At 70.0% G+C, this 455,766-nt stretch carries 413 protein-coding genes, 3 tRNA genes, 3 rRNA genes and 11 pseudogenes (2 of these 430 only partly in view); 182 read left to right on the forward strand and 248 right to left on the reverse strand.

All coding sequences use genetic code 11. From position 1 onward, the window contains the following. From QF037_RS21015 to QF037_RS21030, 4 genes are all read right to left on the reverse strand, one after another. Positions 1–1,013, reverse strand: partial view of a HAMP domain-containing sensor histidine kinase gene (locus tag QF037_RS21015; RefSeq protein WP_307027489.1) — the 5' portion only. The gene continues 400 nt to the left of window position 1, outside the view; the window shows 1,013 of its 1,413 coding nt (coding positions 1–1,013); its start codon is at positions 1,011–1,013; the stop codon falls past the left edge of the window. Beyond that, entirely contained in the window at positions 1,014–1,730 is a 717-nt protein-coding gene (locus tag QF037_RS21020; protein ID WP_307027491.1) for a response regulator transcription factor, read from the reverse strand. A 379-nt stretch (positions 1,731–2,109) separates the two neighbouring features. Next, positions 2,110–2,748, reverse strand: a complete 639-nt coding sequence (locus QF037_RS21025) for a CE1759 family FMN reductase (RefSeq protein WP_307027493.1) — start codon at positions 2,746–2,748, stop codon at positions 2,110–2,112. Further along, on the reverse strand, positions 2,745–3,857 hold the full coding sequence (locus tag QF037_RS21030) for an LLM class flavin-dependent oxidoreductase (protein WP_307027494.1): 1,113 nt from the start codon (positions 3,855–3,857) through the stop codon (positions 2,745–2,747). The genes QF037_RS21025 and QF037_RS21030 overlap by 4 nt, the downstream gene beginning before the upstream one ends. A gap of 205 nt (positions 3,858–4,062) precedes the next feature. On the opposite strand from QF037_RS21030, the gene QF037_RS21035 reads away from it, so the two are divergent. Beyond that, positions 4,063–5,412: an MFS transporter gene (locus QF037_RS21035; RefSeq protein WP_307027496.1), complete on the forward strand. Its 1,350-nt coding sequence runs from the start codon at positions 4,063–4,065 to the stop codon at positions 5,410–5,412. A gap of 112 nt (positions 5,413–5,524) precedes the next feature. Here QF037_RS21035 and QF037_RS21040 read toward each other — a convergent pair whose 3' ends face one another. Then, the gene (locus tag QF037_RS21040; RefSeq protein WP_307027498.1) at positions 5,525–6,421 is read right to left on the reverse strand and encodes an NADP-dependent oxidoreductase; all 897 of its coding nucleotides are present in this window, start codon (positions 6,419–6,421) and stop codon (positions 5,525–5,527) included. 141 nt (positions 6,422–6,562) lie between these two features. Between QF037_RS21040 and QF037_RS21045 the strand changes: the two genes are divergently transcribed. Continuing rightward, on the forward strand, positions 6,563–6,961 hold the full coding sequence (locus tag QF037_RS21045) for a winged helix-turn-helix transcriptional regulator (RefSeq protein WP_307027500.1): 399 nt from the start codon (positions 6,563–6,565) through the stop codon (positions 6,959–6,961). Positions 6,962–6,997: 36 nt separating this feature from the next. On the opposite strand, the gene QF037_RS21050 is transcribed toward QF037_RS21045, so the two are convergent. After that, positions 6,998–7,483, reverse strand: a complete 486-nt coding sequence (locus tag QF037_RS21050) for a MarR family winged helix-turn-helix transcriptional regulator (protein ID WP_307027502.1) — start codon at positions 7,481–7,483, stop codon at positions 6,998–7,000. A gap of 126 nt (positions 7,484–7,609) precedes the next feature. After that, the gene (locus QF037_RS21055; RefSeq protein WP_307027504.1) at positions 7,610–8,086 is read right to left on the reverse strand and encodes a hypothetical protein; all 477 of its coding nucleotides are present in this window, start codon (positions 8,084–8,086) and stop codon (positions 7,610–7,612) included. A gap of 132 nt (positions 8,087–8,218) precedes the next feature. Between QF037_RS21055 and QF037_RS21060 the strand changes: the two genes are divergently transcribed. From QF037_RS21060 to QF037_RS21080, 5 genes are all read left to right on the forward strand, one after another. Further along, positions 8,219–8,554, forward strand: coding sequence for a YnfA family protein (locus QF037_RS21060; RefSeq protein WP_307037282.1), 336 nt, complete (start codon positions 8,219–8,221; stop codon positions 8,552–8,554). Positions 8,555–8,796: 242 nt separating this feature from the next. Next, positions 8,797–9,573, forward strand: a complete 777-nt coding sequence (locus tag QF037_RS21065; RefSeq protein ID WP_307027506.1) for an SDR family NAD(P)-dependent oxidoreductase — start codon at positions 8,797–8,799, stop codon at positions 9,571–9,573. Further along, positions 9,574–9,753: a hypothetical protein gene (locus QF037_RS21070; RefSeq protein WP_307027508.1), complete on the forward strand. Its 180-nt coding sequence runs from the start codon at positions 9,574–9,576 to the stop codon at positions 9,751–9,753. Positions 9,754–9,796: 43 nt separating this feature from the next. Then, positions 9,797–11,062 carry a tyrosine-protein phosphatase gene (locus QF037_RS21075; RefSeq protein WP_307027510.1) on the forward strand — a complete coding sequence of 422 codons (1,266 nt, stop codon included), beginning with the start codon at positions 9,797–9,799 and terminating at the stop codon, positions 11,060–11,062. Positions 11,063–11,239: 177 nt separating this feature from the next. Beyond that, positions 11,240–12,040: an LAGLIDADG family homing endonuclease gene (locus tag QF037_RS21080; RefSeq protein ID WP_307027512.1), complete on the forward strand. Its 801-nt coding sequence runs from the start codon at positions 11,240–11,242 to the stop codon at positions 12,038–12,040. A gap of 43 nt (positions 12,041–12,083) precedes the next feature. On the opposite strand, the gene QF037_RS21085 is transcribed toward QF037_RS21080, so the two are convergent. Further along, complete coding sequence (locus QF037_RS21085) at positions 12,084–13,277, reverse strand: RtcB family protein (protein WP_307027514.1); 1,194 nt, start codon at positions 13,275–13,277, stop codon at positions 12,084–12,086. Positions 13,278–13,462: 185 nt separating this feature from the next. Here QF037_RS21085 and QF037_RS21090 point away from each other — a divergent pair, with 185 nt between their 5' ends. The 3 genes from QF037_RS21090 (at position 13,463) to QF037_RS21100 (ending at position 16,681) form a co-directional block, all read left to right on the forward strand. Beyond that, positions 13,463–14,293 carry a DUF3558 domain-containing protein gene (locus QF037_RS21090; RefSeq protein ID WP_307027516.1) on the forward strand — a complete coding sequence of 277 codons (831 nt, stop codon included), beginning with the start codon at positions 13,463–13,465 and terminating at the stop codon, positions 14,291–14,293. A gap of 109 nt (positions 14,294–14,402) precedes the next feature. Continuing rightward, positions 14,403–15,332, forward strand: a complete 930-nt coding sequence (locus QF037_RS21095) for a DUF3558 family protein (protein ID WP_307027518.1) — start codon at positions 14,403–14,405, stop codon at positions 15,330–15,332. A gap of 92 nt (positions 15,333–15,424) precedes the next feature. Then, positions 15,425–16,681 (forward strand): DUF2637 domain-containing protein, encoded by a 1,257-nt coding sequence (locus QF037_RS21100; protein WP_307027519.1) that lies wholly within the window; start codon positions 15,425–15,427, stop codon positions 16,679–16,681. Positions 16,682–16,751: 70 nt separating this feature from the next. On the opposite strand, the gene lysS is transcribed toward QF037_RS21100, so the two are convergent. Then, positions 16,752–18,566, reverse strand: coding sequence for a lysine--tRNA ligase (lysS, locus tag QF037_RS21105; RefSeq protein WP_307027521.1), 1,815 nt, complete (start codon positions 18,564–18,566; stop codon positions 16,752–16,754). Between the two features lie 209 nt (positions 18,567–18,775). Between lysS and argS the strand changes: the two genes are divergently transcribed. The 3 genes from argS (at position 18,776) to QF037_RS21120 (ending at position 24,452) form a co-directional block, all read left to right on the forward strand. Continuing rightward, the gene (gene argS / locus QF037_RS21110; RefSeq protein ID WP_307027523.1) at positions 18,776–20,539 is read left to right on the forward strand and encodes an arginine--tRNA ligase; all 1,764 of its coding nucleotides are present in this window, start codon (positions 18,776–18,778) and stop codon (positions 20,537–20,539) included. Between the two features lie 407 nt (positions 20,540–20,946). Continuing rightward, a complete protein-coding gene (locus QF037_RS21115; RefSeq protein WP_307027525.1) occupies positions 20,947–23,007 on the forward strand; it encodes a choice-of-anchor P family protein in 2,061 nt (686 codons plus the stop codon). 17 nt (positions 23,008–23,024) lie between these two features. Beyond that, positions 23,025–24,452: a M23 family metallopeptidase gene (locus QF037_RS21120; RefSeq protein ID WP_307027527.1), complete on the forward strand. Its 1,428-nt coding sequence runs from the start codon at positions 23,025–23,027 to the stop codon at positions 24,450–24,452. 7 nt (positions 24,453–24,459) lie between these two features. On the opposite strand, the gene QF037_RS21125 is transcribed toward QF037_RS21120, so the two are convergent. Beyond that, positions 24,460–24,882 carry an ATP-binding protein gene (locus QF037_RS21125; RefSeq protein WP_307027529.1) on the reverse strand — a complete coding sequence of 141 codons (423 nt, stop codon included), beginning with the start codon at positions 24,880–24,882 and terminating at the stop codon, positions 24,460–24,462. A 112-nt stretch (positions 24,883–24,994) separates the two neighbouring features. Here QF037_RS21125 and QF037_RS21130 point away from each other — a divergent pair, with 112 nt between their 5' ends. Both QF037_RS21130 and QF037_RS21135 read left to right on the forward strand, forming a co-directional pair. Continuing rightward, a complete protein-coding gene (locus QF037_RS21130; RefSeq protein WP_307027531.1) occupies positions 24,995–25,822 on the forward strand; it encodes a helix-turn-helix domain-containing protein in 828 nt (275 codons plus the stop codon). Continuing rightward, positions 25,819–26,031, forward strand: a complete 213-nt coding sequence (locus tag QF037_RS21135) for a DUF397 domain-containing protein (protein WP_307027534.1) — start codon at positions 25,819–25,821, stop codon at positions 26,029–26,031. Before QF037_RS21130 ends, QF037_RS21135 begins: the two co-directional genes overlap by 4 nt. Here the strand turns inward: QF037_RS21135 and QF037_RS21140 are convergent. Both QF037_RS21140 and QF037_RS21145 read right to left on the reverse strand, forming a co-directional pair. Beyond that, a complete protein-coding gene (locus QF037_RS21140; RefSeq protein WP_307027536.1) occupies positions 26,028–26,999 on the reverse strand; it encodes a hypothetical protein in 972 nt (323 codons plus the stop codon). The genes QF037_RS21135 and QF037_RS21140 overlap by 4 nt on opposite strands. Next, entirely contained in the window at positions 26,999–27,598 is a 600-nt protein-coding gene (locus QF037_RS21145; RefSeq protein WP_307027538.1) for an RNA polymerase sigma factor, read from the reverse strand. Before QF037_RS21145 ends, QF037_RS21140 begins: the two co-directional genes overlap by 1 nt. A 168-nt stretch (positions 27,599–27,766) precedes the next feature. Here QF037_RS21145 and QF037_RS21150 point away from each other — a divergent pair, with 168 nt between their 5' ends. Then, a complete protein-coding gene (locus QF037_RS21150; RefSeq protein ID WP_307027539.1) occupies positions 27,767–28,540 on the forward strand; it encodes a DUF4253 domain-containing protein in 774 nt (257 codons plus the stop codon). Here QF037_RS21150 and QF037_RS21155 read toward each other — a convergent pair. The 9 genes from QF037_RS21155 to QF037_RS21195 form a co-directional block, all read right to left on the reverse strand. Next, complete coding sequence (locus QF037_RS21155) at positions 28,510–29,352, reverse strand: arylamine N-acetyltransferase family protein (protein ID WP_307027541.1); 843 nt, start codon at positions 29,350–29,352, stop codon at positions 28,510–28,512. The two genes, QF037_RS21150 and QF037_RS21155, sit on opposite strands and share 31 nt — an antisense overlap. Positions 29,353–29,422: 70 nt before the next feature. Beyond that, positions 29,423–30,622 carry an aminotransferase-like domain-containing protein gene (locus QF037_RS21160; protein ID WP_307027543.1) on the reverse strand — a complete coding sequence of 400 codons (1,200 nt, stop codon included), beginning with the start codon at positions 30,620–30,622 and terminating at the stop codon, positions 29,423–29,425. Between the two features lie 56 nt (positions 30,623–30,678). Beyond that, positions 30,679–31,482: an SAM-dependent methyltransferase gene (locus QF037_RS21165; RefSeq protein WP_307027545.1), complete on the reverse strand. Its 804-nt coding sequence runs from the start codon at positions 31,480–31,482 to the stop codon at positions 30,679–30,681. Between the two features lie 382 nt (positions 31,483–31,864). Next, on the reverse strand, positions 31,865–32,863 hold the full coding sequence (gene hemB, locus QF037_RS21170; RefSeq protein ID WP_307027548.1) for a porphobilinogen synthase: 999 nt from the start codon (positions 32,861–32,863) through the stop codon (positions 31,865–31,867). A gap of 187 nt (positions 32,864–33,050) precedes the next feature. Further along, positions 33,051–34,760 carry a bifunctional uroporphyrinogen-III C-methyltransferase/uroporphyrinogen-III synthase gene (locus QF037_RS21175; protein ID WP_307027550.1) on the reverse strand — a complete coding sequence of 570 codons (1,710 nt, stop codon included), beginning with the start codon at positions 34,758–34,760 and terminating at the stop codon, positions 33,051–33,053. Further along, entirely contained in the window at positions 34,757–35,716 is a 960-nt protein-coding gene (gene hemC, locus QF037_RS21180; protein ID WP_307027552.1) for a hydroxymethylbilane synthase, read from the reverse strand. Before hemC ends, QF037_RS21175 begins: the two co-directional genes overlap by 4 nt. Beyond that, positions 35,713–37,440, reverse strand: a complete 1,728-nt coding sequence (locus tag QF037_RS21185; RefSeq protein WP_307027554.1) for a glutamyl-tRNA reductase — start codon at positions 37,438–37,440, stop codon at positions 35,713–35,715. Before QF037_RS21185 ends, hemC begins: the two co-directional genes overlap by 4 nt. Further along, positions 37,437–38,204, reverse strand: coding sequence for a redox-sensing transcriptional repressor Rex (locus tag QF037_RS21190; protein WP_307027555.1), 768 nt, complete (start codon positions 38,202–38,204; stop codon positions 37,437–37,439). The genes QF037_RS21185 and QF037_RS21190 overlap by 4 nt, the downstream gene beginning before the upstream one ends. 236 nt (positions 38,205–38,440) lie before the next feature. Continuing rightward, positions 38,441–38,728, reverse strand: coding sequence for a glutaredoxin family protein (locus QF037_RS21195; protein ID WP_307027557.1), 288 nt, complete (start codon positions 38,726–38,728; stop codon positions 38,441–38,443). 118 nt (positions 38,729–38,846) lie between these two features. Here QF037_RS21195 and QF037_RS21200 point away from each other — a divergent pair, with 118 nt between their 5' ends. The 3 genes from QF037_RS21200 (at position 38,847) to QF037_RS21210 (ending at position 42,318) form a co-directional block, all read left to right on the forward strand. Beyond that, entirely contained in the window at positions 38,847–39,773 is a 927-nt protein-coding gene (locus QF037_RS21200) for an HAD family hydrolase (protein WP_307027559.1), read from the forward strand. Between the two features lie 296 nt (positions 39,774–40,069). Next, positions 40,070–40,843: an ECF subfamily RNA polymerase sigma factor, BldN family gene (locus QF037_RS21205; RefSeq protein ID WP_307027561.1), complete on the forward strand. Its 774-nt coding sequence runs from the start codon at positions 40,070–40,072 to the stop codon at positions 40,841–40,843. A gap of 233 nt (positions 40,844–41,076) precedes the next feature. Further along, positions 41,077–42,318, forward strand: coding sequence for a DUF5667 domain-containing protein (locus QF037_RS21210; RefSeq protein WP_307027563.1), 1,242 nt, complete (start codon positions 41,077–41,079; stop codon positions 42,316–42,318). 60 nt (positions 42,319–42,378) lie between these two features. Here the strand turns inward: QF037_RS21210 and QF037_RS21215 are convergent. The 14 genes and pseudogenes from QF037_RS21215 to QF037_RS21280 all read right to left on the reverse strand — a co-directional run. After that, positions 42,379–42,471, reverse strand: a pseudogene (locus QF037_RS21215) (glycerol acyltransferase); the annotation flags it as partial. 106 nt (positions 42,472–42,577) lie between these two features. Beyond that, positions 42,578–42,670 (reverse strand): annotated as a pseudogene (locus QF037_RS21220) (glycerol acyltransferase); the annotation flags it as partial. Positions 42,671–42,776: 106 nt separating this feature from the next. Then, positions 42,777–43,829, reverse strand: a complete 1,053-nt coding sequence (locus tag QF037_RS21225; protein WP_307027565.1) for a lysophospholipid acyltransferase family protein — start codon at positions 43,827–43,829, stop codon at positions 42,777–42,779. A gap of 14 nt (positions 43,830–43,843) precedes the next feature. Further along, the gene (locus QF037_RS21230; protein WP_307027567.1) at positions 43,844–44,905 is read right to left on the reverse strand and encodes an NAD-dependent epimerase/dehydratase family protein; all 1,062 of its coding nucleotides are present in this window, start codon (positions 44,903–44,905) and stop codon (positions 43,844–43,846) included. A 258-nt stretch (positions 44,906–45,163) separates the two neighbouring features. Then, positions 45,164–45,262 (reverse strand): 30S ribosomal protein bS22, encoded by a 99-nt coding sequence (locus QF037_RS21235; protein WP_003948845.1) that lies wholly within the window; start codon positions 45,260–45,262, stop codon positions 45,164–45,166. Positions 45,263–45,418: 156 nt separating this feature from the next. Next, positions 45,419–45,631 (reverse strand): helix-turn-helix domain-containing protein, encoded by a 213-nt coding sequence (locus tag QF037_RS21240; RefSeq protein ID WP_004984898.1) that lies wholly within the window; start codon positions 45,629–45,631, stop codon positions 45,419–45,421. Positions 45,632–45,760: 129 nt separating this feature from the next. Beyond that, on the reverse strand, positions 45,761–46,576 hold the full coding sequence (locus tag QF037_RS21245; protein ID WP_307027568.1) for a phosphatase: 816 nt from the start codon (positions 46,574–46,576) through the stop codon (positions 45,761–45,763). A gap of 82 nt (positions 46,577–46,658) precedes the next feature. After that, positions 46,659–47,831 (reverse strand): acetoin utilization protein AcuC, encoded by a 1,173-nt coding sequence (locus QF037_RS21250; RefSeq protein WP_307027570.1) that lies wholly within the window; start codon positions 47,829–47,831, stop codon positions 46,659–46,661. After that, positions 47,782–48,996: an MFS transporter gene (locus QF037_RS21255; RefSeq protein ID WP_307027572.1), complete on the reverse strand. Its 1,215-nt coding sequence runs from the start codon at positions 48,994–48,996 to the stop codon at positions 47,782–47,784. The genes QF037_RS21250 and QF037_RS21255 overlap by 50 nt, the downstream gene beginning before the upstream one ends. Positions 48,997–49,086: 90 nt before the next feature. Continuing rightward, positions 49,087–49,779, reverse strand: a complete 693-nt coding sequence (locus tag QF037_RS21260; protein WP_307027574.1) for a VC0807 family protein — start codon at positions 49,777–49,779, stop codon at positions 49,087–49,089. Between the two features lie 81 nt (positions 49,780–49,860). After that, positions 49,861–50,505, reverse strand: coding sequence for an HAD family hydrolase (locus QF037_RS21265; protein WP_307027576.1), 645 nt, complete (start codon positions 50,503–50,505; stop codon positions 49,861–49,863). Between the two features lie 61 nt (positions 50,506–50,566). Continuing rightward, a 5S ribosomal RNA gene (gene rrf / locus QF037_RS21270) occupies positions 50,567–50,683 on the reverse strand. Positions 50,684–50,778: 95 nt separating this feature from the next. Beyond that, positions 50,779–53,902 (reverse strand): 23S ribosomal RNA (locus QF037_RS21275). 314 nt (positions 53,903–54,216) lie between these two features. Beyond that, positions 54,217–55,742, reverse strand: a 16S ribosomal RNA gene (locus tag QF037_RS21280). The 16S, 23S and 5S rRNA genes sit together here, the layout of an rRNA operon. An 841-nt stretch (positions 55,743–56,583) precedes the next feature. Between QF037_RS21280 and trpS the strand changes: the two genes are divergently transcribed. Then, positions 56,584–57,603 carry a tryptophan--tRNA ligase gene (trpS, locus tag QF037_RS21285; protein WP_307027578.1) on the forward strand — a complete coding sequence of 340 codons (1,020 nt, stop codon included), beginning with the start codon at positions 56,584–56,586 and terminating at the stop codon, positions 57,601–57,603. 67 nt (positions 57,604–57,670) lie between these two features. Here trpS and proC read toward each other — a convergent pair whose 3' ends face one another. From proC to QF037_RS21300, 3 genes are all read right to left on the reverse strand, one after another. Then, positions 57,671–58,483: a pyrroline-5-carboxylate reductase gene (proC, locus tag QF037_RS21290; RefSeq protein ID WP_307027580.1), complete on the reverse strand. Its 813-nt coding sequence runs from the start codon at positions 58,481–58,483 to the stop codon at positions 57,671–57,673. A gap of 99 nt (positions 58,484–58,582) precedes the next feature. Beyond that, entirely contained in the window at positions 58,583–59,371 is a 789-nt protein-coding gene (locus tag QF037_RS21295) for an ABC transporter permease (RefSeq protein WP_307027582.1), read from the reverse strand. Further along, on the reverse strand, positions 59,368–60,180 hold the full coding sequence (locus QF037_RS21300; protein WP_307027584.1) for an ABC transporter ATP-binding protein: 813 nt from the start codon (positions 60,178–60,180) through the stop codon (positions 59,368–59,370). The genes QF037_RS21295 and QF037_RS21300 overlap by 4 nt, the downstream gene beginning before the upstream one ends. Positions 60,181–60,330: 150 nt before the next feature. On the opposite strand from QF037_RS21300, the pseudogene QF037_RS21305 reads away from it, so the two are divergent. Then, a pseudogene (locus QF037_RS21305) lies at positions 60,331–60,852 on the forward strand (SulP family inorganic anion transporter); the annotation flags it as partial. A gap of 28 nt (positions 60,853–60,880) precedes the next feature. Here QF037_RS21305 and QF037_RS21310 read toward each other — a convergent pair. From QF037_RS21310 to QF037_RS21330, 5 genes are all read right to left on the reverse strand, one after another. After that, the gene (locus QF037_RS21310; RefSeq protein WP_307027586.1) at positions 60,881–61,642 is read right to left on the reverse strand and encodes a class I SAM-dependent methyltransferase; all 762 of its coding nucleotides are present in this window, start codon (positions 61,640–61,642) and stop codon (positions 60,881–60,883) included. 70 nt (positions 61,643–61,712) lie between these two features. Further along, entirely contained in the window at positions 61,713–62,219 is a 507-nt protein-coding gene (locus tag QF037_RS21315; RefSeq protein WP_307027589.1) for an EamA/RhaT family transporter, read from the reverse strand. Positions 62,220–62,342: 123 nt separating this feature from the next. Next, positions 62,343–62,651 carry an SH3 domain-containing protein gene (locus QF037_RS21320; RefSeq protein WP_307037284.1) on the reverse strand — a complete coding sequence of 103 codons (309 nt, stop codon included), beginning with the start codon at positions 62,649–62,651 and terminating at the stop codon, positions 62,343–62,345. Between the two features lie 46 nt (positions 62,652–62,697). After that, entirely contained in the window at positions 62,698–63,039 is a 342-nt protein-coding gene (locus QF037_RS21325; RefSeq protein ID WP_373463782.1) for a hypothetical protein, read from the reverse strand. A 29-nt stretch (positions 63,040–63,068) separates the two neighbouring features. Beyond that, positions 63,069–63,398, reverse strand: coding sequence for an SH3 domain-containing protein (locus tag QF037_RS21330; RefSeq protein ID WP_307027591.1), 330 nt, complete (start codon positions 63,396–63,398; stop codon positions 63,069–63,071). A 179-nt stretch (positions 63,399–63,577) separates the two neighbouring features. On the opposite strand from QF037_RS21330, the gene QF037_RS21335 reads away from it, so the two are divergent. Then, complete coding sequence (locus QF037_RS21335; protein WP_307027593.1) at positions 63,578–65,671, forward strand: serine/threonine-protein kinase; 2,094 nt, start codon at positions 63,578–63,580, stop codon at positions 65,669–65,671. Positions 65,672–65,723: 52 nt separating this feature from the next. On the opposite strand, the gene ilvD is transcribed toward QF037_RS21335, so the two are convergent. The 4 genes from ilvD to QF037_RS21355 all read right to left on the reverse strand — a co-directional run bounded on the left by ilvD (position 65,724) and on the right by QF037_RS21355 (position 70,158). Next, a complete protein-coding gene (ilvD, locus tag QF037_RS21340; RefSeq protein WP_307027594.1) occupies positions 65,724–67,577 on the reverse strand; it encodes a dihydroxy-acid dehydratase in 1,854 nt (617 codons plus the stop codon). Positions 67,578–67,687: 110 nt separating this feature from the next. After that, on the reverse strand, positions 67,688–68,293 hold the full coding sequence (locus QF037_RS21345) for a TetR/AcrR family transcriptional regulator (protein WP_307027596.1): 606 nt from the start codon (positions 68,291–68,293) through the stop codon (positions 67,688–67,690). Next, positions 68,290–69,114, reverse strand: coding sequence for a sugar phosphate isomerase/epimerase family protein (locus QF037_RS21350; protein WP_307027598.1), 825 nt, complete (start codon positions 69,112–69,114; stop codon positions 68,290–68,292). The genes QF037_RS21345 and QF037_RS21350 overlap by 4 nt, the downstream gene beginning before the upstream one ends. 102 nt (positions 69,115–69,216) lie before the next feature. Then, entirely contained in the window at positions 69,217–70,158 is a 942-nt protein-coding gene (locus QF037_RS21355) for a Ppx/GppA phosphatase family protein (protein WP_307027600.1), read from the reverse strand. Positions 70,159–70,295: 137 nt separating this feature from the next. Between QF037_RS21355 and QF037_RS21360 the strand changes: the two genes are divergently transcribed. Further along, on the forward strand, positions 70,296–71,081 hold the full coding sequence (locus QF037_RS21360) for a hypothetical protein (protein WP_307037288.1): 786 nt from the start codon (positions 70,296–70,298) through the stop codon (positions 71,079–71,081). 254 nt (positions 71,082–71,335) lie between these two features. Here QF037_RS21360 and QF037_RS21365 read toward each other — a convergent pair whose 3' ends face one another. Continuing rightward, positions 71,336–73,018 carry a BACON domain-containing protein gene (locus QF037_RS21365; RefSeq protein ID WP_373463784.1) on the reverse strand — a complete coding sequence of 561 codons (1,683 nt, stop codon included), beginning with the start codon at positions 73,016–73,018 and terminating at the stop codon, positions 71,336–71,338. Between the two features lie 198 nt (positions 73,019–73,216). On the opposite strand from QF037_RS21365, the gene radA reads away from it, so the two are divergent. Together radA and disA are read left to right on the forward strand one after the other, a co-directional pair. Next, positions 73,217–74,626, forward strand: a complete 1,410-nt coding sequence (gene radA / locus QF037_RS21370; protein WP_307027603.1) for a DNA repair protein RadA — start codon at positions 73,217–73,219, stop codon at positions 74,624–74,626. 81 nt (positions 74,627–74,707) lie between these two features. Next, positions 74,708–75,832, forward strand: coding sequence for a DNA integrity scanning diadenylate cyclase DisA (gene disA, locus QF037_RS21375; protein ID WP_307027605.1), 1,125 nt, complete (start codon positions 74,708–74,710; stop codon positions 75,830–75,832). A gap of 116 nt (positions 75,833–75,948) precedes the next feature. Here disA and QF037_RS21380 read toward each other — a convergent pair whose 3' ends face one another. Beyond that, on the reverse strand, positions 75,949–76,782 hold the full coding sequence (locus QF037_RS21380) for a hypothetical protein (RefSeq protein WP_307027607.1): 834 nt from the start codon (positions 76,780–76,782) through the stop codon (positions 75,949–75,951). A gap of 353 nt (positions 76,783–77,135) precedes the next feature. Here QF037_RS21380 and QF037_RS21385 point away from each other — a divergent pair, with 353 nt between their 5' ends. The 5 genes from QF037_RS21385 to cseC all read left to right on the forward strand — a co-directional run bounded on the left by QF037_RS21385 (position 77,136) and on the right by cseC (position 81,738). Beyond that, entirely contained in the window at positions 77,136–78,071 is a 936-nt protein-coding gene (locus tag QF037_RS21385) for an A/G-specific adenine glycosylase (RefSeq protein ID WP_307027609.1), read from the forward strand. A 238-nt stretch (positions 78,072–78,309) separates the two neighbouring features. Then, entirely contained in the window at positions 78,310–78,852 is a 543-nt protein-coding gene (locus tag QF037_RS21390) for a SigE family RNA polymerase sigma factor (RefSeq protein ID WP_046263315.1), read from the forward strand. Beyond that, a complete protein-coding gene (locus QF037_RS21395; RefSeq protein ID WP_307027612.1) occupies positions 78,837–79,565 on the forward strand; it encodes a hypothetical protein in 729 nt (242 codons plus the stop codon). Before QF037_RS21390 ends, QF037_RS21395 begins: the two co-directional genes overlap by 16 nt. Before the next feature lie 113 nt (positions 79,566–79,678). After that, positions 79,679–80,383, forward strand: coding sequence for a two-component system response regulator CseB (cseB, locus tag QF037_RS21400; protein WP_307027614.1), 705 nt, complete (start codon positions 79,679–79,681; stop codon positions 80,381–80,383). Between the two features lie 11 nt (positions 80,384–80,394). After that, a complete protein-coding gene (gene cseC / locus QF037_RS21405; protein ID WP_307027616.1) occupies positions 80,395–81,738 on the forward strand; it encodes a two-component system sensor histidine kinase CseC in 1,344 nt (447 codons plus the stop codon). 552 nt (positions 81,739–82,290) lie between these two features. Here the strand turns inward: cseC and QF037_RS21410 are convergent. Continuing rightward, positions 82,291–83,865 carry an MDR family MFS transporter gene (locus tag QF037_RS21410; RefSeq protein ID WP_307027617.1) on the reverse strand — a complete coding sequence of 525 codons (1,575 nt, stop codon included), beginning with the start codon at positions 83,863–83,865 and terminating at the stop codon, positions 82,291–82,293. Positions 83,866–83,985: 120 nt separating this feature from the next. Here QF037_RS21410 and QF037_RS21415 point away from each other — a divergent pair, with 120 nt between their 5' ends. After that, positions 83,986–84,585: a TetR/AcrR family transcriptional regulator gene (locus QF037_RS21415; protein WP_307037293.1), complete on the forward strand. Its 600-nt coding sequence runs from the start codon at positions 83,986–83,988 to the stop codon at positions 84,583–84,585. 16 nt (positions 84,586–84,601) lie between these two features. Here the strand turns inward: QF037_RS21415 and QF037_RS21420 are convergent, their stop codons facing one another. Further along, positions 84,602–85,156, reverse strand: a complete 555-nt coding sequence (locus QF037_RS21420) for a M23 family metallopeptidase (RefSeq protein ID WP_307027619.1) — start codon at positions 85,154–85,156, stop codon at positions 84,602–84,604. Between the two features lie 450 nt (positions 85,157–85,606). Here QF037_RS21420 and QF037_RS21425 point away from each other — a divergent pair, with 450 nt between their 5' ends. Both QF037_RS21425 and QF037_RS21430 read left to right on the forward strand, forming a co-directional pair. Continuing rightward, a complete protein-coding gene (locus QF037_RS21425) occupies positions 85,607–86,203 on the forward strand; it encodes an HAD family acid phosphatase (protein WP_307027621.1) in 597 nt (198 codons plus the stop codon). Between the two features lie 61 nt (positions 86,204–86,264). Next, positions 86,265–86,630 (forward strand): annotated as a pseudogene (locus QF037_RS21430) (NACHT N-terminal Helical domain 1-containing protein); the annotation flags it as partial. 235 nt (positions 86,631–86,865) lie between these two features. Here QF037_RS21430 and QF037_RS21435 read toward each other — a convergent pair. Beyond that, positions 86,866–89,394, reverse strand: a complete 2,529-nt coding sequence (locus QF037_RS21435) for an ATP-dependent Clp protease ATP-binding subunit (protein ID WP_307027623.1) — start codon at positions 89,392–89,394, stop codon at positions 86,866–86,868. Between the two features lie 430 nt (positions 89,395–89,824). Between QF037_RS21435 and QF037_RS21440 the strand changes: the two genes are divergently transcribed. After that, complete coding sequence (locus QF037_RS21440) at positions 89,825–90,550, forward strand: SCO3374 family protein (protein ID WP_307027625.1); 726 nt, start codon at positions 89,825–89,827, stop codon at positions 90,548–90,550. Positions 90,551–90,559: 9 nt separating this feature from the next. Here the strand turns inward: QF037_RS21440 and QF037_RS21445 are convergent, their stop codons facing one another. From QF037_RS21445 to QF037_RS21490, 10 genes and pseudogenes are all read right to left on the reverse strand, one after another. Next, positions 90,560–90,895: a histone-like nucleoid-structuring protein Lsr2 gene (locus QF037_RS21445; RefSeq protein ID WP_266823828.1), complete on the reverse strand. Its 336-nt coding sequence runs from the start codon at positions 90,893–90,895 to the stop codon at positions 90,560–90,562. Positions 90,896–91,120: 225 nt separating this feature from the next. Continuing rightward, a complete protein-coding gene (locus QF037_RS21450; RefSeq protein WP_307027628.1) occupies positions 91,121–91,669 on the reverse strand; it encodes an amino-acid N-acetyltransferase in 549 nt (182 codons plus the stop codon). Between the two features lie 9 nt (positions 91,670–91,678). Continuing rightward, positions 91,679–92,110, reverse strand: a complete 432-nt coding sequence (locus tag QF037_RS21455) for a BlaI/MecI/CopY family transcriptional regulator (RefSeq protein WP_307027630.1) — start codon at positions 92,108–92,110, stop codon at positions 91,679–91,681. A gap of 146 nt (positions 92,111–92,256) precedes the next feature. After that, positions 92,257–92,436: a hypothetical protein gene (locus tag QF037_RS21460; RefSeq protein WP_307027633.1), complete on the reverse strand. Its 180-nt coding sequence runs from the start codon at positions 92,434–92,436 to the stop codon at positions 92,257–92,259. A gap of 77 nt (positions 92,437–92,513) precedes the next feature. Then, positions 92,514–93,158: a hypothetical protein gene (locus QF037_RS21465; RefSeq protein WP_307037295.1), complete on the reverse strand. Its 645-nt coding sequence runs from the start codon at positions 93,156–93,158 to the stop codon at positions 92,514–92,516. 119 nt (positions 93,159–93,277) lie between these two features. Then, positions 93,278–94,075 carry a type III pantothenate kinase gene (locus QF037_RS21470; protein WP_046260399.1) on the reverse strand — a complete coding sequence of 266 codons (798 nt, stop codon included), beginning with the start codon at positions 94,073–94,075 and terminating at the stop codon, positions 93,278–93,280. Between the two features lie 5 nt (positions 94,076–94,080). Next, entirely contained in the window at positions 94,081–95,067 is a 987-nt protein-coding gene (gene nadC / locus QF037_RS21475) for a carboxylating nicotinate-nucleotide diphosphorylase (RefSeq protein ID WP_307027635.1), read from the reverse strand. A gap of 5 nt (positions 95,068–95,072) precedes the next feature. Further along, a pseudogene (locus QF037_RS21480) lies at positions 95,073–96,789 on the reverse strand (L-aspartate oxidase). Further along, positions 96,786–97,787, reverse strand: coding sequence for a pantoate--beta-alanine ligase (panC, locus tag QF037_RS21485; protein ID WP_307027637.1), 1,002 nt, complete (start codon positions 97,785–97,787; stop codon positions 96,786–96,788). The pseudogene QF037_RS21480 and the gene panC overlap by 4 nt, the downstream one beginning before the upstream one ends. Next, positions 97,784–98,713, reverse strand: coding sequence for a Rossmann-like and DUF2520 domain-containing protein (locus QF037_RS21490; RefSeq protein ID WP_307027639.1), 930 nt, complete (start codon positions 98,711–98,713; stop codon positions 97,784–97,786). The genes panC and QF037_RS21490 overlap by 4 nt, the downstream gene beginning before the upstream one ends. Before the next feature lie 172 nt (positions 98,714–98,885). Here QF037_RS21490 and QF037_RS21495 point away from each other — a divergent pair, with 172 nt between their 5' ends. After that, the gene (locus QF037_RS21495; protein ID WP_307027640.1) at positions 98,886–100,052 is read left to right on the forward strand and encodes a threonine aldolase family protein; all 1,167 of its coding nucleotides are present in this window, start codon (positions 98,886–98,888) and stop codon (positions 100,050–100,052) included. Here QF037_RS21495 and QF037_RS21500 read toward each other — a convergent pair. Next, complete coding sequence (locus tag QF037_RS21500) at positions 100,042–100,257, reverse strand: hypothetical protein (protein ID WP_307027642.1); 216 nt, start codon at positions 100,255–100,257, stop codon at positions 100,042–100,044. The two genes, QF037_RS21495 and QF037_RS21500, sit on opposite strands and share 11 nt — an antisense overlap. Positions 100,258–100,412: 155 nt before the next feature. Here QF037_RS21500 and QF037_RS21505 point away from each other — a divergent pair, with 155 nt between their 5' ends. Continuing rightward, positions 100,413–101,516 (forward strand): DUF5937 family protein, encoded by a 1,104-nt coding sequence (locus QF037_RS21505; protein ID WP_307027644.1) that lies wholly within the window; start codon positions 100,413–100,415, stop codon positions 101,514–101,516. Positions 101,517–101,520: 4 nt separating this feature from the next. Here the strand turns inward: QF037_RS21505 and QF037_RS21510 are convergent, their stop codons facing one another. The 3 genes from QF037_RS21510 to QF037_RS21520 all read right to left on the reverse strand — a co-directional run bounded on the left by QF037_RS21510 (position 101,521) and on the right by QF037_RS21520 (position 104,167). Then, positions 101,521–102,153, reverse strand: coding sequence for an AAA family ATPase (locus QF037_RS21510; protein ID WP_307027646.1), 633 nt, complete (start codon positions 102,151–102,153; stop codon positions 101,521–101,523). A gap of 50 nt (positions 102,154–102,203) precedes the next feature. Next, complete coding sequence (locus tag QF037_RS21515; RefSeq protein ID WP_307027648.1) at positions 102,204–102,875, reverse strand: response regulator transcription factor; 672 nt, start codon at positions 102,873–102,875, stop codon at positions 102,204–102,206. A 92-nt stretch (positions 102,876–102,967) separates the two neighbouring features. Beyond that, positions 102,968–104,167: a sensor histidine kinase gene (locus QF037_RS21520; protein WP_307027650.1), complete on the reverse strand. Its 1,200-nt coding sequence runs from the start codon at positions 104,165–104,167 to the stop codon at positions 102,968–102,970. 118 nt (positions 104,168–104,285) lie between these two features. On the opposite strand from QF037_RS21520, the gene QF037_RS21525 reads away from it, so the two are divergent. Next, the gene (locus QF037_RS21525) at positions 104,286–105,323 is read left to right on the forward strand and encodes an SAM-dependent methyltransferase (RefSeq protein ID WP_307027652.1); all 1,038 of its coding nucleotides are present in this window, start codon (positions 104,286–104,288) and stop codon (positions 105,321–105,323) included. Here QF037_RS21525 and QF037_RS21530 read toward each other — a convergent pair. Next, a complete protein-coding gene (locus QF037_RS21530; protein WP_307027654.1) occupies positions 105,288–106,439 on the reverse strand; it encodes an NADH-quinone oxidoreductase subunit D in 1,152 nt (383 codons plus the stop codon). The genes QF037_RS21525 and QF037_RS21530 overlap by 36 nt on opposite strands. Positions 106,440–106,470: 31 nt before the next feature. On the opposite strand from QF037_RS21530, the gene QF037_RS21535 reads away from it, so the two are divergent. Both QF037_RS21535 and QF037_RS21540 read left to right on the forward strand, forming a co-directional pair. Then, positions 106,471–106,974, forward strand: a complete 504-nt coding sequence (locus QF037_RS21535; protein ID WP_307027656.1) for a PH domain-containing protein — start codon at positions 106,471–106,473, stop codon at positions 106,972–106,974. Beyond that, entirely contained in the window at positions 106,971–108,305 is a 1,335-nt protein-coding gene (locus QF037_RS21540) for a PH domain-containing protein (protein WP_307027658.1), read from the forward strand. Before QF037_RS21535 ends, QF037_RS21540 begins: the two co-directional genes overlap by 4 nt. A 74-nt stretch (positions 108,306–108,379) precedes the next feature. On the opposite strand, the gene QF037_RS21545 is transcribed toward QF037_RS21540, so the two are convergent. Continuing rightward, positions 108,380–109,741, reverse strand: a complete 1,362-nt coding sequence (locus QF037_RS21545; RefSeq protein WP_307027660.1) for a hypothetical protein — start codon at positions 109,739–109,741, stop codon at positions 108,380–108,382. A 152-nt stretch (positions 109,742–109,893) separates the two neighbouring features. Beyond that, positions 109,894–111,021, reverse strand: a complete 1,128-nt coding sequence (locus QF037_RS21550; RefSeq protein ID WP_307027662.1) for an alpha/beta hydrolase — start codon at positions 111,019–111,021, stop codon at positions 109,894–109,896. 232 nt (positions 111,022–111,253) lie between these two features. On the opposite strand from QF037_RS21550, the gene QF037_RS21555 reads away from it, so the two are divergent. The 6 genes from QF037_RS21555 (at position 111,254) to QF037_RS21580 (ending at position 116,363) form a co-directional block, all read left to right on the forward strand. Continuing rightward, complete coding sequence (locus QF037_RS21555; RefSeq protein ID WP_307027664.1) at positions 111,254–113,065, forward strand: phosphatidylglycerol lysyltransferase domain-containing protein; 1,812 nt, start codon at positions 111,254–111,256, stop codon at positions 113,063–113,065. A gap of 86 nt (positions 113,066–113,151) precedes the next feature. Then, positions 113,152–114,105, forward strand: coding sequence for a dihydropteroate synthase (gene folP, locus QF037_RS21560; protein WP_307027666.1), 954 nt, complete (start codon positions 113,152–113,154; stop codon positions 114,103–114,105). Next, positions 114,102–114,605 (forward strand): nuclear transport factor 2 family protein, encoded by a 504-nt coding sequence (locus tag QF037_RS21565; RefSeq protein WP_307027668.1) that lies wholly within the window; start codon positions 114,102–114,104, stop codon positions 114,603–114,605. Before folP ends, QF037_RS21565 begins: the two co-directional genes overlap by 4 nt. Before the next feature lie 248 nt (positions 114,606–114,853). Further along, positions 114,854–115,213, forward strand: a complete 360-nt coding sequence (gene folB, locus QF037_RS21570; protein WP_307027670.1) for a dihydroneopterin aldolase — start codon at positions 114,854–114,856, stop codon at positions 115,211–115,213. After that, positions 115,210–115,821, forward strand: a complete 612-nt coding sequence (folK, locus tag QF037_RS21575; protein ID WP_307027672.1) for a 2-amino-4-hydroxy-6-hydroxymethyldihydropteridine diphosphokinase — start codon at positions 115,210–115,212, stop codon at positions 115,819–115,821. Before folB ends, folK begins: the two co-directional genes overlap by 4 nt. A 56-nt stretch (positions 115,822–115,877) precedes the next feature. Further along, on the forward strand, positions 115,878–116,363 hold the full coding sequence (locus QF037_RS21580; protein WP_307027674.1) for a DUF3180 domain-containing protein: 486 nt from the start codon (positions 115,878–115,880) through the stop codon (positions 116,361–116,363). A gap of 57 nt (positions 116,364–116,420) precedes the next feature. On the opposite strand, the gene folE is transcribed toward QF037_RS21580, so the two are convergent. From folE to dacB, 6 genes are all read right to left on the reverse strand, one after another. Then, on the reverse strand, positions 116,421–117,026 hold the full coding sequence (gene folE, locus QF037_RS21585) for a GTP cyclohydrolase I FolE (protein ID WP_307027676.1): 606 nt from the start codon (positions 117,024–117,026) through the stop codon (positions 116,421–116,423). A 120-nt stretch (positions 117,027–117,146) separates the two neighbouring features. Next, positions 117,147–119,186 (reverse strand): ATP-dependent zinc metalloprotease FtsH, encoded by a 2,040-nt coding sequence (gene ftsH, locus QF037_RS21590; RefSeq protein WP_307027678.1) that lies wholly within the window; start codon positions 119,184–119,186, stop codon positions 117,147–117,149. A gap of 183 nt (positions 119,187–119,369) precedes the next feature. Next, entirely contained in the window at positions 119,370–119,930 is a 561-nt protein-coding gene (gene hpt, locus QF037_RS21595; RefSeq protein ID WP_046260375.1) for a hypoxanthine phosphoribosyltransferase, read from the reverse strand. A gap of 51 nt (positions 119,931–119,981) precedes the next feature. Then, positions 119,982–121,010, reverse strand: coding sequence for a tRNA lysidine(34) synthetase TilS (tilS, locus tag QF037_RS21600; RefSeq protein WP_307027680.1), 1,029 nt, complete (start codon positions 121,008–121,010; stop codon positions 119,982–119,984). Between the two features lie 192 nt (positions 121,011–121,202). Then, on the reverse strand, positions 121,203–122,327 hold the full coding sequence (locus tag QF037_RS21605; protein WP_307027682.1) for a zinc-dependent metalloprotease: 1,125 nt from the start codon (positions 122,325–122,327) through the stop codon (positions 121,203–121,205). Between the two features lie 131 nt (positions 122,328–122,458). Further along, positions 122,459–123,907: a D-alanyl-D-alanine carboxypeptidase/D-alanyl-D-alanine endopeptidase gene (dacB, locus tag QF037_RS21610; RefSeq protein ID WP_373463794.1), complete on the reverse strand. Its 1,449-nt coding sequence runs from the start codon at positions 123,905–123,907 to the stop codon at positions 122,459–122,461. Positions 123,908–124,118: 211 nt separating this feature from the next. Here dacB and QF037_RS21615 point away from each other — a divergent pair, with 211 nt between their 5' ends. After that, positions 124,119–124,610: an inorganic diphosphatase gene (locus tag QF037_RS21615; protein WP_046260371.1), complete on the forward strand. Its 492-nt coding sequence runs from the start codon at positions 124,119–124,121 to the stop codon at positions 124,608–124,610. Positions 124,611–124,801: 191 nt separating this feature from the next. Further along, positions 124,802–126,466 (forward strand): threonine/serine exporter family protein, encoded by a 1,665-nt coding sequence (locus tag QF037_RS21620; RefSeq protein ID WP_307027686.1) that lies wholly within the window; start codon positions 124,802–124,804, stop codon positions 126,464–126,466. A 38-nt stretch (positions 126,467–126,504) separates the two neighbouring features. Here the strand turns inward: QF037_RS21620 and QF037_RS21625 are convergent, their stop codons facing one another. Further along, complete coding sequence (locus tag QF037_RS21625) at positions 126,505–127,419, reverse strand: DedA family protein (protein WP_307027688.1); 915 nt, start codon at positions 127,417–127,419, stop codon at positions 126,505–126,507. Positions 127,420–127,552: 133 nt separating this feature from the next. Between QF037_RS21625 and QF037_RS21630 the strand changes: the two genes are divergently transcribed. Further along, positions 127,553–127,918, forward strand: a complete 366-nt coding sequence (locus QF037_RS21630) for a YbjQ family protein (protein WP_307027690.1) — start codon at positions 127,553–127,555, stop codon at positions 127,916–127,918. A 24-nt stretch (positions 127,919–127,942) separates the two neighbouring features. Here the strand turns inward: QF037_RS21630 and QF037_RS21635 are convergent, their stop codons facing one another. Continuing rightward, the gene (locus tag QF037_RS21635; protein ID WP_307027692.1) at positions 127,943–128,704 is read right to left on the reverse strand and encodes a MerR family transcriptional regulator; all 762 of its coding nucleotides are present in this window, start codon (positions 128,702–128,704) and stop codon (positions 127,943–127,945) included. Positions 128,705–128,837: 133 nt separating this feature from the next. Between QF037_RS21635 and QF037_RS21640 the strand changes: the two genes are divergently transcribed. Next, complete coding sequence (locus QF037_RS21640; protein WP_307027694.1) at positions 128,838–130,112, forward strand: ion channel protein; 1,275 nt, start codon at positions 128,838–128,840, stop codon at positions 130,110–130,112. Positions 130,113–130,247: 135 nt separating this feature from the next. On the opposite strand, the gene QF037_RS21645 is transcribed toward QF037_RS21640, so the two are convergent. The 7 genes from QF037_RS21645 to QF037_RS21675 all read right to left on the reverse strand — a co-directional run bounded on the left by QF037_RS21645 (position 130,248) and on the right by QF037_RS21675 (position 137,115). Then, positions 130,248–131,444: a WD40/YVTN/BNR-like repeat-containing protein gene (locus QF037_RS21645; RefSeq protein ID WP_307027696.1), complete on the reverse strand. Its 1,197-nt coding sequence runs from the start codon at positions 131,442–131,444 to the stop codon at positions 130,248–130,250. A gap of 77 nt (positions 131,445–131,521) precedes the next feature. Then, entirely contained in the window at positions 131,522–132,283 is a 762-nt protein-coding gene (locus tag QF037_RS21650; RefSeq protein ID WP_307027698.1) for an ABC transporter permease, read from the reverse strand. Beyond that, positions 132,280–133,248: an ATP-binding cassette domain-containing protein gene (locus QF037_RS21655; RefSeq protein WP_307027700.1), complete on the reverse strand. Its 969-nt coding sequence runs from the start codon at positions 133,246–133,248 to the stop codon at positions 132,280–132,282. The genes QF037_RS21650 and QF037_RS21655 overlap by 4 nt, the downstream gene beginning before the upstream one ends. 73 nt (positions 133,249–133,321) lie before the next feature. Next, complete coding sequence (locus QF037_RS21660; RefSeq protein ID WP_307027702.1) at positions 133,322–133,963, reverse strand: PadR family transcriptional regulator; 642 nt, start codon at positions 133,961–133,963, stop codon at positions 133,322–133,324. Positions 133,964–133,981: 18 nt separating this feature from the next. Next, the gene (locus tag QF037_RS21665) at positions 133,982–134,518 is read right to left on the reverse strand and encodes a DinB family protein (protein ID WP_307027704.1); all 537 of its coding nucleotides are present in this window, start codon (positions 134,516–134,518) and stop codon (positions 133,982–133,984) included. 169 nt (positions 134,519–134,687) lie between these two features. Next, positions 134,688–136,148 (reverse strand): aldehyde dehydrogenase family protein, encoded by a 1,461-nt coding sequence (locus tag QF037_RS21670; protein ID WP_307027706.1) that lies wholly within the window; start codon positions 136,146–136,148, stop codon positions 134,688–134,690. A 142-nt stretch (positions 136,149–136,290) separates the two neighbouring features. After that, positions 136,291–137,115 carry a helix-turn-helix domain-containing protein gene (locus tag QF037_RS21675; protein WP_307037299.1) on the reverse strand — a complete coding sequence of 275 codons (825 nt, stop codon included), beginning with the start codon at positions 137,113–137,115 and terminating at the stop codon, positions 136,291–136,293. A 333-nt stretch (positions 137,116–137,448) separates the two neighbouring features. Here QF037_RS21675 and QF037_RS21680 point away from each other — a divergent pair, with 333 nt between their 5' ends. Continuing rightward, complete coding sequence (locus QF037_RS21680) at positions 137,449–137,946, forward strand: ATP-binding protein (protein WP_373463796.1); 498 nt, start codon at positions 137,449–137,451, stop codon at positions 137,944–137,946. A 106-nt stretch (positions 137,947–138,052) separates the two neighbouring features. On the opposite strand, the gene QF037_RS21685 is transcribed toward QF037_RS21680, so the two are convergent. The 5 genes from QF037_RS21685 to rpmG all read right to left on the reverse strand — a co-directional run bounded on the left by QF037_RS21685 (position 138,053) and on the right by rpmG (position 140,453). Then, on the reverse strand, positions 138,053–138,307 hold the full coding sequence (locus QF037_RS21685) for a DUF397 domain-containing protein (RefSeq protein WP_266823915.1): 255 nt from the start codon (positions 138,305–138,307) through the stop codon (positions 138,053–138,055). Between the two features lie 316 nt (positions 138,308–138,623). Beyond that, positions 138,624–138,857: a 30S ribosomal protein S18 gene (rpsR, locus tag QF037_RS21690; RefSeq protein ID WP_046260355.1), complete on the reverse strand. Its 234-nt coding sequence runs from the start codon at positions 138,855–138,857 to the stop codon at positions 138,624–138,626. A 5-nt stretch (positions 138,858–138,862) separates the two neighbouring features. Next, positions 138,863–140,032: a CobW family GTP-binding protein gene (locus tag QF037_RS21695; protein WP_307027710.1), complete on the reverse strand. Its 1,170-nt coding sequence runs from the start codon at positions 140,030–140,032 to the stop codon at positions 138,863–138,865. Continuing rightward, a complete protein-coding gene (locus QF037_RS21700; protein WP_307027711.1) occupies positions 140,032–140,280 on the reverse strand; it encodes a type B 50S ribosomal protein L31 in 249 nt (82 codons plus the stop codon). The genes QF037_RS21695 and QF037_RS21700 overlap by 1 nt, the downstream gene beginning before the upstream one ends. 8 nt (positions 140,281–140,288) lie before the next feature. Then, complete coding sequence (gene rpmG / locus QF037_RS21705) at positions 140,289–140,453, reverse strand: 50S ribosomal protein L33 (protein WP_307027713.1); 165 nt, start codon at positions 140,451–140,453, stop codon at positions 140,289–140,291. A 62-nt stretch (positions 140,454–140,515) separates the two neighbouring features. Between rpmG and rpmB the strand changes: the two genes are divergently transcribed. The 4 genes from rpmB (at position 140,516) to QF037_RS21725 (ending at position 142,252) form a co-directional block, all read left to right on the forward strand. After that, positions 140,516–140,752 carry a 50S ribosomal protein L28 gene (gene rpmB, locus QF037_RS21710; protein WP_046260351.1) on the forward strand — a complete coding sequence of 79 codons (237 nt, stop codon included), beginning with the start codon at positions 140,516–140,518 and terminating at the stop codon, positions 140,750–140,752. Between the two features lie 13 nt (positions 140,753–140,765). After that, positions 140,766–141,071, forward strand: a complete 306-nt coding sequence (gene rpsN / locus QF037_RS21715) for a 30S ribosomal protein S14 (protein ID WP_307027715.1) — start codon at positions 140,766–140,768, stop codon at positions 141,069–141,071. Positions 141,072–141,115: 44 nt separating this feature from the next. Continuing rightward, the gene (locus tag QF037_RS21720; protein WP_307027717.1) at positions 141,116–141,646 is read left to right on the forward strand and encodes a hypothetical protein; all 531 of its coding nucleotides are present in this window, start codon (positions 141,116–141,118) and stop codon (positions 141,644–141,646) included. A gap of 81 nt (positions 141,647–141,727) precedes the next feature. Further along, positions 141,728–142,252 carry a DUF4232 domain-containing protein gene (locus QF037_RS21725; RefSeq protein ID WP_307027719.1) on the forward strand — a complete coding sequence of 175 codons (525 nt, stop codon included), beginning with the start codon at positions 141,728–141,730 and terminating at the stop codon, positions 142,250–142,252. A 206-nt stretch (positions 142,253–142,458) separates the two neighbouring features. Here the strand turns inward: QF037_RS21725 and QF037_RS21730 are convergent, their stop codons facing one another. After that, positions 142,459–143,574 (reverse strand): DUF2786 domain-containing protein, encoded by a 1,116-nt coding sequence (locus tag QF037_RS21730; RefSeq protein WP_307027721.1) that lies wholly within the window; start codon positions 143,572–143,574, stop codon positions 142,459–142,461. A gap of 65 nt (positions 143,575–143,639) precedes the next feature. Between QF037_RS21730 and QF037_RS21735 the strand changes: the two genes are divergently transcribed. From QF037_RS21735 to QF037_RS21745, 3 genes are all read left to right on the forward strand, one after another. Continuing rightward, positions 143,640–144,266 carry a LysE family translocator gene (locus QF037_RS21735; protein WP_307027723.1) on the forward strand — a complete coding sequence of 209 codons (627 nt, stop codon included), beginning with the start codon at positions 143,640–143,642 and terminating at the stop codon, positions 144,264–144,266. Positions 144,267–144,341: 75 nt separating this feature from the next. Then, positions 144,342–145,067 carry a Clp protease N-terminal domain-containing protein gene (locus tag QF037_RS21740; RefSeq protein ID WP_307027725.1) on the forward strand — a complete coding sequence of 242 codons (726 nt, stop codon included), beginning with the start codon at positions 144,342–144,344 and terminating at the stop codon, positions 145,065–145,067. Between the two features lie 79 nt (positions 145,068–145,146). Then, entirely contained in the window at positions 145,147–146,835 is a 1,689-nt protein-coding gene (locus tag QF037_RS21745; RefSeq protein WP_307027727.1) for a bifunctional 3'-5' exonuclease/DNA polymerase, read from the forward strand. A gap of 27 nt (positions 146,836–146,862) precedes the next feature. Here the strand turns inward: QF037_RS21745 and QF037_RS21750 are convergent, their stop codons facing one another. The 9 genes from QF037_RS21750 to QF037_RS21790 all read right to left on the reverse strand — a co-directional run bounded on the left by QF037_RS21750 (position 146,863) and on the right by QF037_RS21790 (position 160,238). Beyond that, positions 146,863–149,943, reverse strand: coding sequence for an AfsR/SARP family transcriptional regulator (locus QF037_RS21750; protein WP_307037301.1), 3,081 nt, complete (start codon positions 149,941–149,943; stop codon positions 146,863–146,865). A 386-nt stretch (positions 149,944–150,329) separates the two neighbouring features. Beyond that, entirely contained in the window at positions 150,330–151,226 is an 897-nt protein-coding gene (locus tag QF037_RS21755; protein ID WP_307027729.1) for a glycosyltransferase family 2 protein, read from the reverse strand. Between the two features lie 63 nt (positions 151,227–151,289). Then, positions 151,290–151,727, reverse strand: coding sequence for a DUF3052 domain-containing protein (locus tag QF037_RS21760; RefSeq protein WP_307027731.1), 438 nt, complete (start codon positions 151,725–151,727; stop codon positions 151,290–151,292). 40 nt (positions 151,728–151,767) lie between these two features. Further along, the gene (locus tag QF037_RS21765) at positions 151,768–154,230 is read right to left on the reverse strand and encodes a SpoIIE family protein phosphatase (protein WP_307027733.1); all 2,463 of its coding nucleotides are present in this window, start codon (positions 154,228–154,230) and stop codon (positions 151,768–151,770) included. Positions 154,231–154,318: 88 nt separating this feature from the next. Then, positions 154,319–155,392: an ABC transporter permease gene (locus QF037_RS21770; protein ID WP_307027735.1), complete on the reverse strand. Its 1,074-nt coding sequence runs from the start codon at positions 155,390–155,392 to the stop codon at positions 154,319–154,321. Beyond that, the gene (locus QF037_RS21775; RefSeq protein WP_307027737.1) at positions 155,385–156,935 is read right to left on the reverse strand and encodes a sugar ABC transporter ATP-binding protein; all 1,551 of its coding nucleotides are present in this window, start codon (positions 156,933–156,935) and stop codon (positions 155,385–155,387) included. Before QF037_RS21775 ends, QF037_RS21770 begins: the two co-directional genes overlap by 8 nt. A gap of 46 nt (positions 156,936–156,981) precedes the next feature. Beyond that, positions 156,982–158,025 carry a sugar ABC transporter substrate-binding protein gene (locus QF037_RS21780; RefSeq protein WP_307027739.1) on the reverse strand — a complete coding sequence of 348 codons (1,044 nt, stop codon included), beginning with the start codon at positions 158,023–158,025 and terminating at the stop codon, positions 156,982–156,984. Positions 158,026–158,127: 102 nt separating this feature from the next. Continuing rightward, the gene (locus QF037_RS21785) at positions 158,128–158,889 is read right to left on the reverse strand and encodes an SDR family NAD(P)-dependent oxidoreductase (protein WP_307027741.1); all 762 of its coding nucleotides are present in this window, start codon (positions 158,887–158,889) and stop codon (positions 158,128–158,130) included. Continuing rightward, positions 158,886–160,238 carry an L-fuconate dehydratase gene (locus QF037_RS21790; protein ID WP_307027744.1) on the reverse strand — a complete coding sequence of 451 codons (1,353 nt, stop codon included), beginning with the start codon at positions 160,236–160,238 and terminating at the stop codon, positions 158,886–158,888. The genes QF037_RS21785 and QF037_RS21790 overlap by 4 nt, the downstream gene beginning before the upstream one ends. Before the next feature lie 789 nt (positions 160,239–161,027). Between QF037_RS21790 and QF037_RS21795 the strand changes: the two genes are divergently transcribed. After that, positions 161,028–162,491, forward strand: a complete 1,464-nt coding sequence (locus QF037_RS21795) for a hypothetical protein (protein ID WP_307027746.1) — start codon at positions 161,028–161,030, stop codon at positions 162,489–162,491. On the opposite strand, the gene QF037_RS21800 is transcribed toward QF037_RS21795, so the two are convergent. Continuing rightward, positions 162,422–164,827 (reverse strand): tetratricopeptide repeat protein, encoded by a 2,406-nt coding sequence (locus QF037_RS21800; RefSeq protein ID WP_307027749.1) that lies wholly within the window; start codon positions 164,825–164,827, stop codon positions 162,422–162,424. The two genes, QF037_RS21795 and QF037_RS21800, sit on opposite strands and share 70 nt — an antisense overlap. 1,129 nt (positions 164,828–165,956) lie before the next feature. Continuing rightward, positions 165,957–166,121, reverse strand: coding sequence for a hypothetical protein (locus tag QF037_RS21805; RefSeq protein WP_307027751.1), 165 nt, complete (start codon positions 166,119–166,121; stop codon positions 165,957–165,959). An 85-nt stretch (positions 166,122–166,206) separates the two neighbouring features. On the opposite strand from QF037_RS21805, the gene QF037_RS21810 reads away from it, so the two are divergent. Continuing rightward, on the forward strand, positions 166,207–169,287 hold the full coding sequence (locus QF037_RS21810) for a SpoIIE family protein phosphatase (RefSeq protein WP_307027753.1): 3,081 nt from the start codon (positions 166,207–166,209) through the stop codon (positions 169,285–169,287). 27 nt (positions 169,288–169,314) lie between these two features. On the opposite strand, the gene QF037_RS21815 is transcribed toward QF037_RS21810, so the two are convergent. From QF037_RS21815 to QF037_RS21825, 3 genes are read right to left on the reverse strand one after another with little or no spacing between them, the layout of a single operon-like run. Continuing rightward, the gene (locus QF037_RS21815; protein ID WP_307027755.1) at positions 169,315–171,771 is read right to left on the reverse strand and encodes a xanthine dehydrogenase family protein molybdopterin-binding subunit; all 2,457 of its coding nucleotides are present in this window, start codon (positions 171,769–171,771) and stop codon (positions 169,315–169,317) included. Continuing rightward, a complete protein-coding gene (locus QF037_RS21820) occupies positions 171,771–172,313 on the reverse strand; it encodes a (2Fe-2S)-binding protein (RefSeq protein ID WP_307027757.1) in 543 nt (180 codons plus the stop codon). The genes QF037_RS21815 and QF037_RS21820 overlap by 1 nt, the downstream gene beginning before the upstream one ends. Further along, the gene (locus QF037_RS21825; RefSeq protein WP_307027759.1) at positions 172,310–173,194 is read right to left on the reverse strand and encodes an FAD binding domain-containing protein; all 885 of its coding nucleotides are present in this window, start codon (positions 173,192–173,194) and stop codon (positions 172,310–172,312) included. Before QF037_RS21825 ends, QF037_RS21820 begins: the two co-directional genes overlap by 4 nt. A gap of 1,401 nt (positions 173,195–174,595) precedes the next feature. Here QF037_RS21825 and QF037_RS21830 point away from each other — a divergent pair. Further along, a complete protein-coding gene (locus QF037_RS21830) occupies positions 174,596–175,240 on the forward strand; it encodes a response regulator transcription factor (protein WP_307027762.1) in 645 nt (214 codons plus the stop codon). 68 nt (positions 175,241–175,308) lie between these two features. Here QF037_RS21830 and QF037_RS21835 read toward each other — a convergent pair whose 3' ends face one another. The 3 genes from QF037_RS21835 to QF037_RS21845 are packed head-to-tail and all read right to left on the reverse strand — an operon-like array spanning position 175,309 to position 178,800. Next, entirely contained in the window at positions 175,309–176,418 is a 1,110-nt protein-coding gene (locus QF037_RS21835) for a 3-dehydroquinate synthase II (protein WP_307027764.1), read from the reverse strand. Next, positions 176,390–177,244, reverse strand: coding sequence for a 2-amino-3,7-dideoxy-D-threo-hept-6-ulosonate synthase (locus QF037_RS21840; RefSeq protein WP_307027765.1), 855 nt, complete (start codon positions 177,242–177,244; stop codon positions 176,390–176,392). The genes QF037_RS21835 and QF037_RS21840 overlap by 29 nt, the downstream gene beginning before the upstream one ends. Beyond that, on the reverse strand, positions 177,241–178,800 hold the full coding sequence (locus tag QF037_RS21845; protein WP_307027766.1) for a class I adenylate-forming enzyme family protein: 1,560 nt from the start codon (positions 178,798–178,800) through the stop codon (positions 177,241–177,243). The genes QF037_RS21840 and QF037_RS21845 overlap by 4 nt, the downstream gene beginning before the upstream one ends. A gap of 265 nt (positions 178,801–179,065) precedes the next feature. Between QF037_RS21845 and QF037_RS21850 the strand changes: the two genes are divergently transcribed. After that, entirely contained in the window at positions 179,066–180,613 is a 1,548-nt protein-coding gene (locus tag QF037_RS21850) for a SagB/ThcOx family dehydrogenase (RefSeq protein WP_307027768.1), read from the forward strand. 226 nt (positions 180,614–180,839) lie between these two features. Continuing rightward, positions 180,840–181,016 (forward strand): thiazolylpeptide-type bacteriocin, encoded by a 177-nt coding sequence (locus QF037_RS21855; RefSeq protein WP_307027770.1) that lies wholly within the window; start codon positions 180,840–180,842, stop codon positions 181,014–181,016. Between the two features lie 92 nt (positions 181,017–181,108). On the opposite strand, the gene QF037_RS21860 is transcribed toward QF037_RS21855, so the two are convergent. Next, positions 181,109–181,675: a hypothetical protein gene (locus QF037_RS21860; RefSeq protein WP_307027772.1), complete on the reverse strand. Its 567-nt coding sequence runs from the start codon at positions 181,673–181,675 to the stop codon at positions 181,109–181,111. A gap of 126 nt (positions 181,676–181,801) precedes the next feature. Between QF037_RS21860 and QF037_RS21865 the strand changes: the two genes are divergently transcribed. Genes QF037_RS21865 through QF037_RS21900 form a run of 8 tightly spaced genes read left to right on the forward strand, consistent with a single transcriptional unit; the run spans position 181,802 to position 194,095 of the window. After that, positions 181,802–182,938 (forward strand): hypothetical protein, encoded by a 1,137-nt coding sequence (locus tag QF037_RS21865; RefSeq protein ID WP_307027774.1) that lies wholly within the window; start codon positions 181,802–181,804, stop codon positions 182,936–182,938. Continuing rightward, on the forward strand, positions 182,935–185,538 hold the full coding sequence (locus QF037_RS21870) for a lantibiotic dehydratase (RefSeq protein ID WP_307027775.1): 2,604 nt from the start codon (positions 182,935–182,937) through the stop codon (positions 185,536–185,538). Before QF037_RS21865 ends, QF037_RS21870 begins: the two co-directional genes overlap by 4 nt. Next, complete coding sequence (locus QF037_RS21875) at positions 185,535–187,223, forward strand: hypothetical protein (RefSeq protein WP_307027777.1); 1,689 nt, start codon at positions 185,535–185,537, stop codon at positions 187,221–187,223. The genes QF037_RS21870 and QF037_RS21875 overlap by 4 nt, the downstream gene beginning before the upstream one ends. After that, complete coding sequence (locus QF037_RS21880; RefSeq protein WP_307027779.1) at positions 187,213–189,165, forward strand: TOMM precursor leader peptide-binding protein; 1,953 nt, start codon at positions 187,213–187,215, stop codon at positions 189,163–189,165. The genes QF037_RS21875 and QF037_RS21880 overlap by 11 nt, the downstream gene beginning before the upstream one ends. Positions 189,166–189,202: 37 nt before the next feature. Further along, entirely contained in the window at positions 189,203–190,735 is a 1,533-nt protein-coding gene (locus QF037_RS21885) for a hypothetical protein (protein WP_307027781.1), read from the forward strand. Positions 190,736–190,749: 14 nt separating this feature from the next. Beyond that, on the forward strand, positions 190,750–191,697 hold the full coding sequence (locus tag QF037_RS21890; protein WP_307027783.1) for a thiopeptide-type bacteriocin biosynthesis protein: 948 nt from the start codon (positions 190,750–190,752) through the stop codon (positions 191,695–191,697). After that, complete coding sequence (locus QF037_RS21895) at positions 191,694–192,908, forward strand: FAD-dependent monooxygenase (protein WP_307027785.1); 1,215 nt, start codon at positions 191,694–191,696, stop codon at positions 192,906–192,908. The genes QF037_RS21890 and QF037_RS21895 overlap by 4 nt, the downstream gene beginning before the upstream one ends. Beyond that, positions 192,905–194,095: an FAD-dependent monooxygenase gene (locus tag QF037_RS21900; RefSeq protein WP_307027787.1), complete on the forward strand. Its 1,191-nt coding sequence runs from the start codon at positions 192,905–192,907 to the stop codon at positions 194,093–194,095. The genes QF037_RS21895 and QF037_RS21900 overlap by 4 nt, the downstream gene beginning before the upstream one ends. Before the next feature lie 99 nt (positions 194,096–194,194). Here QF037_RS21900 and QF037_RS21905 read toward each other — a convergent pair whose 3' ends face one another. The 14 genes from QF037_RS21905 to bldG all read right to left on the reverse strand — a co-directional run bounded on the left by QF037_RS21905 (position 194,195) and on the right by bldG (position 215,167). After that, a complete protein-coding gene (locus QF037_RS21905) occupies positions 194,195–195,040 on the reverse strand; it encodes an ABC transporter permease (RefSeq protein WP_307027790.1) in 846 nt (281 codons plus the stop codon). Next, entirely contained in the window at positions 195,037–196,002 is a 966-nt protein-coding gene (locus tag QF037_RS21910; protein WP_307027792.1) for an ABC transporter ATP-binding protein, read from the reverse strand. The genes QF037_RS21905 and QF037_RS21910 overlap by 4 nt, the downstream gene beginning before the upstream one ends. Positions 196,003–196,848: 846 nt before the next feature. Then, a tRNA-Thr gene (locus QF037_RS21915) sits at positions 196,849–196,925 on the reverse strand. Positions 196,926–197,044: 119 nt separating this feature from the next. Further along, positions 197,045–198,643 (reverse strand): alpha/beta hydrolase, encoded by a 1,599-nt coding sequence (locus QF037_RS21920; protein WP_307027794.1) that lies wholly within the window; start codon positions 198,641–198,643, stop codon positions 197,045–197,047. Positions 198,644–198,755: 112 nt separating this feature from the next. Next, the gene (locus QF037_RS21925) at positions 198,756–199,961 is read right to left on the reverse strand and encodes a DNA polymerase III subunit delta' (protein ID WP_307027796.1); all 1,206 of its coding nucleotides are present in this window, start codon (positions 199,959–199,961) and stop codon (positions 198,756–198,758) included. A gap of 97 nt (positions 199,962–200,058) precedes the next feature. After that, positions 200,059–203,253 (reverse strand): dTMP kinase, encoded by a 3,195-nt coding sequence (gene tmk, locus QF037_RS21930; protein WP_307027798.1) that lies wholly within the window; start codon positions 203,251–203,253, stop codon positions 200,059–200,061. 124 nt (positions 203,254–203,377) lie between these two features. After that, complete coding sequence (gene topA, locus QF037_RS21935; RefSeq protein WP_307027800.1) at positions 203,378–206,194, reverse strand: type I DNA topoisomerase; 2,817 nt, start codon at positions 206,192–206,194, stop codon at positions 203,378–203,380. 248 nt (positions 206,195–206,442) lie between these two features. After that, positions 206,443–206,640, reverse strand: a complete 198-nt coding sequence (locus QF037_RS21940; protein WP_307027802.1) for a hypothetical protein — start codon at positions 206,638–206,640, stop codon at positions 206,443–206,445. Positions 206,641–206,785: 145 nt separating this feature from the next. Continuing rightward, positions 206,786–209,014, reverse strand: coding sequence for a serine/threonine-protein kinase (locus tag QF037_RS21945; RefSeq protein WP_307027804.1), 2,229 nt, complete (start codon positions 209,012–209,014; stop codon positions 206,786–206,788). A gap of 178 nt (positions 209,015–209,192) precedes the next feature. Continuing rightward, positions 209,193–210,710 (reverse strand): class I SAM-dependent methyltransferase, encoded by a 1,518-nt coding sequence (locus tag QF037_RS21950; protein ID WP_307027806.1) that lies wholly within the window; start codon positions 210,708–210,710, stop codon positions 209,193–209,195. Positions 210,711–210,774: 64 nt separating this feature from the next. Beyond that, positions 210,775–211,389: a small secreted protein gene (locus QF037_RS21955; protein WP_307027808.1), complete on the reverse strand. Its 615-nt coding sequence runs from the start codon at positions 211,387–211,389 to the stop codon at positions 210,775–210,777. 194 nt (positions 211,390–211,583) lie between these two features. Further along, a complete protein-coding gene (locus QF037_RS21960; protein ID WP_307027810.1) occupies positions 211,584–213,995 on the reverse strand; it encodes a sodium-translocating pyrophosphatase in 2,412 nt (803 codons plus the stop codon). Between the two features lie 275 nt (positions 213,996–214,270). Further along, positions 214,271–214,708 (reverse strand): ATP-binding protein, encoded by a 438-nt coding sequence (locus QF037_RS21965; RefSeq protein WP_307027812.1) that lies wholly within the window; start codon positions 214,706–214,708, stop codon positions 214,271–214,273. 117 nt (positions 214,709–214,825) lie between these two features. Continuing rightward, positions 214,826–215,167 (reverse strand): anti-sigma factor antagonist BldG, encoded by a 342-nt coding sequence (gene bldG, locus QF037_RS21970; protein WP_005475923.1) that lies wholly within the window; start codon positions 215,165–215,167, stop codon positions 214,826–214,828. A 163-nt stretch (positions 215,168–215,330) separates the two neighbouring features. On the opposite strand from bldG, the gene QF037_RS21975 reads away from it, so the two are divergent. After that, entirely contained in the window at positions 215,331–217,856 is a 2,526-nt protein-coding gene (locus QF037_RS21975; protein WP_307027814.1) for a DEAD/DEAH box helicase, read from the forward strand. A gap of 40 nt (positions 217,857–217,896) precedes the next feature. Here QF037_RS21975 and QF037_RS51020 read toward each other — a convergent pair. Then, positions 217,897–218,097: pseudogene (locus QF037_RS51020) on the reverse strand (Rv3654c family TadE-like protein); the annotation flags it as partial. On the opposite strand from QF037_RS51020, the gene QF037_RS51025 reads away from it, so the two are divergent. After that, positions 217,999–218,202 carry a hypothetical protein gene (locus tag QF037_RS51025; protein WP_373464005.1) on the forward strand — a complete coding sequence of 68 codons (204 nt, stop codon included), beginning with the start codon at positions 217,999–218,001 and terminating at the stop codon, positions 218,200–218,202. The pseudogene QF037_RS51020 and the gene QF037_RS51025 overlap by 99 nt on opposite strands. Before the next feature lie 32 nt (positions 218,203–218,234). On the opposite strand, the gene QF037_RS21985 is transcribed toward QF037_RS51025, so the two are convergent. From QF037_RS21985 to ssd, 6 genes are all read right to left on the reverse strand, one after another. Beyond that, entirely contained in the window at positions 218,235–218,606 is a 372-nt protein-coding gene (locus tag QF037_RS21985) for a TadE family type IV pilus minor pilin (RefSeq protein ID WP_307027816.1), read from the reverse strand. Beyond that, positions 218,593–218,802: a DUF4244 domain-containing protein gene (locus QF037_RS21990; protein WP_307027818.1), complete on the reverse strand. Its 210-nt coding sequence runs from the start codon at positions 218,800–218,802 to the stop codon at positions 218,593–218,595. The genes QF037_RS21985 and QF037_RS21990 overlap by 14 nt, the downstream gene beginning before the upstream one ends. Positions 218,803–218,875: 73 nt before the next feature. Continuing rightward, positions 218,876–219,661: a type II secretion system F family protein gene (locus QF037_RS21995; RefSeq protein ID WP_307027820.1), complete on the reverse strand. Its 786-nt coding sequence runs from the start codon at positions 219,659–219,661 to the stop codon at positions 218,876–218,878. Positions 219,662–219,698: 37 nt separating this feature from the next. Further along, entirely contained in the window at positions 219,699–220,550 is an 852-nt protein-coding gene (locus QF037_RS22000; RefSeq protein ID WP_307027822.1) for a type II secretion system F family protein, read from the reverse strand. Further along, positions 220,543–221,760 carry a TadA family conjugal transfer-associated ATPase gene (locus QF037_RS22005; protein ID WP_307037303.1) on the reverse strand — a complete coding sequence of 406 codons (1,218 nt, stop codon included), beginning with the start codon at positions 221,758–221,760 and terminating at the stop codon, positions 220,543–220,545. The genes QF037_RS22000 and QF037_RS22005 overlap by 8 nt, the downstream gene beginning before the upstream one ends. 68 nt (positions 221,761–221,828) lie before the next feature. After that, on the reverse strand, positions 221,829–222,932 hold the full coding sequence (gene ssd / locus QF037_RS22010; protein WP_307027824.1) for a septum site-determining protein Ssd: 1,104 nt from the start codon (positions 222,930–222,932) through the stop codon (positions 221,829–221,831). Positions 222,933–223,517: 585 nt separating this feature from the next. Here ssd and QF037_RS22015 point away from each other — a divergent pair. Continuing rightward, positions 223,518–224,351, forward strand: coding sequence for an HAD family hydrolase (locus QF037_RS22015; RefSeq protein WP_046260303.1), 834 nt, complete (start codon positions 223,518–223,520; stop codon positions 224,349–224,351). A gap of 365 nt (positions 224,352–224,716) precedes the next feature. On the opposite strand, the gene QF037_RS22020 is transcribed toward QF037_RS22015, so the two are convergent. Beyond that, on the reverse strand, positions 224,717–225,541 hold the full coding sequence (locus tag QF037_RS22020) for an oxidoreductase (RefSeq protein WP_307027827.1): 825 nt from the start codon (positions 225,539–225,541) through the stop codon (positions 224,717–224,719). A 101-nt stretch (positions 225,542–225,642) separates the two neighbouring features. On the opposite strand from QF037_RS22020, the gene QF037_RS22025 reads away from it, so the two are divergent. Then, the gene (locus QF037_RS22025; RefSeq protein ID WP_307027829.1) at positions 225,643–226,623 is read left to right on the forward strand and encodes an ATP-binding protein; all 981 of its coding nucleotides are present in this window, start codon (positions 225,643–225,645) and stop codon (positions 226,621–226,623) included. A gap of 46 nt (positions 226,624–226,669) precedes the next feature. Here the strand turns inward: QF037_RS22025 and QF037_RS22030 are convergent, their stop codons facing one another. Beyond that, a complete protein-coding gene (locus QF037_RS22030; RefSeq protein ID WP_307027831.1) occupies positions 226,670–227,941 on the reverse strand; it encodes a hypothetical protein in 1,272 nt (423 codons plus the stop codon). Positions 227,942–228,237: 296 nt separating this feature from the next. Here QF037_RS22030 and QF037_RS22035 point away from each other — a divergent pair, with 296 nt between their 5' ends. The 6 genes from QF037_RS22035 (at position 228,238) to QF037_RS22060 (ending at position 236,396) form a co-directional block, all read left to right on the forward strand. Then, complete coding sequence (locus QF037_RS22035) at positions 228,238–230,685, forward strand: bifunctional SulP family inorganic anion transporter/carbonic anhydrase (protein ID WP_307027833.1); 2,448 nt, start codon at positions 228,238–228,240, stop codon at positions 230,683–230,685. Between the two features lie 281 nt (positions 230,686–230,966). Beyond that, the gene (acs, locus tag QF037_RS22040; RefSeq protein WP_307027834.1) at positions 230,967–232,925 is read left to right on the forward strand and encodes an acetate--CoA ligase; all 1,959 of its coding nucleotides are present in this window, start codon (positions 230,967–230,969) and stop codon (positions 232,923–232,925) included. Between the two features lie 154 nt (positions 232,926–233,079). Beyond that, positions 233,080–234,516 (forward strand): Na+/H+ antiporter NhaA, encoded by a 1,437-nt coding sequence (gene nhaA, locus QF037_RS22045; RefSeq protein WP_307027835.1) that lies wholly within the window; start codon positions 233,080–233,082, stop codon positions 234,514–234,516. Positions 234,517–234,591: 75 nt separating this feature from the next. Then, complete coding sequence (locus QF037_RS22050) at positions 234,592–235,080, forward strand: phage holin family protein (protein WP_307027837.1); 489 nt, start codon at positions 234,592–234,594, stop codon at positions 235,078–235,080. Next, positions 235,077–236,003 (forward strand): alpha/beta fold hydrolase, encoded by a 927-nt coding sequence (locus tag QF037_RS22055; protein WP_307027839.1) that lies wholly within the window; start codon positions 235,077–235,079, stop codon positions 236,001–236,003. The genes QF037_RS22050 and QF037_RS22055 overlap by 4 nt, the downstream gene beginning before the upstream one ends. Before the next feature lie 210 nt (positions 236,004–236,213). After that, positions 236,214–236,396, forward strand: a complete 183-nt coding sequence (locus QF037_RS22060) for a hypothetical protein (protein ID WP_095046639.1) — start codon at positions 236,214–236,216, stop codon at positions 236,394–236,396. 13 nt (positions 236,397–236,409) lie between these two features. Here QF037_RS22060 and QF037_RS22065 read toward each other — a convergent pair whose 3' ends face one another. The 3 genes from QF037_RS22065 to nth all read right to left on the reverse strand — a co-directional run bounded on the left by QF037_RS22065 (position 236,410) and on the right by nth (position 239,407). Next, the gene (locus QF037_RS22065) at positions 236,410–237,609 is read right to left on the reverse strand and encodes a MarP family serine protease (protein ID WP_307027843.1); all 1,200 of its coding nucleotides are present in this window, start codon (positions 237,607–237,609) and stop codon (positions 236,410–236,412) included. Between the two features lie 48 nt (positions 237,610–237,657). Then, positions 237,658–238,347 carry an NUDIX hydrolase gene (locus QF037_RS22070; RefSeq protein WP_307027845.1) on the reverse strand — a complete coding sequence of 230 codons (690 nt, stop codon included), beginning with the start codon at positions 238,345–238,347 and terminating at the stop codon, positions 237,658–237,660. 91 nt (positions 238,348–238,438) lie between these two features. Further along, positions 238,439–239,407 (reverse strand): endonuclease III, encoded by a 969-nt coding sequence (gene nth, locus QF037_RS22075; protein ID WP_444972117.1) that lies wholly within the window; start codon positions 239,405–239,407, stop codon positions 238,439–238,441. A 252-nt stretch (positions 239,408–239,659) separates the two neighbouring features. Here nth and QF037_RS22080 point away from each other — a divergent pair, with 252 nt between their 5' ends. Beyond that, positions 239,660–240,334, forward strand: a complete 675-nt coding sequence (locus tag QF037_RS22080) for a Crp/Fnr family transcriptional regulator (RefSeq protein ID WP_266824125.1) — start codon at positions 239,660–239,662, stop codon at positions 240,332–240,334. Positions 240,335–240,568: 234 nt separating this feature from the next. Continuing rightward, entirely contained in the window at positions 240,569–241,390 is an 822-nt protein-coding gene (locus QF037_RS22085; protein WP_307027848.1) for a nucleotidyltransferase domain-containing protein, read from the forward strand. Between the two features lie 201 nt (positions 241,391–241,591). On the opposite strand, the gene QF037_RS22090 is transcribed toward QF037_RS22085, so the two are convergent. From QF037_RS22090 to QF037_RS22105, 4 genes are read right to left on the reverse strand one after another with little or no spacing between them, the layout of a single operon-like run. After that, positions 241,592–242,422, reverse strand: a complete 831-nt coding sequence (locus QF037_RS22090) for an MBL fold metallo-hydrolase (protein ID WP_307027850.1) — start codon at positions 242,420–242,422, stop codon at positions 241,592–241,594. After that, positions 242,419–243,288: an NUDIX hydrolase gene (locus QF037_RS22095; RefSeq protein WP_307027852.1), complete on the reverse strand. Its 870-nt coding sequence runs from the start codon at positions 243,286–243,288 to the stop codon at positions 242,419–242,421. Before QF037_RS22095 ends, QF037_RS22090 begins: the two co-directional genes overlap by 4 nt. 54 nt (positions 243,289–243,342) lie before the next feature. After that, entirely contained in the window at positions 243,343–243,810 is a 468-nt protein-coding gene (locus tag QF037_RS22100) for a RidA family protein (protein WP_266889391.1), read from the reverse strand. Continuing rightward, a complete protein-coding gene (locus QF037_RS22105) occupies positions 243,807–243,965 on the reverse strand; it encodes a DUF4177 domain-containing protein (protein WP_003967454.1) in 159 nt (52 codons plus the stop codon). The genes QF037_RS22100 and QF037_RS22105 overlap by 4 nt, the downstream gene beginning before the upstream one ends. A gap of 127 nt (positions 243,966–244,092) precedes the next feature. Between QF037_RS22105 and QF037_RS22110 the strand changes: the two genes are divergently transcribed. After that, positions 244,093–245,070, forward strand: a complete 978-nt coding sequence (locus QF037_RS22110; RefSeq protein WP_307027856.1) for an ArsA family ATPase — start codon at positions 244,093–244,095, stop codon at positions 245,068–245,070. Further along, entirely contained in the window at positions 245,067–246,383 is a 1,317-nt protein-coding gene (locus tag QF037_RS22115; protein WP_307027858.1) for an ArsA family ATPase, read from the forward strand. Before QF037_RS22110 ends, QF037_RS22115 begins: the two co-directional genes overlap by 4 nt. Before the next feature lie 33 nt (positions 246,384–246,416). Here the strand turns inward: QF037_RS22115 and wblA are convergent, their stop codons facing one another. Next, a complete protein-coding gene (gene wblA, locus QF037_RS22120) occupies positions 246,417–246,755 on the reverse strand; it encodes a transcriptional regulator WblA (RefSeq protein ID WP_063757766.1) in 339 nt (112 codons plus the stop codon). 492 nt (positions 246,756–247,247) lie between these two features. On the opposite strand from wblA, the gene QF037_RS22125 reads away from it, so the two are divergent. Continuing rightward, positions 247,248–249,509 (forward strand): transglycosylase domain-containing protein, encoded by a 2,262-nt coding sequence (locus QF037_RS22125; protein ID WP_307027867.1) that lies wholly within the window; start codon positions 247,248–247,250, stop codon positions 249,507–249,509. 84 nt (positions 249,510–249,593) lie between these two features. Here QF037_RS22125 and QF037_RS22130 read toward each other — a convergent pair whose 3' ends face one another. Further along, on the reverse strand, positions 249,594–250,061 hold the full coding sequence (locus QF037_RS22130) for a GatB/YqeY domain-containing protein (RefSeq protein WP_307027869.1): 468 nt from the start codon (positions 250,059–250,061) through the stop codon (positions 249,594–249,596). A 120-nt stretch (positions 250,062–250,181) separates the two neighbouring features. Between QF037_RS22130 and QF037_RS22135 the strand changes: the two genes are divergently transcribed. The 3 genes from QF037_RS22135 to QF037_RS22145 all read left to right on the forward strand — a co-directional run bounded on the left by QF037_RS22135 (position 250,182) and on the right by QF037_RS22145 (position 252,193). Continuing rightward, on the forward strand, positions 250,182–251,108 hold the full coding sequence (locus QF037_RS22135; RefSeq protein WP_307027871.1) for a metallophosphoesterase: 927 nt from the start codon (positions 250,182–250,184) through the stop codon (positions 251,106–251,108). Between the two features lie 171 nt (positions 251,109–251,279). Beyond that, positions 251,280–252,077 (forward strand): Pr6Pr family membrane protein, encoded by a 798-nt coding sequence (locus QF037_RS22140; RefSeq protein WP_307027873.1) that lies wholly within the window; start codon positions 251,280–251,282, stop codon positions 252,075–252,077. A gap of 42 nt (positions 252,078–252,119) precedes the next feature. Next, positions 252,120–252,193: transfer RNA gene (locus QF037_RS22145), tRNA-Pro, on the forward strand. A gap of 78 nt (positions 252,194–252,271) precedes the next feature. Here QF037_RS22145 and QF037_RS22150 read toward each other — a convergent pair. The 10 genes from QF037_RS22150 to QF037_RS22195 form a co-directional block, all read right to left on the reverse strand. Then, positions 252,272–253,438, reverse strand: coding sequence for a site-specific integrase (locus QF037_RS22150; RefSeq protein ID WP_307027875.1), 1,167 nt, complete (start codon positions 253,436–253,438; stop codon positions 252,272–252,274). Continuing rightward, complete coding sequence (locus tag QF037_RS22155) at positions 253,438–253,626, reverse strand: helix-turn-helix domain-containing protein (RefSeq protein ID WP_307027877.1); 189 nt, start codon at positions 253,624–253,626, stop codon at positions 253,438–253,440. The genes QF037_RS22150 and QF037_RS22155 overlap by 1 nt, the downstream gene beginning before the upstream one ends. After that, the gene (locus QF037_RS22160) at positions 253,623–254,945 is read right to left on the reverse strand and encodes a replication initiator (RefSeq protein ID WP_307037308.1); all 1,323 of its coding nucleotides are present in this window, start codon (positions 254,943–254,945) and stop codon (positions 253,623–253,625) included. Before QF037_RS22160 ends, QF037_RS22155 begins: the two co-directional genes overlap by 4 nt. Before the next feature lie 142 nt (positions 254,946–255,087). Further along, entirely contained in the window at positions 255,088–255,333 is a 246-nt protein-coding gene (locus QF037_RS22165; protein ID WP_307037309.1) for a SpdD protein, read from the reverse strand. 25 nt (positions 255,334–255,358) lie between these two features. Continuing rightward, on the reverse strand, positions 255,359–255,553 hold the full coding sequence (locus QF037_RS22170) for a hypothetical protein (protein WP_055523542.1): 195 nt from the start codon (positions 255,551–255,553) through the stop codon (positions 255,359–255,361). Between the two features lie 15 nt (positions 255,554–255,568). Then, positions 255,569–255,760 carry a mobile element transfer protein gene (locus tag QF037_RS22175; protein ID WP_046260711.1) on the reverse strand — a complete coding sequence of 64 codons (192 nt, stop codon included), beginning with the start codon at positions 255,758–255,760 and terminating at the stop codon, positions 255,569–255,571. Between the two features lie 13 nt (positions 255,761–255,773). Continuing rightward, the gene (locus QF037_RS22180) at positions 255,774–256,400 is read right to left on the reverse strand and encodes a DUF2637 domain-containing protein (RefSeq protein ID WP_307027881.1); all 627 of its coding nucleotides are present in this window, start codon (positions 256,398–256,400) and stop codon (positions 255,774–255,776) included. An 85-nt stretch (positions 256,401–256,485) separates the two neighbouring features. After that, positions 256,486–257,862 (reverse strand): FtsK/SpoIIIE domain-containing protein, encoded by a 1,377-nt coding sequence (locus tag QF037_RS22185; protein WP_307027883.1) that lies wholly within the window; start codon positions 257,860–257,862, stop codon positions 256,486–256,488. Then, positions 257,862–258,221, reverse strand: a complete 360-nt coding sequence (locus QF037_RS22190; protein ID WP_046260708.1) for an SCO3933 family regulatory protein — start codon at positions 258,219–258,221, stop codon at positions 257,862–257,864. The genes QF037_RS22185 and QF037_RS22190 overlap by 1 nt, the downstream gene beginning before the upstream one ends. Before the next feature lie 168 nt (positions 258,222–258,389). Beyond that, positions 258,390–259,178 carry a GntR family transcriptional regulator gene (locus QF037_RS22195; RefSeq protein WP_046260707.1) on the reverse strand — a complete coding sequence of 263 codons (789 nt, stop codon included), beginning with the start codon at positions 259,176–259,178 and terminating at the stop codon, positions 258,390–258,392. A gap of 107 nt (positions 259,179–259,285) precedes the next feature. Between QF037_RS22195 and QF037_RS22200 the strand changes: the two genes are divergently transcribed. The 5 genes and pseudogenes from QF037_RS22200 to QF037_RS22215 all read left to right on the forward strand — a co-directional run bounded on the left by QF037_RS22200 (position 259,286) and on the right by QF037_RS22215 (position 262,016). Beyond that, entirely contained in the window at positions 259,286–259,693 is a 408-nt protein-coding gene (locus QF037_RS22200; RefSeq protein ID WP_307037312.1) for an NUDIX hydrolase, read from the forward strand. A gap of 46 nt (positions 259,694–259,739) precedes the next feature. After that, on the forward strand, positions 259,740–260,168 hold the full coding sequence (locus QF037_RS22205) for an ATP-binding protein (protein WP_307027885.1): 429 nt from the start codon (positions 259,740–259,742) through the stop codon (positions 260,166–260,168). Beyond that, positions 260,162–260,557, forward strand: coding sequence for a hypothetical protein (locus QF037_RS22210; protein ID WP_307027886.1), 396 nt, complete (start codon positions 260,162–260,164; stop codon positions 260,555–260,557). The genes QF037_RS22205 and QF037_RS22210 overlap by 7 nt, the downstream gene beginning before the upstream one ends. Before the next feature lie 118 nt (positions 260,558–260,675). After that, positions 260,676–261,428 (forward strand): annotated as a pseudogene (locus QF037_RS51030) (pentapeptide repeat-containing protein); the annotation flags it as partial. A gap of 6 nt (positions 261,429–261,434) precedes the next feature. Next, positions 261,435–262,016 carry a pentapeptide repeat-containing protein gene (locus QF037_RS22215; protein WP_307027888.1) on the forward strand — a complete coding sequence of 194 codons (582 nt, stop codon included), beginning with the start codon at positions 261,435–261,437 and terminating at the stop codon, positions 262,014–262,016. 991 nt (positions 262,017–263,007) lie between these two features. On the opposite strand, the gene QF037_RS22220 is transcribed toward QF037_RS22215, so the two are convergent. Genes QF037_RS22220 through QF037_RS22235 form a run of 4 tightly spaced genes read right to left on the reverse strand, consistent with a single transcriptional unit; the run spans position 263,008 to position 269,475 of the window. Beyond that, positions 263,008–263,217 carry a helix-turn-helix domain-containing protein gene (locus QF037_RS22220; protein ID WP_307027890.1) on the reverse strand — a complete coding sequence of 70 codons (210 nt, stop codon included), beginning with the start codon at positions 263,215–263,217 and terminating at the stop codon, positions 263,008–263,010. After that, on the reverse strand, positions 263,214–266,339 hold the full coding sequence (locus tag QF037_RS22225; protein WP_307027892.1) for a type I restriction endonuclease subunit R: 3,126 nt from the start codon (positions 266,337–266,339) through the stop codon (positions 263,214–263,216). Before QF037_RS22225 ends, QF037_RS22220 begins: the two co-directional genes overlap by 4 nt. Next, entirely contained in the window at positions 266,339–267,532 is a 1,194-nt protein-coding gene (locus QF037_RS22230; RefSeq protein WP_307027894.1) for a restriction endonuclease subunit S, read from the reverse strand. The genes QF037_RS22225 and QF037_RS22230 overlap by 1 nt, the downstream gene beginning before the upstream one ends. After that, positions 267,529–269,475 (reverse strand): type I restriction-modification system subunit M, encoded by a 1,947-nt coding sequence (locus QF037_RS22235; protein WP_307027896.1) that lies wholly within the window; start codon positions 269,473–269,475, stop codon positions 267,529–267,531. The genes QF037_RS22230 and QF037_RS22235 overlap by 4 nt, the downstream gene beginning before the upstream one ends. A gap of 340 nt (positions 269,476–269,815) precedes the next feature. Here QF037_RS22235 and QF037_RS22240 point away from each other — a divergent pair, with 340 nt between their 5' ends. Next, the gene (locus tag QF037_RS22240; protein WP_307027898.1) at positions 269,816–270,046 is read left to right on the forward strand and encodes a hypothetical protein; all 231 of its coding nucleotides are present in this window, start codon (positions 269,816–269,818) and stop codon (positions 270,044–270,046) included. Between the two features lie 1,114 nt (positions 270,047–271,160). On the opposite strand, the pseudogene QF037_RS22245 reads toward QF037_RS22240, so the two are convergent. Further along, a pseudogene (locus tag QF037_RS22245) lies at positions 271,161–271,490 on the reverse strand (tyrosine-type recombinase/integrase); the annotation flags it as partial. 18 nt (positions 271,491–271,508) lie between these two features. On the opposite strand from QF037_RS22245, the gene QF037_RS22250 reads away from it, so the two are divergent. From QF037_RS22250 to QF037_RS22260, 3 genes and pseudogenes are all read left to right on the forward strand, one after another. Next, positions 271,509–271,892, forward strand: coding sequence for a hypothetical protein (locus QF037_RS22250; RefSeq protein WP_307027899.1), 384 nt, complete (start codon positions 271,509–271,511; stop codon positions 271,890–271,892). 1,068 nt (positions 271,893–272,960) lie between these two features. Beyond that, positions 272,961–274,766 (forward strand): group II intron reverse transcriptase/maturase, encoded by a 1,806-nt coding sequence (gene ltrA / locus QF037_RS22255; protein WP_307027902.1) that lies wholly within the window; start codon positions 272,961–272,963, stop codon positions 274,764–274,766. A gap of 81 nt (positions 274,767–274,847) precedes the next feature. Continuing rightward, positions 274,848–276,209 (forward strand): annotated as a pseudogene (locus tag QF037_RS22260) (IS1380 family transposase); the annotation flags it as partial. 1,105 nt (positions 276,210–277,314) lie between these two features. Here the strand turns inward: QF037_RS22260 and QF037_RS22265 are convergent. Then, a complete protein-coding gene (locus tag QF037_RS22265; protein WP_444972118.1) occupies positions 277,315–278,466 on the reverse strand; it encodes an ISAs1 family transposase in 1,152 nt (383 codons plus the stop codon). 1,614 nt (positions 278,467–280,080) lie between these two features. After that, the gene (locus tag QF037_RS22270; protein ID WP_307027905.1) at positions 280,081–281,316 is read right to left on the reverse strand and encodes a PIN domain-containing protein; all 1,236 of its coding nucleotides are present in this window, start codon (positions 281,314–281,316) and stop codon (positions 280,081–280,083) included. Positions 281,317–281,835: 519 nt separating this feature from the next. Here QF037_RS22270 and QF037_RS22275 point away from each other — a divergent pair. The 3 genes from QF037_RS22275 to QF037_RS22285 all read left to right on the forward strand — a co-directional run bounded on the left by QF037_RS22275 (position 281,836) and on the right by QF037_RS22285 (position 283,798). Further along, on the forward strand, positions 281,836–282,408 hold the full coding sequence (locus tag QF037_RS22275; protein WP_307027906.1) for a hypothetical protein: 573 nt from the start codon (positions 281,836–281,838) through the stop codon (positions 282,406–282,408). Between the two features lie 152 nt (positions 282,409–282,560). Beyond that, on the forward strand, positions 282,561–282,974 hold the full coding sequence (locus QF037_RS22280; protein ID WP_307027908.1) for a hypothetical protein: 414 nt from the start codon (positions 282,561–282,563) through the stop codon (positions 282,972–282,974). 191 nt (positions 282,975–283,165) lie between these two features. Further along, complete coding sequence (locus QF037_RS22285; protein WP_307027909.1) at positions 283,166–283,798, forward strand: hypothetical protein; 633 nt, start codon at positions 283,166–283,168, stop codon at positions 283,796–283,798. Positions 283,799–284,089: 291 nt separating this feature from the next. Here QF037_RS22285 and QF037_RS22290 read toward each other — a convergent pair whose 3' ends face one another. Beyond that, positions 284,090–284,983, reverse strand: a complete 894-nt coding sequence (locus tag QF037_RS22290) for an IS3 family transposase (protein ID WP_307027911.1) — start codon at positions 284,981–284,983, stop codon at positions 284,090–284,092. After that, positions 284,980–285,285, reverse strand: coding sequence for a transposase (locus QF037_RS22295; protein WP_075033595.1), 306 nt, complete (start codon positions 285,283–285,285; stop codon positions 284,980–284,982). The genes QF037_RS22290 and QF037_RS22295 overlap by 4 nt, the downstream gene beginning before the upstream one ends. 165 nt (positions 285,286–285,450) lie before the next feature. On the opposite strand from QF037_RS22295, the gene QF037_RS22300 reads away from it, so the two are divergent. Both QF037_RS22300 and QF037_RS22305 read left to right on the forward strand, forming a co-directional pair. Next, on the forward strand, positions 285,451–286,569 hold the full coding sequence (locus tag QF037_RS22300) for a hypothetical protein (RefSeq protein ID WP_307027913.1): 1,119 nt from the start codon (positions 285,451–285,453) through the stop codon (positions 286,567–286,569). A gap of 416 nt (positions 286,570–286,985) precedes the next feature. Next, positions 286,986–287,270 carry a zinc-ribbon domain-containing protein gene (locus QF037_RS22305; RefSeq protein ID WP_307027915.1) on the forward strand — a complete coding sequence of 95 codons (285 nt, stop codon included), beginning with the start codon at positions 286,986–286,988 and terminating at the stop codon, positions 287,268–287,270. 22 nt (positions 287,271–287,292) lie between these two features. Here QF037_RS22305 and QF037_RS22310 read toward each other — a convergent pair whose 3' ends face one another. Further along, positions 287,293–288,054 (reverse strand): NAD(P)H-dependent oxidoreductase, encoded by a 762-nt coding sequence (locus tag QF037_RS22310; RefSeq protein WP_307027917.1) that lies wholly within the window; start codon positions 288,052–288,054, stop codon positions 287,293–287,295. 99 nt (positions 288,055–288,153) lie between these two features. Here QF037_RS22310 and QF037_RS22315 point away from each other — a divergent pair, with 99 nt between their 5' ends. Then, the gene (locus QF037_RS22315; protein ID WP_307027919.1) at positions 288,154–288,999 is read left to right on the forward strand and encodes a helix-turn-helix domain-containing protein; all 846 of its coding nucleotides are present in this window, start codon (positions 288,154–288,156) and stop codon (positions 288,997–288,999) included. Positions 289,000–289,038: 39 nt separating this feature from the next. Here QF037_RS22315 and QF037_RS22320 read toward each other — a convergent pair whose 3' ends face one another. Further along, the gene (locus QF037_RS22320; RefSeq protein WP_307027921.1) at positions 289,039–289,740 is read right to left on the reverse strand and encodes a TIGR03943 family putative permease subunit; all 702 of its coding nucleotides are present in this window, start codon (positions 289,738–289,740) and stop codon (positions 289,039–289,041) included. After that, positions 289,737–290,801: a permease gene (locus QF037_RS22325; RefSeq protein WP_307027923.1), complete on the reverse strand. Its 1,065-nt coding sequence runs from the start codon at positions 290,799–290,801 to the stop codon at positions 289,737–289,739. Before QF037_RS22325 ends, QF037_RS22320 begins: the two co-directional genes overlap by 4 nt. Before the next feature lie 223 nt (positions 290,802–291,024). Between QF037_RS22325 and QF037_RS22330 the strand changes: the two genes are divergently transcribed. Further along, positions 291,025–292,932 (forward strand): NAD-binding protein, encoded by a 1,908-nt coding sequence (locus QF037_RS22330; RefSeq protein WP_307037314.1) that lies wholly within the window; start codon positions 291,025–291,027, stop codon positions 292,930–292,932. A 220-nt stretch (positions 292,933–293,152) separates the two neighbouring features. Here the strand turns inward: QF037_RS22330 and QF037_RS22335 are convergent, their stop codons facing one another. Then, complete coding sequence (locus QF037_RS22335; RefSeq protein WP_307027925.1) at positions 293,153–294,976, reverse strand: S9 family peptidase; 1,824 nt, start codon at positions 294,974–294,976, stop codon at positions 293,153–293,155. A gap of 109 nt (positions 294,977–295,085) precedes the next feature. On the opposite strand from QF037_RS22335, the gene QF037_RS22340 reads away from it, so the two are divergent. Both QF037_RS22340 and QF037_RS22345 read left to right on the forward strand, forming a co-directional pair. Further along, positions 295,086–295,460, forward strand: coding sequence for a nuclear transport factor 2 family protein (locus QF037_RS22340; protein ID WP_307027928.1), 375 nt, complete (start codon positions 295,086–295,088; stop codon positions 295,458–295,460). Between the two features lie 43 nt (positions 295,461–295,503). Beyond that, positions 295,504–296,295: an SURF1 family protein gene (locus QF037_RS22345; RefSeq protein WP_307027930.1), complete on the forward strand. Its 792-nt coding sequence runs from the start codon at positions 295,504–295,506 to the stop codon at positions 296,293–296,295. Positions 296,296–296,343: 48 nt separating this feature from the next. Here the strand turns inward: QF037_RS22345 and QF037_RS22350 are convergent, their stop codons facing one another. The 4 genes from QF037_RS22350 to QF037_RS22365 all read right to left on the reverse strand — a co-directional run bounded on the left by QF037_RS22350 (position 296,344) and on the right by QF037_RS22365 (position 300,938). Further along, the gene (locus QF037_RS22350) at positions 296,344–297,387 is read right to left on the reverse strand and encodes a hypothetical protein (protein ID WP_373463967.1); all 1,044 of its coding nucleotides are present in this window, start codon (positions 297,385–297,387) and stop codon (positions 296,344–296,346) included. 125 nt (positions 297,388–297,512) lie between these two features. Further along, positions 297,513–298,190, reverse strand: a complete 678-nt coding sequence (locus QF037_RS22355) for a SigE family RNA polymerase sigma factor (RefSeq protein ID WP_307027934.1) — start codon at positions 298,188–298,190, stop codon at positions 297,513–297,515. A 406-nt stretch (positions 298,191–298,596) separates the two neighbouring features. Continuing rightward, complete coding sequence (locus QF037_RS22360; protein ID WP_307027936.1) at positions 298,597–299,661, reverse strand: aspartate-semialdehyde dehydrogenase; 1,065 nt, start codon at positions 299,659–299,661, stop codon at positions 298,597–298,599. Continuing rightward, a complete protein-coding gene (locus QF037_RS22365; protein ID WP_266824190.1) occupies positions 299,661–300,938 on the reverse strand; it encodes an aspartate kinase in 1,278 nt (425 codons plus the stop codon). The genes QF037_RS22360 and QF037_RS22365 overlap by 1 nt, the downstream gene beginning before the upstream one ends. A 159-nt stretch (positions 300,939–301,097) precedes the next feature. On the opposite strand from QF037_RS22365, the gene QF037_RS22370 reads away from it, so the two are divergent. From QF037_RS22370 to QF037_RS22380, 3 genes are read left to right on the forward strand one after another with little or no spacing between them, the layout of a single operon-like run. Further along, positions 301,098–301,469, forward strand: a complete 372-nt coding sequence (locus tag QF037_RS22370) for a hypothetical protein (protein ID WP_307027938.1) — start codon at positions 301,098–301,100, stop codon at positions 301,467–301,469. A 59-nt stretch (positions 301,470–301,528) separates the two neighbouring features. Next, positions 301,529–302,218 (forward strand): response regulator transcription factor, encoded by a 690-nt coding sequence (locus tag QF037_RS22375; RefSeq protein WP_046260265.1) that lies wholly within the window; start codon positions 301,529–301,531, stop codon positions 302,216–302,218. Further along, a complete protein-coding gene (locus tag QF037_RS22380; protein ID WP_307027940.1) occupies positions 302,215–303,603 on the forward strand; it encodes a HAMP domain-containing sensor histidine kinase in 1,389 nt (462 codons plus the stop codon). Before QF037_RS22375 ends, QF037_RS22380 begins: the two co-directional genes overlap by 4 nt. Here QF037_RS22380 and QF037_RS22385 read toward each other — a convergent pair. Further along, positions 303,569–304,075 carry an SgcJ/EcaC family oxidoreductase gene (locus tag QF037_RS22385; protein ID WP_307027942.1) on the reverse strand — a complete coding sequence of 169 codons (507 nt, stop codon included), beginning with the start codon at positions 304,073–304,075 and terminating at the stop codon, positions 303,569–303,571. The genes QF037_RS22380 and QF037_RS22385 overlap by 35 nt on opposite strands. Before the next feature lie 160 nt (positions 304,076–304,235). Further along, entirely contained in the window at positions 304,236–304,418 is a 183-nt protein-coding gene (locus tag QF037_RS22390) for a hypothetical protein (protein ID WP_307027944.1), read from the reverse strand. Between the two features lie 153 nt (positions 304,419–304,571). On the opposite strand from QF037_RS22390, the gene QF037_RS22395 reads away from it, so the two are divergent. Next, complete coding sequence (locus QF037_RS22395) at positions 304,572–305,291, forward strand: sulfite exporter TauE/SafE family protein (protein ID WP_307027946.1); 720 nt, start codon at positions 304,572–304,574, stop codon at positions 305,289–305,291. Positions 305,292–305,321: 30 nt separating this feature from the next. On the opposite strand, the gene QF037_RS22400 is transcribed toward QF037_RS22395, so the two are convergent. The 3 genes from QF037_RS22400 to QF037_RS22410 are packed head-to-tail and all read right to left on the reverse strand — an operon-like array spanning position 305,322 to position 306,970. Next, positions 305,322–305,981 carry a DUF5063 domain-containing protein gene (locus QF037_RS22400; protein WP_307027948.1) on the reverse strand — a complete coding sequence of 220 codons (660 nt, stop codon included), beginning with the start codon at positions 305,979–305,981 and terminating at the stop codon, positions 305,322–305,324. Beyond that, positions 305,974–306,573: a recombination mediator RecR gene (gene recR, locus QF037_RS22405; protein WP_266824222.1), complete on the reverse strand. Its 600-nt coding sequence runs from the start codon at positions 306,571–306,573 to the stop codon at positions 305,974–305,976. The genes QF037_RS22400 and recR overlap by 8 nt, the downstream gene beginning before the upstream one ends. Before the next feature lie 58 nt (positions 306,574–306,631). Continuing rightward, positions 306,632–306,970 (reverse strand): YbaB/EbfC family nucleoid-associated protein, encoded by a 339-nt coding sequence (locus QF037_RS22410; RefSeq protein WP_079309378.1) that lies wholly within the window; start codon positions 306,968–306,970, stop codon positions 306,632–306,634. Between the two features lie 255 nt (positions 306,971–307,225). Here QF037_RS22410 and QF037_RS22415 point away from each other — a divergent pair, with 255 nt between their 5' ends. After that, complete coding sequence (locus QF037_RS22415; RefSeq protein WP_307027950.1) at positions 307,226–307,978, forward strand: SLATT domain-containing protein; 753 nt, start codon at positions 307,226–307,228, stop codon at positions 307,976–307,978. Positions 307,979–308,094: 116 nt separating this feature from the next. On the opposite strand, the gene QF037_RS22420 is transcribed toward QF037_RS22415, so the two are convergent. Further along, a complete protein-coding gene (locus QF037_RS22420) occupies positions 308,095–308,646 on the reverse strand; it encodes a hypothetical protein (protein ID WP_307027952.1) in 552 nt (183 codons plus the stop codon). After that, on the reverse strand, positions 308,643–309,035 hold the full coding sequence (locus QF037_RS22425; protein ID WP_307027954.1) for a hypothetical protein: 393 nt from the start codon (positions 309,033–309,035) through the stop codon (positions 308,643–308,645). Before QF037_RS22425 ends, QF037_RS22420 begins: the two co-directional genes overlap by 4 nt. Before the next feature lie 136 nt (positions 309,036–309,171). On the opposite strand from QF037_RS22425, the gene QF037_RS22430 reads away from it, so the two are divergent. Both QF037_RS22430 and QF037_RS22435 read left to right on the forward strand, forming a co-directional pair. Continuing rightward, positions 309,172–310,347: a sensor histidine kinase gene (locus tag QF037_RS22430; protein ID WP_307027955.1), complete on the forward strand. Its 1,176-nt coding sequence runs from the start codon at positions 309,172–309,174 to the stop codon at positions 310,345–310,347. Next, positions 310,344–310,949, forward strand: coding sequence for a response regulator transcription factor (locus tag QF037_RS22435; RefSeq protein ID WP_307027957.1), 606 nt, complete (start codon positions 310,344–310,346; stop codon positions 310,947–310,949). Before QF037_RS22430 ends, QF037_RS22435 begins: the two co-directional genes overlap by 4 nt. Before the next feature lie 9 nt (positions 310,950–310,958). On the opposite strand, the gene QF037_RS22440 is transcribed toward QF037_RS22435, so the two are convergent. The 3 genes from QF037_RS22440 to QF037_RS22450 all read right to left on the reverse strand — a co-directional run bounded on the left by QF037_RS22440 (position 310,959) and on the right by QF037_RS22450 (position 314,142). Next, entirely contained in the window at positions 310,959–312,953 is a 1,995-nt protein-coding gene (locus tag QF037_RS22440; protein ID WP_307027959.1) for a serine/threonine-protein kinase, read from the reverse strand. Positions 312,954–313,042: 89 nt separating this feature from the next. Further along, positions 313,043–313,522, reverse strand: coding sequence for a MarR family winged helix-turn-helix transcriptional regulator (locus QF037_RS22445; protein WP_307027961.1), 480 nt, complete (start codon positions 313,520–313,522; stop codon positions 313,043–313,045). Further along, positions 313,519–314,142 (reverse strand): DJ-1/PfpI family protein, encoded by a 624-nt coding sequence (locus QF037_RS22450; RefSeq protein ID WP_307027962.1) that lies wholly within the window; start codon positions 314,140–314,142, stop codon positions 313,519–313,521. Before QF037_RS22450 ends, QF037_RS22445 begins: the two co-directional genes overlap by 4 nt. A gap of 171 nt (positions 314,143–314,313) precedes the next feature. On the opposite strand from QF037_RS22450, the gene QF037_RS22455 reads away from it, so the two are divergent. The 3 genes from QF037_RS22455 (at position 314,314) to QF037_RS22465 (ending at position 317,291) form a co-directional block, all read left to right on the forward strand. Further along, on the forward strand, positions 314,314–315,669 hold the full coding sequence (locus tag QF037_RS22455; protein WP_307027964.1) for an aspartate aminotransferase family protein: 1,356 nt from the start codon (positions 314,314–314,316) through the stop codon (positions 315,667–315,669). 122 nt (positions 315,670–315,791) lie between these two features. Beyond that, positions 315,792–316,496: a GntR family transcriptional regulator gene (locus QF037_RS22460; protein WP_307027966.1), complete on the forward strand. Its 705-nt coding sequence runs from the start codon at positions 315,792–315,794 to the stop codon at positions 316,494–316,496. Between the two features lie 144 nt (positions 316,497–316,640). Then, positions 316,641–317,291, forward strand: coding sequence for a hypothetical protein (locus QF037_RS22465; protein ID WP_307027968.1), 651 nt, complete (start codon positions 316,641–316,643; stop codon positions 317,289–317,291). 3 nt (positions 317,292–317,294) lie between these two features. Here QF037_RS22465 and QF037_RS22470 read toward each other — a convergent pair whose 3' ends face one another. From QF037_RS22470 to QF037_RS22485, 4 genes and pseudogenes are all read right to left on the reverse strand, one after another. Further along, positions 317,295–317,588 carry a hypothetical protein gene (locus tag QF037_RS22470; RefSeq protein WP_307027970.1) on the reverse strand — a complete coding sequence of 98 codons (294 nt, stop codon included), beginning with the start codon at positions 317,586–317,588 and terminating at the stop codon, positions 317,295–317,297. Positions 317,589–317,936: 348 nt separating this feature from the next. Then, positions 317,937–318,200, reverse strand: a pseudogene (locus QF037_RS22475) (sigma factor); the annotation flags it as partial. A 24-nt stretch (positions 318,201–318,224) separates the two neighbouring features. Then, positions 318,225–320,033, reverse strand: a complete 1,809-nt coding sequence (locus QF037_RS22480; protein WP_307027971.1) for a bifunctional metallophosphatase/5'-nucleotidase — start codon at positions 320,031–320,033, stop codon at positions 318,225–318,227. A gap of 135 nt (positions 320,034–320,168) precedes the next feature. Beyond that, complete coding sequence (locus tag QF037_RS22485) at positions 320,169–321,452, reverse strand: adenylosuccinate synthase (RefSeq protein ID WP_307027973.1); 1,284 nt, start codon at positions 321,450–321,452, stop codon at positions 320,169–320,171. Positions 321,453–321,662: 210 nt separating this feature from the next. Between QF037_RS22485 and QF037_RS22490 the strand changes: the two genes are divergently transcribed. Then, the gene (locus tag QF037_RS22490) at positions 321,663–322,517 is read left to right on the forward strand and encodes a diacylglycerol kinase family protein (protein ID WP_307027975.1); all 855 of its coding nucleotides are present in this window, start codon (positions 321,663–321,665) and stop codon (positions 322,515–322,517) included. 6 nt (positions 322,518–322,523) lie between these two features. On the opposite strand, the gene QF037_RS22495 is transcribed toward QF037_RS22490, so the two are convergent. From QF037_RS22495 to QF037_RS22505, 3 genes are read right to left on the reverse strand one after another with little or no spacing between them, the layout of a single operon-like run. Then, positions 322,524–323,132: a Uma2 family endonuclease gene (locus QF037_RS22495; protein ID WP_307027977.1), complete on the reverse strand. Its 609-nt coding sequence runs from the start codon at positions 323,130–323,132 to the stop codon at positions 322,524–322,526. Positions 323,133–323,167: 35 nt separating this feature from the next. Beyond that, positions 323,168–323,926, reverse strand: coding sequence for an ethanolamine ammonia-lyase subunit EutC (eutC, locus tag QF037_RS22500; RefSeq protein ID WP_307027979.1), 759 nt, complete (start codon positions 323,924–323,926; stop codon positions 323,168–323,170). Continuing rightward, positions 323,923–325,302 (reverse strand): ethanolamine ammonia-lyase subunit EutB, encoded by a 1,380-nt coding sequence (locus tag QF037_RS22505; RefSeq protein ID WP_307027980.1) that lies wholly within the window; start codon positions 325,300–325,302, stop codon positions 323,923–323,925. Before QF037_RS22505 ends, eutC begins: the two co-directional genes overlap by 4 nt. 160 nt (positions 325,303–325,462) lie before the next feature. Here QF037_RS22505 and QF037_RS22510 point away from each other — a divergent pair, with 160 nt between their 5' ends. After that, positions 325,463–326,971, forward strand: coding sequence for an APC family permease (locus QF037_RS22510; RefSeq protein ID WP_307027982.1), 1,509 nt, complete (start codon positions 325,463–325,465; stop codon positions 326,969–326,971). Here QF037_RS22510 and QF037_RS22515 read toward each other — a convergent pair whose 3' ends face one another. Beyond that, complete coding sequence (locus tag QF037_RS22515) at positions 326,972–327,469, reverse strand: GbsR/MarR family transcriptional regulator (protein WP_307027984.1); 498 nt, start codon at positions 327,467–327,469, stop codon at positions 326,972–326,974. 73 nt (positions 327,470–327,542) lie between these two features. Between QF037_RS22515 and QF037_RS22520 the strand changes: the two genes are divergently transcribed. Both QF037_RS22520 and QF037_RS22525 read left to right on the forward strand, forming a co-directional pair. Further along, positions 327,543–328,451 (forward strand): ABC transporter ATP-binding protein, encoded by a 909-nt coding sequence (locus QF037_RS22520; RefSeq protein ID WP_307027986.1) that lies wholly within the window; start codon positions 327,543–327,545, stop codon positions 328,449–328,451. Next, positions 328,448–330,016, forward strand: coding sequence for an ABC transporter permease (locus tag QF037_RS22525; protein WP_307027987.1), 1,569 nt, complete (start codon positions 328,448–328,450; stop codon positions 330,014–330,016). Before QF037_RS22520 ends, QF037_RS22525 begins: the two co-directional genes overlap by 4 nt. A gap of 35 nt (positions 330,017–330,051) precedes the next feature. Here the strand turns inward: QF037_RS22525 and QF037_RS22530 are convergent, their stop codons facing one another. Then, positions 330,052–331,308 (reverse strand): RNA-guided endonuclease InsQ/TnpB family protein, encoded by a 1,257-nt coding sequence (locus QF037_RS22530; protein ID WP_307027989.1) that lies wholly within the window; start codon positions 331,306–331,308, stop codon positions 330,052–330,054. A gap of 274 nt (positions 331,309–331,582) precedes the next feature. Here QF037_RS22530 and QF037_RS22535 point away from each other — a divergent pair, with 274 nt between their 5' ends. Further along, entirely contained in the window at positions 331,583–331,858 is a 276-nt protein-coding gene (locus QF037_RS22535) for a hypothetical protein (RefSeq protein ID WP_307027991.1), read from the forward strand. On the opposite strand, the gene QF037_RS22540 is transcribed toward QF037_RS22535, so the two are convergent. The 8 genes from QF037_RS22540 to QF037_RS22575 all read right to left on the reverse strand — a co-directional run bounded on the left by QF037_RS22540 (position 331,841) and on the right by QF037_RS22575 (position 339,897). Continuing rightward, positions 331,841–333,043 (reverse strand): cytochrome P450, encoded by a 1,203-nt coding sequence (locus tag QF037_RS22540; protein ID WP_307027993.1) that lies wholly within the window; start codon positions 333,041–333,043, stop codon positions 331,841–331,843. The genes QF037_RS22535 and QF037_RS22540 overlap by 18 nt on opposite strands. A gap of 82 nt (positions 333,044–333,125) precedes the next feature. Continuing rightward, positions 333,126–333,563, reverse strand: coding sequence for a VOC family protein (locus QF037_RS22545; protein WP_307027995.1), 438 nt, complete (start codon positions 333,561–333,563; stop codon positions 333,126–333,128). A 64-nt stretch (positions 333,564–333,627) separates the two neighbouring features. Beyond that, positions 333,628–334,302 (reverse strand): response regulator, encoded by a 675-nt coding sequence (locus tag QF037_RS22550; RefSeq protein ID WP_307027997.1) that lies wholly within the window; start codon positions 334,300–334,302, stop codon positions 333,628–333,630. Continuing rightward, positions 334,299–335,639 carry a sensor histidine kinase gene (locus tag QF037_RS22555; RefSeq protein WP_307027999.1) on the reverse strand — a complete coding sequence of 447 codons (1,341 nt, stop codon included), beginning with the start codon at positions 335,637–335,639 and terminating at the stop codon, positions 334,299–334,301. The genes QF037_RS22550 and QF037_RS22555 overlap by 4 nt, the downstream gene beginning before the upstream one ends. A 123-nt stretch (positions 335,640–335,762) precedes the next feature. Next, positions 335,763–336,437 (reverse strand): response regulator, encoded by a 675-nt coding sequence (locus QF037_RS22560; RefSeq protein ID WP_307028001.1) that lies wholly within the window; start codon positions 336,435–336,437, stop codon positions 335,763–335,765. Then, positions 336,434–337,771, reverse strand: a complete 1,338-nt coding sequence (locus tag QF037_RS22565; RefSeq protein ID WP_373463803.1) for a sensor histidine kinase — start codon at positions 337,769–337,771, stop codon at positions 336,434–336,436. The genes QF037_RS22560 and QF037_RS22565 overlap by 4 nt, the downstream gene beginning before the upstream one ends. Beyond that, positions 337,764–339,008: an acyltransferase family protein gene (locus QF037_RS22570; protein WP_307028003.1), complete on the reverse strand. Its 1,245-nt coding sequence runs from the start codon at positions 339,006–339,008 to the stop codon at positions 337,764–337,766. Before QF037_RS22570 ends, QF037_RS22565 begins: the two co-directional genes overlap by 8 nt. Beyond that, positions 339,001–339,897 (reverse strand): alpha/beta hydrolase, encoded by an 897-nt coding sequence (locus QF037_RS22575; protein WP_373463804.1) that lies wholly within the window; start codon positions 339,895–339,897, stop codon positions 339,001–339,003. Before QF037_RS22575 ends, QF037_RS22570 begins: the two co-directional genes overlap by 8 nt. A gap of 25 nt (positions 339,898–339,922) precedes the next feature. On the opposite strand from QF037_RS22575, the gene QF037_RS22580 reads away from it, so the two are divergent. Next, positions 339,923–340,261, forward strand: coding sequence for a hypothetical protein (locus tag QF037_RS22580; protein WP_307037830.1), 339 nt, complete (start codon positions 339,923–339,925; stop codon positions 340,259–340,261). An 83-nt stretch (positions 340,262–340,344) separates the two neighbouring features. Here QF037_RS22580 and QF037_RS22585 read toward each other — a convergent pair whose 3' ends face one another. Next, positions 340,345–341,244, reverse strand: coding sequence for an alpha/beta hydrolase (locus QF037_RS22585; protein ID WP_307028005.1), 900 nt, complete (start codon positions 341,242–341,244; stop codon positions 340,345–340,347). A 198-nt stretch (positions 341,245–341,442) separates the two neighbouring features. On the opposite strand from QF037_RS22585, the gene QF037_RS22590 reads away from it, so the two are divergent. Continuing rightward, on the forward strand, positions 341,443–342,051 hold the full coding sequence (locus tag QF037_RS22590) for a TetR/AcrR family transcriptional regulator (protein WP_307028007.1): 609 nt from the start codon (positions 341,443–341,445) through the stop codon (positions 342,049–342,051). A 75-nt stretch (positions 342,052–342,126) separates the two neighbouring features. On the opposite strand, the gene kynU is transcribed toward QF037_RS22590, so the two are convergent. Further along, the gene (gene kynU, locus QF037_RS22595) at positions 342,127–343,338 is read right to left on the reverse strand and encodes a kynureninase (protein ID WP_307028009.1); all 1,212 of its coding nucleotides are present in this window, start codon (positions 343,336–343,338) and stop codon (positions 342,127–342,129) included. Continuing rightward, entirely contained in the window at positions 343,331–344,170 is an 840-nt protein-coding gene (locus tag QF037_RS22600) for a tryptophan 2,3-dioxygenase family protein (protein WP_307028011.1), read from the reverse strand. The genes kynU and QF037_RS22600 overlap by 8 nt, the downstream gene beginning before the upstream one ends. Before the next feature lie 211 nt (positions 344,171–344,381). Here QF037_RS22600 and QF037_RS22605 point away from each other — a divergent pair, with 211 nt between their 5' ends. Further along, positions 344,382–345,089, forward strand: a complete 708-nt coding sequence (locus QF037_RS22605) for a response regulator transcription factor (protein WP_307028013.1) — start codon at positions 344,382–344,384, stop codon at positions 345,087–345,089. On the opposite strand, the gene QF037_RS22610 is transcribed toward QF037_RS22605, so the two are convergent. The 15 genes from QF037_RS22610 to QF037_RS22680 all read right to left on the reverse strand — a co-directional run bounded on the left by QF037_RS22610 (position 345,075) and on the right by QF037_RS22680 (position 359,819). Further along, a complete protein-coding gene (locus tag QF037_RS22610) occupies positions 345,075–346,781 on the reverse strand; it encodes a sensor histidine kinase (RefSeq protein ID WP_307028015.1) in 1,707 nt (568 codons plus the stop codon). The genes QF037_RS22605 and QF037_RS22610 overlap by 15 nt on opposite strands. Before the next feature lie 88 nt (positions 346,782–346,869). Continuing rightward, positions 346,870–348,090 (reverse strand): ABC transporter permease, encoded by a 1,221-nt coding sequence (locus tag QF037_RS22615; RefSeq protein WP_307028017.1) that lies wholly within the window; start codon positions 348,088–348,090, stop codon positions 346,870–346,872. Next, positions 348,087–348,797, reverse strand: coding sequence for an ABC transporter ATP-binding protein (locus tag QF037_RS22620; protein ID WP_307028019.1), 711 nt, complete (start codon positions 348,795–348,797; stop codon positions 348,087–348,089). The genes QF037_RS22615 and QF037_RS22620 overlap by 4 nt, the downstream gene beginning before the upstream one ends. Next, entirely contained in the window at positions 348,794–350,065 is a 1,272-nt protein-coding gene (locus QF037_RS22625) for a peptidoglycan-binding domain-containing protein (RefSeq protein WP_307028020.1), read from the reverse strand. Before QF037_RS22625 ends, QF037_RS22620 begins: the two co-directional genes overlap by 4 nt. Before the next feature lie 2 nt (positions 350,066–350,067). Beyond that, a complete protein-coding gene (locus tag QF037_RS22630) occupies positions 350,068–350,634 on the reverse strand; it encodes a hypothetical protein (protein WP_307028022.1) in 567 nt (188 codons plus the stop codon). 177 nt (positions 350,635–350,811) lie between these two features. Next, positions 350,812–351,225: a DUF3151 domain-containing protein gene (locus QF037_RS22635; protein WP_307028024.1), complete on the reverse strand. Its 414-nt coding sequence runs from the start codon at positions 351,223–351,225 to the stop codon at positions 350,812–350,814. 41 nt (positions 351,226–351,266) lie between these two features. Then, complete coding sequence (locus tag QF037_RS22640) at positions 351,267–352,769, reverse strand: MFS transporter (protein ID WP_307028026.1); 1,503 nt, start codon at positions 352,767–352,769, stop codon at positions 351,267–351,269. A 61-nt stretch (positions 352,770–352,830) separates the two neighbouring features. Next, a complete protein-coding gene (fbaA, locus tag QF037_RS22645) occupies positions 352,831–353,853 on the reverse strand; it encodes a class II fructose-bisphosphate aldolase (protein ID WP_307028028.1) in 1,023 nt (340 codons plus the stop codon). A 130-nt stretch (positions 353,854–353,983) separates the two neighbouring features. After that, positions 353,984–354,535 (reverse strand): orotate phosphoribosyltransferase, encoded by a 552-nt coding sequence (gene pyrE, locus QF037_RS22650; protein WP_307028032.1) that lies wholly within the window; start codon positions 354,533–354,535, stop codon positions 353,984–353,986. A gap of 10 nt (positions 354,536–354,545) precedes the next feature. Beyond that, positions 354,546–355,334, reverse strand: a complete 789-nt coding sequence (locus tag QF037_RS22655; protein ID WP_307028034.1) for an aldose epimerase family protein — start codon at positions 355,332–355,334, stop codon at positions 354,546–354,548. A gap of 162 nt (positions 355,335–355,496) precedes the next feature. After that, entirely contained in the window at positions 355,497–356,537 is a 1,041-nt protein-coding gene (locus tag QF037_RS22660; protein ID WP_307028036.1) for an SRPBCC domain-containing protein, read from the reverse strand. 74 nt (positions 356,538–356,611) lie between these two features. Next, on the reverse strand, positions 356,612–358,243 hold the full coding sequence (locus QF037_RS22665; RefSeq protein ID WP_307028038.1) for a polyamine aminopropyltransferase: 1,632 nt from the start codon (positions 358,241–358,243) through the stop codon (positions 356,612–356,614). 123 nt (positions 358,244–358,366) lie between these two features. Continuing rightward, positions 358,367–358,903, reverse strand: a complete 537-nt coding sequence (locus QF037_RS22670) for a DUF2617 family protein (RefSeq protein WP_307028040.1) — start codon at positions 358,901–358,903, stop codon at positions 358,367–358,369. A 381-nt stretch (positions 358,904–359,284) separates the two neighbouring features. After that, complete coding sequence (locus tag QF037_RS22675; protein WP_307028042.1) at positions 359,285–359,515, reverse strand: hypothetical protein; 231 nt, start codon at positions 359,513–359,515, stop codon at positions 359,285–359,287. Between the two features lie 22 nt (positions 359,516–359,537). Continuing rightward, positions 359,538–359,819 (reverse strand): hypothetical protein, encoded by a 282-nt coding sequence (locus tag QF037_RS22680; RefSeq protein WP_307028044.1) that lies wholly within the window; start codon positions 359,817–359,819, stop codon positions 359,538–359,540. Between the two features lie 213 nt (positions 359,820–360,032). Between QF037_RS22680 and QF037_RS22685 the strand changes: the two genes are divergently transcribed. Continuing rightward, complete coding sequence (locus QF037_RS22685; protein ID WP_307028046.1) at positions 360,033–361,193, forward strand: pyridoxal phosphate-dependent aminotransferase; 1,161 nt, start codon at positions 360,033–360,035, stop codon at positions 361,191–361,193. Between the two features lie 16 nt (positions 361,194–361,209). Here the strand turns inward: QF037_RS22685 and QF037_RS22690 are convergent, their stop codons facing one another. Beyond that, on the reverse strand, positions 361,210–361,863 hold the full coding sequence (locus tag QF037_RS22690) for a helix-turn-helix transcriptional regulator (RefSeq protein WP_307028048.1): 654 nt from the start codon (positions 361,861–361,863) through the stop codon (positions 361,210–361,212). 108 nt (positions 361,864–361,971) lie between these two features. Continuing rightward, positions 361,972–363,498, reverse strand: a complete 1,527-nt coding sequence (locus QF037_RS22695; RefSeq protein WP_307028050.1) for an aldehyde dehydrogenase (NADP(+)) — start codon at positions 363,496–363,498, stop codon at positions 361,972–361,974. 435 nt (positions 363,499–363,933) lie between these two features. Here QF037_RS22695 and QF037_RS22700 point away from each other — a divergent pair, with 435 nt between their 5' ends. From QF037_RS22700 to QF037_RS22740, 9 genes are all read left to right on the forward strand, one after another. Then, positions 363,934–365,463: a flavin monoamine oxidase family protein gene (locus QF037_RS22700; RefSeq protein WP_307037320.1), complete on the forward strand. Its 1,530-nt coding sequence runs from the start codon at positions 363,934–363,936 to the stop codon at positions 365,461–365,463. A 329-nt stretch (positions 365,464–365,792) separates the two neighbouring features. Next, positions 365,793–367,127 (forward strand): O-acetylhomoserine aminocarboxypropyltransferase/cysteine synthase family protein, encoded by a 1,335-nt coding sequence (locus QF037_RS22705; RefSeq protein WP_307028053.1) that lies wholly within the window; start codon positions 365,793–365,795, stop codon positions 367,125–367,127. A 35-nt stretch (positions 367,128–367,162) separates the two neighbouring features. Then, positions 367,163–368,332 (forward strand): homoserine O-acetyltransferase MetX, encoded by a 1,170-nt coding sequence (gene metX / locus QF037_RS22710; RefSeq protein WP_307028055.1) that lies wholly within the window; start codon positions 367,163–367,165, stop codon positions 368,330–368,332. Between the two features lie 36 nt (positions 368,333–368,368). Then, positions 368,369–369,694, forward strand: a complete 1,326-nt coding sequence (locus QF037_RS22715; RefSeq protein WP_307028057.1) for an APC family permease — start codon at positions 368,369–368,371, stop codon at positions 369,692–369,694. Between the two features lie 68 nt (positions 369,695–369,762). Beyond that, the gene (locus QF037_RS22720; RefSeq protein WP_307028059.1) at positions 369,763–371,067 is read left to right on the forward strand and encodes a homoserine dehydrogenase; all 1,305 of its coding nucleotides are present in this window, start codon (positions 369,763–369,765) and stop codon (positions 371,065–371,067) included. Beyond that, entirely contained in the window at positions 371,064–372,428 is a 1,365-nt protein-coding gene (locus tag QF037_RS22725) for an MFS transporter (RefSeq protein WP_307028061.1), read from the forward strand. The genes QF037_RS22720 and QF037_RS22725 overlap by 4 nt, the downstream gene beginning before the upstream one ends. A gap of 148 nt (positions 372,429–372,576) precedes the next feature. After that, the gene (locus QF037_RS22730; RefSeq protein WP_307037322.1) at positions 372,577–373,875 is read left to right on the forward strand and encodes an aspartate kinase; all 1,299 of its coding nucleotides are present in this window, start codon (positions 372,577–372,579) and stop codon (positions 373,873–373,875) included. Continuing rightward, positions 373,872–375,209: a glutamate-5-semialdehyde dehydrogenase gene (locus QF037_RS22735; RefSeq protein ID WP_307028063.1), complete on the forward strand. Its 1,338-nt coding sequence runs from the start codon at positions 373,872–373,874 to the stop codon at positions 375,207–375,209. The genes QF037_RS22730 and QF037_RS22735 overlap by 4 nt, the downstream gene beginning before the upstream one ends. 106 nt (positions 375,210–375,315) lie before the next feature. Continuing rightward, positions 375,316–376,506 carry a hypothetical protein gene (locus tag QF037_RS22740; protein WP_307028065.1) on the forward strand — a complete coding sequence of 397 codons (1,191 nt, stop codon included), beginning with the start codon at positions 375,316–375,318 and terminating at the stop codon, positions 376,504–376,506. Between the two features lie 26 nt (positions 376,507–376,532). Here QF037_RS22740 and QF037_RS22745 read toward each other — a convergent pair whose 3' ends face one another. Next, positions 376,533–377,063 (reverse strand): YbjN domain-containing protein, encoded by a 531-nt coding sequence (locus tag QF037_RS22745; RefSeq protein WP_307028067.1) that lies wholly within the window; start codon positions 377,061–377,063, stop codon positions 376,533–376,535. 127 nt (positions 377,064–377,190) lie between these two features. Between QF037_RS22745 and QF037_RS22750 the strand changes: the two genes are divergently transcribed. Continuing rightward, positions 377,191–377,322 (forward strand): hypothetical protein, encoded by a 132-nt coding sequence (locus QF037_RS22750; protein WP_307028069.1) that lies wholly within the window; start codon positions 377,191–377,193, stop codon positions 377,320–377,322. Positions 377,323–377,358: 36 nt separating this feature from the next. On the opposite strand, the gene clpB is transcribed toward QF037_RS22750, so the two are convergent. Continuing rightward, complete coding sequence (gene clpB / locus QF037_RS22755; RefSeq protein ID WP_307028071.1) at positions 377,359–379,956, reverse strand: ATP-dependent chaperone ClpB; 2,598 nt, start codon at positions 379,954–379,956, stop codon at positions 377,359–377,361. A 120-nt stretch (positions 379,957–380,076) separates the two neighbouring features. Between clpB and QF037_RS22760 the strand changes: the two genes are divergently transcribed. Next, complete coding sequence (locus QF037_RS22760; RefSeq protein ID WP_307028072.1) at positions 380,077–380,508, forward strand: pyridoxamine 5'-phosphate oxidase family protein; 432 nt, start codon at positions 380,077–380,079, stop codon at positions 380,506–380,508. Positions 380,509–380,659: 151 nt separating this feature from the next. Here the strand turns inward: QF037_RS22760 and QF037_RS22765 are convergent, their stop codons facing one another. Together QF037_RS22765 and QF037_RS22770 are read right to left on the reverse strand one after the other, a co-directional pair. Continuing rightward, positions 380,660–380,995: a hypothetical protein gene (locus QF037_RS22765; protein WP_046247603.1), complete on the reverse strand. Its 336-nt coding sequence runs from the start codon at positions 380,993–380,995 to the stop codon at positions 380,660–380,662. Position 380,996: 1 nt separating this feature from the next. Continuing rightward, positions 380,997–381,194 (reverse strand): hypothetical protein, encoded by a 198-nt coding sequence (locus QF037_RS22770; protein ID WP_307028074.1) that lies wholly within the window; start codon positions 381,192–381,194, stop codon positions 380,997–380,999. A 132-nt stretch (positions 381,195–381,326) separates the two neighbouring features. Here QF037_RS22770 and QF037_RS22775 point away from each other — a divergent pair, with 132 nt between their 5' ends. Next, positions 381,327–382,337: a helix-turn-helix transcriptional regulator gene (locus QF037_RS22775; RefSeq protein WP_307028075.1), complete on the forward strand. Its 1,011-nt coding sequence runs from the start codon at positions 381,327–381,329 to the stop codon at positions 382,335–382,337. 23 nt (positions 382,338–382,360) lie between these two features. On the opposite strand, the gene QF037_RS22780 is transcribed toward QF037_RS22775, so the two are convergent. Next, the gene (locus tag QF037_RS22780; protein WP_307028077.1) at positions 382,361–383,392 is read right to left on the reverse strand and encodes a helix-turn-helix transcriptional regulator; all 1,032 of its coding nucleotides are present in this window, start codon (positions 383,390–383,392) and stop codon (positions 382,361–382,363) included. 310 nt (positions 383,393–383,702) lie between these two features. Between QF037_RS22780 and QF037_RS22785 the strand changes: the two genes are divergently transcribed. From QF037_RS22785 to QF037_RS22800, 4 genes are all read left to right on the forward strand, one after another. Next, positions 383,703–385,250: a circularly permuted type 2 ATP-grasp protein gene (locus tag QF037_RS22785; protein WP_307028079.1), complete on the forward strand. Its 1,548-nt coding sequence runs from the start codon at positions 383,703–383,705 to the stop codon at positions 385,248–385,250. Continuing rightward, on the forward strand, positions 385,247–386,179 hold the full coding sequence (locus QF037_RS22790) for an alpha-E domain-containing protein (protein ID WP_307028081.1): 933 nt from the start codon (positions 385,247–385,249) through the stop codon (positions 386,177–386,179). Before QF037_RS22785 ends, QF037_RS22790 begins: the two co-directional genes overlap by 4 nt. A 1-nt stretch (position 386,180) precedes the next feature. Further along, a complete protein-coding gene (locus tag QF037_RS22795) occupies positions 386,181–387,023 on the forward strand; it encodes a transglutaminase family protein (protein WP_307028083.1) in 843 nt (280 codons plus the stop codon). 116 nt (positions 387,024–387,139) lie between these two features. After that, positions 387,140–387,697, forward strand: coding sequence for a DUF4352 domain-containing protein (locus QF037_RS22800; protein ID WP_307028085.1), 558 nt, complete (start codon positions 387,140–387,142; stop codon positions 387,695–387,697). Between the two features lie 9 nt (positions 387,698–387,706). On the opposite strand, the gene QF037_RS22805 is transcribed toward QF037_RS22800, so the two are convergent. Further along, entirely contained in the window at positions 387,707–388,813 is a 1,107-nt protein-coding gene (locus QF037_RS22805) for a sugar ABC transporter substrate-binding protein (protein WP_307028087.1), read from the reverse strand. Positions 388,814–389,045: 232 nt separating this feature from the next. Between QF037_RS22805 and QF037_RS22810 the strand changes: the two genes are divergently transcribed. The 3 genes from QF037_RS22810 to QF037_RS22820 all read left to right on the forward strand — a co-directional run bounded on the left by QF037_RS22810 (position 389,046) and on the right by QF037_RS22820 (position 390,141). Continuing rightward, positions 389,046–389,561, forward strand: a complete 516-nt coding sequence (locus QF037_RS22810) for a hypothetical protein (RefSeq protein ID WP_307028089.1) — start codon at positions 389,046–389,048, stop codon at positions 389,559–389,561. Positions 389,562–389,649: 88 nt separating this feature from the next. Next, entirely contained in the window at positions 389,650–389,829 is a 180-nt protein-coding gene (locus QF037_RS22815) for a hypothetical protein (protein ID WP_307028091.1), read from the forward strand. Positions 389,830–389,895: 66 nt separating this feature from the next. Further along, positions 389,896–390,141 (forward strand): hypothetical protein, encoded by a 246-nt coding sequence (locus QF037_RS22820; protein WP_307028093.1) that lies wholly within the window; start codon positions 389,896–389,898, stop codon positions 390,139–390,141. 63 nt (positions 390,142–390,204) lie between these two features. Here QF037_RS22820 and QF037_RS22825 read toward each other — a convergent pair whose 3' ends face one another. The 5 genes from QF037_RS22825 to QF037_RS22845 form a co-directional block, all read right to left on the reverse strand. Beyond that, positions 390,205–390,651, reverse strand: coding sequence for a heat shock protein transcriptional repressor HspR (locus QF037_RS22825; RefSeq protein WP_307028096.1), 447 nt, complete (start codon positions 390,649–390,651; stop codon positions 390,205–390,207). A gap of 5 nt (positions 390,652–390,656) precedes the next feature. Beyond that, entirely contained in the window at positions 390,657–391,841 is a 1,185-nt protein-coding gene (gene dnaJ / locus QF037_RS22830) for a molecular chaperone DnaJ (protein ID WP_307028098.1), read from the reverse strand. Positions 391,842–391,883: 42 nt separating this feature from the next. Then, a complete protein-coding gene (gene grpE / locus QF037_RS22835; protein WP_307028100.1) occupies positions 391,884–392,531 on the reverse strand; it encodes a nucleotide exchange factor GrpE in 648 nt (215 codons plus the stop codon). Continuing rightward, the gene (dnaK, locus tag QF037_RS22840) at positions 392,528–394,381 is read right to left on the reverse strand and encodes a molecular chaperone DnaK (protein WP_307028102.1); all 1,854 of its coding nucleotides are present in this window, start codon (positions 394,379–394,381) and stop codon (positions 392,528–392,530) included. Before dnaK ends, grpE begins: the two co-directional genes overlap by 4 nt. A 94-nt stretch (positions 394,382–394,475) precedes the next feature. Then, on the reverse strand, positions 394,476–395,456 hold the full coding sequence (locus QF037_RS22845; protein WP_307028104.1) for an MraY family glycosyltransferase: 981 nt from the start codon (positions 395,454–395,456) through the stop codon (positions 394,476–394,478). 207 nt (positions 395,457–395,663) lie between these two features. Here QF037_RS22845 and QF037_RS22850 point away from each other — a divergent pair, with 207 nt between their 5' ends. The 10 genes from QF037_RS22850 to QF037_RS22895 all read left to right on the forward strand — a co-directional run bounded on the left by QF037_RS22850 (position 395,664) and on the right by QF037_RS22895 (position 408,658). After that, a complete protein-coding gene (locus QF037_RS22850; RefSeq protein WP_307028107.1) occupies positions 395,664–397,931 on the forward strand; it encodes a (Fe-S)-binding protein in 2,268 nt (755 codons plus the stop codon). A gap of 154 nt (positions 397,932–398,085) precedes the next feature. After that, the gene (locus QF037_RS22855) at positions 398,086–398,469 is read left to right on the forward strand and encodes a DoxX family protein (protein WP_307028109.1); all 384 of its coding nucleotides are present in this window, start codon (positions 398,086–398,088) and stop codon (positions 398,467–398,469) included. A gap of 43 nt (positions 398,470–398,512) precedes the next feature. Next, on the forward strand, positions 398,513–399,430 hold the full coding sequence (locus QF037_RS22860; RefSeq protein ID WP_307028111.1) for an RNA polymerase sigma-70 factor: 918 nt from the start codon (positions 398,513–398,515) through the stop codon (positions 399,428–399,430). Between the two features lie 174 nt (positions 399,431–399,604). Further along, the gene (locus tag QF037_RS22865; RefSeq protein ID WP_307037325.1) at positions 399,605–400,888 is read left to right on the forward strand and encodes an FG-GAP repeat domain-containing protein; all 1,284 of its coding nucleotides are present in this window, start codon (positions 399,605–399,607) and stop codon (positions 400,886–400,888) included. Positions 400,889–401,084: 196 nt separating this feature from the next. After that, complete coding sequence (locus tag QF037_RS22870) at positions 401,085–402,569, forward strand: FG-GAP-like repeat-containing protein (protein ID WP_307028113.1); 1,485 nt, start codon at positions 401,085–401,087, stop codon at positions 402,567–402,569. 146 nt (positions 402,570–402,715) lie between these two features. After that, positions 402,716–404,149: an FG-GAP repeat protein gene (locus tag QF037_RS22875; protein WP_307028115.1), complete on the forward strand. Its 1,434-nt coding sequence runs from the start codon at positions 402,716–402,718 to the stop codon at positions 404,147–404,149. An 18-nt stretch (positions 404,150–404,167) separates the two neighbouring features. Then, positions 404,168–405,532, forward strand: coding sequence for an FG-GAP and VCBS repeat-containing protein (locus tag QF037_RS22880; RefSeq protein WP_307028116.1), 1,365 nt, complete (start codon positions 404,168–404,170; stop codon positions 405,530–405,532). 61 nt (positions 405,533–405,593) lie between these two features. Beyond that, positions 405,594–407,045, forward strand: coding sequence for an FG-GAP-like repeat-containing protein (locus QF037_RS22885; protein WP_307028118.1), 1,452 nt, complete (start codon positions 405,594–405,596; stop codon positions 407,043–407,045). 43 nt (positions 407,046–407,088) lie between these two features. Next, complete coding sequence (locus QF037_RS22890) at positions 407,089–408,036, forward strand: Yip1 family protein (RefSeq protein ID WP_307028119.1); 948 nt, start codon at positions 407,089–407,091, stop codon at positions 408,034–408,036. 208 nt (positions 408,037–408,244) lie between these two features. Then, positions 408,245–408,658, forward strand: a complete 414-nt coding sequence (locus QF037_RS22895; RefSeq protein ID WP_307028121.1) for an Imm10 family immunity protein — start codon at positions 408,245–408,247, stop codon at positions 408,656–408,658. Positions 408,659–409,258: 600 nt separating this feature from the next. On the opposite strand, the gene QF037_RS22900 is transcribed toward QF037_RS22895, so the two are convergent. Continuing rightward, positions 409,259–410,047 (reverse strand): DUF2637 domain-containing protein, encoded by a 789-nt coding sequence (locus QF037_RS22900; protein WP_307028123.1) that lies wholly within the window; start codon positions 410,045–410,047, stop codon positions 409,259–409,261. A gap of 810 nt (positions 410,048–410,857) precedes the next feature. Between QF037_RS22900 and QF037_RS22905 the strand changes: the two genes are divergently transcribed. Both QF037_RS22905 and QF037_RS22910 read left to right on the forward strand, forming a co-directional pair. Next, on the forward strand, positions 410,858–411,046 hold the full coding sequence (locus tag QF037_RS22905) for a hypothetical protein (protein WP_307028125.1): 189 nt from the start codon (positions 410,858–410,860) through the stop codon (positions 411,044–411,046). Positions 411,047–411,276: 230 nt separating this feature from the next. Continuing rightward, on the forward strand, positions 411,277–411,441 hold the full coding sequence (locus tag QF037_RS22910; protein WP_307028126.1) for a hypothetical protein: 165 nt from the start codon (positions 411,277–411,279) through the stop codon (positions 411,439–411,441). A gap of 291 nt (positions 411,442–411,732) precedes the next feature. Here the strand turns inward: QF037_RS22910 and QF037_RS22915 are convergent, their stop codons facing one another. Together QF037_RS22915 and dcd are read right to left on the reverse strand one after the other, a co-directional pair. After that, a complete protein-coding gene (locus QF037_RS22915) occupies positions 411,733–412,242 on the reverse strand; it encodes a phosphoribosyltransferase (RefSeq protein ID WP_307028128.1) in 510 nt (169 codons plus the stop codon). Beyond that, a complete protein-coding gene (gene dcd, locus QF037_RS22920; RefSeq protein WP_030600337.1) occupies positions 412,239–412,814 on the reverse strand; it encodes a dCTP deaminase in 576 nt (191 codons plus the stop codon). Before dcd ends, QF037_RS22915 begins: the two co-directional genes overlap by 4 nt. Before the next feature lie 504 nt (positions 412,815–413,318). Here dcd and QF037_RS22925 point away from each other — a divergent pair. From QF037_RS22925 to QF037_RS22950, 6 genes and pseudogenes are all read left to right on the forward strand, one after another. Further along, positions 413,319–413,392: transfer RNA gene (locus QF037_RS22925), tRNA-Gly, on the forward strand. Between the two features lie 124 nt (positions 413,393–413,516). After that, positions 413,517–413,990 carry a DUF5990 family protein gene (locus QF037_RS22930; RefSeq protein ID WP_307028130.1) on the forward strand — a complete coding sequence of 158 codons (474 nt, stop codon included), beginning with the start codon at positions 413,517–413,519 and terminating at the stop codon, positions 413,988–413,990. 411 nt (positions 413,991–414,401) lie between these two features. Beyond that, positions 414,402–414,605 (forward strand): cold-shock protein, encoded by a 204-nt coding sequence (locus QF037_RS22935; protein ID WP_004986771.1) that lies wholly within the window; start codon positions 414,402–414,404, stop codon positions 414,603–414,605. 245 nt (positions 414,606–414,850) lie between these two features. Beyond that, positions 414,851–416,360: pseudogene (locus QF037_RS22940) on the forward strand (DEAD/DEAH box helicase). Positions 416,361–416,412: 52 nt separating this feature from the next. Beyond that, positions 416,413–416,751 (forward strand): CBS domain-containing protein, encoded by a 339-nt coding sequence (locus tag QF037_RS22945; protein WP_307028148.1) that lies wholly within the window; start codon positions 416,413–416,415, stop codon positions 416,749–416,751. Positions 416,752–417,299: 548 nt separating this feature from the next. After that, entirely contained in the window at positions 417,300–417,653 is a 354-nt protein-coding gene (locus QF037_RS22950; protein WP_307028150.1) for a helix-turn-helix domain-containing protein, read from the forward strand. Positions 417,654–417,763: 110 nt separating this feature from the next. Here QF037_RS22950 and QF037_RS22955 read toward each other — a convergent pair whose 3' ends face one another. From QF037_RS22955 to QF037_RS22975, 5 genes are read right to left on the reverse strand one after another with little or no spacing between them, the layout of a single operon-like run. Continuing rightward, a complete protein-coding gene (locus tag QF037_RS22955; RefSeq protein WP_307028152.1) occupies positions 417,764–418,402 on the reverse strand; it encodes a hypothetical protein in 639 nt (212 codons plus the stop codon). Further along, entirely contained in the window at positions 418,399–419,871 is a 1,473-nt protein-coding gene (locus QF037_RS22960) for a sensor histidine kinase (RefSeq protein ID WP_307028154.1), read from the reverse strand. Before QF037_RS22960 ends, QF037_RS22955 begins: the two co-directional genes overlap by 4 nt. Continuing rightward, entirely contained in the window at positions 419,868–420,551 is a 684-nt protein-coding gene (locus QF037_RS22965) for a response regulator transcription factor (RefSeq protein ID WP_307028156.1), read from the reverse strand. Before QF037_RS22965 ends, QF037_RS22960 begins: the two co-directional genes overlap by 4 nt. 23 nt (positions 420,552–420,574) lie before the next feature. Further along, entirely contained in the window at positions 420,575–422,200 is a 1,626-nt protein-coding gene (murJ, locus tag QF037_RS22970; RefSeq protein WP_307028158.1) for a murein biosynthesis integral membrane protein MurJ, read from the reverse strand. After that, positions 422,197–423,408, reverse strand: coding sequence for a lipid II:glycine glycyltransferase FemX (locus QF037_RS22975; protein WP_373463805.1), 1,212 nt, complete (start codon positions 423,406–423,408; stop codon positions 422,197–422,199). Before QF037_RS22975 ends, murJ begins: the two co-directional genes overlap by 4 nt. A gap of 226 nt (positions 423,409–423,634) precedes the next feature. On the opposite strand from QF037_RS22975, the gene QF037_RS22980 reads away from it, so the two are divergent. From QF037_RS22980 to QF037_RS23015, 8 genes are all read left to right on the forward strand, one after another. Beyond that, a complete protein-coding gene (locus QF037_RS22980; RefSeq protein ID WP_307028163.1) occupies positions 423,635–424,837 on the forward strand; it encodes a L,D-transpeptidase in 1,203 nt (400 codons plus the stop codon). Between the two features lie 138 nt (positions 424,838–424,975). Further along, complete coding sequence (locus QF037_RS22985) at positions 424,976–425,227, forward strand: hypothetical protein (protein ID WP_307028165.1); 252 nt, start codon at positions 424,976–424,978, stop codon at positions 425,225–425,227. A gap of 155 nt (positions 425,228–425,382) precedes the next feature. After that, positions 425,383–425,937, forward strand: coding sequence for a DUF5994 family protein (locus tag QF037_RS22990; protein ID WP_307028168.1), 555 nt, complete (start codon positions 425,383–425,385; stop codon positions 425,935–425,937). Further along, positions 425,934–426,110 carry a hypothetical protein gene (locus QF037_RS22995; RefSeq protein ID WP_307028169.1) on the forward strand — a complete coding sequence of 59 codons (177 nt, stop codon included), beginning with the start codon at positions 425,934–425,936 and terminating at the stop codon, positions 426,108–426,110. Before QF037_RS22990 ends, QF037_RS22995 begins: the two co-directional genes overlap by 4 nt. Before the next feature lie 205 nt (positions 426,111–426,315). Then, positions 426,316–427,827 carry a DEAD/DEAH box helicase gene (locus QF037_RS23000; RefSeq protein ID WP_307028172.1) on the forward strand — a complete coding sequence of 504 codons (1,512 nt, stop codon included), beginning with the start codon at positions 426,316–426,318 and terminating at the stop codon, positions 427,825–427,827. A gap of 208 nt (positions 427,828–428,035) precedes the next feature. Next, the gene (locus QF037_RS23005) at positions 428,036–428,281 is read left to right on the forward strand and encodes a hypothetical protein (protein ID WP_307028173.1); all 246 of its coding nucleotides are present in this window, start codon (positions 428,036–428,038) and stop codon (positions 428,279–428,281) included. A gap of 64 nt (positions 428,282–428,345) precedes the next feature. Further along, the gene (locus QF037_RS23010) at positions 428,346–429,080 is read left to right on the forward strand and encodes an ANTAR domain-containing protein (protein WP_307028174.1); all 735 of its coding nucleotides are present in this window, start codon (positions 428,346–428,348) and stop codon (positions 429,078–429,080) included. After that, entirely contained in the window at positions 429,077–429,844 is a 768-nt protein-coding gene (locus QF037_RS23015; protein WP_307028176.1) for a GAF and ANTAR domain-containing protein, read from the forward strand. The genes QF037_RS23010 and QF037_RS23015 overlap by 4 nt, the downstream gene beginning before the upstream one ends. A 427-nt stretch (positions 429,845–430,271) precedes the next feature. On the opposite strand, the gene QF037_RS23020 is transcribed toward QF037_RS23015, so the two are convergent. Both QF037_RS23020 and QF037_RS23025 read right to left on the reverse strand, forming a co-directional pair. Then, on the reverse strand, positions 430,272–431,057 hold the full coding sequence (locus QF037_RS23020; RefSeq protein ID WP_307028178.1) for a calcium-binding protein: 786 nt from the start codon (positions 431,055–431,057) through the stop codon (positions 430,272–430,274). Positions 431,058–431,161: 104 nt separating this feature from the next. Beyond that, on the reverse strand, positions 431,162–431,893 hold the full coding sequence (locus QF037_RS23025; protein ID WP_307028180.1) for a DUF4232 domain-containing protein: 732 nt from the start codon (positions 431,891–431,893) through the stop codon (positions 431,162–431,164). A 214-nt stretch (positions 431,894–432,107) separates the two neighbouring features. Here QF037_RS23025 and QF037_RS23030 point away from each other — a divergent pair, with 214 nt between their 5' ends. Then, positions 432,108–433,370, forward strand: coding sequence for a helix-turn-helix domain-containing protein (locus tag QF037_RS23030; protein ID WP_307028183.1), 1,263 nt, complete (start codon positions 432,108–432,110; stop codon positions 433,368–433,370). 19 nt (positions 433,371–433,389) lie between these two features. Here QF037_RS23030 and QF037_RS23035 read toward each other — a convergent pair whose 3' ends face one another. The 5 genes from QF037_RS23035 to QF037_RS23055 form a co-directional block, all read right to left on the reverse strand. Continuing rightward, positions 433,390–434,673 carry a phosphatase PAP2 family protein gene (locus tag QF037_RS23035; RefSeq protein ID WP_373463968.1) on the reverse strand — a complete coding sequence of 428 codons (1,284 nt, stop codon included), beginning with the start codon at positions 434,671–434,673 and terminating at the stop codon, positions 433,390–433,392. Between the two features lie 271 nt (positions 434,674–434,944). After that, positions 434,945–435,247, reverse strand: coding sequence for an SCO5918 family protein (locus QF037_RS23040; RefSeq protein WP_307028187.1), 303 nt, complete (start codon positions 435,245–435,247; stop codon positions 434,945–434,947). Between the two features lie 98 nt (positions 435,248–435,345). Continuing rightward, complete coding sequence (locus tag QF037_RS23045; RefSeq protein WP_046247661.1) at positions 435,346–435,549, reverse strand: cold-shock protein; 204 nt, start codon at positions 435,547–435,549, stop codon at positions 435,346–435,348. A gap of 250 nt (positions 435,550–435,799) precedes the next feature. Further along, a complete protein-coding gene (locus tag QF037_RS23050) occupies positions 435,800–436,120 on the reverse strand; it encodes a MerR family transcriptional regulator (protein ID WP_307028190.1) in 321 nt (106 codons plus the stop codon). Between the two features lie 110 nt (positions 436,121–436,230). Further along, complete coding sequence (locus QF037_RS23055) at positions 436,231–436,998, reverse strand: hypothetical protein (protein WP_307028192.1); 768 nt, start codon at positions 436,996–436,998, stop codon at positions 436,231–436,233. 196 nt (positions 436,999–437,194) lie between these two features. Here QF037_RS23055 and QF037_RS23060 point away from each other — a divergent pair, with 196 nt between their 5' ends. Both QF037_RS23060 and QF037_RS23065 read left to right on the forward strand, forming a co-directional pair. Continuing rightward, entirely contained in the window at positions 437,195–438,118 is a 924-nt protein-coding gene (locus tag QF037_RS23060) for an amidohydrolase family protein (protein ID WP_307028194.1), read from the forward strand. A gap of 43 nt (positions 438,119–438,161) precedes the next feature. Beyond that, complete coding sequence (locus tag QF037_RS23065; RefSeq protein WP_307028196.1) at positions 438,162–438,656, forward strand: MarR family winged helix-turn-helix transcriptional regulator; 495 nt, start codon at positions 438,162–438,164, stop codon at positions 438,654–438,656. A 21-nt stretch (positions 438,657–438,677) separates the two neighbouring features. On the opposite strand, the gene QF037_RS23070 is transcribed toward QF037_RS23065, so the two are convergent. Together QF037_RS23070 and QF037_RS23075 are read right to left on the reverse strand one after the other, a co-directional pair. Beyond that, on the reverse strand, positions 438,678–439,301 hold the full coding sequence (locus tag QF037_RS23070) for a phosphoribosylanthranilate isomerase (RefSeq protein WP_307028198.1): 624 nt from the start codon (positions 439,299–439,301) through the stop codon (positions 438,678–438,680). A gap of 72 nt (positions 439,302–439,373) precedes the next feature. Further along, positions 439,374–440,945, reverse strand: coding sequence for a carbohydrate-binding protein (locus QF037_RS23075; RefSeq protein WP_307028200.1), 1,572 nt, complete (start codon positions 440,943–440,945; stop codon positions 439,374–439,376). 270 nt (positions 440,946–441,215) lie between these two features. Between QF037_RS23075 and QF037_RS23080 the strand changes: the two genes are divergently transcribed. Both QF037_RS23080 and QF037_RS23085 read left to right on the forward strand, forming a co-directional pair. Further along, the gene (locus QF037_RS23080) at positions 441,216–442,814 is read left to right on the forward strand and encodes an alpha/beta hydrolase (RefSeq protein ID WP_307028202.1); all 1,599 of its coding nucleotides are present in this window, start codon (positions 441,216–441,218) and stop codon (positions 442,812–442,814) included. A gap of 89 nt (positions 442,815–442,903) precedes the next feature. Further along, positions 442,904–443,581: an ankyrin repeat domain-containing protein gene (locus QF037_RS23085; RefSeq protein ID WP_307028204.1), complete on the forward strand. Its 678-nt coding sequence runs from the start codon at positions 442,904–442,906 to the stop codon at positions 443,579–443,581. 66 nt (positions 443,582–443,647) lie between these two features. Here the strand turns inward: QF037_RS23085 and QF037_RS23090 are convergent, their stop codons facing one another. After that, positions 443,648–444,430: a calcium-binding protein gene (locus QF037_RS23090; protein ID WP_307028207.1), complete on the reverse strand. Its 783-nt coding sequence runs from the start codon at positions 444,428–444,430 to the stop codon at positions 443,648–443,650. Positions 444,431–444,546: 116 nt separating this feature from the next. Between QF037_RS23090 and QF037_RS23095 the strand changes: the two genes are divergently transcribed. The 5 genes from QF037_RS23095 to fxsT all read left to right on the forward strand — a co-directional run bounded on the left by QF037_RS23095 (position 444,547) and on the right by fxsT (position 450,159). Next, entirely contained in the window at positions 444,547–444,873 is a 327-nt protein-coding gene (locus QF037_RS23095) for an antibiotic biosynthesis monooxygenase family protein (protein WP_307028209.1), read from the forward strand. 125 nt (positions 444,874–444,998) lie between these two features. After that, positions 444,999–445,838, forward strand: a complete 840-nt coding sequence (locus tag QF037_RS23100; RefSeq protein WP_307028210.1) for a helix-turn-helix domain-containing protein — start codon at positions 444,999–445,001, stop codon at positions 445,836–445,838. Continuing rightward, entirely contained in the window at positions 445,835–446,011 is a 177-nt protein-coding gene (locus tag QF037_RS23105) for a DUF397 domain-containing protein (RefSeq protein WP_307028212.1), read from the forward strand. The genes QF037_RS23100 and QF037_RS23105 overlap by 4 nt, the downstream gene beginning before the upstream one ends. Positions 446,012–446,017: 6 nt before the next feature. Next, entirely contained in the window at positions 446,018–446,605 is a 588-nt protein-coding gene (locus tag QF037_RS23110; protein ID WP_307028214.1) for a toll/interleukin-1 receptor domain-containing protein, read from the forward strand. Next, positions 446,605–450,159 carry an FxSxx-COOH system tetratricopeptide repeat protein gene (gene fxsT / locus QF037_RS23115; protein ID WP_307028215.1) on the forward strand — a complete coding sequence of 1,185 codons (3,555 nt, stop codon included), beginning with the start codon at positions 446,605–446,607 and terminating at the stop codon, positions 450,157–450,159. Before QF037_RS23110 ends, fxsT begins: the two co-directional genes overlap by 1 nt. Before the next feature lie 4 nt (positions 450,160–450,163). Here fxsT and QF037_RS23120 read toward each other — a convergent pair whose 3' ends face one another. The 3 genes from QF037_RS23120 to QF037_RS23130 form a co-directional block, all read right to left on the reverse strand. Further along, positions 450,164–450,787: a Uma2 family endonuclease gene (locus QF037_RS23120; RefSeq protein ID WP_307028217.1), complete on the reverse strand. Its 624-nt coding sequence runs from the start codon at positions 450,785–450,787 to the stop codon at positions 450,164–450,166. 155 nt (positions 450,788–450,942) lie between these two features. Continuing rightward, a complete protein-coding gene (locus tag QF037_RS23125; protein WP_307028218.1) occupies positions 450,943–452,061 on the reverse strand; it encodes a sugar ABC transporter substrate-binding protein in 1,119 nt (372 codons plus the stop codon). A 151-nt stretch (positions 452,062–452,212) separates the two neighbouring features. Continuing rightward, positions 452,213–452,860 (reverse strand): TetR/AcrR family transcriptional regulator, encoded by a 648-nt coding sequence (locus QF037_RS23130; protein ID WP_307028220.1) that lies wholly within the window; start codon positions 452,858–452,860, stop codon positions 452,213–452,215. Positions 452,861–452,965: 105 nt separating this feature from the next. On the opposite strand from QF037_RS23130, the gene QF037_RS23135 reads away from it, so the two are divergent. Then, a complete protein-coding gene (locus QF037_RS23135; RefSeq protein ID WP_307028222.1) occupies positions 452,966–453,799 on the forward strand; it encodes a patatin-like phospholipase family protein in 834 nt (277 codons plus the stop codon). Between the two features lie 62 nt (positions 453,800–453,861). Here the strand turns inward: QF037_RS23135 and QF037_RS23140 are convergent, their stop codons facing one another. Beyond that, on the reverse strand, positions 453,862–454,230 hold the full coding sequence (locus QF037_RS23140; protein WP_307028224.1) for a DUF4333 domain-containing protein: 369 nt from the start codon (positions 454,228–454,230) through the stop codon (positions 453,862–453,864). A 114-nt stretch (positions 454,231–454,344) separates the two neighbouring features. On the opposite strand from QF037_RS23140, the gene QF037_RS23145 reads away from it, so the two are divergent. Continuing rightward, the gene (locus QF037_RS23145; protein ID WP_307028226.1) at positions 454,345–455,499 is read left to right on the forward strand and encodes a sensor histidine kinase; all 1,155 of its coding nucleotides are present in this window, start codon (positions 454,345–454,347) and stop codon (positions 455,497–455,499) included. Between the two features lie 87 nt (positions 455,500–455,586). Here QF037_RS23145 and QF037_RS23150 read toward each other — a convergent pair whose 3' ends face one another. Then, a protein-coding gene (locus QF037_RS23150) for a lysyl oxidase family protein (protein WP_307028228.1) crosses the window boundary here: on the reverse strand, positions 455,587–455,766 show its end. It continues 1,512 nt past the right edge of the window; the window shows 180 of its 1,692 coding nt (coding positions 1,513–1,692); its start codon lies off the right edge, out of view; the stop codon is at positions 455,587–455,589.

Here is a 455,766-nt window from a genome sequence, read left to right on the forward strand (position 1 = left end):
GCGAGCCCCGCCACGTCCTCGGCGATGTCGGCGAGGTCCACCCGCTGCGGCGGCTCGTTGTCGGACTGGCCGGCCGCGAGATCGACCAACTCGTTGACCAGGTCGGTCAGTTCGCGGGCCTCCTGGCCCAGGTCGGCGACCAGTTCGGCGCGGGTCTCGGGCGGCAGTTCGTCGATCCGCCGCAGCAGCGAGATGTTGGTACGCAGGGAGGTCAGCGGCGTCCGCAGCTCGTGCCCCGCGTCCTGGACCAGACGGCGCTGGTCCTCCTCCGACTGCGCCAGCCGGCCCAGCATGCGGTCGAAGGCCCGGCCGAGGCGGCCCACCTCGTCGTACCCCGTCACCGGCACCTGGATACCGAGGCGGCGGGTGCGGGCGACGTCCTCCGCGGCCGAGGTGAGGATCACCAGGCGGCGGGTGATGCGCCGGGCCAGCCACCAGCCGAACAGTCCGGCCCCGACCACCACGGCCGCCATCAGGATCAGGGTGCGTTGCTGGAGCGCCCGCAGCAGGTCCTCGGTGTCGCTGAACTCCTGCGCGACCTGCACCGCGCCCCGGCCGCCGCCGAGGGAGACGGTCGCGACCCGGTAGACGTCACTGCCGACGTCGACGTCCTTGTGCTCGGCCAGCCGCCCCGCCTTCGTCGCCGCCGCGACGAGCCGGTCGGCGGCGACGACGGGCAGCCCGGGGCCGCCGGGGTCGACGACGGAGCCGTCCGCCCCCAGCACCTGCACATCGGTACGGGCCGGGCGGACCAGGTCGTGTCCGGGCGCCGACGAGGAGAAGTCCTCCGGCGTCATCCTGTGCTGCCGCACCTCGTCCCGCAGGTCCTGTACGACCTCGTCGAACACGGACTGCTGGTCCACCCGGACCAGGCGGGCGGCGGCCCCGTACGACAGGATCCCGACGAGAACGGTGACGGCGGCCGTGACCGCCGCGAAGGACACCGCGAAGGTGGTCGCGAGCGAGACAAGGCCGGGCCGGCGTGTGCGCAGCAGCCGCGCGAGGCGGCCCACTCAGTCCGCCCGCAGCACGTAACCCACGCCCCGCACCGTGTGGATCAGCTGCGGGGCGCCCGGCTCGTCGAGCTTGCGGCGCAGATAGCCGACGTAGACGGCGAGGTTCTTGGAGCCCGGCCCGAAGTCGTACCCCCAGATCCGGTCGTAGATCGTGGAGTGGTCGAGGACGATCCCGCTGTTGCGCACCAGCAGTTCCAGCAGCTCGAACTCGGTACGGGTCAGCTCCAGCTCCCGCCCGTCCCGCCAGGCCCGCCGCGCCTGCGGGTCCATCTTCAGCCCGGCCGCCTCCAGGTACCGCTCGGGCACCGGCTGTTTGGGCGCCTCGACGGGGGCGACCCCGCCCGCCCCGCCGGTGCGACGCAGCAGGGCGCGCAGCCGGGCGAAGACCTCCTCGACGTCGAAGGGCTTGAGGACGTAGTCGTCGGCGCCCGCGTCCAGGCCGGCGATCCGGTCCTGGGTCTCCACGAGCGCGGTCAGCATCAGGATCGGCGTCCGGTCGCCCTCGGCGCGCAGCACCCGGCAGACCTGGAGCCCGTCGATGCCCGGCATCATCACATCCAGCACGAGCACGTCGGGCGGGGTGCGGTGGGCCTGCGCCAGCGCCTCGACACCGTCGGCGACCGCGGTGACCCGGTAACCCTCCAGAGTCAGGGCTCGCTCCAGGGCGTGACGGATGGCGCGGTCGTCTTCGGCGAGCAGCACGGTCTGAGGCACGTCCCCATACTGCCAATACCGTCGCCGGTTCAGCCGGGTGAGCGGGCCGACGATCAGCCTTATTACCCGGCTCTCACCGTCACAGAGGCAACCGGAGGGCGTACGCCTACGCTCTTCTCACCACCGGGTGACCGGGTGACCGGGTGACCGGGTGACCGGGTGACCGGGTGACCGGGTGACCGGGTGACCGGGTGACCGGGTGACCGGGTGACCGGGTGACCGGGTGACCGGGTGACCGGGTGACCGGGTGACCGAGTGGCCGAGCCACCACGAGACCCAGCCACCGAGTGACCGGGTGACCGAGTGGCCCGGTGACCCAGCCACCAAGGGACCCAGCCACCGGGCCACCGAGTGGCCGAACCACCGCGCCACCCAAGCCTCAGGCCGCCGGCGCGCCCGTCGGCGACAGCGCCGCCAGCTGCTCGGCGAACGGGACCACTTCGAAGCAGTCCCTGGCCTTGGCCGAAGTCGCCGACGCGGCCGACGCGGCCGGCTTGGCCTCCGGACGCCCCTCGGGCAGCAGCGCCACCAGCTCCCCCGCCGCCCGCTCGATCCGCCCGTCCAGTCCCTCCGCGCCCCAGTCCTCCGAGGCGGCGTACACCCCGGTCGGCACGACGACGGCCCGCAGATAGGAGAAGAGCGGCCGCAGCGCGTGGTCCAGCGCCAGGGAGTGCCGCGCACTGCCGCCGGTCGCCGCGATCAGCACCGGCTTCCCGGCCAGCGCGTCCTTGTCGAGGACGTCGAAGAACGACTTGAAGAGTCCGCTGTACGACGCCGAGAACACCGGAGTGACGACGATCAGTGCGTCCGCCCCGGCCACGGCGTCCTGCGCGGCGGCGAGAGCGCGCCCGGGAAACCCGCTGGTGAGGTGGTTGGCGATCGCCACGGCGAGGTCGCGGACCTCGACGACCTGCACCTCGGCCGGAGCGAGCCGCTCCACGGCCGCCGCCAGCCGGTCGGCCAGCAGTCGCGTCGAGGACGGCACGCTCAGTCCCGCAGAGACGACGACGAGCTTCATACGACGGTCCCCTTCTTCTCTTCGGCCTTCACTTCGGCCTTCACTTCGGCGAGCAGCGACGCGTGGGTCGGCGCCTCGGGGACATCTTTCGCGCGGCCCTTCGCGAACTCCTCGCGCAGCACTGGAACGACCTCCTCGCCCAGCATGTCGATCTGCTCCAGGACGGTCTTCAGCGGCAGCCCGGCGTGGTCCACCAGGAACAACTGGCGCTGGTAGTCGCCGGCGTACTCGCGGAAGCTCAGCGTCTTCTCGATGACCTGCTCCGGGGAGCCCACGGTCAGCGGGGTCTGGTCGGTGAAGTCCTCCAGGGACGGCCCGTGTCCGTAGACGGGCGCGACGTCGAAGTAGGGCCGGAACTCGCGGATCGCGTCCTGGGAGTTCTTCCGCATGAAGATCTGCCCGCCGAGTCCCACGATCGCCTGCTCGGGCGTGCCGTGGCCGTAGTGCGCGTACCGGCTCCGGTACAGCTCGACCATCCGCTTGGTGTGATCGGCCGGCCAGAAGATGTTGTTGTGGAAGAAGCCGTCACCGTAGTACGCGGCCTGCTCGGCGATCTCGGGCGAGCGGATGGAGCCGTGCCAGACGAAGGGCGGTACGTCGTCCAGGGGGCGGGGGGTGGAGGTGAAGCCCTGGAGCGGCGTACGGAACTTCCCCTCCCAGTTCACGACGTCCTCGCGCCACAGGCGGCGCAGCAGGGCGTAGTTCTCGATGGCGAGGCCGATGCCGTCGCGGATGTCCTTGCCGAACCACGGATAGACCGGGCCGGTGTTGCCGCGGCCCATCATCAGGTCCACCCGGCCGTCTGCCAGGTGCTGGAGCATCGCGAAGTCCTCGGCGATCTTCACCGGGTCGTTCGTGGTGATCAGCGTGGTGGAGGTCGAGAGGATGAGCCTCTCGGTCTGCGCGGCGACGTAGCCGAGCATCGTGGTCGGCGACGAGGGCACGAACGGCGGGTTGTGGTGCTCGCCGGTCGCGAAGACGTCGAGCCCGACCTCCTCGGCCTTCAGCGCGATGGCGACCATGGCCTTGATGCGCTCGCGTTCGGTCGGCGTCCGGCCCGTGGTGGGGTCCGGCGTGACATCGCCGACGCTGAAGATCCCGAACTGCATGGTCGCTCACCCTCCAGGTTGTTGACTGTTCAACTATACCGCTGAACGAGCACCCCGGCCCCGTTATTCCACTTGACCCGCCAACCCTCCCGGCCTCATATTTATCTGCGTGACACAGATATTGCATGACGCAGATGACGCACACGCAGATGAAGGGCTTGGGAAACCGCCCCTCCCCGCTCGCACCCGCTGGGCGATCCTGGCCGTGATCCTCGCCGCGGACGTCCTCGACCTCCTCGACGCCACGATCACCAACATCGCCGCCCCGACGATCACCGCGGACCTCGGCGGCGGCCCCGGCCTCGTCCAGTGGCTCGGCGCCTCCTACGCACTCGCCCTCGGCGTACTGCTCGTCCCCGGCGGACGGCTCGGCGACAGATACGGCCGCCGCCGGCTCTTCCTGCTCGGGCTCGCCGGGTTCGTGGTGGCCTCACTGGCCTGCGGGCTCGCTCCCGACCCGACGACGCTGGTCGTCGCCCGGCTCGCCCAGGGCGCCTTCGGGGCCCTCGTCATCCCGCAGGGCTTCGGCATCCTCGGCGCCACCTGGCCCCGCGACCAGATCGGCAAGGCCTTCAGCCTGTTCGGGCCCGCGATGGGACTGTCCGCGGTCGGCGGCCCGATCCTCGCCGGGTTCCTCGTCGACGCCGACGTCCTGGGCCTCGGCTGGCGTCCCATGTTCCTGATCAACCTGCTGCTCGGCGGCGCCGCCCTGCTCGCCGCCGCCCGCCTGCTGCCGCGCGACCCGGGCGACCGGACCGTCTCGGTCGACGTCCGCGGGGCCGTGCTGCTCACCGGCGCGCTGCTCGGTCTGCTGGGCGGACTGATCGACGGCTCGGCGAGTGGCTGGACCAGTCGGCCACTGATCCTCCTGGCCATCGGCCTCGCCCTCTTCGCCGCCTCCAGCCACCGCCAGCGCACCGCCCCCCACCCACTCATCGAACCGACCCTGCTCCACAACCGCGGCTTCGCGGCGGGCCTGGCCCTCGGCATCGTCGCGTTCGCCGCGACCGCAGGCCTCCTCTATGTCCTCTCCCTCTTCCTCCAACAGGGCCTCGGCCGCTCCCCCACCGGCACCGCACTAGCCCTGATCCCCCTGACCATCGGCATCGTCATCGCCTCGATCGCCTGCCACGGCCTGATCCACACCCACGGCCGCCGCCTCATCCACGCCGGCCTCCTGACCCTCATCGCAGGCTGCGCCTACCTGACCCTGCTGATCCACAACTCCGGCACGCACACCGGAACCTGGGCCCTCGTCCCACCCCTGCTGATCCTCGGCATCGGCATGGGCACCTGCTTCGGCACGGTCTACGACATCACGATCGGCGACATCGCCCCGGCGGAGGCGGGCAGCGCGAGCGGCTCGCTCAACGCCGTACAGCAACTGGCCAACGCGATCGGAGCGGCAGCGGTGACCACGGTCTACTTCCAGACGACCGGCAACACCACGCACGCCACCACCGTCAGCCTCATCACGGTCACGGCCGCCCTCACCCTGTGCCTGCCACTGGTGGGCCTACTGCCACACAGGGCGCAGGAGGACCAACACCACTGAGCCGGCTCAAGAAACAGGCTGGCGCAGCCAGCCGTTTCTTGAGGGGCGCGGGAGAACTGCGCGACAAGCCCCGACGAACCCGCACCCGCCACACAACACCCCCACCACCCCACTAGGCGCCCGGCACCAACACCAACCGCCCCCGCACCCCACCCTCGGCGAGCCGCGCATGCGCCTTCACCGCCTCCTCCAACGGAAACGTCTCCGCCACCCGCAACGTCAGCACCCCCTCCTCGACCAACCCGACCAGCTCACCAAGCCGCGCCCCATCCGCACTCACCTCGACGGCCACCGTCCGAACTCCCCGGACCGACGCCGGCTGAGCCTGCGGAATGACCCCGACATACACACCCCTGTCCCGCACCCACTCCAGCGCCGCCTCCCCCAGCACCGCCGCATCCAGTACGCCGTCGAAGGCCCCCGCCTCCACCGCACCGGACGTGAAGTGGGCGGCCCCCAGGGACCGTACGAGCTCCTCGTCCCCCTCCCGCGCGAGCCCGGTCACCGAAATCCCCCGCCGGGAGGCGAGCTGGATGACGAACCCCCCGACCGCACCCGCCGCACCGGTCACCAGCAGGGACTGCCCCTCCGTCAACTCCGTGAGATCCAGGGCCTGGACGGCGGTCAGGGCGTTCAGCGGCAGCGTCGCCGCGTGTACGGCGTCGACCGTCCTCGGCGCCCGCGCGACCGCGTCCGTGTCCAGGACGACGTAATCGGCGTGCGTGCCCAGCGGCGCGACCATGCCGTAGTCGAGCCCGACCACCTCATCCCCCACGTTCCACGCGGTCGCGACCCCGACGGCGTCCACCGTCCCGGCGACATCCCACCCGAGCCCGAGCTGCTTGCCCGCACCCCCGAAGACGCCCTGCCGCACCCCCGCGTCCACCGGGTTCAGCGTGGCCGCCGCCACCTTGATCCGTATCTGTCGCGCGGCAGGCTCGGGCACCTCGGTCTCCACGACCTCCACGGCCTCGGGCCCACCGAACGCGTTCACCACAACAGCACGCATGCCAAGTCTCCTGGTTTTATTGGCGTTTGTGGGGATTCCCCACTCGCGTGGTATCCCCTTCACTGCCAACAACCCTAGGAAGAGTTACTATCTATAAGTAAGTAGTTACCTGGAAGTGCGTAAGCATCCCGGAGGTGAGCCATGCCGACCCTGACAGCGGCCCAGCGGCGCGAGCAGGCCCGTGTCGAGTACGACGCGTTCATCCGCGGCTGCCCGACCAACCAGCTCCTGGACCGTCTCAGCGACAAGTGGGTCAGCCTCGTCGTCTCGGCCCTCTCCACCGGCCCGATGCGCTACAGCGATCTCACCCGCAAGATCGCCGGCGTCAGCCCCAAGATGCTCACGCAGACCCTGCGCTCACTGGAACGCGACGGCATCCTCGTCCGCACGGTCACCCCGTCCGTCCCCGTCCGCGTCGACTACGAACTCACCCCGCTCGGCCACAGCCTGGCCGTACTCCTGACCGCGGTGAAGGACTGGGCGGAGACCCACATCGAAGAGGTCCACCAAGCCCGCGAGCGCTACGACACCACGGACTGACGGACTGGCTGGCTGGCCGACCGGCCGGCCGGCCGACTAGACGTCCCCGGAACGCAGCCGCTCGACCTGCTCGGCGCTGAACCGGGTCGTACGCCTCATATGCTCGATGATCAGGGCGAGTTGACCATCACCGAGGTCGTCGAAGAGGGCGTTGTACCCGCCCCCCAGCCGGTCCCACACCCGCGTCAGCTCCGCGAGCTTCTCCGGCACGGTGGCCACCAGCACCCGCCGCCGGTCCGCCACGTCCCGCTCCCGCACCGCGTAACCGGCCCGCTCCAGCCGGTCCACCAGCCGCGTGGCCGACCCGGTGGTCAGCCCCGTCAGCTCGGCGACCCGCCCAGTGGTCACCGGCCCGCCTTCCAGGGCAAGCAGATTCAGACACTGCAGATCGGTCGGATGCAGCCCCAGATGATCGGCGAAGGCCTGGTTGAAGAGAGCGTAGGAGGCCATGTACCGCCGAGAAACGGTCCCCAACTCCTCGAGCAACCGCTCCCGCGCCGCCCCACCCTCTACCTGCACCATGCAGAGATCGTACGACGCGGCAGATGGGAAGGAAGATCGGAAGGGAGAGAGTCCACCCCTCCCTCCACCCACACACCCGCGCACCCTCCCACCCGCACACCCTCCCATCCGCCCATCCGTCCGCGGTCAGAAGTAGTACGTGTCGCCCGTGTCCAGGACCAGCACCCGCTGGCGGTCGTTCAAGTGGTTCCGGTCCACCACACCGCCGCTCCACACCGTGTCGATCTCCAGCAAAACCTCGGACGGCTCGCCCCTCAGCCGCAGCCGCAAGCCGATCTGGTCGCCCAGCCCGTCCGCGTCCAGCGCGCCGACCCGGCACAGCACCACGCTCACGCCCGACCGTGCGCACCCCTCCGGCAGCAGTTGCCAGTTCGCCAACGGCTCCGACCAGCGCAGCCGCACCGTCGCGTCGGGCACCGCCGACGGTCCGTGATTCCGCGGCGTGAACCGCACCTCCACCTGGCCCGCGGCCATGGCGACGGCACCGTGATAGGCCAGATCGGCCTCGGGATCGCCCGGAAAGTCCCCCGTCCCCGCGTAAGCCCCCGGCGCCACCCCACCAACGGCCAGCACGGCCGCGACGCACACAGCAACAACCCGCATACCGGCACTCCTCACTCCAGCGTGGCCATACCGTCGGATGTATCCCACGCGAAGCGGACGACAGGCGCCCTCCAACAGGTGACTGGACCCGTATGGCCAGGTGACGTGGACCCATATGGCAGGCTGCGCGGCATGCTCGTCCTGCGCTCGGCCGCCCTCTTCGTCGTCGCCGCCCTGTTCGAGATCGGCGGTGCCTGGCTGGTCTGGCAGGGCGTACGGGAGAACCGCGGCTGGCTGTGGATGGTCGGCGGCGTGCTGGCCCTCGGCGCCTACGGTTTCGTCGCCACCTTCCAGCCCGACGCCCACTTCGGCCGCATCCTCGCCGCGTACGGCGGGATCTTCGTCGCCGGTTCGATCCTGTGGGGCACCGTCGCGGACGGCTACCGCCCCGACCGCTGGGACGTCACGGGCGCACTGGTCTGCCTCGCGGGCATGGCGGTGATCATGTGGGCGCCGCGGGGCAACTGAGCAGCGGGCGCCTCACCCGGCGCCTTCGGGCAGCAGCCCCAGCTGCCCGAGGAACTCCATCTGGTCGAAGTATGAGAACGGACCACTGACCGAGACCGGCCCCCGGCCGACACCACACCCCAGCCCACACCGGCCCCCGGCCCCCGCCGGCACCGGACCGCTGGCTGAGACCAGAAACCCCTCCCCGCCCCGCCCGCCTATCCTGGCGGCAGCCATTCGTACGCACGCCCGAGGAGCAGCCCATGGCCACCGCCGCCCCGTCCGCCGCCTCCCGCATCGCCGTCGTCACCGGTGCGAGCAGCGGAATCGGCGCCGCCACGGCCCGACAGCTCGCCGCCGCGGGCTACCGCGTCGTCCTGACCGCCCGCCGCAAGGACCGTATCGAGGCCCTGGAGGCGGAGATCAACGCGTCCGGCGGCCAGGCGACGGCGTACCAGCTGGACGTCACCGACCGCGCCGCGGTCGACGAGTTCGCGTCGGCCTTCCGGACGATCGGCGTCCTGGTCAACAACGCCGGCGGCGCGCTCGGCGCCGACCCGGTCGCGACCGGCGACCCGGCCGACTGGCGTTCGATGTACGAGACGAACGTCCTCGGCACCCTGAACATCACCCAGGCCCTCCTCCCCAAGCTGGTCGCGAGCGGCGACGGCACGGTGGTCGTCGTCTCCTCCACCGCGGGCCACGGCACCTACGAGGGCGGCGCCGGTTACGTCGCCGCCAAGCACGGCGCCCACGTCCTCGCCGAGACCCTCCGTCTGGAGATCGTCGGCCAGCCGGTCCGCGTCATCGAGATCGCGCCCGGCATGGTGAAGACGGACGAGTTCGCCGTGACCCGCTTCGGCGGCGACAAGGAGAAGGCGGAGAAGGTCTACGAAGGGGTCGCCGAGCCCCTGACGGCCGACGACGTCGCGGAGACGATCACCTGGGCCGTCACCCGCCCCCACCACGTCAACGTCGACCTCCTGGTCCTGCGCCCCCGCGCACAGGCGTCGAACACGAAGGTCCACAGGGAGCTGTAAATGCCCGACGGCCTCGGTGACCACGGCGACCCCGGCGACCTCGATGACGAGTCGGACCGCCGGCACCTCGCACTGGAGAAGAAGCGCGAACGGTTCGTCTGGTACTACCTCGCGTACTTCCTCTTCGGCATCCACATCGTGGCCTTCGTGATGATCTACGCGGTGACGCACGCGAAGTAAATGCCAGGTCAGGACGGGCAGTGACCGCATATGGTCGCTGCCCGTGGACAGACACATACGCTTCGACGCCCTGCACAACGTCCGCGATCTCGGCGGCTACCGGGCCGCCGACGGCCGCAGGATCCGCCCGCGAAGGCTCTACCGCGCCGACTCCCTGGGCAAGTTGACCCGTGACACCCCGGACTGGTCCCGCTTCCTCTCCCTGGGCATCCGCACGGTGATCGACCTGCGCTACGACTGGGAGATCGAGGCCAGGGGCCGCATCCCGCGAGACGACTCCTTCACCTACCACCACCTCAGCATCGAGCACCGCCCCTACAACCAGGCGGCGTTGGGCCCCCACATCGACCCCGGCCCCTACCTCGCCGAACGCTTCATGGAAGTCGCCGAAGACGGCACGAAGGAAATCCGCCAGGCCCTGGAACTGGTCGCGGAAGCAGCACAGTCCGACACCCCTCTGGCCTTCCACTGCGCATCCGGCAAGGACCGCACGGGCGAACTGGCAGCCCTGATCCTCTCCTTGCTCGGCGTCGACGAGCGCACGATCATCGAGGACTTCAGCCTCACGGAACTGGCCACCGCATCCCTCCTGGCGGACTGGCGGGCGAGGAACGACGGCAGATCCCCGACCTGGCCGGGCTTCGCCCGCGCCCCCGAGTCGGTGATGCGCCTGTTCCTGCAATCCCTCACCACGCGCTACGGCTCGGTGGAGGGCTACGTCACGAAGGCCCTGGGCCTGGACGCCGAAACCCTCACCGCAAAGCTCCGCGAAAACCTCCTGGAACCGGCCCCGACGACCTGGGCGCCCCTCACCTACCGAAGGGCGACCCCGGCGGACGCGAAGACCCTGGTCCACCTACGCGACTCCCTCTCCCTGTGGATGCTGGCCAGAGGAATCGACCAGTGGAAGCCCCAGGAGAAGACCGAGGCCCACTTCATCACCCGCATGCAAGAGGGCGAAGTCTGGCTGGCCCACACAGGCGACACCCTGGCCGGCGCCTACGAACTCTGGTGGACCGACGAGGCGGCCTGGGGCCCCCGCCCCTCCGACGCCGGCTATATCCACCGCTTGATGACAACCCCCCACACGGCCCCACCCCACACCGGCCGCCAACTCCTGACCCACGCGGAATCCCGCATCACACAGTCCGCCCGCCCCTACGCCCGCCTGGACTGCCTCTCCACCAACCCCCGCCTCCGCACGTACTACGAGTCCGCGGGCTACACAGTCGTCGGCGAACAACCCACAAAGGACGGCGGCTTGGGCAGCCCGTACGCGGTGACCCTGCTGGAGAAGCGCCTCGGTTAACTCACAGGGGTGAACCTCATCGATCACCCAAACGACCCCTGAACAGGCGATCTAGGCTCGCACCACAACATCAAATCGACGGCCCCCGGCCGGGACTGGCATCCCGACCGAGGGCCTGACCAGCAAGGAAGGAAGAGCTTCCTCATGGCTGAATGCGAGCCTAGCGCCCACCGGTTCATGGACCTCACGGTCCCGGAGTACGCGTACATGTTCGGCTTCTTGCAGGCGGATGGCCATCTCCAGCAAGGGGTCGGTCAGAAGGGGAAGTTGACCGTCGAGCTCAACGCGCGCGACATCGCTCTCCTACGCACGTTCCAGAAGCTGACGCCCTACTACAGCAGCGTCACGGAACGCACCCGGTCCACGAACTTCGCCGAGACACACAGCTCAGCCACCTGGAGCCTGTGTTCCCTCGAAGCCAGGACCAAGGTCAATGAACTCGGCCTACCGTACGGCCGCAAGTCGAAGACGATCGCTCCGCCTCTCGGCGAGTTCTCACGCCGGGACTACCTCCGCGGCGTGATCGACGCCGACGGCTCCGTGGGCTACACGAGCAAAGGCTTCCCCTTCGTCTCCCTGACCACCGCCAGTACCGCCATCGCCGCCTACCTGTGCTTCTACGCAGGAAAGGTCACAGGAACAGAGCGCAGCCTCAAGCGCAATGCCCGAGACGCCATCTACAACATCCTGTACACCAACGAGAACGCCCAGAAGCTGGCCGGCGACCTCTACTACACAGGCTGCCTGTCCCTTGAGCGCAAGCAGAACGCAGCTGAATCGCTTGGCACTTGGGTCAGGCCGACAGGCATGCGGATCGCACCCGATCGACGCCGATGGACCGCGCACGAGGACCGCGTACTGCTGCGGCTGAACAACGACGCTGCGGCAGCCAAGGAACTCGGTCGCACCGAGAAGAGCTGCTACATCCGCCTCTGGCGCCTGCGAACGGGCCAGGTCGCGATGCCGACCGGGCGATAGCGGATAAGCCGAGGCCCCCGGCGCCGCCCGGGGGCCTCATGCATCAGCCCTTCACACAAATGAACTGCTTCAGCTTCGCGACGACCTCAACCAGGTCACGCTGCTGCTCCATCACCTGATCAATGTTCTTGTAAGCACCGGGAATCTCGTCCAGCACGCCGGAGTCCTTGCGGCACTCCACGCCCCGTGTCTGCTCCTCCAGGTCCCGCACAGTGAAGCGCCGCTTCGCCGCGTTCCGGCTCATTCGCCGACCCGCCCCGTGCGAAGCCGAGTTGAAGGCCTTCTCGTTACCGAGCCCCTTCACAATGTACGAACTGGTGCCCATCGAGCCGGGGATGATCCCGAACTCGCCGGATCCGGCACGAATCGCGCCCTTACGCGTGACCAGCAGGTCCATGCCTTCGTAGCGCTCCTCGGCCACATAGTTGTGGTGGCAGGAGATCTCGGACTCGAAGGCCGGCTTGGCCTTCTTGAACTCCTTGCGGATCACGTCCTTCAGGAGCGCCATCATGATCGCGCGGTTGTACTTGGCGTACTCCTGTGCCCAGTACAGATCGTGCCTGTACGCGGCCATCTGCGGAGTGTCCGATACGAACACCGCCAAGTCACGGTCCACAAGACCCTGGTTGTGCGGGAGCTTCTGAGCAGCGCCGATGTGGTGCTCGGCCAATTCCTTGCCGATGTTCCGGGATCCGGAATGCAACATGAGCCAGACCGAATTTGACTGATCAAGGCAAATCTCGATCATGTGGTTGCCGGATCCGAGCGTTCCCATCTGCTTGGTCGCCCGCTCCTCGCGAAACTTCACCGCCTCCGCAACCCCGTCGAACCGCCCCCAGAACTCATCCCACCCCGCAGTGGCCAGCCCATGGAACCGCCCAGGCTCAACGGCAGAGTCATGCATCCCCCGCCCCACCGGAATAGCCTGCTCGATCTTCGACCGCAGCCGGGAAAGGTCCCCCGGCAGATCATTGGCGGTCAGCGACGTCTTGACGGCCGACATCCCGCACCCGATGTCCACCCCCACCGCCGCAGGACAAACGGCCCCCTGCATGGCGATGACCGACCCGACCGTCGCCCCCTTCCCGTAATGCACGTCCGGCATCACGGCCAGGCCCTTGATCCACGGCAGGGTCGCGACGTTGCGCAGCTGCTGGAGCGCCACGTCCTCGACCGACGCCGGGTCGGCCCACATGCGGATCGGTACCTTCGCGCCCGGCATCTCCACGTACGACATATCGTCCTCATTCCCCCGGAAATTATATAAAAGTCTCAGATCGCAAAACCGGCGCCAAGATCAACGAATAGGACAACGGACCGGCGTCCACGGCTGTGCGTGCGATACACATGGTGCCCAGGGGTCACCCCTGCCCGGCAAGCGAATAAGCAGCGGGAACACGCACACAGCGAGAGGAGCCGACCGTGCAGCGGAAGGCCTATGTACCCGGCGCCGCGGCGCTCCTCGTGGCATTGCTGGCCGGCTGCACCAGCGGCTCGGACGACGGCGGCATCACGGACGACGCCAACCCCGGCGACGCCGGCACCGCGTCGGCCGCCGCCGAGCCCGGCCGCTACCGCACTCTCCCGGAGCCCTGCGCCGCGATCGGCCAGAGCACGCTCGACGCGCTCCTGCCCGGCATCCCGCAGATCACGGACGAGACGCAGCGCGAGAAGGCGTACGAGGGGGAGCCGACGGTCACGTTCGACACGGACCGCAAGGTCGGCTGCCGTTGGAAGGTGGAGTCGACGGACGCGACGGACCGTCTGCTCGTCGATCTGGAGCGGGTGGTGTCGTACGACGCCGCGAGCGACGACAGTGAGGCGGAGGGGGTGTTCGCGGAGAAGCAGGAGGCCGCCGACCTCCCGGAGCCCACGGACTCCGAGTCGAGCACGTCCGACGTGAGTTCCGACGTGAGTTCCGACGTGAGCAGCGAGAGCGCCACCCCGAGTTCGTCCCCTTCCTCGTCTTCCCCCTCTTCCTCCAGCACTTCTCCGAGCGCCACTCCGAGCGATCTGCAGCCCCGGCTGCTCGACGATGTCGGCGACGAGGCGTTCCTGGACGACGCGCTCAGCAGCTCGGGTTCGACGGCTCGGCAGCGCACGGTGACTGTGGCGTTCCGCACGTCCAACGTGATCGTGACGATCGTGTACGAGGAGCAGTCGGCGACGGTCGGCGTGGTGCCGGACAGTGAGGAAATGCAGGACAGGGCACGGGAAGTGGCCTCTCGGCTGGCGGACGCGCTGGCGGGTTGAGGGCTGTTCGGGCGCCTCGGCAAAGCGGGTGAACCAGAGCCGCACAGCTGTCTCACCGCGTACCGTGGCCCCTCGGACCCGAGCCGACCGCAGGAGCACGAGCAGCGTCATGAGTGAAGGAACCATGCAGCGAGCAGCACAGCGAGACCAGGGTGGCATGGGGGTCCCTCCCGCGCCTGTCGGGCAGCGGGGGAGAGCGGGGCGCCTGAGCCGGGTACTTCTCGGCGCGGCGGCAGTCCCGGTGATGCTGGTGGCGGCCGGCTGTTCCTCGGACTCCGGCTCGGACGACGCCGGGAGCAAGGAGTCCGCCGCCGGCGCCGGCGCTTCCGCGTCCGTGAGCGCGTCGCCGACGGTGCAGGCGGCGACATATGCCTCGCTTCCCGACCCGTGCGACACCCTGTCCAAGGGCACGTTGGGTGATCTCGTACCGAAGGCGCCGAAGTCCGGCAAGCAGGGCAAGTCGGATGATGTGGCGACGCGGGGCAGTTGCTCCTGGTCGAGCCTCGACAACAACGGCGTCAAGGGCTCCCAGTTCCGTTGGCTGAACGTCTCGTTGCTCCGTTTCGACTCGGACGTCACGCGTGGCGAGGGCGACAAGCTGGCGCAGGAGTACTTCGACAAGCAGGTCCAGGACGCCCAGTCGGTGGACGGCGCGAAGAACGCGAAGGCAGCGCCGGTCACCGGTACGGGCGAGGCGGCGACGCTGGTGACGTACGACCTGAAGAAGAAGGAAGGCTCCTTCAAGCAGCAGACGCTGGTCACGCGCGTCGAGAACGTCGTGGTCACCGTCGACTACAACGGGGCGGGTCTGGCGGGCGAGAAGACGCCGAGCGCGGACAGCCTGGCCAAGCTGGTGAAGAAGGCGGCCAAGGAGGCGGTGGCCGCGGTGACGAAGGCGAACGCGGGCGGCGGCACGGGTACGGGGGGCGCGGCGAGTCCGTCTCCGTCCGAGTCGGCGTCGAAGTCGGCCTCCAAGTCGCCCTCGACGTCCACCTCGAAGTCCGCATCTCCGTCCAAGTCGGCTGCGAAGAAGAGCTGAACAAGGGCTGACGGTCCCTACCGGCCACCCGTGCGCCGCACACATGTGCCACTCTGTTGCGCGCAACAACACGCAAGGGGAGGGGATTACGGGTGGCCGCACCAGTGCAGTTGACCCGGACGCACCGCGTTCTCATCGGCGTCGTCGTGTTCGGCGCCGTGATCATCGCAGGTATCGGCTTCGCGGGGTCGTACGCGGCCGTCCGTGCACTCGCCCTCCAAAAGGGCTTCGGGAACTTCAGTTACGTCTTCCCGATCGGCATCGACGCGGGCATCTGTGTCCTGCTGGCCCTGGATCTCCTCCTGACGTGGATCCGTATCCCGTTCCCGCTGCTGCGGCAGACGGCGTGGCTCCTGACGGCGGCGACGATCGCCTTCAACGGTGCGGCCGCGTGGCCGGATCCGCTCGGCGTGGGCATGCACGCGGTGATCCCGATCCTGTTCGTGGTCTCGGTCGAGGCCGCGCGGCACGCGATCGGCCGGATCGCGGACATCACGGCCGACAAGCACATGGAGGGTGTCCGGCTCACGCGCTGGCTGCTCTCCCCGCTGCCCACGTTCCTGCTGTGGCGGCGCATGAAGCTGTGGGAGCTGCGCTCCTACGAGCAGGTGATCAAGCTGGAGCAGGAGCGGCTGGTCTATCAGGCGCGGCTGAGGTCCCGCTTCGGCCGTGCCTGGCGGCGGAAGGCTCCGGTGGAGTCCCTGATGCCGCTGAGGCTCGCGCGGTACGGGGTGCCGCTGGCGGAGACGGCTCCGGCGGGCCTGGCGGCGGCGGGCATCGAGCCCGCGCTGCTGCCTCCGGCGCCGGTACCGGTGCCGGCGCCGCGGGTCGAGGCGCCGGTGCAGCAGCGGGCTGTGGAGGCCGCGCCCGTCCCGCAGCAGGCGGTGGCTCCCGTCGAGGAGCAGTACGAGCAGGTGCCGGAGGAGAGCCCCTGGTTCGCTCCGCCCCAGCAGATCGAGTACCAGGGCGACTACGACCCGGCGTACGACCCGGACCAGTACGCCCAGTGGTACGCGGAGCAGCAGCAGGCCGAGCAGTACCAGCAACAGCAGCGGCCGGTCCACGAGGAGCCTTCTTCGGAGGAGACGGGCAGCTTCCCCATCCCGGTGGGCCCCAGCCGCACGCGGGAGCTCGGTGAGGGCGGCGGCAGTCCGGAGCCGGACGAGGAGTCGTACTACCAGGTCTTCAAGAAGTCGATAAGCGGCAGCGGCTATCCGACCCCGCGCGAGTTCAGCGAGAACGTCGAGGCAGAGTTCAGCCTCATGCTTCCGCCGGACGAGTCCAAGCGCATGGTCAACCGCTTCACGAACCGCTACAACGCGGAACTGGAAGAGGACCACATCGCGTAACCACGATCGCGTACGACGAGGGGGGCGCCCGGTGAATCACCGGGCGCCCCCCTCGTCGTAGAAACGGCCTTTACGCCCCGAGCAGGGTCCGCACCCGCTCCTGGCCCACGGCCAGCAGCAGCGTGGGCAGCCGGGGACCGGTGTCACGGCCCACCAGCAGGTGGTAGAGCAGCGCGAAGAACGTCCGCTGTGCGGTCTTGATCTCCGCCGGCAGCTCCTTGGGCGTCGCGTCCGCGGAGAACCCGGCCTGCACCTTGGGCACGCCGTAGACAAGGTGGGTCAGCCCGTCGAGCGACCAGTGTTCGGCGAGCCCGTCGAGCAGCAGGCGCAGGGACTGCGCGGACGCCTCGTCGAGGGACTTCAGGAGCTCGACGTCCGCCTCGTCCCGCACGATGGTCCGCTGGTCGGCGGGAACGTGCGTGTTGATCCAGGCCTCGGCCTTGTCGTACCGCGGCCGGGCCTCGTCGAGGGAGCCCAGCGGGTTCGAGGGGTCGAGCTCGGACAGGATCCGCAGCGCCTGGTCCGCGTGCCCGGCGGTGATGTCCGCGACGGACGCGAGGGTCCGGTACGGCAGCGGCCGTGCCGTGCGGGGCAGCTCGCCGCCGGCCGTGCGCACCGCACGCGCGTGTGCGGCGATGTCGGCGGGGAGCGCGGAGCCGTCCGCGACCTTGGCGTCCAGCTTGTCCCACTCGTCGTAGAGCCGCTGGATCTCCTGGTCGAAGGCGATCTTGAAGGACTGGTTGGGGCGGCGCCGGGCGTAGAGCCAGCGCAGCAGCTGCGGCTCCATGATCTGGAGCGCGTCACCGGGCGTGGGCACACCGCCCTTGGACGACGACATCTTCGCCATCCCGGAAATCCCCACGAAGGCGTACATGGGCCCGATGGGCTGCTTCCCGCCGAAGATCCCGACGATCTGCCCGCCGACCTGGAAGGAGGACCCCGGAGACGAGTGGTCGACACCGCTCGGCTCGAAGACGACCCCCTCGTACGCCCACCGCATCGGCCAGTCGACCTTCCAGACCAGCTTGCCGCGGTTGAACTCGTTGAGCCGCACGGTCTCGGAGAAACCGCAGACGTCGCAGGTGTACGTCAGCTCGGTGCTGTCGTCGTCGTACGCCGTGACGGTCGTCAGGTCCTTCTCGCAGTTGCCGCAGTACGGCTTGTACGGGAAGTAGCCGGCGCTGCCGGAGGAGCCGTCGTCCTCGTCCGCCGCGCCGGACCCCTCCGCGGCCTCCAGCTCGGCCTCGTCGAGGGGCTTCTGCTGCTTCTTCGGGGGCGCCTTCTTGGTCCGGTACTGCTCGAGGATCGCGTCGATGTCACCGCGGTGCCTCATGGCGTGCAGGATCTGCTCGCGATACACCCCGGAGGTGTACTGCGCGGTCTGGCTGATCCCGTCGAACTCGACCCCGAGCTCGCCGAGCGCCTCGACCATGGCGGCCTTGAAGTGCTCGGCCCAGTTCGGGTACGCCGATCCCTTCGGCGCGGGCACGGAGGTCAGCGGCTTGCCGATGTGCTCGGCCCAGGACTCGTCGACGCCCGCGATGCCGGCCGGCACCTTGCGGTAACGGTCGTAGTCGTCCCAGGAGATGAGGTGCCGGACCTGGAGTCCCCGGCGCCGGATCTCGTCGGCGACCAGGTGCGGGGTCATGACCTCGCGCAAGTTCCCGAGGTGGATCGGCCCCGAGGGGGACAGCCCGGACGCGACGACAACCACCGGAGCGGTAGCGAGCGATGTCGCTGCGCCCGGGGCCCGACGCTCCGACTCCTCGATGACCTCATCCGCGAAACGGGAGACCCAGTCGGTGGTCTCGGTGCTCTGAGCCACGGGGCACGTCCTTCTTTCTCTCCTGAAGCAGCCGGTACGGTCTACGGCTGGCCCAGCCATTCTCCCAGCTAGGTCGGCAACAAGGAAAACGCCTTATCAGGGACCACCCCCCGACAGGCGGCGCAGCCGCCTGTCGGGGGCGCGGGGAACTGCGCGACAAGCCCCCACCGGGCCGGCAGCCGGGCTCGAGACCGAAAAAACCCCTTTGCGACCCCGTGGGATACTGGCCACGTCTGAAACAACCCCACGAGGAGAACGGCTCCCACCCCATGACCTCGGTCACGTCGCTCACCGATCTCGTCCACCAGCGCCTCGCGAACGCCCTCTCGGCCACCCTGCCGGAGGCAGACGCAGACCCGCTTCTGCGACGTAGCGACCGGGCCGATTTCCAGGCCAACGGGATCCTCGCCCTGGCGAAGAAGGCCAAGGCGAACCCCCGCGAGCTGGCCACGCAGGTCGTCGCACAGGTCGAGTCCGGCGACGTGATCAAGGACATCGAGGTCTCAGGCCCCGGCTTCCTCAACATCACGATCTCCGACAAGGCGATCATCGCGAACCTCGCCGAGCGCTACACCGACCCCGCCCGCCTGGGCGTGCCGCCGAAGAAGAACCCCGGCATCACCGTCGTCGACTACGCCCAGCCCAACGTCGCCAAGGAAATGCACGTCGGCCACCTCCGCTCCGCGGTCATCGGCGACGCCCTCCGCGGCATGCTCGACTTCACCGGCGAGCGGACGATCGGCCGCCACCACATCGGCGACTGGGGTACCCAGTTCGGCATGCTCATCCAGTACCTGGTCGAGAACCCGGGCGAGCTGGCCCCGCCCGAGGACGTCGACGGCGAGCAGGCCATGTCGAACCTGAACCGGGTCTACAAGGCGTCGCGCGCGGTCTTCGACACGGACGAGGAGTTCAAGGAGCGCGCCCGCAAGCGGGTCGTGGCCCTCCAGTCCGGCGACAAGGAGACCCTCGAACTGTGGCAGCAGTTCGTCGACGAGTCGAAGGTCTACTTCTACTCCGTCTTCGAGAAGCTGGACATGGAGATCCGCGACGAGGAGATCGTCGGCGAGTCCGCGTACAACGAGGGCATGCCCGAGACCGCCCGCCTCCTGGAGGAGATGGGCGTCGCGGAACGCTCTGACGGCGCACTCGTGGTCTTCTTCGACGAGATCCGCGGCAAGGACGACAAGCCGGTCCCGCTGATCGTGCAGAAGGCGGACGGCGGCTTCGGCTACGCGGCCTCCGACCTGACCGCGATCCGCAACCGTGTCGTCGACCTGGACGCGACGACGCTGCTGTACGTCGTGGACGTACGCCAGTCGCTGCACTTCAGGATGGTCTTCGAGACGGCCCGCCGCGCCGGCTGGCTCGGCGACGACGTCACCGCGCACAACATGGGCTACGGCACGGTGCTGGGCGCGGACGGCAAGCCGTTCAAGACGCGTCAGGGCGAGACGGTGAAGCTGGAGGACCTCCTCGACGAGGCCGTCGAGCGGGCCACGGCCGTCGTGCGCGAGAAGGCCGAGAAGGTGGGCCTGACCGAGGAGGAGATCGTCGAGAACGGCCGGTACGTCGGGATCGGCGCCGTGAAGTACGCGGACCTGTCGACCTCGCCGAGCCGTGACTACAAGTTCGACCTGGACCAGATGGTCTCGCTGAACGGCGACACCTCGGTCTACCTCCAGTACGCGTACGCCCGTATCAAGTCGATCCTGCGCAAGGCCGACGACAAGCGGCCGACCGCCCACCCGGAGCTCGAACTCGCCCCGGCCGAGCGGGCGTTGGGCCTGCACCTGGACGCGTTCGGCGACCTGCTCGCGGAGGCGACGGCGGAGTACGCACCGCACAAGCTGACCGCGTACCTGTACCAGCTGGCGTCTCTCTTCACGACGTTCTACGACCAGTGCCCGGTCATCAAGCCGGAGCCGCCGAAGGACATCGCGGAGAACCGCCTGTTCCTCTGCGACCTGACCGCCCGCACCCTCCACCGGGGCATGGCCCTGCTGGGCATCAGGACGCCCGAGAAGCTCTGATCGCCCTCGAAGAACAGCCGTTCCGGGCCCGGCCCCCTGGGGGACCGGGCCCGGAATGTCTCCTACCGCAGTCCTCATCCGGACAAGTCCCGCCGTACACCTGTATGTGAAGACCTCGTGCACCCGCGCCCCACCAGCCCCCGCGGGCCCCGAACAGGACCCGGCACTTCACCAACCCCCCACACCACGCTTCGCACACATCAAGTCGGCGCTCCCAGTCGCCTCTCGCCTTTACTCGGCCGTAACAGCGTCCTGTTCGGCCACCCCTGTCGTTGACCGATGTACAACAACCCCGTCACGCTCCCCCTGGTCACTCCGAGTCGCATCGGCCCGGATGAGCCGGTGCCGCAACCACGGGGGAAGTCATCAAAAATCACCGCAGATCATCACGTTCGTTACGCGGGGCGTTGCTGGCGTTCACCGCCGCCACCACACTCACCGTCACCGCCCTGGGCAACCCAGCTCAGGCCTCGGAGGCGTCGGACACGGCCCAAGTGACCTACAAGGGCCACACGTTCTCCGTCCCTGCGACCTGGGACGTCATCGATCTCGCCGAGGACCCGGACACCTGCGTCCGCTACGACCGCCACGCCGTGTACCTCGGCAAGCCGGCGGCGGATGCCCAACAGAGCTGCCCGGCCGATGTGTTGGGCCGTACGGAGGCGCTCGTACTGGAGCCGGACAAGGGCTCCGCCGCGGCACAGGTCTCGGAGAACGGCACCTCGCACACGTACTGGGCGACGGCCGACGGCATCGCCGTCACCGCGTCCTACGGCGAGAACCGGGACGAGATCAAGAAGATCCTCGCCAGTGCCGGCCTCCCTGCCGACGAGGCGACCCCGGCAGCGACGCCGGCGGCCATGGCGGCGGCACAGCCGTCGATCCAGGCCGTCCCCGCGGACGCCACGTCCTACCAGGGCGAGGGTTTCGACCGCTGCGCCGCACCGCCGACCGCCACGATGAACGCCTGGAAGGCGGCCTCGACGTACGGTGCCATCGGCTTCTACATCGGCGGGGTCAACGCGGGCTGCAAGGACCAGGCCAGTGCCGAGTGGGTGCAGACGCAGTACGCCAACGGCTGGCGCTTCATCCCGATCTACGTCGGCCCGCAGGCCGAGGCGGGTTCGGGCAGCTGCACGGGTGACTGCGTGGCGATCACCGACCCGGTGCCGGAAGGTGCGGCATCGGCCCGGGACGCGGTCGCGCAGGCGCAGAACTACGGTCTCCCGGCGGGCTCGGTCCTCTACTACAACATGGAGCACTACAACTCCGGCCGCGAGAAGGTCCTGGCCTTCCTCCAGTCCTGGACCACCACGATCCACGAGCTGGGCTACCGCTCGGGCGCCTACGGCAGCGCGTCCTCGCTCGCCACGGACCTGGTGGCGGCGAACGCCTCGGGCTACACCCAGCCGGACGTCATCAACTTCGCCCGCTGGGACGAGGTGCCGACCACCGAGGACCGCGCGATCCCGGCCGACATGTGGGCGAACCACCAGCGGGTCAAGCAGTACGACGGCCCGACCGAGGACGACCCCAACGAGGAGACCTACGGCGGTATCACCCTCGACCTCGACAACGACCTCCTCGACGTCGGTGAGGGTTCGACCCAGCCGCCGGTCCAGAAGGACACGACCCTGACGTACTCCGGTCCGGCCACCGTCTCCAACGGCTCCCCGGCCGCCCTCTCCGCGACCCTGGCGGAGAAGGACGGCGGCGCCCCGGTCGCCGACCGCGAGGTCACCCTCGCCCTCGGCCCCACGGACGCCCTGCAGACCTGCGCGGCGAACACCGACGCCCAGGGCAAGGCGACCTGCACGATCGACAAGGTGGCTCAGCCACTCACCGGTTCAGCCACCGTGCCACTCAAGGCGACCTTCGCCGGCGACGAGGCCTACAAGGCCTCCGAGGCCACGGCCGAACTCAAGCTCCAGTACGTCACCGGCCGCGCCTACGGTCTCTCCGCCCAGATCCCGGTCCTCGCCCTGCCGATCGGCATCGCCCCCACCCCGGACACCGGTGTGGTCCGCGCGGCGGACGCCAAGACGGTCGCCCCGCCCTGCGCGGCACCCATCAACGTGCTGGTCCTGTCCGCCGACACCCTCTGCGCGAAGGTGGAGACGAAGACCGGCCCGAGCGGCTCCACAGCGACCGCGACCGTGGAGGACGCCAGGATCGGCCTGCCCGGCCTGCCCGTGGTCGCCCTCTCCGGCGTGACAGCGACCTCGACCAGCAGCTGCACGGCCACCACCGGCAGCACGGACCTGTCGCTGACGGTCGCGGGCACACCGGTCGAGATCGGTGACGTACCGAACTATGCGATCGACCTCGGCCCGGCCGCCAAGCTCGTGCTCAACGAGCAGATCAGGACGGCGACCGGCCTCACGGTCAACGCAGCCCATCTGACGGCGGCGGGCGGCGTGGACGTGGTCATCGCGTCGAGCGCCACGGACGCCTACAACTGCGCGTGAATCGGGGGAAGTTCAGAATGCGCATCAAGAGACGCGGAACATTGCTCACGGGCCTGCTCACCACACTGGCCCTCGCCCTGACGGCCCCGGCGACGGGCACGGCAAGTGCGGCCGACGAGCCCGGCACGCTCGCCAAGCCCGCCTTCCTGGCCCCCTTCGAGTGCGACTCGGTCTGGACGTACTCCACTTACCCGGACCACGGAAACGTCCTGGACTTCGTCAAGGCGGAGGGCGCCAGCGCCGGCGCCCCCGTCCTCGCCTCGGCCGCGGGCACCGCCACCCGCCACAACCAGCCCGACGGCGGCGGCCAGTACATCCGGATCACCCACGCCGACGGCTGGACCACCGAGTACATGCACCTGGCCACCTACGAGGTCGCGGACGGCGCCCAGGTCGCCCAGGGCACCGTGATCGGCACGGTCGGCAGCACCGGCAACACCACCGGCCCGCACCTGCACTACGAGCAGGAACTGAACGGCGTACACCAGGACATCGAGCTGGAGGGCAACGTCCTTACGCCCTACCCGTCCGAGTACGGCGAGAAGTTCATCACCAGCACCAACGGCTGCGACGGCGACCCGGGCGACCCCGATCCCCCCGTCCAGAAGGACACGGCCCTCGCCTACGACGGTCCGGCCACGATCTCCAACGGCTCCCCGGCCCCGCTGTCGGCGAAGCTCACCGAGAAGGACGGCGGCGGCGCCCCGGTGGCCGACCGGGAGGTCACACTCACCCTGGGCACGGACCAGACCTGCAAGGCGAAGACCGACGCGGCGGGCAAGGCGGCCTGCACCATCGCGGCAGTGGCTCAGCCACTGACCGACTCAGCCACCGTGCCACTCAAGGCGACCTTCGCGGGCGACGAGGCGTACAAGCCCTCGGAGGCCACGGCCGAGCTCAAGCTCCAGTACGTCACGGGCCGGGCCTACGGTCTCTCCGCTACGGTCCCCGTCCTGGTGCTGCCGATCGTGATCGCACCGACCCCGGACACGGGCGAGGTCCGCACGGCCGACGCCAGGACGGTGGCCCCCGCCTGCACACAGAACATCAGCGCGGTGGTCCTGACGGCGGACGCCCTGTGTGCGAACGTCACGACGACGACCGGCCCGAGCACCTCGACGGCCAAGTCCACGCTGACCAAGCTCAGTCTGGGCCTGCCCGGCCTCCCGGTCATCGAGGCGACCGGCATCACCGCCAGCTCGACGAGCACCTGCACGGCGAGCACCGGTACGACGGATCTCAAGCTCACCATCGCGGGTACGCCGGTCACCGTCCCGGACATCCCCGACTACGCGATCGACCTCGGCGCCGGAGCCAAGGTCGTCGTGAACGAACAGACGCGCACGGCGACCGGACTCACGGTCAACGCCCTCCACATCAGCGGCCTCGGCGGCGCGGACGTGGTGGTCGCGTCGAGCACGAGCGCAGCGCACAACTGCGCATAGCCAGACGCTAGTTGATTGCACAGGCCCCGGCAGGGTGGACGAACTCGCACCACACCACCTTGCCGGGGTCCCGCTGTCCCACCCCCCACTTGTCGGCGAGCGCGGCGACGAGCAGCAGCCCGCGCCCGCCCTCGTCGGCCGCCTCCGCGACACACGGCTCGCCACCCCCGCTGTCATGCACCTCCACCCGCAGTACGGCCCCGTCGTACCGCACCCGCAGTAGGAACCCCCGCCCCGGCGGCGCCCCGTGCACGAGCGCGTTGGTCGCCAACTCGCTCACACACAGCGACACATCATCGGCCCGCTCCCACGCCGAGATCCCCCAGTGGACGAGGGACCACCGCGCGAACCGCCTGGCGGCGCCCACGGAACGGCGATCGCGCCGATAGAACTGGTCGCGCTGGAAGGCGAGTTGGCTTTGCTCATTCACGGTACGAATGTCGCGCAGAGTCACTAGCGTGGATCAGCGAGTGAACCCGTACGAAATTTTTGTACGGGCTCTCACCCGGTGACGTACGTGGGACCTGGGGGATTGAGAGCACATGAGCGCGAAGAAGCCACCGCGGCCGAAGAACCTGACCTCGATGAAGATGCTGGGCAAGCAACTGGCCGCGGCCCGCCGCGCCGCGGGCCACACCCAGAGTGCCCTGGCCGCGCTGGTCAAGGTCGACGAGGAGACGATCGCCTCGATCGAGCAGGGCAGAAGGTCCCTGAAGCCGGACCTGGCCGCCCTGTTGGACGAGATCCTCCAGACCAAGGGGATGCTGTCGGTCGGGGTGGCGAACCTGCCGGAGATCGACCAGTTCCCGATGTGGGCGGAGCTGTACATGGAGCATGAGCGGGAGGCGATCGCGCTGTCCTGGTACGACAACGCCGTGCTCCCCGGTCTGCTCCAGACTCGCGCGTACGCGGAAGCCGTACTCCGGGAGCGCGTCCCGGCGTACGACGAGGACGAGATCGAGACCAAGGTGGCGGGCCGTGTGGAACGCCAGGAGATCCTGCACCGCAAGAACCCTCCGACGCTGAGCTTCGTGGTCTGGGAGCCTGCGCTGCACTTGATGATCGGCGGGCCGGAGGTGCGACGGGAGCAGCTGGGCTATCTGTGCGAGGTCGCTGAACTGCCCTGTGTATCCCTACAGTTCCTGCCTCTGAGCAGCCCTTGTCACGCGGGATTGAACGGCCCTTTCACTCTCCTCGAAACCCCAGATCATCAACACCTCGCCTACACCGAATCGCAGCGAGGAAGCCAGTGGGTTTCCGACCCGGATGAGGTGTCCAGGCTGGCGCGCAAGTATGCGATGCTGCGAGCACAGGCCATGACCCCACAGGACTCATCGGGCCTGCTCGACCGCCTGCTAGGAGAGCAATGAGCACCGAAGCGCTTCAGTGGTTCAAGTCGACCTACAGCGGAGACGAAGGCGGCCAGTGCCTCGAAGTCGCCTACGCCTGGCGCAAGTCCAGCCACAGCGGCAGCGAGGGCCCCCACACCATCCACATCCGCGACTCCAAGACCCCCACCGGCCCGACCCTCCAGGTCACCGCCACCGCCTGGTCGGCATTCATCGCGACGACCGCCTAGACCCGAACTCCCGCCCCGGGCCTGCTCGTTCCCTTCGGCCGCCGTCCGAGCACATACACACGGGAGTACGGCGAGGTCTCCTCGGACCTGTTCCGCAGCGCCTCGATGTCCGTGCCGGGCGGCCAGCGGGTGCCCGGGTCGGACCACTGGATGCCGTTGAGTCCGGGGTCGTTCGGGTTCACGCCGGTGAGGTCCGCGTCGGTGAAGTCGTCCAGCGTGCCGTCGAGCAGCGCGGCGACGAGGCCGTCCGCCATCGGGAGGCGGAGACGGTGGCCGGCTTCGAGGGCGAGGCTGCGGGCGAGCGGGCGGGCGACGAGGTCGATGCCGCGGACGCGGTCGGGGTCTCGGGCGCGGGCGGCGGAGTCGAGGGTGTCGGTGAGGGCGTGGGCGCTGTCGCCGGGGTGGCGGGCCGCTCGGAGGTCGTGTTCGAAGGTGCGGGCGAAGACCGCGGCGAGGTTGAGGGCGGCGGGGAGCGTCAGGGCGGGCGGCTCCGCCAGCGTGAACCTGCGGGCGCGGGCGTAGTCCCGGGCGAGGTCCGCGAAGCGCTGGGCGTACGGGGCGGGGTCGCCCTCGGCGGTTCCCGGTCGCTTCTTCTCCTGGACGAGGTCGTCGAGCAGCTCCAGGGCCCGGACGAGGAGTTCGCCGCTGACGCAGGCGGCGATCGCGGGGTCCTTGCGCGCGGCCAGCCGCTGTTCCGCGGGGAGGGCGCGCAGGGCTTCGGCGACATCGGCCTCCGACATCCACGCGCGGTTCGCGGGGTCCGTCGTGGCGGAGTCCGTCGCGTCCTCGGCATGGAGGATGCTCGCCAGTCCGCCGTCGGCGTCCAGTACCAGCCCCAGGCCACGGACCACGTCCTCATGCCGGCCGGCCTGCTCGCGCACCTCACGCAGCCCGGCGTCGAGGTCGAGGAACCGGGAGAGGCCGAGGCCGAACGCCTCGTGCTCTCGGGAGAGCCACTCGTCGGCCATCAGTCCTCCTCCCGCCGCGCGAGGTGCTGGGTGACGGCCTTGCGCGCCTTGAACAGGTTCGACCGCACCGCCGCTCCCTCGATCCCGATCAGCTTGGCGATCTCGGCCGGTTTCCACCCGTCCAACATGAGGGCCAGCACCTGCCGTTGGCGTGCGGGCAGTCCCCGTAAGACCCGGACGATCTCCTGTTCCTGTTCCTGTAACCAGGACTCGGTCGCCTCGGGGCGGCGCAGCAAGGTCGTGGAGTCGGGTACCTCCTCGACGGGTTCCTCCACGCGCGTGGCGTGACGGACGAACTCCCGGTAGGCGACCGAGTAGGCCCAGCTCTTGTGCGACCTGATCTCGTGCCATGACCGGTGGGCCTTGACCATCGTGTCCCGGACGAACTCCCCGGCCCGGTCGACGGAAGCGCCCTGGTAGACGAGGTACGCGGTCAGCCTGGGGACGTAGGCGCGGTAGAAGTGGCTGAACGCTTCCTCGTCCTCGGGAGACAGGCCGTACGACGGTTGGGTGACCCCTTCGGCCGGAGCGCCCTTCTCGGGGCCGCCGACCGGCAGCGGCTTCCTGGGGTCGTCCTCGCGCGGGCCCGGCTCCGTCACGCGGTCTCCCTCCCGTCCGGGGCGCGCCGTCAACGCGCCGCCCGTTCGCGCCCCCGACGCTCGGCCCACCGTAACCTCAAGTCCTCTCGGATCAGGGTGACTATGTGAATTCCCGCCGCCCAAGATCTTCCGGGGCCGTTGTCAGTGGCTGCCCCTACAGTCGTCGGCATGGCAACGCTCCCCAACCCGCTGCCGAGGCTGGCCTCTCTCGGCCTCGGTCTTCCGCCGGGCAGGCTGATCGACACGACGGACGAGGGCCCGTGGCACGAGCCGCTGCTCTGGCTGGCCGACGACCGGGCGACCCCGGCCGCGTGGGCCGCCCTCCAGGAGGCGCCCCGCGCGCTCGGGCTGCTCCCGGTGGCCCTGGACATCGGCGGGGGTCACGGCGGCCCGGAGGACTGGGAGTTGGCGCCGGCCGAGGTGTCGTACCCCGGGGATCACGACGCGGAGGAGGTCCTGGCCGACTTCTGGGAGGAGTGCTGCGCTGCGGAGGCAGGCGACTGGCCGGGCCTGGCGGAGGCGACCGCCGCCGCGACCGATCCGGACGCGGTGGCCACCGACATCGCCGGGGGCTTCCTCTCGGCCGGCGGCCCTCTCAAGGAGCCCCGCCTGGCCCTGGTCCCGGCCCGCCGCAGCGCCGACATCCCGACGGCGCTCGGCTGGACGGGCGCGGTGAACCACGGCGACGACACGGCCCGTCTCAGCGCGGTGCTCCGCTCCTGGGAGGACCGCTTCGGCATACGGGTCGTGGCGCTCGGCTTCGACCATCTGCGGGTCTCCGTGGCGGCCCCGCCCACGACACTCGCCGAGGCGCGGGCCCTGGCCGCCGAACACTTCGCGTTCTGCCCGGACAACCTCTGGCAGGGCTGCGACACCGTCCTGGAGGCCTACGCCGAACGCCAGTTGCTCGATCAGCCGGCGTGGTCCTTCTGGTGGGACTGAGGGACGTCGATCCCGAACTCCTCGTCCAGCAGCCGTGAGACCTCCTCCTCGGAGACCTCCCGCTTGCTGACCGTGCCGTCGGGGGACGTGACGGTCAGCTCCCGGCCGGAGAGGAGCACATGCTGGTCCCCGCGCATCCGCTGCACGTAGAGCCGCTGGGTGAACGGTGAGCGCGGGTGCGTCGCGACGAACCAGTTGAACACCTCGAAGTCGGGCTTCTCGCCGGGGTCCAGGGTGAAGGCGTACTGCCGCCGCCAGCCGCCCTCCCACGCCAGCCCCTGCTCGAAGGCCTCCAGCACCCACAGGTCCAGCGGCCCCCGGTGCGACACCCGCACCAGCCGGTGCCGTCGGCCCGCACCCTCGAACTCCTCACCCGCCACCAGCGGCACCGGCTCCAACAGCGCGCCGACCGCCCCGAACCCGACGTCGGCAAGGTACGGACGCGTCTCCCCCGCCACCTCCACCAGCAGCGTCATATGGGTGCGCGGGCGGCTCTCCAGCCCGTCCGCGCCCACCTGCACCCGCGCCGACAGCCGGGTCACCCCGAATCCGAGCGCCTCCAGGGCATGCAGCAGCAAGGTGTTCTGTTCGTAGCAGTAGCCCCCGCGCCGACCCCGGACCAGCTTGTCCAGCAGATCACCGAGTTCGAGCGAGGGAGCCGTGCCGTTCACGGCGTCGAGATTCTCGAAGGGGATCGCGCGCGCGTGCGCGAGGTGCACGGCCCGCAGGGTCGCCACATCGGCGACCCGCTCCCCTTCCCACCCGATCCGGCCGAGATACGCGTCAAGGTCGAACTCCACTGTGTCGGACATGCCTCAACCCTAGGCACACCGCCACCCGCCGTCCGCAGCCGCCGGCCCCAACCGCACCACTCCTTGAGACCTAGGTCCCAAGGCCCACGCCCATCCTCCGCAGTCCCTCCGCGATCCGCTCCGGCGTCTCCGTCACGAAGCACAGCCGCAGCGTCGCCCGGTCGGCCAGTCCCGCGTGGAAGGGTGCTCCCGGCACATAGGCCACGTCATGCCGTACGACCTCGGGCAACAGGGCGGTCGTGTCGTATGGGGAAGGCAGCCGTGCCCAGAGGAACATGCCGCCCTCGGGCCGGTTCCAGGACGCCCCCTCCGGCAGCGCCTCGGCCAGTCCCGCCAGCATCGCGTCCCGCCGCTCCCCGTACACGGCCGCGACCCGGGCCACATGCGCGTCGAGATCCCGCTCCTCCAGATACCGGGCCGCGGCGAGCTGGTTGACGGTCGGCGTGTGCAGATCGGCGGCCTGCTTGGCGACGACACAGGCCCGCCGCAGGTCACTCGGCGCCCGCAGCCACCCCAGCCGCAGACCGGGAGCCATCACCTTGGAGAAGGACCCGAGCAGGACGGTCCGGTCCCCGGCACCCGGGTAGGAGGCGATCCAGGGCAGCCGCTCCCCCTCGAACCGCAGCTCCCCGTACGGATCGTCCTCGACGATCCACACACCGGAGCGCCCCGCCACCTCGGCCACACCGGCCCGCCGCTCGGCCGACATGGTCCGCCCGCTGGGGTTCTGGAAGGTGGGGACGGTGTAGAGCAGCTTGGGCCGCTCCCGCACCACCAGCTCGGTCAGGGCCTCCACGTCCGGCCCCTGCGCATCGCCCGGCACGGCGAGGACCCGCGCGCCCGCCAGTCCGAAGACCTGAAGTGCCGCCAGATAGCAGGGATCCTCGACCAGGACGGTGTCACCGGGTTCGACGAGCGCGGCGGCGACCAGCGACAGGCCCTGCTGCGACCCGGTGGTGACAAGAAGCTCCTCGGCGCCGGTGGCCAGCCCCCGCACCGTCGTGCGTCGCGCCAGCAACTCCCGCAGCCGCGGCTCCCCTTCGGTCGTCGAGTACTGAAGAGCCTGCCCCGGCGTCTCCTCCAGTACATGCCGGAACGCCGCCGCGACGCCCTCCCGGTCGAACAGCTCGGGCGCGGGCAGCCCGCCGGCGAAGTTGACGACCTCGGGTCGCGCGGTGACGGCGAGGATCTCCCGTACCGCCGACCCGCCGGTCGACCGGACGCGCGAGGCGAGCGAAGGCGGGGCGGCGAAGGTGCTCGTAAGGGTCATGCCGAGCACCCTAGAGATATAGATGCCTCCTACAAACAGCTTTCCAGGATCCGGGATCAGCCCTTGCGCCCGACCCCCGCGTACACGTTGATGTCCGCGTCGGTCACATCACCGATCTCCGCAGGCGCGGCCCCGTCCGGCCGCCACCGGTGCACCGGCACGACACCGGGCTCGACGACCTCCAGGCCGCTCTCGGCGAAGAACCGCTCGACCTCCCCCTTGGACCGCAGCACGAAGGAGAACCCGCGCGCGGTGTACGTCTCCTGCACGGCCCGCATGTTCGCCGCGTTGAGGTCCAGCGTGAGATGGCTGAGCACCACCCGGCTCCCCGGGGGCAGCGCGTCGACGAGCTCCCGCACCACCGGGTAGGCGACCTCGTCCTCGATGAAGTGCAACACGGCCACCAGGAACAACGCGACGGGCCGATTCAGATCCAGCGTCTCGGCGGCCCGCTCGAGAATGCGCGCGGGTTCCTCGAAACCGGCGTCGAGATAGGCGGTACGCCCCTCGGCATGACCGCTCAGCAGCTCCCGCGCGTGCGCGAGCACGACGGGATCGTTGTCGACGTACACGACCCGCGACTCGGGGTGGATCCGCTGGGCGATCTGATGCACGTTCTCCGCGGTCGGTAACCCGGTCCCCACATCGAGGAACTGCCGTATCCCGTCCCGCTCCGCCAGCTCGGTGACGGCCCGCCGCATGAAGTCGCGGTTGTGCCGCACATCCAGATACCCGCGCGGATTGGCGGCGAGCGCCGCGGCGGCGGCCTCACGGTCGGCGGGGTAGTTGTCGGTGCCGCCGAGGAAGACGTCGTAGACGCGCGCGGGATGCGCCTTGGTGGTGTCGATCTCCATGCTCATGACGAACAAGCTAGCCCGCGGCGGCCGTCGAGACGGCGGACTCCCGTTTCCCGCGTCCCGCACCACATCCTCGGGACGCGACATCCCCGCAGTTCGGAGACCGTCCCGCCCTCTGCCCGTCCCAAAACGGGCGGCACCTTATGGTCACCACACCCACCCAGGCACCAGGCTGAGACCACTCCTCACAGACAACCGACAGACAGACAACCGACAGAGAGGCCCCTGCCGATGCCCGCGCCAGCGAACGCGCACACCCGCGCACCCCGCCTCCTGGCAGCCCTGACGGTCGTGCTCGCCGTCCTCACCCTGACCGCGTGCGAGGACGGCGAGGGCCTCCGCGACGAAGGCCCGTCGACATCCACGACACAGACAACGACGACGACTACCGAACCGTCGGCATCCGGGCAGCCTCAACAGCCCAGTAGGTGAGGATGTTCTGCGCCCCGGCGCGCTTGATCCCGGTCAGCGTCTCCAGAATGGCCCGCTCCCGGTCGATCCACCCCTTCTCGGCGGCGGCCTCGACCATCGAGTACTCACCGGAGATCTGATAGGCGGCAACGGGCAGGTCCACCGCGTCGGCGACCCGCGCCAGGATGTCGAGATAGGGCCCGGCGGGCTTCACCATCACCATGTCGGCCCCTTCCTCCAGATCGAGGGCCAACTCCCGCAACGACTCCCGCGCGTTGGCGGGATCCTGCTGATAGGTCTTGCGGTCCCCCCGCAACGAGGACCCGACGGCCTCCCGGAAGGGCCCGTAGAAGGCGGACGCGTATTTCACGGTGTACGCGAGGATGGCCACGTCCTCGCGCCCGATCTGGTCAAGGGCGTCGCGCACGACCCCGATCTGCCCGTCCATCATCCCGCTGGGCCCGACGACATGCGCCCCGGCATCGGCCTGCACCTGAGCCATCTCGGCGTACCGCTCCAGGGTGGCGTCGTTGTCGACCCGCCCCTGGTCGTCCAGCACCCCGCAGTGCCCGTGATCGGTGGTCTCGTCGAGACACAGATCGGACATCACGAGCAGCTCGTCACCGACCTCGGCCCGCACATCCCGCAGCGCGACCTGAAGGATCCCGTCCGGATCGGTCCCCGGCGTTCCCAGAGCGTCCTTCTTGGAGTCCTTGGGCACCCCGAACAGCATGATCCCGGAGATCCCGGCCTCGACAGCCTCGGCGGCCGCCTTCTTCAGACTGTCCCGGGTGTGCTGCACCACCCCCGGCATGGCCTCGATCGGCACCGGCTCGCTCACGCCCTCCCGCACAAAGGCGGGGAGGATGAAGTCAGCGGGATGCAGCCTCGTCTCGGCGACCATCCGCCGCATGACGGGAGAGGTCCGCAGCCGCCGCGGCCGGCTGCCGGGAAAGGATCCGTACGTCGTCATACCCCTACGCTACGCCCGCCCCGCACCCCCCTTTGCCGACGCGACGTCGGCCCGCAGACCCGGGCGGCGCCCCCGCACGAAGGCGACGTACGGCCCGCAGACCCGCTGCGCCACGAGCACACAGCGACGGCGGCCTGGCAGGAACACCAGACCGCCGCATCCGCACCCGCGCCCCCACATCAGGGGGTCAGGTGGTGCTACGTCTCCGCCGGGCCCCGGGCCGGCGCTCGCTGGGGCGGGTGACCGGATCCCCGGCCTCGACCGCGGCCGCCCGCCGCTTCAGCCCGAAGTCGGCCAGCGCCTCGGTCAGCCTGTGCACGGACGGCTCGGGAGCCATCACGTCCACCCGGAGCCCGTGCTCCTCGGCGGTCTTCGCGGTGGCGGGACCGATACACGCGATGACGGTCACGTTGTGCGGCTTCCCGGCGATACCCACCAGGTTGCGCACGGTGGAGGACGACGTGAAGAGAACGGCGTCGAAGCCACCCCCCTTGATCGCCTCACGGGTCTCGGCCGGCGGCGGCGACGCCCGCACGGTCCGGTAGGCCGTGACGTCGTCGACCTCCCACCCGAGCTCGATGAGCCCCGCGACCAGCGTCTCGGTGGCGATGTCGGCGCGCGGCAGGAACACCCGGTCGATCGGATCGAAAACGGGGTCGTACGGCGGCCAGTCCTCGAGGAGCCCGGCAGCGGACTGCTCCCCGGAGGGCACCAGGTCCGGCTTCACACCGAAGGCGACGAGTGCCTTGGCGGTCTGCTCGCCCACCGCGGCGACCTTGATCCCGGCGAAGGCGCGCGCGTCGAGCCCGTACTCCTCGAACTTCTCCCGCACGGCCTTGACGGCGTTCACCGAGGTGAAGGCGATCCACTCGTAGCGGCCCGTGACGAGCCCCTTGACCGCCCGCTCCATCTGCTGAGGCGTCCGCGGCGGCTCGACGGCGATCGTCGGCACCTCGTGCGGCACGGCCCCGTAGGACCGCAGCTGGTCGGAGAGCGAAGCCGCCTGCTCCTTCGTGCGCGGCACGAGCACCCGCCACCCGAAGAGCGGCTTCGACTCGAACCACGACAGCTGCTCGCGCTGAGCAGCGGCGGACCGCTCACCGACCACGGCTATCACCGGCCGCCCGCCATCCGGCGAGGGCAGCACCTTGGTCTGCTTGAGCAGCTGGGCGATGGTCCCCAGCGTCGCCGTCCACGTCCGCTGACGAGTGGTCGTACCAGCGACCGTGACCGTCAGCGGGGTATCGGGCTTGCGCCCGGCGGCGACGAGCTCACCGGCGGCGGCGCCCACGGAATCCAGGGTCGTCGAGACGACCACGGTCCCGTCGGACGCCCCGACCTCGGTCCAGCACCGGTCGGAAGCGGTCCGCGCATCCACGAACCGCACATCGGCGCCCTGGGCGTCCCGCAGCGGAACACCCGCGTACGCGGCCACGCCGACCGCGGCGGCGACACCGGGAACGACCTCGAAAGGCACCCCCGCGGCGGCGCACGCCAGCATCTCCTCGGCGGCGTACGCGTCGAGCCCGGGGTCCCCGGACACCGCACGTACGACCCGCCTGCCGCCCCGCGCGGCCTCCATGACAAGATGTGCGGCATCCCGCACGGCGGGGAGGGCAGCGGTTGTTGACTGACCGTCAACAACCGTTAGTTGGGGCGCGCCTGTGCCCGGATGCGGATCCGACGAGGGATCCGAATCCGTGTCCACGACGGCGACGCCTGAGCGAGCGTGGACGCGCACGACGTCGAGCACTTCATGCTCGGCGACGAGAACGTCCGCGTTCCCCAGCGCCTCGACGGCGCGCAGAGTGAGTAGTCCCGGATCCCCGGGTCCGGCACCCAGGAAGGTGACGTGCCCGTGTTCAGGTCCGGCGGCAGGAAGGGTGGTGGGGCTCACTGTGCTCGCTCCCCCATCAGACCGGCCGCGCCCTGGGCAAGCATCTCGGCAGCGAGTTCACGGCCGAGCGCCATTGCTTGGTCGTACGTCTCGGGCACGGGACCGGTGGTGGACAATTGCACCATCCGCGAGCCGTCGGTCGTGCCGACGACGCCGCGCAGGCGCATTTCCTTGACAATCTGCCCGTCGGCCAGCAGGTCGGCCAGCGCGCCCACAGGTGCGCTGCAACCGGCCTCCAGGGCGGCGAGCAGTGACCGCTCGGCAGTCACGGCGGCCCGCGTGAACGGGTCGTCGAGTTCGCCGAGCGCGGCGATCAGGTCCGCGTTGTCCGCGGTGCATTCGATCGCCAGTGCTCCCTGGCCGGGAGCGGGCAAAACCGTGTCGACTGAAAGAAAGTCAGTCACTTCGTCGATGCGCCCGATGCGATGCAGCCCGGCCGCGGCCAGCACCACCGCATCCAGCTCACCGTCGTGCACGTACCGGATCCGGGTGTCGACGTTCCCCCGGATCGCAACGGTCTCGATGTCCAGCCCATGGGCGCGTGCGTACGCGTTGAGCTGGGCCATCCGCCGGGGTGACCCGGTACCGATGCGCGCCCCGCGGGGCAGGTCGGTGAACTTCAGCGCGTCCCGGGCGACGATGACGTCACGCGGGTCCTCGCGCAGGGGGACGGCGGCGAGCGAGAGCTCGTCGGGCTGCCCGGTGGGCAGGTCCTTCAGCGAGTGCACCGCGAAGTCGACCTCCCCCTTGAGCAGGGCCTCCCGCAGCGCGGTCACGAACACGCCCGTGCCGCCGATCTGCGCGAGCTGCTCCCGCGACACATCGCCGTACGTGGTGATCTCGACGAGCTCCACGGGCCGTCCGGTCACCTGGCTCACGGCGTCCGCCACCTGCCCGGACTGGGCCATGGCGAGTCTGCTTCGCCTTGTCCCGAGCCTCAGTGCCTTCTCAGTCATGCCGACCCTCGGTTCTTGCTGTTCTTCTCGGTGCTGTCCTCGGCGCGGGACACGGCGTCAACCGTCTCCTGGTCGAGGTCGAACAGGGTCCGCAGCGCGTCCGCGTACCCGGCACCGCCGGGCTCGGCGGCGAGTTGCTTGACCCGTACGGTCGGCGCGTGAAGCAACTTGTCCACCACACGCTTCACGGTCTGGGTGATCTCACTGCGGTGCTTGTCGTCGAGCCCCGGCAGCCGCCCCTCGAGCCGGGCGATCTCCCCGGCGACCACATCGGCGGCCATGGTGCGCAGCGCGACCACGGTGGGCGTGATGTGCGCGGCGCGGAGCGCGGCACCGAAGGCCGCGACCTCGTCGGCGACGATCCGCCGCACCTGGTCGACATCGGCTGCCATCGGAGCGTCGGCCGAAGCGTCGGCGAGCGACTCGATGTCGACGAGCCGCACGCCGGGAATCCGGTGCACGGCGGCGTCGATGTCACGGGGCATGGCGAGATCGAGCAGAAAGAGCCCGGGCGCGGGCTGCGGAGCGACCGGCTCAGGCCTACGACGCTCGGGAATCCGTCCGACGGCGGCGGCAGCGGCGGCGAGCGCGGCGATGGCGTCGGCCTCGTCGGCCGCGCTGGGGACTCGGGCGATGCCGTTGTCGACCCAGGCGGCGTGCTGCTCGAGTTCGGTGGTGGCCATCCCGGCGACGGCGGCTTCCCCGAGCACGGAGAACCCTGCGGTGGCAGGGACGGCGTTGAGATCGAGCGGACAGTTGTCGTCGTCCGCGGAGCCCGTGGCGGCCGGTCCGGTCAGGCTGCGGGCATTCGTGCCGCCCAGGGCGGCTCCCGGCCCGAAGCGGGACGGCACCCCGTCGGCGTCGGCGGGCGAACCCGCCACCGGGCCGGCGGCGACGGCCTCAGCGACCTCCGAAGCCGTGAGCACCAGCCCGGTCGCACCCGTACAGGACACCACGACGTCGGCACGTGTCAGCTCGCCCGGCACCGCGTTCATCGGTATCGCGCGGGCCGTCACGTCCAGGTCGTCGGCGTCGTTCAAGATCTCGGCGAGCCGCTCGGCCCGGTCCGGCGTCCGGTTGGCGATCACGATCTCGCCGACGCCGACCCGCGCGAGCGTCGCCGCGGCGAGCGAGGACATGGACCCGGCACCGATGACGAGCGCCTTCTTGCCCGGGGCCCACGCGTCCACGGCCGTACCGGAAGCCAGCTGCTCCAGCCCGAAGGTCACCAGCGACTGCCCGGCCCGGTCGATCCCGGTCTCGGAGTGCGCCCGCTTGCCGACCCGCAGTGCCTGCTGGAACAGATCGTTCAGCAGCCGTCCGGCGGTGTGCAGGTCCTGCGCCTTGGCGAGGGAGTCCTTGATCTGTCCGAGGATCTGCCCCTCCCCGACGACCATGGAGTCAAGCCCGCAGGCCACCGAGAACAGGTGATGGACAGCCCGGTCCTCGTAGTGCACGTACAGATAGGGAGTGAGCTCGTCCAGCCCCACCCCGCTGTGCTGGGCGAGCAGCGTGGACAGCTCGGCGACACCGGCGTGGAACTTGTCGACGTCGGCGTACAGCTCGATCCGGTTGCAGGTGGCCAGCACCGCGGCCTCGGCGGCCGGCTCCGCGGCGACCGCGTCCTGCAACAGCTTGACCTGGGCGTCAGCGCTCAGCGTCGCCCGCTCCAGCACGCTGACCGGAGCGCTGCGGTGGCTCAGCCCCACGACGAGGAGACTCATGCCGGCATCACGGCGGGTACGTCCCCGTCGGGCCCTTTGTCGGCGGAGTCACCACGGACGGCGGCGACCGCACCGGCGGCGTCGGCTGCGGCGGCGGCCTCCTCACCGGCCTTGCGCTGCTCGTGGAAGGCGAGGATCTGGAGCTCGATGGAGAGGTCCACCTTGCGCACGTCGACGCCGTCCGGGACGGTCAGCACGGTCGGCGCGAAGTTCAGGATGGAGGTGACGCCGGCGGCCACGAGCCGTTCGCAGACCGGCTGGGCGGCACCGGCGGGGGTGGCGATGACACCGATCGATACGCCGTTGTCCTCGATGATCTTTTCCAGTTCATCGCTGTGCTGAACCGGAATGCCCGCGACCGGCTTCCCGGCCATGCCCGGATCGGCGTCGATGAGGGCCGCGACCCGGAAGCCGCGGGAGGCGAAGCCGCCGTAGTTGGCGAGAGCGGCGCCGAGGTTACCGATACCGACGATCACGACCGGCCAGTCCTGGGTCAGGCCCAGTTCGCGGGAGATCTGGTAGACGAGATACTCGACGTCGTAGCCCACACCACGCGTCCCGTAGGACCCGAGGTAGGAGAAGTCCTTGCGCAGTTTCGCGGAGTTGACGCCCGCCGCGGCCGCGAGCTCCTCGGAGGAGACCGTGGGGACCGAGCGCTCCGACAGTGCGGTCAGCGCGCGGAGGTACAGCGGAAGCCGGGCGACGGTGGCCTCGGGAATTCCTCGGCTACGGGTCGCCGGTCGGTGAGTTCGGCCAGTTGCCACGGTGCTCCTGCGGGTAGAGCGGGGCTGCAGGCGGTCACACGTCCCCAGACCGCCCCGTCGAAAGCAGGCTATGTCTTTGTGAACGCGTGCACAAAGATGGTGTCCGATTTGCCCGGCCAACGTGACCGGGGTCACGCGCGTCTCTCCCGGGGGCAAAACCGCCACACTCTCCTCAACAATCCCGCCCCCAGGACCAAGCCGCCATCGATCCTAAGCGAAGGGTCGAGCGAGTTGGACTACTCGGTCAGTGCCGTCCTCAAGCGTTTCTCGTCCACGCGCCAGAACGTGTGCTGGTCCCCGTCGACCAGGACGACCGGGATCTGCTCCCAGTACTGGTCGTGGAGTTGGGGGTCCTGGGAGATGTCCTTCTGCTCCCAGGGAACCCCCAGATCCCCGCACACCCGCTCGATGACGATCTGTGCGTCATCGCACAGATGACATCCCGGCTTACGGATGAGGGTGACGAGCCGGTCCTCGGGAGCCTTGGCCGGCCTGCGGCGGAAGATGGGACTCATGTCGGCCATTCTCGCGCGGCCTGCGCCGGGCCGGGATCCGCTTGTTTAACGGCACGGTCGCGGAGAGTTCACACCCTTCGAACCTCTCGGCTCCGGAAGCTCCGAACAAACTGGCTATGCTCACGCCATGGCCGCTCTCGGATGGCTCACTCCCCGTAGGCGCTCCGCCACGGCGCGGAGCGTGTTGGCAGGCGAGGCCTCGGCGGAGGCCGCGCGCAAGTCGTCACAGGAGGTCGAGGAGACCTCCGCCCCAGGTGGGGAACCGGTGTTCCCGGTACTCGGCGACGACAAGGCAGCCGCCTTCTTCGACCTCGACAACACCGTCATGCAGGGTGCGTCGCTGTTCCACTTCGGCCGGGGCCTGTACAAGCGGAAGTTCTTCGAGACCCGCGACCTCGCCCGGTTCGCCTGGCAGCAGGCGTGGTTCAGGCTGGCCGGCATCGAGGACCCCGAACACATGCAGGAGGCCCGCGACTCGGCCCTGTCGATCGTGCAGGGCCACCGCGTCTCCGAGCTGATGTCCATCGGCGAGGAGATCTACGACGAGTACATGGCCGAACGCATCTGGCCCGGCACCCGCGCCCTCGCCCAGGCCCACCTGGACGCGGGCCAGAAGGTGTGGCTCGTCACGGCGGCACCCGTGGAAATCGCCGGAGTGATCGCCCGCCGCCTCGGCCTGACCGGCGCCCTGGGCACGGTCGCGGAGTCGGTGGACGGCGTCTATACGGGCAAGCTGGTGGGCGAACCCCTGCACGGCCCCGCGAAGGCGGAGGCGGTCCGAGCGCTGGCATCGGCGGAGGGCCTGGACCTGAACCGCTGCGCCGCCTACAGCGACAGCCACAACGACATCCCCATGCTCTCCCTGGTGGGCCACCCCTACGCGATCAACCCGGACGCCAAGCTCCGCAGGCACGCGAGGAACCTGGACTGGCGTCTGAGGGACTACCGAACGGGCCGCAAGGCGGCAAAGGTCGGCATCCCCGCGGCAGCAGGCGTGGGAGCGGTTGCGGGCGGCACAGCGGCCGCCATCGCTTTGCATCGCCGCCGCCGGTAACGACCCCGGGGGCGCAGGGAACTGCGCGACCAGTCCTCTTGTCGGCACACGGCCACAACACAGCCCGACCATGACCGGAACTCGATCTCATCTGATCAATAACCGGTCACTCTGCGGCAGTTGAACGGGCGTCATTCGGTTACAGAAGCGACGTAATCGATGATTTGAGCAACTGGGTGTAGCAGTGCCTGCACGAAGCGTTATTCTCCTCAGACGCAAACCGGTACCCCTCCGTCGCTACGACGGGTGAACGGTCCCGCACTGCACGTGATGGAAGCTCTGCCTCTGGGAGTCCCGTGTACCCACACGTCGGGGTTGACGCCTCGGGCCTGGCTACGCTGCGCGCAACGGTCCAAGACCTGTTGCGCGGCTTCGTCCCCACCTCGTACGCCGTCCCCGCCCTCGCCGTAGCCACGGCACCGATCGGCCCGTGCTACGCACTCGCCGACGGTTCCGCGGCTGTCGGCAGAAGAGGGCGTTCGACCGGCACCACCGCCGCGCGCCGACCGGCCGCGGACAGCGACAGCGCCCGCATGATGGACCTCGTGGAGCGTGCCCAGGCCGGCGAGGCCGACGCCTTCGGACGCCTCTACGACCAGTACAGCGACACCGTCTACCGGTACATCTACTACCGGGTGGGCGGCAAGGCGACAGCCGAGGACCTCACCAGCGAGACGTTCCTGCGCGCGCTGCGCAGGATCGGCACCTTCACCTGGCAGGGCCGTGACTTCGGCGCCTGGCTGGTGACGATCGCCCGGAACCTCGTCGCCGACCACTTCAAGTCCAGCCGTTTTCGTCTGGAAGTGACGACCGGCGAGATGCTCGACGCCAACGAGGTCGAGCGGTCACCGGAGGACTCCGTCCTGGAGTCCCTCTCCAACGCCGCCCTCCTGGGCGCCGTGCGCCGCCTCAACCCACAGCAGCAGGAGTGTGTGACACTCCGCTTCCTCCAGGGCCTCTCGGTCGCCGAGACCGCCCGGGTGATGGGCAAGAACGAGGGCGCCATCAAGACCCTGCAGTACCGGGCCGTGCGCACCCTCGCCCGGCTCCTCCCGGACGACGCCCGCTGAGAGAACACGCCCCGTAGCACCCAACTCGCTCTCAGTGAGAGTCCGTTGACTTCCCGATCCGATCATCCGCAGTCCGTAACCCAAGTGCCGCGTTGCTCGTTGTGCGGGATGCAGGCTCCCTGTGGTCACTCCCTGGCCGACTTCGATCACTCGATCGAGTGGACGAGGTCAGGGCGTGCAACCCTCAGGACCCCCTGGGGAGTCGACCGTCATGACGAGAGGAGGTGCCGCCAGTGATCGCGAACGTATCGGCACACCGGCGGGCGAACGCCTTCGCCCAGGCCCTGGAGGAGCAGTCCGGCCAGGGCCCGGCGGCCGAGCAGTCCGAAGGACCGGCGCCGGACTCGGCAGCTGCGGAACAGACCGAACAGGGCCGCATGCTGGCCCTTACGGAATGTCTCGACGAGCTGCCCAGGCCGAAGCTGGACCCCGCGGTCAAGGTCGTCCAGCGGGCCCAGCTGGTGGCCGCGTTCGAGGCCATGCTCCAGGAAGGCGCCGCCGGAGGCGAGGCAGCGGATCCTTCGGTGCCCGAACAGCGCTCCCATCGGGCGCGGGGTTCGCACCGGGCGTCCCCGCTGGGCAAACTGCGACCGCGTTCCCGACTGACCAAGGGCCTCGCGGCCGGCGGACTCAGCGTCGGGGTCGCCGCGGGTGCCTTCGGCGGAGTCGCCGCCGCCAGCTCGGACGCCCTCCCGGGCGACTCGCTGTACGGCTTGAAGCGCGGCATCGAGGACTTCAAGCTCAACTATCTGTCCGACGGGGACGACGAGCGCGGCCAGGGCTATCTCGACCAGGCCTCCACGCGTCTCAACGAGGCCCGTCGGCTGATGGACCGCGACCGCGGCGGCCACCTCGACCACGAGTCCGTCGGCGAGATCCGTCGCGCCCTGTCCGGCATGCAGCACGACGCCTCCGAGGGCCACCGGCTGCTCCATGAGGCGTACGAGCGCGACCCGGGCTCCCTGGGCCCCATCCAGGCCCTCGACACCTTCTCCCGCTCGCACCGCGAGGTCTGGGGCGCGCTGCGCGACCGGCTGCCGGTCCAGCTCGGCGATGTCAGTCAGCAGGTGTCGTCGGTGTTCGAGGCCATAGACGAAGAAGTGGCCCCGTTGCAGTCCCTGCTGCCCCTGCCGCCGGCCCAGGACGGCGGCCCGGGCCGGCGGCAGGGCGGTTCCGGCTCGGCGTCCACCGGCACGTCCGGCTCCGGCCGCTCGGCCGCGCCCAGCAGTGGCAACGGCACCTCGGACAGCAGCGGCTCGAACGGCAGCAAGAGTCCCAGCCATTCGTCCACGTCCGACGACGAGAGCGACGGCCTCCTCGGCGGCAACACCGGGGGCCTGCTCGACCCGACCCAGGACAGCACCAGCACGGCCTCTCCGTCCACGAGCGCCCCGTCCCAACCGGACGTCACGCTCCCGCCCCTCCTCCCGGGCCTCCTGCCCGGCCTGGGCATCGACGGCGAGGACGCGAGCTAGTCCTTCCGGTACGACGGTGGGGGCGCCCTTCTCTCGAAGGGCGCCCCCACCGTCGTACTCCTAGAAGAAGACCGACCGCCGCTGCACCAGCAACTTGTAGAGCGTGTGCTGGATCTGTTCTCTGACCTGGTCCGTCAGGTTGAACATCAGCATCGCGACCTACTTACATTGCCGCCCTCGCACCGCTTCGCGGGCTTCGCACGGCTGCGTCGGACTCCGTCCGCCGACTCACCGGACCCCACCAGGAACAGCCGCGACGTCAGAAGAAGACCGACCGCCGCTGCACCAGCAACTTGTAGAGCGTGTGCTGGATCTGTTCTCTGACCTGGTCCGTCAGATTGAACATCAGCATCGCGACCTACTTACATTGCCGCCCTCGCACCGCTTCGCGGGCTTCGCACGGCTGCGTCGGACTCCGTCCGCCGACTCACCGGACCCCACCAGGAACAGCCGCGACGTCAGAAGAAGACCGACCGCCGCTGCACCAGCAACTTGTAGAGCGTGTGCTGGATCTGTTCTCTGACCTGGTCCGTCAGGTTGAACATCAGCATCGGGTCCTCGGCCGCCTCCGGCGGATAGCCGTCCGTGAGGATCGGCTCGCCGAACTGGATCGTCCACTTGGTCGGCAGCGGGATCCCGCCCAGCGGGCCCAGCCACGGGAAGGTCGGCGTGATCGGGAAGTACGGGAAGCCGAGCAGACGGGCCAAGGTCTTCGCGTTGCCGATCATCGGATAGATCTCCTCCGCGCCGACGATCGAGCACGGGATGATCGGTGCCCCGTTGCGCAACGCCGTGGAGACGAAGCCGCCGCGGCCGAAGCGCTGGAGCTTGTACCGCTCGCTGAAGGGCTTGCCGATGCCCTTGAAGCCCTCCGGCATCACCCCGACCAATTCACCCTGACCGAGCAGCCGTTGGGCGTCCTCCGCGCAGGCCAGGGTGTGGCCGAGCTTGCGGGCGAGCTCGTTGACCACCGGCAGCATGAAGACCAGGTCCGCGGCGAGCAACCGGAGATGCCGGCCCGCGGGATGGTTGTCGTGGACGGCGACCTGCATCATCAGACCGTCCAGAGGGAGCGTCCCGGAGTGGTTGGCGACGATCAGCGCGCCACCCTCCGCCGGGATGTTCTCGATGCCCTTCACCTCGACCCGGAAGTACTTCTCGTACACCGGCCGCAGCAGCGACATCAGGACCTGGTCGGTCAGCTCCTCGTCGTAACCGAAGTCATCGACGTCGTAGTCACCGGTGAGCCGGCGCCGCAGGAAGGAGAGCCCGCCCGCGATCCGCCGCTCGATACCGCCGTCGTTCTGCGCCTGCTGCGGCGGCTGTTCCTCACGCGTCACAGGGACATCATCCTGCCCCGGCGCCTCGCTGGGCAGGGGCTGGACCTCTCGGACCACCGCGGGCTCGGCCCCCTTGCGCCTGCTCCCCGCGCTCCGGCGCCGCGACGGCCGCTGTACGGCAGCCCCGCGGGACCGGTCGTCGTCGAACGGAATGACCTTGGCGTCCGCCATCGTTGATGCGCTCCTCAGTTGGCGCTCTGCGTCGTGGGGTGGCCGCCGCCCAGGACAGGCAGCGCGGCGATCCGGTCGACGGCCCCCGCGACGGCCTCCGGTGGCACCAGTCCAGGTCCGCGGCCGCGCGCGAAGTCCGCGAACGTCTCCGCCGTCGTGTACTTCGGCTGGAATCCGAGCGTCTCGCGCATCTGGTCCGTCGACACGACCCGGCCGTGCGTGAGCAGCCGGATCTGCTCGGGCGAGAAGTCCGTCATCCCGAGCGTACGCACCAGCGAGCCGGCCCAGGTGACCGCCGGCAGCAGCAACGGCACGGTGGGCCGCCCCAGCCTGCGCGAGCACTGCGACAGCAGCAGCACCCCGTCACCGGCGATGTTGAACGTCCCGCTGTTGAGCGTGCCCCGCCGCGGCTCGTGCGAGGCGATGCGCAACACCTCGATCACATCGTCCTCGTGCACGAACTGCAGCCGCGGGTCGTACCCGAGCACGGTGGGCAGCACGGGCAGCGAGAAGTACGAGGCGAGGGGCGTATCGGCGCTGGGCCCCAGGATGTTGGCGAACCGCAGCACACACACGGCCACATCGGGCCGCCGCCGCGCGAACCCCCGCACATACCCCTCGACCTCGACGGTGTCCTTGGCGAAGCCACCGCTGGGCAGCGACTTGGGAGGAGTCGTCTCGGTGAAGACGGCGGGATCGCGAGGCGCGGACCCATAGACATTGGTACTGGATTTGACGACGAGCCTTTTGACCGTCGGCGACTTCTGGCAGGCACCGAGGAGCTGCATGGTGCCGATGACGTTGGTCTCCTTGACCGTGGTCCGGCTGCCACTGCCCAGCGCCATGGCCGTCACGTCCAGGTGTACGACCGTGTCGGCACCGGTCTCCGCGAGCACCCGCGCGATGGTGGACTGCCGGATGTCGGCCTGGATGAAATCGGCGCCGCCCAGGTGGTGTTCCGGCGGCACGGCGTCGACGGCGATCACCCGGTCCACCTGCGGGTCACGCTGGATCCGTCGTACGAACCGGCCCCCCAGCTGACGGGCCACCCCGGTCACGAGCACGACCTTGCCCAAGATTCAGCGCCTCTCTTCCAGCACTCGTCCCCCGCGTACCCTGCCGTGTTCCCCGTGTGCGGCCAACCTAGCGGGTCGATGTTGCGCTGTGATAACCGCCCAATGCACGAAGTGACGACTTCCACAGACGTACGACGAGACCAAGCCAGCCGGTGTCAGACGTACGCACAGAGCCCGGCATCCGATTCCGGGTATGCGTGTGGCCCCCCACCGGGTGTGGTGGGGGGCCACAAATCACGCTGCTTGCGCGGCGTCGTCTTACTTCTTGTTACGACGCTGAACGCGCGTGCGCTTGAGCAGCTTGCGGTGCTTCTTCTTAGCCATCCGCTTGCGCCGCTTCTTGATAACAGAGCCCACGACTACCCTCGCTCACTTCTCATCACTCGGCGTTTGGGCGCCATGGGCCCATACGACCTACGAGGGGCTAGCCTACCCGCCTGAGCGCTGAGCTCGTAATCGAGGGGGGCAGGGGGACCCCTGTGATGCCCTGAGGATCCCCCCGCCCCACAGCCATCAGGCGGTTTCCACCCCCACATAGCTCTCGCGAAGGTACTCGTGAACCGCTTGCTCGGGGACGCGGAAGGACCGCCCCACCCGAATCGCGGGCAGATGACCGCTGTGCACCAACCGGTACACGGTCATCTTCGACACTCGCATCACCGAGGCGACTTCCGCCACGGTAAGGAACTGAACCTCGTTCAGAGGCCTCTCGCCTGCTGCAGCCATGACACACCTGAACCTTCCGCACTCGACGGCCACCGGCTTCCCCTTCCGGTGACTCTTCGTCGTTGCGTGCTCACTCCCCAATGTAGGGGCGGGTGATGCGAGTGGGGAAGAGGTGCACCCATCGGCCGCCTACTGTGACAGACACGCTCGATTGAGTACGTAGCGGGTAAGCGGTCGGTAGTAATCAGACCGCACAGCGTCATCAAGTGGAACGACGACGGACACGACCCCCTCGGCCTCCCCCACGAAGAGCGCGGGGTCATCGGTATCGGCCAGCCCAATGGCCTCAAACCCCAGCTGACCTGCCCCGCAGACCCACCCGTGATCCCCGATGACCAGCTCGGGAAGGACGCCACCCTCGTCCGCGGCGGCGGCCAGGACGGCCCGAACCGGGAGGGGTGAGTGCGTGTGTGCGCCGGTCGCACGACCGGAGCTCGGCACCCCCGGTTCTCGCACGAACGCGACTCCTCGTACGTAGTCAAGGTTGTACGTGCGTAGACCGAACCGGGTCGTTATGTCGACACAGCGACCATGCGCAGGGGTGAGGACGGTACACCCCGCCGCCGACAAGGCGTCCGCCAAGGCGGCGTAGAACCCGAGCAGTCGGTGCGGATGCCCGGTCCCGAGGAGCACGGTGCCGCCACGCTGGGCAACTACCCCGATCCGTTCGGCGAAGGCATCCAGAGCGACCAGAGTCCGCTCAGGGTCGATCACATCATGGCCTTGCGTCTGCCTCGGATCGCCAGAAACCCCACATTTATCGGCCATCAATCCGATCAAATCCCGCTGTCCCCAAGTCCACTCGGGATCGATCCCGATCAGCACTCTTGGATCACGAGCGGCGAAAAGCCGATAACTCCGCAGGCTCTCCTCCCGGGAGGTGGCCACCGGTCCAGCCAGACGAGCAGCCAACAAATGGGCGCGCAGTGCGCCGGTGCTCAACACGGGAGTGATGGTGACGGACGGAAGCGGGACACGGGAGGGGAACGAAGAAACACCGCACAGTTGGCGTAACGAGGCCTCCGCCCTACGCCAGCAGCCCCCGCAGCGGAAACACGGCCCGCCGAGCGGCCAGCACCGCCTGGTCCAACCGGTCCGCGGGGTCGTACCCCGCCTCCCAGTCGGCCCAACTCACCGGCCACCGACCATCGGTCATCCGCATAGGCGCCAACTGCCGGGTACGCGCGAACACTTCCTGCCGCCAGCCCTCGGGAATCACACTCTCCGGCTCCACGGCCCGCCCCGCGGCGATCCCCACCAGATGCGTCCAGGACCGCGGCACCACGTCGACCACCGCGTACCCGCCGCCGCCCAGCGCCACCCACCGCCCGTCGGCGTGCTCGTGCGCCAGGTCGTGACACGCCACCTGCACAGCCCGCTGCGCATCCAGCGAAACGGCGAGATGGGCCAGCGGATCCTCGAAGTGCGTATCGGCCCCGTGCTGGGTCACCAGCACCTGCGGCCGGAAATCGGCGACCAGCTCCGGCACGACCGCGTGAAACGCCCGCAGCCACCCCGCGTCCCCGGTCCCCGCCGGCAGCGCGACATTCACCGCACTGCCCTGCGCCGAGTCCGCCCCCGTCTCCTCCGGCCACCCGGTCTGCGGAAACAGGGTCCGAGGATGCTCGTGCAAGGAGATCGTCAGAACCCGCGGATCCTCCCAGAACGCCGCCTGCACCCCGTCCCCGTGATGCACGTCGACATCGATGTAGGCGACCCGCTCGGCCCCCAACTCCAACAGCCGCGCGATCGCCAGCGACGCGTCGTTGTAGATACAGAACCCCGACGCACCCCCCGGCATCGCATGATGCAACCCGCCCGCGAAGTTCACCGCATGCAGAGCGTCCCCGCGCCACACCGCCTCGGCAGCGCCCACCGACTGCCCGGCGATCAGGGCGGACACCTCGTGCATCCCCGCGAAGGCCGGATCATCCATGGTCCCCAGCCCGTACGCCCCATCAGCCGCCCCGGGCTCCACCGACGCCGCCTTCACGGCCTCGATGTAGTCCTCCCGGTGCACCAGGCGCAACGTCGACTCCCCGGCAGGCTTCGCCGATACGACGTCCACCTCCCGGTCCAGCCCGAAGGCGCTCACCAGCCCCCGGGTCAGAGTCAACCGGACCGGATCCATCGGATGGTCCGGACCGAAGTCATAGCCCGTTACTGCCTCGTCCCACATCAGCTGTGCGCGGCCGCTCATGCCCGCCACCGTATCGGTCCGGTTGAGCGGCGAACGACCGGGCGTACACAAGCGTCACCAGCACCAACACCATCGGCACAAGCATCGCCCCGCGATAACTCCACGCATCGCCCAACGCCCCCACCAAGGGCGAACCGATCAAAAACCCGACATAGTTGAAGACATTGAGCCGAGCGACAGCGGCGTCGGAAGCCCCCGGGAACAACCGTCCGGCGGCCGCGAAGGTCTGCGGCACCAGCACACACAACCCCAGCCCCAGCAAGGTGAATCCCAGCATCCCGACCCACGCCCCGGGCGCCGAAGCCACCACCGCGAACCCGAGCGCGGCCACCACGGCCCCCGCCCGCACCACCGCCACGGCCCCGAACCGCCGCACCCCGAAGTCCCCGAGGCCCCGCCCGATCAAGGTGGTGACCATGTAGACGTTGTACGGCACGGTCGCCATCTGCTCACTGCTGCCCAGCACATCATCGAGGTACTTCGCACTCCAGTTGGAGACGGTCGAGTCCCCGATGTACGCGAAGGTCATCACCAGACACAGCGGCAGCAGCAGCTTGAACGCGACGGTCCCGCCCTCACCGCCGGCCTTGTCCTCCACCGGCTCGGCGCCCCCGTCGACGTACCACCGGCTCCCCACGAGCGCGGCCGGCAGCAGCACCGCCACGACCGGCAGATACGACACGAACAGCGCGAGATCCCAGTGCGCCCCCACCCACGCCAGCGACGCCCCCACCATCCCGCCCAGACTGAACACCGCGTGGAAGCTGAGCATGATGCTCCGCCCGTACGCTCGCTGCAGACTGACCCCGAGCATGTTCATGGACGCGTCGAGCATCCCCACCGCGAGCCCGAACGCGCCCAGCGCGATCCCCAGCTCGACCGTCGAATCGCCCGCCCCGACCCCGAGCAGCGCCAGCAGGACGACGGGCTGGGCCCAGCGCAGCAGTCGGCTGGGCGGTATTCGCTTCACCAGCTTCTCGGTCGACACACTCCCCACCCCGGCGAGGATGGGCACGGCGGCCAGAAAGGCCGGCAGCAACGCGTCGGAGACCCCGTACCGGTCCTGGATCGCGGGAATCCGGGTCACCAACAGGGCAAAGGCCACCCCTTGGGCGAAAAAGCTGAACGCCAACGAGGCCCTACCGCGCCGCAGCACATCTGTCATGGCGGCGAGCGTAGGGCCCCGGGCTACCCGTGGGTAGATCCAGCCAAAGATGAATTTCACTCAGCTTTGTTCAGGAGGGCTCACCGGGACTCAGGCGGCGACCGCAACCTCCGCCTTCACGGCCGCCTCGGCGACCTTCACCTCGGCGATGAGCAGGTGCGCCATGGGCTCCGCGGCGACCACCCGGCTCACCACGAAGGCCAGCGTCATCGAACCGGCCAGGATGACGGACCCGAGCCAGACCATGGTGTCCACGGGCAGGGTGTACGCCCCGACGACCCGTGCCACACACTCCGCCAGCAGTACGACGCCCCACACCACCGAGAACACCCGCTCGGCCCGAAGAAAGGCAGCCGAGCCCTCCGCGGTGCCGCCGGCCAACCGCCGCCAGGCGGCCTCCCTTGCCGAGTCCCCCCGCACCAGGAAGGGCTTGAACCCCGCTGTCATCATCGGCCGCCCCAGCGCCACCGAGACCAGAATCCCGACCCCGATGATGCTGCTGACCCCGCTGTCCTTGGCGAGCATCAGCCGCGGGTCCCCGGAGAGCAGACCGAGCAGCAGCGACACGGCGTTCACGACGAGGATGAGAGCGGCCAGCCCATTGACCGTCCGCTCCCTCGCCACACTCCACACGGTCCGCCCGGCCGGCACCGCGCTGCTCCAGGCAAGCGCCGCGAAGGTGCTCATCCCGAAGGCGTCCCTGAAGAGGTAGTACGACCCGACAGGCACCGCCACGTCCACGATGAGCGGGCCGAAGGTGTTCTGCTTGCTCGTCTTCGTCATGCCCTCAGCTTCCCGCCCGGCCGGGGCGCCCCAGTAGAAACGATCGTCCGGAGCTCCGCATGACAAATGTCAGCCCTCGGATCAGACCAGCAGGTCCGCCAACTCCCCCATGTCGGAGAAGAGTTGAGTGGCACCAGCGAGCCTGTCGGCAGGCGTCATCGCGGTGAACCCGTACACGTCCATCCCGGCCACGACCGCCGCCCGCACCCCCAACGGACTGTCCTCGACCACCACGCACCGCTCCGGCGCGACCCCCATCCGCTCGGCGGCGTACAGAAACAGATCCGGCGCAGGCTTGCCCCGCCCCACATCCTGCGAACTGAAGATCCGCGCCTCCTCGAACCACCGGTCCAGGCCGGTCGTCCGATGCCCCACCCGAATCCGCTCATGGCTCCCGGAAGACGCCACGCAGTACGACACTCCATCGGCAGCCAGCTTCTCCAGCACACCCACAGCACCGGCCACAGGCTTCAGCTCCCGCTCGAACGCAGCGAACACCCGCCCATGAAAGACATCGTCGAAGTCCTCGGGCAACCGCTCCCCGGTCCGCTCCTCGATCAGGTCATGGATCCGATGCATCGCGGACCCCATGTAGTCACGGATGGAGTCCTCGTACGACGTCGGATGCCCGAGCTCGGTGAGGTAGCCGGCCAGCAGCCGGTTGGAGATCGGCTCACTGTCGACGAGGACGCCGTCGTTGTCGAAGATAACCAGGTCATAGCGCATGCCATTTACCCTAAACGCAAAAAAGGCCCACGCCTGATGGCGTGGGCCTTTTCTAAAATTTGTTCGGCGGTGTCCTACTCTCCCACAGGGTCCCCCCTGCAGTACCATCGGCGCTGTAAGGCTTAGCTTCCGGGTTCGGAATGTAACCGGGCGTTTCCCTCACGCTATGACCACCGAAACACTATGAAACTGTCGAACCATGCCACACCACACCCGATTACGGGTATGGGGCTGTTCGTGGTTTCAGAACCAACACAGTGGACGCGAGCAACTGAGGACAAGCCCTCGGCCTATTAGTACCGGTCACCTCCGCACGTTACCGTGCTTCCAGATCCGGCCTATCAACCCAGTCGTCTACTGGGAGCCTTAACCCCTCAAAGGGGGTGGGAATACTCATCTCGAAGCAGGCTTCCCGCTTAGATGCTTTCAGCGGTTATCCCTCCCGAACGTAGCCAACCAGCCATGCCCTTGGCAGAACAACTGGCACACCAGAGGTTCGTCCGTCCCGGTCCTCTCGTACTAGGGACAGCCCTTCTCAATATTCCTGCGCGCGCAGCGGATAGGGACCGAACTGTCTCACGACGTTCTAAACCCAGCTCGCGTACCGCTTTAATGGGCGAACAGCCCAACCCTTGGGACCGACTCCAGCCCCAGGATGCGACGAGCCGACATCGAGGTGCCAAACCATCCCGTCGATATGGACTCTTGGGGAAGATCAGCCTGTTATCCCCGGGGTACCTTTTATCCGTTGAGCGACGGCGCTTCCACAAGCCACCGCCGGATCACTAGTCCCGACTTTCGTCCCTGCTCGACCCGTCGGTCTCACAGTCAAGCTCCCTTGTGCACTTACACTCAACACCTGATTGCCAACCAGGCTGAGGGAACCTTTGGGCGCCTCCGTTACTCTTTAGGAGGCAACCGCCCCAGTTAAACTACCCATCAGACACTGTCCCTGATCCGGATCACGGACCCAGGTTAGACATCCAGCACGACCAGACTGGTATTTCAACGACGACTCCCCCTGAACTGGCGTCCAGAGTTCACAGTCTCCCAGCTATCCTACACAAGCCGAACCGAACACCAATATCAAACTGTAGTAAAGGTCCCGGGGTCTTTCCGTCCTGCTGCGCGAAACGAGCATCTTTACTCGTAGTGCAATTTCACCGGGCCTATGGTTGAGACAGTCGAGAAGTCGTTACGCCATTCGTGCAGGTCGGAACTTACCCGACAAGGAATTTCGCTACCTTAGGATGGTTATAGTTACCACCGCCGTTTACTGGCGCTTAAGTTCTCAGCTTCGCCCAACCGAAGTCGGACTAACCGGTCCCCTTAACGTTCCAGCACCGGGCAGGCGTCAGTCCGTATACATCGCCTTACGGCTTCGCACGGACCTGTGTTTTTAGTAAACAGTCGCTTCTCGCTGGTCTCTGCGGCCACCCCCAGCTCACCGAGTAAATCGGATCACCAGTGATGGCCCCCCTTCTCCCGAAGTTACGGGGGCATTTTGCCGAGTTCCTTAACCATAGTTCACCCGAACGCCTCGGTATTCTCTACCTGACCACCTGAGTCGGTTTAGGGTACGGGCCGCCATGAAACTCGCTAGAGGCTTTTCTCGACAGCATAGGATCATCCACTTCACCACAATCGGCTCGGCATCAGGTCTCAGCCTTAATGAATGGCGGATTTACCTACCACTCGGCCTACACCCTTACCCCGGGACAACCACCGCCCGGGCTGGACTACCTTCCTGCGTCACCCCATCACTCACCTACTACCACCGTGGTTCGGCGGCTCCACCACTTTCCATTCCCCGAAGGGTCCGGAACGGCTTCACGGCCTTAGCATTAATGGGTTCGATGTTTGACGCTTCACAGCGGGTACCGGAATATCAACCGGTTATCCATCGACTACGCCTGTCGGCCTCGCCTTAGGTCCCGACTTACCCTGGGCAGATCAGCTTGACCCAGGAACCCTTAGTCAATCGGCGCACACGTTTCTCACGTGTGTATCGCTACTCATGCCTGCATTCTCACTCGTGAACCGTCCACCACTAGCTTCCGCTGCGGCTTCACCCGGCACACGACGCTCCCCTACCCATCCCAGCGGGCGTTGGCCCTCATGCTGAAATGACACGACTTCGGCGGTACGCTTGAGCCCCGCTACATTGTCGGCGCGGAATCACTAGACCAGTGAGCTATTACGCACTCTTTCAAGGGTGGCTGCTTCTAAGCCAACCTCCTGGTTGTCTGTGCGACTCCACATCCTTTCCCACTTAGCGTACGCTTAGGGGCCTTAGTCGATGCTCTGGGCTGTTTCCCTCTCGACCATGGAGCTTATCCCCCACAGTCTCACTGCCGTGCTCTCACTTACCGGCATTCGGAGTTTGGCTAAGGTCAGTAACCCGGTAGGGCCCATCGCCTATCCAGTGCTCTACCTCCGGCAAGAAACACACGACGCTGCACCTAAATGCATTTCGGGGAGAACCAGCTATCACGGAGTTTGATTGGCCTTTCACCCCTAACCACAGGTCATCCCCCAGGTTTTCAACCCTGGTGGGTTCGGTCCTCCACGAAGTCTTACCTCCGCTTCAACCTGCCCATGGCTAGATCACTCCGCTTCGGGTCTTGAGCGCGCTACTATATCGCCCTATTCGGACTCGCTTTCGCTACGGCTTCCCCACACGGGTTAACCTCGCAACACACCGCAAACTCGCAGGCTCATTCTTCAAAAGGCACGCAGTCACGACGCATTGAGTAAACTCAATGCGCGACGCTCCCACGGCTTGTAGGCACACGGTTTCAGGTACTATTTCACTCCGCTCCCGCGGTACTTTTCACCATTCCCTCACGGTACTATCCGCTATCGGTCACCAGGGAATATTTAGGCTTAGCGGGTGGTCCCGCCAGATTCACACGGGATTTCTCGGGCCCCGTGCTACTTGGGTGTCTCTCAAACGAGCCGTACAGATTTCAGCTACGGGGGTCTTACCCTCTACGCCGGACCTTTCGCATGTCCTTCGCCTATCCATACGGTTTCTGACTCGTCTCACAGCCGGCAGACTGTAAAAGAGAGATCCCACAACCCCGAATGCGCAACCCCTGCCGGGTCTCACACGCATACGGTTTGGCCTCATCCGGTTTCGCTCGCCACTACTCCCGGAATCACGGTTGTTTTCTCTTCCTGCGGGTACTGAGATGTTTCACTTCCCCGCGTTCCCTCCACATACCCTATGTGTTCAGGTATGGGTGACAGCCCATGACGACTGCCGGGTTTCCCCATTCGGAAACCCCCGGATCAAAGCCTGGTTGACGGCTCCCCGGGGACTATCGTGGCCTCCCACGTCCTTCATCGGTTCCTGGTGCCAAGGCATCCACCGTGCGCCCTTAAAAACTTGGCCACAGATGCTCGCGTCCACTGTGCAGTTCTCAAACAACGACCAGCCACCCATCACCCCGAACCATCCGGTTCGAGTGCACTGGGGCCGGCACTGAAGGCAGCCGATACGGCCATACCCTCAGACACCCAACAGCGTGCCCGACACACTTCCCGCTTCCCTCAACGTTCCACGCTCTGACGAGCAGTACTGGAAGGAGAAGACGATCAAGTGTGCCGAATAATCAACGTTCCACCCTTGAGCAACCACCGCAGAACGTTTGCCTGCGTAATGGCCCTGGACCACCAAGCAAGCTTGGCGGCCTAGATGCTCCTTAGAAAGGAGGTGATCCAGCCGCACCTTCCGGTACGGCTACCTTGTTACGACTTCGTCCCAATCGCCAGTCCCACCTTCGACAGCTCCCTCCCACAAGGGGTTGGGCCACCGGCTTCGGGTGTTACCGACTTTCGTGACGTGACGGGCGGTGTGTACAAGGCCCGGGAACGTATTCACCGCAGCAATGCTGATCTGCGATTACTAGCAACTCCGACTTCATGGGGTCGAGTTGCAGACCCCAATCCGAACTGAGACAGGCTTTTTGAGATTCGCTCCACCTCACGGTTTCGCAGCTCATTGTACCTGCCATTGTAGCACGTGTGCAGCCCAAGACATAAGGGGCATGATGACTTGACGTCGTCCCCACCTTCCTCCGAGTTGACCCCGGCGGTCTCCTGTGAGTCCCCATCACCCCGAAGGGCATGCTGGCAACACAGGACAAGGGTTGCGCTCGTTGCGGGACTTAACCCAACATCTCACGACACGAGCTGACGACAGCCATGCACCACCTGTACACCGACCACAAGGGGGGCACCATCTCTGATGCTTTCCGGCGTATGTCAAGCCTTGGTAAGGTTCTTCGCGTTGCGTCGAATTAAGCCACATGCTCCGCTGCTTGTGCGGGCCCCCGTCAATTCCTTTGAGTTTTAGCCTTGCGGCCGTACTCCCCAGGCGGGGAACTTAATGCGTTAGCTGCGGCACCGACGACGTGGAATGTCGCCAACACCTAGTTCCCACCGTTTACGGCGTGGACTACCAGGGTATCTAATCCTGTTCGCTCCCCACGCTTTCGCTCCTCAGCGTCAGTAATGGCCCAGAGATCCGCCTTCGCCACCGGTGTTCCTCCTGATATCTGCGCATTTCACCGCTACACCAGGAATTCCGATCTCCCCTACCACACTCTAGCTAGCCCGTATCGAATGCAGACCCGGGGTTAAGCCCCGGGCTTTCACACCCGACGTGACAAGCCGCCTACGAGCTCTTTACGCCCAATAATTCCGGACAACGCTTGCGCCCTACGTATTACCGCGGCTGCTGGCACGTAGTTAGCCGGCGCTTCTTCTGCAGGTACCGTCACTTTCGCTTCTTCCCTGCTGAAAGAGGTTTACAACCCGAAGGCCGTCATCCCTCACGCGGCGTCGCTGCATCAGGCTTTCGCCCATTGTGCAATATTCCCCACTGCTGCCTCCCGTAGGAGTCTGGGCCGTGTCTCAGTCCCAGTGTGGCCGGTCGCCCTCTCAGGCCGGCTACCCGTCGTCGCCTTGGTGAGCCATTACCTCACCAACAAGCTGATAGGCCGCGGGCTCATCCTTCACCGCCGGAGCTTTCAACCACCACAGATGCCTGCGGTAGTGGTATCCGGTATTAGACCCCGTTTCCAGGGCTTGTCCCAGAGTGAAGGGCAGATTGCCCACGTGTTACTCACCCGTTCGCCACTAATCCCCACCGAAGTGGTTCATCGTTCGACTTGCATGTGTTAAGCACGCCGCCAGCGTTCGTCCTGAGCCAGGATCAAACTCTCCGTGAATGTTTACCCGTAATCGGGTGCACACACACGAGAGCGGAACCACCGGCGGAATAAGCCGATGGTTCACAGCGTCCTCGCTGTGTTTTTCTTCAAAGGAACCTCATCTACGACCATGACGGCCGGAGACGGGGTATCAACTAATCTGGCGTTGATTTTTGGCACGCTGTTGAGTTCTCAAGGAACGGACGCTTCCTTTGTACTCACCCTCTCGGGCTTTCCTCCGGGCTTTTCCCTTCGGTCTTGCGTTTCCGACTCTATCAGACCGTTTCCGGCTCCGATTTCCTCGGTGCTTTCCAGGTTCCCGCTTTCGCGTTTCCCTTTCCGGCGGTTCCGACTCTATCAGATCCTTTCGGGCCTGACTCCCAGTCAGAGGGGCTTGCCTTCCCGGCTGTTGGGCCGTTCCGACGAGTGAGACTTTAGCGGAATCCGTGGCCCCGCGCTAATCGGGGCTGCGTCCTTTCGAACGCGGATTCCTCATTTCGCAAATACGCATGCCAATAGGAAGACAGCGGCCAGATCGACTGCGGTCGACTAGAGGTTGGTACTTGCGGAATGGCTGTCCGGGGACCGACCGGAGTCGGCGCTCACGTCGGACAACTCGGAGAACAGTACGTATCGGCGCGGGGAGTGTCAACTCACGTCCGGACGGGCCCCTGGCGGCGTAGCCTGGTCCGCATGACGACGCGTACGTACACCCAGGAGTGGTGGGCCGCCTGACGGCGGCCGGACCTACGTATGCACTCAACGGCCGCCGCTTCGGCGGCCGTTTTCGTATCTCCCTCCAGAGCTCCTGAGGGCCGGCCGTCGGGGACGGCGGTCTCGACCAGGAGGTGGAGAAGAGATGACGCGAGTCTTCAGTGGGGTCAAGCCGACCGGGCATCTGACGCTGGGGAACTACCTGGGCGCCATGCGGCGGTGGGCAGCCGTCGATCAGCACCAGGCCGACGCCCTGTTCTGTGTCGTCGATCTGCACGCGCTGACCGTGGAGCACGATCCGGCGCGGGTGCGGCGGCTCAGTAGGCAGGCGGCGACGTTGCTGTTGGCGACGGGGCTGGATCCGCAGCTGTGCACCGTGTTCGTACAGAGTCATGTGGATGAGCACGCGCGACTGTCGTATCTGCTGGAGTGCGTGGCCACGGACGGCGAGATGCGGCGGATGATCCAGTACAAGGAGAAGGCCGCGCGCGAGCGGGAGCGCGGCGGGAGCGTGCGGCTGTCGCTGCTGACGTATCCCGTGCTGATGGCGGCGGACATCCTGGCGTACGGGGCCGACGAGGTCCCGGTGGGCGATGACCAGGCTCAGCATGTGGAACTGGCGCGGGACGTCGCGGTGCGGTTCAACCAGCGGTACGGGCACACGTTCGTGGTGCCCCGGGCCACGCCTCCGAAGGTGGCCGCGCGGGTGATGAACCTGCAGGAGCCGCACTCGAAGATGGGGAAGAGCGATGACACCGGCCCCGGGATCGTCTATCTGCTCGACGAGCCGGACGTGGTGCGGAAGAAGGTCATGCGGGCCGTGACCGACAGTGGGCGGGACGTCGTCTATGACCGGGCGGCCCGGCCGGGCCTCGCCAATCTGCTGGAGATCCTCGCGGCGTGCACGGGTGGGAACCCAAAGGCGCTGAGCGGTGTATATGAGTCGTACGGCGCCTTGAAGAAGGACACCGCGGAGGCCGTGGTCGAGGTGCTCAGGCCCGTGCAGGAGAGGCACAAGGAGTTGTGCGCGGATCCTGGCTATGTGGAGGGGGTGCTGCGGGATGGTGCGCAGAAGGCTCGGGCGATGGCCCGGCCGACCGTCGATGCGGCGTACCGGGCGATCGGGCTGCTGCCGGCGGCCGCTGATAGCTCGGTGACCGTCTAGGACGCGGCGAGGACGGCGGGTGCCGCCGCCCCCTGATGAGGTGGCTGGAGCAGGAGGCGGCGGGTGGTCAGCTGTTGTTGCCCGAGGCCAGTTCGCGGCTGCGGTCGCGGGCGGCTTCGAGGGCGGCGATGAGGGCGGCTCGTACGCCGTGGTTCTCGAGTTCGCGGATGGCGCTGATCGTGGTGCCCGCGGGGGACGTGACGTTCTCGCGGAGCTTGACGGGGTGTTCGCCGCTGTCGCGGAGCATCGTGGCGGCGCCGATCGCGGACTGGACGATGAGGTCGTGGGCCTTGTCGCGGGGCAGGCCGAGCAGGATGCCGGCGTCCGTCATGGCTTCGACCAGGTAGAAGAAGTACGCCGGGCCGGAGCCGGAGAGGGCGGTGCAGGCGTCCTGCTGGGACTCGGGGACGCGGAGCGTCTTGCCGACGGCGCCGAAGATCTCCTCGGCGTGGGCGAGGTGCTCAGCGGTGGCGTGGGTGCCGGCGGAGATGACGGACATGGCCTCGTCGACGAGGGCGGGGGTGTTCGTCATGACGCGGACGACCGGGGTGCCCGCCGCGAGGCGCTCCTCGAAGAAGGAGGTGGGGATGCCTGCCGCGCCGCTGATGATCAGGCGGCCGGCGGGGACGTGGGGGGCGAGTTCGTCCAGAAGGGTGCCCATGTCCTGCGGCTTGACCGTGAGGATCAGGGTGTCGGCGGTCTTGGCGGCCTCGGCGTTGGTGACCGGCTTGACTCCGTAGCGCGCGCGGAGCTCTTCGGCCCGTTCCTGGCGGCGGGCTGTGACCAGGAGGTCGGCCGGGGCCCAGCCGCCTCGGATCATTCCGCTGAGCAGGGCTTCGCCGATCTTGCCGGTGCCGAGGACTGCGACTTTCTGGGTCATGGCTGCGGGTGCCCTCCGGGGGTTGCGTCGTCCGGGGTTCATCCTCGCACCGGGGGTGGGTGTGCGGCTCGGCTGTCCGGTTGGCGGGACGTGCGCCAGCTATGCGGTGCGGCGTCGCAGAGTCGCCGCTCCCAGGGCGAGGACGAGCAGCGCGCACCCGGCCACGATCAGGGCGTCGCGGACGAAGGCGGCGGTCATGTCGGTGTGCTTGAGGACCTCGTTCATGCCGTCGACGGCGTAGGACATCGGGAGGACGTCGGAGATGGTCTCCAGGACGGGGTGCATGTCGTCGCGGGGGGTGAACAGGCCGCAGAGGAGGAGCTGGGGGAAGATCACGGCCGGCATGAACTGGACGGCCTGGAATTCGGAGGCGGCGAAGGCCGAGACGAAGAGGCCGAGTGCGGTGCCGAGGAGGGCGTCGAGCAGGGCGACCAGGAGGAGCAGCCAGGGGCTGCCGGTGACGTCGAGGCCGAGGAACCAGACGGCGAGGCCGGTGGCGAGGGCGGACTGGATGATCGCGAGGATGCCGAAGGCGAGGGCGTAGCCGGCGATGAGGTCGCCTTTGCCCAGGGGCATGGCGAGGAGGCGTTCGAGGGTGCCGGAGGTGCGCTCGCGCAGGGTGGCGATGGAGGTGACCAGGAACATCGTGATCAGCGGGAAGATCCCGAGGAGGGAGGCGCCGATGCTGTCGAAGGTGCGCGGGCTGCCGTCGAAGACGTAGCGCAGCAGGAACAGCATCACGCAGGGGATCAGGATCATCAGCGCGATGGTGCGGGGGTCGTGGCGGAGCTGGCGCAGTACCCGGGCTGCGGTGGCGAGGGTGCGGGAGACGCTGAGGGCGCTGGTGGGGGCCGGGGTGACGGTCGTGGTGGCGGTCGTCGTGCTCATCGGGTCGTCTCCTTCTTGTGTCCGGCTGCCACGGCCTCGTCGACGAGGTGCAGGAATGCGGCTTCGACGGTCTCGGCGCCGGTGCGGGTGCGCAGGGCGTCCGGGGTGTCGTCGGCGAGGATCTCGCCTTCGCGCATGAGGAGGAGGCGGTGGCAGCGCTCGGCCTCGTCCATGACGTGGGAGGAGATGAGCAGGGTCGCTCCGCGCTGCGTGGCGATGTCGTGGAAGAGGTTCCACAGGTCGCGGCGGAGGACGGGGTCGAGGCCGACGGTCGGTTCGTCCAGGACCAGTAGTTCCGGTGTGCCGAGGAGTGCCACGCCGAGTGAGACGCGGCTGCGCTGGCCGCCGGAGAGGTTTCCTGCGAGGGCGTCGGCGTGGCTGGTGAGGTCGACGTCTTCGATGACGCGGGTGACGTCGGAGTGGCGGCGGTCGGCGGCGGCGTGGCCGGGGGCGAGGATCACGGCGAAGTAGTCGAGGTTCTGGCGGACGGTCAGGTCGTCGTAGACGGAGGGGGCTTGGGTGACGTAGCCGATGCGGGTGCGCAGGGTGGGGTGGCCGGCGGGGCGGCCGAGGACGCCGAGGGTGCCGGTGGCCTTGGCCTGGGTGCCGACGATGGAGCGCATGAGGGTGGATTTGCCGCATCCGGAGGGGCCGAGCAGGCCGGTGATCTGGCCGCGCGGGACGGTGAAGTCGAGGCCGCGCAGGACGGTGCGGGGGCCGCGGACGACGGTGAGGCCTTCGGCTCGGACGGCGGGGCTCTCGGTGGTCTGTGTGCCGGTGTCGGGTGGGCCGGAGGAGTAATTCATCATGTGATGAATACTGCTCCTCGTGAACGAGCTCAGTCAAGCCATGCCGTTCGGCGGCCCGAGCGTGCGGCGACGTGATCGGAAGCGCGTGGTCCGGTTCGCGTGCTCCCGGATTCCTCCGATGGCCTCGGGAAGCGGCTGCGCGATCAACTCAAGGCGTCCCGGGTGCTGCACGGGGTGTGGCTGCTGCTCTTCGCGGTCGTCGTGCCCGGGGTGCTCGGGGTGGGTCCGGTGGCGGCGCCGGCCGCGCTGCTGGTGCCCGCCGGGTGCAGGCTCGTGCCGGTGCGGGAGGTGCGGGTGCTGTGGCGCGGGCATCGCGGGGAGGTGGTCGTGCTGGTGGTGACGGCGGCGGCGATCGTCGTCGGCAATCTCTTCGAGGGGGTGTTGTTGGGGTTGGCGCCGGCGGTGGCGAAGGCCGCGTGGGACGCCAGCCTTGTGCAGGTGGAGACCGAGGACGGAGGCGAGGCGGGGATCGTCGTCCGGGTGCTGGGGCATGCGACGTTCCTGCGGCTGCCGAAGCTGCTGGACGCGTTGGAGGCGCTGCCGCGTGACCGGGAGGTGCGGCTGGAGCTGGGCGGGCCGCGGCATCTGGACCATGCGTGCGCGGCGGCCCTGGAGGGATGGGCCGCCGGGCGGGGCCAGGCGTGGGCGGCGAGCGGGAGGGCGACGCCGTGAGACGGCCCTCGGCAGGACTCGGTGCGGCTCAGGCCGTGGCGAGCAGCAGGATGACGTCGTAGACCTCTTCGACGATGCCGTCCGGGAAGGCCCGCATCAGGTGGGCGCGCTCCTCGGCGAGGAAGGCGGCGCTCTCCTCCTCGTCGCCCACCAGGAAGGTCGAGTGGCTGGCGATGTTGGCGATGTGGGTGTCGACGGGGATGCGGCGGCTCCAGCGGACCTCGCGGCGGGTGAAGTCGAGGCGGTCGGCGGGGTCGACGGCACGGGCGTTGACGTTGCGCTTCTCCTCGTGGATGTTCACCTCGAAGTGGCGTCCGATGCGTTCGGCGGCCTCGGCGAGCCAGGGCACGTCGAGGGCGTCGGTGTTCCACCACAGGGCGAGCGCGCCGCCCGGGCGCAGGACGCGGACGGCCTCCGGGATGGCGAGGTTCGGGTCGGTCCAGTGCCAGGCCTGGGCGTAGGTGAGGAAGTCGGCGGAGTCGTCGGCGAGGGGCAGGGTGTTGCCGTTGCCGCGGACGATCGGGATGTCGGGGTGGGTCCGGCGGAACTGGGTGGCCATTCCGTCGCCGGGTTCGACCGCGAGCACGTCGGCGCCGCGGGCGTGCAGGAGGGCGGTCGCGATGCCGGTTCCGGCGCCGACGTCCACGACGCGGGAGCCGGTGAGGGGGCGGCCGGCAAGGTCCTCGACGGCGTCGAAGAGGGCGGGCGGGTAGGAGGGGCGGTTCGCCGCGTACTGGGCTGCGGCCGCGTTGAAGGAATGGGCGCGGGCGGTGTGCGAGGGAGCCGTCATACGGCCATGGTGGCCGGGTTCGGCGAAGGGGGCGGTGTTTTTTCGGTGTGAGGCGGGGTCCGGCTTCCGGCTAGGAGCGGCGGCGCTTCTTCGACGGGTTGCCGGTGCGGCGGGTGGCGCGCTTCTCGTACCGCTTGCGGGCGGTGTCGTACTCCTCGCGGTGGAGCTTCTCGCCCGGGGCCTCGAAGAGGGAGCGGACGAAGTAGGCGAGGAGGGAGCCGACGAAGCCGATGGCCAGCAGGCCGCGGAGGGAGGCCTGGCGGTCGGGGTCCGCGCGCTTGGTGAAGCCCTCCCAGGTGTGACGGAAGGCGAGGGCGCTGCAGATCGCGAACATCACGACCATGAGGAGGGTGACGAAGCTGCCGATGTCCGCGATCTGGAGACCCTGGAAGGCGAAGCGGAGCACGAGGCAGGAGCCGACGGCGGCGGCGAGGGAGCCGGCGGCGGCGCCGATGCGGCGGGCCGGGTAGCCGTTGTCGTGGTCGACCCAGGTCGTGCCGAAGAAGCGGAGGGGTTCGGGGCGGGGGGCGGGTGCGGAGCCCGCGGGGGTTTCCTGGGTGCCGTTGTCGTCGCTCACGCGTCGATTATGGCTCCGGGTGGCCGCGGGCTCCGAGGGGGTGCGCTGCGCTGGTCACGAACCCGGGCGAGGGCGACCGTCGCGGCCTCGGGGAGTACCGCGACGGTGGCCTGGCACGGGAGGTCAGGAGCAGCGGGCCGCTACGTAGCCGTCGCTGCCGGTGTGCACGTACGTGTCCGAGACGTACTCCCCGTTGTCGATGTTGTCCCAGATGTTCGACGTGCCGTACGGGCCCGTCACCGTCTCGCCCGGCCTCTGGCAGTAGATCGGGACCTTGGCGCCGTCGGAGAGGACACGGACGATGGTGTAGCCGGTGCCCGGACCGCTGCGGACGTTCAGGCGATAGCCCGGGGCTGTGTCGTAGTAGCGGACCGCGGCCTCGGCGTGTGCGGCGCCGACCATGAGGAAGGCTCCGGTGAGGCCGGCGAGCATGACGGATCTGCGCTTGAGGGATGACATGGGAGTCCTCAGGGGTGGGTCAGAGGGAGCAGCGGGGGCGGATGTAGCCGTCGCTGCCGGTGTGCACGTACGTGTCCGAGATGTACTCGCCGTTGTCGATGTTGTCCCAGATGTTCGACGTGCCGTACGGACCGGTGACGGTCGTGCCCGGGGTCTGGCACCAGATCGGGACTTTGGCGCCCTCGAGGAGCTGCCGGACGATGGTGTAGTTGGTGCCCGGACCGCTGCGGACGTTCACGCGATAGCCGGGCGCCACGTCGTAGTAGCGCAGGGTCGCCGACTCGGCCACGGGCGACATGGCCATGAGGAAGGCGCCGGTGGCGCCCGCGAGCAGGACGGCTCGGCGTCTCAGAGATCTCACTGGTGTTCCTCGAGTGGTGGTGTTGAGGATCAGGCGCAGTGCGAGGCCACGTAGCCGTCGCTGCCGGTGTTCACGTAGGCGTCCGAGACGTACTGGCCGTCGTCGATGTTGTCCCAGATGTTCGACGTGCCGTACGGGCCGGTGATGTTCTGGCCCGGGGTCTGGCACCAGATCGGCACCTTGGCCCCCTCTGCCAGCACACGGACGACCCGGTACGAAGTGCTGGGCCCGCTGCGTACGTTGAGCCGGACGCCCGGCGCGACCGAGTAGTAGCGCAGGGTTGCAGCGGTGGCGGCAGCCGTGGTCACGGCATCGCTCTCGGCGCCGCCGTCTATCTCTTCGACACGCTCAACAGACATGAAGGCCTCCCCCGTTGGACCCCATGACTCCCATGGGGACCGTTGATTCCCTGAATCACGCCATGAAACACATGTACGCAACTCGCGCACGGAGACTAGCAAGCCGCCTCTGTCTCGTACGAGTCATCGACTAGGCTCCGTGGGTCGCGCGCGCGGACGAACAGCACGGGGGTGGTTCCATGGCGCCGCAGCACAACACCGGAGCGGGCGCGGAAGCGGAACTTCCGGAGTACGCCGGCCACTACCGTCTGGAGTCCCGTCTCGGTTCCGGCGGAATGGGCGTCGTGCATCGCGCACAGAGCGCGTCCGGGATGACGCTTGCGGTGAAGGTCGTACACACCGAATTCGCCAAGGATCCTGAGTTCAGGGGTCGGTTCCGGCAGGAGGTCGCCGCGGCTCGGCGGGTGAGCGGTGCCTTTACCGCGCCCGTCGTCGATGCCGATCCGGATGCTGAACGGCCGTGGATGGCCACGCTGTTCATTCCCGGGCCGACTCTCGCCCAGGAAGTGAAGCGGAACGGGCCCATGGCTCCTGCCCAGTTGCGCCGCCTCATGGCCGGACTGGCCGAGGCGCTGCGCGACATTCACAGGGTCGGCGTCGTGCACCGGGACCTCAAGCCGAGCAATGTCCTGCTCGCCGAGGACGGGCCGAAGGTCATCGACTTCGGCATTTCCCGGCCAAAGGACAGTGAACTGCGCACCGAGACTGGGAAGTTGATCGGCACTCCGCCGTTCATGGCCCCCGAGCAGTTCCGCAGGCCGCGGGAGGTCGGGCCGGCCGCCGACATCTTCGCCCTGGGTTCCGTGCTGGTCCACGCGGCCACGGGACGGGGGCCGTTCGACTCCGACAGCCCGTACGTCGTCGCCTACCAGGTCGTACACGACGAGCCCGACCTGACCGGCGTACCGGAGAATCTCGCCCCGCTCATCGTGCGGTGTCTTGCCAAGGAGCCCGAAGACCGCCCGACTCCCGATGAGTTGATGCGGGAACTGCGGTCGGTGGCGGCTTCGTACGACACGCAGGCGTTCATACCGGCGCAGCGAACCGGCGACGAGCCCAGAGCGGAACCGCGTGCCGACGGGCCCGGGCGGCGGCCCGCCGCGCGTTTCCGCAGGCGGTCGGCCGTGCTGGCCGGAGCAGTCGGGCTGATCGCGGGAGGCGTTTTCGCCTCGATGCAGCTGCTCCCCGACGACACGCGCCCCGCGTCGAGCGCCGGCCCTGCGACCTCGTCGCCCGGTTCCGGCACGTGGGAGGCAAGTCCGGTGTCAGAGGACGCCGGCACACCCCAATGTTCCTACGGCGACGACAAGTTGCTCTGCGCCCAGCCCGGCGAGGTCTACGCCCTCTCGCCCTCCGACGGCACCCTGCTGTGGCGCCGCTCCGTCGCCAAGGCGCGCAGGGTCGATCCCCCCGTCCTCTCGGGCGGACTCGTGCAGGTCACCACCGACGAGGAACATCGAGTGGAGGCGCTCGACCCCGAGTCGGGAATGACGCGCTGGCAGCGGGACCTGCCCACGCACACCAGCATGGGGTACGCCGACGACATGCTCCTGCTCGGCCATGCCGACGGACGCCTCACCGGCGTGGACTCCGCGTCGGGGGACACCAGGTGGAGCCGTCGGATGTCGGGCCAGAAGTCCCCGTCTCTCGCCTCGTTCGCGGGTGATCCGTCGATGTACGCGACGACCATGTCGGACGACGGGTCGAGCACGCGGGTCTCCGCGGTGGATCCGGGCACGGGTGAGGTGCGCTGGGCGGCACGTTTGGAGGGAGGCCTCCAGCCCGTGGGCTCCGGCGACGGGTCCGTCTACTTCCTCTCCCTCGACACGGTGTACTACGACACGGGCGCGGTGGTCCGCTATACCCCGGAGTCCGAGAAGTCCCGTCGGGTGGCACTGCCTGTCACACGCGAGGGCGTCCACGCCGGCGTGTACGGAGACCGCGTCTACCTCGTGGCCGCTGGTGGTTCGCTGGAGGCATTCGATCTGGGCACGGGGAAGCGGCTGTGGCAGCTCGAGACAGCCGTGCCCCGCGGGTCGACGCCGGTCGCCGACGGTGACCATGTGTACGTCACGGCCCCCGACGGGCGGCTGCTCGCCGTGTCCGCCGCTGACGGAGACCTGCTCGGGCAGACGCCACCGCGACTCGGCGCGAACGCGGACCGGGTGCCACCCGCACTGCCCGAACCCCTCACCGCCAACGCCCACATCTACGCCTCCGCCCCCGACGGCACCGTCTTCTCCGTGAACGCCCGCAACCCCTCGGCCTGGTGACACGGAAAGGGCCGCCTCCGAAGAGACGGCCCTCGCGGCAGAATCCTGAGGCTCAGCCCAGCTTGGAAACGTCCCGGACCGCGCCCTTGTCCGCGCTGGTGGCCATCGCCGCGTAGGCCCGCAGCGCCGCAGAGACCTTGCGCTCGCGGTTCTTCGGGGCGTACACGCCGCCCAGCGCCGCGTCACGGCGGGCCAGTTCGGCCTCGTCGACGAGGAGTTCGATGGTGCGGTTCGGGATGTCGATGCGGATGCGGTCGCCGTCCTCGACGAGGGCGATCGTGCCGCCGGCCGCCGCCTCGGGGGACGCGTGGCCGATCGACAGTCCGGAGGTGCCGCCGGAGAAGCGGCCGTCGGTGACCAGGGCGCAGACCTTTCCGAGGCCGCGGCCCTTGAGGTACGAGGTCGGGTAGAGCATCTCCTGCATGCCGGGGCCGCCCTTGGGGCCCTCGTAGCGGATGACGACGACGTCGCCCTCCTTGACCTGCTGGGTCAGGATCTTCTGGACGGCCTCTTCCTGGGACTCGCAGACGACCGCCGGGCCCTCGAAGGTCCAGATGGACTCGTCGACGCCGGCCGTCTTCACGACGCAGCCGTCGACGGCCAGGTTGCCCTTGAGGACGGCCAGGCCGCCGTCCTTGGAGTACGCGTGCTCGGCGCTGCGGATGCAGCCGCCCTCCGCGTCCTCGTCCAGGGTGTCCCAGCGCTCCGACTGGGAGAAGGCCTCGGCGCTACGGACGCAGCCCGGGGCCGCGTGCCAGAGTTCCAGCGCCTCGGGCGAGGGGGAGCCGCCGCGGACGTCCCAGGTCTTCAGCCAGTCCGCCAGGGACGGGCTGTGGACGGAGTGGACGTCCTCCCGCAGCAGGCCCGCGCGGTGCAGTTCGCCCAGCAGGGCCGGGATGCCGCCGGCGCGGTGCACGTCCTCCATGTAGTACGTGCGGTTCTTGGCGACGTTCGGGGCCACCTTCGCCAGGCACGGGACCCGGCGGGAGACGTCGTTGATCTCCTCCAGGCCGAAGGGGACGCCCGCTTCCTGGGCCGCCGCCAGCAGGTGCAGGATCGTGTTGGTGGAGCCGCCCATGGCGATGTCGAGGGCCATGGCGTTCTCGAAGGCCGCGAAGGAGGCGACCGAGCGCGGCAGGACCGTCTCGTCGTCCTGCTCGTAGTAGCGGCGGGTGATGTCCATGACCGTGCGGGCCGCGTCCTCGTACAGCCGGCGCCGGGCCGTGTGCGTGGCCAGGGTCGAGCCGTTGCCCGGGAGCGAGAGGCCGATGGCCTCGGTCAGGCAGTTCATCGAGTTGGCCGTGAACATGCCGGAACAGGAGCCGCAGGTCGGACAGGCGTTCTCCTCGATGCGGAGCATGTCCTCATCGGAGATCTTGTCGTTCACGGCGTCGGACATCGCGTCGACCAGGTCGAGCGTACGGACCGAGCCGTCGACCAGCGTGGCGCGGCCGGACTCCATCGGGCCGCCGGAGACGAAGACCGTGGGGATGTTCAGACGCAGGGCCGCGTTCAGCATGCCCGGGGTGATCTTGTCGCAGTTGGAGATGCAGATCAGGGCGTCCGCGCAGTGGGCCTCGACCATGTACTCGACCGAGTCCGCGATGAGGTCGCGGGAGGGCAGGGAGTACAGCATGCCGCCGTGGCCCATCGCGATGCCGTCGTCCACCGCGATGGTGTTGAACTCGCGCGGGATGCCGCCGGCCTCGACGATCGCCTGGCTGACGATCCGCCCGACCGGCTGGAGGTGGGTGTGGCCCGGCACGAACTCGGTGAAGCTGTTGGCGACCGCGATGATCGGCTTGCGGCCGATGTCCGCACCGGGTACACCGGAGGCGCGCATAAGGGCGCGTGCGCCCGCCATGTTGCGGCCGTGGGTGACTGTGCGGGACCTCAGCTCGGGCATGGTCGCTCGCTCCTTCAGACAGGTAGGGCTGATATCGAGCGTACGCCGGTCATCCAGGGGGCGGACACAGTGTCCGGAATGCGGGATGACCGTCTCATCTCACCAGGCGCTCACGGGTTCGTCAGATGCCCCTGGACCACCGGCGCCACCCGCGCGATGATCAGCTCCACGTCCGCCGAGGCGACCGGCTCGATCCTGATCACGTACCGCATCATCGCGACCCCCACCAGCTGCGCGGCGGCGAGCTCGGCGCGCAGTTCCGCGTCCGGGGTGTCGAGTTCGTCGGCGATCCGGCGCATCAGCTGCGTGGCGACGAGACGGCGGAAGACGGCCGCCGCGGCCTCGTTGTTCACCGCGGACCGGATGATCGCGAGCAGCGGCTTGCGGGTCACCGGGTTCTCCCAGAGCCCGAAGACGAAGCGGGTCATGCGCTCGCCGGCGCCCTCGATGGGGCCTTCGAGGACCACGTCCCGCATCTTCAGGGCCGGCGAGAAGGCGACCTCGACGGCCGCCTCGAAGACCTGTTCCTTGGTGCCGAAGTAGTGGTGGACCAAGGCCGAGTCGACGCCGGCCGCCTTGGCGATGCCGCGCACCGAGGTCTTCTCGTAGCCCCGCTCGGAGAACTCCTCGCGGGCCGCGGTCAGGATGCGGTCGCGGGTGTCGGACGATTCCGTACCGGGCGGGCGGCCCCGTTTGCGCGAGGTGACGCCGGTCACGGCCGCGGCACCTTCACCGCGGAGGCCAGATGCAGCCGCGTGAAGGCCAGGGCCTCCGCCAGGTCGGCCTCACGTTCGGCGCTGGACATCGCCCGCCGGGTGTTGACCTCGATGACGACATGACCGTCGAAGCCGGTCAGGGCGAGACGTTCCAGCAGCTCGGCGCAGGGCTGGGTGCCGCGGCCGGGGACGAGGTGCTCGTCCTTGGCCGAGCCCCGGCCGTCGGCGAGGTGGACGTGGCCGAGGCGGTCTCCCATGCGGTCGGCCAGTTGCATGGCGTCGGAACGGGCCGTGGCCGAATGACTGAGATCGATCGTGAAGTGACGGTAGTCCTCCTTCGTCACGTCCCAGTCGGGGGCGTACGCGAGCATCTCGCGGTCGCGGTAGCGCCAGGGGTACATGTTCTCGACGGCGAAGCGGACGTCCGTCTCGTTCGCCATGCGCCAGATACCGCTCACGAAGTCGCGGGCGTACTGACGCTGCCAGCGGAACGGCGGGTGGACGACGACCGTGGACGCCCCGAGCTTCTCGGCGGCCGCCTGGGCGCGCTGGAGCTTGACCCAGGGGTCGGTGGACCACACGCGCTGGGTGATGAGCAGGCACGGGGCGTGTACGGCGAGGATCGGGATCTGGTGGTAGTCGGAGAGGCGGCGCAGGGCTTCGATGTCCTGGCTCACCGGGTCGGTCCACACCATGACCTCGACACCGTCGTATCCGAGGCGCGCGGCGATCTCGAAGGCCGTCGCCGTGGACTCCGGGTAGACGGAAGCCGTGGAGAGCGCGACCTTCGCATCCGGGATCCGTACGACTGGTTCTGCCACGGGGGTCAGCCTAAGGGTTGCGGTGGGTGGGGTGCGGGGCGCCTATTCGCCGTTGTGGCGATTGCCATAGGCGGGCGCGGGGGTTCCGGGTCCCCGCACCCGTCACGTGCCCACACTCGATCCCATGTGATCAAGTCGCCGCAGAATGACGCCTTCCCGCAACGCCCACGGACAGACCTCCAGGTTCTCCACGCCGAACAGGTCCATCGCGCCCTCGGCCACCATCGCTCCCGCGAGCAGCTGCCCCGCACGGCCTTCCGACACCCCGGGGAGCTCGGCGCGCTGCGCCACCGTCATCCCCGCCAGCTGCGGCACCCACGCCTCCAGGGACTCCCGCTTCAGCTCGCGCTGGACGTACAGGCCCTCGGTGGAGCGGGCGGCGCCGGCGAGGCGGGCCAGCTGCTTGAAGGTCTTGGACGTGGCGACGACGTGGTCGGGGGCGCCGAAGCGGGCGAACTCGCCGACGGTACGGGCGATCTGGGTGCGGACATGGCGTCGTAGCGCCCTTATGGCCTCCGGGTCCGGAGGGTCGCCGGGCAGCCAGCCCGCCGTCAGACGGCCCGCGCCCAGCGGCAGCGAGACCGCCGTGTCGGGCTCCTCGTCGATGCCGTACGCGATCTCCAGGGAGCCGCCGCCGATGTCGAGGACCAGCAGCTTCCCGGCGGACCAGCCGAACCAGCGGCGGACGGCGAGGAAGGTGAGGCGGGCCTCCTCGGCGCCGGTGAGGACCTGGAGCTCGACGCCGGTCTCGGCGTGCACGCGCGCGAGCACGTCGTCGGCGTTGCTGGCCTCGCGGACCGCGGACGTGGCGAACGGGAGCAGGTCCTCGACGCCCTTGTCCTCGGCGGCCTGAAGGGCTTCCTTGACGACACCTATGAGCTTGTCGACACCCTCGGGGCCGATCGCGCCGCCCTCGTCGAGGAGTTGGGCAAGGCGCAGTTCCACCTTGTGCGAGTGCGCGGGCAGCGGGCGCGCGCCGGGGTGGGCATCCACCACCAGCAGATGCACCGTGTTCGATCCCACGTCGAGGACACCGAGTCTCATGTACGGAACGCTACTGCTACCTGCGTGGTCGGCCGTATCCGGAGTCTTGCCAAGCGTCTTACCCTGGACGCGTGCCAAAGACGAAAAAGGCGAAGGCCGACAAATCCTCCAGCGGTTCTTCGCAGGCGAAGTCGCCGGTGAAGTCACCGAAGAAGTCGACGCAGGCCCCGGAAGCCGACGAGAAGGGGCTCGACTTCGCGCGCGCATGGGTGGAGTTCCCTGATCCGGCGGACGACGAGCAGATCTTCCGGTGCGATCTGACATGGCTGACCTCTCGCTGGAACTGCATCTTCGGCAGCGGCTGCCAGGGCATCCAGCCGGGCCGCGCGGCCGACGGGTGCTGCACTCTGGGTGCCCACTTCTCCGACGAGGACGACGAGAAGCGGGTCGCCGGGCATGTGGCCAGGCTCACTCCGGAGATCTGGCAGTTCCACGACGAGGGCACGGAGGGCGGCTGGATCTCGGAGGACGAGGACGGCGACCGCCAGACCCGCCCCTACAAGGGCTCGTGCATCTTCCAGAACCGGCCCGGCTTCGCCGGCGGCGCGGGCTGCTCGCTGCACATCCTGGCGCTCAAGGAGGGCCGGGAGCCGCTGGAGACCAAACCGGACGTCTGCTGGCAGCTGCCGGTGCGTCGGACGTACGAGTGGATCGACCGGCCCGACGACACCCGGGTGCTCCAGGTGTCGATCGGTGAGTACGACCGCCGCGGCTGGGGCCCGGGTGGCCACGATCTGCACTGGTGGTGCACATCGGCGACCTCGGCGCACGGCGCGGGCGACCCGGTGTACGTCTCCTACCGGCCGGAGCTGACCGAGCTGATGGGCAAGGCGGGCTACGACCGGCTGGCCGAGCTGTGCGAGGAGCGGCTGGCCTCCCAGCTGCCGCTGCTGGCGCCGCATCCGGCCGACCCGGTGGGCTAGTGCCGCGGCAGGCAACGTTTGCCCGTCAAGGAGCGGCGTCGTGGGGGTCCCTCCCGCCCGAGCCGTGCGAAGCGCGGTTCGAGGGTGGGGGAGCGTGCTCTCGGCGTGCCGGCCGGAAGCCCTCGCACTGGACGTACTTGGGCTTTCGGCCGGTGCGGCGAGTGGGGGCCCCTCCCACGCCCTCAAGGCAGTGGGGGAGCGTGCCGGGCGTCGCGACGGGGCAAACGTTGCCTGCCGCGGCACTAGGTCCACGGCTACGACGTGAACGGGCTCGGGTCGCCGCTGTCGCCGGGCGGGGGCGTCGAGCTCGCCGGGTCGGACGGGGTGGGATCCGTCGGCGTCGGGTCCGGGTCGGACGTCGAGGGCGGCGGATCGCTGGGGGTCGGGTCCGTGGGGGCCGAGGTCGTGGGGGTCGGGTCCGGGTCCTGGGTGGACGGGGGAGGGTCGACGGGGGTGCCGGGGTCGGTCGGGGTGGGCGCGGTGCCGTAGCCCTCGATGGAGACGACGGCGCCGGCGGGTGAGACGGCCACGCGCGCGCTCCAGTGGCCGGACGGCTCGCGCAGTTGGTCGACGTACACCTTGATCGTCAACGATTCGCCGGGTTCGAGGGTTCCCGAGGACTGGCTGAGGTAGAGCCAGCCGGCGCCGGTGCTCGCGGACCAGCGGACCGGGGTGTCGCCGGTGGCGGTGAGGGTGATCAGTGTGGTGTCGCCGCTGTTGCCGGCCGCGACCTCCAGCTGTCCGGCGCCCTTCCTTCCGGCGCCCGTGACACTGATGACCTTCACTGATACGTCGGGTTTGTCGCCCTTGGTGAAGCGGCCGGCGGGCCGGGTGCTGGCGTTTCCCGCGTTCTCGTAGCCGCCCGCGACCTCGCCGTCCAGGCTGTCGGGGCCGTGCGCCTCGCTGGCGCTGGCCGAGCGCCCCTCGGCGCCCTCGGCGGTGGGGGTGCCCCGGTAGGCGGCCCACAGGGCGAGCACGGGGGCTGCCACGACGGTGGCGACGACGGTCGTCGTGACGGCACGCGCGCGTAGGCGGTCGCGGCGGGCCGCGCGGTCCTTGGGGTCCATCGGGAAGCCGCGCCGGTCGAAGCGGGGGGCGGACGCACGGGTGAAGTGCGCCATGGCGACGTGCAGCGTCGCGCGCGGGGCCTCGAGGACGGGCAGCTCGGAGGGGGTGATCGTCGCCCCGGGCCAGCGGCCGGCGACCGCGCGCCCGGCGGTACGGCGGCAGCGCGGGCAGTCGTCGACATGCCGTACGAGCTCGCGGCGCAGGGCCGTGCCGATCACCAGCTGGTGGTCGCCGGTGAGGCGGGCGACGCTCGGACAGGTGCCGGTCTCCACGACGGCGAGGGCCGCGCGTGTGCGCTCGACCTCGCAGGCGGCGGAGGCGAGCAGTTCACGGGCGGCGGCCGGGTCCATGCCGAGGACGGCGGCGACCTCATGGGCGGCGAGATGGTGGCGTACGGCGAGTTCCAGCGCCTCGCGCTGCTCCGGGGTGGTGCCGGCGGCCTCCGGCCAGGCCAGCAGGGCGAGTTCGCGCCGTCGCTCCTCCTGGGCCTCCTCGGAGACGGGCGGGGCCGCCTGCCGCTCGCCGTGGTGCCGCCCTGCCGCGTGGCCGGCATGACGTTTCTGCTTGGCCTCGGCGAGCTTGCGCAGACACGCCCAGCGGGCCAGCGCGTACAGCCAGGCCCGGCGGTCCCCGGCCGCCTCCGGACCGCGGCGGCGCTCGGCGAGCGCGAGGACGTCACCGAGCGCGGCGGTGGCCGCGTCGTGGTCGCACAGCACGGACAGGCAGTAGGTGAACAGGCCGTCCAGATACGGCTCGTAGCGCGCCGGCGGACGCTGCGCCAGCGTGCGCGCCGCGCCGCGGTCACGCTCCTCCCGTTGCGCCCGGTGCGCGCCGGTGGTGCGGGTCGAGGTCTCCGGACTGCTGCTCATCACCCGTGGACCGTAGGGCGCGGGCGATGGCCCCTTCTTCCCCCTTGAGCACTTTTACTTCGTACGGGTGAAACGATCCCTCATAAGGGGACAGGAACCCCTGATTCCGTGGCTTGTTCTTGACCTCGGTGGCCGGATGACATCGGGCGCTCACGGTCACCGACAGGCGTTGTCAGTGTCGCCCGTTACGGTTCGTGCATGGCTGCCCGTACGAAGACCGCCAAGGACCGACCCGCCTACCGCTGCACGGAGTGCGGCTGGCAGACGGCGAAGTGGCTCGGCCGCTGCCCCGAATGCCAGGCGTGGGGCACCGTCGAGGAGTACGGCGCGCCCGCGGTGCGTACGACGGCCCCGGGCCGCGTCACCACCTCCGCCGTGCCCATCGGCCAGGTCGACGGCCGCACGGCCACCGCCCGCTCCACCGGCGTACCCGAGCTGGACCGGGTGCTCGGCGGCGGACTCGTCCCCGGCGCGGTCGTCCTGCTGGCGGGCGAGCCCGGCGTGGGAAAGTCGACCCTCCTCCTCGACGTGGCGGCCAAGTCGGCGAGCGACGAGCACCGCACCCTGTACGTCACGGGTGAGGAGTCGGCCAGCCAGGTCCGGCTGCGCGCCGACCGCATCAAGGCCATCGACGACCATCTGTACCTCGCCGCGGAGACCGACCTGGCCGCGGTCCTGGGCCACTTGGACGCGGTGAAGCCGTCCCTGCTGATCCTCGACTCCGTCCAGACGATCGCGTCCCCCGAGATCGACGGCGCCCCCGGCGGCATGGCCCAGGTGCGGGAGGTGGCGGGCGCCCTGATCCGCGCCTCCAAGGACCGCGGCATGTCCACCCTCCTCGTCGGCCATGTCACCAAGGACGGCGCCATCGCGGGCCCGCGTCTGCTGGAGCACCTCGTGGACGTGGTGCTCTCCTTCGAGGGCGACCGGCACGCGCGCCTGCGGCTGGTCCGCGGCGTCAAGAACCGGTACGGAGCGACGGACGAGGTCGGCTGCTTCGAACTGCACGACGAGGGCATTACCGGCCTTACCGACCCGAGCGGACTTTTCCTGACCCGTCGTGACGAACCGGTCCCCGGCACCTGTCTGACGGTCACCCTGGAGGGCCGCCGCCCGCTGGTCGCCGAAGTCCAGGCCCTCACCGTCGACTCGCAGATCCCCTCGCCCCGCCGCACGACCTCGGGTCTGGAGACCTCCCGCGTCTCGATGATGCTCGCCGTCCTGGAGCAGCGAGGCAGGATCAGTGCACTCGGCAAGAGGGACATCTACTCCGCGACGGTCGGCGGAGTGAAGCTGTCGGAGCCGGCCGCGGATCTCGCCATCGCCCTCGCGCTGGCGTCGGCGGCGAGCGACAGCCCGCTGCCCAAGAACCTCGTCGCGATCGGCGAAGTAGGCCTTGCGGGCGAGGTCAGACGGGTCACGGGGGTCCAGCGCCGACTCGCCGAGGCACACCGTCTGGGCTTCACCCACGCACTCGTGCCGGGCGACCCGGGCAAGATCCCCGCCGGTATGAAGGTCCTGGAAGTCGCCGACATAGGAGAGGCTCTGAGGGTCCTTCCGCGGTCGCGTCGGCGAGACGCCCCACGGGACGAGGAGGAGCGCCGGTAGACTTTGCCCTGGTCTCGCCCGTCCGTACGAACCGAAGGTGCGAAACGGGAGCGTCCCAGAACCTGCGACCGGAGGAGTGCAGTGGCAGCCAACGACCGGGCAGCAGCTCCCGGAAAGTCCGGTGGGAGCTCCGGTGCCGAGGGCCTGATGCGCGCCTCACTGAGCGCCGTGGCACCCGGCACGGCCCTGCGCGACGGCCTCGAGCGGATTCTCCGCGGCAACACGGGCGGACTCATCGTGCTCGGTTTCGACAAGACCGTCGAGCCGATGTGCACGGGCGGTTTCGTCCTGGACGTCGAGTTCACGGCCACGCGTCTGCGTGAGCTGTGCAAGCTCGACGGCGGCATCGTGATCTCCACGGACGGATCGAAGATCCTGCGGGCGGGTGTGCAGCTGGTGCCCGACCCGATGATCCCCACGGAGGAGACGGGCACGCGCCACCGCACGGCGGACCGTGTCTCCAAGCAGGTCGACTTCCCCGTGGTGTCGGTCTCCCAGTCCATGCGTCTGATCGCGCTCTACGTCAACGGCCAGCGCCGCGTCCTGGAGGACTCGGCGGCGATCCTGTCCCGAGCGAACCAGGCCCTGGCGACCCTGGAGCGCTACAAGCTCCGCCTGGACGAGGTCGCGGGAACGTTGTCAGCGCTGGAGATCGAGGACCTCGTGACGGTCCGGGACGTGTCGGCGGTGGCGCAGCGCCTCGAGATGGTCCGCCGTATCGCGACGGAGATCGCCGAGTACGTGCTCGAACTCGGCACGGACGGACGTCTCCTCTCCCTCCAGCTCGACGAGTTGATCGCCGGCGTGGAGCCCGAGCGCGAGCTGGTGGTCCGCGACTACGTCCCCGAGCCCACGGCCAAGCGCTCCCGCACGGTCGACGAGGCCCTGTACGAGCTCAACGCTCTCAGCCACGCCGAGCTCCTCGAACTGTCCACGGTGGCACGGGCGTTGGGCTACACCGGCTCTCCGGAGGCGCTGGACTCGGCGGTCTCGCCGCGAGGCTTCCGGCTGCTGGCGAAGGTGCCGAGGCTGCCGGGCGCGATCATCGACCGCCTGGTGGAACACTTCGGGGGCCTGCAGAAGCTGCTGGCCGCGAGCGTGGACGACCTGCAGACGGTGGACGGGGTCGGCGAGGCGCGGGCAAGGAGCGTACGAGAGGGCCTGTCGCGGTTGGCGGAGAGCTCGATCCTGGAACGGTACGTGTAGCCACCCAAGGGGCGCGGGCAAGGGGCGCGGGGCTGTATTGATGTGCGGCTCCGCCGCGTGGGCGCGAACAACCACAGCGCCGCCGCAGCCGACCGACAACCACCCGCACCCCTACATCAGTCGCTCTCCAATACGAACGACGTCTGCACCTTCGCGTACCCCGGCGCGGCCAACTCCACGAGATACGTCCCCGCACCCGCGGACCCCGCCGACGGCGTCGCACACTGCGGAGCACTCGGCTTGCGGTCCCACTTCACGGTGTACGTGATGCTGCTCCCCGCGGGCACCCGGAACACCAGACTCGCCGCGGCCTTCGGGCAGTCCGCGGAGGACCAGTACTCGTCGTCCTCGGCCGCCTCGGTAATCGTCAACACCGCGCTCTTCGGCCCGAGATCGACCTTGCAGTCACCCCCGGAGGAGTTCGCCGCGGTCAGCAGCAGCGCCGGCGTCTCGCCGGGCCCGTACCCGTTGCGGAGGCTGCTCACGGTCAACTTCACGGATCCCGCGGTGCAGTTGGGCACCCCGGACCCCGCCGGAAGGGTGTCGTCCTGCCCGACCCCGCTGCCCGTACCGCCGCCGGCACCGCCACCGGCCGCGCCTTCGGACCCACCGGAGCCGGACCCCGTACCGGAAGTCGAGGAGCCCTCACCGGACCCGCCGTCCGACCCCGATTCCGTTCCCCCGGAGTCCCCGCCCGGCGTCGACTCGTCGCGCCCGCCCGGCGCTTGACTGATCGCCGGCCCGGAGCCGGTCGGCCCCGGCGTGATGGTCGAAGGCGAGGGATTCTTGTCGCTGGACCCGTCGGCACCGTTCTTGCCTCCACCGCCGCCCGAGGAGACCACCCAGGCGATCAGCAACGCCAACAGGGCCAGCACGGACAGCAGTACGGCCCTCCGTCGCCAGTAGATGGTGGAGGGAAGCGGCCCGACCGGATTGCGCAGAGATCCCACGGCGCAAACTGTACGAGAGATCGGCGCCTTCGCCGCGCCTACCCGCCGCCGGGGACCACAACTTTTCCGGATCATCATTCCGGAGACGGCGGTTCACACGGCCGCCTTCACGAGCTCGGGCACATCATGATCGCGGGGCGTGACGGTTTCAGCCAGTCGCCTACCCTCTGTGACATTACCGCTCTTCCGCATGACACTCGTACGTGGGTACGGCACACCGCCGAAACGCACCACTTCCGCTCGTCGGACGCCGTCCTCTCCCCAGCACTGCCCCCACGCGCCCCTCCCCGCCGTACCCCTGGGGGTGGCGCTTCCCCCGCGCCCCCTCCCCCGCATGGCAGGATCGGAAGGCCATGACTGCGCCCACGAAGCCCCCGCACAGCAGCCCCTCCGACACCCTCTCCGGGCCTCCCGGCGGAGAGCACCTGCACACCCCCGTCATCGACTGGTTCGACGAGCACGCCCGCGATCTGCCGTGGCGACGCCCGGAAGCCGGGCCATGGGGGGTGATGGTCAGCGAGTTCATGTTGCAGCAGACGCCGGTCAGCCGCGTCCTGCCGGTCTACGAGCAGTGGCTGGCCCGCTGGCCGCGCCCCGCCGACCTCGCGAAGGAGGCCCCCGGTGAGGCCGTACGCGCGTGGGGCCGGCTCGGCTATCCGCGTCGCGCCCTGCGCCTGCACGGGGCGGCCGTCGCGATAACCGAACGGCACGGCGGCGACGTACCCACCGACCACGCCCAGCTCCTCGCACTGCCCGGCATCGGGGAGTACACGGCCGCGGCGGTCGCCTCCTTCGCGTACGGACAGCGGCACGCCGTCCTCGACACCAATGTCCGCCGCGTCTTCGCGCGGGCCGTCACCGGCGTGCAGTACCCGCCGAACGCCACCACCGCCGCCGAACGCAAGCTGGCCCGCGCCCTGTTGCCGAAGGAGGAGCGGACGGCCGCCCGCTGGGCCGCCGCCTCCATGGAGCTCGGCGCGCTGGTGTGCACCGCCAGGAACGAGTCCTGCCACCACTGTCCGATCGCCGCCCAGTGCGCCTGGCGGCTCGCGGGCAAGCCGGAGCACGACGGTCCGGCGCGGCGCGGACAGACGTACGCCGGTACCGACCGCCAGGTCCGCGGCAAGCTCCTCGCCGTCCTGCGCGAGGCCCACGCGCCCGTGCCGCAGGCCGCGCTCGACCGGGTGTGGCACGAGCCGGTGCAGCGCGCTCGGGCGCTCGACGGACTCGTCGCGGACGGACTTGTCGAGCCCCTGTCCGGTGGTTTGTATCGGCTGCCGTTGACGTAACAGCACCACTCCACACGGCCAAATCACCCTGAACCGGCGCTATTCGGAGCGCCGGTTTACCCCTTTCCTGCTTCCGTTACACAACCGACGGACAGCCGAGCGCTGGCCGCGCGCTGGCCCGCACAGCCCCGTGACAACCGCTCCGTAGCTTCATTGGCGTACCGCAGGAGAGCGCGGCACACAGGCAATGGAGAACCGGCAGCGGGCGGGTCGGAAACGGGGATGGAGGCGGTCGATCATGGCGCAGGGCGAGGTGCTCGAGTTCGAGGAGTACGTGCGCACCCGGCAGGACGCGTTGCTGCGCAGCGCCCGTCGCCTGGTCCCGGACCCGGTCGATGCCCAGGACCTCCTGCAGACGGCGCTGGCACGGACGTACCACCGCTGGGACGGCATCGCGGACAAGCGGCTCGCGGACGCCTACCTGCGCCGGGTCATGATCAACACCCGTACCGAGTGGTGGCGGGCCCGCAAGCTGGAGGAGGTGCCGACCGAGCAGCTCCCGGACGCCTCGGTCGACGACGCCACCGAGCAGCACGCGGACCGCGCCCTGCTGATGGACATCATGAAAGTGCTCGCCCCGAAACAGCGCAGCGTGGTCGTGCTGCGACACTGGGAGCAGATGTCCACGGAGGAGACGGCCGCCGCGCTCGGCATGTCGGCCGGAACGGTCAAGAGCACGCTGCACCGGGCCCTCGCCAGGCTCCGCGAGGAGCTGGAGAGCCGTGATCTGGACGCACGCGCGCTGGAGCGTGAGGAGCGGGAGCGTTGCACGGCGGCCTGACCGACGCGGACCCCTCACCGGGCCGGGGCACTTCGCAGGCGGCGTTCACGGCGGTGGCCGTGCTCGCCGCCCTCGCCCTTTTCGTCTCCGCCTGCGCCACCGGCGGCACCGGCACCCGTGACGAGGGACCGGCGTTCGCCGAGTCCTCGTCGAGCACCGACATGGCGGCCGGGGCCGCCGCGCCCTCGGCCACGTCCTCCAGCGCCCCCGCCTCCGCGCCCTCCGCCTTCACGTCCGACCCCGATGACGACTCCGACTCCGACTCGCTGGGCCACACGGCAGCGGTCAAGTTGGTCAAGAGCGACCCGCTGGTCTCGGCGGAGGTCAAGGACGACCTCAAGCCGTGCGTCGCGGACGAGTACCCGCTCGACGTCGCCTACGGCGATCTGACCGGAGGTTCGTCGGACGACATCGTGGTCAACGTGCTGACCTGCGGCGACGGCGTCGGTGTCGGCTCGTACGTGTACCACGAGGAGCGTGGCGCGTACGAGAACGTGTTCAGCGCCGAGGAGTCCCCGGTCTACGCCGAGATCGACAGCAGCGGCAACCTGGTGGTGAGCAGGCAGCTGTACGAGAAGGGCGACCCGGTGTCGAGCCCGTCCGGCGAGGATGTGATCACCTACCGGTGGTCGTCGGCGGGTCACTTCGTCAAAGTGCGGTACGCGCACAATGAGCTCGGCGACCTCGGACCGACCCCGTCGCCTTCGGAGTGAACCGATCGGGGCCTACGATCCGATCACTTGTCAACGGCACCACGACTCCCCCATCGACAGCGACACCTGCACAGCGACACCTAGACAGCGACACGAGGACAGAGAGCAGCGGGATGGCAGACCAGACCCACGTTCTGTTCGTCGAGGACGACGACGTCATCCGCGAGGCCACCCAACTCGCCCTGGAGCGGGACGGCTTCGCGGTCACCGCCATGCCCGACGGGCTGTCGGGCCTGGAGGCGTTCCGCGCCGACCGCCCGGACATCGCCCTGCTGGACGTCATGGTCCCGGGGCTGGACGGCGTCAGCCTGTGCCGGCGGATCCGGGACGAGTCGACCGTCCCGGTGATCATGCTGTCGGCGCGCGCGGACTCCATCGACGTGGTGCTGGGCCTGGAGGCGGGCGCCGACGACTACGTCACCAAGCCGTTCGACGGTGCCGTGCTGGTCGCCCGTATCCGCGCGGTGCTGCGCCGCTTCGGGCACGCGGGCGGCGGTGACCGGTCCGAGGAGAGCGGCGCCGCGGCCGACGGCGGGGTGCTGACCTTCGGCGAGCTGGAGATCGACACCGACGGTATGGAGGTGCGCCGGGCCGGGGAGCCGGTGGCCCTCACCCCGACCGAGATGCGGCTGCTCCTGGAGTTCTCCTCCGCGCCGGGCACGGTCCTGTCGCGGGACAAGCTCCTGGAGCGGGTGTGGGACTACGGCTGGGGCGGTGACACCCGCGTCGTCGACGTCCATGTGCAGCGACTGCGTACGAAGATCGGCCAGGACCGGATCGAGACGGTCCGCGGTTTCGGCTACAAGTTGAAGGCCTGAGCGGGGCGGACATGCGGGGGAATCTTCGGCGCCTGGTCCCGGCGCGGCTGGAGCGTACGGGCATCCGTACGGGACTGAGGTGGAAGCTCAGCGCGGCCATCGCGCTCGTCGGCGCGCTGGTCGCGATCGCGCTGAGCCTGGTCGTGCACAACGCCGCCCGGGTCTCGATGCTGGACAACGCCCGCGACCTCGCCGACGAACGCATCCAGATCGCCCAGAACAACTACGAGAAGACCGGCCTGGCGAACTTCCCGCACGTCGAGAAGAACGACTCGTCGCTGCCGATGCCGCTGCGGCACAAGGTCGAGCAGGGACGCCGGGCGACCTATGTGACGGACGGGCCGGGCGGGATGCCGGACATCTGGGCGGCCGTACCGGCCAAGGACGGCAATGTGCTGTCCCTGCACACCGGGTTCACCGACCGCAGCACCGACATCCTCAATGACCTGGACCAGGCCCTGGTGATCGGCTCCATCGCGGTCGTCCTCGGCGGCAGCGCGCTCGGCGTGCTCATCGGGGGCCGGTTGTCGAGCCGGCTGCGCAAGGCCGCGGCCGCCGCCAACGAGGTCGCGAGCGGTGAGACGAACGTGCGGGTGCGGGACGCGATCGGCGGGGTCGTACGGGACGAGACGGACGACCTCGCGAGCGCCGTGGACGCCATGCGGGAGGCGCTGGAGCAGCGCCTGGAGGCGGAGCGGCGGGTCACCGCGGACATCGCGCACGAGCTGCGGACACCGGTGACCGGCCTGCTCACGGCGGCCGAGCTCCTCCCCCCTGGCCGGCCGACCGAGCTGGTCCTGGACCGGGCGAAGGCCATGCGCACCCTCGTCGAGGACGTCCTGGAGGTGGCCCGGCTGGACAGCGCGTCCGAGCGGGCGGAGCTCCAGGACATCCTGCTGGGCGAGTTCGTCGCCCGGCGGGTGATGGCGAAGGACCCGGAGATCGACGTCCGGGTGGTGCACGAGTCGATGGTCACGACGGACCCGCGGCGCCTGGAGCGGGTGCTGTTCAACCTGCTCGCCAACGCCGCCCGGCACGGCAGACCGCCCATCCAGGTCACCGTCGAGGGCCGGGTCATCCGGGTCCGCGACCACGGCCCCGGGTTCCCCGAGGACCTCCTCGCCGACGGACCGAGCCGCTTCCGCACCGGCAGCAGCGACCGCGCGGGCCACGGCCACGGCCTCGGCCTCACCATCGCCGCCGGCCAGGCCCGGGTCCTCGGCGCCCGCCTCACCTTCCGCAACATCCGCCCCCCGGGCGCACCCGACGGAGTTCCCGCAGAGGGCGCGGTGGCCGTCCTGTGGCTACCGGAACACGCCCCGACAAACACGGGAAGCTACCCGATGATGCCGTAGCGCCGGACCGCGGCCCGCCCGCCGTCCCAGGACCGACGGCGTTGTCCGGCGCCCGAGAACAAGGCTTCGCCATCCCAATCCCCACCCGCGCCGCTCAGCGTCGGCCCATGCCTTCCAGCCCGCCCGGCGTTTGAGGGCGAGGCTCTGCCATCCCGATCCCCCATCCACCCACGCCCCCCAGCGCCGCCCATGTCTTCCAGCCCGCCCGGCGCCCGAGAACAAGGCCCCGCATCCCCCATCCCCCACCCACCCACACCGCTCAGCGCCGCCCATGTCTTCCAGCCCGCCCGGCGCCCGAGAACAAGGCCCCGCATCCCCCATCCCCCACCCACCCTCGCCCCCTCAGCGCCGCCCGTGTCTTTCAGCCTGTCCGGCGTTTGAGGACGAGGCCCCTTCAGGGCCGACGGGGTCTGGGGGCAGAGCCCCCGGGGGCCGGGGTCGAAGGGGCGGTGCCCCTGGAGGATGGGACGGGTAGGGGCGGCGGGGGCGAGGAAAAACGCGAAGACCCCCCGGGGCGGACACCAGCCGGGGGGCCTTCAGCTCAGATTCGGATCAGACGGCCTCGACGACCTGCATCGGCGCCGCCGCCTCCTCCGTCTCCTCCTTGGGCCCCGCCCCCTTCAGCGGAACCTCCTTCACGAACACCGCCGCGACCAGCGCCAGCACCGCCACCACAGCCCCCAGCAGGAACGCCGAGTGCGTACCGGACGACACCGCATGCTGATACGCCTCACGCGCCGCATCCGGCAGCTTCGCCAGACTCGCCGCATCCAGCTGCGCGGACGACTCGGTCACCTTCGCCCCGATCGCCCCGGCCCGCTCGGCCATGACGTCCTGGACCCGGCTGTTGAACAGCGCGCCCATGATCGCCACGCCGAAGGAGGAACCGAGCGTACGGAAGAGAGTCGTGGACGAGGAGGCGACGCCCATGTCCTTCATCTCGACGCTGTTCTGCGCGACCAGCATGGTGATCTGCATCAGACAGCCCATACCGAGCCCGACGACGGCCATGTACACCCCGGACGTGAGCCGCGAGGTCTCCGTGTCCATCAGCGACAGCAGGTACAGCCCGACGACCATCAGCGCACCGCCGACGACCGGGAACACCTTGTACCGCCCGGTGTTCGTGGTCACCCGCCCCGCCACCATCGACGTCACGAGCATCGCACCGAGCATCGGAAGGAGCAGCAGCCCGGAGTTGGTCGCGGACGCACCCTGCACGGACTGCTGGTACAGCGGCAGGAACAGCGTCGCACCGAACATCACGAACCCGGTGATGAAGCCGATGAGGGACATCAGCGTGAAGTTGCGGCTGCGGAAGATGTGCAGCGGCACGACCGGCTCGGCGGCCTTGGTCTGCCAGAACACGAACCCGATCAGCGCGGCGACACCGATGCCGATGAGCTCCATGATCCGCGCGGAGGACCAGGCGTACTCCGTACCGCCCCACGTGGTGACCAGCACGATCGCGGTGATGCCCACCGTCAGCAGCCCGGCACCGAGGTAGTCGATGCGTGCCTCGGCCCGCTTCTTCGGCAGATGCAGCACGGCGCTGATCGCGGCGAGCGCGACGACACCGAGCGGCAGGTTGATGTAGAAGGCCCAGCGCCAGCCCCAGTGGTCGGTGATGGTGCCGCCGACCAGCGGTCCGCCGATCATGGCGAGCGCCATGACGCCGGCCATCATGCCCTGGTACTTGCCCCGCTCCCGCGGCGGAATGAGGTCACCGATGATCGCCATGACACCGACCATCAGACCACCGGCGCCAAGGCCCTGAACGGCCCGGAACCCGATGAGCTGTCCCATGTCCTGGGCCATGCCACTGAGCGCCGACCCGATCAGGAAGAGCACGATCGACGACATGAAGACGCCCTTGCGCCCGTACATGTCACCGATCTTCCCCCACAGCGGGGTGGAGGCCGCGGTCACCAGCGTATACGCCGTCACGACCCAGGAGAGATGCTCGAGCCCGCCCAGCTCACCGACGATCGTCGGCATCGCGGTGCCCACGATCATGTTGTCGAGCATCGCCAGCATCATCGTGATCATCAGTGCGAGCAGGACGACCCGCACGCTCTTCGGTGGCTTGTCGTCCTCCGGCTCGACCGCTGTCTGTGTGTCCGCCATCACTCCCACTCCCCCAGCTACTTACTTGCCGCCCGGCAAGTTGACTACACTGGGGAAGGTAGCCCCGTAACTAGCCGGGCGTCAAGTAAGTTTTGTTCAAAGCCGATGGCTTCACGGAGAATGGGCGGCACCATGGACGGCACCAAGCAGCGGCGCCGCGGGGACACCCGCCAGCGCATCCAGGACGTGGCGCTCGATCTCTTCGCCGAGCAGGGCTACGAGAAGACCTCCCTGCGCGAGATCGCCGAGAGCCTGGACGTCACCAAAGCGGCGCTTTACTACCACTTCAAGACCAAGGAAGAGATCCTGGTCAGCATCTTCGACGATCTGACCCAGCCGATCCTCGACCTGATCGAGTGGGGCAGGCAGCAGCCGCACACCCTGGAGACGAAGCAGGAGATCGTACGGCGCTACAGCGGCATCCTCGCCAACGCCACCCCCCTCTTCCGCTTCATGCAGGAGAACCAGGCGGCCGTACGGGAACTGCGGGTCGGCGAGACCTTCAAGGAGCGCATGCAGGGGCTGCGCGACATCATGATCGACCCGGCGGCGGACCTGGTCGACCAGGTCCGCTACACCAGCGCGATCTTCACCCTGCACGCCGGGATGTTCTTCCTCCAGGACCTCGCGGGCGACCCCGAGGAGAAGCGCAGGGCGGTCCTGGAGGTGGCGTCGGACCTGGTGACCCAGGCCCACGAAGGCACCCGCAAGAAGCCCTAGACGGCCCTGGACGGCCTTAGACGGTCACGCCCTTGGTGCGCAGGAAGGCCACGGGGTCGATCGCCGAGCCGTAGTTGGCGGTCGTACGGATCTCGAAGTGCAGGTGCGGGCCGCTGGAGTTGCCCGTGTTGCCGGACAGGGCGATGCGCTGGCCGGTCCTGACGACCTGACCGACCTTCACGTCGATGCGCGAGAGGTGGGCGTACTGCGAGTAGGTCTTGTTGGCGTGCTTGATGACGATGGCATTGCCGTACGCCGAGCCGTCACCGGCCCCGTTGCCGCCGGCCTTGACGACGGTCCCGCCGTGCGCGGCGACGACCTGGGTACCGCTGGCCACGGCGAAGTCCTGCCCGCTGTGGGTGGACTGCCACAGGGCGCCGGACTGCGCGAAGCTCGCGCTGAGCTTGTACTTCTTGACCGGGTCGACCCAGGAGACGGTCTTGCCGGTCTCCGCGGCCGCCGCGACCCCGGTCCCCAGCACGGCCGCGGCCCCCAGACCGACGGCCACCACGGCGGCACGGGTGCGGAGCACGGACGTACGGGAAGAACGGGATGAAACGCGCTGGGACATCGAAACCTCATGGGGACGGGGACAGAAAAGCCACCCGGCGCACAAGCCGCTGCCGGATGGGGCATCCCTTGGTAACCCCGAGGCCCCGCAAGCCCCAAACCGCCGATCTACGACGGAAGCTAGTACTTCACCCCAAAAGTTCCCGCTTCTTGACAGAACACGTATCTGGAATGAATCCGCCCATGACGGCATAACCCGCCTAGCAGTTTCGGGATAAAAGTCCTTTTTGCCCAATCTGGGCTATCCACTATTCGCCCTAGTAACGGACAAATCGCCTGTGCGTCATATCACCGGCCATCGAGGCCTTCCCGCCCCCGGCCCCGAAATCATGTGACGCACACCTCTTGGCACTTACCCTCCAGTAACCCTACGGTTCCCCTCGCGCCACCCACGCCGACGAGCATGCACCCGACAACGGCAGCGTTACTGACGTGAGAGGACCCCCCCCAGATGACGAACCGACGCCCCTTGGTGCGCCGTATGGCCGTCACCGCCGTCTCCACGGCGGCCCTCGTGTCACTGGCCGCCCCGGCCGAGGCCGCGACCACCGAAGACGTCGGCTACACCACCTGGCAGCAGGACTGCCGGGCGGTGATGGACCAGGCGCTGCCGTACCTGAAGCAGCGGATCGCCGCCGCCAAGCCGGGCGAGAAGCAGGCCATCGTCTTCGACATCGACAACACCACCCTGGAGACCGACTTCGGCTTCAGCTACCCCCAGCCGGCCAACGAGCCGGTCCTGGACGTGGCGGAGTACGCCCAGGACCACGGCGTATCCCTCTTCTTCGTGACGGCCCGCCCCGGCATCATCTACTCGTTCACCGACTACAACCTCGATCACGTCGGCTACGACGTCTCCGGCCTCTACGTCCGCGGCTTCATCGACCTCTTCAAGGACGTCGCCGCCTACAAGACCGCCCAGCGCGTCGCCATCGAGAACAAGGGCTACACGATCATCGCGAACATCGGCAACAACGCCACCGACCTGTCGGGCGGCCACGCCGAGAAGACGTACAAGCTCCCGGACTACGACGGCCAGCTGTCCTGAGTCGTCCCGCTCGACTCCGGGTAGCCTCACCCTCGTTCGCGTGATCACGGGGGTGGGGCGGATGGATCCGGCGGTACTCGGCAGCAAGCTCGCGTCCGGCCTGGTGGCCTCGCTCGTACGGAAACTCTTCGTGGCGGACGCCCCGGGAGCGGGCCTCGTCGACAAGCCGGTACGCCTGACCGCCCTGGTCTCTTTCCGCGGCGAGAAGCGGACGCTGGGCGAGAAGGAGGTCCGCGCACTGGCCCGCCGGCTGGTCGGCGCGGCGACGGACTCCCGCGGCGAACCGCCCTTCCCCGCCGACGAGGAGCCTGCGGTCACCGACGCCGTGACCGCCCGCCTCCTCGCCCTCGGCGACCTGCACATGGACGACGTCCAGGCCGTACGCCTGGGCGCTCGTTCGTCTCAGCTGCAGCGACGTCGCCGATCTGAACGGACTGCGCTCGCTTCGGATAACGGCGATATACGGCGACGAGGAGTTGTCCGACCTGGCGTCCCGGCTTCCGGGCCTGCGCTCGGTGACACTCGAGCTCCCACCCAGCGAACTCATCGACCGCTACGCCGAACTCTTCCCAGGCACCCGGATCAACGTGGGCCGACCCTAGGACAAGAGAAGGGACCGGCGCCCAAAGGCACCGGTCCCTTCCCACGCATCGCACTAAGGCTTACGCGTCCTTGCTCAGATTCGGCCCAGCCCCGCCGGCCGCCTGCTCAATAGGCGGAACGTCCGGCAGCGCCGACTTCTCCTCGCCGCGGAAGGTGAAGGTCTGGGTCTCGCCCTCGCCCTCCGTGTCCACGACGACGATGTGACCGGGGCGCAGCTCGCCGAAGAGGATCTTCTCCGAGAGCGTGTCCTCGACCTCGCGCTGGATCGTGCGACGCAGCGGCCGCGCGCCCAGGACGGGGTCGTAACCCTTCTTGGACAGCAGCTCCTTGGCGGACTGGGAGAGCTCGATGCCCATGTCCCGGTCCTTGAGGCGCTCGTCGACCTTGCCGATCATCAGGTCGACGATCCGCAGGATGTCCTCCTGCGTCAGCTGCGGGAAGACGACCACGTCGTCGACGCGGTTGAGGAACTCGGGCCGGAAGTGCTGCTTGAGCTCGTCCGAGACCTTGTTCTTCATGCGCTCGTAGTTGGACTTCTTGTCGCCCGAGGCCGCGAAGCCCAGGTTGAAGCCCTTGGAGATGTCCCGGGTGCCGAGGTTGGTCGTCATGATGATGACCGTGTTCTTGAAGTCCACGACCCGGCCCTGGGAGTCGGTCAGACGACCGTCCTCCAGGATCTGGAGCAGCGAGTTGAAGATGTCCGGGTGGGCCTTCTCGACCTCGTCGAAGAGGACCACCGAGAACGGCTTGCGCCGCACCTTCTCCGTCAGCTGGCCGCCCTCTTCGTAGCCCACGTAGCCGGGGGGCGAACCGAAGAGACGCGAGACCGTGTGCTTCTCGCTGAACTCCGACATGTCGAGGGAGATCAGCGCGTCCTCGTCACCGAAGAGGAACTCGGCGAGCGCCTTGGACAGCTCGGTCTTACCGACACCGGACGGGCCGGCGAAGATGAACGAACCACCGGGACGCTTCGGGTCCTTGAGGCCCGCACGCGTACGACGGATCGCCTTCGACAGCGCCTTGACGGCGTCGACCTGGCCGATGACCCGCTTGTGGAGCTCGTCCTCCATGCGCAGCAGACGCGAGGACTCCTCCTCGGTCAGCTTGAAGACCGGGATGCCGGTGGCGGTCGCGAGGACCTCGGCGATCAGCTCGCCGTCGACCTCGGCGACGACGTCCATGTCGCCGGCCTTCCACTCCTTCTCGCGCTTGGCCTTCGCGGCGAGGAGCTGCTTCTCCTTGTCGCGCAGGGACGCGGCCTTCTCGAAGTCCTGCGAGTCGATCGCGGACTCCTTGTCCCGGCGGACACCGGCGATCTTCTCGTCGAACTCGCGGAGGTCCGGCGGGGCCGTCATCCGGCGGATGCGCATCCGGGAGCCCGCCTCGTCGATCAGGTCGATCGCCTTGTCGGGAAGGAAGCGGTCCGAGATGTAGCGGTCGGCCAGCGTCGCGGCCTGGACCAGCGCCTCGTCCGTGATGGAGACGCGGTGGTGGGCCTCGTACCGGTCGCGCAGACCCTTGAGGATCTCGATCGTGTGCGGGAGCGAGGGCTCGGCGACCTGGATGGGCTGGAAGCGGCGCTCGAGGGCCGCGTCCTTCTCCAGGTGCTTGCGGTACTCGTCCAGCGTGGTGGCACCGATGGTCTGCAGCTCGCCGCGGGCCAGCATCGGCTTCAGGATCGAAGCCGCGTCGATGGCGCCCTCGGCGGCACCCGCACCGACGAGCGTGTGCAGCTCGTCGATGAACAGGATGATGTCGCCGCGGGTGCGGATCTCCTTGAGCACCTTCTTCAGGCGCTCCTCGAAGTCACCGCGGTAGCGGGAGCCGGCGACCAGCGCGCCGAGGTCGAGGGTGTAGAGGTGCTTGTCCTTGAGGGTCTCGGGCACCTCGCCCTTGACGATGGCCTGGGCGAGGCCCTCGACGACGGCGGTCTTGCCGACGCCGGGCTCACCGATCAGGACCGGGTTGTTCTTGGTACGGCGGGACAGCACCTGCATGACCCGCTCGATCTCCTTCTCGCGCCCGATGACCGGGTCGAGCTTGGACTCACGAGCGGCCTGGGTGAGGTTCCGGCCGAACTGGTCGAGGACCAGGGACGTCGAGGGGGTGCCCTCGGCAGGACCGCCACTGGCGCCGGCGGTCTCCTTGCCCTGGTAACCGGAGAGCAGCTGGATGACCTGCTGCCGCACCCGGTTGAGATCTGCGCCCAGCTTGACCAGGACCTGGGCGGCGACGCCCTCGCCCTCACGGATCAGGCCGAGCAGGATGTGCTCCGTGCCGATGTAGTTGTGACCCAGCTGAAGGGCCTCGCGGAGCGACAGCTCCAGGACCTTCTTGGCACGGGGGGTGAAGGGGATGTGCCCGGACGGGGCCTGCTGACCCTGCCCGATGATCTCCTCCACCTGCTGGCGGACCGCCTCGAGCGAAATCCCGAGGCTCTCAAGGGCCTTGGCGGCGACACCCTCACCCTCGTGGATCAGGCCCAGGAGGATGTGCTCGGTGCCGATGTAGTTGTGGTTGAGCATCCGGGCTTCTTCCTGAGCCAGGACGACAACCCGCCGCGCGCGGTCGGTGAACCTCTCGAACATCGTTAATCGCTCCTCAGAGCGGTCAGGCAGTGGGGGGAACTTCCCCTCCCTGTCCTTCCGCAGCTTAGTCCCGCAAGCGGGGACCGCTCATTCCAACTGCCGACACCGTCCTTGGCCTCCTGACCCCGAACGCCGACATCTGCTCCAACCCGATGGTGCGAGACGATGTTCCCGCAGGCCAGACAGTTACCCCTACCTCCAGTACGCCGATGGCGAACGTGAGACGTCCTGTCCTGCGTGTCGCCCCCTCCCACTAGGGATGTCTTACCCGCTGGGACTGACACTCCATGCCGATGGCACCGGTTCCCTCCGCTATGGGCGAACAACCTTGCGCCGCGCCACACCTCCGAACGCCCCTTCTTTCGGAACTCTGCGCTACTGCGGGGATACCCAGCGTAACTCGGGCGTCCTTCCGGAGGTTTCACTTGGCATGGTTGGCACAGTTCCCCCGGTCACCACGGTCCCCTTCCCCCGGCGGCCGCTCGAGTCGAGCGATCAGGTCCGCCGGTGGTACGAGAACGAACTGGGGTGGCCGACGGTGCCCGGGCCGCCCGGATCTGCGCTGCGACTTTCCGTGGGCCCGCGCTTCGACGTCCTGGACGTGCCGTTCGAGGCGGGCCGGGCCGGTCTGCGCCATCTGGCACCGGGCTCCCCGGTGGCCGTGCAGGGCGACCGGATGCGGCTGCTGCTGGCCGCGGGCAGCGCGGACGAGGTGCCCGGGGTGCTGGACTGGCTGGAGTGGGGCGGGCTGCCGCTCGATCTGGCGGCCATCGGCGAGGGCGGGGTGATGGACGCACCGCCGCCTCCCGGGCCGGGGGCGCCCGCCGACGTCGTACGGCTGCTTCCCGGGCAGGGATCCGGCGACGTCGTACGACGTCCTCTCGCGCCCGGGCCGGGTGCCGCGCGGTGTCTTCCCGAGCCGGGCCCTACCGGACCGCTACCGCTTCCGGCCGGTCCCTCCGGTGCCTTGCAGGGGGCCGCCGTGTGGCTGCGGCCCCCCGTGCCGGGGTGCGAGGCCGAGACCTCGCTGCCGACGCTGTCGGCCTTGGGGGGCGGTGGGGGCGCCCCCGATCTCGTAAGGCTGCTGGCCACGGTGGCGACGTGCTGCCACCGTCTGCGGCTGCGCGCGTGTGCTCAGCCACCCGCCCGTTCATAGGCGTCGCGCTCAGGCGTTGGCCTTCTCGTAGGCCTCACGGATGGACGCGGGAACACGGCCGCGGTCATTGACCTCGAGACCGTTCTCCTTCGCCCACGCGCGGATCTGCGCGGTGTCCTGGCTGCCGCCGGAAGTGGCGCGCGCCTTTCCGCGGCCTCCCGCGGCGCGGCCTCCGGTACGACGACCGCCCTTCACGTAAGCCTCGAGAAGGCCACGGAGCTTGTCCGCATTGGCAGTCGTGAGATCGATCTCGTACGTCTTGCCGTCCAACGCGAACGTCACGGTCTCGTCCGCCTCGCCGCCGTCGAGGTCGTCGACAAGAAGGACCTGAACCTTCTGTGCCACCGGATTTCCTTTCATCGATAACTTGAGGGACTGGGGTCTGCGGCGTCCGCCGTTTCGCCGCCCCCTGTTATATGCAGTACTGCAGTACGTCGGAAAGCAAACCGCTTTTGCTGGGAAAACACAAACCCCTGGGAGAGACGGACTGGCCACCTCCGGTCCGGAAACATGCGCGTTTCGGACATAGGGAACCTGGGCAGGGCCGTCCCATGGAATAGGGCAAGACGATCACAGATGCAGAAGCATCCGACTGTTGCCCAAGGTGTTCGGTTTCACTCGTTCGAGACCGAGGAACTCCGCGACACCCTCGTCATAGGAACGCAGCAGCTCCGCGTAGACATCGGTGTCGACCGGAGTCTCGCCGATCTCGACGAAGCCGTGCTTGCCGAAGAAGTCCACTTCGAAGGTCAGACAGAAAACCCGGCGAACACCGAGCCAGCGCGCGGTGTGCAGCAACTTCTCCAGCAACTGATGACCGACGCCGGCGCCCTTCAGTCCGAGCTTCACGGCGAGAGTGCGCACTTCAGCGAGGTCTTCCCACATGACGTGCAGTGCGCCGCAGCCGACCACCTCGCCGTTGTCATCGCGTTCGGCGACCCAGAACTCCTGGATGTCCTCGTAAAGCGTCACGGTGGCTTTGTCGAGCAGGATGCGGGCGCGGACGTACTCGTCGAGGAGACTGCGTACGGCCGGGACATCGCTGGTGCGGGCCCGCCGGACCGTGATGGCTTTTGCGCTGACTTCGGTACTCCGGGCGGACGAGCTCTCTGCTGACATGTGCGGACGCTATCGCCCGTCGCCCTCCGGTGCCGAGCCGGGGTTCTCGCCGCCGGTTTCGGCAGCGGTATCCCGTGGGGCTTCGACGGTTTCCGGTCCTTGGACGATGTGTACGGCGTCCCGCAGCGACAGCCGCTGTTCCTCGCTCATCATGCCGAAGAACGCGACGAGAGCGGCGGCGGGGTTGTCACTCTGCGACCAGGCGTCGTTCATCAGCGCCGCGGCGTAGGCGGCCCGGGTGGAGACGGCTTCATATCGATAGGCACGCCCTTCGGCCTCCCGTCGCACCCAGCCCTTCTGATGGAGATTGTCCAAAACGGTCATCACCGTGGTGTAGGCGATGGACCGTTCCTGCTGAAGGTCTTCCAGGACTTCCCGAACGGTCACCGGGCGGTTCCACTTCCACACCCGCGTCATGACCGCGTCTTCGAGTTCTCCCAATGGGCGAGGCACAGCTCAGCACAATAGTGGGAGAAACCGTCATTGGCGTGCCGGACGTGCGGTTGACCGGCAAACAGGAACAAAAAGGGCGTACGACTCAGAAAATAGAGAGTCGTACGCCGGTGAGGGCGCGCCGGCCGGGAGGCTCAGACGTCGCCGCGCGCGGAGGCCTGCCGGGTGCCCTCCACGCGCGCGAGGGCGGCGTCGACGGCCGCGTCCTCCTTGGCCTTGTTGGCCCCGCCCTGGGTCTTCACGATCACCCTGATCACGCCGATGAAGAACACGGCCATGACGACCGGGGGCACGAGCGCGGAGACGTAGTCCATGCGTCCAGGGTAGCCACGGGCCGGACGCGGGCGGTGCCGGGGGTGCGTGCGGGCCCGGGGGACGGCCCGCACGCGGCTCAGCCCGCGGCGAGTTGCTTTGGCGGGTTCGAGGGCGGCGGGGCCGGCTTGCGGCGGGGGAAGACCTCGCCGGGGGTGGGGATGGGGCGCTCGGGGGCCGGCTTGGGGGTGGCCGGTTTGTCCATGGGCTTCTTCTCCGGCTGCTCGGGCTTCTCGGCGGACTCCGCGGCAAGGTCCTCGTCGGCGCCCGGGGAGCGGTCCGAAAGACCCCCGGGAAGGGCCAGGAGGCGGGTACGGGAGGCCGGGACGGCCGGGGTGGTCCGCTGGGCCGCCCCACGTGCGAGACGGGCGCGTACGCCCTGCTCGGCGAGGACCAGACAGCGATCGAGCAGGGCCGCCGCGACGGGGTTGCCGCGCAGGGCTCGCAAGGAGGCGAGGTCGTCGACCTCCGGGCGGTACCCGGCGCTCAGCGCCTCCTCCAGGAGGGCGAGGTAGCCGGCGGCGGTGCCGGGCAGGGCGGCGCGGTACCGGGCGAGGTCGGCCACCAGGAAGGCACGCAGCCGGGCGCCCTCACGCATCGCCTCGTCGAGGGAGTCGGCTAGGCGGAGACAGTCCTGAACGTCCTCGGCCGAGGCGGTTCGGGGGTGAAGGGCAAGAGCGAGAGCGCGGCGGAGCACACGCAGCTCCTCCACACCGAACGCCATGCCGCCGCGGGATCCGTATGGCGTGGGCATGCGGCGACAGTACGCGCTAATCAGACAAATTCGACATAGGGCGGGCGGGTGTGGCGCGCGGAGCCACCCGGCCGGACGCGCGTCCCGCCTCACATGCGCGACACGTTCCGCTCGTACACCAGCCGCAGCCCCACCAGTGTCAGCCACGGCTCGTGCTCGTCGATCACCGAGGACTCGCCCAGCACCATCGGGGCCAGGCCGCCCGTGGCGATGACCGTCACGTCGTCCGGGTTCTCCGCGAGTTCGCGGGCCATGCGTTCGACGACCCCGTCGACCTGCCCGGCGAACCCGTAGATGATCCCGGACTGCATCGCCTCGACGGTGTTCTTGCCGATCACGCTCCGCGGCCGGGCCACCTCGATCTTCCGCAGCTGCGCGCCCCGCACCCCGAGCGCCTCCACGGAGATCTCGATACCGGGCGCGATGACGCCGCCGACGTACTCCCCGCGCGCGGACACCGCGTCGAACGTCGTCGCCGTACCGAAGTCGACGACGATCGCCGGGCCGCCGTACAGCTCGACCGCCGCGACCGCGTTGATGATGCGGTCCGCGCCGACCTCCTTGGGGTTGTCGGTGAGGATCGGCACGCCCGTCTTGACGCCCGGCTCCACCAGCACCGCGGGCACGTCGCCGTAGTACCGCCGCGTCACCTCGCGCAGTTCGTGCAGCACCGAGGGCACCGTCGCGCAGATCGCGATGCCGTCGATGCCGTCGCCCAGTTCCTCGCCGAGCAGCGGGTGCATGCCCATGAGGCCCTGCAGCAGGACGGCCAGCTCGTCGGCCGTGCGGCGCGCGTCCGTGGAGATGCGCCAGTGCTCGACGATCTCCTCGCCGTCGAACAGGCCGAGGACGGTGTGCGTGTTTCCTACGTCGATCGTGAGCAGCATCGCGACTACTCCGCCTCACGCAGGTCGAGGCCGATGTCCAGGATCGGCGAGGAGTGCGTGAGCGCGCCCACCGCCAGGTAGTCGACGCCGGTGTCGGCGTACACGCGCGCGTTGTCCAGCGTCAGTCGGCCCGACGCCTCCAGTGCCGCCCGGCCGTGCACCAGCGCCACCGCCTCCACGCACTCCTCCGGCGTGAAGTTGTCCAGCAGGATCAGGTCCGCGCCCGCGCCCACGACCTCGCGCAGCTGGTCCAGGGTGTCGACCTCGACCTCGATCGGCACGTCCGGGAAGGTCTCGCGGACGGCCTTGAAGGCCTGCGCGACGCCGCCGGCGGCCACCACGTGGTTGTCCTTGACGAGCGCCGCGTCGGAGAGCGACATGCGGTGGTTGACCCCGCCGCCGCACCGCACCGCGAACTTCTCCAGCGACCTGAGACCGGGCGTCGTCTTCCGCGTGTCACGCACGCGTGCCTTGGTGCCCTCCAGCGCGTCCGCCCACGCACGCGTGGCGGTCGCGATGCCGGACAACCGGCACAGCAGGTTCAGCGCGCTGCGCTCGGCGGTGAGCAGGTCACGCGTGCGCGTGGTGACCGACAGGAGCTTCTGCCCGGCCTCCACCCGGTCGCCGTCCTCGACGTGCCGCTCGACCTCGAACTCGTCCTCGCAGACCACCGAGACGACCGCCTCGGCGACCCGCAGGCCGGCCACGACGCCCGCCTCGCGCGCCACGAAGTCGGCCGTGGCGACGGCGTCCTCGGGGATGGTCGCGATCGTCGTCACGTCCACGCCGTGGTCAAGGTCCTCCTGGATGGCCACGTTGGCGATGTCCTCGACCTCCACGGGGTCGAGCCCCGCGTCGGCCAGGAGCTGGGCGAGCGCGGGGTCGAGCCCGCACACTGCGTATTCTGCGGCCTCCTCGCCGCCGTCTGCGCCACAGGCACAGCCGTCGCCGCAGCCGCCGGTCTCAGCGAGGGGAAGGTCGGGGGTGCTCACGTCTGTCACTGCTCCTGAAGGGGCTGCCGGGTCGGGGGGAAGTCTGCGGTATCGGTGGTGTGTACGGCGAGGGTGCGGTCCGGATTCAGCCGTACGACGATGTGGCGACGCCATGCGGTGTCGTCGCGGTCGGGCCGGTCCTCGCGCCAGTGGCAGCCGCGCGTCTCTTCACGCACGCGTGCGGCGGCGACCAGGACACGGGCCACGCACAGGAGGTTGGTGGCCTCCCAGGTGTCGACGCCGGGCTCGGCCGTCTTGCCGTTCTCGGTGAGGGCTTCGCGGGCGTCGGTGTGCAGTCGCTGAAGCTGTTCGGCGGCCTTCTCCAGGGAGTCCGCCGAGCGCAGGACGCCGGCGCCGTTGGTCATGGCCCGCTGGATCGCGAACCTGGCCTCGGGCGACTGCAGGGGGTGCGCGGGGGTCTCGGGGCGCTCGACCGGTGCGGGCACGCGCGCGTGGAGGCCGTTCGCCGCGTGGACGGCGGCGATGTCCTCCACGATGCGCTCGGCGTAGACGAGGCCCTCCAGGAGGGAGTTGGAGGCGAGGCGGTTCGCGCCGTGCACGCCGGTGCAGGCGACCTCTCCGCACGCGTACAGGCCCGGGACGGTCGTACGGCCCTGGGCGTCGGTGCGCACGCCGCCGGAGGCGTAGTGGGCGGCCGGGGCTATCGGGATGGGCTCGGTGACCGGGTCGATGCCGTGGGCGCGGCAGGCGGCGAGGATCGTCGGGAAGCGGTGTTCCCACATGGCGGCGCCGAAGTGCCGGGCGTCGAGGAACATGTGCTCGACGTCCTGTTCCCGCATGCGGCGCATGATGCCCTTGGCGACGATGTCCCGGGGCGCGAGCTCGGCCAGCTCGTGCTGCCCGACCATGAAGCGCACGCCGCCGGCGTCGACCAGGTGGGCGCCCTCGCCGCGTACCGCCTCGGAGACGAGGGGCTGCTGGCCCTCGGCGTCCGGGCCGAGGAAGAGCACGGTGGGGTGGAACTGGACGAACTCCAGGTCGCTCACTTCCGCGCCCGCGCGCAGGGCGAGCGCCACACCGTCGCCCGTGGACACGGACGGGTTGGTGGTCGCGGAGAAGACCTGGCCCATGCCGCCGGTCGCGAGGACGACCGCGGGGGCGTGCACGGCGCCCACTCCGTCGTGCTGGCCCTCGCCCATGACGTGCAGCGAGACACCCGCCGTACGGCCGTCGGCGTCCGTCAGGAGGTCCAGGACGAGCGCGTTCTCGATCGTGCGCAGTCCCCGCGCGCGTACCGCCTCGACAAGCGCCCGGGAGATCTCCGCGCCGGTCGCGTCGCCGCCGGCGTGCGCGATGCGGCGGCGGTGGTGGCCGCCCTCGCGGGTGAGTTCCAGGCCGCCTTCCTCGGACTCGTCGAAGTGCGCGCCGGTCTCGATGAGTCGGTGCACGGCGTCCGGGCCCTCGGTGACGAGGATCCGTACCGCCTCCTCGTCGCACAGGCCCGCACCCGCGACCAGGGTGTCGTCGAGATGCTGTTCGGGGGTGTCGCCCTCGCCGAGCGCCGCGGCGATGCCGCCCTGCGCCCAGCGGGTGGAGCCGTCGTCGAGGCGGGCCTTGGTGACGACGACCGTCCGCAGGCCGGCGGCCTCGCAGCGCAGGGCCGCGGTGAGGCCGCGCCACGCCGGAGCCCACGACCACGACGTCCGCGTCGATCGACCATCCGGGCGCGGGCGCGTGCAGTCGTATGCCTGTGCTGGTCACGAGGCGGCTCCGAGGGTTCCGAAGGTGAGGGGGAGGTTGTCGATCAGCCGGGTGGTCCCGACCCGGGCGGCGACGGCGAGGACGGCCTCGCCGGCGAAGTCGTCGTCGACCTCCGAGAAGTCGGAGGGGTCGACGAGCGCGAGGTAGTCCAGGGCGATCGGCGGGTCGAGGCGGGCGGCCTCGTCCAGGACCAGCCGCGCGGCCGCGCGGACGGCGGAGGGGGAACCCGGAAGCGCCTTCGCGACGGCGTGCGCGTCGGCGGCCGCGCGGGACTCCCCTATGGCGCTGAGCGCCTCGGCACGCGCGTGGGTGGCGGGCACTTCGCGTGCCCGCGCGCGCAGCGCCTCCTGGGCCGCGTGCCGGTCGCGGCCCGCGAACAGCGCCTGGGACAGCGCGAGCGCGGTGCGCCGCTCCTTGGCGGAGAGGTAGCGGTTGCGGCTGGACAGGGCCAGGCCGTCGTCCTCGCGGACGGTCGGTACGCCGACGATCTCCACGCCGAAGTTCAGGTCCCGCACCATGCGCCGGATCAGGGCGAGCTGCTGGGCGTCCTTCTGGCCGTACAGGGCGACGTCGGGCCGGGTGAGATGCAGCAGCTTGGCGACGACGGTGAGCATGCCGTCGAAGTGCCCCGGGCGCGAGGAGCCCTCCAGGCGCTCTCCCATGGGGCCCGCGCTGATGCGGACCTGGGGCTCGCCGCCGGGGTAGACCTCATCGGCGGAGGGGGCGAACACGGCGTCCGCGCCCGCCTGTTCGGCGATCTTGATGTCGGCGTCGAGGGTGCGCGGATAGCGGTCGAGGTCCTCGCCCTCGCCGAACTGCAAGGGGTTCACGAAGACGGTGACGACCACCTCGCCCTCGGGACCGGCGATCTCGCGCGCGGTGCGGATCAGGGTCGCGTGGCCCTCGTGCAGGGCGCCCATGGTCATCACGACGGCACGGCGGCCGTGGCGTACGCGCGCGTGGAGCTCGTCGGCGGTGCGCAGCAGGGTGGTGGTCATCCGGCATCTCCCTTGGTGCCGTCGGTCCCGTTGGCCAGTACCCCGAGAAGGTCCTCGGCGAGCTCGGGCTTCAGCAGCCCGTGGGCGAGCGCCCGGTCGGCGGTCGCGCGGGCCATCGCCAGATAGCCGGCGACGGTCTGCGGGGCGTGCTTGCGCAGCTCGGCGACGTGCGCCGCGACCGTGCCGGCGTCCCCGCGCGCGACGGGGCCGGTCAGGGCCGCGTCGCCGGAGCGCAGGGCGTTGTCGAGGGCGGCGCCGAGGAGCGGGCCGAGCATCCGGTCCGGGGCCTCGACGCCCGCCTCGCGCAGCAGCTCCATGGACTGGGCCACCAGCGTGACGAGGTGGTTGGCGCCGAGCGCGAGGGCCGCGTGGTAGAGCGGGCGCATCTCCTCGGCGATCCACTCGGGCTCGCCGCCCATCTCGATGACGAGGGCCTCGGCGGCCAGTCGCAGCTGCTCGGGCGCGGTGACCCCGAAGGAGCAGCCGGCGAGGCGCTGGACGTCGACCGGGGTGCCGGTGAAGGTCATCGCGGGGTGCAGTGCCAGTGGCAGCGCGCCCGCGCGCAGGGCGGGGTCGAGGACCTTCGTGCCGTACCGCCCGGAGGTGTGCACCAGCAGCTGTCCCGGCCGTACGGACCCGGTCTCGACGAGGCCCTCCACGAGGCCGGGCAGGGTGTCGTCGGGGACCGTCAGCAGGACCAGGTCGGCGCGCTGCAGGACTTCGGCGGGCGGCACGAGCGGCACGTCCGGGAGCAGCTGCGCGGCCCGCCTGCGGGAGGCGTCGGAGACCCCGGAGACGGCCACCGGACGGTGCCCGGCGAGCTGGAGGGAAGCGGCCAGCGCGGGTCCCACCCGCCCGGCGCCGACGACACCGACGGTGAGCCGCGCGGGGCGGTCCTTGGGATCTGGCAGTTGGCTTGTACTCACGCGACGGAGGCCTTCCCGTTCCAGTCCGCTCCGGGTACCGGACGATTTCTCGTCATGTTAACGCGATTGGTTCGAGGGGCGTTCGGTTGTCCACAGGCTGTGGGTTGCCGCGGGCCGTGCCCCCACGAAAAGGGTGTGCCCGCGGCAAGGGGTGCGCGACATGATCCGGGGCATGAGCGATGCTGCGGAGCAGGTTGAAGAGCGGTCGGCGGAGGAGCGGTTGCGGGAGCGGCGCCGGGAGGCCCTGCGAGGGGCGCGGCGTGTCCTGTGGCGCGGGGGACTCAGCGGCACGATCCGGCAGCGGCTCGCGTCGCTCGCGGAGGCCGCGCCCGAGGTGTACGACGTGGACGAGTCCGCGGACATCTACGGCAACGGGGTCGTGGCGGCCCTGGAGGAGCGTGTCGCGACCCTGCTGGGCAAGGAGGCCGCCGCGTTCTTCCCCACGGGCACGATGGCCCAGCAGGTCGCCCTGCGCTGCTGGGCGGGCCGCACCGGCAACCCGATGGTCGGCCTGCACGCCCTGGCCCACCCCGAGGTCCACGAACGGCATGCCCTCGCCCAGGTCAGCGGGTTGCGCCCGGTGCGCCTGACCGGCGAGCCCCGGCTGCCCACCGCGGACGAGGTGCGCGATTTCGAGGAGCCTTATGGCGCGCTGATGCTCGAGTTGCCCCTCAGGGACGCCGGATTCGTCCTGCCGACCTGGGAGGAGCTCACCGAGGTCGTGGAGGCGGCGCGCGAGCGGGACGCGGTGGTGCACTTCGACGGCGCGCGCCTGTGGGAGACCACCGTCCACTTCGGCCGCCCCCTGGACGAGATCGCGGGCCTGGCGGACAGCGTCTACGTGTCGTTCTACAAGTCCCTCGACGGTTTCGCCGGCGCGGCGCTCGCCGGTCCGAAGACGCTGGTGGAGGAGGCGAAGACCTGGCGCCACCGGTACGGCGGGATGGCCTTCCAGCAGTTCCCCACCGCGCTGTCGGCGCTCGTCGGCCTGGAACAGGAGCTGCCCAGGCTGCCGGAGTACGTCCGCCACGCGCGCGTGGTGGCGGCAGCGCTGCGGGAGGGGTTCGCCGAGGCGGGGGTGGCGTGGGCGCGCGTGCACCCCGAGGAGCCGCACACCCACCAGTTCCAGGTCTGGCTGCCGTACGACGCCGACGTGCTGCTGGAGGCGGCGGTGCGGCAGGCGGAGGAGACGGGGACGTATCTGTTCGCCGGCTACTGGGACCGCGGCGGGCCGGGTCTGGCCTTCGCCGAGGTCACCGTCGGCGCCGCCGGCCTGGAGTGGACGGCCGACGACGTGAAGGCGGCGGTGGCGGACTTCGTGGCCCGGCTCAGCGGCTAGGCCTCGGCTGCCGGTGCAGCCACCGGCCCAGCGCCTGCCGTATCCGCCCGTGGGCCGGCCGCTCGGCGAGCACCGCCCGGAACCGCCGGTGGTCGCGCAGTTCGCGTACGACCTGCCAGTCGTGCGTACCGGGCGCGGGCGGGGCGGGCTGTCCGAGGCGCTGGGCGCGGTAGGTGTCGAGGAGGTACTGCTGGGTGAGGCTCATGGCGTATCGCCTTCTCGGGACGCTCTTGCGATGGGTCGGGCTCCGCGGCTGCCCCGTGATCCCAGGTTGCGCCGGTACCGCGGCGATGTCGCGCCGATTGACGGCGGCCGTCAATCGGGGACGGCGCTGTCAGTGGCGGGGTGCACCATGAGGTCATGAGCGTGCGCATCGACATCGCGGGGCTGCGGCCGGAGAGGGTCGCCGTCGTCCCCTCGCCCCTGGCCGAGCTCGGCATGGCGCTGCACGCGCTGTCCGAGCCGGGCCACCATCCGGGGCTGCAGGGCTGGGTGACGGGCGTGCTGGCCCGCCTCGACCCGCATCTGGCCGACCGGATGTGCGACGCGGACTTCCTGTGGACGACGACGTTCGCGGACCTGTTCCTGCCGTACGCGGGCATCCCGGACGGCGCCGCCCTCCCCGGGGCCACGCTCGCCGAGGAGCTGGACCTGCTGGACAAGCTCACGGACGAGCAGTTCGTCAACGCGGCGCTGGAGTTCAGCTGTGCGACCTGTTACGACGTCGGGAGCGGCTGGCTCGTCGACGCCGAGCAGGGCAGGCGCGCGCTGGAGCTGGCCGCCGCGCGGGGGCCGCGGCAGGAGCGGTTCACCGAGCTGCTGCTGACCGACCCGCCGAAGATCCGGGCCTGGCTGCGCCAGTTCCTCCAGGACTGCGACGAGGCGTTCTTCGCGGAGACCTGGTCCCGGCTGCGCCACCAGCTCGCGGCGGACGCCCGCCACAAGACCGACCTCGTGCGCCGCAAGGGTCTCGCCGAGGCGCTGGTCGCCGCGTCCCCGGCGATCACCCTCGACGAGGACGCCGCCGAGATCACGGTCGACAAGCTGAGCGTGGGCCGTACGACCACGGGGGACGGCCCCCTCATCCTCGTGCCGACCAGTCTCGGCTGGCCCCACCTGGCCGTTCTGTACCGGCCCGGCTGGCAGCCCGTGGTGCACTATCCGGTCGGCTCCCCCGAACTCGCGGCGCCGCCCTCCGTCGAGCAGCTCGCCCTGCGCATGACGGCCCTGTCCCATCCCGTCCGGATGCGGATCTGCCGCCACCTGGCCCGCAGCGCCTGGACCACGAGCGAGCTGGCGCAGGCGCACGGGATGACGGCCCCCGAGATATCCCGGCACCTGGGCGTCCTGAAGAAGGCGGGTCTGATCACCACGCGCCGTCGCGGCCGGTACGTCCAGCACCAGCTGGACATCGCGGTAGTGGCCCGGCTGGGCAGCGACTTCCTGGAGGGGATCCTCAGGTAGCCGGTCAGTCGAACCGGATGTGCTTCACCCCGACCCGTACCTGCCTCAGCCTCGTCCGCAGCGCGCCCTCGTTGTTCGGCCGCAGCGTCAGCCCGGCCAGGACGGCGATGCGGTCGGCCGTCTTCGGCACGGTCGATTCGTCCGTCCACAGGTGCTCGGCGAACTCGGGCTCCCGCAGCCGCTCGAGACAGTGGTCGAGCTGCTGCACGGCCCAGGTCTCGCGTCCCAGGCCGGCGTTCTTCCCGCCGACGTACTGAAGGAGGTGCCCGAAACCGCGCTCGCGCAGCCGCTTCATGACGGTCTCACGCTGAGCGAGGAGGGTGAAGTGGCGTACGTCGTGGCCGAGTTCGCCCAGCCGACCCACGGTCTGCGCGAAGTAGCCGGAGTCCGTGACCGTCATGGGGGCGATCACCACACCGTCGTGCTTGGTGAGGGCGAGGTCGAGCACCTCGACAACGCCCTGCCGCCAGGCCTTCAAGTCCTGGAAGTTCCCGCGCAGTTCGGGTGGCAGCATGCGGCGCAGACCGAAGCCGGCGTGCTCGGGATCGCAGACGACGCTGCCGGGCAGCCGCCGCTGGATCTCGTACGCCGTCTGTGTCTTCCCGCCCCCGAAGGGTCCGTTGATCCAGAGGAGCATGCGCAGACCCTAGTGGGCACCGGTTACGCGCGAGTCACGTTCGCGCCGCCTCAACCGTGCCCGCCGGCCCGCACCATCCCCGTCTCGTAGGCCAGGACCACCACCTGCACCCGGTCCCGGAGGCCGACCTTGGTGAGGATGCGGCCCACGTGGGTCTTCACCGTCGCCTCGGACAGGACGAGCCGGGCCGCGATCTCGCCGTTGGACAGGCCCTGGGCGACCAGCATCATGACCTCGCGCTCGCGGTCGGTGAGCCGCTCCAGCTCCTTGTGCTTGGGCTCCTTGCCGGTGCTCGGCAGCATCGGCGCGAACCGGTCCAGGAGGCGGCGCGTGGTCGAGGGGGCCACCACCGCGTCGCCGCTGTGCACCGAGCGGATGGCGGTGAGGAGTTCGCCGGGCGGCACGTCCTTGAGCATGAAGCCGGACGCCCCCGCCTTCAGTCCGGAGAAGGCGTACTCGTCGAGGTCGAAGGTGGTCAGGATCAGCACCTTCGGCGGGTTGTCGTCCTGGCAGATGCGGCGGGTGGTCTCCACGCCGTCGAGCTTCGGCATCCGGACGTCCATCAGGACCACGTCGACGGTGGTCGCGCGCAGCACCTCGAGGGCCTCGACGCCGTCGCCCGCCTCGGCGACGACCTCCATGTCCGGCTGGGCGGCGAGCACCATCCGGAACCCGGTGCGCAGCAGCACCTGGTCGTCGACGAGCATCACGCGGATCGTCATCGGGTCCTCTTCCGTCTCTTTCAGGTTCTTGTGGCTCTGCTGATTGCGGTGGCGGGGTTGTTACAGGTGTCAACACAGGGCGTGCGTCGGCGTCAATGCGCCGGTTTGAGCGGGAGCAGCGCACTGATACGGAACCCTCCGCCGGGACGGGGCCCCGCGTCCAGAGTGCCGCCGACCATCCCGACCCGCTCGCGCATGCCGATCAGGCCGTGGCCCTGTCCGTCGGGGCCGCCCTCTTCGTACAGCTCGTGCGGGGCGCCCTTGCCGTCGTCCTCGACGAGCAGGCCGAGCCCGTCGTCGAAGTACACCAGGCGCACGCTGGCGCCCGCGTTCGGCCCGCCGTGCTTGCGGGTGTTGGTGAGCGCCTCCTGCACGATGCGGTACGCCGTGAGCTCGACGCCGCTCGGCAGCGGGCGTGGTGTGCCCTCCACCTTGAAGTCGACCGGCAGACCGGAGGTGCGGCACTGTTCGACGAGGTCGTCGATCTGCTCGACGTCGGGCTGGGGGACGTACTCGCCGACCTCCTGGTGCTCACCGGTGCGCAGCACGCCCAGCAGGCGGCGCATCTCGGCCAGCGCCTGGCGGCCGGTGGAGGAGATCGTCTCCAGGGCCTTCTTCGCCTGGTCGGGCGCGGCGTCGAGGACATAGGCGGCGCCGTCGGCCTGCACCACCATCACCGAGACGTTGTGCGCGACCACGTCGTGGAGCTCGCGCGCGATCCGGGCGCGTTCGGCGGCCACCGCGACCTTCGCCTGTGCCTCGCGCTCCTTCTCGAGCCGGCTCGCGCGCTCCTCGAGCTGCGCGAAGTAGGCCCGCCGGGTGCGGATCGAGTCGCCGAGCACCCAGGCGAGGGCGAACGGCACCGTCAGGAAGATCGCCTTCGCCGCGTTGCCCAGCGCGGTCCCGTCCAGCGCCCAGCGCGTCTGCGCCATCGGCGCCGCACACAGCCCCACGGCCAGTGCGAGCCGGGAGGCCCATCGGGAGCCCGTCGCGGCCACCGTGTAGACGATCACCAGCATCGCGAAGTCGGCGGCCATCGTCTGGACGTTCAGCAGCAGCTGCGTCACACCGATGCCGACCGACAGCACCAGCATCTTCTCCGGCATGAGCCGGCGCAGCGCGATCACCGCACACAGCAGGAACGTGATCGGAACGATCAGCGCCGGTGAGTCGGTGCCCCGCTCCGCCGAACTGGCGGTCCCGCTCAGCAGCGAGATCCCGAACAGGAAGACGGCCCAGAAGGTGTCGACCCCTGTCGGGTTTCTGCGGAGGAAGTCATAGAGGCGCTGCACGTAACCCAGCGTAGGGAAGCGTGAAGCGTGCAGGGGTCAACCGGAGGACCGATCCATGCCCGGCCCGCGTACTCCCCAAGGTGGAGGCCCCGTTCCCCTGCACGCCTAATCTGGCGGCGTGACGGACGACACGGCGGGTGAATGGCGTGGCTGGCGGGCGGCCGCGGAGACCGCCCTGTACGGACCCGGGGGCTTCTATCACCGGCCCGAGGGGCCGGCCGGTCACTTCCGTACGTCGGTGCACGCGTCGCCGTTGTTCGCCGAGGCCGTGGCGCGACTGCTGGGCCGGGTCGACGAGGCCCTGGGCCGGCCCGCGGCGCTCGACTTCGTCGACATGGCCGCCGGCCGCGGCGAGCTGGTCACCGGGGTGCTCGCCGCGCTGCCCGCCGACCTGGCCACCCGCACGCGTGCGTACGCCGTCGAACGCGCCGACCGCCCGCCCGGCCTCGACCACCGGATCGAGTGGCTGACCGAGCCCCCGCGCGGGATCACCGGGCTGCTGTTCGCCAACGAGTGGCTGGACAACGTGCCCGTGGAGATCGCCGAGACGGACTCCGCGGGCGTGGCCCGACGGGTGCTCGTACGGCCCGACGGGACCGAGCGGCTCGGGGATCCGTTCTCCGGCGCAGAGGCGCGGTGGCTGGCGCGGTGGTGGCCGCTGCCGGCTGAGGAGGGGCTGCGGGCGGAGGTGGGGCTGCCCCGGGACGAGGCGTGGGCCGCCGCGGTCGCGACGGTCGAGCGGGGGCTCGCGGTCGCGGTCGACTACGCGCACGCGGTCGGCGCGCGCCCTCTCTTCGGGACGCTCACCGGTTTCCGCGCGGGGCGCGAGACGGCGCCCGTACCGGACGGATCGTGCGACATCACGGCGCATGTCGCGCTGGACGCGTGCGCGCTGCCCGGGGGCCGCGTACTGACACAACGCGCCGCACTGCGCGCCTTGGGGATCGCAGGCGCACGCCCCCCGCTCGCACTGGCCTCCACACAGCCCGCGGCCTACGTACGCGCCCTCGCGAGCGCCGGCGAGGCCGCCGAACTCACCGCCCCCGGCGGCCTCGGCGACTTCGGCTGGCTGCTCCAGCCGGTCGCGGTCCCGGACGCCCCGGGCACACCGCTCGAGGCGCTACTTGTCGATGTCCCCGACCACGAAGAACAGTGACCCGAGGATCGCGACCATGTCCGCGACCAACGTGCCCGGGAGCAGCTCCACGAGGGCCTGGATGTTGTTGTACGAGGCCGAGCGGAGCTTGAGCCGGTACGGGGTCTTCTCGCCCTTGCTGACGAGGTAGTAGCCGTTGATGCCGAGCGGGTTCTCGGTCCAGGCGTACGTGTGGCCCTCGGGCGCCTTCAGGACCTTGGGGAGCCGCTGGTTGATCGGGCCGGGCGCGAGCCCGGCCAGGCGGTCGAGGCAGGCGTCGGCGAGGTCGAGGGCGTTGTGGGTCTGCTCCAGGAGGACCTCGAAGCGGGCCAGGCAGTCGCCCTCCTCGCGGGTCACCACCCTCAGGGTGTCCTTGAGCTCCTCGTACGCGAGGTACGGCTCGTCCCGGCGCAGATCGAAGTCGACCCCGCAGGCGCGCGCGATCGGCCCGCTCACGCCGTACGCGTGCACGGCCTCCGGCGTGAGCACGCCCACGCCCCGCGTGCGCCCCCGGAAGATCTCGTTGCCGAGCACCAGGTCGTCGTACACGTCCATCCGCGAGCGCACAGAGGCGACGGCGCCCCGCGCGCGCGTGGCCCACCCGGCCGGCAGGTCCTCCTTGAGGCCGCCGACGCGGTTGAACATGTAGTGCATGCGTCCGCCGGAGACCTCCTCCATGACGTTCTGGAGCACCTCGCGCTCCCGGAACGCGTAGAAGACCGGCGTGATGCCGCCGAGTTCCAGCGGGTAGGAGCCCAGGAACATCAGGTGGTTGAGCACCCGGTTGAGCTCCGCGAGCAAGGTGCGCGTCCACACCGCGCGCGGAGGGACCTCCATGCCCAGCATGCGCTCCACGGCGAGGACCACGCCCAGCTCGTTGGAGAACGCCGACAGCCAGTCGTGGCGGTTGGCGAGCATGATGATCTGGCGGTAGTCGCGCGCCTCGAAGAGTTTCTCCGCGCCCCGGTGCATATAGCCGATCACCGGCTCGGCGTGCTGGATCCGCTCGCCGTCCAGGACGAGCCTGAGGCGCAGCACACCGTGCGTCGACGGGTGCTGGGGCCCGATGTTGAGCACCATGTCGGTGCTCTCCGCGGCGCCGCCGATACCGACCGTGGTCTCCGTCGTGGGAGTCATGGACACAGTCTGTCCTACGTACGCTGACCTCATGGAGACCGGGAACGGGCAGGGCGCGGGGACGGCCGAGGGCGAGCCGGTGTGGATCGGCCTGCCTCCGGGGCTGCTGCGGATGCGACGGCTGTTGCTGGTGGTGTGGCTGGGGCTGCTGGCCGTGGCGGTCGGTGTGCTGCTGAACCTGTTCGCGGGCCCGGTCTGGGCCGCGTTCGCGCTGCTGCCGCTCGCCCTCATGGCGTGGGGCTGGGTGATGCTGGGCCGCAACTGGGCCTCCTGGCGCTATGCCGAGCGCGCCGACGACCTGCTGATCAGCCGGGGTGTGCTGTGGCGCGAGGAGACCGTCGTGCCGTACGGCCGGATGCAGCTGGTCGAGGTCACCTCCGGGCCCGTGGAGCGGCACTTCGGGCTGTCCAGCGTGCAGCTGCACACGGCGGCCGCGGCGACCGACGCGACCATCCCGGGCCTGGAGCCGGCCGAGGCGGAACGGCTGCGCGACCGGCTCACCGAGCTCGGCCAGGCACGATCGGCGGGCCTGTGACGACGCCGGGCATCGACGACGCCGTACGGCAGAAGCCGCCCGTGACCGAGCGGCGGCTGCATCCCGTGACCCCCCTCAGACGGGCGTGGGCGCCCGTCGCGGTGCTCATCGGGTGGGCGGTGCACGACCCCGACCAGACACAGCGCCAGCTGACCCGGCTGACGCCCACGGTCCTGCTGATCGTCCTCGCCCTCTTCGTCCCCGCCGCCGCCCTCTACGGCTTCCTCACCTGGTGGTACACGCACTTCGCGGTCACCGAGGCCGAACTGCGCATCCGTACCGGCCTGGTGTTCCGGCGCACGGCGCACATCCGGTTGGAACGCATCCAGGCGATCGACGTCACCCAGCCGCTCCTCGCGCGCGTGGCGGGCGTCGCGAAACTCAAACTCGACGTCATAGGCACCGACAAGAAGGACGAACTGGCCTTCCTGGGAGAGCGCGAGGCGCGGGCGCTCCGCGCGGAACTCCTGGCACGCGCCGCCGGGTTCGCACCCGAGACGGCGCACGAAGTCGGCGAGGCCCCGGCGCGCGAGCTGCTGCGCACGCCCCCGCGCGACCTCGCGATCGCCCTCGTCCTGACGGGCGCCACCTGGGCCACGCTGGCCGCCGCCCTCGTCGTACCGCCCGTGCTGTGGTTCGCCACCCACAGCCTGTGGACGGTCCTCGCGACCGGCGTACCGCTGCTCGGCGCGGCGGGCGCGAGCAGCGTGGGGCGGTTCGTCGGCGAGTACGACTGGACCGTGGGCGAGTCGCCCGACGGGCTGCGGATCGACCACGGGCTCCTGGACCGCACCCACGAGACGGTGCCGCCGGGGCGCGTGCAGACCGTACGGATAGTGGAGCCACTGCTGTGGCGGCGGCGCGGCTGGGTGCGGGTCGAGCTGGATGTGGCCGGGTCGTCCAACTCCGTACTGGTGCCTGTCGCCCCGCGCGAGGTCGCCGAGGCGATCGTCGCGCGCGTGCTGCCCGGCGTGGTCGTACCGCCCGCGTCCGCGCTGTCCCGGCCCCCGCGGCGCGCCGGGCGTTGTGTGCCGGTGTGGTGGCGGGGCTACGGACTCGCCGTCACCGACGCGGTGTTCGCGTCCCGGCAAGGCCTGCTGCGCCGCAGCCTCGCCCTGGTCCCGCACGCGAAGGTCCAGAGCGTACGGCTCACCCAGGGGCCCTGGCAGCGTCTCTGGCGGCTCGCCGCCGTCCATGTGGACACGGGGGCCAACAAGACCGTCACAGCGCGTCTGCGGGACGTGGAGGAGGCCGCGGAGCTGCTGCGGGCGCAGGCGGAGAGGTCACGGACGGGGCGGCGGGACGCCCGGCCCGACCGGTGGATGGCCTGACCGGACCGCGACGGAGAACGACGAGAGCCGCGCGGCCCCCTCGGGAGTCCGCGCGGCTCTGGTCGACACGTCGTTCAGGAAACCGCGCTCCGCAGTCCCTGCACATCGATCTGCTCGGTCTCGTCGTGCGCCGTCAGGTCGATGACCTGGCCGATACCCCGGGACGCCTCGTCCGCGGGCTTGAACTCGGCCTCGGACTCGGCCTTGTGGAGAGCGAGCGCCTCCTGGCCGACCACGTCGGCGAGGTCCTCGTTCTGCACGGACTCCAGTTCGGCGGACGCCTTCTGCATGCCGAAGAAGTCGAAGCCGCCCTCGACGGCGGCACGCCGCGCGGGCGAAGCCGGCGCGACGGCCACCGCGGTCGGTGCGACGAAGTGCCCGGAGGGCTGCTGCGCGGGCTGGGCCGGCTTGGCCGGCGTGGTGGTGACGGCGGCCGCGCGCGTATGCCCGTCGACCGCCGCGGGCTGCCCCTGCGCCTCGTCCTCCTGCGCGGCCTCCGCTTCGGAGTCACCGGAGGTGACCACCTGTGCGGCGACGGGACCGGCCTGCGCCGGAACGTCCTTCGCGGGGCCGTCGCCCTTCGGACCGCCGTCGCCGTCCGGGGAACCGTCGTCCTTGGGGGAACCGTCGTCCTTGGCCGAGCCGTCGTCCTTGGCCGAGCCGTCGTCCTTGGCCGAGCCGTCCTTCGTCGAGCCCTCCTCGGCCGGGGTCTCGGGAGCGTCGTCCTTGGTGGCACCCTCGCCGCCGTCGAACCGCGACAGCGCCGCCTTCGCCCGCAGGAACAGCTGGGAGCCCTCCGGCGAGAAGATCGCGGGCGCGTCCGGCTCGTCGTCGACGGCCTCGGCGCCCTCAGCGGCCTCGGCGCTCTCCACGGCCCCGTCCTCGGTCTCCACCGCTTCGTCCTCGGCCGGGGCAGCCACAGCGCCGGCCTCCTCGACGGCGACCGGCACGGGCGGCAGCGCGCGCGCCGGTACCGGTGCCGTGGCCTCTATCTCGAGCAGCCGGCGGCCCTCCAGGGCGCTCGCCCGCTCGGTCTCCGCCGTGGCGTACCGGCGCAGCAGGGCCGCGTGCTCGTTGCGCAGGCCCGCCAGTTCCGTGCGCTTGGCCCGCAGCCGCTGCTCCAGCTTGCCGCGCAGTTCGCGCGACTCCTCGAGGTCGGTCTCCAGTTCGGCGACCCGTTCCTCGAAGCGCCACTCGTCGCCCGCACGCGCGCGTATGAGGTCGGCGACCTGCTTGCCGGCCTGCGTGTCCCAGCGGCGCATGACGGCCGCACCGACGACCGCGGTCGCCGCGGCGACCGCGGCGACGACACGCAGCACGGCCGGCTGCGAGAACGCCCAGGGGCCGAAGGCGCAGACGACGGAGACGCCTGCGATCGCCGACGGGGGAAGCAGCCTGTGCAAGGGCGGGGAATGGCGGTGACGTCCACGTGGCATGGCCAGAAACTTACCGCGCGTAGGCGAATCGTGGTGCCCCGGCCCGTAAAAACACAGCCATCCCGCAGCCTTCACACGACAGCAGGAATCAGACCCGCCACCGAATTCGACAACAGGGACACGATCCGCCGACCCCACCGCAAGATCATTTGTCACCGGTCGCTCAACCGCCCGCTGATCCACTGCAGCGTCGGCGGAATCTCCCGCCGCCAGGTGTTGAAGTTGTGCCCGCCGCTTTCGAGGATGATCGAGGAGACGCGCGTCCGGTTCGTCGCCTTCACGCGGTCTATGAACTTCAGAGTGTCCTTGTAGTTCGCCTCACCGATCTTGCTGCTGCTGACGAGCAGTGAAGTGTCGGGCGCGGGCATGTGCTTGAGGTACCAGAACAGGTTCGCGCGATCGCGCAGCCCTTTGTCGCCCTGGAAGAGATCGCCGGTGGTGGGGTCGCTCGGCGCGTTGTAGTACGGCGAGAGGCCCGCGCCCGCGGCGTACACCTCGGGGTGGTGCATGGCGAGCTTCAGGGCGCAATAGCCGCCCGTGGAGTCGCCGATGACGCCCCAGCTGCCCGGCTTCTTCCCCACCCGGTAATGCGCGAGAACGGCGTCGGGCAGGTCCTTGGCGAAGAACGACTCCGTCTGGGGTCCGTCCGGAACGTCGACGCACTCCGTGTCCCGTGGCGGCGCAACCGTCGGCCGCATCATCACCAGGATCATCGGCTGCATACGGCCGTCCTTGGCGAGGTCCAAGGCCGTGCTCGGATAGTGGAGTTTGTCGACCAGCGCCTGGGCGGTGCCCGGATATCCGGTGAGAACCACGGCGGCGGGAAACGTCCGCGCGCGGTACTGCGGCTGGAAGTACTCCGGCGGCAGATAGACGAAAGCCGACGTGGCGATGTGCGTCGTACGGCCGACAATGGCGACCTTCTGGATCTGGCCGCCGTTCTGCGGCCGCGCGCTGCCCGTCTCCTTGACCCGCCGTATGTCCGTCACCTGGAGCGGGCCCCCCGAGCCGCCGTTCGGCGTGTGGTCGACGACCACCCCCTGCTCGTCCTCCTGCCCGAACAGGTCGGCCCAGCTGGCGTAGAACCCGAAGGCCTGGTTGGCGGCGAGCCCGACCGCCGCGAAGAGCGCCAGCTGGGTCGCGAGCAGCAGACCCACCCGCCCGCCGACGGCCCGCCAGCTCCGCCGCGACAGCCGTGGCCACAGCCACACCGTGCCGACGAACAGCAGCACCGCCGACCCGACCGCCAGCACCAGCACGTTGTTGCCCGTGAGACCCATGGTTGGTTTCCTGCCTGCGCTTTCTCCCCGTGCCGGCGTACCCCGCGGATCTTCGCGAAGGCTTGTCCGGCCCTTTTCCCGGCCTTTGGACCGGCTTTGAGGAAGCGAGTGAACCTCTCCCTCGAAGACACCGTCCTAGAGGGCGCAATGTCGCCGGATGCCCGATGCGGGCCCGGATCCAAGCTCTCTCGCAGAACTACGGGATGCGATGTCTGTCAGGACAGATGTGGAAATGTCGGGCGGGGTTCCGAACCGATCACTGTGGGCACGGCACGCGCTGCGTGGCCCACGCCCCGAGGCCGTCCCCGTCCTGGTCGCCAGAGCCTGCGCGATCGTGGGCCTGCTGGACATCGCCGCGGGCGTCTTCCCGCGCTTCCGGCACAGCCGTATGCACACCATGGCCGAGGTGCTCCCCGGCGCGCTCGGCCCGTTCGCCGCCGCGCTCTCCCTGAGCACGGGCGTGCTGCTGCTTCTGCTCGCCCACGGTCTCAGGCGCCGCAAGCGGCGGGCCTGGCGCGCCGCCGTGGCCCTGCTGCCGGCCGGCGCGGTCGCGCAGTTCACCTACCGCCACTCCCCGGTGGGCGCGCTCATCTCGCTCGCCCTGCTCGCGCCGCTGCTGATCCACCGCGACCAGTTCAGGGCGCTGCCCGACCCGCGCAGCCGGTGGCGCGCGCTCGCCAACTTCGTCCTCATGGGCGCCGGTTCGCTCGCACTCGGGCTGGTCATCGTCAGCGTCCACCCGAAGACGCTCGTCGGCGACCCGAGCCTGGCCGACCGCATCACCCACGTCCTGTACGGCCTGTTCGGCTTCGAGGGCCCCGTCGACTACCAGGGCAACACCTCCTGGACGGTCGCCTTCTCCCTCGGCGCCCTCGGCCTGCTCACGGCGATCACGACGATCTACCTGGCCTTCCGTCCCGAACACCCCGCCGCGCAACTCACCGAGGACGACGAGGCCCGTCTCAGGGTCCTCCTGGACAGGCACGGCGGCCGCGACTCCCTCGGCCACTTCGCCCTGCGCCGCGACAAGGCCGTCGTCTTCTCCCCCAGCGGCAAGGCCGCGGTGACCTACCGCGTCGTCTCCGGTGTGATGCTCGCCAGCGGCGATCCCATCGGCGACGTCGAGGCCTGGCCGGGCGCCATCGAGCGCTTCATGGACGAGGCGAAGGCCCACTCCTGGACGCCCGCCGTCATGGGCTGCTCGGAGACCGGCGGCGAGGTCTGGACCCGCGAGACCGGCCTGGACGCCCTGGAACTGGGCGACGAGGCGGTGGTGGACGTCGCGGATTTCTCCCTCGCCGGGCGCGCGATGCGCAACGTGCGCCAGATGGTCAAGCGCATCGAGCGCGCCGGTTACGAGACTCGGGTTCGGCGCGTCCGTGACCTCGGAGACGCCGAACTCGAGCGCATCCGGCGCGCCGCCGACGACTGGCGCGGCACCGACACCGAGCGCGGCTTCTCCATGGCGCTGGGCCGCATCGGCGACCCCACCGACGGGGACTGCCTGATCGCCACCGCCCACAAGGCGGACGCCGTACCGGGTGAGTACGGCGACCTGAAGGCGATCCTGCACTTCGTCCCGTGGGGCACCGACGGCGTCTCCCTGGACCTGATGCGCCGCGACCGCTCCGCCGACCCCGGCATGAACGAACTGCTCATCGTGGCCGCGCTCCAGGCCGCGCCGAGGCTCGGCATCGCGCGCGTGTCGCTGAACTTCGCCATGTTCCGCGCCGCCCTCGCGCGCGGCGAGAAGATCGGCGCGGGTCCGGTGCTGCGCGCCTGGCGCGGGCTGCTGGTCTTCCTCTCCCGCTGGTTCCAGATCGAGTCCCTGTACAAGTTCAACGCGAAGTTCCAGCCCCGCTGGGAGCCCCGCTTCGTCGTCTACCGCGCCTCCGGCGACCTTCCCCGCATCGGCTTCGCCGCCATGCAGGCCGAGGGCTTCGTCAACCTCGGCCTCCCTCTGCCGCGCTTCCTGCGCCGCCGCCGGAACATCGCACGCGCGTGTGCCCACGCCGTCGCGGAACGAGACGTCCGCGCGGCGTGACCTCGGGCGGCCCGGGACGCGGCGGGCGGCCCCCGCTCTCCGGGCCGGGCGGCCTTGCGGCTCCTTCCTGGGCCTAGGCTGAACGTATGAGCAAGCAGAGCGGACGCGGGCGCGTCGTCGGGCTGCCGGAATGGGACCGCTGCGCGGTCATGGGAGTCGTCAACGTCACCCCCGACTCCTTCTCCGACGGCGGCCGCTGGTTCGACACGACGGCCGCCGTCAAGCACGGCCTCGCCCTGGTCGAGGAGGGTGCCGACCTCGTCGACGTCGGCGGTGAGTCCACCCGCCCCGGCGCCACCCGCGTCGACGAGGCCGAGGAGCTCAAGCGCGTCATCCCCGTGGTCCGCGGCCTGGCCGCCGAGGGCGTCACCATCTCCGTGGACACCATGCGCGCCTCGGTCGCCGCACAGGCCCTCGCCGCCGGCGCCTGTCTCGTCAACGACGTCAGCGGCGGCCTCGCCGACCCCGCGATGATTCCCGTCGTCGCCGACTCCGGCGCCCCCTTCGTCGTCATGCACTGGCGCGGCTTCCTGGAGGGCGGCAACGTCAAGGGCGTCTACGCCGACGTCGTCGCGGAAGTCGTCGACGAACTCCACGCGCGCGTGGAGGCCGTCCTCGCCGGCGGCATCGCCCCCGACCGCGTCGTCGTCGACCCCGGCCTCGGCTTCTCCAAGGACGCCGAGCACGACCTCGTCCTCCTCGCCCACCTCGACCGCCTGCTCGCCCTCGGCCACCCCCTCCTCGTCGCCGCCTCCCGCAAGCGCTTCCTCGGCCGCGTCCTCGCGGGCCCCGGGAGCGCCCCGCCCCCCGCCCGCGAGCGCGACGCCGCGACGGCCGCCGTCTCCGCCCTCGCGGCGCAGGCCGGCGCGTGGGCGGTGCGCGTGCACGAGGTGCGCGCGACGGCGGACGCCGTACGGGTCGCACGCGCCGTGGAGGGCGCGCGCGCATCGGACCGCGCGCGGGGAGCAACTCACGCGAGCGAGGTGCTCACCGCCGCGGTGAGCACCCCGGGAACCCACTCCCCCGAAGGCGACCAGTGAGCGCCCCCCACACCGACGTCGAGCAGGTGGAAGCCGCCAACACCACCTATTACGAGGCGATGGAGCGCGGCGACTTCGAGGAGCTGACCTCCCTCTGGCTCACCCCGGCCGACCTCGGCGTCGACGAGGAGTACCACGATCCGGCCGACAGCGGCGTGATCTCCTGCGTGCACCCCGGCTGGCCCGTGCTCACCGGCCGCGGCGAGGTCCTCAGGTCGTACGCGCTGATCATGGCGAACACCGACTACATCCAGTTCTTCCTCACCGACGTGCACGTCTCCGTCACCGGCGACACCGCCCTCGTCAACTGCACCGAGAACATCCTCAGCGGCGGCCCCGCCCCCGAGGGCGGCGAGGAGCTCGGCCCGCTCGTCGGCCAGCTGGTGGTCGCGACCAACGTGTTCCGCCGCACCCCGTCCGGCTGGAAACTCTGGTCCCACCACGCCTCCCCCGTTCTGGCCGAAAACGACGGGGACGAACCGGACGGCACACCCTCCTGAGCGGGTAGGCGCCCCCGCGGGGACCAAGAAGTGGTTGGAATCACGGACCTCCGGGTAGGGGCGGCTACCAACCCGTGAGCCACCGGGTTCCCCAGGGGAAACACCCGATGAAACCTCTGGCCCCGGCTCGGGTCGGCGCCCCCGTGGCCCGGCAGTGTCAGTGCCCGCAGGTAGATTCGTTCGAGGCCGGTGTGCCGTCCGCACACGACACGAACCGGCCGTCACCGACGATTGCAGGAGTGATTCGCGTGGATCGTGTCGCGCTGCGCGGCCTGAAGGCCCGCGGGCACCACGGTGTGTTCCCCGAGGAACGCGAGGAGGGCCAGACCTTCGTCGTGGACCTCGTCCTGGGACTGGACACCCGGCCGGCCGCCGCCGACGACGACCTGTCGAAGACCGCGCACTACGGAATCGTGGCGGAGGAGGTGGTGGCCGTCGTCCAGGGCGAGCCCGTCAACCTCATCGAAACGCTCGCGGAGCGCATCGCGCAGGCCTGTCTGAAGCACGAAGAGGTCCAGGAGGTCGAGGTCTGCGTCCACAAACCGGACGCACCGATCACGGTCCCCTTCGACGACGTGACGATCACCATCACCCGGAGCCGAGTATGACTGCCTCGTTCACCGAGGGTCACAGCGACCCGACCGTCCAGCCGGTGCCCGCCTCCGTCGTACAGCAGGTCGACGCCGCCGACACCACCCTGCACAACCCGCAACGGGCCGTGATCTCCCTCGGCGCCAACCTCGGCAACCGCCTGGAGACCCTCCAAGGGGCCATCGACGCCCTCGAGGACACCCCGGGCGTCCGCGTGAAGGCGGTCTCCCCGGTCTACGAGACGGAGCCGTGGGGCGTCGCGCCCGGCAGCCAGCCGTCGTACTTCAACGCGGTCGTCGTGGTGAAGACGACGCTGCCCCCGTCCTCGCTCCTGGAGCGGGCCCACGCGGTCGAGGAGGCCTTCCACCGCATACGGGACGAGCGCTGGGGCGCACGCACCCTCGACGTCGACATCGTGGCCTACGCCGATGTCGTCTCCGACGACCCGACGCTCACGCTCCCCCACCCGCGCGCCCATGAACGCGCCTTCGTCCTGGTGCCGTGGAACGACGTGGAACCGCAGGCACAGCTCCCCGGCCGCGGCCCGGTGTCCGGCCTGCTGGCCACCGTCACCCGAATCGGCATCGAAGCCCGCCCGGACCTGGAACTCCGGCTGCCCGAGTAGTCGTTAAGGTCAAAGCAACCACTGTCCGTGGGATCCGGGGGAGCTGAAGGGGCACCGTGAGAGAGCTGCGCATCAGGCTGCTGGCCGGCGTCTTCGTCATCGCCGCAATCCTGTCCTGGGCGGGCGCCCGCCTGTGGAACTCGATCGGGACCCTGCCCAGCGTCCCCCTGGCCGCCCCCATCGTCCTCGCCCTGATCGCCGTGGTCCTCATCGCCACGGCGCTCTCGATCCGCTCCCGTCTCAAGGCCCAGCGTGAGCGCCGCCCCGAGGCCAAGGGCGTCGACCCCCTGATGGCGGCCCGCGCGGTCGTCTTCGGCCAGGCCAGCGCCCTCGTGGCCGCCCTGGTCGCCGGCATGTACGGCGGCACAGGCGTCTTCCTCCTGGAATCCCTCGACATCCCCGCCCGCCGCGACCAGGCCATCTACGCCGGCTTCTCGGTCCTGGCGGGTATCGCGGTCATAGTGGCCGCGATCTTCCTGGAGCGGGTCTGCAAGCTCCCGGAGGACGACGACCGGAACACGGGGGCGGCGTCGGCGGCATAGCGCCGAAAAGCCCTGCTCCGGGCCGCGCTCCAGGCCACAGACGCTCTGTCCGGTGCGTCAGCGGGCCATGATGAGGCTCATCGCCTCATTGCGTGTCGCCGCGTCCCGCAGCTGCCCCCGCACCGCCGACGTTATGGTCTTCGCGCCCGGCTTGCGGATGCCGCGCATCGACATGCACATGTGCTCGCACTCGATGACGACGATCACACCGCGCGGCTCCAGGATCTCCATCAGGGAGTCCGCGATCTGCGTGGTGAGTCGTTCCTGCACCTGCGGCCGACGGGCGTAGACATCCACCAGCCGCGCCAGCTTGGACAGGCCGGTGATCTTGCCGGTGGTGGCCGGAATGTAGCCGACGTGCGCGACACCCCGGAACGGCACCAGGTGATGCTCACACGTGGAGTACACCTCGATGTCCTTCACGAGCACCATCTCGTCGTGCCCCAGGTCGAACGTCGTCGTCAGTACGTCCTCGGGCTTCTGCCACAGTCCGGCGAATATCTCCTGATACGCCCGAGCCACCCGCCCCGGCGTCTCCCTGAGCCCCTCCCGGTCAGGGTCCTCCCCCACCGCGATCAACAGCTCGCGCACCGCGTTCTCGGCGCGCTTCTCGTCGAAGTCGCCGATCGAGCCCTCGCCGTCCAGCGTCACGGGGTCGGTCATCTCTGCCTCGTTCCTGGGTGTGCCTGCCGAAGCGGCCGAAAAGCGCCGCGCCCCCCAGGCTAGATCCTGGGGGGCGCGGCATCCATTCCGGTCCTGGTGAGGTCACCGGGGCCCGGGGTGTCAGTTCTCCGGACGGTCCTCGGTGACCGGCTCGGCCGCCGGGGAGGAGTCCGCCGCCGTGGACTTGGCGGTGGTGATCGCCGGCGTCGCACCGTTGGCGCCGTTCGTCAGTGCGAGCTCCTTGGGGGAGAGCACCGGCGGACGGGTGGACGGCGTGCGGCGGGAGGAGCCGGTCCAGGCCGGCCGCGGGGGACGCTTGACGATGGGAGCGAAGACCTCGGCGATCTGCTCCTTGTTCAGCGTCTCCTTCTCCAGCAGCTGGAGCACGAGCGCGTCGAGGACGTCGCGGTTCTCGACCAGGATCTCCCAGGCCTCGTTGTGCGCCGTCTCGATGAGCTTCTTGACCTCCTCGTCGACCAGCGCGGCGACCTCTTCCGAGTAGTCACGCGGGTGCGACATCTCCCGGCCGAGGAACGGCTCGGTGTTGTCGCCACCGAACTTGATGGCGCCGAGACGCTCGGTCATGCCGTACTGCGTGACCATCGCGCGGGCCGTCGCCGTGGCCTTCTCGATGTCGTTCGCGGCGCCCGTGGTCGGGTCGTGGAAGACCAGTTCCTCGGCCGCGCGGCCGCCCAGCATGTAGGCGAGCTGGTCGAGCATCTCGTTGCGCGTGGTCGAGTACTTGTCCTCGTCCGGGAGCACCATCGTGTAGCCCAGGGCACGGCCGCGGGACAGGATGGTGATCTTGTGGACGGGGTCGGAGTTCGGGGAGGCCGCCGCGACCAGGGCGTGTCCGCCCTCGTGGTACGCGGTGATCTTCTTTTCCTTGTCCGACATGATCCGGGTCCGCTTCTGCGGGCCCGCCACGACGCGGTCGATGGCCTCGTCGAGCATGTGGTTGTCGATCAGCTTCTTGTCGCTGCGCGCCGTCAGGAGCGCCGCTTCGTTCAGCACGTTCGCCAGGTCCGCGCCGGTGAAGCCCGGCGTCCGGCGGGCGACCGCCGACAGGTCGACGTCCGGTGCGACCGGCTTGCCCTTCTGGTGAACCTTGAGGATCTCCAGACGGCCCTGCATGTCCGGGCGGTCGACCGCGATCTGGCGGTCGAAGCGGCCGGGGCGCAGAAGAGCCGGGTCGAGGATGTCGGGCCGGTTCGTGGCGGCGATCAGGATGACGCCGCCCTTCACGTCGAAGCCGTCCATCTCGACGAGCAGCTGGTTCAGGGTCTGCTCGCGCTCGTCGTGACCACCGCCGAGGCCGGCGCCACGATGGCGGCCGACCGCGTCGATCTCGTCGACGAAGACGATCGCCGGGGCGTTCGCCTTGGCCTGCTCGAAGAGGTCACGGACTCGGGAGGCACCGACACCGACGAACATCTCGACGAAGTCGGAACCGGAGATCGAGTAGAACGGCACGCCTGCCTCACCCGCGACAGCACGCGCGAGCAGGGTCTTACCGGTGCCGGGCGGGCCGTACAGCAGTACGCCCTTGGGAATCTTGGCGCCGACGGCCTGGAACTTCGCCGGCTCCTGGAGGAACTCCTTGATCTCGTGGAGCTCCTCGACGGCCTCGTCGGATCCGGCGACGTCGGCGAACGTCGTCTTGGGGGTGTCCTTGGTGATGAGCTTCGCCTTGGACTTCCCGAAGTTCATGACCCGGGAGCCGCCGCCCTGCATCTGATTCATCAGGAACAGGAAGACGACCACGATGAGGACGAAGGGGAGCAGGGAGAGCAGGATCCCGACGAAGGCGTTCTGCTTCGTCGGCGAGACGGTGTACCCGTCGGGGATCTGCTTCTGCTGGAACTTGCCCTGCAGGGTGTTGGCGATGTCCACACCCTGGTCGCCGATATAGCTCGCCTGGATCTTGGAGCTGCCCTCGACCTTTTGGCCGTCCTTGAGCTGGACCTTGATGGTCGACTCGTCGCCGGTGGTCAGCTTGGCTGATTCGACCTTGTTCTCATTGATCGCCTGGACCACCTGGCCGGTGTCCACCGTCTTGTAGCCGCCGGACGAGCCGACAACCTGCATCAACACGACCACGGCAAGGACGGCCAGCACGATCCACATGACCGGCCCACGGAAGTATCGCTTCACGTCCATCCATACGGAGCGGTGTCGCCCCGTCCCTCCTGCCATAGTGAGTTTGATAAGACAGTTCTTCTGACGGTACCCCAGCATTGTCGTCCGAAGACGCACAGGACGGCTGACGAACCCGTCTGCATGCTCCAACGGCGTGGTGCCCGCCAGGGTTCCCGATCTTCGTACGGGGCTGGGCCCTTCGGGTCAGCCGCCGTAGACGTGGGGCGCGAGCGTACCGACGAACGGCAGGTTGCGGTACTTCTCGGCGTAGTCGAGGCCGTAGCCCACGACGAACTCGTTGGGGATGTCGAAGCCGACCCACTCGACGTCGATGGCGACCTTGGCGGCGTCCGGCTTGCGCAGCAGGGTGCACACCTTGAGCGTCTCCGGCTCGCGCGAGCCGAGGTTGGACAGCAGCCACGACAGGGTCAGGCCGGAGTCGATGATGTCCTCGACGATCAGGACGTGCTTGCCCTTGATGTCGGTGTCGAGGTCCTTGAGGATCCGGACGACACCGGAGGACTGGGTGCCCGCGCCGTACGACGACACGGCCATCCAGTCCATGGTGACGGGGGTGGACAGCGCCCGCGCGAGGTCGGCCATGACCATCACCGCGCCCTTCAGGACGCCGACGATGAGCAGGTCCTTGCCCGCGTACTCCGCGTCGATCTTCGCGGCCAGCTCGACGAGCTTGGCGTCGATCTCTTCCTTGGTGATGAGCACCTCTTTGAGGTCGGTGCCCATGTCTTTCGCGTCCACCCGCATCACTTTCGGTCGTCCCACCAGCTGTCCGGCCCCGCTGAGGGGCGTAAGGATTCAGCCTTGCCGAATCACCAGTCTGCCACCCTGGCGCTGGGCGACGACCTTGCCGGGGAGATTGATGGCTCCCTGGCCGCGCCAGGCGGTGATCAGCCGGTCGACTTCCTCGATGTGGCGGGCGAAGAGCGAGCCTGCGGGGGCGCCGGCCTCGATGGCCGCGCGGCGCAGGATGCGGCGGCGCACGGCGGGCGGCAGGGCGTAGAGCTTGGCGCACTCGAGAAGGCCGGCGGCGTCGCGGACGGCGGTCTCGGCCTGGCTGGCCCAGGCGTCGAGGGCGTCGGCGTCGTCGCGGGAGAGCTGGGCCGTACGGGCGAGTGCCTCCACGACGCCTTTGCCGAGGGCCTTCTCCAGGGCGGGCAGGCCTTCGTGGCGCAGGCGGGAACGCGTGTACGCCGGGTCCGCGTTGTGCGGGTCGTCCCAGACGGGGAGCGACTGGACCAGACAGGCCTTGCGGGCGGTCTGCCGGTCGAGCTGGAGGAAGGGGCGGCGGTAACGGCCGCCGGCCCCCGAGACCGCGGCCATTCCCGACAGGGAGCGGATGCCGGAGCCGCGGGCGAGGCCCAGCAGCACGGTCTCGGCCTGGTCGTCGCGCGTGTGGCCGAGCAGGACGGCACAGGCTCCATGGCGCGCGGAGGCGGCGTCGAGGGCGGCGTAGCGGGCGTCGCGGGCGGCTGCTTCGGGTCCGCCTTCGCGGCCGACGGTCACGGCGACGGACTCGACGGGGTCGAGCCCGAGTTCGCGCAGGCGCAGGGCGACTTCGTCGGCGCGCAGATCGGAGCCGGGCTGGAGGCCGTGGTCGACGGTGATGCCACCCGCGCGGATGCCGAGTTTGGGGGCCTCGAACGCGAGAGCGGAGGCGAGGGCCATGGAGTCGGCGCCGCCGGAGCACGCCACGAGCACGAGCGGCGACGGTGGACGCTCATGCGGGGTTTTCTCGGCGGAGGAGGTCTGATGGTCGTTGAGGATGTCGTGGAGGGCGCGGCGGACCGCCAGGCGTATCGCCGCGACCGCAGGATGGGGACCCATGTCCGGTTCCCTTCATGAAGTTTTCGGGGGTGAGACCCGAGTTCGGTCACTCAGAGTGTGTAGATGGTGACAGAACCGGGCCGTTCCCCGAGCATTGCACGCCTACCCAGGGCTCATGGTCCCTCGGACGGGTGATTGAAGGGGCGTTCGCCTGCCGTCGGCCGGTTTTCCTTCACGACCCCGCCGCGGGGCTCACGACTCGGCCTTGCGGTGCACCCTCGCGATCCAGTCCGCCGGTTTGGCGATCTCCGTCTTGGTCGGAAGGGTGTTGGGGGAGGTCCACACACGGTTGAAGCCGTCCATGCCGACCTCGTTGACGACCGCGCGTACGAAGCGTTCGCCGTCGCGGTACTGCCTGAGTTTGGCATCCAGACCGAGCAGCTTGCGCAGGGCCATGTCCAGGCGGGAGGCGCCCTTGGCGCGACGCTGCTGGAACTTCTCCCGGATCTCCTGGACGGTCGGTACGACTTCCGGACCCACTCCGTCCATCACGAAGTCGGCGTGCCCCTCCAGGAGGGACATCACGGCGGTGAGGCGGCCGAGGATCTCCCGCTGGGCGGGCGTCTGCACGATCTCCACCAACGACCGTCCGCCGTCCTCCTCCTCACCCTCGGGGCGCCCGCCGGCAAGCGACTGGGCGGCTTCCCGGATGCGTTCCAGGACGGTCATGGGGTCGACCTCGGTCTCCCCCAAGAACGACTGGATTTCACCCTCCAGGTGGTCCCGCAGCCAGGGCACGGCGGTGAACTGCGTGCGGTGCGTCTCCTCGTGCAGGGTCACCCACAGGCGGAAGTCGTGGGGCTCCACGTCGAGTTCGCGCTCCACGTGCACGATGTTCGGCGCGACCAGCAGGAGGCGGCCGCCGCCGTTGGCGCCGGCGGGGAGTTCGCGGGTGGCCGGGGCGAAGGTCTCGTACTGGCCGAGGACGCGGGAGGCCAGGAAGGACAGCAGCATCCCGAGTTCGACGCCGGTCACCTTGCCGCCGACGGCGCCGAGGACCGCGCCGCCCGGAGTGCTGCCGCGACGTTCCTGCATCTTCTCCAGCAGCGGCTTCAGGAGTTCCCGGAAGCCGGCGACGTTCGCCTTGATCCAGCCCGCGCGGTCCACGACGAGGAGCGGGGTGTCGTGGGTCTCCTCGGTACCCATTCGAGTGAAGCCGCGGACGTGTTCCTCCGAGGCCCTGGCGTGCTTGCGCAACTCGGCGACGACGGCCCTGGCCTCGTCGCGGCTCACCTCCGGGCCCGGCCTCACGAGCCGGGTCGCGGTCGCCACCGCGAGATTCCAGTCGACCATCTCTGCACCACCGATGCTCGTCATGCGTCAACCGTACGTGAGCGTTCCCGCTTGGGGCAGGCCACAGAGGCCGGTTGCGGCTGACGGGCGCCGTGAGGTCGTCCGGGACGGGTGTGCCGGCGGAGACGGCTGTACGGCGGTAGCGGTGCCCTCGGTCAGCGGCAGCCGCACGCCGCCAGCGCCGTGGCCGTCCGGTCCAGCGCCGACTGTGCTGCGTCCTTGCTCGTCGTGTCCGACGCGAGGAAGGCGAACGCCAGCAGGCGGCCCCCCTGGTCGACCACGGTTCCCGCGAGAGTGTTCACGCCGGTCAGCGTGCCCGTCTTGGCTCGCACGACGCCGGCCGCGCCATTCGTGTAACGGGTGCTCAGGGTGCCGGTGAAGCCCGCGACCGGAAGGCCGGTGAGGACGGGGCGGAGTTCGGGGTGGGCCGGGTCGCCCGCCTTCACCAGGAGCGCCGTCAGCAGGTCCGCCGTCAGTCTGTCCTCGCGGTTCAGGCCACTGCCGTCCTTGAAGGACGCGCCGGAGACCGGGAGTTCGAGCTTCTTCAGCTGCGCCCGGATCGCCTCGCCCCCGCCCGCGAAGTCGGCGCGTACCTTCGCCGCCACGGCCGTCTGGCGGGCCAGGGCCTCCGCGATGTCGTTGTCGCTGTTGGTCAGCATGCGCTCGACCAGGGCGGACAGCGGCGGGGAGGAGACCTCGGCGAGCGTCTTCCCGCGGTCCGTCGCCTTGGAGGGGCCGGGGGACGTGGTCTTGATCCCGGCCTCCTCCAGGAAGCCGGCGAACTTGCGGGCCGCGTCCTGCGCGGGGTTCTCCGCACGGACCGCCGTGCCGCTGGTGCTGTCGTCCGTGCGGCCCTCGTCGGCCATCAGGGCGCTGACCGGGGCGAGGTTGGCGTTGTCGGCGCCGATCGGGTGGATCCCGGAGCCCGCGTACAGGGTCGTGTCGTACGAGAGGGTGACCTTCCGTACGCCGTCCTTCTTCAGCGCTTCGGCGGCCTTGGTGGCCAGGTCGCGCAGGCTCGCGGAACCCTCGGCGTCCTTGCGGGCCGTCAGGGTGGGGTCGCCGCCGCCGACGAGGACGAGTTCCTGGGTGTCGGGTTCGAGGTCCGCGCGCGTGGTGAGGCGGTGGTCGGCGCCCATCGCGGACAGGGCCGCCACCGCGGTGGCGATCTTCGTCGTGGAGGCGGGGGTGAGGGCGGTACCCCCGCCGGTGCCGTAGAGCCGCTTGCCGGTGGCGATGTCGACGACCTCGGCCGCGCGGCTGCTGCCGAGCGCCGCGTCCTTCAGGAGCGGGCCCAGCACGTCCGCGAGGGCCGGTCCGGTCGGCGCCGACTTCACCGTGCTGCCGGCGCCGCCGAGACCGGTGAGGACGGAGGCGGCGCTGGGGGCGGGCTCGGGCGCCGCTTCCGTCGTACCGGAATCACGATCGTGATCTGCGCCACCCGTGTGCTCCAGGGCGGCGGCCCGGTCCCGCTCGGCCGTACGCTGACCGGAGGAGTCCCAGGGGCCGGCGGCCGTCACCACGACGGCGGTCAGCGCCAGTCCCGCGGTGGCGGCTCCGGCCGTGTACTGCCAGGTCCGCACCTTTGTGACCTGCACCGACATGGTTCGGCCGAGTCGCGTGACCCGGGGTTTCGCGGCGGTCGCGGCCTGTGCCAGACGGGGTCGTACGGCGTTCGCGAGCCGCGCCACATGCGGTTTCGCAGCCCGCCAAGGCCTCAGTTCAGGCACGACCACCAGCCCCTTTCGCGATCACACACCTGCGTGAGGGACACTTAACCACCAGAACTATGTGTTGATCATGGAGGAGCCACCGGTGGAGTTCGACGTCACGATCGAGATTCCGAAGGGTTCGCGGAACAAGTACGAGGTGGACCACGAGACCGGTCGGATCCGCCTGGACCGTCGACTCTTCACCTCGACCGCCTACCCGACCGACTACGGCTTCGTCGAGAACACTCTCGGCGAGGACGGCGACCCGCTGGACGCGCTGGTCATTCTTGACGAGCCGACGTTCCCGGGCTGCCTCATCAAGTGCCGCGCGATCGGCATGTTCCGGATGACGGACGAGGCCGGCGGCGACGACAAGCTGCTGTGCGTGCCGGCGACGGATCCGCGCCAGGAGCACCTGCGTGACATCCACCACGTCTCCGAGTTCGACCGCCTGGAGATCCAGCACTTCTTCGAGGTCTACAAGGACCTGGAGCCCGGCAAGTCCGTCGAGGGCGCCAACTGGGTGGGCCGGGTCGACGCCGAGGTCGAGATCGAGCGGTCGTACAAGCGCTTCAAGGAGTCCGGCGGCCACTGAGGCCCCTTTTTGCGCCTAAACCGGCGCCGCTCTCGCGGACTTGGTTGCTCGCCGTTGTGGTTGCGCAATTGATGGTTGCGGTACGAGCGCCATGGCGTGTCAGGCCGCGCGGTTCCCCTGGGGCCGTGCGGCCGTTTGTTTGTCTGTGCGCATACTGGTGCGAACCGGAGGTGCGTACACAGGAGCTGTGAGTGACGGAAGCGGAGGACCGCAAGCCGCAGTCGGACGAGGCAAGGAGTGTCTACGACCCCGAGATCACGTCCGAGTTCGCGATCCCCCAGGGGCTCGCCGTACCCAGAGGCGGCACGGAACCGGAGACGACGAGCGAGTTCGCCGTCCCCGACGGTCTGGACGTCCCGCAGGCGCCCTCGGTCGAGCCCGAGGGGTCGGCGTTCAACACGCCGCGCACCTACAGCGCCAAGCAGGCGCCCGCGTTCACGCCGGCGACCGGCATACCGGTGGTCAGTCTGACCAAGGACGTGCCCTGGCAGGACCGGATGCGCACGATGCTGCGGATGCCGGTGGCCGAGCGGCCCGCTCCGGAGTCGGCGCCGAAGGCCGAGGACGAGGGGCCGGCCGTCCCGCGCGTGCTCGACATGACGCTGCGTATCGGCGAGCTGCTGCTCGCCGGCGGTGAGGGCGCGGAGGACGTGGAGGCGGCGATGTTCGCCGTCTGCCGGTCGTACGGCCTCGACCGCTGTGAGCCGAACGTCACCTTCACCCTGCTGTCGATCTCGTACCAGCCGTCGCTGGTCGACGATCCGGTCACCGCGTCCCGGACGGTACGGCGGCGCGGCACCGACTACACGCGGCTCGCGGCCGTCTTCCACCTGGTGGACGACCTCAGCGACCCCGAGACGGCGATCTCCCTGGAGGAGTCCTACCGGCGGCTCGCCGAGATCCGCCGAAACCGGCACCCGTACCCGGGCTGGGTGCTGACCGGGGCGAGCGGGCTGCTCGCCGGTGCGGCCTCGGTGCTCGTCGGCGGTGATCTGATCGTGTTCGTCGCGGCCGCACTGGGCGCGATGCTCGGCGACCGGCTGGCGTGGCTGTGCGCGGGGCGCGGGCTGCCGGAGTTCTACCAGTTCACGGTGGCCGCGATGCCGCCGGCCGCCATAGGGATCGCGCTGACGCTGGCCGACATCGATGTGAAGGCCTCCGCGGTCATCACCGGTGGGCTGTTCGCGCTGCTGCCGGGGCGGGCGCTGGTGGCGGGCGTGCAGGACGGGCTGACCGGCTTCTACATCACCGCGTCGGCGCGGCTGCTGGAGGTCATGTACTTCTTCGTCGGCATCGTGACGGGCGTGCTGCTGGTCCTGTACCTCGGGGTGCAGGTGGGTGCCGAGCTCAATCCGGAGGTCGCGGTGAGCATCCCCGAGCGGCCGCTGTGGCAGCTCGCGGCGTCGATGATGCTGTCGCTGACCTTCGCCGTGCTGCTCCAGCAGGAGCGGTCGACCGTGCTGGCGGTGACCCTGAACGGCGGGGTCGCCTGGTCGGTGTACGGCGCGATGCGCTACGCCGGTGACATCTCGCCGGTTGCCTCCACGGCGGTGGCGGCGGGACTGGTGGGGCTGTTCGGGCAGATGATGTCGCGGTACCGGTTTGCTTCCGCGCTGCCCTACACGACCGCTGCGATCGGGCCTCTGCTGCCCGGTTCCTCCACGTACTTCGGGCTGCTGGCCATCGCGCAGAACGAGGTGGACAAGGGGCTGGTGTCGTTGGCCACGGCGGCGTCACTCGCCATGGCCATCGCCATCGGGGTCAACCTCGGGTCGGAGATCTCGCGGCTGTTTCTCCGCGTTCCGGGTGGAGCCGCTTCGGGGCGCAGGGCGGCGAAGCGGACGCGTGGGTTCTGAGCGCCTGAGAGCTGGGGACGCGTCCCTGAACGGGCGCTTCAGTAGCCCTGGTTGGGCGGGTACTGCTGGTTCTGCCGACCGTCGTACTGCTGCTGGTCGCCGTATCCCTGGGGGTACTGCTGGGCATACGGCTGCTGCTGTTGCTGGGGCTGCGGGGCGTAGTACTGGTCGTAGCCGTACTGCTGCTGGCCCTGCTGGCCGTAGCCCTGGTCGTTCTGGTTGCCGTACTGCTGGTGCTGCTCGTCGTCCGACGGGATGCGGCGGAGCTGGGTCGTGGCGTCGTCCATGGGCGGGGGCTGGTAGGCCTGGGGGGCCGGGGCCTCGGCTGCCGCCTTCTTCTTCTTGGAACGCTCGCGCAGGTACTCGATGATGATCGGGACGAGCGAGACGAAGACGATGAGGACGAGGATCGCCTCGACGTGCTTGTGGATGACGTCGATCTGGCCGAGCCAGTAACCCGCGAGGGTCACGCCGGTGCCCCAGGCGACACCACCGATGACGTTGTACATGAGGAACGTGCGGTACTTCATACGGCCGGCGCCCGCCACGATGGGGGCGAAGGTGCGCACGATCGGCACGAAGCGGGCCAGGACGATCGCCTTGGGGCCGTACTTCTCCATGAACTCGTGGGCCTTGTCCAGGTTCTCCTGCTTGAAGAGCTTGGAGTTGGGACGGTTGAAGAGCTTGGGCCCGAAGAACTTTCCGATCATGTAACCGACCTGGTCACCGAGGACGGCCGCCACCACGATCAGGAAGCAGACCAGCCACAGCGGCTGGCTGATGTACTCGCCCTGGGCCACGAAGAGCCCCGCCGTGAACAGCAGCGAGTCGCCGGGCAGGAACGCGAACAGACCCGACTCGGCGAAGACGATCAGCAGGATGCCTGGCAGGCTGAACGTCTCGATCAGGTAGTTCGGACTGAGCCACTCGGGGGCGAGCGCGAGCGTGGTCACAGGTCTGTGGCTCCTGGTACTGGGAGACGGGCTGGGGCTGGCTGCCCAAAAGTATCAACGCAGCCGTCACAACCCAGGTTCCATGCGGTCTCCCAGGATGCACTGTGCGCCCGCTGGGACAAAGCTGTGGGGCATGGGTATCGAAGACTACGGCGGCGGTCAGGGACCCCAGCCGGACGTGCTGGTCGTGACCACGAACGACGTACCCGGCTTCCGGGTGCAGGAGGTTCTTGGTGAGGTGTTCGGGTTGACGGTCCGCTCCCGGCATCTGGGGAGCCAGATCGGGGCGGGGCTGAAGTCGATGGTCGGCGGTGAGCTCAAGGGGCTCACCAAGACGCTCGTGCAGACCCGCAACCAGGCCATGGAACGGCTCGTCGAGCAGGCACGCGCGCGTGGTGCGAACGGGGTGCTGGCGTTCCGCTTCGACGTGACCGAGGCGGCGGACGTCGGCACCGAGGTGTGCGCGTACGGGACGGCCGTGATCCTGACCCGGGAGTAGGCCTGTTCCTCCCGGGCCGGGAGCTCAGGAGGTGTGCCGGGCCGCGTTCGCGTCGATCGCGGCCCTGAGGTGCTCGGCGAGACCCGGGCGCATGGAGTCGTAGAACGCCTTGAAGCGCTCGTCGGACACGTACATCTCGCCCAGGCACCGGTGCATGTCGTACGGACACTCGTAGAACCAGCCGCAGATGTGCAGCCGGTGCTCCTCGGCCATGTCCATGGCCGCCTCGGACGCCGACGGGTCACCGGCTGCCATCAGGCCGCTGTAGCGCTCGCTCCAGTCGGCCACTTCGGCCTGCATGCGTTTCCAGTCGTCCTTGGTGTAGCCCGCGGCGCGGCGCTGCGACTCGGCGTACGCCTCCGTGCCGCCCCAGCGCTCCTCCGCCTCCTCGGCGTACTGCTCGGGGTCCTTGTCCCCGAAGACCTCGAACCGCTCCTCGGGTGTGAGGTTGATGCCCATCTTCCGTGCCTCCATGGCCTGCTCCACGGCCGCCGCCATCTTCCGCAGCTTCTCGATCCGGGCGGTCAGCAGCTCGTGCTGGCGGCGCAGGTGGGCGCGCGGGTCCGCGGCCGGATCATCGAGCAGGGCGGCGACCTCGTCGAGCGGGAAGCCGAGCTCCCGGTAGAACAGGATCTGCTGCAGCCGGTCGAGGTCGACGTCGCTGTAGCGCCGGTGGCCCGCGTGGCTGCGCTCGCTGGGTGCGAGCAGTCCGATGTCGTCGTAGTGGTGCAGGGTGCGCACCGTCACTCCGGCGAAACCGGCTACCTGTCCCACGGAATAGCTCACTTCGTCCGCTCCCTTCTCGGTACGCCCACCACCCTGCGCCCTCACGCCACGTGAGGTGCAAGCCCGTTCCGCCTCGGGTCCCGTGCCGGGCCGCCCAGATGTCCTGCCAGTTTTGTCCGTTTATCGTGAGCCCGTGGCTCAGGACACCGCGCGGCAGGCAGCGGCAACCCCGGCTCGCGCGCTCCTGCCCCAGATCCTCCCCGCTCTCGTCGTGGGCGTGGGCGCGAGTCTGCTCCTTCTCGGAGTGAGCGCGGCGGCCGAGGCGCTCCAGCACGTGCTGTGGCGGAACCTGCCCGATGCCCTGGGGATCGGCCGGTACTCCGTGCTGTGGACGATCGTCATGCTCACCGCCACCGGTGTGGCGGTCGGCCTCGTGATCTGGAAGGTGGCGGGGCATGCCGGCCCCGACCCGGCCACCACGGGCCTGGACGCTCCCGTCCTGCCGCCCGCCGTGCTGCCCGGGCTGCTGCTGGCGACCGCGCTGATGCTCGCGGGCGGACCCAGCCTCGGACCCGAGAACCCGATCATCGCCGTGAACGTCGGGCTCGCCTTCTGGCTGGGCCGCCGGCTGCTCCCCCGGCTGCCGGGCGGGCTGTGGGTGGCGCTCGCGGAGGCGGCGACGATCGGCGCGCTCTTCGGCACCCCGGTCGCGGCGGCGCTCCTCATCTCCGAGGCGCTGGCCGGGCGGCAGCTCAAGGGGGCGCTGTGGGACAACGTCTTCGCGCCGCTCGTCGCCGCCGCCGCGGGCGCCGTGACGACCACCCTGGTGGCCCATCCGACCTTCGATCTGCATCTGCCCCCGTTCGGGCACCCCGGCTGGGGCGATCTGCTGGCGGTGCTGGTGATCGCGGCCGCCGCCGCACTGCTCGGCATGTGCGCCGTCCGCGCCTTCCCCTACGTCCACGGCGCCTTCGCGCGGCTGCGCCATCCGATGCTCGTGCTGCCCGTCGGCGGGCTCGTGCTCGGGCTGCTGGGGGCGCTCGGCGGTCACCTCACCCTCTTCAAGGGGCTGGAGGAGGTCGAGGAGATCGCGGCCGACCCCGACGGCTGGTCGGCCGGGGAGTTCGCCACGATGACGGTGGTGAAGCTGGCCGCGCTGCTCGTCGCCGCGTCCTGCGGCTTCCGCGGCGGGCGGATCTTCCCGGCCGTGTTCGTGGGCGCCGCCTTCGGGCTGTGTGCCCATGCCCTGGTGCCCGGTGTCCCTCCCGCGCTCGGTGTCGCCGCCGGGGTGCTGGGCATGCTCCTGGCCATCACCCGGCAGGGCTGGGTGAGCCTCTTCACCGCCGCCGTGCTGGTGGCCTCTCCGGCGATCATCGCCCTGCTGTGCATCGCCTCGCTGCCCGCCTGGCTGCTGGTGACCGGCCGTCCCCAGATGCGACTGCGCGCAGACGGAACCCCGGTCCGCTGAATCCCCCTCCCGAGGAGTCGCTCGATGCCGCTGCACCAAGGGCCCCGGAACGTCCGACGAGCGCCCCGTGTCCGTCAACCCCTTCTTCACTGACCCGGGACAAGGAGGCGGCGCCCGGGTTCACCACTGAGCCCGTCAGGTGCCGTCGCCCAGGTCGAAGGTCCTCCAGTGGACCCCGTCGGCGGATATGCGGTACCTCCCGGCGCCGAAGCTGTCGCCCCACAGATAGCCGAGCGGGGTCGTGGTCACCCAGCCCTGCGGTCCCCGGCCTGCGGAGCGGCTGAAGGAACGGCCGTCATCGGTACTGCGCCAGACGCCGTCCTCGCCGTGGACCGTGAGGCTGCCGTCGGCGGCGGCGATCGGGGCACCGAGGATCGAGCGGGGCTCGGCTCCCTTGCGGTGCTTCCAGACCTGCTCCCAGGTGTGGCCGCCGTCGGTGCTGCGGTCGATCGCGAGCAGGCCGTTCTTCACGTCGTCCTCGTCGGACAACTGGCCGTGGTGGGCGGCGTAGAGCACCGAGCCGTCGGTCACCACGGTCATGCTCCAGCCCTTCGGCCCGGCGGGCATCGCGGACGTACGCCAGCTCTTGCCCCGGTCCTCGCTGACGGCGAGCGCGGGGTTGCCGGAGCGCGGATCGAGGCCGTAGGTGTAGAGCCGCGCACCGATGTGACCCGCCGGGATCACGACCCCCTTCAGCGGAGGCTGGTCGGCCAGAATCCGGTACTCGCCCGTGTCGGGCATCACCGCCGCCAGACGGGACCGGGCGCATCCGTTGGCTTCCTCGTCGGGCCGTGAGCAGTTCTCGACCAGGACCCCGCCCTCGGGGACCGTCGTCGTGGTGCCCGTCGGCTCGGTGGTCGCCTCTCGCCAGCTGTCGCCTGCGTCTCCGGTGAACCACGTGCGCTCCGGTGGCGGCCATGTGCCCTCGGTGATCAGCGCGCGGCCGGGTCCGAGGACGACGAGTCCGGCGGTGATGCCGAGGTCGCCCGTCACGTCCGGAAGCGGCGAGGTCCCCAGCCTCCAGGCCCCTGCGCCCTTCTCCAGCACGGCGACTCTCTGCACGCACCGCTTCTTCCCGCACTCGGCGAGCAGCGCGAACCCGCTGCCGTCCGCGGCGAACCCGACATCGACCGCGCCTCCGGGCAGTCCGGCCCCCGACGGGATACGGGCGGGCACCGCCGCCTGAGAGGCGGAGATGCGCCCGCCCGAGTCCGTCCGGGCACATGCCGCCATGACGGCCAGCAAACCCAGCACGACGGCCACCACGACCGCCGCCCTTCCCCTGACCCGCTCCATGCCGTCCCCCGATCCCGGTCCGCGATGCACCGACATCTCTGGTACACCGCTCGCCGCGCCGGGGTTCCCACTTCCTCACGACGACTTTCCGGACGGCCCGCCGACCGCCCGGACTACTTGCTCAGCGCCCCGAACCGCCGTACCGCCAGCGGAAAGAACACCGCCACCAGCGCCACCGGCCACACCACGGCCGCCCACACGTGCCCCGGCTCACCGCCCGGCCCGCCGAACAACTCCCGTACCGCCGTGGCCGTCTGGGACATCGGGTTCCACTCCACGACCGTCCCCAGCCAGCCCGGCATGGACTGGGGCGTGGCGAAGGCGTTGGACAGGAAGCCCACCGGCCAGACCAGGATCTGCACGGCCTGCACCATCTCGGGCTTGCCCGCGACCATCGCGAGGTGGATGCCGATCCAGAGCATGGCGAAGCGGAACAGCAACAGGAGGCCGACGGCGCCGAGGAAGCCGGACACCCCGCCGTGCGCCCGCCAGCCGAGCGCGCAGGCGACGCCGATCAGCACCGCCAGGCCCAGCGCCGACTGGAGCATGTCGGCCACCGAACGCCCCACCAGCACCGCCCCGTTGGCCATGGGCATCGATCGGAAACGGTCGATGACGCCCTTGTTGAGGTCCTGGGTGACGGAGAGCATCGTGCCCTCCAGGCCGAAGGCCATGGTGAGCGCGAGCATGCCGGGGACCAGGTAGTCGACGTAGTCACCGTTCACACCCCGGCCGCCGCCGACCAGGTACGCGAACATCAGCAGCAGCATCACGGGGAAGACCAGCCCGACCAGGACCCGCACCGGCTGCCGTGCCCAGTGGGCGAGTTCACGCCGGGTCATGGTCCAGGAATCGGTCAGCGCGTACGTACTCATGCGGCCTCCTTCGCTCGGCGGTCCCCGTCCGTGAGGTGCAGGAACACCTCGTCCAGCGTCGGCCGCCGCAGTGCCACGTCCTCCGCCTCGATCCCGGCCCCTTCCAGTGCCCGCAGGACCCCGGAGAGCGCCGCCATCCGGTCGGTGACCGGGGCGCTGAGCAGCCGGCGGTCGGGGTCGACCGTGACGCCCGCCCCGGGCAGCGGCAACAGGGCCACCGCCGCGCCCAGTTGGCCCTCGTCGCGCAGGACGACGTCGATGCGGTCGCCGCCCGTCAGGGCCTTCAGCTCGTCCGGGGTGCCGTCGGCGATCACCCGGCCGGCGTCGACGACCGAGATGCGGTCGGCGAGCTGGTCGGCCTCGTCCAGGTACTGCGTGGTCAGCAGGACCGTCGTACCGCCGCCGACGAGGGTGCGGACCGCTGACCACACCTCCGCGCGGCCGCGCGGGTCGAGGCCGGTGGTGGGTTCGTCCAGGAAGAGCACCTCCGGCTCGGTGATCAGGGAGGCCGCGAGGTCCAGTCGGCGGCGCATGCCTCCGCTGTAGGCGCGGACCGGTTTGCGGCCGGTGCCGGCCAGGTCGAAGCGCTCCAGGAGCTCGTCGGCACGCGCGCGTGCCCGGCGGGCGCCCAGGTGGTAGAGGCGGCCGAACATCTCCAGGTTCTGCCGGCCGCCGAGTTCCTCGTCGAGCGCCGCGTGCTGGCCGAGCAGGCCGATGCGGAAGCGCACCTCGTGCGCCTGCCGTACGACGTCATGGCCGGCCACCTCGATACGGCCCGCGTCCGGCCGGAGCAGGGTGGACAGGATGCGGACCAGGGTCGTCTTGCCCGCTCCGTTCGGCCCGAGCACTCCGTGCACCGTGCCTCGCCCGACCTCCAGGTCGAGGCCGTCCAGTGCGTTCTGTGCGGTGGTGCCGCCGCCGTACTTCTTGCGTGCCCCTTCGACGGTGATCGCCGCGTCGGCCACTGGGACTCCTTCGCTAGTCAAACTTGACTACCAGCGCGAAGTTAATACCCCGGCATCGTTTAGTCAAACTTGATTAGCGAGCATCCTCCGGATGCCGCTCCCCTGTCGCGTACGGGTTATCCTGGTCCTCGGCGAGCACCCCGACGAACCGCTCGCCCTCCTCCGCGAAGGTGTAGGCACCGCCCTCGATCCGGGAGATCAACCCCTGGGTCCACTCGGCCTCCGCGTCGGCCGTGTGCACCCACAGGTTCATGATCTCGCCGATGTGACCGAGCTGCTCCGGGCCCTCTTCCGGGATGTAGTGCTCGGTGACGGCCGCGCGCCACTCCTCGATCCTGCGGGTGCGCTCCTTGAGGAGGGCCACCGCCTCGGCGCGCGGGAGGTCGACCATGCATCCGATGGCCGCCGACTTCATGTCCATCTTCTGGTCGTACGAGGTCAGCGCCTCGCGCACCAGACCGAGGTACTGCTCGGTGCCGGCCTCGGTGATCTCGTACTCCGTGCGCGGTGGTCCGCCCGCGGTGGACGGTGCGATCTCGTGCGCGTACAGCAGTCCCTGCTTGGCCATCTGCTTCAGGGCGTGGTAGATCGAGCCGGGCTTGGCGTTGGACCACTCGTGCGCGCCCCAGTACTCCAGGTCGTTGCGCACCTGATAGCCGTGGGCCCGCCCGTGCTGGCGCACCGCGGCCAGCACGAGGAGACGGATCGTTGACATGCCGTCCAGGTTATGGCCTCAGCTCCGAGCCAGTCCCACCAGCTCGAAGGCCGTCTTCCCGTCGAGGGACTCGCGGATGATGTCGGCGTGGCCCGCGTGCCGGGCCGTCTCACGGATCAGGTGCAGAACCAGCCAGCGCAGGGAGACCGACTCGTCCGGCGGGAACCAGGGGTCGTTCGGGAGCGGGAAGGTGTCGTCGAGGCTCGGCACCGCGCGGATGAACGCCTCCGTCTCGTCGGCGACCTTCTCCCAGTACGCCAGCTGCTGCTCCACGGTCTCGCCGTCGGCCAGCACGAAACACTCGTGCCAGTTCGACTCGTCCCGCTTCACCGCCGGCGGCTCGCCCTTGGCCCGTGCCACCCAGCCCTGCTCGACCTCGGCCACGTGCTTGAGCAGGCCCGCCAGGGACAGTTCGCTCGCGCTGGGCCTGCCGGACGCCTGTTCGTTGGTGAGCCCGAGCAGGGCCCGGCGGATGCCGCCGCGCTGTTCGGCGAGGAAGGAGAGCAGTGCGCCGCGCTCGTCGCCGTGGGCCTCGGCTCGCACGTGAGTGACCATGACCGGCCGCCTTTCGTCTGTCGTCGGGGTCAGCTGGCTCTGCCTGACACCTACGAAGTTACGGACCCTTGCGGTCAGGTTCTGTCCTCAATGGAGAAGGCGGAATGCCGAAGCCGAACGCCCGGCCCCCGCAGGGACCGGGCGTCGGCTCGGTTCGGTGGGTGGTCCGTCAGAACGGGAACCTGCTCCGCCCGTGCTGCACCGAGATCCACTTCAGCGTGGTGAACGCGTCCAGCATCGTCTCGCCGTTGAGGCGGCCGACGCCGGAGCTCTTCTCGCCGCCGAAGGGGACGATCGGCTCGTCGTGGACGGTGCCGTCGTTGACGTGGAACATGCCGGTGTCGATGCGCTTGGCGAAGTTGACGCCGCGCTCGATGCTCGCGGTGTGGACGGCGCCGCTGAGGCCGTACGGGGTGTCGTTGACGACGCGGACCGCCTCCTCCTCGCCGTCGACCGGGATGAGGAAGGCGACCGGGCCGAAGACCTCCTGGTGAAGGAGGGCGGAGCCGGCCGGGATGCCCGTGAGGACCGACGGGGAGACCAGGTTGTCGGTCGTCTCACCGCGCACCAGGGCCGTCGCGCCCTCGGCTATCGCCTGCTCGACGGTGCTCGCGAGGGCGTCCGCCTGGGAGGAGTTGATGACCGGGCCGATCACCGTCTCCGGGTCACGCGGGTCGCCCACCTTGAGGCTCTTGACCTTCGCTACGAACTTCTCGGTGAACTCGTCGGCGATCGAACGGTCCACGAGCACCCGGTTGGCGGCCATGCAGACCTGGCCCTGATGGACGTACCGGCTGAAGACCGCGGCGTCGACGGCGTAGTCGATGTCGGCGTCGTCGAGCACCACGATGGCGCTGTTGCCGCCGAGTTCGAGAACCGAACGCTTGAAGTGCGAGGCGGTGACGGTGGCGACGTGGCGGCCGACCTTGTCGGAGCCGGTGAAGGAGATGACCTTCGGCACGGGGTGCTCGATGAAGGCGTCGCCGATCTCCGCGATGTCGGTGACGACGACGTTGAGGAGGCCCTTGGGCAGGCCCGCGTCCTCGAAGATCTTCGCGACCAGGGTGCCGCCGGTGATCGGGGTGTTCTGGTGCGGCTTCAGCACGACGCCGTTGCCGAGCGCCAGCGCCGGGGCCACCGACTTGATCGACAGCAGGAACGGGAAGTTGAAGGGGCTGATGACGCCCACCACGCCCACCGGCACCCGGTAGACGCGGTTCTCCTTGCCGTCGATCGGCGACGGGATGATGCGGCCCTCGGGGCGCAGCGACAGGTGGATCGCCTCGCGCAGGAACTCCTTGGCGAGGTGGAGCTCGAAGCCGGCCTTGACGCGGGTGCCGCCGAGCTCGGCGATGATCACGTCGGTGATCTCCTGCTCGCGCTCCTCGATCAGGCCGAGCGCCTTCTCGAAGACCCCGCGGCGCGCGTAGGGGTTGGTGTCGGCCCACTGCTTCTGGGCGCGGGCCGCCGCCTGGTACGCCTCGTCGACCTCGTCGACCGTGGCTATGGTGATCGACGCCAGCTTCTCGCCATCGTACGGATTGAAGTCGATGATGTCCCAGGAGCCGGTGCCCGGGCGCCACTCACCGTCGATGTACTGCTGGGCCAGATCAGTGAAGTACGACGACATGTGATCCCCAAATCGCTAGCAGACGCACGCGACGCGCGATCGACGTCACGGTCTGATCACGCGTCATCGTACTTGTGCGACACGCGAGTTGGGGACGCACAGCGATGTTCTGGGGAAAACCCTGGGAGAGTCGGCGAAGATCTCAGGAGAGCTGGAGGAGACCTCGTAGAAGGTCCCGGCTCTCGTCCGGTCCCGGGCTGTCCTGCTGGAGTTCCTTGAGCGCCTTCTCGTACTGGGCGACGTCCTCGCGCTTGTCCAGGTACAGGGCGCTGGTGAGCTGCTCCAGATAGACCACGTCCGAGAGGTCGGACTCGGGGAAGCTGAGCAGGGTGAAGGCGCCGGACTCGCCGGAGTGGCCGCCGAAGCCGAACGGCATGACCTGGAGCCGTACGTTGGGCCGCTGGGAGATCTCGATCAGATGCTGGAGCTGGCCACGCATGACCTCGCGATCGCCGTACGGCCGACGCAGGGCCGCCTCGTCGAGGACGATGTGGAGTTCGGGACCGCCCTCTTCCGTGAGGTACTTCTGCCGCTCCAGGCGCAGGGCGACGCGCTTCTCCACGTCGGCCTCGCTCGCACCCTTCATGCCGCGCCGCACGACCGCGCGGGCGTAGGCCGCGGTCTGGAGCAGGCCGTGCACGAACTGCACCTCGTACACCCGGATCAGGGTGGCCGCGCCCTCCAGGCCGACGTAGGTGGGGAACCAGCTCGGCAGGACGTCGGAGTAACTGTGCCACCAGCCCGCGACGTTGGCCTCGCGGGCGAGGGAGAGGAGGGAGGCGCGCTCCTGCTCGTCCGTGATGCCGTACAACGTCAGCAGATCCTCCACGTCCCTCGTCTTGAAGCTCACCCGGCCCAACTCCATCCGGCTGATCTTCGACTCCGAGGCGCGGATGGAGTAGCCCGCGGCCTCGCGGGTGATTCCGCGTGCCTCACGCAGTCGCCTGAGTTGCGAGCCGAGCAGCATCCGCCGCACCACCGATCCGGGCTCTCCCGCGCTCACGTTCGCCAGCCTCCCCAGCCGTCTTCAGGAGCCGAAGTCTGCCACTAAAACACTTCGAGCTGTACTCGTCCGATTACAGAGATGGAAAGAAGCCAAAGATTCCACACAGCAGGAGGGGAGGAGAAGGCAAGAGAAGTAAGGAAGTTGGCGGAAAAAATGCCCAACAAGCGGTACGGGAACGTCCAATTCGGTCATGTGCACGTGCATCTGCACCTTGCATCTGCACTCCTCATCCGAAACCATGGTCCCGCGCAACCGCTGCATCGCAACGACCGCGAACTTCCGGGAGTGCCTCGCATGGGGACGAATGGATCGACCATGCTCGAGCCGTTACGGCAGGGCCTTCCGCCGCTGGATCCCGCGGCCGTGTCCAACGCCGCCTCCTGCGCCCTGCCCGCCCGCTACGAAGCGGTGCGCGAGGCACGGCAGTTCACCCGCAGAACGCTCGACCAGTGGGACATAGGCGACCGCTTCGACGATGTCTGTCTGGTGGTCTCCGAACTGGTCACCAACGCCCTGCGACACGGTCTGCCGACGAGCAACGGACACGTACCCGAACAGATTCCGCCCGTGCGACTGCATCTGATGCGCTGGACGGAGCGACTGGTGTGCGCGGTGCGCGATCCCAGCCATGACAGTCCGGTCGCGCGCGACTCGGACGACTTCTCGGCGGAGTCCGGGCGGGGCCTGTTCCTCGTCGACTCCTTCGCGGACGGCTGGGGTTGGCATCCGCTCGCCGGCACGCTCAACGGCAAGGTCGTCTGGGCGCTGTTCCGCCTGCAGTCGGCCGAGTGAGGCCCCGCGGCGTTTTTCGGCGCCGCGATTCTACGCGCGTCACGGGGCGTGAGACGTCGATCGCCCTGAGTCCTCCGCGCTGTGCCGGGGCGTCGGCCCCCGAACGTCAGCCCACTACAAGGTGGTCGAACTCGCCGTCCTTCACCCCGAGCAGCATCGCCTCTATCTCGGCACGCGTGTAGACGAGCGCCGGACCGTCGGGGAACCGGGAGTTGCGCACGGCCACCCCTCCGTCGGGGAGCCGCGCGAACTCGACGCAGGAACCCTGCGAGTTGCTGTGCCGGCTCTTCTGCCAGGCCACCCCGTTCAGCTCCGTGGCTGCCATGCCGTTGTACACGTCGTTGTACACGTCGTGGTCCACAGGTCGCTCCCCGGTGGTGCGGTGGCCTTGGGGCCATTGATGCAGTGGTCAACTGGTCCGGATCATAGCTCTGTTCACGTGCAGATGCATGAGCAGATGCACGTGCACGCGGGGTGGTCCTGTGATTACAGATGTGACCTACGGGGCGCTGGTCACGTTCCCCCGACACCCCGGCAGCTGGGCCGAACCCCCTCGTGTATGAGGAATAGACGCGTACCGCGCCTGTTGTGTTCCAAGCTTCACCTAATCGTGCGGAGGCAAAGTTCGGCCCCGGCGTGAACCGTGTCCACGCCGGGGCCTCGGAGGGGGCGTTCGATCAGCGGTTGCCGTACGGCAACAGTGCCATCTCCCGGGCGTTCTTGATGGCGCGGGCCAGCCTGCGCTGCTGCTGGGACGTGACGCGGGTGACCCGGCGGCTGCGGATCTTGCCGCGGTCGGAGATGAACTTCCGCAGCAGATCGGTGTCCTTGTAGTCGATGTATGTGATCTTCGCCTGGTCCAGCGGGTTCGGCCGGTTCTTGGCGGGCTTGCGCTCGGGCTTGCGGGGCATGCGGGTCAGACCTCCAGGAGGGTGTCGAAGGCGGGCGGCAGCCGCTTCCAGGCGTCGCGGCCCGCCGCGTACTCGGTGTCGGTGAGCAGACAGTGCTCCAGCAGCCGTTCGAGGCCGTCGCGGTCGAGGGCGGGCGACGTGAACACCAGGTGCTGACAGCAGTCGCCGTGCTCGGGGTGCCAGTCCATCGCCGCGGCGGCCCGGCGCACCGGCGGAACCATCTCCCAGGCCGCGTCCGGCAGGGAGGCGAGCCAGGGGCCCACGCTCTCCACACACAGCGCTCCACCGGCCGCGTCCCAGTGCAGCAGCACATCCGGCTTGTCGGCGAGCCAGAACCGGCCACGGCTGCGGGCGGCCGCACAGGTGATGTCCTCCAGCGCCTCGTACAGCCGCTCGGGGTGGAAGGGGCGGCACCGGTGCCAGACCAGCGTGGAGACGCCGTGGGCGTCCGCCTCGGTGGGGAGGAGGGCGCAGGCGGGGTGCTGGGCGGCGGCCGCGGCCTCCACGTCGAACCCGGCGAGGGCTGCCGCCGCCAAGGGCGAGCGTGCGGATGCCTGCGCACCGGGCTCCGGGCCCGCCGGGTCGCCGTGGCCGATCGGGACCTGGCGGGCCGTCGGATGCAGTTGCGCGAGCAGCTCGCGGTCCTCGTCGTCGGCCTCCTCCGAGTCGGCCACGGCGAGGACGGGGGCGTACTCCAGCTGCCGGGCGAAGGTGTCGGCGACCGTGCGCTGGTCGGTTGCGGCGGCGGCGAGGCCGCGCTCGGCGAGGTCGTCGCCGTTGCCCAGGTACGGCAGGACCAGCGCCGGGTCGACGGCGGTGATGACGCCGGTGACGGTGAGCCCGCCGGCCGTGACGACCTCGGCCATGGCCTTGGGCTCCACCGAGTCCCACAGCTCGACGACCGCGAGCCGCGTGACACCGTCGTCGGCCAGCCGGAGCAGCTCCGGCACCAGGTCCTCGCGCAGCGCACAGCACGCGCAGTCGTTGACCAGGGGCGCCTCCCCCGCGGCGAGGATCCCGGAGGTGTCACGGATGGTCCGTACGACCGTGCCCGCCGCGGCCGTCGCCAGGTCGTGGTGGAGGACGACGCTGCCCGGCACGTCGGCGAGCAGCCGCTCGACGGCCGCCTTGCGGGCGTCGGCGTGCAGTCCGCCGACGATCACGACGGAGAGCATCAGCCGTTCTTTCCGTACCGGCGCTCGAAGCGCTCCACGCGTCCGGCGGTGTCCAGCACGCGCGCGGTGCCGGTGTAGAAGGGGTGGCTGACGTTCGAGATCTCGACGTCGACGACCGGGTAGGTGTGGCCGTCCTCCCACTCGATCGTCTTCTCGCTCGTCATCGTCGAGCGGGTCAGGAAGGCGTAGTTCGCGGCACGGTCCCGGAAGACGACCGGGCCGTAGGAGGGATGGATTCCGTTGCGCATGGCGGTGGTCAGCGCTCCTCTCGGAAGTCGACGTGGCGGCGGACGAGCGGGTCGTACTTGCGGAGCGTCATACGGTCCGGGTCGTTGCGGCGGTTCTTGCGGGTGACGTAGGTGAAGCCGGTCCCCGCCGTGGACCGGAGCTTGATGACCGGGCGGAGTTCGTTGCGAGCCATGCTGGTACCTTACTGAAAATGAATTCCATTTACATAAACGCTTCGAGAGAGGTGCATCACCCGTGTCCGCCCACTGCATGCTGACCGGCGCCCAGCCCGGCTTCGGCAACCGCATCTCCCACTCCCACCGGCGCACTTCGCGCCGCTTCGACCCCAACATCCAGTCCAAGCGCTACTGGCTGCCCAGCGAGGGCCGCAATGTCCGGCTGCGGCTGAGCACGAAGGGGATCAAGACCGTCGACACGATCGGTATCGAGGCAGCCGTGGCGCGGATCCGCGCGCGCGGGGTGCGGGTCTGAGGGAGAAACCGCCATGGCGAAGAAGAGCAAGATCGCGAAGAACGAGAAGCGGCAGGAGATCGTCGCCCGGTACGCCGGGCGCCGCGCCGAGCTGAAGGAGATCATCCGGCGCCCGTCCTCGACGGACGCCGAACGGATCGCCGCCCGGCAGGAGCTGGACCGGCAGCCACGGGACGCCAGCGCCACGCGCGTACGCAACCGGGACCAGGTGGACGGGCGGCCGCGCGGCTACTACCGCGCCTTCGGCCTCTCTCGCGTCGGCCTCCGGGAACAGGCGCACGCCGGGTACCTGCCGGGGGTCCGCAAGTCCTCCTGGTAGCTTGCTGCGGTCGTTGCGTCGACCGCTACAGCTAGGAGCCTCCAGTGACTTCGGCGATCTTCTCGCGCACCACGTCACACCGGCGGATGCGGGTCGCGGCGGCCGCCGCGACCCTGGCGGGTGTACTCGCGCTGACCGCGTGCAGCGGGGACGGCGGCTCCGACGACGACTCCTCGCCGAGCACCGGTGCGTCGACGGCGACCGCGGACACGGGAGGCGGGAGTGGCGGGTCGGCCTCCTCGTCGGCCTCCGCCTCCGCCTCGGACGAGCTCGCGGGCAGCTGGCTCGCCACCACCAAGGGCAAGGCCGTGGTGCTGATGGTGAACGGCACGGAGGCCGGGCTCTTCGCGACCGGCGGGACCATCTGCAGCGGGACCGCGGGCGAGCAGGACGGCATGCGGATGATCCGCCTCACGTGCACGGACGGCAGCAAGGACCGGCAGACCGGCATGGTCGACTCCGTGAGCAAGACCGGCCTCAAGGTGACGTGGGAGGGCGGTCTGGGCACGGAGACGTACACCAGGTCGGAGGGCGGCCAACTGCCGTCCGGGCTGCCGACGGCGAGCCTGGGCTGACCCCCGTCACGGATTCCCGGCTTCGTGCGTGATGATCCACGCACGCGTTCACGCAGCACCCGAGCACTCAAGGACCTCTTCATGCGCGCCCTCCCCCTCGCCGCCGCCGTCCTCACCGCGGCCCTCACGCTGACCGCCTGCTCCGACGACGGGGACACCAAGGACAAGGCCGCTACGAGCAGCCCCAAGGGCGTCACCGCCTGCGCGATCGGCGCGATGACGGTGCAGGTCGGGCCCGCCAACGCCGCCCCCGCTGTCGGCGACACCGGCAACGTGCCCGTCACGATCACCAACGACAGCGGCGCCAAGTGCACCCTCGACGGCCTGCCCTCCGTCACCCTCGGCACGGTCGCCGTCGAGCCGGACCCGTCCGCCAAGGCCACGAAGACGACCCTCACGAAGGGCGCCGTGACCGCCTTCACGCTCACCTACGTCATGGGCGAGGCGGGCGGCGGCAAGAGCCTCGCCGTGTCGAAGGGGAAGTTCAGCCTGCCCGGCTCCTCCGAGACGTACGACTTCACGTGGTCGTACGGCGATGTCGCGGTCAAGAGCGACGGCAAGACCCCGGACGCCTCGGTGAGCGGGTTCCAGACGTCCGGCGACTAGGTCCTGTCGTCACATTCCCGTCGTCCGCCCGAAGGGCGGGCCCCGCGGCGTCAGGTGCGTGCTCTCGGCGTGCCGGGCACAGGCCCTCGTACTGGTTGTACGTGGGTCTGTGCCCGGTGCGGCGAGTGGGGGCCCCTCCCACGCCCTCAAGGCAGTGGGGGAGCGTGCATGGCGTCGCGGGGCAGGCGGGAATGTGACGACAGGACCTAGACCTGGCCGAGCCGCCGCCGGGACCTCACCTGCGCACGGTCCGCCGCCTCCGAGCCCTCGACCCAGCCCGCCTCGTCACTGACACCGCGCAGGCGGGTCGTGGTCGTCTCCGGGAACATCCGGTCGAGGCGGCCGGTGACCGCGACCTCGCGGGTGGCGAGCACCGGGAGCAGGTCCTCGCTCACCTGGGTCTCGGCCGCGGCACGCAGGCGGACCCCCACGCGGTGGGCGTAGGCCGCGAGGAAGGACTGCCGGAAGGTCTTGGTCCGCTTCCGGCCGACCGCCCGCTGGGCCGCCTCCGCCCGGGTCATCGCCGTCGTGGCCTGGACGAGCAGGGAGGTGTAGAGCAGTTCCACGACCTCCAGATCGGGTTCGAAGCCGACGACCGTGGAGAAGGCGAGCGGTTCGTTCCACACCGCCCGGCAGTGGTTCGCCGTCGCCACCGCGTCCAGCAGCACCGCCTTGGCCTGCTCGTACGGCGGTTCGACCCCGATCCGGCAGGCGCCGGGGGTGTCGTGCGTGGGCGCCTGCGCGTCCAGGAGCGCCTCGTCGACGCTGTGCCGGGCCATCAGCTCCTGCGCCTTGGCACTGAGCGCCTCCGCCTCCTCCGGGTACTCCGTCCCCTCCGCCTTCGCGAGCAGCGCTCGGATGCGGGTGAGCATGCGGGACTCGGGGTGCGCGGTGCGGCCGGCCGGTTCGTCGAGGGGCTCCAGGGCGGGCAGGCGGAGCAGCAGACGGTACAGCTCCAGGACCGCGGTGGCGCGGGAGAAACGGTCCTGTCGGGGGGCGTCGGACGTCAGCTCCTCGAGCTGGGCCCGCCAGCGGGGGCCGCGCGCACGGTCGTCGGGCGCCTGCGCGTGGATCAGGGCCGATGCCAGGCGTACGTGTACGTCGCCCAGCTCCCGTCGCACGATCCGTACGAGGTCGGCGGGCTGCCAGCCTCGCCGCCAGGCCGCCGCCACGAACTCCCGGCCCCGGCGGTCGAGTTCGGCGTCGGCGCTCTCGTCGGCGGCGAGGAGGGAGGCGGCCGTGTCGAGGGCGGATTCGGCGTCCGTGTAGAGGGCCGCCTCGAAGGCGCGGTCGACGGTGCCGGGGGCGCTGCTGCTGGTCACGGAGCGATCGTCTCACTCCCCGAAAATCGGGTGCCGCCGCCCGTGCGGGCTTCGAGCATGGCGCCATGGTGGACATGTCTCTCTACGCGGCCTTCCTCGTGGCCGCTTTCGCGCTCTGTGTGACTCCCGGCCCCGACATGATGTTCATCGTGGCGATGGGCGGACGCGGTGGCCCCGCGGCGGGGGTGATGGCGGCGTTCGGGGTGGCCTGTGCGATGTTCGTGCACACGGTGGCCGCGGCGCTCGGACTGTCGGCGCTGTTCCTGGCCCTGCCGACGCTGTACCACGTGCTGCGCTGGGCGGGCGCGGCCTATCTGCTGTACCTCGCGGTGAAGGCGTTCCGGGACCGTTCGCCGATCGGCGAGGGGACCGTGACCGGGCCGGGGATGCGGCGGGCCTTCTGGCAGGGGGCCGTGACCAACCTCCTCAACCCCAAGGTGATCCTCTTCAACGTGGCGTTCCTGCCCCAGTTCGTCGCGCCCGCGAGGGGACACGTGTGGGAGCAGTTCCTGGTCCTCGGGCTCACGATCACGGTCATGGGCTTCGCGGTGGACGGCTCGATCGGGCTGCTCTCCGGGAAGCTCTCCGCGCTGCTGCGGCGCAGTCGCCGGGTGGCGCGTGGGCTCAACATCTTCAGCGGAACGGTGTTCACGGGGCTGGCGGTGCGATTGGTGGCCGCGTCGCCGAAGTAGGGGCACGCACGCGTGGAGGGCCTGAACCGTCAACCGCGGGTTGACACCTCATGCCTGTCAACCTACGGTTGACACATGACGACGAACCCCAACATCACGTCATCCGTACGCCTCGACGACCTCATCGCGGCCATCAAGAAGGTCCACGATCAGCCCCTCGACCAGCTCGAGGACGCGGTGATCGCGGCCGACCACCTCGGTGACGTGGCCGACCATCTGATCGGCCACTTCGTGGACCAGGCCCGCCGCTCGGGCGCCTCCTGGACGGACATCGGCAAGAGCATGGGCGTCACGCGGCAGGCCGCGCAGAAGCGGTTCGTGCCGAAGGAGGGCGCCGAGCCCAGCGCCGGCCAGGACTTCAGCCGCTTCACCACACGTGCCCGCAATACCGTGATGGCCGCGCACAACGAGGCCGTCGCCGCCCGCAACGCCGAGGGCCGCCCCGAGCACTTGGTCCTCGGCCTGCTGGCCGAACCGGACGCCCTGGCCGCCAAGGCGATCACCGCACAGGGCGTCCTCCTCGACGTCGTACGCCAGGCCGCCACCGACGCACTGCCACCGGCCGTCGAGGAGGCCCCGGAGCTCGTCCCCTACGGCTCCGACGCCAAGAAGGTCCTGGAACTCACCTTCCGCGAGGCCCTCCGTCTGGGCCACAACTACGTCGGCACCGAGCACATCCTGCTGGCCCTGCTGGAGTTCGAGAACGGCGAGGGCGTGCTGTCGGGCCTCGGCATCACGAAGGAAGCGGCGGAGGAGAACGTGACGACGGCGCTGGCGAAGATCCAGCGGGAGAGGGCCTGACTGATCCCCCTGGTCCGGGACGCCGCCGCCCGGCGGCGAGCGGAGGCCGTTGTCAGTCCCTCCTGCGAGACTCGCCATCATGACGGACCGCTGGGCTCTCGCTCCGGCCGAGGACGGTGGCGTGGAGATCGCCCCCCTCGGGTCCGACGGGCTGCCCGCCGGGCCGGTGCGTCGGGAGGGCGATCTCGCGGCGGCCGTTCGGGGGCGGCCCGAGGTGGCGCGGTGGGTGTGGCGGTCCACGGCCGAGGTGTATCCGCGACTGCTCGCCGCGGGGGTGCGAGTCGAGCGGTGCTACGACATCGAGGACGCCGAGACCCTGCTGCTGGGCCACGCGGGGAGGTACGGCGAGCCGCGCTCGGCCGCCGCCGCCCTGGCCCGGCTGCGCGGCGGCCCCGTGCCTCCCGACCCTCCGCTGCGGTCGGCCGAACCCGGCTCGCAGTCCTCCCTTTTCGAGCCGCAGGCCGTCCACCTGCCGCTCGCCGATCTCCTGGAGGTGTACGCCGACCAGCAGCGCCGCCAGGACGCCACCGACCGTCCCGACCGGATGCGGCTGCTGATCACCGCCGAGTCGGCCGGGATGCTGGTGGCCGCCGAGATGAACCGCGCGGGGCTGCCGTGGAGCGCCGACGTCCACCGGCAGATGCTGCACGAGATGCTCGGCGAGCGGTACGCCGGCGGCGGTGAGCCCCGGCGCCTCGCCGAACTCGCCGACGAGGTGTCCACGGCCTTCGGGCGCCGGGTCCGGCCCGACCTGCCCGCTGATGTCGTCAAGGCGTTCGCCCAGGCCGGCATCAAGGTGAACTCCACCCGCCGCTGGGAGCTCGAGTCGATCGACCACCCGGCCGTGAAGCCACTGATCGAGTACAAGAAGCTGTACCGGATCTGGGTCGCCCACGGCTGGTCCTGGCTCCAGGACTGGGTGCGCGAGGGGCGGTTCCGGCCCGAGTTCCTGTGCCACGGCACGGTCACCGGCCGCTGGGTCACCAACGGCGGGGGCGCACTGCAGATCCCCAAGGTCATCCGCCGGGCCGTCGTCGCCGACCCGGGCTGGCGGCTCGTCGTCGCCGACGCCGACCAGATGGAGCCGCGGGTGCTGGCGGCGATCTCCCGTGACCCCGGGCTGATGGAGGTGGCGGGCCGGGAGACCGACCTCTACCAGTCCGTCTCCGACCGCGCCTTCTCCGGCGACCGCGACCAGGCCAAGCTCGCCGTCCTCGGCGCGGTCTACGGCCAGACCTCCGGCGACGGCCTCAAGAACCTCGCCGCGCTCAGACGCCGCTTCCCCAAGGCGGTGGCGTACGTCGACGACGCGGCCCGCGCGGGCGAGGAAGGGCGGCTCGTGCGGACCTGGCTCGGCCGGACCTGCCCACCGGCGGCGGGCGCGGGCGACGCCGCCGAGGAGGCCGGCATCCCGCAGGAGGACGCGCCCGAGACCTCCACTGACGACGGCTGGGTACCGGGGTACGCCTCCCGCAACGCCCGCGCCCGGGGCCGCTTCGCCCGTAACTTCGTCGTCCAGGGCAGCGCCGCCGACTGGACCCTGCTGCTGCTCGCCGCGCTGCGGCAGACCTGTGCGGACATGGCGGCCGAGCTGGTCTTCTTCCAGCACGACGAGGTGATCGTGCACTGTCCCGAGGAGGAGACGGAGACGGTCGTGGCGGCGATCCGGGAGGCGGCGGAGCTGGCGGCGCGGCTGACGTTCGGGCAGACGCCGGTGCGGTTCCCGTTCTCGACGTCGGTGGTGGAGTGCTATGCCGACGCCAAGTGAGCGGTCCGCTGTGCGGACGCCGAATGATCAGCCGTCGCCGAGCAGTTCGCGCAGCTCGTCCACGACCGCCTTCATGTCCGTCCCGTCCAGTGCGGCGAGGGCCGTACGCCACTGCGCGCACGCCTCCTCGACGCGCCCCTGCTCCCGCAGCACCAGCCCGTACTGGTGGCCGGCGAGACCGCCGACATAGCCGTCGGCGCGGGCGTCCGCACGGCTCAGCAGCTCGGCGCACTCGCTCTCGGCCCGGTCCATGAGGCCCAGCAGCCGCAGCGCCCGCACCAGACCGAGCCGGGACTGGGACTCGCCGTGCCAGTCACCATGGCCGCCGAGGATGCGCCGGCTCTCCTCGAAGTGCGGTACGGCGGCGGCCGGTTCGCCCAGGGTGAGATGGGCGTAGCCGATGTTGCAGTGCGCGGAGTGCTGCACGATGACGTTGCCGATCTCGGCGCCGATGGCGAGCGAGCGCCGGTGCTGCTCGATGGCGGCGCGGGGGTCGGTGTGCTCGTACAGATTGCCGAGGTGGCCGTAGGTCACGGCCTCGCCCCAGGGGTCGTCCAGCTGCCGTGACAGCTCCAGGCTATGGCGCAGCGCCTCCCCTGACTCCTCGTACCGGCCGAGGTTCTCCAGCAGCAGGCCCCGGTTGCCGAGACAGCGCCGGATCCTGGAGAGCACGCCGAGCCGCCGCCACAGGGCGAGGGAGTCGTCGGTGCGGGCGAGGGACTCGCCGTGCCGGCCGGTGAGGAAGTACAGGCCGGCGAGGTCTATCAGCGCGTACGCCTCGGCGACCTCGTCCCCGAACCGCCGGGCCAGCCGGAGCGCGGCCTGTCCGAGCGCCTCCATCTCCGAGACCCGGCCGCCGCGTTGCAGGTAGGGGAAGAAGAGCCGCAGGAGGGTGGCGACATGGGCGGCGGTGCGGTCGTCGGGGACGTCCGCGTACCGCTCGACCAGGGCGACGATGTTCTCCAGCTCGGCCGTGGCCCAGGCGAAGGCCTCTTCGGAGGAGGCGAAGGCGGGCACGGACAGCACGTGCGCCGTGTGCTCGGGCGGCTGCGCGGCGGTGGGGCGGCGGCGGTCGTCCTGGTCGAGGCCGGGCTCGACGATCGCGGTGAGGGTGCGTTCGACGACGGCCGTGTACCAGCGCACCGCGGTGCGGGCGACGTCCGGGGCGTGCCGGGTGTCCGCCAGCTCGCGGGCGAAGTCGCGGACCAGGTCGTGCGGGGCGTAGCGGCCGTACGCCGTCTCGTCCAGGAGCGCTACGTCGACGAGGCGGTCGAGCGCGGCCTCGGCACGGCCGGTCTCGGTGCCGAGGAGCCGGGCGATGAGGGGCGCGCCGTACGTGGGCAGGTCGAGGGCGCCGAGCCGGCGCAGCGCGAGGGCGGCGTCGCGGTCGGTGCGGCGGCCGGAGGTGGCGAGTGCGTCGTGGGCGACGGCCAGGGAGCGGCGTACGGACAGGTCGTCGTACTCCAGATGCCGCAACCTGTCCTCCGTGGCGGCCAGTTGGTCGGCCAGCACATCGGGGGTGAGGGCGCGGCGGGCGGCCAGGCGAGCGGCGACGATGCGCAGGGCGAGCGGGAGGCGGCCGGTGAGTTCGACGAGAGGATGGCCGGCGTCGATGCGGTCGCCGTCCTCGCCGCTGCCGCCATCGTGGCCCTCGCGGCCGGACACGGTCCGCAGCAGTGCCGCGCTGTCCTCCGCCGACAGCGGGGCCAGCGGGAAACGGCGGGCGCCGTCGAGGGCGGTCAGCGGGGAGCGGCTGGTGACGATCACCGCGCAGCCGGTGCCGGCCGGCAGCAATTGCCGTACCTGTGCGGCGGTCGCGGCGTCGTCCAGCACCATGAGCGTGCGCGTCGGCGCGAGCAGGGAGCGCAGCAACGCGGCGGCCGCGTCCGGGTGTTCGGGGATGGCACGGGGGTCGGCGCCCAGGTCGCGCAGGAGTGCGGTGAGCGCCTGGGACGGCGTGAGGGGGGTCATGCCGGGGGTGGCGCCGTGCAGGTTGACGTACAGCTGGCCGTCGGGGAAGCGTTCCCGCAGGTCATGGGCGACGTGCAGGGCGAGTGCGCTCTTGCCCACACCGGCCATGCCGCTGATGACGGCGACGGCGGTGGGGGCGTCGGACAGGGTCTGTCGTACCGCGTCGAGGACGGTTGTGCGGCCGGTGAAGTGGGCCGGCGGCGGAGGGAGCTGGGCCGGGCGGGGCGGGCCCGTGGGCATCCCCCCGGGCTCGGCGTCGACGGCGCCGGACTCGGCGTCGGCCGCTCCGGGCCCGGCCCCCGTGTCCTCGGCCCCGCCGGCCGCACCGACGACCGGCACGCCCCCGGCCGCACCCTCGCCGCTCCCCTCGCTCCCGGCGGACGCTCCCGTCGCCTCCCGCAACACCTCGACATGCGCCTCCCGCACCCCCGCCCCCGGCTCCACGCCGAGCTCCTCGACCAGCCGCGTCCGCAGATCCCGGTGGACGGCCAGCGCCTCCGCCTGCCGCCCCGTCCGGTGGAGGGCCAGCATCAGCTGGCGGTGGAAGGCCTCGCGCAGCGGATGTTCGGCGGCCAGGGACGTCAGTTCGAGGACCAGACCGTCGAGCCGGTCACCGACGGCGAGCTCGGCGTCGTAGCGCCACTCCAGAAGCAGCAGCCGTGCCTCTTGCAGCCGCTGCGCGAAGGCGTATCCGCCCAGCTCGGCCGGGAGACCGCTGAGCGGCGAGCCGCGCCACAGCGCGATCCCCTCGCCGCACGCGCGCACCGTGCGTGCCCAGTCCCGCCCGGCGTGCGCGGCGCGCGCCTCGGCGACGTGGGTGTCGAAGACATGGACGTCCAGCTCGCCCTGCTCGACCCGGAGCAGATAGCCGGGCGGTACGGCCCGCAGCCGCTCGGGGTCGTCGAGCAGCCGTCGCAGCCGGGTGACGTGGTTGTGCAGCGAGGCATGGGCGGAGGCGGGCGGCGCCCCGCCCCACAGCGCGTCCTTGAGGGAGTCGACCGAGACGGTACGGCCCGCCTCCAGAAGCAGCGCGGCCAGCAGCGTGCGCACCTTGGGGCTGCCCACCACCCGGGTCGTGCCGGCGTCGTAGAGAACCGGCGGCCCCAGCAGTCCGAACCGCAGCTCGCACGGCTTCACACCGAACCACTGCCTTCCCACGCGCCGCACCCGGCCGCGCTCCGCACTCGAAAACCCACCGCTTCTGGCGGGATTCCGCCCTCTGTACGGCGGTTTCCCGCCACGTACCGCCGACCGGCGATCCGGCCGGAATCCGCTACCGTACCCGTCGTCCGAGGCCGCCGCTCGGCGACTTCGCGCCAATCGGCCGACGACCCCGCAGAGGACCGCTGGCCACATGTTAGCGATCTGTTAGCGCTGCCTGATGTGATCACTTCATCGGATCTGGCCCCGAGGGTGCGCGCGTACGACGCGTTGCTCGGGGGAGTGTCGCCGTCGTGGCCGGATCCGGGGACACGAGAGGGCCCCGGTCGCCGGAGGTGAGCGACCGGGGCCCTCGTCCCTTCTCAGATGACGGGCGGCCGTCCCAGCCGTGTGAGCCGCCAGACCGTGCGCCAGCGCATGGGCCGCCGCTCCCCCGCCGGCTCCCGTATCCCTTCCGCGAACCCGCCGAACCAGGCGCGCAGCCCGGCCGCCGACCGGTTCCGTACGAGGGTGAGCAGCACCCAGACGCCGAGATGGACCGGGATGAGCGCGAGCGGCAGCCGGCGCCGGGCCAGCCAGACGCGGTTGCGGGCGTTCACGCGGTAGTAGACGGCGTGCCGGGCGGGCGAGGTCTTCGGGTGCTGGAGCAGCAGTTCGGGCGCGTACAGGATCCGCCAGCCCGCGTCGGCGGCCCGCCACGCCAGGTCGGTCTCCTCGTGCGCGAAGAAGAACCGGGCCGGCCAGTCCCCAATCTCGTCGAGCATCGCCATGCGGAAGCCGTGCCCGCCGCCGAGGAAGCCGGTCACATATCCGCCCCGCAGCGGATCGGAGGCGCCGACCCGGGGCACGTGCCGCTGCTGGGTCTCCCCGAGCTCGTCGGCGATCCGGAAGCCCACGACGCCGAGTTGCCCGTCGGCGGCGAACAACTCCCGTACCCGCCGCAGCACATCGGCGTCGACGAGCAGCCCGTCGTCGTCCAGCTCGACGACGACGTCGACGTCCCCGAACTCCCGCAGCCGCGCGAGCCCGACGTTGCGCCCGCCGGGACAGCCGAGGTTCTCCTCCAGCTCCACGACGGTGACTTCACCGGGCAGCGACAGCCGCTCGGCGAACTCCGGCAGCCGGCAGCCGTTCCCGACGATCACGATCCGGGTGGGCGCCACGTCCTGCTTGGCCACCGACTCCAGCAGCGCGTCGACCTCCTCCGGCCGGTTCCCCATGGTCACGACGGCGACGGCGACGCGTAGCGCCTCCCCCATGCCCTCACCTCATCCCGGCTCGCAAGTACCGCCGCGATGCTAGCCGTTCACGGCAAGGACGTCTCATGTACGCGGGTTCGCAGCGTGGTCCGTACGCCGGTTCTCCTTCCGGCGTACGAACTTCAGCCCCGACCAGTCCTCCCCCAGCGCCGCCACCTTCACATCCACGACGCCGAGCGGGAGGAAGATCTCCCGCAGATCGTTCTCGCCGATGTCGCTGACATGACCGGCCGCCTTCCGGGGCCAGGCGATCCACAGCAGGGCGTCGTCGGCGAGGCCGGCCACGAGCCGGGCCGCCTCGGCCGCCAGCTTCCGTCGCTCCCGGTAGAAGGCGACGCCGACATCGACGCCGCGCGGCCCGCCTTCCACGACCTCGCACCCCTCGGGCAGCCCGGGAATGTCCCACGCCTCGGGCGCGTGCCGCAGCCCCACCCGCTGTCCGCCCTTGATGCCGATCTTCCGGGCAAGGGGCGTACCGGAGTATCCGCTCGTCACGCACATCACCTCCGCTCCCCGGGCCGACACCCTGAAGGGTGACCCGTCAGCGCCCTCCCGGGTCGCCCGTCCGCCCGGGGAGGTCCTGCTCCGCCCAGATGATCTTTCCGGACCGGGTGTAGCGGGTCCCCCAGCGGCGGGTCATCTGAGCGACCAGGAACAAGCCCCTGCCGCCCTCGTCGGTCGTCCGCGCATGGCCCATCCGGGGCGAGGTGTTGCTGGCGTCGGACACCTCGCAGATCAGCTTGTCGTGGCGGACCATCCGCAGCCTGACGGGCCCGGTGCCGTGCCGGATGGCGTTGGTGACCAGCTCGCTGACCACCAGTTCCGTGGTCATGGCCAGGTCGTCCAGCTGCCATCCGAGCAGCTGGCGGACGGCCAGCTTCCGGGCGCTCGCGACGATCGCCGGATCCGTCGGCAGGTCCCACGAGGCGACCCGGTCGGTGCCCAGCGCATGCGGCCGGGCCAGCAGGAGGGCGACGTCGTCGGTCTGCGGGCCGGTCAGCAGATTGTTCACGACCGCCGAGCACAGCTCCTCCAGCGGCAGGCCGGACTGCGCGAGCACATCGCTGAGGCGGGACAGCCCGACGTCGATGTCCTGGTCGCTGCTCTCGATGAGGCCGTCGGTGTAGAGGGCGATCAGGCTCCCCTCGGGCAGGGAGATCTCGGCGGACTCGAAGGGCAGCGAGCCGAGGCCCAGCGGAGGGCCCGCCGGAAGGTCCGGGAAGGAGACCTTGCCGCCGGGGGTGACCACGGCGGGCGGCGGATGTCCGGCCCGGGCCATGGTGCACAGCTGGGTGACCGGGTCGTAGATGGCGTAGAGGCAGGTGGCGCCCAGTACCGCCGTGGCGATGGGCTCGTCGTCGCCGCCCTTCTCCTCCGTCAGGCGGATCACCAGGTCGTCCAGGTGGGCCAGCAGCTCGTCGGGCGGCAGGTCCATGTCGGCGAGCGTCTGTACGGCGGTACGCAGTCTGCCCATGGTCGCCGCGGCGTTGAGGCCGTGCCCGACGACGTCACCGACGACCAGGGCGACCCGGGCGCCGGACAGCTGGATCACATCGAACCAGTCGCCGCTCACCCCGCCCCGGGCATCGGCCGGCAGATAACGCGAGGCCACCTCCATGGCGGTCCCGCCGTTGAGCCCCTGCGGGAGCAGACTCCGTTGCAGGGCCAGTGCCGCGGCATGTTCACGGGTGTAGCGGCGGGCGTTCTCCACCCACACCGCGGCCCGGCCGACCAGCTCCTCGGCGAGGAGCAGATCGTCCTCCTCGAACGGCTGCGGATGCTCCGTGCGGATGAAGGTCGCCACTCCCAGCACGGTGCCACGCGCGGACAGCGGCACCCACATCACGGAGTGCATCCCGAACTCCGCGATGCTCTTGGCCCGTGCCGGGTCCTGCGCGATCCACGGGGCGGTGGCGGGGTCCAGGAAGGGTTCCAGCACCGCCCTGCCGTTGACCATGGTCTCGTAGTACGGCGAGGACTCGGGTGCGTCGATCGAGTCGCCGGTGGTGACCACCGACTCCGGGCAGCCCTCGTGGATGGACTGCTGTCCGGCACGCCGCGCCAGGAACGCGCTGCCGGCCGGCCCCGAGCCGGGTTCGTCGCCGTGCAGCACCGCTTCCCGCAGATCGACGGTCACGAAGTCGGCGAGCCGCGGTACCGAGAAGTCGGCCAGCTCCTGGGCGGTCCGCATCACGTTCAGCGTGCCGCCGATACAGGCGCTGGCCTCGCTGAGCAGGGCCAGGCGCTCCCGGGCCCGCCATCGGTCGGTGACGTCCATGCCCATGTAGCAGACGCCCAGCGGGTTGCCGTCCGGGGCGTCGAGCCGGAAGAAGGACGTGGAGTAGGCGTGTTCCTGGTGCGGATCCGCCCAGGTCCAGCCTCGGTACTCGTAGTCGATGACCGGCACGCCGGTCTCCAGCACCTGCCGCATCTTCGCTTCGAGCACCTCGGTGTTCAGCCCCGGCAGCGAGTCCGACATCCGGTGCCCGAGCCGCTCCTCGCGCGGCACACCGCCGTAGCGCTCCAGGGTGTCGTTCATCCACACGTACCGCAGGTCCGGGCTGAGCATGGCCATGCCGAGCGGGGAGCGGGTGAGGAAGGCTTCCAGCACCTCCCCGCTGACCGCCCAGGTCGGAGCCTTCGACACGTCGATCGCCGATACGAGCCAGGCCTTGCGGTCGTCGGTGTCGGACATCGCCGTCACCCGCAGCCCGACCTCGAGGCGGCGGCCGTCACGGTGCCGGGCGCCCACCAGGCCGACCCAGCTCTCCCGGCTCCCGCACTCCTCGGCGACCTCGGCCGCTCGTGACGCGTCCTCGGACCGGGCCAGCAGAGTGGCGGCGGAGCGGTCGAGGATTTCCGCCGCGCGGTATCCCAGGAGCCGCTCGGCGGCCCCCGTCCAGCCGATGACCCTGCCCTTCGCGTCGATCACCGCGGCAGCCACATTCGCCATCTCGAACGGTCCAGGCGGTCCGTCCGGTGTGACCTCCTTGGGGACCTTCATGTCAGCCGTCCCATCTGGAGGGTGGCATATGGGCCATTCTATGGCGTAGCCCCCGGCGCTGCTCTTTCCGGGCCGCTCCCGGACCGCGCTACTCCTGGCCCTCGCCGGTGATGAGCCGGGCGATCATCAGGGCCACCAGGATGATCGCGCCGTAGATGGCCTGGATCCAGAAGGACGACACCTGGGCCAGGGTGAGCAGGTTCTCCAGCATGCCCAGCAGCAGGACGCCCAGCAACGCCCCGGCCAGGGATCCCCGGCCGCCGCTCAGACTGATGCCGCCGATGACGGCGGCCGCGAACACGGTGAAGATCAGGCCCTGTCCCTGATTGGCGTTGATCGCCCCGACCCGCCCGGCGATCACCAGGCCGGCCACCGCGGCCAGGGTCCCGCCGATGACCAGGACCCCCCAGGCCACCCGTTCGACCCGGATGCCCGCCGCCCGCGCCGCGGGTGCGTTGCCGCCCACCGCGTACACCGCGCGTCCCAGCCGGTGGTGGCGCAGCACCCACCCGGCGCCGGCGAAACAGGCGCCGGTCACCCACACGGAGACGGGGACGCCGAGCCAGGTGTCGGAGCCGAGAGCCAGGAACGCGGCGGGGGCGTCGAAGAGGGTCTTGCCGGACACCATGCCGACCAGGACTCCGCGCAGCACGATGTTCATCGCCAGGGTCACGATGAAACCGTTGAGCTGGAGCTTGACGATCAGCAGACCGTTCACGGCCCCGATCAGCGCCCCCGTGAGCGGAATGATCAGCAGGCCGCACCAGGTGGGCAGTTCGCTGCCGAACCCCGCCGAGACGGCCGGGATCACGGCCATGAAGCCGAGCGCCGGGGCGAGCCCCGCGATCGACTCCAGCGAGAGGTCCATCTTGCCGCTGATCAGGATCATCGCCTCGGCGAGCACCAGCAGTCCGAGCGCCGAGGAGGCGCTGAGCACGTTCAGCAGGTTGTCCCGCTCCAGGAAGCTCTCGTTGCTGACCGCGCCGATGACCAGCAGCAGGAGCACCGCGGGCAGCAGCGCCAGGTCGCGGACCCGGCCCAGGGCGATGGTGCGGACGGGACGGCGGACCGCGGTGCCCGGGCCGCCGCCGGGCGTCGGGCCGCCTTTCGCCGGGCCATGGGCCGGGCCGTCGGTCCGGCCGTTCGGCGCGGTGTCATTCATGGCCGGTGCCGACCCCTTCGATCGAGGCCACCAGCTCTTCGTCGGTCCATCCGACGGGGTACTCGGCGGCGAGAGAGCCGTTGAACATCACCAGGACGCGGTCACAGCTCCGCAGGTCCGCCGGCTCGTCCGAGACGACGAGTGCCGCCCGTCCCGCGGCCCTGGCCCGGTCGACGACCGCCAGCAGCGCCCGCTTGGACTGCACGTCGACACCCGCGGTCGGGTTGATGAGCACCAGTACCGCCGGGTCGGCGGCCAGCGCCCGGCCCATGACGACCTTCTGCTGATTGCCGCCCGACAGGTCCTTGACCGGCTGGTCCGGGCCGTCCGTCGTGATGTCGAGACCCGTGATCGTCCGCCGGGCGAACGCGTCCCGGGCCGGGCGCGAGATCACGCCGAGGCGCCCCAGCCGGTCCATGATGCTCAGCGAGGCGTTCTCGGCCACCGACAGGTCCGGTACAAGCCCTTCATGGTGCCGGTCGCGCGGGACACAGCCCACGCCCGCCGCGAGCGCCGAGGGGACGCTGCCCGGCCGCGTCGGACGGCCGAGGACCTCGATCCGCCCGCTGTCGGGCCGGTACAGCCCGGCCAGCGCCTCGGCGACCTGGTGGCTCCCGGAGCCCGCGAGCCCGGCCAGCCCCACCGTCTCGCCGGACCGGACGGTGAAGCTGACGTCCGTGAAGTGCGGGCCGCTCAACTGGTCCACCCGTACGGCGACGGGCGCGTCCGCCGCCCGCGACCGGACCGTGCCGGAGCCGGGGACCGCAGCCGTGCCCCGCCCTCCGGTCATCGCCTCGATGAGTTCGGTCCTGCCCAGCTCGCCCACGGGCGCCGTGGTGATCCAGCGGGCGTCGCGGAAGACGGTGACGGCCTGGCAGACGGCGTAGACCTCCTCCAGATGGTGGGAGATGTAGAGGAAGGTGATCCCGGCCCGCTGCAACTGCCGGACATGGGTGAACAGGCGGTCGATCGCCCGGCTGTCCAGCTGGGCGGTCGGCTCGTCCAGAATGATGAACCGGGTGCCGCGGGAGATCGCCCTGGCGATCTCGACCATCTTGGCGTCCTCGACGGTGAGCCTGCCGGCCGGCACGTTCTCGTCGACCTCCACGCCCCATTCGCCCAGCAGTTCGCGGGCCGCCGCGCGCATCCGCCGCCAGCTGATCACCTGGCCGCGGACCGTAGGCTGCCGGTTGACGTACAGGTTCTCGGCGACCGTGAGATCGGGGATGATCGTCGACTGCTGGTAGACGCAGGCGACCCGCCGCTGCCACGCCTCGCGGTCCGCCGGGGCGGGCGCGGGTTCGCCGTCGAACAGGACGACGCCGCGGTCGGGCCGCTGCATGCCGGTCAGGATGGCCACCAGGGTGGACTTGCCGGCCCCGTTGCGGCCGACCAGGGCGTGCGACTCACCGGCCCGGACGGTGATCCCCGCATCGTCCAGGGCCACGGTGGGCCCGTAACGCTTGTGGATCCCGTGAGCCTCGGCCACCGCGCGGCGGCCGGTGCCCTCGGCGCGGGGGTCGGTCGGTGGCGTCCGGTTCATCGCGGTCTCGCTTTCCTGGGGGCCCGGACAGGCGGTCTCCCGGGGGTCAGGAGTTCTTGCCGATCCGGTTGCCCCACAGGGAGGCGTCGTCGACGTTGTCCTCGGTCACCAGCGGTGCCGGGAGCTGGTCCTCCAGGATTCCGCCGGGCAGCCGGACGACGGTGCTGTCGTGGTCGGTCGGGCCCGGGCGGAAGGTCTCGCCCTCCATCGCCCGCTTGATGTAGTACATGCCGTACTTGGCGTACTGGTCGGCGGGCTGGGAGACGGTCGCATCGATCTGTCCCTTGCGGATCGCGTCCAGCTCCTGCGGGATGCCGTCGTTGGAGACGATCACGATGTGCTTGGGATCACCGGCCGCCACCAGCGCGTTGTGCCGTCGCAGTGTGCTCAGCGTGGGGGCCAGATACACGCCGCCGGCCTGCATGTAGATGCCCTTGATGTCGGGGTGCGCTGTGTACAGCGCCTCCAGACCGGCCGCCGCCCTTTCCGCCTTCCAGCCGGCGGGAATGTCCAGCACCTTGATGCCCGGGTAGTTCTTCTTGACGCACGCGCTGAACGCCTCCGACCGGTCCCGCCCGTTGACGGATGCCAGGTCGCCCTGGATCTGTACGACCTTGCCCGTCTTCACCGCGTCACCGATCTGCCGGCACGCCTTCTCCCCGTAGGCCCGGTTGTCCGCCCGGACCACCATGGCGACCTTGCCCTTGTCCGGCGCCACGTCGACGGCGACGACCGGGACGTCCTTGCGCTGCGCCGCGTTCAGCCCGGCGACGATCGCCGCGGAGTCCAGCGGCGAGACCACCAGGCCCTTCACGTCTTGGGCGAGCAGGTTCTGGATGTCGGTGATCTGTTTGCTCGGGTCGGAGTCGGAGTTCACCGTCTGCAGCACACGGACGTCCTGGGCGGCGGCCTGCTCGGGGATGTAGGAGTCGTACGCCTCCCAGAACGGTGAGGTGAGCAGCGGCAGGACCACTCCCACCTGGCCCGAGGCGGAGTCGGTGGTGCTGCTCGTGCCCCCACCGCAAGCGGTGACGGCCGACCCGCAGCAGAGTGCGAGGGCTGTTCCGACAGCGGCGATGCGTCGCTTCATGGTGCTCGGCTCCGAGTAGGTGGCCAGTGGCCGGTCGGTCGGTCAGTCAGTGGGTCAGTGGGTCAGTGGGTCAGTGGAGGGTCGTGTCAGTGGAAGGTCGTGTCATTGGAAAGAGTCCGGATGTCGGCGGATGCCCTGGATCCCTCCGTCCACGGCGAGTGCCGTCCCGGTGGTGGCGCCGGCCAGCGGCCCGGCGAGATACGCGATGGCGTCCGCGACCTCCTGGGCGGTGACCAGGCGGCCGGTGGGCTGGCGGGCGATGAGAGCGGCGCGTTCGGCCTCCGGGTCGTCGGAGTGTTCGAGCAGCCGGCGCACCCAGGGGGTGTCCACGGTGCCCGGGGTGACGCAGTTGACCCGGACGCCCTCGCCGATGTGGTCGGCGGCCATCGCCAGGGTCAGCGCGAGCACCGCGCCCTTGCTCGCCGCGTACAGCGCCCGCTGCGGCAACCCGGCCAGTGCCACGACCGAGCAGGTGTTGACGATGGCCGCGCTGGGGGACCGGCGCAGATACGGCAGTGCCGCCCGGCTGGTGCGGACGATGCCGAGCACGTTGACGTCCAGCACGTGGTGCCATTCGTCGTCCGGGTTGTCCTCGACGGTGCCCTGGGCGCCGATCCCGGCGTTGTTGACCAGCACATCCAGGCCTCCGAACAGGTTCGCCACCCGGCTCACCGCGTCGGCCACCGACCCGGCGTCCCCGACATCGGCCTGGACCGGGTGCAGCCACGCGGGCCCCGGAACCCGGTCGAGCACCGCCACCCGGCACCCCCGCGCGGCCAGGGTCTCGGCGGTGGCCAGGCCGATCCCGGACGCACCGCCGGTGACGACCGCGGCCAGCCCCCGGAACTCCTCCCCGGTGTTCATGCCGGAGCTCCCTCGGCCGGGGGCGGGCCGTACGGGACCTGCCAGGCGGCGCCGCCGGGGAACGCGTACGCGGCGAGCGACTCGGGCCGCATCGCCGAGCTGAAGCCGGGGGCGGTCGGCGCCGCGTACCGCCCCCGGACGATCACGGCCGGGTCGAGGAAGTGCTCGTGCAGATGATCCACGTACTCGATGACCCGGTCCTGAACGGTGCCGGAGACCGCCACACAGTCGAACATCGCCAGATGCTGCACGAGCTCGCACAGTCCCACCCCGCCCGCGTGCGGGCACACGGGGACCCCGAACTTGGCGGCGAGCAGGAGGATCGCCAGGTTCTCGTTGACTCCCCCGACCCGGCAGGCGTCCAGCTGCAGAAAGTCGATCGCGTCCGCCTGGAGCAGCTGCTTGAACATCACGCGGTTGTGCACATGTTCGCCCGTCGCCACCGGCACCGGCGCCACGTCCCGGCGGATCTTCGCGAGACCGAGAATGTCGTCCGGGCTGGTCGGCTCCTCGATCCAGTACGGGTCGAACTCCGCCAGCCGCCGGACCCATCCGACCGCCTCCTCGACCCCCCAGCGCTGATTGGCGTCCAGCGCCATCCGCACCCCGGGGCCGATCGCCGCCCGCGCGGTACGGCACCGGCGCACATCGTCGGCCAGGTCGGCGCCGACCTTGAGCTTGATCTGCCGGAACCCGCTGTCCACGGCCTTCCGGGCCAGCCGGGCGACCTTGCTGTCCGGGTAACCGAGCCAGCCGGGGGACGTGGCATACGCCGGATACCCCTCGGCGAGCAGCCGCGCCTCCCGCTCCTCCATCCCGCCCCGCGCCCGCCGCAGAATCCCCAGCGCCTCATTGGGGGTCAGCGCGTCCTCCAGATAGCGGAAGTCGATCAACTCGACCACCTGCTCGGGCGCCAGGTCGGCCAGCAGCTTCCACAGCGGCTTCCGCTCCCGCTTCGCGTACAGATCCCATACGGCGTTCACCACGGCCCCGATGGCCATGTGCACCACGCCCTTCTCCGGCCCCAGCCAGCGCAGCTGGCTGTCCCCGACGAGCGAGCGGCAGAACCCTCCGAGGTCGGACAGCACCTCTCCCAGCCGCAGCCCCACCACATAGGGGCGCAGCGCCTTGATCGCCGCCACCTCGACCTCGTTGCCCCGGCCGATGGTGAAGCAGAACCCGTGCCCCTCCAGCCCGTCCCCGGCATCGGTCCGGATGATCACATACGCCGCCGAATAGTCCGGGTCGGGATTCATCGCGTCCGACCCCTCGAGCCGACGCGACGTGGGAAACCGGATGTCGTAGGCGTCCAGCGCCGTGATCCGCCCCCGCGCCGGGTGGGGGCTCATGGCAGGCGGCTCATCGACGTCATCGGGGACTCCACAGAATCGGGTCTGACGGCAAACTCGGTACCCAAATGACTGTATATCGCCCAAAAGCCACGACCGCCTATCGGAGACCTGTGTCTCGGGCGGCTTGGACCGCACTGCAACGATGCCTGCCGGGAGCCGGCGAACCGGGTGCCCGCATGGACAGTTCGCGACAGGGCAACAGAAACCGCTGCCGGTATCCCGCGCTACGCCGTCCACAGGCATCCGCGCTCTCCTTGCGCTCCAGGTTTTCGGGTGCACGAGCCCCGATAGCATCGACTGCGACAACGGGGGCAGCAGACTCGATCAACCCAGGGGACGGGCCGGCGATTATGGGTGGGGCAGCGCGGCTGCGGGTACCAGTGGGCGCGGACTCGGAGCGGTGGGTCACACGCGCCGGCTGCCGTCGCGTCCTGTTCATCGTGCACAACGTCACGTCCGCGACCCGCCTGCTGGATGTGCTCCCCCTGTTCCACAGCGACGTTCGCGTACAGCTGCTCGCCACCTGCACAGGTTCGTCTCCGTTTCTGGCCGGAGTGCCCGAGTTGCTGGCGCAGGCAGGGCTGCCGGTACTCCCTTGGGAACAAGCCAAGGACATGACGTTCGACTTGGCGGTGGCGGCGAGCTACGGCGGTGAACTAGGCGCGATACAAGCGAAATTGACCGTTTTGTCACATGGTGTCGGTTATAATAAGAAGCTGGCAACGCCGAACGCCGAACGCCGAACGCCGAACGCCGAACGCCGAACGCCGAACGCCGGTCTTCGGATTGTCGCCGGAGTGGCTCCTGGAGAACGGGCGTCCACTCGCCACCGCCACCGTCCTGTCGCACCCCGAACAGCTGGAGAGGCTGCATGCGTCCTGCCCGGAGGCAGCGCCTACCGCGGTGCTTGCCGGGGATCCGTGTTACGACCGTATCCTTGCCGCTCTCCCCCAGCGCGACCGCTTCCGCCGCGCCCTGGGCGTGGCACCGGGGCAGCGGCTGATTGTCGTCAGCTCGACCTGGTCGTCACGGTCTCTCTTCGGCGGCAGCACCCTCACAGGAGAGGCCGAAGCACCCGCCACGGATGATCTGTTGCCCTGGCTGCTGTCACGACTGGCCACGGAACTGCCCGCCGACGAGTACCGGACCACCGCCGTCCTGCATCCGAACATCTGGCACGGCCACGGCCCCGGACAGGTTCGAGCCTGGCTGGACAGCGCGCGGCGAGCCGGTCTGGACGCGATCTCGCCGCTCGAAGGGTGGAGACAGGCCCTGATCGCGGCCGACTGCGTGCTGGGCGACCACTCCAGCGTCACCTACTACGCGGCGTCCATCGGCATTCCTGTCCTCCTCGGCGCTTTTCCCCAGGAGGACCTCGACCCGCTCTCCCCGGTAGCCACCCTCGGGCGTACGGCGCCCCGCCTTCTGCGCCACGGCAGTCTGCGGGACCAGATCGATCGGGTGATGGCACTTCACGAGCCCGGCCGGTACAAGCGACTGGCAGAGCAGGCCAGTTCGTCACCGGGAGAGTCGGCCACCCTCCTGCGTCGCCTGTTCTACGACGTCATGGACATCTCAGAACCCGCAGATCACCCCGCTCTGCTCGACCCGCTGCCCCTTCCGCCCTACGAACCCGCCCGCCGTACCGCACCGGTTCGCGTGCTCACCGGGGCGATCAGCACGGATCCGCCGCACGTCGCCGTCGTCCGTCACGCCGTGGTCGGCGACGGGCCTGACCTGACGGAAGGCCCGCCGGGGCGGTTCGACACCGCCCACACCGTGGTCGACGAGGAGACACGGGAGACGGGTCGGCTGCGGATCGCGGACGTCGTCGTACGGTGCGCGGCCGCGGACGACCCACGCGTCGGCCCGCCCGCCGCCTGGACCTCGGAGGCCCTCACGCAGTACCCGTACTGCGGGCTGGTCGCCTACATCGACGGGCCCGACCGCTGTACCGTGCGCACCCGCTCGGGAGACCTTGTACGCCTGTCGGCCGCCCCGGATCCGGATGGACGACCCGACCTGTGCGATCCGGCCGCCTACGCCTCCGCGCTCTACGCCTGGCTCGCGAGCGGGAGGCACCTGGACGAGGCCCTCCCCGAAATCACCGTACGCACCGGCGCCACGGCACACCCCGTCACCGTGGAGCTGCTCCCGCCGTCCCCACCACCGGCCGGGTCTCACGCCTCCGGTTCTGCGAGCTCCGCCCGGATCCGCTCGGCACCGGTCCGGTCGCCGTTCTCCTCGTAGTGCACAGCGGCGGTGCGGAGATCCTCCGCCGCCTGCGCCGGGCGGTCCGAGACACGATGGCACCGGGCCCTCGACTCGAAGACGTCGGCGAGCTGCAGTCCTGCGCCTGCCGTCTCCATGGCCTTGACGGCCTTGTCCAGACTCACCCGCGCGAGGTCCGCGTCCCCCGCTTCCAGGTGCAGTTCGCCCAGGCTCATGTAGACCCGGCCTTCGTTGTAGGCGTCGCGGCCGTCGGGCAGTGTGCGGAACCGCACCAGCGCGTCGTTGAGCCGGGTGAGGGCGGCTTCGAAGTGCCGCTGTTTCGTCTGGGCACGGCCGATGTGGTGCTCCAGCAGGGCCGTGGCACGAGGCAGGTCCTCCCACCCGTCGTCCCTTTCCCGGATACGCCCCAGGATCTCCCGCGCCTCCTCGAAGCACTGCTGGGCTTCCGCGTACCGCCACCGCTTGAGGTGGAGCAGCCCCAGAGCCTCGACGGCGCTCGCCTGCCCGCGATGGTGGCCGCAGGCCTCGTCCGCGCCCACGGCTTGCGCGAGGGCCTCCTCGGCGTCGTCCGCCCGCCCGGCTCCCATGTACCCGAACGCGAGTTGCACCAGCATCCGGCCCACCGCACGCCGGTCACCGAACTCCGCGGCGCAGCGCCGGGCGGCCTCGACTCCGAGCAGATGCGTGTCGATCCACTGGGCATGGAAGCCGAGCAGCAGATGAAGACCCCACATGGCCTCGCACAACTGCCAGACAAGGTCGTCGAAGCCGTGGTGATCGGCCGCGCGGATGACGGCCGCGAGATTCTCACGCTCGCGGCGCAGTTCCGCCAGCGCGTGCTTGCCGTCCGCCGGATCACGATCCTCGGGCAGAACGAGCCCCCGATAGGCGGCACCGAGCCGCCAGCGCAACGGCATGACCCGGAAGTCCGCCTCCGCCGCACAACGCAGATGCGCGACCGCCACCCGACGGACCCCGGCGGACATGCGGCCATGACCGTCCTCGGCCATCGCAAGCTCACGTGCGTGCGCCCGCGCCAGATCGTGGAAGCGGTAGCGCTCCTCCCCGACCTCCTCCAGCAGGTGGACCCTGGCCAACTGCTCCAGCAGTACCCGGGCCTGATCCTCCTTCACGTCGGCGGCCTGCGCGGCGCACATGACGGTCACGGTCGGCCATGCCCACACCGCGAGCGCACGGTAGAAGGCGGCGCACTCGGGGGTCAGTTCGCCGTACGAGACATCCTGAGCGTGGCGAACAGGATCGGCCGAACCACTTGGGTCGTCGATGCTTCCCGATGGCACGGCGTCGCCTCCCTGGCCGTGGATCCGTTCGGACAACTGTCGCGCCACCCGTTCCCAGGGCAAGTGCTCCCGGACGGCGAGACCGGCACCCGTGGTGCACAGGGCAAGAGGAACACCACCAGCCGCCCGAGCCACCGCCTGAACGACCGCGTCCGGAGCCGCCGCCCGCTCGCTCCCCGCGACCCGCCGGAGCAGGAGGACGGAATCCGCGGTCGACAGCGGCCTCAGGATCCGCGGGTGAGCCCCGTGCTCGGCCACCAGGCGGCCCAGCCGCTGCCGACTGGTCACAAGGACAAGGCATCCTGGCGAAGCCGGGAGCAACGGGATGACCTGGGCGTCGGCATGGGCATTGTCCAGTACGACCATCATGCGCCGGTCGGCCATGCAGTCGCGGTACAGGTCCCGCTGACGGGCCTCATCACCGGGCACCTTGGCGGGCGGAACCCCGAGTCTCTCCAGAAACCGCGCAAGCACGTCGGAGGGCGGAAGAGCCGCACCGGAGGACGCGCCGGCCAGGTCCACGAACAGGACCCCGTCGGGGAACCGCTCCCGTAGTGCGTACGCGCACCGAACGGCGACGGCGGTCTTGCCGATACCGCCCGGCCCGGTGAGCGCGGCGATCGTCGGCGCCCCCGGTATGGGGTCCGCATCGTCGAGCAGTGCCGTGATCCACTCGATCACGTCCTCGCGGTCCGTGAACACCGCGGTCGCCGGCGGCAGCATCTGCGGCCGGGAGGCGCCGTGAGCCACGGCAGGCAGGGCGCGCGGCGCCAGCCAGGATGCCTCCCGGACCCACTCCGCGAGATCCCGGGCGAACTCCGGGTATCTACGGGCGACTTCCATCAGCCGCAGCGTGGCCGCCAACTGCTCGGACTCCGTGACGGGCAGGGTGGGTTGCTGCTCACCGTCTCCGGAACCGGTGCCCGCTCCCCCGTCCTCGGTACGTGCTCGACTCAGCAGGCCGCAGAGCCTCTCCGAGGTCCGCCTGCCCATCTCGCCGCCCGCTCCGGAAAGAGCGCCCGAAGCGACCGTACCGACTGCCGAGAGCGCCATGCTCACCAACGGTTCCACCCAGGACTCCCCCAACTCGCAGCTCCCGCAATGCTATCGACAAGATCGGAGCACGGGCGGGAAGAGTCGGCGCTACGAGGACACCATGCGGCGGCTCGGCAGGAACCCCGCACCCGGACCTCACCGAGACCGACTGGAGATCCCTCACAGCCGCATGCCACCTGACCGCCACGGGACCCATTCCGTTCGCGTCCTTCTCCCACTGCCGAATCCCGGTCAGGCCCATCCCCGATCACGAGGATCTGATGCCGGCGGACTTCAGCCATGGCGGCCTCCCCCGCTCCTGGCGAAGGTCCCGTCCGCCCGGTCTCCGTCTCCCTCCACGAAGGCACCATCGCCGCCCTCAAGGCACGCACCGGCAAGCGCGGCATGTCCGGCCTACGTCGAAGCCCGCAGGATTGCCCCTGCGGCACCGGAGAATCAACTGCGCAGCACGTTGACCGACATTGACAATCTCGGCACGGTCGACACGTCCCGGTCTACGGCCCGTCACCCAGACTGCCCACCGCACCCTGAATGCACCAATGCGTTCCCCTTGCGCGCACCACCGACAGCCGGAACCGGTCAGCCATCATCCAAGTCTTGAAAGCCACAGGTCAGACGGCTTTCACCTGCCCGCCGACATGAACCACGCTCGTGATCAAACCTCCGACCTACGCATCACAGCTGCGCAGGTCAACAGCCACCCGCCTGCCTGGACCAGACAGCACGAACAACAGAAAACCCCAGGTCAGTGCCCTGACCTGGGGTTCCAAACAGAGCCGCCTTCGGGATTCGAACCCGAGACCTACGCATTACGAGGCCGCCAGAGGTCGCGCTGGGCTGTGCCACGCTGTCGTACCAGATCCCGTTTTCCCAGATCAGAGCCCATGCCGCGGTCCGGCTGCCCGCATCCCGTGTTGCACGGTCCAAGGCGTCCGCGCTCCCTTTGCGCTCCCCGTTCCTCGGCGAAGCAATGCGAGCGCGTGGACAGCCCCTTGCCGACACCATGCAGTCACAGGTTGTCGAGACCGCACAGGCGAGCCGGCGCTCAGGACTCGCGAGCTCCTCACCTCCTCGCCTCGGCGAGCGCAGCGGCAAACGGTCGACGGCTTCGTGGGACCGGAGGTCCTCAGGCATCACATCTGGCGGCGCCGTCGGTGTGCAGGATGCTGTGGCGGTCGAGGACCTCACGTGCTCGCGGCCAATAGTCGGCCGGAGGCACGAGCATGCCCATGAGGAAGTCGGTCGGGTCCTGGCCGTCGTACAGCTCGGCGCGGTAAGGCCACGGCGGCATCGGGGACGCGCCACCACCTGGACCAGATCACACTTGTCCGCCACACCCGATTGACCTCGAGCATCCCTCGGCCCGGCCCGAGGTGATGTACACCTGCCACCGATTACGGGACATAGTCAGCGATACAGTATATGTAGGTCAATTGGGAGAATCTCCAATCTACGGCAGCAGTGCCCGATGGTGGGGCATTCCACGGCGGGGCTTCACACGCGACCTTTCAGGAGATGCGGTGACGGCTGGGAACGCGAGGCCCATGAGCCGCATCGAGCAGCCGGAGGCGATGCGGCTACGGTTGCTGGCGGCCAGCGACCACGATCTGTCGATGGCCGAGGCACTGAACGTGGCCCTTCAGCAGGTGACCGCTGACCTGGGTGGCCTCGGCGGCTTGGTGCACTGGCGCGACCCCGGTTCTGATCGGTTGCGCTTGGTGGCGGCCAGCGGACTTGCGCCGGAACTCGCCGGGGCATGGGCGGATCTTCGTGCGGACGAGGACGTGCCCCCCGCACGCGCCTTGCGCAGCGGCGCCTTCGTCTGGGTGGCCGAGGACAGCCTGGGGATCGGGGCCTGTGGCACTGCGGCAGTGCCACTGCTCGGTACCAGCGGGCGAGTCGGTGCGCTTTCCGTGCTCATGGCAGGGCCCGACGAGCCGGATCCCGCGCAGCGGTCCTTTCTCGGCTCCGTTGCGCTGTGGGCGGCCGGACGCCTGGAAAAAGGTCACGCTACGCCGTCGGGTGTCGGCTCGGCGCCCGGGAAACCGCCGGCGATCGACTGGCCCGGTGGGCAGATGCCCCGCGCGGTGGCGATCAGGCATTGGGAGTACGACGCCGCGGCCGGTTCCGTAACGCTCACCGAGCCGGTCATCGACACGCCCGGCGAGTCGCTGCAAGCGTTCGACGAGAGCGCGGACCTCTGCCGGCACCTTCCGGGCATTGAGGATCTGCCGACATTCACGGCCGACATCCGTGAGGCGTACGACAGCGGGACGGCGCACGACACCGAATACCGAGTGCACCACAGCGACGGCACATTCGGGTGGGTGCGAGCGCGCGGCCACATCGTGCCGGGTGAGCACGGCACCTCTGTCCGTATGGTCGGCACGCTGTGGGGTCCGGCTCACGCACAAGCCGCGGGCGATCCGGTCGTCGCCGCCCTTCGTGACATGGACGAAGGATTCCTGGCGGTCGACGAGGACTGGCGGATCACCTGCGTCAACGAGGAGGCCGAGCGTCTCCTCGGCCCCGGCCGGACGCCGCTGGGCAGCACTCTCTGGGATATTCCCGTAGGCCGCGCACCCGGTCTCGAAGCCCAGTGCCGGCGCGCGTCCGCCGAGAGGAAGCCGATCGGTTTCGATCTCCACGGGCCGACCGATCAGCGCGTCCGCCGTGTCCGGCTGGTCCCCTTGCAGGGCGGCGGGCTGACGATCTACTTCGCCGGTGTCACCGACGAGCGGCCAGAGGGAGCCGAGCGATCGGTCGGCGAGCGAAGCGAGACGGGGGTCCCCCCGGCCGGAGGCTGGGGGAGGGTCGCGGCTGGGCGAACCGCCCGGATGAGTGAACTGACGGCGGCGCTGGCCGAAGCCGTCACATCCAGCGACGTGGTGAAGGCCGTCGCGGAGCGGGTCCTGCCGCCCTTCGGCGCCGACGGGCTGGTGGTCAACGCGCTTGAGGGTGGCCGGCTGCACGTGGTCGGATCCGTCGGATACACAGAGGAATTCCTGCGCCAGATCAGCGGGATCTCGCTCACGAGCCACATGGCGATCGCCGAAACGCTCCGCACCCGCACTCCCGGATTCGTCGAGTCGCCTGCCGAATATGTCCAGCTCTATCCCCAGTTCGAGGGCTTTGTGGACGCGTCGACCAAGAGCGCATGGGCGTTCCTGCCTCTCATCGCCTCCGGGCACGCGATCGGTTGCTGTGTTGTCTCCTTCTCCCGGCCGCGCTCCTTCAGCGAGGAGGAACGCACCCTGCTGATAGCCCTGAGCGGGCTGATCGCGCAGGCACTGGAACGGGCCCGGCTGTACGACGTGGAGCACACCCGCGCCCAGGAACTCCAGCGCGGTCTGCTCCCCAGGACACTGCCCTCCCTGCCGGCCGTCTGCGCCGCCGCTCGCTACATGCCCGCGGGGAAAGGCGAAGAGGTCGGCGGTGACTGGTACGACCTGATCCCGCTGTCCGGCGATCAGGTCGCCATCGTGATCGGCGACGTCATGGGGCACGGCCTCGCCGAAGCCGCCGTCATGGGGCAGCTGCGCACAGCGGTCCGCGCCCTTGCCGACCTCGAACTGGATCCGAACGAGCTGCTCAGCCACCTCAACGAACTCGTCTCCGACCTCGGCGACGACAAGTACGCCACCTGCTCCTACGCCGTGTTCGACCCCGTCACCCGTATCTGCTCGCTCTCCTTGGCCGGTCATCTCCCGCCTGTCATCGTCCATCCCGATGGGACGGTCCACTGCCCGGAGCTGGCCAGCGACCCGCCGCTGGGCGCCGCCGAACCTCCCTTCGAGACGCACGAGCTGCACCTGCCGGACGAGAGCCTTCTCGTGTTCTGCACGGACGGCCTCGTCGAATCCGCCACCCGGGACATCGACCAGGGACTGGCTCAGCTCAGGCAGACGCTGGCGAGGGCCGTGGCCCAGCCCTCGTTCTTCCCGACCGGCACCCAGCACGGTGACACCAGGCGCCTCGATGACCTTTGCGACGTCATCGTCTCGGCTTTGCTGCCCGACCGTGAGCAGACCAACGACGACGCGGTCCTCCTCGTGGCCCACACCCGAGGCACACCTGTCGACAGCGTCGCCTCGTGCAGTCTTCCGGACGACCCGCGGGCAGCCGGCCAGGCCCGGGAATACGTCCGCAGCCAGCTGGCCGTCTGGGGTCTGGACGATCTCGCCATGACCACCGAGCTCCTGGTGAGCGAATTGGTCGGCAACGTGATCCGGCATGCCAGCGGCCCCATGCGCGTGCGCCTGCTGCGCAGCCGGTCGCTGATCTGTGAGGTCTATGACGGCAGCCTCACCAGCCCGCGCATCCGGCGCGCCGCATACACCGACGAAGGCGGCCGGGGCCTGCACCTGGTGGCCGCTCTCTCTCAGCGGTGGGGCACTCGCCATCTCGACGAGGGCAAATGCATCTGGACCGAGCAGGACCTTCCGCTCGCCCATTGATCTGTCGACCGGCGCCGGTGGCGGACCTCAGCCCGCCTGGGCCCGGACGGTGCCGGCCTGTACCGCTGCCACGATGTCCGAGGGCTTGACCGGTAGCTGCCGAACCCGCATCCCGTACTCCCGCAGGGCGTCGTCGATGGCCGCCGACACGGCCGCCGGGGCCACCATGCGGCCGCCCTCGCCGCCGCCCTTGATGCCGTACTCGGTGAACGGCGAAGGCGTCTCGACGTGCCCGATGCGGAACGGCGGGACCTCGCCCGCGGTGGGGATCAGGTAGTCCCTGAAGGTCGAGGACAAGAACTGCCCGTCCTCGTCGTAGGCCAGCTCCTCGTAGAGCGTGGTCCCGATGCCCTGAGTGGCGCCGCCGGTGACGTGGCCGCCCAGGCTCTTGGGGTTCACGATCGTCCCGGCGTCGTGCACGGCCACGTAGTCGAGGAAGGAGGGGATCCCGGTGTCGGGGTCGACTTCCAGGACCGCGATGTGGCAGGCATGGCCCATGATCGGGTAGAAGACGCCGAAGTCCGAGCCGTCCGGTGCCGGCAGCGTCGTGTACGGATGGTCGTAGGTGTAGGACTCCTCCAGTCCGCTTGTCATGCCCTCGGGCAAGCTGAGCGCGAAGAAGTAGGCGGTGCCCGCGAGCTCCGCGAGGGTCAGCCCGGTCTCCGGGGCGTCTGTGACCTGCACGCGCGCGTCGACGAGTTCGAGGTCCTCCGCGGCCACTTCGAGGGTGTGCGCGGCGATGTCGATGAGTTTCTTCCGCAGCTTGCGCGACGCGCCCCGGATCGCACCGGCCACCATGACGGTGTAGCGGCTGCCGCCCGGGCCCGTGCTGGGAAGCGCGTGGGCGGAGTCGGCATACCGGACGTTGACGCTCTCCGGCGGGATCCCGAACTCCTCGGCCAGGACGGTGGCGCCCACCGTCTCGGGGCTGTTGCCCCACATCGACTGGCAGTGCAGCAGGAGTTGGAACTGCCCGGTCGGGTCGATCGTCACCGTCGCGCTCTCGGGGCTGGAGGTGACGGGCAGGACGGGCTTTTCCACCAGGGACCAGAACTCGGTGGAGCTGAAGACGCTGCGCTCCTGGGTGGTGGCCAGGCCGATGCCGATGCAGCGGCCCTCCTGAGCCCACAGCCGCTTCTGTTCGGCGCGCCACCTGTCCAGGTCGATCATCGACAGTGCCTTGTCCAGTACGGCTGGGTAGTCACCGCTGTCGTAGACGTTGCCGCCGGGGATCGTGTACGGGAACTGGTCGGGCTGGATGAGGTTGCGGCGGCGGATCTCCTCCGGAGCGAGCCCGAGCCGGGCCGCCCCGGCGTCGACCAGCCGTTCCAGCACCCAGTTGTGCACCTCGGAGCCGAAGCCGCGGTAGGCGCCCTGCTGGCACTTGTCGGTGAGCACGGCCCGCAGGCGGTACCTCACGTCCCGGAACCGGTACGGGCCGACGACCTGGGAGAAGGCGTTGCCGTGGTGGCCGACGCCGAACTGCATGTAGGCGCCGTAGTCGTCGACGACGTCGATGTCGAGACCGACGATCGTGCCGTCGGCGCGAAAGCCCATGCGGGCTTCGTAGAAGCGGTCGCATCCGTGGTGGTCCGAGTTCACCAGGTGGTCGATCCGGTCCTCGACGTACGACACCGGGCGGCCCACCCGCAGCGCCAGGAAGCCGGCGAGGGTGGGCACCTTGTGCGCGGCGAGCTTGCTGCCGAAGCTGCCGCCCGCCGGGACCGGCTTCATGGTCAGCTTGTTCGACGGAACCCTCAGCGCGCCCGCGATCAGGAAGGCGAAGTAGCTGAAGTTGAGCGAGTTGCAGTAGATCTCCAGTACGCCGTTGAAGCCGGGCTGGGCCACCGCGCCCGTGGTCTCCATCGGCATTCCGGCGGAGCGGCCCCAGTGCAGGGTGTCCTCGACGACGAGGTCGGCCCCGGCGAACGCGGCGTTCACATCGCCGAACTCGAAGGTCCGCTCGCAGCCGATGTTGCTGCCGTGCTCCTCGTGCAGCAGGGCGGACTCGGGCTCCATGGCCGCCCTGGGATCGGTGACCGGCGGGAGGTCCTCGTAGTCGACCTCCAGCAGGTCCACGCCGTCCTCGGCGAGGTACCTGCTCTCCGCGACGACGGCCGCCACGGCCTCGCCGACGTAGCGGACCTTGTCCACGGCCAGCGGATACTGCGCGACGGTGGCCGGGCCGAAGTTCATGCAGGGGTTCATCTTCGCCTTGCAGTCCTCGCCGGTGAGCACGGCGACGACTCCTGGCAGCTTCAGTGCCTCGGTGGCGTCGACGGACCTGATCCGCGCGTGCGGTACGGGGCTGCGCAGGATCGCGGCGTGCAGCATGCCCGGCAGTCTGAGGTCGGCGATGTACCCGCCGCGGCCGATCAGCAGCCGAGGGTCCTCGACCCGCTTGCGGTCCTTGCCGATGTACTTGTAGTCGGACTTCTGGGCGGTGCTCGTGTGCTCGGTGGTGTCCGTGTGCTCGGTGGTCATCAGGAACGACCTCCCGCGGCGCCGTCGGCCGCCGCCTCGCCGCGGAGTTTGGCGCCGGCGGACTGGACCGCGTTGACGATGTTCTGGTAGCCGGTGCAGCGGCACAGGATCCCGGAGATCTCGTGACGCACCTCGGCATCGGTCATCTCATGACCGGTCTCGATGATCTCCTTGGTACGCAGCACCATCGCGGGCGTGCAGAAGCCGCACTGCAGCCCCTGCTCCTCGGCGAAGGACTCCTGGATGGGGTGCAGCTCCGTCGGGTCGACGGACAGGCTTTCGACGGTCTCGACCGTGTGCCCGTCCCCCTGGACGGCCAGCATCAGGCAGGAGCGCACGGAGTGGCCGTCGAAGAGGACGTTGCAGCATCCGCACTCGCCGTGCTCGCATCCGAGATGCACGCTGACCAGGTCGAGTTCGTCGCGCAGGAAGTCGGCGAGCGTGGTGCGCGTCGACACCTCGCGGGTCACGTCCCGCCCGTTGACGTGCATGGTCACGGTCCGGCGGGCAGTGCCGTACTTGGCGGCGGTCGAGGTCGTCACTTCCCGTTGCTCCTCTCGTGGGCGCGTGCCACGGCCGCGGTGATCGCGCGCGACACCACGACGGAGGCGAGGTGCCGGCGGTAGGCGCGCGTGGCATGCAGGTCGTCCCCCGAGGTCACCGAGGGAACGATCTCCTCGGCGACTCTGGCGATGTTCTCCTCGGTCGAGGCCTCACCGATCAGTGCGCTCTCCACTGCGGAGGAGCGGACCGGCGTATCGGAGATACCCAGGACGCCGACGGAGACGGAGGTGAAGCGGCCGTCCTCGTAGAGGTTCACCACCGCGGCGGCGCCGGCGAGCGCAAGGTCGCCCACGCGCCGGGACACCTCCACGAAGCCGTGGCCTGCGGTCCACGGCGTCACCGGGTAGCGGATGGCGACGAGGACCTCCTCGGGCTCCAGGGCCGTGGTCATCCGGCCCTGGAAGAAGTCCTGGGCCGCGATGGTGCGGGTGCCCGACGGCCCGTGCACGACCACCGTCGCGTCGAGCGCCACTGCCGTGCACGGCAGTTCGGCAGCGGAGTCGGCGTGCGCCAGGCTGCCGCCGACCGTGCCGCGGTGGCGGTTCTCGATGTGGCCGATGTAGCGGGTGGCCTCCGGTAGCAGCGGGACCAGTTCGCCGACCAGCGGGTGGTCCTCCAGTTCGTACTGCCGAACCCCGGCGCCGACCTCCAGGATGTCGGCCCGGCGCTCGATCTTCTGCAGGTCACCGATCTTGTTGATATCGATCAGTGCCTCCGGCCTGGCAAGCCGCATGGTGAGCATGGGGAGAAGGCTCTGTCCTCCCGCGAGGACGAGGGAGTCGTTGCCGTACTCGCTCTTGAGCGCGACGGCCTCATCGACGGACTCGGGATCGCAGTACATGAATGGAGGCGGCTTCATCGCCTGTCCTTGGTTGCGGCTCCTGGGAAGGAGCAGGTGACCGGGTCCGGAGCCGAAGTCGGCTGCGGACGGTTACCCCGAGATGGCGACGCGCGATTCGTCAGGTGATTGTGGGTGCCTCACAGGCTCCGAGGCGGTTCATACGCGGATGCCCATGGGCCCTCCGGCCCTGGGCGGGGTCCGAGCCATGTGCGGGTGCGCAGGGGCAGTCATCGAGGTTCACGACGATGGCCTCCTGTGTCCTGTGTGCTGTGTACGACGCACATCCGCACCGGCCCGGTGTCACTGCCGTTCTCCTTCTAGTGCACCACACCTGGCGCAACGACGACGAAGTGTCCCGGAACGCTCGCGGGCCTGGCTCCAGCCGGTCGCCGACCCACCGACGGCCGACGCCGCCGAGCACGTACAGGGCCGTTTCGGGCTCGCCGTGATGGTGACACCTGTCTTCGTACCCGCCGAGAGCACGACGGACAGTCCCTGGATACCCGTCTTCCGCCTGCTCACAGCGCCAGAAGTCGAGTGTGGCCCTGGCGCGGGAACAGCGACGCGCGATGGCCGCCGTGGCTGCCGCTTTGGCCACAAAACCCCAGGTCACATTGGCCATCGATGCTGAATGCGCTCCCCTTGCGCTCCCCTCCGCTCATGGACATCCCACGAGCTGACCAACCATCAGGAGCACAAGACAAAAGACCAGGCCAGAGGGCATCTGACCTGGTCTCAAGTGGAGCCGCCTTCGGGATTCGAAACCCGAGACCTACGCATTACGAGACCGTGAGGGATCGTGTTGCCTGATGACGACCGATGCTGCGGGATGCTGTTATGCCTGACCAGAACACCTGCACCGTGCCGAGCGCCGGTACCTCGTGCTGCACCGTCCAAAGACGTCCGGCCACCCCTTGGCCACCACGGGGCACCTACGCCGCTCCTCAATGCCTACGCACAGCAGTTGTCGAACTCCCACAGGCTACTCAGGGTGCAAGATCCCAGCCACCTCACTGGTCACGAACACGCCCAACCCGTCGGCATCCTCGAACAGCACGGCGCTCATCTGCCGGTAGACGATCCGGGGGCCACGGTCCGACCGACCGTCACCCCAGAGGCTCCTCTTCGAGAGAGCGGGCGACGCCAAGGGCTCCCGCTTCATGAAAGGGACCGCAGGCTGTTGTGGACGCGACGGGACTTCCGGCTATCGGCCCGTACTGCTCGAAAACCCCAGCTACACGGTTCGACCACTTGCGAGGCACTCGGGTGGGCCCTCCACGGCGCCCCGCACCGCTGTTGCGAAGCAAGTAAGAGGACAGTAAGATGTCAGGCCGCCTTGCTCAAATCTTCCTCAGGCATACAGCCGTTTCGCACAGGTGTTTCTAGTGTGATGCACAAGTGGCCCGTGCGCCTTCTGGCGTGACCACACAGGCCATATACGGCAAAACGGGGAGCAGTGTGGCGAGTCGCGTTGTCATTTCCGGAAAATCCCTTCTCACGGTCGAGCTGATGGCTGAGTCGCTCAACCGAGAAGAGGGTCTTGACGTGGTGACCGTCGTAAGCGGTTACCGCAAGCTGATCGATGCCGTTGAGCGCACGGACGCGGAGGTTGTGCTGATCGACCCGGACAGGGTCGACGGCGACTGCGTGACTGCGGCCGTCGAGGTACACAAGGTGCGTCCCGCTTGTGGGGTGGCACTGGTCGTGGACACTCCGACACGGGCCTTCGTGGACCGGGCTCTCAGAGCCGGAGTACTGAGTGTCGTCCCCAAGAACGCCGGACTGCGGCGACTGGTCGAGTCGGTGCGTGGCGTCGCGTCAGGACAGGTGATCATGGATCCGCGGTTGCTGTCCGCAGCGAGCGGACAGGGCGGCCCGTTGAGCGACCGCGAGGCGGACGTGCTGCGGCTCACGGCGTCGGGAGCGTCGGTCAAGGAGATGACCGGGGAGCTTTATCTGTCGGCGGGAACGATCCGCAATCTGGCCTCGGCAGCGATCAAAAAGCTCGACGCGCGCAACCGCTACGACGCTGTGCGCATAGCGAGCGAACGATGTTGGATCTGACCAGCTGAACAGCAGGGACATGTGCTGGTTCCCGGGGGCGAGTCTGCCTCCGGGAACCAGCACGGGCGTCACTGCTCGCGACAGAACTCGTCGATGGGGTAGCCGACATGGCGATCGGCCGTCGGCAGATGGCCGAGGATCTTGTCTCCGGGGCGGAGTTCCGTGCTGTTGAGCACGGCACCCCCCGGACCGAGGACTCTGACGTGCCAGTCGTCCTGGAGGATGAGGTTCACGGTCTGCCCGTTGGGCGCCACCGCGTCGACGGAGATCAGAGGCCGTGTCTCGATCTTCACGCGCCCCACGCTGACCACGCGGGTGCGCCCCTTCGTGTCGACAGCCAACACCTTGCTGCCCGCGACGAGTTCGCTGAGGTAATGGGTACGGCCGTGGTGCGAGACGGTGTACGAGTGGATCGCGCCCGCGTTGACCCGGAACGGCCTCGTCGGCATGTAGGGAAGGGGATGGGTCTCACTGACGCACAGGACCATGCCCTTCGAGTGCGAGCCGACCAGGATCCCCTCGTCCTTGCCGAGATAGCTGCAGGTGTCGACGCAGGCGCGCTCGCCCATGCCGATGTGGGCGGTCGCCGTGACCTCCAGTTCGACCAGCGGGATCTCCCCCGTGGTGGTCCCGGCGGCCTGCTTCAGAGCGGTGGCGTCGCCGACGGACCGCGCGGGCATGAGCACCCCGTCGGAGCCCAGTTCGAGCACGCCGAAGATGATCCGGGCCTCCTCCGCGTCGGCGGCCGTCGTCACGACGGTCCCGTCGCACCCGGCCGCCGCCGCGATGACGATCTCCAGCGGGATCTTCGTGGGATCGCGGAAGTCCAGGAGACTCCACCGCTCGGTCCGGGCCGACAGACAGGCCGTCTCCAGGCTGTCCGCGTCCACGATCTCGACGTAGCGGCCGAACTCGATTGCCGGGTACGCCTCGGCGAGCTTGGCGCGGTCATCGGCGCTGCCGGAGACCAGGACCAGGTCGGCGCCTGCGAAGCCGTCCGCCGGCGCGCCGCCGTCGTGCACGAGGACCCTGCGGACCGTCGGGGGAAGATCGGCCAGCATCGTCATGTCGGCGGCGACGACGGCGTCGATGCGTTGATGTACGGCCTCTTCGAGCACCGCCGGTGCAAGATCGCCGACCTTGCGTATGTCAAGCCAGCACAGCTTGCTGTCCGTCACGCTGGTGTCCCCTCGTCATGTGGTCGAATGGTGCTGCCGGTTCGCCGGCCGGCTGCCGGTGCACGAGCCGCGCCACCCGCGCGGCTGTCCGCTGCGGGTCGCCGGACTGGAAGATGTTTCGCCCCATCGCGACGCCCAGCGCACCGCCCGCGAGAACCTCGCCGACGAAGTCGAGGACGCCGTCCTCCGTGGCCCGCGGAGGGCCGCCGGCAATGAGGACCGGGACCGGGCAGCCCTCGGTGAGCGCCACCAGGTCGGGCAGGGATCCCGGGAAGGACGTCTTGATCAGGTCGACCCCCAGATCGGCCGCGATGGTCACCGCGTGGGCCACGAGCGCGGGGTCCTGCGGGTCGGCGATGCGCGGTCCGCGCGGATACACCATGGCCATGAGCGGCAGGTTCCAGCGGTCGCAGGCGTCGGAGATCCGGCCGAGGTCGGCGATCTGCCGGCGCTCGTCGTCGCAGCCCAGGTTGACGTGCACGCTCACCGCGTCCGCCCCGAGGCGCAGCGCCTCCTCGACCTCCGTGACGAGGTACTTGGCGTCCGGGTCCGGGGCCTGTCCGGTGCTCGCGTTGAGATGGATGATCAGCGACATGTCGGCGAACCGCTCCGGGCGGATGTGCCGAACGCTGCCCTTGTGCACCACGATCGCGTCGACGCCGCCCGCCGCGAGCTGGCCCGCGAGCAGATCGATGGAGCTGTTCCTCGGCACTACGGGACCGTCGCTGATCGAGTGGTCCAGGGGCGTGATCATCAGCCCGGACGTGGTGTGGTGGTGCAGCCGCCGCAAGCGCAACGACCGCGCGAAATGCCCGTGAGGAATCATTGCGCGTCCTTTCGGCCTTCAAGTACTGCGTAGTCGGGCTTTCCTGAGGGATTGAGGGGTATCTCCGCCCACCAGGAGAATTTCTCCGGAACGTGGGCCGCCGACAGCGAGGCGGCGACATGGGCGCGCAGTTCGTCGATGCTCCCGCGGGCACCGGCGCGGAGCTGTACAGCGGCTTCCAGGTGCTCGGCGTACTCCGTGTCACGGATTCCGTACACCACGGCATTCGCCACGTCGGCATGCCGTAGCAGAACGTCCTGGACCGACGACGGATGGATCTTTATCCCATTCGCCTTGACGACACTGCCGATTCGGCCGAGCAGATGGAGGTATCCGTACCTGTCCCAGTGGCCGAGATCTCCGGTGCGGAGCCAGCCGTCGTGCATCGCGGGGCCGACGAGTTCCTCCTCGCCGACGTAACCGTCCATGAGGGTCGGCGACCTGACGCATATTTCGCCGGTCTCTCCGCGCTCGACCGCCCCGTCGGAGTCGAGGTCGCGGATTTCCATCTCCACCCAAGGAAAGGGGCGGCCGACGCTGGACAGGAGTTCCGGTTCGCCGTGGTCCAGCGGAGTCAGGGTGCACATGCCGCCGGCCTCGGTGCTGCCGTAGAGCTGGGCCAGGGCCGGTCCGAAGACGCGTGCCGCCCGGGCGATGCGGGACGGGGCGGCAGCCGTACCGCTGTAGAGGACCTGGCGCAGCGCCGGGAAGACGGCGTCCTCGATGCCGGGCTGCTCGATGAGCCGGTAGAGGTGCGGTACCGCGAGGTACACGTCGGTCACCCGCTGTTCGGTCAGCGCGTGCAGCACGTCGTCGACGTCGAAGCCGTTGTGCAGCACCACCGTGCCGCCCGCGGCAAGCGCCGCGTCCGCCATCGTCGCTGTGGCGTGGCTGACCGGCGTGACCGACAGGAGCGTCGGCCGCTGGTCCGGTGCGGAGACGCCGAAGGACAGGTCGACGAGCCAGCCCCGCACTCCGAAGGAGCGGCGCACGAGCTTGGGCCGGCCGGTGGTGCCGCTGGTCAGGTCCACGACCGCCGGGTCGTCCGGCGCGTAGGGGGCGGCCGGGGGCAGGTCCACGGTGTCCGGTACGGCGTCGTCACCGGTGAGCGTGACGAGTGCGGTGCCGTCGCGGTTCTCGCACAGAGCCCGGCCGCGGCGGACGTTGGGGCCGTCGACCACCAGCACGCGCGCGCCGGTGGCCCGCAGCAGCCGTCTCTGCTCGGCCGCCGGCAGTTCGTCCGCGTCGGACCGGGCGTTCATGGAGCGGATATGGATCACGGCGGCGCCGCGCAAGTGGACGCCGTAGCGCGCGGCGAGCATGGCCGCGCAGTTCGGTTCGGTGAGTACGGCCACGGTGTCGCCTGGGCCGATTCCCGCCCGTGCGAGGGAAGTTGCGGCGCTCGTCACGGACCGGTGGAAATCGGCGGCGGTGACGTCACCGTTCCAGGAATGCACGGCGATTCTCTCCGGATCCTTCTCCAGCTCTTCCAGAATGCGCAGAACATAGTGCCGGGTCTGTGTCATGTGGCTGTTCAGCGTCTGCCCCGTAGACATTCCCGTCCCATCTTCCGTCGCGGCACATCGAGTGATCAGCAACAATCCTGGAAGGGCGGGGACGGCACACGCAAGCGTCCCGTCGAGGCGGATGACAATCATCATCAGCCGTGAAACAAAGGTAATTCGACGGCCACTTGAAGCAATTCCGGCGGCCCCATGACCAATGTCATGGACCAACTGATCCTCGTCATCGGTCTCTTGCCACGGGTGACAGCCGCCGCACGACCATAGGAGATCCGTATTCACGATTTCGGAGGTCAGCATGCGACCTGGTAACCCGTGGCCCGAAGTCGAGTACCTCGTAGGCTTCCGGGACGACGTCCGGGTCGGGTTCGACGCCACGTCGGTCAGCCTCGCCACACCCGTGAGCACCTTCGCCGTCCGGCTACCCGAGGGGGGTGTCCGGGACGCCCTCGCCCGGCTCGCCGGTGACCTCGTCCCCATGGACAAGGCCCTCGATGGACTCGGCCCCGCCGAACGCGTCCAGTTCCAGCGCCTGTTGGGCCGTATCGGACGTCTGCTCGTGCGGGGCGTACGGATCGACGGGCGAGAGCTGATCCGACTCGAGCACACCGCGTACGACGCGGCTCCCGAGGCCGCGGACGTACGACCGGACAGCCTGGTGAGGCTGTCCCGGTTCGCCCTGTGCCGCACCAGGTCCGGGACGTTGGTGCTGGAGTCGCCGCTGGCCAAGGTCAGGGTGCTGCTGGTCCACCGGGCCGCCCGGGCGCTCGTTGCGTCGCTCGCCGCCGCTGCGCGCGTCGGCGATCTCGCCGAGTCGGCCGGCGGCGGCCTGACGGCGGATGAGGCCGGCGCGCTGCTGGGCCTGCTGGCCAGCGCCGGATTCGTCGAAGTCCGTTCACCCGGCGAGGAGTTCGACGGGAACTTCGAAGAGGGCTTCGGCAAGGAGGAGGATCCGACCCTGCGGCAATGGGACTTCCACGACCTGCTGTTCCACTCGCGCATCCGCAGCGGACGGTTCGACGAACCGCTGGGCGGCGTGTTCCCGCACAAGGGGAAGCTCGCCCCGCGCCCCGCGGTCAAACCGCCGCCCGACGGGCCCTCGGTCGCCCTGCACCGCCCCTCGCTGGAAGACGTCACCCGGCGCGACCCCGGCCTGACCGCGGCGCTGGAAGGCCGCAGGTCGTTCCGCAGCTACGGCGAACAGCCGCTCACCGTCGAGCAGATCGGCGAATTCCTCTACCGGGTGGGCCGGGTCAGGACCCGCTTCGTCCCGTCCGAGGGCGACGAACCGGGCGGCGAGATCGTCTCGCGCCCCTATCCCACCGGCGGCTCGGCCTTCGAGCTCGAGCTGTACCTGACCATCCAGCGGTGTACGGGCATCGATCAGGGCATCTACTACTACGACCCGGTCGGGCACCGGCTCGTCCTGGTGAACGGCGATCCCCTCGACCGCAGGGCGATGCTGGAAGTGGCGTCCGCGGCGACGTCCAGGGAGGCCGACCCCGACGTCCTGCTCACGATGACCTCCCGTTTCCAGCGACTGTCCTGGAAGTACAGCGGCATGGCTTACGCGACAACCCTGCGGCACACCGGCGTGCTGTACCAGACCATGTACCTGGTGGCGACGGCGATGGGGATGGCCCCGTGCGGTCTGGGCATCGGGAACGCCGACATGTCGGCGCGTGTCCTCGGCCTCGACTATCTACAGGAGTCGTCCGTGGGCGATTTCATCCTGGGCAGCCGGCCGCCGGGCGACCCCGGCATCTGGGACCGGGAACAGGGCTGGGAGTGGGTCAACGACCCGGAGTGGGCTGCATGGGCCGGCTCGGAGCTGCGCCGGGCCTGAGCACACGGAAAGAAATTGAGAATTGAGCCCCCATCGAATAGGTGGGGGCATTCATTTTCCCATTCGACGGAACTCGGAATTCCACTTGCCTGCTCGTGATATCAGTAATCGCGCACGTGACAAGTGTCAATCGAAGGCGCCACACGCTGGTTTCCGGCCAGGAAATTCGAAATAGTTTCCTTGTGCGGCCGTCCGGTCGCACAAGGAAACTGTTGAGGAGTTCTCAATGAACACCATCTCGGTCAACTCTGCCGACGTCGAGCAGGTCTTCGCCTCGTTCGACGTGACCGAACTGGAGGTCCTGGAGGTCTCGCAGGGCGTGGCCCTGCCCGAGATGGGCGCCTCCGGCGGCAGCGGCGGCACGTCGTCGTCCTCGTCGACCTGCTCTTCGTCCACCTGCTGACGAAGGCCGATCGTCTGATCCGGTGAGACGGACGGCGGTGTTCGCCCCCTCGGGGGTGAACACCGCCGTCCGCCCGGGACCGGGCCCGTGGATCAGCCTCGGCGGGCGACGTGCAGCGCGGTGGCCCACAGGACGGCGGCGGCCCCGAATCCCAGCAGGACACGGACGTTCGCGGCGTCGACGCCGCCGGCCAGCGTCAGGACCGCGGCCAACGCCAGGGCCATGAGCAGCGCACCGGTCCACCAGTACTGCGGCTGCGCAAAGGACCGCGCGAGCGGGAGGAAGTGCAGCCCGACGATCAGGCACACCGCGGCGGGAACGTAAAGCCACAGGCCGAGCCGGCCGAGGAGCAGGATCGCCGCGACGACCGCCACGGTCTGACCGATATTCACCTGGCCGAAAACCCGGAAGCTGTTCGGCGCCACCCGGCGCATACGCCTTTGGCCCGGCAGCGCGCCGAACCGGATGGTGAGGGTCACCGCCGTGACCGCCACGGCCGCCGCCAGCGCGACTATGCAGAACAACGCCGGCGCGGACACCCGAGGTATTAGTCCTGACACCCCCAGGATTTCCCACATCGATGCGAAAACGGACATGATGACCGCGCCCTGTACGGGCCGGTTTTCGCTCAATTTTCGGCTGCCGGATTCATTGATCACCGGCCCAGCGTACCGCAACGCTTCATCCCGAAATGCAGTACAGCTGTCATGAAACACATGACGCTTGTCAGGAAGTAATCGGCAGTCCTTTTCTGATCGCATTCGATTCTTGAAAGATGAGTGCCCATGAGTGCCAATGCGCCGGAAGACCACCCCGCAGGAGTCCGGCTCTTCACCAGAGCGCCGGTGACGCTGGGGTGGCTCTCCAGGTCCGTGGTGCCCCTCGCCCGCGCCGTGCGCGACAGCGGGGGCGCCGTCGTACGGCTGCGTCGGGGATGGCTGCACGGCCCGCACGTGGACATCATCGGCCGGGGTGCGCTGGGCCAGGAACTCCCCTGGGAGAGCCTGGCACGGCAGCTGGACGCCGGTCCCCTGCCCGGGGACCGGGCGCTGGATGAAGAGACCTACCTCGCGCAGGCACGGGAGTTCGGCCGGCTGGAAGCGGTGCCGCCGCCGTATCTTCCGATGCGCGAGCACGGGGAAGTCGAGTTCCTCAGCCCGCAGGACGTGGCCCCGGGCGACCCGCTGCTGCACGGCCTGCGGGAGGCCGAGGTCGTGCACGGTGTGCTGTGCCCGCCGCTGATGAACACGATCGAGGAACTGACCCGGGATCCGTCCCTGGCCACCACCCGTCTCGCCGAGGCCTTCGTCGCGCTGGGCGACTCCTACTTCCTGGGGCTGGCCCACGGCGCCTTCTCGTTCCGCTCGCACGCCGAGGCCTTCCTCGCCTGGGCGGCCCCCAGCAAGGACATGCGCCCGGTGTTCGCCGAGCGCCTGGCCCAGGAGGCGCCCCTGTTGCGCACCGTGGTGGAGCAGCGGCTCGCGGGGGAGGTCGGCCCTGCTGCGGCCGAGTGGCGTACCGCCTTCGCCTACTCCACCGGTGCCCTGGACAGCGCGGTGACGGAGGGCCGGCTGACGCCCGCGATGCTGGACGCGGTCACCGACTCCGTGGACAACACAGCCATGGGCCCGCCCACCGCGCCCGAGGTGGTCCCCCGGGGCAAGCACCCCGACACCGCTTTCCACCGGGCCACCGTCGAATCCGGGGTGATCGACAACCCGCCCCCGTGGTTCGCCGCGTATCGCATGCTGATCAACCTCTTCTACCAGCAGCTGCCCGTGCTCACCGTCTCCCCGATCCAGCGGTACTACATGTGCTACGCCCTCGCCGAGACGATCGACGAGGTCGTCGGCGAGACCTGGCAGGAGCGGCTGGCCAAGGGACAGGTGCGATGGGCAAGGGCCCAGGAGGCCACCCGATGACCGCACTCGAGACGCCGGCCGTCACCGCGCCGCAGCCGGCCCGCCCGACCCCGCACCAGGAGCCCCTGTGGCTCCTGCGCATCAACCCGCTGCTCCGCAGCCGTCTCGGGGATCCCGACCTCAGGGATCTCCTGGCCCGGCTCGCGGAGGCCGAACGCGTGGTGCGGTCGGCAGCCGAACAGTGCTCCGAGGAGCTCTACGCCCTCATCGGCACCACGGCCGACGACGGCGAGCGCGGCCGGCTCATCGCCGTACGCCGCGCCGTCCACAACGACCGACCCGTCAAGGACGTCCCGCCGACGGCGCCCTCGGTGTCCGGCTGGCTGCGGGCGACGGAGCTGCGCCGCGGACTGCGCGAGGAGGTGGCCCGCCACTACGAGCAGGCGGCGGACCGGGAACGCCGGACGCTCGCGGAGCTGCTCGGCGACGAGCACCTGCGCCGGTCGCTGGCCCTCGTCTCCCCCGAGGTGTACGAGGAGTCGGAGCGCTACCGCGCCGCGGTCGCGGGTCCGGACCGACTCTCCGCGCGCAGCCGCAAGTCGGAGCGGGGACTGATCCAGTACGTCACGCGGGCCATGGTGCGCACCAGCCCGCTCGCCCGCTTCACCGCCGTCGGCATCGCCCGGCCCGGGCCCGGCGGAGTCGACCCGGGCGAGGTGGGCTTCGACGGCGCCACCGCCTTTCCGGGCCTGGACCGCGTCATGCTGGCCTACGTCCTCGGCGGCCTCAGCCCGGCCACGGGCGCCGCGCTGCTGAACGCCTGGGTGGCCCTGTCCCCCACCTCCGCCCTCGACGAGGGCCGGGACACGCTGTACTTCCTGCGGCCCACCGAATCCGGCTTCCAGCGGCTGTCGGCCCCGGTCAAGGGCGTCGTACGGGCGCTGGTCGACGCGACCGTCATGGGCCCAAGGCCGGTGCGCTCGGTGGTGGCGCACATCGCCGCGCAGACCGGGTGTGCGGCGCAGGACGCAGCGAAGGCCGTACTGCAGGCGGTCCACCAGGGCATCCTGTGCAGCTACGACGAGCCGGAGGACGGGGCCGCCGAGCTGTCGGCGCTGCTCACCCGGCCCGGGACCCCGGGCTCCGCGCTGCTGGACGACGTCAGGTCCCGGCTGCCGCGCTTCGCGACCGGGCCCGCCGCTGACCGCAGGGCCGAACTCCGGGCGATCGAGGGGGACTTCGAGCAGCTCAGCCAACAGGCCCGGCGGCCCGCACGGGTCACGGTCGAGGAGGATTACGTCCTGTCCCCGCTCACCGTCGACTCCAGCCGCTGGCGGCGTCCGCTGGCTGACGTCGGCGCGACGGTGGAGCTGTTGTCGGTGTTCGACTGGCTGCACGACGTACGCGTGATCACGACGGCCACGTTCGTGCAGCGCTTCGGTGCCGGAGCGTCCGTTCCGCTCACCGAGCACGCCGAGTCCCTGGTCCAGGAGGTCTCCCGGCGGGCGGCCGTGATGGGCGAGTCGTACGCCCGGGGCGACGCGGACGCGCTGCGCGGACTCGGCACCGCGGACGGCAGCCTGGAGCAGCTGTTCGCCCTGCGCCGCCGGGTGATCGAGGAGACCCAGTCCCGCATCACGAAGGCAGTGGACGGCGGAGCGCCCGACATCGCGCTGTCCGCGCAGGAGGCCGTCGAACTGACCGCAGACCTGCCGCGGCGCATCCGCCAGGACCCGATGAGCTACGGGGTCATGGTGCAGGCCGCGGGCGAGCGGCTGGTGTTCAACGACGGGCTGCCCGGACACGGCATGCTGTACGCCCGGTTCCTGGACGCCGACCGGAAGCTGGGCGGCGATTCCCTCCCCCATCTGGCGCGGCGGCTCCTCGACCGGTACGCGTGGGACGGCGCCCGTGTGGTGGAGGATCTCGGGCTGCACCGCCTCAACGTGAACGCCCATCCAAGCATCCTCCCGGAGGGGCTGCGGCCCGACGACTGGTTCTCGCTGCGCCTGGTGCACGACACGGAGTCCGACACGCTCGCCGTCGAGGACGCCGACGGACGGCGCATCCGCGTGCTGCCGCTGGGCACCGGCCACCCGGGGCTCTTCCCGCCACCGCTGTCCCTGGCCACGTCCCTGTCCACCGGCGGCCGGCTCAACAACGACCTGCTCGACGGCTGGCACCGGGCACAGCCCCGCGACCGGCGGCACACGCTGATGTGCCCCAGGATCTCGATCGGCGACGTCGTCCTGGCCAGGCGCCGCTGGTACGGCGGCGGGGAGCTGGCCTCGGCCGTGGGCGCCGGACCCGCGGAGCACGAGCGGCTGCTGGCGCTGACCGCCTGGCGCGCACATCACGGCGTTCCCGAGGAGGTCGTCGTCAAGACGGCGTTCGGGCAGGACTCGCCGCGGACCCTCGACCCGGCCGACGTACTGCCCCGCCGGCTCCAGCACAAGCCGCAGTACGTGGACCTCTCCAGTGCGCTGAGCACCCGGGTGCTGCCGAAGATGCTGGACCGCCGGGCGACGGAGGAAGAGGCCGTCAACTACCTGGAGGAGGCGCTGCCTTCGGTGGTGGGCGGGACGCACGCGCAGGAGTGGGTGGTGGAGATCGGACGCACCCCGGGCGGCCTGTTCCAGTACGAGGGAGACAACCGATGAGCATGAGAGCAAGGCCGTATCTGCACTGCGCACCGGTGCCGGGCGGGGTGTACTTCAGCGGCGCGCGGGCCCAGTTCGTCCTCAAGGGCTGGGACGGTCTGTTCAAGGTCGCGGACGTGTGTGTCCCGCTGCTCGAACGGGGCACGACCGAGGACGAGTTGGTGGCGGCGCTGGGCACGGAACGGGCGCGGCCCGTGGTGCGCCGGCTGACGGGCGGGCTGCGCGCGCACGGCATGCTGCTGGACGAGGACGTCCTGAGCGGGGCCGGGCCGAGCGACGAGGACCGCAAGCAGTACGCGGGCTCGCTCGCCTATCTGGAATCGGTGTGCGCCGATCCGTATGCGGTCTTCGCCAGGGTCCGCGCCGCCCGGGTCGCCCTGTTCGGACCGCCGGACGCGGTACGTCCGGCTTCCCGGGGCCTCGATCGTGCGGGGGTCGGCCAGGTGCTCACGCCGGACGTCGCCGAGTTCGGCGAGGCGGACGCCGTGATGTGGTGCGGCACCGACGAGGAGCTGCGGGCCGGATGGTTCCGGATCCACGGTGCCGGGCGGATACCGGACGGCGTGCCGGTCGTACCGGTCGTGCTCGACGACCGTGTGCTGCAGGCGGGCCCGGTCGTCCGGGACGCCGGCGGGTATCCGGTGCTGTTGGCTGTCCGAGGCAGGGTGCTCGGATGGGCCCGGGGCGAGGGGCTCGGGCCGGCCGCCCGGCCTGTCGCGGACGCGATGATCGGCGCGATCGCCGGCCAGCTGATGTTCGATGCCCTGGCGGGGATCGAGGAGGGCGGCGCGACGCACGTGGTGCACGGCGCCGAACTCGTCGCGGAACGCGTCCTCCTCGGCGCCGTCGGCACGGTGGACGAAGAGCCCCGGACGCTCGATGACGCACCCGCCGAACCGCTCCCCGACCCCGACGAGGCGATCGAGCGGGTCAACGCCCTCACTGCTCGCTGGAAGGGCCTGTTCACCCCGGCGCGCACGGAGCAGACCCTCCCTCAAATGCCCTTGGCTGTAAGGGAGATGGAGTTGCGGTCCGATATCCCGGGGCGGATCACCGTATGGGCGCCCGACCAGAGGTCCGCCACGGTAGGGGCCGCCCTTGAGGCGCTGCGGCGCTCGGGCACGACGGCCGAGGGTGAGACGGCTGCCGCCGGGCAGACGGTGGAACGCTGGCTCCTGGACGGGGTGTTGCGGCTGCTCGCCGACGAGGCGGAGCCCGCGCACACGGCTCCCGTGGAGAGCGAGGAGACGGCCCGTATCCGGCGGACCCTGCAGGACCGACAGCCGGAGCCGCTCACCGTCCGCCTGCTGCACGTTCCCGGCCTCGACTGGCGCCTGGCCCGCGTCGAACGCACCGACGGCGGCGAGGATTTGGGAGCGGCCTGGGCCCCCGACGGCGACACCGCGGTGCGCGAGGCGCTGAGTACGGCCCTGGCCCGGGCCCAGGTGAACGCCACCCGTGGCGCCGGGGCCGGTGTGCCCGCGCTGCGCACGGACTCCGTCAGCTCCGCGGCCGAGGAAGAGATCCGCTGGCTGCGCGAGCAGGCCGGCCGGCTCGCCGCGGCACGGGGCGTCCGCTACACGGGGCGTCCCCTGCGGGCGGACCTCGCGCTCGGCGAGATCCCCTTCTGGTCCGGCCCCGTCCGCGCCCGACAGCTCACCCAGGAGCCCCGCGATGCGCGATGAACAGCAGTACGGCCCCGGCATGACGGCGCTCCGCGACACCTCCTGGGAGGAGACGCTGCGGCGGATCGGCGGCGCGGTGGGCGCCACGGTCGCGCTGAACCGCGGCTGGGACCTGGCCTGGGAGCGGGCGCAGTGGGAGAAGAGCGCCGCGAACGGCGAGGAACTCGTCTCGGTCCGGGTCTACGACGACGAGGTGATCGTCGGTCCGCGGTGGGTGCCCGGCACGGACTCCGGCTGTGCGGCCTGCGCCGAGGTGCGGGAACGCAACACTGCCGAGCATCCCCTGGCGGACACCCTGGAGGCACCGCGCGTCGTTCCGCGCGCGTCCCGGCCCCTGCTGCCCGATCTGCTCGACGCTGCCTTGGAGAACCTGGCCGATCATCCCCTGCGGCCGGGCGAGTTGTACGCGATCGGCAGCCAGTACGTGCGACGGCACCGCATCCCGCGCAGTTTCTTCTGCCCGGCGTGCGCCGACCACGGAAAGGTGCTCGACGACGACTGGCGGCCCGCCCCTTTGGCGCTGCGCGCCGAACCACTCTCCCCGCAGGACCCGACGCGCGGCACCGGGGGCGCCCGCCTAGTGGAACCCGGCGCCCTGCGCGAGCGTCTGCTCGACGCCCGCTACGGACCGATCCAGGTCATCATGCGCGAATCGAACGTCCCGTTCGCCATGAGCATGTGCCTGGCCCCCGACGCCGCCGCCCCGGGACACGGCCGCGCGGGCACGTTCGCCGAAGCCGACCCGGTCGGGATCATCGAAACCTACGAGCGGCTCGGCAGCTTCCCCTTCGACGCCCCGCTCCTGCTGGAGCGCACCTATCGCGAGGTGTCCGAGCACGCCCTGGATCCGGCCACCCTGGGCGAGCACACCGAGCAGCAGCTGACCCACCCGAGCTGCCAGGTGCTTCCGTACACGGCGGACACGCCCATGGACTGGGTGTGGGGTCACGACCTGGCCTCCGGCGAACCGCAACTGGTCCCCGCCGAGGCCGGTTTCTACCAGTACGAGCAGCGGTACAAGCTCTCCCGGCACGCGGCCCGGGCGGCACGCGTGACCGCACGGCAGGCGCGCGCGGAGGGCCGTACGCCCGAACCGGGCACCCTGCGCAAGTACTTCCACGACTCGTCGAGCGGCTGCGCGGCCGGAGCGAGCCTCGAGGAGGCCGCCCTGCACTCCCTGCTCGAACTCGCCGAACGGGACGCCTTTCTGCTGTCCTGGCACCGCCGGACACCGCTGCCCCGCATCACGAACGAGTCGATCACGGACCCGGAGAACCGGAGCCTCATCGACCTGATCCAGACCCGCGGCTTCGACGTGCACGTCCTCGTGGCCCGGCAGGACATCGACCTGCCGATCGTCTGGGTGCTCGTCGTGAACCGCCGCAACCCGTTCCCCGCCACATACTCGTCCGGCGGCTCGGGAGCCAACCCGGACACCGCGATCCGCGGCGCCCTGCGCGAGGTCGCCCAGCTCGTCACCAACAAGGTGCAGTGGAACCGCGAAGAGGCCGAGGGGATGCTCGACGACCCCTGGAAGCTGGTGGAGCTCGAACAGCATCCGCAGCTGTACACCCTCCCCGAGAAGCTGTCCCGGGTCACCGAGGTCCTCGGCGGCCCGGAGATCACCCTGCGGGAGGCCTTCCCCGGCTGGCCGGACGCCCTGCGCCGGGCCTCCGGCGGCACGGTGCGCGGCGCCCTGGACCATGTGCGCGGGCTGTACGCGGACGCCGGGCTCGACCGGATCGTGCTGGTGAACCAGACCACCCGCGAGCACACCGACATCGGTGTCGCGGTCGCCAAGGCCGTCGTCCCCGGCATTCTGCCGATGTGCTTCGGCCACGCGCAGCAGCGTCTGAGGAACCTGCCGCGTCTGACGGCCGCGCTGGCCGGGACACCGGAGGAGACCCGGGAAATCCCCTATGACCCGCACCCGTTCCCGTGAGCGGCCCGACGTGCGGTCGCGTCCCGAGGAGAGACGCATGAGCGAGACGACGACCGGTACGGTCCGGCGGGGCCCCGTGGACCTGCCGCCGCCGTTCGGCGACAACAACATCGAACGCGAGCCCCTGTGGTACGAGTACGGCGCCGGTTGCGATGAACCGCCCGTACCGCCCTGGACCTGGGTGGCGGAGCCGCCCATGACCTCGCACGTGGCCCCGCCCCCGCCCGCGTGCGTCCGCGGCGGACGGCGTACGGAACTGCCCCGGGGAACCGCGGAGTTGCTCGGCACGCTGCCCTTCCCGCACGGCCGGGCGGCCCCGTCCGACCCGGACGAGGCCCTGGCCCGTGCGCTCGTCGCGGCCTTCGGAGTGCAGTGGTCCGACCCGGAGAACGTCTACAACCCGCACCGCGGCTACGCCTCACCGCGCTGCCTCTACCCGGTGCAGGTCTTCGTCGACGACGGTGAGCGCTGGCACCTGCTCGAACCCGAGCGGCACGCGCTCACCGCGCTCACCTCGGGCCGCCACCGCGGGCGGCACCGGCGAATCGCGCTGACCGGGAGGTACACGCGTATCCCCCGCGGCTACAAGTGGTTCCGCGGCTCGCTGGTGAACCTGGAACTCGGCATCACCCTGCGCTCCCTGGCGCTGGCCCTCGAACTGTTCGGGCTGTCGGGCCGGCTGGTGCTGCCGCACGAGGGCTCGGCAGGCCTGCTGGACGAACTCGGGCTGACGCCGAGCTGGGAATGGTCGCTGCCCCTCGTGATCGAGCTCGGGCCGGACGGTGTCGCCCGGTCCGCTGCCGAGCCGGAGCCGTCAGCAGTGCCCGAGGAGCGCCCGGAAGGCGCGGCGCTCAGGGATCTGGTGCGCGTCAACCGCGCCCAGGCGTTCACCGACCCCGCGGCCCCCGTGACCCCGGCCGTTCCGGCACATCTCCCGTCCACGCGCGGAGCGTCCGGGGACTGGGCGGAGCTGATGTGGCAGCGCAACTCCGGCCGTATGCCGCGCGGTCTGCTCGGCATGAGCGGCCGGCGCACCCGGATGCCCGCCGGCTCCGTGCGGGACGCGATCCGCTGGCTCGGCGTACCGCCGCCCGGACCGACCCTGCGGGCCGTGTCCGAGCTGGTGACGGTCACCGCCGTGGTCCAGGACGTCGAAGGCCACGAGGACGGTATCCACCGCGTCCGCGACAGCGAGGCGGTCCTGCTGTCCGCGGACCGGACCGCGGCGGCCCGGCTGGAGGCGGAGTACGGGTACGGCCTCAGCACGGACGCCGGCTGCGACATCCGCAATGCCGCGGCGATCTGGTTCCTGTCGGTGAAGCCGCGCGAGCTGTTCGCCCGCTTCGGGCCGGGCGGGTGGAGCGCGGCGCAGTACTACTGCGGCTGGGCCCTGCACGGCCTGTGCCTGTCCGCCACGGCGCACGGGATGTTCGCCCGCCCGGTCCGCGCCTTCAACGAGATACCCACGCAGCGCATCCTCGGGCTGGAACCGGACGAGATGGTCGCGCTCGCCGCGGTGGCCGGCACCCCCAGGCACGCGACCCATGAGCTGCTGGACATCAGAATCTGATGGAGGAGAACGCCTTGGCACAGCAGACAGCGCCCGGCCACCTGGAGTCCGACGGCGACACGACGTCGCGTACGCACTGGAGTGCCTGGCATCTACATCTGGCCTCGAACGCACAGTCGCTGCTGGACCGGGTGGTGAACGACGTCGTCGCGCCGACAGTGCGATCGCTCGACGACGCACCCTGGTTCTTCATCCGCTACTGGCAGGGCGGCCCCCATGTCCGACTGCGCGTGGGCGACTTGAGCCCGGCGGAATTCGACCGGGTGGAAGGGCTGCTGCGGGAGCGGCTGGAGAGCACGGGACAACCGGCCGCCGGTGAGAGCCCGTTCGGCGAGGACGCGTACCGGACCGAGGCACGCCTCCTCGCGCGCAGCGAGTACGGCGACGACGCGGACGTGGCGGCACTTCACGCCCCGGGCGTGCACCGCGCCGTCTACGAGCCGGAGACCGCACGCTACGGCGGCCCGCAGCTGATGCCGCGCACAGAACGGCTGTTCCAGCTGTCCAGCGAGCTGGTGCTCGCTCTGCTGCCGCACGTGTCGACTCCCCAGGCGCGTTCCGCTCTGGCCCTGCGCGCCACGGTCTCCGCGGCCGCCGCGCTCGGCGACGAGGCGGAGCAGGCCGCCTTCTACGCCAACAGTCTGCTGGCCTGGCGCTCCTGGGCGGCCGGATTCGGCTGCACCCAGGAGCAGTTGGACCAGCTGTGCCGTATCACCAGGACAGCCGCGAAGCCGCTCGATCCCGCGCAGCACGGCCCCTTCGGCGCCTGGCACGCGGCCCTGTCGGAGCTTGTCGGAGAGATCCGCACCACCACGACGACCGTCCCCGGACAGATCCTCGTCTCACACGTGCACATGCTCCACAACCGTCTCGGCCGGACCCTCTTCGACGAACTGCGCACCTACGCCTGGCTGGCCGACGCCTTCCCGGCCGCCGAACCGGCCCACGGAGCCCGCCGATGACCGACCAACCGCGTATCGCCGTGGTCGGTTCAGGCGTCGGAGGGCTGACCCTGGCCGCGGCCCTCGCCGCGTCGGGCACACGGTGCGAGGTGTTCGAACAGACCCGCTCCATGGCGGAGATCGGAGCAGGGGTACAACTCGCCCCGAACGCCGCCCGCCACCTTCGCCGGCTCGGGCTCCAGCCCGCGCTGCGGGAGCTGGCCGTGGCCATCGAGGAGATGCGCGTGTACCACTGGGCGGGCGGACTGATCGCAGGCACTCCGTTCGGACTCGCGTGCGAGAAGCTGTACGGGGCGCCCTACTACGCCGTACACCGCGCGGACCTTCAAGGGGCGCTGCTCCGGCTCGTCGGGCCGGAACCGCTGCGGCTCGGGCACAAGCTGCAGGGCGTCTCCCGCGACGGCGAGGACATGGTGCTCACCTTCGCGGACGGAACCACGCATCGCGCGGACCTCGTCGTGGGGGCCGACGGCATTCATTCGGTGGTCCGGGAGTCCCTCGTCCTCGACGCACCGGTGTTCTCCGGTCTCGGCGTCTTCCGGGGCCTCGTTCCGGTCGGCCGGTTGCCGGCCCCGGCACGCGAACCGCTGATCAGGATGTGGCTGGGTCCGGGTCGGCACTTCGTGTGTTACCCGGTGGCCGGTGGACGGCTGATGAGTTTCGCCGCGATCGCCCCGCTCGGCGAAGCCGGAGCGGAGTCCTGGTCGGCGGCCGGCGACCCCGCAGAACTGGTGGCGGCCTTCGACGGCTGGCACGGACTGGTCTCGGACATCACCCACGCCACCGACACGGTGCGCCGCTGGGCCCTGTACGACCGGCCGGAGCTGCATACCTGGTCTGCCAACCGGCTCACGGTGCTCGGCGATGCCGCGCACCCGATGCTTCCCTTCATGGCGCAGGGCGCGAACCAGGCCGTCGAGGACGCGGTGGAACTGGCCTCGCTGCTGGCCGGTGCCCGCCGCGACGAGGTACCCGACCTGCTCGCCAGGTACGAGAAGGCCCGCGCACCGCGTACGGCGGCCATACAGCAGGGCTCACGAGGTCATGCGGACTCCATGCACCTGGCCGACGGCCCGCAGCAACGCGAACGGGACCGGGCGATGCGCCGGGCCGCGGGCCTGACCGGACTGCGCGAGCGCGCATGGCTCTACGGCCATGAAGCCGGGGCGCCACGTCGTACGGACCAGGCAGGAACGGGAGTGGTGTCATGACAGCCGACGGCATGCGTGTGGCCGTGGTCGGGGCGGGGGTGTCGGGACTCGCCGTCTCCATCCTGCTGCGCCGACGCGGTGTGCGCTGCGACGTGTACGAGAAGTCGGACGCGCTCGGCGCGGTGGGCGCGGGAATCCAGCTGTCTCCCAACGGTGCTCGCATTCTCCATGAACTCGGTGCCGAGCCGTCCATTCGCCAAAGGGGCAGCACAGCGCGCGCGATCGAGACGAGGCGCTGGAACGACGGCACGCTCCTGTCCCGTGTCGCGCACGGAAACGTCTGCGAGGACCGGTTCCGGGCGCCCTACTACCTCGTTCACCGTGCCGATCTGCAGGCCTGCCTCGTCGACCTGCTGCCGCCGGGGCAGATACATCTCGGGCGGGCGGTGAGCGGCGTCGTGGAGCACGACGACCGGGTGGAGCTGCGCTTCGCCGACGGTGGCTCGGCGACGGCTGACGTGGTGATCGGCGCGGACGGTGTGCACTCCGCCCTGCGCGGTGCGGTGGTGGACGACAGGCCGGTGATCTCGGGTTATTCGGTGTACCGGGGGCTGGTACCGGCCTCCGCCGTGCCGTCCTTCGAGGACGATCCGCGGGTGATGTTCTGGTTCGGCCCCGGCCGTCATGTCACGTACTACCCCGTCTCGTCCGGACGGACGGTCCACTTCAGTGCGGTGTGTGCCGATCCGTCCGCGGGCACCGCTCCGCGCAGCTCGGCCGCCGACGGCAGGGACCTGTTGGCGGAGTTCGACGGCTGGCACGAAGACGTCAGGCAGGTCGTGCGCGCAGCAGGATCGGTGACCCGTTGGGGGCTGTTCGACCGGAACCTGTCCGACCGGTACCGCACTGGTCGCGTGGCTCTGGTCGGTGACGCCGCTCACCCCATGCTTCCCTTCCTGTCGCAAGGGGCGAGTCAGGCGCTGGAGGATGCCGTCGCACTGGCGGACAGCCTCACCGAGGACATGACCGACGTGCCGGGTGCGCTGCGCAGATATGAGGCGATCCGGATGCCCCGTACGGCCGAGGTCCACCGGCAGTCACGGCTGCGCTCCAGCACCTTCCACCTCTCTGACGGACCGCTTCAGGCCGAACGCGACGCCACGCTGGCGGAACAGCGGGATCTCACGCACCTCGACTGGCTCTACGGGGACGCCATCCGGTCGATCCACGCTCTGGCCGGGCGCTGACTGCTGACCGTCCCGTAAGTTCAGAGCGCGGGGCGGGATCGCGTAAGTGCGATCCCGCCCCGCGCGATGTCGGTCCAAAAGCCGTTGTTCGGGAGGCAGTTATTCGGGCCTGGGGTCCCAGCGGAAACGTCGGACAGCCACCACTGCGCCGAGGACACCCCAGGCGGCCAGCACCCCCAGCTCCTTCCACTGGTAGCCACCCCCGTGCGTGAAGGGAGCCATCATGGCCTCGTTGAAGGGCTTGACCGGAAGCAGACCCGCGATGGTGTTCAGCACGCCGGCGTGGATGGGGAAGTAGCTGCCGGAGATGAACACCAGCGGAAACTGGATGAACTGCACGAGCGCGGGGGCTGCCTCGGCGCTTCTCACCAACGACGCGACGCCAGCGCCGAGGGCGCAGAAGCTCGCAGCACCCAGTACCAGCGTCAGCGCAATCGCCGCCCAGTGGGCGGGCAGTGCCACCCCGTAGAGCGCGCCCACACCGATGACCAGGACGACGTCGATCAGGCTGACCAGCACGCAGTGCGCCAACAGGCCGACGAAGTAGACCCAGGCCGGCAAGGGAGTCGCACGCAGCCGCTTGAGCAAGCCGGTCTGACGCCGCGTCGACAGCACGATCGCCAACTGGCCGTAGCAGGCGCCGAGTACGGATACGGCGGCGATCGTCGGCGTGTAGTACTCCATGCTGGACATTCCGAAAAAGAAGTCCTGTTTCTCGTCACCCCCGAAGACCGCTCCGAAGATCGTGACGACGACCACGGGCAGAAGAAAGGTGAAGATCACGGCTTGCGGGTTGCGCCAGAAGGAGAGTTGCTCGTAGCGGATCTGATGGATCAAGAGGCCGACACGGCCACGACTGGGAGAGTCGCCACGACGGAGGCCGGGCTCGTGATCCGGTGACGTATGCGGCGCATCGGCCGTGGACGCCGGGGACAAGGCGGTCATGAACGGCTCCGATTCGGTCGATGCCCTCGTGCGGTGACGGACTGCTGGGACGGCTCACGTTCGAAAGAACGGGTGATCTCGAGGTAGACGTCCTCGAGGGAGGGCCGCTCGACGGTCAGTCGCTGAAGCGTCGTGCCACGGCGCAGGGCCCAGTCGGTGAGGGAGTGCAACACCGCTGTCGGCTCCTCGACCTCGATGGTGACCAGGGCACCCTCAGTAGCGGTACTCGCCCGCACCGGCAGATCCGACACCTCCGTCCCCGGCGGCAGTTCGAAGCGAATCCTGGCGAACGCGCTGTCTCTCCCGCCGAGCGTGGCTGGTGTGCCCGACTCGACGATCCGTCCGTCCGCGATGACGGCCACGGAGTCGGCGAGCGCCTGCACTTCGTCCATGTAATGGGTCGTCAGCACAATGGTGGTGCCGGAAGCCCTCAAGTCCCGCACCACCTCCCAGGCACTCCGCCGGGCACTGGGATCGAAGCCCGTGGTGGGCTCGTCGAGAAACAGCAGTTGAGGATCTCCGACAACCCCCAGTGCCAGGTCCAGGCGGCGCTTCTGCCCGCCTGACAGGTCCTTGACCTTGGCGGCCCGCTTCTCGCGCAGACCGACGAGTTCGATGACCTCGTCGACGTCACGGGGAGCCCGGTAATAGCCTGCGTTGCGTGCGATCGTCTCGCGCACGGACAGATACGGCTCCACCGCTATGTCCTGCAGGACCAGACCCATCCGTTCGCGCAGCTGACGGCTGTCGCCGGGCACCCCGGGGTCCAGGCCGAGCACCTCTACCCGGCCCTTGTCCCTGCCGCGGAAACCCTCGAGGATCTCCAGCGTCGTCGTCTTGCCCGCGCCATTGGGTCCCAGCAGGGCGAAGATCTCCCCCTCCGTCACAGTGAAGTCGATTCCGCGCAACACCTCGTGGCTTCCATAGGTCTTCTGCAGACCTTCCACAACAACCGCCGTCATCGTGGTCGCTCCAGTTCCCTCACGTTGCTCCTCCCTGCCTGCTTCACTTGCCGGCCTCTGAGCTGCCGGGCATGCCTGACCGTATGGCTGAGGCCATGCCCGGGAAGAGTGGCGCTCGGGATCTGGTGACGTGCGTCATGAAAGCAGCGACAGTTGTCAATCACGGCAGATCCGCTGCTCGACGGTGGCGGTGGGACGCTTGTCGGCTTCCTCCTCATCGACGCCGTTGTTTTCGGCACGGACTGCGAAGGAGGTCGTCGTCGACCGCTGTCTCCGGGATCACTTTCAAGCGATACGAGCGGATGAATCACGCCCGTCTCTCCCGCCTCCGGCAGGAGTTCATGCCCATCCAACCCGACCCAAAGGATCACGTCCGGTAAGCGGCCGACTTCTACCGAGGCCCCGTCCTGATGACGGGGCAGCTCGATCACGCCGGCCGCTGGCCCGGCCGGAACGGCGGACCGTTCCAGCAGTGCGTACGGCTCCGCCGCTGCGTACCCGCTCCGAACTCCGCATTGTCGGACAGTCACAAACTCGGATCTCGGGCACAGCTTCCGCCGACAGGTCCACAGCGAGCCTCCGTGCACGACCGATGCACAGATGGCCACCCCTTGGCCGCCCCTTGGCCACCCCACGTCTCACCCATACTGACTCGCGCATCAGCCGCTCCCCAGAAACCGCAGGCCAGCACCGATACATGGCATCAGAGACGCATTACTGACCGCAGACAGTGAAACCTCTGACCTACGCATTCCATGCACAGGCAGCCGAGGCGCAACACCCACACATTCTAAGGTCAAGAAAACAAAAAAACCGCAGGTCAGAAGACTGACCTGCGGTTTCCCATGGAGCCGCCTTCGGGATTCGAACCCGAGACCTACGCATTACGAGTGCGTTGCTCTGGCCATCTGAGCTAAGGCGGCGCGCCGTCCACACCATGGTGCGATCAGCAACGCCGGTAAGTCTACACAGTTTCCGAGGGTGCTCCGTACCCGCCCCGGAGGCCGGGATTCCGGGGCGGGTGGACTCACCTGCGGAGGGTCTATGAGCAGCGCTTTCCCTTGGCCGGCGGGGTCCCCCGGAGGAGGTACGCGTTGATGGTGGAGTCGATGCAGACGCTGCCGCGGCCGTAGGCGGTGTGACCGTCGCCCTCGTAGGTGAGGAGGCGGGCGGAAGAGAGCTGGGCGGCCAGGGCGCGGGCCCAGCGGTAGGGGGTGGCCGGGTCGCGGGTGGTGCCGACGACCACGATCGGGGCGGCGCCCTTCGCGGTGATGCGATGCGGTTCGCCCGTCGCCCCGACCGGCCAGTACGCGCAGTTCAGCGAGGCCCAGGCCAGGCCCTCGCCGAAGACGGGGGACGCCTTCTCGAACTCCGGCAACGCGTCCCGCACCTGGTCCGGTGAGCTGAACGCCGCGGGGAGGTCCAGACAGTTCACCGCCGCGTTGGCGAACATCAGGTTCGCGTAGCGGGCGTCGGCGTCCCGCTCGTAGTAGCTGTCGGAGAGGACCAGCAGCCCCGCGCCGTCGTTCTCCTCCATGGCCGAGGTCAGCGCCTCGCGCAGCTGCGCCCAGGCACCCTCGTCGTACATCGCCGCGATGACCCCGGTGGTGGCGAGGGACTCGCCGAGCTTGCGGCCGTCCACGTCTCCGGTGGGGATCGGCCGGGCGTCGAGCTTCTCGAAGAACGCCTTGAGGTTGGTGCCGACCTCGCCCGCCTTCGTGCCCAGCGGACAGTCCGACTGCTGCACACAGTCCCGCGCGAAGGACTGGAACGCCGTCTCGAACCCCGCCGTCTGGTCGAGGCTCGTACGCCGCGCGGGCAGGGACGGGTCCATCGCGCCGTCCAGGACCAGCCGGCCCACCCGGTCCGGGAAGAGGCCCGCATACGTCGCCCCGAGGAACGTCCCGTACGACGCCCCGACATACGTCAGTTTCTCGTCGCCCAGCGCCGCACGCAGGATGTCCATGTCCCGCGCCGCCTCGACGGTGGACACATGCCGCAACAGCTCGGGCGAGTCGGCGCCGCAGCCCTCCGCGAACTTCTGGAAGGCGGCGACGAGATCCTCGGTCTCCTCCTCGTCGTCCGGTGTTGTGTCGGTCTGCGTGTACGCGTCCATGTCGCGCCCGTCCAGGCACTCGACGGGCGCGCTGCGGGCGACGCCGCGCGGGTCGACGGCGACCATGTCGTACCGGGCACGGACCTCGGCGGGGTAGCCGATCCCGGCGTAGGCCTGGAGGTAGCCGATCGCCGAGCCGCCCGGCCCGCCCGGGTTCACCAGCAGCGAGCCGAGCGCCTTCCCGGAGCCGGTCGCCTTCTTGCGGGCGACGGCGAGACGGACGTCACCGTCGTCCGGCTTGTCGTAGTCGAGCGGTGCCTTCATCGTGGCGCACTCGAAACCGGGAACCCCGCAGCCGCGCCAGCTCAGCTTCTGTCCGTAGTACGGCGAGAGAGCGGCCGGCGTGGCCTTCGGCAGCGCGGGCAGCACCGCCGCCTCCGCGGTCGTGCCGGGGGAACCGCTCCCCGCGGAGCAGGCGGACACGACCAGCGCGGCGGCGGCGAGAAGCGCACCGCCGGTGCGCGAACGCCGATGACGCGGCGGGGCGATCGGGTGTGCCGGGCGGGGATTGCGCCTGATGTGCATCAGCCGAGAGTAACTCTGCGCAGCCACTCGGTTGCCTTCCGTGCATCTTGCGGCTCGTACGGGGTACCTGGTCAACCTCCTGTTGATCTGAAAAGTACCGCGGGCCGACGCCTCAGCCCGCTCGGAGCGCCATCGTCATCGCCTCCACGGCGAGCAGCGGTGCCACATTGCGGTCGAGGGCGTCCCGGCAGGCGGCGATCGCCTCGATGCGGCGCAGCGTCGACTCCGGAGAGCTGCCGCGGGCCAGGCGCTGAAGAGCCTCCTCGGCGTCCTCGTTGGCGATGGCCACCCGGGAGCCGAGCTGGAGGGCGAGGACGTCGCGGTAGAAGCCGGTGAGGTCGGTCAGGGCGAGGTCGAGGCTGTCGCGCTGGGTACGGGTCCGGCGCCGCTTCTGCTTGTCCTCCAGGTCCTTCATCACCCCCGCCGTACCGCGCGGCATCCGACCGCCCTGGGACGCGCCCATGGCGGCCTTGAGCTCCTCGGTCTCCTTGCCGTCCCTCTCCTCGGCGAGCGCCTTGGCGTCCTCGGCGGCCGCGTCCACGAGCTCCTGGGCGGCCTTGAGACATCCTCCGACGTCCTCGACGCGCAGCGGCAGTTTGAGGACGGCGGCCCTGCGCTCGCGCGCGGCGGGGTCGGTGGCCAGGCGCCGGGCCCGGTCGACATGCCCCTGCGTGGCCCGTGCGACGGTCGTGGCCACGGCGGGCTCGATGCCTTCCCGGCGTACGAGAAGGTCGGCGACCGCGTCGACGGAGGGTGTCCGCAGATTGAGGTGGCGGCAGCGGGAGCGGATGGTGGGCAGGACGTCCTCGACGGACGGGGCGCACAGCATCCAGACGGTACGGGGGGCGGGCTCCTCGACGGCCTTCAGCACCGCGTTGGCCGACTTCTCGTTCAGCCGCTCGGCGTCCTCGACGAGGATCACCTGCCAGCGGCCGGTCGCCGGTGAGGTGTACGACTTGCGGACGGTGTCCCGCATGTCGTCGGCGAGGATCTGCGTACCGACGGCGGCGACGGTGGTGACGTCCGCGTGCGTGCCGATGAGCGCCGTATGACATCCGTCGCAGAACCCGCACCCGGGGATCCCGCCGAGCGCCCGGTCGGGGCTCACGCACTGCAGCGCGGCGGCGAAGGCCCGCGCGGTCTGCGTCCGGCCGGCTCCGGGCGGACCCGTGAACAACCACGCGTGCGTCATCTTCGACGCCTCGGGCGGCGGGGTGCCGGTGGTGGTCGCGGTGACGAGCGCGTCGGCGTCCCGAGCGGCGGCTGCGAGCTGCTCGCTCACCTTCTCCTGGCCGACGAGGTCGTCCCAGACGGTCATGGGTGGTGCCGCCCTTTCGTCACGGTCGGGGGTGCTGGGTCCATTGTGCGGGCCGGCACTGACAACAGGGCTCCGTCAGGTGACCGAGGGAGCTGCCTCAGCCCCGGCGTCCCCGGCCCCGTCCCCGGCCCCCACGCTCGTCGCCGAACTCGTCATCGTCACGCGGGCCCAGCAGCTCGTCCGCCAGCGACGGCAGGTCGTCCAGCGGTGTCTCCTCGGCCCAGTCCGACCGGGCCCGCCGTCGCGGCGCCCCCGTCTCGTCGACCTGAGGCATCTCCCGCGTACGGTCCTCGGTCCCGTCCGGCCCCGCCTGCTCCTCCCGGAAGTACCCCGGCGGCACCCGATGAGCGGGAGCCTCACCCGGCACCGGCGGCAGCACGGCGGTCTCGTCCGCGGCACCCGGCACCACCGGCGGCAGCACAGCCGTCTCGTCGGCCGCACCCGGCACGACGGGAGGCAGCACAGCCGTCTCGTCCGCGGCCCCGGCCGGCGGCTTGGGCAGCTCGGCCGTCACCTCGTTGTCGACGGGCCCTTCGGCCTTGTCGTCGCGCACCGGCCGCAGCACGGCCGTGTCCTCCACCGGCCCGCCCGACGCGTTCGTCGGCGTCACCACCGGCGTGGGCACGGTCGGTGCCTCCGGAGGGGCGGCCGCGGGCGGTGCCGGCTTCTTCGGGCCCGCCTCCGCGGCGGCCGCGGCCTGCTCGGCGAGCCGTCGTGCCTCCTCGGCCCGCAGCAGCGCCTCCTCGGCCTTGCGCTGCTTCTCCACCCGCCGCGCCTCGGCCTCGGCCCGCAGCCGCGCCTCTTCCTCGGCCTGCTTGCGACGCCGGTCCTCCTCGACCTTGCGCCGCGCCTCCTCCTCGGCCCGCGCCTTCTCCTCGGCGAGGAGCCGGGCCCGCTCCTCCTCGGCACGCTTGCGGGCTTCCTCGGCCCGCAGCCGGGCCTCCTCCGCCTGCCGTTCGGCCTCGCGGCGCTGCGCCTCCTCCAGCTCGCGCCGCTTGCGCTCCTCCTCCTCGGCGCGCAGCCGCTCCAGCTGCTCCTGGCGCTCGCGCTCCAGGCGCTCCTCCTCGGCCTTGCGCGCGGCCTCTTCCTCGGCCTTGCGGCGCGCTTCCTCCTCGGCCTTGCGCCGGGCCTCCTCCTGCTCGCGGATCTCCTGCTCGGAGAGCGGCAGGAGCTGGTCGAGCCGGTGGCGTACGACGGTCGTGACGGCCTCGGGCTCCTGGCCCGCGTCGACGACGAGATAGCGCCCGGGGTCGGCGGCGGCCAGCGTCAGGAACCCGGACCGCACACGCGCGTGGAACTCCGCCGGCTCCGACTCCAGCCGGTCCGGCGCCTCGGTGAACCGCTCGCGGGCGATCTCCGGGGACACGTCGAGGAGCACGGTCAGGTTCGGTACCAGTCCGGCGGTCGCCCAGCGGTTGATGCGGGCGACCTCCGTCGGCGACAGGTCGCGGCCCGCCCCCTGGTAGGCGACGGACGAGTCGACGTACCGGTCCGAGACCACGACCGCGCCCCGCTCCAGCGCGGGACGCACCACGGTGTCCACGTGCTCCGCGCGGTCGGCCGCGTACAGCAGCGCCTCCGCGCGGTGCGAGAGCCCGGCGCTGGACACGTCGAGCAGGATCGACCGCAGCCGCTTGCCGACCGGCGTCGCCCCCGGCTCGCGGGTCACGACGACCTCGTGGCCCTTGGCCCTTATCCACTCGGCGAGCGCCTCGGCCTGGGTGGACTTGCCGGCTCCGTCGCCGCCCTCCAGGGCGATGAAGAAACCGGAGGACGCGGGCGCCGTCACCGGGTCGTCGCCGCCCAGCAGCGCGTCCCGCAGATCCTGCCGCAGCGGCACACCGGAACGGTCGTCGACCTTGGCGAGCACCAGCGCGGCCACCGGCAGCAGCAGGGCGCCGATCAGCATCAGCGTGAACGCGGCGCCGCCGTGCGCGAACACGAACTTGCCGCTCTCCAGCCGGTGCGGCCCGATCAGCGCGGCCACCAGCGGGGCGATCACCGCGCCGAGCGCGACGAAGACCCGTACGACCGCGTGCAGATGCTCGGTCGTGCGCCCGCGCCGGTAGTCCTCGGCCTCCTGGTCCAGGAGCGTGTGCCCGGTGTTGGCGGCCACGCCCGCGCCGGCCCCGGCCAGCGCGAGGATCAGGATGACGGTGGTGACGTCCGGGACGAGGCCGGCGGCCAGCAGCGCGACGCCGGTGAAGGCGATCGCCAGCGCGAGGAGTCGGCGCCGCGAGAGCGCGACCAGCACCTTGGGCGCCGTACGGATGCCGACGACGACCCCGCCGGTCAGCGCCAGGACCAGCAGGCCGTACGTCACCGGGCCGCCGCCCAGGTCCTTGGCGTGCAGCACGGCGACGGCGACGGCGGCGGCGACCGCCCCGGCGACGGCCGCGGAGGCCAGCACCAGCAGCGGAAGCACACCGGTGCGGCCCTTGTCGACGCCGGTGCCCGTCTTGGGGCGGCGCATGCCCTCCAGCGGGGAACGCGCGCGTGGCGTGCGGGTGCCCGGCAGTTCCAGGAAGGTCAGCACGGACAGGGACGCGGCGAACAGACCGGCCGCGACATACGAGGCGAGGGCTGCCTGGTGCTGGGCGAACCAGTCGATCCCGGCGCCCAGAAGGTTGTTGACCAGCGAGGCCGCGACGAGTGCGGCGGCGGCGAGCGGGATCGCCACGAAGCCCGTGCGCAGCGACAGGCGGCGCAGCGCGTCCATGTGGTCCGGCAGCGGCCGTACGGTCGCGCCCTCCGGCGGCGGGGCCGGCAGCAGGGCGGGCGCCGCGCTCTCGCGGCACACCGTCCAGAAGCGCTCGGCGACTCCTGCCACGAAGGCGGTCACCAGGAGGACCGCCAGTGCGTTGTCGGGCGTCCAGTCGATCCACAGGGGGGCGACGATCAGCGCCAGCGTGCGCACGGCGTCCGCGCCGACCATCGTCCAGCGGCGGTCGAGCGGCCCGTCCGGCGAGGTGAGCGACGTCAACGGGCCGAGCAGCACCGCCCCGAAGAGCAGCGTGGCCAGAATGCGCACCCCGAAGACGGTCGCCACTGCGAACGCCACGCCCCGGTAGCCGCCGCCGAAGGAACCCTCGGCGATCGCCGCCTGGAGTGCCAGGACGACCAGCACCAGGAGGGCGAGTACGTCGCCGACACCCCCCACAAGCTGCGCGCTCCACAGCCTCCTGAGCTGCGGTCGGCGCAACAGGGCGCGGACGGCGCGCTCACGGGAGTCCGCGGCAAGGGCGTCGTCGGGGGCCGGGTGGTGGGCCGTTGGCTGCTCGGCTCGCGTCATGCTTTCAGCCTATCGGGCAGCACCGACAGCCTGCGGCGCCCGTCCGAACGTGCGCACGCCCCGACACCAAACCGATGCCGGGGCGTTCGTTTTGCGAACCCGAGGTGAAGGTCCGCGGCGCGACTCAGTCTTCCGAAGCGGCCTTCGAAGCCGCCGCCTTCTTGGTGGTGGTCTTCTTCGCCGTCGTCTTCTTGGCGGCCGTGGTCGTCTTCTTGGCCGCGGTCTTGGCGGCCGTCGCCTTCTTGGCCGGGGCCTTCTTCGCGGGCGCCTTCTTCGCCGTCTTCTTGGCGGGAGCCTTCGCGCGCTTCTCGGCCAGCAGCTCGAAGCCGCGCTCCGGGGTGATCTCCTCGACGCTGTCGCCGGAGCGCAGGGTCGCGTTGGTCTCCCCGTCGGTCACATACGGCCCGAAACGGCCGTCCTTGACCACGACCGGCTTCTCGCTGACCGGGTCCGCGCCCAGTTCCTTCAGCGGCGGCTTGGCGGCTGCCCGGCCCCGCTGCTTGGGCTGGGCGTAGATCGCCAGCGCCTCTTCGAGGGTGATCGTGAAGAGCTGGTCCTCGGCGGTGAGGGACCGCGAGTCCGTGCCCTTCTTCAGGTACGGGCCGTAGCGGCCGTTCTGCGCGGTGATCTCCACGCCCTCGGCGTCCTTGCCGACGACCCGCGGCAGCGACATCAGCTTGAGGGCGTCGGCGAGCGTCACCGTGTCCAGCGACATCGACTTGAACAGCGAGGCCGTACGCGGCTTCACGGCGTTCTTGCCGGTCTTCGGGGTGCCCTCGGGGAGCACCTCGGTGACGTACGGGCCGTAGCGGCCGTCCCGCGCGATGATCTGGTGGCCGGACTCGGGGTCGGCGCCGAGCTCGAAGTCACCGCTCGGCTTGGCGAGCAGCTCCTCCGCGAACTCGACGGACAGCTCGTCCGGGGCGAGATCCTCCGGCACGTCCGCGCGCTGGTGACCCTCGGAGTCCTTCTCGCCGCGCTCGATGTACGGGCCGTAGCGGCCGACCCGCAGCACGATGCCGTCGCCCACCGGGAACGACGACACCTCGCGCGCGTCGATCGCGCCCAGGTCGGTCACGAGCTCCTTGAGACCGCCGAGGTGATCCCCGTCACCGTTTCCGGCGACGGCGGCGCCTCCCTCTGTGCCTTCACCGAAGTAGAACCGCTTCAGCCACGGCACGGACTGGGCCTCACCCCGCGCGATGCGGTCGAGGTCGTCCTCCATCTTGGCGGTGAAGTCGTAGTCGACGAGCCGCCCGAAGTGCTTCTCCAGGAGGTTGACCACGGCGAAGGAGAGGAAGGACGGGACGAGTGCCGTGCCCTTCTTGAAGACATAACCGCGGTCGAGGATCGTGCCGATGATCGAGGCGTACGTCGACGGACGGCCGATCTCGCGCTCTTCGAGCTCCTTGACCAGGCTGGCCTCGGTGTAGCGGGCCGGGGGCTTGGTGGCGTGCCCGTCGACCGTGATCTCCTCGGCGCTGAGCCGGTCGCCCTCGCTGACCTGGGGCAGCCGTCGCTCGCGGTCGTCCAGCTCGGCGTTCGGGTCGTCCGCGCCCTCGACGTACGCCTTCAGGAAGCCGTGGAAGGTGATCGTCTTGCCGGAGGCGCTGAACTCGACGTCCCGGCCGTCGGCGGCAGTGCCGGCGATCTTCACCGTCACGGAGTTGCCGACCGCGTCCTTCATCTGCGAGGCGACGGTCCGCTTCCAGATCAGCTCGTAGAGCTTGAACTGGTCGCCGGTCAGTCCGGTCTCGGCAGGCGTGCGGAAACGATCACCCGAGGGGCGGATCGCCTCGTGCGCCTCCTGCGCGTTCTTGACCTTTCCGGCGTACGTCCGGGGGGCCGAGGGCAGGTAGTCGGCGCCGTACAGCTGGGTGACCTGCGCACGGGCCGCGGTGACAGCGGTCTCGCTGAGCGTCGTGGAGTCCGTACGCATATAGGTGATGAAGCCGTTCTCGTACAGCTTCTGGGCGACCTGCATGGTCGCCTTCGCTCCGAAGCCGAGCTTGCGCGAGGCCTCCTGCTGGAGCGTCGTCGTACGGAACGGGGCGTACGGCGAGCGGCGGTACGGCTTGGACTCGACGGACCGGACGGCGAACTGCGTCTGCTCCAGGGCGGCGGCCAGCGCACGGGCGTTGGCCTCGTCGAGGTGGAGCGTGTTGGCGCCCTTGAGCTGTCCCAGGGAGTCGAAGTCACGGCCCTGCGCGACCCGCTTGCCGTCGACGCTCTGGAGGCGGGCGACGAGGGTCGACGGGTCGCTCGAGTCCCCCGCGCGGCCGGTCGCGAAGGTGCCCGTCAGGTCCCAGTACTCGGCGGACCGGAACGCGATGCGCTCGCGCTCCCGCTCCACCACGAGCCGGGTGGCGACGGACTGGACACGGCCCGCCGACAGGCGGGGCATGACCTTCTTCCACAGGACCGGCGAGACCTCGTAGCCGTAGAGGCGGTCGAGGATACGGCGGGTCTCCTGGGCGTCGACCAGCTTCTGGTTGAGCTCGCGCGGGTTGGCCACGGCGGCCTGGATCGCGGCCTTGGTGATCTCGTGGAAGACCATCCGCTTGACCGGGACCTTGGGCTTGAGCACTTCCTGGAGGTGCCACGCGATGGCCTCGCCCTCGCGGTCCTCATCGGTGGCGAGGAAGAGCTCGTCGGAGTCCTTCAGCAGCTCCTTGAGCTTCTTGACCTGAGCCTTCTTGTCGGCGTTGACGACATAGATCGGCGCGAAGTCGTGCTCGACGTCCACGCCGAGCCGACGGACCTCGCCGGTGTACTGCTCCGGTACTTCCGCGGCACCGTTGGGGAGGTCGCGGATGTGCCCGACGCTCGCCTCGACGACGTAACCAGGGCCGAGATAGCCCTTGATCGTCTTCGCCTTGGCAGGCGACTCGACGATGACGAGTCGGCGGCCGCCCTTTGCGGTCTCGCTGGTCGGGGACAACTTCGCTCTTCTCTCCGGTCGACGCTTGGGGCCTCCCCAGGCGCCTTCATCCCGGGGTCGGGTCATGGTGACGCTGCGGAGTGTGACGGTACATCCCGCCCCCGTGTCAAACGGGAAAAGCCCGCAACGGCCACTCGAACGGTAACCCGACTACCGCCATTCCTGCCGCCCGGAGTGCCCACCGGCTCTTTCGAGCCTAACCGGAGGGAGACCTCCTGATTACCGGGACCTCGGCTTTTCCATGATCCTCAGATCCGGGTGAGACACCATGCGCCGAGGCCCAGCGCCACCACGGCGGCGAGACTCGCGAGGGTCGCCGATGCGACCGGGTTCACACCGTGTGCGACGGGTTCGCGCTGTCGTAGCCGGACGGCGGTCCACATCAGCAGCCCGCCTCCGAACAGGGCGAACATCGCCCCGGCGAAGATCGCCGGTCCCCTCTCCATGACGCCCCTGCCCCCTTGTGCCCCGGTTGCCCGTGTCCAGCCCCGGGAGGCTGACACGCGCGGGCGGCGGCCAGGCGAACCCGAGGTGAACGCGGGGCCGACGCCGCTGGGGACTGCTCCGTCGCCCCCGCTCACGGCCGGGGGCTCAGACCGATCCGGGCGCGGGTATCTTTCCGCTCGTCTTCCCGTTGTCGGTCCGTCCCACGGTGCACACGGCCTTCTTGAACCCCTGGTTCCAGTCGTCCTCGTCGGCCACCCAGCCGAACACGGCCCGCTCGGAACCCGGTGCCCAGGTCGACTCGAATCTGTTGCCGCAGAGCTTGGTCGCGTTGTCGGCGCCCTTCTCGTAGTTCATGCCGCCGGGCGCCTGGACGACGCCTATGACCTGGTCGGTGTGGGGCTTCACGCAATCGGTGAGCGGGGCGTTGTAGCCGTCGTCGCCCTCCTCGTAGATCCAGCAGTCGCCGACACTCATCTGACCGACCCACAGGTTGGCGCCCTCGTCGCGGAACCGGCCGACTTCACCGCCTATCGCGGCATGGCGTCCGAGTACGAGACATGCCGTACCGCTGTTGGCCACCGTGAAGCCCTCCTTCGTCGGTACGACGGCGTAGCCGGCCGCGTCCGGCAGGGCGTCGACGACCGCGCGCGTCTGGTTCGCACAGCGCTCGGCGCCCTCGGCGGCCGCGTCCGCGGCGTCGGTGGCCGTGTCGACCGCCACGACCTGTCCGTCCGGCCAGTCCTCGGAGCAGCTCACCTTGCCCAGGTTCGGCACCGACTTGAACGGCGTCCCCGACCAGACCGCCTGCACACAGTCGCCGGTCTCCAGCGGCTGGCTGAGTCCGACGACATCGCCGTACGGCAGCACCGGTCCGGTCGGCGGGGCCGAGGACTTGGGCACGCTGGAGGTCGGCGGCTTCTTCGGGGTGGCGGTGTCGTCGCCACCGTCGTCGCCGGTCAGCGAGACGGCCAGCCAGGTGCCGCCGGCGACGACGAGAACGGCGGCCACGACGAGCGCGACGACGGCGAGCCGCTTCTTGGAAGGCGACGGCGGGGGCGGTGGTCCGCCGCCAGGGGCACCCGGCCCGCCCGCGCCCCAGCCGGCGCCGTAGGTACCGCCGGTGTACGGGCCGTAGGACGCGGGGCCGCCACCGCCCGCGGAGGGCGACTGCGCGCCGCCGCTCGCGTAAGGCCCTTGCGTGTAGGGGCTGCCGGCCTCGGGCGACTGCTGCGATACGGAGGCCTGCCGCCATGGGTCGTACTGCGAAGGGGGCGCCCCGGCAGGCGTGCCCGGACCGCCGGGGCCGAAGCCCCCGGCTCCCGGAGTCACCGCTCCCGCCGCACCGCCCACCCCCTGCGGTACGCCGCCCGGAGTGTGCGGTGTCCGCGGAGTGTTCGGCGTCGGTGGCGCACCCGGCGTCTGGGGTGTCGCCGCCCCGAACCCGGCGGGTGGCGGCCCGAATCCCCCCGGCGCCGCACCGGCCGGCGCGGGCCACGCGGGCGAGGCCCCCTGCGCCACCCGCTCCAGCCCCCGCGCCACCGTCTCCGGCGAAGACCTGCGCACCGGGTCCTTCACGAGCAACCCCTGGAGCACAGGCGCCAGTTCACCGGCCCGCACCGCGGGCGTCGGCTCCTCCCCCAGCAGCGCCGTCAGGGTGGCGTAGTCACCGTGCCGGTCGAAGGGGCCGCGTCCCTCCACGGCCGAGTACAGCGTCGCGCCCAGCGAGAACAGATCCGCGGCCGGCGTCGGGGGCTCCCCGCGCGCGCGTTCCGGGGCGAGGTAGCCCGGTGTGCCGAGGATGCCCGCCGTGGCGGTGAGCCGGGGTTCGCGGGACTCGGGTTGCAGCGCGATGCCGTAGTCGGTGAGCAGCACGCGTGCGAACGGGTCGCCCGAAGCGTTCGACGCCAGCAGGATGTTGGCCGGTTTCACATCCCTGTGGAGGATGCCGATCCGGTGCCCGGCGGTCAGCGCGTCGAGCACGGCGAGCCCGATGCGGGCCGCCTGGGCGGGCAGCAGCGGTCCTGAACGCCGTACGACCGCCTGGAGGTCGACCGCGTCCGGCACGTACTCCATGACGATCCACGGCAGTCCCTCGTGGACCACGACGTCGTGCACCGTCGCCACATGCGGGTGGCCGCGCAGTCGCGCCGCGTGCCGGGCCTCGCTGCGGGCCCGCGCGATGCGCTGGGCGGGCTCGGCCGCGTCCATCGGCACCTCCGGGAGCGCGATCTCCTTCATCGCGACTTCGCAGGCCAACTCCTCGTCGTACGCGAGCCAGACCCGGCCCATGCCGCCCGCGCCGAGCGACCGCAGCAGCCGGTACCGCCCGGTGATGACCCTGCCTTCGCCTTGATCCGGCGTATCCCCCGCCATCACGCCTCCCCCCGAGACCCGAGACAGCGCGCCTCCCCCGAGGACGCGTGAACTCTGTCTCTCGAAGGTAGCTTCGCACGTGCCACTGACAGGAGACCTTTTCAGGAGCAATCCCACCAGATCAGACACATGGGCCTCAGTGGCGCCCGCCCGCCTCAGACGTCACGCGGATCGGGCCTCACGCCGGCTCCAGGAACCCCTGCTCCACCAGCAGCCGGATCTGCGCCGGCGTACGGTCCCGCAGCAACACCGGGTCCTCGCCCACCAGTTGCGCGATCGCGTCCAGGATCCGCCCCGCGCTCAGCGAGCCGTCGCACACTCCGGCGAAGCCCGCGCCGACCGTGTCCACCTTGGTGGCCCGGCGCATCCCGCGGTTCTGCCGCAGCACGACATGCTCCGGGTCCTCGGCACCGGGCAGCCCGACCTGCTCCTGGACGATCTCGGAGGCGAGCCTGAAGTGGCCCTCCAGCAGGGCGGCGTCATCGTGTTCCCGCAGGTAGTCGAGGCGCTCGAAGTGCGCCCTGACCGTGTCGCCGAGCGGCTGCTCGACGGGGTGCGGCCACTCCTCGGCGACGACCGAGGGGACGGCAGCCCCGGTCCTGCGCAGGGTGATCCAGCCGAACCCGACGGACTTCACCTTGCGCGCCTCGAACTCGTCCAACCAGGCGTCGTACAGCGCCTGGTACTCGGCCGGGTCGCCGCGGTGGTCACCGGCGTCCCTGAGCCACAGCTCGGCGTACTGCGTGACGTCCTGCACCTCGCGCTGCACGATCCACGCGTCGCACCCGCGCGGCACCCACGACCGCAGCCGGTCCTGCCAGTCCTCCCCCTCCACGTGCTGCCAGTTGGCGAGGAACTGCGCGAATCCGCCCTCGTTCAGCCGCTCCCCCGCCTGCTGAACGAGCGACCGGCACAGATCGTCCCCGCCCATCCCGCCGTCCCGGTACGTCAGCCGCGCGCCCGGCGAGATCACGAACGGCGGGTTCGAGACGATCAGGTCGTACGTCTCCCCGTCCTTCACCGGTTCGAACAGCGAGCCCTCCCGCAGCTCGGCCGCCGGGGTGCCGGACAGGGCCAGCGTGAGCCCGGTGATGTGCAGCGCGCGCGGGTTCAGATCGGTCGCCGTCACGCGCGTGGCGTGCTGCGCGGCGTGCAGCGCCTGGATACCGGAGCCGGTGCCGAGGTCGAGGGCGGCGGAGACGGGCCTGCGGACGGTGATGCCCGCGAGGGTCATGGAGGCGCCGCCGACCCCCAGGACGACGCCCTCGGCCCGGCTGCCGATGCCCCCGGCCCCGCCGACGGCACACCCCAGGTCGGACACGATGAACCAGTCCTCGCCGTCGGGTCCGCCGTACGGCCGTACGTCGACGGTCGCGGCGACCTCGTCCGAGCCGGCGCGCACCAGCCACCCGCTCTCCAGACACGCGTCCACGGGCAGCACTCCCGCCACGCGCGCGTGGAGCACCGGCTGCTGCAACAGGAAGAGCCGGACGAGCACCTCCAGTGGCGTGTCCCCGCGGGTCGCCCGCAGGGCGGGCACGGTCTCGCTGCGCGCGAGCGCCGCGTACGCGGGGGCACCGAGGAGGTCGAGCAGCCCGTCGGCGGTGAAGGAGGCGCCCAGAAGGGCGTCCCTCAGACGCGCGGCGACGTCGGGGCGGTCGACGGAGGGCAGCGGGGCAAGGCTGGCGTTACTCACCACCCCATTGTGAACCGGCGCCGCGGGCGATGCCTACGGCGCCGGGGTGACGCGCGGGTGGATGTCAGCCGGTGGTGGCCGACGGCGCGGCGGACGGCGCGCCCGACGCGCTCTTGCAGCTCTCCTGCTGCGCCATCGCCTTGCCGACGTCGCCCTCCTCGAGGGTGCGGAGGGCGTCGTTGCCGCTGGTGCTCAGCTTGTCGAGCGCGGTCGCGATGTCCTTGAGACCGTCGGCGAACTTCGCCTGGTCCTTGGTGTTGAGGTCGTCGACCTGCTTCTGCAGGGAGGCGTAGGACGCGGCGAGGGTGTTGAGCTCCTTGACCGCGTCCTGCTGCTTCTTCTCGGCGTTCTTGGCGTCCCCGGTGTCCGGCGCGCCGGCCTTCTGCACGGCGGCCCCGATCGCCTTGTAGGCCTCGGCCATGTCCTGGAAGGCCTGGGAGTCCGTCTTCTGGACGTCCTTGGGCGTGCTGTTGTCCGAGGTCTGCTTCTGGATCGCCGTGTTGGCGGCCTCGATCTTCTTGGCCTGCGGCTGCACCGCGCTGCAGACCTCCTTGGCCCAGGCGTCCAGCTTCTCGCTGTTGTCGTCACCGCTGCTGCATGCCGACAGCGCCATCGCCAGTACCGCACCGCCGGACAGCGCGGCCGCGAGCTTCTTGTTCACCGGATTGGTCCCTTCCATGGCTCCTCGGCCCCGGAACATACACGGCAGATGGAGGACATCCACAGATGGTGTGTCCGTTAAATTACGCATTAAAGCCATTTGCACCAAGTGAGAGAAGGCTCACGAGGAGGGCGTGAACACACGGAACGGGCGGGGGACGCGTCCGTACGCGCCCCCCGCCCGCCCCTTGAGCAGGCGTCCCGTATGACCGCCTACGAAACCACCGCGGGATCGGCCGACTTGACCGACCTCTTGGCACCCTCCTCGTCCCCTACGGCGATCCCGCGCCGCTTGGAGACATAGACCGCGCCGACGATCACGAGGAGCGAGAGCACGGCGATGGTGATCCGTACGCCGATGCTCTTGTCCTCGCCGTAGCTGAACTTGATGACCGCGGGCGCGATGAGCAGCGCCACCAGGTTCATCACCTTCAGCAGGGGGTTGATCGCGGGACCCGCGGTGTCCTTGAAGGGGTCGCCGACGGTGTCACCGATCACCGTCGCGGCGTGGGCCTCGCTGCCCTTGCCGCCGTGGTGACCGTCCTCGACGAGCTTCTTGGCGTTGTCCCAGGCTCCGCCGGAGTTGGCGAGGAACACCGCCATGAGCGTGCCCGCCCCGATCGCGCCCGCCAGGAACGAGCCCAGCGCGCCGACACCGAGCGTGAACCCGATGAAGATGGGCGCCAGCACCGCGAGCAGTCCGGGCGTGGTGAGCTCCCTCAAGGCGTCCCTGGTGCAGATGTCGACGACCTTGCCGTACTCCGGCTTCTCGCTGTAGTCCATGATCCCGGGGTGCTCGCGGAACTGCCGCCGCACCTCGTAGACCACGGAGCCCGCCGACCGCGACACGGCGTTGATCGCCAGCCCCGAGAAGAGGAAGACGACCGCCGCGCCCGCGATGAGGCCGACGAGGTTGTTGGGCTGCGAGATGTCCATCATCAGGCTCATCGGCGCACCCTCGCCGGACAGCTTCTCGCCGACGTCCTGCGCGCCGGTCGTGATCGCGTCACGGTAGGACCCGAAGAGCGCCGACGCCGCCAGGACGGCGGTGGCGATGGCGATGCCCTTGGTGATGGCCTTGGTGGTGTTGCCGACCGCGTCCAGGTTGGTGAGCACCTGCGCGCCCGCGCCCTCGACGTCACCGGACATCTCGGCGATGCCCTGCGCGTTGTCGGAGACCGGCCCGAAGGTGTCCATGGCGACGATCACACCGACCGTGGTGAGCAGGCCGGTGCCGGCCAGTGCCACCGCGAACAGCGCCAGCATGATCGACGTACCGCCGAGCAGGAAGGCCCCGTAGACGCCGAGGCCGATCAACAGGGCGGTGTAGACGGCCGATTCGAGGCCGATCGAGATACCGGCGAGGACGACGGTGGCCGGGCCGGTGAGCGAGGACTTCCCGATGTCCCGGACGGGACGCCGGGTGGTCTCGGTGAAGTAGCCGGTCAGCTGCTGGATGACGGCGGCGAGTACGATGCCGATCGCCACCGCGACGAGGGCGAGGACCCGCGGGTCGCCGTCCTTGCCGAGGATGCCGCTGTCCGTGACGCCCTCGCCCCTGAAGTCGGCGTACGACGACGGCAGATAGACGAAGACGGCGACCGCCACCAGCACGAGCGAGATCACCGCGGAGATGAAGAACCCGCGGTTGATCGCGGACATCCCGCTGCGGTCGGCCCTGCGCGGGGCGACCGCGAAGATGCCGATCATCGCGGTGATCACACCGATCGCCGGCACGATCAGCGGGAAGGCGAGTCCGGCGTCGCCGAAGGCCGCCGAACCGAGGATCAGCGCGGCGACCAGGGTCACGGCGTACGACTCGAAGAGGTCGGCCGCCATGCCCGCGCAGTCGCCGACGTTGTCGCCCACGTTGTCGGCGATGGTCGCGGCATTGCGCGGGTCGTCCTCCGGAATGCCCTGCTCGACCTTGCCGACCAGGTCGGCGCCGACGTCGGCGGCCTTGGTGAAGATGCCGCCGCCGACACGCATGAACATGGCGATCAGCGCGGCCCCGAGGCCGAAGCCCTCGAGCACCTTCGGTGCGTCGGCCGCGTACACCAGCACGACACACGAGGCGCCCAGCAGACCGAGCCCCACCGTGAACATGCCGACGACGCCGCCCGTGCGGAAAGCGATCTTCATTGCTTTGTGCGAGACGGCGGTGAGATCCTTTTCCGGCTCACCTTCCGCAGGGGTCGCTTCCCGTGCCGCCGCGGCGACGCGCACATTGCTGCGCACGGCGAGCCACATGCCGATATAGCCGGTGCCCGCCGAGAACGCCGCGCCGATCAAGAAGAAGACGGATCGACCGGCGCGCTGATTCCAGTCGTCCGCGGGCAGCAGCATGAGCAGGAAGAACACGACCACGGCGAAAACGCCGAGCGTGCGCATCTGCCGGGCCAGATAGGCGTTCGCACCTTCCTGGATCGCTGTCGCGATCTTTTTCATGCTGTCGGTGCCCTCGCCCGCCGCGAGCACCTGGCGTACCAGGATGCCCGCGACCACGAGCGCGGCCAGTGCGACGGCGGCGATCACCCAGATGATGATCCGGTTGTCGTCCGTCAGGACCGCGGCTGCGAGGGAAGTGGGATGGTCCAACTGATGAGGGGTAGAAAGCCCCGCCATTCGTCCTCCTTGACGCCTGTGCTGAGCTCAAGATGTGGACGGATTGTAGGTAGCGGAACCTGATCAAAACAGTGCGCGGTAAACGGAATTAGCCTTCACGCGCTCTTCAGCAAATGATCGAGTCACCACACTGAACCCGAAAGAGCTAATGCCCCAAAGGCATTGACGCTTGATCGAATTATCGGGTGATTGATCGTGAATCATTTCACGAATTCGGAGAAAAGAAGAAAGGGCCCTGCTGAGCAGGGCCCTCGAGGTCTTCTACGACGGTGAGATCAGGGAAGCGTCGCGGCCGGCGGAGTGGTCGGCCAAGTCATACGGATCGACCCGCCGTGCTCCCCTGCGGTGACCTCCACGTCGTCCACGAGGCCGCTGATCACCGCGAGGCCCATCTCGTCCTCATCGGTCTCCACGTCCACGTCCTCGGCGGCCCCGCCTGGCGCCCGGTCACCCGGGGCCGAGCGCGGCGCCTCGTCGCCCACCTCGATGGAGAACTGCTTCTCCTCCTCGATGAGCAGCACCTTCACCGGTGCGGTGATGCCGCTGTTCTGGTGCAGTCCGACGGCACGGGAGCAGGCCTCGCCGACGGCGAGCCTGACCTCGTCGAGAACGGCCTCGTCCACCCCGGCCCTGCGCGCCACCGCCGCCGCCACCAGACGGGCGGTGCGGACGTGCTCGGGCAGCGCGCTGAAGCGGAGTTCAACGGTGGCCATGCATCCCCCTCGGAACTACGGGCGTGCTGTCGGGGGACCGGGCTGCCGAAAGCCGGGACCCCCATGTACTACTGCCGTCCCGGGAGCGGTCCTTTTTCCGCGCCCCGGGCCGGTGGTTCAGTCGGTGGCCGCCACCGCTTCGTCCACCGAGGTGTGGATCGGGAACACCTTGGTGAGACCGGTGATGCGGAAGATCTTGAGAATGCGCTCCTGGTTGCAGACCAGGCGCAGCGAGCCCTCATGGGCACGCACCCGCTTCAGTCCGCCGACCAGTACGCCGAGCCCGGTGGAGTCGAGGAAGTCCACGCCCTCCATGTCGACGACGAGGTGGAAACTCCCGTCGTTCACCAGCTCGACCAGCTGCTCGCGCAGCTTGGGCGCGGTATATACGTCGATTTCGCCACCGACCTCGACGACCGTGCGATCGCCGACGGTACGGGTCGACAGGGACAGGTCCACGGATCCTCCAGCACCTTGCTACTCGAGCGGTCGTCCCGCGGGACACCTCGGCTTGAAGCCCCCAGGACGGTTCGCCAGCCGCGATGGCATTCAATCACTTACGGCAGGCGTGCACGACGCCTTGGTCCCATTGTCCGTCACGCCAGTGACACACTCGGTGCCGATGGCCAAGAATCACCGAACCGATCGACCCTCGGCGGAACCCGCCTCCCGGCCGGAACCGGGCACGGTCCTGCACCGTCTCGCCGCCGGGCCGAGTCGGGCTGCGCGCATCACTCATACGGAGCACTTGCCCCCACGCGAGGGTCGCCATGCCGTCTGGCCTGACCGGATTCGTTCGGAGGTCATCGCCGCGGTGCAGGCCGCGGGTGTCGAACACCCCTGGGCCCACCAGGCACAGGCGGCCGAGCACGCCCTCGACGGCGACTCGGTGGTGGTCGCGACCGGCACGGCCTCCGGCAAGTCCCTGGCCTACCTCACGCCCGTCCTGACGGCCCTCCTGGACGGCTCGGAGGCCCCGAACGGCCGCGGGGCCACAGCGCTGTACCTCGCTCCCACGAAGGCGCTCGCGGCGGACCAGTGGCGTTCTGTGAAGGAACTTTCACAACCGCTGGGCAATTCAGTTCGACCTGCGGTCTACGACGGTGACACCCCGTTCGAGGAACGCGAGTGGATCCGCCAGTACGCCAACTACGTGCTGACCAACCCGGACATGCTGCACCGCGGCATCCTCCCGTCCCACCCCCGCTGGTCCTCCTTCCTGAAGTCGCTCAAGTACGTCGTCATCGACGAGGTCCACACCTACCGCGGCGTCTTCGGCTCCCACGTCGCCCAGGTGCTGCGCCGGCTGCGCCGTCTCTGCGCCCGCTACGGCGCCTCTCCCGTCTTCCTGCTGGCCTCCGCGACCGCCGCCGAGCCCTCGGTCGCCGCCCGCCGCCTCACCGGCCTCCCGGTGGTCGAGGTGGCCGACGACGCCTCGCCGCGCGGTGAACTGGTGTTCGCCCTCTGGGAGCCCCCGCTCACCGAGATGCAGGGCGAGAAGGGCGCCCCGGTCCGCCGTACCGCCACGGCCGAAACGGCCGACCTGCTCACGGATCTGACCGTGCAGGGCGTCCGCTCGGTCGCCTTCGTCCGCTCCCGGCGCGGCGCCGAGCTCGTCGCGGTCATCGCCCAGGAGCGGCTGGCCGAGATCGACCGGTCCCTGGCCCGACGCGTGGCGGCCTACCGCGGCGGCTACCTCCCCGAGGAACGCCGCGCCCTGGAACAGGCCCTCCACTCGGGCGAGTTGCTGGGCCTTGCCGCGACGACCGCGCTCGAACTCGGCATCGACGTCTCCGGCCTGGACGCCGTGATCATCGCCGGCTACCCGGGCACGCGCGCGTCCCTGTGGCAGCAGGCCGGCCGCGCGGGCCGTTCCGGTCAGGGCGCCCTCGCCGTCCTGGTCGCCCGCGACGACCCCCTGGACACCTATCTCGTCCACCACCCCGAGGCCCTCTTCGACCAGCCGGTGGAGTCGACGGTCCTGGACCCCGACAACCCGTACGTCCTGGCACCGCACTTGTGCGCGGCGGCCGCGGAAATGCCGCTGACCGACGACGACTTGGCGCTGTTCGGCCCGGAGACCGCGTCCCTGCTCCCGCAGTTGGAGGCCGCGAAACTCCTGCGCCGCCGTACGAAGGCCTGGCACTGGACCCGCCGGGAACGGGCCGCCGACCTCACCGACATCCGCGGCGGGGGCGGCAACCCGGTCCAGATCGTGGAGTCCGGCACGGGCCGCCTCCTGGGCACGGTCGACGCGGGCGCCGCGCACACGACCGTCCACGAGGGCGCGGTCCACCTCCACCAGGGCCGCACCTACCTCGTCCGGTCCCTGGACCTGGAGGACTCGGTCGCCCTGGTCGAGGAGGCGAACCCGACGTACTCGACGGTGGCCCGCGACACGACGGCCGTCTCCGTCCTGGAGACGGATGTCGAAGTCCCCTGGGGCGAGGGCCGGTTGTGCTACGGCTCGGTCGAGGTCACCAACCAGGTCGTCTCCTTCCTCCGCAGACGTCTCATCACCGGCGAGGTCCTCGGCGAGACGAAACTCGACCTCCCTCCTCGTACGCTCCGCACCCGCGCGGTGTGGTGGACGGTCACCGAGGACCAGTTGGACGAGGCCCGCGTCAACCCGGAGATCCTCGGCGGCGCCCTGCACGCGGCGGAACACGCCTCGATCGGCATGCTGCCGCTGTTCGCGACGTGCGACCGCTGGGACATCGGCGGCGTCTCGATCCCGCTGCACCCCGACACCTTGCTCCCCACGGTCTTCGTCTACGACGGCCACCCCGGCGGCGCGGGATTCGCCGAGCGCGCCTTCCACACCGCCCGCGCCTGGCTCACCGCCACCCGCCAGGCCATCGCCGCCTGCGAGTGCGACGCCGGCTGCCCGTCCTGCATCCAGTCCCCCAAGTGCGGCAACGGGAACGACCCGCTGCACAAGAGGGGAGCCGTGCGGTTGCTCACGGTGCTGTTGCGGGGGGCGCCGGAGGAGAAGCCCGAGGCGGAGGGGGAGCCGCCGGAACCGGCTCGACAGGACCCGGCGCCGGAGGGGGCGGCTCAGCCGGTCCCGGAAGGGGCAGCTCCGCAGGCGACGACAGCTCCGCCGATACCGGAAGGGGCAGGTCCGCCGGCCCCGCCCGTGCCCTGACCTCCGCCGCGAACGGCCCCCGGCCCGCCGCCGCCGTCACGTCCGAGGTCTCACCCACGATCACGCACCGCACGAGCCGGGCGCCCTGGGCCCGGGCCACCCGCTCCGCCCGGGCGCAGGCCCCCTCGCCGCCCTCCGCCCAGTGGTCGGCCGCCGCGAGCGCGGCGAGATCCGCACCCCCGGCCGCCCGATGCCGGACCACGACGGCCTGCCCGAGGGCGAGCACGACCCCGAACACCACGCACAGCACGGCGATCGCACCGACGCTCCAGACGGTGGCGGAGCCGCGGTCGCGAGCGAGACCCCGTCGCCGCGCGAGCCCCTCCTCCCAGGTGAGCGGCCATGAGGCAGAACTCCGGCACCGCGGGAAGCCCCTCCTCATGGGCCCGCCCCCTCCACCGACGCCACCGCCTCCTCCCGCACGTCGAAGGGCAGCCGTCCCAGCATCGGCGGCCTCGCCACGACCACCACCCGGACCTGCTCTCCCTCCCGCTGTCGCTCCCGGCTGACCGTGACCTGCGCACCGCGCGGTGCCGCCTCGCGGGCCACCTCGACGACCGCGTCGGCCGGGTCCTGCCGCGCCGCCGCCCGGGCCCCCGTACGCGCCGCGTCCACGCACTGGATCTGCGCGGCCACCACGAGCAGCCCCCACACCAGCGCCGTCGCGAACATCACCAGCACGGGCAGCACCACCGCCGACTCCGCCGTCACGAACCCCCGGTCCGCGCGACCTCGTTCACATCCGCGCATCGAGTGCCTGCTTCACGATGCCCTGCAGCTCCGCGCTGACCGCTCCGCTGGTCACCACCTTGTAGAGGACGGCCGCGAACGCCACCGCCGCGATGATCCCCATCGCGTACTCGGACGTGACCATCCCCGCGTCCCGCCGCGCCGCCCGCGCACCGCACACCAGGGCACACATCCGTGCCCGCACTGCCTTGTACATCTCAACCCCCGTATGAGTCGCTTCTGTTGACTGCTGTCGCTCGATCACGTGCCGTCGCTCCGGGCCCGTCCCGTCATCGACCACCCCCTCCCAGCACCCCGCCGGCCAGGCCGATCACCACGGGCAGCACACCGACCGCGATGAACGCGGGCAGGAAGCACAGCCCCACCGGCGCGGTCACCATGACCGCCGCCCGCCGGGCCCGTGCCGTCGCGGTGCGCGCCCACTCGGCGCGGGCCTCCGCCGCGAGCCGTGCGACCGGTACGGCCGCCGGGAGCCCGGATACATCGGCCCGTTCCAGCAACCGCGCCAGCGGACCGGCACCCGGCATCGACGCCAGCCGTCGCCATGCCTCGCCCGGCGGACCGCCCAGCCGTACCTCCGCCGCGCCCCGCGCGAGCCCCTCCCCTACCGGCCCGCCCAGCGCCTCGCCCACCGCCCGCGCCGCGATGACCGGACCCGCCCCGGCCGCGATACAGGCCGCCAGCAGATCGGCGGCGAGCGGAAGCTGGCGTACCGCCTCCGAGACGTCGTACGACTCCCCCGTGTCCTCGGCACCCCGCCGGCCCCGCCACCACCACAGCCCCACCGCGACGACCAGCCCCACCACGACACCGGCGACCCCACCGACCAGCACCCACCCGCCGACCACCGCGCCCAGCGAGGGCGACCAACGCCGCACGACCCTCCGCGCCTCACCCCGAGGCCCCACCGGCACTGCCTCCCGGGCCACCAGCCGTGTCAGCCGTCGCCGAAGCCTCCGCTCCCGCCGTGTCCCCTCCGCCCACCGGGCGAGCCACGCGAGCACCATCACGGCTCCCGCGATCACCCCCAGCCTGTGGACAACTTCCGCACTCACCGCGCCCGCCTTTCCGAACCCCACGCCGATTCCGTCCTCACACCGCTTCCGCTCCCCGCACGATCCGTGCCGCCCACCACATCCCCGCCCCCTCCAGCAGGCCGCCGATCGCCAGGCAGCCCAGGCCGGGCCCGGTGTGCAGCACGACGTGCAGCGGGTCGGAGCCGAGGGCCGTGCCGAGGAGCAGTCCGAGGGCGGGGAGCCCGGCGAGCATCACCGTCGTGGACCGGGCGCCGGCCAACTGGGCGCGCAGGTCGGCACGTTGGTCCCGCTCCGCGCGCAACGCCGCCTCGAGCCGTTCGAGTCCGGCCGCGAGCCCCGCTCCCCGGTCCACCGCGACCTGCCAGCACGCCGCGAGGCCCAGCAGCCCCTCGGCCCCCGGCTGCCGTGCGGCGCCCGCGAGCGCACCCGGTACGTCCCCGCCGAACCGCGCGGCCGCCAGCACCGCCGGCTGCGTCTCCCCCAGCCCCTCGCAGTCGCGCGCGGCACGCAACAGGGCCTCACCCGGCTGCCGTCCGGCCCGCACCTCTCCAGCGAGCGCCCCGCACAACGCGATGACCGCGTCCCCTCGGCGATCCCGGGCCCGCCGCGCCTCACGCGCCAACCGCAGCCGCCGCAGCAACGGCACCCCGGCCACCCCCGCGACCAGCGGCAGCACCGAGGCCCCCAGCACGGCCAGCACCAGTCCGGCCGCCACCGACCACCACTCGTTCCCCAGCCGCCGTACTCCACCGGCCAGTCGCCGCCAGACCGGCGGCCCGGTCCCGACCGCCCCGCCGGCCCCCGCGAGCAGCAACTCCGCTCGCCGCGCCCCGGAACGCCATCCGGCCGACAGCCAGACCGCAGCCCCGGCACACACCAGCGCCGCCCCCGTCGACACCTCACTCATCACCACGCCCCCTGTCGGCCCCCGCGGTGCCGAGCAGCCCCCGCAGCCGCTCCCACCCCCGCTCGTACACGAACGCCTCCGCGCCCCACCGCAGCGCCGGCACCGTCCGCACCAGCCCCGACGGATCCCGTTCCAGCACGTGCACCTCGGCGATCCGGCGCCGCCCGTTCCGGTCACGGGCGAGGTGCAGGACGACGGAGAGCGCGGCCGCCAACTGGCTGTGCAGCGCGGCCCGGTCGAGTCCGGCCGCCGTGCCGAGCGCCTCGAGGCGGGCCGGGACATCGGCCGCCGCGTTGGCATGGACCGTCCCGCAGCCTCCTTCATGACCCGTGTTCAACGCGGCCAGCAGATGCACCACTTCAGGCCCGCGCACCTCGCCCACCACCAGCCGGTCCGGCCGCATCCGCAGCGCCTGCCGCACCAGGTCCTCGAGCGAGACCAGGCCCGCGCCCTCCTGGTTGGCAGGTCTGCTCTCCAGGCGTACGACGTGCGGATGGTCCGGCCGCAGCTCCGCGGAGTCCTCGGCCAGCACGATCCGTTCGCCCGGCCCGACGAGCCCCAACAGGGCGCTCAGCAGCGTTGTCTTGCCACTGCCCGTCCCACCGCTGATCAGGAACGACAGCCGTGCCTCGATCAGCGCCCGCAGTACCCGGTCCCCGTCCGGCGGCACGGTGCCCGCAGCCATCAGCTCGTCGAGCGTGAACGCGCGCGGCCGTACGACCCGCAGCGACAGACAGGTGCAGCCGACGGCCACCGGCGGCAGCACCGCGTGCAGCCGTGTCCCGTCGGGCAGCCGGGCGTCCGCCCAGGGCCGCGCGTCGTCCAGCCGACGTCCGGCCACCGCGGCCAGGCGCTGCGCGAGCCGTCGTACGGCGGCGGCGTCGGGGAACGCGACCGCGGTGAGTTCGAGCCCGCCGCCCCGGTCCACCCAGACCCGGTCCGGTGCCGACACCAGCACGTCGGTCACCCGGGGGTCGGCCAGCAGCGGCTCCAGCGGGCCGCTGCCGACCAGTTCGGAGCGCAACCGCTCGGCCGCTCCGAGGACTTCGGCGTCACCGAGCACCCGCCCCTGCTCCCGCAGCGCCTGTGCCACCCGCGCGGGCGTCGGCTCGGCCCCGCTCTCGGCGAGCCACTGCCGTACGCCGTCGAGCAGGTGCGGGGACATGTCCGCCCCACCCGCCCGCCCCGCCGGGGGCGCCGCACCGGCCATGGCCACAACCGAGCCCTCGGGCCGCCCGGGGCCGAACGACGCCCGGCCCCTCTCGTCGGAGTAGGTGCTCATGCCGCCTCCACCAACGCCCGCTCCCAGAACTCCTTGCAGAACCGCGCCAGCGGCCCCCGCCCGGCTCCCGGCGGGGTCCTGCTCTCGTGAGGCCGCAGCAGCCCCGCCTCCAGGGGCACCTCGCCCACCAGCGGCAGTCCGAGCAGTCGCGCCACCTCCCGGTCGTCGAGCCCGGGCGCGTGGGGCCCGCGGACCGCCACGCGCAGATCGCGTACGACCATCCCGACGGCGGAGGCCACCCGTCCGGCCGCCGCGACGGCGCGGAGTTCGGCGGGGACCACGAGGATGCCGAGATCGAGCTGGGCGAGGGTCTCGGCGATGCCGTCGTCGACGCGGCGCGGCAGATCGACGACGACCGTGCCGCCCCGGCGGCGGGCCGCGCCGAGCACCGCGCGGACGGCCTGCGGCGGGACGGCGACGCAGTCGCCGCGGTCCCAGCTCAGGACCCGCAGGGAGTGCAGCTGCGGCAGCGACTCCTCCAGGGCACCGCCGCCGACCCGGCCGCGCGAGGCGGCGAACGCGGGCCAGCGCAGCCCCTCGGCGGTCTCGCCGCCGAGGAGTACGTCGAGTCCGCCGCCCAGCGGATCGGCGTCCACGAGCAGGGTGCGCAGTCCCTCCCGCGCGGAGGTGACGGCCAGCGCGCACGCGAGCGTGGACGCCCCGGACCCGCCTCGGCCGCCGATGACGCCGACGGTGAGGGCGGGCCGGCCGACGCCCTCGGCGACGTCGGCGATCCGGTCGACCAGCCACTGCTCCCCGTCGGGCAGCATCAGGACATGGTCCGCGCCGATCTCGACGGCCCGGCGCCAGACCCCGGAGTCGTCCTGGTCCCGTCCGACGAGGACCACTCCCCCTCTGCGGGCGGCCCCGCGCACGCGCCGCGCGGCGTCGTCGCCGACCAGGACGAGCGGTGCGGCCTCCCAGCGTCCTCTCGGTTGCGGCACCCCCGGGTGGACCTCGGGTGTCGCGCCGGCCGCCGCGCACAGGCGCAGCAGGTCGTCGAGGAGCACCGGGTCCTCGGTGACGATCAACGGTCCGCCCTGTCGCCCTCCGGCGGTGGGCGGCGGATCGTGTGTGACGGCTGCGGCCACGTTTTCCATCCCCCTTCGCTGCATCTCGCGAGGGCCTCCAGGGCCCCGCGATTCCCAAACGTGTGAAGAACCGGCGACCGGCCTTCATATGAACAGCCGATACGAACCGGCCGAACGCGGCCGACTAACCGGAACCGGCCATCGAGTCGGTGTCGGCGGGCCGCGCTGGAATCACGGTGCAGCGATGCCGGAAATCTTGTGGATCTTGGTCGATAACTGTGGACAACTCAGCCGTTGTGAATATCGCCATCACCCATACCGGTGCTCCCCGCACTGCCATGCGTACGACTTCCGCAGCGCAGTGCGACAGCTACGCACAGTGACGGATCATGGGCAGGCGAAAGAGGCGGCCGGAGCCGCCTCGACACGGCCGTAGAGCCGCACAGGGACACAGAAGGAGGGGAGAAAACGCACCCGGACGTGCGACGACCCCCACCGGGGGGGAGAGTGGGGGTCGTCTCCACGGCCGACTCGGGGGGGGAGGAGCCGGGCCGGGTTGGCACGGTCGCGAACGATCCGTGACTTCCATGGTGTACCCGAGAGCCTTCTCAGGCAAACCCACGCGCCCCACCTTACGCCGAATGGGCTGCGCCTATGCTCAGGGTCGTGGAAAACCACTCCTTGCCCCGCACAGCGGCCTTCTTTGACCTGGACAAGACGGTCATTGCGAAGTCGAGCACGCTCACCTTCAGCAAGTCGTTCTACCAAGGCGGACTGATCAACCGCAGGGCCGCCTTGCGTACCGCATACGCCCAGTTCGTCTTCCTCGTGGGCGGTATGGACCACGACCAGATGGAACGGACCCGCGAGTACCTCTCGGCACTCGTGCGCGGCTGGAACGTCCAACAGGTGAAGGAGATCGTGGCCGAGACCCTTCACGACCTCATCGACCCGATCATCTACGACGAGGCCGCCTCCCTCATCGAGGAGCACCACACCGCCGGCCGCGACGTCGTGATCGTGTCCACCTCGGGCGCGGAGGTGGTCGAGCCGATCGGCGAACTGCTCGGCGCGGACCGGGTGGTGGCGACCCGGATGGTCGTGGGCGAGGACGGCTGCTTCACCGGCGAGGTGGAGTACTACGCGTACGGACCGACCAAGGCCGAGGCGATCAAGGAGCTGGCCGAGTCCGAGGGGTACGACCTGGAACGCTGCTACGCCTACAGCGACTCGGCGACCGATCTGCCGATGCTCCAGTCCGTCGGTCACCCCCATGCCGTGAACCCGGACCGCACGCTGCGCCGCGAGGCACTCGCGCGCGGGTGGCCGATTCTCGATTTCCACCGGCCGGTCCGGCTCAAGCAGCGGCTCCCCGCGTTCTCCGCACCGTCCCGTCCGGCGCTCGTCGCGGCGGCGGCCATAGGAGCGGCGGCGGCCACCGCGGGCCTCGTCTGGTACGCCAGTCGGCGCCGGGCGACGGTTCTCTGACGTAGAAGGCGCCCTTTTGGTGACCGTTTGAGAGTAAAAGTAAAGAACTGCAGCCAGGACTTCCGCTTGCCCGGGTCCTGGAGTACAAAGGAGTCAACGGCCCGCGAGACCAAGGACATCCGAAAGGATCACCTTAATAACGCATTTGGCCCCACGGACCGCGCATGAGAATCGGGCACCCACGCGACGTCGACCCGTCGATTACGGGCCAGCCGCACCAGGTGACGGGCAAAGTCCCGACCTGATGGGCAATATTTCGAGGACGCTTGGTAACCCGGTGAACATGCCAGCGGCGGTACGAGTCCTCGTACCGCCGCAACCCTGTTAAGGCCCTCTCCTGCGGAGGGCCTTTTCTGTAACTACAGTTATGCCGCTCCGCGCTGCAGCGCCTCGCACACCGCCGTCGACTCGCGCGCCCCGAGCACGACCGCCTTGGCGCAGTGCGCGATCCAGGCCGCCATGCCGTCCGGGGTTCCGGAGACATAGCCGTCGAGCGCCGCCAGATAGGCGGCCCGGCCCAGCTCGGCGTGGCCGACCTCCGCCGGGCAGATGGACTTCGGGTCGAGGCCGCTGCCGATCAGGACGATGCGTTCGGCCGCGCGCGCGACGAGAGCGTTGTGGGAGGTGAAGGGCCGCAGGGCGAGGATCTCGCCGTGCACGACGGCCGCCGTCACCAGGGCCGGGGCGGAACCGCCCGCGATGATCAGCTCGGACAGGCCCTCCAGCCGGCCGTGCACCTCCGTCGCGTCGGGCGCCGCGAGCTCGATCAGCGGCTCGTCGACCGGCTCGCCCACCTGACGCGGGCGCCCGACCTCGTCGCCATTGGTCGCGGCCGCCACCAGGTGCAGACGGGCCAGAACGCGCAGGGGCGACTGCCGCCAGATGGAGAGCAGTTGGCCCGCCTCGGCGGTCAGTCTCAGGGCGGCGCCCACGACGCGCGCCTCGTCGTCGCCGCTGAAGTCGGAGCGACGGCGCACCTCTTCGAGGGCCCAGTCGGCGCCGGACAGCGCCGCGGAGCCGCGGGCGCCGCGCAGGGCCGCCTCGGAGGTGACCGCGGTGCTGCGGCGCCGCATGATCCGGTGCCCGTAGACCCGGTCCACGGCCTTGCGCACGGACTCCACGGAGTCGGCCACGCCGGGCAGGGCGCCCAGGGCGGCGAGCGGATCGGCGTTCGCGCCTGTCGTACTCATGAGTACGACATTACGCAACCGCGGCGCACACCCCACGAAGGAGTGGTCTTCTTCACGCACTCCTGCCACGTACAGCTATCTCACCACTACGCTTGGTGAACATGAAAATTGCTTTCGTCGGGAAGGGCGGCAGCGGCAAGACCACCCTGTCGTCCCTGTTCATCCGCCATCTCGCCACCACCGGCGCACCCGTCGTCGCCGTAGACGCCGACATCAACCAGCATCTGGGCGCCGCCCTCGGTCTCGACGAGGCGGCGGCCGCGGCACTGCCCGCGATGGGCGAGCGACTGCCGCTGATCAAGGACTATCTGCGCGGCGCCAACCCGCGCATCGCCTCCACGGAGACGATGATCAAGACGACCCCGCCGGGCGAGGGCTCACGACTGCTGCGGGTGCGCGAGGACAATCCGGTGTACGACGCCTGCGCCCGGCCGGTGGAACTCGACGGCGGCAGCGTCCGTTTGATGGTCACCGGCCCCTTCACGGACGCCGACCTGGGGGTCGCCTGCTACCACTCCAAGACGGGAGCGGTGGAGCTGTGCCTGAACCACCTGGTGGACGGACGTGACGAGTACGTCGTGGTGGACATGACCGCGGGCTCGGACTCCTTCGCCTCCGGCATGTTCACCCGCTTCGACATCACGTTCCTCGTCGCCGAGCCGACCCGGAAGGGGGTCTCCGTCTATCGCCAGTACAAGGAGTACGCCCGCGACTTCGGCGTCGCCCTGAAGGTCGTCGGCAACAAGGTGCAGGGGCAGGACGATCTCGACTTCCTCCGCGCCGAGGTCGGGAACGACCTGCTGGTGACGGTCGGGCACTCGGACTGGGTGCGCGCCATGGAGAAGGGCCGGCCGCCCCGGTTCGAGCTTCTGGAGGACGTCAACCGCAGCTCCCTGCGGCGGCTGCAGAGCGCGGTCGACGCCACGTACGAGCTGCGGGACTGGGAGCGCTACACACGCCAGACGGTGCACTTCCACCTGAAGAACGCCCAGTCCTGGGGAAACGAGCGCACCGGGGCCGACCTGGCGGCGCAGGTCGACCCCGGGTTCGTCCTGGGCGAGAGCGTCGTGGTGAACGCCTGACGGCTCACCGCCCGGGGCTCACCACTCGCGGCTCACCGCCTGGGGCTCACGGCTTGGCCGCCGGCGCTCCGGGCACGCCCTTCGGGGCCGGGGCGGGGCGGCCCGAGAGGAAGGACGCCCAGCCCTGCTTCGGGGCCTCGCCGACGCCGAGGGTTCGCATCTTGGCCAGGGCCTGCGGGTCCTGGGCGTCCAGCCAGTCGGCGAGCTGCCGGAAGGAGACACAGCGCACGTCGGGCTTGTTGCAGACCTGTTCGATGGTCTCCTCGACGGCACGCATGTAGGTGCCGCCGTTCCAGGACTCGAAGTGGTTGCCGATGATCAGGGGCGCGCGGTTGCCGTCGTAGGCCCGATGGAAGCCCTTGAGCAGGCTGTCACGCATCTGGTCGCCCCAGAACTCGTGCTTGTTCGGGTCGCCGTACATCGTGCCCGACTGGTTCACGGCGAAGTTGTAGTCCATGGTGAGCTGCTCGAAGGAGTGCCCGGAGAACGGCACCAGCTGCATCGAGAGGTCCCACAGACCTTCCTTCTTCCTGGGCCAGAGCTGGTCGTTGACCCCGCTGGTGTCGTAGCGGAAGCCCAGTTCACGAGCAGCCTTCATGAAGTTCTTCTGGCCCTCCAGGCAGGGCGTGCGGGCGCCGATGAGCTCCTTGTCGTAGTCGAAGGGCAGCGGGCTCGCGTTCTTCAGGCCGGTGGTGGTCTTCCAGGACTTCACGAACTGCTTCGCCTGGGCGATCTCGTCCTTCCACTCCTCGACGGACCACTGGCCGACCCCGCCGCCGCTGCCGCAGAAGTGGCCGTTGAAGTGGGTGCCGATCTCGCTGCCCTCCAGCCACGCCCCGCGCAGCTGCTTGACGGTCTCGGCGATGCCCTTCTCGTCGTTGAAGCCGATGTCGGAGCGGCCCGGGGAGTGCTGCGGGGGCCGGTAGAGGTCGCGCTTCTCCTCGGGGAGCATGTACACGCCGCTGAGGAAGTAGGTCATCGTCGCGTTGTTCGCCTTGGCGACCTTGCGGAAGTGGGAGAACAGCTTCTGGGAGTCCTCGCCCGCGCCGTCCCAGGAGAACACCACGAACTGCGGGGGCTTCTGACCGGGCTTCATGCGCTCGGGTCTGGGCAGGTGGGGCTGGACCCCGGTGTACGCGGTGGAGCCGTCGCCGATCAGGCGGACCGCGCTCTCGGGCGGCGCCTGGGCCGGCTTCGCCTTCTGCGGGCCGGAGGCCCCTTCCTCGGCACCGTCGGTGCCGAGCGCGCAACCGGCGAGCGACGCGGCACAGAGCGCGGCGACCACGGCGCCCGCGGCGATCCTCTGGGTGGCGGCCATGTTCCGCCCACCTACTTCCTTCTCTCGGGGCCAACGACAGCGCCGTCAAGCTCGCACGAGGTCCGGAATGAATTAGTACGACAAGCCGATGAAATATCTGCATCACCCTGATGGGTGACTTATTGCGCCATTTGCCAGAAAAGTCTATGCCTGTCCTTTACTCTGAATTACGATTCGTTTACCCAGCGTTGATGCATCCCGCCGCTGCACGCCGTGACCCACGGCCGCGACCCGACCCCCCGCCATGGGGGGACCACCTGTTCCGCGACCGCGCTGCCCCGGAGGAGACGGGAACTATGTCCGCCTGCGTCCCCACCCGCGCCACCGACCCGAGTCGAGCCAAGCGCATCCACCGACCCCACAGCCCACCGCCGTCCGGGCCCCGCCGCTTCCGTGTCGCGGGCGCCGACGTGTCGGCCTCGATCGCGGTCTTCCTGATCGCCCTGCCCCTGTCCCTCGGCATTGCCCTCGCCACCGGCGCGCCTCTCCAGGCAGGCCTCGTCGCCGCCGGCGTGGGAGGACTCGTCGCCGGCCGGCTCGGCGGCTCCCCGCTCCAAGTGAGCGGCCCCGCGGCCGGGCTCACGGTCGTCACCGCCGACCTGATCCACCGCTACGGCTGGCGGACGACCTGTGCCATCACGGTCCTCGCGGGCCTGGCACAACTGGGCCTGGGCTGCCTGCGCGTGGCGCGCAGCGCGCTCGCCGTCAGCCCCGCCATCGTGCACGGCATGCTCGCCGGCATCGGCGTCACCATCGCCGTCGCTCAGCTGCACATCGTGCTCGGCGGCACTCCGCAGAGCTCCGTCCTGGCCAACCTCCAGTCCCTGCCCGCCCAGTTGGCCCAGGTGCGTCCCGCCGCCGTGTCGGTGAGTGCGCTGACCCTGGCCCTGCTGCTGCTCTGGCCCCGCATCCCCGGGCGGGCCGGCCGTCTGCTGCGCAGGATCCCGGCCGCGCTCGTCGCCGTCGCCGGGGCCAGCGCGACTGCCGCACTCGCCGGGCTGACGCTGCCCAGGGTCGACCTGCCCTCGTGGAGCAGCCACGCCCTGGCCGGGCTCCCCGAAGGTCCCGTGCTCGGTCTGGTCGCCGCCGTGCTGACCACCACGCTGGTGTGCAGCGTGCAGTCGCTGCTCGGCGCGGTCGCCGTGGACAAAATGGCCGCCGGCCGACCCGGACTGACGGCCCGCGTCAGACGCTCCAACCTGGACCGTGAACTGCTCGGCCAGGGCGCCGCCAACGTCGTCTCCGGGTCGCTCGGCGGGCTCCCGGTCGCCGGCGTCGCCGTGCGCAGTGCGGCGAATGTGCACGCGGGCGCCGTGAGCCGGAACTCCACGATGCTGCACGGCGTTCTCGTGGTGATCGCCGCGCTGCTGATGGTCCCGGTGCTCGAGCTCATCCCGCTCGCCTCGCTCGCCGCCCTGGTGATGGCCGTCGGCATCCAGATGGTGTCCCTGCACCACATCCGCACGGTGACCCGCCACCGAGAAGTCCTCGTCTACGTCGTCACCACCGTCGGCGTGGTGTTCCTCGGCGTCCTGGAGGGTGTCGTGCTCGGCATCGCCGTGGCCGTCGCCGTCGCCCTGCACCGCCTCGCCCGCACCCGCATCACCCACGAGGAGCAGGACGGAGTCCATCACGTACACGTGCGAGGGCAGTTGACATTCCTCGCCGTGCCCCGCCTCAGCCGGGCCCTGCATCTCGTGCCCCAGGGCGCCCGGGTCGTCGTCGAGCTGGACGGTTCCTTCATGGACCACGCGGCGTTCGAGGCACTGCAGGACTGGCAGAACACGTACACCGCGCAGGGCGGCACCGTCGAGCTGACCGGCCGCCGCGCCGGGGTCCGGATCGCCGAGCCGGGGGACGTCCCCGACGCTCACACCGCGCTCGGGATCGGAAGCGGAAGCGGGGCCGACACCGGGTTCACCGACCGCGCCGCCTCAGCGGGTTGCCGCTGCCGCCCCTGGACGCCCTGGCGCAACCACCAGTGCGAGGACCCGCGGTCCACGCCCCCGCCCGGCGGACACCCGAGCGACTCCGGTGGCCTCGCCAAGGCGGGCGGGACCGGTCCGTCCAGTCCCAGCGGACACGAACTGGCGCGCGGCATCAGCGCGTTCCAGCGCAACACCGCTCCCCTGGTGCGGGGCGAGCTGGCCCGGCTGGCCCGTGAGGGGCAGCGCCCGGCGCAGCTCTTCCTCACCTGCGCCGACTCACGGCTGGTCACCTCGATGATCACCTCCAGTGGTCCGGGCGACCTGTTCGTGGTCCGCAATGTGGGCAACCTGGTGCCGATGCCCGGCGAGGAGAGCGGCGACGACTCGGTGGCGGCCGCGATCGAGTACGCGGTGGACGTGCTGAAGGTGCGGTCCATCACGGTCTGCGGTCACTCGGGGTGCGGAGCCATGCAGGCGCTGCTCAACTCCGAGCCCGGGGGCGCGCGGACACCGCTCAAGCGGTGGCTGCGGCACGGGTTGCCGAGCCTGGAGCGCATGGCCGACGACAGCCGTCCATGGGCCCGGCTCGCCGGACGGGCGCCCGCGGACGCGGTCGAGCAGCTGTCTCTCACCAACGTGGTCCAGCAGCTGGAGCATCTGAGCGCGCACGAGTCGGTGGCGCGGGCGCTGCGGAAACGGGAGTTGGAGCTGCACGGGATGTACTTCCACGTGGGCGAGGCACAGGCGTATCTGCTCACCGGGGTGAGCGGGGACGAGCTGTTCGACCATGTGGAGGCGGCGGACGTGTCGGCATGACGGTGGGGGGCGGGCGGCCCCGGTTCCGGTGGCCGCCCGTCCCGTACGGGTCATCGCCCGACGGACGAGGGGGCTGTTCACCGCGGGGCTGCCGGCACACGTGGTGGGCGTCGCACTGAACTCTGCCTGGTCGGCGTCCGTGGGTACCAATGAACCCGGGCCGCCGACCTCGATGCGCTCAAAGGTCTAAACCAATTTTCCAACGGCCCTTGTCAGCGCACCCTCCGGTCTGATGAGCTGTGGCCTGGGACACAACGGACACCCTGGGAAAGGGAGATGTCGTGAGCAACGAAAGCCTGGCCAACCTGCTCAAGGAAGAGCGCAGGTTCGCGCCGCCCGCAGACCTGGCAGCGAACGCCAATGTCACGGCGGAGGCGTATGAACAGGCCAAGGCTGACAGGCTCGGCTTCTGGGCCGCACAGGCCCGTCGGCTGACCTGGGCCAAGGAGCCGACCGAGACGCTGGACTGGTCGAACCCGCCGTTCGCCAAGTGGTTCAAGGACGGCGAGCTCAACGTCGCGTACAACTGCGTCGACCGGCATGTCGAGGCGGGGAACGGCGATCGGGTCGCCATCCACTTCGAGGGCGAGCCCGGCGACAGCCGCGCGATCACCTACGCCGAGCTGAAGGACGAGGTCTCCAAGGCCGCGAACGCACTGCTGGAGCTGGGGGTTCAAAAGGGCGACCGGGTCGCCGTCTACATGCCGATGATCCCGGAGACGGCCGTCGCGATGCTGGCCTGCGCCCGCATCGGTGCCGCGCACTCCGTCGTCTTCGGCGGCTTCTCCGCGGACGCGCTCGCCACGCGTATCCAGGACGCCGACGCCAAGGTCGTCATCACCTCCGACGGCGGCTACCGCCGCGGCAAGCCGTCCGCGCTCAAGCCGGCGGTCGACGAGGCCGCCGACAAGGCGGGCAATGTCGAACACGTGCTCGTGGTCCGTCGTACCGGCCAGGACGTCGCCTGGAACGACAGCCGTGACGTCTGGTGGCACGAGATCGTCGACCGGCAGTCCGCCGAGCACGCCCCCGAGGCCTTCGGCGCCGAGCAGCCGCTCTTCATCCTCTACACGTCGGGCACGACGGGTAAGCCGAAGGGCATCCTGCACACCTCCGGCGGCTACCTCACCCAGACCGCGTACACCCACCACGCCGTCTTCGACCTCAAGCCGGAGACCGACGTCTACTGGTGCACGGCCGACGTCGGCTGGGTCACCGGGCACTCGTACATCGTCTACGGGCCGCTCGCCAACGGCGCCACCCAGGTCATGTACGAGGGCACGCCGGACACCCCGCACCAGGGCCGCTTCTGGGAGATCATCCAGAAGTACGGGGTCACCATCCTCTACACGGCGCCCACCGCCATTCGTACGTTCATGAAGTGGGGCGACGACATCCCCGCGAAGTTCGACCTGTCGTCGCTGCGCGTCCTCGGTTCCGTGGGTGAGCCCATCAACCCCGAGGCGTGGATCTGGTACCGCAAGCACATCGGTGCCGACCGGACGCCGATCGTCGACACCTGGTGGCAGACCGAGACCGGCGCGATGATGATCTCGCCGCTGCCCGGTGTCACCGCCGCCAAGCCGGGGTCGGCGCAGACCCCGCTGCCCGGCATCTCCGCGACCGTCGTCGACGACGAGGCGAACGAGGTTGCGAACGGCGGAGGCGGCTACCTCGTCCTCACCGAGCCGTGGCCGTCGATGCTGCGCACCATCTGGGGCGACGACCAGCGGTTCCTCGACACGTACTGGTCGCGCTTCGAGGGCAAGTACTTCGCCGGTGACGGGGCGAAGAAGGACGAGGACGGGGACATCTGGCTCCTCGGGCGCGTGGACGACGTCATGCTCGTCTCCGGCCACAACATCTCCACGACGGAGGTGGAGTCGGCGCTCGTCTCCCACCCGTCGGTCGCCGAGGCCGCCGTCGTCGGCGCCGCCGACGAGACCACAGGTCAGGCCATCGTCGCCTTCGTGATCCTGCGCGGCACGGCGAACGCCGAGGACGAGGGCCTCGTCAACGACCTGCGCAACCACGTCGGCGCCACCCTCGGCCCGATCGCCAAGCCAAAGGGGGTCCTCCCGGTGGCCGAGCTGCCCAAGACCCGCTCCGGCAAGATCATGCGCCGCCTGCTGCGAGACGTCGCCGAGAACCGCCAGCTGGGAGACGTCACCACCCTGACCGACTCCACGGTCATGGACCTCATCCAGGCGAAGCTGCCGGCCGCACCCAGCGAGGACTGAGCCACCGAGCCCGCCAGAAGGGGCGCCCGGCGCGAGCAACGCGCCGGGCGCCCCCTTTTAGGTAAACTAAGAAAAATAAGCGTGACCCCATAGGTGTGCCGGGAAGTCTGGTCGGCGAGCAGCTTCGCCCTGTCCACCGACCGGAGGTCCCCCGATGGCCGCGCCCCGCACCACCCCCACCCGCAAGGTCCTCGGACGGCTCTCCCTGCCGGAACGGACCTTCGTGGCGGACGCGCTGCGCACCGAGACCGTCGGCGGTGTCCTGCTCCTCGTCGCCGCGGTCGCCGCGCTGATCTGGGTGAACGTCCCCGCGCTGCACGACAGCTACGAGAGCGTCAGCCACTTCCACCTCGGCCCCGAGGCGCTCGGCCTGAACCTCTCGATCGCGCACTGGGCGGCCGACGGACTCCTCGCGATCTTCTTCTTCGTCGCCGGCATCGAACTCAAGCGCGAGCTGGTCGCCGGCGACCTCAAGGACCCCAGGGCGGCCGCGCTGCCGGTCGTCGCGGCCCTGTGCGGCATGGCGGCACCGGCCCTCGTCTACGTCCTGACCAACCTCACCGGCGGCGGCTCCCTCGACGGCTGGGCCGTCCCGACCGCGACCGACATCGCCTTCGCACTCGCCGTGCTCGCGGTCATCGGCACCGCCCTCCCCAGTTCCCTGCGCGCCTTCCTGCTCACCCTCGCCGTCGTCGACGACCTCTTCGCGATCCTGATCATCGCGGTGTTCTTCACCGCGGACATCGACTTCGCCGCCCTGGGCGGCGCGGTGATCGGCCTGGTCGTCTTCTGGCTGCTGCTGCGCAAGGGCGTACGCGGCTGGTACGTGTACGTGCCGCTCGCGCTCGTCATCTGGGGCCTGATGTACAACAGCGGCGTCCACGCCACCATCGCGGGCGTCGCGATGGGCCTGATGCTGCGCTGCACCCCCCGGGAGGGCGAGGAGCACTCTCCCGGCGAGCACATCGAGCATGTCGTACGTCCGCTCTCGGCGGGGTTGGCGGTACCGCTGTTCGCGCTGTTCAGCGCCGGTGTCTCGGTGTCCGGCGGGGCGCTCGGCGATGTGTTCACCAAGCCCGAGACGCTCGGTGTGGTCCTCGGTCTCGTCGTCGGCAAGGCGCTCGGCATCTTCGGCGGGACCTGGCTGACGGCCCGCTTCACCCGCGCATCGCTCAGCGACGACCTGGAGTGGGCGGACGTCTTCGCGGTCGCCGTCCTGGCCGGCATCGGCTTCACGGTGTCGCTGCTCATCGGGGAGCTGGCGTTCGACGGGAACGCGACGCTCACGGACGAGGTCAAGGCGGCCGTGCTGATGGGCTCGCTCATCGCGGCGACCCTCGCCACGGTGCTGCTGAAGATCCGGAACGTCAAGTACCGCCGAATGGTCGAGGCCGAGGAGCGCGACGACGACCTCGACGGCATCCCGGACATCTACGAGGAGGACGACCCGGCGTACCACCTGCGCATGGCCGCGATCCACGAGAACAAGGCCGCCGAGCACCGCAGGATCGCCGAACTCATGGCCGCCGAGCGAACAGGGCTTGCCGAAGTGACGGGCGGGGCAGGCGAGGAGGACGACCGTCGGGCATGATCTGACGGGACGGTACAAAGACTTTCCGGCCCACGACTTCCCAGTCGGGCACACGGCAGATTCAGGGAGAACGCGATGAGCGCACCCGACGGCAGCCCGGTCGGCGCCGAACGCAGCATCGGCCAGCTGTTCGCCTCGGCGACGACCGAGATGTCCGCGCTGGTGCACGACGAGATCGCGCTGGCCAAGGCGCAGCTCAAGCGGGACGTGAAGCGCGGCGCGACGAGCGGCGGCGCGTTCATGGTGGCCGGCGGGGTGCTGGTGTTCTCGCTGCCGATGCTGAACTTCGCCCTGGCGTACGGCATCCGCACCTGGAGCGACTGGAACCTGGCGGTCTGCTTCCTGCTGTCCTTCGCGGCGAACGTGCTCATCGCGGGGCTGCTGGCGCTGATCGGCGTGGTCTTCGCGAAGAAGGCGAAGAAGGGCGGCGGCGCGCAGAAGACCGCCGCGTCGATGAAGGAGTCGGCGAGCATCCTGCAGAACGCCAAGCCGCATCCGCGGCCGGAGCTGACGCAGGACCGTGTCCCGGAGGCCATCGAAGCTGTGGCACGCTCGTCGTCATGACGGACCCCGCCACATCTGCCTCAGTAGTACGACCGGACGGCCCCTGGACCCATCGCGAGGTCGCCGCCAACGGCGCCCGCTTCCACATCGCCGAGATGGGCGACGGCCCGCTGGTCCTGCTGCTGCACGGCTTCCCGCAGTTCTGGTGGACGTGGCGACACCAGCTGCCCGCGCTCGCCGACGCCGGGTTCCGGGCCGTCGCCATGGACCTCAGGGGCGTCGGCGGCAGCGACCGCACCCCGCGCGGCTACGACCCGGCCAACCTCGCCCTCGACATCACCGGGGTGATCCGCTCCCTGGGCGAGCCGGACGCCGCGCTGGTCGGCCATGACCTGGGCGGCTATCTGGCGTGGACGGCGGCCGCGATGCGTCCGAAGCTCGTACGGCGGCTCGCGGTGGCCTCGATGCCCCATCCGCGGCGCTGGCGCTCGGCGATGCTCTCGGACGTCAAGCAGACGCGCGCCGGTTCCTACATCTGGGGGTTCCAGCGCCCCTGGGTCCCGGAGCGGCAGCTCACCGCGGACGACGGCGCGCTGGTCGCCCGGCTCATGCGGGACTGGTCGGGCCCTGTCCTGCCGGACGACGACGCGGTGGAGACGTACCGCCGCGCGATGTGCATCCCCTCGACGGCTCACTGCTCGATCGAGCCGTACCGCTGGATGGTGCGCTCCCTGGCCCGCCCCGACGGCATCCAGTTCAACCGCCGTATGAAGCGGCCGGTGCGAGTGCCGACGCTGCATCTGCACGGCTCGCTGGACCCGGTGCTGCGCACGCGGAGCGCGGCCGGATCCGGCGAGTACGTCGAAGCGCCGTACCGCTGGCGGCTGTTCGACGGACTCGGGCATTTTCCGCATGAGGAGGATCCGGTCGCTTTCTCGACCGAGCTCATCAACTGGCTGAAGGACCCCGAGCCCGACCGGTGAAGGACGTCAGCGCTGAGGAGGATCCGGTCGCTTTCTCGACCGAACCGATCAATTGACTCAAGGATCCCGAGCCCGATCGGTGACCGTGTGGACGCGCCCGGTATCCGGATCTGAACACCTGTACGACGAACAGCCACTTGCCCGGCGCATAGGCCAATTGGGGGCCCTGGGGGCGGTTATCGACCTTGGGGCAGGGGCACACGTCGGGGTATGGGCTGGACGCACGACTACAGTGACGCAGCACGCAATCGCCGCTCGGGCCATGGTCTGAGCCCCCACCAGCGAGGAGGGGCCCCGCAGATGCAGGGCACGGATCTCCGGGTGGGCATTCCGCACATTCTGCGCCGCCGGGCCCGCTGGGTCTCGGTACGGCTGCGTCACCCTCGAGGCTGACGCACCTCCCACCTCACAGCGCGCAGCTGTCGCTGTCCACCTGCTGGTTCGCGGTGCGCCCCTTGGCGATGTCCTCCTGGATCTCGTCCGCGGTCAGCGCGTATCCGGTCTGGGCGTTGTCCAGGGACTTGGCGAAGACCACGCCGTAGACCTCGCCTTCGGCGGTGAGCAGCGGGCCGCCGGAGTTGCCCTGGCGGACGGTCGCGTAGAGGGAGTACACATCGCGGTGCACGGTGCCGCGGTGGTAGATGTCCGGTCCGTTGGCCGGGATGCGTCCGCGCACGCGCGCGGCCCGGACGTCGTACCCGCCGTTCTCCGGGAAGCCCGCGATGATCGCGTCGTCGCCGCTCTTGGCGTCCGTGGACGTGAACTCGAGGGCGGGCGCCTTGAGATCCGGCACGTCGAGTACGGCGATGTCGCGCTCCCAGTCGTAGAGGACGACCGTCGCGTCGTACTTCCTGCCCTCGCCGCCGATCTGGACGGTGGGTTCGTCGACGCCGCCCACGACATGCGCGTTGGTCATGACGCGACGCTCGCCGAAGACGAAGCCGGTGCCTTCGAGGACCTTGCCGCAACTCTGGGCGGTGCCCATGACCTTGACGATGGACTGCTTGGCGCGGGTGGCTACCGGGCTGGCCGCGAGCGCCGGGTCGGGCGGCTGGACCTCGTTGATCGGCTCGTTGGAGAACGGGCTGAAGACCTGGGGGAAGCCGTTCTGCGCGAGGACCGAGGAGAAGTCCGCGAACCAGGTGTTGGCCTGTTCGGGCAGGGCCCGTGCGACGCCGAGGAGGACCTTGGAGCCACGGACCTCTTTGCCCAGGGTCGGCAGGGTGGTGCCGGCGAGGGCGGAGCCGATCAGCCACGCCACGAGGAGCATCGCGACGACGTTGACGAGGGCGCCGCCGGTGGCGTCCAGGGCGCGGGCCGGGGACCAGGTGATGTACCGGCGCAGCTTGTTGCCGAGGTGGGTGGTCAGGGCCTGGCCGACGGAGGCGCAGACGATGACGACGACGACCGCGACGACGGCGGCGGTCGTGCTGACCTCCGAGTTGTCGGTGAGGGCGTCCCAGACGACGGGCAGCACATAGACGGCGACAAGACCGCCGCCCATGAAGCCGATCACCGACAGGATGCCGACGACGAAGCCCTGGCGGTAGCCGACGATCGCGAACCACACGGCGGCGACCAGCAACAGGATGTCCAGCACGTTCACCGGTTCAGGCCTCGCCTCATCACACGACACAACACGGCAGACACCCTGTCATGACCGCCAGTCGAGCGGGACCTGCTTCTCCCGGTCCCAGGGGCGCTCCCATCCCGAGTAGTGCAGCAGACGGTCGATGATTCCGGCCGTGAAGCCCCAGACCAGGGCCGATTCGACCAGGAATGCCGGGCCTCGGTGGCCGCTGGGGTGGACGGTCGTGGCCCGGTTGTCGGGATGGGTGAGATCCGCCACGGGAACGGTGAAGACTCTCGCCGTCTCGTTCGGATCCACGACTCCGACCGGGGTCGGCTCGCGCCACCAGCCCAGCACCGAGGTCACGACGAAGCCGCTGACCGGGATGTAGAGCTTGGGCAGCACGCCGAAGAGCTGCACGCCCGCCGGGTCGAGCCCGGTCTCCTCCTCGGCCTCACGCAGGGCGGCTCTGAGCGGCCCGTCGCCCATCGGGTCGCCGTCCTCGGGGTCGAGGGCGCCGCCGGGGAAGGAGGGCTGCCCGGCATGGGACCGCAGCGAGCTGGCCCGCTCCATGAGCAGCAGCTCGGGTCCGCGCTCCCCCTCGCCGAACAGGATCAGTACGGCCGACTGCCGCCCCGCCCCGTCCGCCGGCGGCAGGAACCGGCTCAGCTGCACCGGCTCGACCGTCTCCACCGCGTGCACCAGCGGGTCCAGCCACTGCGGCAGACCCTCCTTGCTGAGCGCCACGCCCTGTGCATTGCTCGCGCGCGTCATCGCCACCCCCGTCCTTGCGAGTCCAACGCCCGGCCACCCCGAGATCGTTCCTGGAGCCGTGCCGGCCGGCCCGTGCCCCTGGTGGCGCCCCTCATCCGGCCCCCAGCGGCGGCGCCGCCTTCCCGCCCGCGTCCAGGTAGGCCTGCGGAGGGTTGAGCCGCTGCCCGGGGAAGCCGCCCTTCTCGTACTTGAGGAGCTTCTTCGCCTTCTCCGGGTCCGTCTCGCCCTCGCCGAACGCCGGGCAGAGCGGGGCGATGGGGCAGGCGCCGCAGGCGGGCTTGCGGGCGTGGCAGATACGGCGGCCGTGCCAGATGACGTGGTGCGAGAGGTCCGTCCAGTCCTTCTTGGGGAACAGCGCGCCGATCGCGGCCTCGATCTTGTCGGGGTCGGTCTCGGCGGTCCACTGCCAGCGTCGCACCAGCCGCTGGAAGTGCGTGTCCACGGTGATGCCGGGCCGCCCGAAGGCGTTCCCGAGGACGACGAACGCCGTCTTGCGGCCTACGCCGGGCAGCTTGACGAGGTCCTCCATGCGGCCCGGGACCTCGCCGCCGAACTGCTCCACCAGCGCCTTGGACAGCCCTATGACCGACTTGGTCTTGGCCCGGAAGAAGCCGGTCGGACGGAGGATCTCCTCGACCTCCTCGGGGTTGGCGGCGGCCAGGTCCTCGGGGGTCGGGTACTTGGCGAAGAGCGCGGGGGTCGTCTGATTGACCCTCAGGTCGGTCGTCTGGGCGGACAGCACCGTGGCGACCACGAGTTGGAAGGGGTTCTCGAAGTCCAGCTCCGGGTGGGCGTACGGAAACACCTCGGCCAGTTCGCGGTTGATCCGGCGGGCCCGGCGCACCAGCGCGGCGGGCGACTCGGCCTTCGCCGGCTTGACGGCGACGGTCTTGGCCGGAGCCTTTCCCGCCACGGCCTTCTTCACGGGGACGTTCTTCTCGGCCGCCTGCTTCACCACCGCCGGAGCCCTCTTCACCGCAGCCTTCTTTGTCACTTTTGCCGTTTTCTTTCCGCCACCGGGGTCCTGTTCGCCCACAGCGGAATCTCGACGTACAGCCACCCGCCCAGCCCCCTTGGCCTGTGCTCTCACCGGCGTTTTGGACACCCGGCCAGCCTAGAGCCCGGCACCGACAATCGCCCCGGACCCCGGAGATCGGCCCCCGATTGGACCCCTGCCGCTTACCCCGGGACACCTGTGCGGCATCCTTGTGACAGATCACACTGTTTGGACCGTCCGGCAAAATGGGGAACACGGTCCCCTGGTACCAAGGGGGAGCAAGATCCCCTGAGCAGGTCGACAAGGAGAGAACTCGTGGACGACGTTCTGCGGCGCAACCCGCTCTTCGCGGCGCTCGATGACGAGCAGTCCGCGGAGCTCCGCGCCTCCATGAGTGAGGTGACCCTCGCGCGCGGCGACTCCCTGTTCCATGAGGGCGACCCGGGCGACCGGCTCTACGTCGTCACCGAGGGCAAGGTCAAACTCCACCGCACCTCCCCCGACGGCCGCGAGAACATGCTCGCCGTCGTCGGCCCCGGCGAGCTGATCGGCGAACTGTCGCTCTTCGACCCGGGCCCGCGCACGGCGACCGCCACCGCGCTGACCGAGGTCAAGCTGCTCGGCCTCGGCCACGGCGACCTCCAGCCCTGGCTGAACGTCCGCCCCGAGGTGGCCACCGCGCTGCTGCGCGCCGTCGCCCGCCGGCTGCGCAAGACCAACGACCAGATGTCCGACCTGGTCTTCTCGGACGTCCCCGGCCGCGTGGCCCGCGCACTCCTCGACCTCTCCCGCCGCTTCGGCGTGCAGTCCGAGGAGGGCATCCATGTCGTCCACGACCTCACGCAGGAAGAGCTGGCCCAGCTGGTCGGCGCCTCCCGCGAGACGGTCAACAAGGCCCTCGCCGACTTCGCCCAGCGCGGCTGGCTCCGCCTGGAGGCCCGCGCGGTGATCCTGCTGGACGTGGAGCGGCTCGCGAAGCGCTCTCGCTGACGCTCGGTCCTGGCCGTACGCCTTGTGGGGGCCCGTCTCATCATGAGGCGGGCCCGACTCATGCCGACGCTGTCCCGGGGGCTGCGCCCCCAGACCCCCCTTCGGCCTGAACGGCCTCGTCCTCAATCGCCGGACGGGCTGAGATTTCCCGGACCGGCGCAACAGAGACCGACGCCCGTTCGGCCGCGCCGTAAATCCGCCGCTCCCGCCCCCTTGTGGCGGCACAGTGAACCCATGGCCGAAACCGTTCTGCGCAAGGGTCTCGACGTCCAGGGCTACCTCGAGCGCGAAGGCTCCCTCGCGCGCGTGCCGCACGCCTTCCGGCCGGTCGTCGCCGTGGCGCGGGACCGGCTGCTGGGCCTGTTCGGGCCACGACTGCACAGCGCGTACCTCTACGGGTCGATCCCGCGCGGCACCGCGCGTGTGGGCCGCAGCGACCTCGACCTGCTCGTCGCCCTGCACGAGGAACCGACGGACGCGGACCGCGAGGCGGCCCGGGCGCTCGACACGGCGCTGGACAAGGAGTTCCCGGAGATCGACGGTGCCGGGACGCTGCTCCACAGCCGGGCGCGGCTGCTGAGCGAGGCGGAGACGTACGACCTGGGGTGGTTCGTGGCCTGTCTGTGCACCCCGCTGCTCGGCGACGACCTCGCCGAGTACCTGCCGCGCTACCGCCCGGACTCGCGGCTCGCCCGCGAGACCAACGGCGACCTCGCCCTGCTGCTGCCGCGCTGGCGTGAGCGGATCTCCCGCGCGGGCGACTCCGAGGAGGCGCTGCGCCCCCTCGTGCGCTTCATGTCCCGCCATCTCGTCCGCACCGGCTTCACCCTCGTGATGCCCCGCTGGAACGGCTGGACGAGCGATCTGACGGAGATGGCGGAGGCGTTCGGCGCGTACTACCCGCGGCGGGCCGCGCAGATGCGGGCGGCCGCGGTGCGTGGGTACGCGCCGCGCGGCGACCGGGACGCGCTCATGTCGTACGTCGACGATCTCGGGCCGTGGCTGGCGGAGGAGTACAGGCGCGTGCACGGGGTGAAGGCACCGCGTCCGGACTAGGCCCGCGCGCGCGTGACGCGGAGGCGTCCCGCCCCGCTAGTGCCGCGGCAGGCAACGTTTGCCCGTCAAGGAGCGGCGTCCGGTGCGTGCTCTCGGCGTGCCGGCCGGAAGCCCTCGTACTGGACGTACTTGGGCTTTCGGCCGGTGCGGCGAGAGTGCGTGCCGGGCGTCGCGACGGGGCAAACGTTGCCTGCCGCGGCACTAGATCAGCCCGTGCTCCTCCAGATAGTCCAGCTGCGCCCGCACCGACAGTTCCGCCGCCGGCCACAGGGACCGGTCCACGTCCGCGTACACGTGCGCGACGACCTGGCCCGGCGTCGTGTACCCGTCCTCCACGGCCGTCTCCACCTGGGCGAGCCGGTGGGCGCGGTGGGCGAGATAGAACTCCACCGCCCCCTGTGCGTCCTCCAGGACGGGCCCATGGCCCGGGAGGACGGTGTGGACGCCGTCGTCGACCGTGAGGGACCTCAGACGCCTCAGGGAGTCCAGATAGTCGCCCAGGCGGCCGTCAGGGTGCGCCACGAGCGTCGTACCGCGTCCCAGGATCGTGTCCCCCGTCAGAACCGCCTGATCGGCCGGGAGATGGAAGCACAGCGAGTCCGAGGTGTGCCCCGGCGTCGGTACGACCCTCAGCTCCAGGCCTCCGACCCCGACCACGTCCCCGGCGCCCAGCCCCTCGTCGCCCAGCCGGAGAGCCGGGTCCAGCGCCCGCACCTTCGTGCCCGTCAGCGCGGCGAACCGCACGGCGCCTTCGGCATGGTCCGGGTGACCGTGCGTCAGCAGGGTCAGCGCGATGCGCTTGCCGGCCTTCTCGGCGGTGTCCACGACGTTGCGCAAATGCCCCTCGTGCAGCGGCCCGGGGTCGACCACGACGGCCAGTTCGGAGTCGGGCTCGGCGAGGATCCAGGTGTTCGTGCCGTCCAGGGTCATCGCGGACGCGTTGGGCGCGAGGACATTGACGGCCCTCGGGGTGGCGGGGCCCGAAAGCACCCCGCCCCTCGGCTGACCGGGAAGGGCTGCGGCGTCCGTCATGCGGGGGCTCCACCGGTCGGGATGTGTTTGGTGAACTCGTCATGCCCCGGCCAGGACAGCACGATCTCGTCGCCGTCCAGACGGGCCCGGGCCAGGACGGGGGTCAGGTCGCGGGCGGGGGCGGCCTCGAGGGCCTCGCCGGCGGTGTCGTACGGCGTCAGCTGGCGCAGGGTCGCGATCGTGGGCGGCATCATCAGCAGTTCGCCCTTGTCGTACGACTCCGCCGCCTCGGCCGGTCCGATCCACACCGTGCGGTCCGCCTCCGTGGAGGCGTTGCGGGTGCGCTGGCCCTCGGGGAGGGCGGCGACGAAGAACCAGGTGTCGTAGCGGCGGGGTTCGAACTCCGGGGTGATCCAGCGGGTCCAGGCGCCCAGCAGGTCCGAGCGCAGCACCAGGCCGCGACGCTCCAGGAACTCGGCGAAACTCACGTCCCGCGCGACCAGGGCCCGGCGGTCCGCCTCCCAGTCCTCGCCCGTGGTGTCACCGACCACCGAGTCCGGGGCGGGTCCGGCGAGCAGGACGCCCGCCTCCTCGTACGTCTCGCGTACGGCCGCGCAGACGATCGCCTGGGCCTCCGCCTCGTCCACGCCGAGCCGCTCGGCCCACCACGCGCGCGTGGGGCCCGCCCAACGGATCTGGTGGTCGTCGTCGCGGGGGTCCACGCCGCCGCCCGGATACGCGTACGCGCCTCCGGCGAAGGCCATGGAGGCGCGTCTGCGCAGCATGTGCACGACGGGGCCCGCGGTGGTGTCCTTGAGGAGCATGACCGTGGCCGCGCGCTTGGGGACGACCGGGGTGAGCGTGCCGTCGGCGAGCGCACGGATCCGTTCCGGCCAGTCCTGCGGAAACCACTGCCCATTCGCCATGGGCGGAGGCTATCCCGTGGTGCGCGAATGTTCGAGAGGGGCCCGGAGGTGCGGCTATGCCTCGGTGAGCTCCACCTGGACCTCGACCTCCACCGGCGCGTCCAACGGCAGCACCGCCACCCCGACCGCACTGCGCGCGTGGACGCCCTTGTCGCCGAGGACCGCGCCCAGCAGCTCGCTCGCGCCGTTGATGACAGCCGGCTGGCCGGTGAAGTCCGACGCCGACGCCACGAACCCGACGACCTTCACCACGCGCTTGACGCGGTCAAGATCACCGGCGACCGACTTGACGGCCGCCAGGGCGTTCAGCGCGCACGTGCGGGCCAGGTCCTTGGCCTCCTCCGGGGTGACCTCCGCGCCCACCTTGCCGGTGACCGGGAGCTTGCCCTCGATCATCGGCAGCTGGCCCGAGGTGTACACGTACACGCCCGACTGCACGGCCGGCTGGTACGCGGCCAGCGGCGGGACCACTTCCGGCAGTGTCAGCCCGAGCTCGGCGAGCTTCGCCTCGACCGCGCTCACGCCTTCTCCCGCTTCAGGTAGGCCACCAGCTGCTCGGGGTTGTTCGGCCCGGGCACGACCTGGACGAGCTCCCAGCCGTCCTCGCCCCAGGTGTCCAGAATCTGCTTCGTGGCATGGACGAGCAGCGGCACGGTTGCGTATTCCCACTTGGTCATGTGGCCGACTTTAGCCGCTGACCACACACAGGCTCCGCTCCTGGGGGTCCGGGGGCCACCCCCCGGAAAAGCGCAGTATCCACAGCCTGCCGGTTGGTACCCGCATCGAATGGTTACGCTCGATGACGTGAGCAGGCTCCAGGTCGTCAGTGGCAAGGGCGGTACCGGTAAGACGACGGTGGCCGCTGCCCTCGCGCTGGCCCTGGCCACCGAGGGGAAGCGGACGCTTCTCGTCGAGGTCGAGGGCCGCCAGGGCATCGCACAGCTCTTCGAGACGGAGGCATTGCCCTACGAGGAGAGAAAAATCGCGGTCGCACCGGGCGGCGGGGAGGTGTACGCCCTCGCCATAGATCCCGAACTGGCCCTTCTGGACTACCTCCAGATGTTCTACAAGCTCGGTGGAGCCGGGCGCGCCCTGAAGAAGCTCGGCGCCATCGACTTCGCCACCACCGTCGCGCCCGGTCTCAGGGACGTCCTGCTGACCGGCAAGGCCTGCGAGGCGGTGCGGCGCAAGGAGAAGTCCGGGCGGTTCGCCTACGACCACGTCGTGATGGACGCACCCCCCACCGGACGCATCACCCGCTTCCTCAACGTCAACGACGAGGTGGCGGGACTCGCGAAGATAGGGCCGATACACAACCAGGCGCAGGCCGTGATGCGGGTGCTGAAGTCGTCGGAGACGGCCGTGCACCTGGTGACGCTGCTGGAGGAGATGCCCGTCCAGGAGACCGCGGACGGGATCGCCGAACTGCGGGCGGCGAAGCTGCCGGTGGGGCGGATCATCGTGAACATGGTGCGCCCGGAGGTGTTGGACGCGGACGAGTTGGAACTCGTCCGGGGCACCACTCGTTCCTCCTTCGCACAGTCGCTGTCCGCCGCCGGGCTCGGCGGGGCGCGGCGCGGCGGGCATGCCGAGCGGCTGGTGGACCCGCTCCTGGCCCAGGCCGAGGAGTACGCCGAGCGGTACGCGCTGGAGCACGAACAGCGCGCGGTGCTTGGCGAACTGGGCCTGCCGCTGCACGAACTGCCGCTGCTCGCCGAGGGCATGGACCTGGCGGGTCTGTACGAGCTGGCCACGGAACTGCGGAAGCAGGGGATGTCATGAGTCCGGACGTCGAGGGGCAGGCCCGGCACCACCGTCTCTCCCCCGCGCGCATGCTCGACCTGGACCCGCTGGTCGACGATCCGGCGACGCGCATCGTGGTGTGCTGCGGCTCGGGCGGCGTCGGCAAGACCACGACCGCGGCGGCGCTGGGTCTCAGGGCCGCCGAGCGCGGCCGGAAGGTCGTCGTCCTGACCATCGACCCGGCCCGCCGACTCGCCCAGTCCATGGGCATCGACTCCCTCGACAACACCCCACGCCGGGTGAAGGGCGTCGAGGGCGACGGCGAGCTGCACGCGATGATGCTCGACATGAAGCGCACCTTCGACGAGATCGTCGAGGCGCACGCGGACCCCGAGCGGGCTTCCGCGATTCTCGCCAACCCCTTCTACCAGTCGCTCTCGGCGGGCTTCGCGGGCACGCAGGAGTACATGGCGATGGAGAAGCTGGGCCAGCTGCGGGCCCGCGACGAGTGGGACCTCATCGTCGTGGACACCCCGCCGTCCCGGTCCGCGCTGGACTTCCTGGACGCGCCCAAGCGGCTGGGGTCCTTCCTCGACGGCAAGCTGATCCGCGTCCTGCTGGCGCCCGCGAAGGTCGGCGGCCGGGCGGGGATGAAGTTCCTGAACGTCGGGATGTCGATGATGACCGGCGTGCTGGGCAAGCTGCTCGGCGGCCAACTGCTCAAGGACGTCCAGACGTTCGTGTCCGCCATGGACTCGATGTTCGGCGGGTTCCGCACGCGCGCGGACGCGACGTACAAACTGCTCCAGGCGCCCGGCACGGCGTTCCTGGTCGTCGCGGCGCCGGAGCGGGACGCGCTGCGGGAGGCCGCGTACTTCGTGGAGCGGCTGGCCGCCGAGGACATGCCGCTCGCGGGGCTGGTGCTCAACCGGGTCCACGGCAGCAGCGCCGCCCGGCTGTCGGCCGAGCGGGCACTCGCCGCCGCGGAAAATCTTGAGGAGTCCCGCATTGTCGATCAGGAGGACGGGAAAGCTGGAGTTCGTAACTCTCCCGACACAGACGGCAGTTCAGAGTCCCCCGCATCCGATCCGGTGTCCGCCGAAGGCTCCCCTGCCGCGGACCGGACCGTCGAACAACTCACCGCAAGCCTGTTGAGGCTGCATGCCGAGCGTATGCGGCTGCTCTCCCGCGAGCAGCGCACGCGTGACCGCTTCACCGCGCGCCACCCCGAAGTGGCGGTGGCAGAGGTGGCCGCGCTGCCCGGCGACGTACACGACCTCGCGGGGCTGCGAGACATCGGAACACGGCTCGCGGCCGGTCGGCCGGAGCTGCCCGAGACCGCGGACGGCTGAGCCGGAGCGGAGGGACCCCCAGGGGTCTCGCCCTCAGCCCACCGCCGCGTAGTTCTCGTACACCTCATCGTCGTCGAGGGGCAGAATGCCGACCCCTCGCTCGTACTCCGTACGCGCGGTCTCCAAGAGCCGGCGCCAGGAGGTCACAGTGGGCCGCCTGCGCAGCAGCGCACGGCGTTCCCGCTCCGTCATGCCTCCCCACACGCCGAACTCGACGCGGTTGTCGAGCGCGTCGGCCAGGCACTCCGTGCGCACCGGACATCCGGTGCACACCGCCTTGGCCCTGTTCTGCGCTGCTCCTTGAACGAACAGCTCATCTGGATCGGTAGTGCGGCAGGCCGCCTGCGCACTCCAGTCGGTTACCCAGCCCATACCGGCGCCGTCCTCTCCCGAATCGAGGCTCCCCCACGGCGGCAGCGGCATATTCACCGCCGCCAGTTGAGGACGTTACGGAAGGTGGGCACAGCGCAACACCCCCTTCGGGCCCAATCTTGAATGGCCCGAACGGACTATGCGTAAGCGGCAGATCACCCGGGGGAGTGAGCTGGCGACATGCGTGATCATCCCGGCAAAGCGGGACAGTTCAGTTGAGCCACAACGGGCACCAGGTGACACACAAGGCGGATTCGGACACGTCCCCATCAAAAAGTTGGGAACCTCCGGAACGATTCGGGGTCGCCGGACGTATTGATACGTGACCGCACTGCTGTGACAGTTGAGAGCAGCTTAGGCCAAGGCCTGCGCGCATGTCCGGCGAATGAGAAGGTAGGCGCTCTCTTTGCCATGCGCGCGAAAAGCCTGCCGAACATCCCGAGGAGCAAGCGCTCCCTCCGAACGCTCATGAGTACGGATTAGGCTGCCCCCATGTCGAAGAAGCGCTCCGGTGGCGGCCTGTCCCCCGCCCAGCAGGCCGCCAAGTTCCTCGGTGTCAGCGTGCTCTCGGGTGCGGTGCTGGCGGGCATCGCGCTGCCCGCCTTCGGTGCACTGGGCCTCGCGGCCAAGGGGTCGGTCGACAGTTTCGACGAGCTCCCGGCCAATCTGAAGACGCCGCCGCTGAGCCAGCGGACCACGATCCTCGATGCCAAGGGCGGCCAGATCGCCACCGTGTACTCGCGCGACCGCACGGTCGTCGAGCTCAAGGACGTCTCGCCGTACATGCAGAAGGCGATCGTCGCGATCGAGGACTCGCGCTTCTACCAGCACGGCGCGGTGGACCTGAAGGGCGTGCTGCGCGCGCTCAACAAGAACGTGCAGAGCAGCGGGGTGGCCGAGGGCGCGTCCACGCTCACCCAGCAGTACGTGAAGAACGTCTTCGTGGAGGAGGCCGGCGATGACCCGACGAAGGTCGCCCAGGCCACCCAGCAGACCCTCGGCCGCAAGATCCGCGAACTGAAGTACGCGATCCAGGTCGAGGAGGAGCTGGGCAAGAAGAAGATCCTCGAGAACTACCTGAACATCACGTTCTTCGGCCAGCAGGCCTACGGCGTCGAGGCCGCCGCCCAGCGCTACTTCTCCAAGTCCGCCAAGGACCTCACCCTCGCCCAGTCGGCGCTGCTGGCGGGCATCGTCCAGTCGCCCAGCCGGTACGACCCGATCAACGACGAGGCCGAGGCCACCAAGCGGCGCAACATCGTGCTGCAGCGCATGGCCGAGGTCGGCGACATCTCCCGCGCGGAGGCCGCCAAGGCCCAGGAGGAGAAGCTCGGCCTCAAGGTCAGCCAGCCCAAGAACGGCTGCATCACCGCCGCGAAGGGCGCCAGCTTCTTCTGCAAGTACGTCGAGGCCGTCTTCAAGAACGACCCGGTCTTCGGCAAGACCAAGGAGGACCGCGCCAAGGTCTGGAACCAGGGCGGTCTGACGATCAAGACCACCCTCGACCCGCAGGCGCAGGACTCGGTCCAGGCCTCGCTCAAGGACCACGTCTACAAGTCGGACAAGGTCGCGGCCGCGGCCACCCTCGTCGAGCCCGGCACCGGCAAGATCGTCGGCATGGGCCAGTCGAAGCCGTACGGCTACGGCAAGAACGAGACCGAGATCAACTACTCGGTCGGCTACGGCATGGGCGGCTCCAACTACGGCTTCCCGACCGGTTCGACGTTCAAGCCGTTCGTCGCGGCGGCCGCGCTGGAGGAGGGCCGGCCGGCCAACCAGGAGTACTCGTCGCCGTACCAGATGGAGTACCCGAGCCCCGTCCAGACCTGTGACAGCAAGCCATGGGTCAATCTGAAGGGCGAGAAGCTGGAGAACGAGTCGGAGTCGGAGAAGGGCCCCTACCGCCTGCGCAAGGCGATGGAGCTCTCGGTCAACACCTACTTCGTGCAGATGATCTCCGACATCGGTCTGTGCCCCGTGGTCAGCATGACCAACAAGCTCCAGGTCGTGCAGGGCAACGGCGACAAACTGCCCGAGGTGCCCGCGATCGCGCTGGGCTCCAAGGGCATCTCCCCGCTGACGATGGCAACCGCGTACGCCGCCTTCGCCTCCCGCGGCATGTACTGCACGCCGGTCGCCATCGAGTCGATCACCCAGCGCGTCGCCCAGCAGCAGAAGTCGCTCGAGGTGCCCAAGTCGACCTGCTCGCGGGCCATGTCCGAGACGACCGCGGACACCGTCAACCAGCTCCTCAAGGGCGTGGTCGACTCCGGTACCGGCCAGACGGCGGGCCTGTCCGACCGTGACAACGCCGGTAAGACGGGTACGACGGACTCCCGCAAGAACGCCTGGTTCGTCGGCTACACGCCGAACCTGTCGGGCGCGGTCTGGGTCGGCAGCGCCTCCCAGAAGGTCGAGATGAAGAACATCACGATCGGCGGCGAGTACAACGACCTCGTCTACGGCGGCAAGGTCCCGGGCCCGATCTGGAAGGACGCCATGACCGGCGCCCTCGCGGGCAAGGACGCCCCGCAGTTCAACTACATTCAGCTCCCCCCCGACAACCCGGACCGCGGCAACGGGGACGGCGACGGAAACGGGAACGGCAACGGAAACGGCGACGGGGACAACGGAGACGACGACGGCGGCCAGAACAACGGCGGCACGGACGGCGGGGCCTTCCCGGACCCGACCTTCTCGATCCCGGAGGACCTGTTCCAGGGCAACAACGGCAACGGCGGCCGCAACGGCTAGCCGCTAGACGAAACGGCCCCTTCACCGTCGTAGAGAGATCTCTGTACGACGGTGAAGGGGCCGTTCGCCGTTCGGCGCGGTCGGTCAGCCGGCCAGCAGCTTCTTCACGGTGGCGGCTACTCGGCCGCCCTCCGCCAGGCCCGCGACCTTCGGGTTCACGATCTTCATGACGGCGCCCATGGCCCGCGGCCCCTCTGCACCCGCCGCCTTCGCCTCCTGGACGGCCTGGGCGACGATGTCGGTCAGCTCCTCGTCGGACAGCTGCTTGGGCAGGTACGTGGCGAGGACCTCGCCCTCCGCCTTCTCCCGCTCGGCCGACTCGGCACGACCACCCTCGGCGAACGCGTCCGCCGCCTCGCGGCGCTTCTTCGCCTCCTTGGTGATCACCTTGAGGACCTCGTCGTCGGAGAGTTCGCGCTTCTCCTTGCCCGCGACCTCCTCCTTGGTGATCGCGGCGAGCGTCATGCGCAGCGTCGAGGAGCGGAGCTCGTCGCGCTCCTTGATCGCCGCGGTGAGGTCTTCCTGCAGCTTCGACTTGAGCTTGGTGGTCATGTGACTGATTCTCGCAGGTGCGCGAGGCCGGACGCCCATCGATTTAAGGGGGCCGCCCGGGGGCCGGCTTCAAACGACGGCGGACGACAGGGTACTTGCCGGGTCTGACACGATGGGGCCATGCGCGCGCGATACGGAGTACCTCTGTCGATCGCGGCGGCTGGCGCCGCCGGTCTGGTGTACGCGGCGGGCTTCGAAGCCCGCTCCTTCCGCCTCCGACGGGTGACGGTCCCCGTTCTCCCTGCCGGCATGCGTCCCCTGCGCATGCTCCAGGTCTCCGACATCCACATGGTCGGCGGTCAGCGCAAGAAGCAGCGCTGGCTGCGCTCACTGGCGGGCCTGCGCCCCGACTTCGTGATCAACACGGGCGACAACCTCTCGGACCCCGAGGGCGTCCCGGAGGTCCTGGACGCGCTGGGTCCGCTGATGGAGTTCCCGGGGGCGTACGTCTTCGGCTCCAACGACTACTACGGCCCCAAGCCCCGCAACCCCGCCCGCTATCTCCTGGAGAAGACGAGCGGCCGCCACGGTCTGAACGGCAACCCGCCCGCCGTGGGCGTGGTCCACAACCCGTGGGAGGAACTGCGGGACGGTTTCGACGCCGCGGGCTGGCTCGACCTGACCAACACCCGCGGCACCCTGAAGGTCGAGGGCATGTCGATCGAGCTGACCGGCCTGGACGACCCGCACATCAAGCGCGACCGGTACGCGGAGGTGGCCGGCGGCCCGTCGTCCAACGTGGACTTCTCGATGGGCGTGGTCCACGCGCCGTATCTGCGCGTCCTGGACGCGTACGCCGCCGACGACTACCCGCTGATCCTCGCCGGCCACACGCACGGCGGGCAGCTGTGCATCCCCTTCTACGGGGCGCTGGTCACCAACTGCGACCTGGACACGGAACGGGTGAAGGGTCTGTCGACGCACACGGCCGAGGGCAGGACGTCGTATCTGCACGTGTCGGCGGGGTGCGGAACGAACCGCTACACGCCGGTACGGTTCGCGTGCCCGCCGGAGGCGACGCTGCTGACGCTGGTGGCGCGGGGGTAGCTTCCGCAGGGGTGCACGGGTAGGGGTGCCGGGCGCGGGTGCTGCTCGGGCATGAGTGCTCGGGCGCGGGTGCCGGGCGCGGGTGCTCGGGCCGTGGGTGCTCGGGCCGTGGGGTAACCCGCACGGCCCGCCCGTATCGCCCCTTTTGTCCGGGGTGCTTAGCGTGACGGCATGACCACCCCGATACCCAGGGACATCCCGGACCTTCCCGCGATCCCCGGCATGCCCGCGCTGCTGCCCTCCCGCGTCCCCGCCACGGCGGTGGTGGCCCCCGTACGCCGCCCCCTGGCCGCCGTGTACCGCCTGCTGGTCGCTCTCGCGGCCGCGGCGGCCGTCACGATCGACCTGCTCCTCGGGAGCCCGGCCCGTGTGCTGAGCTACTTCTCGATCCAGAGCGCGATCCTGCTGGCGCTGGTGTCCGTGCTGTCGGCGAAGCGCGCGTGGAGCGCCCGCCGCCCGCTGCCGGCCGCCCTGACGGGCGCGACACTCCTGTACGTCCTGCTCGCGGGCTCGGTGTACCACCTGCTCCTGGCCGACGCGACGACCCCGTTCTCGATGACGGGCGAAGCGGCTCCCCCGACCGGCTGGCAGTCCCTTGCGAACCACGCCCTCCACACGGGGCTGCCGATCGCGGCGGTCGTGGACTGGCTGTTCCTCACCGCACCCGGCGGCTTCCGCCTCCGCCGGGCGGCGAACTGGCTCCTCTACCCCCTGGCCTATCTGGCCTTCTCCTTCACCCGGGGTGAACTGCTCCTCCCCGGCACCCCGGCCCGCTACCTCTACGCCTTCCTCGACGTCGACCTCCACGGCTACAAGAGCGTCCTCGCCAACGCCCTCCTCCTCGGCCTCTCCTTCTACGCCCTCGCCATCCTCCTCGTAGCCCTCGACCACGCCCGCCCGAACCCCCTCCGCCATCGCGCCCACCACCGCGCGAAAACCGGATTTCGTCTCCAGCCACCAGTGGGCTAAAGTAAACGTCGTCGCCGCGACAAGCAGGACAAGCAGCGACATCGGGGTGTAGCGCAGCTTGGCAGCGCGCTTCGTTCGGGACGAAGAGGTCGTGGGTTCAAATCCCGCCACCCCGACAGCCAAAACAGCAGGTGAGGCACCTACCACTTCGGTAGATGCCTCACCTGTTTTTGCATGTGTGTCTATCTGCGTGACTATCGCTTCGAGTCCCGCTTGAAGATGCCGTCCATGACCACAGCGCCGGTCTGAATCACAGGCCGAATCTGCTTCCGGTAGACCTCCTCGGTGACCGCCGTCCCGGAGTGTCCGACGAGCCGGGAGATCTCCTCCAACGGGACGCCCCGGTCGGAGAGCAACGACACGAAGCTGTGGCGGAGCTCCCGTGGTGTCCACTCGGCGGCGTCGACCCCATCGACGTCTTTGAGCGCCTGACGGAAGGCGCGGCGGACGTTGGCAGCGTCGAGCGGCTTGCCGACGGTCGAGGAGAAGACGAGGCCGTGTTCCTCCCAAGCGTCATCGGCGGCGAGCCGATCCCAGCCCTGGTCTTCGAACTGCTGCCAGAGAGCTGCGACGCAGCGCGCCGGCAGGGCGAGGGTGCGCCGAGATTTGCGGGTCTTGGTGTCACCGCTCCGCCTGACAGACCGCCACACGGCGATGTGCGGAGGCTGGGGCGGGTCGAACTCGGGACGGCCTTTCAAGAACACGTGATCCCAGGTGAGGGCGCGCAGTTCTTCGGTACGGGCCCCGGTCAGCAGCGCGACGACGATGTACGAGTACATCGAGGTCCCTTCGGCCCCTTTGAGGACGGCCTCCGCCTGGGCGAAGGTGAGCGCCTTGGACGGGCGCCCCGCCTGCCCCTGGGGTACCGAGCACAGCTCGACGACGTTGCGCTTCACCTTGTCCCGCGCCATGGCCCGCTTGACCGAGCGGTTCAGGCAGGAGTGGAGGCCCTGAAGTGTGCGCGTGCTCAACGTCTTTGCCTTGGTAGCCAGCCAGCGGTCTACGTCCTCAGCGCTGAGGTCACGGAGCTTGCGAGCGCCGAGCGACGGGATGACGTGCTTCTGACTCAGGAGGGTTGTGGTCTCGATGGTGCTGGGGTCGAGGCCGGCCAGGCCGTAGGTGAGCCAGTCCGTCACCGCGTCTTTGACCGTGTAGTTGGTAGGTGCGATGGCGAGGCCGTCTTCGTGGTCCCGCAACACCTCCTTGAGCTTGTTCTTCGCTTCCGTCTTGGTCTTGCCACTCCCCCGCTTGACGATCCGCTTGCCGCTCGGGTCGAAGCCGAGGTTCGCCGTGGCGATCCAACGCTGTCTCTTCTCATCCCAGTGCAGGCCGCCGTCACCACGGCTACGACGCTTCGTCATCAGGCGGCTTCTCCCATCTGGCCCCGGATGAAGGCGCGTACGGCTGTGTCGGGGATGCGGCGGCAGCCGTCGACCTTGATGGAGACCAGGCGCCGGGTACGGATCAGGTCGTAGACCTTGGTGCGGCCGAGCTTGAGCCGGGCCATGACCTCAGGAACGGTGAGCAGTTCGGGCGCGGCCGTGGTCACGCAACGGTTCCTTCCTGGTCGGGGCGGTTGGAGTGGGGCTCTGAAGGAGCCGCGTCAGCGTGGAGGCTCGCGGCGAGCCAGGCTTCGGTGGCAGAGAGACCTGTGCCGGCGAAGACCCAGTGGGCGAGGACGTATGTCGTGTCAGTGCTGGGCTTGTTGGCTGTTGCCTGTGCGCGGCGCCATTCGGCGCGAGCCTCGCGGAGGGCGCCGAGGGTGGTGGAGTAGCGGCGGGACTTGGTGGAGAAATGGCCGCGGAAGCCGAGCATGTGGGCCCATGCACGCAGGCGGAGGTGTTCCAGATCCTTGCGGGCGCCGAGGGTCCAGGCAGTTCGGACCAGGCGGCGGGCGTGGTCGCTGATGTCGAGCTGGGCCAGCTCGGCGGCGAACTTGAGCGGGCGGTCGAGAGCTCCCGTAGCTGTCTCGGCTCCCTTGGTCGCGTACTTGGCGATGTACGCGGCTACGGCTCGCTCGGTCAGCTCCTGGCCGTCGTTGAAGTCGGCGGATCGGATGGTGCGGACGTCGAGTTGGCGGCCGAAGGTGAAGGTGTGGGCGCGGCCGTCGATGACCGGGCCGTCAACGCGGACCTTGGTCGCGGCAGCGCCGATGGCGTCGGTGAGCAGCTCGGCGGTGGCCCAGGTCGGGGGCGGGGTGTCACCGCCTCCCGGGCCGTCGAGACGTATGACGGCGTGGAAGTGGACGGCACCGCGCTTCTGGTACTCGGCGACCTTGGCGAAGGACACGCGCGCGTGGTCGCGGAACCTGCGCTGGGAGAGGCCCGCGCGCTTGGCGACCTCCCGGCGCAGGTACGTCGAGAAGCGCCGCCAGAGCTGACCGGCGTGCGCGTTCCAGAGGACGGCGGCTTCGTAGTCGTAGGTGTCCGGGTTGAGCGGGGTGCCGAGGTTCTCGTCGTCCTGGTCGTGGTGGACGCCGCAGCGGCAGGGGCGGCCGTCGGTGCGGCGGTTGTGGACGGGGCCGAAGCCGGGGGCGGTGAAGGTGGTGAACACGCGGGGGTGGGCGCCGACTTGTTCCGGGGTGCCCTTGCCGCCACGCAGTCCGGAGGTGATCAGGTGGAAGGTGTCGCGACGGTAGACCTCCGCGCAGGCCGGGCAGCGGGTCGTACGGCGGTTGTTGCAGCGGACGAGGAGTTGGCCGGCCGGGAGGCTGGTCGAGTCGAGGTGGTGGAGGGCGGCGCCGATCTCGCCGGTCGTGGTGTCGACGTCGTACTCGGTGCGGTGACCGTCGAGGCGGATGGGGTGGGTGCAGCCGCCGAGGGTGGAGAGCTGGCGGAGGATACCCGGGAGCGTGCCTTGCGAGGCCAGGTTCGCGAGTTCCGGGAGGGGGGCCCGGGTGGTGCGGGTGAAGATGGCGTTTCTCCTTCTGGCTGGCTAGGTCGGGAGGAACAGGCCCCGGGGCGGCGTGATGCTTAGTCGAGCGACGCCGCCCCGGAGGTCTGGCGGGGGTTCAGCGCCGATGCTGCTCGCCGAGCAGGGAGCGCAGGACCACGGCGGCCACGGCTACGGAGATGGCTGTGACGGCGACGGCCGCCAGGAGCGCGGTGAGGACGACTCCGCCGACGACCAGGGCGACGACGGTCTTCTGATCGATGGAGACCGACGGGAGCGAGCGCCGTACGGGCATCGGGTCGGTCGGGGCGTGGGTGTGCGCGGGCGGCGGGGTCGGGTTGTCGGGGTACTCGGGCAGGAACACGGCGGAACTCTCCTCATCTACTCGTCTAGGCATGCGAGCCGTTTATGACGTCCACGCCGGTACGCGTGCCGGACTCGATGGCGGGGGCGAAGAAGGTCTGCGAGAGCCAGAAGCCGAAGAGGGCGATCAGTACGACGACCCAGGTGCGGACGCCGAGGAACTTGACCGCTCCCCAGGCGAAGAAGCCGAGGACGACGACGAGCGGCAGGCTGACGGTCACGGTGTGCAGGTCCTTTCAGCGGACGGGGCAGCGGTGGGTGTTGGCGGCCAGTTCGGCGGCGGCGCGGCTGTCGTAGTCGGTGGAGAAGCCGCAACGGGGGGCGGTGCAGGCGGCGGTGTGTTTCTCACGGCCGCGTTGGTCGTACGAGGTGGCGACCTGGACCGGGCCGATGCGGGTGACGTTGCGGAAGCGGCGGTTGGCGGGCATGTGGCCTCTCCTTTCAGAGCTGGGCTGCGATGGCTTCGGCCATGGGCTCGGGGACGCCGAGGCGGGCGCGGAGGGTTGGGGTGTCGATCGGGGCGCCGGTGCGGGTGTGGTGTTCGGCGGCGACCTTGCGGGCGTGGTCGACCAGGGCGGTCGGGACGGGTACGGCGGGGTGCTCGGGCCGAGCTTCGATGGCTGGTTGGGCGGGTGACTCGGGGGCGGGTTCGGGCGCGTCCTCCTGGTCCTCGATGGCCTCGGTGTCGTTGGTCGGCTTCGTCCTCGGGGCGGAGTGGGCGAGGAGCGTTCCGCCGAGGAAGGCGACCGCGGGCCAGCCCGCGACGAGGATGCGCAGCCAGGCCGGCACGTGGTCCAGGTCGAGGAGTCCGGCGGTGGCGACGTTCGCGCCGAGGGATGCGGCGAGTGCGATGAGGAACCAGCACCACCCGGACGCTTTCGCCTCACCAGACCGGAGTCGACGCCAGGCGGCGACGAGCAGCAGGTCGACCGAGACGGGATAGGCCCACGCTTTCCATCCGTCCTGTCCGGCCGCCGAGGCGATGTCGTGGATGTGGGCGAATGACAGCGCGGCGGCGATCAGCGCCTGGACGAGCACCGCGTCGACGCGGGCTAGTTGGGCGCGCATGAGCGGCTCCTTCCGGGTTCAGGCATGGGAGGGGTAGGGACGTGGCGTGAGGCGGTCACGCCGACCGGTTGGGGAGGGGGGAAGGTCAGTCGGTGATCGGGCGCGGCTGGACCTGCGGTACCGGGGCTTCGATCGGTCGTACGGGCACGCGGGGCCGGAAGGGCTTGAGTGCGGGCAGGTCGGGGAGCAGGTGCGCGAAGTCGCGGCAGATCTCGGCGGCATCGCCGAGGGAGAGATACGGCGTGCGGATGCGGGACCAGCCGCCGGAGGTGTCACCGGCGACTGCCAGGCCGGGGCGTTCGGGCGCGATGGCACAGGCGGCCATGACCGCCTCGGGGGCGATGTCGCCGAGGGCCATCTTGGCGGAGGCTTCGTCGTTGACGCGGTGGCAGACGCGGCCGGTCAGCTGGGCGCGGAGCATGGTCGCGCCCTTGCCGAGTTCGGCGCCGAAGCGCTGCCCGCAGACCTCCAGGTAGATGCCGGCGGCGCGGCCGAGTTGGGCGAGGCGGATGAGTTGGGTGACCATCTCGTCGCGCCGGTCCTCGTCCTTGCGGGTGGCGATGAGGAAGAGTTCGGCGACCTCGTCGACGAACAGCACGATGGGGGTGGGGCGTTCGTGCTCGGGCAGGCCCCAGACGTCGGAGGTGATCTCCTCGTCGGGGATGTCCGGGGCGATGCCCTGCCGGGCCTTGATCAGGTCGTAGCGGTCCTCCATTTCCTTGACGAGCACAGGAAGCAGCTCGGCAGCCTGCTCCGGATCGGTGGCGAGGGCCGAGAGCCGGGACGCGAAGGGCGCCAGCTCCACGCCCCGCTTGCAGTCGATGCCGACCAGGGCGACCGGTTGCGGGGCGAGTCCGGTGATCAGGTGGCGCAGGTACATGGACTTGCCGGACAGGGTGGCGCCGAGGGTGAGTTGGTGCGGCATGGTGCGGTAGTCGCGTACGAAGGCGGTGGCATCCTCGCGCAGGGCGACCGGGATACGCAGGTACCCCGAGTCGACCTTGCGCGGCATCCGAACCTGCCGCAGGACGTCGAAGCCGACGAGCCGCAGTTCGACGACACCGGGCTTGACGGTAGTGACGTAGACGGCGTGAACGCCCCAGGCGTGGCGCAGTCGCTCGGCGGAGGCTGCGACGTCGGCGGGCTCCTGCCCCGGGGCGAGCCGAAGCCGCAACCGGAGCCCGGTCGACGTAGGACGGATGATGCCGCGACGCGGCGGTACGGGCCGTATCTCGCGCCGGGTGGTCGCCTTGACCGCCAGCACACGCAGTCGGGACGGTGCGACGGTCAGGCCGCACGCTTCCATGACCGAGCTGTACGAGCTGAGCAGCCGTGCCGTGGATATCGGCAGGCCGACGGTCGACCAGTAGACCCCGGGGTGCTTGGCCCGGGCGTAGGCGGCCCCACCGCCGAGTGCGGCGACAGGACCACCCACCTCCAGGAGTGTCGTCAGGTCGGACATCAGGCAGCGGCCCCGGTAGCAGCAGCCGGGAACGCGGCCGGGGTGACGGCGGCGGCGCGGAAGGCGATGCCGTGGCGCTGCTGCCCGTTGAACACGCTCTCCCAGGGCCGGGCGATCAGCCCCGGCAGCGAGACCGGCGCCCCGAGCGCCAGCCCCTCCGAGATACCGCCCTCAGGAACGGTGACCTTGATCAGCGACGACTCGCCCTCCTCGATGTAGACGACGCCGATCGTCATCAGCGGCTCACCACTGACGGTGTCCATGGCCCGCTCGCCGGTCTGACGGTCGCGAACCTTCGGCTCCGGAGCCTCGGTCAGCAGGATCGTCGCGGCGGAGGCCTCAACACGGATGGTGCGCAAGGGAGTTCCCCTATCTACTCGTCTATACATGATGCGTCCTGCGAACCCGATCTTCGGGATCACGCGGACTACTCTGCCACTCAACTTGCCCACTCGTCTATACGAGTATGCCTGTTGAGGTGTACGAGTCCGAGAACCGTCCCCGCGCACCACCACAAACCATGACGATCAGGTCGCCGGAAGCTGGTACGACAGCACGTATGCGTCAGCCGCCATGACGGTGTCGCAGACCTCGACGGCTCGCCCCTCGGTGTCGAAGGCGGTCCGGATGAGGTGGATTACGGGTACACCGGAGGCCAGTCGGAGGGTCTTCACCTCGGCGGGCGAGGGCATCCGGGCACGGATCTCCTCTTCGAAGTGGTCGAGGCGGTGGCCGAGTTCTTCGAGGCGGGCGTAGATGCCGCCAGGCCCGGGATTGGGTTCGGCGATCTGAGTGCCGCGGGCGATGTCGAGGGGCAGGTAGGAGGTGGCGAACTCGACCGGTCGCCCGTCGAGGAGATACCGGCGCCGCCGGGCGAGTACGCGTCGTACGGACCCGAGCCGGGTGGAGATGTCCTGACTGGCCTTCTCTTCCTTGACCTCCAGGCTGTCGACCTGCGGGTGACTGCCGGCGGCGTCGGCCTCGACGATGAAGGCGGACTTGCCCTGTTCCCGGTGCCGCCGTGCGAACCGGTCGGAGGCGAGACGCCGTACGGGCGGTCGGGGCCGGACGAAGACGCCCTTGCCGTGCTCGGCATGCACGAGCCCTTCCCCCTGGAGGATGGAGAAGGAGTTTCGGACCGTCATACGGGATACCCCGTAGTGATCGACGAGGTCGGCCTCCGAGGGCAGCTTGTCGCCCTCGCGGAATCGCCCACGGTCGATTGCCTCACGCAGCTGGTCGGCGATCTGCCGGAAGACCGCACGATCGCTCGTGGGGTCGAGATCGCCGAGAAGGCCGGAAGAAAGAGGGCTCACGCGTACTCCTTTAGGTATCTAGACGAGTGGGCGAGTCTTGTTGCTACGGTGGAGAGCCTAGCCAGCCGAGAGGGCCGAGGAACGTGAGCACTGACCGACCGCACTCCGTGAGCGTTGCCGGAGTGGTCGTCGACGCCCAGGGCCGGGCCCTCCTCATCCAGCGCCGCGACAACGGCAAGTGGGAACCCCCAGGCGGCGTCCTCGAACGCGAGGAGACCATCCCCGAGGCCCTTCAACGCGAAGTCCTCGAAGAAACCGGCATCAAGATCGCACTTCCCGCGACCCTGACCGGCGTCTACAAGAACATGACGGGCCTGATCGTCTCGCTGGTCTTCCGCTGCGAAGCCGCCGACGGCACGCCCACCATTGGCGACGAAACCCGCGCCCTGCGCTGGGCCACCCGCGAAGAAGTCTCCGAACTCTCCGACGAGGCGTACGCCATCCGCGTCCTGGACGCACTCGACGCAACGTCCCCGCCGGCCATCCGCGCCCACGACGGCGTGCAACTCGTCTAGCCCGAACCCGCTGCACATGGCGGCCTACCAGCACGAAGGAACTTGTATGCACGAGTATACGAGTGCAGCCCGGGTTTGGGGGCTCACTTGCCCAGGTTTCCCAGAAGAGGTGAGCCGGGCCCGCCGTTGGACCCGCGACATCCTGCGCGGATCGCCGATGGCGGAGGACGCCGAGCTGATCGTGAGCGAGCTGAGCGCGAACGCGATCCTGCACACGGCCAGCGGCCGGGACTCCGGCAGCTTCCACCTGGCCTTGGCGGTGTCGGCGCAGGTGATCGCCCTGTCGGTCACAGACGGCGGAGGGGCCGGCGCGGTCCCGAAGGTCGAGCACCAGGACCAGGAGGCCGAGCACGGCCGGGGCCTCGGCATGGTCACCGCGATCGCCCACCGGGTTGTGGTCCACGACAGCGACGGCGGCCACACGGTCACCGCGGAGCTCTTCACCGACGTACGTACGGGAGGCCACCCGTGCTGACGAACGAACCCCGCCACGGCTACTGGTGCGAGTGCTGGACTCAGGAGCTCACCGAGGAGGATCGGCCGACGCTCCGAGCGTCTCTAGACGCTTACTCGGCTTCTCAGGCAGACAGATGGGTTGCGGTGACGCTCCGCACGATCTCTCCGGCTCTGGACTCCGACGCTTCCGACGTGGCGTGGGCTTGGCTCTCCCAGGGACGCATCGCAACCCGGCAAGCCCTCTTACGTTCCGAGCCCTGCACAGTCACGATCACCCATGCTCAGACCCGCATCACATGGACGATCCGACCTGCGATCTTCCTACCGCTCGCCCATCGCCAAGGCGGAGCACTGCCAGCCTGCGCCTACGACTTCAAGCTTCCCGAGTCATGCGGCCCTACTAAGTGATCACACGTCCACAGGTTTAGGTCACGGATTCCAGCGTTTGTCGTGATTCTGCAGCCCGAACGCGATGTGATGAACCATGCGAAAAAATCGGGGATTTCGGTACGTGCGCCTTCTCCTCATGAGCATTGTGCTCACGGCCTTGCTCGCTGGAGCATTGCTACTGCTCTGGCGAGGCCCTTGGCTGGTGGACGGGGAGTACTTGAGCCGAAAGGATCTTCAATCCGGTTCCGCTGCTCTCGTTACTGGCTTCCGCACGGCCGTAGTGCAATTTCTGGCCGTGCTCGGAGCAAGCGTTGCCCTGATCTACACAGCGTTCACCTATCGACTCACACGCCGTGGCCAGGTCACAGACCGATTCACTAAAGCGCTTGAACGTCTGGGGTCAGACGAACCGTACGTGCGAATCGGCGGAGTACTCGCCTTGGAGCAGATCATCCATGACTCACCCACTCAGGCCAACCACGCAGCCCAAGTGTTGGCATCCTTTCTACGCAAACATGCCCCACACCGAATAGATGCGGCCCGTCCTATATCCGACTCACGCTGGGCACCTCACCTAAGAAAAGCGTCCCCCTCGGTGCCTGACAGCGACAGAGGAGGGAGGCTACGCGATAGCAGAAGTGAACGGATCATTGCGGCACGCAAAGCAGCACGGAGAGGTGATACCGCCCCCGGTGTTACACCGAAACTTCTTCCCGACTATCCTGCCGACGATGTGCAGCAGGCCCTGACAGGACTGACCGATGCTGTTTGCCGGCACCACACTGACCCTTCCGTACAGGTCAACCTATCGCGGCTTCATCTTGCAGGAGTCGACCTCGGCCAAGCAGACCTAACTGGCCTACACCTCTGGGGAACTAACCTGACGGGTGCTTACATGGAACGCGCGAAGTGCCTGGAGACCCGAATGGGGGCGGCAGACTTGATGAATGCCAACCTCAGACATGCAGATCTGCGCAAGGCAATCCTCAGGAGTGCTGACCTCAGCAACGCTGACCTAAGGTACGTAAAAGCTGAAAAGAGCGACTTCTTCAATGCTGTCCTACAAGGTGCCAGGCTCTGTCACGCTCAACTCAAAAACACCAAACTAGGAGCTGACCTTTCAGGTGCTGACCTGACGGGCGCAGACCTAACGAGTGCTCATCTAGACCTCGCGGACCTCACCGATACAAACCTAATTAGCGTAACGTTCAGCGAAGCTGATCTTGAAGGTGCAATTCTGACTGGCGCGTATCTGAACGAAGCCAATCTCGCAACTGCGCGCGTAAACGCGACCCAAATCGTGTCAGCTCGCCCTACTCGATCCACAAAACTTCCTCCAGCCATCGCATCGGATCCCACGGTAATCGCGCGGATCACGGAAATCGAAGACGAGATGGAGCGTATCTTCGGGACCAAGGACGTGGCTAAATCGTCAAGGCTAACTTCTCTATTTTATGAAGCCCGCCGCGTCATATAGCGCAAACCTAAATTGGTGGACGCGTCCAAGGCTGGCACCCCGTGGCCGCGTGATAGCAATGCTCAACCACGCTCAGCTCCACCAGCACGGCCCCGGCCCTCCCCGCGCACGCCAATCAGGACGCGCACAGCCAAGCCGAGGCAAGCGGTGTCAAGCATCAAGTGAAGCCACTGCGTCAAGCATCAACCGAGACAAGACAAGACCTAAGCGCACGACTGAGTTACAACTTTCTCTACTGGTTCAAGGGCTCGCTTCGCTCGCCGTCGCTCCCGGCCTCCTGAACTGCAAGCAGTCCGATCGAAGATCGGAGATGCCGCGCACAGCGCGGCGGCGCCGGCTGGTCGCCGCCGCGCCGCCCCTCCTTGCCTTCGTCACCGGGGCCGCGCGCCGTCGCCCACCCGCGCCCACAAGAGGGCGAAGACCAGGCCGGGGCTGAACTGAGATAGCACAGCCAAGGTCAGAACAATGCCTCCGGCGGGGGATCGGCCGGCACCGGGATGGAGGGAGCGCCGCCGCCGACCGCGGGCACGTATTGGCGTGCGTGGGGGGATCCTATCCCGTCCACCGTCGACCCAGGCAGAGCCGAGCAGACGCGGCCCCTGGCGTCCAGGTCGTTCGTACAGTGGCGCGCTCCACCTGGACGCCAGGAACCACGCCAGCTCCACGGTGTGTGGGTCGACGGCGGACGGGATAGGAGCTGGGGGTGGGTGGTGAATGGAGCATGGCCCCGCTCGCACTGGCCCTCACCAGGCAGATCGTCATCAGGGCTCGACGGCGAGCTAGTCCAGGCACTGACGTGCGACCCCGTGTCACGCCTGAGTGCGTGAGCACAGCACGAGCCCCGTGGATTCCCAAGGGGCTCGTGCTGTGTCCAATGTCGACGATCGGGTGATGAGCCGACTCGGATCCCACACCAGCCCTTCCTGCGACGGGACCGTGCTCCGTTACCCGGCCGGCGTCTCGTAGGCCTCCTGGTACGCTCGCCGCGGCTTCATCCGCGATCCTTCAACTCGAGCGTCAGGCCCAGCGCTTGCGCGATCTTGGCGATGGTCGCGGTCGTGACATCGTTATTCGCCTCGACGCGCGCGATGGTCGGGCGTGACAGCCCCGATTTCTCGCCGAGCTCCATCTGTGACCACCCCTGCTTCTTGCGGGCCTCGCGGATGACATCGCCGAAGCCTGCCTGTCCGGCCTCACTCATGCTCCTGCGCCCTCTCCCTGAGAGCCCGCATCCGAATCGGATCGGTGCTGCGCGTGGAGGGCGTCCGCGGCGATATCCGCGATCTGCCCAAGGAACGCGGGGTCCGTCATGTAGGACTGGATCTCCTGGGACTCACTGACCGTCCTCAGCACCGCGAGACCGACGGCCCCACTGAAGCCCTCCGACGCCTTGAGCTGCGCGACAGTGTTGTTCTTCGCCATCGCCACGGCCTCTTCATTGGCGTCGAGGAAGCCCCAGAACGTCGTGATGAAGCCGGAGACGCTCTCCGGGCTCACGTCCACGCCCTTGGCCTGGAACATCTCGTTCACCCGGTCTATTGCTTCGTCGAGCGGTCCGCGCTTGGGCGCGCTCCCCGACTTGTGCTCACCGTCGAACTTCGGGAGCGCGATACCTGCGCCGCTGCCCTCGCTCAATGAGTGATCCTCGTTTATAGCGGACGGCACGAGCTTGACGCCTGAGAGCTGCACACCCTCGAGGTAGCTGTCGTCGTAGTCGTTGCCGTCTGTGCGGAGGTTGCGCCCCAGCAACGTCGCTAGGATCGCGCGGCGGTGCAGTTCGGGGTCCTGATAGTCGACGATCTGGCTGAGGAACTGCCAGGCATTGCGATAGCTGAGCACATCCGCACGGAAGCCCTCCAGCGTCTCCTTTTGAGCCTTGTCCTTAGACAGCACTGCCTGACGCCACTGGCCGCTCCAGCGGTTCTTTATCGGCGACAACGCCTTGGCAATCGCCTCGCCGCCGGCATCAGCGAGGAATGCGTCGGCGACGGCGTTCATCTCCTCGTGTGTGTAGAGTCCGGCCGTGTCGAGCCGCTCGCCGATCGTGATCAGCACGTTAGGGTCGATGTCTCCGTCGACGTGGGCGTCGGAGTAGTAGAGCTTGAAGTCTTCCTGGACACTGGCCGGCGTGTTGCGAAAGTCGACGACCATGGGAGCGGTCTTACCCGGGTAGATGCGGTTCAGCCTCGAAAGGGTCTGAACGGTGGCGACGCCGGAGAGCTTCTTGTCGACGTACATTGCCATGAGGCGGGGCTCGTCGAAGCCTGTCTGGAACTTGTTGGCGACGATGAGAACACGGTAGATGCCCTCCTCGCGGAATGCTTTGGCGACGTCGCTGCGGCCGTTGAGTGAGACCTCGGTGACGTTCTCGCCGGTCTCGTCAGTGAGCGAGCCCGAGAACGCCACCAGCGTGGTCATATCGTCGTACCCCTGGGACGCGATGTACGCGTCCATCTTCTTCGACCAGCTCAGAGCCTCCATACGTGTGCTCGTCACCACCATGGCCCTCGCTTCGCCGTCGAGCATATGCATGACGTTTCGCCGGAAGTGCTCGACCACAACCCGGACCTTTTGGGCGATCGCGGTCGGGTGGAGGCGGGCGTAGCGGACGATGTTGGAGACCGCTTCGCCGGTGTTGACCTGGATCTCGCTTTCGGAATCCTCGCCCTCAAGCGTTCTCTTCACCCGGAGGAACATGTCGTAGGTCGAATAGTTGGCGAGCACGTCGAGGATGAAACCCTCTTCGATCGCCTGGGCCATCGTGTAGGTATCAAAGGCCTCCCACCGGCCGTCGCGCTCGGTGCCGAACAGGCGCAGCGTCTTTGCCTTAGGCGTCGCGGTGAGTGCGACGAAGGTGATGTTGCTGGACGCCGCGATCGCCGAGTCCTTCGCCCTGAGCAGGTCGTCCGCGCCGATGTCGTCCTCGTCGGGGTCCAGGTCCACGTCAGCGAGCAGCTCCTTGAGCTGGCGCGCGGTGGAGCCTGATTGGGACGAGTGCGCCTCGTCCGCCACAATCGCCCAGCGCCTGCCGCGCAGGTCCTCCGTGTCCTCGATGAGCTTCATGACCTCGGGGAACGTCTGCAGGGTGCAGGTGATGATGTGGTCACCCTCGAGGAGCGCTTTCTTCAACTGCGGCGACTTCGCGCCGGACTTCTCGCCGACAGTGACGACGAGCCCCTGGCTTGACTGCACCAGGCTCATGTCCTCGCGGATGTTCTCGTCGAGGGCGGTCCGGTCGGTGACAACGATGACCGAGTCGAAGGTCGACTGTGAGTCGGCGCTCATGTGGCGGATCAGGCGGTGGCTGAGCCAGGCGATCGTTTTGGTCTTGCCCGAGCCGGCCGAGTGCCAGATCAGGTAGCGCTTGCCCGTGCCGTTCGACTCGATGTCGGCGATGACTCGCTCGACCGCGCGCAGCTGGTGGAAGCGGGGGAAGACCAGTCGGCCCTCGCTCTTCTTCCCGGACTTGCGTGGTTCGAAGAGCGCGAAGTCCTTCAGGATGCGCGTGAACATCGGGCGCGCGAGAATCTCGCGCCACAGGTAGTTCGTCGACGAACCAGTGCCTGAGGGCGGGTTGCCCGCGTGACCTTCGTTGCCCTGATTGAAGGGCAGGAACACCGTGTCCCCACCTTGCAGCTTCGTCGTCATATAGACAAGGTCGTTGGAGACCGCGAAGTGCACTAGCGCACGCCCGGGCGCGAGCAGCGGACGGTTCTTCCCGGGCTTGCGGTCCTCCTTGTACTGGCGGATCGCGTGGTTGACGGTCTGGGTGTTGTCAGTCTTGAGCTCCATCGTCACGACCGGCAGGCCATTGGCGAGGAGCACGACGTCGATACTCTCGTTGGTGGTCTTGTCGAAGCGCACCTGGCGCAGGATGCGCAGGCGGGCAGAAGCGGCCGCCTCTACGACCTCGGTCAGGTTCGGGTTCGCCGGCGGGAACGCCATCAGAGGGCCGAACTTCGCGGCCGGACGGCCGATCTGGGCGTAAGAGAAGCCCTTGCGTAGCACGCCGAGCAGCCCGCCGACCGGGTGTCCGGTCGTCGGGTCCATCCGCGTGGCCTTGGCGAGCTCCTTGGTGATGTGGTCGAGCAGCTTGCGCTCAGCATCGGTCCGCTGACTGTCGACCAAATCGCCGGGGACGGCCTTCTCATACTCATCCGGATACTGAGTGCTGAGCCAATGCAGCACGTCTGCGGGCATCATCGCGAGACCGACGTCCCAGCCGGGCAGCTTCCCGTCGCCCTCGTACAGCCAGCCTCGCTCCGCGAGCTCATCGCAGAGGTTGCTCTCAAACTCGGACTCCATCAGCTGTGCGTGACCCATCAGGCGACTTCCTTCCGTCCGGTCACGACATCAGTGATCAGTGCTGAGCGACGCTTGAGGAGCAGCGATTTGAGTTCGGCGACTTTCGCAAGCATGGCGTCGATTCGGCCGGTAACATCGTCGAGGTGATCAGCGACGTGGAGCTGTTCGTCGAGGGGCACATAGTTCATCGGGAGCCCGGCGAAGGTCGTCCAGTTCCGGAAATCGATCGACCTTTGCCGGACTGAGGAGGCATAGGCCTCGAGGAAGCCGTTCGCAGAGAGCGCGCGCAGCGCCCAAGCCATGAACCGCTCGGATGCAAGCGGCGTCGCCGTGCAAACATGGTAAACAGGGCTGGCCTTGCCACGGTCTTCCGAAACGCCTACCGCGCCTGCAAAACCATCGAGTCCGTGGAAGACGAAGTCACCTGGCTCCACACCCTGGTAACCGTGCTCGCTGAACGACATGGTGAATCCGTCTTCCCGCCGACGGGAACGTAGAGCGACCTGTCCGTCACGGAAAGCTGTCACCACGCCGTCTCCCTCACGGAGGTCTCGTGACTGCTTCGTTAGCATCAGCCCGACTTTGATGACATCGCCGGCCTCGGCCTCAGTGAGTCGCTTCCCCAGCCCGACAAGGTACGTGCGATGCAGCGTAGACAACTGCGCCTTGAGTCGATCGAGCTTGTCGATCATCGAGTCAATCTCACCGACCTCACGGTCGAGATAGCCAGCAATAGCGATCTGCGTTTCACGGTCGAATTCGGGAACAGGAAGTCGAGACACCGTGCCCAACGAGATAGATACGCGAGTCACACCGAAGGCACTATTTAGCCAATATCCCTTCGCTGCATCGGATTCGAGATACCAGTACAGAAATTTCGGATGAATCCGCTCGCAATACGGCCGGAGAAGCGAAAGATGATAGGCGCATACCATATCTTCAGTGGAAGATTCAACGATGGCGGGGATGCCGATGTCATCCGGTGTTTCTGAATCCTTGGTGATGATGATGTCGCTGGCGCGCAGTCCGAAACGAGCAATATGCTCATCCGACGCCGTGGCGCCCATCAGCGCCAACTCCGATGTAATAATCTTCTGGTAGTAAACATCGGTGTAATTGACGAGGCGGACCGGAATTTCGTTCGGGTCAGACTTCTTGTCAACGTTTGACGGTCGAATATCGGCAAACGACCAAAGCGGCGCAGTTTTCACTCGTGGCTCACCGACTCGAACATCTCCGCCAGCTCGCCCATGATTCGCTGCACTTCGGCGTCGATCTCCGCCAGCGGGCGCGGTTCCTCGGGTACGTAGAAGATCCGCGTGAACGCGATTTCGTTACCTGCCTTGGCCTTGTTCGCGTCGTACAGCGCATCGGGCGCGAAAGGCAGCACCATGCGCTTCATGTGGTCGTCGAGGTCCTCGCTCAGCGGGACGCGTTCAGTGATCTTCCAGCCATCTGCGACGACCGGGTTCCCTTTGCGGTCGACGGCAAGCGGTGCGGCGTCGTCGGGCACGCCCATCGCCTTCATCGCCGCGTCGATGAAACCGATCGATACCTTGATCGCCGCCGCTTTCGCGGCAGCAGGGAGCGCCTTCGGGAGCTCGTTCCACGGCGTGCCGTCAAGCGATTCGAGGACCGCGATGTGCGCGTCGGTGAAGTCGCGATGGGCACGCAGGGCGTCGATGACGCTGTCGTCAACGTGGGTTGCGAGGCGCGCCTGCTTGGCTACCGGCACATCGAGGAACATGAAGTCGTCAGGACTCATCACACGCGAGATCGCCGGGTCCGCACTGTCGAACGCGCGATAGGCCTCGAGCACAGCAAGACGACCGCTCTTGGTCAGCCTGCGCCGCTTATCACCCATGTTCTTCACCATCGGCTCCCATTGACCGGAGGCGTCGATGAGCTGAATCTTGCCCTTGCGCTCAGCATCCTTGTTCGTGTCCAGGATCCAAACGTAGGTCGCGATCCCAGTGCCGTAGAACATGTCGGCAGGCAGGGCGATGATCGCGTCGATGAGGTCCTCTTCGAGAAGCCACTGCCGGATAGCGGTCGGCCCCTTATCGCTGGCGAACAGCGGAGAGGCGTTGGAGACTACCGCGGCACGGCCGCCCTGGCCGTTTTTGCTGGGCGGGCTGAGCTTCGAGGCGCAATGCGCGAGGAACAGCATCTGACCGTCGCTGGTGCTCGGCAGACCGTGGCTAAATCGCGACCCGGAGACCTTCACTTGTTCGCGAATTGACTTCTGATCCGCCGACCAGTCCTTGCCGAACGGCGGGTTAGAGAGTACGTAGTCGAAGGTCTGACCGTCGTGGAGGTCTGTGGTGAGAGTGTTGCCCTGCTGGATCGCGTCCGGTCGACCGCCCTGGATGAGTAGATCCGCCTTGCCGAGGGCAAATGCGGACGGCATAAGTTCCTGGCCGTAGAGCGTTACGTCGATCTTCTGGTTCATGCGCTTCAGCGCCTCTTGCGCGATTAGCAGCATGCCGCCGGATCCAGCGGTCGGGTCGTAGATCGAGCGCAAGGTGCTCTCCCCAGCGAGCGTGTCGTCGTCGTTGGCGATCAGCACGTCGACCATGAGCTTGATCGCATCGCGCGGCGTATAGAAGGCACCTGCGGCCTTCCCCTTCTTATTGAATGCGCGGTACATGACGTCCTCGAAGACGTCACCCATGGCCGTATTAGCGAGAGCCTTCGGGGACAAGTCAAGGGTCGAAAAGTGCTTGACGACGGCGTGCAGCCGGTTCGCCTCGGCGAGCACCTTCGCGCGCCGTGCGAAGTCGAACGCGACCCAGATGTCGGCAATGTTGCTCGAGAACCCATCGATGTAGCTCTTCAGTGACTTCTCGACGTTGTCATCGACCGATGCGATCGTGGCGAGGTCGAGCGGCGAGACGTTGTAGAAGCTGAGCTTAAACCGGTCCTTGACTGCGATGTCGATCAGATGCTGAGGCATGCGGCTGAGCGCGTCGACGTATTTGATCACCTCGTCCTTGGTGTCCGCGAGCATGCACTCCAACCGCCGGAGCACCGTGAACGGCAGGATGTAGTCGCCGTAGTCCTCCTCATCGACGATGTTGCGCAGGTACTTGTCCGCCGTGTCCCAGACGATGCGCGCCGTCGTGCTCTTCGATGCCTTCGTCGGCTCCGTCATGCCTGCTCGTCCCTGCCTCGCCGCCATACTGCCTGTATCAGAGACTTTACACGGGTGGATTATTAGCAAGGTGACATTCCGACTCGCGTCTGGACTGATCCGACGCAAGATGTCACCCCGCAATGAGGCCGATGCCGTCCGCAGGAAGTAGACGTGCCAGACCGTCCGGGGAACCAAAGGGAACACCAGGGCACCAACCCGCCAGGCGATGGGACGCCGTCAGCACTCCAGCCCAGGTCAGCCATGCAACCGCCCGCAGGCCAGCTCAGCTTCCCAAGCTAATGGCACCCTCGGCGGAGAGCGAGGCCCAACTGCCAGTGCGGCGTGAGAGCCTCCGGCCATGAGCTACGACCTGGCTGTGTGGGAGGGCGCGCGCCCAGCGGACGACAAGGCGGCCCCACGAGCGTTCACGAACCTCTATGAGCACTACGTCGACACGGATGTTGAGCATCCGCCGACCGAACGCATAGCGGCTTACGTGGCCGGCCTCCTGGAGCGGTGGTGTGACTTGACCGAGGACGAGGAGGACACCTCCCCCTGGTCGACGGGGCCGATGATGGAGCATGGCTGAGGAGGCCTCCACCTACGCGGCGGACCTTGCAGACTCAATAAGGCTGGTCTGCTTCGACCCTCAGCAGAACCGGCTCAGGCCCTGAGGCTGGGAGCGCGCTCCCGTCCCAGTTTCCGTCTCATTCAGCGCCGTTCACGGACGTTCAGACGGGACCAGAGTCGGTAGACGCTCAGACGATCGACCGCCCATGAACGCAGGCGAACGGCCCCGTCCAAGCCCCCAGGACCACCACCACAGTTGGAAAGCGTGTTGGCCGCGCGGGTTCAGCAGGTGCCTGGTCGTGCCGCGCCTGGTTGGGATTGTCGAACGCCAGTGCACGCCACCAGCGTGTTGCCGTCCGCACCGAGAAACAGCATGAAGATCCACGATCCGTCGGCAGTCCTGATCTGCCCCAGTCGAACCGGTCGGCTGTATAGGTCGAGGCGTTGCACGGCCCGGGCCAAGCCGGAGGTCTCGATGCCGCTCCGAAGGGTGTGCCGGAGTCGACGGCCGAGACCGTCGCGAGCGACTTGGGAGACGTTGTTCCGTCCCAGACGACGTATGAAGCGCCAGCGCGGAGTGCAGCGAGAGCGGCCGACGACGTGTCGTCGCCACCATCCCAGCAGCCGTTCGAGCTGTTCCCGATCCGTGGCCCCACCCTGAGGCACAGACGAACCCCGCTATCGAACCGCTCATCAGATGTCAGCCCACCTGGCCCGGCTCGAACGGGCTGGTCCCCTCGACAACGGGCCGGTGCTGCGGGTCTACAGCACGCCAGCCGACGCAGGCAGACTCATCGTAGGACAGCCGTCAGCGCCCTTGCACCGGTGTTTCCCACACGGCAGAAGGAGCAAGGCTGAGTGTCTAACTGCGTGACGACGCCGACGAACAACGGCGGACGAGGGCGAACGTCTGCGGACCGTCAGCGCAGGTGAGAGGCGCACCAACCCAAGGCAGCACCCATACCCAAGTTGCTTCGGGACGAAGAGGTCGTGGGTTCAAATCCCGCCACCCCGACAGCCAAAACAGCAGCTCAGGGCCGGTTTCCCCTCCATGGGAAACCGGCCCTGACTCGTTCCATAGCGTCCCTGGGGAGTGAACGGGGAGTGGATCAAGGAAATCGACTCCCCGAGCGTCACGCCTGACGCGCTCTCAGCAGCACATCGAGCGCGCGCACCGGTGAGCGCGCGTGCATGGCAGACCGTGCCGCCAACGCTTCCTCCCACTGCTCGGTCAGTTCGTCCATGAGCCGGTTCCTCATCCGCGCCGTGATGTGCGAGTAGCGGGCTTGCACTGAACCGTCCTCGTGTCCCATTCGTTCGTCCATGAGTTTGGGTGGGGTCCCGAGTTCCTCCATGACTGTCTTGTGGGAGTGCCTGAGCCCGTGCGGAGTGAGACCTCGTGCGATCGGCAGCCAGCATGCGTCGGCGCGGCCCGAGGCATTCCGGCCCCGCGCCGGCACCCCGGCCTGGACAACCACTTCGTGGTGGACCCAGCCAAGTTCGACTTCTACGCGATGGACTGCTATCGCCTGGTCGGTGAGGACAAGCTCGCGCGCACGCTCGCCGAAGAGGTACTGAGGGCAGGAACGGACTTCGACGGCACCGAGCGCTCGCCAATGCGCAACGCGGAAGCGCGGGTCACGCTCGGAGTCACGGCGGCGCGTGAGGGCGACTTGGAGCAGGCACTCATCATGGGTGAGCGGGCTCTCGAAGGGGACCGTCAGTCGGTGCCGTCGCTCATCATGACCAGCCGCGAACTCGCTGCCGAGATGCGGCGCCGGTACAGCTCCGAACCGGGGGCACAGGACTACCTCGCGCGGCTTCACTCGCTCGCTGAGCAGAAGCCGGGTTTCATGCCCCGATGATCCCTAGCCTCGGGCTTTCACGAACCGGGCGGTCCACGGCTTGATCACAGCTGCGAGAAGTACTCCTGACCAGCGGCATCGGGGCTTGCCGAGGGTCCGGTTGGGTGCGAGGAGAGAAGCACCCCTCAGGTGAAGCGGGCGTACCCCCTTGGGGTACTCCCCGGTCGCCGTCGCGTGTCCGTCTATGCTCGCAGTGATGAGGTCGCCCGCACGGTAAAGAACGGGACCCGGGGTGCGGTCAGGGTCGTTTGCCTCATCACCATCGTGTGGTGGAATCCGCGTAGCCAACCTCGCGGAGTTACCCGAGCAGGTTGTCCGACGAGTGGCCCCAAGAGCAGAAAGTGCCCCTGACCAGCGAGAATGAGGATTGTCTAGGCCCTCGTTCCCGCGTCCGTCGGAGGCACTTTCCAGGTGAGTGTGCGACACGAGGTCGCGTGTGTTGAGTGGATGCTCTTGGAGAGGGGGTCGGCGGTGACGCCGATGACAGGGTAGTCCCGGGTTCGTGTCCGATGACCCGTCCTCGCCTGGACGTGCGTCGCTGGCAACGGCGGGGTGCGAAGCTCCAGGAAGAAGCCCAAGGACCTCCGTTCCACCCGGGGGTGACAGGCAAGGGGAAGGCCGGACGGGCGAACACCAGTGAACCCTCGATGACGTCTCGTGAGAGAAGCCCCCGCCGGTGGGATGCAGCAGCGGGGTGAAGGGCGGGCCGCTGTGAGGCGGCAGGCGCCGGGCGGATGTTTCACGCCGCCCGGGTGGACACCGCCGCCCCGGGGCATAGAGGGCGCCCACCCCGGCCGCATCTCGCATGCGCGGAACGTGGAAACCCCGACGGAGGCCGCTGCCCTTGGCGGGGCGGTGGTGGGCCGACCGTGAGGAAGGCTGACGTCTCCGGCGGGACAGGACGGCTCAAGAAGCGAAGGCCGGTGGGCCGAAAGGCCAGGGGAAACCGGGACAGCACGTGCGGCGGCCTCTCCGCTGCGGTCCTGGCCAACTCGCCGGATACCGGGCCTTGTTGCCCGGGTCCGAAAGGACGCAGACGTGAGCCGGGTGAGCCTGTGGGGAGGGACGATGGCAACAGCGGCAGTACCGAAGGACAAGTTGGACGCCCCGGCGGCGCTCGGGGTGAACGGACCGGAGGGCGGCTTCTTCGCGGACTGGGACAGCATCGACTGGGACCGCGCGCGGGAGAACGTACGTCGACTGCGCCAGCGCATCTTCACGGCATCGAGGGACGGGGACCTGGCCAAGGTCAGGAACCTGCAGAAGCTGATGCTCCGGAGCCTTTCCAACACGCTGGTCAGCGTGCGGCGGGCGACGGAGATCAATGCCGGACGAAAGACAGCAGGGGTGGACGGGCAGGTCGTGCTCACCGCCCCGGGCAAGGCCGAACTGGCGCGCTTCATCCAGCAACGCGCCAGCAGTTGGCGGGCCCGTCCGGTCCGGCGGGTGTTCATCCCGAAGAACGGTGCAGGGCGAAAGCGCCGCCCGCTCGGCATTCCCGTGATCATCGACCGGTGCCATCAGGCCCGGGCGGCGAACGCGCTGGAGCCCGAGTGGGAGGCGCGGTTCGAGGCGAGGTCGTACGGCTTCCGCCCGGGCCGGGGCTGTCATGACGCGATCGGGGTCATCTACAACACGCTGAACGGGAAGAACCCCGGGCGCGTGTGGATCCTGGACGCGGACCTGGCGGCGGCGTTCGACCGTATCGACCACGACCGCCTTCTCGCCCAGCTCGGCACCTTTCCCGCCCAGGGCATGGTGCGGCAGTGGCTGAAGGCCGGCGTGGTCGAACGCGGCCGGTTCACCCCGACCGAGGAGGGGACGCCCCAGGGCGGGGTGATCAGCCCCGTGCTCCTGAACGTCGCTCTCCACGGGATGGAGGCAGCCGCGGGCGTGCGGTACTACCCGACCGGCCCCCGTGCCGGTCAGAGCATGCCCGACAGCCCGGTTGTGGTCAGATACGCCGACGATCTGGTGGCCATGTGCCATAGCCGCGAAGCGGCTGACCAGGTCAAGGCACGGCTTGCCGCATGGCTTGCGCCGAGGGGGCTGGTTTTCAACGAGGACAAGACACGCATAGTCCACGCGGAGACCGGCTTCGCCTTCCTCGGATTCAACGTGCGCCGTTATCGAAGCGGCAAGCTGCTGATCAAACCGAGCAAGACGGCCGTCAAGCGGATCCGGGAACGGCTGCGTGGGGAGGTCCGTGCCCTTCGCGGCGCTCCTCCCCTCGCGGTGCTGCGGACGATGAACCCGATCGTGCGCGGCTGGTCGGCCTACTACCGGACAGTGGTGTCCAAGGACATATTTGCCTCCCTGGACAGCTACTTGTGGCAGCTCACCTACCGGTGGTCGCTGCCCAGGCACCCGAAGAAGTCGAGGCACTGGATCGTTGACCGGTACTTCGGCCGCTTCAATCCGGCCAGGCAGGACCGATGGGTGTTCGGCGACCGGGAGACCGGCGCCTACCTCGTCAAGTTCGCCTGGACGAAAATCATCCGGCACCAACTGGTCAAGGGAACGGCGTCCCCGGACGACCCTGCCCTGACCGACTACTGGCCCCAGCGGCGACGCAGGACCGCCCCGCTCCCTCTGGACCGGGCGACCCTGCGACTCCTGCAGGAGCAGAAGGGCCGCTGCCAGATCTGCGGCCAACTGCTGCTGCACGCCGACCGGTCTCCGCAGTCCCCGACCGGGTGGGAGCAGTGGCTCCGCACCACCCGGACAGCGATGAAGGCACGTCACATCGCCTATCAGGGAGTAGGAACGCCGGGTGGGGTGCAACTCCGCCTCGCCCACGCCTCGTGCATCCGAAGCAACATGGCGGACGACGCGAGAAATCAGCACACCCGAGAGCCTTCAGGGCTTGCTTGAGCCGAGATGCCCGGAAATCGGGCACGTCCGGTTCTGAGGGGGCCCTGGTGCAGCAATGCACCGGGGCTACCCGACAAGCGTATCGGGTTGTACCCACGTGTCCGCGTCGAGGGCAGTGGCAACAGGGCCGTCTCGCAGGCCGGAGTGGTGCTGCTGGTCGAGACCGTCCGCAAGGTGGGGCTGGACACCACGATATCGGCGGCGCTGACGCCGTGGCGCAAGCCGCGGACGGTGCATGATCCGGGCAAGATCCTTCTGGATGTGGCCCTGGCCGTCGCGCTCGGCGGAGACTGCCTGGCCGACATCGGCATGCTGCGGGCCGAGCCGGCCGTGTTCGGCTCGGTGGCCTCCGATCCGACGGTCTCCCGTCTCGTCGACGCGCTCGCCGCGTCCGGTGCGAAGGCTCTTGCGGCGATCCGGGACGCACGCTCCGAAGTGCGGTCGCGGGTCTGGGAGTTGGCCGGTGGAGGCAGTCCGGCCGCCGACGGCCAGGTGATTGTGGACATCGACGGGGTGCTGGTCCTTGCGCACTCCGAGAAGCAGGACGCCACCGTGACCTGGAAGAAGACCTTCGCCCACCATCCGCTCGTCGCGTTCGTCGACCACGGCCCAGCCGGGTCCGGAGAGCCGGTGGCTGCCCTGCTGCGGCCCGGCAACGCCGGCTCCAACACCGCGAGCGATCACATCGCGACCGCCCAACTCGCCCTGGCACAACTGCCGAAACACCTGCGGCGAGGCCGGCAGACCTTGTTCCGCACCGACTCCGCCGGCGGCACCCACGCCTTCCTCGACTGGCTCTCCAGGCCGGGCCGGTGGTTGTCGTATTCCGTCGGCATGACCCTCACCGATGCCATCCACCAGGCCGTACTGAAGATCCCGAAGAAGGCGTGGACGCCGGCCTACGACGCGGGCGGCACCGAGCGGCCCGGCGCCTGGGTCGCGGAGATCGCCGACATGCCCGACCTGAGCACCTGGCCGAAAGGGATGCGGCTGGTCGTCCGCAAGGAACGGCCGCACCCCGGCGCCCAGTTGCGCTTCACCGACCTCGACGGACTACGGCTGACCTGCTTCGCGACCAACACCAAGGGCGGCCAGCTCGCCGACCTCGAACTGCGTCACCGCCGCCGGGCCCGCTACGAGGACCGCATCCGCAATGCCCGCGACACCGGCCTGCGCAACCTGCCCCTGCACGACACAGCCCAGAACCGGATCTGGCTGGAGATCGTCTCCCTCGCACTCGACCTCCTCGCCTGGATGCCCATGCTCGCCCTGACCGGCACCACTCGCCGCTGGGAACCCAAGAAGCTCCGCCTACAGCTGTTCTCCGCCGCCGCCCAGCTCGTCACCACCGCCCGCCGCCACTGCCTCCGCTTCACCACCCGATGGCCTTGGACCGACGAGATCACCCGGGCAATCGACCGGCTCAATGCCTTGCCGAGCCCCAGCTGTCCAGCCACACCGACCACCCCAACGATCCGCACCACCACACCGGGAAAGTGGAACCCGGCGCCCACCCGACGCGACACTCGGGCCCTCAGCCTGCCCACCCTCAGCCACCGAAAGCCAAACGGTCCGCCGACTCCGTCGGCGGACCGTCAAGAAAGATCGAGGCTAGATGCGATAAGACCAGAGTGCGCGTCATCAGCGGCGGGCGTCCGTAATCGGTCCGCTCGCCCTGTAATCAGGGATAGTCGACCGGACAAATGGCGGTGAAGGGCCGTGTTTGAGGTCGGGGCGCCAGGGTGTTCTCCCGGCTCGTCCGCCACCCGGGCGCCGGGCACTCGACCCAACAACTTCATGACCCGGGCACCGACAGTGAGCCGTCTACTCTGCCTTTATACATCCACTTCTACAAATGGCGTATATACCTCATGATCAGCCTGTACGGCATTAGCTCTACGCAACCAAATTCGCGCCTTTATTTCCTCGCTGTCCAATTCGGTGTCCAACTCACCGTTACGGCAAACGATTGAGTACCTTCGATGCACAGAGTCCACTCGCTGAGTCCCACCACTGGTTTGCAGTTGGGGCGCGACGAACCGCTCCGGTATCTGGTAGGGGCGGATCGGGTCGTCGCTGCTGGGGTCCCGCTCCCAAAGTGCTACTGCGTCGTCGAAATTTAGGTTGGCCTCAAAAACTTCAAATTCCACATCGTACTCGATAACGAACTCCCGCAGACTGGAGCCGATCTCATTGACGTGCGAAATTACGGGGTTAGCTATTCTCGCCATACTGATCACCTGTCTCATTCGAACGACCCCCGGCTCCTCTTCCAGAGCACCACAACTGACCTCTGAATGAAAGAGGTATTAGCCCGAACGGGTGTTTCCTCTGTTGTGAGCAGCCACCACAGCCGCTCAAGCGACCGCTTGAGCGGTGTTGGCCACCCTGTGAGTGCGCCGCTGGGGCCAGACAGGGGGCCAAACAGGCAGCCCCCAAGACAGTCCCGGACGGTAATGGACAGAGAGGGGAGGCGGCAGGTCAGCCCCCCTACAGCAAGGCCGTCAAGGGGCTGTTGCAAAGTCTGATGATCTTGAATCGTTGCTGGTCAGGTCAGCCCGAGGAGGTCAAGCGGACGGCGGAAGGGCTCGTAGGACATCTCGCGGATCGCGGCGGCGATGTTGGCGTGGCCTGCCGCTCGCAGGACGTTGATTGCGAAGTTGCGGAGGGTGGCCATGGTCTGCAGCCCGTATCCGGTGCGGATCTTCGAGGCATCTTCGGTGAACGTGGTGTCACGGACGAAGTGGAGCCGGTTCTCGATCACCCACTGGGAACGGGCCAGTTGTCCGAGCTGCTGGGGTGATGCCTGGCGGGCTGTCAGGTCGGTGAGCGCGTAAACGGTCTGCCTGGTGACCTTGCGTGTCCTGATGTCGGTGCGGTGGCGCAGGATTTTCACGGCCTGGACCGCGTGGGGAAATTCCAGGCCGAGCTCGGTGACCGTCAAGGCCCTGGTCGCCCTCGTCTCCTTGCGGCCGTGCCCCGTCTCACGGTCGTAGCGCCGGGCGGTGGCCTGCTTCCACGGCAGTGCTCTCAACTGCCGAAACGGCCCGGGCTGGTTGGCCTTGACCACCAGCAGAAAGTGCGCCTGCTTCTCCTCCACCAGGAACCGGGCGTGGGCGCGCTGGGTGTGCAGCGCGTCGGCGGTCACCGTCACGCCGGCCAGGTCGAACGGCTCCAGCAGGGCGGCGAAACACGTGATCTCGTTGGTCTTGTCCGGCACCCGCAGCTGGGTGACCGTCTGCCCGGCGCCGGTCATCGCGGCCAGCAGGTGCACGGCGGGGCTGGTGACGGTGCGCGAGCCCCGGGCGCTCTTGCCGTCCACCGCGAGGGTGCCGGCCCCGGCCGGATCGGTGCCGAGCAAGTCGGCGAGCCCGCCCGGGCAGACCGCGTTCAGGACGCGGCGCATGGTCGCCGTGCTCGGCGCGACGCGGACGCCGAACACCGTGGCCACGCGGGCACCGAGCCGGGCGAGGGCCGTCTGTGGGGCCGCCTTGGCCCACTGCCCGATCGCCGTGAACGAGCGGGCCCCGGCCAGTACGGCGGAGCAGGCGATCAGCAGCACGCTCACGAACGAGTGACGCCTCCCGCGTCGGTGGCACGGATCGGCCAGCGTGACCAGTCGCTGCGAAAGATGTGACAGCGCGCGGTGCTGACGCGAGGGCGACTTGATCAGGCAGACGCTGGCAGACTGACGGCACATCGAAGCTCCGGTTGGACAGGGCGACTTGGCAAGGTCACCCGTTCAACTGGAGCTTCGTTGCGTACGTGGCGGGTCACCGATACACCGTCGCCCGGCCATGACCTGCATAAATTCATGAGGTTCAGGACTTTGAAACCGCCCTGCGGACAGCAGGGTCTCGTATCGTCCGGAACAGCCATCTGACAGGTCGTCCCCTCTGCTCTGGGAACGGGAACTTTAGAAGTTGCGCGGGGCTGTGACTGGTCTGCACCGTAAGTCAGGTATAGGAGACCGAGGCCGCCACTGGTCGTTCTGATCTTCCCCGGAAGCAGCGAGCTGTTGCCAAGCTGTAGAGGTTCGCTATCTATCTCGCGGCGATAAGGCCCAGCATGCTGGAGATATGAGCAACCCAGGGCACGATTCTCCGCCCCAGCAGACGCAGCACCCCGAAGAGCCACAACAACCTCAACAGTCAGCTATACGCCGGCATGCCGGGGCGTTCTCTGCTGCGTTCTTCCTGGCGGTGGCCGGAGCGTTGGCTACCGGTTTAGCCGACGACGTCACATCCTGGGTGAAAAGCCTATTCGCCGAGGAGAAATCACCTCCTGTCACCCAGACGGATTTTCGACACTACCTCCCTTTCGACCTTCGGGAACAACCCGTCGCCGGACTGAAGGTTGTGGGGCGCCAAACTGGGTCGCGCCCGAGCATAAGCTTCAACAGTAGCGCACCTAATACGTGGCGATGTTTCAGCGGCGACAGGGTTGACGACCCTTGTTATGCACCGGAGATGGACCTCAAACCGAAATATCTCCTCTGCCCTGGAACACCCTGGGAGGGGAGCGCATGGAGAGTGGACATCAATTCACTGCCGGAGCCAGATTCGTATGCTGCACCTGAGGACCCTTGGGGGAAGCCATGGGCGTTGGAAGTGCAGGTGCCCGACTCGTCTCGCCATGTACTCCGATGTGTGACCCACGGAGGCACTCTTTCCTCCGTCCTAGGCAAGACTGTGTGGTATGTCTGCCTGGATGACGATGGGGGCGAAACGGGATACCTGGTGGGTCTTCCAGAGAAGACATCAGAGGGTCCATGGATGGTGGCACTAGCCCCCAGAGGGGCGACGCAAATTGTCCAAGCACCCATAAAGACCATGTGGCAATAGGGAAGGGACCGCACTGACAATTTTCAAGGGCGATAGCAGCGTTCCGAGTAGTCCAGACCGTGAGCGCTTTCCGCTACCCGGAGGGGAAGCTCTAGTTAGGGCCTGATTGAGGGGGCCCAGTTCAGCTCGGGCACCTCATCAAGGCGCGCATGCGCCATAGCAACATGCAGGAAGGCAAATTCATCCATAGGCCGCAAGTAGGCTCGTAGCTGCACTTGAAGCGTCCACCGTCGATTCCCATTTTGAGCTGTAAGACAAGCTCCAAACAGGACACCGACCAGCGCGAACACGCTACTGAACAGAGCTGGAGCCATTTGCTCACCTCAGCATCCCTAGCCGCGCAGCACTCCACTGGCCATGTTGAGGGACTCCACCGCCGTTCGGAACCGTATCCACCAAAGCAGAACCGAACGGCGGGCAAAGGCTGCCATCACTCATAGATCAGTGATTGGTGGGTTCAGGTGAGGCTCCTAGTCGTCCCCATCGCTCTGTGCAATCCGTCGAGACTCTGCCAAGACGTTCGCGAGACGGGCAAGCGTTGCTTCAACGTTCGACAGATCAGGATTCCGGTTGTGACGGTTTAGGTTCGCCAGACGCCGCCAAGCCTCTGTCGTCCTGACCTCAGCAATTTCTCCTGCGCTGGCGCTCAAGACGCCGGACTCGGGGATGCGGTCGACTTCGTCCCAAGTCGCTGGGAGGGGCGCATCCCCCCGCAGAAGAGTGAGTCCGGCTTCAGCATTCGAAGGGCTCAGGAGAACGCTGGTCTCCCACGAACAAGCGACCGGTCCCACCCAGCCAACGCCGAGCCATACGCCAAGCCCGGCGACTAGCCAGCGCGCCCGTGCAGTGCACCACGAGTGCTCACCGATACTGAAAGCGCTGATGTCACGAACCGAGTCGAAAGTGACCGCTGGCGGCTCAAGCCACGCATCGACGGTGCTGAGACGCGCGGTGCCGTACAAGCGGCGCCCCAGAACGCGACACTCGAAACCCGACGTCAGGTGCGGGGAAACAGACCTCATCAGACCAGACGCGGCCTCCCGCGCAACCGCGTCTCGGGCCTCCTCAGCCCTCAGTGCGGAGGTGACCTGATCCTCATTGACCTCGGCAGGCTTCGTGAACCGCTTCAAGAGTTCGTCACGCTGTGTCAGGTGGACGAAACGTTCGCCCAACTCCTTGACATCTTCATTCATGGGGAACCGGTAGTCGGTGCCGTCCCCGAACTCCTGCGTATTGTTGCTTACGAAGAAGACGGTTTCATCGCGGTGATCGCGCGCGTATTCCACAGCCGACATCCAAATCACGGCGTCACGGAAGTCGGTCTTGCCCTGCTTGCCCTTTTTGCATGGCGCGAGCGCGTTCATCTCGCGAAAGGCCCCTTCCCGCAGGGCATTTTCGCTGGAGGGAATGACATCGACGATAGTGCGGTACTCCTTGCGCCAGAACTCGCGCACGCGATCCAGATCGAGCCGTGGCACTCGGTTCTGCACCTTCCACGGCGTGACCCGTAGCAGCTGCTCGAAGGATTGGGCGGCCTTCTCGTGCTTCTCCTGATACTTGATCGCCTCCTGGCCGACCAACTCCTCCAGCACGAGCCACGGAATGGACACCTGTTGAACCCCTGTGGAGCGCAGGGCTCGGAGCAGGTCAGCGATAGGGCTGTCTGGTTGAACGTCCCACAGGATGTTCGTATCCAGGATGATCACTAGGCTCCCCCTCAGACTGCAGTGCGATCAACGATCCCAGTATTCGGCCTTCCACGACATCAAATTGATGTGACCGGCGCTTCCCTCGGATGTCGACGCGTCCGGCCTTCTGCGAACACTGGGCGAGGCGCCGGTTCAGACCGTCGGCGAGGGAGGACGCTACGTCGACGGGTGCATTCTGCACAGCGATCACGGATCGCAAGCTCGTGGCGTGCACACTCCTCGCGCGCACGGTTGATCCTTGACCAGGGTCACCAGCCAAGCCGTCTCGCACGGGCATGGTCATGTAGGGCCTGCGGAACGTGCTGGAGCTCTGTGAGCAGTATCGGTTCCTACGCAAGCGGCATTAGCGCTGGCCACTACGAGTGTGGACCACAGGACGTAGTCCGCGGCAAACGGCGTTGACACCGTGCAACGCCAGGACGACAGTCACAACGCTTGGCCGCGATGTACTGCAACAGTGATCCAAGCTGGCCCCGGTATCTCCCGAGAGCTGTGGGTCGGGGAGAGGAGTACGTGATGACGTTCTCACAACTCGACTTCGGGGAGACGCTGGCGGCAGGAGCAGTGAACGCGTTCGTCACGGCGTTCTTGATCGGGATCGTCGCCGGCCTCATCGTGAAGAGGTACGAAGCGGTCCACGAACTTCGTCTGCAGACATTAGAGCTGGAACACCAGACCAGGGCAGCGTTGCGCACGACGTACTCACAGCTCCTTGTGGCCCAACGTCGATCTCGACAAGCTTCGGCCCAGCTCGCGCAGGCTGGCGGCGAGAAATCAGCACCAGAGCTAGCGGCGGAGGCAGGTACCGCTCACGACGAGTTCATCAGCCTCTATCACAGCCTCAACCTTGACGCATCGAAACAAATGTGGCTTGACGTACGTGGCTTGAGGAAGATCCTTGACGCCATGCTGGAGCGTGCCCGGAGTGGCGATGCCACAGGTTGCGCAAAGCTCGTGGGCCAAGCACGTGCCGCACGCCAGAACCTTGAGCGGAGTTTTCGCGATCGGCTCGGGCACGAGCCCCTTCAAGAGAGGAAGGCATTGGGTGAGTACGACCGACTACCCATGAACGCAGGTGAACGCCCCTGAACGCAGCCCAACACCCAACCACCACAGTTGGATGGCGTGTTGGCGGGTGTGCCAGACACGGCGACTTGCAGCACACGCGTGGCGCCTTGAGGGTTGCAGCCAATGTCGGCAAAGAAGCTCACCACAGCCCTTCGCTGCGCTAGAAGTCTTCCGTGCGTAGTCTCCTGCAAAGGCTCGTCGAGACCCGCGCGTGGCGGGTCGCTCGGGTGGTGGCCTACACCCTGGCAGGCCTGATCAGCGTGGTGATCTTCGTCGTCCTCCCGGTCATAGCCCAGCTCAGTGGAGGGGACGATGATGACGAGGGTCCGCCCGATGGTTCTGCAACACCATCCGCCACGTTCACGCCAGTCCGCTGGACGTATCAGGGCGATGAGTGCGCAGACGGGTGGTCATCAGACTCCATCGGCCGTCAGGGCGCTTGTAGCCATCACGGGGGCGTCGTCTCCGTGTTTGAAGGAGCCGACGGAACAGTCCTCAGGTGCGGGGACGACGAGCACACGCCTCGCCCAGACGAACAACAACAGCAGATCGACGACTACGGGCACGTGCTCTGCGTGTTCCGGTGACACGGGGTTCTTGCACGGGTGGCCACCGCCGCACCACAAGCGCACCAGATCGAGCGGAGAACCACGGTGACAGCCGCTGAGGCCGACAGGGCAGCGTCCAAGCTGGCGGACTCGATCGCTGCTCGTCTCCGCCAGTGGAGCTGACGCTTACAGGACCGTTTGAGCGGAACACCCGAGGCGATGATGTCTCCATGAGCAGCTGGGGAGAGCTGGCGGGCGAGACGGCCAGTGCGCTGATCGGGACGTTAGCCGGCGGAGCAATCGCGGTGTACGTGGCACGTTGGCAAACCGCGAAGTCTATCGAGGCTCAAGTATCAGTTGCAGCTTCGCAAGAGGTTGCCAGTGCGGCGTTGGCACGCAGTCAATGGACCCAGCAGCGCTCTGCCGAAGCTGCTCAGCGACTGTTGGAACGACTCGCTGCACTCTATGCACGGCTACCGTCGCTGCCGGACGTGGCTCTGAATGAACCGCAGCTGAGTGCGGAGGCTCGCGAACGGTGTGCGGAGGCCCTCGAATCCATCCGCCACGGTATGCAAACAGACCTTCTGTCCATCGAGAACGATCAGGTCCGCGCGCGATTCAGGACTCTGGTGAAGCTGGGCTTCGATGTCGCATGGCGAGGCATTGGGCAGGGAAACCGTGAGCGTCAGATCCGAGACGTACGTGGTTATCTTCGCTACGTGCAGCTCACTCTGGAGGCAGTCATCGACGGAAGTCCTTTACCGGATCCCTGTGTGCCACCCGTACTCGACCGGAGTGACGGCGATGCCTGGGTACCTCCAAGCGTGCCCTGGCACTGGCGCGACCCAGCCGACGGCAGCTGACCCGCGGGCAGGGCCGCCTGCGGGCGCCCGTTATCGGGTTGGATGTTGGTGGGTGACATCTACGGCTGCATCAACGACGGCGGACGGCAGCGATTCTGTGTAGGTGTCAGTTCGAGCGCCGTTACAGCGACGCGGGTAGCGGCGCGATCGAACTCCAAAAGCGGGTGTCGCAAGGTGCCGTCGACAAAGCCGGCGCCTAGCCACGGCGTGGTTTGGGTCGCAACTTGCACCTCCAGTACGGCGTGTTCGCCAGCAGAGTGAAGCTTCCCCGTGATCTTGGACACTCGATGCTTACGCCACGAGGGCGTGTTGTTGTTCCAGACGCTGCCGGGTCTCCAGCGGAGTGAGGTAGCCCCAGAGCGGATGGCGGCGCAGGCGCTGCCGGTTGTAGAAGGTCTCGACGAAAGCGAAGATGTCCGCGCGGGCGCTGGCACGGTCGGGCCAGCGGCGGGTTCCGAGCTCCGCCTTCAGTAGAGCGAAGAACGACTCGGCGGCGGCGTTGTCGAAGCATGAGCCGGTGCGGCCCATGCTCTGCCGTAGTCCCAACTGGCGTATTTCACACCGTAGTTCGTCCGAGGTGTATTCACTGCCGCGGTCCGAATGCACGATGCAGCCGGGCTGGAGCCGGCCACGTCCGGCAGCCATGCCCAGTGCGTCCACGACCAAGGATGCGCGGTGGTGGTCGGCCATCGAGTAGCCGACGATCTCGCGGGTTGCGAGGTCCAGCCAGGTCGCCAGATACAGCCAGCCCTCGTCGGTGGGGATGTAGGTGATGTCGCCGACGAGCTTCACCCCGGGCGCCGGTGCGGTGAAGTCGCGGGCGATCAGATCCGGGGCGGGCACCGCCCTTTTGGCCGGGCGGGTCAGACCCTTTCGCCTGCGCCGTGTGACGCCGCTGATGCCGCGTTCACGCATGACGCGCTCGATCCGTTTGCGGTTCACGCGGTGTCCGAGCCGGCGCAGTCCGGCGTGGATGCGCGGCACTCCGTAGGCGCCGCGGGAGGCGAGGTGCAGCACGGTGATCTCGTGCGCCAGGACATCGTCCGCGGCCTGCTTCGCCCGCCTGGTCTTCTCACCGGCCAGCCATGCGTAGAAGGAGGAGCGGGCCACCTTCAGCAGCCGGCACAGCAGAGCAACATGGTGGGTGGTCTTCTCCGCCTCGATGAACGCGTACACCTGGCTCATCGATCGCTCTCCTTCGCGAAGAAGACCGCCGCTTTTCGCAGCACCTCAATCGTCTCCGCCTGCTCGGCGGCCAGCCTCCGCAACCGGCGCAGCTCTTCACGCTCGGCCGTCGTCAGCTCTCCCGGCGCCCCCTGCCCGCGGTCGATCTCATCCTGCTTGACCCAGTTCCGCAGGCCCTCGGCGCTGACCCCGAGCTGCCGGGCCACCTCGGTGACGGTCTTCCCGGAGGAACGCACGAGAGCGACTGCGTCCCGTTTGAACTCCTCCGTGTACCGCCTGCTGCGGTTGCTCTTACTTCCCACCTGGCACTACTTCCTCTGGAACTCACGTCCCAGTCTCCAGGTGTCCACGATCAAGGGGAAGGTTCAGAGTGACCTACACCCTCCGCTGCAGAGACGGTTGGAGCAGGTGCCGCATTCGCCAAATAGACTCGACAGCGTGCCAACCTGCTGACACAGTCATGCTCCATGAACACGGACATGCAGACTGCCGTAATCTGGTCTGGAATCTTTAGTGACGCAAACTATTTTGGTCGCTACCTTCGAGACGTAACGCGCCGCGGTGATGATCCGTTGAATTCCGTGTTGGCTTTCTGTATGGCGCCTTATTTCTCACTCGCCATGCACGAATCTCTGCAAAAGGCGGGGAAGATCGATGCAAACATCTCCGCAGCATTCGAAGAGGGTACGATCACGATTGGTGCCCGGTCTCGGCATTCGTTGAAGCTCTTCGAAGACACCAAGCGAGGCATTGAGGGGCAGATTTCGTATTTTCGAGACGAGGTGTTCACCGCACATTCTGCCAAGTTCCTCGGTAACACGTGGCTTCCGCTGGCTCGCTTTCTGGAAACCGATCTCGGCCTGTATAGCTATGGCGGGCGACTAGTGACAACCACCCATGCCGCGACGTTCCATCTCGGCTTTGAGCCGAATGAGCTGCTCGCGGAGGGGGCCGGAACTCATATCCGAGCAGTCTTTGAGGAGTACGGATCGCACTTCGCAGGCTTGGGAGCCAGCCTCGATGATCAGGGGGCGGACACCTTTGTAACTGCGTTGAGCGCTTCGGCCCTGGACGAGTCACGCGATGTGCGCGCCAGCAAGTACTACCGCAAGGTCTTCAACGGACCAGACACGCCCGAGCTGAATGCAATACTCACAACCTTCCGAGCGATGCTTAATTTCGCCGAAATCGTTGTATCGTCTGGCGTCGATCGCCAGTTCCTCGACTACACGGCTTTCAAGATCGGATACCTTTCGCTTTATCAGGTATTGCGCAGCGTGCGTATTCTGCTAGACGATTCATCCTATCCTCTCACGACTCGATCCACTGCGATCGCTGATCACATTGTTAATTTGGAATCAGCACAAGATATCTTGGATCCGAAGGCCAAGCCTTTCCGCAACATGCTGATGCACTACAACTTGCCGCCCAAGGTGGGCATGACCAAGGTGGACTTGTCTCAGCCCTTCTTTGGCACAGTCCCCATCTATTTCCCTCGGCACGACATCTCCAGCTTTATTCAGCTGGTGAATCAGTGTGGCGCTATCACTGCCGCAATTTTTGACGAGTGGGCAGAAGGGAATTAGGGCGCATGGTGGAACCATCGCCATCACTTCTGCCCCGGTCACGCCCCAGCAAGGTGCAGCCCATGCCCCGCTCTCCTGACAACCCGGCAACAGGGAAGATCTCGGGTGCGTGTCCAACTGCGTGACAACGCCGACGAACAGCGGCGGACAACCACGGACGCTTGCGGACCATGAGTGCAGGTGAGACGCGCACCAGCCCAAGGCAGCACCCCCACCCAAGTTGCGTCGGGACGAAGAGGTCGTGGGTTCAAATCCCGCCACCCCGACAGCCGAAACATCAGGTGAGGCACCTAGGAACGTTCCTAGGTGCCTCGCCTGTTTTGTTTGGTGTGGCTCGTGCGCTGATGGGCCACAGGGGTCGGCCGTAACCTTTGTCGGCAGGCAGACAGGTGGGTACCACCCCGAAAGGACCCCGCATGATCATCTTTGGCACCAAGGGCTACCTCTACCAGCTCGCGATACTCACCCTCGTCTGTGGCCAGTGCGGCAATCCCGCTGCCCACACGCTGCGTAAGCGGGTCACGAAGTTCACGTTGTTCTTCGTGCCGCTCTTCCCGTTCTCGACGAAGTTCACGACGCAGTGCACCTTCTGCGGTGCGGAGCAGAAGATCACCAAGGAGCAGGCGGAGCAGCTGCAGGCGCAGGCCGCGGGTGGGCAGCAGGCGTACGGGCAGCCGCAGCAGCAGCCCTACCAGCACTGAGCGGCCTCCAGCGGCTCGTCGGCTAGCGGACGTGCAGGTCCAGGCCCGTCGTGCCCGGTCGCTCCCTGCCCGGCAGCAGTCGCATGGCTCGGTCGTAGTCCCCGCCCGTCAGGGACCGGAAGGGGACCGGGTCGGCGGTGAAGAGGGTGTCCAGGCGCCTCGCGTAGGCCTGTCGGGCCGCTTGGAAGCGGTCTTCCGGCAGTTCGTTGGCGTCGTAGACCGCGAAGGGCTCCAGCGGGGTCATGCCCGTGAAGCAGAACAGGCCGTGCTGCAGGGGGTGCAGTACGTCCGTGAGGCGGCCGTGGATGCCCCGGTCCGAGAAGGACGTCTCCCTGGCGCCCAGCGTCACCGACAACAGGGCCCGGCGGCCCGTCAACGCGCTCTCGGCGTACGGCGGCGGGACCTGGAGGCCGTAGGCGAAGCCGCTGGTGAAGACCCGGTCGATCCAGCCCTTCAGGATCGCCGGTGCTGAGAACCACCACATCGGGAACTGCAGGACTACCGCGTCCGACCAGCGGATCTTCTCCTGCTCCGCGGCGACGTCCGGGGTCAAGCGGCCTCCCAGCGTGGCCTGTTCCGAGGCCGCCATGACGTGGAGGCGGTGGTCCGGGGTGTGGTCGGGGTAGTCGTCGGCGTCGACCGTCGGCTTCCACTTCATCGCGTAAAGGTCGGAGATTCGTACGTCGTGGCCCGCCTCGCGCAGGTGGTCCGCCGCGAACGTCGTCAACGCGCTGTTCAGGGAACGGGGATCGGGGTGGGCGCTGACGATCAGGATCTTCTTCATGACGTCAGGTTCGCCCGGCTCCCCCGGCGCCAGCCAGAACCCCCTTCGACCGGCGGATCGTCAGTCCTGGTACTGGCAGGGCCACGCATACTGGAGTTCATGGATGTGAGCTACGACGGTCAGCGGGCCCTCGGTGGGTTTCTGCGGGCCCGTCGCGGGCGGGTCGCGCCGGAGCAGGCGGGGATCGGCGGTGCGGCCGGGGTCGTGGGGAACAAGCGGCGCCGGGTACAGGGGCTGCGGCGCGAGGAGTTGGCGCAGCTCGCCGGGATCAGCGTGGACTACTACGTCCGTCTCGAACAGGGGCGGGCCACCCAGCCGTCCGCCGAGGTACTGGACGCGCTGGCGCGGGCGCTCGGTCTCGACGCGGCGGAGCGGCGGCATCTCGACACCCTCGCCGCCGGGCGGCACGAGCCCGTGCCGGCCACCCGGATCGGGCCCGGGCTGCGGCGCGCGCTCGACGCCATGGACCGGCTGCCCGTCTTCGCCACCGACCACCGTCTCGACGTCGTCGCCTGGAACCGGCTGGGGGCCGCGCTCATGGGCGGCCTCGACGTGCCGGGGCGGCGCGATCCCAACAACGCCCGGTTTCTCTTTCTCGATCCCGCCGCCCGTGACCTCCATCCCGACTGGCAGGACCGGGCCGCCGAGGCGGTGGGGCAGTTGCGGGTCTCCGCCGGGCGGTATCCGGGCGACGGCGAGCTGGGCGCGCTGATCGCCGAACTGGGCGCCGGGAGCGGCGACTTCCGGCGGATCTGGGACTCCGGCGAGGTCACGATGTGCGCCGCCGGGCGCAAACGGCTGCGGCATCCCGTCGTAGGGCTGCTGGAGTTGGACTTCGAGACGCTGCATGTGCCCGCCGGGCCGGGCGAGTCCGGGCTCGTGCTGCATGTGTTCAGCGCGGAGGAGGGCACCGCGGAGGCCGCCGCCCTCGCGCGCCTCACCTGACCGTCGCGCCTCACATGACCGTCATGCCCCACGTGACCGTCATTTGTTCCACGTCTCGTCGTACGGGTCCGCGGGCGCCGTCACCGGCCGCGACGAGGTGACCTTCAGATACGGGATCGGGCCGTTGTTCACCGGGTCCTCCATCCGCTGGGGCGTGTAGGTGCCGGTGACCTCCAGCCAGGCGTCCGGGCGCAGGACCGGCGGGATCGTGCCGGTGAGGGCGACCTTCACCGGCTGGGCGTCGGCGGCACAGCAGTTGAGGGCCATGCGGACGAGATAGGGGTGGCCCGCCCGGTCCAGGGCGACGAAGCCGGTGACCTTGATCTCGCGGTTCTTCAGGGATCGCCCGTGGTCGTAGACCGCGCGGCCCGCGTAGTCGGCCACGCCGAGGCGGAGCGGGCCCTCGGCGGGCAGGTCGTCATAGCCGTACGCCTGCTGCAGGGCCGTACCCGTGCGCATCGCGCTGTACGAGCCGAGGGCCGGTGGGGCGACCAGGACGAGGGCGAGGACGGGGAGGGCCAGGAGCCAGGAGATCCGGGGCTCGTGGTGATGTTCCGTGTGGCCGGCGCGCCGCTCGTACCAGAGTGTCGCCACCGCCGCCGCGATCAGGACCGCGCCGGAGAGCAGCAGCAGCGGGCGCAGGCCCGCCTTGACGTAGCGGAGGTACAGGTCGGTGCTGCCCGCGTGCAGCAGGGTCGCGCCGAGCAGGAACATGACCGCCGACTGCGCGTGCCGGTTCACAGCAGCACCGCCCCGGTCAGCACCGACACCAGGACGGCGAGGACGAAGGTGGCGGGCGCGAAGCGCAGCGCGAAACCGCGGCCGAAGGTGCCGGCCTGCATCGCGAACAGCTTCAGGTCGATCATCGGGCCGACCACCAGGAACGCCAGTCGCGCGGTGAGCGAGAACTGGGACAGGGACGCGGCGACGAACGCGTCCGCCTCCGAGCAGATCGACAGCAGGACGGCCAGTACGGCGAGGGCGAGCACGGAGACGAACGGGTTCCCCGCCGCCGCGCGCAGCCATGCCTCCGGTACGACCGCCTTCAGCGTCGCCGCCGCCATCGCGCCGACGACCAGGAAACCGCCGGCGTGCATCACGTCGTGCCGGACCGACCCCCAGAACGCCGCTCCTTTGCTCTGGCCCTCGTACGACGCGCGGGCCGGTGGCCGCAGCCAGTCGGTACGGCCGAGGCGCAGCCACAACCAGCCCATCGCGCACGCCACGAACAGGCTGGCGACGAAACGGGCCAGGACCATCTCGGGGTTGTTCGGGAACGCGACCGCCGTCGCCGTCAGCACGATCGGGTTGATCGCCGGGGCGGAGAGCAGGAACGCCAGGGCGGCGGCGGGGGCGACGCCCCGGCGGACCAGGGCTCCGGCCACGGGGACGGACGCGCACTCGCAGCCGGGCAGCACCGCGCCCGCCACGCCCGCGACCGGGACCGCCAGGGCGGGGCGTTTGGGCAGCGCGCGGGCGAAGAACGACGCCGGTACGAACACCGCGATCGCCGCCGACAGCATCACACCGAGCACGAGGAAGGGGAGCGCCTGGACGACCACGGCCACGAACACCGTCATCCAGCTCTGCATCACCGGGGCGGCGAGCAGCCCGCGGATCGGGCCCTGCATGAGCAGCACCAGGAGCAGGAGCATGGTGAGCAGGAGCGGGGAGTTGAGGTGGCGGGCCTGGTCCTCCGCGCGCGGGGCCTCCGGGTGCGGGGCCTTCGGCTCGCCGGGTGTGGCGTCGGGTGGGCTCGGGGTGGCGTCGGGCCGGTTCGGCGCGGCTTTGGTGAGGGCCACGGGCGCGGTACCTCCGGGCTCGGTGTGTGGTGCCTTTCCTCCCATACGGGCATTCTGGCGCCCTTGCTCAACTCGGCACCGGATCATGACGGGAACCTTACGAACCGCGAGGACCGGCGCCGCCGACCGGCCCCGTCGTGGAACCCCCCGCCCCGGTAGGGCACTCTTTCCCCTCGTGGGCAGCGTTCCGAATCAAGGTCAACAGGGTGCCGCCGCCACGCACATGGTGGTCTGCGGCGACGACGGGCTCGCGCATCGGCTGGCAGCCGAATTGCGGGGGGTGTACGGGGAGCAGGTCACGCTCGTCGTGCCCGCGTCCGAGCGGAGTGTGCGGCCGCCGGTGGTGGGGCGGGCGCGGGCGGCTTCGGCGGCCTTGCTGGACCGGATGGTGAGTGCCGCCGGTGGCCGGGCGGGGGCGGCCGAACCCGCCGGTGGTGAACGGTTGCTGGAGGCCGCCGAGGCGACCGAGGCCGTGCTCGCCGACGCCGGGGTGGAGCGGGCCGCCGCGCTGGCGCTCGTGTACGACGACGACGAGACCAACATCCGTGCCGCGCTGACCGCCCGCCGGCTCAACCCCCGGCTGCGGCTCGTTCTGCGGCTCTACAACCGGCGGTTGGGGCAGTACATCGAGGAACTCCTCGATCAGGCGTCGGCCTTGGCCTCCGGGGACGGCTCCGACGCGGGCGCCGGGTCCGACTCCGGGTCCGGTTTCGACGCGTCGACGACCGTCCTGTCCGACGCCGACACCGCCGCTCCGGCGCTGGTGGCCAGTGCCGTCGCCGGGACCAGCAAGGTCGTGCAGACGGACGGCTTGCTGCTGCGGGCCGTGGAGCTGCCGCCGGGGGGCGGTGGTTCCGGGCGGGCCACGCTGGCGCTGCTGTCCGCGAGCGGAAACGGCACGGCGGGGCCCGACGGGGCCGATCCGGGCGGTGCCGAACAGGGGCCCGAGCTGCTGCCGGACGCCGCGGCGGTACGGGCGGCCGGTGAGCGCGGGACCGTGGTGCTGGAGCAGGTGTCGTACGCGGCGCCCGCCATGTCCCCGGGGCGCAGTGTCGTGCCGCCGTTCGCCTCGCTCTTCTCGCGGCGGCTGCGGTGGTCGCTGGCCGGGCTGGTGGGGTGTGTGGCCGCGCTCGCCGTCGCGCTGACCGTGGTGACCGGGGACCATCCGCTGTACGCGACGTACATGACCCTTCTCGATCTCTTCGCCATCAACGACCCCGCACTCGGGGCGTCCACCGGGCGCCAGGTCCTGCAACTCCTCGCCGGGCTCGTCGGGTTGCTGCTGCTGCCGGTGCTGCTGGCCGCGGTGCTCGAGGCGCTGGGTACCTTTCGGACCGCGTCCGCGCTGCGCAAGCCGCCGCGGGGGCTGGGTGGGCATGTGGTGCTGCTCGGGCTGGGGAAGATCGGCACCCGGGTGCTGACGCGGTTGCGGGAACTGAACATCCCCGTGGTGTGCGTGGAGTCCGATCCCGAGGCCCGGGGGCTGGCGACCGCTCGGCGGCTGCGGGTGCCCGTGGTGCTCGGGGATGTCACTCAGGAAGGGGTCCTGGAGGCTGCCAAGGTGCATCGGGCGCACGCGTTGCTGGCGGTGACCAGTGCGGATACGACGAATCTGGAGGCCGCGTTGTATGCGCGGTCCGTGCGGCCGGATCTTCGGGTGGTGCTGCGGCTGTACGACGACGACTTCGCCACCGCGGTGTACCGGACCTTGCGGGCCGCTCATCCGCAGGCCTCCACTCGGAGTCGGAGTGTGTCTCATCTCGCTGCGCCCGCGTTCGCCGGGGCGATGATGGGGCGGCAGATTCTGGGGGCGATTCCGGTGGAGCGGCGGGTGTTGCTGTTCGCCGCGGTCGAGGTGGGCGGGCATCCGCAGTTGGAGGGGAAGACGGTCGGGGAGGCGTTTCGGGCGGGGGCGTGGCGGGTGCTGGCGTTGGACACCGCGCATACCGGGCGGCGGGAGGAGTCGGCCGTGGAGGGGGCGTACGAGGAGGTCGGGTCGCCGTCGGGGCTGGTGTGGGATCTGCCCGATACGTATGTGCTGAAGGGGGCGGATCGGGTGGTGTTGGCGGCTACTCGGCGTGGGTTGGCGGAGTTGCTGGGGAGGCGGGCTCGGGAGCGGGCCGGGATGTAGGGGTTGCGGGGTGGGTTGTTTCGCCCCCGCCGCCCCTACCCGTCCCATCCTCCAGGAGCGCCGCCCCTTCGACCCCGGCCCCTGGGGGCTCCGCCCCCAGACCCCCGTCGGCCCCGAAAGGGCCTCGTCCTCAAGCGCCGGACGGGCTGAAAGACACGAGGTGGCGTGGTCATGGTGTCCCCGACGCCGGGACGGCGTCGGGGACCGCTGGGTCAGGGGGTCAGGGGGTCGGGGGCAGGTGGCGGGTGGCGAAGTCCAGTTCCAGGGCTACCTGCTTGATGCGTTCGTCCACTACCAGTGAGCCGTGGCCCGCGTCGTAGCGGTAGACCTCGTGGACCGCGCCGCGGGCTTCCAGGCGCTTGATGTAGTTGTCGATCTGGCGGATGGGGCAGCGGGGGTCGTTGACGCCGGCCGAGATGTAGACCGGGGCCTTGACCTGGTCGACGTAGGTGAGGGGGGAGCTTGCCTCGAAGCGCTCGGGGACCTCTTCCGGGGTGCCGCCCAGGAGGGTGCGGTCCATGGCCTTCAGGGCTTCCATCTCGTCGTGGTACGCCGTGACGTAGTCGGCGACGGGGACGGCCGCGATGCCCAGGGTCCAGGCGTCGGGCTGGGTGCCGAGGCCGAGGAGGGTGAGGTAGCCGCCCCAGGAGCCGCCGGTCAGGATCAGGCGGGCGGGGTCGGCCAGGCCCGTGCTCACGGCCCATTCCCTGACCGCCGCGATGTCCTCCAGCTCGATCAGACCGACGCGGTACTTCAGGGCGTCCGTCCACGCACGGCCGTAGCCCGTGGAGCCGCGGTAGTTGACCCGCACCACCGCGTACCCGTGGTCGACCCATGCCGCCGGGCCGGCCGCGAACGCGTCGCTGTCGTGCCAGGTCGGGCCGCCGTGGATGTCGAAGACCGTGGGCAGGGGGCCCGCCGCGCCGCGCGGCTTCTGGACCAGGGCGTGGATACGGCCGCCCGGACCCTCCACCCAGACGTCCTCCACCGGGACCGAGCCCGGGGACTTCAGGCCCGGCGGGTCCAGGACGACCCGGCCCGTCGTCGAGCGGACCGTCGACGGTTCGGCGGCCGAGGACCACAGGTACTCGACGCTCCCGTCGGGGCGGGCGGTCGCGCCGGAGACCGAGCCGGGCGGGGTCGGGATCCGCACCGGTTCACCGGTCGCCAGGTCGTAGCGGAACAGCTCGCTGCGGGCCTCGAAGCTGTGCGCGATGAGCAGTCCGGTGCCGTCCGGGTACCACTCGGCGCTCACGTCACCGGGCAGGTCGAGGGCGAGGTCGGTCTCCTCGCCGGTCGAGACGTCCCACACCAGGGGCTCCCAGCGGCCCCGGCGCTGGTGGCCGATCAGCAGGCGCGGGTCGCCGTCGACCGGGGCGAAGCCCAGGACCTCCAGGCCCCGCTCCTGTGTGCCGCCCTTGGTGTCGTCGAGGTCGGCGACCGCCGTGCCGTCGGGGCGGACCACCCGCAGGGCCGAGTGCATCGCGTCGCCGTGCTCGGTGTGCTCCAGGGCGATCAGCGAACCGTCGTGGGAGAGATCCCCGACGCCGGCGGACTCACGGTGGCGGTAGATCTCCACCGGCTGCTCGCCCTCGCGGACGACATAGATCGTCGTACCGTCCTCGTCGGTGGAGCGGCCCACCACCGCCGTACGGCCGTCCCGGGCGAGAGCGAGGCCCGCCGGGTAGGAGGCGTCCAGGCCCGGCGCCGCGATGTCGTCCTCGCCGCCCGCGAACGGCTGTCGGCGCCAGACACCGAACTCGTCGCCGTCCTTGTCGTCGAACCACCAGATCCACGCGCCGTCCGGGGAGAGCACCCCGTCCGTCGTGCCGTTCGGCCGGTCGGTCACCTGCCGCTGCTCGCCCGTGGCGCGGTCCCAGGCGTACAGCTCGTACGTCCCCGTCGCGTTCGACACGAACAGGGAGCGGTCCGGTGCGTCCTCCGCCCAGTCGGGCAGGGACACCCGGGGCGCCCGGAAGCGCTTCTCCCAGTCCGGCGTCGGTTCGTTCTGCTCGGGCGAGACGGACCCGTTGCTCTCAGTCATGGCCCCATAGTGCCTGGCCCTGCCGACAATGTGCCGCCGAGGTCCCCAGCCTGTGGACAACCTCCACCGCGGGACCCCATTGTCAGTGGCCGGGTGCAGACTCGACCGCATGACAGATCTGCGCAAGACAGTCGAAACCTTCTGGGCCGCCGCCGAGGCCCGGGACTGGGACACGTTCACGGGCACGCTGGCCGAGGACGCGGTGTACACGCTGCCGCAGACACGCGAGCGGATCAGCGGACGCGAGCGGTTTGTCCGGTTCAACCGGGAGTATCCCGGTGACTGGCACCTTCGGATCGAGCGGATCGTCGCCGAGCCGGGGCAGGTGGTCAGCTGGGTCCACTTCACGGTGGGGCTGGAGGAGATGTACAGCATCGCGTTCTTCACCGGGGACGAGCACGGCCGGATATCCGCCATGACCGACTTCTGGCCGGAGCCGTACGAGCCGCCGGCGGGGCGGGAGCATCTCGTCGAGAGGTACTGACCCCGCGGGCCGGTGCCCGCGGACTGCCCCGTACCGTTGAGGTGTGTACCGGTTTCTGCTGACGCCCCGTTGGTGGGGGATCAACGTCTTCGTACTGCTCGCCATCCCCTTCTGTGTGTTCATGGGGTCCTGGCAGCTGAGCCGGTTCGAGGACCGGATGGCGGATCACGACCGGGCGACCTCGCAGGTCGCGACGGACGCGGGGGATCCCGCGCGGCCGCTGGCCGACCTGCTGCCGGTGGACAAGGAGACGTCCGGGGCGCAGGCCACCGCGACCGGACGGTACGGGAAGCAGTTGCTGGTACCCGGCCGGGAGCTGGACGGCAAGAACGGCTACTACGTGCTGACGTTGCTGCGGACCGACGGCGGCAAGGCCCTGCCGGTGGTGCGGGGATGGCTGCCGGGGACCGCGGACACCGCGAAGGCTCCGGCCGCGCCCTCGGGCCAGGTCACCGTCACGGGAGCCCTGCAGGCGTCCGAGCAGCCCGGTGAGAACGGGGTCAGCGCACAGGGCGGGCTGCCGGCCGGGCAGACGTCGGCGATCAGCGCGGCTTACCTGGTGAACCTGGTGTCGTACGACGTGTACGACGCCTGGGTCACCCTCAACACCGGGGACTCCGGGATGAAGGCGGTGCCCGCGGCCGCGGCTCCGGACACCGGGCTGAATCTCAAGGCGTTCCAGAACCTCGGCTACACCGGCGAGTGGTTCGTCTTCGCCGGGTTCGTGGTCTTCATGTGGTTCCGGCTGATCCGGCGCGAAGTGGAGTTCGTACGGGATGCCGAGCTCGGGCTGCTGCCCGAGCCGGAGCCGGGCGACCAGCCCGCGTCGGTGTGACGCCGAGTCCGACCGGTCTCGTGCCGCACCGGCTCCACGCCGCCTGTGCTACGCCGTCGGCGTCAGCACGCCCGTCCAGTACACCGTGCCCGCGCACGCGTTCGACACCGTCACCGACGTCGACGGGGCGCCGCCCTCGGCCGTGCCGGTGATCGTCACACTGCCGTCCACCGTGCCGTCCGCCGTCATCAGCTGGGTGGAGGTGCCGGTGTCGCCGCCCGTGGAGGTGCCCTCGGTGGTGCCGGAGTTCTCGGTGGGGCTGGGTGTGGTGGTGGGATCGCCGGTGGGACCGCCGTCGCCGTTGTCCACGGGGCAGGTCTCCGAGGGGACCCAGGCGAACCTCACGATGTAGGAGGCGCCGGGCTGCAGGCTCAGGGAGGCGAGTTCGAGGGACGGGTCGGGCAGGGAGACCGCCACGTCACCGGAGACATGCCGCTGCGGGGCGACCTTGGTGGAGTCCGCCGCGCCCGCCGTGGTGGTGCCCACGCTGCCCGGACCGGTGACCAGACAGGCCGCGGTCGAGCCGTTGGTGAAGGTGAACGTGCCGTACACCGCGCCCGCCGAGTCGGCGGGGTCGACGCTGGCGGTCGGTACACCGAGGTCCGTGGCCGTGCACGCGGGGACGCCCGCCGTGCTGGTGGCCGAGGGACCGGAGCTGTCGCTGCCCCCGGTGCCGACGCCGGAGCCCTTGTCCTTGTCGTCTTCCTTCGAGCCGCCCTTGTCCTTGTCCTCGACCTTGCTGGAGGAACCGCCGGAGGTGCTCTCGCCGCCGTCCGGACCCTTGCCCTGGCTCGCGCCGCCCTGGGCCTGCGAGTAGTGGCCGGCGTTGGAGGGGTCGGCGTCGGAGCCGGTGGCGCCCGAGACATGCAGCAGGGCCGGGACGGCGGTGCCGACGAAGAGCGCGGCGGCCGCCATGCCGACCAGGGCCTGCCGCTTGCGGGCGCGTCGGGCGGGTACCGCGGTGCGCAGATGGTCGAGAGTGCCGTCGCGCGGCTCGATCTCCTCGACCGCGTGCTGCAGCATGCGGCGCAGTGCCAGCTCGTCCGAGTCGAGCCCTCCCGAGGGGCTCTGGTCGTCGAGGCCGTGGTTCACAGTTCCGTTCCCAGCAGTTGATTGCTTCGGCTTGTGCGACGCGTCCGCACCACCCGGCTCGCGCCACTCGTAAGGCTCGTGCGGGACATGCGCGTGGCGCCGCCCGTCGTGCTCTCCTGGGCCGCTCATGCCGGTGCCTCCATGGCCACCCGGAGGGCGGCGATACCGCGGGAGCCGTACGCCTTCACCGAGCCCAGGGAAATCCCGAGCGTCTCGGCGACCTGCGCCTCGGTCATGTCCGCGAAGTACCGCAGGACGAGGACCTCGCGCTGGCGGCGCTGGAGTCCCTTCATCGCCTTGATGAGCGAGTCGCGCTCCAGCAGGTCGTACGCACCCTCCTCGGCGCTCGCCATGTCCGGCATCGGCTTGGACAGCAGCTTGAGTCCGAGGATGCGGCGGCGCAGGGCCGAGCGGGAGAGATTGACGACGGTCTGGCGCAGATACGCGAGCGTCTTCTCCGGGTCCCGGACGCGCTTGCGCGCGGAGTGGACGCGGATGAAGGCCTCCTGGACGACGTCCTCGCAGGAGGCGGTGTCGTCGAGGAGAAGGGCTGCGAGACCGAGCAACGAGCGGTAGTGCGCCCGGTAGGTCTCGGTGAGGTGGTCGACGGTGGTGCCTGCGGCAGCCACGTCCTCGGCACCGTCACGCTGACTGGGTACGCGGGTAGGCCGCGCTGCGGGCATCGGCGCGATCACCGGCATGCCACCGGGCGTACCGGCCCTGCGGGGTCGTACGGCCATGGGGCGCGGCGGCCGGAGGGCCGTACCGCGCGAGACCGCTGTGAAATCGAGAACCTCTGCCACGCCAGTTGGACACGCTTACCCCCGTAAGGGTTGTACGCGCCGGGCGTCACTTTTGCGTCGGACGGCCGCATGCCGCACGAGACCGCCTTCCGTCTTGTGTCAGGCAGCACTACTGACCGTGCGTCAAGCGCCCTCATGCCTACCCGCTCTTCCCCTGTGTCCTGAATGATTCGGGGCGTCCCCACGCCCCTTGAAGCATCCCCGCACCCCCTGAAGGGCGTTCGCAAAGACGCTCCCCGCCCTTCGCGCGGTTGCGGAGAGCGGGGAGGCAAATTTTCGGACGCCGAGGCGGGTCGGATCAAGTGGTCCGGACCACCGTCCGCACCACAAGTCGCTCACAGATCCTACAAAGCGACTGTCCGCAGGCCAGTGCTTTTCCGGCTCACAGAAGGAAATCCGGGAAACGTCACATGAACTCGGTCGCCACCAGCTCGGCGATCTGCGCGGTGTTGAGGGCCGCACCCTTGCGCAGGTTGTCGCCGCAAACAAACAGTTCGAGGGCGGTCGGGTCGTCCAGCGCCCGCCGTACCCGGCCCACCCACGTGGGGTCGGTGCCGACCACGTCGGCGGGGGTCGGGAACTCCCCGGCGGCCGGGTTGTCGAAGAGCACGACGCCCGGCGCGGTGGCGAGGATCTCACGCGCCTTGGCGACGGTGACCTCGCCCTCGAAGCGGGCGTGGACGGTCAGCGAGTGCGTGGTGACGACCGGAACCCGTACACAGGTGACCGCGACGGGCAGCTTGGGGAGGCCGAGGATCTTGCGGGACTCGTCCCGCACCTTCATCTCCTCCGACGACCAGCCGTCCTCGCGCAGCGACCCGGCCCACGGGACGACATTGAGCGCGACCGGCTCGGGGAAGGGCCCGGTGTTGTCGCCCACGGCCCGCCGGACGTCTCCGGGATGGGTCCCCAGTTCCGTGCCGGCGACCAGCGAGAGCTGCTGGCGCAGGGTCTCGACGCCGGCCCGGCCCGCGCCGCTCACCGCCTGGTACGAGGACACCACCAGCTCACGCAGCCCGAACTCGGCGTGGAGCGCGCCGAGGGCCACGATCATCGAGAGAGTCGTGCAGTTGGGGCTGGCGATGATGCCGCGCGGCCTGACGCGCGCCCTGTGCGCGTTGACCTCGGGGACAACGAGGGGCACCTCCGGGTCCATCCGGAAGGCGCCCGAGTTGTCCACGACGACGGCACCGCGCGCGGCGGCGATCGGCGCCCACTGCGCGGAGACCTCGTCGGGGACGTCGAACATGGCGACGTCGACCCCGTCGAAGGCCTCCTCCGTCAGGGCCACCACCTCGACCTGCTCGCCGCGCACGGCCAGCTTGCGGCCGGCCGAGCGCGGCGAGGCGATCAAACGGATCTCGCCCCAGATGTCCGCGTGCTGGGACAGGATCTGGAGCATGACCGTACCGACGGCTCCGGTCGCTCCCACGACCGCGAGCGTCGGTCGCACGGACCCTGTCCCGGCCATCAGCGTCCCGTGCCCCCGTAGACGACGGCCTCGTCGCTGTCGGAGTCGAGCCCGAAGGCGGTGTGCACGGCACGGACGGCCTCGTTGACGTCGTCGGCGCGCGTGATGACCGAGATGCGGATCTCGGAGGTCGAGATCAGCTCGATGTTCACACCCGCGTCGGAGAGCGCCTCGAAGAAGGAGGCGGTGACGCCCGGGTTGGTCTTCATCCCCGCGCCGACCAGGGAGATCTTGCCGATCTGGTCGTCGTAGCGCAGGGAGTCGAAGCCGATGCCGGCCTTGTTCTTCTCCAGGGCGTCGATGGCCTTGCGGCCCTCGGTCTTCGGCAGCGTGAAGGAGATGTCCGTCAGACCGGTGGAGGCCGCGGACACGTTCTGCACGATCATGTCGATGTTGATCTCGGCGTCGGAGATCGTGCGGAAGATCGTGGCGGCCTCGCCCGGCTTGTCCGGCACGCCCACGACCGTGACCTTGGCCTCGGAGGTGTCGTGCGCGACACCGGAGATGATCGCCTGCTCCACCGGCTTGTCCCCTTGCTTGATCGGTTCACTGCTGACCCATGTGCCCTGGAGTCCGCTGAAGCTGGACCGGACATGGATCGGGATGTTGTAGCGACGGGCGTACTCCACACAGCGGTGGAGCAGCACCTTGGAGCCGGACGACGCCAGCTCCAGCATGTCCTCGAAGGAGATCCAGTCGATCTTCTTCGCCTTCTTCACCACGCGCGGGTCGGCGGTGAACACGCCGTCCACGTCGGTGTAGATCTCGCACACCTCGGCGTCCAGGGCGGCGGCCAGGGCCACGGCCGTGGTGTCGCTGCCGCCGCGGCCCAGCGTGGTGATGTCCTTCTTGTCCTGGCTGACGCCCTGGAAGCCCGCGACGATGGCGATGTTGCCCCGGTCCAGGGACTCCCGGATACGGCCGGGCGTGACGTCGATGATCCGCGCTTTGTTGTGGACCGAGTCGGTGATGACGCCTGCCTGGCTGCCGGTGAAGCTCTGGGCCTCGTGGCCCAGGTTTTTGATCGCCATGGCCAGCAGGGCCATGGAGATACGCTCTCCGGCGGTCAGCAGCATGTCGAACTCACGGCCGGCCGGCATCGGAGATACCTGCTCGGCGAGATCGATCAGCTCGTCCGTCGTGTCGCCCATCGCGGAAACCACGACAACCACCTGGTTGCCGTTCTTCTTCGCTTCCACGATTCGCTTGGCGACGCGCTTGATGCCCTCGGCATCGGCTACGGAGGAGCCTCCGTACTTCTGCACGACAAGGCCCACGTGCGCTCCTCGCTCAGTCAGTCACTATCCGCACATACGTATATGTACTGCGGTCGGCTCAGTCTAACGAGCGTCCGAAATCGACCTTCGTGAAACCACATGGTGAGACCCGGACGCCCAGCACGACCCTGCCCATCCGCACGGTGAACACTCGGCAAAGTGGGCCAGGTCACCCGTAGAGGCTCTCCGTGGCCGCCCGGCAACCTCACGTCGTCGTCGCCGCACCAGGAGCACTCGGCTCCCCCGGGCGACCTGGTGCTGGTGCTGGTCGAGGGCGCGAACTTCGACCCGGCCGCCTTCCCCGACCGCACACCGTCGACCTCGACCGCGCCAACAGCCGCGCACCTCTCCTTCGGCGGCGGCCGGCACTACTGCTCCGCCACGGCGCTGGGCCGCAGGCACGCCGAGATCGCCCTGGCGGTGCTGCTGGAACGCATGCCCCGGCTCGCGCTCGCCGTGCCGGTCGAGCAGCTGGTGTGGCGGACGGGGTTCATGAAGCGGATCCCGGAGCGGCTGCCGGTCATGTGGTAGCCGCGTGTTGAGGGACTCGGCGAGCGGTCGTCTTAAAGTTCAAGCATTAGGGTTCGCCTGTGCGCGTACTGCTGGTGGAAGACGATGAGCCGGTCGCCGAGTCACTCCGGCGCGGACTGCTGCGTTACGGCTTCGAGGTGACCTGGGTCGCCACGGGCGGGGCGGCGCTGAAGCACGAGGAGCCCTACGACGTCGTACTCCTCGATCTCGGGCTGCCCGACACCGACGGTCTCGACGTGTGCAGGGCGCTGCGCGAGCGCGGGGACGTGCCGATCATCGTGATCAGCGCGCGGAGCGACGAGACGGACCGGGTGGTCGGCCTCGAACTCGGCGCGGACGACTACGTCTCCAAGCCGTTCGGGGTCCGGGAGGTCATCGCGCGGATAAGGGCGGTGATGCGGCGCGCCCAGCCGCGTACGTCGTCCGCCGAGCCCGCCGGGCCCGACCGCTACGGCGACCGCCTCACGATCGACCGCAAGGCGGTCCGGGTCCACCTGGACGGCGCGGAGGTCGCGCTGGCCCCCAAGGAGTACGACCTGCTGGCCTTCCTCACCGAGGAGCCGGGGGCGCTGATGTCGCGCGAGCAGATCATGGAGGCGGTCTGGGACGCGAACTGGTTCGGGCCGACGAAGACCCTGGACGTCCATGTGGCGGCGCTGCGGCGGAAGCTGGCCGGGGCGATCACGATCGAGGCCGTGCGGGGGGTCGGCTTCCGGCTGATCGTCGACGGCGGCAGTGACGCTTCATGAACCGCCAGCTCATCCGGAGTTACATCCTGCTGGTCGCGGTGGCCATCGCCCTGTTCACCGTGCCGGTGGCGTTCACGCTCACCGACCAACTGCGGGGCGACACCGAGGCGTCGGTGCTGCGCGAGGCCCAGACCATGGCTCAGCTGCTGGGCTCCGGCAACGCCGCCTCCTGCAACGCGCTGAACCAGATGGCCGAGGCGTACCACGACGACGTCGAGCTGTACACGAAGGGCGGCGACCGCACCTGTGCGCCCGATCTCCCCGACGCCGCGCGGGACAAGGCGCTGACCACCGCGCTGGAGGACGGGGAGGCCACCACCGACTGGGGCTCGAGGTTCATCTGGGGCAGGCATCTGGTGATCACGGTCCCCGCGTACCAGCCGACGGCGGACGGTGAGAGCGGCAAGGGGCCGGTCGTCGGGGCCGTGCGGATCGTGTACGCGACCTCGGGCATGACCACCAGGCTGTGGAACATCTGGGGCTTCCGGGCCGCGCTGGCCGTGCTCGTGCTCGCGGCCGCCGCCGCGATCGGCGCGTTCGCCGCCCGCCGGATCACCGCTCCCCTGCGCGAACTGAACGCCATGGCCAGCAAGTTCAGCGACGGCGACCTCACCGCGCGCTCCCCCGTGACGGGCCCGCCGGAGACCCAGACGCTGGCGCGCACCCTCAACCAGGGTGCGGAACGTCTCGACACGCTGGTCGCCTCACAGCGGATCTTCGTGGCGGACGCCTCCCATCAACTGCGTACCCCTCTCACGGCGTTGCGGTTGTCGCTGGACAACATCGCGGACGGCGTCGACGACGAGTTCGTACGGGAGGACGTGGAGCAGGCGACCGCCGAGGTGGTCCGGATGAGCCGTCTGGTCAACGGGCTGCTGGTGCTGGCGCGGGCGGAGGCGAAGGTCACGGCCGCGGAGCCGCTGTTGCTGGCGGACATCATCGAGGAACGCCTGGACGTGTGGAGGCCGGCCGCCGACGAGCGCGGAGTCACCATCGCGCTTGGGGGGAGTAACGCCGACGGCCGGCTGCTTGTGATGGCCAGCCCCGGTCATCTGGACCAGGTGCTGGACAACGTGCTTTCCAATGCCCTGGAGGTGTCACCGGACGGGGGCACGATCACCGTCCGGGCCGAATCGCGGGGCGAGGAGGTCCTGTTGTCGGTCCTCGACCAGGGGCCGGGCATGTCCGACGCGGAGAAGTCCCGCGCCTTCGACCGCTTCTGGCGCGGCCAGGGCCTGACCGGGCGCACCGGGTCCGGTCTCGGCCTCGCCGTCGTCAAGCAGCTGGTGACCGACGACGGCGGGACGGTGACGCTCGGGGACGCGCCCGGGGGCGGGCTGGTGGTGCGGATCAGCCTTCGGGCATCGCCGAAGAGTGGTGGGTGACGATCTTCCACTCGCCGTTGCGCTTCTCGTACTCGAAGGTGTAGCGGGCCTCGACGACACGCTTGGCGCCGGTGTCCGGGTCGGTCAGCGTGAACTCGTACACGCCGGCGTCCAGGGCGGAGTTGTTGTCGAGGATGTTGATGTGCGTCTCGATCTTCTTGCCGACCGGCTTGTTCAGCAGGAAGTGCTCGAAGTAGTCGACGCGGCTGGTGCGGTCGCTGCGGACCTTGTTGGAGACGGTGGGCAGCAGGACGGCGTCGTCGGCGTACCGGTCGGCGACTCTCTGGGCGTCGCCGGTCTGCAGGGCCTTGTTCCAGCCGTCGAACTGGGCGGCGATCTCCGCCTGGGTGGGCTTCTTGGCGCTGTGCTTGTCCGGTCCGGCGACGCCGACGCCTGCGGCGAGGGTGCCGACGGCGACGAGGGCACCAGCGGTGACGATGGCTGCACGCTTGGTTATCGGGCGACGGGTCATGTCATCTCCAGTGCGGGTGAGGGGGGTTGCTTCCTCCGCTCTGTCTGCGGTTCCTGTGGAGGAAGTGACTCCAGACTCGCGTGACACCGGTTAGCGGCCGTGCAGGTGTCGTACAGGGGACGTCCAGGAGTGATCCAACTCGCGGAGTGTGAGCGGGTGACTACTTGGCGGCACCCTTGTCGCGGACGAGGCTCACTCCCGCACCGGCCGCGACGACGCCCATGCCCACGGCGGTCATCACGCCCTGGCTGCCGTCCACGACGAAGGGGGCGACGGCGGCGACGGCGGCGTTGAAGAGGAAGAGGAACCAGAGGACGGGCTTGGAGGACAGGAGGCTCTTCATGGGAGGGTGATTCCTTCGCTACGGGGGCGGTGACCTGGTGAGATCAACGATCCCGTGGCGCGGGGGCCCGGACGAGGGAGCGGCCTCCCGAAGGCGAGGTGTAGCGGGCTACACCTCGGATGCGGCGGGTTGCCGAGGAGAGGGTGCCGAACCATGACAGCCGACGTACTTCTCGCGGGGATCGTGCTGCTCGGCTCCTCCGTCCAGTGGCTCACCGGCATGGGCTTCGCCCTCGTCGCCGTGCCGGCGCTGATCCTGCTGCTCGGGCCCGCGCAGGGGGTGGTCCTCGCCAACTGTGCCTCCGGGGCCATCTGTGTCGTGGGACTGGCGGGAGGCTGGCGTCAGGTACGTCCGGGCGCGATGGTGCCGTTGTGCGCGGCGGCGGCGTGCACGGTACCGACGGGGGCCTGGATGACCCGCCAACTGCCCGAGCCGGTCCTGCTGTTGGTGATGGGCGGGCTCGTCACCGTCGCCGTGCTGCTGGTCATGCGGGGCGTGCGCGTGCCCGCGCTGCGCGGCACGAGGGGCGCGGTCATGGCGGGTGCGGCGGGCGGGTTCATGAACTCGGCTGCCGGGGTCGGCGGGCCGCCGGTGTCCCTGTACGCCCTCAACGCGGGCTGGACGGTGCGGGAGTTCGTGCCGAACGCGATGTTCTACGGCGTCGCCGTGAACGCGTTCTCCGTGGCGGCGAACGGGGTGCCGGAGCTGAGCGGGGCGCGGTGGGGCTGGGTGGTCGTGGCGATGACCGTCGGCGGCCTGATCGGCAGGGGCCTCGCTTCCCGCATACCCGAGAAGCGGGCCCGGCTGCTCGTACTGCTGCTCGCCCTGACGGGCGGGATCACGGCCGTCGGCAAGGGGCTCTGGGGGCTGTGACCACCCCGGACGGCTCCGCCGGCCGCCGGATCACTTCACCGGCCGCATGCCCAGTGGCTCGGCGATCTCCTCCACCATGACCTTCCCCGCCTCGAACTCCAGGGTCTCGTCGCCCACGGACTGGTCGGTGTCGAGGCCGTCCAGTTCCGCAAGGGGCTGGTTCAGCCGCACATGCGCGACGATCGACTGGAGGGCGCGCAACGTCGCGGACGCCGTCGAGCCCCAGTTGGAGAAGTAGGAGAACTGCCACCACCACAGGGCCTCCGAGGTGCGGCCCGCGCGGTAGTGGGCCATGCCGTGGCGGAGGTCGGTGATGACGTCGGTCAGGTCGTCGGAGATACGGGCCGGGACCGGGGCCTTGCGGGGCTCGTAGGGGTCGAAGACCTCCGAGTAGACGTCGATCGGGTCCAGCAGCCTCGCCAGGTTCTCGCGGAGCTCGTCCACGTCGGCGTCCGGGCCCGTGTCGGGCTCGTAGCGCTCGTCGGGAACGATGTCCTCGTGGGCGCCCAGGCGGCCGCCGGCCAGGAGGATCTGGGAGACCTCCAGGAGGAGGAAGGGCACGGCGGAGTCCGGCTCGTCGCCCCTTGCCACCTCGGTGACGGCCACCAGGAAGCTCTCCACCTGGTCCGCGATCTGGACCGCGAAGTCGTCCGGGTTGTGGGCAGTCGCGTGCAGTGTGGCGTCAGACATCTAGGAGTCGTCTCCCCTCGAAGGCGCGGCCGAGGGTCACCTCGTCCGCGTATTCCAGGTCGCCACCCACCGGGAGGCCGCTGGCCAGGCGGGTGACCTTGAGGCCCATGGGCTTGATCATGCGGGCCAGGTACGTGGCCGTGGCCTCGCCCTCCAGGTTCGGGTCCGTGGCCAGGATCAGCTCCGTGACCGTCCCGTCGGCCAACCGCGCGAGAAGTTCTCGTATACGCAGGTCGTCCGGACCCACACCTTCGATGGGGCTGATCGCTCCGCCGAGCACGTGATAGCGGCCTCTGAATTCGCGGGTGCGTTCGATGGCCACCACGTCCTTCGGCTCCTCCACCACGCAGATGACCGAGAGGTCGCGGCGAGTGTCGCGGCAAATGTTGCACAGCTCTTCCTGTGCCACGTTTCCGCAGGTCGCGCAGAAGCGGACCTTCGCCTTGACCTCCATCAGGCACTGCGCGAGCCGCCGTACGTCCGTCGGTTCCGCCTGCAGGATGTGAAAGGCGATCCGCTGGGCGCTCTTGGGACCGACGCCGGGCAGCCGGCCCAGTTCGTCGATGAGGTCCTGCACCACGCCTTCGTACAACGGACTGCCGTCCTTCCTGGGTTCCTTGGGTACGTACGGTAGTTGGCGGACGCCCTACTTAGAAAGGCAGACCCGGAATACCGCCGCCCAAGCCCTGGGCCAACGGGCCCAGCTTCTGCTGCTGGAGCGTCTGGGCGTTCTCGTTGGCCGCCTGTACGGCCGCGACGATCAGGTCGGCGAGGGTCTCGGTGTCCTCCGGGTCCACCGCCTTCGGGTCGATCTTCAGAGCTCGGAGTTCACCGGAGCCGGTGACCGTCGCCTTGACCAGGCCGCCGCCCGCCTGGCCGTCGACCTCGGTCCGCGCCAGTTCCTCCTGCGCGTTCGCCAGGTCCTGCTGCATCTTCTGGGCCTGCTGGAGCAGCTGCTGCATATTGGGCTGGCCACCACCGGGGATCACGATCAGCTCCCGCTCATAGGTCTGAGTCTTCTGGGTCTCGTCCTCTGTGACGAGCCTACGTGGTCCACGCAGCCATCGCTCCGGCACTCTTTCGAGTGAGATGTTGTCGAGTCCTATACCTGATCAAGGCCCACTTCTGGGCGGAAAAGGAGCGAAAGCCGTCCCTTCGCCACCCATTGGGCGGTAGGAAAGACCCGGCGCGTCAGCACCGTGCGTCACACAGCGTGATCGGCCGTGATCAGTAGGGAGTGCCGGGTGGGTCAGCCGGAGATGCAGCCCGAGGGTCCGCCTCAGGACGGGCGGGGCGGGGAGGCGGTCGGGCCGCGACCGGGCGACCTGACGGGACGGACGTTTCCGCTCGGGGACTGGGGCGAGCCCGCGCTCCGTCTCGACGAGCTGTACCGGTGGGTGGAGCGCGGGGCGCTCGACACCGCCGCGTGGTACCTCGCGGACCGGGTGTGGAAGCGGCGGGGCGCGCGGGCCCTGCGGTGCGGGGCCGCGGCCGGGGCGGTGGCCGGTGCCTCGCTGCCCCTTCTGGACCTCACCGGGGTCGTCGGCGGGGGCGCGGGCTGGGGGTATCTGGCGCTGCTGCTCGCTGTCGCGTGCGTGGCCGTGGACCGGTTCTTCGGGGTGACATCCGGCTGGATAAGGGATGTGGCCACCGCGCAGGCCGTGCAGCGGCGGTTGCAGGTGCTGCAGTTCGACTGGGCTTCGGAGAGTGTGCGGGAGGTACTGGGGCCGGCCGAGGGGACCGCGGGGGAGGCGGCCGATCGGTGCCTCGGGGTGCTGCGGAGGTTCTCCGAGGACGTGACCGAGTTGGTGCGGGTGGAGACCGCGGACTGGATGGTGGAGTTCCGGACGGGGTCGGCGCCGTTGGGGATCCAGGGGGGTGTCGCGGGGGCGGCCCGGGGGGACGGGAACGTGGTCCAGGGACGGTTCCCGTTGCCGCCCGGTGCGGGGGGTGCGCGGCCGAACATGCCTCGGCAGCGGCCGCCGGAGCCTCGGTGACGGGGGCGCCGTAGGGGCTGGGCCTGTCGTGTGACTGCGGGTGCGTTGTGGCTGGTCGCGCCCACGCGGCGGTAGCCGCAAATCGATACAGCCCCGCGCCCCTCAGGGACATGCGGTCACCGCAGGAGCAACAGTTCGACGCCTACCAGCACGTCCACCACCGCGCACCACTCCGCGAATGTCGGCGCCACTATTCCCTTCAGTCGCTCCATCGTCAGGTGCGCCAAGTCCCACAGCCCGTGGAAGAACCAGCCCGCCGCCACCAGCCAGCGGCCCACCTCAGGGTCGACCAGAAGGCCCGTCACGGCCAGCGTCCCGAAGACGGCCACCCCTACGGCCTGGACGGCCGGCGGGCGCGGAGCACCCCGCACCGCCCCCCACAGCAGCACCCCCAGCGCGATCCCGACCATCGCCCCCGGCGGTGACACCAGGTCCAGTGCCTGGAGGCCGAACACGAGCACCAGGCCTCCGCCGAGCACCGGCCAGGTCGAGCGGGGCGCGCCGAGCTGGTTGATCACCACGTACAGCAGTGGCAGCAGCGGCAGGACCTCGCCGAAGCCGGTGACCGACTCGTCCAGGGTGTCGGAGGCGCCTGCGGCGGCCTGGGCGGCCCAGATCGCGACGGCCAGGCAGGTGGGCCAACGGCGGGTCATCGCGTGCGCGTTCACGCGCCGTACTCCGTGCGCCGCCGCAGCATGACGGCGAACATCAGCGGCAGCATCGCGAGGTGCTCCCACGCCATCGCCGCGTTGGGGTCCACGGCGTCCAGGGACAGCAGCGGTACGAGGATCAGCGCGGGAAGGAACATCGCCCCGCACATCTCGGCGATGCCGGGCCAGGCGTGGCCGCGGCGGCGCATCCAGAACGCCATGCCGGCGGACATCGTGAACGCCATCTCCAGCGTGATCAGCCGGGGTTGGCGGGACATGTCGTACGTGATGTCCGTGAGCGCCAGGACGCCCCGCAGGGCCGCGCCGAGGACGAGCATGCCGGCCAGCATCGCGAGGATCATCTCGACGTAGTGGCGGGCGAAACCGTGGTGCCGTACGTGGTGCATGGCGCCTCCTCGATGGTACCGGGGTGGGGTATGTCCCCACGCCCTTCAGAGTGGCGGGACCGAGGGAGCGCCAGTAGTGCCGGCCGTGCACGTCGTCGTATGACATCTGTCATCCGGGCGCTGCCACAATGGCCCTGTGGACAACGGGGCGGGGCTCACGAGTTTCCGGCGCTACACGTGGTGGGCCGTGCCCGGGACCGTCGTCTGTGTGCTGGTGCTGGCGTACGGGAGCTGGGCCCTGGACGGGGACGTGCCGCTGTGGGCGCGGGCGCCGGTGGTCCCGGCGCTGGGCGTCCATGCCGTGGCCGCCGCCGTGCTCCTCGGCGGGGCGATGGAGGACCGCACGCCGGTCCTGCGGCCGCTCGCGGGGTGGCTGGTCACCGCCTGTCTCGCCGCGGCGGCGCTCGCCGTGCTGCCGCTGGCCCGGCACAACTACGGGCTGTGGGCGGTCGCCCCGGCCGTGACCGTGGCGATCGTGGCCGTCTATCTCTCCGCGGCCGGGAAGCTGTGGCTGATCGGCGGTGCGGTCGTCCTCGCGCTGGTGCCGGGCAGTGCCGTGAACCTGCTCGCGGGGGACGAGGATCTGGCGTACGCCGCTCTCTTCCCGGCCTGTCTGACCGCGTTCACCGTGTGGACCGTGCTCGGACCGCTGTGGGCCTGGCGGATCGCGGGGCGGCTCGACCGGGCGCGGCGGCTGGAGGCGGAGCTGGCGGTGAAGGACGAGCGGCTGCGGTTCGCCTCCGACCTGCATGACATCCAGGGGCACCATCTTCAAGTCATCGCGCTGAAGGCGGAGTTGGCCTCCCGGATCGCCGAGGTCGACCCCGCGTGCGCCTCGGGCGAGATGCAGGAGATACGGCGGCTGTGCACGGACGCGCTGCGGGACACGCGCGCCGTGGTGCGGGGCATTCGCCGGACCACCCTCGACGGCGAGATCGCCAACGCCACCCGGGTGCTGGCGGCGGCCGGAATCGACGCGCGCATGAACCTGGAACCGGCCGCCGTTCAGGAGGAGTTGAGCGACTCCGTCCGTCAGCTCCTCGGTCTCGTCATGCGTGAGGCCACCACCAACGTGCTCCGCCACAGTCAGGCCCGGCACGCCGAGGTCGACTACCGCGTCAGCGGGGAACTGGCCCTGCTGCGGATCAGCAATGACCAGGCCCACGCGCACCCCGGCACCGGCGACGGCACCGGCCTCCTCGGTCTCGCCGAGCGACTGCGGTCCGCGGGCGGCGAGTTGACCTGGGAACGGGAGGACGGCGACCGTTTCGTGGTGACCGCGACCCTGCCCGTACAGAGGAGCGAAGAGTGATCCGGCTCCTCCTCGCCGACGACGAGGACCTCCTGCGCGGCGCCCTCGTCGCACTCCTCTCCCTGGAGGACGACCTCACGGTGGTCGCGGAGGCCGCCACCTCCACCGATGCCGTCCGGCTCGCCCTGGAGCACCGGCCCGACATCGCCGTACTGGATCTGGAGATGCCGCCCACGGACGGGCTGCGGGCCGCCGAGGAGATCCGGGCCGCCCGCCAGGACACCCACGTCGTCATCGTGACCCGGCACGCCCGGCCGGCCGTCCTGCGCCGCGCGCTGGCCGCCGGGGTCCGCGGGTTCGTGCCCAAGACGACCCCCGCGGCCCGGCTCGCGGAGATCCTCCGCGACATCGCCGCCGGGCGCCGCTACGTCGATCCGGACATCGCCGCGTCCGCGCTGACGGAGGACGACTGTCCGCTCAGCGAGCGGGAGCTGGAGGTGTTGCGGGCGGCCCGTACGGGGGCGTCGGTGGCCGAGATCGCGGCACAGGTGCACCTGGCTCAGGGGACCGTCCGCAACTATCTCTCGGCCGCCATGTCCAAGCTGGGGGCCACCACGCGGCATGCCGCGGCCCATCACGCCTGGCAGCAGGGGTGGATCTAGGAGTTCGGGTCACTGCTTCGTGTAGATCAGCTTCTCCCCGTTGCTCGTGTTCACGCGCTCCAGGGTGCCGTTCGACAGCAGGGTGACCTCGCTGGCCGCGCCCGGCGAGCAGGAGGAGGCGGGCTCGCCGACCGTCACCGTGGACGGGCCGATCTGCAACGGGCCGTTGCCGGCGGGCTCTTCGGTCAGGTCCGCCTCGAACACGCAGTGGTAGTCGGGGCCGTCGGCGACGAGCGAGAGGACGGTGTCGCCCACCTCGCCCTTCTGGATGGTGAGTTGACGGGCGTGCGAGCCGTCGGCGTTGTCGATGGTGCTGGTCCAGGTGCCGAGATAGCCGGCCGGGATGCTGCCGTCCGCCGGAGCCGAGGTGGTGGGCGTCGGCGAGGGCTCCGGGGTGGTGGGGCCCGGTGTCGTGGGCGCGCTCGTGGTGGGGGTGGGAGTGGGGCCGGCCTTGTCGTCGTCGCCGCCGTCGCTGTTCATCAGCGCGTAGACCGAACCGCCCGCGCCGAGCGCGACGACCAGGGCGACGGCGACCAGGGCGGCGGTGGAACGGCCGTTGCGGCGCTGGCGTTCGGGAGGCGGGGGGAAGCCGGGGCCGGGGCCGTAGGGCGGGGTGTGGCCGGGGCCGCCGTAGGGGTTGTACGGCGAAGGGGCGCCGGGCTGGGACGGATGACCGTACGCCGGGGTCTGCGGTTGTTGGGGGTATCCGTACGCCGAAGGCTGGGCCTGCGGGTGTTGCGGGTGCTGCTGGGGATGGCCGTAGGCGGGGTGACCGGGTGCGGGGCCGTACGGCGGGGGCGTCCACGGGTCGGCGCCGTGGACGGGGTGGGCGGGCGGCGGGCCGTACGGGGGCTGTGGCCCGCCGGGCCCGGTCGCCGGCGCCGGCGGAGGAGTCTGGGCGCCCTGTCCCGCGACGACCGTGGGCAGGTGGTTCAGCGGCGCACCCCCGCCCGGCCGGCCCGGGGAAGGCGGGGTGCCGTCGGCGGGCGCGGGCGCGTGCTCGGGCGAGGCTTCGGCAGAGCCGGGGGCCGCACCAGGGCCGGAGCCCAGGCCCGCGCCCTCACCGGCTTCCGCACCCGGTCCCTCCGGGTCCTCCGCGTCCAGCAACTGCACCGCGTGCCGCCCGAGTTGTGCCACCAGCGCGCTCGGCAGCCACGGGTCCCGCGACCGCCCGTCGGACACCGTGTCCTCGGCCCCGGTCCGCTCCAGCACCTGGTTCAGCGTCGGCCGTTTCGCCGGGTCCTTCTTCAGGCAGTCGCGGACGAGCTCGGCGATCCCCTCGGGCATGCCCTCCAGGTCAGGTTCCTCCTGGGCGATCCGGAACATCAGGGCGTGCACACCACTCCCCCCGGCCCCGAAGGGAAGCTTGCCGGTGGCGGCGTACGCGAGCACCGAGCCGAGGCAGAACACATCGCAGGACGGGGTGATCCGGTCGCCCCGCACCTGCTCGGGCGCCATGAACCCGGGCGACCCGACGAGCGCGCCGGTCCGCGTCAGCCCCCCGTCGGTCACCGTCTCCAGGGCCCGTGCGATGCCGAAGTCGATGACACGGGGGCCGTCGATCGTCACCAGCACATTGGACGGCTTGAGATCCCGGTGCACGATCCCGGCCGCGTGGATGTCCTCGAGCGCGTGCGCGAGCCCGGCCGCGAGGATCTTCACCGACCGCTCGGGCAGCGCCCCGTGGTCGTTTCCGACGACCTGCTGGAGGCTGGGCCCGGCGACATACCCGGTGGCGACCCAGGGCACGTCGGCCTCGGTGTCGGCGTCGAGGACGGGCGCGGTCCAGTACCCGCCGACCTGCCGGGCGGCCTGCACCTCCTGCCGGAACCGCGCCCGGAACTCCTCCTGCGCGGCGAGCTCCTCGCGCACCAGCTTGACGGCGACGGTACGGCCCCGGTCCGACCTGGCGAGATACACCTGCCCCATGCCGCCGGCCCCGAGCCGCGCCAGCAGCCGGTACGCCCCGATCCTCTGCGGATCCCCCGCCCCCAGGCTCTCCATCGCAGCCCCTCCCCCGAACTCCCCCGCGCGTGCCCCAGTGCGACTGACCACGATAGTGCGGGCATACGGGGAGGTCGGCGCCGCGCGCTCTACGGTTCCGTAACGGAGCGATCCGGTTGCGTCACCGGCGGGCCGAGTTGCTCGAGCACCTTCGACAGCCGTTCCATGAGCCGTACGGCGTCCGCCAGTTCGTCCTCGCCGAAAACCTCGGCGAGCCGGTCGGCGAAGGCCGCGTGCCCGGGGTTGATCCGCCGGACCGCCGCGAGCCCCTCCTCGGTGGCCGCGAGGAGCTTGGCGCGGCGGTGGGCGGGGTTGTCGCGGTACTCGGCGAGCCCGCGCTCGACCAGCAGATCGGCGATGCGCTGCACACTCTGCCGGGTGATCCCCATCGCCCGGGCGATCCCGGACACCGGCGACGGCTCCCCGAGCACCGCCCCCAGCACCTGCCACCAGGCGGCGGTGAGCCCGGCGGGCTTCGCCAGCTCCTCGGCGACGCCCAGGAACTGGCCGTTGAGCCGGAAGACCCCGAGCGCACCACGGCTGAGCAGCTCCTGCCGCTCCCTGCTCACCGAGCCCCCTCCAGCACGGCGTACGCCGTCACGTCGGAGTCGTGGAAGAGCCGGTACCAGGCGTCCAGCACCTCGCCCTCGTACACCCCGAGAAGCCCCAGGATCTCCCGCGCGAAGGCGACGGGCTCGGTGGGCCCGGCGGTGATCAGTCCGCGGTCGGTGACGGCGTCGGCGTCCACATAGCGGGAACCGCCCTTGTACTCCGTGGCCGCGAGATAGAAGGAGACCGCGCTGGTGTGCCGCCGGTCGTCGAGCAGGCCTTCGCGCGCGAGCCCCGCGGTCGCCCCGCAGATGGCGGCGACGGGCACCCCGGCGGCCAGGAACTCCCGCGCCTTGCGGGCGAAGGGCGCCAACTGAGCGCTCCCCGCTGCGGCAGCGGCTGGTGTCACAGTCCAGAGATCGGCGCCCGGGAGGATCAGCAGGGAGCTGTCGTCGGGTCGTACGTCGTCCAGGGCGTCCGCGGGCTGGACCCGCAGCCCTCCGATGGAGGTCACCGGCTCGCGGCTCGGGCCGACCGTGCGGATCTCGTACCCGGCGCGGGCGAGATACGCCGTCGCGTGGCCGGTCTCCCAGTCGGCGTAGGTGTCGTACACGGCGAGATGCACGGGCTTGCGGCTCATGGCTGCCTCCTCGGTCTTCCTCAACCCTTCGATGACAACATGCTGTCACTTCGACAGAATGCTGTCAATAAATCGCCATGAGCCTTCCTCGACAACCTGTCGCGGAAAGCCCGCGTCCACAGACAGGACGCCGATACCGCTTCCGTATCGCGGACATTTACGCTCACCCGCATGACCCCTCAGCCAAACCCCGAGGTCGGCGCCGCCGTCAAGGCCGCGGACCGCGCTCATGTGTTCCACTCCTGGTCCGCGCAGGAGCTCATCGACCCGCTCGCCGTCGCCGGCGCCGAGGGGTCGTACTTCTGGGACTACGACGGCAACAAGTACCTCGACTTCACCAGCGGGCTCGTCTACACCAACATCGGCTACCAGCACCCGAAGGTCGTCGCCGCGATCCAGGAACAGGCCGCGACCCTGTCCACGTTCGCGCCCGCCTTCGCCGTCGAGGCCCGTTCCGAGGCGGCCCGGCTGATCGCCGAGCGGACGCCCGGTGACCTGGACAAGATCTTCTTCACCAACGCCGGCGCCGACGCCGTCGAGCACGCGGTGCGCATGGCCCGCCTGCACACCGGCCGGTCCAAGGTGCTCGCCGCCTACCGCTCGTACCACGGCGGCACCCAGCAGGCGATCAACCTCACCGGTGACCCGCGCCGCTGGGCCTCCGACAGCGCCTCCGCGGGCGTCGTCCACTTCTGGGCGCCGTACCTGTACCGCTCCCGCTTCTACGCGGAGACGGAGGAGCAGGAGTGCGCGCGGGCGCTGGAGCACCTGGAGACGACGATCGCCTTCGAGGGGCCGGCCACGGTCGCCGCGATCATCCTGGAGACGATCCCCGGCACCGCCGGAATCATGGTCCCGCCGCCCGGCTACCTCGCCGGGGTGCGCGAGATCTGCGACAAGTACGGGATCGTCTTCATCCTCGACGAGGTCATGGCCGGGTTCGGGCGGACCGGTGAGTGGTTCGCGGCCGACCTGTTCGATGTCACGCCCGACCTGATGACCTTCGCCAAGGGCGTGAACAGCGGATACGTGCCGCTCGGCGGGGTCGCCATCTCCGGCGAGATCGCGGAGACCTTCGGCAAGCGGCCCTACCCCGGTGGTCTGACGTACTCCGGGCACCCGCTGGCCTGTGCCGCCGCCGTCGCCACGATCAACGTGATGGCGCAGGAGGGTGTCGTCGAGAACGCCGCCCGGCTCGGCTCCGAGGTCCTGGAGCCCGCGCTGCGGGACCTCGCGGAGCGCCACCCCTCGGTCGGCGAGGTCCGCGGTGTCGGCATGTTCTGGGCGCTCGACCTGGTCAAGGACAAGGAGACCCGCGAGCCGCTGGTGCCGTACAACGCGGCCGGTGAGGCCAACGCCCCGATGCTCGCGTTCGGCGCCGCGGCCAAGAAGCACGGCATCTGGCCGTTCATCAACATGAACCGCACCCATGTCGTGCCGCCGTGCAACATCACCGAGTCCGAGCTGAAGGAAGGCCTCTCGGCACTGGACGCGGCGCTCTCCGTGGCGGACGAGCACACGCGGTAGCCGCGCGCCCTGTGACGCACGCTACGCGGGTAAACGCCGAAAACCCGAACGCGTAAGGTGGCGTGCTCGTAGACATACGTGTACGAGCACGCCACCCGACCGCCATCAGGGAGAGGCCGACCATGCCCGGCAGCAGCGGCAACGGCGCCGTGACCCGCAGCACCCTGCGGCAGCAGATCGCCGACGCGCTCCGCGACGAGGTGCTCGCGGGACGTCTCCAGCCGGGTCAGGAGTTCACGGTCAAGGAGATCGCCGAGCAGTACGGGGTCTCCGCGACCCCGGTCCGCGAGGCGCTCGTCGACCTGTCCGCTCAAGGTCTCCTGGAGGCGGACCAGCATCGCGGTTTCCGTGTGCACGAGTACTCCCTGGCCGACTACCGGGGCATCATCGAGGCCCGCAGCCTCGTCATCGACGGCATGTTCCACGCGCTGGACGGCGGCCACCAGGGGTTCGTCCACGACCCCGACAACTCCCGTGTCCTCGCCGCCCTCGCCGGGGTGCGACGGCGTGGGGAGGAGGCGCAACGGGCCGCCCTCGCCGGGGACGTCATCGTGCTGATCGGCTACGACCTGCGGTTCTGGCGCGAGTTGAGCGCCGTGTTCGGCAACTCCTACCTCGCCGATTTCCTGCACCGGCTGCGCGTCCAGTCCTGGGTGTGCGCGGTACAGCATCTGCGCCGCCTCACGGACCTGCGCGGACAGCTGTGGGCCGAGCACACCGAACTGGTCGACGCGCTCGTCCACCGGGACACCACGGCGGCGCGGGAGATAGTGGCCGCGTACCACGCGCACTCGCTCGCGGTGGTCGAGCGGCTGGCCGGCGGATGAGCCGCCCTACGTGAGCCGGCGGCGGGTGTGGGTATGGGACCAGCAGCAGAGTGGCTGACCCCGCCCAGGGGGAAGCCACGGCGCGCCGGACCGATTACTCTTCCCTGACCGCTTCGCTACACCGTGCTATGCGAGGAGCCTTCTTTGGCCTGTGACCTGTGGCTGGTACCGCTCGTCGACGTGTTGTGCCACACGCCCGACAACCCGTTCGCCGAGGAACTCGCGCAATACAACAAGGTGCTCGCCGAGGCCGGGCTGCCGCCGGTGCCGGTGTACCAGTACATGCCTGGCCTGTCCGGTGAGGTCGCCCCGGTGGCCGGCTTCGACTATGACGCGCTGCACTTCCTGCGCCGCGCGTATCTCCTCCAGATGTGCGGTCTGCCGGTGACGCCGGTGGACGAACTGGGCGGGGACTACGAGCAGTTGCTGGAGATGTTCGAGACGACGGCCCAGCAGTCCCATCTGGTCTGGCACTACGACCACGCCGGCGCCTATGTCCCGGTGGACTTCCCGCACCCGCTGGCCAACGACGAACTCCTGGCCGGCGGCGGCCCCTTGGGTTCCTCCCAGACGCTGCTGCGGGAGCTGGAGCTGGTGGGCCCCTCGATCGGCATCGACCCGGCCAACCCTCCGGCGGCGCCCCAACCGCCGCTGGGCCCCACGGAACTGGAGGAGCCTGCTGTCCCCGCGCCGTACGACCCCAGCCCCTTCGCCCGTGAGCGGCATGTGTGGCTGGGCCTGCACGCGGCGGCGACCCGGAGTCTGGCACAGGGGTCGATGATCATCTTCAGTTGAGGGTCAGCGCCCCAGCTGGGAGAGGCCCTTCTGTACGTCCTCGTAGTTCATCACCGGGGTATAGCTGATCTTCGCGCCCAGGTTCATGAAGTACGGCTCGCTGATCACCGGCATCTGCGAGCTGTCCTGCATGTCGAAGACCAGGTAGGCGGTGCGCTGACCGTTCTCGGCGGTGAAATAGGCCGCCTCGGGCTTGATCTGCTCCAGCGAGCTCTCGATCAGCTTCGGCAGGGTGCCGTTGCCGATGGCCTCGTTCGCCTTCTCCGTATCCATGGACACCTTGAGCAACACGCGCATGGCAGTCACCTTCTTCCACGGTCAGCCTATGCCCGATATGCCCCGTTGGTAGGTACACGTTCGGCCTGCACGAAATGCGTGAATTGGCACAGGCGCAGGCACAGGCAGCCAGGCTCACGGTCCCGGCCGACGTCGCCGTCGGCATCGGCTGCCACCCGCACAACTTCACCCCGGAACAGCACACCGAGGAGTGTCAGGAGACACTCCCCTGGAGTGCGTGGCCGACGCCGAGGCCGGCCGGTGGGGTCTCATCGGGCTGGGCTGCGTGCCCGCGAACTCCTCGCCCGAGTCCGACCAACACCGGGTCCGTCCCGAGGCGGTGACGGCGGGATGATCCGACTCCGTTCCCTCCTCGGGGTCGGCCACCCCCACGGCGGCGGCGCGCTCCAGCGGCTCCTCGCGCCGGTGCTCACGCGAGCGCAGCATGTTCAGATACACCCGCGCGACCACCGTCGTCAGTCACGCCGCCGGATTCTCGACGTCCCCCGTGTCCGCGCGGCTGACTCGCAACCACGCGTCCTGCAACGCGTCGTCGGCCTCGCCGGTCGACCCGAGCATCCGGTAGGCCACGGCACGCAGCCGCGCCCGGTGCGCCTCGAACTCCTCGATCATGATCCCCCCGTTCACCCCGGGACCCTAGAACACGGCCGTCCCGCCCTGCGTCAGCTTCCAGTTGGTGACCGCGAAGTCCGCCGGGTCCAGGGCCCCCTTCGCCGTCACGTAGTCGATCATCAGCTGCCGGATCTCGTTCGTCGAGCTGTACGCGATGTCCGCGGCCGCGATGTGCGGATACCCCGAACCGCCGTTGGCCCGGTAGTTGTTGACGGCGACGACGAAGACCTGGTCGTCGGCCACGGCCGTGCCGCCGTAGGTCAGGTTCTTGATCCGCGAGCCCTCGGCGGCCGCGATGTCGATGTCGTACGAGACGCCGGCCGCGGTGTCGTACATGTAGTCCCAGAAGCTGTTGGCGTTGGTGAGGGTCGCGGTGTCGACCTTCGTGCCGCCGGGCACCTGGTGGTAGTACTTCGCCGCGAACTCCAGGTAGTCCCTGAGCTGCGCGCCCGTGAGCTTCTTGCCGTACAGGGTGTTGTCGTAGATGTAGAGCCCGGCGATGTCCTTGATGGTCACGCTGCCCGCGGGGATGTCGGCGGTGCGGGAGAAGGGCGCGGCGACCGAGATCAGCGGGAGGGCGGCGTCGGACGCCGACAGGCCGGCCTTCACCGTGTCCATCTGGACCTGGTGGATGAAGTCCATGATGGGGACGTCCTTCCAACAGGACTCGGCGGCCGAGAGGTCCTCGGTGCAGGTGCCCACGGCGGTGTTGACGTACTTCACCACCAGGTCGTGGTCGGCCTCCAGGAGCTTCTTGATCTCCGGGTCCTCGTCCACGGACTTGGGGTCGAGGGTCTGCGCGGTCTTCTTGGTGACCTTCCAACGGCCGTGCTCCAGCTCGACCTCGAAGTCGAAGACGCTCAGCCGGTAGCCCCAGCAGTACGGCTCCGACAGCAGCACCTCGTCGCCGGTCTCGGCGTTCTTCACGGTGTACGAGGGCACCTCGACGTGGGTGTGGCCGACCAGGATCGCGTCGATGCCCGGGACCTGCTCGGCGACGAGGTTGGAGGCGTTCTCGACGTACGGGAGCGCGTCGCCGTAGGACGTCGACCCGTCGAGACCCGAGTGGTCGGTCAGGAAGACCACGTCACAGCCGAGCGCCCGCAGCCGCGGCACATACTTCTTCGCCTGCTCGACCAGTCCCGGGAAGACCATCTTCCCGCTGACGTTGTCCTTGTCCCACAGCGCGATGCCCGGGTTGGTGAGGCCGAGGATGCCGACCTTGATGTCGGGGGCGCCCGGCACACAGATCCGCTTCACGGTGTACGGCGCGAAGGCGGGCCGCAGGGTCTTGGCGTCCAGCGCGTTGGCGCCGAGCAGCGGGAAGCTGCACTGGCTCTCGAACCTGCGCAGGGTCTCGATGCCGTAGTTGAACTCGTGGTTGCCGAGGGCGGCGGCGTCGTAGCGCATGTGGTTCATGGCGACGGCCATCGGGTGCTTGACGCCCTTGCCGGTGATGGGCTGCACGCGCGCGAAGTAGTACGCGAGCGAGGTGCCCTGGATGATGTCGCCGGCGTCGACCAGCAGCACCCGCTCCTCACCCTTGGCCTCGCGCTGCTGCTTGATGAGCGTGGCGACGCGCGCGACGCCGACGGAGTTGCCCTTGGCGTCGCTGTAGGCCGCGTCCTTGTAGTAGTCCCAGTCGAAGACGTGGCTGTGCAGGTCGGTGGTGCCAAGGACGGAGAACGACCAGGTCTTCGGCGCCCTGGCGGCGGGCTTGTGCTCGGCGGCCTGTGCGGCAGGAGCGGCGGCCGCTCCCGCGACGGCCACGGCCGCACCGGTGACGGCCGACTTCTGCACGAACTCACGCCGGTTCATGGGACTGACGGGCATACGGGGCTCCTGGGACTGGAGAGGGAGGGGTACAACTACCCGCGTAGATAGTTGCGTTCCCCCGCTTCCGGGCGGAACCAGGAAAAGGCCATGGGCCGGTCAAGGAAATCCTTGACCGGCCCATGTGTCCGCGTCCTAGATGAACGAGTTGATCTCGATCGTCTCGTCCCGGCCCGGGCCCACGCCGATGGCGGAGATCGGGGCTCCGGACATCTCCTCGAGCGCCTTGACGTAGTCCTGGGCGTTCTTCGGGAGGTCGGAGAAGGACTTCGCCTTGGTGATGTCCTCGGACCAACCGGGGAGGGTCTCGTAGATCGGCTTCGCGTGGTGGAAGTCGGTCTGGGAGTAAGGGAGCTCCTCGACGCGCTTGCCGTCGATCTCGTAGGCCACGCAGACCGGGATCTGCTCCCAGCCGGTGAGGACGTCGAGCTTGGTGAGGAAGAAGTCGGTCAGGCCGTTCACGCGGGTCGCGTAGCGGGCGATGACCGCGTCGAACCAGCCGCAGCGACGGTCACGGCCGGTCGTCACGCCCCGCTCGCCGCCGATGCGGCGCAGCGCCTCGCCGTCCTCGTCGAAGAGCTCCGTCGGGAACGGGCCCGAGCCGACACGGGTCGTGTACGCCTTCAGGATGCCGATGACCCGGCTGATCTTCGTCGGGCCGACACCGGCGCCGGTGCAGGCACCGCCCGCGGTCGGGTTCGACGACGTCACGAAGGGGTACGTGCCGTGGTCGATGTCCAGGAGAGTGCCCTGGCCGCCCTCGAAGAGCACGACCTTGTCGTCCTCCAGGGCCTGGTTGAGGATCAGGACCGTGTCGGCGACGTACGGCTTCAGCCGGTCCGCGTAGGACAGCAGCTCCTCGACGACCTGGCCGACCTCGATGGCGCGGCGGTTGAAGACCTTGGTGAGGAGCTGGTTCTTGCCGTCGAGGGCCGCCTCCACCTTCTGTGTGAGGATCGACTCGTCGTACAGGTCCTGGATCCGGATGCCGACGCGGTTGATCTTGTCCGCGTAGGTGGGCCCGATGCCCCGTCCGGTGGTGCCGATCTTCCGCTTCCCGAGGAAGCGTTCCGTCACCTTGTCCACGGTCACGTTGTAAGGCGTGATGACGTGAGCGTTACCGCTGATCAGGAGCTTGGACGTGTCGACGCCGCGCTCGTTCAGCCCGTTCAGCTCGGAGAACAGGACCGACGGGTCGATGACGACACCGTTGCCGATGACCGGAGTGCACTCCGGGGTGAGGATTCCGGAAGGGAGCAGGTGAAGGGCGTACTTCTGATCGCCCACGACTACCGTGTGGCCGGCGTTGTTGCCGCCCTGGTAGCGCACCACATAGTCAACGGATCCGCCGAGCAGGTCCGTCGCCTTTCCCTTGCCTTCGTCACCCCACTGAGCACCGAGCAGCACAAGTGCGGGCACGCGCGTACACCCCTTCCGGGCGGGGCATGTCCAAGGTCAGGGGCGTACGCGACACGGCCTTGTGCCTCGTACCCTGGCGACCTGCTTCGGCCACCGACGGCCGTGGTCGGCCGTGAACCCGTCGGACCCGGATGCCCCGGAATAGACGAAGCCCCTGGCGCAATAGCGCAAGGGGCTCTTGCACAAAGATGCTACCCGAGGAAGCGAGGCATGACCGAGGTGGCGACTTCAGCGTCTTCCGATCAGCTGCTGGTGGTCATCGATCCGGTTGCCCGCAGGATGGACGGGGAGTCCGTCCGTATCGCGAAAGACGTGCTCAGCGCGGGTGCGCCGGGGACGAAGGTGTGTCTGCCGGCGGACGCCGAGGAGTTCGCCCGGGTGCTGGCCCGCCGCGGTTCGCGGCGGCCGGTGGTCGTCGGCGACGACCGGGCGCTGCTGCGGGCGGTGTCCCTGCTGCACCGGCAGCGGGAGCTGGCCGGATGTGTGCTGTCGGTCGTGCCGGTGGGCGGTGTGCTCACCGTCGCGCGGTCCCTGGGCGTGCCCATGGGTGCGGTGGCGGCGGCGCGGGCGGTCCTGGACGGGGCGGAACGGCGGCTCGATCTGCTGGTCGACGACAGCGACGGTGTGGTCCTGGGCGCGCTGCGGATCCCGCCGCTCGCTCCGCGGGGGGATCCGCAGGACGCCGGCCGGCCCTGGCTGCGGACCTGCCAGTCGCTGGTCCGGACCCTGGTGCCCGCCCGTCCGCTCCGGCCCGCCCAGCCGTCCCCCGTGGCCGGCCCCACCCGGCTGCGGGTCGAGGTGGACGGGGAGATCCTCGTCGACCTGGACCAGCCCGTGGAGGCGGTGTCCGTGACCCCGGGGGGTTCCGGGGCGGCGGCGGTGGAGGTGCGGCCGGTGTCGGTGGGCGCGGAGGCGTCGCCCCTGCTGGCCCGTGGACGGCGGGTGACGGTGTCGGGGGCGGACTTCCGGTACCGGGCGGACTCGGGCGTGTGGGGGCCGGTACGGAGGCGGACGTGGACGGTGTGGGAGGGGGCGCTGGGGTTGGTGTTGCCTACGTCGATCTGAGGGCCGTCAGTCCTCTTCGGTCCCTCCAGGAGCCTGGAAGCCGGTGGTGTCGAGCGTGCAGTCGAATGGGGAGGGGAGGGGAAGGTCCTTGCCGAACGGCATTGTGCAGTGCGACTCGTACCCCTTGGCGGAAGGCGTCCAGAACACGGTGGCCTGCTCCTCCTGCATGTCGAGGACCAGGTAGACGGGGACGCCTGCCCTTCCGTAAACCCGGACCTTGTCGGTCAGGTCGTCGTCGCGGGTGGAGGGGGAGGTCAGCTCGGCCACGAAGGAGAGGGCCTCGCCGTCCAGGCGGTTGCTGCTCGTCCTGAACACCTGCCGGGGTGCCGCATGGATGTCCGGCCCGTAGGCACGCTCGTCTCCTGGAAAGACGTACAGATTCGGGCCGTAACTGACGCGATGCCCCTCGGGAAGGTACGACCGGAGTTGATCACAGATCAACTCCATAACGTCGGTGTAGTACCCCTTCGACCACGGCGACACGACGATTTCCCCCCTGATGATCTCGGCCTTGAAGCCGTCGCGCAGGTTCAGCTCGTCGAGGAGGTCCAGCAGTTCCTCGAAGTTGCCGGGCTCGGTGCCGCTCACCATCGGTCGGTCTGCCATGAGTGTCATGATGCGCCCTCCCCTTGAAACGGACCAGCCGCAACTCAGAGTAGCTGCCCGCTCACTCCTTCCTGGTCGCTTTCGTCCTTCAGTCCTACCCCCGTCGCCCCCAACTCGCGGGCCATCCCCATCAGCCCTGCCAACTTCCCCGCCGCGACCTCATAGCCGAGCCCCAGCGGCGGCCGGATGTTGGACAGGCAGTTCCGGTCGGCATCCGTGGTCACGCCCGGGACGGGCCGATACGTGAGGTACGCCCCCAGCGAGTCCGCCGCCGACATTCCGGGCCGCTCCCCCACCAGCACGACCACCATCTCCGCGCCCATCGCCGCCCCGACGTCGTCCCCCAGCGCGACCCGGGCCTGTTCGGCGAGCACGACCGGGGCGATCCGCCACCCGGCCAGGAGCGCCACCGTCCCCCGCACCACCGCCGCCGCGTGCTCGTGCACCGCCCGGCTGGACAGTCCGTCCGCGACGACGAACGCCACGTCCCACTCGCCCGCCGGCAGATGCGCCCGGTCGGTGGGATCGAGGCGCCGGCCGAGGTCGGGCCGCTGGAGATACGTCAGCCGGTCACCGGCCGCACTGCGCACCCGTACCGTCGCCATCCCCGCCAGCCCCGCCGCGACCGTGTCCGGCTCGAACGGCGAGTGCACCGCGTCCCGGGCGGCCGCGTGCGCGGTCTGGAGTTCCAGGCGGTGCCGGGTCGGCAGCGCGGAGCCGGAGCGGCCGAGGCCGATACGGGCCTGGGTGTGGCGGCGCAGGGAGATCCACAACTCGTCGTTGTCCAGAACCACTTCGCTCATGCCGCGAGCTCCCTTCCGATGGCCGTCAGTGCGTGGGAGCCGACCTCGCGGATGCCGCCGCGTTCGTCCAGCAGCCCGATCGACTCCAGCCACGTCTCGAACTCCGGTGCCGGGCGCAGCCCCAGCACCTCCCGCAGGTACAACGCGTCGTGGTACGAGGCCGATTGGTAGTTCAGCATGATGTCGTCGCCGCCCGGTGTGCAGATCACGAAGGAGGCACCGGCGACGCCGAGCATGGTCAGCATGGTCGCCACGTCGTCGTCATCGGCGTCCGCGTGGTTGGTGTAGCAGATGTCCAGGCCCATCGGCAGACCGAGCAGCTTGCCGCAGAAGTGGTCCTCCAGGGCGGCGCGGAGGATCTGGCGGCCGTCGTACAGGTACTCCGGGCCGATGAAGCCGACGACCGTGTTGACCAGCAACGGGTCGTAGCGCCGGGCCACCGCGTACGCCCTCGCCTCGACCGTCTGCTGGTCCACCCCGTGGTGCGCGTCGGCGGAGAGCGCGGCGCCCTGGCCGGTCTCGAAGTACATGACGTTCCGGCCGACCGTGCCCCGCTCCAGCTTGAGGGCGGCCTCGTACGCCTCGTCGAGCAGGCCCAGGGTCACGCCGAAGGACGCGTTCGCCGCCTGCGTTCCCGCGATCGACTGGAAGACCAGGTCCACCGGGGCGCCGCGCTCCATCAGGTCCACGCTCGTGGTGACGTGGCACAGCACGCAGGACTGGGTCGGGATCGCGTACCGCCGGATCACCCCGTCCAGCAGCTCGAGCAGCTCGCGTACCGCCTTCGGGCTGTCCGTGGCCGGGTTGATGCCGATGACGGCGTCTCCCGATCCCAGCAGCAGCCCGTCCAGCAGGGCCGCCGCCACGCCCGCCGGGTCGTCGGTCGGGTGGTTGGGCTGCAGACGGGTCGCGAGCCGCCCGGGCAGCCCGATCGTGGACCGGAATCCCGTCACGACCCGCACCTTCCGCGCCACCGCGACCAGATCGGCGTTCCCCATGAGCTTGGAGACGGCCGCCACCATCTCGGGTGTGAGCCCGGGGGCCACGGCCGTGAGCGCGGGGGGATCGGCCGTCAGCAGCCACTCCCTGAACTCGCCGACCGTCAGCCCGGCCACCGGTGTGAAGGCCGCCGTGTCGTGCGTGTCCAGGATCAGCCGGGTCACGTCGTCGCTCTCGTACGGGATCAGCGGCTCGGTCAGGAACGTCGTGAGCGGCACCTCGGCCAACGCCCAGCGTGCCGCGACCCGTTGCCGTGCGCTGGTCGCCGCGAGCCCGGCGAGATGGTCGCCGGAACGCTCCGGGCTCGCGGCGGCGAGGAGGCGGGCGAGGGAGTCGAAGCGGTGGCGTTCGCCGCCGAGGGTGGACGTGTAGCTCATGCCGGGGACCGTACGAGCCGCGTGTTGCCGACAGATTGCGTCAGATTTCTAAAGGTCTGGTTGACAAACATTTAACGCCCCGAGACCCTTGGCCGACTCATTTCGCCTACAGAGTTCCGGTCGAGCACACCAGCACAACGGCAGGAGAGGGGCCATCTCGATGGCAGTGGACGAGGGAGTCGCCCCGGCGGCACAGACAGACGAGGGTGGCACCGTCCACCGGTTGAAGCCCAATGCCATCGGCCTGCTCGGCGTGGTCTTCATGGCCGTGGCGACCGCCGCGCCGATCACCGCGATGACCGGCAACGTGCCCTTCATGGTGTCGGCGGGCAACGGCATCGGCGCTCCGGCGAGCTACCTCGTCGCAATGGTCGTCCTGGCAATCTTTGCCGTCGGCTTCACGTCGATGGCGAAGCACATCACCTCCACCGGGGCCTTCTACGGCTTCATCTCCTACGGCCTCGGCCGCACGATCGGTCTCGCCTCGGGACTCCTCGCGACCTTCGCGTACGTCGTCTTCGAGCCGGCGCTGATCGGCATCTTCTCGACCTTCGCGACACAGACGCTGAAGGACCAGACGGGGGTTTCCGTTCCCTGGTGGGCGTTCGCGGCACTGATGCTCGCGGTCAACGCGACCGGCACCTGGTTCGGCGTCTCGGTCGCCGAGAAGCTGCTCGTCGTCCTCCTCGCGACCGAGGTGACGATCCTCGCGGCCATGGCGATCTCGGTCGCGCTGCACGGCGGCGGCCCGGACGGCTTCAGCCTCGACCCGGTCAACCCCGTCAACGCCTTCCACGGCACCAGCGCCGGGCTCGGACTGTTCTTCGCCTTCTGGTCGTGGGTCGGCTTCGAGTCGACGGCGATGTACGGCGAGGAGTCCCGCAACCCGAAGAAGATCATCCCCAAGGCGACGATGATCTCGGTCCTCGGCGTCGGCGTCTTCTATGTCTTCGTCTCCTGGATGGCCATCACCGGCACCGGCGAGGCGAACGCCGTGAAGGTCGCCACCGAGAACCCCCTCGGCCTCTTCTTCGGCCCCACCGAGCAGTACGTGGGCCACTGGGCGGTCGACGTCATGCAGTGGCTGATGATCACCGGCTCGCTCGCCTGCGGCATGGCCTTCCACAACTGCGCCGCCCGCTACATGTACGCGCTGGGCCGCGAGGGCGTCCTCCCCTCCCTGAAGAACACCCTCGGCCGCACCCACGCCCGGCACGGCTCCCCGCACATCGCGGGCCTGGTCCAGACCGTGGTGACCGCCCTGCTGCTGATCGCGTTCTGGGCGGCGGGCAAGGACCCGTACACCGGTACGTACGTCCTGCTCGCCATCCTCGGCACCATGGCGATCCTCGTCGTGCAGGCCGTCTGCTCCTTCGCGGTGCTGGCCTACTTCCGCAAGCACCACCCCGAGAGCCGGCACTGGTTCCGCACCTTCACCGCCCCGCTCCTCGGCGGCGTCGCGATGCTCGCGGTGGTCGCGCTGCTGGTGTCCAACATGGGCGCCGCGGCGGGCACCGAGTCCGGCTCGCTGGTCCTGAAGGCGACACCGTGGCTGGTGGCGCTGGTCGCGGCGAGCGGGATCGGCTACGCGCAGTATCTGAAGCGACGGTCACCGGAGCGGTACCTGCTGCTGGGCCGGACGGTGCTGGAGGAGACGAAGGAGCGGTAACTACCGCTCGCCGAAGATCTGTTGGCGGTGCGTCCGCCACCGCTCCATCATGGCCGCGACCTCGCCTTCCAGGAATTCGAAGAAGGCGAGCGTCTCGGCCATGCGGCGTCCGGCCGGGGTCTCGGCGCCGAGGCCGGCGACGCCGTCCCGCAGGGCCGCTTCCCAGCGCTTGAGGACGGCCTCGCGATTGGTCAGCGCCTCGTACCACTGGTCGCCCTGCACCCGGTAACGCTCCCGGCGCGAACCGGGCTCCCGCTCGCGCGCGACCATGTGCGTCTGGGCCAGATAGCGCACCGCCCCGGAGACCCCCGCGGGGCTGATCCGGAGCTGTTCGCCCAGCTCGGCGGAGGTCATGACACCCTCGTCGGAGGAGAGGAGCGCGGCGAAGACCCGCGCCGCCATACGCTGCATCCCGGCCTCGACGAGCTGCGCCGCGAAGGACTCGACGAACTTCGAGACGGCCTCCGCGTCCCGCCCACCACCAGCTGTTTCCGTCATGCCCTCATCCTATCTGGGCTTCATACACTTCCTTAACTTCACAAATTTCTGAAGGAAGCGTACGTTCGGAAACATGACGAAGGCCAACCGTGCCATTGAGGTATCCGGACTTCACAAGTCCTTCGGCAAGACGCACGCACTGGACGGACTCGACCTGGACGTCGAGACCGGCGAGGTCCACGGCTTCCTGGGCCCCAACGGCTCCGGCAAGTCGACCACCATCCGCGTTCTGCTCGGCCTGCTGCGCGCCGACTCCGGCGCCGCGCAGGTGCTCGGCCGGGACCCGTGGGCGGACGCGGTCGAGGTGCACCGCCGGATCGCGTACGTCCCCGGCGACGTCACCCTGTGGCGCAACCTGTCCGGCGGCGAGGTCATCGACCTCTACGGCCGGCTGCGCGGCGGCCTCGACACCGGGCGCCGCGCCGAGCTGCTCGAACGCTTCGAGCTGGACCCCACCAAAAAGGGCCGCACCTACTCGAAGGGCAACCGCCAGAAGGTCGCCCTCGTCGCCGCGTTCGCCTCGGACGTGGACCTGCTGATCCTGGACGAGCCGACGTCGGGCCTCGATCCGCTGATGGAGGAGGTCTTCCAGCGGTGCGTGGCGGAGGAGCGGGACCGGGGACGGACCGTCCTGCTCTCGTCCCACATCCTGAGCGAGGTCGAGGAGTTGTGCGACCGGGTCAGCATCATCCGGCGCGGGCGCACGGTGGAGTCGGGCTCCCTGACCGAGCTGCGCCACCTCACCCGCACCAGCGTGACGGCCGAACTCGCGGGCCCGCCCAACGGGTTGGCGCAGCTGCCGGGCGTTCACAACCTCGACATTCACGGGTATCGCGTCCGGTTCCAGGTCGACACCGACCGACTCGACGCCGTACTGCGGTCGTTGAGCGAGACCGGCGTACGGTCCCTGACCTCGACCCCGCCCACGCTGGAGGAGCTGTTCCTGCGCCACTACCAGGAGGAAGAGGCGACGGTCCGATGAGCACCCTCGCGGGCACGGGCGTGCTGCTGCGCTTCTCCCTGCGCCGCGACCGGGTGATGGTCCCGGTCTGGGTCGCGGTGAACGCCCTGATGGTGCTCTCCATGCCGGGCAGCCTGAAGAACCTGTACGGCACGCCGGCGGAACGCACCGACCTCGTCCACCAGGTGGCGACCAACGCCTCCTTCCGGGCGCTGATCGGACCGGTCTTCGACACCTCCCTGGGCGCCCTGACGGCCTGGCGCGTCGGCGTCTACGCGGGGCTGCTCGCGGCGGTGACGAGCCTGCTGATCGTCGTACGGCACACCCGGGACGAGGAGGAGAGCGGCCGCCAGGAACTGGTGGCGTCCGGGGTGGTGGGCCGCAGGGCGTCCCTGACGGCGGCGCTGCTGGCGGCGGGGGTCGCGAACGCCGTACTGGCACTGCTGGTGACGGCGGGCCTGGCCGCACAGGGCTTCGCCGGGGCCCTGGCCCTCGGTCTCGGGATCGCCTGCGTCGGCATGGTCTTCGCCACGATGGCCGCGATCGTCGCGCAACTGACGGAGAGCGCACGGCTGGCACGGGGGCTGACGGCCGGGGTGCTGGGTGCGGCCTTCGTCCTGCGGGCGGCGGGCGACTCGGCGACGGACGACGGCAGTTCGGCACTGACCTGGCTCTCCCCGCTGGGCTGGCTGGAGAACCTGCGCCCGTACGCCGGCGAACGCTGGGGGGTGCTCGCGCTGTTCGCCGCGGCGGTGGCCGTGCAGGGGGCGGTGGCCTACGGGTTGGCGGGCCGCCGGGACGTGGGCATGAGCTTCCTGCCGACCCTCCCGGGACCGGCTGTGGGCCGTCTGGGCAGTGCGGGGTCGCTGGCCTGGCGGTTGCAGCGGGGAAGTGTGTACGGCTGGAGCCTCGCCTTCTTCGTCGTCGGCGTCGTCTACGGCGCTCTGACGGACGGCGTGGCCGACCTGGTCGGCGACAACGCCGGTGCCCGCGAGATCTTCGAGCGGATGGGCGGCCAGAGCGGTCTGACGGACGCTTTCCTGGCGTCGATGGTCGGCATGATGGGCCTGATCGCGGCCCTGTACGTGGTCGGTTCGGTGCTGCGGCTGCACGGCGAGGAGACGTCGGGCCGCGCGGAGCCGGTGCTGGCGAACGCGGTGGGCCGGATGCGGTGGGCCGCCGGCCACCTGACCGTGGCGTTCGGCGGGGTGGTACTGATCATGCTGCTCACCGGTCTGGGCTTCGCCGTGGGCTACGGCAGACAGGTCGGGCCCATCCTCGGGGCGTGCCTGGTCCAGGTGGCCGCGGTGTGGGTGATCGGCGGGCTGGCGGTCGCGCTGTACGGGCTGCTGCCGCGCCTGGCACCGGCGGCGTGGGGCGTCGCGGGCGCGGTCCTGCTCATCGGCTGGGTCGGACCGGCGCTGGACGCTCCGCAGGCGGTGCTGGATGTGTCGCCGTTCGGGCACCTGCCGAAGTTGCCGGGCGGGGAGATGAGCTGGGGGCCGGTGCTGGTGCTGGTCGGGCTGGCGGTGGTGCTGGTGGCCGCCGGGCTGGCGGGGCTGCGGAGGCGGGACATGACGACTTGAAACCTCCCCCGTCTGATGGGCGGGGGATTCCTGGCTCAGGCCGCCTCCTGGAGCAGCGCTCCAGGAGGTCTTACGCCCTCGGCGCCAGCCGGGTTGAGACCAGCCCGGACGAGCATCACGCGGGCGGAGTTCTTGTCCCGTGGGGACACGGCTGCGCACGCGGTGCAGGTGTAGGTACGTTCCAACAGCGGCAGTGCGTGCTTGGTTCTCGCTCCGCACTGCGCGCAGTCCATGGTGGTGTGCGCGGGATGCACCAGGCGGACGTCCCGCCCGTGTTTGCGGCCCATCTCGAGCAGGGCCGTCTTGGTGGCGCCGATGGCGGCGTCGGCCGCCTTGCGGGCCATGGTGGTCTTCGCGAGGAATTTCGGGCGGAAGTCCTCCACCGCGATCGCGTCATGGTCCCGGACGACTCGCTTGGCCCACTTGCGGCCGGTGTCCTGCCGCTGCCGGGCGATCTTCGCGTAGGTCTTCGCCCGCCACTTCTTCGCCTCGCGGTAGCCCTTCGAGCCGGACCGGCCCTTCTCGGGCTTCCTGCGGGCCATCATCCGGTCGTACCGCGACAGCTTCGCCCGGGCCTTCTTCCCGTGCTGGGCATGCGGGAGGTCGTGCACGTCGGAGGTGGTGGTCGCGGTCTCCTTGACGCCCCAGTCGATGCCGATCACCGCACCGGTGGCGGGCAGCGGCTGGACTTCGGCGGGGGCGACGAAGGAGGCGCACCAGTGACCGAGACAGTCCTGGTAGATCCGTACCGAGGACGGGTTGGCGGGCAGGTCCCGCGACCACACCACACCCAGCACGATCCCGCCCGCCAGGTGCAGGCGCCCGTCCTTGAGCCGGAAGCCGCGTCGGGTGTAGTTCAGGCTCGGGAGGGCCTCGCGCTTCTTCTTGTATCCCGGCATCCCGGCCCGCCGCCGCTGCGGCAGGCGTTGCTTGATGTCCTTGTGCGCCTTCGCACGGGATGTGCCGAAGTCCCGGATGATCTGCTGCTGCGGCACCGAGCTGCCCTCGCGCAGCCACGACGTCGCCTTCCGGGCCGCGGTCAGCATCTTGTCGAGCTGGGCCGGACCGCAGGTCCGCTTCTCGTCGGGGTGGGCCTTGTTGTGGGCGTGCACGGCCTTGGACTTGGCCACGCACTCGTTCCACACATACCGGCAGCGGTCCCACTCCGCCAGCAGCGCCGTGCGGGCGGTCGACGACACACGCAACCGGTACGTGTACCGGGCAAGCCCACCCTCCCTGGCCTTCCGCGCCACCGGCACGCCATCACCCCCTGCCACACGTCGCCCGCTCATCCCGGATCCCACGACGAGACCGTACGTACGACACCCGTACACCCGTGCCCTCATCACATACAGTCACCACAACCAGCGAACACAGGCACACACGTTCGCCTCCCCCGGCCCGGACCTCGGTGGTCATGCGGGCGCTCCGCGCCCCAGGAGACCAGACGCTGCCACGCTCCGCGTCGCCGCCACGGGATGCGATTCCTCCCCGGCGTGAACGCCGGGGCATCCTCGCAAGAAGCAAGGTGAGAACCGCGGGAGGAGCGGGCGCGTCTCTCCGGGCATGGGACAGCGGCCGGACCCCCGGGACCGACGGAACGCGGTGACGTGCGGTGGCTGTCTGCTGTCGGCGGTGGGCGCGCTGGTGGCGACCCTCGTGTGGGCCGCCTCGCCCCGCACCGCACGTCATCTGGGCGGCGGCTTCGAGGGCGAGGGCACCGACTACGGCGCCGTCCTCGTCGAGCTCCCCCTCGTCGCCCTCGCCGGAGCGCTCCCGCCGGCGTTCCTCTCCCTCGTGATCGCGTATCTGGTGGGCCGGCGGTCAGACCTCCACGGCTAGCCCTTCCAGCCCCCTGATCACGAAGTTCGGCTTCCGCTCCGGCTCAGCGGCGAGAGCGAGCCCCGGCGCCTTCTCCAGCAGCGCCGTCATCGAGGCCGCCAGCTCGATACGGGCCAGCGGGGCACCGATGCAGTAGTGGATACCGGCGCTGAAGGAGATGTGCGGGTTGTCCTTGCGGGCGAGGTCGAGCTTCTCGGGGGACTGGAAGACAGCCGGGTCGTGGTTGGCGGAGCCGAAGAGCATCGCGATCTCCGCGCCCCTCGGGATCGTGGTCCCGTCGATCTCGATGTCGTCCAGCACCCAGCGCTCGAAGAGCTGGAGCGGGGTGTCGTAGCGCATGAGCTCTTCGATCGCGGACGGGATCAGGGTGTGGTCCGCGCGGAGGGCCGCGAGCTGGTCGGGGTTGCGGAAGAGGGCGTACCAGCCGTTGACGGTGGCGTTCACCGTGGCCTCGTGCCCCGCGTTGAGCAGCAGGACGCAGGTCGAGATCATCTCCTGCTCGGTGAGCCGGTCGCCCTCGTCGTGGGCGGCGATGAGCCCGGAGATCAGATCGTCGCCGGGGTTCTCGCGCCGCTCGGCGATCAGCTCCCGCAGATACCCGGAGAACTCGACCGAGGCCCGCACCGCCCGCGCCGCCACGTCCTGCGGCGGGTTCAGCTCGTACATCCCGCAGATGTCCGCCGACCAGGGACGCAGCGGCGCCCGGTCGGCCTCCGGGATGCCCAGCATCTCGGCGATGACGGCGACCGGAAGCGGCTCGGCGACATCGGTGAGCAGATCGCCGCCGCCCTTCTGCACGAGCTGGTCCACCAGCTCACCGGCCAGCCGGGTCACGTACGGCTTGAGCTGCTCCACCGTCCGGGGCGTGAACGCCTTCGACACCAGCCGCCGGATCCGGGTGTGGTCCGGCGGCTCCAGGTCGAGCATCCCGTGGTCGTTGAGCGTGTGGAACGGCTCGTGCTCGGCGGGAGGCGCCGTCCGCCCGAAGTCCTCGTGCGAGAACCGGTGCTGATACGTCCGCCCGAGCCGCCGCTCGCGCAGCAGCGCCGACACATCGGCGTGGTGCGGGACGAGCCACTGCCGCGTCGGCTCGTAGAAGTGCACGCGGCCCTTGCCGCGCAGGTCGGCGTAGGAGGGGTACGGGTCGGCGAGGAACGCCGGGTCCCACGGGTCGAAGGCTGCCATGGACGGACGTTAGACCGACGGCCCCCCTCCTGACCAGGGGTGTCTCAGCGGATCCCCGGCTCGGCGAGGCGGACGGAGACGATCAGCTGCCGGCGCCGAAGTCCGGCAGCGTGACCGTGCCGTCCTCGGCGAGCGGGAAGCCCGGGTTGTGAGCGACCTCCCAGGCGTGGCCGTCCGGATCGGTGAAGGCGCTGGAGTAGAACCCGATGGCGTTCACGGCGGCGGGCTTGGTCACCGTCCCGCCGGCTCGCTCCACCACGGCGAGCAGCTCGTCGACCTCCGCCTCGGACCGCACGTTGTGCGCGAGGACGATCCCTCCGAAACCGCCCGGCGAACCGGCCTCCAGCCCGCAGTCCTCCGCCAGCTCGTCCCTCCCCCACAGCACCAGCCCCAGCCCGCCGGCCTGGAAGAAGACGGTCTCCTGGACCTCCTGTCCCCGCCACCCGAGAGCCTCGTAGAAGGCCTTGGCCCGGCCGAGATCGGAGACACCGAGGGTGATCAGAGTGACTCTCTGTTCCATACCTGGAGGGTAAGGACCTCCGGCCGCCTGTGACAGGCCGCATCGCGGTGACCGGCAGATCCGGCTAGCCCGGGGTCACCAGGCGGGCCTCGTAGGCGAAGACCGCCGCCTGGGTGCGGTCCCGCAGCCCGAGCTTGACCAGGACCCGGCTGACGTGGGTCTTGATCGTGGACTCCGCGACCACCAGGCGCTCGGCTATCTCCGCGTTCGACAGGCCCTGGGCGATCAGGACCAGGACCTCCGTCTCGCGCTCGGTGAGTTCGCCGTACGCCGCGTGGGCGGAGGACATCAGGCGGGGGGAGTCGGAGAGCTTCGAGAACTCCGTGATCAGGCGCCTGGTGACCGACGGCGCCAGCAGGGCCTCGCCGGAGGCCACCACCCGCACGCCGTCCGCCAGTTGACGGGCCGAGGCGTCCTTCAGCAGAAAGCCCGAGGCGCCCGCCCGAAGCGCCTGGTACACGTACTCGTCGAGGTCGAACGTCGTCAGCACCAGCACCTTCGCCGCACCGTCCGCCGCGACGATCTCTCGCGTCGCCTCGATACCGTTCAGCTCGGGCATGCGGATGTCCATCAGCACGACGTCCGGGGTGAGTTCACGGACCCGGTCCACCGCCTCGCGGCCGTTGACCGCCTCGCCGACGACCTCGATGTCCGGCATCGCGTTGAGCAGGACGGAGAAACCCTCGCGCACCATCATCTGGTCGTCCGCGATCAGCACGCGGATGGTGCCCTGCCTCATGCCTCACCTTCGCTCGCCAGGGCGACGGGCAGGAACACCGTCACCTCGTAACCTCCGTCGTCCGTCGGGACCGCCGTCATCTCGCCGTTCAGCATCGACACCCGCTCCCGCATGCCCGTGATGCCGTGCCCGGCGCCGGGCGAGGGCTTCAGCAGCGCCCGCGCGGGCGGCGGGCCGTTGACTATGCGCAGGCCCAGACCGCCCAGGACATAGCCGATCTCCACACGGGCGCTCGCGCCGGGCGCGTGGCGCAGGGTGTTGCTCAGGGCCTCCTGGACTATGCGGTACGCCGACAGCTCCACACCCGGCGGCAGTTCACGCACCGCCCCGGTCACCGTCTTGTCCACGCTCAGGCCGGTGTCCCGCACATTGGCGAGCAGCGCGTGGAGGTCGGCGAGGGTGGGCTGGGGGGCGTCAGGGGCCTCGTAGTCCTCGGCGCGGACCACGCCCAGGACGCGGCGGAGTTCGGTGAGCGCGGCCACCGCGTTCTCCCGGATCGTCGCGAACGCCCGCTCCAGCTCCGGCGGCGGGTTCTCCACCCGGTAGGGCGCGGCCTCGGCCTGGATGGCGACGACCGACATGTGGTGGGCGACCACGTCGTGCAGCTCGCGGGCGATGGTGGTGCGCTCCTCCAGCAGGGTGCGCTTGGAGCGCTCCTGCGCGGTCACCGTCTGCTGCGCGGTCACCTCCTGCCGGGCCTCCCTGCGGGTGTGCCAGACGGCGACGACGAGCAGGACCAGTGCGGAGAAGACCAGCATGGGGGCGGTGTCGTCCCCGTAGTAGGAAGCCGGACCGAAGGCCACCTCCGCCACGAAACCGTACGCCGCGGTGACGGCCCACAGGTACGCGGCCGTGCGCGGTCTGGTGCGTAGGGCCACGACCGTCAGCACGGTCAGATGGCAGGCGAAGCTGGCGGGCAGCCAGGGATAGCCGTCATAGGTGTTGCCGAAGACCTGGCTGACCGGCGTGGCGGCCATGGACAGCCAGAACGCTCCGACCGGCCGGAGCATGCTCAGCAGGATCGGGAGCACGGCGAGCGGACCGAGCAGCAGGGCCGCGTCGCCGGAGTCGACCGTGGCCATGAGCAGGGTGATCACGGCGCTCATGGCGATCACGGCGTGCGGTGTCCAGACCACGTACTCGCGCAGGCGGCCGGGCAGCCGCCGGGTCAGCGGCCCGTCCACCCGCATCCGGGGCAGTGGCCGGTAGGCGAAGGCGTCGTGGAAGAGGTCCTGCCGCAGCCCGCGCAGGGCGTTCGCGGCCAGCCGGTACTCCGGGGTGCGCGGCTTGGCCCCGTCCCCCGGTGGCGGTGTCTGCATGTGGGTCGTCTCGGTCACATACAGAACCGTAGGCGGAGGCGGGGGCCGGGGTCGTCACCAGTGAGAGGGGTCCTTCGGGATCCGTCTCAGGTACTACGGGTCCTGCCCGGGCCCGTGACCGGGACGGCCGCTGCCGCCCGCTCAGTACCCCGACGGCCGCACCAGCCCCGACTCGTACGCGAACACCGCCGCCTGGGTGCGGTCCCGCAGCCCCAGCTTCACCAGGATCCGCCCCACATGGGTCTTCACCGTCTGCTCCGCCACCACCAGCCGCTCGGCGATCTCCGCGTTCGACAGGCCCGCCGCGATGAGCGCCAGGACCTCGGTCTCGCGCTCGGTGAGGTCGCCGACGCGTTCCTTGAGCGGACCGCGGGGGCGGTCGCCGAGGCGGGAGAACTCGGTGATCAGGCGCCGCGTGATGCCGGGCGCGAGGAGGGCGTCACCGGCCGCCACCACCCGGACCGCCTCGGCCAGCTGGTCCGCGGAGGCGTCCTTGAGGAGGAAGCCGGAGGCACCGGCGCGCAGCGCCTCGTAGACGTACTCGTCGAGGTCGAAGGTGGTCAGCACGAGCACCCTGATCCCGGGGGTCGCCCCGGTGATGCGGCGGGTGGCCTCGATGCCGCCGAGCTCGGGCATGCGGATGTCCATCAGCACGACGTCCGGGGCGAGTTCGGCGACCTTCGTCACGGCGTCCAGGCCGTCGACCGCCTGGCCGACCACGTCGATGTCCGGCTGGGTGTTGAGCAGCACGGTGAAGCCCTGCCGGACCATCTGCTGGTCGTCGGCGATGAGTACGCGGATGGGGCTGCTCGTCATACGGTGCCGTCCTTGAGATCGCCGGTCGGGAGGAACGCGAACACCTTGTAGCCGCCGTCCGGAAGAGGGTGTGCCGTCATGGAACCATCGAGCATCCCGACCCGTTCCCGCATGCCGAGCAGCCCGTGCCCGGCACCGGGTGAGGGCGCCGCTGCCTGTGTCGGCGGCGAGTTGACGACCTCCACGATCAACCCGTAGGCGGTGTACCGGAGTTCGACATGGGCGACCGCGCCGGGCGCGTGCCGCAGGACATTGCTGAGCGCCTCCTGCACGATCCGGTACGCCGACAGCTCCAGGCCGGGCGGCAGCGCGCGCGGCTCGCCCCGCACGTCGACCTCGACGCGCAGTCCGGCCGCCCTGGTGTTCTCCACCAGCGCGTCGAGCCGGTCGAGGGTGGGCTGCGGGGTGTGCGGGGCGGTGCCGGTGCCGGGCTCCACGGGGTCCGGGGAGTCGGGGTGCTCGGAGCGCAGGACGCCCAGGACGCGGCGGAGTTCGGTGAGCGCCTCCAGCGCGTTCTGCCGGATGCCGGCGAGGTTCTCCTTGAGCTCCTCGGACGGGTTCTCGACGAGGTGCGGGGCGACCTGGGCCTGGATGGAGATCACCGACATGTGGTGGGCGACCACGTCGTGCAGTTCGCGGGCGATCCGGCTGCGCTCCTCCAGCAGGGTGCGCCGGGCACGCTCCTCGGTGGTGAGGGTGGTCTGCTCGACGAGTTCCTGACGGGCCTCGCGGCGGCCGCGCAGGGCGATGCCGAGCACCACGACGACCGTGGCGAGGGCGACCGCGACGACCCCGGTGGGCTGGTAGTCCGGGCCGCCCCACAGCCCTTGCAGGGCGTAGGTGGCCAGTGCGGTCAGGGCGAGTGCCTCCGCGGCGACCCGGGTGCGGACGCGCAGGGCGAGCAGCAGGAGCACGAGCAGGTGGCCGATGATCCCGGCCGCCGTCCAGGGCCAGGTGAAGCCGTCTGCCGGCCCCCCGAGCTTCCCGTGTACGGCGATGGCTCCCATCACGGTGGCCGTCATGGACAGCCACCACGCCGGGATCGGCCGCCACATCGCGAGGACCACCGCGCCGCCCTGGCCGAGTGCGACGAGGGAGGCCCACCCGAAGGGAATTCCGGCGTTGTCCTGGAGCTGGGGCAGTGCGCCGACCGTGACGCCGAACGCGGCCAGGCAGAGCAGGCCGTGCGGCAGCCAGCGCAGCCACACCGACGGGGGCAGCGGATCCGCGCGGGCGGTCCACAGGTCCTCGCGCAGCAGGTGCAGCCAGCGCCGCACACGGCCCATGACCACGTGCTGGATCCCCGTTTCCGTCACGCGCCCCACCCTAGACACGGGTCACCCCCACCGGTGTCTCCCGGTCGGACGGACGGTGTGCCCGGACCACCCGTGAGCTGCTCGCCTTCCGCGGCGTCCGGCTCCGGCGGCCGCCCTGTTCGCAGGAGCGGAACGCGCTCCAGCAGACGGCGAGCGCGAGCGTGAACACCGGGAGCCAGGCGAGACGGGCGGCGACCCAGCCGAGGCCGTCCGGGACGGTGTGCAGTCCGGGCAGGCGGCCGGCGAGGAGGCCGGTGGCCGTGGTCGCCATCAGGGCCGTCTGGTGCCAGAGGAAGATCGTCATCGCGGAGAGGTTCACCCGGGCGATCGCCGCCCAGGCCGTCGGGCGGCGCATCGCCCGCCGCAGCCGGTCGCGCAGCAGCAGGGCCAGACCGCACTGGGCCAGGCCGAAGGTGACGGCGGCCAGCGTGGGCGGGTTCAGATTGGAGAGCGGGGCGCCGGGGACGCCGACCATCGACGCCGGGTAGCCGGCCCGGACGACCAGGGCCGCGGTCACCGCCGCGCCGCCGGTCAGCAGGATCCAGCCCGAGCGTCGGCGGTCCAGTTCGCCGCGGGTCCAGGCCGCGCCGAGGGTGTACGGGACGAGCCAGCCCGCCGCCACGTTGACCCAGCCGAGCCAGGACGGGCCGCCGAGACCGAAGCGGAGCAGGTCGACGTGGAGGACGACGGCCAGCGGCCACAGGGGGCTCAGCCGGGTCAGCAAGGGGGTCGCCGCCGTCAGCGCGGCGAACACGACGAGGAACCAGAGGGGTGACAGGGCCAGCTTCACCAGCGTGTGGACCGTCCCGAACTCCGCGCCGGTGAGCAACAGACCGGCGGCGATGACCGTCCACAGGGTGAGGACGGCGGCGACCGGTCGGAACAGCCGGGACAGCCGGGCGGTCAGCCACTCGCCGTACGTCGTGCCGCGCGCCTGTGCCGAGGCGTAGCTCCTGGTCGCCACATGGCCGCCGACCAGGAAGAACACCGCGAGGGTCTGGAAGGCCCAGGAGATGGGGGCGAGCCAGGGCAGGTGCTGGAGCGGGCTCGCGGTGTGCAGGGAGCGGCCGTCGGCGACCAGGGCAGTCACCAGCCAGTGGCCGAGGACCACGCCGAGGATCGCGAAGGCGCGCAGGGCGTCCACCGCGCGGTCGCGGCCGGCGGGCGTGGCCTCGTCGACGCGGGCGGCGCCCTCGCGTACGGCCGCCCAGCGCTGTCGTATGCCGCTTGTGGAGCGCGGGGTCGTGTCACGCACGGGTCACCTCCGAGGTGTGTCCCAGGACGATCCGGGCCAGGTTGGTCAGGGAGACCGAGCCCGGGGTGAAGTAGTCGCTGTGGCCGCCGTCGCCCGCGGCGAACACCTGCGCGCCGAAGGCCGGGGACACGGGGTCGGTGCCGAAGCCGACGGTGATGCCGAACAGGTTGGTCCTGACGTGCGGGACCTCGGCCACCCAGTCGTCGCTGCCGCGTGCCGCCCAGACGCGGGCGCGGGTGTGCAGGGCCGCTGCGTCGTCGGCGCCGGTGCCGGGGCTGCCGAGGAGGACCAGGTCGGTCGCGTCCAGACCGGTGGCGGCTCGGGCGCAGACGATCGAGCCGTAGCTGTGGCAGAGGAGGGAGACGGTGGCCTGCCGCCCGGCTATGGCGTGGAGTTGGCGCAGGAACCCGCGCAGGTGGGGGGCGGCCTGGTCGGCTCGGCCGGTGGTGGTGACGGTCGGGCTGATGGTGGCCGGGGTTTCGTAGCCGAGCCAGGCGATGACGGCCGTGCGGGGGCCGGTGCGGGTCAGCTGCTCGTGGAGGGCGGCCGCGGCCCTGTGGAAGCGGTCGTAGGTGTCGAGGGAGGTGTCGGAGCCGGGGACGAGGACGGCGATGTGGTCCGCGTGGGCGAGGTCGCCGAAGACCTCCGTGGCCCGGCCGGAGCCCCGGCCGTCGAAGTGCAGGAAGTGCCGGGAGGGGGCCGCCAGGGCTCGGTCGGCGGCGGCCCTCGCGTCGTCGCCGTGGGCCGCGGCCATGCGGGACGCCTCCGCGGCGTTGGCGCGGTTGGCCGAGTAGGCCTCGTCCAGGGTGGGGGCCGTCAGGGGGGCGAGGGTCGCGGGGGCCGGGGCCGGGATCTCGGCGTGGCTGGCGGCGGAGAGGGGGAACACCACGGCGCCGGTGATGAGGGCGGCGAGGGTGGCTCGGCGCCATCGGTGGGCGCGGCGGTGTGGGGGCCGGGCGGGGGCGGGGGCGCTCGCGGACACCGCGGACACCGACGCCGACGCCGACACCGCCGCACCCACCGATGACGCCGACGAGGTGCGCGGCGGCGACGGCTCATCCCTGCGCGGCTCTGCCCGCCCGCCGCCGCGTCCGACCCGCGCGGCCACCCTCGACGCCGCCGCCCTGACCCCCGTCGCCAACCCCACGGCCGCCTCCCTCCCAGACCGCCCGTCCATCGGGCTTGTCTGGTGGGGAAGTTACGGATCCGACCACGTCGTCCACGTCCCGCCGGGGAGCCAATTCGCGGCGTAGCTCTCAGGTACTACGGGTATCAGAAGCGCCCGGTCAGCCCCGGCCCGGCACCGCCACAGGCGCCGTCACCGGGCCAGGCCCCGTCACCACGCCAACTGCGCGATCTCCTCCACGACCACCGCACACGCGTCCGCCGCCGGATCGATCAGCGGGAAGTGGCCGACGTCCTCCAGCAACGTCAGCCCCACCACCTCCCCCGCCTTCGCCGCCGCGTCCGCATACGCCTCGGCGACGGCCTCCGGCACATCCACGTCCGTACGCCCTTGGACGAGCGTCGTCGCGATGCCGGTCGGCAGCAGCAGCGCGGGGTCCGCGTACGGTTGGCGCTCCCCGAAGTGCGCCTCCCCGCCGAGGAGTTGCAGCGCGGCGCCCCCGCACACGTCCAGCTTCCCCGCGACCGTGAAGTCCGCGATCGGCGCCAGCGCCACCACGCCCCGCAGCGGTGTGGGCCGGTCCGTGCGCCACGGGGCGTCCGCGGGCAGCACATGACGCGCCGCCGCCCACAGCGCCAGGTGACCGCCCGCCGAGTGCCCGGTGATCACCATGCGCCGGGGATCGGCCTGCGGCAGGAGCTGCCGTACGAGATCGGGAAGCGCGTCCAGCGCCGCCGCGACGTCGTCGAACGTGTCCGGCCACCGCCCCGCGACAGGCCCTGCGCCGGACCCCGTGCCCGGCCCGGGCCCGCCCTGCCCCGGCAGCATCGCGCCCCTGCGGTACTCGACGTTGGCCACCGCGAACCCCCGCCGCGTCAGGAAGTCCGCGAACGGGGTGATGTGGCGCCGGTCGTACGGCGCGCGCCACGCACCCCCGTGCAGCACGATCACGAGCGGCGCCAGGCTGACGTCGCCCTTCGGTGTGTAGAAGTCGATCACCTGGTCGGGGTGGCCCCCGTACGCCGCGCTGACGTCGGGGTCGACGGGCGGGTGGGAGAAGACCGACTCCTCCTCGGCGGCGGCGCGGGCAGCTGCGGAGTCGTCCGGCATGCTCCAACCTCTCAGCGACGTAACGTATTTGGACGAGACGGATGTGGCGGACCTGGAGAGAATTCGGCCGTTGGCCGGGACGGTACCAGGCCGGTGACGTGCACGGACAACGCGGATGTCACGCTCGGTGAGGGGTAAACGGTTCTGTTGTGTCGTTACTCTGGCGCCGGAAGCCCAGCGCGCACCAAGGAGGCCGTTATGTCCGCCGAGCCCGGCACCCTGCGTCCCGGAGGGCGTACCGCACGTGTCCGCGCGGCCGTGCTGCGGGCGGCCGGTGACGTGCTCGCCGAGCAGGGATTCGCGCATCTCGATCTCGCGGACGTCGCCCGCCGGGCCGAGGTCGGCAAGACCACCGTGTACCGGCGGTGGGGCTCCGTCACCGCACTGGTCGCCGATCTGCTCGCCGACATGGCCGAACAGTCGCTGCCGCGCGAGGAGACCGGGTCCGTACTGGGCGACCTCCAGGCCAACTCCCGCCTGGTGCAGCGCACTCTCGCCGACCCCCGCCAAGGCGCCCTGTTCCGCGCGGTGATCGCGGCGGCCGCCTGCGACGAACGTACAGCACAGGCACTGCGCCGCTTCTACGACGTCCGGGTCGCGGAGTGGGCCCCCTGCGTCGAACAGGGCGTACAGCGCGGGGAGTTGCCGCAGGGCACCGACGCGGAGGCCGTCGTACGGGCGGTGTCGGCACCGCTCTACTACGCGCTGCTGACCACCGGCACGCCCCCGGACCCGGCAGCGGCCGACCGTGCCGCCCGGGCGGCCCACGCGGCGGCCCTGGCGGGGGTGTACGCCACCGGCAGGTGACCGGTGTGCCCCGCACCGGCAGGCTGTCGCGACCCGGCGCTCAACCGGCGACCGCCGGACCGCGGCAGCACCCCCTCACGCCACGACCTCGCCCAGCACCCGGGCCGCCCGCTCCACGTCCGCGAACCCGACGTACAGCGGTGTGAACCCGAACCGCAGCACGTCCGGGGACCGGAAGTCACCGACCACACCCCGCTCGATCAGCCGCTTCATCACGTCCCCGGCGTCGTCGCAGCGCAACGCCACCTGACTGCCGCGTTCCGCGTGGGCCGCCGGAGTCACCGACTCCACCCGCCCCACGGGCACGTACGCGGTCACGCACTCCAGGAAGAAGTCCGTCAGCGCGAGGGACTTGGCGCGCACCGCCTCGATGGAGACGCCGTCCCACACCTCGAGGGCCGCCTCCAGCGCCAGCATCGACAAGATGTCCGGCGTACCGACCCGCCCGCGCAGCGCACCGGGCGCCGCCTCGTAGTCGGGCCGCATCCCGAAGGGCTCCGCGTGGGAGTTCCAGCCGGGCAGCGGGGAGTCGAAACGGTCCTGGAGACCGGAGCGCACATAGAGGTACGCCGGTGAACCGGGGCCGCCGTTCAGGTACTTGTAGGTGCAGCCGACCGCGAGGTCGACCCCGTGCTCGTCCAGCCCCACCGGCAGCGCGCCCGCGCTGTGGCACAGGTCCCAGACCACCACGGCACCGGCCGCGTGCACGGCCGCCGTCAGCACGGGCAGGTCGTGCAGCCGGCCCGTGCGGTAGTCGACATGGTTCAGCAGCACGGCCGCCGTACGCTCACCCAGCACTCCCGGCACCTCGGACGGTGTCACGGGACGCAGTGTGCAGCCGGTCATCCGGGCCGCGGACTCGGCGATGTACCCGTCGGTGGGGAAGGTGGTCGCGTCGACCACGATCTCGTCCCGGCCGGGCCCCGCCATCCTGACCGCGGCCACAAGTGCCTTGAAGACATTGACACTTGTGGAGTCACCGACCACGATCTGCCCGGCCGCCGCCCCCACCAGCGGGGCGATCAGATCGCCGATCCGCTCGGGCGCGGTCCACCAGCCGCTCTCGTCCCAGGACCGGATGCGCAACGCGCCCCACTGCCGTCGTACGACGTCCTCGACCCGCCCCGGGACGGCGGCGGGCAGCGCACCCAGCGAGTTCCCGTCCAGGTACACCCCTGCGGCGTCAGCCCCATGATCAGACTCAGTGTCGAGCACGAACTGCGAGCGCAGGGACGCCAGTTCGTCGGCGGCGTCCGACTTCTCGGCGCGCGCGATGAGTTCAGACATGGGACCGTGCCGTCCACAGCTCGGGGAAGACGTTCTTCTGCGCGCGCTTCTCCAGCCAGGCCACGCCGGCCGAACCGCCCGTGCCCGCCTTGGCGCCCATCGCGCGACGCGTGGCCACCAGGTGGTCGTTGCGCCAGCGCCACACCAGCTCGGCGACATCGGTCAGCGCCTCGCCCAGCCGGGCGACCTCGTCCGTGGCGTCACCGGAGTAGACGGCGGTCCAGGCCGCCTCGACCTCGGCCGACGGCTCGTACCGCCGCGACACGTCACGGCTGAGCACCGGCTGCGGGACGGCGTGCCCGCGCCGCGCCATCAGCCGCAGCACCTCGTCGTACAGGCTCGGCTCGTGCAGCGCCTTCTCCAGCTCCGCGTGCACACGCGGCGCGCCACGGTGGGGCACCAGCATGGACGCGGACTTGTCGCCGAGCAGGAACTCCATCCGGCGGTACATCGCGGACTGGAAGCCGGAGCCCTCGCCGAGAGCGGCACGGTAGGAGTTGAACTGGGCCGGCGTGAGCTGTCCGAGCGGCTTCCAGGAGGCGTTCAGCGCCTCCAGCTCGCGTACGGAACGCTTCAGGGCGTCCACCGCGACCGGCACGTCGTCGGAGCGGAGCGCTCGCGCGGCGGTCTCCCACTCGTGGACGATGACGGTGAACCACAGCTCCATGACCTGGGTCGTGACCAGGAAGACCATCTCTCCGGGATCGTCGGAGAGGGTGTGCTGGAGGTGGGTGAGCACGTCCGCCTTGACGTAGTCCTCGTACGGCGTCGTGCCTTCGAAGTCGAGATGCGGAGTCTCTGGCTCCTGAATGTCATGAGCCTCGTGGGACATCGCTGTCTCCTGTTATGTACTCCGGGTAGCGGTCCGCCCCTGCCGTTACCGACACGGGGGCCCCGGTCCCCGCCAGGCATCCTCTTCGATGGTCCCGCGAAATGGCAAGGTTCGCCCCATCACACCGGGCGGACCCGGCGCGGCCGCCTGTATTACGGTTCTGGAGCGCGCGGGACCGCGCCGGGGGAAGGTCTGTGCTGGGGGAGAAGCGTTGAGCGCTCGGATTCTGGTGGCCGAGGACGACGAGAAGCAGTCCCGACTGATCCGGATCTATCTGGAGCGGGAGGGAAACGCGGTGCACGTCGTGGCCGACGGCCGCGCTGCGCTGGAACGGGCCCGTTCCTCGAAGCCGGATCTCATCGTGCTCGACGTGATGCTCCCGCTGGTCGACGGGCTCGACGTCTGCCGCATCCTGCGCACCGAGTCGGCCGTCCCGATTCTGCTGCTGACCGCCCGCACCACCGAGGAGGACATGCTCCTGGGCCTCGACCTCGGTGCCGACGACTACCTCACCAAGCCGTACAGCCCCCGCGAACTGACCGCGCGGGTAAGGGCGTTGCTGCGCCGCTCCAGGAACTCCGGCGGTGCCGCGGAGCCCGCGGTGCTGCGCGTCGGTGCGGTGGAGCTGGACACCGCGCGCTTCGAGGTCCGCGTGGCCGGACGGCCGGTGACGCTGACCGCGAAGGAGTTCGCCATCCTGGAGATGCTGGCGCGGGAACCGGGCCGGGTCTTCACCCGGGCGCAGATCATCGAGCGCGTCTTCGGCTTCGACCGGGACGTCCTGGAGCGGACCGTCGACGCCCACATGATGAACATGCGCCGCAAAGTGGAGGCGGACCCGCAGCGGCCCCGCCTCCTGGAAACGGTGTACGGCCGGGGCTACCGCCTCGCGGAGGGCTCGGACTCAGCCCGCTTCTGAGGCCCCCGGAGTGCCCGAGGCCCGGGCGGCTCCGGACCCGCCGACGCCGTCCGGTGCCGCCGGCAGGCTCACCCGGAAGGTCGTGCCGACGCCGACCTCGCTGCGCACCTCGATCGTGCCCCCGTGGTCGGTGACGATCTGGCGGGCGATGGACAGCCCCAGACCGCTGCCGCCGGTCGCCCGCCCCCGGGAGGCGTCGGCCCGCCAGAAGCGGTCGAAGAGATGCGGCAGGTCCTCGGCCGATATCCCCCGGCCGGTGTCCCGGATCTCCATCTCCGCGACGGCCGGCCCGCCCCGTGCGAGACCTTGTGGGACGTGTGGGAGCAGGGCCAGGGTCACGGTCCCGCCCGCCGCTGTGGCCCGCAGCGCGTTGCCCACCAGGTTGCCGACGACCTGGCGCAGCCGGTCCGGGTCCGCGGTCACGATCACGGACCCCGGCGCCCACAGCTCTAGCTCGACGCCCGCCGCCTCGGCCTGGGCGCGGTGGGCGGTGCGGCCGGCCTCCAGGAGGTCACGCAGATCGACCGCGACGGGGTGGTAGGTGAGCGCGCCGGCCTCCGCGAGGGCGAGATCCTGGAGATCGTCCACGACCCGCTGCTGGAGCAGTGCCTCCTCGTGGAGCGAGGCGAGCAGTTCCGGGGTCGGCTCGACGACACCGTCCCGCAGGGCCTCCAGATAGCCGCGCAGATTGGCCAGCGGGGTGCGCAGTTCGTGCGCGATGTCACCGGTGAGGCGGCGCTGGCGCTCCTCGCCCGCCTGGAGGGAGTCGGCCATGCGGTTGAAGGCGCCGCCGAGCTGCGCGATCTCGTCCCGGCCCAGGACGGGTACGCGGCGCGCCAGGTCGCCCTCGCCCAGTCCCTTCGCGGCCAGGGTGATGGCGCGGACGGGGCGCAGTACGGCCCGGCTCAGCAGCAGGGCGCCGAGGATGACCGCGAGAGCCACTCCCACCGCGACGGCCACGGTGGGCGCGGCGGCCAGGGTGGGCGGCGCGTCGTTGCGGACGCCGAGACGGATCTCCAGACGCGGGGGCGCGTCGGCGGCGATCCGCTCGTGGAAGACCCGCCGCACGCAGTCGGCGGGCCGCTGGTCGGACTCGCACGGCAGGAGGGCGGCGAGATCCTCCTCGGTCGGTATCTGCGCCTCGGTGCCCGGCCGCGGACACTGAGCGGGCCGCCGGTCGGTGCTGATCCGGGGGACGCCGTCGTCGCCCGGCCGGGCCGTCACCTGGGCCCCGGCCCGTGTCAGACACGCCGAGTAGGCCACGGTGGCGCGGTACTCGGCGATCGTCAGGGCGGTGATCTTCATCGCCCCCCGCGGCACCAGACCCGCGGGGAGCCGCAGGACGGGGCGCGGGTCGACCAGGACCGCGGGCTGACCGCTCACCGCCCGGGGGGTGCGGCCGGCCAGGGCGTCGGAGTCGGCGAGCAGGACGTCGGTCTCGGTGGCGACCCGGATGCGCTGGCCGGTGTCCCGGGCGAGCTCGGCCACGGTCGGCGACAGTCCCTCCCAGGTGCCGTGGGCGAAGCCGTACGCGCGCAGTTCGCCGGTGATCCGGGAGACGTCCTGGCGGCCGGCCGCCGCGCTCTCCTGCACCTGGCGGTTGGCCTGCCGCAGGGTCAGCCAGGCGGTGGCGGCGGTGGCGGCCAGCGCGACCACCATGAGCAGACCGAGAACCCTGATCCGGAAGCTCATCGCGGTCCGCCCTCGGCTGCCTCAGCGCAGGCACTCAACGTGACTCCTGTTCCGTACGGGACCGTCGGCAGGGAATGTCCGACGGTACTCATGTGCCGGCCAGCGCCTCCGTCGGCGCCAGCCTGCTCGCCCGGACCGCCGGGTACAGGCCGGCGATCACGCCGATGAGCAGCGTCGCGGCGACGCCCGCCACGCTCGCCCAGGCCGGGACGACCGTAGGCCAGTCGCGGCTGAGGGCATAGCCCGCGGTGATGAGAGTGCCGAGGACCGTTCCGGCCAGGCCGCCGATGAGGGAGAGCAGCAGGGACTCCGTCACGAACTGCGTGCGGATCTGGCCCCGGGTCGCCCCGAGTGCCCGGCGCAGGCCGATCTCCCCGCGCCGTTCCAGGACCGAGATGACCATGGTGTTGCCCACGCCCACGCCGCCGACGAGCAGGGCGACCCCGCCGAGGCCGAGCAGCAGTCCGGTCAGCGCGGACTCGGTGGCCTCCCGGGCGGCGAGCGCGTCGGAGGGCCGTGAGATCCGTACCTCGCCCGGATTCTCGGGGTGGGCGGTGGCCGGGAGCACCGCCCGTACCGCGGTGACCTCGCTGTCCTGGGCGCGGACGTACACCGTCGACGGGTGCCCCTCGAAGCGCAGATAGGTCCGGGCCGCCGACCAGCCGACCAGGGCGGCGCTGTCGAGCTCTGGAGCGAGCGGTACCGGGTCGAGGACGCCGATCAGCGAGAACCAGCGGCCGCCGAGCCAGAGACGGGTTCCCGGGGTGTGCACGTCGAGCCGCCGGGCGGCCGTGGCGCCGAGGACGACGGCGGGGTACTCGCCGGTCGCGGAGTCCAGCCAGCGGCCCCTGCGGACCTGACCCCCGACGGCGGGAAGGAGCTCGCGTCCGGCCGCGAGAACGGTCAGTGAGCCGGTGCGGCCGATGGCGATGCGCTCGTTGCGGTACACGTGGGCGTCGGTCGCGCCGGTCGCCGCAACCTGCCGCACCGGCGGAATCCGGCGGATCATCGAGACGGCCTCGTACGGCAGTTCGGCCTTCTCCCCCGCGAGGGACTCGCCGGGGGCGACCCTCAGCAGGTTGGTACCGAGGGCGTCGAGCCGCCGGTCCACCTCCGCCTGTCCGGAGCCGGAGATGCCGACCACCGCGATCATGGCGGCGACACCGATGGCGATACCGAGCGCGGACAGGAAGACCCGCAACGGCCGGGTCCGCAGACCGGTCCCCCCGAGCCATACGACATCGGCGGGCCGCAACCGCGCGGCGCGCGGCGGTTCCCGCCGGACGGGGTTCGGCACGCTGTCCTTCACCGGTGCGCTCCGCTCGTCGTGCCGCGCACCGTGTCGCCGACCAGCCGGCCGTCGCGCATCTCGATACGGCGGGGCAGCCGGGCGGCGATCTCCCGGTCATGGGTGATGACCACGACCGTCGTACCGCCCGCGTGCAGTTCGCGCAGCAGGTCCAGTACGGCGGCTCCCGACGCGGAGTCGAGGTTTCCGGTCGGTTCGTCCGCCAGCAGCACCGACGGTCCGCCGACCACCGCGCGGGCGACCGCGACGCGCTGCCGCTCACCGCCGGAGAGCTGGTGCGGCAGATGGTGGACCCGGTGACTGAGCCCGACCCGGGCCAGCGCGGCCGCGGCCCTGGCACGGCGGCGGCGCACCGGGACGCCCGCGTAGAGCAGACCGTCCGCCACCGAGTCGAGTACCGGGACGCCGACCGCCAGGTGGAACTGCTGGAAGACGAAGCCGATCCGGGTGGCCCGCAGTGCGGAGACCTCGCGGTCGGACAGCTGCGCCACGTCGTGACCGTCGATCAGGACACGGCCGGCGGAGGGCCGGTCGAGGCTGCCCATGAGATGGAGCACGCTGGACTTGCCGGAGCCCGACGGGCCGACCACGCCGACCAGTTCGCCGCGCCCGATGCGCAGACTCACGTCACGGACCGCGGTCACCGGGCCGGGATACGTCTTGGAGACCGCGTCGAACTCCACGACCGCGGGCGGACGTTCACTCACTCCGGGATCCTCACCTTCATGCCCTCGCGGACCGCGGGGCCGCTGACCTCCACCTTGCCGTCGGCGAAGAGCCCCGTCCGCACGGCGACGAACCGGCCCTGCTCGGTCTCCAGTCCGTGCCCGCCCTCGGCGAGGGCGACCAGCGCGGCGACCGGAACGGCGAGGACGTCCTTGGCCTCACGGCCCACGTACTCGACGGTGACGGGCCCGCTCTCCAGGCGCCCCACGGACTTCTGGTCCCTGATGGTGACGGTCACCGGCACCGTGGCGCCGCCCTGCTCCGGGTCGCCCTCGCCGCCCCCCTCGGGCGCGGCCGCCTGCTTCCCCACCGACGCCACCTCGCCCTTCACGGTCTTCCCGTCGGGCAGCCGGACGCGGACCCCCGTACCGCGTACGGCCCAGGCGGCGTCCGCGGCGGAGGCGTCGACGACGACCTTCCGGGCGGTACCGGTGTAGGTGAGGGTGTTCTCTCCGGCGGCGCCGCCGAGCCGGACGCCCGGCCGGCCGATCCGCACCCGGCCCGTGGAGTAGACGACGTCACCGATGCCGACCGTCCCGGTCTCGGGCAGCCCGAGCGACTTCTGCCAGCGCTCGACCGCCAGGGCCGTCTTCGCGGTGAACGTCTCGTCCACCGTGAAGCCGGTGTAACCGAGTGCGGCCAGGTTGGTCTCGAACTGGAGGACGTCCATGCCCTTGGGCTCCGTCGGCGCGGACGGCTCGGCCGAAGCCGGCGGCTCGGTCGGTGCGGCGCGCTCACCGTCCGCCCCGGATCCCGCGGCGGCGGTGGACTCGGGGTCGGTCGTGCTCGTCGTATCGGCCGTGTCGGTCGTGGCCGTCAGCCCCAGGTCCCGGTACATGGGCAGCCTCCCGTACAGGAGCACCACGGGACGGTCGTCGACGCGCAGCAGCGCGCTCCCGCGCCGCACCGTGGCGCCCTGCTCCGGCAGCCAGGTCACCGTGCCCGTCGCCCTGACCGGCAGCGGTATCTCCGTGCCGTATCCCAACCGGCCGTCCACCTGGGTGCGTTCGGTCAGCGTCGCGCGGGTGACCGCGACGACCGAGCCGGCCCGGGACGGTGCGCTCGGGCCCTCCTCCTCACCGCCGCCGAGCCCGAGAGCTCCGACGACGGCGACGGCCGTCACGACGACGGCCCCGACGGAGGCGATGAGCGCCGTACGCCGCCTCGGCCCGCCGCGCGCCGCCGACGGCACCGCACCGGCCGTCCCCGCCGGGTCCGCCGGGTCCGTCGTGTCCGCGAGATCCGCCATGATCAGCCCTTGCCGGGGCCGGGAGTCGCCGGAACCCCGATGATCGGCCCGCAGATACGGGTGGCCCGCTTCGCACCGGCCGAGGTCTGGTCCCACTCGCCCTGGCCCAGACCGTCGGGCCCCGGGTCGGGGAAGTCGGCGGCGCCGTTCTTCTGCATGCACGCGGCGTACTCGCGCTCCACCTCGATCTGCTCGGCGGACAGCGAGGGCTGGTTGCCCTTCTCGATGCTCTCGGGCACGGCGGGCAGATCCTTGCCGCATTTCTGGGTGGCGGTCAGGAACTTGGGGTCCTTCTTCAAAGCGCGCAGAATGTCGGCGCCGCCGAAGTCGATGTTCCCCTTGGCGTCCGGGTCCGGCGCGTCGATGCCGTTCTCCCGGAGGCACTTCACGTACTCCCGCCGGGCCTGCACATACGCGGCCACGTCGTCCCCGGCGCTCTGCGAGGCCGACACGCCGGTGCCGCCGTCGACCGTCGGGACCCCCGCCCCCTCTTCACCGCTCCCGCAACCGCCGAGCACGAACACCACGACCGAGGCCACCACGGCCGGCAGTATCCGATACGTCCCCATCGGTTCTCCCGCTCTCCTGTCGAACCCGTCCGCGACCGCGCCGGGCAGGCCGACCGTAGGGCGGAGCCGATGAAGAACTGTTGAAGAACCTGTCAGCCGGTCATGCGGCCGCGACGGGGCGGGAAAAACGCGGGGCCCGCCCGGTCACCGCCGGACGGGCCCGCACCGGAGCCTTCCCTAGCCCAGCGTCTGTGCCGCCGTGGGCGAGGAGTCCTTCAGGAACTGCGAGCAGCGCTCGTACTCCTCCTGCTCACCGATCGACCCCGCGGCGCGGGCGAGGGCGTGCAGGGCGCGCAGGAAACCGCGGTTCGGCTCGTGCTCCCACGGCACCGGGCCGTGGCCCTTCCAGCCGTTGCGGCGAAGCGAGTCCAGACCGCGGTGGTAGCCCGTACGGGCGTAGGCGTACGACTCCACGACGCTGCCCCGCTCGAAGGCGTCGTCGGCCAGCCGGGCCCAGGCCAGCGAGGACGTCGGGTACTTCGCGGCGACATCGGCGGGCGCGGTACCGGCGGCCAGCAGCTCACGCGGCCCGGGGTCGTCGGGGAGGTGGGTCGGGGGCGGTCCCCCGAGGAGATTTTCGTGAATCGACATGGGTCAAGTCTCCTCCATCGGCGGGGTGGTCGAGGGCCCCGCTAGACCAGACGCTTCCGCGCCGGCTGTCCCTCCAGCGGAGGCGCCATGACGGACCCGTGGTGGAGGCACTCCGGCCGGACACAGTCCGGCGGCAGGGTGCGTACGGTCGCGAAGGCCACGCCCGCTCCCAGCACCAGCAGCCCGGCACACACCGTCATCGCCCGCCCGAACGCGTCGTCGAAGGCGCCCGGCGACCGGTACGCCTCCTCCCCCATCCCGGCGATCAGCGGCAGCGCGGCCACCGCGATCAGGCCCGCCGCCCGGGCGGCCGCGTTGTTGACACCGCTGGCCAGGCCCGCCCGCCCCACGTCCACGGAGGCCAGGACGGTCGCGGTCAGCGGGGCGACCAGGCCGACCATGCCGAGGCCCAGGACCAGCAGGGCGGGCAGGACGTCGGCGACGTACGAGGCGTCCTCGCCGACCCGCAGCATCAGCAGCATCCCCGCCGCGCACAGCAGCGATCCGACGGTCAGCGGGATGCGGGGGCCGATGCGGTCGGCGAGGGCGCCCGAGCGGGCGGAGAACAGCAGCATCAGGGCGGTGGTCGGCAGCAGGGCCGTCCCCGCGCCGAGGGCCGTGTAGCCGGAGACGACCTGGAGCTGGAGCGCGGCCAGGAAGAAGAATCCGCCGAAGGCCGCGTAGACGCAGAGCGTGACGAGGTTGACGGCGGTGAACTGCTTCGACGCGAAGATGTCGAGCGGCATCATCGGGTCGGGGCGGCGCTTCTCGACGACCACGAAGGCGACGGCGGTGGCCACCCCGGCGACGGCCGTCACCACCACCGCGAGCGACCCTTGGCGAGCCTCGATCAGCGCGTACGTGACGAACGCCAGGGCCAGCGCGCACAGCACCGCGCCGAGGACATCGAAACGGCTGTGGACCTGCCCTCCCCCACTCTCGGCTTCGCTCGAGCGGGAGGTGCCCCCACCCGACTCCGGGACATGGCGCACCGCGATCGGCGCGCACAGCAGCGCCACCGGCACGTTCAGCAGGAACACCCAGCGCCAGCCGGGCCCGTCCACCAGCCAGCCGCCCAGGAACGGCCCCACCGCCGCTCCGATGCCGCCGAACCCGGACCACAGGCCGACGGCCCGGCCCCGGTCGTCGGGGTGGAAGGAGGCCTGGATGAGGGCGAGCGAGCCGGGGGTGAGGAGCGCGCCGCCGACCCCTTGCAGGGCGCGGGCGGCGATGAGGACACCGGCGTTCGGCGCGAGCCCGCACAGCAGGGAGGCGGCGGCGAACCAGACCACGCCCACGACGAAGATCTTGCGCCGCCCGTAGCGGTCCCCGAGCGATCCCCCCAGCAGGATCAGCCCGGCCAGCGTCAGCATGTACGCGTTGACCGTCCACTGGAGGGCGGCGAGATCCGCGTCCAGGTCTTCGCCGATACGGGGAAGCGCCACGTTGACGACGGTCGAGTCCAGCAGCGCCATGCTGGAGCCGAGCACAGTGGTCAGCAGGATCCACTTGCCTTGCGGCGAGGACAGCCGGACATCGGACATGCCCCAGGTATACAGCGAGCCCGGCGCCGTAGACAGACGCCGGGCTCGTGAAGGTCTCGGGCTACTTGAGCTTCGTACCCGTGGAACGCAGGTTGGCGCAGGCCTCCGTCACGCGCGCGGCCATGCTCGCCTCGGCCAGCTTGCCCCAGGTGCGCGGGTCGTAGGTCTTCTTGGAGCCGACCTCGCCGTCGACCTTCAGGACACCGTCGTAGTTGCGGAACATGTGGTCCGCGACGGGGCGGGTGAAGGCGTACTGCGTGTCCGTGTCGATGTTCATCTTCACGACGCCGTTGTCCAGCGCGAGCGCGATCTCCGCCTCGGTGGAGCCGGAGCCGCCGTGGAAGACGAAGTCGAACGGGGACGCCTTGCCGTACTTGGCGGCCACGCCCTCGTTCAGCTCCTTGAGGAGCTCGGGGCGCAGGACGACGTTGCCCGGCTTGTAGACACCGTGGACGTTGCCGAAGGAGGCGGCGAGCAGGTAGCGGCCCTTCTCACCGAGACCGAGGGCCTCGACGGTACGGATCGCGTCGTCGACCGTGGTGTAGAGGGAGTCGTTGATCTCGTGCGAGACGCCGTCCTCCTCGCCACCGGTCGGGGTGATCTCGACCTCGAGGATGATCTTCGCGGCGCGGGCGCGCTCGAGGAGCTCCTGCGCGATGGTCAGGTTGTCCGCGAGGGTCTCGGCCGAGCCGTCCCACATGTGCGACTGGAAGAGCGGGTTCTCGCCGCGGGCGACGCGCTCCTCCGACACCGCGAGCAGCGGACGTACATACCCGTCGAGCTTGTCCTTGGGGCAGTGGTCCGTGTGCAGCGCGACGGTGATGTCGTACTTCTTGGCGACGATGTGCGCGAACTCGGCAAGAGCCACCGAACCGGTGACCATGTCCTTGTTGTACTGACCGCCCAGGAACTCGGCGCCCCCGGTCGAGATCTGGATGATGCCGTCGCTCTCGGCCTCGGCGAAGCCGCGCAGCGCCGCGTGCAGGGTCTGCGTCGAGGTGACGTTGATGGCCGGGTAGGCGAACTTGCCCGCCTTCGCCCGGTCGAGCATCTCGTTGTAGACCTCGGGAGTTGCGATGGGCATCTGACCGCTCCTTGATTGTGCGGGTTGGCTGGTTCCTTACGGCCCTGACCTAGGGGGCGACGTCATCGTCGGCCCCATCTTTCCAGACTTGACCGGATGGTCCCGCCCTCGGTCTCACCCTGTGGATGACTCAGTCCAGGCCCAGCTCATCCTTGGAGAAGGCGAAGCGATACGGAACCCCCGCGCCCTCCTGAATCCTCTCCGCCGCACCGGTCGCGCGGTCCACGATCGTGGCGACGGCGACGACCTCGGCGCCCGCCTCCCGCACGGCCTCGACCGCGGTGAGCGGGGAGCCGCCGGTGGTGGAGGTGTCCTCGACGACCAGGACCCGGCGGCCCGCGATGTCGGGGCCCTCGACGCGGCGCTGGAGGCCGTGCGCCTTGGCGGCCTTGCGGACGACGAAGGCGTCGAGCTTCTGGCCGCGGGCCGCGGCCGCGTGCAGCATGGCGGCGGCGACCGGGTCGGCGCCCATCGTCAGGCCGCCCACCGCGTCGAAGTCGAGGTCGGCGGTGAGGTCCACGAGCACCTGCCCGACCAGCGGGGCGGCTTCCCCGTCCAGCGTGATGCGGCGCAGGTCGACGTAGTAGTCGGCCTCCAGACCCGAGGAGAGGGTCACCTTGCCGTGGACCACGGCCTTGTCCTTGATCTGCTGCAGCAGCGCGCCGCGTACGTCGTCCGTCATGCCTGCCAGCTTAGAGGCGGCGCCAGCTCCAGGTCGTCGAGGCCTCCAGCGGCTCCAGGGGCGTGACCAGGCGGGGGGCGGTGTTCAGGCCGTTGGGCGGCCCGGTCTGCGGCTCCACGCAGACGGCCTCGGCCTGCTCGTCGTAGACGACGACCCACTCCTCGCGGGAGGCGACGGTGAGCTCCAGCAGCCCCGGCCAGGTGAGCGTGACGTCCACCCCGCCGGGCATCCCGAAGCAGTCGTCCCAGGGGCCGGGCTTGGGGTCGAGACGGTTGCCGGTGGGCAGGTGGTCGTCGCCGCGCTCCTCCTGCCAGACGGCGGAGAAGGCCAGTCGCACGTCCTCGCCACCGAGGTTCCTGTTGAACCACGGGTGCCAGCCGATCTGGGCCGGGAAGGAGGAGTCGTACGTCTCGACGGACATCGTGAGCGTCACGGCGTCCGGCGTGAGGGCGACCTGCTGCGTGACCCGGCCCGGGTGGGGCCAGGGTTCGACCAGGTCGTACGTGATGACCGCCTCGTCCGTCGTCGTGCGCGCGACGCGCCAGGCGCCGTCGCGGGCGGTGCCGTGGATGGCGTGCGGCGGGGAGTTGAGCGGCATCTGATGGACCGTCGCCCCGTCCCGGAAACGGCCGTCCCTGATCCGGCCGCACCAGGGCACCATCGGGAAACAGCCGAAGCGCTCGCCCTGCCGCAGCAGTTCGGTACCGCCGACGCGCAATCCGCCGATCCGGCCGCCGTTTCCCGGCAGCACGGTCACCTCCGCGTCGCCCGCGGTCAGCGTGATGGGTTCGTTACTCACGGGACGACCCTACTGGGGTGATCAAGGGGGTGCTTCCGGCCATCCCCGATTCCCGCCGCACGCGCGGCCGCGCCGGGGCCAGGGACCCAGTCCGCGGAGGGCGGCAGACGGTGAGCCCCCGGGCCTCGGCGCTGCGACTCCTGCCCACCCGACCCCGTTTCCTCAGTGCCGCTTGCGCAGCACCCGGCTGACGACGATCGCCGACGCGACGACGAGGGCCGCCGCGGGGGCCGCCCAGCGCAGGGCGGAGTGCGGGGCGCCGGTGTGCGGAGCGGGCACGGGCGCGTACCGGCCGCGCGGCGGGGCGTGGTCGACCTCCTCCGCACTCCGGCCGATCATCGTGCGGCGCGCGTGCGCGGCTTCGGCGGGGAGGTCGGGGGTGAAGCCGACGGGTGTGGCGGGTTCGGGTTCGCCGGGTACGGGGGCGGGCTCGTCGAGGGCGTCCGGGGTGGGCGGGGTTTCGGGGGTGGTGGGTTCGTCCGTGGGCACCGGTGTGCCGTCGGCGTCGGGACCGGCCTCGGCGTCGCCCGTCGCGGAGGGTGCGGAGTCTTCGGTGGCTTCGGGGGCGAGGGGGGCGGCGGGCTCGGTGGTGTCGGCGTCCTGAGTCGCCGACGGGCCGGCGTCGGCGGAGTCCGGAACGTCGGTGCCCTCGGCGGCCGGAGGTTCGGCGCTCTCGGCGGCCGGGGACTCGGTGCCCTTTGCCGTTCGCGGCTCGGGGGCCTCGGTTGCCGGAGGCTCGGCCGTGTCGGTGGTGCGCGCGGGCTGCGTGCCCCGTTTGGGTTCCGCCGTCGAGCCCAGGTGCTCCGCGAAACGGTTCAGCAGGCGGGTGACGGCCGAGGTGACGGCATCCGCCGGAAGCTCCTTGATGCGGCCGTCGGCGGAGGCGGTGCCGACGAAGGTGAGCCGGGAGCCGCCGTCGGCCTCGTCCACCCTCAGCGTGAGGGCGAGTTTCACCACGCCGGTGCCACGGGCCTCGGTGGCGTCGCCCTCGACGACGTAGGAACCGTCGTCCTGGGCGGAGAGGCGGGCCGAGCCGCGGTAGGTGATGGTGTGGCCGCCAACGCGTACTTTCAGCCGCCCGCTGACGGGCTCGGCGCCGGCGTCCTGCTGGAGCCCGGGAACAGCCCGGGCGAACCGAACGGGATCGGCCAGCGCCTCCCTGAGCCGCTCGGCCGGAACCGGAACGAACACCTCATGCTCCATGGTCACCGAGCCTACCCAGTGGGCGCCGCCGCGCACCCTGGTTGGTTGAAAGTGACCGCGCGTCGGCGTGGGCCTCAATAGCGCGGATGCACCAGCGTCGACACCTCCACCCCCTCGACCCGGGTCTTCTCCGCCGCCCTCCTGTCCGCCTCCAGGCCCGCCTGGGTCAGCGTCCGCTCCGACGCCTCGGCGTCGAGCCGGAGGTCCGGGCGGTGGGCGGAGGCCAGGACGAACCCCCAGTCCCGCGGCGCCCGGCTCGCCCCCGTCGTGCGGTCCGGGCCCGCCGCGAAGCCGGAGTCGCGGCCGCCCACGCAGTACGGCACCGTCCTCAGCCCCGCCGCGCGGATCGTCCTGTCCACCGTCCAGAAGGCGCGGGGACGGCTCGACACCGGACCGGCGTGCACCACCAGGCGGCCGCCCGGAGCCAGCGCCCGCCTCGCCAGGCCGTAGAACTCCTGGGAGTACAGCTTCGTGCTGGCCGTGATCCCGGGGTCGGGCAGGTCCGCGATCACCACGTCGTACACGCCCCGCGGCGCTCCCCGCAGCCAGTTGAAGGCGTCGCCCGTGGTGACCTGGACGCGCCGGTCGTCGTACGCGTGGCCGTTCAGCGCGGACAGTGCCGGGTCCTCGCGGGCCAGCCGCACCACCCCCGCGTCGAGTTCCACGACGTCCACCCGGTGCACATCCGGATGGCGCAGCACCTCGCGGGCCGCCAGGCCGTCCCCGCCGCCCAGGATCAGCACGCGCGCGTGCTCGCCGTACATCGCGGGGTGGACCAGTGCCTCGTGGTAGCGCTGTTCGTCGCGGCCGCTGACCCGCAGCCGGCCGTCGAGGAAGAGGTCGAGGGGGCGCCCTCGCGTGCCGCCGGTGAGGACGACCTCCTGGACGTCGGTCTGGAGGGCCACGCGTACGTCGTCGCCGTACACCGCCTGACGGGCCGCCCGTTCGAAGTCGTCGACCAGGACGGCGGCCGCGGCCAGGGTGCCGAGCACGACGAGGTTGGTGATCAGCAGCAGCCAGCGGGCCCGGCAGGACAGGTCCCGGCGGAAGAGGCCCAGCACCAACGCGCCGCCCACGACCACGTTCACCGTGCCGGTGATCAGGGCGCCCGTCAGCTGGCCCAGCAGTGGCAGCAGCAGGAACGGGAAGGCCAGGCCCCCGACCAGCGCGCCCACGTAGTCCGCCGCGAACAGGTCCGCCACCGCGCCGCCCGGGTCCTGGCGGCGGACGCGCTGGATGAGCTCCATCAGCAGCGGGACCTCGGCGCCGATCAGCAGGCCGATGGCGAGGGAGAAGGCGACGAGGAGGCTGCGCGAGCCGTTCGCCCAGATGCCGCCCCAGTCGCCGGTCCAGGCGAAGGCGGCGTACAGGGCCATCGCGCTGAGGCCGCCCACGAGGGCGAGGGCGGCCTCGATCGCGCCGAAGGCGGCGGCCGCGTGCCAGCGCAGCCGCTTGGCGAAGAGCGAGCCGATGCCCATCGCGAAGACCATGACGGACAGCACGACGGAGGCCTGGGTGATCGAGTCGCCGATCAAGTACGAGGCGAGGGCGACCAGTTCGAGTTCGTACACCAGTCCGCACGCGGCGCAGACAAAGACGCCCGCGAGGACCAGGAACCTGCCGATCCCGGGCCGGACGGGAAGCCGCGCGGGCCCGGCCCAGGGCGGCGTGGTGCCGGGTGGGGCAGGCGCGTGCCGTTCGATCACGTTGCGACGGTACGTCACGCCCGGTGCACGCTTCGTCACCCACACGTGTGGAACTGCGGGTCGATCGGGCGCCTGGCGTTTGTACGACGTGAAGGGTGATCCCGCCCGAGATCCCGGGTGCCGTCAGACGCCGCTCGGGCTGAGCCGGTCCGCGGGGGCTCTCACCCCCACCCGGGTCCTGGTCGCCACCAGCTGTCCGTCCTGCGGGTAGGCGTGCCAGGTCCGCCACAGCACCTGTCCCTCCTGGCGCTGGGCCAGCAGCGCGGTGAAGGCGTGCGGGCTGCCGGGGAAGACGCCGGCGAGGCCGTGCGGGTGGTCGGAGACGAGGGCCAGCAACTCCTGGGCGCGGCCCGCGAACTGGCCCGGCGAGAGGACCTCCACCCGGGCCGCGAACTCGTACTCCCAGTTGCCGACCCGCTTGGCGACGCCCAGTGGGAGCGGGGTGCTGCTGCCCGGGATGCACGCCACCGTCTCCGAACAGGTGCCCCGCTCCGCCTCCAGGAGCACCTGATGGGACGCGCCGAGGAGTCTCAGCTCCAGCTTCGTCCCGTCGAACGCGAGGTCGAGGGTCGCCAGTGCGGGGAGCGGTTCGCGCCCCAGGGCCCAGGCGAGGTCGGCCGCGCGCGTGTCGGTGTACGAGGTGTTCAGGGTCGTGAGCATGGATCGGCTCCGCTAGGCACGCAAAGGAAGAAAAGGGAGGGTGGGTCCGACGCACTCGGGTCGACACCGGCGGGGATTCGGCCCGGTCGGCCCGGTCGGAAGATCGGCAGGGGTGGCTCTGGGACGTCCGAAGGGCCGCTGCGTCAGGTGATTTAGAGAGAATCATGAACTGTGGCGCCGTCACAGCGTTTTTACCCAACTTCGTGCGGTTTCCATCCCTCAGAGGGCTCCACAGTTCAACTGTTCAACCACGGCGCACGCCAGGCCCGCCAGGGCGTGCGCCGGAGCGACCGGGTGCTCGCGGCACACGAAGAGCCGGGCCCCACCCCCGTGCGGGCCCGGCTCTCGTGTTCCGGATGCGGAAAGCTCAGCTGCCCCGTGTCAGCTGCCTCCACCGCATCCGCCCCCACCGCCCCCTCCGCAGGACGACCCGCCTCCGCAGGACGAACCGCCGCTGTCGCCTCCGTCGGCCCAGCTGTCGCTGCTGCCGCTGCCGTTGTCGCTGCCGCCGGACGCCCGGTGACCCGGCTGTCGGCGATGGGACCCCGCGATCGCCATCAGGAGCAGGGCCGGGAACAGAACCAGCACGATGATCCCGAAAGCCATGGGCATGGCGTCCCCCCTCTTCCGCGGCTCAGCTGCCGCCGCCGCAGCCGCCCCCACCGCCGCAGGAGGACCCGCCCCCGCAGGAGGAGCTGCTGCTGCCGCAGGAGGATGACCCGGACGAGCCGCACGACGAACCGACGCCGCCGCTCGCCCCGCCCCCGGCCCACCAGCTGCCACTGCTGTTCCCGCTCCGGCGGCGCCCCCGCGCCCCGGCCCGGCTCTTCGCGGCCTTCTTGTCCTCCCGAAGACTGCGGCGTACGACCACGACGACGAGTACTGCGGCAATCGCCAGGATGATGCCGATGACCATGGCGTCACCCTCCTTCCGTTTCCCCGAGACGACCCCCCGTGGGCGCCTCGCGTTGTGCGTGCGAGGGAGATGCCCCCGTGTCTCACCAGCCAAAGCAGAGTTGAGGAACTCCAGAGCTTGGGCGCAGGATGACCGCGACGGCCCTCTCCGGCACCGGCGAGAGGGCGGGCCGGTGCGGGCGGCCGGCGAGACGTGCGAGGAGATGGCTGGGACATGGGCGACAGGGCGCTGCTGAACCGCAGGCTGGACGGATTCGGCACGACGATCTTCGCGGAGATGTCGGCTCTGGCCGTACGGACCGGCGCGATCAATCTCGGGCAGGGCTTCCCGGACACGGACGGCCCCGAGGCCGTACGGGAGGCGGCGGTGCGGGCGCTGCGCGAGGGGCGGGGCAACCAGTACCCGCCCGGGCCCGGCGTCCCCGAGCTGCGCACGGCCGTCACCGACCACCAGCACCGCTTCTACGGCCTGACCTTCGACCCCGACACGGAGGTCCTGGTGACCGCGGGCGCGACGGAGGCCATCGCGGCCACGATGCTCGCGCTGCTGGAGCCGGGCGATGAGGTCATCGCCTTCGAGCCGTACTACGACTCCTACGCGGCGTGCATCAGCATGGCCGGCGCCACCCGCGTCCCGCTGACCCTGCGCGCCCCCGACTTCCGCCCGGATCTCGACGCGCTCCGGGACGCGGTGACCGACCGCACCCGGCTGCTGCTGCTCAACTCCCCGCACAACCCGACCGGCATGGTGCTGACCCGCGAGGAGCTGACGGCGATCGCCGAGCTGGCGGTCGAGCGGGATCTGCTCGTGGTGACCGACGAGGTGTACGAGCACCTGACCTACGACGACGCCGAGCACATCCCGCTGATCTCGCTGCCGGGGATGCGCGACCGTACGGTCTCCATCTCCTCCGCGGGCAAGACGTTCTCCTTCACCGGCTGGAAGGTCGGCTGGATCACCGCGGCCGCGCCGCTGATCGCCGCCGTCCGTACGGCGAAGCAGTTCCTGACGTATGTGTCGTCCGGGCCGTTCCAGTACGCGATCGCGGAGGCGCTGCGGCTGCCGGACAGCTACTTCACCGGCTTCCGCGAGGAGCTGCGCGGCAAGCGCGACATCCTCGCCGACGGGCTCACCGCGGCGGGCTTCGAGGTCTTCCGGCCGCAGGGCACGTACTTCATCACCACCGACATCGCCGCCCTGGGCGAGAAGGACGCCCTGGCCTTCTGCCGCGGCCTGCCGGAACGCTCCGGGGTGGTGGCCGTCCCCAACTCGGTCTTCTACGACGACAAGGAGGCCGGCCGCAGCCAGGTGCGGTTCGCGTTCTGCAAGCGGGACGAGGTGCTGCGCGACGCCGCCGCCCGCCTTCTGCGGTAGAGCGCCGACGCGGGGGTCAGGCCCCGCTGAGCACCGCGTGCTCGCGCACCGCGATGGCCGCCGCCTGGGTGCGGTTGGGGCAGTTCATCTTGGCGAGGATGTTGGCGACCAACCGTTTCGCGCCGTGTTCGGAGATCCTGAGCCGGCGCGCGATCAGCTTGTTGCTCAGCCCCTCCACCAGCAGGTCCAGCGTCTCGCGCTCGCGCGGGGTGAGCGTGGCGATGCGCTCGCGCTGGGCGAGGGAGGGGCCGGGGGAACGCCTGATGAGGGCGTGCGAGAAGGCGGAGGGCATGGGGAAGCCGCCGTTGCACGTCTGGGCGAAGGCGAGCGTGAGGGCGTCGGACGTCAGCTCGTGTTTCAGCAGTACGCCGTGGGCGACGACCCCGCGGATCGAGTCGGGGTCGTCGACCATGCGTTCGTCCAGGAGGAGCAGCACCTTGGTGCCTGCCGCCCCCGCGCGGGCCGCGGTCTCGCGGACCCACTCCTCGCGGGGGCAGGAGAGCAGCAGGATGTCCACGTCCGCGAAGTCGATGGCGGCGGCGGACTGCGGCTCGTAGGCGTGATCGCGGACGGATGCCACGCCCGGGACGCGGGCCAGGAGAGTCCGCACCCCCACGCGCAGCACTTCGCTTCTGGTCAGGACAGCCACGTGCTCGGCCGTTGCGGACATGGACCGTCCCCCTCGTACGTCGGTCACCGCGTAACAAACCGCAGAACAGTCTGACGTCGAGAAAGGCCTTTAGCAAGCCCTTTCTATCAAGGGCCGGTTGGCTTGATATCAGCCGCGCACCCCGTCCGTACGACGCGGCAGCGCCAGCGGGTTGGCGTCGCACAGCGGGGTCGGCAGCAGGGTGTCGGGCACCGACTGGTAGCAGACGGGGCGCAGGAACCGGGCGAGGGAGGCGGCACCGACCGAGGTGTGCTCGGGTGACGTCGTCGCCGGGTAGGGGCCGCCGTGATGGGTGGCCCAGCCGATGGCCACGCCGGTCGTGAACCCGTTCCAGACGATCCTTCCGCACACCCGGGCCAGCCGGTCGATCAGCCGTCCCGCCAGCTCCGGCTCCTCGTCCGTGGCGTGCACCGCACAGGACAGCTGACCCTCCAACGACCCGGCCACCTCTTCGAGTTCGGCGGTGTCCTGGTACTCGGCGAGCACGGCGAAGGGGCCGAAGCACTCCGCCATCAGGGGCGCCTCGCCCTGGAGCAGTTCCTTGGCGTCGACGCTCAGCACGACCGCGCCGACCGGTCGTTCGTCGTCGCCGGTGGTAAGACCCTCAGCGGCCGGGCGCACCCCGGGCAGCGCGGAGAGCCGCTCGACGCCCTGCCGGAACATGGTGCGGATACCGTCGTTGAGCAGCCACGCGGGGGCCAGTTCGGCCACGGCCCGCGCCACCTCCTCGCGCAGCGCGGCGCCGTCGGGGCCGGCCGGGACGAGCAGCAGGCCGGGCTTGGTGCACACCTGGCCGTGCCCGAAGGCGAAGGACTGCACGAAGCCCCGGGCCACGGACTCGGCCCGCTCCCGCGCCGCGCCGGGCGTGACGAAGACCGGGTTGAGGCTGCTGAGTTCACCGTGGAAGGGGATCGGTTCGGGCCGTGAGCTCGCCAGTCGGTGCAGCTGGCGGCCGCCGGAGAGCGAGCCGGTGAAGCCGACGGCCTTGATCCGGGGGTCGAGGACCAGGGCGCGGCCGGCCTCGAATCCCCAGACGATTCCGACCGTGCCGACGGGCGCGCCGGTGGCGGCCACGGCCCGGGTCACCGCGCGGAACGCGACCAGGCTGGTGGCCGGGTGGGAGGGGTGGGCCTTGACCACGACGGGGCAGCCCGCGGCGAGGGCCGAGGCGGTGTCGCCGCCCGCAACGGAGAAGGCGAGCGGGAAGTTGCTGGAGCCGAAGACGGCGACGGGGCCGAGCGGCAGCAGCATCCGCCGCATGTCGGGCCGCCCCGGCCCGGCGTCGTCCGCGGGCCGTGCCCGGTCGATCACCGCGTCGGCGTAGGAGCCCTCGCGCAGCACCTCGGCGAAGAAGCGCAACTGCCCGCAGGTGCGGGCCAGTTCCCCGGCCAGCCGTTCCTCGCCGAGGGCGGTCTCCCGGTCGGCGGTGCGGACGAGGACGGCGCCGTCGGCCTCCAGTTCGGACGCGATGGCCTCCAGCAGCGTCGCCCGGCCCGCCGCTCCCATCCGGTCCAGCGCCACGGCGGCACCGGCCGCGGCCGCGCACACCCGGGCAACCTCATGGGCGTCGGAATCCGCCGCCACCATCTCCATCGTCAGCCCCGTACGCGGGTCCATGGAGTACACCTCGCTCATCGCCAACTCCTCGTCATCTCTTCGGTGGTGGGTTTCGGTGATGGGCAGATATGTCCCGGCGGCGGTGGCAAAAAGCGCAGGTGGCCGGGTGCCGGGTGGGGACGGATCTGCCAATCGGTCACGCCGATGCCGGCGCGGGGGCGGCCGGGGGCCCTGGGGGGTGGGGGGGGTGGGGGGCGACCGGGTGGTCACAGGTTCGCCGTGTCGGCCCCCTGTCCGGGAGGGCCGCTCGGTCGGACGGTCGGGGTAGCCGATCGGCTAGTGCCCGTTCGGGCAGCCCGGCCGGGCGATCGGGCTGGCATTCCCGCCGAGGGCCCTTCGTACGGAAGCTCTTCGCTGTCAGGAACGGCACATGAGGCGGAGGCGACGGTGACGGGTGCGTACGGCAGCAGACGGGAGTTCCTGCGGACGGTGGGTGTCGCGGGCGGCGCCGGGATGCTCTGGGCGACCATGGGGGCGCTCGGTCTGGCCCCCGACGCGCGGGCGGCGCAGCCCGGACCGGCGTATGTGCCGCCGCGCGCGGGCGACTTCACCGGTGGCCGCAAGGCGCCGCGGGTGGTGGTCCTGGGCGCCGGCATCGCGGGGCTGACCACGGCGTACGAGCTGGCCAAGGCCGGTTACCAGTGCCGGATCCTGGAGGCCAAGCCCCGCCCGGGCGGCCGCAACTGGACGGTGCGCTCCGGCACCGAGGAGCGTGAGCTGGGCGGCGGGACGCAGCGGGCGGAGTTCTCCGCGGGGCAGTATCTGAACGCGGGCCCCGCCCGGATCGCCCAGCACATGGTCACGCTCGACTACTGCCGCGAACTGGGCGTCCCCATCGAGCCGTTCGCGAACCAGAACGGTGACGCCTACGTCCATCTGGACCAGGTCGGCGCCCCGCTGCGGCACCGCACGGTGAAGGCCGACGCGCACGGCTATGTGTCGGAACTGCTGGCGAAGGCGGTCGACCGCGACGCGCTGGACAAGGAGCTGACCGCCGAGGACCGCGAGCGGCTGCTGGCGTTCCTCGGTGACTTCGGCGCCATCGGCAAGCGGGCGGACGACTGGGCGTACCGGGGCGGTCCCCGCCGCGGCTACCGTGTCCCGCCGGGCGCCGCCGGTGTGACGGGCGAGCCGTACGGTCCGCTGCCGTCGCTGTCGGAGTACCTCGCCCGGGGCACCGGCCGCTATCTCTCCTTCGAGGTCGACTACGACCAGGCGATGATGATGTTCCAGCCGGTCGGCGGCATGGACCGGATCGTGCGGGCCTTCGTGGACCGGGTCGGCGAGCGGCGGATCTCGTACGGGTCCGTGGTCCGGGAGATCCGCGACCGCGCCGCCGGTGTCGAGGTGCGGTACACGGACGCGCGAGGCCGGGAGCGGGTGGAGCGGGCCGACTTCTGCGTGGCGGCGCTGCCGCCGCACGTCCTGGCACGCACCGCGCACAACCTCGGCTCCGCCGTGCAGTCGGCGCTGCGGACGCCCGCGCCGCTGGCGGTCGGCAAGCTGGGTCTGGAGTACCGGCGGCGCTGGTGGGAGGAGGACCACCGGATCTACGGCGGGATCACGGAGACGGATCTGCCGCTGACGCATGTCTGGTACCCCTCGCACGGGTTCCACTCCGAGCGCGGGGTGCTGGTGGGCTACTACCACTACCGCCAGGACGCCCTGGACTTCGGGAAGCTGGCGCCGCGTGAGCGGATCGCGCGGGCCGTCGCGCTCGGCGAGCGCATCCACGGTCCCGCCCACCGCGAGGAGCTGGCCTCGGGCTTCGCGGTCGCCTGGCACCGGATCCCGCACATCGAGGGCGGCTGGATCGAGTGGCCGGAGAACTCCGTCGCCGCCTACGACCTGCTGAACGAGCCCGCGGGGCGGGTGTACTTCGCCGGTGACTGGCTCACCCACTACATCGGCTGGCAGGCCGGAGCCATCGGTTCCGCCCGGCGCACGGTGTCGCTGCTGCACGAGAGGTCGGTGCGGGCATGAGCGCGTTCACGGCTCCGCGCCGACTGCTGACCAGGGCCGGGCTCTGGCTGCGGCGCGTCAACCGGCGGCTGGAGGAGCTGTACCAGTCCATGACGTACCTCTGACCTCGACGCCCGGATTCCGCTTCTGAGCCCCGAAACCGCTTTCCCACAGGGGATTTGATGGCCCGTCAGGACATCTCCCCCATCGGCTTGTTCTGCTGCCTTGCGACCGCTTGTACGGGATTGGCGTCCCAGCATGTGGTCGTTGGATTGAAGGATCGTTGAACGATCCTTAAGTTCTCTCGCTGTCATCCACACCATCCCCACAGCCCGGAAGGGGCTCTCTTCATGCTGTCCACCGACGAAGCCGCGCTGTTCGAGAACCGCGGCTACGCCCGCCGTGAATCGGCGACCATCCAGGGCGGCCGGCACGTCCGCATGGGCGTCAACCCGCCGCTCATCACGCCGATCTACATGACGGCCGCCTACGAGTTCCCCAACGCCGACATGGCGGCCGGCCTCTTCGGCCTGGAGGGCAACGGGCACGCCTACACCCGGCTCGGCAACCCCACCCTGAACGTCCTCGAAGAGCGCATGGCCCAGATCGACGGCGGAGTCGCGGGCCTCGCCACGGCCTCGGGACACGCGGCGGTGACGCTCGCGATCCTCAACCTCGTGGAGGCCGGGGACAACATCGTCTCCTCCAACGAACTCTTCGGCGGCATCTGGAGCCTGCTGGGCGCCACCCTGAAACGACTCGGCATCGAGACCCGGTTCGTCAGCCCCGCCGACCCGAAGAACTTCGAGGAGGCCGCCGACGACCGCACCCGCCTCTACTTCGGCGAGACCCTGCCCAACCCGCGGCTGCGGATCTTCCCCATCGGCGAGGTCGCCGAGATCGGTCAGCGCTACGGCATCCCGCTGATCATGGACAACACCCTCCAGCCGTTCACCTGCCGCCCCTTCGAGTTCGGCGCCGCCGTCACCGTCTACTCGGGCACCAAGTACCTGGGCGGCCACGGCTCGGCCATCGGCGGCATCATCGTCGACAGCGGCAACTTCGACTGGAACAACTCCCCCCGCCACCCGCAGATGACCCAGCCCGACCCCGCGTACGGCAACGTCGTCTGGGGCGAGGAGTGCCGCAAGCTCCCCGACACCCGCGGCCGCAGCAGCTACCTGTTCAAGGCCCGCGAGACCCTGCTGCGCGACCTCGGTCTGTGCATGAGCCCCTTCAACGCCTTCCTCATCCTCCAGGGCATCGAGACGCTGCCGCTGCGCATGCCCGCCCACTCGGCCAACGCGCTCAGGGTCGCCGAGTTCCTCAGCCGCCACCCCAAGGTCGACCTGGTGCGCCACCCGAGCCTCGCCGAGGGGACCGAGCTCGACCAGGTCAAGCGGTACCTGGGCGGCGAGTTCGGGCCGATGGTGATGGTCGAACTGAAGGGCGGGCGCACGGCCGGAGCCCGGTTCATCGAGGGGCTCAAGCTGTTCTCGCACGTCACCAACGTCGGCGACGTCCGCTCCCTGGCCACCCACCCCGCCTCCACCACCCACGCCCACCTGCCCGAGAAGGACCTGCTCGGCGCCGGCATCACCCAGGGCTCGGTGCGTCTCGCGGTCGGCCTGGAGCACGCCGACGACCTGATCCACGACCTCGAGCAGGCACTCGCCGCCGTATAACTCCGCCGCACCGCACACGACTTCAGGGGGAAACTGTGGTGTTCACGGGCTGGCCCGCGCCGACCGGAAAACATCTGTCACTCGCGACGCCCTTCCCGGGCGACCGACCGTTACTGCTGTCCTCGGGGGCCCGGCTCGGCCCGGTGCAGGTGGCGTACGAGACCTACGGCCGGCTCGACGACGCCCGCGGCAACGCGGTGTTCGTCTGTCACGCCCTGACCGGCGACTCGCACCCGGCACGGCACCACGCCGACGACACGCCGGGCTGGTGGGAGACGATGGTCGGCCCCGGCAGACCGGTGGACACCCGCCGCTACTTCGTGATCTGCGCGAATGTCGTGGGCGGCTGCGCGGGCACCACAGGACCATGGGCCACCGGGCCCGACGGAGCACCGTACGGGGAGGCGTTCCCCGAGGTCACGGTCGCCGACATGGTCGGCGTCCACCGCGCGCTGCTCGCCGGGCTGGGGATCCGCCGGCTGCGCGCCGTCGTCGGCGGCTCGCTCGGCGGCATGCAGACCCTGGAGTGGCTGCTGCGCCACCCCCAGGACGCGGACGGGTTCGCGGTCGTCGCGGGCACCGCGCGGCAGAGCGCCGACAACCTCGCCTGGAACGCGGTCGCCCGGCACGCGATCCGCGGCAGCGCGGCCGTCGCGGCGGGGCCCGTACGGGAGGCCGGACTGCGGGCCGGGCTCGGCACGGCACGGATGATCGCCCATCTCACGTATCTCTCCGAGCAGTCGCTGCACCGCAAGTTCGGACGCGCGCCGCGCAAAGGGGGCACGCGCACCCATCCGTCCTCCCTGGTCCAGGGCGACTTCGCGGTCGAGAGCTATCTGGAGCACCAGGCGGACAAGTTCCTGCGCCGCTTCGACCCCCGCAGCTATCTCCAACTCATCGGCGCGATGGACCACTTCGACGCGTTCGCGGCGCCCGACCGGCTGGCCGACGCCGCCGCGCCGCCCGCCGTCCTGCTCTACAGCTTCGCGTCCGACCGGCTCTTCGGCCCCGAGCACAGCGACCACATCAAGACCGAACTCGCGGCGCGCGGCCTGACCGCCCGGCACGAGCGGGACGAGACGAGCGACATCGGGCACGACGCGTTCCTGCTGGACGTGCCCGGCTTCCTCGCCACCGCGGACCGGTTCCTGAAGGACCTGGACCTGCGGGCCGGCGCCCGGCGCGACGACCTCGTCACCAGCTGACCCCGCCCCCTGACCGACCACACGAAAGAAGAAGACATGAGTTCCAGCCATCGCATCGGCGTGGCACAGGGAACCGCGCTGTACGTCGGCGCGGTCCTCGGCGGGGGCGTGCTCGCACTGCCCGCCCTGACGGCCCGTGAGGCGGGCCCGGCCTCCCTGGTGGCCTGGGCCCTGATGGTCGCTTTCTGCGTCCCGATCGCCAGCGCGTTCGCCTCCCTCGGCATGCGCTACCCCGACGGCGGCGGGGTCGCCACCTACGCCGCCAAGGCGTTCGGCCCCCGCACCTCCGCCCCCGTGGGCTGGCTCTTCTACTTCGCCGTCCCCGTGGGCACGGCGAGCGCCGCCATCGTCGGCGGCTCCTACGTCGCCGACGCCCTCGGCGGCGGCTACCGGATGTCGCTCGCCGTGGCGGCGACCCTGCTGTTCGGCGCCTACGTCAGCAACTGGCTGGGCCTGAAGCTCTCCGGCGGGCTGCAACTGCTGCTCGTCGGGATGCTGGCCGCCCTCATGGTGGTGGCCATCGCCGTCGCCGCGCCGGACTCGCACAGCGAGAACTTCACCCCGTTCGCCCCGCACGGCTGGCTCGCCGTCGGCCACGCCGCGACCCTGCTCTTCTTCGCCTTCTCCGGCTGGGAGGCGGTCTCCCACCTGTCCGGTGAGTTCTCCAACCCGCGCCGCCAGCTGCCCATCGTCACCGGCCTGACCATCGTCGTCGTCGCCGTCCTGTACCTGGGCGTGGCCACCACCTCGATGGCTGTGCTCGGCTCGGACCCGGAGCGCGGCTCGGTGCCGCTGACCCTGCTCCTGGAGCGCGGCATCGGCGACTCCGCCCGCGCCGTCACCGCCGTGGCGGCCGCCCTGCTCACCTTCGCCACCGTCAACGCCTACATCGCGGGCGGCTCCCGGCTCGGCGCGGCCCTCGGCCGGGACGGCGACCTGCCGCGCGCGCTCGGCAAGGGCAACCGCGCGGGCGAGATCCCCCAGCGCAGCCTCGTCGTCCTCGCCTCGCTCACGGCCGTCCTGCTGATCTGCGCCGCCGTCCTGGACATCCGGCTCGACCCGATCATGACCGCGGCCTCGGCCTGCTTCGTCGCGGTCTACGTCGCCGGGCTCTCGGCCGCGGTCAAGCTGCTGCGCGGCAGCACCTTCGGGCGGCTGGGCGCGGTCGTCTCGCTCGTCGCGGTCCTGGTCGTCTTCTGCTTCTTCGGCTGGTACCTGCTGCTGCCCGTGGGCCTCGTCATCGGCGCGAAGGTCTTCCAGCACTTCACGGCCGGCGGTGGACCCGCGGCCGGGCCGGACGCCGTGGACGCGGCCGAGGCCGCCGAGGAGAGCCGCCCGTCCTCGGAACCGGTCGCCGGCTGAACGACACGGGCCGCGCCCACAGGGCCGGCCCGTCCGGCGGACCATCCATGACCACAGGGGGAACACACATGAAACGCACCACGGGGGCGCTCCGCATCGCCCTGCTCGGGCACGGCACCGTGGGCGCCGAGACGGCCCGCGCCCTGACCGGGCGCGGCGCCGAACTGGCTGCCCGGATCGGGGCACCCGTCGAACTCGCCGGGATCGCCCTCAGCCGCCCACGGACCCTGCCCGGCATCGACAGCTCCCTGATCACCACCGACGCCCAGGCCCTCGTGTCCCGGGGGGACATCGACGTGGTCGTCGAGCTGATCGGCGGCGTCGAGCCGGCCCGCTCACTGGTCGTCGCGGCCATGGAGGCCGGGGCGTCCGTGGTCACCGCGAACAAGGCGCTCATCGCGAGCGAGGGCGTCGACCTGCACCGCATCGCCCGCAAGCAGGGCGTCGGCCTCGCCTACGAGGCGGCCGTCGCGGGCGCGGTGCCGGTGCTGCGTCCGCTGCGCCAGTCGCTGGCCGGAGACCGGCTGCGGCGGGTGACCGGCATCGTCAACGGCACGACCAACTTCATCCTGGACCGGATGACAGGGGCGGGCGGCACGTTCCAGGGCGCCCTGCACGAGGCCCAGCGTCTCGGCTACGCGGAGGCCGATCCCACGGCCGACGTCTGTGGCGCGGACGCCGCGGCGAAGATGGCGATCGTCGCACGCCTCGCCTTCGACACCGAACTGCCCTTCGACGACGTGCACTTCGAGGGCATCACCCACATCGGCCCGGGCGACATCGCACATGCCGAGGCCAACGGCTGTGTGATCAAACTGGTCGGGATCTGCGACCGCACCCCGGACGGCGTCAACGCCCGTGTGCACCCCATGATGATCCCGCGGGACCACCCGCTGGCCGGGGTCCGGGACGCCGACAACGGCATCCTCGTCGAGGCGGAGGCCGCCGGTGAGCTGATGTTCCACGGGGCGGGGGCGGGCGGCCTCGCCACCTCCAGCGCCGTCCTCGGCGACCTCGTGGAGCTGTGCCGCGACCGGGTCGCGGGAACGGGCCAGGCGCCGGCCGACTTCTCCCAGGTGTTGCCCGTCATACCGGTGGCGCAGGTGGCCGCCCGCTACCACGTCAGCATGTTCGTCACCGACGAGCCCGGCGTCCTCTCGCAGGTCAGCGCGGTCTTCGCCGAGCACGGGGTGTCGCTGGAGACCGTACGGCAGGAGGGCCTGGGCGCGGAGGCGGAGCTGGCGCTCGTCACCCACCGGGCCACGGACGCCGCTGTCACCGAGGTGCTCGCCCGGCTCCGCAGCCACCCCTCCACGCGCGGTGTCATCCGCAGCATCCGTCTCCTGGACTCCCGGAAGGGGCCCGCGAGTTGAGCACCGAACTGCGTGCTCCGGCCCCGCCCGCACCCGAGGCCGAGGCCGCCGTCCGCAGCCGGGGCCGCTGGATCGAGCACTGGGAACCGGGCGACGCCGCGTTCTGGCGGGACACCGGACGGCGGGTGGCCCGGCGCAATCTGATCTGGTCGGTGCTCTGCGAACACCTGGGCTTCACCGTCTGGACGCTGTGGAGCGTCGTCACCGTGCAGCTCTCGGACCGGCACTTCACCGCCGACCAGCTCTTCTGGCTGGTCGCCCTGCCGAGCCTGGTCGGCGCGGTGCTGCGGATCCCGTACACCTTCGCGCCCGCCCGGTACGGGGGCCGCAACTGGACCGTCGTCAGCACCCTGTTGCTGCTGGTCCCGGCGGCCCTGCTGGCCCTCGCCGTCTCCGATCCGGCGACACCGTACTGGTTCTTCCTGGTGTGCGCGGCGACCGCGGGTGTGGGCGGCGGCAACTTCGCCTCCAGCATGGCCAACATCACGCACTTCTACCCCGACTCCCGGCAGGGCGCGGCCCTCGGCCTCAACGCCGCGGGCGGCAACGTGGGCGTCAGCTCGGTGCAGTTGGTGATCCCGTTCGTCATCGCGACCCTGGGGCTCACCGCGGCAGGTCTCATCTGGATCCCGCTGGTGCTGCTCGCCGCGCTCGGCGCCCTGCTGGGCATGGACAACCTGCGGACGGCCGGCGCGGCGCCGGACCGGCGGTTCGAGGCTGTCAAGGCGGGCCAGACCTGGCTGGTCGCCGTCCTCTACATCGGTACTTTCGGTTCGTTCGTCGGCTTCTCGACCGCGCTGCCGCTGCTGCTGACCGTGGAGTTCCCGCACACGGCCGCCGTCCACCACGCCTTCCTGGGCGCGCTGATCGGCTCGTGCGCCCGGCCGCTGGGCGGCATGCTCGCCGACCGGTGCGGCGGGGCCGTCATCACGCTGGTGAACTTCCTGTGCATGGCGGGGAGTTCCCTGCTGGCCTGGGCCGCCCTGCGGACGCACTCCTACAGCGGGTTCCTGCTCTCCTTCCTGCTGCTGTTCCTCACCGCGGGCATCGGCAACGGCTCCACGTACCGGCTGATCCCGTCCCTCTTCATCGCCCGCGCCCTGCGCGCCACCGGCCCCGGGGACGCCGGGGAGCGCCGCGTCCAGGGGCGCCGGATGGCGGCCGCCGCGCTGGGGCTGGTCTCCGCCGTCGGCGCGCTGGGCGGCTTCCTCGTCAACCAGGCCCTGGGTACGTCCATCGGCGCGACCGGTGACTCCGGTTCCGCGCTGCTGGCCTTCACCGCCTACTACCTGCTGTGCACCGCCCTGACCTGGGCCTGCTGGCGGCAACTGCGCGGCGGGGAACGGACCGGCGATGAGTGAGCCCGTAGCGGTGACCGGCCCCGGGCAGCAGGGCACGGCCACCCACTGCCCCTACTGCGCCCTGCAGTGCGGCATGTGGCTGCGCACCGACGACACGGGCCGCACAGAAGAGACGGCACCACAGACCGCGAGAAAGGCAGGACCACGCATGACGCTCGTCGTGCAGAAGTACGGCGGCTCCTCGGTCGCCGACGCCGAGTGCGTCCAGCGCGTCGCCCGGCGGGTGGCGGCGGCCCGGGAGGCCGGCCACGACGTCGTCGTGGTGGTGTCCGCCATGGGCGACACCACGGACGAGCTCCTCGACCTGGCGGACCGGATCAGCACCGGCCCGGCGGGCCGTGAACTGGACATGCTGCTCACGGCGGGCGAGCGCATCTCCATGGCGCTGCTCGCCATGGCGGTGACCGAACTCGGCCACCACGCCACCTCGTTCACCGGTTCCCAGGCGGGCCTCACCACCGACGCCGCGCACGGCAGGGCACGGATCGTCGACGTGGCACCCGACCGGATCCGCGCCGCCCTCGCGGCCGGGTCCGTCGTCATCGTGGCCGGCTTCCAGGGCATCGCCCAGGACACCCGGGACGTGACGACCCTGGGCCGCGGCGGCTCCGACACCACCGCGGTCGCCCTGGCGGCGGCCCTCGACGCCGACCTGTGCGAGATCTACACCGACGTCGACGGCGTCTTCTCCGCCGACCCGAGGATCGTGCCCACCGCCCGTCTCCTGCCCGCGCTCAGCTACGACGAGATGCTCGAACTCGCCGCCCACGGGGCCAGGATCCTGCACTCGCGCTGTGTGGAGTTCGCCAAGCGCTACCGGGTGCCGCTGCGGGTGCGCTCCTCGTTCGCCGACGACCTCGGGCCCTACGACCCCACCTCCCCGCACGCGGGTACGGACATCACGGAAGGCGCAACGGACCACGCCATGGAAGACCCTCTGATCTCCGGGATCGCCCACGACCGGAGCCAGTCGAAGATCACCGTCCTCGGCATCCCCGACAAGCCGGGAGCCGCCGCCACCGTGTTCACCGCGCTCGCCGGTGCCGGCTGCGACATCGACATGATCGTGCAGAACGTGTCCGCGGAGGCCACGGGCTGCACCGACATCTCCTTCACCCTCCCGGCGTCGGCGACCCCGGCCGCGCTGGAGGCCCTCCAGGGCGTCGAGGAGAACATCGGCTTCCTCGGACTGCGCCATGACGACCGGGTCGGAAAGCTCTCCGTCGTGGGCGCCGGGATGCGCTCCCACCCGGGGGTGTCGGCCACGCTCTTCTCGGCGCTGGCCGAGACCGGCGTCAACATCCAGATGATCTCCACCTCGGAGATCCGTATCTCGGTCGTCGTGCACGTCGACGACCTGGAGGCCGCGGCCGGCGCCGCGCACACCGCGTTCGGCCTCGACAGCGAACAGATCGAGGCCGTGGTGTACGGAGGCACCGGACGATGAACGAGCCCTGCACGTCGCTGGCGGCCGGCACGGTCCGCGAGGCCGCCCTGGCGGCCCGGTCGGCCGCCGACCGTCTCGCCACCACCACCGGGGCCCAGCGCGACGCGGCCCTCACCGCCGTCGCCGCCCGGCTCACCGACCGGGTCCCGGACGTCCTGGCGGCGAACGAGAAGGACCTGGCCGCCGCCCGCGCGGGCGGCCTGCCGGACGCGGTGCTCGACCGGCTGACGCTGGGCGCGGCGCAGATCGAGGCGCTGGCGGCGATGGTGCGCGACCTCGCGGACCGGCCGGACCCGCTCGGCGAGGTCACCCACGGCGCGGTGATGCCCAGCGGCCTGGAGGTACGGCAGATCCGTACCCCCATCGGGGTGGTCGGCATGATCTACGAGGGGCGTCCCAACGTCACCGTCGACGCGGGCGTGCTCTGCCTCAAGAGCGGCAACGCGGCCCTGCTGCGGGGCTCCTCGACCGCCCGGCACACCAACGCCGCGCTGATCGACGCCATGCGCGAGGGGATCGCCGGTGCGGGGCTGCCGCCGGACGCCCTCCAGGCGGTGCCGGGCACCACCCACGCCTCGGTGCACGAGCTGATGTCCCTCACCGGCCTGGTGGACGTGCTGATCCCGCGCGGCGGCCGCGAGCTGATCCGGACCACGGTGCGCGAGTCCGCCGTGCCGGTGATCGAGACCGGTGTGGGCAACTGTCATGTGTACGTGGACGAGCACGCCGACCTGGACATGGCGCTGAGCATCCTGCTGAACGCCAAGACCCAGCGCCCGTCGGTCTGCAACGCCGCCGAGTCGCTGCTGGTGCACGCCGCCGTCGCCCCCGCGTTCCTGCCGCGCGCGCTGGCGGCGCTGGCCGGGCGGAACGTGACCGTGCACGGCGACCGGCGGGTGCGGGCCTACGACCCGGCGGTGGTGGCCGCCACGGACGAGGACTGGGGGCGGGAGTATCTGTCCCTGGACATCGCGGCGGCGGTCGTGGACTCGATGGAGGCCGCCGTGAACCACATCCGGCTGCACGGCAGCGGCCACACCGAGGCGATCGTCACCGACTCCCAGGCGGCGGCCCGCCGCTTCGTCGCCGCGCTGGACACCGCGGTGGTGGCGGTCAACGCCTCGACCCGGCTGGCCGACGGCGCGGAGCTGGGCCTCGGCACCGAGCTCGGCATCTCCACCCAGAAGCTGCACGCCCGCGGTCCGATGGGCCTGACCGCGCTGACCACCACCAAGTACGTCCTGACCGGCGACGGCCACATCCGGGGCGCGTCCCCGGCGATGCCGGGCCTGAGCTGCGACGTCCTGGAGGGGCCGGATCCCGGCGCCCGGTGACGTCGGTGGCGGGCCGCGTCACGCCGCCACGCCGGGCGCGGTGAATCCCCACCCGCCCGGGCGCTCAATGCTCGCTTATGCCCGCTTTTCCCTGCAATGTGCTGATGTGACTCACGCCAGTACCCTCGCACCGCCCGCCGTCACACACACCGCCGCCGGGCGGGCCGCCCCGCGTGCCCCCCGCGCGGCGACGCTCGGTACGGCTCTCGGCCTGTTCGCGCTCGCCCGGCTCACCGGTGCCGCCGTGCTCGCGGCGACCGCCTGGGCCACCGGTCACCGGCCGCTCACCCTGCTCGGGCGGTCCTGGGACTCCCGCTGGTACCTGGGCATCGCCGAGCACGGCTACGGCCGCGCCCTGCACGTCCCCCCGGACCTGGTCTTCAGCGACCTGGCCTTCTTCCCGCTGTACCCGGCGATGGTGCGGGCGGTGACCGCGGTGAGCCCGCTGAGCGGCGGCGCGGCGGGCCTGCTGGTCTCCTGGACCGCCGCGGCCGTCGCCGCCGCCGGCCTCTACGCGCTCGGCGCACACCTCCACGGCCGGGCCGTCGCCGCGACCCTCGTACTGCTCTGGGGCCTGCTGCCGCACTCGGTCGTGCTGTCGATGGCGTACACCGAACCCCTGCTGACCGCGTTCGCCGCCTGGTCGCTGTACGCCGTGCGCACCGGCCGCTGGCTGTGGGCGGGCACGCTCGCCACGCTGGCGGGCCTGGCCCGGCCGAACGGGTTCGCGGTCGCGGCGGCGGTGCTGGTGACGGCGGCCTGCGAGATCGGGAGGCAGCGCGGAAAAGTTACCCACAGGCTGTGGACGGGCGCCGCGCTCGCCCCGCTCGGCTGGTGCGCGTACGTGCTGTGGGTCGGGCACCGCAAGGGCGATCTGCTCGGCGGCTACTTCGAGGTGCAGCGCCGTTGGGGCTCACGCTTCGACTTCGGCCGGGGCTCCCTGCGCGTCGTGCGCCGTCTGCTGCTCCAGGGCGACCGGCTGGTCTTCCCCATGGCGCTGCTGATCGTCGCGGCGGCGATCGTGCTGTACGCGCTGCTGCTGGCCGACCGCGCCCCGCTGCCCCTGCTGGTCTACAGCGGCGTCCTCCTGCTGATCACGCTGGGCGGCTCGGGCTTCTTCGCGTCGAAGCCCCGCTTCCTGCTCCCCGCCTTCCCGCTCCTGCTGCCGCTCGCGCGGGCGCTGGTGCGGACGGCGAGAGCCCGGCCCTGGCACGCGGCCGTACTGGCCTGCGCCCTGGCCGGGCTCTCGTTCGGCTACGGCGCGTACCTGGTCGTACTCGCCGATACGCCCCTGTAGTCGGGTGCCGAGGGTGCCTGAGGGACCTACTCCTCGTCCTCGGGCTTCTCCGCGTCATTGACCTCCTGCTCGAGGCCGAGCTGCTCGACGAGCCACTTGTCGAACTCGATGGCGGCCCGCACCCAGCTGACCGTCGAGGAGACGAAGTGCTCCAGCGCCACGCCGGTGCCGATCAGCATCTGCGCCTCACCGATCAGACGGACGGTGCCGTCGTCATGGGTGTGCGTGTAGACCTTGGGCCACAGGGTGCGGCGGTTCCAGTCGTCGATGGACTCCAGCAGCTGCGGCTTCTCGTCGATCTGGTGGGGCCGGTCGTAGAACGTCCGCACCGAGAAGACCTGCTGGTCACCCTCGCCACGGAACATGAAGTACGTACGGAACTGCTCCCACGGCGCGGCGAGGTCACCCTCTTCGTCGACGACGTACTTCAGCTCCATCTGTTCGAGGAGCTGCTTCACGAGGTCCTGATCCGGGACGACGGGACCCGCCGGTCCTTGGGGCTGCGGCTCGGGCTGCTGGCCCCCGAAGTTCGGAATCGAGGACGGATCGATGGTCACCGTGAATTTCCCTTCGTACGGATTCCTTCATCCTCCCCCATACGGGGAGGGGCGTGGCAACCCCGACGGGTCCTGTCAGCCGACAGCTGACAGGAACCGGTCGGCGGGGCGCGAAGGGGCGGGGCTCATGGCGATGGCACACAGCGGCGAAACGACGGGACGTACCAGGTGGGGAGTGGTGGCCGCCATCCTGGGACTGCCCGCGCTGCTTTTGTTCGGCCTCCTCGCGATGATGGCGGCCTGGGTGCTGGTCGGGTGACCGAGGGAGCCCCGGACGGGCCCCCTCGACCATGGATCAGAGCGTCTTGCCGGTCGCCGGTCCGACGATCAGGCCGTCCCCGAAGGCATCCACCCGGACCGTGTCGCCGTCCTTGACCTCGCCGGAGAGGATCTCCTTGGCGAGGCGGTCGCCGATGGCGGTCTGGACAAGGCGGCGCAGGGGCCGGGCACCGTACGCCGGGTCGTTGCCCTCGTCGGCGAGCCAGGTCAGGGCCTCGTCGCTGACCACCAGGGTGAGCCGGCGTTCCGCGAGGCGCTTGGCGAGCCGGTCGATCTGGAGGCGGGCGATCCGGCCCAGCTCGTCCTTGTTCAGGGCCGAGAAGACGACCAGGTCGTCGAGACGGTTCAGGAACTCCGGCTTGAAGCTGGACCGCACCACCTCCAGCACCTGTTCCTTCTTCTCCGCCTCACTCGTGATCGGGTCGACCAGGAACTGGCTGCCGAGGTTCGACGTCAGCACCAGGATGGTGTTGCGGAAGTCGACGGTGCGGCCCTGGCCGTCCGTCAGACGCCCGTCGTCCAGCACCTGGAGCAGGATGTCGAAGACCTCGGGGTGCGCCTTCTCCACCTCGTCCAGCAGCACCACGCTGTACGGCCGCCTGCGGACGGCTTCCGTCAGCTGGCCGCCCTCCTCGTAGCCGATGTAGCCGGGAGGCGCGCCGAGGAGACGGGCGACGCTGTGCTTCTCGCCGTACTCGCTCATGTCGATGCGGATCATCGCCCGCTCGTCGTCGAAGAGGAAGTCGGCGAGCGCCTTGGCGAGTTCGGTCTTGCCGACGCCCGTCGGGCCGAGGAAGAGGAAGGAGCCGGTGGGGCGGTCCGGGTCGGCGATGCCGGCCCGGGTGCGGCGGACGGCGTCGGAGACCGCCTGCACGGCCTGCGCCTGGCCGATCAGCCGGCGCCCCAACTCCTCCTCCATGCGCAGGAGTTTCTGCGTCTCGCCCTCCATGAGGCGGCCGGCGGGAATGCCGGTCCAGGCGGCGACGACGTCGGCGATGTCGTCCGGGCCGACCTCCTCCTTGACCATGGTGTCCTTGGAGACCTCCTCCTCGGCCTGGGAGGCTTCCGCCAAGTCCCGTTCCAGGGTGGGGATCTCGCCGTAGAGCAGCTTGCTGGCGGTGTCGAAGTCGCCGTCGCGCTGGGCGCGTTCGGCCTGGCCGCGCAGATCGTCGAGGCGTTCCTTCAGCTCACCGACGCGGTTGAGGGACTGCTTCTCCTTCTCCCAGCGGGCGGTCAGGCCCCGCAGCTCCTCCTCCTTGTCGGCGAGATCGCGGCGCAGCCGCTCCAGGCGCTCGCGGGAGGCCGGGTCGGTCTCCTTGTCCAGGGCGAGCTCCTCCATCTTCAACCGGTCGACGGCGCGCTGGAGTTCGTCGATCTCCAGGGGTGAGGAGTCGATCTCCATGCGGAGGCGGGAGGCGGACTCGTCGACGAGGTCGATGGCCTTGTCGGGCAGGAAGCGGGAGGTGATGTACCGGTCGGAGAGCGTGGCGGCGGCGACGAGGGCGGCGTCGGCGATCTGGACCTTGTGGTGGGCCTCGTAGCGGCCCTTGAGTCCGCGCAGGATCGCGATCGTGTCCTCGACCGTCGGCTCGGCGACCAGCACCTGCTGGAAGCGGCGCTCCAGGGCCGGGTCCTTCTCGATCCGCTCCCGGTACTCGTCCAGCGTCGTCGCACCGACCATGCGCAGCTCACCGCGGGCGAGCATGGGCTTGAGCATGTTGCCGGCGTCCATGGCGGAGTCGCCGCCGGCCCCGGCGCCCACGACGGTGTGCAGTTCGTCGATGAAGGTGACGATCTGCCCGTCGGAGGCCTTGATCTCGGCGAGGACGGTCTTGAGCCGCTCCTCGAACTCACCGCGGTACTTGGCCCCGGCGACCATCGCGCCCAGGTCGAGGGCGACGAGCCGCTTGTTCTTGAGGGACTCGGGCACGTCCCCCTTCACGATCCGCTGGGCGAGCCCCTCGACGACGGCGGTCTTGCCGACGCCGGGCTCGCCGATGAGGACCGGGTTGTTCTTGGTGCGCCGGGACAGGACCTGGACGACCCGCCGGATCTCCTGGTCCCGCCCGATGACGGGGTCGAGCTTGCCCTCGCGGGCCGCGGCGGTGAAATCGGTGCCGAACTTCTCCAGGGCCTTGTACTGCCCCTCTGGATCGGGTGTGGTCACCCGGCGTCCTCCCCTGGCCTTCTGGAACGCCTCCTGCAACTTCCTGGCGTTCGCGCCCTGCGAGGAGAGTACGTCCCCGGCCTGGCCGCCCTTCGCGGCGATGCCCATGAGGAGATGCTCGGTGGAGAGGTACTCGTCACCGAGGTCCTTGGCGCGGGCGCCGGCGTCGGCGACCACGGCGAGCAGGTCACGGCTGGGCTGCGGGGGCGCGACGGTGGATCCGGTCACGCTGGGCAGTCCGGCGAGGATCTTCTCCGCGCCGACCCGCACGGCGGCCTGGTCGGCCTCGGCGGCGGCCAGCAGATCGACGATGTTCTCGTTGTCCTGCCCCTGGAGCAGAGCGAGGAGCAGGTGAGCGGGGGTGAGATCCGGGTGCCCCTCGGTGGCGGCCCGCTTCTCGGCCGCGTTGATCGCGTCCCGGCTCCGGTTGGTCAGCTCGGCGTCCACGTGTCCGTACTCCTCCTCGGTGTGGGCTCTCCCTGGACTGACTCAGTCAACGTACACAAAGTTGAGTCTATTCCACTCAAGGCGGGGGGCGGGAGCCTTGGAGGGGTTAACTTCCAGGCCATGACGACTCCTCCCACGACAACGCACCCCCAGGACCCGACTGCCCTCGACGACGAGACGTATCTCAGCTTCTGGCGGGAGCGGCACCTGTGCACGCTGACGACCCTGCGCCCGGACGGCAGCCCGCATGTCGTGCCGGTCGGAGTGACCTACGACCAGGAGACCGGACTCGCCCGGGTGATCACGAGCGGGTCGAGCAAGAAGGCGCGGAACGTGCTGGCGGCCGGGCCGGAGGGGGCGCGGGTGGCGGTGTGCCAGACGGCGGGCCGGCGGTGGGCGACGCTGGAGGGGCGGGCCCGGGTCCGCACGGAGCCGGACCGGGTCGCGGAGGCGGTGCGACGGTACGCGCAGCGCTACGAGCGGGAGCCGCGGCCGAATCCCGCGCGGGTGGTGATCGAGATCGAGGTGACGCGGGCGCTCGGTCACGGGTGAGGACGTATGAGCGATCTCTTCCGGCCAGTGATCGATTGGGTGGATACCCGGAAATGTCTCCAGAAACACAGCGGCGTCACCGTGTTCAGGTCACGGTGACGCCGCTGCGGGGGGAAGCACCTGCGCGATCTGTTACGACGGGGGAATCGCGTCAGGCACTGCGGGGGGTGGCTGGGATGGCCCGTGAGGTGGGGGATTCGGGTTCCACCAGCCGATGGTCTCGTTGGTCGAGATTCACAAAGATCATTCCGTACCGAATGGCACACCGCACTGGCTGCGGCGCCCCCCGAGGCCGCCGCAGACACCGGTACGCCCGCAGGTCCTCGTCCTCGTCCCGCGTGACGACCACCGGCTCACCGAACACGGTCACCATCAACGAGTCACCGGCGTGGGGGATCGCGGTGACGAGGTCGATGAAGTGCCAGCCGGAGCGGTAGGCCGTGGCCATTTCGCGACGGAATGAGCGATCGTCGGGCGGAGTGGTCATGTCAGCTCTCGACCACCCAGGCACTGTCGTCGGCCTTCCAGGCGCTGTCCTCAGGCAGCGGCGTGGAGGCGGCTGCGACGCGCCAGGCGCTGTCCGCCTGAACAACGCCCTTCGCTTCGGACAAGCCGCTCAACGCTCCGAAGGCCAAAACGGCGGAAAAAGCAGCGGCAAGCACCGAGCGAAGCAATTTCTTCTGCATAGTCGGCTTCGTCCTCACTTGAAGGTCCCCTCTTCACCCCGTGAGATAAGACGATGGCTCATTCGGGCACGTCATGGCCACACAATCGATGCATCATGTTCCTGCACGTTCAGGACCCTGGGGGGTGGAGATTTGACAACAAAGGGGACAAGCGCGACACATCCACACGCGGCGACCACGCTGTGTGAGGAAGGTGGCCTGCTTTATGCGAACGCTCTGCGCACAGGACGCGTCGCGCGCTCGGACGTGGAGGCCGCACCCTGCTTGATCGAGTTCGACCTGCTGCACCCGGACCCCGACGATCCGAGCTGGCTGCGCCCGGTGCCCCCGGCGATCGCCCTGGCGCAGCGGCTCAACCCCATAGAGCACGAGATCACCGAGCGCAGGCAGCTGTCGATCGAACTGGCAGATGTTTTCAAGCCGTTCATGGCACTCAGCGCCCAGGCGACGACGCCCACGCACTCCATCACGGTGCTGGAGGGCCGCGACCGGATCAACGCCGCGCTCAACCTGGCCGCGGGCCAGTGCCAGGTGGAGATGCTCACCGTCCAGCCCAGCAACCGCAGAACCGAACGCAGCCTCGTCCAGGGGCTGGAACGAGACACGACGTTGATCGAACGTGGTGTGCGCATCCGGACCCTCTACCAGCACACCGCCAGGTACAGCCCCGAGAAGCTGGCCTACGTGGAACAGCTCTCCAAGGGCAAGGTGGAGTACCGCACCATCGACGAGCTGGTCGAGCGCCTCATCATCTGCGACGAGACCGTCGCCTTCATCCCCACCCGCGACGACCAGGAAGTCGCCCTGGAACTGCGCCACCCGGGCCTCGTCCGCTACCTGATCAAGGTCTTCGAGTTCATGTGGGGCCGCTCGGTCCCGCTGAGCGCCGGGGCCCCCTACGAGACCGCCGCGGACGGCATCACCGACATCCAGCACTCCATCGCCAAACTCCTGGTGGAAGGCCATGTCGACGAGGCCATCGCGCGCCGGCTGGGCATGAACGTGCGCACCTGCCGTGCGCACATCGCCAAGCTGGCCGCGGCCCTGGGCAGCGGCAGCCGCGCCCAGCTCGGCTTCCTCATAGCCGAGTCCGGAATCCTCAAGGCGGACCAGCCGACGACAGGGGGAGAGCGCCCCTCGTGAAAGCCGGGCCCGACCCGGCTGCCTCAGCGGACCGTCGGGGACCCTTGACCGGGAACACTGAGGTACGGGCCCGCGTCCCGGGGGCCGTCCAGGCCCACCTGCGCGATGCGTACGCCCAGTTGCGTCCGGCTCGCCGCGCCCAGCGTCTCCGACAGCCGCGCGATGTGCGCCCGGCAGGTGCGGACGCTTATGCCGAGACGTTCCGCGATCACCGCGTCCTGGTGGCCCTCCGCCAGGAGTGCCGCGATGGACTGTTCGCGGTGGGAGATGCCCTCGATGCCCGTGTCGGGGAGCGGAGCGGTCAGCGGGATCGCGAGGCGCCACAGCCGCTCGAAGGTCGTGAACAGGTAGTTCACCAGCGCCGGGTGGCGCAGCTCCAGAGCCAGCGTGCGGTCCGGGCTCGCCGGGATGAAGGCGACCGTGCGGTCGAAGAGGATCAGCCGGTCGATGACCTCGTCGAGGGTCCGGGCCTCCACCGCGTCGCCCATCAGCTCCAGATAGTTCAGCAGGCCCTGGCCGTGCCGCGCCACATGCGTGTAGAGGTCACGCATCCGTACGCCCCGGCCGCGCAGCGCCAGCGCCCGGTGCAGGCCCTCCGTCAGCTCGTGTTCGGGGCGGATACCGCCCGGCTGCACGGTCAGGACCTCCGTCGTGCACGCCTCCGTCGCCGCGTCCATCGCGGCCTGGATCCGGGAGAGGCCGTCCAGGACCCGGATCGAGGAGCCCTCCGCGGCCGAGGAGCGCTGCTGCGGCGCAAGTCCCGCGTACCACTCGAAGGCGGCCACCGCCGACCCCATCCGCCGCTGACTCGCGCTCACCTCCTCGTGGACCCCGCGCAGCAGCCGTGTCATGACCTCCTGCGGGGAGGTCGGCACGAGCCAGTCCATGTCGTCGGGGTCCGGGTGCAGCAGCGCCAGCTCCAGCAGGCAGGGCACCGGTCCGGCGTCCTCGCGCGGCACGCGGCCGCGCCGTACGGCCCGGGAATACACGCGATCCCCGGCCTCGCACAGTCGGTCAGCACCGTGTGGGTGCTCGTCCGTCCCGTGCCCGGCCATCGCCCAGCCCACCCCCGTATCCAGCCTCTCGTGCCCGGCATGCGCGCGCTCGTGGCACCGACACACCCCTACGGGTCCGCAACTATGCGCGGACCGGTCCTGCTCCGCAACACGGCTCCGTCCCCTGTGACCGAGGGAAACCACCTGTATGCCCCCGATTATCCGCGCCTCCGCCCGTCGAGTTGCAACAAGCTGATGCTGGTGGGCCCTACCCACAGAAGGCCTCCGCAAAGGGAATCCGGCTCTCCGCGTACGCTGCCCGAAATCCACGGGTGATCGCCGCGTCACGTATCGCCTCTAACGTCCTTTCATGGCGGACATATTTGACGCGTACGCGTTGGCCCACGCGTGGGACGAGATGTTTGTGCGGCCGGGTGAGGTCAGGACCGCCTACGAGCCGGTGCTGGCGGCCCTGCAGCCGATCGAGCCGAGCGAACTGCGCTTCCGGGCCGACCAGATGGCCCGGGCGTTCACCGACCGGGGCGTGACGTACGCCTTCGCGGGCGAGGAGCGGCCCTGGCCGCTGGACCTGGTGCCGAGGATCCTCGAGGCCCTCGAATGGGATCTCGTACAACGCGGGGTGAGCCAGCGGGTGCGGGCCCTGGAGGCCTATCTCGCCGATGCCTACGGACACTGCCGGGCCTTCGAGGACGGTGTCGTGCCCTGGCGGCTGCTGCTCAACTCACCCCACTTCCACCGCGCGGCCCACGGGGTCGAACCACCCGGCGGGGTACGGATCCATGTGGCCGGAATCGACCTCGTACGGGACGAGGCCGGGGACTTCCGGGTGCTCGAGGACAACGTGCGGGTGCCCAGCGGGGTGTCGTACGTCATCGAGAACCGGCGGGCCATGACCCGGGTCTTCCCCTCCCTCTTCGCCGAGCAGCACGTCCTGCCCGTCGACGGGTACGGACAGAAGCTGCTCGCCGCCCTGCGCGCCGCCGCTCCCGGCGGTACGGCGGATCCCCGGGTCGTCGTGCTCACTCCGGGGCCCAGCAACGCGGCCTACTTCGAACACGCCCTGCTGGCCCGGCTGATGGGCGTGCAGCTCGTCGAGGGGCACGATCTGGCGTGCCGGAACAACCGGGTGTGGATGCGGACCACCCGCGGCGAGATGCCGGTCCATGTCGTATACCGGCGCCTCGACGACGACTTCCTCGATCCGCTGCACTTCCGGCCCGACTCGGTGATCGGCTGCCCGGGGATCATGAACGCGGCCATGGCGGGCAACGTCACCCTCGCCAACGCCGTCGGCAACGGCATCGCGGACGACAAGCTGCTCTACACGTACGTGCCGGACCTGATCCGGTACTACCTCGGCGAGGAGCCCGTCCTCCCCAACGTGGAGTCCTTCCGGCCCGACGAGCCGGGGCAGCTGGACGCCGTCCTCGACCAGATCGGCGAGCTCGTCATCAAGCCCGTCGACGGCGCCGGCGGCCAGGGCATCGTCATCGGGCCCAAGGCGGACAAGGAGACCCTGGAGCGGACCAGGAAGGCCGTCATCGCCGACCCGCGCGGTTACATCGCCCAGCGGCCCGTCGCCCTGTCCACCTCCCCCACCCTCGCCGGTGAGCGCATGGCACCCCGGCACATCGACCTCAGACCCTTCGCGGTCAACGACGGCCACGACATCTGGGTCCTGCCCGGCGGCCTCACCCGGGTTGCCCTCCAGGAGGGCAACCTGATCGTCAACTCCAGCCAGGGCGGCGGCTCCAAGGACACCTGGGTCCTCGCCGAGGGGCCCGCCGAGCATCCCGAGGAACCGAGCGCCGGGACGGCCCTGCCGGGCGTCGCACCCCGTCAGCTGGGTCCCGACGGCGCCCCCGCTGTCGTACAGGAAGGAGCGCAGCAGCAATGAGCGACGTGATCCTCTCCCGGATAGCCGAGGCGCTGACCTGGACCGGGCGGTATGTCGAGCGGGCGGACGCCACCGGGCGCATCCTCGACGCGTATCTGCACCGCATGCTGGAGGACCCCTGGCGCGACGAGGACGTGGCCTGCCGGTCGCTGTACGCGATCCTCGGCGTCGACGCGGGCGACGAGCGCGTCGACATGCAGCAGGTCCTCGACCAGCTCGCCTTCGACGCCCGTTCGACCTGCTCGATCGAGGGCGCGCTGGGCGCGGCGCGGCTGAACGCCCGCAGCGCCCGTGAGGCCGTCTCCTCCGAGATGTGGGAGTGCCTCAACTCCACCTGGCACGCGCTCGCCGACCAGCGGCGCGCGGCCCGCCGTACGGGCCCGTACGGCTATCTGGAGCTGGTACGCGCGCGTGCCGCGCTGTTCTTCGGGCTCGCCGACTCCACGATGAGCCGGGACGACAGCTGGCGGTTCGTGGTGCTGGGGCGCAGTCTCGAGCGGGTGGACATGACCGTGCGGCTGCTGTCCGTGCGAGTGCTGGACGCCGCGCACGCGCCCGACTGGACGACGCTGCTGAGCGCGTCCGGTGCCGACGAGGCGTACGCGCGCGTGCACAGCGGCTTCGGCGACAGCGCGCGGGTCGCCGAGTTCCTGCTCCTGGACCGGGGCTTCCCGCGCTCGGCACTGCACGCACTGACCACCGCGGAGGAGTGCCTCAGTGCCCTCGGCCGCCCTCGCCAGGACCCGGCGCGCCGTCCGATCGGCCGGCTGCGCACCCGCCTGGAGTACCTCGACTCGCATGCCCTCCAGGATCAACTCCCCGATCTGCTCCAGGACTTGCAACAGGCCTGCCTGCACTCGGCGGAGGGGGTCGCGGAGCGGTTCTTCCCGTACCAGGGGCCCGTGGTGTGGGCCCAGGAAGGAGCCTGACATGACCCGTCGCCTCCGCATCAAGCACATCACCCGCGTCGCGTACGCCCAGGCCGCCGTCTCCTCGCACAACGAGGTCCGTATGACGCCGCTGACGCTGCCGGGACAGACCACGCTGGACTCCCGGGTCACCGTCACCCCGGCCACCGCGACCTGGTCGTACTGGGACTACTGGGGCACCCAGGTCACCGGCTTCGACCTGATGGACCCCCACGCGGACCTCACCATCACGGCCTCCAGCCTGGTCGAGACGGCCCCGCCGGAACCGCTGCCGGCCGCTCCCGGCTGGCCGGAGGTGGCCGAACGGGCCAGGAGCTCGCGCCTGCTGGAGTTCGCCGGCCCCACGGTCCGTACGACGGTCCCGCCCAAGCTGCTGAAGAAGGCGCGGAAGGCCGCGGTGGGCCTCGACCCGCACGAGGCCGCCGTCGCCGTCTCCGCCCTGGTCGCGGACCGGGTCTCCTACCTCCCCGGCGCCACCAGCGTGAACACCTCCGCCGCCGAGGCCTGGGAGCAGGGCGCGGGCGTCTGCCAGGACATCACCCACCTCACCGTCGCCCTGCTGCGGGGCGTGGGGCTGCCGTCCCGGTACGTCTCCGGCTATCTCCACCCCGAACGGGACGCGGAGCTCCACCGGGCGGTCGCCGGGGAGAGCCACGCCTGGATCGAGTACTGGGCGGGCGACTGGTGCGGCTACGACCCCACCAACCGGACGCGGGCCGACGAGACGCACGTGGTCGTGGGACGCGGCCGGGACTACGACGACGTGACGCCCCACAAGGGCATCTACCGGGGCGTGCCGGGCGGACCGCCGGAGGTGACGGTGGAGTTCACCCGGGTGGCGTGAACGGGAGGCAGGGCCGGGCGGCGGATCCGGCCCTCCGCCCCGGCCCGGTGCCGTGGTCGCCGCTCGAAGCGCCCGGAACGTTCACTTCTCCCCGCCCGGGGCGCACAATCGCCCCTATGCCGACCGCACGCCTGATCCGTCGTACGGCCGCCCCCGTGCTCGCCCTGCTGCTGCTCACGGGCTGCGGGGGCGGGGACTCCGGCGGGTCGACGCCGTCCTCCGCGTCCCCCTCCCAGAGCCCCTCACGGGCGTACAAGGACGGCCATCTCACCTTCACCGTCCTGTCGTTGCGCTGCGGCATCACGGGGGTGACCGGGTCACACGCCGACGCGCCGCCGCAGGGGCAGTTCTGTGCCGCCCGGCTGCGGGTGGAGAACCGGGACCCGAACTACCACGTCTACGAGTCGGCACGGCAGCACCTCGCGGGCGTCAGCGGCGACCGGGCCCGGCCCGACTCCTTCGCGATGGCGGTACGGCGTCAGTCGGACACGGTGAAGCTCGGCGGCCACACCCTCATGGAGGTCGAGCTCTGGTACGACGTCCCCAAGGACGCGAAGGCCACCGGTCTGCGCGTCTCGGGGGACGACGACCCGTCCAGCTTCACCAGCACCAAGCCGATCGGACGGGCGCCGAACGGGGTGCTGGTGCCGATGAAGCCGCTGGCCGGCAATTGAGCGGCCGGCCTACTTGAGCTTGATCGCCGCGCAGTCCGCCGCGTACTTGGCGGTGCAGATCTGGTCCACCGTGTAGATGCCGTCCGCGACGACCGTGCTCTTGATGTTCGCCCGCGTCAGCGCGGACACCGTCACCAGCTGCGCCGGGATGCCCTTGTCGGTGGGGCTGTCGACGGAGTCCTGGGTGAGGGAGTCGAACAGGATGCCCTTGCCCTGGACCTTGGCCACGGCCATCTCCGCGGCGGCCTCGGCCTCCAGCGGGTAGGACTTGTACACGCTCATGTACTGATCGCCGGCGACGATCCGCTGCACAGCGGTCAGTTCCGCGTCCTGACCGGTGATCGGCGGCAGCTTGGTGATGCCCGCCTCCTCCATGGCCTCGATGGCGGCGCCGGCCATGGCGTCGTTGGCGGAGTAGACGGCGGCGATGTTGTCCTTGCCGATCGCCTCGATCGCCTCGGTCATGTCCTTCTTGGCGATCTCCGGCTTCCAGCCGTCGACGTCGTACTTCTTGGCGATCGTCACCTTGCCGTTGATCTCGGAGAGCGCGCCCGCCTTGAACTGGCCCGCGTTCGGGTCGGAGGGCGAGCCGTTGATCATCACGATCTTGTCGGAGGTGTCGATGTCCGAGCCCAGCGACTCGACGAGGGTGCGGCCCTGCACCTCGCCGACGAGTTCGTTGTCGAAGGAGACGTACGCGTCGATGGGACCCTCGGCGAGACGGTCGTAGGCGATGACGGGGATGCCCGCGTCCTTGGCCTTCTTCACCGTCGACGCGATCTTCTTGGAGTCCACGGCGTCCAGCAGGATGACGTCGACCTTCTCGTCGATCATCTTCTGCATCTGGGTCGCCTGCTTGTCGGCGTCGGCCTCGCCGTTGGCGTAGACCGTGTTGCCCTTCTTGTCGGTGAGCTCGGCGACCTTCTTCTGGATGATCGGGTAGTCGAACTCCTCGTACCGCGAGTTGGTCCGCTCCGGCATCAGCACGCCCACCGTGACGTCGTCGCCCTTGGTGGGACTCGCGTCGGCACTGCCCCCCGAGACTCCCAGCGCCCCGCAGGCGGAGAGCGAGAGGGCCATCGATGACACAGCCACGCACAGGGCGGTACGACGCATTGGGGAGCTCACTATCTGGTGCCTTCCGGACTCGGGCGCATATTGCGCACCCAGGTGAAGGAAGCCAACGCGGCCTTCACCTATCAGTCAAGAAGCAACCGTCAAATGAGACAGCAACGTTAACGCGTGTAGCTTCTGTGCAGATACGTGGCACTCGAGCGGAACCGAACCCTAGCCCCCGGACGACTGGACAGTCAGAGCACCGAACTCCTGACGACCCCATGAGGACCGTATGACCATCAGCGAAAGCTCTGTCACGGACACCCTCTTCGGCCCGCTCACCGTCCGCCTGGACTCCTGGCGGGGTGAAGTCGTCGTCGAGGGCGAGGCGATACCGCGGGTCGTGCTGAGCCGGGCGACCGGCACCAAGGACGACGGGGAGACCCCCATCGGTACCCGGAACGCCGGTCTGCTCATCCTCAGCGTCGGCGGCGAGGCGGCCGCGCTGGCACCCGGCCGGGGACGGCTGATCCGGCGTTCGTACCGGGTCGACGTCCGGCACGCGGGCCGGCACTGGCGGCTGGTGCCCCACTCCATGCCGGACAGCCGCCTCCTGCGCGACGGCCGGCGGCTGGGCGACTTCCACTCGAAGGGCGGCGGCGAGGTGAAGGCCGCCGAATGGCGGTCGGACGCCAAGCCGGACGCCATGGACGCGGCCGTCGGCTACGCGCTGGCCGCCGCCTTCGGCACGGGCGCGGAGTCCATGTGGGCGACGGCCGCCGACCTGGTCTTCGACGCGTTTCCCTGAGATACGCCGTACAACCAATCGGGGCCCTTGCCGGTCCTGATGCGACGACGGTGATCTCTCCCGTCGTCGGACAGGACCGAAGGACCGCATGAACCCAGCCAGACGTACGACCGCGGCTGCCGCGACCGCCGTCGTACTCGCCACCGCGGGCACCCTGCTCACGCTCACGCCCGCCTCCGCCGCGACCACCTGCACCTCGCCGGTCTTCAAGCGGCAGTTCTGGACCTGGAACACCGGCGACGCCCCCGACTACGCCGGTGCCCGCTAGATCAACGGCGTCTGCTGGGACGTCTCCGGTGCCTCCGAGACGACGGACACCGAGCGCCCGGCCCCGGTGCGGGACCTGGCCGCCGAGCAGATCCCGCTCGGGGTACGCCTGACCTGGACGCCGCCGGCCGACGACGACGTCACGGGCTACAAGGTGTGGCAGGGCGTCACGGACCCGGAGACCGGCGAGACGGTCTGGGACCAGAACTGCTGGACGGGTGACTCCCTGGCCCGCGTCGTCCGCCTGGACGCCGCCGGCGCGGAGGCCGCCTCCACGCCGATGGCATACGGCATCTGGGACTCCTGGCTCTGAGCCCGCGCACGTGAAGGGGCCCGGAGGTTCATCCCTCCGGGCCCCTGTCACATGCCTGCGTCGTCAGTCCTGCCGCCCCTTGGGACGCCACACCACCAACGCGCTGGTCTGCTGCACTTCCTGATACGGCACCAGGTCACGGCGGTACGACGCGTGCACCGCCGCCTCCCGCTGCTGCATCGCCGCGGCGGCACCGTCGAGGGCGGCCTCCATCTCGGCGAGGCGGGACTGCAGCGCGGCGACCTGGTTCTCCAGTTCGATGATGCGCTTGATGCCGGCGAGGTTGATGCCCTCGTCCTGCGACAACGCCTGCACCGCGCGGAGCAGTTCGATGTCGCGGGCCGAGTAGCGGCGGCCGCGGCCGGCGGTGCGGTCGGGGGAGACCAGGCCCAGGCGGTCGTACTGGCGCAGGGTCTGCGGATGCAGGCCCGAGAGCTGGGCCGCCACCGAGATGACGTAGACCGGGGTCTCCTCGGTCAGTTCATACGGATTGCGTCGACGGCCGTCCATCTCGATCAAGCTCCCTTCGCCGCCTGGAACAGCTCCGCCCGCGGGTCCTCACCCGCGGTCGCCTCGCGATACGCCTCGAGTGCGTCACGAGCCTTCCCCGTCAGGTCCGTCGGGACACTCACCTCGACGGTGACCAGAAGGTCGCCGCGGGTGCCGTCCTTGCGGACCGCGCCCTTGCCCCGGGCGCGCATGGTGCGGCCGTTGGGCGTACCCGGCGGCAGCTTCAGCGTGACGGCGGGGCCGCCCAGCGTGGGGACCCTGACCTCGCCGCCGAGGGCCGCCTCGGTGAACGTGACGGGGACCGTGACCGTGAGGTTGTCGTCCTTGCGGCCGAAGACCGGGTGCGTGTCGACGTGCACGGTGACGTACAGGTCGCCGGCCGGGCCGCCGCGCTCGCCCGGCGCGCCCTTGCCGCGCAGCCGGATCCGCTGACCGTCCGTCACCCCGGCGGGGATGCGGACCTGCATGGTCCGGGAGGACTTGGCGCGGCCGCTGCCCTTGCACTCCAGGCAGGGGTGCTCGGCCATCAGTCCGCGGCCCTTGCAGTCCGGGCACGGGTCGGTGAGGGAGAAGCCGCCGCCGGAGCCCCGCGCCACCTGGCCGGTGCCGACACAGGTCGGGCACACGCGCGGTGTGCCGTTCTTGTCGCCGGTGCCGGAGCAGGCCTTGCACGGGGACTGCGAGGACATCCGCAGCGGCACCGTGGCACCCTCGATGGCCTCGGTGAAGCTCAGCGTGACCTCGGTGTCGATGTCCTGGCCGCGCCGGGGCTGGGTACGGGTCGTGCCCGTACCGCCCCGGTTGAACAGGCCCCCGAACACGTCGCCGATCCCGCCGCCGAAGCCACCGGAACCCCCGGCGCCACCGCCCTGCGCGCCGCCTCCGAAGAGATCGCCCAGGTCGAAGTTGAAGGAGCCGCCGCCCGCGCCCGGCCCCGGGCGGAAGCCGCCGTTGCCGAAGAGGGCGCGGGCCTCGTCGTACTCCTTGCGCTTCTTGGGGTCACCGAGGACGTCGTTCGCCTCGGAGATCTCCTTGAAGCGCTCCTCGGCCTTGACGTTGCCCTTGTTGGCGTCCGGGTGGAACTCGCGGGCGAGTTTCCGGTACGCCTTCTTGATCTCGGCCTCGGTGGCGTCCTTGGGGACGCCGAGGACCTTGTAGAAGTCCTTCTCGATGAAGTCCTTGGTGCTCATCCTCGACGCGCCCCCTTCCTGGTGTCCCGCTCAGTGGTGACCTCAGCCCTCCTCAGGGCCGTTGTCCTTGTCGTCCTCGGCCTGGGAGTCCTCCTCGGCCTTGACCGTCTGCGCGCCCGGCTGCGGTTCGGCGACGGCCACCCGCGCGGGGCGGATGGTGCGCTCGCCGATGCGATACCCGGGCTGCAGGATCGCCACGCACGTCGTCTCGGTGACGTCCGGCGCGTAACTGTGCATCAGGGCCTCGTGGATGGTCGGGTCGAAGGGCTCGCCCTCCTTGCCGAACTGCTGCAGACCCATCTTCGCCGCGACGGTCTCCAGCGACTCCCCGACGGACTTGAATCCGCCGACGAACTCGCCGTGGTCCCGCGCGCGCCCGATGTCGTCGAGCACGGGCAGGAGTTCGGTCAGGAGGTTCGCGACGGCGATCTCCTTGACCGTGATCCGGTCCCGCTCCACGCGGCGGCGGTAGTTCTGGAACTCGGCCTGGAGCCGCTGGAGGTCCGCGGTGCGCTCTTCGAGCGCCTTGCGGGCCTGGTCCAGCTGGGCCGTCAGACCGGCGATCTGTGCTGTTGCGTCCCCGGCCGGGGCCGCCCCCTCCTGGGGGGCGGCCTTCGGCTCGGCGTCGTCGGGGGTCGCGCCGGAGGGGACGTCGGGCTTCTCCTCGAAGCCCGGGGTCTCCTCGGTCACGCGGCACCGTCCTTGCGCTCGTCGTCCACGATCTCGGCATCGACGACGTCGTCGTCGGCCTTGCTCTGAGAGGAGCCTTCACCGGTCTCGGCGCCGCCCCCCGCGGCCTGCGCGGCTTGGGCGTCGGCGTACATGGCCTGGCCGACCTTCTGCGAGACGGCCGCGACCTTCTCGGTGGCGGTGCGGATCTCGGCGGTGTCCTCGCCCTTGAGCGCGGTCTTCAGCTCCTCGACGGCGGCCTCGACCTCGGTCTTGACCTCGGCGGGGACCTTGTCCTCGTTGTCCTTGAGGAACTTCTCCGTCTGGTAGACGAGCTGCTCGCCCTGGTTGCGGGACTCGGCGGCCTCGCGGCGGGCGTGGTCCTCCTCCGCGTACTTCTCGGCCTCTTCGCGCATCCGGTTGACCTCGTCCTTCGGCAGCGAGGAGCCACCGGTGACGGTCATCTTCTGCTCCTTGCCCGTGCCGAGGTCCTTCGCGGTCACGTGCATGATGCCGTTGGCGTCGATGTCGAAGGCGACCTCGATCTGCGGGACACCGCGCGGGGCCGGCGGCAGACCGGTCAGCTCGAACATCCCGAGCTTCTTGTTGTACGCCGCGATCTCGCGCTCGCCCTGGTAGACCTGGATCTGCACGGAGGGCTGGTTGTCCTCGGCGGTGGTGAAGATCTCGGACCGCTTGGTCGGGATCGTCGTGTTCCGCTCGATGAGCTTGGTCATGATGCCGCCCTTGGTCTCGATACCAAGCGACAGCGGCGTGACGTCGAGGAGCAGGACGTCCTTGACCTCACCCTTGAGGACACCGGCCTGGAGGGCGGCGCCGATGGCGACGACCTCGTCCGGGTTGACGCCCTTGTTGGCGTCCTTGCCGCCGGTGAGCTCGCGCACGAGCTCGGCCACGGCGGGCATACGGGTGGAGCCACCGACGAGGACGACGTGGTCGATCTCGTTGATGGAGACGCCGGCGTCCTTCATGACGTTGAAGAACGGGGTCTTGCAGCGCTCCAGGAGGTCCGCGGTCAGCTGCTGGAACTGAGCCCGGGTGAGCTTCTCGTCCAGGTGCAGCGGGCCCTCGGCGGAGGCGGTGATGTAGGGCAGGTTGATCGAGGTCTCGGTGGAGCTCGACAGCTCGATCTTGGCCTTCTCGGCGGCCTCGCGGAGGCGCTGGAGGGCCATCTTGTCCTTGGCGAGGTCCACGCCGTGGCCGGCCTTGAACTGCTGCACCAGGTAGTCGACGACGCGCTGGTCCCAGTCGTCACCACCGAGGTGGTTGTCGCCGTTGGTGGCCTTCACCTCGACGACGCCGTCGCCGATCTCCAGGAGGGACACGTCGAAGGTGCCGCCACCGAGGTCGAAGACGAGGATCGTCTGGTCGTCCTTGTCGAGGCCGTACGCGAGCGCGGCCGCGGTGGGCTCGTTGACGATACGAAGGACGTTGAGACCGGCGATCTCGCCGGCTTCCTTCGTCGCCTGACGCTCGGAGTCGTTGAAGTACGCCGGGACGGTGATGACCGCGTCGGTCACCTTCTCGCCCAGGTACGACTCGGCGTCGCGCTTCAGCTTCTGCAGGATGAACGCGGACATCTGCTGCGGGTTGAAGGGCTTCCCGTCGAGCTCGACCTTCCAGTCCGTGCCCATGTGGCGCTTGACGGAGCGGATGGTCCGGTCCACGTTCGTGACCGCCTGGCGCTTGGCGACCTCGCCGACCAGCACCTCGCCGTTCTTCGCGAAGGCGACGACGGACGGCGTGGTCCTGGCACCCTCGGCGTTGGTGATGACGGTGGGCTCGCCGCCCTCCAGAACGCTGACGACCGAGTTCGTCGTGCCCAGGTCGATGCCGACCGCACGTGCCATGGTGATTTCCTCCAGCTGACTTGAGTGGAACGGACTCAAGTGTGCATGACGTCCGCCGCTCGGTCAACAGACCTGAGTCAGGGAGGCTCAACTCTTATCCGTTCCTTACACGCAACCGAGCCCTGACCTGCGCGGACGGCTTCGCGCGGAGGAGTGCGAGTACCACGATCAGGGCACCCGCGGCCACCCAGAGGGCCCCCGACTCCGCGAGCCACCCGAGGTGCACGAGGACCCCGACGAGTACCCCGCAGAAGGCTCCCGCACCGAGGACGACGATCACGCCCTGCGGAGTGAGCCCGAGCCGTCTGAGCCGGTGGGCGAGGTGGCCGGTGCCGGTGCCGCGGCGGGTCAGGGCGACGAGGAGGACCTCGGCGGCGATCAGGGCCGTCAGCGCGAACAGCACCGCCGCGCTGGAGCCGAGCCCGTAGCCGGCCCGGGTCTCCACCGCGGCCGAGGCGAGCACGAACCCGGCGAAGAGCGAGCCGCACGAACCGAGCCCCACGCGCGCGGGCGGCCAGTTGTGCATGAGGAACCCGGTCAGCGCGGCGGCCAGCACGCTCAGCAGCACCGCGAGCCCGTCCATCACCTCGGCCGCGGCACAGGCGCCGGCCCCGAAAGCGGTGACGACCCCGACGGCCCCCGCGAGACCGTCGGCATGGTCCAGGGCCCGGAAGCCGACGGTGACGAGGGCGATCCAGCAGACGGCGAGGAGTCCTCCGGCGACACCGGTCTCCGCGTACGGCACGACACAGGCCGCCGCCACCGCCGTACCGGCGACCAGCGCCCGCGCCTTGACCCGCCGTACGTCCGCGAACAGCCCCAGCGCGGCGAGCACGGCCCCGGCGACGAGCAGCCCGCCGACGCCGGAGCCGAGGGGCGCGACACCGGTCCGGTCCCCCACGACCGCCACCAGGCAGGTCGCGAGCACCACCGCCACACCCCCGGACAGCGGCACCTTGCGGTGCTGCCGCCGTCGGTCGACGACCCCGAGCCGCAGGGCGGCCGTGCGGAGCAGTGCGGTGAGGACGGTGGCGAGAAGGAGGGCGGTCGTGGCGGCTGCGATCCCGTAGAGCACAGGTCTAAATTAGGGGCGAATGTATCAATTTGGTACGAATAACACGGTCAGTTCTTAAGGCAACCCTCAGCGACATAGATCACCGCACGCCTGGCTACAGTGCGAGAGACGATGCGGGTACTCTCGTAGAACTGCATAAGTTACCGCTTAGTAATCTCGCTCGACCCCGCTCGAAAGAACCCCATCGCAGGCCCGAGGAGCCCCGACATGCAACTCGCCGCGATCATCGTGTCGCTGGTCCTGACCGTGGTCGGCGCGGCATTGTTCGCACGCGTCATCGCGCAGTTCGTCCGGTTTTTCATGCTCGGCCAGCCCCTGCCCGCCGGCACCCGGATCGACAACCCCTACCAGCGCAGTGTGACGCTGGTGAAGGAGTTCCTCGGCCACACGCGGATGAACCGCTGGGGGATCGTGGGCTTCGCCCACTGGTTCGTGGCGATGGGCTTCCTGACGCTGATCCCGATCCTGGGCCAGGCCCTGGGCCAGCTCTTCCAGGCCGACTTCGTCCTCCCGGTCATCGGCGGCTGGCTGCCCTGGGAGATGTACGTCGAGTTCATCACCGTGATGACCGGCCTCGGCATCGCCGTGCTCATCGCGATCCGCCTGCTGAACCTGCCCTCGCGCCCGGGCCGCAAGTCCCGCTTCGCGGGCTCCAAGGCCTGGCAGGCGTACTTCGTCGAGTACGTCATCCTCACCATCGGCATCGTGATCTACGTGCTGCGCGGCCTCGAGGGCGCGATGCACCACGTGGACCACTACGAGGCCGCGTTCTTCGCCTCGTACCCGCTGGTCGCCGCCTTCCGGACGCTCGACGTCCCCACGCTCCAGACGCTGGTCTACCTCTTCGCCGGCATCAAGGTCAGCGTCTCGTTCATCTGGATGATCGTCGTCTCGCTGAACGCCAGCATGAGCGTCGCCTGGCACCGCTTCCTCGCGTTCCCGAACATCTGGTTCAAGCGCAACGCGGACGGCTCCACCGCACTCGGCGGCCTGCAGCCCATGACCTCCGGCGGCAAGCCGATCGACTTCACCGACCCGGGCGAGGACGACGTCTTCGGCGTCTCCCAGGTCGAGCAGTTCTCCTGGAAGGGCCTCCTGGACTTCTCGACCTGCACCGAGTGCGGTCGCTGCCAGTCGCAGTGCCCGGCCTGGAACACCGGCAAGCCGCTCTCCCCGAAGCTGCTGATCATGTCGCTGCGGGACCACTCGCACGCCAAGGCGCCCTACCTGCTGGCGGGCGGCGGCAAGACGATGGAGGGCGAGGAGAAGGCGTCCGAGGAGCAGCTGGCCGGTGTGCCCGCCGCGGCTCTGGCGGAGGCCGAGCGCCCGCTGATCGGCACCGCCGAGGAGAACGGCGTCATCGACCCGGACGTCCTGTGGTCCTGCACCACCTGCGGCGCCTGTGTCGAGCAGTGCCCCGTCGACATCGAGCACGTCGACCACATCGTCGACATGCGCCGCTACCAGGTGATGATCGAGTCCGCGTTCCCGTCCGAGGCGGGCACGATGCTCAAGAACCTGGAGAAGAAGGGCAACCCCTGGGGCCTGGCCAAGAAGCAGCGCCTGGAGTGGCTCAAGGAACTCGACTTCGAGGTGCCGGTCGTCGGCAAGGACATCGAGGACCTGTCCGAGGTCGAGTACCTGTACTGGGTCGGCTGCGCGGGCTCCCTGGAGGACCGCGCCAAGAAGACCACCAAGGCCTTCGCGGAACTGCTCCACATCGCGGGCGTCAAGTTCGCGATCATGGGCGGCGACGAGAAGTGCACCGGTGACTCGGCCCGCCGCCTCGGCAACGAGCCGCTGTTCCAGGAACTCGGCATGGAGAACGTCGCCGCGCTGAACATGGCCTTCGGCGAGGACGACGAGGACCCGGCGACGAAGAAGCCTCGGTCGGCGAAGAAGATCGTCGCCACCTGCCCGCACTGCCTGAACACGATCGGCAACGAGTACCCGCAGCTCGGCGGCGACTACGAGACCATCCACCACACCCAGCTGCTCCAGCACCTCATCGACGAGGGCAAGCTGCTCCCGGTGACCCCGGTCGACGGCCTCATCACCTACCACGACCCCTGCTACCTGGGCCGTCACAACAAGATCTACACGCCCCCGCGCGAGATCATGTCGGCCGTCCCGGGCCTGCGCCAGCAGGAGATGCACCGCCACAAGGAGCGCGGCTTCTGCTGCGGCGCCGGTGGTGCGCGGATGTGGATGGAGGAGCGGATCGGCAAGCGCATCAACAACGAGCGCGTCGACGAAGCCCTCTCCCTCAACCCCGACATCGTCTCCACGGCCTGCCCGTTCTGCCTCGTCATGCTGACCGACTCGGTCAACGGCAAGAAGAACGAGGGCAAGGCCAAGGAGTCCGTCACGGTCGTCGACGTGGCCCAGCTCCTGCTGGAGTCCGTGAAGACCCCGGTGGACCCGGAAGACGCGACGGAGACGGAGCCCGCCCCGGAATCGGAACCGGTGAAGTAGCCCGTACGCCACTGCGACGCCCCCCACGCCCACCTGGGCGTGGGGGGCGTCGCTGTTCGGATGCGGCCCAGGCGCCCGGCGATGTCACTGGCGAGGCCGCCGTCTTGTCGTAGGGGGCGACGGCAACCTCGCTCAAGGACTCAAGGAGTGGACGATGAACCTCGCGCTGTGGATCGGTGCCGCACTGCTCGCCGCGGTCGCCCTGACCGGTGGCGTCACCAAGACCTTCGTGCCGCGGGAGAAGCTGGCCGCGGCCCCCGGCGGGGGCTGGACGGCACAGGTGAGCGTCGGCTTCCTCAAGAGCCTCGGTGTCCTCGAACTGCTGGCCGCCGTCGGCCTGGTCCTGCCCGCCGTGGTCGACATCGCCCCGGCCCTGGTGCCGGTCACCGCCGTCTGCTGGATCCTGCTGATGGCCGGTGCGATGATCACCCACGGCCGGCTCGGCGAGGCGAAGTTCGTGGTGCTGAACTCGGTCTATCTCGTGCTCGCGGTGTTCATCGCGTGGGGCCGTTTCGGCCCCGAGTCGTTCACCGGCTGACAGGGCGCGAGAATGGGGAACACCGTCGGCCGAGGAGAGCGGCATGAGCAGGACCAGGACCGAGGAGTTCCAGGAACTCCGGCCGCTGCTCTTCTCGATCGCCTACCGGATCCTGGGCAGCGTCAGCGAGGCCGAGGACGCCGTCCAGGAGACCTGGCTGCGCTACGAGGCCTCACCGACCGAGCCCCGCTCGGTCAAGGCCTATCTCTCGGCCGCGGTGACCCGGGTCTCGATCAACGTGCTCCGCTCCGCCCGCGTCCGGCGCGAGGCCTACGTCGGTCCGTGGTTCCCCGAGCCGCTGCTCGCCGACCCCTACCAGGACCCGGAGCGGTCGGCGGAGATGGCGGACTCGGTGTCGACGGCGGCCCTGTTGCTGCTGGAGCGGCTGTCCCCGCTGGAGCGGGCGGTGTTCGTACTGCGGGAGGTGTTCGACTTCGGCTTTCCCGAGATCGCGTCGGCGGTGGGGCGCTCCGAGGCGGCGTGCCGCCAGCTGGTGGTGCGGGCGCGACGCCACATGGCCGAGGGCCGGCCCCGGTTCGAGGCGAGCCGCAAGGAGCGGACGGAACTGGCGTCGCGGTTCTTCCAGGCGCTGCGCGAGGGCGATGTGGACGGCCTCCAGGAACTGCTCGCCGCCGAGGTGACGCTGGTCGGCGACGGCGGCGGCAAGGCCCCGCAGCTGGCCAGGGCCGTCGTCGGCGCGCGGAACGTGGCCCGGCTGCTGGCCGACGTCTTCCCGCGGATGGCCCGGGCCGCGGTGACCTTCGAGCCGCACGAGGTCAACGGCGAGCCGGGGGCGGTCTTCCGGGACCGGGACGGCAAGGTGCTCCACACCATGGTCCTCGACGTCCGCGACGGGCGGATCCGGACGATCCGCAACGTCATCAACCCTGACAAGCTCCGGCACCTGGGCCCCGTGGCGGATCCCTGGGCGGTCCACCGCGAGGTGCGGAACACACCGTGACACGCACGCCTCGGCGGGCCTGCCCGGACCAGCGCTGCGCCGACGCCGTCACGGCGCCCGGGCCCTTGCTCGCAAACCCCGGCTGAACTCCCCCTTAACCCCGGGCTCGAACGCGTGCATCATTGCCGAGGTTCGTTGTCGATGATGCTGACGAGGTGTGCGGTGCGCGTGCGAATGGCCGGGGCGGGTACGGCGGTGCTCTGCGGCGCCCTCCTGCTCGTCTCCTGCGGACCCACCCAGCACGCCGAGAGCGCCGGCCACGGCACGCCGCCCGTGCGCGCCGCGAACGCCCCCGCGAAGCTGCCCGTCCCGCGCGGCAAGGGCAGCGATGTCGCCGACGACTTCAACGGCGACGGCCACCGGGACCTCGTACTCGACGACCTGGTCAAGGCACAGGCGCACGCGGACGACGCGGGCATCGGGATCGTCTACGGGAGTGCGCGCGGACTGACGCCGGGAGCGCGGCAGTTGCTGAGTCCGGCGAAGCAGGCCGTCGCCACCAAGGGGCAACTGCCCGCCGTGTTCGAGGCGGAGGCCACCTGCGACCTCGACGGGGACGGCTTCACGGACCTCGTCGTGTCGACCGACCCGCCCTACGACGGCCAGGGACAGCCGCCGGTCCCCCTCCAGGTCCTCTTCGGCTCCCCGTCCGGCCTCACCGGCAAGGCCGTCAAGCTCGTCGTCCCGGCGCGCGCCCGGGCCGGCAACGACTGGCCGGACCAGCCGGTGTGCGGGGACTTCGACGGGGACGACGCCCAGGATCTCGTCCTGCACGCCTCGGGCTCCCGACTCACCTATCTGCGCGGCCCGTTCACCCAGAAGGGCGCCCCGAAGGCGGCCACCGCCCCCGTCCCCGCCCCCGGCGAGCTCCCCACGGGCCCGGCCACCGACGTGAACCGCGACGGATACGACGACCTGGTCGTCCGTACGGCGGACGGCACCGCCACCTCCGCCCTCGTGCTCGGCGGCCCCGCCGGCCCGACCCGCACCGGCACCCTCCTGCCGGCCGGCATCGACGTCGCCCTCGGCCGCTTCGGCAAGGGCAAGGCCCTGGACGCGGTGATCGGCGCGATGGACGGCACCGCCCTGCGCTACGACCTGCCCACCGCCGCCCGCGCCACCCTCTCCTCCCCCGGCTCCATGCTCGACACGGCCGACTTCGACGGCGACGGGCTGAGCGAACTCGTCTCCAGCGGGTCGCGGATCAAGGTGTTCCGAGGCCGTACGGCCGGACTGTCGGCGTCGGGCATGGTGACCGTCGAGCCGGGCGCCGTGGGCACCACCCGGGTCCTCTCGGTCGGCGACTTCGACGGGGACGGCCGGGCGGACCTCGCGGTGCGCACGTACCAGGGCGAGACCAAGGACAGCGTCGCGGTCTTCCCCGGGGCGAGGAAGGGGCTCCTGAGCACCGAGCCGACGGTCGCCTTCTCCACCTCGGAGTTCCTGGAAGCCGGCTGAGCCCGGTCGTCCCCGGCCGTCACAGGGGCCACAAAAATTTACCGAACTCACGTACAACCCTTACGCCCCGACAGAGGTCTCCTGTGCGCCGACCGACCTGTGTAGCCGAGGAGTACTCCCGGCGAACACGGCCGGTCCGCCCCCATCGACTGTGGACGCCCCGCCGGGCGTCCCCGCATGCCGCAGGAGAACCCGCATGCACCAGCACCATCTGCGACTCGCCCTCGCGACGGCCACCGCTGCCGCGCTGACGGGCGGTCTGCTCACCTTCTCGGCCGCGACGGCGACGGCCGCGGACTCGACGGTCGTACCGCAGGCCGACTTCAACGGTGACGGCATCGGCGACGTGGCCTTCTCGGCCGCCGAAGCATATGTGAACGGCAAGAAGGGCGCCGGCCAGCTCGTCGTCCTGTACGGCACCGGCACCGGGGTGTCGTCCGCGAAGCGCTCCGTCATCAGCCAGAACACCGCCGGCGTTCCGGGCACCGCCGAGACGAACGACTTCTTCGGCGTCGATCTTGCGTACGGCGACCTCAACAACGACGGCTACGACGACATCGCCGCCTCCGCGCCGTGGGAGGACGTCGGCAGCGACACCGACGGCGGCACCATCGCCGTGCTGTGGGGCTCGGCCAAGGGCATCACCGGCACCGGCGTGACCATCGCCGACCCGGCTGTCTCCTCGCACGACAACTGGGGCAAGTCCCTCGCCGTCGGCGACTACGACGGCGACGGCACGGACGACCTCGCGGTGGGCAACACCTCCAGCACGATCTACGTCTACAAGGGCGGCATCAGCGCCTCCGGCACCGCGGTCGGCGGCCGTCACACCATCAAGCCCCCGATCCAGTCCGGCGGCACCGCCCGCGGCCCGCTCAACCTCACGGCGGGCGACGTCAACGGCGACGGCCGCACCGACCTGGTGGTCGACGGCTTCGAGACCGAGACCGACTACGGCTGGAACACCAACTACCTGGTCCCCGGCACCGCGAGCGGCCTGTCCGTCGCGTCCGCGCAGACCCTCAAGCCCGGCGTCATCACCGCGATCGGCGACATCAACGCCGACGGCTTCGGCGACATCGTCTCCGGCATGTACTGGAACAAGACCACCAGCGACGGCGAAACCACGTTCCCGGGCGGCGCCGACGGCGGCAAGGTGTGGATCACCTACGGCTCCGCGAGCGGCGCCGGTTCGGTCACCGGGATCACCCAGAACTCCGGCGCCGTCCCCGGTACCTCCGAGAAGAACGACTACTTCGGCTACGAGCTGGACCTCGGCGACATCAACGGCGACGGCTTCCAGGACCTCGTCGTCGGCGTCGCCGGCGAGAACATCGGCAGCGCCACCGACACCGGCATGGTCACCGTCCTGTACGGCTCGGCCTCCGGTCTGAACACCTCCTCCGGCGCCCAGTCCTTCGCCCAGTCCACCGCGGGCGTGCCCGGCGAGGACGAGCCGAACGACAGGCTCGGCCTCGACGTCAAGCTCGACGACGTCACCGGCGACGGCCGCGCCGACCTGATCGCGGGCTCCTACGAGAACGACGGCAACGGCGCGGTCCTCTACCTGCCCTCCAACGGCACGAAGATCACCACGACCGGCTCCCGCACGGTCTCCCCGAGCACGTCGGGCGTCTCGACGACGGGCAGCCCGGCCTTCAGCGCCAACTTCGCGGACTGAGCGGCTGGGTGGCTGGGTGGCTGAGCCCCTCGGCCACCGAGCGGCTGAGCGGCTGAACCACTCGGCCGCTCGGCCACTCACGCACCGGGACGGTCCGCGGCCCGGTGCCGTACGACCTCGACGTACCCCGAAAACGAAAGAACCCCATGCGACTTCTGCGTATAGCCACCGCGGTGGCACTCACCGGAGGCCTGCTCACCCTCGCGGCCCCGGCCGCGACGGCGGCCACGACGAAGCAGTACACCGCGGACTTCAACGGCGACGGCTACGGCGACATCGCGTTCGCCGCGCCGTACGCGAAGGTCGGCGGCAAGGGCATGGCCGGCTATGTCGCCGTCCTCTACGGCACCAAGAACGGCCTCGACCCCGCCAAGCACACCGTCCTCAGCCAGAACACCACGGGCGTGCCCGGCACCGCCGAGGCCGAGGACACCTTCGGCGAGGCCCTCGCGATCGCCGACCTCGACAAGGACGGCTACACCGACCTCGCCGTCGGCGCCCCCGGCGAGGACGTCGGCACCGACGTCGACGGCGGCTCCGTCACCGTGCTGTGGGGCTCCGCGAGCGGCGTGAAGGGCGGCACCACGGTCAAGGACCCGGCAGTCTCCTCCCACGACAACTGGGGCAGCCTCCTGACCACCGGCGACTTCGACGGCGACGCCAGGGCCGACCTCGCCGTCGGCACGGGCGGCACCAAGTCGTATGTGATCCGCGGCGGCTTCACCAGGTCCGGCGCCACCGGCACGGTGAAGAGGATCGGCCTGCCGGAGACGGCGTACTCCGTCGACGCCATGAAGGCGGGCGACACCGACGGCGACAAGAAGTCCGACCTGGTCCTCACCTACCGCACCCACAACACCTCGCACGCCTCGGGCAGTTGGTCCAGGGGCGTCGCCTACCTCGGCTCCGCCGCCGGCCCCGACACCAGCTCGCCGCGCCCCCTGAACGGCGGCACGTCGATCGCGCTCGGCGACATCGACGGCGACGGCTACGACGAGATCGCCCTCGGCAACGTCTTCACCGAGGAGGACGACCAGTCCGGCAGCCTCGGCGGCCGGGTCGTCGTCATCCGCGGTTCGGCGGGCGGGCCTGTCAACGGGGACGCCCCGATGGCCGAACTCACCCAGAGCTCCGAGGGGGTCGCGGGCACGGACGAGGCCGGCGACGGCTTCGGCGGCGCGGTCTCCATCGGCGACTTCAACGCCGACGGCCACGGCGACCTCGCGATCGGCGTCCCCTTCGAGGACACCACCCAGGCCGAGGACGCCGGCGCCTCCATGGTGCTGGTCGGCCCGCGTCTCGACGGCGGCCGCGCGATCTCGCAGGACACCTACGACGTCCCCGGCACCTCGGAATCCACCGACTACTTCGGCTCTGACGTGCTGCTGTCCGACGTCAACGGGGACGGCCGCGCCGACTACACGGTGACCGCCGGCTTCGAGAACGAGGGCACCGGCGCCGTCTGGTCGCTGCACGGCACGACGAGCGGCATCACCACCGCCGGCATCCGTTCCTTCGGCCCCGGTTCCCTCGGCATGTCCAGCGGCTACGGCGCGTTCGGCGCCGGCCTCCTCGGCTGACCCACAGGAGCGACACCCATGCGCAGAAGCACCGCAGCCGCCCTGACCGTCACCCTCGTGGCGACAGGCCTCACCCCGCTGTTCCTCGCCGCCCCCGCCTCGGCGGCGGTCGCCAAGCACTACGACGACTTCAACGGCGACGGCTACCGGGACCTGGCGTACAGCCACTACTACTCCGGCATCTCCGGCGACGACGGCTGGACCGGCGGCGCCGTCAACATCGTCTACGGCAGCGCGAGCGGCCTCGACACGACGCACACCCAGGTCGTCCACCAGGACAGCCCCGGCATCCCCGGGACCGGCGAGGAGGACGACTACTTCGGCGAGTCGATCAGCAGCGCCGACCTCAACAAGGACGGTTACGCGGACCTGGTCGTCGGCAACGACACGGAGCACGTGGGCAGCGCGCGGTACCGCGGGACGGTCACCATCGTCTGGGGTTCCAGGACGGGCCTGTCCGGCGGCACCACCCTCGCCCCGAAGTCCGGCGCGAGCGGCTCCCAGTCCCACTTCGGCAGCGAGCTCGCCACCGGCGACTTCAACGGCGACGGCTCGCCCGACCTCGCCGTCATCGGCGGCAGCGAGACGTGGCTGTACCGCGGCCCGTTCACCAAGTCCGGTACGACGGGCAGCGTCAGCAAGATCGACAAGGTGGGCCAGGGCTGGTACTCGCACGGCCTCGCCGCCGGCAAGGTCAACGGCGACGGAAAGACGGACCTGGTCGTCCTCGGCACGCAGTTCGTCGACAACCAGCCCGCCAACCGCATCTGGTACCTCAAGGGCGCCTCATCGGGCCTGACTTCGGGTGCCTCCAAGACGTACGCCAGTGAGCCCTGGGGCGCCGCGATCGGCGACTTCGACAAGAACGGGTACGGCGACATCGCCGTCGGCCTGCCCGACAACAACGACGGCAAGGGCATCGTCAGCGTCTGGCACGGGACGTCCGCCGGGCCGAGCGGCTCGATGACGTACAACCAGGCCTCCTCCGGCGTCCCCGGCAGCGCCGAGGCGGGCGACAACTTCGGCTACTCCGTCTCGGCCGGCGACACCAACGGCGACGGCTACGCGGACCTCGCGGTCGGCGTGCCGCAGGAGGACGTGGCCGGCAAGGAGGACCAGGGCGGCGTCACCGTCTTCCGCGGCGGCTCCGGCGGTCTGACCGGCACCCGCTCCACGTGGATCCCGCAGACGGTGATCGGCCCGGCCGACTCCTATGTCTCCTTCGGCTCCCCGGTCCGGCTGCGCGACCTCGACCGCGACGGCAAGGCCGACCTGACGGTGGGCGCGAACGGCGACGCCCTGCTCATGCGCGGCACGAGCACCACACCGACCGCGACGGGCTCCGTCCACCTGCCGGAGTACGGCGGCGGCTTCCTCGACTGACGCTCTCCCCTGCGCTTCCTTCGCCTTCTTCGCCTTCTTCGCCTTCTTCCAGGAGAACCTGATGCGTCACCTCAGAACCACCCTCGCGACCGCCGTCGCGACCACCCTCACCGGCGGTCTGCTCACCCTTTCGGCCGCGACGACCGCGACCGCCGCCCCCTCCGGCCTCGACGGCGACTTCAACGGCGACGGCTACCGCGATGTCGCGATCGCCGCCCCGATCGCCAAGATCTCCGGCAAGACCGGCGCGGGCTATGTCGCCGTCGTCTACGGCACCAAGAGCGGCCTGGACACCAGCAAGCGCCAGATCATCAGCCAGGCCACGGACGGCATCCCCGGCACCCCGGAGACCGGCGACTACTTCGGCGACCGCCTCACCACGGGCGACATGGACGGCGACGGCTACACGGACATCGTGGTCGGCGTGCACGGCGAGAAGATCGGCTCCACCGACTCCTACGGCGCGCTGACCGTGCTGTGGGGCGGCGCGACCGGCATCAAGTCCGGCACCGACATCTCCTCCCCGCTGCCGGAGTACCGCAACGAGCTGGGCTGGTCCCTCGCGGCCGGCGACTTCGACGGCGACGGCCACACCGACCTGGCCGCCGGCAACAACGCCTCGCCGTCCCTGAACATCTTCCGCGGCCCCGTCTCCCGTACCGGCAAGGCCGCTTCGCTCGTCGGCGTCGACACGGTCGACCAGACCACGATCTACCCCGACGGCCTCATCGCGGGCGAGGTCAACGCCGACGGCCGCACCGACCTGCTGGTCATGGGCCAGGAGGAGACCAGCACGGGCGACTACCGCACCCGCAGCGTCCTCTACACGGGCGACGCCACCACCACCCTCAAGGTCGGCAAGAAGCTCGCGGGCGGCTACGCCGGCGTCATCGCCGACGTGAACAAGGACGGCTACGGCGACATCGTCACCGGCAACTTCATGGAGAAGTCGACGTCCGAGCCGAACGGCGGCCTCGGCGGCGCGGTGACGGTGACGTACGGCGCGTCCACGGGCCTGTCGACCCGTACGCCGGTGAAGTTCACCCAGGACTCGGCGAGCGTCCCCGGCACGGCCGAGAAGTTCGACTTCTTCGGCTGGAGCCTGTCGGCCGGCGACGTCAACGGCGACGGTTACACCGACATCGCGGTCGGCTCCGAGCAGGAGACCATCGGCTCGGCGAAGCACGCGGGCACGGTCACGATCCTGCGCGGCTCGGCCTCCGGCCTGACCGGCACCGGCTCGAAGTCCTACTCCCAGAACACGGCGAACGTCCCCGGCACGGCCGAGTCCTACGACCACTTCGGCTACGCGGTCCACCTCACGGACATCGACAACAACGGCCGTACGGAACTGGTGACCTCCGCCTCCGGCGAGAACAGCAGCGACGGCGCCGTCTGGTTCCTGAAGTCCACCACCTCCGGCATCACCGCCACCGGTTCGAAGTCCTTCAGCGGCCCGACCCTGGGCGGCCCCACCGGCGACGCGTACTTCGGCGACGTCCTGGTGGGCTGACCCTCACGACGTGTCAGGGACAGTCATGACAACCCCTTAGGGGATGTCACAGCTCGGCAGCAAAGCCGGGCCCGAACCCCCGGGCCCGGCACGCGGCTCTCCGGGACCAGGTACGTTCGAAGACGTGGCTGGATTCAGGATCGGACGCGGCCGGGACAACGGCGCTCCTCACACGCGACCGCAACAACCTCCGTACGGGCAGCAGGCCCCGCAGGGACCGTCGTACGGCGGCTACCCCGCGCCGCCCGCGCCCCCGCACCCGGGGCAGCAGCAGTACGGCGGCCCCCAGGGCGGCGGCTACGACGAGCCGGAGTACTTCGGCGACGGCGGCCACGACCCGTACGCGGCGAACAACCCGGGTCACACCCAGGCGTTCTCCGTCAACGAGGACCCCTACAACCAGGGCGGCACGTACCGCGCGGGCTCGACCCCGCCGGCCGGCCCGGTGGGCCCCCGCCTCCACTGGAAGGACCTCCTGAGGGGCATCGTCACGGCCCCCAACCGGACCTTCCTCCAGATGCGCGATTACACGATGTGGGGCCCGGCCCTGATCGTGACGTTCCTCTACGGCCTGCTCGCCGTCTTCGGCTTCGACGGCGCCCGCGAGGACGCGATCAACGCCACCCTCTCCAACGCGGTCCCGATCGTCCTGACGACGGCGGTCGCGATGGTCCTGTCCTCCTTCGTGCTGGGCGTGGTCACCCACACCCTGGCCCGCCAGCTCGGCGGTGACGGCGCCTGGCAGCCCACGGTCGGCCTCTCCATGCTGATCATGTCCCTGACGGACGCGCCCCGCCTCGTCCTCGCCATGTTCTTCGGCGGCGATGCCACCTTCGTCCAGGGCGTCGGCTGGGCGACCTGGGTGGCCGCGGGCGCCCTCCTGACCCTGATGGTCTCCAAGTCCCACGACCTCCCCTGGCCCAAGGCCCTGGGCGCGGCATCGATCCAGCTGATCGCCCTCCTGTCGATCGTGAAGCTGGGCACCTTCTAGACCCCGCACACCGAAAAGGGGCTCCCCACACCGGGGAGCCCCTTCTTCGTCACACCGCCCAGCTCAGGCGTCGAGCACCTGCCCGGCCCTCTTGATCACGGGGGGGGTTCGACGGACCAGGGATCGTTGACCTCATGAGGATCGTCACTCGCGGTAATTCCAAGCAGGTCAAACGCCGGCGCGGTCGGGCGGCTGATAGAACACGGTCATGACCTACAGGTTCGTCGCCCGCGCAGCCGGTGCGGAGATAGATCTCGACTACGACTGCTTCATCGAGGCAGGTATCTCCGAAGGAGAGGACGGCAGCGGCTTCATCATGATGTTCCAGTGCGGCTCCGAAGAACCTGACGAGCAGGACATCTCGCTGGGATTCGACACGCACTGCCTGGTCACGGCCGACCAGGGCACGGCGTACGGATGCGTGCAGTCGGTCGAGCTCACAGGGAACGTCCTGCGCGTCTCCCTGGTCCCTGAGGCACTGCCCGCGCTGGGCCTGGACGACGCGGAGATCGAGGCGGTACTGGAGGCGCCGGCCGAGGACATCGCCCGCTTCCGCGAGGTGCTTCCACGTGTACTGGCCTACGGCCGTGAGGACGCGCGGCCTGCTCGCATCGCGGTCTGAACAACGAGAAGGCCAGGCACGAGGCCGGGCCTTTCCTTCGTACGGTGCGGCAGGGTCAGCGCCACACGGGCTCGATCAGACTCGGATCGAACTTGCGCCGCCCCCGCCCTGCGGGATGAATCAGGACGGCCGACAGGCTGTGTAGGACCAATGCCTGCTGCCGCTCGATCGGGAGCGACCTGAAATCCTCCCCGATGTCAGCGCTCAGGGACTCAGCCTGCTGCCGATCCTTCCCCTGGCAGGGAGCCGAAACTCGCCACCGCCACGGTCATCTGTAGCCGAAGTGTCGAGTTCAAGCCCCGGCTGCGCTCCGCTCCGCCGGGCGCGCTACCCGGCTCCGCTGCGGGCGCCGCTCCTGCCTTCGGCCCGCTCCGCCCGCGCTGCGCCGACGCGTGCCCATGTGTGGATAGGGCCGGTGGCCATGAGTCGATCACCGCATAGAGCTGCCTGCAGTCAAGGCAATGCCTCCGGCGAGGGATCGGTCGGCACCGGGATGGCGGGGGCGCCGCTGCCGACCGCGGGTCGTAGGGGCGGGCGCGGGATGCTCCCACCCCGGGTGGGGAATGAAACCGGGCACCTCGTGCACCGAGGACCATGCTGCTAGCGGCGCCGGCGCCGCGTGCCCTGTCGCGGTGGCCGAGTCAGCGTGATTTGCCGGATGAGCTGCTGGAAGCTTGCAAGGGAGGCGAGGGCCGGCAGGCAAGCTCCGGCGATACCGGTGACCGTTCTGTCTGCCTGAGCCACGCACAGCATTATCGCGACGGAGGAGAACAGCAGAACGATGAACCACGAGTGCACGGCTCGGCGCTGGTGCAGGGCAGTCCGGAGGATGGAGAGAGAGGCCACCATCCAGGGGCCGTACACGAGAAGAGGCCACAACGGGGCCACGCCGCCTCCCGTCCCGGAGGTGATGTTCTGCAGAGGCCTGTAGGCCACCATGCCGCCGAAGACGCTGACCATCGCCACGATGACGGTAACGAGCGCGAGGATGACGAAGCTGCCAGTCTCCCACCACTTGAGCCGGGCTCTTCGGACGTGGAGCTTCCGGTGCCCGGCAGAGGAGCGTCGGGTGGGCGGCAGTTGAGCGGTGATCTGCGCCAGGCTCTCCATTGGGTCGGTGAAGCCGACGCCGGATGCGGGCTCGCTGCGAGGTGGCGGGATCCTGGCTGTCTGCTCCGCCGAAACAGCCTCCTGCAGGAGATAGGTAAGTTCCTCGGCGGGATCCCAGTCGGCGTCGGGTGCAGTCAGGGGGACTCCTGAGTGCACGCCGTCGGCATGTCCCCCGTTCCAGCCGGTACCCGGCTCGTGGGAGTACGCGTCGTAGTAGTACTCACGCTGCGCAAAGGCAGGATCGACATAGTCATGATTCACGAAAATGCGACCCGTCACGCTGTACGCGGCGGCCGGAGTTCTCCTGGCCGTTCCATCGCGAATTGATTCCCTCCTGGAGCTCCTCCAGCAGGGCGAGGAACTCACGAAGCAGTGGCTCGGTGACCTGACCTTCGGACTGCGCGTCACCCCCGGTCACCGTGGGCCGTACCGCCGGCGCCACGCGTTCCACACCAGGCTGGAAAGCGTACTTACCCACTGTCAGGCCGCGGACCGCAGAAATATTATCCATCGTCGCGTTGCGTCGAGGCAGGCCGTGGGTCCTTGCTGTCGTCATAGTCCGAATAACGCGGCTCCCCCGTTTAGGACGCGCGGCAAACGAGTGACCTTACGAAGACAGAAAACCCGAGAAAGGGTGTATTAATCAATTACCCTACACATCTGACTTTGCACCTCATTAGTCGATAAATTCTTCTTCCTGACTCCACTTGAGGAGTAAATAGGATTCGCTACCGGTGTAACTGGATGAGTAATCCCGGCGATCCCTGGGCCGGACACGACAGCGTCATCGCCCTGGACCGGTGCCGCTGTGGCCAGCGCCGTGGGGGAACGAATCACCGCCCCAGCCGATCTCTCCAGAGCTACGGATCAGAAGGGTGTGTGGCCGTGTCATGCGCGGGGCTACACCCGGCCGTCAGCCCAAGCCGGCGCCCCAACGGGCCGTAAATGATCGCAACTTCCCAAGCTGAGGTACCGCCAGGGCACAGAAGTTGGTCACTCCTACGTCAAGGCCGGCGCCGTCATGGACGATGACCGCATGCGTTACCTCAACGCGACAGGCCGGCTTGCGAGCTTCACTGTACGGAGACGATGATCGGTCGGACAGTGCACGTGGACGCCTGGGACGAGGCGACGGGCGTTGCACTTGTGGTCGATCCCAAACGCGGCACCCGCCGCCCGGTGACGGACTGCCCGGACTTCTCCCACCTGGAGCAGGCCGACCCAGTGGTGGCGGCCATCGAGAGCGCTGATCGCCTCATCCCACCTGGGGAAGAGTGAAGCAGCCGCCCCCGCGCCACCGTCTCGGTTTCCGTCTCATTCAGCCCCGTTCGCGGCCGTTCAGCGAAGGCCACGCGCCAGACTCGCCACGCGGGCCAGCCGCCCATGAACCCAGGTGAACGCCACCGCACGCAGCCCAACGCCCCACCACCACAGTTGGAAAGCGTGCACCTTCAAGTCCGAGAGGTCGTCCCAGCCGCGTTGTCAGAGGCTGATGAGATCGTGCGCTCATGGACACACTCTTCGATCTCCCCGAACCGGAGACCACAGAACGAGCCGTGATCGCCCACTACAGATTGAGTGACGACGAGTACGGCTCTCGCGCCGAGCGCGAAGCGGTCTTCGATGCCGAGCGCGCCATGGCCGCCGCGGTCGAGGCAGCGGGAGTTCGGTGAGGTCGACGGGAATGAGTTCGGTGGAGGCGAAGCCGTGCTGTACGCCTATGGGCCGGATGCCGAAGCGCTCTTCAAGGTCATGGAGCCAATTCTTCGGCGACTGTCACTCAGGCCGGCGCACGTAGTGCTGCGGCAGGGGAGCCGCGCAACGGAGTCCCGAGTGGAGCTGTGACAGCCCGACAGGGCAGCAACCCCAGCCACCGGCAGTGCCAGCCTCCAGCCGTCGACAGAACACAAAAGCCCCCGCCGATCTAGCGGGGGGGCTCTCTCCGACCATTAGAAATCCGCAGGTCAGACCGCTTCCTTGTTCTCCTTGGGTGCCGCGCCCAACCTATGTACCGGAGGCAACACACTCCACGGGAAGTTGATCCACTCATCCGTCCGCTTCCACACGTACTCGCACTTCACCAGCGACTGCGTCTTCTCGTAGATGACGGCGCTGCGGACCTCGGCGACGGTGTCGAGGCAGAAGTCGCGGACCAGCTTGAGGGTCTTGCCGGTGTCGGCGACGTCGTCGGTGATGAGGACCTTTTTGGAGGAGAAGTCGATGACGTTGGGGACGGGCGCGAGCATGACGGGCATGTCGAGGGTGGTGCCTACGCCGGTGTAGAACTCCACGTTGACCAGGTGGATGTTCTTGCAGTCCAGCGCGTACGCCAGGCCGCCCGCGACAAACACACCGCCGCGGGCGATGGAGAGGACGATGTCGGGCTCGTAGCCGTCGTCGGCGATGGTCTGCGCGAGCTCGCGGACGGCGACGCCGAATCGCTCGTACGTCAGGTTCTCCCGTACGTCGCTCATACCTGCGTCCGGTGGAAGTTGAGGAAGGAACGGGAGGCCGTCGGGCCGCGCTGGCCCTGGTAGCGGGAGCCGTAGCGCTCGCTGCCGTAGGGGAACTCGGCCGGCGAGGAGAGCCGGAACAGACAGAGCTGGCCGATCTTCATGCCGGGCCAGAGCTTGATGGGGAGGGTGGCGAGGTTGGAGAGCTCCAACGTCACGTGCCCGGAGAAGCCGGGGTCGATGAAACCGGCGGTGGAGTGGGTGACGAGGCCGAGGCGGCCGAGGGAGGACTTCCCCTCCAGGCGCGAGGCGAGGTCGTCGGGGAGGGTGATGACCTCGTACGTCGAGGCGAGGACGAACTCGCCGGGGTGGAGGATGAAGGGCTCGTCACCCTCCGGCTCCACGAGGCGCGTGAGGTCCGCCTGCTCGACGGAGGGGTCGATGTGGGGGTAGCGGTGGTTCTCGAACACCCGGAAGAAGCGATCGAGGCGCACGTCGACGCTGGACGGCTGCACCATGGATTCGTCGTAGGGATCGATCCGTACCCGCCCGGCGTCGATCTCGGCCCGGATGTCCTTGTCTGAGAGAAGCACGCCCCGAGGATACGCAAGGCGCGCGGACCGGCCACCATCGGACGGTCCGCGCGCCTGGGTACTACTCCTTTACTGCTTCTCCAAGGTCACCGGAACGACGCTGCGAAGCCGGGCACACCGAGGGCATCGGACGAGTCGCCCGGGACCGAGCCGCTCGGCCTGCTGCATCGGGAACGAAGCGGTGCTGAACACGTGCCCATCGGCACAACGGACGACGGTGCGCTCCATCAAGTCCATGAGTCCCTTCCCCAAGAGCCGCGTCGTCCGGCTGCTGCTCGCCGGACGACAAAAGCCACATTACGGGATGGAAGGAACGAGTCTCCAGGCGGCACTCCGACCTCTCCCGGACCCTCTCCCACCTCTCCACCGTACGCCCCAACTCCGGCGCCCCGCAGCCCCATCGCTCCCCTGAAACGCACTCAGACCCCACGGCTCCGGCGCCGGGGGTCTGGCATGAGGTAGAGTGACAGAGCGTTCCGACACCGGTCTCAACCGGCGTCTTACGCGGGTGTAGTTTAGTGGTAGAACATCAGCTTCCCAAGCTGAGAGTGCGAGTTCGATTCTCGTCACCCGCTCCATATCGAAGCCCCAGGTCGACGACCTGGGGCTTTTTCGTGAGCAGAATTCTTGCGTGGGCGCGCTCGGAGGGCACAACCCACGTGCGGCCCCGGGAGCTTGGGGCGATGCCGGATGATGGCGGCCATGCGCATCCGCATCGACGCCATCGACCTGCCCGGCCTCACCCACCCCGCCCCCTCCCCCGCCGACGGCACAGTGGCCGCCTACGACAACGTCCATGTCGCCGTGCAACGCCGCGACCGTCCGGCCGAGCTTCTCGAGCCGCAGCCCGGGGACGCGCCGTCCGTGACGTGGACCCTGGAGTGCAGCATCAGCTCCTCGCCGGCCGGTACCGAGGTCACGGGCCCCTATGTGCAGAACCGTCTGGGGCGGCGGTTCATCTATCTGTCGTGGGGCACCGTCGACGAGTCGGGCATGTTCACGATGTTCCGGCGCGCCAAGCTCATGCTCGACGTCATCCCCGCCGACACGCTCGCCGCCGCAACGCGCGACGGGCTGCTGGTCGGGCGGCTCGGGCTGACCGACGCGCGGGGCGGGCCGCTGTGCGCACGGGTCGAACCCCCGCTGATCACCTGGACCGCGGCACACGCCGGGTAGACGCCGGACGTCGGCGTCGTCTCCTGCGGCGGATGTGACATTCGTTGCGTCAGTGGGGTCTGGGCGCGTTCGCCGGTGTCCCGTCCGGCGAGGGCGCCGACAGCGGCGCGCGGCACATCGCCGGAGGTCATGGCGCTGCGGGCGGAAACGTTCGCCAGAAAACAGCCCATCCGCGCGGGTCAATATCTGTATCCGTGAAGTGAGAAATGGCTGCGGTGCACTGCGAGTATTCCTCGCCCGTCAACCCCAGTGGAATTACAGACCGCACAGGGTCGATCGCGGCATGCTAATGTCGGTGTCAGTTGCAGGTGTGGTTGCCAGAGGGTTCATTTTCCGACGGGTTAATCAGCACGGGCGACGCGGAATCCACACAGGGTGAATTCCGGAAATCGTCTCCGAAGGAGAATTGACATGGCTACTGGCACCGTGAAGTGGTTCAACGCGGAAAAGGGCTTCGGCTTCATCGAGCAGGACGGCGGCGGCGCCGACGTCTTCGCCCACTACTCCAACATCGCCGCCCAGGGCTTCCGCGAGCTGCTGGAAGGTCAGAAGGTGTCGTTCGACATCGCGCAGGGCCAGAAGGGCCCGACGGCCGAGAACATCGTTCCGGCCTGACCACCGGCAGCAACACATTCTTCGCAGCTGGGGCCCGCACCTTGGGGTGCGGGCCCCAGCTCGCTGCTTTTCAGAGCGCGTGACGGGAAGGCTCCATCGCATCACCTGACGGTGATGCATTCCCCCGTCGATCCGATTCGGCGCTCATCATCACCGGGCCGTTCTCGTGATTATCTGCGCCGTTCCATTTGCTGCGGAAACTCCTTGCTACGTGCCTACGTGCTCACATCGAGGAAAGGTTCCGCTTGAACCGCGCACGCACCGCCCGCACTGCCCGCACCACCACCCGCCCGACCCGCACCTCCTGGAGCTCTGCCGCCCAGCGCTCGGGTGCTCCGCGGCGTTCCGGCGGCAACAACGGGCGCCGACCGGCCCCGCTCCAGGGCGAGTTCGCCCTCCCGGTGACGATCACTCCCGCACTTCCCGCGGTCGAGTCGTTCTCCGACCTCGCCCTGCCGACGCCCCTGCTGGCCGCGCTCGGACGCGAGGGCATGACGGTGCCGTTCCCCATCCAGGGCGCGACGCTGCCGAACTCCATCGCCGGACGTGACGTGCTCGGCCGCGGCCGTACCGGGTCGGGCAAGACCCTCGCCTTCGGCCTCGCCGTGCTGGCCCGTACGACGGGCCGCCGCGCGGAACCGGGGCAGCCGCTCGCCCTGATCCTCGTCCCCACCCGCGAGCTCGCCCAGCAGGTGACCGACGCGCTCACCCCGTACGCCCGCTCCGTGAAGCTCCGGCTGACCACCGTGGTCGGCGGCATGCCGATGTTCAAGCAGACGCGCGCGCTGCGGGCCGGTGTGGAGATCGTCGTCGCGACACCGGGACGGCTCAAGGACCTCATCGACCGTGGCGACTGCCGCCTGGACGACGTCGACATCACCGTCCTCGACGAGGCCGACCAGATGGCCGACATGGGCTTCATGCCCCAGGTCACCGCCCTGCTCGACCAGGTACGCCCCGAGGGGCAGCGGATGCTCTTCTCGGCCACCCTGGACCGCAACGTCGACCGGCTGGTCCGCCAGTACCTGTCCGACCCGGTGGTCCATTCCGTCGACCCGTCGGCGGGTGCGGTCACCACGATGGAGCACCACGTGCTCCACGTGCCCGAAGCGGACAAGCACCGCACGACCACCGAGATCGCGGCGCGCGAGGGCCGGGTGCTGATGTTCCTGGACACCAAGCACGCCGTGGACCGGCTGACCCAGCACCTGCTGAACAGCGGCGTCCGCGCCGCGGCCCTGCACGGTGGCAAGTCCCAGCCCCAGCGCACCCGGACCCTCGCCCAGTTCAAGACCGGGCATGTGACGGTGCTGGTGGCGACCAACGTCGCGGCCCGCGGCATCCACGTCGACAACCTCGACCTGGTCGTCAACGTGGATCCGCCCACCGACCCCAAGGACTACCTGCACCGCGGCGGCCGTACCGCCCGCGCCGGCGAGTCCGGCAGCGTCGTCACCCTCGTGACACCCGGCCAGCGCCGTGGCATGACCCGCTTGATGGTCTCGGCCGGCATCACCCCGCAGATCGCCTCCGTGCGGTCCGGTGAGGCGGAACTGACGCGGATCACCGGTGCCCAGGCCCCTTCCGGTGTCCCGGTTCGTCATCAAGGCACCGGTCGTGGACCGTCCCCGCCGCGCCGGGTCCTCCGGGGCCCCCTCGTCCCGAAGCCGTCAGGACCGCTCCGGTCGCGGACGCGCCGGCGGAGGAGCGGGGCGGCGCCGTGCGCAGCGGCCCGCCCTCGACTCCGCGGCCTGACCCCACGGCTCGAAGCATCGTCCAGCAGCTCCCCATCTCCGAGGAGGCACCTTTGACACCGGTACGGACACAACGACAGCACGCGAACCCGGCTCACCTGGCCGTGGTCGACGTCATGGACACGTCCGGGCCCCGGGTCCGGGACGACATGACCGTCGAGGTCGCGCTGTCCGTCATGGCCGGTGCCCGTGTCGAGTTCCTCCTCCTGGTCGACGGGGACGACCAGTGCACCGGCTCGGTCACCCGGGCCGAACTCGTCGTTCACCGCGAGAGTTCCGCGTACACGGACCGGGTCCGGCTGCGGGACGTCCTCGGCGCAGCGATCACCTCGCCCGTCCCTCGGCGCACCGTCGTCGCGGAGCACGGGCGGGCCTTGGTTCGCCTCGGCTGAGAACCACCTTCAGGATCCCGGTGCGGGCCCTGCCGACACACGTCGGCAGGGCCCGCACTGCTGTCTGGACGCCCGTTTTCGCCGCCACGGGGAGGCGGAGGGGAGAGGCACGTCACCCTCAGTGACGGAACGAAACTACCTGCCCCTCCAAGAAGCTGAAATCTGTTCTTGCCGGAGTAGACATTGAGCTCCGACACGGTTAGCCTTTTCTCATCGAAGACGGATCAGTGATACCCGACAGACACGAACTGGCGGGATTGCAGTACCTGAAGTTCGCAGGCCAAGTGATGGATACAGAGCAAGGACGGAGGACGGACGCCATCAGGATCGCCCGGCCGGAGCAGTACTCGGCCGGGTACCGCAAGACCCCGGATTGGAAGGTGGTCCCCGGTCAGGCAGCCGCGATCCCCGCACCCCCTCCAGCAGGGCCGGTAGCGGAAACAGCAGGTCGGCACAGCACAAGAGCCGACAGATGGTGTTGAATTTCCTTCGGGGCCCTGGTGCCGTACGGCACCAGGGCCCCTCGACGCGTTGTCCTACGAGGTGACATGACAGCAGATACCCCCCTCGGTAATCGTCTCGACGACGACGACTACCCCGCATACACGATGGGGCGGGCCGCCGAGATGCTCGGCACCACCCCGGCCTTCCTCCGCGCCCTCGGCGAGGCCCGTCTCATCACTCCGCTGCGCTCGGAGGGCGGTCACCGCCGGTACTCCCGCTACCAGCTGCGGATCGCGGCGCGCGCCCGCGAGCTCGTCGACAAGGGCACCCCGATCGAGGCCGCATGCCGCATCGTCATCCTCGAGGACCAGCTCGAGGAGGCACAGCGCATCAACGCCGAGTACCGCCGCCGTGCCGGAAACGAGGCGCACGGCGGGTCCGTACCCGGTGCGAGTTGATCATGTGGACGGAAGGTCGGGTACCCGGAAGGTCGCCGCGAGGTGAATCCCCTGCCGGATGATCTCGGCCCCGCTCCCCCCGACACCTGGCCGCCCCCTTCGACGCCGCCTCAGCCGCTCGCGCCGGACGACGGGCCCCCTTCCCGGGTCCCGGTCACCGTGGGTACGTTCCCCGCACTGCCGGGAGCGAGTCCGCAGGTGCCCGACCTCGACGCCCCGTCCTGGCCTCGCAGCTCCACGACGATCCGGCCGTCGGCGTCCTGGCTGTAGGCGATCGTGCAGGTGAGCTGGCGCAGGGCGGTGGCATCCAGCCCCTCCAGGGCGAGGGGAAGGCGGGCCGTGACCCTGCCGTTCACGGAGGTGTCGACCTTGGCGATGCCACCGCGGTCGGCGGTGGGGAGGGCCGTGGTCAGGCCCGCGGCCCGGTCCACGTCCCCGGGGCCGGCGAGGAGCGCCGCGACGACTTTCTCCGTCGGCACGGGCCGGTTCGTTTCCTGGTCTCCAGCGGTCGCCGTGTGGAAGGCTCCGCCGCCGGACACGGTCGAGGGCCCGGGCGACCGGATCACCGGGCTCAGCCCTCCGTCGGGGGAGCGGAAGAAGAGCAGCATGTCGTCCTCGCGGTTGAGGAAGGCCTGGACGCTGGCGGGACCGCCCGCCTCGATGACGTCGGTCTCCTGGATACCGCAGCCACCGAGCAGCGGTACGCCGGCCGCGACGGCGACGACCACGGCCGACACACGTCGCCTCATCCGCCGGCCCCCTCCGAGTGAAGCGGTATCTCGACGGCGAAGACGGCACCGCCCCCGGGCCGGTTCCCGGCGTGGATCGTGCCGCCGTGCAGCTTCACGTTCTCCAGCGTGATCGCCAGTCCCAGGCCGCTGCCCGCCGAACGGGTACGGGCCGCGTCGGCCTTGTAGAAGCGGTCGAAGATGTGCGGGAGCGATTCCGGGCGGATGCCGGGTCCGCTGTCCGCGACGTCGGTGATCAGCACGGGCCGGCCCGGAAGACGTTCCTCGGTGCGCAGCCGTACCGTGACGGGCGTACCGCCGTGTCGCAGGGCGTTGCCCACGAGGTTGGCGATCACGACGTCGAAGCGGCGCGGGTCCAGCCGCGCCCGGATGCCGTCGGGGAGCTCGGTGCGGACCCGGTCGTCGGTCCAGTGCCGGTTCTGCAGGGTTTTGCGGATGGCCACGGCCACGTCGACCTCGTCGGCGTTCAGCTCGGCCGCGCGGGCGTCGAAGCGGGAGATCTCCATCAGGTCCTCGACGAGCACGGCCAGCTTGCCGGTCTCCGCGCTGACCAGCCGGACCGCACGGGCGGTGTCGGGGTCCAGACCGTCCGCGTCCTCGTCGAGGACCTCGGTGACGGCGAGCATTCCGGCGAGCGGGGTGCGCAGTTCGTGCGAGACGTCGGAGGCGAAGCGGCGGGCGCGTTCCTCGGCCTCGCGCAGTTCCCGCACGGACCGCTCCAGTTGGCCCGTCGACTCGTTGAACGTGCGTGCCAGATCGGCCAGTTCGTCGCTGCCGCGCACCCGGATCCGGGTGTCGAGTCTGCCGCTGCCCATGTTCCAGGCCGCCTGCCGCAGTTCCCGCACCGGACGCAGCACGCTGCGCGCGGCGATCAGGGCGGGTATCAGCGCGATGGCGAGGCCGGGCAGGGCGCCGTCCCGGGCGGCCATCAGGAGGGCGTCGACGTTGATCTGCTCGTCGGTCATCCGCATGACGGCGTACAGGACGAGTCCGGTGGGCAGCACGCTGTCCGGGCTGGTCTTGAAGACGGTGGGCATGGCGATGGTCAGATAGGGGACACCGTCCTTGACGACCCGTTCGAAGCTGCCGTGGGGGTTGGCCCGTGCGGCGCGGCGCAGTTCGGGTGTGATGACGGTGGAGACGGGGTTCTCGCCGGAGGAGGCGCGGAGCGAGCCGTACTCGGCGAAGACCACCCAGGGGTGGGGCTTGCCCTTGCGGGCGATGTCCCGCAGGACCTCCTCCATGCCCTCGTCCTGTACGGGCAGGGCGAAGGCGGTCTGCTGGACCTGGTCGCGGAAGGAGGTGACCGCCGTGTCCTGGGCGGTCACCAGCAGCGAGTTGCGGGCCTCACGGTAGGTCAGCGCGGCCGTCGTGCCGGCGCTGACGGCGGCGACCAGCAGGAAGGCGAGCAACAACCGCGCGCGCAGCCCGAACGCCCTGACCCGCGAACGCTGCTCGCCGCCGCTCACAGCGGCCCGAAGCGGTAGCCGAAGCCCCGCAGTGTCTGGACGTAGCGGGGGCTGCCGGCCTCGTCCTCGATCTTGCCGCGCAGCCGGCGGACGCACGCGTCGACCAGGCGGGCGTCGGCGTGGTAGCTGTGGTCCCAGACGTGCTCCAGCAGTTGCTGCCTGCTGAACACCTGCTCGGGGGCGGCGCAGAGGTGCAGCAGCAGCTTGAGCTCCGAGGGGGCGAGCGCCAGCGGGCGGCCGACCTTGGTGACGGTCAGTCCGACGCGGTCGACGGTGAGATCGCCGTAGACCTCGATGGCCGGGCGGCCCGGGCCGCTGTCGTCCAGGCGGCGCAGCACGGCACGGATCCGGGCCTCGATCACCTCGGGGCGGGCGGGCTTGACGATGTAGTCGTCGGCGCCCGCCTCAAGGCCGATGACGACGTCGAAGTCGTCGCCGCGCGCGGTGAGCATGATGATCGGCAGCTGGCTCTCCTCGCGGACCTGCCGGCAGACCTGTACGCCGTTCATTCCGGGCAGCATCAGGTCGAGGAGCAGCAGATCGGGGCGGAACTCGGCCAGCGCGGCGAGGCCGGACTCGCCGGTCGCCGCCACCCGTACCTCGTGGCCGCGGCGGCGCAGACCGAGTTCGACCCCCTCGCGTACGGAAGGGTCGTCCTCGATGAGGAGCACGCGGGGCATCGGCAGTTCTCCCTCGGTGATGGTCAGGTCCGGGTCCGTCCGAGGCGTACGCGCGAGAGCAGTGCGTCGAGTTCGGCGAGTCGCAGCGGACGGGTGAGCAGGGCGAAGGTGAGGACGACGGCGACCGCCCCGGCAGTTGCGGCGACCAGGGCTCCCGCCCGTGCCGTGCCGAGGACCGCGAGGTGGCCGAGGGCGGTGGCGGGGACGGCGGCGAGCAGCAGCCGCGCGTGGGCGCCGACGGCGGAGGAGCGCAGGGGGCGGGCGATGCCGAGCCGGCGGCTCAGCACCAGGCCGGTCACCACCCAGCCCGCGCACAGCGCCAGGGAGTACGCGCCCGCCATGCCGGTCACGGCCCAGCGGGCCGGCAGCAGGTGGGCGGCGGTCAGCGACAGTCCCGCGTTGAGGGCGACGATCAGCAGGTTGAGCAGGAACGGCGTACGGGTGTCGGAGAGCGCGTAGAAGGTGCGGGACAGGACGTACTGGCCGGACAGGGCGATCAGGCCCGGCGCGAAGGCCATCAGGATCCCGGCCATGGCGGCCGTGTCATCGGCGCCGGTCCTGCCGTACCCGAAGACGAGGGCCATCACCGGCTGGGCGAGGGCGAACAGCGCGCAGGCTGCGGGGACGACGGCCGAGGCGCTGACACGCAGGGCGTGGGAGACGTCGCGTCGCACGGCGGCGGTGTCCCCGTCGGCGGCGGCCGCGCTCATCCGGGGCATCAGCGCGGTCACCAGGGAGACCGTGATGATGCCGTGCGGTACGACCCACAGGGCATAGGCGTTGTTGTACGCGCCGTAGCCGGGGCCGCCGTCGAGGCCCGCGGTGGTGGCCAGGCGGGTGGTGACCCAGTAGGCGGCCTGGTTGGCCAGGACCAGCAGCACCAGCCAGCCGGCCGCGCGCAGGGGGCGGGTCAGTCCGCTGCCGCGCCAGTCGAAGCGGGGCCGCCAGCGGAAGCGGGCGGCACGCAGGGCGGGGACGAGGGCGAGGGCCTGGACGGCGATCCCGGCGGTCGTGCCCCAGCCGAGGACGGCGGTCCCGGTCGCGGTGAGCGTGTCCCCGCCGCCCATGGCCAGCGCCAGGTACAGGCCGAACACGGTCATGACGACGAGGTTGTTGAGGACCGGCGCCCACATCATCGCGCCGAACCTGCCCCGCGCGTTGAGGACTTGTCCGAGCAGCGTGAACAGTCCGAGGAAGAAGATCTGGGGCAGGCAGTAGCGGGCGAGCGCGGTGGTCATGGCCGCCTGCGGGCCGGTGTAGTCGGTGTACGCGTCGACGATCGCGGGGGCCGCCCATACGGCGGTCGCGGTGATCGCCAGCAGGGCGACGACGCACACGGTGACGAGCCGGTCGGTGTACGCGGTGCCCCCGTCGGCGTGCTCCTTGGCGGCCTTGACCAGTTCCGGGACGAAGACGGCGTTCAGCGCGCCGCCGAGGAGCAGGATGTAGACGATGGTGGGCAGCGCGTTGCCGACCGCGTAGCCGTCGGCGGTCGGCCCGATGGTGCCGAGCGCTGCCGCGACCACGGCGGAGCGGGCGAAGCCGGTGGCCCGGGACACGATGGATCCGGCGGCCATGACGGCACTGCTGCGTGCCGCCGTGTCCCTGGGCGCGGTGGTGGTCGGCGGCTTCGGTGTCGTCTGTGTCATCGGCGGTTCAGATACGCCTGGAAGGCGCGGTAGAGCGCGTGGTTGGCGCTGCCGTCCAATGGTTTCTCCCATTCCCCCAGCGTCTCGACGACCTGTCCCCCGGTGCCGAGCTTCCACCGCAGCAATCCGTACGCACGTTCCTCAGGATCGAGAGTGGAGGGTACCCCGCGCATGTCGTAGACGTCGGCGCCGAGGGCGAGGGCATCCTGCATCATCCGCCACTGCAGGGCGTTGGAGGGCCGGACCTCGCGACGGTGGTCGGCCGAGGCGCCGGTCTGGTACCAGGCCCGGCGGCCCGCCGTGATCATCGTGTGGGCGGCCAGGATCTCTCCTCGGTGGCGGGCGAGGTACAGCTTCATCCGGCCCGGTTCCTCGGCGTTGAGTGCCGCGTACTGGCGCTCGTAGTAGGCGAGCGAGCGGCCGAGCCGGAATCCGTCGCGGCGCTCGGTGATGCCGAGGAGCCGGTAGAACTCGGGGAGTTCGGCCGTACTGCCCACCACCACCTCCACGCCCTCCTTCCGGGCCCGGCGCACATTGCGGCGCCACTCCTGGTTGAGCCCGGACCACAGGTCCTCGGTGGTGCGACCGGCGAGCGGTACGTGGAAGACGTGCCGGGGCTGGGCGTCCCCGTCCCCGCCGGTCCCCTCGCCTCCCGTCCCGTCACCGCCGCAGCGGCGCCAGCCGCGGGCGCGCAGCCGCTCGGCGACGGCGGTGCCGAGCGGGTCGACCTCGCTGGCGAGGACGTCGCCGAGGCGCCGGCCCGGGCCGGTGAGCGGCTTGAGCCGGGCGGCGTCCCAGCGCCGGTACGCGGGCGAGGGGCCGATGCGCACGGCGAAGGCGCCCGCGCTGCGCAGGTGTTGGAGGAGCGGGCCGAGCCAGCCGTCCACGTCGGGGTCGCTCCAGTCGGCGACCGGCCCTTCGGGAAGGTAGGCGAAGTACTTGCGGGTGCCGGGGAACTGCCGCAGCAGCACCAGGGCCACACCCGTCAGCGCACCGGCCTCCGGATCCGGTCCCCAGCCGAGCAGTTGGGCCCGCCAGCCCTCCTTGACGTCGCCCCAGGACGGGCATTGCAGGAAACCGGCGCCGAGAGCGGCGCCGTCGGGGGAGGCGAGAAAGGCGCGGTAGGTCTCCGCGGTGATGGTCCGCAGGACCGTGCCCCGGTTCCGTGCTGGGGACACGCGGCTGGGCGGAACGAGCAGCGCTGACACAGTCTGAGCCTCTCCTTCTCCCCGGACCTGTCGCGGGGACGCAAAGGATGCTCACAGCGGCCCATGACCGCTCCGCGCGGCGAATGTGACCGGACCATGACCGTTCCTCACCAGTCGCCGTCACATTGCCCTACAGCGGCTGACCTCGGGTTTTCCGGCTCTACAGTCACGACATCGCCGACTCGTCCACCCCCTTCCCGCCCTTCCTTCCCTTCCGGAGGTTCTGTTGTCGCGCACTCGTGCACTCGCCCATTCCCGCGTCCGGGCCGCCGTCGTGGCCGCCCTGCTGGCGCCGCTCGCCGCCTGCTCGTCGACCGCCTCCTCCGGCGCCCCGGACACCCGGGTGGCGCCCCAGGCCGACGACCGCCCGGTCAAGGTCACCGTCACACCCAAGGGGGACCAGGTCCGGGCGGGCGACTCCGTGCGGATCACGGCCTCGGGCGGCAGGCTCACCTCGGTGACCGTCACCGACGCCGAGGGCCGCAAGCTCGCCGGCGAGGTCGCCGCCGACGGCCGCTCGTGGGTCTCCGGCCGCAAGGCCGTACCCGGTACGTCGTACACGGTGACGGCGGCGACCCGGACCGGGGCCGGAACCGTCAGGACGACCAAGTCCTCCTTCACCACGGCTCCGGCGGACAAGGTCAACAAGGTCGACTGGCGACCGGGCACCGACACCACCGTCGGTGTCGCCCAGCCGATCTCCCTGGTCTTCGACAACCCGGTCAAGAACCGGGCCGAGGTCGAGAAGCAGCTCAGGATCACCACCTCCAACGACACCGAGGGCTCCTGGGGCTGGCTGACCGACTGGTCGGGCAGGGACCGGGTGGACTGGCGGCCCAAGTCGTACTGGAAGCCCGGCACCAAGGTCACCCTGAACGCCGAGCTGAACGGCACCGACTCGGGCACGAACGGCGGCTGGTTCGTACGCGACTACACGACCACCTTCACCATCGGCGCCCGGCAGATCGCCCGGGTCGATCTCGACAGCCACCGGCTCACCCTCGTCCGCGACGGCAGGACGATCCGCCGTATACCGGTCTCCGGCGGCACCCCCGGCGGTGACAAGCGGTCCTGGCGCGGAACCGCCGTGCTCATGGCCAAGGAGGGCACCGTCAACATGAACTCCGAGACGGTGGGCCTCGGAGACGCCTACGACAAGATGGTCAAGCACTCGATGCGGCTGACCTGGTCGGGCATGTACGCGCACGCCGCCCCGTGGAACGCCGCCTTCTTCGGCAGGGCCAACCACAGTTCCGGCTGCATAGGGATGAGCGACGCGGACGCGGCCTGGTTCTACGACCAGGTGCGGCCGGGCGACCCGTTCGAGATCACCGGCAAGGACACCAAGGGCGTGGTCGCGCCCGGCAACGGCTTCGGCGCGTGGAACCTCTCCTGGGCCGAGTGGCAGGAGAAGAGCGCGCTGCGCTGAGATGCGTGCGGCACTTTTGGCCGGTCGTGGTGCTCGGCGGGCGGCCGGCCACTCGCGGGGGGCGTGGGACCCGCCGGAGTAGAGTGAGGGGTCCGGTCCGCCCCGTCTCATACCGGGACATCGAACTCCAAGGTCGCCATGCAGCCCACGACAACGCCCTCGGACGGGCACGCCGAAGTCCGCATCGTAGCCGCCTCGCCCGAGGTCGCCCGCCGGGTCGCGGAGGTTCTCCGCCACTGCTTCGCCGCCACCGAGCAGCGCAGCTACCCCGCGTCCGCCGACGGTGGCACCCGCCTCCAGCTCACCGTGGACACCACCCGTGCCGCAGAACCCGCACGGTCGTGGCTGGAGACCAGCGGACCCGCGGAGGAAGCCGACCGGCGGACCTGAAGCGGCGCCCGGAACGCCCCGCCCGGCCCCTTCGGGGAGTAGCGTGAACGCATCGGGAGCATTTCGCGCACCGGCCCCGGCGCCGGTGTCGTTCCCGGTGAGCGACAACACCGGGCGGCTGCCCTCCCGCAGGGGTCCGGAGACAGGTTTGCGCGATGTCCGCGACCAGCTCGCCCACCCCGCTCCGAGCCGTTCCCTTCAGGCCCCCGACCGCGCGCCTCGCGCTGAAGTCCGAGAGCCACTCCGGCGGGCCCACCGAGTTGGACGGCGCCTGGTGGCCTCGTTCACGTGACCTGACGAGCGAACTCCCCGACCTGGCGGACATGTTGGATCCGCTGTGGGGACGGATCACCCGTATCGCGGTCAACCCCCGCCACTGGCCGATCCTCCCGCCCAGGATCTACGTCAACGGCCATGTGGTGAAGGTCGGTTGGTTCACCTCGGAGCTGGATCCGCACGCGATCGTGCTGCTGTCCTTCACCGCGGGCCGCTGGAACCTCCTGGTGGTGCCTCCGGAGACCGGCGTCCCCACGGCCGCCCGGCTGATGGTCGCCGCGAGCGCGGACACCGGTCCGCGGGTCACCGCGACGGCGCTCATGACAGCGGAACGAGCCCGCCAGGGGCACCCGCAGACCGACATGGACACGGACCGCAGCGACGGCACCCTCCTGCCCCACGTCCCGAGCCACCACACCGCCGTGGGGATGTGACCGCCGTGGTCATCGCCCTGACCGTCAGCACACTGCTGATCCTGGTCGTCGCCGCGACCCGCCTGGTCCACCGGTTCGAGGCGAGAAGCGGCGGCGGCACGTCCACGGGAGACCGCCCGTCCCGGGGTGTCCGGACGGGCCGCGCCGAGGAACGTGGACCTGTGCTACCTTGATGTAAAGTGGCAGTTTTGGTTATCAGAGGCTTTGAGTGCTCTTCGACCTTCGTCGACGGGCACTCTTTTCGTTTCAGACCTTCCGGGGCTTTTCAGGTCTTCCCGTGGGGTCACGCCGGGCCAGAAGGGCCGCAGGCCGAGAACATCGCCCCCGCCTGACGCTGGTCGCGTACGCGTGAACCGCCGTATAGAGGAAGGTCCCCCATTGAACCGCCCCGCCCGTAGAAACCCCAGCTCCTCCTCCCGCACCCGCGCGCAGGGGACGGGCCGCCAGAGCGCCCCCTCCCGCACCGCCAAGAACACGGCGGCCAAGAACGGCACGTCCAAGGCCGGCCGCGGCGGGCGCGGAGGCCGCGCCCCCGCACCCGGCGGGGAGTTCGCACTGCCGGTCACCGTCACCCCTGCGCTGCCGCCCGTCGAGGCGTTCACCGAACTCGACCTGCCGAAGCAGATGCTGGCCACCCTCGCCGCGGAAGGGGTGACCACCCCGTTCCCCATCCAGGGCGCGACGCTCCCCAACTCGCTGGCCGGCCGTGACGTCCTGGGCCGTGGCCGCACCGGATCGGGCAAGACGCTCGCCTTCGGCCTCGCTCTGCTGGCCCGTACGGCGGGACAGCGCGCCGAGCCCCGGCAGCCGCTGGCCCTCGTCCTCGTCCCCACCCGGGAACTCGCCCAGCAGGTCACCGACGCCCTCACCCCCTACGCCCGCGCGCTGCGTCTGCGGCTCGCCACCGTGGTCGGCGGACTGTCGATCGGCAAGCAGGCGAGCGCGCTGCGCGGCGGGGCCGAGGTCGTCGTGGCGACGCCCGGCCGGCTCAAGGACCTCATCGAGCGGGACGACTGCCGCCTGGACCGGGTCGAGATCACCGTCCTGGACGAGGCCGACCAGATGGCCGACATGGGCTTCATGCCGCAGGTGACCGCGCTGCTCGACCAGGTGCGTCCCGGCGGCCAGCGGCTGCTGTTCTCGGCCACCCTGGACCGCAACATCGACAAGCTGGTGCGCAACTACCTCCACGACCCGGTCGTCCACTCGGTCGACCCGTCCGCGGGCGCCGTGGTGACGATGGACCACCACGTGCTGCACGTGGAGGACGACGACAAGCACGCCGCCACGACCGAGATCGCCGCCCGTGACGGACGGGTGATCATGTTCATCGACAGCAAGCACGGCGCCGACCGGCTGGCCAAGAAGCTCCTGGCCGTCGGGGTGCGCGCCGCCGCCCTGCACGGCGGCAAGTCGCAGTCCCAGCGCAACCGGGCCCTGGCCCAGTTCAAGGACGGTCACATCACCGCCCTGGTCGCCACCAACGTCGCCGCCCGCGGCATCCACGTCGACGACCTCGACCTCGTCGTCAACGTCGACCCGCCCGTCGACCACAAGGACTACCTGCACCGCGGCGGCCGTACCGCCCGCGCCGGCGAGTCCGGCACCGTCGTCACCCTGGTCCTGCCCCACCAGCGCCGCGACATGACCCGTCTGATGACCGACGCCGGCATCACCCCGACGACCACCAGGGTCCGCTCGGGCGGCGACGAACTCAGCCGCATCACCGGCGCCCAGGCCCCTTCGGGCGTACCCGTCGTCATCGCTCCGCCGGTCACCGAGACGCGCCCCGAGCCCTCGGCGGCCGCCCGGCGCAGCCGCCGCGGAGGCCGTCCGGGCCAGAGCCAGAGCCGGCGCCGCTCCGCCCCCACCAGGGGCACCGGCCGCTGACGGAGCAAAGGCCCAGGTCATCGACCCGGGCCTGCGTCCTGTCGGAATGGGGAGCCGAATCGGCAACTGCGCCCCGTCGATATGCCGCACGGCAGTAGGCTGGCCGTACGGCAGCCCGTGACCCCGGCCCTCTCCGTGAAGGTCCGTCCCGCGCAACAGAGGCCCTGCGCAGGCGCAAGCCATTCCATGACGGAAGAGATGGGGCCCTATGAGCCCGCATCCGGAGCTGTTCGACGACTGCCGCCTGGTCCGGCCCAGCGGTGAGCTGGACCTGACGACCACGCCGGACTGCCGCGGAAGGGACGGCTGGATACGGGTCGTCCATACCGGCCGGGGCCCGGGACTCGTCCTCCGCGCCGTCGGTCTGCCGGCCCGTTTCCCCCACTACGCCAACGTCGGCGATGCCTGGCTGGACGTACCCGCCGACTGCACGGCGATGGCCCGGGATACGTGATGTACTGCGGTGGCCTGGCGGCGCCCCGCCCCTGGGAGCCCCGCCCGCTGCGGAACGGAGCACGGTGATCAGCGAGGGCATGGCCGAGGTCCTGCGCTCACTGCGGCTGAGCGGGGTGAACGGTGTCGCGCAGGCGTCCGCGCGGGCCCTGGGTGCCGAGGGCGTCGCGCTGTCGGTGCTGGTGGGCCCGGACCGGCTGGCCGAACCGCTGTGGTGCCATCCGGAGCTGAGCGCGCGGTTCGAGGAGCTGCAGTTCACGCTGGGCGAGGGCCCGGCACCCGACGCGATCCGCACCGGCTCACCCGTGCTGGAACCGGACCTGGACCGGGTCCGCCCCGAGCGGTGGCCCGCGCTGCTGCCGGCCGCGCGGAAGATGGGCGTGCACGGGGTGTGCTGCTTCCCGCTGGGCATCGGGGCCATCCGCGTCGGCGTCCTGACCATGCTGTGCGACCCGGCCCGGCCGCCGGACGATCAGCAGTACGCCGACGCGACCGCCCTGGCAGCCGCACTCACGATGGCCTGTCTGGACGGGGAACACCCGGACCGGCGGAACCACAGGACCCCCGGCCTCAACGAGCTGCAGACGTCCTTCCTGCACCGCGCGGCCGTGCACCAGGCCACCGGCATGATCAGCGTCCAGCTGGGCGTGCCCATGGAGATGGCCCTCCTGCGGCTGCGGGCCCACGCCTACGCCGGCGACCGCCCCCTCGGCGAAGTGGCGCAGGACGTGGTGGCCCGACGGCTCCGATTCAACGACGATAAGAGCGGGCCGCATTCGCCCGACGGTGGAAAGGGATGATCGGCATGGCCCGCGAACGACGTCTGGCCGAGATCTTCGTGGAAGTCGCTGACTCCCTCGTCGAGGATTTCGATGTCATCGACCTGCTCCAACGACTGTCCACCCGCTGCGTCGAGCTCCTCGACGTGTCGGCCGCCGGGATCCTGCTCGTGGACGCGCACGGTGAACTGCAGATCATCGCCGCCTCCGACGAACACACCCGCCTGCTGGAACTCTTCGCGGTCCAGCACGACCAGGGACCCTGCGTCGAGTGCTGCCGCACCGGCACCTCCCGCACCAACATCGACCTGACCCGCCCGGAGACCATCACGGGCTGGCCGCGCTTCACCGCACGGGCCCGCGAGACGGGGTACGTGGCCACCCACGCCATCCCGCTGCGCCTGCGCCACCGGGTCGTCGGCGCCCTGAACCTCTTCCAGACCACCCCGCACCGCCTGGGCGACGACGACATCGCCCTGGCCCAGGCACTCGCCGACGTGGCCACCATCGCGATCCTGCAGCAGCGCACCCTGGAGCGGTCGCACGTCGAGAACAGCCAGCTCCAGAACGCGCTCACCAGCCGCATCCTGATAGAGCAGGTCAAGGGCGTGCTGGCGGAGCGCTGGGAGACCTCCGTCGACGACGCCTTCGCCGCGTTCCGGTCGTACGCCCGCGCCCGCCACCTGCGCCTTTCGGACCTCGCCACGCAGATCATCTCGGGCGGTTTCGACACCTCGACCATCCCGGCCCCGGTGCCGGAGGGCTCCGGGGAACAGCTCGGCTGACGGCCGCCGTCCGTGCGTCCGGGCCCGGGCGGCGGCCGTCGTCGGGGCTCCCGCACGCGGCCGTTCCCCCAAGTCGGGCGCGCGTCCGGGAGCCGGGTACCCCGCGTCGGGCCGTACGACGGAGCGCGGGAGGCACCGCGCAGGTCTCGCGACGAGGGGCAGGCTGGAGTGGCGGGACGAGGATCGGTACTTGCCCGGGGTCATGGGGCACGGGCAGCTGACAGCTGCCGAACAGTGTGCGTTCCGGCGGATTTCCGCGGGCGACCGAACACCGCCAGCCTAGGTCCGGTTCCCCCTGGTGAGAACCCCCCGTCGGCCTCGTATGCGATGCCTGTACGACGGCGGCCCCGGGGTGTACGACGAGGGCGCCGTCCCGGTGTGGACGGCGCCCCCGTCGGACGTCTGCTGAACGGCTCTTCGTACGTGGCTACTTGACGTCCACGTAGTCGCCGGCCGCGCTGACCGCCGGGGTCGTGGCGGTGCCCGCGAAGCTGTAGCGGTAGTAGCCGTCGACCGAGGCCTTGACGGTGGTGCTCAGGTTGCCCGTCGAGTTGGTCTTGATGGTCTTGACCGTGGTGTAGGTGGTGCTGCCCTTCTTGCGGAACTGCAGCTTCACCGACTGGGTCGCGTACCCCGCGTACTTGTCGGTCTCCCAGTTCGCGCGGCTCAGCTTGCCGGTGACCGTGACGGTCTTGCCCTTCGCCACCGGCTCCGGCGAGGCGTTGACCGTCAGCTTCGAGGCGCGCTGCACCTTGAACGTGGTGGCCGCGTCCCGGTGGATGTAGTCGAGGTCGTTGGCCTTGACCGAGACGGCGAGGTCCCAGGTGGCCGCCGCGGCGTTGTTGACGACACCGTTGCCCCACTGCGGGTCGAACGTCAGCGTGCCCGTGCAGGTCGACGTGGTGTCGCTGACCTCGGTGCAGGTGATGTCGCCGTCGTCGAACCAGATGTCCACGAAGTTCGGATTCGGACCCCACCCGCTGATGTACGTGGCCTTGGCGATGCCCGAGTTGTCCGTCGCGGTCACGGAGACCTTGGCGGACACCGCGTTGGTGGTGCCGACGACGACCGGCTTGCCGCCGTTGATGACGACCTTGTCGATCGTGATGTCGCCCGCGCTGCCGTCCTCCGCCTGGGCGGCGGTGGCACCGGTGACACCGGCGACCAGCGCGAGGCTGGTGCCGATCAGGGCGAGGCGCGTGGTTGCGCGCATGGATGTCCCCCCATGAAGTTTTGGTGATCAGAGGGAGCCTAAGGCGATGGCCAACGCTTCAGCACGTTGTTAATTCAACAGGTTCGTCACAACGGGCCGCCGGGTCACCAGGTGAGTGCGTCGGCCATCGTCGACTGCCAGTACGAGACACGGATCGAGTCGTCGACGTACACGCCCTTCGTGGGGAGCGAGGGGGTGGCGGCGGTGTTCGCGGCCGCGTTGAAGTAGACCTCCAGGGACTTGGCCGTGTAGCCGTTGGAGCCGCTGCCGTCCGCCGCCGAGAGCAGGACGCTCGCGTAACCCGACTCGCCGGGGGCCAGCGTGACCACCGCCTGCGGCTTGGAGTCCTCGAAGGCCGGCGGGACGGACTGGGCCTCGCCGAAGCGGACGGCCGGGTAGTCGATGAGGGTGCAGTTCTTCGAGCCGGTGTTGGTGACGGTGAGGAGAAGGTGGTTCAGCGGCCGGGAGACCGCCGTGGCGGTCGTCCGGGTGGAGGTCTTCGCGCAGGCGACGGTGGTGGCCGACGAGTCCGACGCCGAGTCCGCCGAGCCACCCGTGGCGCCCGAGGAACCCGACGTACCCGAGGAGCCGGTGGAGCCGCTGGAACCCGAGGAACCCGACCCGCCGCTCGAACCGGCCGCGCCGCCCGTCGAGCCCTTGGAAGACCCGCTCGCCTCGGGCGAGGCCGTGGTGGAGGCCGTCGCCGTGGCGGCGGACTCCGTCGACGCACCCTCGTCGTCGACGCCCTCTCCGTTGTTGCACGCCGTCAGCGTGAGCGTGGCGGCCGCGAGTGCGGCGGCGGCGAGCATACGGGTGCGGTGGGTGCGAGTGAACATGTGAATCCCCCTGTGCGGTACGGGTGTTGGCATGGGCCGCTCGACCGGGTGCCGGGAGCGGCGTGCTTGGATGGCAACAGCTTGTGCGGTGATCCGTCCCGACCGCCACGATTGCCGGGGTATCCGGGACGCTGGAACGCCTGAAACAGGTCTGACCTGGGGGAATGACCTCCCCCTGGAATGGTGGTCCGGGATGCGGGGAGAGAGTGGAAGAGTGGCGGGCGACGAATTCTCGGAGCTGTTGGGCCAGTTGAAGGACCGGTCCGGGCTCAGTTACGGGGTGCTCGGGAAGCGGCTGCACACGAGTACGTCCACCCTTCACCGGTACGTCAACGGGGACGCCGTACCGACGGACTACGCGCCCGTGGAACGGTTCGCGCGGGTGTGCGGGGCGACGCCTGTGGAACTGGTGGAACTGCATCGGCGGTGGGTTCTCGCGGATGCCCGCCGGGGGCAGAAGGCCGGCGTGGCGCCCGAAGCCACGCAGACTCCTGAAGCGACTGAGGCAGCCGGCCCGTCCGCCGAGGAGGAACCGCAGACGCGGACTGCCGCGGCGGCCGGGACCCCTCGTCGGCGTACCGTCGTCCTCGCCGGGGCCGCCGTGGCCGCCGTCCTCGTGTCGGCCGCGCTCGTGGCTAATCTCGTGCCCGGCGACGGCGATGACGAGCAGGGCGGGAAGCAGTCGGCGGGGGCTGCCGCCCCGTCCGTCGACGAGAGTCCCCGCGCCTCCGGGTCGGCCGACGCGAAGGGCGGGTCGGCCTCGCCGTCCGTCTCCCCCAGTGGCAGCCCCAGGGCTTCCGCCTCCGCCTCCCGCAGCGGCGGGGCCGGGGCCGCCCCAGGCGACAGCGGTGTCGAGGAGAAGGCCACCGCGCCGGCCGTCGCCGTCAGTCCGTACAAGTGGGAAACCGATTGCGGCCCCCACTTCCTGGTCGACCGCAAGCCCGAACAGGTGCCTCCCCCGCCGGGTGAGCAGGACGCTCGCGGGTGGGTCAACGCGCTCGGCGCGGTCTCCGCCGGGCGGCAGATGCTCGCGCTGACCGTGCAGGGCACCGGGAAGGCCACCGTCGTCCTGGACGACCTGCATGTGCGGGTGGTGGAGAAGAGCGCGCCGCTCGACTGGAACGACTTCTCGATGGGCGTCGGCTGCGGTGGCGACGTGGACACCACGGCCTTCGCGGTGGACCTCGACGCCGGGCGGCCCGCGGTCTCCCCCGAGGCCGGTCAGCGCGACTTCCCGTACAAGGTGAGCGAGTCCGACCCCGAGGTCTTCTACATCCTCGCGGACGCGCGGGCCCACCACGTCAGTTGGTACCTGGAGCTGGACTGGTCCAGCGGCGACCAGAAGGGCACCGTACGCGTCGACGACCAGGGGCGGCCCTTCCGGACCAGCGGAAACGCGGGACGGCCCGCCTACGACTATCCGCTCGGTGCCTCCGAGTGGGGGCGCAACGAGTTCGAGCCCGACATCCCCGGCTGAGCGTCCGGGGGCGGCGGGGTCAGACGGGTTCGGACTGCCGTTCCGGCTGTTCCACCGGAGCGGGTGCCTTCTCCCACTGTCCGGTGGTCCGTACGTAGCCGTAGATCACCGAGGCCATCGCCAGCAGGAGGAGCGGGCCGTAGAGCCACGGCTGGTCGGCCATCTGCACCGGCAGGAAGCGGTACGACAGCAGGAGTCCGGCGAAGACCGTGGCGCCGTAGGCGACCAGCTGGAGGCCCGACCGGTCCCAGCCGCGGTCGTAGGTGCGCAGGGCCGCCTCGATGGTGAGCACGAACACCACGCCGGCGACGAGGTCGACGCCGTAGTGGTAGCCGAAGCCCAGCGTCGCGGCGAGCGTGGCCACCAGCCAGAACGTGCCTGCCCAGCGCAGCGCTCTCGGGCCCTTGCGGGAGTGGATGAAGATCGCGACGGCCCATGCCGTGTGCAGGCTCGGCATGCAGTTGCGGGGGGTGATGCCGTCGAACGGTATGGAGTGCGGGGTGGTGATCGGCGCCACCGTGTCCGGCCAGATCTGGGCCACCGCCCACTGTCCGGTGGAGTGCGTCTCCGCCCAGATGGCGACGTCGGCCCAGTGCTCGGTGCCGTTGCCGTAGGCGAAGATCGGTCCGACCACCGGGTAGATCATGTAGATGCCCGGCCCGAGGAGGCCGATCACCAGGAAGGTGCGCACCAGATGGTGGCGCGGGAAGCGGCGGTCGGCGGCCACGTTGCGCAGTTGGTACAGGGCGACGAGGACCGCGGCGACCGCGAGGTTGCCGTACACGAAGTCGAGGAGGTTGAAGCCGAACGTGCCGGTGGCCTCGACGATCCGGCCCACGACCCATGACGGGTCGCCCAGCGCGTGGTCGGCGGTCGCGACGTACGGGTCGAGCACCGTCGGGCGGGTCTTGGAGGTGAGGAGCAGCCAGGTGTCCCCGGCCTTGCGGCCGGCCCCCAGCAGCAGTCCGAGGCCCGCGCCCTTCAGCAGCAGAACACGTTCCGCGCCGGTGCGTCGGGTGAGCGCGAAGACGGCGCAGCCCACGATCACCCACAGCGCGCCGATACCGAAGGGATGGCCCTCCGTCACCTTGATGCCGGCCGCCCAGCGGACCAGCGCGATGACCGCGTCGATGCCGAGCGCGGTGCCGAGCGCGAGGAACCGCTGCCGCCAGGGGAGCACGACCAGCGTCAACGCCAGACCGGCGTACAGCAGTCCGCCCGACTTGGGGGCGGATATCAGCTCGCGCAGCTGGCAGGTGAGCGGTCCCGGCAGACCGTAGTGACGTGCGGCGATCTCCAGCATGACGAGAAACGCGAGGGTCACCGCGCCCGCGGCGACCCACAGCACCGCTCGCGACTGACCCTTCACTCGCGAAAGCGCCCGTGGTGATATGTTTATCAACTTTGACCGATTTTTCACGTGTGAGGTGAAGTGGCTACGTATCGCGCTCGATGGGGGTGTTCGTCGCGAGCTCGAACATGTTAGCGGAGCCGCTCACGGGTTTCACCAAAATTAACCGAGCGCACACCTTGGCGACCGTCGGTCACGGACGTCGGCAGGAGGGCGGGGCGGGTCAGCCGAGAAGGCGGTCGACCGAGCCGTAGGACAGGTCGGGGGCCGGGGCCGCCTTGGGGGGCGCGTTCTCGCAGGTGAAGCCGAGACGGACTAGGGCGCGGACCACTTCCGCGGCGGTGAAGTCACGGGGATCCTGACCCGTGATCACCGCTCCCACCTGCTTGACGGGGTACGGCCGGCCACCGATGGCGACCGAGGCGACAGAGGCGTCGGTCACCGGCTCGGGCCGGATCTTCTCCATCGACTTCTCCACTTCGGCCTTGGACAGGTCGAAGGGGTAACGGGCGATCACACAGCGCATGGTGCCTCACCAGGTCAGGGCGGATCCGGCGTGCGAACGGGGCCGGAGAAACGGACAGGGGCCCGCACCCAAGGCGCGGGCCCCTGCTCAGCCGTGTGTCAGGCGGGGACGATGTTCTCCGCCTGCGGGCCCTTCTGGCCCTGCGTGACGTCGAAAGTCACCTTCTGGCCTTCCTGAAGCTCGCGGAAGCCCTGGGTGGCGATGTTCGAGTAGTGAGCGAAGACGTCGGGGCCTCCACCCTCCTGCTCGATGAAGCCGAAGCCCTTTTCCGCGTTGAACCACTTCACAGTGCCGGTGGCCATGTGTTTTCTCCTACTTAGGCAGTGCTGGAACCCGCACCTCGCGAGCTCCCTCATCGCTGTCGATGATCACCTGCCCCGGGAAAACCGGCATGAATGGCAAGAATGGCAACCACAACTGCAACTGATATTCAGCCTAGCACGGACGAAATCGACGGCAAGAATAGGCGGGCAATCGGCGGAAAAACTGTCGGCGCCCCCGAAAGTACTTTTTCCTGACCGGTCGGATTTCTACTCTGGCGCAGTGAGATATTCACTCGCCGCGGCGCAGTTTCTCGTGGGTGCGCAGCACGTCGGCCAGCTGGCCCTCGAGGCCGATGATCCTGCAGACCGCCTCGACCGGAGTGCCCTGGTCGACCAGGTCGCGGGCGCGTGGGGCGAGGCGCAGCTGGTGGCGCGAGTAGCGGCGATGGCCGCCCTCCGACCGTATCGGCGCGATGAGTCCGGCCTCGCCGAGCGCCCTGAGGAACCCGGGGCCGGCGCCGATGACCTCCGCGGCACGGCCCATGGTGTACGCGGGGTGGTGGTCGTCGTCGAGCCGGTCGACGGCGTACGACCGGTCTGCCGAGGGCATGTGTGCCTTCCCGCGGACCGCCTGTCACGCCGGCTCGGGGGAACTGGTTCCCGTACCGGAATTCTAGTCGGCTCCGTCGAAATCCTGCTGTGACGAGCACAGAATCCGTGTCAGCGGAGCACCAGGAGCCGGCGGTCGGCCGGTCGGGACGCCTCTCGGACCCCGGCCGTCGGCAGACAGCGCCAGCCCCAGGACAGCAGTGCCTCGACGGTGTCCGTGTCGCCGCGATCGACGAGCGTGACGCCGATCGCCGCGGTGTGATCGCTCAGCAGCCGCTTCTGCAGGCGCCGGGCGAGGTTCCAATCGCGACTCTGGTCCTGGGTACGCACCCGGCGCCCGACCAGGATGTCGCCGATCACGAACAGACCTCCGGGGGCGGCGAGGCCCAGCAGGTCCGCGGGGAGGTATCCGTCGAGCTCCTGGCACCAGGTGTCGTCGCCGAGTACGGGGAAGCCGTAGGCGCAGGCCGTGAGGACGGTGTCGCCCGAAGGGCGGGTGGTCTCCGCCACCAGCAGCTCGAACCCGGGCCGCCGCATGTGCTCCGCGAGCCGCCGGAGAAAGGCGTCGGACCTGGCCTGGGCCGAGGGGATCGAGCCGTCCGACGCTGCCGAGTGGTCCGGAGAGACCGGGCGGGTAGAGGTGGCATAGGGGTTCGGGCGGTTCGAGGTGCGCGGTTTGCGTCGTCCGCTCGGTGTGGTCTGTGTGTACAGCTCGCCGAGTTCGCCCATGCGGTCGGCGATCTGGCGGCGGGTCAGCGGGCGGAGGAGTTCGCCCTCCTCGGGGGAGGGTCCCTGTCGGTGCCGCGGTGGATGCGGTCGGCCCCGGACCGGGCTCCCGGAGTGGGCGGTCGCCGGGCGGTCGGGGCTGTTCGAGGTCATGAGGCGAACCCTGCCCCGGGCCCGACGGTGGCCGGCCCGGCATCGTCGTTCGCCGAGAACGGCACCGGAGCGGAGCCGGCGCGCGAAGAGCCCTCGGTGCCTTCGAGCCTACGCCCGCCGCCGTGCCGGAGCCCGGCCGCGGGAAGGGCCGCTGCGCCGTTGGACGCGCGGCCTCGTCAGAGGCGATCGTGGGGGCATGAGCGATCAGGCGGCCATGAGCGACGTGTCTTCGGGCGAGGAAGCCGGCGAGGTGTGCCGCTTCTGGGGGCGGTTGGGGATTCCCGGGCTGATCGACGTGCATACGCACTTCATGCCCGAGCGGGTCCTGCGCAAGGTCTGGGAGTACTTCGACGCGCTCGGACCGCTGACCGGTGGCCTGGAGTGGCCGATCACCTACCGGCAGGAGGAGGCCGAACGGGCGGCGCTGCTGCGGGAGTTCGGCGTACGGGCCTTCACCTCGATGCTCTACCCGCACAAGCCGGGCATGGCCCGGTGGCTGAACGACTGGGCCGCCGACTTCGCCCGCCGCACCCCCGACTGTCTGCACACCGCCACGCTCTTTCCCGAGCCGGACACCGAGACCTACGTCCGCGAGGCCGTCGAGGCGGGGGCGCGGGTCTTCAAGGCGCATGTGCAGGTGGGGGCGTACGACCCGGCGGACGAACTCCTCGACGGGGCCTGGGGGTTGCTGGCGGAGGCCGGGGTCCCCGTCGTCATCCACTGCGGCTCCGGTCCGGCGCCCGGCAAGCACACCGGCCCCGAGCCGGTCGCCCGGGTGCTGGGGCGCCACCCCCGGCTGCGGCTGATCGTCGCGCACATGGGGATGCCCGAGTACGAGGACTTCCTCGGCCTCGCGGAGCGGTACGGGGAGGTGCGGCTGGACACGACGATGGCGTTCACCGACTTCACGGAGGACTTCATCCCGTTCCCCCGCCGGGCTCTGCCCCGCCTGACCGACCTCGGCGACCGCATCCTGCTCGGCACCGACTTCCCCAACATCCCCTATCCGTATGTGCACCAGCTGCACGCCCTGGAGCGGCTGGGTCTCGGGGAGCCGTGGCTGCGGCGGGTGTGCCATGACAACGCGGCGAGGTTGTTCGGGCTGACCGGCACGGCATGATCAGGGGTGCACCGGCAGGGACGAGGAGAGGGGCGGCTGGGCCGTGGACGAGCGGGTGGAGATCTCGACGGCGAAGGAGGCCGCGGGCAATGAGCTGGTGCTCGCCTTCGGGCGGCTTCAGGGCGCGGCGAACCGGCTGGAGTACATCCTGGGGCGGGCTCTGGAGGTGGAGTGCGGGATCAGCCATCTGATGTTCGAGGTGCTGCTCATCCTGGGCCGGGCGGGCGAGCCGGGGCTGTCGATGCGGGCTGTCGCCCAGGAGCAGGTGCTGACGACCGGCGGCGCCACGCGGCTGGTGGACCGGATGGAGGCGGCGGGCCTGGTCGAGCGGGCCGAGGATCCCGGTGACCGGCGTGGGCGTCTGGTGCGGCTGACGCCCCGGGGCGAGGAGACCACGGTCGCCGCCGCGCGGGTGCACGTGGAGAACATCCGCCGCTATTTCGTGGCCCCTCTCCCGGCCGAGGACCGCGAGCGGTTCGCGGAGGACCTGCGCATCCTGAGCCACGCGGCGCGGGACGTCCTCCCGCGCCTGCCCTGACGCCACCCGCCCCCTGCCGCGTCAGCCCGGCGGGCGGGCCGCCTTGACGAAGGCTGTGATCAGGGCGGGGTCCTTCACGCCGCGGGCGTGTTCCACTCCGCTGGAGACGTCGACGCCCCACGGGCTGGTCGCCTCGACGGCCACCCGGACGTTGTCGGGGGTGAGCCCGCCGGCGAGGAGCCACTTCTCGCCGGGGGCGGCGAGGGGCTTGCTGGACCAGTCCCAGGCGATGCCGGAGCCGGGGACGGGGGCGTCGAGCAGGAGCATGTCCTCGCCGTACTCACCGACGCGGGGCACGGAGTCGCCGAAGGCGGCGGCGCGGATCAGGGTCCAGTCACCGGTGGCGAGGGCGGCGTAGTACGCGTGGTCCTCGGGGCCGTGCAGCTGGACGGCGCCGAGGCCGGACTCGCCGGCCATGGCGCGTACGAAGTCCAGGGGCTCCTCGCGGAAGACGCCGACCGTCAGGACGTGCTCGGGCACCCGGCGGCTGAGCCGGGCGGCCGTGGCGGCGTCGACGCGGCGCGGGCTCTGGGAGAAGACGAAGCCGATGGCGTCGGCGCCGGCCTCGACGGCCGTGTCGACGTCCCGCTCGGTCTGCAGTCCGCAGATCTTGATGAACAGGGTTTCCCTGGAGTTCTCGCTCACGGGTCCCAGACTGCCGTATCGCGCGCGGAAGGCCCGGACCGGGGACCCGGGCCTCCCACGCGGAAGGTGGCGTTACAGCGTGACCTTCGTGCCGCCGATCGTCACGACCAGCGTGCCGTTCGAGGCGAAGGACCAGCCCAGGGCGCCGTTGTAGGCGGAGCAGCGGGAGCCGTTGGTGCCGGACCAGAACTGGTTGGAGCTGTCGGCGTCACCGACGTACCGGTCGGACGATCCGCTGTTGCAGGAGGTGTTGTTGCGGAACACCGAGGTGCCGCCGTCGAAGTTGAAGTTGCGCTCGGTGTTGGCGATGCTCAGGTTGTTCGAGATCGTCATCGTGCCCGGGTTGCTGTTGAAGGTGAACCCGTGCTTGCCGTTCTCGAAGGCGATGCTGCGCTTCACGATGTGGTTGACCGCGATGCCGTCGCCGCCGAGCTTGTAGCCGTTGCGGTCGCCGTTGCCGGCCGTGGTGCCGTCGCTGAGGGTGCCGTTGTCGTAGGCGAGGGAGTCCTCGATGGTCACCGGGCCGATGGCACCGGTGTCGGTCTTGGTGTAGAGGTCCCAGCCGTCGTCGATGTTGTTGTGGGAGACGGCGTACCGGAAGACGTTGCCGCTGCCGGTCGTCAGCTTCGCGGCGAAGCCGTCGGCGTCCTCGCCGTCGGAGTCGGCGTTGTCGTGCGACTCGGCGCTGAGAATCAGGTTGTTGGCCGGCCACTCGCTGTTCGGGGTGGTGGAGGCCATCCGGCCGAGCTGGAGCCCGGTGTCACGGTTGTAGCGGGTCACCGTCCGCTCGATGACGTTGTTGCTGCCACCGACGTAGATCCCGTTGTCACCGGCGCGCTCGACGACGAGGCCCTTGATGTGCCAGTAGTTGGCGTTCAGCTGGAGCCCGCGGTTGGACGAGGCCTCGGTCTGCGCCGAGAAGTTGAGGACGGGGGTCTCACCCGCGTAGGCGGCGAGGGTGGTCCGGGCGGACGAGGTGCCGTTGCTGCCGGCCGGGATGGTGACCGTCGTGGAGTGGTTGTACGTCCCTCCGCGCAGGTAGATCGTGCCGCCCGAGGACACCTTGCTGATCGCCGAGGCGAGGGTGGTCGGGGCGTCGATCGTGCCGGCCGCGCCCGCGGTGCCGCTGGGCGAGACGTAGAGCGCGCCGCTCGCGGGAGGAGTGGTGCCGCCGTCGGGGGTCGTGGCCTCGAGGTAGTCGACGTTGGGCAGGCCGGTGGCGGTGGTCGGGGAGAGCCGGATGGTGTTGCTGCCCGAATTGACCGGCACGGTCAGGGTCTTGGTGGTCCAGCCCGTCCAGGTGCTCGTGCCCTCGAAGGAGACCGTGCTGACCGTGGTGCCGTTCACGATGATGTTCGCCGGTCGGGCGGTGGTGGTGCCGTTGGCGAAGCGGACGGCCACGGTCGCCGTGCCGGCCGCGGATGAGGTGACGGTGAACTGGGCGTAGCCGCTGGTGGCGTTCGTGGCGTTGCAGAAGCCGCTGCCGGAGTAGCCGGTCCAGTCGCTCTCGATGGCGCCGGTGCAGACGGCCGGGGACGTCTCGGCCTCGTAGCGGGCGGTGGCGGCCTGCGCGGTGGGGCCGGACAGGGCGACGAAGGTGCCGCCGAGGAGGGCGGCGCAGGCTATGGCTGATCTCAGGTGCATCGTGGATCTCCATCTCCAGGACGGTGCGGGTCGTGCCAGAGGGGTGGAGCGGGTGGGTCTGAAGCAAGGCTTGGAAAGCGCTTTCCCCCGGAAGGTAGGAGTGCTGGCCTGAGCACGTCAATAGTCCGGTAGCTGATTTCTGTTCACATGGACGAACATCGCGGAGGCATCCCGGAAACACCTGTGCGTTCCCTGTGGAACGGAAAACCCCTCGAACTCCTCTTCATCCACGGGTTCTTGGTGCCACATCAGCTACAGGGAGAACACACCGTGCTCAGACCACTCAAAACCGTCGGTGCGGCGGCGATCGCGCTCGTCATAGCCGGGGCCGGGGCGGTTCAGGCGGCACCCGCCCGGACCGCTCCGGCCCCGGTACCGACCCTCGCCTGGGCGGCCTGCCAGGGTGGCTTCGAGTGTGCGAACGCCGCCGTGCCGCTCGATTACAACGACCCGGACGGCGCCACCATCACCCTGGCCGTCATCCGCAAGAAGGCCACTGACCAGGCCGAACGCAAGGGCACCCTCTTCCTCCAGCCCGGCGGCCCCGGCAACTCCGGCGTGGACTTCGTCCGCAACAACTACGCCGACCTGCCGGCCGACCTGCGCGACTCCTTCGACGTCTTCGGCTACGACGTGCGGGGCGTCGGCCGCAGCTCACCCCTCCAGTGCTGGGACGACCCCACGTACACGGCCGCCGTCACCGCGGCCAAGGGCGTCCCCGGCCCCGACGCCTACGAACCCGCCGTACGCCAGGCCGCCGCCTTCGACCAGGCGTGCCAGGACAACGCGGGGGCCCTGCTGCCGTACGTGGGCACGGAGTACGTCGCCCGGGACATCGACCTGCTGCGCCAGGCGCTCGGCGAGGAGCAACTCACCTACTACGGCCGGTCGTTCGGCAGCTACATCGGTACGGTCTACGCGTCCCTGTTCCCGGAGCGGGTGCGGGCCCTCGTGCTCGACGGCGCGTACGACCCGGAGCGCTACGCGAACCGGCCGTACGCCTACGACCGCACCCAGTACCTCGCCCTGGACGGCGCGATGAGCCGCTTCCTCGACTGGTGCGCCGCGGACCAGTCGACCTGCGGGTTCGGCGACGGCGACCCGCGCGCGGCCTTCGAGAAGCTGAAGGCGGACCTGGACGCGAACCCGGTCGTGACCGCGAGCGGCGGCCGGGCGAACGGCTACACCCTCGTGTACCGCCTGATGTTCAACATCAACGAGGGCAAGGTCATCTGGCCCGCCCTCGGCGAGGCGATGCACAAGGCGCAGCTGCGCGACAACACGTCCTTCCTGCTGCGTCCGCCGTCCCCGGCCAGCTTCGACTTCCTCGGCCCGAACGTGGTCGTCGAGTGCGTCGACAAGGACTACCCGGACAGCGCGGCCCGTCTGAAGCGCGAGGTCACCACCAACGCCCGGCTGGCCCCCCTCCTGGGCCCCGCCATGGCCTTCGGCCCGCCGACCTACGACCACCAGCACGCCACGGCCTGTGTCCAGTGGCCCGGCGAGCAGGTCAGCCGCTACGGCGGCCCCTTCAAGGCGGAGGGCTCCGCGCCGATCCTGGTCCTCGGCACGACCGGTGACCCGGACACCCCCTACCGGGACGCGGTGGCGCTGTCGCGGGAGCTCGACAACGGACGGCTGCTCACGTTCGAGGCCGAGGGACACACGGCGTTCGGGCGCAGCGCGTGCGCGACGGACGCGGTGACGTCCTACCTGGTCGACCTGAAGGTCCCGAAGCGCGGCACGAGCTGCGCCGACGAGACCCAGCCGCCGTCGTCGACACCCACGGTGGCTCCTTCCGGTACGACCCTGAGTGAGCTCCGGAACGGGGTGAGCGACCGGGTGGAACGCATCGGCACCCTGCGCTGACTCTTCTGAGGCGCCGGTCCGTTCTCGGGGCCGGCGCCTCGCCCATGGGCCCGCCGCACCTCGTCCTCATGATCCGTAGACTCGGCGCCATGGCAGTGGAGAGCAGCGCGCAGTGGGACGGGGTCGTCCGCCGGGACTCCATCAAGGAGAAGTGGGCGGCGCAGCGGGACCGGCTGTCCGACGCCGCGCACAGCGGTGACTGGGAGACCGTCTTCCAGGTCCTCGACGAGAGCCCCGAGTGGATCAACTCCGGGCGCCTGGACGGCCGTAGCGCCTACGGCCCCCTGCACCAGGCCGCCTGGCACGGCGCCGACGTCGAAACGGTGGGCCGCCTCCTCGCCCGCGGCGCCTGGCGCACCCTGCGCTCCACGGACGGCACCCGCCCGGTGGACATCGCCGTACAACGCGGCCACCAGCACCTGGTCGCCCTGCTGTCACCGGCCTACCGCCACCCACAGCCCCAGGACGTCCTGGACCGCCTCCGCGACCACCTCCACCGCCTGATCCACCACCGCTCGGGCAGCGGCAGAGGCGACGACGACCTGGCCACCCGGCACGCCCTGCGCCTCCCCGACCCGACCGTCCTCACCGAACTCGACATCCCCCGCCTCTGGTTCCCCGTCCCCGGTATGTACGGCGGCTTCCACATCAAGCTCCAGGGCAGCGAGTTGAGCGTGGACAGCTGGGTGCGAGTGGTCGGGGGCTCGGAACGGACGGACCGCGTGACGGTGGACGGGGTGCACCTCCAGGAGGGGCGGATGCTGTGAGGGACGGCGGGCGCGCATCACCCCCCGCCTCCCACGGCACAGCGGCCGCGCCCTGACCTCTCGCACCTAGCGGACGTCGACGAAGTCGCCCGGCGCCTTGGCCGCGCCCGTCGTCATGGTGCCGCGGAAGTGGTAGCGCCAGTAGCGGTCGGCGCTGACGGTGCCCTTGGTGGTGGCGACGCCGTAGGTGTTGGTCTCGACGTAGCCGAGGGGCTCGTAGTAGTCGGTGCCCGGCCTGCGGAACTGGAGCGAGACGTTCTGATTCGCGTAGCCGCGGTAGTCGTGGCTGTCCCAGTTGGCCCGGGTGAGCTTGCCCGAGACGGTGAGCGTGCCGCCCTTGGCGACCGGCTCCGGGGAGGCGTTGGTGGTCAGCTTGGCGTAGCGCTTCATGAAGAAGGTGGTGTGGCCGTCGGACGTCGTGTAGTCCCCGTCATTGGCGCGGACGTCCACGGCGACATTCCAGATGCCGGCCAGCGAGTTCCTCAGGTCGCGCCGGGGGTCGACCGTGTAGTGCTTGGTGCAGACGGAGGTGGTCCCGTCGGCCTCGCAGACCGGTGTCGTCTCGGCGGCCTTCAGGACCGCGTCGGCCGTGGCCAGGCTCCTGCCGTGATAGAGCGTGAAGTCCGCGACGTCGATGCCGGAGTCGTCGCTCGCCGTAAGGCTCACGGTGATCTTCCGCGAGTCCGTGACACCCAGGACGACGTCGTTGCCCGAGCCACCCCCGCCGGTGATCCGGAAGGCCCCGGCGTCGGCGTTGCCCACCACCTCGTCCGCCTGAGCTCCCGGCACGAGGAGCGCGGCCATGGCGAGCGCGCCCGTCAGGGCAGCGCCGATCGTCGTTCTACGCATGAGGTCCCCCCATGGGACAGGCCTGCCACCCCCATGGCGGGCCGCTGATGAATGGACGCAGTGTACGTACCGGTGATCACAACTGAAACACCTGGTGCGTAGCGGACAATGGGGGCATGAGCATCGTCAAGATCAACGTACTCACGGTTCCTGAAGAGCAGCGCGAAGTCCTGGAGAAGCGGTTCGCCGCGCGGGCCGGGGCGGTGGAGGGGTCGGACGGCTTCGAGTGGTTCGAGCTGCTGCGGCCCGTGGAGGGCACCGACACCTACCTCGTGTACACGCGGTGGCGCTCCGAGGAGGACTTCGAGAAGTGGCGGTCCCAGATGGGGGCCTCCCACGGTGGCGGTGGCGCCCAGGGCGGGGAGCAGCAGAAGCCCGCGGCGACCGGGGCGACGCTGTGGTCCTTCGAGGTGGTGCAGTCCGCGGGGCCCAAGGAGGGCTGATCCCGGCGTTCCCCTGACGCGGGTCACTCTCCGTATCCATCATGGAACCCTGTGCGCACCCGTACAACGCGTTTGTACGGGTGCGTCGCGGTGAACGTACGGGCGCGGCGGGGGAGTTCAACGCCATGGGAACGACGACAGGTCCACGGTCACGGACCGCACGCAGGAACGCCTCCGCGATGAGGATGGTGGGCGCGCTGCTCGCCGTCTTCCGGACGGCGGCCGGGTACACGCAGCAGCAGCTGGGCGACATGCTCGGCCTCGGGGAGCAGACCGTCGCCTCGATCGAGCAGGGCAGACGGCGGTTGATGCCGGACGTCGCCGCGCGGCTCGATGAACTCCTCGACACGAAAGGGGCGTTGTCGGTCGCGTTGAGCAAGATGCCGGAGGTGGATCTCGTCCCGCTGTGGGCGGAGGAGTTTCTGCAACGGGAGCGGGAGGCCATCGCGGTCTCGTGGTACGAGAGCCAGGTGCTGCCTGGCCTGCTCCAGACGGATGCCTATGCGGAGGCCGTCTTCCGCAGTCGCGTGCCGGTCTACGACGAGGACGAGATCGCGCAGTTGGTGGCGGGGCGTACGGAGCGGCGGGCGATCCTGCACCGTAAGGATCGGCCGATGACCAGCTTCGTGATCTGGGAACCGGTCGTGAACGCGCCGATCGGCGGGACGGAGGTCTGGGTCGAGCAGTTGCGGCACCTGCGTTCGTGCTCCGAACTCCCGGGGCTCATGCTCCAGGTGCTGCCGCTGAAGCGCACCACCCATGCGGGGCTCAACGGGCCGTTCATCCTCCTGGAGACCCCGGAACACCAGCGTCTCGCCTACATGGAAACGCAGCGCGGAAGCCAACTCATCGCGGATCAGGGCGAGGTGGCGATCCTCAACCAGAAATATGCGATGCTGCGGTCACAGGCCCTCACCCCCGAGGACACGAGGGATCTGCTGGACCGTCTGCTGGGAGAGCGATGAGCGACACGGCACTTCAGTGGTTCAAGTCGAGCTACAGCGGTGACGAAGGCGGTGCCTGCGTGGAGGTCGCCACCCAGCCGACCGCAGTGCACGTTCGTGACTCCAAGAACCCGGCCGGTCCGCAGCTCGCCGTCGCTCCGGGCGCCTGGGCCGCCTTTGTCGCCCAGAGGTAGCGCGGGGTGGATTACGAGTACGACGTCTTCATCAGTTACAGCCACAGAGGGCATGTAAAAGACTGGGTGAAGAATCATTTCCAGGAAGAGTTGACGAAGTCCCTGTGGGACGTGTTACCCAACGACCCCCGGATCTTCGTGGATTACGAGATCCCGGTGGGAACACGCTGGCCGGAGAAACTCGAAGACGCCCTCCTGAAAAGCCGCTGTCTCGTGGCGATATGGTCGCCGCCCTACTTCCGTTCCGAGTGGTGCATGGCGGAGTGGACGAGCATGCGGAAGCGTCAGCAGGTCCTGGGGGAGACGAACGGTGAGGCGCCGACCCTGATCTACCCGATCAGGTTCGCGGACGGCGACCACTTCCACCCCGATGCCCAGGCGACCCAGCACTGCAGGGACCTGAGCAAGTACGGGCACGACGGTGAGCAGTTCCGGAACACTCCCGACTACGTGGCGTTCCAGCGGGAAATGCGGACCGTGGCCGAGGAGGTCGCGTCGCTCATCGACTGCGCGCCGGAGTGGCAGGCCGACTGGCCGGTCGACCGTCCGGAGGCCTATCGGAAGATTCCCCAGAGCCGTCTGCCGAGGTTGTGATGAACAAACTCGACGGCAAGGTCGTGACGTTCTACTCCTACAAAGGCGGAGTGGGCCGCAGCTTTCTGCTCTCCAACACCGCCACACTGCTCGCCCAGTGGGGATACAGGGTCCTCTGCATCGACTGGGATCTGGAGGCCCCCGGCCTTCACTACTACTTCCGCCCCCATATGGAGAGCCCGGAGACCGGGCTGGTGGAAATGGTGCTGGGCGCTCGCGACGGGCAGCCGGTGGATGCGCTGGGGCACATCACTCCGGTCACCTTCCCGGACGGCTCGCGGCTCGATCTCATCGCCGCGGGCGGGGTCGGGGGCGACTACATCCCGAACGTGCAGGGCATCGACTGGGACGCCCTGTACGAGGAGCGGGACTTCGGCAACGTGCTGGAGGACTGGCGGCGGCGCTGGATCGAGTCGTACGACGTCATCTTCGTCGACAGCAGGACCGGGATCTCGGACTCCGGCGGTATCTGCACGGCTCAGCTGCCGCACATCCTGGCGTACGCCTTCACCGCGAACCAGCAGAACGTGGACGGCGTTCTGGAGGTGGTGGGGAGGGCGGCCAAGGCACGCAACGGGCTGCCGTACGACCGCTCCCGGTTGCTGACACTTCCCTTGCTCTGCCGGTTCGACATGAGCGAGGAGTACGAGCGGGCGGCGGACTGGCGACGGAAGCTCCAGCCCGCGCTCAAGTCCAGCTACAACGCCTGGGTTCCGGAGGGGGCGGCGGTCGAGCGGGTGCTGGATCACTGCACGGTGCCGTACTCGGCGTACTGGTCGTTCGGGGAGGAACTCCCGGTTCTGACGGAGGACTTCAGGAATCCTCAGCTCATCAGCTACAGCATCGCGTCGATCGCCGGGTTGATCGCGCGGCATCTGGAGGATGTTCGACTCTTCACCGAGAGTCGGGATTCCTACGTGGATGCCGCGATCAGGACGGGGCGGCGGGGCGGCGGGTATCCGTACGACTTCTTCATCAGCAGCGCGCCGAACACGAGCGATGACGCGCGGCTACTGGCCGGGCTGCTGGCCGCCGAGGGGTTCTCCAGCTACTCACTGCCGACGGAGGTGCGTCCCGGCGGCCACTTTGAGGATCTGCGGACAGCCATCGCCACCTGTCGGCACTTCATCCTGCTCGCCCGGGACACCGTGGGTTCGTTTCAGCAGGGCGAGCTGAACCACTTCCTGCGGCAGACGTTGGACGAACAGGCGGACCGTGTCCTGTTTCCCGTCGTGACCCCCCGGGGTGTCGTGCGCGATCTGCCGACCATCGTCCAGTCGATCCAGGCCTTCAAACTTTCCGCCGCCGGCCTGCCGGACGTGGCTAGGACGATCAGAGCCAGGCTTCAGGGCAACGGCTCTCCGAGCTCGGCACCCGGATACGGAGATCACCCGCCGGACGAACGCCTGCTCATCTCCTCCGCGGGTACGGATCGGGCCTGGGCGGAGTGGGTGGCCTGGCAGTTGACGGACGCCGGGTACGAGGTCGAACTGGACGGGCGCGGTCACCGCGAGAGTGGGCGGACAGTGGCCCTGCTCTCGCGGGCGTATCTCGAAGTGGACTGGTCCGTGACGGAGGCGTGGATCACGGATCTGGCCGCGCGGGAGCGGCTCGTCCCGGTGCGCATCGACGCCACCAGCCCGCCGCCGGCTCTGCGCGAGCTGGTGTTCACCGACCTGTTCGGGTCGGACGAGGAGGCGGCGCGGGACAGGCTGCTGCATGCGGTGGCAGGTCGGGGCGCCCGGCCCGGCAGCGCACCCGAGTTCCCGGGGGGTGGCCGGTCGCGCAGGTCCGGGGAGGCAGGACCACGGCTGCCTGGGAGTCTTCCGCAGGTGTGGAACGTTCCCCCGCGCAATTCCCGCTTCACGGGCCGGGACGACCTGCTGGGAGAGATGCGGACCCGGCTGACAGATGTGCGAACGGTGCTGTCCCTGGGCGGGCAGATCGGCGTGGGCAAGACCCATCTGGCCATCGAGTACGCCCATCGGTTCAGCGGCGAGTACGACCGGGTCTGGTGGGTGGAGGCGGGGGAGTCCATGTCGGTCCCCGCCCAACTGGCCTCGTTCGCGGTGGCCATCGGCCGTGCCGATCCCAGCACCCCTGGGCCCATCGCGGTGCAGAACCTCAGCATGGAGTTGCGGACCCGGTCTCGCTGGCTGATCGTCTTCGACGACGCCCAGGACCCGGCCGCACTCGCCAGGCATCTGCCGACCGGTGACGGGCATGTGCTGATCACCTCCCGCAACCCGCACTGGCACCAGATCGCCACACCGGTCGACGTCGACGTCCTGTCCCGTGCGGAGTCGATCTCCCTGCTGCGCTCCGGCAGCCAGGGCCTGAGCCGGCGGGACGCGCATCGGCTGGCCGAGGCCCTGGGCGATCTGCCGCTGGCACTGATGCAGGCCGCGGAGTCCCTGTACATCTTCACCCCGGACCAGTTCCTGCGGGAGCTGGAACACCATGCCGGTACGGCGGTCGGCGACGGCATTCCGCTCGACTATCCGAGGTCCCTGACGGACCAGCTGACCTTCAGCATGGACCTCCTGAAGGAGCGGGACCCCTTGGCGGCCGCCCTGCTGCGAGCGTGCGCCCTGCTGGCACCGGAGCCCTTCCCGTTGCACACCTGCGACCCGGAAAAGGCCGGTGCGGGGGAGGACGGTGGCGGGGGAGCACTGGTGCGGGAGCTGTCCTACCCGCGAGCCTTCCGGCGGATCCTCACAGCGCTGGAACGGCTGGGGCTGGCCCGGGTGGCCGGGGGCAGCATCCAGGTGCACCGCCTGACCCAGGCCGTCCTGCGCGACCGCCTCGACGACGAGGGCACACAGGCCGCCCGCGATGCCAGTGCCCTGCTGACATCGGCCTACCCCGGCCAGGCAGCGAACACTGACAGCTGGTCACGCTGGCCCGCGCTGGTGCCGCACCTGCTCGCCATCAGCCCCAACGCCCTCACTTCACCCTCCGTCCGGTACGCGGCCTGTGAAGCCTGCTGGTATCTGATGGACCACGGAGGGGCCCGCGCCGCGCTGCCGCGTCTGGAGGATCTGTACCGGACCTGGACAGAGCACTTCGGCGCCCTCGCCGAGGCGACCATGTGGGCAGCCGCCTACCTGGCCCGCGCCTACGCCGAAATGGACATGTACTCCGAGGCCCGCGACCTGGAGGTCGACATCCTGGCCCGGCAACAGGAAGTGCTGGGCGAGCACGATCCCGACACCCTGCGCACGGCCGGCAGACTCGCCGTCTGCCTCGAAGCGCTGGGGCAGACCGAAGAGGCCCGCGACCTCGCCACAGATACCCTCGACCGGCAACGCCGCGTACTCGGCGAGGACCACCCCGACACCCTGCGCACCGCCGGCAATCTCGCCGTCTACCTCGAGACCCTCGGCGACACGGAACGGGCCCGCGCCCTCGCCGAGGACACACTCAACCGGCAACGCCGCGTACTCGGCGAGGACCACCCCGACACCCGGCACACCGTTGACAATCTCGTCGGTCGGCCCCGCACCGTCCGAGTCGTGCAGCGACCGAACACAGCGCCCCCCGGACCACTCTGACCCGTCAGACCTCCAGGAACGGCGCCGTCTCCAGCGTGGGATACGGCGCCGGAAGCGGCAGGGGCCGGCCGAGGCTGACCTTGGTGTCGGTGTCGTAGTAGGCCTCGGTCGGGTCGTCGCCGGGGAGGACCGGGTTCGTGTAGCAGTGGGCCGTCTTGGAATGGCGGTCGATGAGGACGTAGACAGGGACTCCCGCGGCGGCGTAGGCGCGCAGCTTGGGTCCGGTGTCGGTCTCGTGGTTGGTGGACGTGACCTCGCCGACCAGCTCGATCATGTCGATGGGGTACCACCCCTTGTGGGCCTTGCAGTACGACTCGTCCAGTTCGGTCGGCTCGCGACGGAGGACATAGAAGTCCGGGACGGTCAACGCCATGGTGCGACCGTCTTTGTAGGCGGCCCGGTAGCCGTTGCCCATGCCTGCCAAGCCAAGCTCAGCGTTGAAAAACTGGACGGCCAGCTTGAAAGCGCCGGCGTTGTGCTTGTGGTTCGGTTGCGGTGGCAGGATGGCCATCCCCTCGACGTACTCGGGTCGAGCAGGCGCCTGAGACGCTTCCTCGAGCGCGATCAACAAATCGATGGGGTCCTGCTTCGGCTCCATGACCAGCTCCGAAATGGGTTCGGCACTCATCCTTGGTTCTCCTCGTCGCACTGATGCCAGGCTAAGCCCGCGCCGGGTGCCCCGGCAGAACGATGGGGCAGCCCACGCGCCCTGGGCGCCGGAATGCCCCGCCCGTTCACTCGAACGAGTGTGCTGAACCGTTCCGCCGGCTCCAGCCCCCAGTCCTACTTCAGCCCGACCGCCTCGCAGTCCGCCGCATACTCCGGCGTACAGATCTCCTTCACCGTGTAGACCCCGTCCCGGATCACCGTGTCCTTGATGTTGGACTTCGTGAGCGCGACGACCGGCACCAGCATCGACGGGATGTCCTGCTCGGTCGGGCTGTTGACCGAGTCCTGGGCGAGGGAGTCGAACTCGATGGAGCGGCCCTTGACCTTGGCGACGGCCATTTCGGCGGCGTTGTTGGCTTCCTCGAGGAAGGACTTGTAGACGGTCATGTACTGCTCGCCGGAGAGGATCCGCTGCACCGCCGCGAGGTCGGCGTCCTGGCCGGTGACGGGTGGGATCCTGGTGGCGCCGGCGGCTTTCATCGCGTCGATGACGGCGCCCGCCATGCCATCGTTGGCCGAGTAGACCGCGGAGATGTTGCTCAGCCCGACCGCCTGGATGGCCTTGGTCATGTTGGCCTTGGCGATCTCCGGCTTCCACTCCTCGGTGTCGTACGACTTGGCGATGACCACGTGACTGGCGAGCACGCTGAGCGCGCCGGCCTTGAAGAGGGCCGTGTTGGGGTCGGCGGGTGAGCCGTTCATCATGACGATCTTGCTGGACTCGGCCTTGTCGCCGAGCGCCTCCAGGATGGAGCGGCCCTGTACCTCGCCGACGAGTTCGTTGTCGTGCGATATGTACGCGTCGATCGGACCCTGGGCGAGGCGGTCGTACGCGATGACGGGGATGCCCGCGTCCTTCGCCTTCTGGACGTCCGGCGCGATGGCCTTGGCGTCGACGGCGTCCACCAGGACGACGTCCACCTTGGCCGCGATCATCTGCTCGAACTGCTGGCTCTGCTTGTCCGCGCTCGCCAGGGCGTTGGCGTAACGGACCGTGCCCTTGCCGTGCGTGAGGTCGGCGACCCGCGTCTTGATGAGGGGGTAATCGAACTTCTCGAAGCGCTTGGTCTCCTTGTCGGGCAGGAGCAGGCCCACCGTGATGTCGTCGCCCTTCTTCGGACTCGCGGAGCTCTCGCTTCCGCTGACGGCGTCGACGACACCGCAGGAGGTGAGCAGCAGCGCCGAGGCGACGGTGAGGAGGGCGGTTCTGTGGGGGGCGGTACGAACGTTCACTGACGTGCCTTCCAAGCAGTGGAGCGGCGGAGCGCTTCGAGCGTCTCGCGCCAAAACCGCTCACAGGAGACCCGTACCGAATCTCCCCGACCCACCACGCCTTGTTTCACATTTGACCCAGTGAGGGGTCGGCGGGTGGGCGGGCCCGTCCTCACGCCGTGCGGTGCGGGCCCAACTCCTGGAGTACGTCGCCCAGTTCGGCGGGGGTCAGGGCCGCGCCCGGCAGGGGGGACCGGAGCGCGTCGGTGCGCAGGCCCGCCAGGAGCAGGGCCAGCGGGCGGCGCCAGGTGTCAGGGGTCGTCGCGGCGGTCAGGGCGGGGACCGCGCGGCCCAGGGCGGCCAGGGTGAACAGGACGTCCTCGACGGTGGCGTCGGGGCGGACGGTGCCCTCCGCGTGGCCGCGGCGCAGCAGGAGTTCCAGCGTCTCGCGGTTGTGGGCGTGCACGGCCGTCAGGGAGTCCACGCCGTCCACGCGGGTGGTCATGAGGTCGTTGGTGCCGCGGTCGGCGGCCAGGGTGGTGAACACGGCGTCCAGGTAGGCGGTCAGGCCCGTCCAGGCGTCCGGGGCGGATCTCGCCTCCTCGCCCGCCGTCATCGTGCCGGTCAGCTGGTCGCGGAAGACGGCGTCGATGAGGGCGGCGCGGGTCGGGAAGTGGCGGTAGAGGGTCGCGTTGCCCACGCCGGCGCGGCGGGCGATCACGTCGAGCGGTGCGTCGAGGCCGTGCTCGGTGAAGACGTCGTGTGCCGCTTCCGTCAGCAGTTCCCGGTTGCGCCGCGCGTCGCGTCGCAGTGCGCCCATGTCTTGCCCTCCGTACTCAAGTGGGGAGCACTCCCCGGTCGTGATGCTATCTTCGGAACACGAAGTGGGGGGTGCTCCCCATTTCTTTCGGGGGAGAGGCGTGGCATGGGCGGGACGGCACTGGTGCTCGGCGGCGGGGGGCCGGTCGGGGGCGCGTGGCTGACGGGGGTGCTGGCCGGCCTCGCGGACGGCGGTGTCGACCTCGCCCGTGCCGACGTCGTCATCGGCACCTCGGCCGGGGCCGTCTTCGGCACCCGGCTGGCGTACGGGGAGCCGCCGCGTGAGCTGTACGAACGTCAGCTCAGCGGGGCCGACCGGCTGGTCCTGAGCGTGACCGCGGCACAGACGACGCGCTTTCTGTGGGCGGCGCTGGGATCCCGGGATCCCGAGCGGTCCGTACGGCGGCTGGGGCGGGCCGCGCTGGCCGCGGGGGCCGGGGCCGATGTGCTCCCGCTGGTGCGGCAGGTGCTGCGCGGGGTGGAGGAGTGGCCGGGGGTCGGGCTGCGGATCGCCGCGGTCGACGCTCGTACGGGGGCCGTGGAGGCGTTCGACCGCGATGCGAAGGTCGCACTCGTCGAGGCGGTCGCCGCGAGTTGTGCGGTGCCGTTGGTCTTCTCTCCTGTCTCCGTCGGTGGGCGGCGCTGGATCGACGGGGGCAGTCGGTCCACGGCCAATCTCCAACTGGCCCGTGGGTATGAGCGGGTGCTGGCCGTCGCGCCGGTCGCGAAGGCTGTCGGGCCGCACCCCGGTGCGGAGCGGCAGGCGGCCGAGCTCCGTGCCGGGGGTGGCGCTGTCAGCCTGCTCGTGCCGGATGCCGCCTCGCGGCGGGCCATGGGGCGGGACCTGACCTCCGATGCGCATCGGGTGGGGGCGGCGTTGGCGGGGCGGGCGCAGGCGGAGCGGGTCGTGGAGGCGGTGCGTGGGGTGTGGCAGGGGTAGCGGGGGGTGCGCGCCGGGGCTTTTCTCGCCCCCGCCGCGAGCTGCCGCTGCGGGTCGGCTGATCAGCGCTCGAACTTCCAGGTGAGGTGCGGGCCCGTCACCCTCACCACCCTCACGGGGATGTCGAGGGTCGTGCCGTCGGTGCGCCGGCCCGTGCAGGTGAGGGTCGCCCCGGCCTGTGCCTTCAGGCCCTCGGGGCAGGACACGTGGACCTTCACGCCGACCCAGGGGAGCGGGTGGTAGAGGCTCTCGGTGCGGCCGGCGACGATGTTCGGGGCGAGGGCCTTGTGGCCGTCGACCGTGACGGTGTCGTACGCGTCCAGCGAGGTCGTCGACTCGGTGGACGAAAGCAGATGGGTGCCGATCCCGCCGAGGGCCAGCACCGCGGCGGCACCGCCGACGACACCGAGGAGGAATCTGCTGTCCGGCATGGCGCACGTGCTCCTGAGGTGAGAGGGACCTCCAGCATCGCCCCTCCCCCCGGTCTCGCTCCTCGGCCGTTCGGCCGATCCCGCGACCGGACCTGCGCGCATACGGTGATCCCCATGAAGTCCGCTTCCCCCCGGGGCTGCGCCCGCGGTGCCGTCGTGGGCGCGCTGCTCGCCCTGTGCTCCGTCGACGTGACGGTCACGCTGGACGGGGGCTACGGCGTCGGGCGCCCGGCGGCCGTCCTCGCCGTCGGCCTGACCGCGCTGCTGTGGCCGGCCGCACGGCGGCCCGACCGGCTCACCCCGCAGCTGCGCACCGCCGTGCCCGCCCTGGTCTCCCTCCTGTACACGGCGTCGGCGCTCTCCGTCGACCGGGGCGCCCCCTTCGGCCCGGGCGAGGTCGCCGTCCTGCTGTGTCTGCTGTTCGTCGCGGTACGGCACTGCCCGCCGCGCTGGGCCGTGGTGTGCGGTCTGCTGGACCTGGCGGCCGTGCTCGCCCAGCCCGCCCGCTACTCCCGGCAGCTGACCTCGGGCCAGGCCACGGGCTACGTCCTGGTCGGTCTGGTCCTGGCCGGTCTCGTCGCCTCCCTGGCGGCCTATCTGCGGTCCCTCGACTACCGCCGTACCGTCACCGTCGCCGAGACCCGCCGCGAGGAACGCCTCGCCATCGCCGCCGACCTGCACGACTTCGTGGCCCATCACGTGACCGGCATCCTCGTCCAGACCCAGGTGGCCCGCATGATGGCGACCACCCAGCCCGAGGACCTCGATCCGGTCCTCGCGGGCATCGAGGGCGCCGCGACCGAGGCGCTGGCGTCCATGCGGCGCACGGTCGGTGTGCTGCGGGACGCCGACGAGGCCGACCGGCGCCCGGTGGGAGACCTCGCGGGCATCGAGGACCTGGTGGAACGCTTCGGCGGTCCGGTCCAGAAGGTCACCCTGGACCGCGGGGGCGTCCCGGACGACCTGCCGCACGAGGTGCAGGCGGCGGCCTTCCGGGTCGTGCAGGAGGCGCTGACGAACGTACGCCGGCACGCGGCCGACGCGACCGAGGTCACCGTCCGGCTGGGCCTCGACGGCGGCCGTCTGACCGTGTCCGTGGCCGACGACGGCCGGGGCGGCTCCCCGCTCCCGGATGCGGCGCACGGCGGCGGCTTCGGACTCGTCGGGCTGAAGGAACGGGTGACGGCACTGGGCGGCGAGCTGACGGCCGGGCCGCGTGCGGGGCATGGGTGGGAGACCAGGGCCGCGTTCCCGCTCTCGGCCGAATGACCGAGGCGATCGGGGCGACCGGGGGCGCGAGTGTCGCCGCGTGCCCGCAGGGGGCGGCTACACCCGCGCCGGTATCAAGCCGTTCGGTTACCGCGCGTTGATGAGGTCGTGCGGCGGTACCTTGACCGTGCGCTTGCCCGGCTCGCCGCTCAGGATCACCTTGCGCAGGGCGACGTTGTTCTTCAGGTTCGTCTCCTGGAGGCGCTTCTCCGGGTTGGCGATGACCTGGATGTAGTACGTGCCGTTCGGCAGGTCCGTGATGTCGAA

Source organism: Streptomyces canus (genome assembly GCF_030815415.1).
Classification (GTDB): domain Bacteria; phylum Actinomycetota; class Actinomycetes; order Streptomycetales; family Streptomycetaceae; genus Streptomyces; species Streptomyces canus_F.

Coding starts and splice junctions, on each gene's coding strand:
- QF037_RS21025 (WP_307027493.1), bottom strand. CDS start 2,748: ATGAAGCTCGTCGTCGTCTCTGCGGGACTGAGCGTGCCGTCCTCGACG.
- QF037_RS21030 (WP_307027494.1), bottom strand. CDS start 3,857: ATGCAGTTCGGGATCTTCAGCGTCGGCGATGTCACGCCGGACCCCACC.
- QF037_RS21040 (WP_307027498.1), bottom strand. CDS start 6,421: ATGCGTGCTGTTGTGGTGAACGCGTTCGGTGGGCCCGAGGCCGTGGAG.
- QF037_RS21045 (WP_307027500.1), top strand. CDS start 6,563: ATGCCGACCCTGACAGCGGCCCAGCGGCGCGAGCAGGCCCGTGTCGAG.
- QF037_RS21050 (WP_307027502.1), bottom strand. CDS start 7,483: ATGGTGCAGGTAGAGGGTGGGGCGGCGCGGGAGCGGTTGCTCGAGGAG.
- QF037_RS21055 (WP_307027504.1), bottom strand. CDS start 8,086: ATGCGGGTTGTTGCTGTGTGCGTCGCGGCCGTGCTGGCCGTTGGTGGG.
- QF037_RS21060 (WP_307037282.1), top strand. CDS start 8,219: ATGCTCGTCCTGCGCTCGGCCGCCCTCTTCGTCGTCGCCGCCCTGTTC.
- QF037_RS21065 (WP_307027506.1), top strand. CDS start 8,797: ATGGCCACCGCCGCCCCGTCCGCCGCCTCCCGCATCGCCGTCGTCACC.
- QF037_RS21070 (WP_307027508.1), top strand. CDS start 9,574: ATGCCCGACGGCCTCGGTGACCACGGCGACCCCGGCGACCTCGATGAC.
- QF037_RS21080 (WP_307027512.1), top strand. CDS start 11,240: ATGGACCTCACGGTCCCGGAGTACGCGTACATGTTCGGCTTCTTGCAG.
- QF037_RS21085 (WP_307027514.1), bottom strand. CDS start 13,277: ATGTCGTACGTGGAGATGCCGGGCGCGAAGGTACCGATCCGCATGTGG.
- QF037_RS21095 (WP_307027518.1), top strand. CDS start 14,403: ATGAGTGAAGGAACCATGCAGCGAGCAGCACAGCGAGACCAGGGTGGC.
- lysS (WP_307027521.1), bottom strand. CDS start 18,566: ATGGCTGGGCCAGCCGTAGACCGTACCGGCTGCTTCAGGAGAGAAAGA.
- argS (WP_307027523.1), top strand. CDS start 18,776: ATGACCTCGGTCACGTCGCTCACCGATCTCGTCCACCAGCGCCTCGCG.
- QF037_RS21120 (WP_307027527.1), top strand. CDS start 23,025: ATGCGCATCAAGAGACGCGGAACATTGCTCACGGGCCTGCTCACCACA.
- QF037_RS21130 (WP_307027531.1), top strand. CDS start 24,995: ATGAGCGCGAAGAAGCCACCGCGGCCGAAGAACCTGACCTCGATGAAG.
- QF037_RS21135 (WP_307027534.1), top strand. CDS start 25,819: ATGAGCACCGAAGCGCTTCAGTGGTTCAAGTCGACCTACAGCGGAGAC.
- QF037_RS21140 (WP_307027536.1), bottom strand. CDS start 26,999: ATGGCCGACGAGTGGCTCTCCCGAGAGCACGAGGCGTTCGGCCTCGGC.
- QF037_RS21150 (WP_307027539.1), top strand. CDS start 27,767: ATGGCAACGCTCCCCAACCCGCTGCCGAGGCTGGCCTCTCTCGGCCTC.
- QF037_RS21155 (WP_307027541.1), bottom strand. CDS start 29,352: ATGTCCGACACAGTGGAGTTCGACCTTGACGCGTATCTCGGCCGGATC.
- QF037_RS21160 (WP_307027543.1), bottom strand. CDS start 30,622: ATGACCCTTACGAGCACCTTCGCCGCCCCGCCTTCGCTCGCCTCGCGC.
- QF037_RS21165 (WP_307027545.1), bottom strand. CDS start 31,482: ATGAGCATGGAGATCGACACCACCAAGGCGCATCCCGCGCGCGTCTAC.
- hemB (WP_307027548.1), bottom strand. CDS start 32,863: ATGACGACGTACGGATCCTTTCCCGGCAGCCGGCCGCGGCGGCTGCGG.
- hemC (WP_307027552.1), bottom strand. CDS start 35,716: ATGACTGAGAAGGCACTGAGGCTCGGGACAAGGCGAAGCAGACTCGCC.
- QF037_RS21185 (WP_307027554.1), bottom strand. CDS start 37,440: ATGAGTCTCCTCGTCGTGGGGCTGAGCCACCGCAGCGCTCCGGTCAGC.
- QF037_RS21195 (WP_307027557.1), bottom strand. CDS start 38,728: ATGGCCGACATGAGTCCCATCTTCCGCCGCAGGCCGGCCAAGGCTCCC.
- QF037_RS21200 (WP_307027559.1), top strand. CDS start 38,847: ATGGCCGCTCTCGGATGGCTCACTCCCCGTAGGCGCTCCGCCACGGCG.
- QF037_RS21225 (WP_307027565.1), bottom strand. CDS start 43,829: ATGGCGGACGCCAAGGTCATTCCGTTCGACGACGACCGGTCCCGCGGG.
- QF037_RS21240 (WP_004984898.1), bottom strand. CDS start 45,631: ATGGCTGCAGCAGGCGAGAGGCCTCTGAACGAGGTTCAGTTCCTTACC.
- QF037_RS21250 (WP_307027570.1), bottom strand. CDS start 47,831: ATGAGCGGCCGCGCACAGCTGATGTGGGACGAGGCAGTAACGGGCTAT.
- QF037_RS21255 (WP_307027572.1), bottom strand. CDS start 48,996: ATGACAGATGTGCTGCGGCGCGGTAGGGCCTCGTTGGCGTTCAGCTTT.
- QF037_RS21260 (WP_307027574.1), bottom strand. CDS start 49,779: ATGACGAAGACGAGCAAGCAGAACACCTTCGGCCCGCTCATCGTGGAC.
- QF037_RS21265 (WP_307027576.1), bottom strand. CDS start 50,505: ATGCGCTATGACCTGGTTATCTTCGACAACGACGGCGTCCTCGTCGAC.
- trpS (WP_307027578.1), top strand. CDS start 56,584: ATGACGCGAGTCTTCAGTGGGGTCAAGCCGACCGGGCATCTGACGCTG.
- proC (WP_307027580.1), bottom strand. CDS start 58,483: ATGACCCAGAAAGTCGCAGTCCTCGGCACCGGCAAGATCGGCGAAGCC.
- QF037_RS21295 (WP_307027582.1), bottom strand. CDS start 59,371: ATGAGCACGACGACCGCCACCACGACCGTCACCCCGGCCCCCACCAGC.
- QF037_RS21300 (WP_307027584.1), bottom strand. CDS start 60,180: ATGATGAATTACTCCTCCGGCCCACCCGACACCGGCACACAGACCACC.
- QF037_RS21310 (WP_307027586.1), bottom strand. CDS start 61,642: ATGACGGCTCCCTCGCACACCGCCCGCGCCCATTCCTTCAACGCGGCC.
- QF037_RS21320 (WP_307037284.1), bottom strand. CDS start 62,651: ATGCTCGCCGGCCTCACCGGAGCCTTCCTCATGGTCGGCGCCGCACAC.
- QF037_RS21330 (WP_307027591.1), bottom strand. CDS start 63,398: ATGTCTGTTGAGCGTGTCGAAGAGATAGACGGCGGCGCCGAGAGCGAT.
- QF037_RS21335 (WP_307027593.1), top strand. CDS start 63,578: ATGGCGCCGCAGCACAACACCGGAGCGGGCGCGGAAGCGGAACTTCCG.
- ilvD (WP_307027594.1), bottom strand. CDS start 67,577: ATGCCCGAGCTGAGGTCCCGCACAGTCACCCACGGCCGCAACATGGCG.
- QF037_RS21355 (WP_307027600.1), bottom strand. CDS start 70,158: ATGAGACTCGGTGTCCTCGACGTGGGATCGAACACGGTGCATCTGCTG.
- QF037_RS21365 (WP_373463784.1), bottom strand. CDS start 73,018: ATGAGCAGCAGTCCGGAGACCTCGACCCGCACCACCGGCGCGCACCGG.
- radA (WP_307027603.1), top strand. CDS start 73,217: ATGGCTGCCCGTACGAAGACCGCCAAGGACCGACCCGCCTACCGCTGC.
- QF037_RS21385 (WP_307027609.1), top strand. CDS start 77,136: ATGACTGCGCCCACGAAGCCCCCGCACAGCAGCCCCTCCGACACCCTC.
- QF037_RS21390 (WP_046263315.1), top strand. CDS start 78,310: ATGGCGCAGGGCGAGGTGCTCGAGTTCGAGGAGTACGTGCGCACCCGG.
- cseB (WP_307027614.1), top strand. CDS start 79,679: ATGGCAGACCAGACCCACGTTCTGTTCGTCGAGGACGACGACGTCATC.
- cseC (WP_307027616.1), top strand. CDS start 80,395: ATGCGGGGGAATCTTCGGCGCCTGGTCCCGGCGCGGCTGGAGCGTACG.
- QF037_RS21410 (WP_307027617.1), bottom strand. CDS start 83,865: ATGGCGGACACACAGACAGCGGTCGAGCCGGAGGACGACAAGCCACCG.
- QF037_RS21415 (WP_307037293.1), top strand. CDS start 83,986: ATGGGCGGCACCATGGACGGCACCAAGCAGCGGCGCCGCGGGGACACC.
- QF037_RS21420 (WP_307027619.1), bottom strand. CDS start 85,156: ATGTCCCAGCGCGTTTCATCCCGTTCTTCCCGTACGTCCGTGCTCCGC.
- QF037_RS21425 (WP_307027621.1), top strand. CDS start 85,607: ATGACGAACCGACGCCCCTTGGTGCGCCGTATGGCCGTCACCGCCGTC.
- QF037_RS21435 (WP_307027623.1), bottom strand. CDS start 89,394: ATGTTCGAGAGGTTCACCGACCGCGCGCGGCGGGTTGTCGTCCTGGCT.
- QF037_RS21440 (WP_307027625.1), top strand. CDS start 89,825: ATGGTTGGCACAGTTCCCCCGGTCACCACGGTCCCCTTCCCCCGGCGG.
- QF037_RS21450 (WP_307027628.1), bottom strand. CDS start 91,669: ATGTCAGCAGAGAGCTCGTCCGCCCGGAGTACCGAAGTCAGCGCAAAA.
- QF037_RS21460 (WP_307027633.1), bottom strand. CDS start 92,436: ATGGACTACGTCTCCGCGCTCGTGCCCCCGGTCGTCATGGCCGTGTTC.
- QF037_RS21465 (WP_307037295.1), bottom strand. CDS start 93,158: ATGGCGTTCGGTGTGGAGGAGCTGCGTGTGCTCCGCCGCGCTCTCGCT.
- QF037_RS21470 (WP_046260399.1), bottom strand. CDS start 94,075: ATGCTGCTCACGATCGACGTAGGAAACACGCACACCGTCCTCGGCCTG.
- panC (WP_307027637.1), bottom strand. CDS start 97,787: ATGACCACCACCCTGCTGCGCACCGCCGACGAGCTCCACGCGCGCGTA.
- QF037_RS21495 (WP_307027640.1), top strand. CDS start 98,886: ATGAGCGATGCTGCGGAGCAGGTTGAAGAGCGGTCGGCGGAGGAGCGG.
- QF037_RS21500 (WP_307027642.1), bottom strand. CDS start 100,257: ATGAGCCTCACCCAGCAGTACCTCCTCGACACCTACCGCGCCCAGCGC.
- QF037_RS21505 (WP_307027644.1), top strand. CDS start 100,413: ATGAGCGTGCGCATCGACATCGCGGGGCTGCGGCCGGAGAGGGTCGCC.
- QF037_RS21510 (WP_307027646.1), bottom strand. CDS start 102,153: ATGCTCCTCTGGATCAACGGACCCTTCGGGGGCGGGAAGACACAGACG.
- QF037_RS21515 (WP_307027648.1), bottom strand. CDS start 102,875: ATGACGATCCGCGTGATGCTCGTCGACGACCAGGTGCTGCTGCGCACC.
- QF037_RS21530 (WP_307027654.1), bottom strand. CDS start 106,439: ATGACTCCCACGACGGAGACCACGGTCGGTATCGGCGGCGCCGCGGAG.
- QF037_RS21535 (WP_307027656.1), top strand. CDS start 106,471: ATGGAGACCGGGAACGGGCAGGGCGCGGGGACGGCCGAGGGCGAGCCG.
- QF037_RS21545 (WP_307027660.1), bottom strand. CDS start 109,741: ATGCCACGTGGACGTCACCGCCATTCCCCGCCCTTGCACAGGCTGCTT.
- QF037_RS21550 (WP_307027662.1), bottom strand. CDS start 111,021: ATGGGTCTCACGGGCAACAACGTGCTGGTGCTGGCGGTCGGGTCGGCG.
- QF037_RS21555 (WP_307027664.1), top strand. CDS start 111,254: ATGTCGGGCGGGGTTCCGAACCGATCACTGTGGGCACGGCACGCGCTG.
- folP (WP_307027666.1), top strand. CDS start 113,152: ATGAGCAAGCAGAGCGGACGCGGGCGCGTCGTCGGGCTGCCGGAATGG.
- folK (WP_307027672.1), top strand. CDS start 115,210: ATGACTGCCTCGTTCACCGAGGGTCACAGCGACCCGACCGTCCAGCCG.
- folE (WP_307027676.1), bottom strand. CDS start 117,026: ATGACCGACCCCGTGACGCTGGACGGCGAGGGCTCGATCGGCGACTTC.
- ftsH (WP_307027678.1), bottom strand. CDS start 119,186: ATGGACGTGAAGCGATACTTCCGTGGGCCGGTCATGTGGATCGTGCTG.
- hpt (WP_046260375.1), bottom strand. CDS start 119,930: ATGCGGGTGGACGCGAAAGACATGGGCACCGACCTCAAAGAGGTGCTC.
- tilS (WP_307027680.1), bottom strand. CDS start 121,010: ATGGGTCCCCATCCTGCGGTCGCGGCGATACGCCTGGCGGTCCGCCGC.
- QF037_RS21605 (WP_307027682.1), bottom strand. CDS start 122,327: ATGACGAGCATCGGTGGTGCAGAGATGGTCGACTGGAATCTCGCGGTG.
- dacB (WP_373463794.1), bottom strand. CDS start 123,907: ATGTCGGTGCAGGTCACAAAGGTGCGGACCTGGCAGTACACGGCCGGA.
- QF037_RS21630 (WP_307027690.1), top strand. CDS start 127,553: ATGGGTATCGAAGACTACGGCGGCGGTCAGGGACCCCAGCCGGACGTG.
- QF037_RS21645 (WP_307027696.1), bottom strand. CDS start 131,444: ATGTCGGTGCATCGCGGACCGGGATCGGGGGACGGCATGGAGCGGGTC.
- QF037_RS21650 (WP_307027698.1), bottom strand. CDS start 132,283: ATGAGTACGTACGCGCTGACCGATTCCTGGACCATGACCCGGCGTGAA.
- QF037_RS21660 (WP_307027702.1), bottom strand. CDS start 133,963: ATGTCAACGATCCGTCTCCTCGTGCTGGCCGCGGTGCGCCAGCACGGG.
- QF037_RS21665 (WP_307027704.1), bottom strand. CDS start 134,518: ATGGTCACTCACGTGCGAGCCGAGGCCCACGGCGACGAGCGCGGCGCA.
- QF037_RS21670 (WP_307027706.1), bottom strand. CDS start 136,148: ATGTCGTCGTACTTCACTGATCTGGCCCAGCAGTACATCGACGGTGAG.
- QF037_RS21675 (WP_307037299.1), bottom strand. CDS start 137,115: ATGCTGCTCGGCTCGCAACTCAGGCGACTGCGTGAGGCACGCGGAATC.
- QF037_RS21680 (WP_373463796.1), top strand. CDS start 137,449: ATGGGGACGAATGGATCGACCATGCTCGAGCCGTTACGGCAGGGCCTT.
- rpsR (WP_046260355.1), bottom strand. CDS start 138,857: ATGCCCCGCAAGCCCGAGCGCAAGCCCGCCAAGAACCGGCCGAACCCG.
- QF037_RS21695 (WP_307027710.1), bottom strand. CDS start 140,032: ATGCTCTCCGTCGTGATCGTCGGCGGACTGCACGCCGACGCCCGCAAG.
- QF037_RS21700 (WP_307027711.1), bottom strand. CDS start 140,280: ATGCGCAACGGAATCCATCCCTCCTACGGCCCGGTCGTCTTCCGGGAC.
- rpmG (WP_307027713.1), bottom strand. CDS start 140,453: ATGGCTCGCAACGAACTCCGCCCGGTCATCAAGCTCCGGTCCACGGCG.
- rpsN (WP_307027715.1), top strand. CDS start 140,766: ATGGCGAAGAAGAGCAAGATCGCGAAGAACGAGAAGCGGCAGGAGATC.
- QF037_RS21725 (WP_307027719.1), top strand. CDS start 141,728: ATGCGCGCCCTCCCCCTCGCCGCCGCCGTCCTCACCGCGGCCCTCACG.
- QF037_RS21735 (WP_307027723.1), top strand. CDS start 143,640: ATGGTGGACATGTCTCTCTACGCGGCCTTCCTCGTGGCCGCTTTCGCG.
- QF037_RS21740 (WP_307027725.1), top strand. CDS start 144,342: ATGACGACGAACCCCAACATCACGTCATCCGTACGCCTCGACGACCTC.
- QF037_RS21745 (WP_307027727.1), top strand. CDS start 145,147: ATGACGGACCGCTGGGCTCTCGCTCCGGCCGAGGACGGTGGCGTGGAG.
- QF037_RS21755 (WP_307027729.1), bottom strand. CDS start 151,226: ATGGGGGAGGCGCTACGCGTCGCCGTCGCCGTCGTGACCATGGGGAAC.
- QF037_RS21760 (WP_307027731.1), bottom strand. CDS start 151,727: ATGTGCGTGACGAGCGGATACTCCGGTACGCCCCTTGCCCGGAAGATC.
- QF037_RS21765 (WP_307027733.1), bottom strand. CDS start 154,230: ATGAAGGTCCCCAAGGAGGTCACACCGGACGGACCGCCTGGACCGTTC.
- QF037_RS21770 (WP_307027735.1), bottom strand. CDS start 155,392: ATGAATGACACCGCGCCGAACGGCCGGACCGACGGCCCGGCCCATGGC.
- QF037_RS21775 (WP_307027737.1), bottom strand. CDS start 156,935: ATGAACCGGACGCCACCGACCGACCCCCGCGCCGAGGGCACCGGCCGC.
- QF037_RS21780 (WP_307027739.1), bottom strand. CDS start 158,025: ATGAAGCGACGCATCGCCGCTGTCGGAACAGCCCTCGCACTCTGCTGC.
- QF037_RS21785 (WP_307027741.1), bottom strand. CDS start 158,889: ATGAACACCGGGGAGGAGTTCCGGGGGCTGGCCGCGGTCGTCACCGGC.
- QF037_RS21790 (WP_307027744.1), bottom strand. CDS start 160,238: ATGAGCCCCCACCCGGCGCGGGGGCGGATCACGGCGCTGGACGCCTAC.
- QF037_RS21800 (WP_307027749.1), bottom strand. CDS start 164,827: ATGGCGCTCTCGGCAGTCGGTACGGTCGCTTCGGGCGCTCTTTCCGGA.
- QF037_RS21805 (WP_307027751.1), bottom strand. CDS start 166,121: ATGCCGCCGTGGCCTTACCGCGCCGAGCTGTACGACGGCCAGGACCCG.
- QF037_RS21810 (WP_307027753.1), top strand. CDS start 166,207: ATGTACACCTGCCACCGATTACGGGACATAGTCAGCGATACAGTATAT.
- QF037_RS21815 (WP_307027755.1), bottom strand. CDS start 171,771: ATGACCACCGAGCACACGGACACCACCGAGCACACGAGCACCGCCCAG.
- QF037_RS21825 (WP_307027759.1), bottom strand. CDS start 173,194: ATGAAGCCGCCTCCATTCATGTACTGCGATCCCGAGTCCGTCGATGAG.
- QF037_RS21840 (WP_307027765.1), bottom strand. CDS start 177,244: ATGATTCCTCACGGGCATTTCGCGCGGTCGTTGCGCTTGCGGCGGCTG.
- QF037_RS21845 (WP_307027766.1), bottom strand. CDS start 178,800: ATGTCTACGGGGCAGACGCTGAACAGCCACATGACACAGACCCGGCAC.
- QF037_RS21850 (WP_307027768.1), top strand. CDS start 179,066: ATGCGACCTGGTAACCCGTGGCCCGAAGTCGAGTACCTCGTAGGCTTC.
- QF037_RS21855 (WP_307027770.1), top strand. CDS start 180,840: ATGAACACCATCTCGGTCAACTCTGCCGACGTCGAGCAGGTCTTCGCC.
- QF037_RS21865 (WP_307027774.1), top strand. CDS start 181,802: ATGAGTGCCAATGCGCCGGAAGACCACCCCGCAGGAGTCCGGCTCTTC.
- QF037_RS21870 (WP_307027775.1), top strand. CDS start 182,935: ATGACCGCACTCGAGACGCCGGCCGTCACCGCGCCGCAGCCGGCCCGC.
- QF037_RS21875 (WP_307027777.1), top strand. CDS start 185,535: ATGAGCATGAGAGCAAGGCCGTATCTGCACTGCGCACCGGTGCCGGGC.
- QF037_RS21880 (WP_307027779.1), top strand. CDS start 187,213: ATGCGCGATGAACAGCAGTACGGCCCCGGCATGACGGCGCTCCGCGAC.
- QF037_RS21885 (WP_307027781.1), top strand. CDS start 189,203: ATGAGCGAGACGACGACCGGTACGGTCCGGCGGGGCCCCGTGGACCTG.
- QF037_RS21895 (WP_307027785.1), top strand. CDS start 191,694: ATGACCGACCAACCGCGTATCGCCGTGGTCGGTTCAGGCGTCGGAGGG.
- QF037_RS21900 (WP_307027787.1), top strand. CDS start 192,905: ATGACAGCCGACGGCATGCGTGTGGCCGTGGTCGGGGCGGGGGTGTCG.
- QF037_RS21905 (WP_307027790.1), bottom strand. CDS start 195,040: ATGACCGCCTTGTCCCCGGCGTCCACGGCCGATGCGCCGCATACGTCA.
- QF037_RS21910 (WP_307027792.1), bottom strand. CDS start 196,002: ATGACGGCGGTTGTTGTGGAAGGTCTGCAGAAGACCTATGGAAGCCAC.
- QF037_RS21920 (WP_307027794.1), bottom strand. CDS start 198,643: ATGCACATCAGGCGCAATCCCCGCCCGGCACACCCGATCGCCCCGCCG.
- QF037_RS21925 (WP_307027796.1), bottom strand. CDS start 199,961: ATGACCGTCTGGGACGACCTCGTCGGCCAGGAGAAGGTGAGCGAGCAG.
- tmk (WP_307027798.1), bottom strand. CDS start 203,253: ATGACGCGAGCCGAGCAGCCAACGGCCCACCACCCGGCCCCCGACGAC.
- QF037_RS21940 (WP_307027802.1), bottom strand. CDS start 206,640: ATGGAGAGGGGACCGGCGATCTTCGCCGGGGCGATGTTCGCCCTGTTC.
- QF037_RS21945 (WP_307027804.1), bottom strand. CDS start 209,014: ATGGCGGGGGATACGCCGGATCAAGGCGAAGGCAGGGTCATCACCGGG.
- QF037_RS21955 (WP_307027808.1), bottom strand. CDS start 211,389: ATGGAAGGGACCAATCCGGTGAACAAGAAGCTCGCGGCCGCGCTGTCC.
- QF037_RS21960 (WP_307027810.1), bottom strand. CDS start 213,995: ATGGCGGGGCTTTCTACCCCTCATCAGTTGGACCATCCCACTTCCCTC.
- QF037_RS21965 (WP_307027812.1), bottom strand. CDS start 214,708: ATGGCCACCGTTGAACTCCGCTTCAGCGCGCTGCCCGAGCACGTCCGC.
- QF037_RS21975 (WP_307027814.1), top strand. CDS start 215,331: ATGGCCAAGAATCACCGAACCGATCGACCCTCGGCGGAACCCGCCTCC.
- QF037_RS21985 (WP_307027816.1), bottom strand. CDS start 218,606: ATGCGCGGATGTGAACGAGGTCGCGCGGACCGGGGGTTCGTGACGGCG.
- QF037_RS21990 (WP_307027818.1), bottom strand. CDS start 218,802: ATGTACAAGGCAGTGCGGGCACGGATGTGTGCCCTGGTGTGCGGTGCG.
- QF037_RS22000 (WP_307027822.1), bottom strand. CDS start 220,550: ATGAGTGAGGTGTCGACGGGGGCGGCGCTGGTGTGTGCCGGGGCTGCG.
- QF037_RS22005 (WP_307037303.1), bottom strand. CDS start 221,760: ATGGCCGGTGCGGCGCCCCCGGCGGGGCGGGCGGGTGGGGCGGACATG.
- ssd (WP_307027824.1), bottom strand. CDS start 222,932: ATGGAAAACGTGGCCGCAGCCGTCACACACGATCCGCCGCCCACCGCC.
- QF037_RS22015 (WP_046260303.1), top strand. CDS start 223,518: ATGCTCAGGGTCGTGGAAAACCACTCCTTGCCCCGCACAGCGGCCTTC.
- QF037_RS22020 (WP_307027827.1), bottom strand. CDS start 225,541: ATGAGTACGACAGGCGCGAACGCCGATCCGCTCGCCGCCCTGGGCGCC.
- QF037_RS22025 (WP_307027829.1), top strand. CDS start 225,643: ATGAAAATTGCTTTCGTCGGGAAGGGCGGCAGCGGCAAGACCACCCTG.
- QF037_RS22030 (WP_307027831.1), bottom strand. CDS start 227,941: ATGGCCGCCACCCAGAGGATCGCCGCGGGCGCCGTGGTCGCCGCGCTC.
- QF037_RS22035 (WP_307027833.1), top strand. CDS start 228,238: ATGTCCGCCTGCGTCCCCACCCGCGCCACCGACCCGAGTCGAGCCAAG.
- nhaA (WP_307027835.1), top strand. CDS start 233,080: ATGGCCGCGCCCCGCACCACCCCCACCCGCAAGGTCCTCGGACGGCTC.
- QF037_RS22050 (WP_307027837.1), top strand. CDS start 234,592: ATGAGCGCACCCGACGGCAGCCCGGTCGGCGCCGAACGCAGCATCGGC.
- QF037_RS22055 (WP_307027839.1), top strand. CDS start 235,077: ATGACGGACCCCGCCACATCTGCCTCAGTAGTACGACCGGACGGCCCC.
- QF037_RS22060 (WP_095046639.1), top strand. CDS start 236,214: ATGGGCTGGACGCACGACTACAGTGACGCAGCACGCAATCGCCGCTCG.
- QF037_RS22070 (WP_307027845.1), bottom strand. CDS start 238,347: ATGACGCGCGCGAGCAATGCACAGGGCGTGGCGCTCAGCAAGGAGGGT.
- QF037_RS22085 (WP_307027848.1), top strand. CDS start 240,569: ATGGCCGAAACCGTTCTGCGCAAGGGTCTCGACGTCCAGGGCTACCTC.
- QF037_RS22090 (WP_307027850.1), bottom strand. CDS start 242,422: ATGACGGACGCCGCAGCCCTTCCCGGTCAGCCGAGGGGCGGGGTGCTT.
- QF037_RS22095 (WP_307027852.1), bottom strand. CDS start 243,288: ATGGCGAATGGGCAGTGGTTTCCGCAGGACTGGCCGGAACGGATCCGT.
- QF037_RS22105 (WP_003967454.1), bottom strand. CDS start 243,965: ATGACCAAGTGGGAATACGCAACCGTGCCGCTGCTCGTCCATGCCACG.
- QF037_RS22115 (WP_307027858.1), top strand. CDS start 245,067: ATGAGTCCGGACGTCGAGGGGCAGGCCCGGCACCACCGTCTCTCCCCC.
- wblA (WP_063757766.1), bottom strand. CDS start 246,755: ATGGGCTGGGTAACCGACTGGAGTGCGCAGGCGGCCTGCCGCACTACC.
- QF037_RS22125 (WP_307027867.1), top strand. CDS start 247,248: ATGTCGAAGAAGCGCTCCGGTGGCGGCCTGTCCCCCGCCCAGCAGGCC.
- QF037_RS22130 (WP_307027869.1), bottom strand. CDS start 250,061: ATGACCACCAAGCTCAAGTCGAAGCTGCAGGAAGACCTCACCGCGGCG.
- QF037_RS22135 (WP_307027871.1), top strand. CDS start 250,182: ATGCGCGCGCGATACGGAGTACCTCTGTCGATCGCGGCGGCTGGCGCC.
- QF037_RS22140 (WP_307027873.1), top strand. CDS start 251,280: ATGACCACCCCGATACCCAGGGACATCCCGGACCTTCCCGCGATCCCC.
- QF037_RS22150 (WP_307027875.1), bottom strand. CDS start 253,438: ATGACGAAGCGTCGTAGCCGTGGTGACGGCGGCCTGCACTGGGATGAG.
- QF037_RS22175 (WP_046260711.1), bottom strand. CDS start 255,760: ATGCCCGCCAACCGCCGCTTCCGCAACGTCACCCGCATCGGCCCGGTC.
- QF037_RS22180 (WP_307027881.1), bottom strand. CDS start 256,400: ATGCGCGCCCAACTAGCCCGCGTCGACGCGGTGCTCGTCCAGGCGCTG.
- QF037_RS22185 (WP_307027883.1), bottom strand. CDS start 257,862: ATGTCCGACCTGACGACACTCCTGGAGGTGGGTGGTCCTGTCGCCGCA.
- QF037_RS22205 (WP_307027885.1), top strand. CDS start 259,740: ATGCACGAGTATACGAGTGCAGCCCGGGTTTGGGGGCTCACTTGCCCA.
- QF037_RS22215 (WP_307027888.1), top strand. CDS start 261,435: ATGGAACGCGCGAAGTGCCTGGAGACCCGAATGGGGGCGGCAGACTTG.
- QF037_RS22220 (WP_307027890.1), bottom strand. CDS start 263,217: ATGAGTGAGGCCGGACAGGCAGGCTTCGGCGATGTCATCCGCGAGGCC.
- QF037_RS22225 (WP_307027892.1), bottom strand. CDS start 266,339: ATGGGTCACGCACAGCTGATGGAGTCCGAGTTTGAGAGCAACCTCTGC.
- QF037_RS22235 (WP_307027896.1), bottom strand. CDS start 269,475: ATGACGGAGCCGACGAAGGCATCGAAGAGCACGACGGCGCGCATCGTC.
- QF037_RS22240 (WP_307027898.1), top strand. CDS start 269,816: ATGAGCTACGACCTGGCTGTGTGGGAGGGCGCGCGCCCAGCGGACGAC.
- ltrA (WP_307027902.1), top strand. CDS start 272,961: ATGGCAACAGCGGCAGTACCGAAGGACAAGTTGGACGCCCCGGCGGCG.
- QF037_RS22265 (WP_444972118.1), bottom strand. CDS start 278,466: ATGTGCCGTCAGTCTGCCAGCGTCTGCCTGATCAAGTCGCCCTCGCGT.
- QF037_RS22275 (WP_307027906.1), top strand. CDS start 281,836: ATGACGTTCTCACAACTCGACTTCGGGGAGACGCTGGCGGCAGGAGCA.
- QF037_RS22285 (WP_307027909.1), top strand. CDS start 283,166: ATGAGCAGCTGGGGAGAGCTGGCGGGCGAGACGGCCAGTGCGCTGATC.
- QF037_RS22290 (WP_307027911.1), bottom strand. CDS start 284,983: ATGAGCCAGGTGTACGCGTTCATCGAGGCGGAGAAGACCACCCACCAT.
- QF037_RS22300 (WP_307027913.1), top strand. CDS start 285,451: ATGAACACGGACATGCAGACTGCCGTAATCTGGTCTGGAATCTTTAGT.
- QF037_RS22305 (WP_307027915.1), top strand. CDS start 286,986: ATGATCATCTTTGGCACCAAGGGCTACCTCTACCAGCTCGCGATACTC.
- QF037_RS22310 (WP_307027917.1), bottom strand. CDS start 288,054: ATGAAGAAGATCCTGATCGTCAGCGCCCACCCCGATCCCCGTTCCCTG.
- QF037_RS22315 (WP_307027919.1), top strand. CDS start 288,154: ATGGATGTGAGCTACGACGGTCAGCGGGCCCTCGGTGGGTTTCTGCGG.
- QF037_RS22330 (WP_307037314.1), top strand. CDS start 291,025: ATGGTGGTCTGCGGCGACGACGGGCTCGCGCATCGGCTGGCAGCCGAA.
- QF037_RS22335 (WP_307027925.1), bottom strand. CDS start 294,976: ATGACTGAGAGCAACGGGTCCGTCTCGCCCGAGCAGAACGAACCGACG.
- QF037_RS22340 (WP_307027928.1), top strand. CDS start 295,086: ATGACAGATCTGCGCAAGACAGTCGAAACCTTCTGGGCCGCCGCCGAG.
- QF037_RS22360 (WP_307027936.1), bottom strand. CDS start 299,661: ATGGCCGGGACAGGGTCCGTGCGACCGACGCTCGCGGTCGTGGGAGCG.
- QF037_RS22380 (WP_307027940.1), top strand. CDS start 302,215: ATGAACCGCCAGCTCATCCGGAGTTACATCCTGCTGGTCGCGGTGGCC.
- QF037_RS22385 (WP_307027942.1), bottom strand. CDS start 304,075: ATGACCCGTCGCCCGATAACCAAGCGTGCAGCCATCGTCACCGCTGGT.
- QF037_RS22390 (WP_307027944.1), bottom strand. CDS start 304,418: ATGAAGAGCCTCCTGTCCTCCAAGCCCGTCCTCTGGTTCCTCTTCCTC.
- QF037_RS22395 (WP_307027946.1), top strand. CDS start 304,572: ATGACAGCCGACGTACTTCTCGCGGGGATCGTGCTGCTCGGCTCCTCC.
- QF037_RS22400 (WP_307027948.1), bottom strand. CDS start 305,981: ATGTCTGACGCCACACTGCACGCGACTGCCCACAACCCGGACGACTTC.
- QF037_RS22425 (WP_307027954.1), bottom strand. CDS start 309,035: ATGCACCACGTACGGCACCACGGTTTCGCCCGCCACTACGTCGAGATG.
- QF037_RS22440 (WP_307027959.1), bottom strand. CDS start 312,953: ATGGAGAGCCTGGGGGCGGGGGATCCGCAGAGGATCGGGGCGTACCGG.
- QF037_RS22450 (WP_307027962.1), bottom strand. CDS start 314,142: ATGAGCCGCAAGCCCGTGCATCTCGCCGTGTACGACACCTACGCCGAC.
- QF037_RS22455 (WP_307027964.1), top strand. CDS start 314,314: ATGACCCCTCAGCCAAACCCCGAGGTCGGCGCCGCCGTCAAGGCCGCG.
- QF037_RS22460 (WP_307027966.1), top strand. CDS start 315,792: ATGCCCGGCAGCAGCGGCAACGGCGCCGTGACCCGCAGCACCCTGCGG.
- QF037_RS22470 (WP_307027970.1), bottom strand. CDS start 317,588: ATGCGCGTGTTGCTCAAGGTGTCCATGGATACGGAGAAGGCGAACGAG.
- QF037_RS22480 (WP_307027971.1), bottom strand. CDS start 320,033: ATGCCCGTCAGTCCCATGAACCGGCGTGAGTTCGTGCAGAAGTCGGCC.
- QF037_RS22490 (WP_307027975.1), top strand. CDS start 321,663: ATGACCGAGGTGGCGACTTCAGCGTCTTCCGATCAGCTGCTGGTGGTC.
- QF037_RS22495 (WP_307027977.1), bottom strand. CDS start 323,132: ATGACACTCATGGCAGACCGACCGATGGTGAGCGGCACCGAGCCCGGC.
- eutC (WP_307027979.1), bottom strand. CDS start 323,926: ATGAGCGAAGTGGTTCTGGACAACGACGAGTTGTGGATCTCCCTGCGC.
- QF037_RS22505 (WP_307027980.1), bottom strand. CDS start 325,302: ATGAGCTACACGTCCACCCTCGGCGGCGAACGCCACCGCTTCGACTCC.
- QF037_RS22510 (WP_307027982.1), top strand. CDS start 325,463: ATGGCAGTGGACGAGGGAGTCGCCCCGGCGGCACAGACAGACGAGGGT.
- QF037_RS22515 (WP_307027984.1), bottom strand. CDS start 327,469: ATGACGGAAACAGCTGGTGGTGGGCGGGACGCGGAGGCCGTCTCGAAG.
- QF037_RS22520 (WP_307027986.1), top strand. CDS start 327,543: ATGACGAAGGCCAACCGTGCCATTGAGGTATCCGGACTTCACAAGTCC.
- QF037_RS22525 (WP_307027987.1), top strand. CDS start 328,448: ATGAGCACCCTCGCGGGCACGGGCGTGCTGCTGCGCTTCTCCCTGCGC.
- QF037_RS22530 (WP_307027989.1), bottom strand. CDS start 331,308: ATGAGCGGGCGACGTGTGGCAGGGGGTGATGGCGTGCCGGTGGCGCGG.
- QF037_RS22535 (WP_307027991.1), top strand. CDS start 331,583: ATGGGACAGCGGCCGGACCCCCGGGACCGACGGAACGCGGTGACGTGC.
- QF037_RS22540 (WP_307027993.1), bottom strand. CDS start 333,043: ATGGCAGCCTTCGACCCGTGGGACCCGGCGTTCCTCGCCGACCCGTAC.
- QF037_RS22545 (WP_307027995.1), bottom strand. CDS start 333,563: ATGGAACAGAGAGTCACTCTGATCACCCTCGGTGTCTCCGATCTCGGC.
- QF037_RS22550 (WP_307027997.1), bottom strand. CDS start 334,302: ATGAGGCAGGGCACCATCCGCGTGCTGATCGCGGACGACCAGATGATG.
- QF037_RS22560 (WP_307028001.1), bottom strand. CDS start 336,437: ATGACGAGCAGCCCCATCCGCGTACTCATCGCCGACGACCAGCAGATG.
- QF037_RS22585 (WP_307028005.1), bottom strand. CDS start 341,244: ATGCCGGACGACTCCGCAGCTGCCCGCGCCGCCGCCGAGGAGGAGTCG.
- QF037_RS22590 (WP_307028007.1), top strand. CDS start 341,443: ATGTCCGCCGAGCCCGGCACCCTGCGTCCCGGAGGGCGTACCGCACGT.
- kynU (WP_307028009.1), bottom strand. CDS start 343,338: ATGTCTGAACTCATCGCGCGCGCCGAGAAGTCGGACGCCGCCGACGAA.
- QF037_RS22600 (WP_307028011.1), bottom strand. CDS start 344,170: ATGTCCCACGAGGCTCATGACATTCAGGAGCCAGAGACTCCGCATCTC.
- QF037_RS22610 (WP_307028015.1), bottom strand. CDS start 346,781: ATGAGCTTCCGGATCAGGGTTCTCGGTCTGCTCATGGTGGTCGCGCTG.
- QF037_RS22625 (WP_307028020.1), bottom strand. CDS start 350,065: ATGGCGGATCTCGCGGACACGACGGACCCGGCGGACCCGGCGGGGACG.
- QF037_RS22630 (WP_307028022.1), bottom strand. CDS start 350,634: ATGGGGACGTATCGGATACTGCCGGCCGTGGTGGCCTCGGTCGTGGTG.
- QF037_RS22635 (WP_307028024.1), bottom strand. CDS start 351,225: ATGTCGATTCACGAAAATCTCCTCGGGGGACCGCCCCCGACCCACCTC.
- QF037_RS22640 (WP_307028026.1), bottom strand. CDS start 352,769: ATGTCCGATGTCCGGCTGTCCTCGCCGCAAGGCAAGTGGATCCTGCTG.
- fbaA (WP_307028028.1), bottom strand. CDS start 353,853: ATGCCCATCGCAACTCCCGAGGTCTACAACGAGATGCTCGACCGGGCG.
- pyrE (WP_307028032.1), bottom strand. CDS start 354,535: ATGACGGACGACGTACGCGGCGCGCTGCTGCAGCAGATCAAGGACAAG.
- QF037_RS22660 (WP_307028036.1), bottom strand. CDS start 356,537: ATGGAGCATGAGGTGTTCGTTCCGGTTCCGGCCGAGCGGCTCAGGGAG.
- QF037_RS22670 (WP_307028040.1), bottom strand. CDS start 358,903: ATGCTCACGACCCTGAACACCTCGTACACCGACACGCGCGCGGCCGAC.
- QF037_RS22675 (WP_307028042.1), bottom strand. CDS start 359,515: ATGCCCATGGCTTTCGGGATCATCGTGCTGGTTCTGTTCCCGGCCCTG.
- QF037_RS22680 (WP_307028044.1), bottom strand. CDS start 359,819: ATGGTCATCGGCATCATCCTGGCGATTGCCGCAGTACTCGTCGTCGTG.
- QF037_RS22685 (WP_307028046.1), top strand. CDS start 360,033: ATGGGCGACAGGGCGCTGCTGAACCGCAGGCTGGACGGATTCGGCACG.
- QF037_RS22690 (WP_307028048.1), bottom strand. CDS start 361,863: ATGTCCGCAACGGCCGAGCACGTGGCTGTCCTGACCAGAAGCGAAGTG.
- QF037_RS22695 (WP_307028050.1), bottom strand. CDS start 363,498: ATGAGCGAGGTGTACTCCATGGACCCGCGTACGGGGCTGACGATGGAG.
- QF037_RS22700 (WP_307037320.1), top strand. CDS start 363,934: ATGCTCTGGGCGACCATGGGGGCGCTCGGTCTGGCCCCCGACGCGCGG.
- QF037_RS22705 (WP_307028053.1), top strand. CDS start 365,793: ATGCTGTCCACCGACGAAGCCGCGCTGTTCGAGAACCGCGGCTACGCC.
- QF037_RS22715 (WP_307028057.1), top strand. CDS start 368,369: ATGAGTTCCAGCCATCGCATCGGCGTGGCACAGGGAACCGCGCTGTAC.
- QF037_RS22720 (WP_307028059.1), top strand. CDS start 369,763: ATGAAACGCACCACGGGGGCGCTCCGCATCGCCCTGCTCGGGCACGGC.
- QF037_RS22730 (WP_307037322.1), top strand. CDS start 372,577: ATGACGCTCGTCGTGCAGAAGTACGGCGGCTCCTCGGTCGCCGACGCC.
- QF037_RS22735 (WP_307028063.1), top strand. CDS start 373,872: ATGAACGAGCCCTGCACGTCGCTGGCGGCCGGCACGGTCCGCGAGGCC.
- QF037_RS22750 (WP_307028069.1), top strand. CDS start 377,191: ATGGCGATGGCACACAGCGGCGAAACGACGGGACGTACCAGGTGGGGA.
- QF037_RS22760 (WP_307028072.1), top strand. CDS start 380,077: ATGACGACTCCTCCCACGACAACGCACCCCCAGGACCCGACTGCCCTC.
- QF037_RS22765 (WP_046247603.1), bottom strand. CDS start 380,995: ATGACCACTCCGCCCGACGATCGCTCATTCCGTCGCGAAATGGCCACG.
- QF037_RS22770 (WP_307028074.1), bottom strand. CDS start 381,194: ATGCAGAAGAAATTGCTTCGCTCGGTGCTTGCCGCTGCTTTTTCCGCC.
- QF037_RS22780 (WP_307028077.1), bottom strand. CDS start 383,392: ATGGCCGGGCACGGGACGGACGAGCACCCACACGGTGCTGACCGACTG.
- QF037_RS22785 (WP_307028079.1), top strand. CDS start 383,703: ATGGCGGACATATTTGACGCGTACGCGTTGGCCCACGCGTGGGACGAG.
- QF037_RS22790 (WP_307028081.1), top strand. CDS start 385,247: ATGAGCGACGTGATCCTCTCCCGGATAGCCGAGGCGCTGACCTGGACC.
- QF037_RS22795 (WP_307028083.1), top strand. CDS start 386,181: ATGACCCGTCGCCTCCGCATCAAGCACATCACCCGCGTCGCGTACGCC.
- QF037_RS22800 (WP_307028085.1), top strand. CDS start 387,140: ATGCCGACCGCACGCCTGATCCGTCGTACGGCCGCCCCCGTGCTCGCC.
- QF037_RS22805 (WP_307028087.1), bottom strand. CDS start 388,813: ATGCGTCGTACCGCCCTGTGCGTGGCTGTGTCATCGATGGCCCTCTCG.
- QF037_RS22810 (WP_307028089.1), top strand. CDS start 389,046: ATGACCATCAGCGAAAGCTCTGTCACGGACACCCTCTTCGGCCCGCTC.
- QF037_RS22815 (WP_307028091.1), top strand. CDS start 389,650: ATGAACCCAGCCAGACGTACGACCGCGGCTGCCGCGACCGCCGTCGTA.
- QF037_RS22825 (WP_307028096.1), bottom strand. CDS start 390,651: ATGGACGGCCGTCGACGCAATCCGTATGAACTGACCGAGGAGACCCCG.
- dnaJ (WP_307028098.1), bottom strand. CDS start 391,841: ATGAGCACCAAGGACTTCATCGAGAAGGACTTCTACAAGGTCCTCGGC.
- dnaK (WP_307028102.1), bottom strand. CDS start 394,381: ATGGCACGTGCGGTCGGCATCGACCTGGGCACGACGAACTCGGTCGTC.
- QF037_RS22850 (WP_307028107.1), top strand. CDS start 395,664: ATGCAACTCGCCGCGATCATCGTGTCGCTGGTCCTGACCGTGGTCGGC.
- QF037_RS22855 (WP_307028109.1), top strand. CDS start 398,086: ATGAACCTCGCGCTGTGGATCGGTGCCGCACTGCTCGCCGCGGTCGCC.
- QF037_RS22860 (WP_307028111.1), top strand. CDS start 398,513: ATGAGCAGGACCAGGACCGAGGAGTTCCAGGAACTCCGGCCGCTGCTC.
- QF037_RS22865 (WP_307037325.1), top strand. CDS start 399,605: ATGGCCGGGGCGGGTACGGCGGTGCTCTGCGGCGCCCTCCTGCTCGTC.
- QF037_RS22870 (WP_307028113.1), top strand. CDS start 401,085: ATGCACCAGCACCATCTGCGACTCGCCCTCGCGACGGCCACCGCTGCC.
- QF037_RS22875 (WP_307028115.1), top strand. CDS start 402,716: ATGCGACTTCTGCGTATAGCCACCGCGGTGGCACTCACCGGAGGCCTG.
- QF037_RS22880 (WP_307028116.1), top strand. CDS start 404,168: ATGCGCAGAAGCACCGCAGCCGCCCTGACCGTCACCCTCGTGGCGACA.
- QF037_RS22885 (WP_307028118.1), top strand. CDS start 405,594: ATGCGTCACCTCAGAACCACCCTCGCGACCGCCGTCGCGACCACCCTC.
- QF037_RS22890 (WP_307028119.1), top strand. CDS start 407,089: ATGTCACAGCTCGGCAGCAAAGCCGGGCCCGAACCCCCGGGCCCGGCA.
- QF037_RS22895 (WP_307028121.1), top strand. CDS start 408,245: ATGACCTACAGGTTCGTCGCCCGCGCAGCCGGTGCGGAGATAGATCTC.
- QF037_RS22905 (WP_307028125.1), top strand. CDS start 410,858: ATGATCGGTCGGACAGTGCACGTGGACGCCTGGGACGAGGCGACGGGC.
- QF037_RS22910 (WP_307028126.1), top strand. CDS start 411,277: ATGGACACACTCTTCGATCTCCCCGAACCGGAGACCACAGAACGAGCC.
- QF037_RS22915 (WP_307028128.1), bottom strand. CDS start 412,242: ATGAGCGACGTACGGGAGAACCTGACGTACGAGCGATTCGGCGTCGCC.
- QF037_RS22930 (WP_307028130.1), top strand. CDS start 413,517: ATGCGCATCCGCATCGACGCCATCGACCTGCCCGGCCTCACCCACCCC.
- QF037_RS22935 (WP_004986771.1), top strand. CDS start 414,402: ATGGCTACTGGCACCGTGAAGTGGTTCAACGCGGAAAAGGGCTTCGGC.
- QF037_RS22950 (WP_307028150.1), top strand. CDS start 417,300: ATGACAGCAGATACCCCCCTCGGTAATCGTCTCGACGACGACGACTAC.
- QF037_RS22955 (WP_307028152.1), bottom strand. CDS start 418,402: ATGAGGCGACGTGTGTCGGCCGTGGTCGTCGCCGTCGCGGCCGGCGTA.
- QF037_RS22965 (WP_307028156.1), bottom strand. CDS start 420,551: ATGCCCCGCGTGCTCCTCATCGAGGACGACCCTTCCGTACGCGAGGGG.
- murJ (WP_307028158.1), bottom strand. CDS start 422,200: ATGACACAGACGACACCGAAGCCGCCGACCACCACCGCGCCCAGGGAC.
- QF037_RS22985 (WP_307028165.1), top strand. CDS start 424,976: ATGCAGCCCACGACAACGCCCTCGGACGGGCACGCCGAAGTCCGCATC.
- QF037_RS22990 (WP_307028168.1), top strand. CDS start 425,383: ATGTCCGCGACCAGCTCGCCCACCCCGCTCCGAGCCGTTCCCTTCAGG.
- QF037_RS23005 (WP_307028173.1), top strand. CDS start 428,036: ATGAGCCCGCATCCGGAGCTGTTCGACGACTGCCGCCTGGTCCGGCCC.
- QF037_RS23015 (WP_307028176.1), top strand. CDS start 429,077: ATGATCGGCATGGCCCGCGAACGACGTCTGGCCGAGATCTTCGTGGAA.
- QF037_RS23020 (WP_307028178.1), bottom strand. CDS start 431,057: ATGCGCGCAACCACGCGCCTCGCCCTGATCGGCACCAGCCTCGCGCTG.
- QF037_RS23025 (WP_307028180.1), bottom strand. CDS start 431,893: ATGTTCACTCGCACCCACCGCACCCGTATGCTCGCCGCCGCCGCACTC.
- QF037_RS23035 (WP_373463968.1), bottom strand. CDS start 434,673: ATGCTGGAGATCGCCGCACGTCACTACGGTCTGCCGGGACCGCTCACC.
- QF037_RS23040 (WP_307028187.1), bottom strand. CDS start 435,247: ATGCGCTGTGTGATCGCCCGTTACCCCTTCGACCTGTCCAAGGCCGAA.
- QF037_RS23045 (WP_046247661.1), bottom strand. CDS start 435,549: ATGGCCACCGGCACTGTGAAGTGGTTCAACGCGGAAAAGGGCTTCGGC.
- QF037_RS23050 (WP_307028190.1), bottom strand. CDS start 436,120: ATGCCCTCGGCAGACCGGTCGTACGCCGTCGACCGGCTCGACGACGAC.
- QF037_RS23055 (WP_307028192.1), bottom strand. CDS start 436,998: ATGACCTCGAACAGCCCCGACCGCCCGGCGACCGCCCACTCCGGGAGC.
- QF037_RS23060 (WP_307028194.1), top strand. CDS start 437,195: ATGAGCGATCAGGCGGCCATGAGCGACGTGTCTTCGGGCGAGGAAGCC.
- QF037_RS23075 (WP_307028200.1), bottom strand. CDS start 440,945: ATGCACCTGAGATCAGCCATAGCCTGCGCCGCCCTCCTCGGCGGCACC.
- QF037_RS23085 (WP_307028204.1), top strand. CDS start 442,904: ATGGCAGTGGAGAGCAGCGCGCAGTGGGACGGGGTCGTCCGCCGGGAC.
- QF037_RS23090 (WP_307028207.1), bottom strand. CDS start 444,430: ATGCGTAGAACGACGATCGGCGCTGCCCTGACGGGCGCGCTCGCCATG.
- QF037_RS23095 (WP_307028209.1), top strand. CDS start 444,547: ATGAGCATCGTCAAGATCAACGTACTCACGGTTCCTGAAGAGCAGCGC.
- QF037_RS23100 (WP_307028210.1), top strand. CDS start 444,999: ATGGGAACGACGACAGGTCCACGGTCACGGACCGCACGCAGGAACGCC.
- QF037_RS23105 (WP_307028212.1), top strand. CDS start 445,835: ATGAGCGACACGGCACTTCAGTGGTTCAAGTCGAGCTACAGCGGTGAC.
- fxsT (WP_307028215.1), top strand. CDS start 446,605: ATGAACAAACTCGACGGCAAGGTCGTGACGTTCTACTCCTACAAAGGC.
- QF037_RS23120 (WP_307028217.1), bottom strand. CDS start 450,787: ATGAGTGCCGAACCCATTTCGGAGCTGGTCATGGAGCCGAAGCAGGAC.
- QF037_RS23130 (WP_307028220.1), bottom strand. CDS start 452,860: ATGGGCGCACTGCGACGCGACGCGCGGCGCAACCGGGAACTGCTGACG.
- QF037_RS23135 (WP_307028222.1), top strand. CDS start 452,966: ATGGGCGGGACGGCACTGGTGCTCGGCGGCGGGGGGCCGGTCGGGGGC.
- QF037_RS23140 (WP_307028224.1), bottom strand. CDS start 454,230: ATGCCGGACAGCAGATTCCTCCTCGGTGTCGTCGGCGGTGCCGCCGCG.
- QF037_RS23145 (WP_307028226.1), top strand. CDS start 454,345: ATGAAGTCCGCTTCCCCCCGGGGCTGCGCCCGCGGTGCCGTCGTGGGC.